The following is a 435,683-nucleotide window of genomic DNA, read 5'->3' as shown; positions in this document are numbered from 1 at the left end:
ATGGTGCGGGAGGCAATCCTGATCTACAACCAGGAACGCCCACACCTGTCCTTGAAATACAAAACGCCCGATGCGGTGCATCGGGCGTTAGGGTGAAATAGGTGTAAACCTATTTCAGGACTAGACACCCGGATTTTGTGTCTGCCGTGATGGCCCCTTCGCGGGCAAGCCTCGCTCCTACACGGAATCTGCATAACCCTGTAGGAGCGAGGCTTGCCCGCGAAGAGGCCAGTAGGCATAGCGCAAGACTCAGCTCGCAGCCACCACCCGATTGCGCCCCCCTTCCTTGGCCTGATACAACGCCTTGTCCGCCGCAAACAACAACCGCTCCAGATTCGTCTCGCTCGCACTGGTCCAGGTACTGATCCCGATACTGACAGTCATCGGCATCTCGGCCCCTGGCACCAAAGGCAATTGCTCCACGGCGACACGGATGGCTTCGGCAATCTGCCGGGCACCGGCGCTGTCGGTTTCCGGCAGGATCACCGAGAACTCCTCACCGCCGTAACGGGCGACCAGGTCTCCCGGCCGTCGCACACTGGTGCTGATGACCTTGGTCAGCGAGCACAGCGCGTCGTCACCGGCCAGATGACCGTGCCGGTCATTGAACGCCTTGAAGTGATCGGCATCGATCATCAGCAAGGACAAGGGCAGGCCCGATCGTTGGGCACGAAACCATTCATGGCGCAGGGTTTGATCCAGGGTTCGACGGTTGGCTACGCCAGTGAGGGCATCGGTGGCCGCCAGTTGCGCCAGTTCCCGCTCGGCGCTGTGGCGCAGGCGCAATTCCCGGCAGAGTAACCACGTCAGCCAGAGCAGGCTGATGCACAGCGCAAGGGTGGCCAGGCTAACCACTAGCGCCGTACGTTTCCACGACGCGAACACTTCATCGCTGGACAGCGCCACAATGACGATCAACGGCAAGTTGCCCACCTTGGAGAACGTGTACAGGCGTTTATCCTGGGTGAGGCTTGAGATGCCGGTAAAGCTGCCGTCGCCTTCTTTGACTATGCGCTGGAAGTTGGGGCGGCTGCTGAAATCCTTGCCGACCAACTCTTCGGCCAGACGCGGTTCTTGTGCCAGGAGAATCCCGTCCTTGCTGATCAAGTTAACCGAGCTGTTCGGTCCAATGGTCAAGCTGCTGAACAACTGATCGAAGTAGCTCAGGCGCATCGCCGCTTCAGCGACGCCGAGGAATTCGCCCTGTGTTCCGCTGACCCGACGGCTGAAACTGATACGCCATTCATGCTCGGCCAGCCGCGTTCGAAAAGGGCGACTGATGAACATGGCAGGATCCGGGTTATTGATATGGACCTGGAAGTATTCACGGTCCGCAAAATTGCCTTTGCGCGGTTCCACCGAAGCCGAGTCGGCGATCACATCACCATGGGGGTCGAGCAATAAAATGTCGCCCTTGTACGGTGCGGCGGTGGCGCGGTCGAATAAGGCTAAATGGCGAATGATGGGAGACACGGTCTTGAGGTCGTCGCGGCGTGAGGCGGCAATCAAGCCTTGTAAGGACAGGTCATAGAGTTCGACGTTGCGCAGCACGTCTGCTTCGATCAGTTGCACGATATTGGTGGCGGCACGAGTGGCCGATAGTTGGGCGTTGGCGCGTTCGCGAACCAGCAGGAACGCCACGATGCTCAAGATCGCAATCACCAGCAATAAACTGGTGAGCACCAGAATCCGTTCCGATCGCGTTGACCGGATCGAATGCTCAGGTAGTGCACTGCTCACACTCATGGTTCTGACTTCTGCTAATGGGGCGTTTGGAAAGTAGGTGGCGAGCGTCGGGCAGAATCGCAGAAACCGGTTGCGTCCAAGGCGCCTGTATAAATGGCAGGCAATAAAAAGGCCAGCAAAACGTGCTGGCCTTTTGTTTATCCAAGCTTAGAAGACATTGATCGGGTAGTCGACGATCACGCGGTATTCATCAGTGTCCTGATCCAGTGCGCCGTAGCCATTGCCCCCACGGTTGGTCGCCCATTGCAGGCGCAACGCCAGGTCCTTGGCTTTGCCTTCCTGGAACACGTACTTCAGATCAATGTCGCGTTCCCAGTGCTTGGCGTGCTTACCGTCGGCGCTGTACCACGAAGCATAGCCCTTGCTGTCCGGGTCGACTTTGGTCAGGTCGGTTTCACCCCGTGAGTAGGACACCGCCGAGGTCAGGCCAGGCAGGCCGAGCCCCACGAAATCGTAGGCGTACTTGAGCTTCCATGAGCGTTCGTTCGGGCCGTTGAAGTCCGAGTACTGCTGGGAGTTGTCGAGGTAGATGCTGTCGCCCTGGCTGATGTAGTCGAACGGCGTGTTGCCGTTGACCCGCTGGTACGCGGCCGTGACGCTGTGATTGCCCACGCCCACGGTGAAATGCAGGCTGTAGGTGTTGTTGTCGATGTTGCCCAGCAGCGCTTCGCCGGTGTCTTGCGTGTGATAAAAGTGCAGGCCCGGGTTGAGGCTGACCAAGTCATTGAGCTGGTAGGTGTAATCCAGATCGTAGTAGTACTGGTTCCAGATGTCCTTGAGCTCAGACGCGTACAGGCTGCTGGTCAGGCCCGGCAGACCGCTCCAGGCCACACCGGCCCAGTTCAGATGCTGGCTGTCGTCGCCATCGGCGAGGGTGCCATAAGACGTGCCGATCCGCGTGTGGCCGCTCTGGTTGTAAGGCTTGGTGAAACTGGCCTGACCGCCTTCGATCAGGAACCCGTCAAAGCTATGGTTGCTCAGGCTGACGCCGCGAAACGTCTGCGGCAACATGCGGCTGTCGCCACCGGCGATTACCGGGTTGGTGAGAAACAGGTCACCAGCCTTCAATTCGGTATCAAAGGCACGCATTTTCAACGTACCGCCGGCCGTGGAAAACGAGCCCGGCGCTTTGCCGTTGCCATCGCTGATCGGCAGGATGCTCGAACCGTCAGTGCCGCCACCGCCGTCGAGTTTCAACCCGAGCATGGCGTGGGCGTCGATACCGAAACCGACCGTGCCCTGGGTGAAACCGGATTCGAACTTGCCGAGAAAGCCCTGGCCCCATTCGATGTTGTCATCGGTGTGCTGGTGGCGATTGCGGTTCATGTAGTAGTTGCGGGCGTTGAGGTTGAGGCTCGACCCTTCGACAAAACCTTCGCGGCTGGAGTCATCGTCGGCCTGGGCATTGGCGGCCATCGTTGCAGCGATTGCAATGAACAACGGGCTGAGCTTTAGAGAAAAAGACACGTGCGGTACAGCTCCTTTTGGGTCATTAACGTCAGTTCATGTATCGACGTTTTTTTATTTCTTGTTTAGGGAGACGAAGCGAGGCGTGTTTTCTGCACAATAAAAAAAGCCGCTGATAGCAGCGGCTTTGAAGACAACTTTTCAAAGGGAAGAGCCGATGAAAAGTGTCGAGGGAAACAGAGAGCGATACGGTAGATCAGCTGTCTTTCTCAACCTGTGGCAGGGCTGCAGAAGTGGACGCTTGAGGGGTTTGCGCAGCGTCGTGGGCTTTGGCGGTCATCTCGGCCTGGGACTGTTCGAACGCATTGGCGCGTGCTGCATTCTGCGCGACGAAGGCTTGCGACTCTTCAGCCATGGCGAACGGGGACAGGAACAAAGTCGACAAAACGAAAGCGCTGGCAATACCCATAGTGTTGGACATCTTTAAAACCTTCTTGCTTGGCAAGTGCTGTTTGGTGCGCCAAGGTTAAGGTTCGAGAACGATGGGAAACAGAGCGGATTTCAGAAAGGACTGTTGCGTGGGGAGCAATAGTGGGGGCCGCAGCGAAACCCTGTGTTGATCGTTCCCACGCTCTGCGTGGGAATGCCTCAAGGGACGCTCCGCGTTCCAATGGGACGCGGAGCGTCCCGGGCTGCATTCCCACGCAGAGCGTGGGAACGATCATTCAAACCGGGAGATGGATACCGAAGGTATTCATCCCATGATCACTGCGCACAAACACATCCCCGCCATGCATCAGCGCAATCGCTTTCACAATCGCCAAGCCCAACCCATGGTTATTGCCACTGTTGCTGCGCGACGCATCCACCCGATAAAACCGCTCGAACAACCGTGGCAAATGCTCGCTGGCAATCGGCGACCCCGGATTGGCGACGCCAATGCTCACCTGATGCTCCTCGACCCCAATGTGCACTTCAATCACCTGCCCAGGCTCGGTGTGCTGCACCGCGTTGCTCAGCAAATTGATCAATGCCCGACGCAGATGCGCAATTTCGATCCGCACCTGCGCATCGCCGCTGACCTGCACCTGAACCTGCGCATCTTCCAGAATGAAATCCAGATACTCCAGGGTCGTCGCTACTTCATCGGCCAGGGAGGTGGAGGTCAGTTTGGTGGCCTTGCTGCCCTGATCGGCGCTGGCGAGGAACAGCATGTCATTGATGATCGAGCGCAGCCGTTCCAGTTCTTCGAGGTTCGATTGCAGCACTTCAAAATAGTGTTCGGCGGAACGCCCTCGAGTCAGGGCGACTTGGGTCTGGCCAATCAGGTTGGTCAGCGGCGAGCGCAGTTCATGGGCGACGTCGGCGTTGAACGACTCCAGCCGCGAATAGGCCTGTTCGACCCGTTCCAGGGTCGAGTTGAACGAGCTGACAAACTGATCCAGCTCCGGTGGCAACGGCGACAGGCGCAAACGCCCTGCACGCAACGGCGTCGCCAGGCGCTGGGCTTCCTGGGACAACTTGATCAACGGCTTGAGCCCGATCCGCGCCACCCAATAACCCAGGGCCGAGGCCAGCAGCACGCCGATAATCGCCAGGCTGATCAAGGCGATCAGCAAATGATGCTGCGTCTGCAGAAACGTCTCGGTGTCGATGCCGATCATAAAGCGCAACGCCGGGCGCTGGTCCTTGGCCGGGAACTGGCTGACCAGCACTTTCAGCGGATAGGAATGCTCCGGCAGCAGCAAGTCGCGTCGACCCAACGGCCCTTCGGCGAAGGCGCGGATCTGCGGCGTGATGTTGCCGTATTCGTACTGGGAATCGCCGCTGACGATCCAGAAGCTGATGCGTTTGTCTTCTTCGCCGAGCAACTTGAGCTTGTTGTTGATCTTCACCCAATGCTCGGGCGTGCCGTAACGGCCGACCGTGGATTCGAGCACGCTGTAGCGCGCATCCAATTCGGCTTCGGGCAACAGGCCCAGGCCTTTGTCGACCTGCTGATACAACGCCCAGCCGATCAACAGAAACACCAGCAGCGCCACCAGCGTGAACATCCCGCTCAAACGCAGCGCAATCGAATTACTGGACACCACGGCTCTCCAGCACATAACCCATGCCGCGGATGGTGTGCAGCAGTTTTTCGTCGAACGGCCCGTCGAGCTTGGCCCGCAGGCGTTTGATCGCGACTTCGACGACGTTGGCGTCGCTGTCGAAATTGATGTCCCACACCAACTCGGCAATCGCTGTTTTCGACAGGATTTCACCCTGACGACGGGCCAACACGCTGAGCAGCGAGAACTCCTTGGCCGTCAGGTCCAGCCGAGCGCCGGCGCGAGTAGCCTTGCGGCTGATCAAATCGATCCACAGGTCGGCGATGCTCACTTGCACCGGTTCATGCCCGCCACTGCGCCGGGTCAGGGCTTGCAGGCGCGCCACCAGTTCGAGGAAGGAAAACGGTTTGCCGAGGTAATCGTCGGCGCCATCGCGCAGGCCCTTGATCCGGTCTTCGACCCGCTCGCGAGCGGTGAGCATGATCACCGGGGTTTGCTTGCGGGCGCGCAAGGCTCGCAGTACGCCGAAGCCGTCGAGGCCCGGCAACATGACGTCGAGGATGATCACCGCGTAGTCGCTTTCCAGCGCCAGGTGCAGGCCTTCGACGCCGTCCCGCGCCTGGTCCACGGTGTAACCCTGTTCCGTCAGGCCGCGGTGCAGATAATCCGCGGTTTTTTCTTCATCTTCGATATTCAGAACGCGCATGACCCCGCCTCAGTCTGTGGTCGCCAGCGCCGGCAGTGGCGCGGGTTTGGGTCTATGGAAAAGACGCTCAAGCCACAAGTATATGACCGGCGTGGTAAACAGCGTCAGCGCCTGGCTCACCAGCAAGCCGCCGACCACCGCAATCCCCAATGGCTGGCGCAGTTCGGCGCCGGTTCCGTAGCCGAGCATCAACGGCAAGGCGCCGAGCAGGGCGGCGAGGGTGGTCATGATGATGGGGCGGAACCGGGTGATACAGGCCTGGAAAATCGCCTCTTCCGGTGGCAAACCACCCTTACGCTGGGCTTCGAGGGCGAAGTCGATCATCAGGATGCCGTTTTTCTTCACGATACCGATCAGCAGCACCAGGCCGATCAACGCCATGATCGAAAAGTCCTGGCCCCAGATCCACAGCATGATCACCGCCCCAAGCCCTGCCGACGGCAGGGTCGAGATGATGGTCAGCGGATGGACGAAGCTCTCATAGAGCACGCCAAGAATGATGTACACCGCCACCAGCGCCGCGAGAATCAGCCACGGTTGGCTGGCCAGGGAACTCTGGAACGCCTGGGCCGCGCCCTGGAAGTTGCCGCTGATGGCCGCCGGCATGCCGATTTCGGCCTTGGCCTGGTTCAACAGAATCACCGCATCGCCCAACGCGACGCCGGGCGCCAGGTTGAACGAGAGGTTGGCCGCCGGGAACATGCCGTCGTGGGCAATGGACAACGGGCCAATGGTCGGCGCGTCGAATTTCGCCAGGGCCGACAACGGCACCATCTCGCCGCTCAACGGCGAGCGCAGATAAAAGTAGTTCAGGCTCTCGGCCTTGCCGCGCTGCTTGGTGTCCAGTTCCAGGATCACGTTGTACTGGTTGATCTGGGTCTGGAACTCATTGATCTGGCGCTGGCCGAAGGCGTCGTACAGCGCTTCGTCGACGTCACTGGCGGTCAGGCCGAAACGCGCGGCGGCGCTGCGGTCGATGCTGATGTGGGTGATGCTGCCGCCCAGTTGCAGGTCGTTGGAAATGTCGCGGAACTCCGGGAGGGTCCGCAGTTTGTCCGTCAGACGCTGGGTCCAGGTGCTGAGCGTCGGGCCGTCGTTGCTCTTGAGCACGTATTGGTACTGGGCGCGGCTCGGGCCGGAACTGAGGTTGATGTCCTGGCCGGCGCGCAGATACAGCACGATGCCGGGGACCTTCATCAGTTGCGGGCGAATCCGGTCGATGAACTGGCTGGCGCTGACATCGCGGTCGCCGCGTTTTTTCAGGGCGATCCAGAACCGGCCGTTGGCGATGGTCTGGTTGCTGCCCGAGACGCCGACCGAGTGGGAAAACGCCTGCACCGCCGGGTCTGCCGCGACGATTTCCGCCATCGCCAGGTGTTTTTTCACCATGTCGCCGTAGGAGATATCGGCAGCCGCTTCGGTGGTGCCGAGCACGAAACCGGTGTCCTGGACCGGGAAGAAGCCCTTGGGGATAAAGATGTAACCGGCGATGGCCAGGCACAACGACAGGCAGAACACGCCGATCATGGTTTTCTGATGGGCGAGGGCGCGGCGCAGGTATTTTTCATAGCCGGCCAGCAAGCGGTCGCCGAAGGTCTTTTTGCTGTGGGCGTGATGCACGGGGGCGCGCATGAACAGCGCGGCCAGGGTTGGGGCCAGGGTCAGGGACACCACCACCGAAATCATGATGGTCGAGGTCGCGGTCAGGGCGAATTCCTTAAACAGCCGCCCGACCACGCCGCCCATGAACAGCAGCGGAATAAACGCCGCCACCAGCGAGAAGCTGATCGAAACCACGGTGAAGCCAATCTCGCCGGAGCCCTTGATCGCCGCCTCGCGCATGCCGTCGCCGGCCTCCAGGTGACGGTGAATGTTCTCCACCACCACAATCGCATCGTCCACCACAAACCCCACGGCCACCACGATCGCCACCAGGGTCAGGTTGTTCAGGCTGAAACCCATGATGTACATCAAGGCGAAACTGGCGGTCAGCGACACACCAAGCACCGCCGACACAATCATGGTCGCCGACCACTGGCGCAGGAACAGCGCCATCACTGCCACCACCAGCAGGATCGCGATCAGCAGGGTGATTTCCACTTCGTGCAACGACGCGCGAATGGTCTGGGTGCGGTCGATCAACACCTTGACCTGCACCGAGGCCGGCAACATCGCTTCCAGGCCCGGCAGGGCGGCTTGAATGCGATCCACGGTTTCGACGATGTTCGCCCCCGGTTGCCGGGAGATCACCAGGTTCACCCCGGGTTGATCGCCGGCCCAGGCCTGAACGTAGGCATCTTCCGAACCGTTGACGACTTTGGCGACATCTTTGAGGTGAACCGGCGCGCCGTCCTTGTAGGAAACGATGAGTTGGCTGTATTCGTCGGGGTGGAACAACTGGTCGTTGGTGGACAGGGTCGAAATGCTCGATTCCCCGTACAACGCGCCTTTGGCCATGTTGAGGCTGGTCTGCTGGATCGCGAGGCGAATATCGGCCAGGGTCAGGCCTATGGCGGCCAGTTTGTCCGCCGAGGCCTGGACGCGGATCGCCGGACGTTGCTGGCCGGTGATGTTGATTTGGCCTACGCCGTCGATCTGACTGATCTGACGCGAGAGCAGGGTTTCCACCAGGTCGCTGAGTTCGGTGCCGGGCATTTGCGTGGAGCTGACACTGAGGATCAGCACCGGGCTGTCGGCCGGGTTGACCTTCTTCCAGGTCGGCAGGGTCGGCATGTCCTTGGGCAACTTGCCGGCGGCGGTGTTGATCGCGGCCTGGACTTCCTGGGCGGCGGTGTCGATGCTTTTATCGAGGGTGAATTGCAGGGTCAGCAGGCTGGAGCCGAGGGCGCTGCTGGACGTCATCTGGGTCATGCCGGGGATGGCGCTGAATTGCACCTCCAGCGGCGTGGCCACGGACGAGGCCATGGTGTCGGGGCTGGCACCGGGCAGTTGCGCGTTGACCTGAATGGTCGGGAATTCGGCTTCCGGCAATGGCGCGATGGGCAGGCGCGGGAAGGCGATGACGCCCAGCAGCACCAGGGCAAAGGTCAGCAGAATGGTGGCGACCGGGTGATCGATGCACCACGCGGACGGGCCTCTCATTGTTTAGGCTCCGCTTGCACCACTTGCGGCGGGTCGGTCAGCACCTGCACCGTCGAACCGGGCTTGAGTCGCGACTGGCCGTCGCTGACCAGCACGTCGCCGGGTTTGACGCCGCTGATGATGTCCTGGCCGCTGCCTTGGTAGACCATCTGCACCTGTACGGTCTCGACCTTGTCGCCTTTGACCCGATACACAAAATGTTGATCGAGGCCGCGTTGTACGACCGTTGGCGGTACCACCAGCGCATCCTTATCCAGCGCTGTCTGAATCTTTACCGTGACCAGCAGGCCGGGCCAGAGCTTCTGGCCGGGGTTGTTGAATTCAGCCTTGGCGCGGATGGTCCCGGTGTTGGCGTTGATCTGGTTGTCGATCAGGGTCAGGTGGCCTTCGCCCAGCAGGTTGCCGGTTTCGCCATCGGTGTCGGCGCCGATGTAAGCCTTGACCTGAGCGCGTTGCGGGTCGCCGATCAGGCCTTGCAGGGTCGGCAGCATTTGCTGCGGCAGGGAAAACTCCACGGCAATCGGGTCGATCTGCGTCACGGTAAACAGCCCTTGGGCGTCGGTCATGCGCAGGAAGTTGCCTTCGTCCACCGTACGAATCCCGACACGACCGGTGACCGGGGAGCGAATCTGGGTGTAGGAAAGCTGCACTTGGGCGGCATCAATGGAGGCTTGATTGCCTTGGGCGGTGGCTTTGAGTTGGTTGACCAGGGCTTGTTGCTGGTCGTACGTCTGCTTGGACACGCCGTCGTCGACACTCAGCAGCTTGTAGCGCTTGAGGTTGACCTGGGCTACTTGCAGTTGCGCCTGGCTTTCACCCAATTGCGCGCGGGCCTGGTCCAGGCTGGCGCGGATCGAGCGGTCGTCGATGGTCGCGAGCAAATCTCCGGCCTTGACCAGTTGACCTTCCTTGACCAGCAACTTGGTGAGGATGCCGTCAATCTGCGGCCGCACCACCACACTGTGCAAGGACAGCACCGAGCCGATGCCGCTGACGTAGCGCGGCACGTCTTTTGCCGTCACCGCCACGACCCGCACCGGGATTGCCGTCGGGACCGCCAGTTTGGCGGTGGCCGGTTTGGTCGCGTACCACAGGCCCAGCGCTGCCAGGACAATCAGAGGGGCTGCGATCAAGGCGGTTTTTTTCTGAATTCGCATGCGAGTGAGGCGCCGGGCTAGAGGGACAGGAATAGGGTCAGATTTTATACCTCCCCTTATAGTCCTGTTACCCGGTCAGGAAGGTGACCGCTAACTGACGGGGCTGTCAGTTTGGGCTCCGTAGTCATGCAGATGGACCGCGTTATCGTTGTTCGCGGGCAAGCCTCGCTCCTACATTTGGAATGCATTCCCCTGTAGGAGCGAGGCTTGCCCGCGAAGGCGTCAGCGGTGACACCGCCAAAACCCACTGACCGACGACATGCCGCTTGATGCTTGCAGCTTGCAGCGCTCCATCCAGTTATACTCGCGCCTTTCGCGGCCCACCCACCGGGCCCGACTCTTTATGCACCACCCGGAGCTTTCATGACTTCCCCGACACAACCGCCGGTCGCCGACGCCTTGAGCGACGACCCGGCAGACCTGCCAGACAGCGTCGACTCCAGCGCAGACAGCGAAACCAAAGCCGCGATCCCGGCGTTCAAGTTTCCGTTCAAACCGGGCGAACTGGCCGCCGCCAAGAACGCCAGCCAGCCGTGGTACAAGAACGGCGCCAAAAACGGCCACACCAAAACCCCAGGCGCCGCGCCACCGGGTACGCGTCGTTCGATGGGTAAACGCTGACCGCCAGCCGCTGCTCGGCTGGAAAAAAGTCTCCCCGTCATCGAGACAATTCCCACAAGGATGAGCGATTCGTCCTCTGGGAAAGTCGGTGGACACTCGTCGAAGATTCAGGTCCGTGAATTCTTCGACGAAGGCCACCGAAATGCCCCTGCTGAAAATCCTCTCTGTCCTGTCGCTGGCGGTTCTGACCAGCGGTTGTGTGTCGTCTGTGGTCGAGCCACAGATCCGCTTCGGGGTCGAAGCCCTGGTCCCGCCATTCGAGAGCCGCAACGACAGCGGTGAGCTGGTCGGGCTGAACATCGAGTTGGGCAATGCGCTGTGTGCCGAGCTCCAATCCCGCTGTGTCTGGATCGACCAGGACTACGCCACCAACATCGAAGCCCTCGAAGCCAATCGTTTCGACGTGATCATGCCGATGACCGCCACCCCGGCGCGTCGTGAGCGGATCGATTTCACCGACAACCTTTACCCGTTGAGCAGTCGACTGGTCGCGCGTGAGGGTTCTGGCCTGCAACCGACGGCAGCCTCGCTCAAGGGCAAGCGTGTCGGCGTCCTGGCAGGCACCAGCCGCGAGGCGTTCGCCAAGGCGCGCTGGGCTGACGCGGGCGTGACGGTGCGCAGTTTCCAATTCAACGATCAATTGATTGCCGCCCTGCAGGCCGGGGAAATCGACGCCACCCTGCAAGACGCCATCGAAATCACCCATGCCTTGCTGAACCATCCACAAGGCCGGGATTTCGCCTTCGCCGGGGCCGCCCTCAAGGACCCGATGCTGGGCAGTGGCGTGGCGATGGCCCTGCGCAAAAGCGATAGCGCCTTGCGCGACAACCTGAACGCGGCACTCGAGCGTCTCAAGCAAAACGGTCAGTATCAGGCGATTACCCAACGCTACCTGCCGTCGGCGACGGCGGATTCGCCCAGCTACTTGCCGAACGACGAAGGCCTGCCATTCTCCGATGCCGTTCAGGTTGGTGAGACTGTTTATCTGTCAGGGGTACTTGGTATCGGGGCGGATGGCGAACTGGTGAAGGGCGGCATCGTCCCGCAGATGACCCAGACCATGGAGAACCTGCGCAGCGCACTGCAACGCAGTGGTTCGTCCATGGCCCACGTGGCGAAATGCACGGTTATCCTTGCCGACATCAAGGATTTCAGGGCAATGAACGAGGTATACCAGCGCTATTTCCCGGCAGATCGTTTGCCGGCCCGCACGACATTCGCCGCCAAGGCGTTGGTGCTGGATGCGCGGGTTGAAGTTGAATGCCTGGCGGTCGCCGCCCGCTGAGGGATGGCGGGGGCTGGTCTGGCGTCATCGCGAGCAAGCTTTGCTCCTACAGAGGTGTCATCAACCTGTAGGAGCAAAGCTTGCTCGCGATAAGGCCCGACAGATACCAGCGGTCCGGGCTCAAGCCGCCCGCAACGAGATAAACGCATAGTTGAGCGGTGCTTCAATCGCTACGTCAGCCCCGGCCGCCAACACTTGCCCGGCAATGTCCTCGCCCGAGACATGAAACAGCCATTCACTGTCGGGTGCGGCCAGTGGCTGCGCCACAACCTGATCGATGACTGAGGCAAAAGCGTCCATCTGCGGCAGATAAGCGGTAAACCCATCACCTTTCAGCGCTGTGATGCGGATTCCCAACAACTGGCAGATCGCATCCTTGGCCTGAACATCGTCGCGATCTGACTGACGCGAGCGCTGGATCAACGCCCCCAGTTCCTGATCCACCAATTTCCCACCCACAATCAAGTCCGGACCCTGTTCCCACGACTCGGGCGGGCAGTCTTTCACCGCCGGGTTCAGCGGGATGTGCGGATTGATTTCCATCGGATAGATGCGGCACACCAGCGGCCGGCGTTCGTAGATGCGGCAGAGGTTGTCTTCGTCAAGATTCCGGCAGGGCCCGACGTTGTAGGCGGCGAAGGTGATGGCCACGTAGACATCGCTGGCGCCGCTTCGAACCCTCACCGACCGGCGTTCGGCATGTTCGCGTTGCTGCAACGGCAGGCCCAGGCCATTGCCCAGGAAACCTTCCACCAGCACGATCACCTGACCGCCATCGTTCGCCCACATGCGGGCTTCCGCCAGGGTCAGGGGGACGTGGTGATCGTTGCAGCATTTGCCGCAGCCTACGCAGGAAAACGTCGTATTCATGGGTCGATCAGTCGCCGGTGAGGTCATGAAAGCGCGACGGAAATCCACCGCACAGGCGTGTCTCGAAGCAAGTTATGCGCCATTCACGGCTTTTTGGCGGGCGAACGGATGGAGTCCCACTCGGTCACGTAGGCGGTTTTACTTTGTTTGTTGTAGAGGCACAGCTCGGTGCCTTGTTGGCCCTTCATGTGCTTTTGCGGGTATTGGCCTTGCAGCAGGAGGGCGGTGTAACCCACGCGGTCGTCGAATTGTGCGGCGGTGCCGACGGGTTTGGCGTCCTTCAGGCTGCTGGCCTTGGTGCAACTGGTGAGTACGGCTTTGTCATAGGCGGCCCAGGCGTCGGGGCTGGAGGCGTGAACCTGAGTGGCGAGGGCGGTGAGGCTGAGGAAGAGCAGGGTGCTGGTTTTCATGGGTTGGGCATCCTTGGGTATGTTGGCCAAGGTTGGAGTATGCCTGATGGTTGTGGGGTGTTTGTGCGGGCCTCTTCGCGGGCAAGTCTCGCTCCTGCAGGGATCGATCTTCTGATTGCGCGCGAAGGTGATGTATCAAACCGGCACCGGCTCCCGCCGAACCACCCGCATTCCGGCACTTTCATACAACCGCTGCGCCCGCCGGTTGTCTTCCAGCACTTTCAGATCGACAAATCCTTCGCGGCGCTGCTGAAACGCCTTGAAAGCATTTAGCAGCAAGGCGCGGCCCAGTCCGAGGCCTTGGGCACGCGGGTGCACCACCAGATTCTTGATGTAGGCGCTGGTCCAGCATTGGCACACGCCAACAATCCCTTCGCCATCCAGCGCGATAAAGCACAGGCTCGGATCGTATTCGGGATCGGTTTCAAAGCGCTGTTGCCAGACCTCCAGCGTCGGCACGCGGCCGCCGCCTTCGCGATAACCCAGTTCCATCAAGTGATGTACGGCTGCGGCGAGTTCGGGGCGGTATTGAGTCAGCTCAATACCGGTGGGCCAAGCGATGTCCGGCACCGCCTGCGTAAGGTTGCGCCGCATCAGAAAGCAAAAGTCCTCGGCCAATCTCAGTAACCCTGTTCGGCGACAGCCTTGGCGGCTTCGATCAGGCACTTGGTCAATTCCGGCGAGGAGAACTTGGTCAGTACCCCGTTGGCCCCGGCCAGACGTGCTTTTTCGCTGTTCATCGCGCTGTCCAGCGAGGTGTGCAGCAGCACGTAGAGGTGCGAGAAGTCCGGGGTTTCGCGCAGGGTACGGGTGAAGGCGTAGCCGTCCATCTCCGACATTTCGATGTCCGAGACGATCAGGTTGATCTGCTGCGCGGTGCCTTGCAGGTCCAGCAGGCAGTCGATGGCTTCCTTGGCGCTGCGGGCGGTGTGGCATTGCAGGCCGAGGTTGCGCAAGGTGTGTACCGATTGCTGCAACGCGGTCTGGCTGTCATCGACCACCAGGATGCGGGCGTTGCCCAGCACTTCGGCGTCTTCCATGCTCAGTTCGGTCGGGGCCATTTCAATCTGCGCCGGGGCGATACCGTGGATGACTTTCTCGATGTCCAGCACCTGCACCAGCACGCCGTCGACCGACGTCACGCCGGTGATGTACGAGCGCACGCCGCCGGAACCGAAGGGCGGCGGACGGATGTCGGTGGTCAGGCAGTGCACAATCTTGCTCACGGCCTGCACGTGCAGGCCCTGCTTGGAGCGGCTGACGTCGGTGACGATCAGGCAGCCACCGTTGGGATCTTCCAGCGGCCGCTCGCCGATGGCGCGGCTCAGGTCGATCACCGACAACGAGGCGCCGCGCAGGGTGGCGATGCCTTTGACGTGGGGATGCGACTCCGGCAGCTTGGTCAGCGGCGGGCAGGGGATGATTTCACTGACTTTCAGCAGGTTGATCGCCATCAGCTTGCCGCTGCGCAAGGTAAACAGAAGAAGCGAAAGTGAATCTGCGCGGGCTTTGGTGGTGGACATAAAAAACCTTCTTTGGCGAAAGGTGATGGGCGAGTGAAGAGTCGCCAAAAACTATTGATGCCGGGTTATCGACTTGTTGGGGGCAGGCTTTAGGTTAAATCCCCACCACCGGCCAAACGGCGAACCCCTGTGGCGAGGGCGCTTGCTGGTGGCGAGGGGGCTTGCCCCCGTTCGGCCGCGAAGCGGTCTTAAAAAAACGGTGAAGTTCTCTCTGTAAAGCGGGGGAGCGCTTCGCACTCCAACGGGGGCAAGCCCCCTCGCCACAGGGTTTCACTGAACTCAAGAGTGGGGTTATTTCATCCCCAACCGCTTGGCCATGCGCCCCAGATTCGCCCGATCCAAGCCTAGCTCACGGGCCGCGCTTGCCCAGTTGTTGTGGTGGCGTTCCAGACAGGCGTTGATCAGTTGCCGCTGATAATCCTCGGTCGCGACTCGCAAGTCACCCGAGACTAAAGCCACAGGGGCGACAGCCGGTTGTTCCGCGGGCGCTTCAACACTGCCATGAGGCAAATCCAGGTCCGCGGCGCTCAAGCTGAGAATCTTCGGCCGTTCCTTGCAGTTGCCCAGCGCCTTCAATGCGCTGCGGCCAATCAAGTGTTCCAGTTCCCGCACGTTCCCCGGCCACTGATACGCGAGCAGCGCCGCCTGGGCATCGCTGTTCAGGCGCAGGCTATTAAGGCCCATGCGCGAACGGTTCTGTTCCAGGAAAAAGCCGCTGAGCAGCAACACATCGCGCCCGCGATCCCGCAGCGCCGGGACCAGCAATGGATAAACACTCAGGCGATGATAGAAGTCGGCGCGGTAGCGGCCGCTGCGGACCTCTTCGGCCAGGTCACGGTTGGTCGCCGCGATCAGCCGCACGTCCACTTGATGTTCTTTATCCGAGCCCAAACGCTGCAACTGGCCGCTTTGTAGCACCCGCAGCAGCTTGGCCTGCACGGTCAGGGACAGTTCGCCGACCTCATCGAGAAACAGCGTGCCGCCATTGGCCAGTTCGAACTTGCCGCGACGGTCGCTGGTTGCCCCGGTGAAGGCGCCACGAACATGGCCGAACAATTCGCTCTCCACCAAGGTGTCCGGCAGGGCGGCGCAGTTGAGGCTGATGATCGGTTTGTCGGCGCGGGAGGACGCGGCATGGATCGCCTGGGCCACCAGCTCCTTGCCGACCCCGGTTTCCCCGGTGATCAGCACGGTCAGGTCGCTGCCGCCCACCAGGCTGATCTCTTCCACCAAACGTTTATGGGCCTTGCTCTGGCCGATCATCTCGCGGTTCTGCTGGCCGCTGGCCTGACGGTAAACCTCGGCGCGCTGGTGTTCGTCTTCGGCGCGATTGGCCAGGCGCTGGATGCGCTCGGCGGCGTTGACGGTGGCGGCGGCGAGGCTGGCGAAGGCTTGCAGGGCGTCGAGTTCGATCGGTTCGAAGCGTTCCGGGTCCAGGGCATCGAGGGTCAACAGGCCCCACGGGCGCTCATCGATAAACAGCGGGCAGCCCATACAGTCATGGACTTCCAGGTGTTCGTCGAGGCCATCGACCAAGCCGTCATAAGGATCCGGCAAGTCGCTGTCGGCGGCGAAGCGGGTCGGGCCGGGGCTGCTGAGCAGCGCCTCGAAACGTGGGTGTTCGCTGACTTTGAAGCGCCGGCCGAGGGTGTCGGTGCTCAAACCGTCCACAGCCAGCGGCACTAGCCATTCGCCGTCGAGGCGCAGCAGGGCGGCGGCATCGCAGGGCAGCAGGGCGCGCATGGCTTCAAGCAACCGCCGATAGCGCTCGCCTTCGGGCAGTTCGCGGGACAGGTCGGAGACCAGGGGGAGCAGGGCGGTGAGCAGGGATTTTGCAGTCATAGTGACTCCGTGTAGTCGCGATGACTATAAGGCAGTCTGTGTCGATATGACTACGTTGTATTTAAGTCGTTGATTTATAGGGTTTTAATTGTTGGCATGGAAACTGATAAGCCTAAGGCATTCACATCGAAGTTCAGGAGTTGCCCTAATGCTTAGCGTTCAAGACCGTGCCATCGTCAAATCCACCGTGCCGCTGCTGGAAAGCGGTGGCGAAGCGCTGATCACTCACTTCTATCGCATGATGCTCTCCGAATACCCGGAAGTCCGCCCGTTGTTCAACCAGGCCCATCAGGCCAGCGGCGATCAGCCCCGCGCCCTGGCCAACGGCGTCTTGATGTATGCGCGGCATATCGATCAGCTCGACCAGTTGGGCGACCTGGTGGCCAAGATCATTAATAAGCACGTGGCCCTGCAAATCCTGCCGGAACATTACCCGATTGTCGGCATTTGCCTGCTGCGCGCCATCGCCGAAGTGCTGGGCGAAGAGATCGCCACCCCGGAAGTGATCGGCGCCTGGGGCGCAGCCTACAACCAATTGGCCGACATCCTGATCGGCGCCGAAACCAGCATCTACGACCAGAAGGAGCAGGCTCCGGGCGGCTGGCGCGGGGCTCGGGAGTTCATCGTCGCGGCCAAGGTTGAAGAAAGCGCGGAAATCATCTCGTTCTACTTCGAACCTGCCGACAAAGGCCCGATCCTCGCCGCCGAGCCGGGCCAGTACATCGGCATGAAGCTGATCCTCGATGGCGAAGAGATTCGCCGTAACTACTCGCTGTCGTCCCTGTCCGACAACGGCCAGTACCGCATCAGCGTCAAGCGCGAAGCCGGTGGCCGCGCCTCCAACCATTTGCACGATCAACTGCATGTCGGCGCGAGCATCCAACTGTTCCCGCCGTCGGGCGAGTTCACCCTGACCGCCAGCGACAAACCCTTGGTGCTGATCAGCGGCGGCGTCGGCATCACCCCGACCCTGGCCATGCTCGAAGCGGCGCTGGCCACCGAGCGGCCGGTGCACTTTATCCACTGTGCGCGTAACGGCAGCGTCCATGCGTTCCGTGACTGGATCGATGGCTTGGCCGAGCGTCACCCGCAGCTCAAGCGCTTCTATTGCTACGCCGAAGATGATGGCGTGAGCCCGGCGGCGGACAAGGTTGGGTTGTTGAGCCAGGAACAACTGGTCGCCTGGTTGCCGCAGCAGCGCGATCTGGACGCTTACTTCCTGGGGCCGAAGGGCTTTATGGCGGCGATCAAGCGTCACTTGAAAGCGTTGGGTGTGCCGGAGAAGCAGAGTCGTTATGAGTTCTTCGGGCCGGCTTCTGCGCTGGAGTAAGCGAGGGGCGAGGTGAGCCCGTCTCACCGCGTCGTTTCAATCGCGGGCAAGCCTTGCTCCTACAGACGTCACGCCACAAATCTGTAGGAGCAAGGCTTGCCCGCGATAGCCACACCTCGGTCTTGAACGGTGAATTCTCACCTTCTGTTTAAAAGTTAATCCCTCCTTAACCAGCCTATCGTCTATTCCCCGACATCTACCGGCGCGCGCCAGGCTCTCCACGGTCATGGTCTGCGTGTAGACTTCCGGCAATCGATATCTAGAAGGGAAACGCGATGAGTGACGAAACCATGCGATTGGGCCGTGAGCGGCGATATCTGGTGTTGCTGGGCATCATCTGCCTGGCGCTGATCGGCGGTGCGCTGTACATGCAGGTGGTGCTGGAAGAAGCACCGTGCCCGCTGTGCATCCTGCAACGTTATGCGTTGCTGCTGATCGCCATTTTTGCCTTTATCGGCGCGGCCATGCGCACCCGTCGCAGCCTCACGGTGTTCGAGGTGCTGGTGGTCATCGCCGCGCTCGGCGGTGTGGCGGCGGCCGGGCATCACGTCTATACGCAGTTCTACCCGGCGGTCAGCTGCGGTGTTGATGTGCTGCAACCGATTGTCGATGGCCTGCCGCTGGCGAAGATCTTTCCGCTGGGCTTCCAGGTCGACGGCTTCTGCGACACGCCGTACCCGCCGATCCTCGGCCTGTCACTGGCGCAGTGGGCGCTGGTGTCGTTTGTACTCGTGGTGGTGCTGGTGCCGCTGCTGGTCTCGCGTAACCGCAAGGCGCTGCGCTAACCCGCGGCAGCAAACAAAAAACGCCCCGGTCCTCGTTGAGAGGGCCGGGGCGTTTTGCATTTCAGAGCGCGAGTCAGCAGATCGTGATGTGCGACAGCAAAGGGTGCGCAACGTGTGCGACATGTTGTCACAGCCGGAGTGTCGCAACTCATTTCAAGGGGCGGAATCGGTGCATAGCTACGCAACGATTTGAGTCGATTGGCGACGCTAGCCAATTGTTCATCTTCAGGGTGTAACAGGCAGTTTTAACAAGCCTTGGTGAATCGCCACACCCCTTGCCTATCGGGGCTTTGCCGGGGGTGGCGGATGGCAAGGCGCCATGAAGGCTGTCTGAACCGAGGGTGGTAGCCCCACAAATTTTGGTGTTTTTGTTGAGAATTAATTTCGATACCATGCTGAACTTTTGCAAAATCCGTTAATGATTGTTGCTGGAATGGATAAAAATTATTTCGGGATGAGACATGGTTTATGCGTCGCGACGTATCTACAATCGCCCGCACTGAATTCCCGGCGCTGCTCTCGACTGAGCAGATAGGGCGTCGAAAGGCCTGACGGCTTTATGCGACTCCCAGGTGTCGGTGCCTTTCCGACTATCCGCACCAAATGGAATTGGTCTGTAACAAGGCCTTTGACCACGAATTCGAATAAGAACTCACCGCTAGCCCAGGATTTGTCGAACAGCGTCTGACGCGCGACGGGCAGCCCTTATTCAATCCAAGAAAAATGCCAACCCTTGGCAGGGTGAAGTGTTGGCGATCAAAACCCAACTGCATTGCGCAAGCTGCTTTAGAGGTCGTGAGATGAGTAAAAACAGGTACCCCAGACTACTAGGCTTATTGCCGCTGCTCGGCACGTTGTTGCTGTCAGGCTGCAACATGACCTTGCTCGACCCCAAGGGCCAGGTCGGCCTGGATGAGCGAAACCTGATCATCACCGCAACGCTGCTGATGCTGTTGGTCGTTGTGCCGGTCATCGTCATGACGTTCCTGTTCGCCTGGAAATATCGCGCTTCCAACCCGAACGCGGTGTACGCGCCTAAATGGTCGCACTCCACCAAGATCGAAATCGCAGTGTGGGCTGTTCCGGTCCTGATCATCATTGCCCTGGGTTACGTGACCTACATTTCGACCCACGCCCTGGACCCGTACAAGCCGCTGGAATCCGACGTCAAGCCGATCACCGTTGAAGTGGTCTCCATGGACTGGAAGTGGCTGTTCATCTACCCGGAACAAGGCATCGCCACTGTTAACAAACTGGTGTTCCCGGCCAACACGCCTATCAATTTCAAAATCACCTCCGACACCGTGATGAACTCGTTCTTCATCCCGGGCCTGGGTGGCCAGATCTACGCGATGGCGGGCATGGAAACCAAGCTGCACCTGATTGCCAACCAGAACGCTGAATTCGACGGTATCTCCGCCAACTACAGCGGCGCGGGTTTCACCGGCATGAAGTTCAAAGCTATCGCCACTTCCCAGGCGGATTTCGATGCCTGGGTCAGTGATGTCAAGAAGGCACCTAAACAGCTGGAAAAAGCTGAATACGAAGCCCTTTCCAAACCAAGCCAGAACAACCCAGTCGAGCTCTACTCCTCGTTCACGCCAAACCTGTTCCAGATCATCGTCGACAAGTACGAAGGCATGAAACCGGGCCAGCCAATGCATCACGAGAAAAAAGAGCACGAAATGGCCGCCATGGAAGGGATGGACATGAGTTCGCATTCAGCTGCCGGGGCAGAGGAGTAAACGATGTTTGGTAAATTAAGTTGGGAAGCGGTCCCGTTCCACGAACCGATTGTGATGATTACCATCGCCATGATCGCGCTCGGTGGTCTGGCTGTGTTCGGGTTGATCACCTACTTCAAGAAGTGGACCTACCTGTGGACCGAGTGGCTGACGTCGGTCGACCACAAGAAAATCGGCGTGATGTACATCATCGTCGCCATGATCATGCTGCTGCGCGGTTTTGCCGACGCCATCATGATGCGTTCCCAGTTGGCCATGGCCACCGAGGGTTCGCCTGGCTACCTGCCGCCTGAACACTATGACCAGATCTTCACCGCTCACGGTGTGATCATGATCATCTTCATGGCGATGCCATTCTTCACCGGCCTGATGAACCTTGCAGTGCCGCTGCAGATCGGCGCCCGTGACGTTGCCTACCCGTTCCTGAACTCCCTGAGCTTCTGGCTGCTGGTCTCCGGCGTCGTGCTGGTGAACGTGTCCCTGGGTGTCGGCGAGTTCGCCCGTACCGGTTGGGTTGCGTATCCACCGCTGTCGGAACTGGGCTACAGCCCGGGCGTGGGTGTGGACTACTACATCTGGGCACTGCAGCTATCGGGTCTAGGTACGACGCTGACCGGGGTTAACTTCCTGGCCACCGTGCTGAAAATGCGTACCCCGGGCATGAAGATGATGGACATGCCGATCTTCACCTGGACCTGCACCTGGGCCAACGTGCTGATCGTGGCGTCGTTCCCGATCCTGACCGCTACCCTGGCTTTGCTGACGCTTGACCGTTACATGGATTTCCACATTTTCACCAATGAACTTGGTGGCAATCCAATGATGTACGTCAACCTGTTCTGGGCCTGGGGTCACCCCGAGGTTTACATCCTGATTCTGCCGGCGTTCGGGGTCTTCTCCGAAGTCATCTCGACCTTCTCCGGCAAGCGTCTGTTCGGCCACCACTCGATGATCTACGCCTCGGGCGCGATCTCGATCCTGGGCTTCATGGTCTGGCTGCACCACTTCTTCACCATGGGCTCGGGTGCGAGCGTCAACGCCTTCTTCGGGCTGGCGACGATGCTGATCTCGATTCCGACGGGGGTGAAGCTATTCAACTGGCTGTTCACCATCTATCGCGGTCGCTTGCAGTTCACCAGCCAGGTGCTCTGGACCCTGGGCTTCATGGTGACCTTCGCCATCGGCGGCATGACCGGCGTACTGCTGGCCATCCCGGGTGCTGACTTCGTGTTGCACAACAGCCTGTTCGTGATCGCTCACTTCCACAACGTGATCATCGGCGGCGCAGTATTTGGCTACATCGCTGGTTTCGCCTTCTTCTTCCCTAAAGCGTTCGGCTTCAAGCTGCACGAAGGTTGGGGCAAGGCAGCGTTCTGGTTCTGGATCTCGGGCTTCTTCGTCGCGTTCATGCCGCTCTATGCACTGGGCTTCATGGGCATGACCCGTCGTCTGAACGCCACCACCAACCCTGAGTGGGTGCCTTACCTGCACGTTGCAATGTTCGGCGCGGTCATGATCGCCGTCGGTATTGCCTGCCAGTTGATCCAGCTGTACGTCAGTGTGCGTGACCGCAAGAAGCCAGAGAACATGTGCGAACACGGCGACCCGTGGAATGCCCATACCCTGGAATGGTCGACCTCGTCGCCACCGCCGTTCTACAACTTCGCCGTACTGCCGAAGGCTCCTGGCATCGACCCGTTCACTGAAGCCAAGGAAAACGGTACTGCGTACCAGGCTCCGGCCAAGTACGAGCCGATCCACATGCCAAACAACACCGCGACCGGCCTGGTCATGGGTGCTCTGTTAACCGTGTTCGGTTTCGCGATGATCTGGCACATCTGGTGGATGGCCATCTTCGGCCTCGCCGGTACCGTGATCTACTTCGTAATCCATGCTGCCCGTGATGACCAGGGCTATATGGTGCCGGTCGACGTGATCGAGCGCATCGAAGCCGAGCAGCACAAGCGTCTGGTAGCAGCAGGGAAAATCCCGGCTGGCGCCACCCGTGTTGAAACCTCGTTGGAACAGGCTTAAACCATGTCGAACTTAGTGACCAATGCTGGACACGTCCATGTCGATGGACATGGGCACGATGACCATCACCACGACTCGGGCGAGATGACCGTATTCGGTTTCTGGCTCTACCTGATGACCGACTGCATTTTGTTTGCGTCGATCTTCGCGGTGTACGCGGTACTGGTTAACAACGTAGCGGGTGGCCCGTCGGGCCACGACATCTTCGAGCTGCCATACGTGCTGGGCGAAACCGCCTGCCTGTTGCTCAGCTCGATCACCTACGGCTTCGCCATGCTGGCGTTGTTCAAGGGCAACAAGAAGGCAGTGTTGGGCTGGTTGGCCATCACCTTCCTGTTCGGCCTGGGCTTCATCGGCATGGAGATCAACGAGTTCCACATGCTGATCTCCGAAGGCTACGGTCCTAACCGCAGCGGCTTCCTGTCCGGGTTCTTCACCCTGGTCGGCACCCACGGTCTGCACGTGACCAGCGGTCTGATCTGGATGGCGATCATGATGTATCAGGTCAACAAGCACGGCCTGACGTCGACCAACAAGACCCGCCTGAGCTGCCTGAGCCTGTTCTGGCACTTCCTGGACGTGGTCTGGATCTGCGTATTCACCGTTGTTTACCTGATGGGGACCCTGTAATGGCTAATGCACATTCCCACGATAGCCACGACGCCGGTCATGGCAGCGTAAAGTCCTACGCCATCGGCTTCATCCTGTCGGTGATCCTGACGATCATTCCGTTCGGCCTGGTGATGTACCCATCGCTGCCGAAAGTCTGGACGTTGTGGATCGTACTGGCCTTCGCCGTGATCCAGGTACTTGTTCACCTGGTGTACTTTCTCCACCTGGACCGCTCCGCCGCCCAGCGCAATAACGTGATCGCGTTTGTGTTCGCTGCGATGGTGATCGTCCTGCTGGTTGGCTTGTCGCTGTGGATCATGTTCAGCATCCACACCGTCATGATGGCGCACTGAGGAAAGTCCGGATGTCCTTTAAGCACTTTATCCAAATCACCAAACCGGGGATCATTTTCGGTAACGTGCTTTCTGTGGCGGGCGGATTTTTCCTGGCCTCGAAAGGGCATGTCGATCTGGCCATCTTCCTGGCCGCCATGATCGGCACGTCCCTGGTGGTGGCTTCCGGTTGCGTGTTCAACAACTGCATCGACCGCGACATCGACCTGAAGATGGAACGCACCAAGAACCGGGTGCTGGTCCAGGGCTTGATCTCCCTGAAACTGGCCCTGATCTACGCGACCGTCCTCGGCATCGCCGGCGTTGCACTGTTGTACAAGGTGGCCAACCCGTTGGCCGCGCTGTTCGCGGTGATCGGTTTTGTCATCTACGTCGGCTTCTACAGCCTGTACCTCAAGCGCAAGTCGGTTCACGGCACGCTGGTGGGCAGTCTGTCGGGCGCCATGCCGCCGGTGATTGGTTACGTTGCCGTGACCAACAGCTTCGACATGGCCGCGCTGACGTTGCTGGTGATGTTCAGCCTGTGGCAGATGCCGCATTCCTACGCCATCGCGATCTTCCGCTTCAACGATTACCTGGCCGCATCGATTCCGGTGTTGCCAGTGAAGCGCGGGATTCAAGTAGCGAAGAAGCACATCCTGCTCTACATCCTGGCCTTCCTGATCGCGACCTTGATGCTGACCTTCAGCGGCTACGCCGGCATGAGCTACCTCGCCGTCGCCGCGGCCATGGGCATGTACTGGTTGTACATGGCCTGGACCGGCTACAAGGCAGTGGATGACACGGTCTGGGCACGCAAGCTGTTCGTGTTCTCGATCTTCACCATTACCGCGTTGAGCGTCATGATGTCGCTGGACTTCAAAGTGCCGAGTGAGCTGTTGCTGACTTATGCGCCGTAAGGTTTAGACGCTGTACGAAAAGCCCCGCCCTTCGAGAGGAGAGCGGGGTTTTTTATTGGGGATTCGTTGCCCAATTTTATTGATCGACTCCGCCTCTGTGGCGAGGGAGCTTGCTCCCGTCCGGCTGCGCAGCAGTCGTAAAACCTGTGCATGAGGTGTGCCTGATGACATACAGGGGAGTGCTTCGCACTCAAACGGGGGCAAGCCCATAGACCATTGCCCACTCACACAGCGGAAACCTCCTACAAAGCTTTCAGGTTGTCGGTCGGAAGTCGTCTGCCTAACCTTCGGGATGTCGCCAATCCAGCTGCAATTGCTGCCAGGCGCTTCGCCGTTACGTCATCACAGGCGTTGCTATTTCACAGCAGGTTAGAGGTTCGAACATGGAGTTGCCGGATGTAATCATTCCCCGCGTGAATACGAACACAACGTTGGGGCAGGCGTTGGTTTCCATGTTCAAATCTGTCGAAGCGGAACTGGTCCTTGAGGACGCAGAGGCGGGAGCTGTCAAATTTATCGTGTTCGGTGGATGCGCCGTTCATCTCTATACAAGTCACCGTGTTTCCACGGATGTCGATGCCGAGGTTTACGAGGCTAATGTCCCCAAAGGCCTGCACCTTCAATCAATGCTGGCAGAGATGCCCGAGCCATTCGTCGATGAACGATCCGGTCGATTGATGGAACTGAACTACGACCTTCAATACAACACAAGTTTTGGTCCAATTCACGAGGACTATTGGGAGCGGAGTCTGCCGCTTGCCGAGTTTTCGATTGAGTCTCCTCTGCATGTTCATATTGCAGCGCCTATCGACATTGCCATTTCAAAATTGGGCAGGGCTACGGATCAGGACATTGACGATATCAGGGCGCTTCTCAGGAGTGGTTTCATACTGACCACCGAACTCCGTCGACTGGCATTGCAGGCGATTGATGTATATGTTGGCAATAAAGAGCCACCAAGCTCTGTCCTCGACAGTATTTTGCAAGATTATCTGGAGAATACAGATGACGAAGCCCCGTAACGGCCACGTCCTCTCAGCCGCTTTGGACACGCTGGTCAAAAGCCCTTTGAATCAGGCAGATGATGCTGCGCTTGTCAGTGCGGCCAAGGCTGTTTGGTACACGAACGCGAACCTTGAAAGTGAAGTCACAGCATTTTTGAGTCGTCATTCTGCTGAGATCGAGGTTCGTCGTGCAGGCTACCTGCTCGAGCGTTTCACCCGTTTTGCGTGTGTGTCTGATAGCCGCGTGCTGGAAACCTTCAACGTGCTGGAGCTTTTTGCGTTCACGACTTCCAAGCAAGATGTGAAGCTTCAAGCAGTCACTCCACTTCGCCTGCGTCGTGATGAACTTGCCGATTCCTGGGGGTTAAGTGAAGGCCTTGGCTTAAAGGCTCAAACCCTCATGCCGTTTCAGACACGGCATTATGAGGCTGAGCAGCGTTCAACGATTTCCTGAAAGTCGGCTGCATGACAAGAGCCCTGCCTTCGAGAGAAGAGCGGGACTTTTCGTTCAGGACGGGACTTGATGTGATCAGCAAATGCCAGTCAGGCGCAGTCCCTATGGTGAGTGCGATCGATTATTCGTGAGGTGTGTCGAGCAGGCGGAAGAATCGCTCACGCACTTGAGGTTGATCGCTGTGTGCCACGTTAAATCGCAGGAATCGGCTGGCATCAGGCGCTTTGCTGAGCAAGGTGCCAGGTGCCAAGACGAGGTCGGTTTCCAGACCTTTGCGCGCCAGTGTTTCGGCGTGCAGCCCTTCGGGCAATCGCGTCCAGATAAACAAGCCTTCACCGGGCAGGGATGACACCGAACACCCGGCCTCGACCAACCAGCGCGCCACCCGACTGCTTGACTCATACAATCGATCCACCGTGCGCCGCACATGCTTTGCATAGCTGCCATTGCTGAGCATCGTGCAGGTAATCTGCTCCGCGAACTCCGAGGTCACGCCACCGCAGGCCATTTTCAGCGCGATCAGTCGCGCCGCCAGGGGCGGTGACAGCACGGCATAACTGACCCGACTATTGGCGGTCAGGGTGTTGGAGAACCCTGACACATAACTCACATTCTCCAGCCCGCTCGCCGCCAGGCGCGGTGTCCGGCGTTGTTGCAGGTCGCCATACAAATCGTCTTCGACAATGTGGAAACCATGCCGATGACTCAACTCCAGCAAACGATAAGCCTGAGCCGGGGAGAACGAGTGCCCGGTCGGGTTATGCAGCGTGCTGTTGGTCATGTAGAGCACGGGCTTGTGGGCGATCACCTGTTGCTCGAAGGCGTCGAGGTCCAGGCCGTCACAATGGCGGGGGACGGTGATGACGTGGGCGCCATGCAGCGCGAGGTTGGTGTGCAGGTTGAAGTAGCACGGATCGTCGAGCAGTACCGTGTCACCGGGTTTGAGCAACAGGCGCATCAGCAGGTCGATGGCTTGCATGGTGTTGGAGGTGGTGATGATCTGTTCCACCGGCACTTCGATGCCGAAGGACGACAGTTTGACCCGCAACGCCTGGCGCAGCGGCAGGTAACCGCCCACTACGCCGTATTCGCCCATGCGCAGGGCGGTGGCGCGCAGGGTGCCGCGTACGGCTTTGAGCAATTCTTCGGCGGGTAGCCAGGAGGAGGGCAGGAATCCGCAACCGGGGCGCAGGGCGCCGTTATCCACCAGCACGGCGCGGCGTACCACGCTGAGGGTGTCCTGGGGCAGCAGGTCCGGGCCGGCTTCGCTCGGGATGGTTGTGCTGGAACGGTGTACGTAATGCCCCGAACCCTGGCGCGACACCACCAGGCCTTTGGCGCGCAGGTGATCGAGGGCGTCGACCACCGTGGATTTTCCGACGTTCAACAGCTCGGCCAGTTCGCGGATCGGCGGCAACTTGGCGCCGTGGGGCAGCCCTCCCTGGCTAATGGCGATCGACAATTGATCGACGATCTGCTGCACCAGCGGCACGCCCGGCTGGAACTCGATGGCCGCAATCACGGCGCGTTGAGCCTGCATTTTACTGGTCTCCCTGGCAGTAAAGTTCGCTGGATTCTATCCGAACTTGCCCTGCTCAAGGCAAGCGTCTGTGCTTACCCTCGACGGCGTGTTTTGCCTGAATGATCAAGAAGGTGCCGCGATGAACAAGCCAACCACCCGTGATGAACGCTTTATCGAGCTGGCCAGGGAGCACGGCTTCGACCTCTACGACGAGAACACCGTCGGCGGCCATTACTCCCCGCTGATCCGCCATGGTGATGAACTGTACGTCAGTGGCCTGGTGCCGCGAATGAACGGCAAAATCCAGTACCCCGGCCGGGTTGGGCTGGAACTCAACCTCGCGGATGCCCAGGCCGCCGCCAGCATCAGTGCCATCCGCGCACTGGCACTGATCATGGATGCCGTCGGTTCACTGGATAAGCTCAAGTCACTGATTCGCGTCACTGTCTATGTCAAATCCACGTTTGATTTCGTTGATCTGAGTGAAGTGGCCAACGGTGCCTCGGATGTCTTTACCCACGTGCTGGGCGATGCCGGCAAACATACCCGAACCACGGTCGGCGTTTATCAGTTGCCGAAAAATGCCCCGGTAGAAGTGGACATGATCGTCGCGTTGCAACCTACGTTGTGAATGAAATCAGCCGTTAAAACGCCCCGCCTTTGCAAGAAGCGCGGGGCTTTTTCATTCAATGGCGTGGTAAAGACCTGCCTTGGGCTAATCTGTCAGAAGTTGGATTGTTAATGGATTGATACAAAGGGGTAGGTGGGGGGAAATGACTGACCACATGACGTGCGATGAACGCTTCATCGCCCTGGCTGCTGAGCTTGGCTACGACATCTATGGCGAAAGCACCACCGGCTGGCATTTCGAGCCACTGGTTCGGCACAACAATGAACTGTATGTCAGCGGGCTGATACCGCTTAAGCATGGCAAGGTTCAGTACCCGGGCAGAGTGGGCCTAGAGTTGACCCTGGCCGATGCTCAAGTTGCCGCGAGCATTTGTGCGATGCGTGGCCTGGCATTGGTTGTCGAAACTATCGGCTCACTGGATAAAATCAAGTCGCTGTTGCGCATCACGGTGTACATAAAGTCGACGGCGGACTTTGCTGACCTGAGCGAAGTGGCCAACGGCGCGTCGGATGTATTCAGGCATGTATTGGGTGATGCCGGAAAACATACACGAGTGACGATCGGTGTTTATCAATTGTCGAAAAACGCGGCAGTGGAGCTGGACATGATTGTTGCCTTGCGTCCTCCAGCGCTGTGACAGCGTTTCGGACAACAAAAAGCCCCGCGCTGAGCCTCAGCGCGGGGCTTTAAGTTTTGCAGTACCGCCAGGGTGTATTACTGCGCGGAGATGCTGTAACCCTCGAACGCGGTTTGCTGTTGCAGCGCGGTGATGATGTTCTTGCGGTTGACCGCTTGTTCAGTCCCGGCATTGTCCAGGAAAGTCTCGCTTTCCAGTTCCGCTTCCTCACCTTCGCCGACAAAGGTGAAACCGAGGAACTCCAGGGCTTCACGGTCAACATTCAGGCGTGAGCGCGGTGTGCGCAACGGCAGGGTGACGTTCACGCCATCCTTGCTGATGGTGAACACTTCGACTTCCTTCTTCGCCCTGGCGGTCTTGCTCTTGCCGCTGCTCGGGTTGCTGATGGCTTGATGGGTCTGATTCAGCACCTTCAGCGCCAGGCCATAGACGATTTCCTGAAACGCCGGGTCGTCCTTGAAGCTGGACAGAATGCGGCTGATCGGGAATTTGCTGCTCAGGTCTTCCAGGGCGGCAATGTCGGAAGCCTCGGCGTCCTTGAGTTGCTTGAGTTCGCCCATCAGTTCGTAGGCTTTATCGTCGTCGAAGCTGTCGTGAGCGTGGCGGATCGCAGCGCGCAGCTCGCGGATCTGGTCGCTTTCGCGAGTGGACTGGAAAGCATCCAGCACCATTTCGCTGATGGTCTTGGCCTGGGGCACATGCTGTGAAAGATTGATGGAGTTTTCGTATTCCGCTTTGGACGACAAGGTGACTACGGATTCAGCGGTGTTGGAATCGGACATTGAAATTTCACTACTTCTTTTAACTTGAGTTGAGGCGAGAAAGCGCTGGGCCTTTTCAGGCCGCCTAATCTATTGGACCTGAGCCGCGTTGTCACGACCCAACAGGCGGGCGGGCAGTATGCCGGGTGCGCGGATCACCCTGTAGGCGCGGACTTCAGGGATTGGAAAACCCGGTAAAACTTGAGCGTACGGCCGCAGAACAACCCGGTGGCAAAGCCTGAAGCACACGCCTTGAACAAGACCATCTGCAGCGTCGCCGACAGTTCTGGATACACCTCGGCCTGATAGCCGAAGTAATAGTTCACGGAAAAAAGCATGAGATAGAGCGTCAGTGCCTTGGGCGAGCCCGGCAGGATCAGTCCGGTTTGCGGATCATCCAGCTCGATGCCCTTGCGCGTGAAAATCAACAGCGCAGCGAGGCTACCGACCAAGACTGCGATCAACCAGCAAGTCAGCGTCAACGGTGGATTGAGCGTCAGATTCAGCGAATACAGCGACCAGGCGAGCAGAATCGTCGGCGTGATCAGCCATGAAGTTTTGCCTTCCCGAGTGGGGGACAGGGTTTTGATGCCGTCGTAGCACAGCAGCAGAAATACCACGTAAACCCATAACGGGGTGTTTTGCAGGGTGTTCAACATGACGCAGCATCCTTGCCGAAATTGAGTGCCGGGATCATAGCGCTAGCGCCCGGTTATTACCCCGGCGAATTCAGATTCATCGAGCGAACCACCATTTGCTCAGCCATTTGCGGGTCCACGGGCAATGTGAAGCGGAAGGTTGCACCGCGTCCCGGAACATCGACCAACTGGATGTCACGGCCATGCAGTTGCAGGATCCGATGCACGATTCGCAGCCCAAGCCCGCCATCACGCCGTGCGCCGCCAATATTGAATGGACGCAGGAATAGGCCTTCGCGCAGTTCGGCGGCGATGCCGGGGCCGGTGTCGCTGATGGTGATTTCGACAAAAGTACCTTGCGGACGCAGGCTGAGTTCGATTTCTCCGCCTTGCGGTGTATGGCGCAGGGCGTTGTCGAACAGATTGGTCAGGACCCGTTCGATCAGTCCGAGGTCGGCGCAGGCGGCGGAAACATTCGGGGCGAAAGTGGCCTTTAGTTCCACCTGGCGCGCCTCGGCGGTGAGTTCGAATTTCTGGAAGATGTCCTGCACCAGATCGGTTACGGAGAAACGCTCAAGCACCGGTTGCACAAAACCGTGTTCCAGTCGCACCAGTTCCAGCAGCGATTGCGCCAGGCCACCGACCTTGCGGCTTTGATCAAGCGCGATGCCCAGGTAGCGCCGCCGGTCGGCGGAGGACAGCGTGGCGTCCTTGAGCGACAGGGTTTCCAGATAACCGTGCAGCGAAGCGAGCGGTGTGCGCAGGTCGTGGGAGATGTTCGCCACCAGTTCGCGGCGTTCCTGGTCCTGGCGGGTCAGCGAGCGCCATTGTTCGCTGAGGCGGGTTTGCATCTGCCGGAAGGCGGCGTCGAGGACGGCAATTTCATCGTGGCTGGCGGCTTTTTCCACCGGGATTGCCGTGGGTGGCGTGACCGGGATGCCGTCGATGTCGAACTGGCTGACGGTCTCGGTCAGGCGCCGCAACGGCCGGGTGATCAGGGCAAAAGCCGTGAGGCCGGCAATCAGGCACAACAACGCCACCAGGCCGATGGACAACAGCGCGGTATTCAGCGCGGCGCTGGTGGCACCGCGTTCGGCAAAGCGGTCGTGTTCTTCACTGAGCAACACCACATACAGATAGCCGGCCGGCTTGCCATCGACCTGCAACGGCGCGGCGCTGAACACCTTGCGGCCATCGACGCTGCGCGGGTCGTCGCCAAGAATCGGCAGGGCATCGCCCTTGAGCAAATGCTGGATCGGCTGCAGATCGACTTTATTGCGGCGTATCCGCCCTTCAGGGGCGGCACTGCCGACAATCCGCCCCTGGCTGTCGAGCAGATAGACCTCGACACTCGGGTTGACCAGCATCAGTTGGCTGAACAGGTCGCGCACGGCGTTGGGCATCAGGCCTTTGGCGTCCATCAGCACAGTATCGTGGGCGATGTGCTGGGCCAGGTCCCGGGACAACCCTTGCACCACTTCCAACTCATGCATCTGGTTGGCGCGCACCTGCATCCAGGCCGAAGTGCCGCAACACACCAACAGCAACACGGCGAACACCAGGGACAGGCGCTGCGTCAGGGTCAATCTCATGGCTGGTCCTCCGGTGCGGCGAATTTGTAACCGCGTCTCCACACCGTGAGAATGCGTGCCGGTTGTGCGGGGTCTTTCTCGATCTTGGCCCGCAGGCGATTGATGTGCGTGTTGACCGTGTGCTCGTAGCCTTCATGGGTGTAGCCCCACACCGCGTTGAGCAGGTCCATGCGCGAAAACACCTTGCCCGGTTGGCGGGCGAAGAAATACAGCAGGTCGAACTCCCGTGGCGTGAGGTCCAGGCGTCGGCCATCGAGGGCGACATCGCGGGTGATCGGGTCGATGGACAAGCCGTCGACGGTCAGGCTGCCGGCGTCCATTTTCAGGTTGCGGGCCATGGCATCGACCCGTCGCAGCAGCGCCTTGACCCGGGCCACCAGCTCCAGCATGGAAAACGGTTTGGCCAGGTAATCGTCAGCGCCCAGCTCCAGACCGAGGATGCGGTGCAATTCGCTGGAGCGGGCGCTGGTGATGATGATCGGTGTGTAACGGGCCATGGCCCGGGCGCGGCGGCAGATTTCCAGGCCGTCGACACCGGGCAGCATCAGGTCGAGGATCAGCGCGTCCCAGCTTCCTTGCTGCAACAGGCGCATGCCTTCGTCCCCGTCGGCGCAATGCACCACCTCGAACTGCTCATCGCGCAGATGCAGGCAGATAAGGTCGGCGATATGCAGGTCGTCCTCGACCACCAGGACGCGTTTGGTCTGTTCCATGAAGCTCAATCCTTTGCTGCGAATGGGCACATTGTGCGGGTTTTCCTCGGGTTCAGTTATCACGAATTGTTTAACTCCCCGTGAGGATTTGGCGATCAACCCAAGCCTAGGCTGTGTTCCATGACAGGTACCTGGGATTTTTGGAGACGGCCATGTTTTCACGCAGACAATTTCTTTTAACCAGCGGCGGGCTGGGGGCTGCAGCCCTGGTGATCGGTGTATTGCCAAAATTTGCGGCGAGTTCGGCGCTGATCAGCGAGGCCGATGCGGCGGAGGTGTTCGAGGTGACTCACACCGACCGCGAATGGCGCTCCCTCCTCAGTGCCGAACAGTACGAAATCCTGCGTGAAGAAGGCACCGAGCGGGCCTATAGCAGCCCTTTGAACAACGAGCATCGGGCGGGCACGTTCGCCTGTGCCGGGTGTGATCTGTCGTTGTTTTCATCCGATACCAAGTTCGACAGCCGTACCGGTTGGCCAAGCTTCTGGGCGCCGCTGGACAAGGCCGTTGCCACGCGTCAGGACCGCTCGTTTGGTGTGTTGCGTGAAGAGGTTCACTGTCGGCGTTGCGGCGGTCACCTGGGTCATGTCTTCGACGATGGGCCAAAACCGACGGGGCTACGCTACTGCATGAATGGCCTGGCCATGACCTTCGAGCCACAGGCGGCTTGATTCGCGGGCGCCTCCTTTCTTTCTCCTGATGCAGGTCGACGCTATGTGGCTTCTGGTTCTCTCTTACCTCGGTGGTGTGCTGACGATTGTCAGCCCGTGCATTCTCCCGGTCCTGCCGTTTGTCTTTGCACGCACCGGGCAGCCCTTTGTGAAAAGTGGCCTGCCGCTGCTGGTGGGGATGGCCATGACGTTCGCGCTCGTCGCCACGTTGGCGGCAGTGGGCGGCGGTTGGGTGGTGCAACTCAATCAGTACGGTCGCTGGCTCGCGTTGGTGTTCGTGGCGCTGTTCGGGCTGACGCTGTTGTTGCCCCGGTTGGCGGATCGCCTCACACGCCCGCTGGTAGCGGCCGGCAGTCGATTGTCGGAAGTGGCGGGCGCCGATGCCCGGCCACGTCCCGGTGCGTCGTTCCTGATCGGCGTCGCCACGGGCCTGCTCTGGGCGCCGTGCGCCGGGCCGATTCTGGGGTTGGTACTGACGGGGGCGGCGCTGCAAGGGGCGAGCATCGGCACCACCTTGTTGCTGCTGGCGTACGCCGCCGGTGCGGCAACGTCATTGGCCGTGGCATTGCTGCTGGGCGGCAAGGTATTCGCGGCGATGAAACGCTCGATTGGCGCTGGCGAGTGGGTGCGACGTGGGCTGGGTGCGCTGATGCTGGCCGGTGTGGCGGCCATCGCCCTGGGACTGGATACCGGGATTCTGGCGCGGGTTTCAACGGCGTCCACGGGCGGCATCGAACAGGCCTTGGTCGGGCGACTGGCCGGTAAATCACCGAGCAGCCCGACGTCGGGCAGTGCCCTGCAAGTGGCGGACAAAACACCCGGCACACTGCCTGTCGAGGGCAACCTCCCGCCGCTGGACGGCGCCGTGCAATGGCTCAACTCGCCACCCCTCACCGCCGAGGCGTTGAAGGGCAAAGTGGTGCTGGTGGATTTCTGGACTTATTCCTGCATCAACTGCCTGCGCACGTTGCCCTATGTGAAAGCCTGGGCCGAGAAGTACCGCGACCAGGGGCTGGTGGTGATCGGCGTGCATGCACCGGAGTTTGCCTTCGAACGCAATGTCGGCAACGTCACCAAGGCCATGAAGGACCTGGGCATCAACTACCCGGTAGCCATCGATAACGACTACAAGATCTGGCGCGCCTTCAACAACGAGTATTGGCCGGCGCACTACTTTGCCGACGCCCAGGGGCGCATCCGTTATCACCACTTTGGCGAAGGCGAGTACGCCGAGTCGGAGCGGGTGATCCAGCAACTGCTGCGTGAGGCCGGGGCGACGAAGGTGGCGGACGGCCTGATCAATGCCAGCGCCGAGGGCGTGCAGCTCGCCCCGGACAAGAAGGAAGCGCTGTCTCCGGAAACCTATGTCGGCTACCAGCGTGCGGAGAACTTCGTACCTGAAAAAGGCTTCACGGCCGACAAGGTCGCGACCTACAACCCACCGGCACAATTGGCCCTCAATGACTGGAGCCTTGGTGGGCAATGGAATGTCGGCCCGGAGCGTGCCACCTCCAGCGTTCCCGCCAGCCGCATCGTCTACCGCTTCCATGCGCGTGACCTGCATCTGGTGCTGGGCCCTGGCGCTGACGGCAAACCGGTGCGCTTCAAAGTCCTGATCGACGGCAAGGCCCCGGGCGATGCCCACGGTACCGACGTGGCGCCCGATGGTAGCGGCAGCGTGTCCGAACAACGCTTGTATCAATTGGTGCGTCAGTCCGGCGATGTCTCGGACCGCACCTTCAGCATTGAGTTTCTCGACCCGGGTGTCTCGGCGTATGCCTTTACGTTTGGTTGATAACGATCCCATTTTCCAAGGAGTCAGCCCTATGAAAACCCCATTCACCTGGCGTCGTACCCTGCTGGGCCTGGCAGCCGCCAGCGTTATCGGCCAATGCTCGGCGTTCTCTCTCGGTGCTTCCGAAGACGCCGTGGTCATCCCGGCACCGACCGTTGACGAAACCACCCAGGCTCACAGCGAAACCGCGGTCTTCGCCGGCGGTTGTTTCTGGGGCGTCCAGGGGGTGTTCCAGCATGTCAAAGGCGTGACGAAAGCCGTGTCCGGTTACGCAGGGGGCGCCGCCACCACCGCTGACTACGAGAAGGTCAGCGAGGGTGATACCGGACATGCCGAGTCCGTTGAAGTCACCTTCGATCCGACCCAGGTCAGCTACGGCACCTTGCTGCAAATCTATTTCTCGGTGGCCCACAATCCCACGGAACTGAATCGCCAGGGTCCTGATACCGGCACCCAGTATCGTTCAGCGATTTTCCCGGAGAACCCCGAACAGCAACGGGTCGCCCAGGCCTATATCGCCCAGCTGGACGCCGCGCACTCCTTTAACAAGCCCATCGTCACCAAACTGGAAACCTATAACGGCTTCTACCCGGCGGAGGATTACCACCAGGATTTCCTGACCGAGCACCCGACGTATCCGTACATCGTGATCAACGACATGCCGAAGGTGGCGCAGTTGAAGCAGCTGTATCCGGATCGGTATCAGGAGAAAGCGGTGTTGGTGAAGGCCGGGTTATAAGCGCTTGCCCATTTCAAAGGCGCGCATTTCATAACCCAGCTCCTCATACAGACGAAGGGCCGGTGCGTTGAACGCCCAAACGGTCAACCGAAGGTCCGTGGCGCCCTGTTCGATGGCCCAGGCCTGAGCGCGCTCCATCAGTGCACGCCCAACACCTTGGCCACGAGCATTGTCGTCAACACTGACCGAGCCCACCCGACCCACCTGTTGGTGCTGAATCAGTGGGCTGTTGAATGCAGTGACTTGCACAGTGATGAAGCCAATCGCCTTGCCAGCCTGTTCGGCAAGAAAGGTCACTTGATGTTCGCTGTCGAGGTGCGGCTGCCAGTGAGCGCTGTCCCGCGCGAAATCCTCAGTGGCCGGTGCATAGATGTCGGGTCGTTCACGGTGATGAAGGCTGTTGAGTTGCTGGCCCAATTCGCAAATGGCCAGAAGATCGTCCGGCTTGGCCCGGCGATACAGGGGAGGGGGCGTCATTGGCTATCCTTAGCGTTGATTGATTTCAGCGAGTATACGGCCGGTCACTTGCTACGCGGACGCTCCATGGCAATGGTCGATGCCTCAAAACCCAGGCTGGAGAAAAACGCGGGAGCACCTTCCCGGCCGGCGCGTAAAACCCAGGTGATGTGCGGATTTTCACCCATCACATGTTCGACCAGCGCACGACCTACACCTTCACGTCGATGCTGCCCACACACGACCACCATCGACAGATAACCGTTGGACAGTCCGTCGGTAATGCCTCGGGCAAACCCGATGATCCGCGAGTCCTTTACCGCGAGCGCCGTGCGCTGGGAGTTGGCGAGCAGTTGCGCGAAATGCTCGGCCGAACCGATACGGTGGGCCCAGCCATTGTGCTCAAGAAAAAGCCTCACGGATTCGACGTCCGAAGGCTGCACATCGCGAACAAGCAGATCGGCGCTCATCCCGAAATCACGTTCTTGCCCATCACCTTCGACCGATACAGCGCCTGATCGGCCCGGGCCAGCAGCCCGGTCTGTTGTTCCTCTTCAAAGCGCTGGACCACGCCAAAACTCAGGGTGACTTGAAAGTCCCCCACGGGTAGCAAGCCCGTCAGGCCCTGGCGGATGGTTTCCGCGATCCCGCGGGCACCGGCCAGTGAGGTGTTGGGCAGAATCATGATGAATTCGTCGCCGCCCCAGCGGGCCAGCAAATCACCGTCGCGTACACAGCGTTTCAGGCAGTCGACCACTTGCACCAACGCTGCATCGCCCAGTGCATGGCCGTAGTGATCGTTGATGATTTTGAAGTCGTCGATGTCCATGGCGATCAGCGACAGCGGCTGGCGGAAGCGCTGGGCGCGGTCGCATTCCTGGGGCAGGACTTTTTCCAGGCGATAGCGATTGGCGACGGCGGTCAGGGCATCGGTTTCCGCCAGTTTGCGGTTTTCTTCGAGCTGGATTTGCAGTTGCTGATTGACCCGGGACAGCTCCCGGGTGCGTTCTTCGACGAGGGCTTCAAGGGAGTGATTGCGCCGCTCCAGTTGTTCGAGCAGGCGTTTCTTGTCTTCGATGCTGCGGTGCGCCCCGACCATCCGCGCCACCGAACCATCGGCATTGCGTGCCAGGATGTAGCCGTGGTCTTCGATCCAGGTGTAGGTGCCATCCTGTCTGCGGCATCGATATTCGGCCTTATAGCCGGACGCGCGTTGACTCAGGTAGTCATCGAACAACGCCATGACCCGCGGATAATCGTCGGGATGCATCACGGTTTCCCAGGTCAACACTGTGTTTTCCAGTGAGTGCGGCGGGTAGCCGAGCATCTGGTACCAGCCGGGGTTGCGGTAGACGAAACCGGTATTGGCATTCCAGTCCCAAATACCGTCGCTGACCAGTTCCATAATGGTGTGCAGCAAGTCTTCGTTGAAGTCCGACAGATTGAATTTCACCGGCTCGATACTCGACGCGTCGCCCATCACCGCTCTCCTTGCCGTCCTGATATCGAAGTCATTCGCCCGTCGAGCAGATTAGTCCATGGCACCTCGACGCCGCTAGTGCTTGCCCCACTTCTGCACGGCGAAGTCGACGAAGCTACGCAGTTTCGGCAAACGGTAGCGATCCTGGGCGTAGACCAAATGCATGGGCCGGCTCGGCAGCCGGTAATCCGGCAGCAAGCCCACCAGTTTTCCATCCTTGAGGTCCTGCTCCACCAGCGCGTCGGGGACCATCACGATGCCCATGCCGGTGCGCGCCGCTTGATGCAGACCCGCCGAACTGTTGATCAGCATCGGCCCACTGACGGAAACCAGGACTTCGCCTTCGGGGCCGGTCAGGCGCCATTGTTTTTCCACCGAGTGCCAATCGTCTCCGGCCGGATAGGCGAAGGCCAGGCAGTCGTGATGTTGCAGGTCTTCGGGCTTGTGCGGAGTGCCCCGGCGCGCCAGGTACGCCTTCGAGGCGCACATGGTCAGGGTGTAATCGATGAGTGGGCGGGCAATCATGTTGGACGGCTCGATTGCGCCCAGGCGAATCGCCGCATCAAATCCGTTTTCCAGCAGGTCCGGGCGGCCGTTGGTGAGCACCACGTCAAGCTTGACCTGTGGACAGCGCAAGGAGAATTCGCTAAGTGCCGGCGCCAGTCGTTCGGTGCCAAACGTCAGTGGCGCGGTGATGCGCAAGGTGCCGCTCGGTTCATCGAGGGCCTGCTCGGCCAGGCGTTCGGAGTCGGCCACCAGCCCCAGCACTTCGAGGCAACGCTGGTAATACGCGGTGCCAAATTCCGTCAGGCGCTGGCGCCGGGTCGTACGGTTGAGCAAGCGCACGCCGAGACGTTGCTCCAGGGCGCGCAGGTGGTTGCCGACCATGGTCGTGGACATTTCGCACTGGAGCGCGGCGGCGGTCATGCTGCCGGTTTCCACCACCCGGACATAAACGGTCATTGCCTGGAACAGATCCATTATCAAGCCCGACTTCTAAATGATTGAAGTATTGCAGCGTTTATCCAGCTCAGGTGGCTAACCATACTGCAAAAACACCGACCATTGATGGAGCTTGATGTCATGACCGCCGCCTGCCTGATGACCACCTACCAACCGTTGGCCCTGAGTTTTACCAAAGGCCTGGGCACGCGATTGTGGGATCAGGCCGGTCGCGAGTACCTGGATGCGGTGGCGGGCGTGGCGGTCACCAATGTCGGCCACTCTCATCCGAAAATCGTCTCGGCCATCAGCGAACAGGCGGGTTTGCTGCTGCATACGTCGAACCTCTATAGCATCGACTGGCAACAACAGCTGGCGCAGAAACTGACGCAGCTATCGGGCATGGACCGGGCATTTTTCAATAACTCCGGCGCCGAGGCCAACGAGACGGCGCTGAAACTCGCGCGGCTTTACGGCTGGCACAAGGGCATCGAACAACCGCTGGTGGTGGTCATGGAGAACGCGTTTCACGGACGGACCCTTGGCACCTTGTCCGCCAGTGATGGCCCGGCGGTACGCCTGGGTTTCAGTGAATTGCCGGGGGATTTCGTCAAAGTGCCATTTGGCGATCTCGAAGCCCTGCACAAGGTGCAGCAAGCTCACGGCCCCAGAATCGTGGCCATCCTGATGGAGCCGATCCAGGGCGAAAGCGGTGTGCAGCTGGCGCCGCCCGGTTACCTCAAGGCCGTACGTGAACTCTGCAATCAGCGTTCGTGGTTGCTGATGCTCGACGAAATCCAGACCGGCATCGGCCGCACCGGCCAGTGGTTCGCATTCCAGCACGAAGGCATCGTCTCGGACGTCATGACCCTGGCCAAAGGCTTGGGCAACGGCGTGCCCATTGGCACCTGTCTGGCCCGGGGTCGCGCTGCCGAGCTGTTCACCCCCGGCAGCCATGGCAGCACCTTCGGTGGTAACCCGCTGGCGTGCCGGGTCGGTTGCACCGTGCTGGAGATCATCGAAGCACAAGGCCTGCGGGAAAACGCCAAGCTGCAAGGCGAACGCCTGCTCGCCCGATTGCGCATTGAACTGGCCGACAATCCGAACGTCCTGGCGATCCGCGGCCAGGGCCTGATGATCGGCATCGAACTCAAGCAACCGATCCGCGACCTGACCCTGATCACCGCACGGGATCATGGCCTGCTGATCAACGTGACCCGGGGCAAAACCATTCGCTTGCTGCCGCCGCTGACGATTGATGAGCGGGAAGTGGAGATGATTGTCAGAGGGATATGCCGGGTGCTGAACGCAGCCTGAGAATACTTAGTAGTGATATCTGCACATCACGATCTGTATCGCACCCTCTTCGATCGCGTAGACCAAGCGATGCTCCGTTGTAATCCGGCGAGACCAGAAACCGCTCAGATTGTGTTTCAGCGGTTCAGGCTTGCCGGGGCAGCTAAAAGGTTCGCGCTGAATTGCCTTGATCAACAGGTTGATCCGTTTGAGCCCGGCCTTATCGTTTTGCTGGAACCACAGGTAGTCGTTCCAACCTTCAGTAGTGAACTCGATATTCATTCTTCAATGAGTTGCCTGGCTTTGGCTTTCCCTGCTCGCAGGTTGCCGATCGATTTGATCAAACGTTCAGCATTGGCCGGGGAACGTAGCAAGTACGCGGTCTCCTCTAGAGCGTTGTACTCCGCCAGAGACATCATCACCACGGGTTCGCCTTTCTGACGAGTTACCAGGAGGGGGGCACGGTCTTCATTGACCCGATCCATGGTTTCAGCCAGATGTGCACGCGCGGTGGTGTAGTTGATGGTTTGCATGATGTAGTCCTCGCTCAATGCAAAGAACGTACAGAAATGAGTACAGGATGGCAAGGCGATACCTCCGAGTGGTCGTTACGCAGACGATGTATCCGCATCTGCATTGAGTATCGCCTAAGCTTCTTCAAGACGTTTCCGCAACCCCTGTAATCCCATTCCGATAAGTATGTGATCAGCCCGAGCGTCACCCCGAAATAACTCACTCAACATGCCGCGCCTTATGCTAACCCGCCAATACCGAACCAACCCAACCACCACCGCCAATACCACAACCGCCAACGCAATCGGCAAACGATAAGGTTTCAAATTCCCCAGCATCGTTTCCAGCGCTTCGCCCGCCCAATACCCGGCGCTGGCAAACACCGTGGCCCAGACCACCGCGCCCAAGGCATTCAACAATGCGAACCGCAACGGCGATAAACCGCTGGCGCCGATGACCATCGGCCCCACCAGGCGCATGCCATACAGAAAACGTACGGCAAACACCGAGGTCGATGGGTAGCGCCCGATCAGCCCCGTAACCCGATCGATCGCCGCTTGTTGCCGATGCAGGCGCGGCAGCAGGCGCCCGCCAAAATAGCGCCCGCTCCAGAACAGCAACTGATCCCCCAGCATCCCGCCCAGGCTCGCCCAGCCAATCACTGGCCACAGGTGCAACAGGTGCTGGTGGGCGGCCATTCCGCCGAGGATCAGGATGGTTTCACCCTCCAGCAAACAGCCGAAGAACACCGCCCAATAGCCATAGGTGCCGAGCAGGTAATGCAGGTCTATGTGTTCAAACACGGTCGCTCCCCCAGACTTTCCACCAGCCGGAGCAGGTAACCGTCCGGATCCTGCACCAGAAACTCACGCTGGCCGACGTCCACTGTGCCCGCGCGATACCAGGTATCGGCGCAGGGACGAAACAGCGGCCATTGAACTTCGGCCAGTCGTTGGAGGAGGGGTTCAACTGAATCTACGGTGATCTGAAAGTTAATGCCGCGCCCCAGTGGCGTTTCCAGCGGCGCGGCCAGCCATTGGCCTTCGTCCGGGTCGTATTGCTCAAGCATGAACTGCACGCCCTGTCGATCGAGGTAGGCAAAACCGGGGCGTTCATAGGCGATGTCGAAACCGATCAGCGAGGTCCAGAAATGCAGACTTTCAGTGAGGTCGGTGACCATCAATTCAGGGACTGAGTTGCTCCGTGCAAACATGATGCATCCTTGGTTAGCGGGGTGGTAACGCGTTGATGAACGTTGTGGTTTCAGCCCGGTTCGTCAGTTGCAGCTTGGAACCGCTGAAGCCCTGGAACAGACGCTGATGAACCCTGAATCCGCTGGACCCTTCGCGACGGCGATAGCTGCCGGCCCAGTCCAGCAGCGCGATCAATAACTCATCGTCGGCGTCGCGCCGGGCTTCTCGCTGACGGATTTGGGCGACGCAATCGTCATCGTCCAGGCTCAACCAGATCAGCGCCGTCGCCCGGGGCAGGAGTTCGCGGATGATCCAGCCGTAGACGCCTTCGATCACCCACTGTTCTTCACTGGCCGCGACCCGGGCTATTTCCAGGGCTTCGTTTCGAGGCCGGGCGATGCTGTGTTCATCCGAAATCCAGTGAACCCGGTCAAGATCGATCCACGGCACTTGCTGCCGTTTGGCCAGGCGCTTGGCCAGCCAACTCTTGCCTGCGCCGGAGTTGCCGATGATCAACGTCCGGGTGAGGTTCAGGTTGTTCACATTCATAAGGACGACTACTCAGGCGCAACCATTCGGGTACGCGGCGAGCCATCGGCATTGTGCTGATAGATCTCCCGCGGCTGACCCTTTTCATTAAACAGCACCTGCCCGATCCCTGCCGAGTTCCACAACCGTTCACCCGCTTCGGCATGTTCGGGGGTGTGCGGAACGATGCGCATCAGCCGGCGTTTGGTAAACCAGTTCAGCGGCGAACGGGGCGAGTAGAGCCAGCGGTTGAGGCGGTCAAACCATTCGAGCAGGGCCGGCGGGAATTCGTTCTTGATCCCGCTGCTGGTGATCTGCCAGATCCGCGGACCGGCCTTGCGGTGTCGGATCAATACTTCATAGACGAAGGAATAATGCACATCACCCGACAGCACCACGTAGTTCCCGGGTGTACGCGAGTGTCGGAAAATGTTCAGGATCACCTGGGCCGCGCCGCGATGGGCCATCCAGTTTTCGGCGTCCACCAGCAGGGGAAAGCCGCACCAACTGAAGACTCGTTGTACGGTCTCGATCAATTTGACGCCGAAGATCGGCGCCGGCGAAACGATGATCGCCGACGGGTGATCCAGCAGTTCCTGTTGCAACTCGCTGAGGGCTTCCCAGTCCAGCAGGCCCGAGGGTTGCTTGAGGTTCATCTCGCTGCGCCAGCGCCGGGTGCGGGTGTCGAGCACCACAAGGGCCGGGGTGGTCGGCAACACGTAGTGCCAGTTCTGGAAGCCCAGCAAGTCGTCGATCAAGTGGTCTTGAGCCGTGCTATCGAGATAGCGCTCGGTGTTGCTTAACGCACGGGTTTTCTCCAGCACATCGGCGAACGCATCCGGGTTATTGCCCCAGCCCTGACACAGCATGTAAGCGAGCAACGCATTGCCGATGATGCGCTTGGAGAACGGATGGCCGTAGGCGGTTTCCTCCCATTGCGCGGACAGGTTCCAGTCATCGGTCACGTCGTGGTCATCAAAAATCATCAGGCACGGCAGATGCGCCATCGCCCGGCCAACGCCACCCAAACCGGCCTTGAAGGCATCGATGCGGGACTGTTCGAGGACATAGCGCTGAAGCCTTTCGGGGGGCAGAACGGGTGGCTGCGGATCGATCAGCGTCCAGGCAGTGGGCGACCAGACCAACAGGTACATCGCCATGACTTCGGCAAACGTTACCAGGTGATTGTCGGCGCTGCTGCTGGTGAAAATCGGCTTACGCGCACCGCCGAAAAATCGCTCGCGCAGGGTTTCGTTGCTCTCAAGCGCCGGTAACAAATCCGCACGATGGTAGTAGCTGGCCGCGTGTTCGTAGAGGGTGGCGCTGTCGCTGACCACCGCCCCTTCGAGGTGCTCGTCGAACAAGCCCAGCCGCTGGATCAACGCATGGATGGCCCGCAGCATCGGCCCGGCCACGTCGTCGGCGTAGACCTGGTCGCCGCTCATCATCAACAGGGCCGGGCGCTCAATGGCTGCCTGTTCAGTCGCCAGCAGACGATCCACACACAGCAAACCGTCCGCCGCCGGGTGGTGGGGTTTACGGCAGGAGCCGTGCAGCAACTGATCGATGCGTGAGCGCAGGACAAAGTTCGGGCAACGGGCGTCGCCGTACAGCAAGTGTGGGGCCCAGTCGGCGATGCCTGCGTCGTCAATCAGCAGGTCGTACTCGATCAACGTGTCGCAGGGCAGGGCGGTGTCCAGCGGCACATCGATCAAGTGAATAAAGGCATGGGTGCCAACGGGAATGACGGTGCAGGTCGAGTCATCCAGGCGGATGTCGTTTACACCTTGCAAACGCAAAGTCAGGGACAACGCCCGGGAACCTGCCAGCCACAGCACCAGCCGCGTGGGCTCAAGGCGCCGCAATAGCGGCCCGGCAAGGACCGCAGGCAGTGAGGCGTGATCGTCGGGAAATGGCAGGGTTACGGACATCCGGGTCAAGGCTCTGGGCACACAGGCCGGCGATGATAACGCAGCGGCCTTCCTTTGCCTTTAAGCAGGGCGCTCAGGTGCCTAGCGCATCGGCACCAGGGACAGCGTGATAGACAGCAGCACCAGCCCGACGATAAAACCGGACACCGCCCCGGCCATGTTGCCGAAAAGCAGGCCCCAGCTGCCGCGATTGAGCACCACCCAGCGCCACATGAACCCCCAGGCTGCGGCAAATATCACAAAGCGTAGAAACTCCATTCGCTCCCTTCCTTACGCGCAGTAACAATAAAACCCATGCTCGACTGTCGCTGAGCATTGACGATGGGCGGCACGATATCAAAAACAGAGGTTTGCGCCACTGTCCCGGTGCGCTGTAGGAAGCGTCTGCGGGGAATTAAGTAGCCTTTTGTTGCATGTCCGTTATCGTGACGGGAAATTCAGCTGCCGCAGGGATCTGGTGACTCAACGCGAGTCACCATCCCGGTCGATATTCATTCAGGAGCGTAAACGTGATCTGGTTTCTCGAAGGTCAATCCAGCCAGCGCGACATTCTTATAGGCGCGCGCGAGGCACTGCCGGCGAACGTCCGGATTTTTGCCTCTCATCGTCAGGATCGACCTGAAATCACGGGGCAGGCCGATGTCAGCTTTCAAGAGCCTCTGGATAACGAGGAACGCATCGACTGGGTGATCGCCACGGCGCTTGAGCACGGCATCAAGGTGATCCTGGCCGGGCGTATCGGCAGCTTCTACGAAGTGGCGCGAGATCGCTTCGAAGCCGCCGGTTTGCAGCTGGTGACGGGCGGGATGTCCATGGACACCTTCGATAACGTCGACGACAAGAGTCGTTTCACCGCAGAGGCCGAGCGCGCCGGGCTGGCGTGCATTCCCGCCGTGACGGTCAACACTGCCCAGGAACTGGCGGCGGCTTATGAGTTGCTGTCCGCGCAAGGCGAGGTGTGCATCAAACCGGTCGTCGGTATTTACGGGCAAGGTTTCTGGCGGTTCAAGGCCGATGTCGAGCCGTTCCGCTGCCTGGAAAACCCGGACGCGCGGGAAGTCGATTTCGATACCTACCTCAGCCTCTATAAGGCCAGTCCCGAGCGGAAGCCGATGCTGGTCATGCCGTATTTGCCGGGCAGCGAGTGTTCCGTCGACATGGTGTGCGAAGCGGGCCAGCCGGTTGCGTTCGTCGGCAGAAGAAAGCAGGGTGTTCACCAGACGTTCGAGCGCGAGTCCGCCGCCGTTGAGCTGGCACTCAAGGCCGCCGCGCATTTCAAGTGCGATGGGCTGGTCAATGTCCAGACCCGGGATGACCACAACGGTGTTCCCCATCTGCTGGAAATCAACCCGCGTTACTCCGGCGGCATTGGCTACACGAGGGCAACCGGGATAAACCTGGCCGGAATCTTCGCCGTTCGTCGGCTCGGTCTGCCAGAACCTGCGGGCCAGTGGGTGGACAACGTTCGGGTGAAGCCAATCACAGTTGCCGTTATAGCGCCTTCCTGATATTACAACGCCACATAGGCAGTGAATGATTGTTGCTGTCTTGGCATAATTGCCAGCTACCGATCAAGGAACGACAGGATGAAGGCGCTTACGCCTGGAGCCAACGCCGCTATTTCAGGCGTTAAATGTGCATGGACGCTGGAGTGCAGCCACTCCACCGCCTTTGGGGAATACGCAGCCGTAGCGCTGCTGCCCGTCACTGAGAAGCGTCTTCCGACAGGTGACCCGGCTCTGTTTCAAGTCACTCAACAGTGGATGGAATGGAGCGGTACGCCGTCGTCTATCGGTTGTTCCCTGGACTTGTCCCGTCTTCCCAGCGGCAGCGAACGTCTGCTGCTGGTGGTGTATACCTTTTCCGCCGCCGGTCCTGTCAGCGAACTCAAGGACCTGCGCCTGCAAGTCGACAATCAGGTCGAACTGTCCCTGGACCTGAAAAGCAACGGTGAATCAGCCATTGTCATTGGCGAGTTCTACAACCGCAACGATCAATGGAAATTCCGCGCGCTGGCCGAAGGCTCGGCCTATGGCCTGGCCGCGATGGGGCGGCGCATGGGCATCACGATTGATGATGCGCACCCCAATCGCCGTCCGTATTCAGGTGATTCAGGCAGGAGCCGTGCTTCGGCCACGGGCACCGGGTTCGCCGTTTCGCCCAACCAGGTCATGACCTGCGCCCACGTGATCGAGGGGATGGAGGAACTGCACATTGCCTCGTTTGCCGGTCGCTACCGCGCCGAAGTGGTGGTGGTCGATCAGCGCAACGACATGGCGTTGCTGCGTATTCAGGATTGCCCGCCACTGTCGCCCGTGGTCTTCAAGGAAGGGGTCGGTTGTGCGCTGGGGGAGTCGGTGATTGCCCTGGGCTTTCCGATGGCCGGCCTGGCGGGCGGTGGCGTGCACGTGACGCAGGGCGGAGTGTCCGGTCTGTTCGGGTTGCACAACGATGCAAGCCTGCTGCAGTTCACCGCGGCCATCCAGCCTGGGTCCAGCGGTAGCCCATTATTCGATAGCAGCGGGGCGGTCATCGGGATGGTGACGTCGTCGCTGCCGGATGCGCAAAACATGAACTTCGCGGTCAAGGCCGGGTTGTTGTTGGCCTTTCTGGATGCCTGTCATGTTTCGCCGCCTAAATCACCAACCGGTCGGGTTTTCTCGACCGCCGAAATGGCTCGTGAAGCCCAGTCGTCACTCTGGCGGATCGAAGCCCGAAATCCGTAGAGGCACCCTGCTTTAAAAATAGTGAAGGGTTGTCAGTTCACTAATTCGCCTCTTTTAGGAATGTTGCACATGGAATCCGCAGTAGAAAAATCCACGACCACCACACTCAGCGCTCAATTGAAGCGCGGGCTGATGGAAGTCGATGTCGATGAATCCTCCATCGAACCCCATTCGTTATTCGGGTTCGCCGAGCGCCGTAATCCTAAACGGGCGTTCCTGTTTGTGTCCCGCGTGCTGGGCCGCCATATTCCGGTGCGTCCATCGATCATGCAGGCCAGCTACGAAACCCTGGCGGCCAAGATTCCCGCTGACTTGCCCGGCCCGGTCCTGGTGATCGGCATGGCCGAAACGGCCGTCGGCCTGGGTGCCGGTGTACACCGCGCCTACAGCAAGACCCGCCCGGACACCGTCTACATGGTCAGCACGCGCCATCCGGTCGGCACCGAGCTGTTCACCCGTTTTGAAGAAGAACACAGCCACGCCAGCGCACACCTGATTCACCAGCCCACCGATCTCGATGTGCGGGAAATGATGCTGAACGCGCGTTCCCTGGTGTTGGTCGACGATGAAGCCTCCACCGGCAAGACCTTCATCAATCTGCATCGCGCCCTCGTGGATGCCGGCCTGAGCAACGTGGAGCGGGTCGTGACCTGCGTGCTCACCGATTGGTCCCGTGGCGCGGTGCGCAACCTTCTGGGCGAATCCGCCACCCAGGTGTCGCTGCTGCAGGGTGCTTATCGCTTCTGCGAGGATCAAGACGCGCCGCTGCCGGAAATGCCCGATGTGGGCGCGGTGGCCGTGGGCGAATGGCCCCTCGACCCGCGTAACGATTGGGGACGCCTGGGTGTGCGTCATGTCGAAGACACATTGGCCCCGCATATTCAGGTCAAGCCGGGCGAGCGCGTGATGGTCGTGGGCACCAGCGAATTCGTGTGGCGTCCGTTTCTGCTGGCCGAACGTCTTGAACGCGCCGGGGCTGATGTGCATTTCAGCTCCACCAGCCGCTCGCCGATTGCCCTGGGCCATGAGATCGGGTACGCCTTGTCGTTCTCCGATAACTACGGCCTGGGCATTCCGAACTTTCTCTATAACGTGCGTCCGGGGCAGTTCGACCGTGTGTTGATCTGTACCGAAACGCCGGCGCAAGCAGTTCCCCAATCGCTGATTGAGGCGCTGAATGCGGAGGTCATTGTCGATGAGCAATAAGCGTCCCCTGATACTCATCGATCTTGATGACACCTTGTTCCAGACCGCGCGCAAGATGCCGCAAGGCGCTGAACGCCATACCGCGACGCTGGATGTCGACGGCCAGCCCAACGGCTACATGAGCGCCGTGCAGAAAAACTTTGTCGAATGGTTGCTGGCATCGGCCGATGTCGTGCCGGTCACGGCGCGCAGCGTCGAAGCTTACAGCCGCGTGCAATTGCCCTTCGTCGCGGGGGCCGTGTGTTCCCATGGTGGCGTGATCCTGCAACCCGATGGCTCGCTGGATCGCGATTGGCACGGGCAGATGACTGAGGCGCTGGCGGCGTATCAGGAGCGTCTTGCGACCCTGAGTGCGGCGACCCTGGCCATCGGCGAGGAAATGGGTTTTTCCCTGCGCGGATGGGTAGTGGAAGAGCAAGGCCTGTTGAATTACGTGGTGACCAAGCACAACGAGTCGGACGATTCGGTGCTGCAAAAGGTGTTGGCCGAGGTTCAGGCCCGTGGCCTGCTGGACGATATGCATATCCACGGCAACGGCAACAACCTCGCGTTCCTGCCGCACGGCTTGTCCAAGCGTCTGGCGGTCCAAGAACTGCTGCGCCGCGATCGAGCCACCCATGGCGAACGTCCGGTGCTGGGCTTTGGTGACAGCGTCACCGACCTGGGCTTTATGAACGAATGCAACTTCTGGGCGACGCCTGCCAACAGCCAATTGGCTAAAGTTGTGGAGGCGATGATCCATGGTTAATGCCTTTGCCCATCTGACCACGGTTGGCAGTGGCAGTTACGCGCCCGATGACGTGCACTTTTTGCTGCAACCCGTCGACATCGAAGTGACGGACGTTGAAGAGAAAGAGCGCCTGATCCAGACGCGGCAGAAGCATTACTCCGAGATGATCAGCCAGGAATCGGCGCCGACCGAGGTCCACAAAGGGCTGTACCAGCGTGCCATGGCGCAGAACTCGGTCAGGATGGCCCGGGATGTCCAGGCCCTGGCACTGGCGCTCGACCAGGCCTGTGACGGCCCTTCGATCGCGCTGGTTTCGTTCGTGCGCGCGGGGCTGCCTCTGGGCGTCCTGCTGCGCCGCGCGCTGTTGGACTTGGGGCGTGACGCCCACCATTACGGGATCAGCATCGTGCGTGACCGGGGCATCGACATGATTGCCCTGGACGCGGTGATCCAGGCCCACGGCGCGGAAAACATCGTGTTTGTCGATGGCTGGACCGGCAAGGGCGCCATCTCCGGCGAGATCCAGCGCAGCCTCAAGGGCGACACGCGCTTTCCCGAGCAGCCACGCCTTGTGGTGTTGGCCGACCCTTGCGGGCGCGCCTGGCTGGCGGCGTCGGCCGAAGACTGGGTGATTCCGTCCGGCATCCTCGGGGCCACGGTGTCTGGCCTGGTTTCGCGCTCCATCTGGCCGGCCAATGGCGGCCTGCATGGGTGCGTGGTCTACGACCACTTGCACGAACACGACGTCACGCGTGAATTCATCGACCAGATCGAAGCCGAGCGCCAGGCGCTGCCGGCGGTCGAAGCTGCCGCTCCCTGGACTGAAGCGCAACGCAATCAGCTGCAGGCTTCGGCACTGGGTGTCATCGACGCGATTGCCGCGCAATGGGGCATTACCAATCTGAATCGGGTCAAACCCGGCATTGCCGAGGCCACGCGTGCCGTTCTGCGCCGGGTGCCGGATCAGGTGCTGGTGCGCGATCGCAGCGATCCGGACGTGCAATTGCTGATGCACCTGACTGAGCGCGCGAACGTGACGGTTGAGGAGATGGGGGCCGCCCTCGGTCCTTATCGTGCCGTGACCGTTATCCGGAGTTTGAGCTGATGAAAATACTCTCGCCCTACGCCCTCGGTGCAACGCTCTACATGCCGGCCACCCGCGAGGACATCCTCGATGTGGTCTTGCACAAAAAACTGCCCGAACTGCGTTCGATGGTGGTGTGCCTCGAGGATGCGGTCGCGGAGATCGACGTCGAAACGGCGCTGGCCAATCTGCACAAGTTACTGCTCTCGATTGACCAACAGGGCGGCCGCACGGTCGATGGCCCCATGCTGTTCGTGCGACCGCGGGATTCGCAGATGGCGGCCGTGCTCAACGACTGGCCGTTGATGGTGCATGTGGACGGGTTTGTCCTGCCCAAGCTGAGCCTGTCCAATCTGCGCGCGTGGGAATTGGCGGTGACCAACCCCGACATCTTCCTGATGCCGACCCTGGAGACCCGCGAGGTCTTCAACCCGGTGGCGATGGTCGAGCTGGGCGCAGCGCTCAAGCAGACCCTGGACCACCGCATCATTGCCCTGCGCATCGGTGGCAATGATCTGCTGGGCTGCCTGGGCCTTCGGCGCAATCCGGCGACCACGCTGTACAGCACGCCCATGGGTTACGTGATTCCAATGCTGGCCGGGGTCATGGGGTCGCAAGGGTTCGCTTTGACCGCCCCGGTGTTTGAGCGTTTGGCGACGCCGCATTTGCTGCTGGAAGAACTGAGCCTGGACATTGCCCATGGCCTGGTGGGCAAAACGGCGATTCATCCAAGCCAGATCAGCAGCATTCAGGACAGCCTGCGGGTCAGTCTCGAAGATCTAAATTGTGCCAAATTGATGCTGAATGAAGTCGCGCCAGCGGTCTTCAATCACAATGACACGATGTGCGAACCAGCAACTCACTTCAAATGGGCCACAAATATCCTTGAGCGTGCCAAGTGGCATGGGGTCAGGCATGCGGAGCCGAGCCACAGTGATCAGTCAATCCGTCTTGCAGAGGCCGGCCGATGACCCAGGAAATGCTTGAGATGGGCCCGGCCGGGGCCAAGGTCCTGTCGGTCTTTGACTTCGACGGCACCTTGACCCGGCACGACAGCTTCGTTCCCTTTCTGAAATTTGCGTTTGGCAAAATCGAATTTGCCAAGCGCTTGCGCCTGCTCGCCGGTCCGGGGGTGCGTTACCTGACGCGTCGCCTGTCGCGCGACGAACTCAAGGCCCGGCTGATCGCCGCATTCCTCACCGATGCCAAGGAAGAATGGGTGCGGCACAAGGCCGCGGAATTCTGCGGCCTGTACTGGACCCGCCTGATGCGTCCCGCCGGCTTGACCTCGGTGGCCGCTGAAAGACAGGCCGGCAGTGAAGTCACCCTGTGTTCCGCCTCTCCGGCGCTGGTCCTGAAACCGTTTGCCGATCGCCTCAATATCAAATTGATCGCCACCGAACTGGAAGTCGTCGATGGGCGCCTGACCGGGCGGATCTCGGGCAACAACTGCCGCTGTGAAGCGAAGGTGCAGCGCCTTGAAGCGGTGTACGGCGACCTGACGCAATACCGCCTGCGCGCCTGGGGCGACACCCGCGGTGACCACGAACTTCTGGCTGCTGCGCAAGATGCGCACTGGCGACATTTCCACCCTGCATGGCGCCGTGGGCGTCTGCGGGTCTCCAAGACCTTGGCCCGAGATGCCGGCGTTGCGCCGATGGCAACTCGTCCGGTTGAGGACAGCAACGCTACACCCTCGCAATTGACGACCAACAAGGAGCGTACCGATGGCCCTAACTCTGACTAAAAACCAATCAATCTCCCTGGAAAAAACCGCTGGCGGTGGCCTCACGGCGATCACGCTTGGCCTCGGCTGGGATCCGGAGAAAGCCGGGTTCATGGGCCGATTGATGGGTAACGGTGGTGACGTCGACCTGGATGCCTCCTGCATTCTGTTCGATGCCGACTTCAAGCCAGTGGACCTGGTGTGGTTCCGTCAACTGACCTCCCGCGACGGTTCGATCCAGCACTCGGGCGACAACCGCACCGGTGAAGGCGATGGCGACGACGAAACCATCACCGTTGATCTGCAGCGCCTGCCGGCCACCGTCAAATCGCTGGTATTCACCGTGAACAGCTTCACGGGCCAGAACTTCGAGAAGATCGCCAACGCGTATTGCCGCATCCTCAACGCGAGCAACAAGACCGAACTGGCGCGTTTCAATCTGTCCGAGAAGGGCCGTCACACCGGCGTGGTCATGGCCAGCCTGGTGCGCGAGAACGGCGGTTGGGACTTCAAGGCCATCGGTCAGGTGACCAACGGCCGCACGGCTGACGACCTGGTCAACCTGGCGGTTCAGGCGGTGCGTGCATGACCACCCTGGTTCCTGGCGGGAACGCGCCGGTAACCACCGGCCAGGTGCGGATCGATATCAGCTACTCGGCCATCCCGGGTGCCGATATCGACGTGTCTGCATTCGTCCTGAATGCCGCGGGAAAAGTCCGCGGCGACACTGATATGTGCTTCTACGGCCAGACCAATGTGCTGGGCGGAACGGTACAAATGACCGAGTCGTCTGCCGGTCGTGCGGTCTTCACCCTTGATTTGTCGCGCCTGGACGCGGTGGTCGAGAAGGTGGCGCTGACGGCGACGATCTACGAGAACAAAGCCAGCTTCGACCGTGTATCCCATCTCGCGCTGACCGTCACCGGCGGTATCGAGGCGCAGATACCCACCAGCGGAATGAAAGAAACCGCCCTGATCCTCGGCGAGTTTTATCGCCGCCAGGGCGAGTGGAAATTCCGTTGCGTCGCCCAGGGTTTTGCCGGTGGCCTTGAGCCTTTGGCCAAGTACTTCGGTGTCGAAATTGCCGCGCCTGCCCCGGCACCAGTGGCCGCTCCTGCACCCGTGGCGGCGCCTGCCGCACCCGTGCCGGCCGCGCCACCGAAGTCGTCGATCAGCCTGAGCAAAATCACCCTCGACAAGACCCGCTCCTCGATCAGCCTGGAGAAAACCGCTGAAGGCTTCGGCGAGATCAAGGTCAACCTCAACTGGAACAAAGGCAAGGGCGGCGGTTTCTTCTCGCGCAACAACGCCATCGACCTCGACGTGGGTTGCCTTTACGAGTTGCAGGATGGCTCCAAAGGGGTGGTCCAGGCACTGGGCAACAGCTTCGGCGATTTCGACTACGACCCTTACATCCGGTTGATGGGCGATGACCGTACCGGCGCCGTCAGCGATGGCGAATGGCTGCACATCAACGGCCGGCATTGGAGTGAAATCCGCCGGGTGCTGGTGTTCGCGTTCATCTACGAAGGTGCGCCGAACTGGCGTGAGACCGATGGCGTCGTGACCATTTATGTCCCGGGCCAGCCACCGATCGAAGTTCGCCTGAATGAAGAAGGCGGGCGCCTGGGCATGTGTGCCATCGCCCTGCTGGAGAACGAGGGCGGCGGCGTCAAGGTCAGCCGCCGGGTCGATTTCCACAAAGGTCATTCGGTCATGGACAAGGCTTACGGTTGGGGCATGCGCTGGTCGGCAGGTTCCAAGTAACTATTTGAAAACGGCGGGCCGGTCCGGTCCGCCCTAGAGGTGAACAACATGTTGTCATGGTTGAAAACAAACGCGGCGCTTGCCCGCGAGAAGCTGACCACCGAAGTGGCCAAGTTCAAGAACAGAGAGTTCATGGAAGCGGTTGCCAACAGCTGCGCCATGGTTGCGGCGGCGGACGGTGAAGTCAGCTCGGCTGAAAAAATGAAAATGACCGGGTTCATCAACAACTCGCCCGAGTTGAAAGTGTTCAACCTGACTGACGTCATCAAGGTCTTCAACGACGCGTGCGGCAAGTTCGAATTCGACTTCCAGATCGGTCAGGCCGAAGCCCTGAAAAACATCAGCAAGATCAAGGGCAAGGACGGCGCAGGTCGCCTGCTGGTCCGTGTTGCCTGCGCCATCGGCGCGTCGGACGGTAATTTCGACGACAAGGAAAAAGCCGTTTGCCGCCTGATCTGCCTCGAGCTGGGCTTACCCCCGGCTGACTTTGAACTCTAAGGAACAATAACTGTGGAAGTTTCTCACCTGGGTTTCCCCCCGCTGACCATCGCTGTATTCGTGGCGCTGGCGCTCGGCGCGATGATCCTCGACATGTTCACCCATCGCGGTGACCAGCCGATCAGCCTCGCCAAAGCATCAGCCTGGTCGGTGTTCTGGATTCTCATCTCGTTCGGCTTCGCAGGGTTCCTGTACTACGAACATGGCCCGGATGTCGCGACCCTGTTCATCACCGGCTATGCGCTGGAAAAAGTCCTGAGCGTGGACAACCTGTTCGTGTTCATGGCGATCTTCGCCTGGTTCAAAGTGCCGAACGGCCTGCGCCACCGTGTCCTGTACTGGGGCATCATCGGCGCGATCGTGTTCCGCCTGATCTTCGTGGCCATCGGTACCGGCCTGCTGGCGCTGGGTCCTTGGGTCGAAGTGGTGTTTGCACTGATCGTGGCCTGGACTGCGGTGATGATGCTGCGCAGCGGCGGTGACGACGAAGAGGAAGAAGATTACTCCACGCACATGGCGTACCGCTTCGCCAAGAAGCTGTTCCCGGTGTGGCCGAAACTGCATGGCCATGACTTCTTCGTGCGTCGCAAGACGCTGGAAGCCGAGCTGACCAAGCCGGAAAACAAAGGCATGTCGCTGGCGGCCAAGGGCGGTCTGTTCGCCACGCCGCTGTTCCTGTGCCTGGTGGTCATGGAAGTGTCCGACGTGCTGTTTGCGTTCGACTCCGTCCCGGCCGTCATCGCCGTCAGCCGCGAACCGCTGATCGTGTTCTCGGCCATGCTCTTCGCCATCCTCGGCCTGCGGACCATGTACTTTGTGCTGGAAGCGCTGAAACGCTACCTGGTGCACCTGGAAAAAGCCGTTATCGCGCTGCTCTTCTTCATCGCGGTAAAGCTGGGCCTGAATGCGACTGACCACCTGTTCCACCACGGCTACAACATCGATCCGAACACCAGCCTGATCATCGTTGTCGTAGTGCTGGCCATCGGTATTTTCGCCAGCGTGATCTTCCCCGAAAAGGAAGTTGCCCCGGCTGACAATCAGTAATTCAAAACGCATTAACCACAAGGAGCTGTACTCATGGCACTGACTCTTCAAAAAGGCGGCAACCTGTCCCTATCGAAGACCGATCCTTCGCTGACCAAGATTCTGGTCGGTCTGGGTTGGGATCCACGCGCAACTGACGGCACGGAGTTTGACCTGGACGCAAGTGCGTTCCTGCTGGGTGCCAACGGCAAAGTGCGTGGTGACGCCGACTTCATTTTCTACAACCAGCTCAAAAGCGCTGACGGTTCCATCGAGCACACCGGTGACAACCGCACCGGTGCTGGCGATGGCGACGACGAAGTACTGAAAATCGACTTGAGCCGCGTTCCGGCCGACATCGACAAGATCGCATTCACCGTCACCATCCACGACGCTGATGCACGCAAGCAGAACTTCGGTCAGGTCGGCGGCTCGTTCATTCGTGTTGTCAACGAAATCAGCGGTGCCGAGATCGTGCGTTACGACCTCGCAGAAGACGCTTCCACCGAAACCGCGATGATCTTCGCCGAGCTGTATCGCAACAACGGCGAATGGAAATTCCGTGCCGTTGGTTCGGGCTTTGCCGGTGGCCTGAAGGCGCTGGCCAACTCGTACGGTATGAACTTCTAAACCCCTCGGTCCATTGAATAAGGAAACTAACCATGGCTGTAAGTCTTTCCAAAGGCGGCAACGTATCCCTGTCCAAAGAAGCACCGGGTCTGACCGAAGTGCTCGTGGGCCTGGGCTGGGATCCTCGCGTCACTGACGGCACCGAGTTCGACCTCGATGCGTCGATTTTCGTCGTAGGCGAAAACGGCAAAGTGCTCGACGACAACAGCTTCATTTTCTACAACAACAAGAAGTCGGCTGACGGCTCCGTCGAACACATGGGCGACAACCGCTCCGGTGCCGGCGAAGGCGACGACGAGCAAGTGACGGTCAAACTGACCTCCCTGGCTCCGCTGGTGAAGAAGCTGGTATTCGCGGTCACCATCCACGACTCCGATGCACGCAAACAGAACTTCGGCCAGGTGTCCAACGGCTACATCCGCGTTGTGAACAAGGCTGACGGTAAAGAACTGGCACGTTTCGACCTGAGCGAAGACGCTTCCACCGAAACCGCCATGATCTTTGGCGAGCTGTACCGCAGCGGTGAAGAGTTCAAGTTCAAGGCGATCGGCCAAGGTTTCGCCGGCGGCCTGAAGCCACTGGCTGAAGCCCACGGCGTCAGCATCGGCTAACCCATTCGGGTTGAAGAAGCCCCGCTTTCGAGCGGGGCTTTTTTTGGGGTGTCGATCTTGTTCAAACCCCGAGCATCGCGTTCGGGTTAATGGAAAAAGGATTCAGGGATATGAGAAATCGGGCCTTTTTGGCAACCGCAGCCCTTATGTTATTGGCAGGTTGTGGGGCGTATAACGACTTCAAGCTCAACAATGCGGTTCAGGAATACAAAGAAACCTGCTTTGGCAACTACACCAATGAGTGCGAAAGCAAATTGGTCGATACCAACATCATCATGCTGGAAGTCATGAAGACAAAGGTCGGGGCCCAGAAAGACGAGATGTTGAAGGCGTTCGGCGATGAGGGGTACGCGCTGTACGTGGACGTCAGCGAGAAGGTCCTCGATCGCGCCATCGAGCAGCAGGAAAACATGCGCCCCGGCTGGTTTGCACGCTGGTTCCTGGGCGATGGCCAGCCATTCTCCGGTTCCAGAAACATGTTGATCGGCTATGAAGATGCTCAAGCGATTCGCGATGCCGTTCTCAAGAAATTTGTCGCCGAGGCCAAATCCAAAGGGATAGCGCCACGGCTTGCGGCCCCTGCACCCGCGCCAGTCGTCCAGGCCCCGGCGCCCGTGCCGACTCCGGCTGCACCTCCACAGGCAGTACCCGCGCCAATCGCCGGGTCGCTGGACGCCGCTATTTCCAACGCCATAAACGTTGCGACCCGTGAAGAGGGCGGCGACGAATATCAGGAAGGCCGCAAAATCCTTCGTGCCGACCTCAATGGCGACGGCCAGGACGATGCCTTGGTGATCTACACCATCGAAGGGCAGGGTGGGGGCAATGGTTCGTTTTCGTCCCTGGGCATCTTCTATTCGAACAACGGCGCCTTCGATTTCAAGGGCAGCACTGTGGTCAACGGCGCAGTCACCGACCTGCAGGTGCTCGATGACAAAACCATCAGCGTCAGCTCACTTGAAGTGGGACCGGAGGACGCCCGTTGCTGCCCGACACTGGAGTCGAAACAAACATACCGTTGGGACGGCAACCGCCTCGAAGAACTGCGCGAAGCGCCGCTTAAACAAGGTTGAATCACTCAGGGCGCGCCTTGCCCGATGTGGTGGGGTGCGGCTAACCAGATGAAGGGAACTCAATGAAACTGGATATTGGAATCCGAATGGCCATTGCGGTCTGTGGCCTGCTGCTGGGGACAGCGCAAGCAACCAGTTTTGACTGCGCCAAGGCCACAAAGCCTGTAGAACAGCGGATTTGTGAAAGCCCGCAACTCTCGCGCCTGGATGAGCAGATCAACAGTCTTTATGTCCAGGCGCTCGATCGGGTGACGGACAAGACCGCCCTGCGCCAGGAGCAACGGGACTGGTTGACGCAGCGAAACAGCTGCACGACGACGGATTGCCTTGCTGGCGTGATGTCGGCTCGCGTCGAAGCGCAGATGGCCGCCGGGTTGCCAAGGGTCACGCCTGCTAAAAAGCCCGTTGTGACTGCGCCTGTGCCGCCACCCAAAAACGTCGTGGATCGAGGCGTGCCAACAGCGAGCCTTTTGCCGACCCCGGCGGTTTCAAACTCGACGACAGCGCCTGCGGGCGTTGCGACCACAAGTCCCACGAGCGCAAAAGATCCCCACGCGCTGTTGCCATTGAAACTGGCCGGCCTTGCTGTGCTGTTATTGCTCGCGGTCGCGGTATGGTTGCATCACCGCGGATCGATGACCATTTACCAGGATTACACCGACGCCCTGTGGACAAGTCTCACCCCGGCCATCGGCATTGGCTCGTACTTTGCGCTGATCTTTTTTGAAGTGCCTAAGAACTACGCGGTCATTGGTGCGCTGGTCATTGCCGGACTGATGGCCCTGCAAGTGATCGTTCAAACGTACCGCAGCAATGGTGTGTCGCTGTATTTCCTGCTCGCGCTGTTCGCCAAAATCGGCTTGCTCTCGATTTACTTCGTGATGATGGCGCTGCTATTGGCAGGTGGTTCTCGCAACCAGCGTGAAGCCCGCCGCAAGCGCGGCTGGATGATTGCGTGCACATCAATCTTCGTATTCTTCTCGGGCTGGATTTGCCGTCATCGGCATTTTTCATCGATCAACGACTACATGGCCGGGCGCGTCTAGTTCATCGCCGAAGCCATACAAGGAAGGCGCCGGGATTCGCCCAGCGCTTGCGCGTTCGGACGGGGAGCAATCATGGGCTTCAGATTCAGCAAACGGATCACGATCATTCCCGGCGTTCGGCTCAGCATCAGCCCCTCGGGTTTGAGTACTTCCATCGGGCCGCGAGGCTTGAGCATGACGATGGGCAAGCATGGCACCTACCTCAACGCCGGGTTACCGGGCACGGGGCTTTCCTATCGTGAGCGCATCGACCGGCCGCGCAGCTCCGGCTCTACGGCGTCCGGGCCCGGTGATTACAGTGGCTCGGTCAAGCTATCGGTGGAGGATGACGGCACGCTGTTACTCACCGATCTTGACGGTAACGAGCTTCCCACAGCCGTGATCAAGCGGGTCAAGGTCGAGCAGGCGTACGCGATCCAGGATTTGCTGGAGCGGGCGGCGCAAAAGATCAACACTGAGCTGGAGCAATGCCTCGGGGTTCACTTGCCGACCCCGGCGCCGAACACACCGCCCGCCATTCCGGCACCGTTTCCCATCGACCCACCTTCGCCCCCGGTGATACAGGACCCTTCGCTGGTGGATCGGTTGCTCTTGCGCTCGGCGCGGATGGAGGCACTGACGCAAGCCGCTGAGGCGCAGTATCAAAGCGATCTGCTCGACTGGACGGCGGCCCGCGACACGCACGAAAAGGACCGGGCGGACATCGAGAAGGCCTTTCGTCTGGCCGCCAAAGGCTTCAGTGCGCAGATGGAAGCGGCGTTGGACTACGTGCTGAGCGGCATTGCCTGGCCGAAGGCAACGCAGGTTGCTTACGCGTTCACTCAGGATGTCACCGGGATCGCGCTGGACGTCGATCTGCCCGATGAGAACGAAGTGCCGCGTCGCACGGCTGAAGCGCGGGGCAACGGCAAGCTGTCATTCAAAAATCGCACGGACGCCCAGGTCCGCCGGGATTTCGTAGCGCTGTGCCATGGTTCGTTGTTCAGGGTGGTGGGCGAGGTGTTTGCGTTGTTGCCGGCGATACAGACATGCCTGGTGTCGGGGTACATCCAGCGCACGAACCCGGCCACTGCATTGGTCGAGGATCAGTACGTGATGTCGGCGATGGTCACGCGGGAGCAGTGGGGCGGTATCGACTTCCAACGACTCGCCGAGCTGGATCCCGCGGCGACATTCATTGCAGCTGGCGCGCGGGTCAGCCTGGACCGTTCCGCCCGGTTCCGCGAGATCAGCCCGTTCGAACTGTCGGACCTGGACTGAAATGCCGCTCCCGCAGTGCGATGCAATGCACTGCGGGAGAGGGCGGGGTCAGGCTTAAAAAATAATGCCTTTAGCCTTCGCGTCCTTCAGCCACTGCGGGAATTCTTCCATCAGCTTGTCGTACAGCTGCTCTTCGCTGATGTCGTGCAGGTCGTCCAGGGCGAAGAAACCGCAGTTGTCGACGACTCGGCCGGTCATGGTGTCGAGCTTTTCCAGGATGCCGTAGTTGTGGCCGCCGATGCCGACGAACTGCCAGAAGATCGGCAGCTTGGCCGCTTCGATCATCAGCTTCTTGATCGCGCCACTGGCCGACACGCCGCCATCGCTGATGAACAGGATGTAGATCGGCGTGGTGTCCCGGGAATTCTTGTAGAAGTCGATGACCTTCTTGATGGCTTTGGGCTCGTCGTTGTAGCGGGCGCCCAACGCCCAATCCTGCCAGCCGCCGCGGTCGGTTTTGATGAAGTCTTTGTGATTGGCCAGTGACACGGCGGACAACTGCTGTGTCTCGGCGCCAAACGCCCAGCAGTCGAGGGTGCCGTCGTCGTCGAAGTGCAGCGCCAGCGGCAGCAGTCGATTGACCACTTCCTGGACGCGGCCGGTCTGGTACTGGTTGTTCATGGACCCGGACGCATCCAGCACCAGGCCGACCCGCGCTTTGACGTCGGTGAGCTTGGCTTTCTCCAGGCTGATCTGGGCTTTCTTTGCCAGGCTGACCAAGTGCGGAGCGGCGTCGCCGATCTTCTTTTCAAGGGAGATTGCTTTGGACGCGGGAGCCGGTGTCGGCACGGGAGCAGGCGCCGGTTCGTCAGCGACATCCCCGCCGAAATGTTTCACCAGCGCATCCAGGCCCGCGTTAAAGCCTTGCAGGTTGGACGACAGGCGCCATTCGCCCGACTTGCGATAGAGCTCGACGACCATGATGGCTTTTTCGTCGGCGAAGGTGGCGCCCGAGAACGGGCATTGCGCCAAGACTTCGCCGGACAGGCTTTTGATGCTGAAACTGCTGGCCTGGATGTCGCGCATCGCGCCGGCACCGTCGATCGAGGTGGTGAACACCAGGCGATCGATGCTGGTGGGCAGTTTCGACAGGTTGAGGGTGAAGTCACCGCCGTTGGCCATGCTCACGCTGTTGCACGGTGTCGTCGGCTGGTTGAAAAACACCATGTAGCGATCATCGGAAAGTTTGCCCTGTGCATCGATGCCGAAGCACACGAAGTCCAACACATGGGGCGACTGAACGTTGATCGAGAGGATAAGTTGCGAGCCCTGCATAAGGCTGGACAAGGGTAGGCGTTGTCCTTGGCTGATTTGCATGTTGCGTCCTTGTAGTGGGTGCGCCGGGTGAAGGCCGTCATGGGAAGTGCGGGGATTATGCGGGAGTAGCCGCGCGAATTGGGGGGAAGTTTATCGACGCTGGCGGAGGATGTACGGGGGCCCCTGATTGTCTCGGTGACTTGGCCACGCTACCCTCCGCACCGCTGGGCATGCCGACTTTTAAACAGAGAAAAACAATATGGACATTAAGCACTTCTATCCGTCAGTGCGTCGCTTGATACAGGTGAATGCGATCCTCCTGCTTCTGACTGCGCCGTTTTTTGCCCATGCGGAGATTACCGACGAGGAGGTGACCGCCAATTGCCTCAAGATCAGCGAGTATTCCGCCGAGGGCGGCAAGTATTACAAGCTCAAGCAATACGCCAAGGCCCGGGCGCAGTATGAGCAGCAGGCCGGCTGGTCCGAGAGTTGTCAGTTGGACGAAGAAAAACTGGCGACGGCCTACAACAACGTTGCGCTGACTTACATCCATGAAGGCAACTACCTGAAAGCCCGGGCGTGGCTGAGCATTCTGCCCAACGACAAAAAGTCGATCTTCAACCTGGGCAAGATCAGTGGCGATATCAACAACTCGCTGGGGAAGTTGTCGAGTAAACCAGAAGGGCGGTATTGGCAATACGCCGGGGCTGCGTTATGGAACTCGATGACGATCAAGCCACAAGGCAAGCAGTACCAGGTTGATTTCCAGGGTTATTACGCCGGCATGATGGCGATGTATTACGGTCCCAATCTCGGTGAGTTTTCAACGGTAGTAGCGTTTGATAACGGCAAGGCGCATTACGCCATGAGTGGGGAAGACGAAGGCGATTGTGAGTACGACTTCGACATTAAAAAGGATGTGCTCACGGTCACGCGCACGGCGGGTGAGTCCTGCGGTTTTGGCCATAACGTGGGGGCTGACGGCACTTATCAGCGGGTCGAGCTGTAGTTGCAAAGAGGAAAAGCCCCGAAAAGCTCGGGGCTGATCCAAAGGCTGTTAAATCCTAAGCTTCCCAACCCGCTCCACTGACCGCTGCCTGCGCCAGTGGGTGCAAGTCTTCCCCATGATGCTCCGTCTGCCAGGCCAGCAATTCCTTGCGCATGCCGGGCGTCCAGTACAGTTGCAGGTGATTGCGCACGCCGAGCACGGCCTGTTGCTGATCCGGTTCAGTGGCAAAGTACTGGGCAATCTGGTTGACCATTTTGATCAGGTTGGCCGTGCTCATCGACGCACCTCCGCTTTAGCGCCACGTGCCTGGCGGCGATCCTTGAGCAAGCGGTCCTGCTCGTCACTGAAGGCCTGATAGCGTTTTTGCCACTCGGAAGGGTGGTAGACGCGGCTGACTTCCACGGCGGTGACCTTGTACTCCGGACAGTTGGTGGCCCAGTCGGAGTTGTCGGTGGTGATGACGTTGGCCCCGGATTCCGGGAAGTGGAACGTGGTGTACACCACGCCCGGGGCGACCCGTTCGGTGACCCGCGCACGCAGCACGGTCTGGCCGGCGCGGCTGCCGATGCCGACCCAATCGCCTTCGTTAATGCCACGGCTCTCGGCGTCGGTCGGGTGGATTTCCAGACGATCTTCGTCGTGCCAGGCCACGTTCTCGGTGCGCCGAGTCTGCGCGCCGACGTTGTACTGACTGAGGATGCGCCCGGTGGTGAGCAGCAGCGGATAACGATTGTTAACCTTCTCCTCGGTGGGCACGTAGCCAGTGAGCATGAAACGTCCCTTGCCGCGCACGAACTCCTCGATGTGCATGGTTGGCGTGCCGTCCGGCGCAGCGGCGTTGCACGGCCATTGCAGGCTGCCGTGGCGGTCCAGTTCGGCGTAGCTGACGTTGGTGAAGGTCGGCGTCAGGCTGGCGATTTCATCCATGATCTCTGACGGATGTTTGTAGTTCATCGGGTAGCCCAGCGCATTGGCCAGGGCCACGGTGCCTTCCCAGTCGGCCTTGCCGCCGAGCGGCTCCATGACTTTACGCACGCGCGAAATGCGGCGTTCGGCGTTGGTGAATGTGCCGTCCTTTTCCAGGAACGAGCTGCCCGGCAGGAACACGTGGGCGAACCGGGCGGTTTCGTTGAGGAAAATGTCCTGCACCACAATGCATTCCATGGCCGACAGCGCCGCAGTCACGTGCTGGGTATTCGGATCGCTCTGGGCGATGTCTTCGCCCTGGCAATACAAACCTTTGAAGCTACCGCTCAGAGCAGCCTCGAACATGTTCGGAATACGCAGGCCCGGATCCGGTTGCAGGGTGACGTTCCACGCCTGCTCAAACTGCGCCCGCACCACCTCGTTGGAAATGTGACGGTAGCCTGGCAACTCGTGGGGGAAGGAGCCCATGTCGCAAGAGCCCTGAACGTTGTTCTGGCCCCGCAATGGGTTCACGCCCACACCTTCGCGGCCGATGTTGCCGGTGGCCATGGCCAGGTTGGCGATGCCCATCACCGCCGTGCTGCCCTGGCTGTGCTCGGTAACGCCGAGGCCGTAATAAATCGCTGCGTTATCGGCGCTGGCGTAGAGGCGGGCGGCGGCGCGAATGTCGGCCGGGGCCACACCGCAGATCTCGCCAAGGACTTCCGGCGAGTTTTCCGCACGGCTGACCTGCTCGCTCCAACGGGCGAAATCGCTGCCCTCGCAACGGGCGTCGATAAAGGCCTGATCGAGCAAACCTTCGGTGACGATGACATGGGCCAAGGCGTTGAGCATGGCGACGTTAGTGCCCGGACGCAGCGCCAAGTGCAGTTCGGCGCGGGCATGCACCGAGTCCACCAGGTCAATGCGCCGTGGATCGATGACGATCAGCCGCGCGCCTTCACGCAAGCGGCGTTTGAGTTGGGAAGCGAACACCGGGTGGGCGTCGCTGGGGTTGGCGCCCATCACCAGGATCACGTCGGCCTGCATCACCGAGTCGAAACTCTGGGTCCCGGCGGACTCGCCCAGGGTTTGTTTCAAGCCATAACCGGTCGGCGAGTGGCAGACCCGCGCGCAAGTGTCGACGTTGTTATTGCCGAACGCGGCGCGCACCAGTTTTTGCACCAGATAGGTTTCTTCGTTGGTGCAGCGGCTGGACGTGATGCCGCCAATCGAGTCGCGGCCGTACTTTTGCTGCAAGCGGCGGAATTCACTGGCGGCGTAGGTCACCGCTTCCTCCCAACTGACTTCCTGCCACGGGTCGTTGATGTGGTTGCGGATCATCGGTTTGGTGATGCGATCCGGGTGAGTCGCGTAGCCCCAGGCAAAACGTCCTTTGACGCAAGAGTGACCGTGGTTGGCCTGACCGTTTTTGTCCGGGACCATGCGCACCAGTTTGTCGCCTTTCATCTCGGCGCGGAACGAGCAGCCCACGCCGCAATAGGCGCACGTGGTGATCACGCTGCGTTCAGGCTGGCCGAATTCGACCACCGATTTTTCCATCAGGGTCGCGGTCGGGCAGGCTTGCACACAGGCACCGCAGGACACGCATTCCGAATCGAGGAAGTTCTCGCCACCCGCAGCGGAAACGCGAGACTCAAACCCGCGCCCGGTGATGGTCAAGGCAAAGGTACCTTGGGTTTCTTCGCAGGCGCGCACGCAGCGGTTGCAGACGATGCACTTGCTTGGGTCGTAGTCGAAATACGGGTTGGACGTGTCTTTCACATCCGCCAGATGATTCTCGCCTTCATAGCCGTAACGCACCTCCCGCAGGCCGACCTGACCGGCGACGGTTTGCAGCTCGCAATTGCCGTTGGCCGAGCACGTCAGGCAATCCAGCGGGTGGTCGGAGATGTACAACTCCATGACATTGCGGCGCAGCGTCGCAAGCTTCGGCGTCTGCGTGTGCACGCTCATGCCTTCAGTGACCGGCGTGGTGCAGGACGCCGGGTAGCCGCGCATGCCGTCGATTTCCACCAGACACATCCGGCACGAGCCGAACGCTTCGAGGCTGTCGGTGGCGCACAGTTTCGGAATGGTCGTGCCCAGCAGCGCCGCGGCGCGCATCACCGACGTACCTTCGGGCACGCTGATGCTGCGGCCGTCGATGTTCAGGGTGACTTGCACCTGGCTTTCGCGAGCCGGGGTGCCCAGGTCGATATCGGTGTTCGGGTCGAAGAGGGTGATCATTGGTCGGCCTCCGAAGATTGCAGACCGAAGTCGGCGGGGAAGTGCTTGAGGGCGCTGACGACCGGGAACGGCGCCATGCCGCCCAAGGCGCAGAGCGAACCGTATTGCATCGTGTCGCACAGGTCCTTGAGGATGATCGCCTGTTCATCGCGACCGCTTTGGTCCGGCGCGGCCAGCATGCGGTCGATGACCTCAACGCCGCGAGTCGAACCGATGCGGCACGGCGTGCATTTGCCGCAGGATTCCTCGGCGCAGAATTGCAGGGCGAAACGCGCCATGTGCGCCATGTCCAGGCTGTCGTCTGCCACCACCACACCACCGTGACCGAGCATCGCGCCGATGCCGGCGAAGGCTTCGTAATCCAGCGGTGTATCGAAATCCGCGGGCGGCACCCACGCGCCGAGCGGGCCACCCACCTGCGCGGCTTTCAGCGGCCGGCCACTGGCGGTGCCGCCGCCGTAGCCTTCCACCAGTTCGCGCAGGGTCAGGCCGAAGGCCCGTTCCACCAAGCCGCCGTGACGGATGTTGCCCGCCAGTTGGAAAGGCATCGTGCCGAGGGAACGGCCCATGCCGTAGTCGCGATAGAACTGCGCGCCCTTGGCCAGAATCAGCGGCACCGAGGCCAGGGTCAGCACGTTGTGTACGAGGGTTGGCAGGCCGAACAATCCCTTCAATGCCGGAATCGGTGGCTTGGCGCGAACGATCCCGCGCTTGCCTTCAAGCGAATCCAACAACGCAGTTTCTTCACCGCAGATATAAGCGCCGGCACCGACCCGCACTTCCATATCAAAGGCCAGACCGCTGCCGCCGACATTGGCGCCGAGGTAACCGTTGGCCCGGGCGATATCCAGCGCCTCGCGCAAGGTCGCAACCGCCTGTGGATATTCCGAGCGCACATAGATGTAGCCGTAACTGGCGCCGACGGTGATGCCGGCAATCGCCATGCCTTCGATCAGCAGGAAAGGATCGCCTTCCATCAACATGCGATCGGCGAAGGTGCCGGAGTCGCCTTCGTCGGCGTTGCACACGATGTATTTCTGCGCAGCCTGGGTCGCGCGAACCGTGCGCCATTTGATCCCGGCGGGGAACGCCGCGCCGCCACGGCCACGCAGGCCTGAATCGAACACTGCCGTCGCGGTTTCATCGCCGCCAATCGTGACGGCCCTGTTCAAACCCTCGAAACCACCGTGGGCTCGGTAATCGTCCAGCGACAATGGTCGGGTGATGCCGGCGCGGGCGAACAGCAGGCGTTGTTGAGTCTTCAGATAAGGCAATTCTTCCACCAGGCCCAAGGCCAGCGGATGGGCGGAAGGCTCCCCTTGCAGCGCATCAAGCACGGACGGCACATCAGCCGCCGTCAGCGGACCGAAGCCGATCCGACCTTGCGGCGTGTCCACTTCCAGCAGCGGCTCCAGCCAATACAGGCCGCGAGAACTGGTGCGTTGCAGGTCCGGACTGGCAAGGGCCAGCGCCACCTCATCGGCACCGACGGCGCGGGCCAGGGAATCACAGGGCAGATAGAGGCTCATGCGTCCTCCCGGCAAGCATCAAGCAATGCATCCAGACGCTCGGCGCTCAACCGCGCATGCACCTGACCATCCAGCTCCAGGGCCGGCGAACAGGCACACGCGCCGAGGCAATACACCGGACGCAAACTGATACGGCCGTCGGCGCTGCTGCCGTGATCATCCAGTTGCAGACGTTCACGCAACTGCGCGGCAAGTTGCTCGGCGCCGCGACTCTTGCACGACTCGGCGCGGCACAGACGCAAGATATGTCGGGCCGGCGGCGCGGTACGGAAGTCATGGTAAAAACTGATCACCCCACGAATCTCGGCCTGACTCTGGTTCAGGGCGCGGGCAATCTCGGGAATGGCGGCATCGGGGATGTAACCGAGGCCAGCCTGAATATCATGAAGAATCGGCAACAGCGCACCCGCAGAGCCTTTATGGCGCTCCAACAGGCTGTTGACCAGCGGCAGGTGCAACAACATCTCATCAGGCATACAGCATTCCTCACGGTCACGGACACACCAGAAGGTCGTCGGTTGTCCGAAAGTGTCGGCTGCGGCGTTCACACCACGTCACGGTATCGTGGCATTTTCAGGCCGGTGGCCAGGCACCCTGAGCGGGCATCTTGTTGGGCCCGGTACGGTCTTCGCCGCACCTCTTCAGGGCATAAATTGCAGCTTGCCACGCTGGCATCGGTTCAACTGCACAAAAGCGACGTGCTCGGTTCTTTCCACGACCACCCGTTAAGTCTAGAAGAGCACTGACCAAGGCGCGCACTGTCTGAAATCTTTTGTGGCACAAGCACTGCACACCCATCCACTACAGTGAACGTACGATGCCGTTCGGCGCGAACTGATCGCCAAGGAGTCAACATGAAGAAAGCCATCCTGCCGGCGCTGGTCATCCTGATCGCCGCCCAATCCCCGGCCTACGCCATCAACGACAAATACCGCAAACAACTGGAGCAATCCGGCTGCACCCAAGTCAGCGAAACCCAAGGCTGCGATATCCACAAATCCAAGGCAGAAAACGCCAAGGCCGGTTTCACCAACCCCGCCACCGACACCCCCAGCACCCCAACCCCCTACGTCGGGCAATGGGTGGCCAAGAGCGAAGCCGGCGCGACCGTCGCCACCATCCGCATCGACGCCAAAGAACAAGTCTGGGTCAACGGCAAACGGGTCAACGCCAAACGCACCGACGGCACGCTCCAGTTCCGCCAGGGCAAGATCACCTTCACCATTCAGGGGGATCGGCGCTTGCAGAATCAGGATTATTGGATGGACAGCGACGCCGGGACTAAAGGACCGATTCAAATCGAATAACAGGAGCGACAAATGATTGATTTCAACAACAAGGGCTTCTTCAAACTCAAACAAAACGAAGAATACGCCCAACGCGTTACCGACCTTTTGCTCGACGGCGAACACGTCATCGACGCCTACAAATCCATGCGCGACGGCGTCGTCTTCACCAACAAACGCATCATCGCCGTCAACGTCCAGGGCATCACCGGCAGCAAAAAAGACTTCACCTCACTGCCCTACAAAAACATCGTCGCGTACTCCGTGGAAACCTCCGGCACCTTCGACCTGGATTCAGAACTGGAGATCTACTTCTCGTCACTGGGCAAAGTGAAATTCGAATTCACCGGCCGGACATCGATGGTCGAAATCTCAAAACTGATCTCCCAACACGTCCTCTGACCCAAACACGAAAAAGCCCCGAAAACTTGGGGCTTAAACTGCCTAAATACCATCCAATGTAGGAGCGAAGCTTGCTCGCGAATGCGCCAGCTCAGCCAACGCCAATGCTGACCTACTGCCGTCATCACAGGCAATTTGCACCCGTTTTTCGGACTCAAACAACCTCAGAGGCGGAACGTGGTCAGAGCCTGTTTTGATCTTCAGTCAGGCCATTCCTTTACTGGTTGCCACATTCAGTAGACGGCAAGATAGCAAAATAGTAGCTTTGCGCCATTGTTCCAGCCTCGTAAAGGACTACACCATGCCAGACGCCCTCACGGCTCTGCGCCCGTCTATTACTCCTTCCGACACAGCTTTCACGCTTCGGCGCCTGCCCCAGAAAGGGATGGTTTTTGCCGGGACAGATATGTTTGAGATTGAGGATGTTAAAACCGCGCTCATGGTGACCAATATCTATCCAATCGAGGCGGTGAGCAGCAATGACAGCTAATTAAAATTGGCTCTTAAGTGATGTGGCTAATAAGTCGGTGTTTATTAAAAGGGAAGGAGCGTTAGATGGATGTTATCGTCGAATTAGCGAAAAGCCTGTGCGTGGTATTTGATGTGATTGGTGTGTTATTAATTATTATGGTGCGTTGGAAATGGCATACCACAGTGGGTTGGGGGTGCACGGGCATTGTGTTGTTGATTATTGCCGTGGGTAATACCTTAGTGATGTACAGTACCGGATTGAATCCATCAGGTCAGATTTCTTCGTTGCTTGGCATCATCGTGTTTGGCGCCTTGGGTAGTCGCTTTTTGGGGAATTGGCTCACCGAAGGTGCAGCCGTTACTGCTCAGAAGAGTAAGAAATAGTTCTCCAGTGAAAGCGAGTGGTGATTGGGTGACGTTTTTTAGTATCGCCCTCTACATTTATCAGTGTTTGGGAGTCATGTTGTGAGTGAGTTGGTAAGTATGGATTTTAAACGATCCCCGTATATCTCCACGAAAGGCGTTGCAAGAGTGATTGTCGCATTAGGTGGCTTTGTATTGTATTTTGTGGCGCAGGCGTGTGGAAGTTATATATTTTTCAAGTATATGGACCCCGCGTTTGCCTTGTTCGGTGCTCATCTTTTGGCTTGTGTTGTAATGGGTGGGCTTTACTTGATTCTGCGGCGCAATGATCAGACCAGCAACAGTTTTAGAGGTGAGAACTTCTCATTCAGGGCGCTTGCTGTCGGCGTTGCGGGTGTCGTCATTCTTTATGTCTTGAGCTATGGATTTGTGAGCCTGATTGGACAGCCTGCTGAACCGTTCATGGCTGACTTCATGGTAGCGATCAGAGGTGGACAGGCGGTAGAGAGCGTATCTCTACTTGTGCTAATTGCCGTACTCGCGCCATTTGGTGAGGAGTTGGCATTTCGACATTTTTTAATGAATGTGTTTCCTTTCAATAACGCTGTCTGGAAGTCCGTGGCGATTGTTGTAACCGCGCTCGTGTTTACAGCGATTCATTTGCAATATTCATTCGTGACTACGTTGGTGTCTTTGTTTGTTTTGGCGCTGATGCTTGCCTATGCGCGAGTATTCACGGGCGGACTGTTAGTGCCGATGGTCATGCACGCATGTGCATCGATTCTTGCGGTTGGGTTGTATCCCGTCTTTTACTCATGAGTCGTTATGCCTAATGTGAAATTTTGAAATGTAAAAATTCTTTTCATCTCAAGAACAGGAGCCGCTTATTGCGGTTCCTTGGCCGAATATTAATGAGTACTGTTCCTAAACTCGCGGAATTTGGAAAATAGCCGGAATCCAGCATAGTCGGACTGGCTTGGGTGCCGTCCTCGGTAGTAACAATCCCAGTAACTGATCATGCGCGCTTGCGTCGTCTGAAAGTACGCTTGATTGTCTCGAATGAAACGACCGTAGAGCTCCGGATCGAGCGTGGGCAGATGCGCTTCAACGGTTTCCAGAATTTCGATGACGTACTCGCCCATCAACTGAACCACGAACGGCACAACCCACGGTTCACGCACCGAGAGAATCCGTTCCAGATGACGCTGTCGCACACGACCATCGTGGTGCCGTGTTAGAAGACACGAAAACAAAATGCTCTGGGTTTCAGTCAGGTGAGCAAATACTTCCTCATAACCTTGGTCATAAACCCGGTAGGGAATGACCATTTCCTCCTCACCGCCCCTAACCTCTATGAATCGATCCATTGCCACACGCGCCTGGCTGAGTTGGCCCACAACCTGGTCGAGAGCCTTCGCCTCTTGTTCAAGACAAGACGGAAACGCCTGGTGTGCACGCGGGCTCGTCATTCACTGAATGTCTTTCAAATATTCCCTAAGCGCATTGACCGGCGCTTCAAGCTGCTCCATCGTCCGCGCATCGCTGAAATCAGCAGCCAACCGATGCAACTCCCGCCCAAGCGGCATCTCAACACCACCAATAGCCTCCAACGCCAACCCCACACAATGCCCCACCCGAAACTGAATCCCCTCAACATCCCCCTGCCGCACCAACAACCCAAAAACCTCCCGCTCATAATCACTCATGATCGGATCATCGCGCAGGATCGGGCTTTCACCCTCTCGCTCATAAGCCAGCTTGAGGGCGAATAGGGCAACGGTTTCCAGTGGCAATTCCATTGTGTGAATCCTTGATTCGTTGGCTGGGCGAGTTTGGGTGTGGCGCCTTAAAGGCAGGATCAAAAGATCGCAGCCTTCGGCAGCTCCTACAGGTCGGTGGGGTGTCAGCCACTTTATTGCAGGCGAAAAAAAAAGGCCTTGCTAAGCAAGGCCTTTCTTAATTTTGGTGCCCCGAGGGGGACTCAATATATTATTTAACTGTTTGATTGTAAAATATTAATTTCGCTGTACATGTTTTTGTGTACGTATATCCATACTTTGCACGTTTATAGATTTTCTCAGTAAGGTCGTCGGAGACTATCGTTTTGGCTGCTGTATTTCCGACGAAGTGCATTTTTTTTGCCATGCATACTACAATGGCTTTCCGCTGCTTTAGACGGACCTTTCCCAAAGGCGCCACCTCGCGGATTGGAGGAACGGTACCCTTAGAACCCTAGCGAGTGTTAGTACCATATCGTTACATGTTAACTAGACCTAATTGTGGTGCTCTGATACGCTTAGAGCCTCAGGAGATACCGAAAAATATTGGTGATATAAAATGGAATATTTGACGCATATCCTAACCTTCTTAGTTGGTCTAGGCTCTGGTGTAAGTTTGATGGTTGTTTTTAGTAACAAAGCCTCAAGTCGTAGTCGAATCGAAAAATCCAGTGAGTTTGGAAACTTTTCGACGGAAGATATGCCAGGTAGTGATATCTATAAAAGTATGAAGAGATAGATGTTTTATACGGAGCACCCTGAGGCAAGGCATGTATCATGGTGGTGCGTATATCGCCAGTCATATTCATAGGTTTTTATTTTTAGATGGGCTAGCTTATTAAGTTTAAAAAAATGGCTGGGATCGGCGATTGGTATGGCTGTTTATTTAAGAAGCTAACGAACCGCATTACTATTCTTTTAAGTGGTTACGTGCGTGCTATTAAAGAAAGTCATGTTTCAAGCACTTGGGAAGGAGGTATATTGTTCTGAGAGTTTACTTGTAATGAATTTTGTCTTGGCGTAACCCTGTAGATTTTGCAAAGAAGGAGGTTGGTCAAGTGAATATATATCTTTTGTTAGGTTCGCCTGGGGCAGGGAAAAGCCATTACTGCTCAAGGAATTTTACAAATGTTCAAGTTGTGTCGTGTGATGTGATTCGAGAGTCTATGTTTGGTTCGATACGCTCTTATGAGATTAGACAAAAAGTTTTGCAGGAGATAAAAAATATTGTTTCAGGGAAAGTAGCATTGAGACAAGATGTTGTACTTGATACAACTTACTTTAATGAGCTAGAGGCTCGGTCTTTTCTTTTTGGTTTTGGAGGTAGTGTTAAAGTACATGCCATATACATCGCTACCTCGCTGAGCGATTGTTTGGAACGAAATAAAATGAGGGCGACTGAACGCGTGGTTTCTGATGAAATGGTAGAGATGTTATACGCGCGAATCTCTCCGCCATCCGATGGGGAGAGATTCGAAAGTATAACTATTGTGAATTAATGAACATCCTATACTTCAGTAGGGTCGCATTGGTATATGGGGGCACCATTTACTAGGTAGTGATCTACCTCCTTGGCATACCCTGTGCCATTGCAGCAATAGCAATTCACCGAAACCCTAGGGGTTTCGATTGAGGATTTGAGAAACTCCGGCATCAGTGATGAGCTGGACTCAAGGAGCTTAATTAATCCACGCCATTCAATTTGATCACGCAATGCATCTTTCCGACCATCTCTTTTTGTGAATGATAAATTGGGAATGCCATGGAGTAACGCCATCCTCTCGCGACTACTCAGGGAACGGTATGGGGTTGAAAAATCAGCAAGGTTCTCAGCTTTAAAAAAACTAACAGACTCTCGGATCTTGAATAGAAGTTTTGTTTTGACATAAGGTCTAATGGAGGGTGAATAAAATTCAAGATCGGTACATGCTTTAGCTTCATCACTGATAAACGAATCGTAGTATGTTAGCTTGCCACTCCCGTTACATAGTTTGCAATCATTATAAAATGCATTGAATGTACGTCTCGTTAATGTGCGTGCCCCAACAACTCGCGTATCTACATCGATCAGACGTGTCGAAAGTATTTCCGTTTTGTCATCTTTCCATACTGCGATCCAGCCATTGCCTAAATTATAGGCCAGTTCTGGGTTGTCAGTTTCGATATAGGTTTTCCAAGCGGTATCATAATCAACAAGTTTAGCCGCATTAGTGAGCTTAATAAGCGCATTGTTAACTAGTGCTTTTTGTAGTCCTAGTTTAGCGAGCGACTCAAACCTTTGTTTTATCTGGGTTTTAGATATTGTCGCGGATGTATGTAGTTCAGCGCAAAATGGATTGAAGTAATACGGCGGTTTGCAGGCGGAATCATCGAGGTATTCGAACAGCTTAGCCTTGGTGTTAAAGAACTTTCCGTCGCGCTGAGAAATTAAAGCCCCCTTTTGATAGATAGAAAGCTTCTGAAAGTAACGATCCTCGGAGGTCAGATGCGTGGATTTATCTTTAGAGTAGGTGATAGGTTTCACCTTCATACCGTTCAAAATAGAGCCGTCTGTAGGATAATCGCTAGTAGGCCCCTCGAACACAATTAGCCCTCCCTCATCGCCAACCCCTGGACCCATCTTTATTATATAATCCGCTTGCTGTATTAAAGCGTCGTTGTGCTCAATGACAAGAACGCTATGCCCTTTCCTGGAAAGTCCTTGTAGAACCTCTAATACAAACTGGCAATCATTTTTGCTTAAACCCTTACACGGTTCGTCAAGGATTATCAATAAGTGGTGTTGATTATTCGATATGGACTTTTCACTTGCCCCAAGAAATCTCGCAAGTTTGAGTCGTTGAGATTCGCCGCCACTCAACTCAGTCAAATTACGCCCGAGGTTAAGGTGTCCTAAGCCCAGTTCTATTAATAATGTGCATACCCTATTGATTGCCGGGTGTAGGTCAAGGGGAAGTACACCAGTTGCGGGGAAGTCCAATAGCTCAGCAATATTGAGATTATGAACCATGGCGGACAACGCGAGGCTATTAAACCTAGTACCCCCGCATGATTTACAGGTCTCACCAGCCAGTTCGCCAGAACCTTGGCACTCACTACAAGCCCCATTTGCGCCATTGTAGGTAAAAAAGCTAGAGTCGAGATTTAACGCCTGCGCGACAACCGTTTCCGAGTACAGCTTTCTAAGAATTTCAGATATATCTAGAAACGTAGATACATTTGAGCGCCTACTACCTCTAATATGCTTCTGATCCAATAGTATCGCGGTTGCTATGTTATTAGTCTTTGCGTCTCTGGGGCTCGAAGTTATTCGTGATGTAATTCCTTGCACGAGGCTGCTCTTACCGCTCCCGGAATCTCCTACAATCGCTGTGATCGCGGCTGCAGGGAAGCAGACGTCCTGATTAACAACGTTGTTGAAGCTAATTCGACGAAGAGAAATATACTCTTGAGGTTCCTGTGAGCATTTTTTTCTTGGTTCTAAAGGGGGCAGAACACTATCAACCGTTTCCAAAATATAACCACCATCCAAGCCGGACCCAGGCCCTAGGTGAATACTGAAATCTGATTGAGAAATTACCTGATCCGAATGATCTACTAGTAGAAGTGTATTGCCCAAGGATTGTAGTCTTTTGAGTAAAACAAATAATTTTTTTATGTCGTTCGAGCTTAAGCTTGCTGACGGCTCATCAATGACTATCAGTAGGTCGGACACCTTCGCCGTTATCGCTTCAATTAGCTTGATCCTTTGCATTTCTCCTCCGCTTAGTGTGGTAGTGCTTCTGTTCAACACTAAGTGTCCAAGCGAGAGATCTTGCGCTGCGCTTAAAATAACGGAAGATTCAGGGTCTCGTATTGACGAAAATGCTTCGTCAATTGTTAGCGAAAGAATATCTGCGACGCTCCTACCATTTAGCTTTACGGCTCGAGCCTTTTGACTAAAACCTGATCCGCCGCATTCATCACAAAGAGAAGTGATTATAAGCTCAGGATCTGTCGCCGTATTTTCCAAACTGGAGAGCTTGTTAATTAAAGTTTTTTGAATCTCAAGTTTGACCGAAGGCGGGAAACTCTCATATGTCGTCGAGACTTTTCCTCCGCCGTCCTGAATTATTCTTTTTAATTTAGATTTGTAAAGGTTGATGGGGGTATATTTTTGTCCGTCAAACTGCAGATTCAGGAACCCTTCGGCAAGGTTATTTTTAGGATAGAATAAATCTTTCTCGTTCAATCTTACAGTGGATCCACTACCACCGCACAAATTGCAGCATCCATTTCGATCGCTTAGTTTTGATCTGGTAAATAAAGATAGTGACTTTTTTTGGTATTCTGTCATGCAGTGCTGACAAAAAGTCTGATAAGAAAAATCAAATGTGCTTTCGCTATTGCGCAATATAAAAATACTTTCCTGTGGTATTTTTAAACTCTCCAGTTGATCCAGAGAGTCAGCCTCAACCTTTATTTTTGAATTGCTATCAAGATTAAGGGTTTCCATATCCTTAGTTCTGTATTTTTTTTTGCTGCCATCTACTTCAAAATATCTAAATCCGTTAGATGTCATGAATTCGATCAGTTTTTCTACGCGAGAGGATATTTTGCTGGATACATAAAAATAAATACTATAGTTTCCATCGGGTATTGCGGTGACTATAATTTTTTTAATGGTTTCGTAGCTTGGGGTTTCTTCGACAGTCGTCCCGCAGGAACATTGGATAACGCCATATTTAACAAATGAGGTTCTAATGCAGTCGTTAAGTCCCGACGCCGTGGCTACGGTGGATTTTTCGGATTGCAGTAAAGGTTTTTGATCGATAGATAAAACTTTAGGTAGGTTTTTTATCGATAAGAAATTTCCTCTCACCAAATGGTGGTAACGTTTGCCGGTGCCTGATTGTATTTTATGCTGTCGCTCAGCTTCCTGAACAATAAGTTTTTTCGCTAAAGTTGTTTTTCCCGAACCGCTGACGCCGTTTATACAGATGATTGAATTTAGCGGTATCTTGCAACTAAGATTTTTTAGGTTGTTTTCATTGGCATCTATAATTGCAATATCAGCATCGGATTTTGACATTTATTCTACCTTGGGTGCTTTGGCTTCATAAATACAAACAAAGTTTTGTACTGTTCTGAAGATAGTAGTAAGTCAGAAATAGATAAAAACTCAGGATCCGCCTCAAATGAGTATTTCAAGGGGGCTGTGACAGGTAATCGTTTCACTGAAACTCTAAAACCAGCATCATAGAACGATCTGCCAACCTCATCCAATGAATAATCGAATGCTGGATAGTTTTCAGTAGCTCTAATTCTCTCTTTACGCCTCGTGTATGTTGGGTTGTCCACATGGCAGCCGATCGTAGCTAGGTAGTACCCTCCTGGCCTTAAAAGATAATACATTTCCCTGGCATGCTCATCGAGTCGGGGAAGTGTATAAATTACTTCTTGAGAGTAAGCTATATCAATTGTTTCATTCTTACCGTTCCCAAGGTCGCACGAAGCAGTAAAGGATATATTTGGGGCTGAGTGCCTCTTCTTGCATGTCGCTAGCAGGTTTTCATCTTTTTCCACGCCTATAAGTTGTTTTTCCGGTACTAAGAAGTCGAAAAGCTGCAAAAATCCACCTTCCCCAGTCCCAAAGTCCAGCACGTTTAAATATTTATCAGGTGGAATTATTTCAATCGACTCTTTGATGAGCGAGTGCCAAAAAGGGAAGTTTCCGCATTGCTTTAAGTGGCGAGGGATTTTATGGATTTCCATCTTGTGCTCTCGCGAAACTGACCGAAATATGACGAGTATTTCTTGTGCCGTCGGAGTAAAGCTCTATATTGCATGCATCTCTGTCGTGGAGTGTGCACAAATTATCATGGACTAATAGATCGGAATACGACAGTGTGATTTTTTGCTTTATTTTCTGAGCAGCCTGAAGAAAGTCATATATCATTTTTCCCTCTTCAAATGGCTGCTTTTTCTTCATTTCTTGGTAATATCGTCTGATCCTGTCATGATCAAATCTTATTTGATACTCGCCGCTAGACGATTTGTAGAGTATCGGGGAATTGATAATTATAGATTCGCCATCCTTTTCCTCATAGTTAACTCCATGAGAAAACATAGGTACTGGATGGCTGAGCAGCATTTTCAGAAGTTCTGGGGCTTCATATCTAAGCTGTTGGACTAGCTCTCGGACTACTACGATTCCATTTGCAACAGGGTGCAATGGATCTTCATTGGTGACTTGAATAAATCCATACTTTGGTTGCCTGACTTCATCTATGGCTTCATCGTTATGAAGGGTAAGAGGATTAATGGAGCAGGCTGAGTAATGGCAATCGATTTTTATATCCGTTCGTTCGACAACTCCATAAAATAATCCGAAACAGCTGGTAAAAGCCCTCCAGCCTTCATTGCTTAATACGGGAATCCCCCTTATATGAACGTATTTTTCTTGGTGAAGAATTTTTTTCACGGCATCGAAGAAATTAAAAAGCCCAGGCTGATCGTTCAAGGGGGGATGGGTTACATTGGTACCCTCGTGGACCTCCAAGCCCTTTTTTATGAGGGCTCGAAGCTCGCTGGAAAGTATAAGCGTAGGCATCAGCGACAGCTGCTACCGTTGCCGGAACGGCAGCCACACGACGCTGCATGATCTGCTTGGAAACCAAGCTCCGAATGCCCAAAATGCATTTGGAACAGTTTTTTCGTTAAATCAAAACCTTTTTCGAGAACTGTTTCATTCTCTTGTTCTGTAAGGCCGAAATAAGGGTAATGGTGGATGTACTCACCCTTAATGAAGTTACAGTCATTCATGTATTTTCTTGTATCCAGAATATGGATATGCCAGAACTCGTCAATTAGTTCGCTTGGCGCAAAAGAAAGATCTTCATAGAGGGTCTGAAGCGTCAACCACTGCTTGTATAGGGTCAGAGCACCGTTGATTTTATCTTCACGCCAGTCGTATTCCTTTTCTAGTTTGAAGCAAAGCGGAGTAAAGTCTACACGATTGATCCGGTCCAAAATCGTGTCTATCGCTGTCTGGCTTACATAATTGGTTTCTGCAATCTCTGTTTTTATATCGGCCCGCGACGACATTCTAAAATCGTTACCTTTCTCATGGTTGTAAGCTTCGTTCTTGCCTAGGTTCATATGAAACCTCTTATAGGTGAAATGTGGTTTAAGTGAAAATTAACTGCGTTATCACTTGTAGTTAGGTTTTGAAGACCTTTCAGGCGTGTAGGTATAAGCCCAATAAATAATTGGCTTTTCAGGCCATCGCGTTACGGTAGTCACTGAAGGCAATGGTGGTGAATGAAGCTCGCTCCAGTAGGACGGTGGCGCTTTGATAGTATTGGATTGCTCGGAATGGATCCATACCGTCTTCGAAAAATCTGTGTCTAAGTTTTTGGTTCGGCGATACGCAGATCCTGCGCAGCCACTGGCGTGCGCTGGGTCGGGGCGCCATCGCCTAGCAAGCGTGAGACATGCCAAGTCTTCCCTGTGCGTAGAGTGATCAAACCTATGGTTAGCACGTATCAGTAGCGCGTTGATTAGGCGCGGAAGGTCGGCCAAGCTGGCCTTACGCAAACGCATCCCGGTGGCGCGTGCCAACTCGGCGATGACGGCAGCCCGAGGATGCTCTTCGCGAAGGGCTTCAGCGATGCGAATCACTTGGTCACGATCTTGGCCTTGGGGAATTTTTGTGCGGATGGTGGTCCGGTTCAGTCCTAACGCTTCACTTGGCCTCGGCACTTTCACATATTGATCACCGCGAAGCGTGGCCATGGTTCGGTTCACACTGGACAACCGGTTTTGCGCGGTGGTGATGGTAAGCTCGCCATGTTCGACTTGCTGCCGCAGATGCCCGGCGTAGTCCAGGAAAGTCTGCCGATCAATCTACCGTGCATCATTGAAGCCCGACCCATCCTCTGATGGCACCACTGCACGAACGCTTTCCAGCGATCACTGTGCGCTTTGACCGTACCGTAGTGCCCGCCACCAAACATATCCCGCAATGCCTGAGACCCGGCACAAATCAGCAGCCGACCCGATCCCATCTACCCAACAATGGCATTATCAAACTCCTCTTCAAGCCAAACATTTGAAGCTTTTCCCCACGTCATCCCGCCAAGAATGTTGAGTGTTATCAGGGATCGAGGCCCCTGCGACCTGTGAGGGTTGTCCACTAACGCGGGACTGGCGGCTCTTTACGACCGGGAGCTTGGGCATCTCATGATCTGGCCTCCTGAGCACTTCCGAGGAAGTGGGCGGGTGGAGGCTGCACTGGCTGACGACGCCAGCGCCGCGAGATCCTGAGTCAGGTGAAGGCAGTGAAGCGATGACTGGGGCATGTCTGACTGTCAGTCAGGTGCAGTCCATTCCGTGGGCTGCGGCACCATCATCTGCATCGCTGTTGCTGGTGACTTCGGTGTTTGTCACGCCAATTGTCACGAGGGGGAATGCCGCAAAGCCTTGTACGAGGTGGGCTGCAGCAGTGGTAGGAGCGCCCGTCTCTTTCCGGGAGAAAGAGACGGGCGCAGGTTGGCGCACGGGAATGGCCAAGCGGATAGGTTGCTACAGGGCAGCTATGAAAGGGGAAGTTGCCGCAGTGGGCACACTGCTAAAAGTAGGCATCCATCACATCGCTGTGAGCGTGCGAGCCGCCGGACGCTAATCGCACTTTGGGATAACCACCATGGTGTGGCGTAGCCTTAAAGGTTCTGGCTACCTGGGTTGCTGTCAACGACAGCGCTTGCACGATCTTTTCTACGCCTGCGGGTGGGTAGGGTCAAGGCTCGAATTTTCGGGCGTTCTGCGGCTGTGGATGAAATTATCCACCGGTGGAAATCAGTGGTTTTCCACAGTTGCGCGGGCTTTAGATTTTTTAAGTGAGGTCCATCCAAACAGGGCGGCTTTGCAGCCCTGTTTGGATGGACCCGCGAGGAAAGCAAACCACGGAGATCTCACTGACCTGTTAGCGCTAGAATGGACCACGCTCATTTTCCAAAGCACTGATATCGCCACCGACCGCGTTGAACTCGAGAAGCTCCGAAGACTTACGCGACAGAAACTGGTTAACCCGCGTATCAAACTGATCCCGCAGGCTCGCCGTAATCCCGTCCCTGAGCGCATCGAGATAGTCGGCATACCATTGCATCATTATCCGCCGTTGGGTCATATACAGCGCTTGGTTGTACTCGCCAGCAATGCCGCCCTCGACATGCGCCAGTTGGCTTTCCACATGGTCTTTCAACCACCCATGCTCTCGCAGCAAGGTGCTCGCGGTGTGACGAACGCCATGACTGACCATCCGCCCTTTATAGCCAATCTTGGCAAACACCAGATTGATCGTGTTCTCGCTGATGACGGGCCGTTTCTCACCACTCCCCGGAAACAGGTAGCTGCTGCGTCCAGTGCATTGGTGCAGCTTGATCAGCATTGCGATCAGTTGGTGGGGCAGGGGACTGACATAGTCCCGGCGCATCTTCATGCGTTCAGCCGGTATGGTCCACGTCCCTTCTTCAAAATCGATTTCATCCCACGTCGCATACCGAACCATGCCGGGTCGGCTCGCCGTCAGTATTGCCATCCACGAAGCAATCCTTGACGGCAACCGGCTGGTGGTCTTGCTCAGCGCCTGAAGAAATTCCGGCAGCTCGCTTTCACGCAAATGCGGATAGTGCTCAGGGGGAGGCGGCGCCAACGCGATGGCATGAAGTTCTGAAGCCGGATTGTGTTCGCACAATCCCCGCGCAATCGCCTGACTGAAAATCTGCTTGAGCCAGGTCCGAGCCTTGTCTGCCACATTGAACGCCCCGCGCTTTTCGATGCTGGCTTGCAACTTCGCGCAGTCGGCGCGAGTGATGTGCTCCAGCTGCATCTCGCCGAGTGCCGGTAGCAGATCCTTGTCGAGGTAGTCGCGAATCTTCTTTAGCGTCGCATCGCTGCGGCCGGAGTCGGCCTTGAACTGATACCAGTACTCCGTAGCTCGCCTGAAGGTGTTGAGCCCGGCCTCCCGTTGCTGCTGCTTGTCATCCCGCCGCTTGGCGCCAGGGTTGATATCGTCCTTGAGCAGCTTGCGGCATTCGGCAGCCCGTTCGCGAGCCTCCTGCAAGGAGATGCTCGGGTAGACGCCCAATGACATGCGCGCCGCGCGACCATGATACGAATAGCGGAAATGCCAGTACTTGTGGCCGTTCGGCTGGACTAGAAGGGCAAGACCCGAACTATCACTCATCGTGTATTGCTTGTCGGCAGGCTTGGAGGCTTTGACTTGCAAGGCAGTGAGTGGCATGGCTGTACACCTCCGGTTCTCGAACTGGAATCTGTACAGAAAATGTACCAAAAAGAGGCTGGCTTGCAAGAGATGGGGGTGGAACCCCAGAGACCAAAAAGCCCGCAGTTAGCGGGCTCTAGGGGTGTTGCGTAGACGCTGGTAGTCGTCTATGTACTGCAAATGGTGCCCCGAGGGAGACTCGAACTCCCACTTCTTGCGAAAACGGATTTTGAATCCGCCGCGTCTACCAATTCCGCCATCAGGGCTCAATGGCGGCGAAGTATAGAGATGAGATTACCGTCGGTCAATCAGGTACATAGAGAATTTTCACTATTTCGGCTAGACTTCCGGCCCCTGCTAGACGAACCCCATCATGCGCGTTGCTGACTTTACTTTCGAACTCCCTGATTCGCTGATTGCTCGCCACCCTTTGGCCGAGCGTCGCGGTAGTCGCCTGTTGACCCTGGATGGGGTCAGCGGCGCCCTGGCACACCGTCAATTCACTGATTTGCTCGAGCATTTGCGTCCGGGCGATTTGATGGTGTTCAACAATACCCGGGTGATTCCGGCGCGGCTGTTTGGCCAGAAGGCTTCCGGCGGCAAGCTGGAAATTCTGGTGGAGCGGGTGCTCGACAGTCATCGCGTGCTGGCGCATGTGCGGTCCAGCAAGTCGCCCAAGCCCGGTTCGAAGATCCTGATCGACGGCGGCGGCGAGGCAGAAATGCTGGCGCGGCACGATGCGTTGTTCGAGCTGGGCTTTGCCGAAGAGGTGTTGCCGCTGCTGGATCGCGTCGGGCACATGCCGTTGCCTCCCTATATAGATCGCCCGGACGAAGGTTCGGACCGCGAGCGTTATCAGACCGTGTACGCCGAGCGCCTGGGCGCGGTGGCGGCGCCGACGGCGGGGCTGCATTTCGATCAGCCGCTGATGGAAGCGATTGCGGCCAAGGGCGTCGAGACCGCGTTCGTGACCTTGCACGTCGGTGCGGGCACGTTCCAGCCGGTGCGGGTCGAGAAGCTTGAAGACCACCACATGCACAGCGAATGGCTGGAAGTCGGTCAGGACGTGGTCGATGCCGTTGCCGCTTGCCGTGCGCGCGGCGGTCGGGTGGTGGCGGTGGGGACCACCAGCGTGCGTTCCCTGGAAAGCGCCGCTCGCGATGGCGTGCTCAAGCCGTTCAGTGGCGACACCGACATCTTTATCTTCCCGGGCCGGCCGTTTCATGTGGTCGATGCCCTGGTCACCAACTTCCATTTGCCCGAATCCACGCTGTTGATGCTGGTTTCGGCGTTCGCCGGTTATCCCGAAACCATGGCTGCCTATAAAGCAGCGGTGGAGCATGGTTACCGCTTTTTCAGCTACGGTGATGCGATGTTCATCACGCGTAATCCTGCGCCGACTGCCCCTAAAGAATCGGGCCCTGAGGACACTGTATGAGTCGTATGTCGTTTGAATTGCTGGCCACTGACGGCAAGGCTCGTCGCGGTCGTCTGACTTTCCCGCGCGGCACCGTCGAGACCCCGGCCTTTATGCCGGTGGGCACGTATGGCACCGTCAAGGGCATGTTGCCACGGGATATCACCGCCACCGGCGCGGAAATCATTCTGGGCAACACCTTCCACTTGTGGCTGCGTCCTGGCACTGAAGTGATCAAGAAGCACGGCGACCTGCACGATTTCATGCAGTGGAAAGGCCCGATTCTGACCGACTCCGGCGGTTTTCAGGTATTCAGCCTGGGCGCGATGCGCAAGATCAAGGAGGAGGGCGTGACCTTCGCCTCCCCGGTTGACGGCGCCAAAGTGTTCATGGGCCCGGAAGAGTCGATGCAGGTCCAGCGTGACCTGGGCTCCGACATCGTGATGATTTTCGACGAATGCACCCCGTACCCGGCCGACGAAGACGTCGCTCGTGTGTCGATGGAGCTGTCGTTGCGTTGGGCCCAGCGTTCGAAAAACGCCCATGGCGACAACACGGCGGCGCTGTTCGGCATCGTCCAGGGCGGCATGCACCAGGACCTGCGCATGCGCTCCCTGGAAGGCCTCGACAAGATCGGCTTCGATGGCCTGGCCATTGGCGGTCTGTCGGTGGGCGAGCCCAAGCACGAGATGATCAAGGTGCTGGATTACCTGCCGGGCCTGATGCCGGCTGACAAACCTCGTTACCTTATGGGCGTTGGCAAACCGGAAGATCTGGTTGAGGGTGTGCGCCGCGGTGTGGACATGTTCGATTGCGTGATGCCAACCCGTAATGCCCGCAATGGGCATCTGTTCATTGATACAGGCGTGCTGAAGATCCGTAACGCGTTCCATCGCCATGATGATTCGCCGCTGGATCCGACCTGCGATTGCTACACCTGCCAGAACTTCTCCCGTGCTTATCTGCACCATCTGGACAAGTGCGGCGAAATGCTGGGTAGCATGTTGAATACCATCCACAATTTGCGCCATTACCAGGTGCTTATGGCTGGTTTGCGCGAGGCTATTCAACAGGGTACATTGGCCGCCTTTGTCGATGCCTTCTACGCCAAACGCGGGCTACCTGTTCCGCCTTTGGACTGAGTTTTCTGACCCCAAGATTCAACATTTGCAACTGGAGTGCTAAATGAGCTTTTTTATCTCTAATGCCATGGCCGACGCTGCTGCACCGGCAGCTGCAGGCCCGATGGGTGGCGGCTTCGAGTGGATTTTCCTGGTCGGTTTCCTGGTCATCTTCTACCTGATGATCTGGCGTCCACAGGCCAAGCGCGCCAAAGAACAGAAGAACCTGCTCGGCAGCCTGCAAAAAGGCGACGAAGTTGTGACCACCGGTGGTATCGCCGGCAAGATCACTAAAGTGGCAGACGATTTCGTGGTTCTGGAAGTTTCCGACACCGTGGAAATGAAGTTCCAGAAAGGCGCCATCGCCGCCACGCTGCCAAAAGGCACGCTCAAAGCGATCTAAGTTTCAACTTCTACTCAATCGACGGGGCGCGCAAGGCGCCCCGCGTCATAAGCGGGCGGCGTGATGCTGAACAAATACCCTCTGTGGAAATACATTCTGATCCTGGCGGTGCTGGCGGTCGGTCTGATTTATTCCGCTCCCAATCTTTACCCTGATGACCCGGCCATTCAGGTCAGCGGTGCAAGCACTGCGCTGTTGGTCAATCAGGCTGATCTGGATCGTGTGAGCATGGCGCTCAAGGAATCCGGGATCAACGTCAAGGCAGCCACGCTGTCGGCCAACGGCAAGGGCGGGCTGATTCGCCTGACCAAGGCTGAAGACCAGTTGCCGGCCAAAGACGTTGTGCGCAAGGCATTGGGTGATGACTACGTCGTTGCACTGAACCTGGCACAAACCACCCCGCAATGGCTGCGCAGCCTCGGCGCGCACCCGATGAAGCTGGGTCTGGACTTGTCCGGTGGTGTGCACTTCCTGCTGGAAGTGGACATGGACAAAGCCCTCGACGCACGCTTGAAAGTCTACGAAGGCGACGTCAAGAGTCTGTTGCGTAAAGAGAAACTGCGCTATCGCAGCCTGCCACAACTGGGCGGCGCCATTCAGTTGGGCTTCACTGACGAAGCATCCCGCGAACAGGCCCGTGCGCTGGTCCGCAAGAACTTCAACGATTTCGACATTGTTCCGGCCGACCTCAATGGCCAACCGGTACTGCGTCTGGCGATGACCCCGGCCAAGCTGGCGGAAATCCGTGAATACTCCATCAAGCAGAACTTGACCACGGTACGTAACCGCGTCAACGAGCTGGGTGTTGCCGAGCCGATTGTCCAGCGTCAGGGCGCCAACCGCATCGTGGTTGAGCTGCCGGGCGTGCAGGACACCGCAGAAGCCAAACGTATCCTCGGCAAGACGGCCAACCTTGAGTTCCGTCTGGCTGCAGAGCCAGGTGCTTCGAAAGCCACTTCCGAAACCTTCGAGTTCCGTGAAGGCAAGCGTCCGCCGGCACAGATCGAGCGTGGCCTGATCATCACCGGTGACCAGGTGACTGACGCCAAGGCTGGCTTCGGCGAGCACGGCACGCCAGAAGTGAACATCCGTCTGGATGGCCACGGTGGCGAACTGATGAGCCGCGCAACCCGCAGCAACGTCGGTCGCAGCATGGCGGTGATCTTCATCGAGCAACGTCCTGTCACCACTTACACCAAGCAAGTGGTTGATGGCGTCGAGAAAGACGTCGCAGTGCAAACGTTCAAAGAAGAGAAGAAGATCATCAGCCTGGCGACCATCCAGTCGCCGCTGGGTGCTCAGTTCCGCATCACGGGCCTGAACGGCCAGGGCGAGTCGTCCGAACTGGCGCTGCTGCTGCGTGCCGGTGGTCTGGCTGCACCGATGTACTTCGCTGAAGAGCGCACCATTGGCCCGAGCCTGGGTGCCGACAACATCACCAAGGGTATCGATGCATCGCTGTGGGGCATGCTGTTTGTCTCGCTGTTCATCATCGCCATCTACCGCTTCTTCGGCATCATCGCCACCGTCGCGCTGGGCGTGAACATGGTGCTGCTGCTGGCCCTGATGTCGCTGCTGGGTGCAACACTGACCCTGCCGGGTATCGCCGGTATCGTGCTGACCATGGGTATGGCGGTCGATGCCAACGTACTGATCTTCTCGCGGATTCGTGAAGAGATCGCGGCGGGCATGACGGTACAACGGGCAATCAACGAAGGCTTCGGCCGGGCATTCACCGCGATTCTCGACGCCAACCTGACAACACTGTTGGTCGGCGGGATTCTGTTTGCGATGGGCACCGGTCCCGTCAAGGGCTTCGCAGTGACCATGTCCCTCGGGATCTTTACCTCGATGTTCACGGCCATCATGGTGACCCGCGCGATGGTCAACCTGATCTTCGGCGGTCGTGACTTCAAGAAGTTGTGGATTTAAGGGGCTGCCATGTTACGTACAATCAACTTCATGGGCGTTCGCAACTTTGCGTTCGGCGTCACATTGTTCCTTACGGCGCTGGCCATTTTCAGCGTCTTCCACAAGGGCATGAACTGGGGCCTGGACTTCACCGGCGGTACGCTCATTGAGCTGACCTACGAGCGTCCGGCCGATGTGTCCAAGGTGCGTACCCAGCTCGCTGAGTCGGGTTACCACGAAGCCATCGTGCAGAGCTTTGGCGCGACGACTGACCTGCTGGTGCGTATGCCTGGCGAAGACCCGCAACTGGGTCACCAGGTTGCTGAAGCGCTGCTGAAGGTTGGCGGCGATAACCCGGCGACGGTCAAGCGCGTTGAGTTCGTCGGCCCGCAAGTCGGTGAAGAGCTGCGCGACCAGGGCGGCCTCGGCATGCTGATGGCGCTGGGCGGCATCCTGATCTACCTGGCTTTCCGCTTTCAGTGGAAGTTCGCGGTCGGCGCCATTGTTTCGCTGATTCACGACGTGATCGTGACCATCGGTATCCTGTCGTTCTTCCAGATCACCTTCGATCTGACGGTACTGGCGGCGGTACTGGCGATCATCGGTTACTCGCTCAACGACACCATCGTGGTATTCGACCGGGTTCGTGAGAACTTCCGTGTCCTGCGCAAGGCCAGCCTGATCGAGAACATCAACATCTCGACCACGCAAACCCTGCTGCGGACCATGGCGACGTCGATCTCCACCTTGCTGGCGATCGCGGCGCTGCTGTTCTTCGGGGGCGACAACCTGTTCGGCTTCTCCATCGCCCTGTTTATCGGTGTATTGGCGGGTACTTACTCGTCGATCTACATCGCGAACGTGGTGCTGATCTGGCTGAACCTGAGCAGCGAGGATCTGATCCCTCCTGCGGCGACCGATAAGGAAGTCGACGACCGTCCATAACGGCCATCGCTTCTACGCTGTCTGCCCAAAAAGGCGCGAGTTGAACTCGCGCCTTTTTTTGTGCTCCAAGGCTGGGAGAAGCGCGGACAACGATCCGCATGTGATGGTCAGGAGGTTCATGTGAACAAGTCGTTGCTGGTTGGTGCGGTACTGGGTGCTGTCGGTGTGACTGCCGGGGGCGCTGTTGCCACCTACAGCCTGGTTAAAAGCGGCCCTGAGTATGCGCAAGTATTGGCCGTTGAACCGGTTAAAACACAGATCAAGACTCCACGTGAAGTGTGCAAGGACGTTGCAGTAACCCGTCAGGCGCCGGTCAAGGATCAACACCAGATCCTCGGTACGGTCCTGGGTGCAGTGGGCGGTGGTTTGCTCGGCAACCAGATTGGCGGCGGTAATGGCAAGAAGATCGCGACCGTTGCCGGTGCTGTCGGCGGTGGCTACGCGGGGAACAAGGTCCAGGAAGGTATGCAGAATCGTGATACATACACCACGACCCAGACTCGCTGTAACACCGTGAATGACATCAGCGACAAGGTGGTCGGCTACGACGTCCGTTATTCGCTGGACGGCAAGGAAGGCAAAGTGCGGATGGATCGTGATCCGGGCAATCAGATTCCGGTCGATAAAGAAGGCAAGCTGGTTCTGTCGCAGAACGAACCGGGTCAGTGATGAGCTGATTGCCCCATTCAAAAGGAAGCACCCGTGAGGGTGCTTTTTTTGTGCCCGCTATTTAGAAGTCGCCGCCGCCCCCGTAGGAGCGAAGCTTGCTCGCGAAGGCGTCATACCTGTCGACAATGGCGGTGACTATTAGACCGCCATCGCGAGCAAGCTTTGCCCTGCAGCAGGTCCGGGCAAATCCCAGGCATAAAAAAAGCACCCCGAAGGGTGCTTTTTTTGTGGGCGTTCGCTTAGCGTTTCAGCGAAGCCGGCAGGTGCGGCTGGATCGCCGTCAGAACTGCTTTGAAGCACTTGGTGTTGCCAGCAACAACGTGACCTTTTTCAAGGAAGTCGTGACCGCCGGTGAAGTCGCTCACCAAGCCACCAGCTTCCTGGATCAGCAGGGCGCCTGCAGCCATGTCCCACTCGGACAGGCCCGACTCCCAGAACGCGTCGAAACGACCGGCAGCCACATAGGCCAGGTCCAGGCTCGCCGAACCGGCGCGGCGGATACCGGCGGTCTGGCCAACCAGGGCGCGGAACATGCCCAGGTAGTTGTCGAGGTTGTCCATCTGGTCATCACGGAACGGGAAGCCGGTACCCAGCAGGGCGCCGTCGAGGCTGGTGCGACCGCTGACGCGCAGGCGACGACCGTTCAGTTGAGCGCCGCGACCACGGCTGGCGGTGAATTCTTCCTGGCGAACAGGGTCCAGAACAACAGCGTGTTCCAGGCGACCGCGGTATTTGCAGGCGATGCTCACGGCGAAGTGAGGAATGCCGCGCAGGAAGTTGGTGGTGCCGTCCAGCGGATCGATGATCCACAGGTACTCTTCACCTTCGATGCCGTTGCCGGCGTGCATGCCGGTTTCTTCACCGAGGATCGAGTGGTTTGGGTAAGCCTTGCGCAGCGCGTCGATGATTTTCTGCTCAGCGGCGCGATCCACCTCGGATACGTAATCCTTGGCGTCTTTTTCGTCGACCTTGATGGTATCCAGGCGCTCGATGGAGCGGAAGATCAATTCACTGGCGCTGCGGGCGGCGCGCAGCGCGATATTCAGCATGGGCTGCATGGATGTGTCACCTAAGGTTGTTAAAGAAAGCCGGGCATTCTATCAGAACTTTTCTACAGGTGAAGGTCGGTGTTCGCTTTCATAGCTTAACGGTAGGATGAACTGTAAGATTCTGCTCCCCATTTTGTGTTCGAGAACGCCTCCCGTGCTGCATAACATTCGTGTCGTCCTGGTTAATACCAGCCATCCCGGCAACATCGGCGGGGCTGCGCGTGCCATGAAGAACATGGGCCTGTCGCGGCTGGTGCTGGTCGAACCGCGGTTGTTCCCGCACCACGAGGCCGATGCCCGCGCCTCCGGTGCCGGCGACATCCTTGAAAACGCGCAAGTCGTCGCCACCTTGGAAGATGCCTTGGTCGGCTGCAACCTGGTCCTGGGCACCAGCGCCCGCGACCGGCGCATTCCCTGGCCGCTGCTCGATCCCCGCGAATGCGGTACGAAAGTGGTCGAGGAAGCGGCGCAAGGTGCAGAGATCGCTTTGGTCTTCGGTCGTGAGGATTCCGGCCTGACCAATGAAGAGCTGCAACGATGTCATTATCACGTGCACATCCCATCAGACCCTGAGTTCAGCTCGCTGAACCTTGGGGCAGCGGTGCAGGTGTTGAGTTATGAAGTGCGCATGTCCTGGCTCGCGGCCCAAGGCCAGCCGAGCAAGGTCGAGAAGGATGAAGTGGCGTCCACCAAAAGTGGCGAACTGGCGACCATGGATGAGCTGGAGCGATTCTATGAACACCTGGAGCAAACCCTGGTGGCCATCGAATTCCTCGACCCTGAAAAGCCGCGGCACTTGATGGCGCGCCTGCGTCGGTTGTACGGACGAAGCTCGGTCAGCCGGGCGGAAATGAATATATTGCGTGGCATCCTCACGGAAACCCAGAAAGCGGCCCGTGGCGAGCTTCTTAAGCGGAAGGATTAAAAATGTTCGAGCGTTTGCGTGAAGATATCCAGAGTGTTTTCCACCGTGATCCGGCTGCGCGTAACGCTTTTGAAGTCCTGACTTGCTACCCGGGCATGCATGCCATCTGGATCCATCGCCTGTCCTCGGCCCTGTGGGGCATGGGCTGGAAGTGGCTGGCGCGGCTGGTGTCGAACTTTGGTCGCTGGTTGACCGGGATCGAGATCCATCCGGGGGCCAAGGTGGGGCGTCGCTTCTTTATTGACCATGGCATGGGCATCGTCATCGGTGAAACTGCTGAAATCGGTAATGACGTCACCCTTTACCAAGGTGTGACCCTGGGCGGCACAAGTTGGAATAAAGGCAAGCGTCACCCGACCCTTGAAGACGGGGTTGTGGTGGGGGCGGGCGCCAAGGTGCTTGGGCCGTTCACGGTCGGCGCCGGGGCCAAGGTCGGTTCCAATGCGGTAGTGACCAAGGCTGTGCCGCCGGGTGCGACGGTGGTCGGGATTCCGGGGCGGATCATCGTCAAGTCTGACGAGGAGCAAGACGCCAAGCGCAAGGCCATGGCCGAGAAGATCGGTTTTGATGCCTACGGTGTCGGTGAAGACATGCCGGACCCGGTGGCGCGAGCCATTGGTCAACTGCTCGATCATCTGCAAGCGGTTGATGGTCGGCTGGAAGGCATGTGCGGCGCGCTGAAGGATCTGGGTAGTAATTACTGCGCCAAGGATTTGCCTGAGCTGCGCGAAGAAGACTTCGCCTGCGTCAAAGGCAAGGACGAAACCAAGGCTGGCTAGACCGAGTTGGATTCTTCGCGGGCAAGCCTTGCTCCTACAGGAAGGTGTACGAGCGAGGCTCGCCCGGGAACAACGATAACGCGCATTTGCTGGTGATACGCCGCCAGCCTTTGCTATGATGCGCGCGCTCTTTTGCGGGTAAACCTGACTAAAGCACTAGGTCTTATAGTTGACTTAAATACTCGGGAATAGCATACTCGCCCCCATTCCGAACTCCGTGGTAATTGTCCATGCGACTGACTACAAAAGGCCGATACGCCGTGACCGCCATGCTTGACCTGGCGTTGCACGCGCAGCACGGGCCGGTGTCCCTGGCCGATATCTCCGAGCGCCAAGGCATCTCCCTGTCCTACCTCGAACAGCTTTTCGCCAAATTGCGCCGCAGCAATCTGGTTTCCAGCGTTCGTGGGCCGGGCGGTGGCTACCAGTTGTCCCGCGAAATGCAGGGCATCCAGGTCGCCCAGGTGATCGATGCGGTAAACGAATCGGTCGATGCAACCAAATGCCAGGGCCAGGGCGATTGCCATCAAGGCGACACCTGTCTGACCCACCACTTGTGGTGCGATCTGAGCCTGCAGATTCACGAATTTCTGAGCGGTATCAGCTTGGCTGACCTTGTGACTCGCCGTGAGGTGCAAGAAGTAGCCCAGCGTCAGGACCAGCGCCGTTGCAATGGCAAGGCGCCACGCCTGGACAAGATTGAAGCGTCCGCCGTCGAATGACAGCCAAAGAGCTAGCGGCACGCCAGCCAGCCTGATTTAGGAGATAGTCCATGAAATTGCCGATTTACCTTGATTACTCTGCGACCACCCCGGTTGATCCGCGTGTCGCGCAAAAGATGAGTGAATGCCTGCTGGTCGACGGAAACTTCGGTAACCCGGCGTCCCGTTCCCACGTGTTCGGCTGGAAAGCTGAAGAATCCGTCGAAAACGCCCGTCGTCAGGTCGCCGACCTGGTCAACGCCGACCCGCGTGAAATCGTATGGACCTCCGGTGCCACCGAGTCCGACAACCTGGCAATCAAGGGTGCGGCGCATTTCTATGCGACCAAGGGCAAACACCTGATCACCACCAAGATTGAGCACAAGGCTGTCCTCGACACCATGCGCCAACTGGAGCGTGAAGGTTTCGAAGTGACCTACCTCGAGCCTCAGACCGATGGCCTGGTCACCCCGGCCATGATCGAAGCTGCACTGCGTGACGACACCATCCTGGTTTCGGTCATGCACGTGAACAACGAAATCGGCACCATCAATGACATCGAAGCCATCGGCGAACTGACCCGCTCCAAGGGCATTCTGTTCCACGTTGACGCGGCTCAGTCCACCGGCAAGGTCGAAATCGACCTGTCGAAGCTGAAAGTCGACATGATGTCGTTCTCTGCCCACAAAACCTACGGTCCTAAAGGCATCGGCGCGCTGTACGTTAGCCGCAAGCCGCGTGTTCGCATCGAAGCGACCATGCACGGCGGCGGTCATGAACGTGGCATGCGCTCCGGCACCCTGGCGACCCACCAGATCGTCGGCATGGGCGAAGCTTTCCGCGTAGCCAAGGAAGACATGGCTGCCGAGAACGTGCGCATCAAAGCCCTGAGCGACCGCTTCTTCAAACAGGTCGAAGGCCTGGAAGAGCTGTACATCAACGGCAGCATGACCGCCCGCGTACCGCACAACCTGAACCTGAGCTTCAACTACGTTGAAGGCGAGTCGCTGATCATGGCCCTCAAGGACCTGGCGGTTTCGTCCGGTTCGGCCTGCACCTCGGCTTCCCTTGAGCCTTCGTACGTACTGCGCGCCCTGGGCCGCAACGACGAACTGGCGCACAGCTCGATTCGCTTCACCTTCGGCCGTTTCACCACCGAAGAAGAAATCGACTACGCCGCGCAGAAAGTCTGCGAGGCCGTTACCAAGCTGCGCACCTTGTCGCCGCTGTGGGATATGTACAAAGACGGTGTCGACATTTCGAAAATCGAGTGGGCGGCACACTGATTTCAAGTCGCCGCAAACCGGCCCTGTGAACCCAGGTTTATGGGGCTCAAGAGCGACTCTCTGATGAGTGAGGATTAAGAATCATGGCTTACAGCGAAAAGGTCATCGACCACTACGAAAACCCGCGCAACGTCGGCAAGATGGACGCGGAAGACCCGGATGTCGGCACTGGCATGGTCGGCGCTCCGGCGTGCGGCGACGTGATGCGTCTGCAGATCAAGGTTAACGAGCAAGGCATCATCGAAGACGCCAAGTTCAAGACCTACGGTTGCGGTTCGGCTATCGCCTCCAGCTCCCTGGCGACCGAGTGGATGAAAGGCAAGACTCTGGATGAAGCAGAGACCATCAAGAACACTCAGCTGGCCGAAGAACTGGCCTTGCCGCCAGTGAAAATTCACTGCTCCGTACTTGCTGAAGACGCTATCAAAGCGGCCGTTCGCGACTACAAGCAGAAGAAAGGCTTGATCTGACTTTCAAGATTTGGCGACGAGTAAGGAGTCACCGATGGCTATCAGCATGACAGAAGCGGCAGCTCAACACGTGCGACGCTCCCTCAACGGGCGCGGCAAAGGTGAAGGGATTCGTCTGGGTGTTCGCACCACAGGCTGTTCCGGCCTTGCCTACGTGCTGGAGTTCGTCGACGAGGTGGTTGCAGAGGACCAGGTGTTCGAAAGTCACGGCGAGAAAGTGATCATCGACCCGAAAAGCCTCTCATACCTGGACGGCACCGAGCTCGATTTCGTCAAGGAAGGGTTGAACGAAGGCTTCAAGTTCAACAATCCCAACGTACGCGGTGAATGTGGCTGCGGCGAAAGCTTCAACATCTGAGGCTGCGCGTGGGTACTCCTTGTCATTTCGCTTTATTTGAACTGCAGCCGAGCTTCCGTCTGGATCTCGAGCAGTTGGCCACGCGCTATCGTGAGTTGGCGCGCGGTGTTCATCCGGACCGCTTTGCCGACGCTTCCGAGCGCGAGCAGCGCCTGGCGCTCGAGCAATCCGCGAACCTCAACGAGGCCTACCAGACGCTCAAGACCCCCCCGAAACGCGCGCGTTACTTGCTCGCCATGGGTGGTCGCGAGTTGCCGCTGGAGGTCACGGTGCATGATCCGGAGTTTCTTCTGCAGCAGATGCAATGGCGCGAAGAACTCGAAGACCTGCAAGACAGCGCCGACCTGGCCGGCATTGCCGTGTTCAAGCGTCGCTTGAAGGTGGCGCAGGATGAACTGAACGAAAGCTTCGCAGCCTGTTGGGATGATGCAGCGCAACGTGAACAGGCCGAACGCCTGATGCGGCGCATGCAGTTCCTCGACAAGCTCACCTACGAAGTGCGCCAGTTAGAAGAGCGCCTCGACGATTAACCCAGTGCCGCTCCGGTCGCACGCCTGATATACAGATAAGTCCTGATTACGATGGCCCTACTGCAGATCGCCGAACCCGGCCAAAGTCCTCAACCACACCAGCGTCGTCTGGCCGTGGGGATCGACTTGGGCACTACCAATTCGCTGGTCGCTGCGTTGCGCAGTGGTCTTTCCGAACCTCTGGCCGACGCTGACGGGCAGGTCATCCTGCCGTCCGCCGTGCGCTACCACGCCGACCGCGTCGAAGTGGGCGAATCCGCCAAGCTGTCCGCCGCTACCGATCCCTTGAACACCGTGCTGTCGGTCAAGCGCTTGATGGGTCGTGGTCTGTCCGACGTCAAGCAATTGGGCGACCAATTGCCGTACCGCTTTGTCGGCGGCGAGTCGCACATGCCGTTCATCGACACTGTGCAAGGCCCGAAAAGCCCGGTCGAAGTCTCCGCCGAAATCCTCAAGGTGCTGCGTCAGCGCGCCGAGGCGACGTTGGGTGGCGAATTGGTCGGTGCGGTGATCACCGTTCCGGCCTATTTCGACGATGCCCAGCGCCAAGCCACCAAGGATGCGGCCAAACTGGCTGGCCTGAACGTGCTGCGTTTGCTCAATGAGCCGACCGCTGCCGCTGTGGCTTACGGTCTGGATCAACACGCCGAAGGCCTGGTCGCCATTTATGACCTGGGCGGCGGTACCTTCGATATTTCGATTCTGCGCCTGACCGGTGGTGTGTTCGAAGTGCTGGCCACCGGCGGCGATAGCGCCCTGGGCGGCGATGACTTCGACCATGCCATTGCTGGCTGGATCATTGAGAGCGCCGGTTTGTCCGCCGACCTCGATCCGGGCGCGCAGCGTCATCTGCTGCAAGCGGCCTGTGCGGCCAAAGAAGCCCTGACCACCGTCGCCAGCGTTGAAGTGGCTTACGGCGACTGGAAAGCGCAACTGACCCGCGAAGCCTTCGATGCGCTGATCGAACCGATGGTTGCCCGCAGCCTGAAAGCTTGCCGTCGCGCCGTGCGTGATTCCGGCATCGAGCTGGATGACGTGCACGCCGTGGTCATGGTCGGCGGTTCGACCCGCGTCCCTCGCGTTCGCGACGCTGTTGCCGAAGCCTTCGGTCGCCAGCCGCTGACTGAAATCGATCCGGATCAAGTGGTGGCCATCGGTGCCGCGATCCAGGCCGATACCCTGGCGGGCAACAAGCGCGATGGCGGCGAACTGCTGCTGCTCGATGTGATTCCGTTGTCCCTGGGGCTGGAAACCATGGGCGGCCTGATGGAGAAGGTGATCCCACGCAACACCACCATCCCCGTCGCTCGCGCCCAGGATTTCACCACCTATAAAGATGGCCAGTCGGCCATGGCGATTCACGTCCTGCAGGGTGAGCGCGAGCTGATCAGCGACTGCCGCTCCCTGGCCCGCTTCGAATTGCGCGGCATTCCGGCGATGGTGGCCGGTGCGGCGAAGATTCGCGTGACCTTCCAGGTCGATGCCGATGGCTTGCTCAGCGTTGCGGCCCGCGAACTGGGTTCGGGCGTTGAAGCCAGCATCCAGGTCAAGCCGTCCTACGGCCTGACCGACGGTGAAATCACCAAGATGCTCAAGGACTCGTTCGAATACGCCAACGACGACAAAGTCGCTCGTGTACTGCGTGAGCAGCAAGTCGATGCCCAGCGCCTGATCGAAGCAGTGCAGGGCGCCCTCGATGTTGACGGCGAGCGCCTGCTCGACGCCGAAGAGCGCATGGTCATCGAGTTGCAGATGCAGGAACTGACCGAATTGATGAAAGGCACCGATGGTTTCGCCATCGAGCAGCAGACCAAGCGTCTGTCGCAAGTGACCGACGCCTTTGCTGCCCGCCGCCTGGACTCGACGGTGAAAGCCGCGCTGGCGGGGCGCAACCTGAATGAAATCGAGGAATAACTGATGCCGCAGATCATTTTTCTGCCTCACTCCGAGCATTGCCCGGACGGAATGGTTGTCGAGGCTGAAACCGGTAAGTCCATTCTCGAAGTGGCCCATGACAACCATATCGAGATGGAAAGTGCCTGTGGCGGCGTTTGTGCCTGCACCACCTGTCACTGCATCATTCGTGAAGGTTTCAACTCGCTCGAAGAAGCTGATGAGCTGGAAGAAGACTTTCTTGATCGCGCCTGGGGGCTGGAGCCGCAATCTCGTCTAGGCTGTCAGGCGATTGTCGGGACTGAAGACCTGACCGTCGAAATTCCGAAATACTCGCTTAACCACGCAGCCGAAGCGCCGCACTGATTCAAGGAATTGTCATGAGTCTGAAGTGGACTGATGTGCTGGAGATCTCAATCCAGCTGGCTGAAAGCAAGCCCGACGTTGACCCTATGTCGGTCAACTTCGTCGATCTGCGCAAATGGGTGATGGAATTGCCCGAGTTCGACGACAAGCCTGAGCATTGTGGCGAAAAGATCCTGGAGGCCATTCAGGCCAACTGGATCGAAGAACGCGACTGAGCCACGCTGCAGGTTAGGCAATACCCAAGAACCCGCGTATAATTCGCGGGTTTAATTTTTCACAAATTACCGTTTCTGGAGTTACACCATGGCTGTTCAACGTACTTTCTCCATCATCAAGCCTGACGCTGTTGCAAAAAACGTTATCGGCGAGATCACCACTCGTTTTGAAAAAGCTGGCCTGCGCGTTGTAGCTTCGAAACTGAAGCAACTGTCCAAAGCCGAAGCTGAAGGCTTCTACGCTGAGCACAGCGCTCGTGGTTTCTTCGGCGATCTGGTTTCCTTCATGATCTCCGGTCCGGTTGTCGTTCAGGTTCTGGAAGGCGAAAACGCTATCGCTCTGAACCGTGAGCTGATGGGCGCTACCAACCCTAAAGAAGCTGCTGCCGGCACCATCCGCGCTGACTTCGCTGATTCGATCGACGCCAACGCTGTACACGGTTCGGACTCCGAAGCCGCTGCTGCTCGCGAAATCTCGTACTTCTTCGCAGCTACTGAAGTAACCACTCGCTAAGCATTGGCTTATGAGTGAAGGTGAATCCATGACTACATCGACTGTAAAAACTAACCTGCTGGGTCTGACTCAGCTGGAAATGGAAAAATTCTTCGACTCAATCGGGGAGAAGCGTTTCCGTGCCGGTCAGGTAATGAAATGGATTCACCACCTTGGCGTCGATGATTTCGACGCCATGACGAACGTCAGCAAAGCCTTGCGCGACAAGCTCAAGGTGATTGCTGAGGTTCGCGGTCCTGAAGTCGTCAGCGAGGACATTTCCACCGATGGCACCCGTAAGTGGGTGGTGCGCGTGGCGTCCGGCAGCTGCGTCGAGACCGTGTACATTCCCCAGGGCAAACGCGGCACTCTGTGCGTTTCGTCCCAGGCAGGCTGTGCCCTGGATTGCAGTTTCTGCTCCACCGGCAAGCAAGGTTTCAATAGCAACCTCACCGCCGCCGAAGTCATCGGCCAGGTGTGGATTGCCAATAAATCGTTCGGCAGCATCCCGGCGACCGCCGACCGTGCCATCACCAACGTGGTGATGATGGGCATGGGCGAGCCGCTGCTGAACTTCGACAACGTCGTGGCCGCCATGCATCTGATGATGGATGACCTGGGCTACGGGATCTCCAAACGCCGCGTAACCCTGTCCACTTCGGGCGTGGTGCCGATGATCGATGAGCTGGCCAAGCACATCGACGTGTCCCTGGCGTTGTCGCTGCACGCACCGAATGACGCATTGCGTAACCAATTGGTGCCGATCAACAAAAAGTATCCGCTTAAGATGCTGCTCGAGTCGTGCCAGCGCTACATGGCGACCCTGGGCGAAAAACGCGTGCTGACCATTGAGTACACCATGCTCAAGGACATCAACGACAAAGTTGAGCACGCGGTCGAGATGATCGAGTTGCTCAAGAATGTACCGTGCAAGATCAACCTGATTCCGTTCAACCCGTTCCCGCATTCCGGCTATGAGCGTCCGAGCAATAACGCCATCCGCCGTTTCCAGGATCAGCTTCACCATGCCGGCTACAACGTCACCGTGCGCACCACGCGCGGCGAAGACATCGATGCCGCGTGTGGCCAATTGGTAGGACAGGTGCTGGATCGCACCCGTCGCAGCGAGCGTTATATCGCGGTGCGTGAATTGAGCGCCGAAAACGATATGGCGCAAAACGCAGCGAACAACAACTAAGAGAGGATCTCTATGTCCCTGCGCTTTGCGCTGCTTGTGCTGTTGGCCAGCCTCTGTGCTGGTTGTGTCCTGTCGGGCGATTTCAATCCGATGAAGACCAGCAAGGGCCGCGATGAAGCGCGTGTCGCCTACGTGCAACTGGGGCTGGGGTACTTGCAGCAAGGGATGACCGAGCGGGCCAAGGTGCCGTTGAAAAAGGCCCTGGACCTGGACGATTCCGACCCTGACGCCAACGCGGCGTTGGGCCTGGTGTTCCAGGCCGAGATGGAACCGGAGCTGGCCGACCAGCATTTTCGCAAGGCGCTGTCCTCCCGTCCTGGCGATGCTCGCATCCTGAACAACTACGGCAGTTTTCTGTACGAAGAGAAACGTTACAAGGAAGCCTACGAGCGCTTTGAGCAGGCCGCCGCCGATACCCTGTATCCTGAGCGTTCGCGGGTGTTCGAAAATCTTGGCATGACCGCTTCGAAGCTTGGCCAGCGTGACCTGGCCCAGCAGCAACTGGAAAAAGCCCTGCGTTTGAACCGCCAACAACCACGCGCATTGCTGGAAATGGCTGAGTTGTCTTACGAAGACAGGCATTATGTGCCCGCGCGTGACTATTACGACCGTTTTAGCCTGCTCACCGAACAAAATGCACGTAGTCTATTGCTCGGCGTTCGGCTGGCAAAAGTGTTTGAAGATCGCGACAAGGCCGCCAGTTTTGGCCTGCAATTAAAACGACTCTATCCCGGTACGCCGGAATATCAGCAATACCTGTCGGAGCAATGATGAAAGCGGCGCATCCCGAAGTTGTAGCAGCGAATCGCGTTAACCCCGGTGAGACATTGCGCCAGGCCCGCGAAAGCAATGGCTGGTCGCTGGCCGAAGTGGCCCTCAAGCTCAACCTCACCGTCAATTCCTTAGGGAATCTGGAAGCCGGCGCTTTCGACAAGCTGCCGGGGCATACCTTTGCCCGTGGTTACATTCGCGCGTACGCCAAATTGCTCGGCATGGACCAGACCGTTCTGGTCCAGCAGTTCGACCAATCCACCGGCACCGACTCCCAGGGCAGCAACGTCCACAGCCTGGGTCGTATCGAAGAGCCGGTTCGGGTTTCCCACACGATTTTGCGCATTGTCAGCCTGTTGTTGCTGATCGCGGTGATTGGCGGCGGTTTTGTCTGGTGGCAGGATCAAACGTCCTTGCGCACCAAGGACCTGGCGACCCTGGCTCCGGAACACGTAGAAGTCGAAGGCGCCGACGGCACCACCCAGATCCATCCGCTGGACGAGCCGGAAGACCAGGCTGTCGCGGAAGGTCAGACTGAAGCTGGAACCACGCTTGCATTGCCACAGTCCGAGACATCGACTGAAGCACCGGCCGAAGCTGAAGCCGCAGCACCTGCTCCAGCGCCTGTAGCCCCGGCTGCAACCCCTGCGGCACCGGTTCACAACGCCGCCCCGGTAGTCGCTGCGCCCGTTGCTCCAGCGCCAGCCGCTCCGGCACCGACCGTCGCTGCGCCGGTTGCACCTGCTGCCGTTGCTCCCACCGCTACTGCCGCCGCCGCGCCAGTCGCCGGTCAAGGCCAGGTTCAACTGCTGTTCACCGCTGATTGCTGGACGCAAGTGACCGATGGCTCCGGCAAAGTGCTGTTGAGCGGTCTCAAGCGCAAAGGCGAAAACGTTTCTGTCAGTGGCAAGCCGCCGTTTGCCGTGCGCCTGGGCTTTGCCCGTGGCGCGCAGGTCAGCTACAACGGCCAGGTGGTTGATGTCGCTCCGTTCACCAGTGGCGAGACTGCTCGCCTGAAGTTGGGTCAATAAGTCATGCACGGCGAATCTCCAATCAAACGTCGCGAATCCCGCAAGATCTGGGTCGGTAACGTGCCTGTTGGCGGCGATGCGCCCATCGCTGTGCAGAGCATGACCAACAGCGATACCAATGACGTGGCCGCCACCGTGGCCCAGATCAATCGCCTGGAAGCCGCAGGCGTCGATATCGTGCGCATTTCGGTGCCGGATATGGATGCCGCCGAGGCTTTCGGCAAGATCAAGCAATTGGTCAAGGTGCCGCTGGTTGCCGACATCCACTTCGACTACAAGATCGCGTTGCGCGTCGCCGAACTGGGCGTTGATTGCCTGCGCATCAACCCGGGCAACATCGGTCGTGAAGACCGCGTGCGTGCGGTGGTCGATGCCGCCCGTGACCGCGGGATCCCGATCCGCATCGGCGTGAACGCCGGTTCCCTGGAAAAAGACCTGCAAAAGAAATACGGCGAGCCGACCCCGGCCGCGCTGGTCGAATCGGCCCTGCGTCACGTCGAGCACCTGGAACGCCTGAATTTCAAGGACTTCAAGGTCAGTGTGAAGGCATCCGACGTGTTCATGGCCGTCGCCGCCTACCGCTTGCTGGCCAAGGAAATCGTCCAGCCGCTGCACCTGGGCATCACCGAAGCCGGTGGTTTGCGTTCAGGCACGGTGAAATCCGCCGTGGGCCTCGGTATGCTGCTCGCCGAAGGGATTGGCGATACTATTCGCATCTCGTTGGCGGCTGACCCGGTCGAGGAAGTGAAAGTCGGCTACGACATTCTCAAATCCCTGCACCTGCGTTCCCGTGGCATCAACTTCATCGCCTGCCCGAGCTGCTCGCGGCAGAACTTCGATGTGGTCAAGACCATGAACGAGCTGGAAGGGCGCCTCGAAGATTTGCTGGTGCCGCTGGATGTCGCGGTCATCGGTTGCGTGGTCAACGGGCCGGGCGAAGCCAAGGAAGCCCATATCGGCTTGACCGGCGGCACGCCCAACCTGATTTACATCGACGGCAAGCCGGCGCAGAAACTGACGAATGACAATCTGGTGGATGAGCTTGAACGCTTGATCCGCCAGAAAGCGGCCGAAAAGGTCGAAGCCGACGCGGCTGTAATCGCCCGCGGCTGATCAAACGAATTTAAGGATTTTTTGTGAGCAAGTCTCTGCAAGCCATACGTGGCATGAACGACATCCTGCCCGAGCAGACGCCCCTGTGGCGTCATTTCGAGGGCACCGTCTCGCGTTTGCTGGATAACTACGGTTACAAGCAGATCCGCATGCCGATCGTCGAGTTCACCGAGCTGTTCAAGCGCTCCATCGGTGAAGTGACCGACATCGTCGAAAAAGAGATGTACACCTTCGAAGACCGCAACGGCGATTCCCTGACCCTGCGCCCTGAAGGCACGGCGGCCTGCGTGCGTGCGGTGCTCGAGCACGGCATCACCGGCGGCGGCCAGGTGCAGAAACTCTGGTACATCGGCCCGATGTTCCGTCACGAACGTCCGCAGAAAGGTCGTTATCGCCAGTTCCACCAGATCGGTGTCGAAGTGTTCAACCTCGACGGTCCGGACATCGACGCCGAGCTGATCATCCTGACCTGGCGCCTGTGGGGCGAGCTGGGCATCCGTGATGCGGTCAAGCTCGAGCTCAACAGCCTGGGCACCGCTGAGTCCCGTGGTCGCTATCGCGAAGCCCTGGTCGAGTTCCTGTCGGCGCGCCTGGACAAGCTCGATGAAGACAGCCAGCGTCGTCTGAAGACCAACCCGTTGCGGGTCCTGGACACCAAGAACGCCGACACACAAGCGGTCCTGGTCGACGCGCCGAAAATGGCCGACTACCTCGATGACGAATCCCGCGTGCACTTCGAGGGCCTCAAGGCGCGCCTCGATGCGGCCGGCATTCCTTATGTGATCAACCCGAAGCTGGTTCGCGGGCTGGATTACTACAGCAAGACCGTTTTCGAATGGGTCACCGACAAGTTGGGCGCCCAGGGCACCGTGTGTGCCGGTGGTCGTTACGACGGTCTGGTGGAGCAGATGGGCGGCAAGCCGACCCCGGGCGTTGGTTTCGCCATGGGGATCGAGCGCCTGGTGCTGCTGCTGGAAACCCTGGAACAGATCCCGCAAGAGATCTCCCGTCAGGTCGACGTCTACCTCTGCGCCTTCGGTGAAGCCGCCGAGCTGGCCGGTCTGGCCTTGAGCGAACGTGTGCGTGACCAATTGCCCAACCTGCGCCTGCAAGTCAATGCCGGTGCCGGCAGTTTCAAAAGTCAGTTCAAGAAAGCCGACAAGAGCGGTGCGTTGTATGCGCTGATCCTCGGTGACGACGAGATGGCCCAGCAAGTGGTAGGTTTCAAACCCCTGCGTGGCCAGGGCGAACAACAAAGCATTGCCTGGGATGCGCTCGCTGCACACCTGGCCACCTGCGTCGTGCAGGGTTGAAGCTGTCAAACAGCCGATTTAGCGATTAAGGAGTATTGGGGTGTCGAGTACCGAAGACGAACAACTGGCGGATTTGAAAGACTGGTGGACACGTAACGGCAAGCCCCTGGTCACTGGCGGCCTGTTGGCGCTGGTCATCGTGTTCGGCTGGCAGGCTTTTCACAAGTATCAGAGCAATCAGTCGCAAGGCGCCTCGATTCTCTATCAGCAACTGCTGGAAACCACGCTGACGCCTGACGGCAAGCCTGACGCAGCCCGCGTTGCGGACCTGGCCGGCAAGCTCAACAGTGAGTTCGGCGGTTCGGCCTACGCGCAATACGGCAGCCTGTTCGTGGCGAAAGTCGCGGTCGACAGCGGCAAGCTGGACGATGCGGCCACTGAGCTGAAAGCCATCACCGACAAACCGGCCAACCCGGCGCTGGGCGAAATCGCCCGTCAGCGTCTGGCCCAGGTTCTGGCCGCACAGAACAAGGTCGAAGACGCTCTGAAACTGCTTGAAGGCGATGCCGACAAGTCGTTCCTGGCCACTCGCGAAGAACTCAAGGGCGACCTGCTGGTGCAGTTGGGTCGTACTGACGAAGCGAACACGGCGTATCAAAAAGCCAAGGCAGCACTGTCCGATGAAGCGGCAGTCGGCGGCCTCCAAATCAAGCTGGACGACCTGGCCAAAGGGGATGCGTGACGTGATCCGTTGGAAACATGCAGCATTGCTGGCTCTGGCCGTTCTGGCCGCGGGTTGCAGCAGCAACAGCAAAAAAGAATTGCCGCCGGCCGAGTTGACCGACTTCAAAGAAGAAGTGGTTCTGCACAAGCAGTGGAGTCGTTCGATCGGTGACGGTCAGGGCGAAACCTACAACATGCTGGTGCCGGCCATCGAAGGCGATACCATCTATGCCGCCGACGTCACGGGTGAAGTCGTGGCGATGGATCGCAGCAATGGCGACGTCAAATGGAAGAAAGATCTCGACCTGCCTGTTTCCGGCGCTGTTGGCGTGGGTTACGGTCTGCTCACGATCGGTACGCTCAAGGGTGAAATCGTTGCCCTGGACGCGACCAACGGCGAAGAGAAATGGCGCGCTCGCGTGACCAGCGAAGTCCTCGCGCCGCCAGCCAACAACGGCGACGTTGTGGTGGTTCAGACCCAGGACGATCGTCTGATCGGCCTGGACGCGGCGACCGGCACCCAGCGCTGGTTGTATGACAGCACGCCAGCGGTCCTTACCCTGCGCGGCACCAGTGCGCCAGTGGTCACCAACCGCCTCGCGGTGGCTGGCCTGTCGACCGGTAAAGTGGTTGCTCTCGATATTTCCAACGGCGTGCCGGTGTGGGAACAACGGGTTGCGATTCCACAGGGTCGTTCGGAGCTGGAGCGCGTGGTCGATATCGACGGCGGTCTGCTGCTATCCGGCGAAACCCTGTACGTCGCCAGCTACCAGGGTCGCGTTGCGGCACTGGACCTGCAAAGCGGTCGTCAGCTCTGGCAGCGTGATGCTTCCAGCTATGCCGGTGTCGCCCAGGGTTTTGGCAGCGTCTACGTGAGCCTGTCCTCGGGCACCGTTGAAGGCGTCGACGAACGTTCCACCACAGCCTTGTGGAGCAACGATTCGCTGGCTCGCCGTCAACTGTCGGCTCCGGAAGTGTTCTCCAGCTACGTTGCAGTCGGCGACATGGAAGGCTACCTGCACCTGCTGAGCCAGGTGGACGGTCGTTTCGTCGGCCGCGAGCGCATCGACAGCGACGGCCTGCGCGCCCGTCCGCTGGTGGTGGGTGACACGATTTATGTGTATGGCAACAGTGGCAAACTGGAAGCCCTGACCATTAAGTAAAGATTTGACTATGCTTGGGGTTTAACCCCCAGGCGGCCTTGTTCTGCAAGGCTTGCGGCGCCTTCAAGCGCTGCCCCGAGCACCAGCCGCTGCCTCGCAGCGGCTTTTGTATTTTCTGAATTAACGAAGTGGAGAGCCGCATGGTTCCCGTAATCGCCCTGGTGGGCCGACCGAACGTCGGCAAGTCCACCTTGTTCAACCGCCTGACCAGGACTCGCGACGCCATCGTCGGCGACTTGTCCGGTCTGACCCGTGATCGCCAATACGGTGAGGCCAAGTGGCAAGGGCGTTCCTACATTCTGGTCGACACCGGCGGTATCTCCGGTGACGAGCACGGTATGGACGAAAAAATGGCCGAGCAGTCGCTGCTGGCCATTGAAGAAGCGGATGTCGTTCTGTTCCTGGTAGATGCCAAGGCCGGTTTCACCGCCGCCGACCAGATGATCGCCGAGCATTTGCGCAAACGTAACAAGCGTTCCTACGTGGTTGCCAACAAGGTCGACAACATCGACCCGGAAATGGCCCGCGCCGAGTTCGCCCCGTTGGGCATGGGCCACGCGATTCCGATCGCCGGCGCCCACGGTCGTGGCATCACCCAGATGCTGGAAATCGCCCTCAGCGACTTCCCGAAAGACGATGACGAGCTGGAAGAAGGCGAGGAAGAGATCGTTGCCGAAGGCGAGGAAGCCAAGCGCATTCCTGGCCCAAGCGAAAAAGACGGGATCAAGATCGCCATCATCGGCCGCCCGAACGTCGGCAAGTCGACCTTGGTCAACCGCATGCTCGGTGAAGACCGGGTCATCGTGTATGACGAGCCCGGCACTACCCGCGACAGCATTTACATCCCGTTCGAGCGTAACGACGAGAAGTACACGCTGATCGACACCGCCGGTGTGCGCAAGCGCGGCAAGATCCACGAAGAAGTCGAAAAATTCTCCGTGGTCAAAACCCTGCAAGCGATCAAAGACGCCAACGTGGTGATCTTTGTGATGGACGCCCGCGAAGGTGTGGTTGACCACGACCTCAACCTGCTGGGCTTTGCCATTGAGTCGGGTCGTGCGCTGGTCATCGCGATCAACAAGTGGGACGGCATGACGCCGAGCGAGCGCGATTTCGTGAAAGTCGAGCTGCAACGTCGTCTGTTCTTCGTTGACTACGCCGACATCCACTTCATCTCGGCCCTGCACGGCACGGGCGTGGGCAACCTCTACGCCTCCGTACAGAACTCGTTCAAGTCTGCGGTTACCCGCTGGCCAACCAACCGCCTGACCACGATTCTGGAAGATGCAGTCGGTGAGCACGCGCCGCCGATGGTCAACAACCGCCGGATCAAGCTGCGTTATGCCCACTTGGGTGGCGCGAACCCGCCGATCATCGTGATTCACGGTAACCAGATCGAGAAGGTGCCGAAGTCTTACGTACGTTATCTGGAAAACACTTACCGTCGTGTCTTGAAGCTGGTCGGTACGCCGATCCGCATCGAGTTCAAGGGCGGCGAGAACCCGTACGAAGGCAACAAGACCTCGCTCACCGACCGTCAGGTCAACAAGAAGCGCCGCATGATGTCGCACCACAAGAAAGCCGATAAGAAGCGCCGCGATAAGAAATAGGAGCAGCGTCAAGCTTTAAGCTGCAAGCTTTAAGAAAAAGCCAGAAAGGGTCCTGTCCGGGGACCCTTTTTTGTGTCTGATGGTTTGCTGCTTGACCACTTGCAGCTTGTCGCTTGAAACTTGCAGCTCACCTGCAGGGGCCTACCGATGATCACCAGTAAGCTGCCGAATGTCGGCATCACTATCTTCACTCAGATGTCTCAGCTCGCGGCGCAAACCGGGGCGATCAACCTGTCCCAGGGTTTTCCCGATTTTGATGCGCCCCAGGCGTTGTGCGATGCGGTGGGCCGGCATATTGCCCAAGGCCACAACCAGTATTCGCCGATGACCGGCCTGCCGGCGTTGCGCCAGCAGATTTCAGCGAAGATCGCGCGCAGCTACGGCGTCAGCGTGGATGCCGATCATGAAGTGACGGTCACCCCCGGCGCCACCCAGGCGATCTTCTGTGCGATTCAGGCGGTTATCCACAGCGGCGACGAAGTGATCGTCTTCGACCCGTGCTACGACAGCTACGAGCCCTCGGTGCAGCTGGCCGGAGGCCGCTGCGTGCACGTGCAGCTCGGGCTGGATGATTTCGCCATCGACTTCCAGAAGCTCGCTGAGGCGATAACGCCGCGTACGCGGATGATCGTGATCAATTCGCCGCACAACCCGAGCGGTGCGCTGATCAGCCGCGCCGAGCTGGATCAGTTGGCGGATTTGATTCGTGACCGCGACATCTACCTCGTCAGTGACGAAGTCTATGAGCACCTGGTGTTCGACGGCGTACCTCACGTTAGCGTTCTGAATCACGAAGAGCTGTATCAACGCGCCTTCGTGGTCAGTTCCTTCGGCAAGACTTACCACGTCACAGGCTGGAAAACCGGCTACGTGGTCGCACCGCCAGCCCTCACGGCGGAATTGCGCAAGGTGCACCAGTACGTCAGTTTCTGCGGCGTGACCCCGCTGCAATTTGCCTTGGCCGACTTCATGGCTGAGCATCCGGAACACGTCGAAGAACTGCCAGGTTTCTACCAGGCCAAGCGCGATCTGTTCTGCGATCTGCTGGCGCCGTCTCGCTTCAGCTTGACCCGTGTCACCGGTACCTATTTCCAATTGGTCGATTATTCGCAGATCCGCCCGGACCTCAACGACGTCGAGATGGCGCTGTGGATGACCCGCGAACACGGCGTGGCGAGCATCCCGATCTCGGTGTTCTACCAGAACCCACCCGAAGGCCAGCGCCTGGTGCGCCTGTGCTTCGCCAAACGCGAGGAGACCCTGCGTGAAGCAGCGGCAAAACTATGCGTGATCTGAGTGCACTGCCCAACCTGAACATCGCGCTGATCCAGACCACCCTGGCCTGGCACGACCGCCAGGCCAACCTGGAGCATTTCGAGCAATTGCTGGAACAGGCCCGCGGCGCGGACCTGATTATCCTGCCGGAGATGTTCACCACTGGCTTTTCCATGCAGTCCGAGACCCTCGCCGAGGCGGAAAACGGTCCGACCAGCAAATGGCTGCGGGTTCAGGCTGCGAAGCTTGAGGCGGTGATCACCGGCAGTGTCATCGTCCAGGCCGCTGATGGCAGTCATCGCAATCGCCTGCTCTGGGCGCGGCCGGACGGCGAGGTGTCGCATTACGACAAGCGTCACCTGTTCCGCATGGCCGGCGAGCACAACCACTACACCCCCGGCGAGCGCCAGGTGCAGTTCGAGCTCAAGGGTTGGCGGATTCGGCCGCTGATTTGCTACGACCTGCGCTTCCCGGTCTGGAGCCGTGATGCCCAGGACACCGACCTGCTGCTGTACACCGCCAATTGGCCGGGTGCGCGACGTCAGCATTGGAACCGCTTACTGCCGGCCCGAGCCATCGAGAACCTGTGCTATGTCGCGGCGGTGAACCGGATTGGCACCGACGGCAAGGGCTTTGCGTATACCGGTGATAGTCAGGTGCTGGATTTCCAGGGTGAAACCTTGCTCAGTGCTGGGGAGGCTGATGGGGTGTTTCAGGTGGTACTGGATGCGGCAGAACTGGCGGCTTACCGCACGCGGTTTCCGGCGAATCTGGATGCCGACACGTTCGAGTTCACCTAACCGATCGTAACCGATCGTTCCCACGCTCTGCGTGGGAATGCAGCCCGGGACGCTCCGCGTCCCATTCGGGAGCTGGAACGCGGAGCGTCCCTTGAGGCATTCCCACGCGGAGCGTGGGAACGATCAGCGTAGGAACGATCAACAAAAAGGCCCCAAGGTTCGCACCTTGGGGCCTTTTGCATTGCAGCGAACGCTTACGCCGCTTCTTTCGCTTGCGGCTGGCTCAACGAGCGGTTCAGCGCGCTGAACAGCGCCTTGAAGCTCGCCGTGGTGATGTTTTCATCAATCCCTACGCCGTGCACCGCACGCTGGCCTTCAACCCGCAGTTCGATATAAGCGGCTGCCTTGGCGTTGGTGCCCGCGCCAATGGCGTGTTCGTTGTAGTCCATGATTTCCACCGGGATCGGCAGACCGGCCACCAACGCTTCCAGGGCGCCGTTGCCCTTGCCGCGCCAGTGCAGGTTGGTTTCGCCCTGGCCCTTGCCCGAGACTTCCACTTCCACCGAGCTGTTGCCGTTTTCTTCCTGCAAGCGATGGCTGACCAGCGCGTACGGGGTGTTGGCCTGCAAGTATTCGCTGTGCAGCAGCGCGTGGATTTGCTGGGCAGTCATTTCCAGGCCGAGGCGATCGGTTTCACGCTGTACGACCTGGCTGAACTCGATCTGCATGCGACGCGGCAAGCTGATGCCGTATTCCTGTTCCAGCAGGTAAGCGATACCGCCCTTGCCCGACTGGCTGTTGACGCGAATCACCGCCTCGTAGCTGCGGCCGATGTCGGCCGGGTCGATCGGCAAGTACGGCACTTCCCACAGGGTGTCCGGTTGCTGCTGGGCGAAGCCCTTGCGGATCGCGTCCTGGTGCGAGCCGGAGAACGCGGTGTGCACCAGGTCGCCGACGTACGGATGACGCGGGTGCACCTGGATCTGGTTGCACTCTTCGACGACTTTGCGCACGCCGTCGATGTCGGAGAAGTCCAGCTCAGGGTGGATGCCCTGGGTGTAGAGGTTCAGTGCCACGGTCACCAGATCGACGTTACCGGTGCGCTCGCCGTTGCCGAACAGGCAGCCTTCGACACGGTCGGCGCCGGCCATCAGGCCCAACTCGGTGGCGGCCACGCCGGTGCCACGGTCGTTGTGGGTGTGCAGGCTGATGATCACGCTGTCACGACGGTTGATGTGACGGCCGAACCATTCGATCTGGTCGGCGTAGATGTTCGGGGTCGCGCATTCGACGGTGGCCGGCAGGTTGAGGATCACCTTGTGCTCAGGCGTCGGGTTCCAGACTTCGATCACCGCGTCGCACACTTCCTTGGCGAACTCGAGTTCGGTGGCGCTGAAGGTTTCCGGCGAGTATTCGAAGGTCCACTCGGTGTCCGGCTGCTGGGCGGCGTATTTGACGAACAGCTTGGCAGCGTTCACGGCGATGGCCTTGATCCCGTCCTTGTCCTGGTTGAAGACAATGCGGCGGAAGGAAGGGGAGGTCGCGTTGTACAGGTGAACGATGGCTTTTTTCGCCCCGCGCAGGGATTCGAAAGTGCGCTCGATCAAGTCTTCACGGCCCTGGGTCAGCACCTGAATGGTGGTGTCGTCCGGGATGTGGCCGTCTTCGATCAGGGTGCGCACGAAGTCGAAGTCGGTTTGCGAAGCCGCCGGGAACGAGGCTTCGATTTCTTTCACGCCGACCTGCACCAGGGTTTTCCAGAAACGCAGCTTCTTCGCCGCGTCCATTGGCTCGATCAGCGACTGGTTGCCGTCGCGAAGGTCCGAGCTGCACCAGATCGGCGCGGCGGTGATGGTCTTCGACGGCCAGGTGCGGTCCGGGATATCGATCGTCGGGAACGCGCGGTATTTCGAAGACGGGTCTTTGAGCATGCTCATCGGGAAATCCTTATTGTGTGGGCCGAAAAAAGGCGGCCTGCCGGTGGATCAAAAGTGTTTGGGAAAACGTGTAAGGCGAGGCACCGCGATTCAGCCTGGCAGTCGTGCACTGACGAGGCACAGGCTGCGGTGCTGGCGAAGCTGAATGAGGGTGTGAGAGGTTTTCATGCCTTCAACCCTAACCGCCGGGGTTGAGGTTGGCAAGCAGTCGAAAAAAATTGAGAGGAATACTCGAAAAGGCGGGATTGGCGAGATTTTATTGCTGGGATGTGGAGTGATTGTTTTGATGTTTGCGCGGGGCTTGTGGGATGCGCAATTGAAGGTTGGTGATGTGTTGCCTGGGATTCCGCCTTCGCGGGCAAGCCTCGCTCCTACAGGTTTGCGGTGATCGTCGTCCTGTAGGAGCGAGGCTTGCCCGCGAAGAGGCCGGCAGCCCCAACGACTTTTTAAGGCTGAAACGCCCCAATAAAAATCGCCGGGTCCACCCGCGCATCATTCAGGCTGACGTTCCAGTGCATATGCGGCCCGGTCGCCCGACCCGTCGAACCGACCTTGCCCACCACACCGCCCCGCGCCAATTGCTGGCCAACCTTCACATCAATCTTCGACATGTGGCAGAACATGCTGATAAAGCCCTGGCCATGGTCGACAAACACCGTGTTGCCATTGAAGAAGTAGTTACCAATCAAAATCACCTTGCCCGCCGCCGGGGTCTTGATCGGTGTGCCCGCCGGCACTGCGAAGTCCAGGCCCGCATGAGGGTTGCGCTCTTCACCATTAAAGAATCGACGCACACCGAACTTGCTCGACAGCGGCCCGTTGACCGGTTTGTCCAGCAACAGGTTGCTCGGGGTGACGGGGCTGAAGCTGCGATAGGCCTGGATCTGCTCGGCCAGTTCGCCTTCGATGCGCTTTAGGTTCTCCGGGTTCGGGTTGACCTGCTGGGTGTTCTTCAGCGTGATGCGCTGTTCCGGGTACTTTTTGTTGCCGACGGTGAAGCTCAAGTTACGGCCGCCGCTGCTCACTTGCTGGGTGCCCGGTTTGACGGTCAGCGGCACACCGACGATGGCCAGCCAGTTGCTTTGTTCCTTGACCACCAGCACCGGTTTGCCCTGATACGTGGCTTTCGGTGCTTGGGCGGCAGCGCCCAAGTCCACGACCGCCACGCCCCCCGGCACCGGTTTGTTCAGCAGGCGGGTGATGTAGCTGTCGGCGTGGGCGTTGAAGGTCAGGCACAGCAACAACAATGGAGCCAGGAAACGGGGCATGGATCAATCCAGTAGAGAAAGGGTGACAGGCGTCAGGTGATTGTCTTCGACGCGCACTTGCAACTCGCCCTCGCCGAGCCGGGCGTTCAGACGCTGGCCGGGGTGGGTCTGGGCGGCATTGCGAATCGCGTTGCCGCGCTCGTCCAGCAAAATGCTGTAGCCACGGCCAAGGGTCGCCAGCGGGCTGACCACATGCAGCGTCTGCATCTGGCTTTGCAGTTGCAGGCGCCGGGCCTTGAGGCCTTCGCGCATTGAGCGGGGCAGGCGTTCGGCGAGGCTGTCGAGGCGTTGGCGCAGCATCGCCAGTTGCCGTCCCGGATGTTGCCCGGCGAGGCGGGTTTCCAGACGGATCAAGCGTTCGCGGCGGGTATTGAGGCTGCGTTCGAAGGCGCGACGCAGGCGCATGTCCAGATCGTCCAGGCGTTGCGCTTGCTGACGCAGGCGTTCGCCGGGATGACGCAGGCGCCGGGACATGCCTTCCAGGCGCAGGCGATCACGCATCAAGCGGTCGCGGATGCGCATCACCAGGCGCCGATGCAGGCTTTCGACCCGACGCACCAGGTCGCTGGAATCCGGAGCCAACAATTCGGCAGCAGCAGAAGGCGTCGGGGCGCGAACGTCCGCCACGAAGTCGCTGATCGACACGTCGGTTTCATGGCCGACGGCGCTGACAATCGGCGTCACACAGGCATCCACGGCGCGGGCCACGGCTTCTTCGTTGAAACACCAGAGGTCTTCCAGCGAACCGCCGCCACGGGCCAGGATCAACGCATCGAAGCCTCGGGCGTCCGCCAGTTTCAAGGCGCGGACAATCTGTGCGGTGGCTTCGCGGCCCTGTACAGCGGTGGGGATCAGCGTCAGTTGCACCTGCGGCGCCCGGCGGCGGAACACGCTGATGATGTCGCGGATCACCGCGCCGGTGGGCGAGCTGATGATGCCGATGCGTTGCGGATGGGCCGGCAACGGCACTTTGCGCTCGGCACTGAACAGGCCTTCGGCGCTGAGCTTTTCTTTCAGTGCATCGAAGGCCAGGCGCAGGGCACCGTCACCGGCCGGTTCCACGGTGTCGAGGATCAGTTGATAGTCGCCACGGCCCTCGAACAGCGAGACTTTGCCCCGCACCTTGACCGCCAGGCCATCCTTCAGCGCCTGCCGTACCTTGGCGGCGTTCTGCCGGAACAGTGCGCAACGCACCTGGGCGCCGCTGTCCTTGAGGGTGAAATACACGTGGCCGGACGCTGGGCGGGCGAGGTTGGAGATTTCGCCTTCGACCCAGATATTGCTGAACACGTCTTCCAACAACACCCGCGCGCGGCCGTTGAGCTGGCTGACAGTCAGGACTTCACGGTCCAGGCCGAGTCTTGCAAAGGGATCTTTAATCATGGGGCGCATGATAAAGGCATTCTTCAGGGGAATGCACGATCACCCGCAGGCAGCGCCTACAGGGATTGTGTGAATTGTTGGACCAATGCTGTGGGATTTTGCCGGCAGGCGAGGGCGACGGTGCTGAGGCAATCCGGGTCCGCCAGCGGCAGGAAATGGATGTCCGGCGGGGCGATGTCTTGCATCGATTCCGGCAACAAGGCAATGCCGAACCCGGCCTGGATCAATTGCAGTTGCGTGGTTTTGCGCGACACCACCCGCGCGGCCTTGGGAAAGAAGCCCTGGCGCATGCACAACTCCGCAGACAGATAGCTCAGGCCACCGCGCTGCGGATGGGGAATGGAGATAAACGCTTCATCCTTCAACTGCGCCAGATCGATACCTTGCCCTGAGTTATCCACAGCCAGCCGATGATTCGGTGGCACCGCCAGCAGCAAGCGTTCGCTATATAGAGGCACAATCTGCACGCCTTCGCGCTGGCGCAGCACCGGCAAGCGCAGCAGACCGACGTCCAGGCGACCCTCGGCCAACTCTTCCAGTTGCGCTTCGGAGGACAGTTTGACGATGTCCATGGACACGCCGGGATGTTGATCGAGATAAACGCTGATGCCGCGCAGTAGCCGCCCGCTCATTGGCACGGTGCTGGAATGGCTCAGGCGCAGAATGCCAAGTTGACCGTTGCCGACCTGGGTCGCCATTTCGCTGGCCTTGGTCAGCTCATTCAACAGATTCCTGGCCCGGGGCAAAAACGCTTCACCCGCCGCCGTCAAACGAGGTTGGCGCGCGGTGCGTTCGAACAGCGGTGTTTGCAGGCGGGTTTCCATGTCCTTGATCTGCCGGCTCAGGGCCGACTGCGCAATAAACAGGCGTTCGGCCGCAGCGCTGAAACTGCCGCACTCGGCGATTTCCACGAAATAACGCAATTGACGGGTAGAAAGCACAAGGCATGCCTTTTCGAGATGGGTGGGCGACTTTGAAGATATTAGTCGCAAGGCTCGGCGCTGGCTAAAGTCATCCACAGGTCTTCAAGGAAAAACCTGCCAATGAATGTGCTTGAGTTGTTGAGCCAATGGCCGTTCGGCGCGACGGATTGGCTGGTGATCGGGCTGGGCATTGCCCTGGCGTACATCGTGTTTGGCATCGCCGGGTTTGGCACCGCGCTGGTGGCGGGGCCGATCCTGATCCTGTTCATGCCGCTGTCGAAAATCGTGCCGTTGCTGGTGCTGCTGGATTTCGTCGCGGCGTTCGGCAATCTGCTGCCGTCGCGGCGGGACGTGGCCAGGCCCGAGCTGCTGCGATTGCTGCCCTGCATGGCGGTGGGTTGCACGTTGGGGGTGATCTTCCTGCTGAATCTGAAATCCGATCTGTTGCTGCTGTTGATGGGGCTGTTTATCAGCGCCTATGCGGTTTACAGCCTGTGGGTCAAAACCCGGCCCACGCAATTGTCCGCCGGTTGGGCAGTGCCGATGGGCACGGTGGGCGGGATGTTCGGGGCGTTGTTTGGCAGTGGTGGCTTTTTATATGCGATCTATCTGAACAGTCGCTTGCCCAAGGACGCGGCCCGGGCGACCCAGAGTGCGCTGATCAGTTGCAGCACCGTGGTGCGTTTGAGCCTGTTTGCCGTCGCGGGGGTGTACGCCGAGCTACCCTTATTGGTATTGGCCGTGTGCTTGTTGCCGGCCATGGCGCTGGGGTTGTGGATCGGCCGACGGTTGACGATGAAGCTGTCTCGGGAAGCGTTCGTGCGGCTGGTGACCTGGTTGGTGCTGGCCAGCGGGATTGCCTTGATCGGGCGGTATTTGAGTACTTGACCTGAGTGTGTCAGGGATTAAGCTGCCGGCCGTTCTGTCGCTTTCGCGGGCAAGCCTCGCTCCTACAGGTTTCGCGCAGATCCTTGTAGGAGCGAGGCTTGCCCGCGAAGGCGCCATCCGCCACGCCGCAGCACTTCCCATTTGACGCAGTAGGCTTGCACCATGAATTCCCAAAGCATCATCGTCCCGAAAATTTCCACATTGCCGGTACACGAACCCCGGGCCCGGGCGGTCGTGCGGTGGCTGGTGCGCAAGAACATCGTCAAGGAAGAACTGACCACCTGCGGGCGTACCGGTAATCGCATGGGCTACGCGCTGGCCGATGGCGCTCGCGCAGTGGTGCTGCACCCGGAAGCGCTGCCGTTCGGCGAACCGGTCAATGGCCTGGAAATCATCACCAAACGCTGCATCTACACGCCGGCCAAGGGGTTTCTGGGCGAAGCGGGGTGCGCCGAGTGCCGCAAGGAAATCGGCGAGGCGCTGTTCGAAAGCCTGGAAGAGTGGATGCCGGGGCGCACCGACAACTTCACCTGCCCTGAATGCGGGCATGAAGATGACATCAACGGGTTTCTGTTCCTGCAGGAATGCGGCTTTTCCAACCTGGGGTTCATCTTCAACAACTGGGCCGAGGCGGGTTTCAAGCAGAGCTTTATCGATGAATTTGCCGATTGGCTGGACCAGCCCGTGAGCCTGGTGAAAGTCGAGCTGTAATCGAACCTGAACCTGTAGGAGCGAGGCTTGCCCGCGAAGCTTTTAGCGCCAGTGATGACGCCTTCGCGGGCAAGCCTCGCTCCTACGGGATTGTGTGGTAAATGCCCCGTCGATCACTGCATCGATAATAGACAGAGTTTTACATTGAACCCGAGGGGGTGTCTGACTATAATGGCGCGCTTCCATTTTCCCGCTCGGGAGCCCCCGCGATGCTGCGTATCAGCCAAGAAGCTCTGACATTCGACGACATTCTCCTCGTGCCCGGTTATTCCGAGGTGCTTCCTAACGAAGTCAGTCTCAAGACCCGCCTAACCCGTGGCATCGAGCTGAATATTCCTCTGGTTTCTGCCGCCATGGACACCGTCACTGAAGCCCGTCTGGCAATTGCCATGGCTCAGGAAGGTGGCATCGGCATCATCCACAAGAACATGACCATCGAGCAGCAAGCTGCCGAAGTGCGCAAGGTCAAGCGTTACGAAGCCGGCGTGGTCAAGGACCCGATCACCATCGAGGCTGACGCCACGGTGCGTGAACTGTTCGAACTGACCCGCCTGCACAACATCTCCGGCGTTCCGGTCCTGCACGATGGCGACCTGGTCGGCATCGTTACTTCCCGCGACGTACGTTTCGAGAACCGTCTGGACGCCACCGTCCGTGAAGTGATGACGCCTAAAGAGCGTCTGGTCACGGTCAAGGAAGGCGCCGACAAGAACGACGTTCGCGAGTTGTTGCACAAAAACCGCATCGAACGCGTCCTGATCGTCGACGACAAATTTGCCCTCAAAGGCATGATGACCGTCAACGACATCGAAAAAGCCAAGGCTTACCCGCTGGCCAGCAAGGACGATCAAGGTCGTCTGCGCGTCGGCGCGGCGGTCGGCACCGGTAAAGACACTGGCGAACGTGTTTCGGCACTGGTTGCTGCCGGCGTTGACGTGGTGGTGGTCGACACCGCCCACGGTCACTCCAAAGGCGTGATCGACCGCGTTCGCTGGGTCAAACAGAATTTCCCTGACGTGCAGGTCATCGGCGGCAACATTGCCACCGGCGCTGCCGCCAAGGCCCTGGTCGAAGCTGGCGCCGACGCAGTCAAGGTCGGTATCGGCCCTGGCTCGATCTGCACCACCCGCATCGTCGCCGGTGTCGGCGTCCCGCAAATCAGTGCCATCGCCAACGTCGCCGCCGCCCTTGAAGGCTCAGGCGTGCCGTTGATCGCCGACGGCGGCATCCGTTTCTCCGGTGACCTGTCCAAGGCCATCGTAGCCGGTGCTTCCTGCGTGATGATGGGCTCGATGTTCGCCGGTACTGAAGAAGCACCGGGCGAGATCGAACTGTTCCAGGGTCGTTCGTACAAGGCTTACCGTGGCATGGGTTCGCTGGGCGCCATGTCCCAGGCTCAAGGTTCCTCCGATCGTTACTTCCAGGACTCCTCGGCAGGCGCCGAGAAACTCGTTCCGGAAGGCATCGAAGGGCGTGTGCCGTACAAGGGCACCCTGAGCGCCATCATCCATCAACTGATGGGCGGCCTGCGTTCCTCGATGGGCTACACCGGCAGTGCCGACATCGAAGAAATGCGCACCAAGCCTGAGTTCGTGCGGATCACCGGCGCTGGCATGGCCGAGTCCCACGTGCACGACGTACAAATCACCAAAGAAGCGCCAAACTATCGGGTCGGCTGAAGCCGACAGCTATAAGCCACAAGCTAAGAGCTGCAAGCGGTACTGCGTTTACGCAGCTACCGCGCAGCTTCCGACTACTTGCAGCTTGCAGCTTGAAGCTAGCAACTGCTTTTTGAGTTTTTTCCCATGGCCCTCGACATTCACGCCCACCGCATCCTGATCCTCGACTTCGGTTCCCAGTACACCCAGCTGATTGCCCGCCGCGTGCGTGAAATCGGCGTGTACTGCGAACTGCATCCGTTCGACATGGACGACGAAGCGATTCGCGAATTCGCTCCAAAAGGCGTCATTCTCGCCGGCGGCCCCGAGTCCGTGCACGTCGCCGACAGCCCGCGCTGCCCGCAAGCGGTGTTTGACCTGGGCGTACCGGTCTTCGGTATCTGCTACGGCATGCAAACCATGGCTGAACAGCTGGGTGGCAAGGTCGAAGGTTCCGAGCTGCGTGAGTTCGGTTATGCCCGCGTAGACGTGGTCGGCAAAAGCCGCCTGCTCGACGGCATCGAAGACCACATCGACGCCGATGGCCTGTTCGGCCTCGACGTGTGGATGAGCCACGGTGACAAAGTCACCAAGATGCCGCAGGACTTCCACATCCTGGCCAGCACCCCGAGCTGCCCGATTGCCGGCATGTTCGACGACGCTCGCGGCTACTACGGTGTGCAGTTCCACCCGGAAGTGACCCACACCAAGCAGGGCGGTCGCATCCTGTCGCGCTTCATCCTCGACATCTGCGGCTGCGAAGCCTTGTGGACTCCGTCGAAAATCGCCGAAGACGCCATCGCTAACATCCGCGCCCAGGTCGGCACCGACAACGTACTGCTCGGCCTGTCCGGCGGTGTGGATTCCTCGGTGGTTGCCGCGCTGCTGCACAAAGCCATTGGCGACCAGCTGACCTGCGTCTTCGTCGACAACGGCCTGCTGCGTCTGCACGAAGGCGAGCAAGTGATGGCCATGTTCGCCGAGAACATGGGCGTCAAGGTGATCCGCGCCAACGCTGAAGACCAGTTCCTCAACAACCTGGCTGGCGAAAGCGACCCAGAGAAGAAGCGCAAGATCATCGGCCGTACCTTCATCGACGTCTTCGATGCCCAGTCCAACAAACTGGACAACATCAAGTACCTCGCCCAGGGCACCATCTACCCGGACGTGATCGAGTCGGCTGGCGCCAAGAGCGGCAAGGCCCACGTGATCAAGTCGCACCACAACGTGGGTGGCTTGCCGGAAGAGATGAATCTGAAACTGGTCGAGCCGCTGCGCGAACTGTTCAAGGACGAAGTCCGTCGCCTGGGCCTGGAACTCGGCCTGCCGTACGACATGGTCTACCGTCACCCGTTCCCGGGCCCGGGCCTGGGCGTGCGGATCCTTGGTGAAGTGAAGAAGGAATACGCCGACCTGCTGCGTCGCGCTGACCACATCTTCATCGAAGAACTGCGCAAGGCCGACTGGTACCACAAAGTCAGCCAGGCGTTCGTGGTGTTCCAGCCAGTGAAATCGGTTGGCGTTGTAGGCGATGGCCGTCGTTACGCCTGGGTCGTGGCCCTGCGTGCCGTGGAAACCATCGACTTCATGACCGCGCGTTGGGCGCACCTGCCTTACGAACTGCTGGAAACCGTTTCCGGCCGCATCATCAATGAAATCGAAGGCATCTCCCGCGTCACTTATGACGTGTCGAGCAAGCCGCCGGCGACGATTGAGTGGGAGTGATCGCGAACAGGCCCTGAGGGTCTGACGCTGTCATGCAAAGGCCGGGTGAACGACGTTCACCCGGCCTTTTTGCATCTCAGGAAACTGCAGGCACGACCCGCAGCGGTTTTGACCAGTTGGCCAGGGTCATGTGGTTGGCGTTCAGGGCGTCCATCAGGTCCAACGGTGTGTCGAACGGCTTGCGATGGATGTCGGGCCAGGTTGGAGCGTCGATGAACAGCTTGTTTTGCGCGTTGGTCTGAATCGGCGTGTAGACCAGCCCGCGGGTGCGGCTGCGGTGAATCAGTTTGAGTTCACCGGAGGCGTTGCTGAGGGTGTAGAGCCCATCGGCGTACAACTGCTCACCGAGCGACTTCTGGCCGGCATGCAGCCAGGGCGTTTCCAGTTGCAGGCGTATGTCGCTGCCGACGGTGACCGGGCCGAGCTGGGTCGTCAGTTGTTGATCAGGCAGGACAAAGTTGGCGACATGTTCTTCAGGCGCCTCGGTGCCCGGATCGACCATGAAGCTTGAACCTTCGCCTTGGGGCACGTCTTCGATACGCAGACTGATGGCGCCTTCCAGTTCACTGATGCCCGGCAATTCACGGTAGGTATTGGTGCTCATCGGGTCCACCAGGGCGACCCAGCGCTCGGTGCTGGCGCTGGGCACATAGCGTTGGATCTGCTGGTGAGTCAGGTAGTTATTGATCCAGCGACGGCTATAGCTGTCGTTCGGCACGTCACCGTTCAGCGGGGAACTGGCCATGCAGTCCAGGGCTTGTACCCGCAGGTTGTTGCGCTGGGCGGTGCGCACCAGTTGCAACAGATTGAAGCGCCCGGAGGGGTCATTGCCCGCCACGCGGTCCGCCGCTTCCAGGGACTGGCGCAGTTCGGTGGACAGGTGGCCGCTGCGATGAAAGGCATCGAGCTCGGCCTGGTCGGTTTCGGTGACCAGGCCCCTGACAAACAGGGTTTTGGCCTGTGCCCTACTGAAGGCTGGCATGTGTTCGATCAGAAACTGCTTGCTGCCGATACCTCCCGAAGCCTCGCCCACGACCAGGCCCGGCGCATGCTCCAGGACCTGTTCGATGAAGGTGTCGCCGTCGAGGTTCGGGGTCAGAGTGGGCAGTTGAGGGCGGGGCGGCAGTGTCCGAGGCGCGCGGAAAAACGCCTGTGCATCGTTGAGCAAGCGTTGGCGTGCGCGGTTGATCTGGCTTTGCCCGCGGCTGATGGGTTGCAGTTGGCCGTCAGCGTCCCGGGCGAGTTTGATGTGCGTCTCGTCGAGGTCCTGCGCCGGCACATCGTAGGCGCTGAATGGCTGCGAGGGTGTAGGGGCGGTTGTGCCCGATGCGCCCGGCGTGAGCGGAGCCTGGGACTCGATCATGCCCCGGGCCTGAAGGGCTTCGTGCAGTTTCTCAAGGGTCTTGAAGTGCTTGCCGTTCAGGCCCGTCCATTCGGACCGATTGAAGAAATAACCGGCCTTATCCTGTTGCAGCAGTGTGCACTTGATCCAACCGTCGCGAGCCCGGCTGACGATCAGCGTTTGTCCCTGTTCTTCAGCGAGTCGGTACATGCCGGGCACAGGCATGCTGGCATCGAGTTTGCGCGCCGCACTGACTTCGACGGGCGTTTCCAACTGCAGGCGCAGGTCGCTCGTGACGGTAGTAGGCGCAGCGCCCATCTGCAGGGTGGTGCGCCCGGGATCCGGCTCTATTCCACGAGCCTCGCCAATCTGCGCATCTTCGATGCGCAGGCCTACCGTGCCTTCCAGTTCGCTCAAACCTGGCACGCCCTTGTAGGTATTGGCATGGCTGTTACCTACCAACGCCACCCATTTGTGGACGCCACGCGCTGCCTGATCGGCCTCAATGACCCCGCGCGCGAAGAAATTCATCATTGTTTGCCGATAGTTCAGTTCCACACCGAGCAACCCTTTGCTGCGATAACTGGCCGCGCAATCGATGGCTTGCACCCGCAAGTGATTTTTTTGTGCACTCCTGACCACTTCCAGGAAGGTGTACCGGCCGGTGGGGTCAGTGTGGTGGCCCTTGTCTAGCCGCCGCAGGTATTTCTCCAGGTTCTCAGACAGCTTGCCGGTGCGATTGAACAGGTCCAGGTCGGCTTGATGGAAATCCGTCAGCACATGCTCCAGGTACAGCGTCTTGACCTTCTGCTTGGCCAGTAGCGGCATGTTTTCGATCAGGAAACGTTTACTGGCGTCACTCGCATGGTTTTCGCCGATCACCAGGCCGGGGTTATCCCCGAGCAGGCGCTGGAGAATGACCTTGGGCGGCGCGTCGGCGGCGAACGTCGGTATTTCAGGACGGGCCGGCAGCGGCGGATCGGCGAAAAACGCCCGGGCATCGTCATGCAGCCTGTGCCGTAACGCGTTGAAGTCGTCCAGGTCATGGCCGCCTGAGTAACGTTCGTCCAGCTCTTTGAAGTCACCGCCCTGGTTGGCGATGCGTTGCAGGTCGGGCCGCTCGGCTTCGGGGACGTCATAGGCGGTAGCCGGGGTCTCGACCGTCGGCAGGGGCGATGGCGAGCGTCCCCAGGGCTTGAACCCAAACATCGGCTTGCCGCCCTTGAGGCCTGGGCTGGCGACAGTTTCCCAGCGTTTGTATTCGTTCAGGTGCACCGGCACATTGCGGTAGAACGACCAGGGATTCTTCGGGTCAACGATCAGCCAGCCCTTGGCTTCCTTGACGTAACGCACCTGGAAGTGGGCAGACGTGAGGCCTTGGCGCAGGTAGATGTAGGTCTTGCCGCTCTGGGTCTCGATGATGCCCTGGCGCTCCCCCGTGCCTTCGCGGGTGTTCTCGGTGATCTCGGCGCGCAGCGATTCCAGGAAGCTGTCTTCCTCGCCCAGCGCCGCCACTCGTTCCGGGGCAATGCTGTGCAGCAGGGGCGGCTCCTCTTCATCAGCGATCTCGGCTCCCAGCCGTTCTTCGCCGGCCACGCTGTCATTGGCCTGGGCGATCTCGGGCAGGCGCTCGCCGGTCTTGAGGAACATCGCGTTGAAGAGTGTGTCGATCACGGCGAATACAGCGCCGGTCACCCCGGACTTGCGCTCGGTGGGTGTCTTGCCGTTGACCGCCTGGTCGATATTCAGCCCGATATTCGCAACGCCTGCCCCTACCGCTGCCAGGGCCACCGGCCAGCCCACCGCCGCCAGCGGACCGAACATCCGTCCGAAGGCATTCAGGTAACCGATCCACAGTTTTTTTCGCAGCTCGCCGTTGGAATGCATCATGTAGCCGGCGTCGCTGAGCATGCGCGCGTGGGTCGCGTCACGCAGGTGGGTGAACGGGTCGTTGCTGATCCACGCATCCTGCACGCTGAGCAGGGAGTGGTCGTGGTTTCTCCAGGCGCTGAACAGCAGGTCCAGCACGTGGTTGAGGCCGACGTTTTCGATATGGGGTTCGTGGAAAACCGTGCTGAGCAGATTCGCCACCGGGAAGGCCGCCAGCAACCACTTCCGCGCAGTGGTGAGGCTGGCGGTGTCTTCCATGATGTCGTGGTCGGCCACCTGGAAATGCGCCATGAAACGCTTGCGGTTCTCGGGCTGTTCGACCTGGGACATCACCCACCAGTGCAGGTCCTCGGTGCTGTCGAGTACATGAAAGCCCCAGACCTCGCCGGGCACATAGAGGATCTGCCGGCCCTGCTGGTCGACGATGCACAGGATATCGCTGGCGACATAGTTGCCGACTTTCAAGCGTCGCAGCCGTAAGCCGGTGCCTGGCTGGATGGAGGCATCGAGCATTGTCCGGGTCACCGGCCAACTGACATTGCTGGCGCAGGCCTTGATCACCGTAGCGAAGTTGTCATCCGACAATCGACCGCCCTCGCGGTCCTCGATGGCTTTGGCCAGGAAGGTGCATTTGGCCAGGGTCCTGAACGTGTCGCCCTGCTGGCTCCAGAATGTCTCGGCGCTGGTCCGGAAATGATCGAGGAAGTTGAACGCCCAGAACGCTTTCATCACCTGGCTGCCGAACAGCTTGACCTCATTGGTCTGGTCGTAGACCCCGACATCGGGCCCTGCGGTGTAGAAGCCGCAGTCGTTGTCGAGCAGGTCGGCGTTGTCCTGATCGTGCACGGTGAAGCGGGTGATCACCAGTTGCGTCAGGGTCATGGAGTCGTAGGGGTGTTCCAGGTGCTCCCAGCCGGTGAATGTCTTGTCGTTGCTTTGGGAGCCGTGAAAGCGGTGCCAGTAGACCTGATCGGGTTTCAGCGTGGTGATGCCATGGTCATTGAGGATGCGCGTGGCGAAGGTGGTCGCCATGTCATACAGGTCGGGGCAGGCGTCGATCAGCGCCGGGACCAGCGCCTTGAGTGCCTTCGCATCGGCGGAGCCGGGCAACTCGGGGGCGTGAGAAACGGGGGGCGTTGCAAGCATGTCTATCTTCCTTGACAGGTGTTTTTCACCCTCACTATCCCAAGGAAGAGGCAATAAAGCTGTCGGATCCGGCGCTGTTTATTGCAGGCTCCGGTCGACCTGAAGCAGGGAATACAACCGTTGACCTTGTACGAATCAGCGCCGCGCCACGTCCGAAAAGTAGAACTTATCCAGCGTATGCCGCGATTCGGTGTATTCGAACTGCCGCCCATCCTGCAAAAACGTCTGGTTACTGACCACGATCACATGGCTCTGGCCATCCAGATCCAATAGCAACTGATCGTCCTTGCCCCGGGGCACCGCTTCGATGGTGCGCTGGGCATAGGCGATTTGCAGTTGCAGGGTCTGTTCGATGAAGGCGTAGATCGAGTGTTCGGCGATTTCGCGGGACAGGCCGGGAATCACGTCGCTGACGAAATGGTTGATGTCGAGGATCACCCGCTTGCCGTCGATCCGCCGCACGCGTTTGATCCGCGTGATCAGGCTGCCTGCCTCGGCCTTGATGTGCTCCAGCAGCGGGCCCTCAAGCGGTATCTGATCAAACTCGACCACTTCGGTGCTGACGTCGTTGCCCAGGCGTGGATAGGTTTCCTGGAAGCTGACGATGCCTCCCAATTGAAACTCGATCGGGTTGGTCGACAGCACAAAGGTGCCTTTACCGTGGACTTTCTGCGCGAAGCCACGCTCCTGTAACTGCTCGATGGCCTTGCGCACGGTGCCGCGACTCGCCTGGTAGCTGTCCATCAGTTCGGTTTCGGAGGGCAACCGCGCGCCACGTTCCAGACGTTCGGTGGTGATGCTGGCAAGCAGATCGGTGTAGATCTGGTTGTATTTACTCATGGGATGGCTCTATGCCGCGCTGTGCTCAAGGTTTTGAACCTTAAGGGCAGGGTAGGCAATTGTCCATGCGGCAATAGGTTTCTTTGACTTGAGGGGTAGGAAATTTCGCCGCCGGTCGGCGCCGGGATAAACAAAATCAAACTCGTCTGTACGAGTTGTTGCTTTAACTCGTACAGACGAGTACTTTTCGTTTCGGCGTGCTGCCAATAACAAAAAACTACAGCGGAAGATTAAGCATGAGCCACGACTATCCGAATATCGCCAGCGAGCTGCTTGTCAGCCTCGGTGGCAGCGACAACCTTGAGCAGGCGGCGCACTGCGTGACGCGTTTGCGCCTGGCCCTCAAGGACCCGAGCCTGGTCAACAGCGCCACGCTGAACCAGATTGATCTGGTCAAAGGCTCGTTCTTCACCGGTGGCCTGTTCCAGGTGGTGATCGGCCCCGGCGAAGTGGAAAAGGTCTACGCCGAATTGCGCCGGCAAACCGGTCTTGCCGCGTCGACCATCGCCGACGTTAAACAAAAGAGCGCGGATAAGATCAATGCCATGCAGCGTCTGGTGCGGGTGTTTTCCGATGTGTTCATGCCGATCCTGCCGGCGCTGATCATTGCCGGCCTGCTGATGGGCATCAACAACCTGATCGGCGCCAAGGGCATGTTCATCGAGGGCAAGACCTTGCTGGATGCGTATCCAAGCCTGGATGGCATCTGGAGCCTGATCAACCTGATGGCCAACACCTCGTTTGTATTCTTGCCGGCGCTGGTGGGCTGGTCGGCGGCCAAGCGCTTTGGCGGCAGCGAAATCCTCGGCATCGTGCTCGGCCTGATGCTGGTACACCCGGACCTGCTCAACGCCTGGAACTACGGTAAAGCGGTGGCCGGGCTCGACGGTCAGAGCCTGCCGTACTTCGATATTTTCGGCTGGTTCAAGATCGAGAAGGTTGGCTACCAGGGGCAGATCCTGCCGATCCTGCTGGCGGCCTACGTGATGAGCGTCATCGAGAAATGGCTGCGGGCGCGGGTGCCGAATGCCGTGCAATTGCTGGTGGTGCCGATCACCACCATCGTTGTCACCGGCGTGTTGGCGCTGGCGGTGATTGGTCCGGTAACCCGGCACCTCGGCATCCTGATCACCGAAGGCGTGGTCACTCTGTTTGACCTGGCGCCGATGGTGGGCGGGGCGATCTTTGGTCTGCTCTATGCGCCACTGGTGATCACCGGCATGCACCACATGTTCCTCGCCGTGGACTTGCAGCTTATTTCCACCCAGGGCGGCACCTTCATCTGGCCGATGATCGTCATGTCCAACCTCGCCCAGGGCAGCGCGGCACTGGCGGTGTTCTACATGACCCGCAACGTGCGGGACAAAAGCATGGCCTCGACCTCGGCGATTTCCGCTTACTTCGGCATCACCGAACCGGCGATGTTCGGCGTCAACCTGCGCTACAAATTCCCGTTTTATTCGGCGCTGATCGGCTCGGCCCTGGGCTGCATCTTCCTGTCGATGAACAAGGTCCAGGCGTCGGCGATTGGCGTCGGCGGCTTGCCCGGTTTTATCTCGATCATTCCGCAGTTCATCCCGATGTTTGTCATCGGGATGATCATCGCGATGGTTGTGCCGTTTGTTTTGACCTGTGGGTTGAGCATGAAGATTGTCCGGCCGGGGTTTCGGGTTGCCTGACAGATCGCCTTCGCGGGCAAGCCTCGCTCCTACAGGGTTACGCATTCCAATGTAGGAGCGAGGCTTGCCCGCGAAGAGGCCCTCAAGGCCAATACACAACCAATTGAAGGAATTCCGCCATGCAAGACTGGCAACGTTCGGTGATCTACCAGATCTACCCGAAAAGCTTTCACAGCCACGCCGGCAACCCGACCGGGGATTTGCTTGGCGTCGTGGCCAAGCTCGACTACCTGCACTGGCTGGGTGTCGATTGCCTGTGGATCACACCGTTCCTGCGTTCGCCCCAGCGCGACAACGGCTACGACATCAGCGATTACTACGCCATCGACCCGAGTTACGGGACCATGGCCGATTGCGAATTGCTGATTGCCGAGGCCGGCAAACGCGGGATCAAGTTGATGCTCGACATCGTGGTCAACCACACCTCGGTCGAGCACGAATGGTTCCAGCAGGCCCGCAGCAGTCTCGACAACCCGTACCGCGACTTCTATATCTGGCGCGACCAGCCGAACAACTGGGAATCCAAGTTCGGTGGTTCGGCCTGGGAGTACGAGGCCCAGACCGGCCAGTACTTCCTGCACCTGTTCGACCACACCCAGGCCGACCTCAATTGGGACAACCCCAAGGTGCGCGCCGAAGTGTTCAAGATGATGCGGTTCTGGCGCGACAAAGGCGTGGGCGGTTTCCGTCTGGACGTGATCAACCTGATCTCCAAACCCGCGGACTTCCCCGAGGACAACAGCGACGGTCGCCGCTTCTACACCGACGGCCCGAACGTCCACGAGTACTTGCAGCAGATGCACCGCGAAGTGTTTGAAGGCCACGACCTGATCAACGTCGGCGAGATGTCTTCCACCAGCCTTGAGCACTGCATTCGCTACTCGCGACCGGAGTCGAAAGAACTGTCGATGACCTTCAATTTCCATCACTTGAAGGTCGATTACCCGAACCTGCAAAAGTGGATTCGCGCCGACTTCGACTTCCTGCAACTCAAGCGCATCCTCTCTGATTGGCAGACCGGCATGCAGGCCGGCGGTGGCTGGAATGCGTTGTTCTGGTGTAACCACGATCAGCCGCGCGTGGTGTCGCGTTTTGGTCACGACGGCGAGCATCGGGTGGTGTCGGCGAAGATGCTCGGCACCGCGTTGCACTTCCTCCAGGGCACGCCGTTTGTGTACCAGGGCGAAGAGCTGGGGATGACCAATCCGGGCTTCGATCACATCGATCAGTACCGCGATGTCGAGACCCTGAACATCCATCGCCTCCAGCGCGATGCCGGGGTCAGCGATGCCGACAACATGGCGGCGATCATGCAAAAGTCCCGGGACAACGGCCGCACGCCGATGCACTGGAACGCCGAGCCAAACGCCGGTTTCAGCGTCGCCGAACCGTGGATCAGCGTGCCGGCCAACGCCGCGCAGATCAACGTCGCCAGCCAGTTCGACGACCCGGAATCGGTGCTGCATCACTACCGCCGGTTGATCGCGTTGCGTCGCAACGAAGCGCTGATGTCCGACGGTGTGTACCGGCAATTGCTGCCTGAACACACGCAAGTCTGGGCCTACACAAGGGAGGGCCAGGATGAGCGATTGCTGGTGTTGAACAACTTCTACGGCACAACCTGTGAAGTTGAATTGCCGGATGAAGTGCTCAGCGAAGGGATGTCGCAACGGCTGGTGATCAGCAATTACCCGGACTGTCCGCCGCGCAATCGGCAGGTGTTTCTACGGCCCTTTGAGTCGTTCGTGCTGCACCTGACTAACCACTAAAAAAACACCGATTTTAAAAACACGCAGAACACTGCGCGGGGGAGTTTTGCGCGCCGTTTTTGCTGCAGCACACAATAAAAATAATGGGGTAGCACATGAAAACAACAATAAATCGCAGCCTTGTAGCAGCAGGCGTGTGCCTGGCTTTACCACTTTCGGCCCAGGCGCTGGAGTTCGGCGGATACGTGCGTAGCGGCGTCGGGACCTCGACGAACAGTGGCAAACAACAATGTTTTCAACTGCCGGGCGCACAGACCAAATACCGTTTGGGCAACGAATGCGAACAGTACGCCGAACTGGAATTACGCCAGGATTTGTACACCCTGGATGACGGCTCGGTGGTCAGCGTCGATGGCATGGCATCGCTGTATAACCAGTACGACAAGGACCTGACGTTCAATGGCGACAACGGTTCGGTGCGCATGCCGCAGCTGTACGCGCAATGGTCGAACATGCCGAGCCTCAACGGCGGTTCGCTGTGGGCCGGCCGGCGTTATTACAAGCGCAACGATATCCACATTTCCGACTTCTACTATTGGAATCAGAGCGCCACCGGTGGCGGTATCGAGGACGTGTTGATCGGCGATCTGAAATACAGCTATGCCTATTCGCGTAAGGACAACCTGTACCAGAAGGACTACATCAACCGGCATGACTTCAACGTCGCCGGGTTCGACACCAACCCCGGCGGCGAGCTGGAACTGGGCCTGAGCTACATCGACAAACCCGACAGCCGCGACGCGCACCGTGGCTGGGCCGTTACCGCCCAGCATGTGCAGAAAGGCTTTCTCGGCGGCAAGAACAAACTGGCCTTCCAATACGGCGAAGGCCCCGGCACCGGGTTGGGTTATACCGGTGACGTGAAGCTCGACGACCGCAATAAAAGCTATCGGGTGGTCGAGTTTTTCGACTGGCAGGTGACGCCACGCTTCGGCGGGCAGATCGAGGCGGTGTATCAGAAAGACATACGCCCGGACGGCGCCGACCAGAACTGGTTGTCCCTCGGGGTGCGCCCGGCCTATGCGATCACCGAGCAGTTCAAATTGGTGACCGAACTGGGTCACGATCAGGTCGAGGCTCCCGGCGGGACGCGCAAGTTGAGCAAGTTCACCTTCGCCCCGACCTGGTCGCCCAAGGGCCCGGAATTCTGGGCGCGCCCCGAAGTGCGCCTGTATTACACCTATGCGAGCTGGAACGAGGCGGCCAAGCGGGCGGCCAATGAACTGGCGGCGGGCTCGGCGTTGTCCGACAGCGGCGCCTTCGGCACGGCGCGCCACGGTTCGAATGTCGGAATGCAGGTCGAGTACTGGTGGAAATAAACGCATAACCTCGTAGGAACTGCCGAAGGCTGCGATCTTTTGATCTTTCGCTCCAGACTCAAGCGAGTCCAGGAGAAAAGATCGCAGCCTTCAGCCGCTCCTACGGGTATCGCAGCGTCTTTTAAAAGAACAAAACAGCAGGTGACGTCATGGCCACACCCCAACATTTGCAACTGCATGCGCCGCTATCTGGCGTATTGATGCCGCTGGATCAGGTGCCCGATCCGGTGTTCTCCAGTCGCGTGATCGGCGATGGCCTGTGCATCGATCCGACGTCCAATACCTTGTGTGCACCACTGGCCGGGATCATCAGCAATGTGCAGGCCAGCGGCCATGCCGTCAGCATCACCGATGAAAACGGCGTGCAGGTGTTGATGCATATCGGCCTCGACACGGTGAACCTGGCGGGGAAGGGGTTTACCCGGTTGGTCGAAGAGGGCGAGCAGGTCGATATCGGGCAGTCGCTGATCGAGTTCGATGCCGATTACATCGCCTTGCATGCACGCAGTCTGTTGACCTTGATGCTGGTGGTCAGCGGTGAGCCGTTCACCTGGCTGGTGCCCGAAACGGGCGTGGTCGACAGTGGCCAGCCATTGTTGGGCGTGCACAGCACCGGGCAAACGATGGATGAAGGGTTGCCGGAGGAAGGCCTGGCGCTGTTCTCCAAACCGGTGACGCTAGCCAACCCGAACGGCTTGCACGCCCGCCCGGCAGCAGTGTTCGCCCAGGCTGCCAAACAGTTTTCAGCGAGCATTTTCCTGCACAAGCAGCAGGACAGCGTGAACGCCAAATCCCTGGTGGCGATCATGACGTTGCAGACCGCCCACGGCGATGTGGTGCAAGTCAGCGCGGCGGGCCCGGATGCTGAAGCGGCGATCACGACATTGACCGAGCTGTTGATCAATGGCTGTGGTGAAGCCGGCGCGGCCTCGACCCAGGTTGACGCGAAGGAAACCGAGACTCCGACGCTGACCGTGTTGCGCGGCGTGTGTGCCTCCGCCGGATCGGCGTTTGGCCAAGTGGTGCAGATCGCCGAGCAAACACTGCAAGTCATTGAGCTCGGCACCACACCGCTGGAGGAACACGATCACCTGGCCCGGGGCCTGGCCGAAGCGCAGGCGTCCCTGCAACAGTTACGCGACAACGCCAAGGGCAACGCGCAAGCAGACATCTTCAAGGCGCATCAGGAACTGCTCGAAGACCCGACTTTGCTGGGAGTGGCGCAGGGGCTGATCGACGAAGGCAAAAGCGCGGCGTTCGCCTGGCGCGCGGCCACCGAGGCGACGGCCACTTTGTTCAAGGGCATGGGCAACGCCCTGCTGGCGGAGCGGGCGGCGGATCTGGCGGATGTCGGGCAACGGGTGCTCAAACGGATCCTCGGCGTGGAGGACAGCGCTCTGGAATTGCCGGACGGCGCCATCCTGATCGCCGAACAACTGACCCCCTCCCAGACCGCCGGGCTCGACACCCGCAAGGTGCTGGGCTTCGCCACGGTGGGCGGTGGCGCCACCAGCCACGTCGCGATTCTGGCCCGGGCCGCTGGCCTGCCGGCGATTTGCGGGTTACCGGTGCAAGTGCTGACGCTGGCCAATGGCACCCAGGTGCTGCTCGACGCCGACAAGGGCGAACTGCACCTCGACCCGGACCTGGCCGCCATCGAGCAACTGCAAGCCAACCGCCAGCAACGGCAGAAACGCCATCAACATGAACTGGCCCACGCCGCGCTCCCCGCGTGTACCCGCGACGGGCATCACATCGAGGTCACGGCCAACGTCGCCTCGCTGGCGGAAACCGAGCAAGCCATGACGTTGGGCGGCGAAGGCGTTGGGCTGTTGCGTTCGGAGTTCCTCTATCTGGACCGCAACCACGCACCAAGCCACGACGAACAGGCGTCCACCTACAGCGCCATCGCCCGCGCCTTGGGGCCGAATCGCAATCTGGTGGTGCGCACTTTGGATGTCGGCGGCGACAAACCGCTGGCCTATGTACCGATGGACAGCGAAACCAACCCGTTCCTCGGCATGCGCGGGATTCGCCTGTGCCTGGAGCGTCCGCAACTGCTGCGGGATCAGTTCAAGGCGATCCTGAGCAGCGCCGGACTGGCCCGTTTGCACATCATGTTGCCAATGGTCGCGCAGCTCTCGGAATTGCGTCTGGCCCGGCAACTGCTGGAAGAGGAGGCGCTGGCGCTGGGGCTCACGGAACTGCCGAAGTTGGGGATCATGATCGAAGTGCCCGCAGCGGCATTGATGGCGGACCTGTTTGCGCCCGAGGTGGATTTCTTCTCCATCGGTACCAACGACCTGACCCAATACACCCTGGCCATGGACCGCGATCACCCGCGCCTGGCCAGTCAGGCCGACAGCTTTCACCCGTCGGTCCTGCGCCTGATAGCCGGCACCGTCAAAGCGGCCCATGCCCACGGCAAATGGGTGGGCGTGTGCGGGGCGCTGGCGTCGGAAACCCTGGCGACCCCGCTGCTGCTGGGGTTGGGGGTGGATGAGCTGTCGGTGAGCGTGCCGCTGATTCCAGCCGTCAAAGCGGCGGTGCGCGAAGTGGATCTGGCGGATTGCCAGGCCATCGCCCAGCAAGTGCTGGGGCTGGAAAGCGCCGAGCAAGTGCGCGAGGCGTTGCGCCTGTACCACGAGGCCACGGTCGATACTTCACTGGTTCTGGAGAACTGAGCATGTTCGAGAAAATGCAGCGGGCGTTCTGGAAAGCGTTAACCCCGGATCTGGTGGCCGATGAGCCCAAGCAGGTGGTTAAACCGGTTGCAGGTTTGGCCGGGGATATCGTGGCCGCGTTGGGCGGGGTGGATAACCTCAAGTCGCAGCAGCCTGTGGCGCTGACCCGGGTGCGGGTGGAGTTGCGGGATGTGGGGCAAGTGGATCGGCAGGCGTTGAATCGGGCGGGGGTGCCCGGCGTCATGCTGCTGGATGGCGGCGTGATGCACCTGATCACCGGCCTTAAACCATAACCGATCACCTGTGGCGAGGGAGCTTGCTCCCGCTCGGCTGCGAAGCAGTCGCAAAACCATCAGACGAGGAGTGTCTAATAAAACTCGATTGCAGGTTTTAGGGCCGCTTCGCGTCCCAGCGGGAGCAAGCGCCCTCGCCACAGAGGCTTTGCCAGCCATGATGTCCCTGTGTCCCATTGCCGCCCCACCCTTACTGTTTCTCAACCGCAGGTGTATCGTATTCGCCTTTTGCGGGCCTCTGGCCTGTCGCTGATACGTGAGGTAGTTGAGTTCATGTCCTTTACCCGTCGACAAATACTCGGTGGTCTGGCCGGTCTTGTGGTGGTTGGCGTGGGGGCCGGTGGCGCGTCGCGTTACTGGCTGGGCAAGATGGCCGACGCCGAGGCGGGCCACGACTACGAACTGATCGCCGCGCCGCTGGACGTCGAGTTGGTGGCCGGGCACAAGACCCAAGCCTGGGCGTTCGGCCCGTCGGCGCCGGGCACCGAGTTGCGCGTGCGTCAGGGCGAATGGCTGCGGGTGCGCTTCATCAATCACCTGCCGGTCGCCACCACCATTCACTGGCACGGCATCCGCCTGCCGCTGGAAATGGACGGCGTGCCCTACGTCTCGCAGCTTCCGGTGCTGCCGGGGGAATACTTCGACTACAAATTCCGCGTGCCGGACGCCGGCAGCTACTGGTATCACCCGCACGTGAACAGCAGCGAAGAACTCGGCCGTGGCCTGGTTGGTCCGTTGATCATCGAAGAGCGCGAGCCCACCGGTTTCAAGTATGAAAAAACCTTGAGCCTGAAGAGCTGGCACGTCGATGAAGAAGGAGCGTTCGTCGCCTTCAGCATTCCTCGCGAAGCGGCTCGTGGCGGCACGGCGGGGCGGCTGTCGACGATCAATGGCGTGCCTCAAGCGGTGATCGACCTGCCCGCCGGGCAAATCACCCGCGTGCGCCTCCTCAACCTCGACAACACCCTGACCTATCGCCTCAATATTCCCGGCGTCGAAGCGCAGATCTATGCGCTGGACGGCAACCCCATCGAACCGCGCCCGCTGGGCAAGGAATACTGGCTCGGCCCCGGCATGCGCATCTGCCTGGCGATCAAGGCGCCGCCGGCCGGTGAAGAGCTATCCTTGCGCAACGGGCCGGTGCGTCTGGGCACGTTGCGTTCGGTGGCCAACAGCGACACCCCGACCCAATGGCCGCCCGCGCTGCCCGCCAACCCGGTGGCCGAGCCGGACCTGGCCAATGCCGAGAAACTCAACTTCAATTTCGAATGGGTGGGCTCGGTGTCGGTCAACGTCGACAACGGCAAGCCGCCAAGCCTGTGGCAGATCAACGGCAAGGCCTGGGACATTACCGACAAGACCTGCGCCGACCGCCCGATTGCCAAGCTTGAGAAGGGCAAGAGCTACATTTTCGAATTGAAGAACATGACCCAATACCAGCACCCGATTCACCTGCACGGCATGAGCTTCAAGGTGATTGCCTCGAACCGGCACAAGGTCATCCCGTACTTCACCGACACCTACCTGCTGGGCAAGAACGAGCGCGCGCAAGTGGCGCTGGTGGCGGATAACCCGGGCGTCTGGATGTTTCACTGCCATGTGATCGACCACATGGAAACCGGCCTGATGGCCGCCATCGAGGTGGCGTGATGCGCCAGATTCGTCCTGCGGCAATCATCGACCGCAGCCGCGATCAGGATTTCATGCGCGAAGCCCTGGCCCTCGCCGCCCAGGGCGCGGCCCTTGGCGAAGTGCCGGTGGGCGCGGTGCTGGTGCAGGACGGGGAAATCATCGGTCGCGGCTTCAACTGCCCGATCAGCGGCCACGACCCCAGCGCCCACGCGGAAATGGTCGCGATCCGCGCCGCCGCCCTGGCCGCCAGCAACTATCGCCTGCCCGGCAGCACCCTCTACGTGACCCTGGAGCCGTGCAGCATGTGCGCCGGCCTGATCGTGCATTCGCGGATCGCGCGGGTGGTGTACGGCGCCCTGGAGCCCAAGGCCGGGATTGTGCAGAGCCAGGGGCAGTTTTTTACCCAGGGTTTCTTGAATCACCGGGTGTTGTTTGAAGGCGGGGTGTTGGCGCAGGAGTGTGGCGCGGTGCTTAGCGAGTTTTTCAAGGCCCGAAGAGCCAGCAGGGACTGATCGTTCCCACGCTCTGCGTGGGAATGCCGCCCGGGACGCTCCGCGTCCCTTCGCGGGCGTGACGCAGAGCGTCACAGGATGCATTCCCACGCAGAGCGTGGGAACGATCAGGGGCGGGGGGAATTAGATTGGCTTGCGAGCGACAATCACCGCGCGCATCGGCGCCGGCAAGCCTTCGATCGTCTTGCTGTGATCCTCGGGATCAAGGAAATCGCTCAACGACTGATACTTCATCCACTCCGTCCCACGCTGTTCCTCGACGGTGGTCACGCTGACATCCACGCAACGAACCTCGGTAAACCCGGCACGCCGCAGCCACAACTCCAGCGCCGGCACCGACGGCAGGAACCACACGTTGCGCATCTGCGCATAACGATCTTCCGGCACCAAAACCTGCTGCTGATCACCTTCGATCACCAGCGTCTCCAGCACCAGTTCGCCGCCCTTGACCAGGCAATCCTTCAGCGCCAGCAAGTGCTCGATCGGCGAACGACGATGGTAGAACACGCCCATGGAAAACACGGTGTCGAAGCCTTCCATGTTTGGCGGCAGGTCTTCGAAGGGAAACGGCAGGTGCCAGGCGTTGGGTTCGGACAAGTAGCGCTGCACGGCCTGGAACTGGCAGAAGAACAACCAGTTCGGGTCAACACCAATCACGCTGTCGGCCCCGGCGCCGAGCATGCGCCACATGTAGTAACCGTTGCCGCAGCCGACGTCGAGGATGCGTTTGCCCTTCAAATCCAGGTGCGGTGCAACCCGCGACCACTTCCAGTCCGAGCGCCATTCGGTGTCGACGTGCACGCCGAACAGGTCGAACGGGCCCTTGCGCCACGGCGACAAACCCATCAACGCCGTACGCATCTGCGCGCGGGTTTCGTCGTCGCAATCGGTGTCCAGGGTCAGGCCATTGAGCAGGTCGACTTCACTCGGCTGGATCTTCGGCAAGGCGTCCAGCGCACTTTGCCAGCGCTCCAGGTCGCCGTGGCCCTTCTCCATTTTCTTGTCGAGTTGTGCTTGCAGGGTGTTGGCCCAATCGGCCAGCGGCGTGCCGGCCAGACGGCGGGCGAGGGGGGACAGATCAATCATGGCAAGGCAATCAACGAGGCAAAGTTAAGACACTGGAACCACGGCACGACTTTCGAGAACCCGGCGGCCAACAGGCGTTCGCGGTGTTCTTCGAGGCTGTCGGGCTTCATGACGTTTTCGATAGCGCTGCGCTTCTGGGCGATTTCCAGTTCGCTGTAGCCGTTGGCGCGTTTGAACGCGACGTGCAAGTCGGTGAGCAACGCGTGTTCTTCCGGATCGTTGAAGCGCAGCTTCTCCGACAGGATCAACGCACCGCCCGGCAACAACGACTGGTGGATGCGCGAGAGCAACGCGGTGCGCTGGTCCGGGGCGATGAATTGCAGGGTGAAGTTCAGCGCCACCACCGAGGCCGGCTGGAATTGCAGCGCGAGGATGTCGCCTTCGATCACTTCCACCGGCAGCAGCTCCTGGAACATCGAGTCCTGGCCGTTGAGGTATTCGCGGCAGCGCTCGACCATCGCCGCCGAGTTATCCACAGCGATCACCCGGCAACCGTCGGTGCGCACATGACGGCGCAGGGCCTGGGTCACGGCGCCAAGGGACGAGCCGAGGTCGTAGAGCACGCTGTTGGGCTGGGCAAACTGCGCGGCGAGCACGCCGAGGTTTTCGACGATGGTCGGATAACCCGGCACCGAGCGCTTGATCATGTCCGGGAACACCCGCACCACGTCCTCGTTAAAGGCGAAGTCAGGCACCTGGGCCAAAGGCTGGGCGAAAAGGCGATCGGGTTCTTTGCTCACGGCGGTTCCAGCGGCGTAGGTGGAAAAGGCCGGCATTTTAGCCAAATTGACCGGGGGATGCGCGGGTTGTCTGATAAACCGCAGCGGACAGTGCGATCCATTGTGGCGAGGGAGCTTGCTCCCGTTCGAGTGCGCAGCGCTCGCCAGATTTGGGTCTGCTGCGCAGCCCAACGGGAGCAAGCTCCCTCGCCACAGGGATTCAGCGGTGTTTTTGAGTAAACGCCGACGCCGTTATCCCCCATTGCCCCACCCAGTAACTGAGGATGATCACATAGGGCGCCGCCTCGAACGGCATCACAAACCGGCTGATCCCGATCACGCTATCGGAAAACACAAACGCCACCGCGCCCGCCGCCGCCAGCAGCGCCGAGCGCTTGGGCACATCGCTGCCAAGCCGCGCCAGCGCTCGCCAAAGCATCGCGCTGATCGCCACGCCATAGACAATCACCGGCACCAGCAACGGCCCCAAACCATGGGAAATCAGAATCCCCAACAGCACCGCGCCCACGACGACGGCCAACACCAACGGCAACAACGCCAAGCGTCGGCAATCACTCAAGTACGCTTTCAGGTACGCCAGATGCGCCACCAAAAACGCCCCCAGCCCAAACACAAACAAATCCCCCGGCCACGCCAGCAGCACGTCGCCGAGCAGGGAGAAAATCAGGCCCAGGCTGATCCAGCGTCGATACTCGGTAGGCGGCGCATCGTGCAACCAGCCGAGCAGGGCCAACACCGGCAACGGCTTGACCAACAGGCACAGCAACGCGGCATGTACGCTCAACCCATACAGAAAGGTCACCGCGCCCATCAGCGCCAGAATCAGCCAGCCCACGATCAGTTAACCGAAATCGCGCAATCGAAGGTTTGCACCGCCGGCACTTCCGGCGCCCAGGGTTGCGAGTAGGTCAGGCGCAAACGGCCAGTGCCGGTGGCGAAAGACTGAAAGCGCCAGGTCGAAAGCCCGGCACTGCCGACGATCCCGGCGTCTTCGGGGTTGCTGTAGACCTCGGGGCTGAGGGCACGCAACACGCCGCCGGCGGAATCCTGGATCGCCCAGCGATAACCCGTGGTCGGGTTGCTTGGCAGGGTCACGATCAGGTTTTGCCCATTGCTCAACCTGGCCGGGCATTCGCTTTGTTTTTCCACGGTCACGTTCTGGCTCTGCTGCGAGGCGCAACCGGCCAGCAGGGAGAGGGCGAGGGGGACTAACAGGCGGGTGGGGGACATAAGGTCAGTGGCTCCGGCATTCACGACGAACGGCGAGCATAACTGAAGATGAGACAAAGTGTGACGCTGCCTGCGCGGACAATCGTGCTGTATTCCTCTACACGGGCTCGAGGCATTTTACGGGTCACATTAGTGCGCGCAGGCGGGCGCTGAAGTCTAAGGTGTCGTCAGGTCGGTGATAGAAATATGTCCTCTGCCAGTCAGTTCACGGGTTTCATTATTATCAATATTTTTTGCCAGAACTTTGAAATCGATCACGTTATACCTACGTTTTTCCGGCGTTATTACCATTGTTTCGATGTTGCCGGTGTAGTTGATTGTTTGGAAACTATAGGGGAGGTTATTTGTTCCTGAGGTGAAAGTTTCCGAGTAACCAACAATGCTGGGCTGGTGGCCGGTTTGAAAACTAATAGTCAGATTTCTTTCGCTGGAAAGGCCTTTGTCTTTATAGCAAGTAATATAAAACCCTGGCTCGAATCTATCGGATTTGTATTCCATGGCGGTCATGGTAAATGTTGTCATTGGTAACGGTGAGGTGGGGTTTGTAATATCTTTTGTTTCAATGGTTAGTTGGCCGTCAACTAAAACCCCTTGAGTTGCTTTGGTCTTCGCCATCAGTAACTTCCTTCAATAGGTGGAAAGCCGAGCAGGAAGTGTGCTGAGAAAATCATGGAGAGGTAACTGTCAGGTATGACAGTTTTTAAGGCTGATTTGTTGAGGGGGGGTTCTTTCTTATAATCAAAGCGCTCACTGCCCAAGCCCGTCAGGCAGTGGCGCATTTGAACCGTTTAAAACAATATCTTCGCCACATCCGCAAACCGCTTGGCAAAGTGCACCGTAATCCCTTCCTTCAAATAATCCGGCAACTCCTCGAAACTGCCGCGATTCGGCTCCGGCAAAATCAATTCAAAGATCTTCTGCCGCCGCGCCGCAATCACCTTCTCGCGCACCCCGCCAATCGGCAGTACATGCCCGGTCAACGTCAGCTCGCCGGTCATGGCGATGCCTTTTTTCGGTGCCTGGTTACGGGCGAGGGAGAGCAGGGCGCTGGCCATGGTCACGCCGGCGCTCGGGCCGTCTTTCGGGGTGGCGCCTTCCGGCACGTGGAGGTGGACGAAGGCTTCGTCGAAGAACTTCGGATCGCCGCCAAACGACTTCAGGTTGGAGCTGACGTAGCTATAGGCAATCTCCGCCGACTCTTTCATTACATCGCCCAGTTGCCCGGTGAGTTTGAAGCCCCGGTTGAGCGTGTGAATCCGCGTGGCTTCAATCGGCAGGGTCGCGCCGCCCATGCTGGTCCAGGCCAGCCCGGTAATCACGCCGGTGCCGGACAAGACTTGCTCGTTGCGGAACACCGGATGGCCGAGCGAGGCTTCCAGGTCTTTGGGGCCGATCTTGATCACCGCTTTCGGCTCGTCGATCAACTTGACCACGGCTTTGCGCACCAGTTTGCCCAGTTCTTTTTCCAAGTGGCGCACCCCGGCTTCGCGGGCATATCCGTCGATCAAGGCTTTCAACGCGCTGTCGCTGATGCTCAGGCTGCCTTTGGAAACGCCAGCCTTCTGCAGTTGCTTCGGCCACAGGTGACGTTTGGCGATGGCGATTTTTTCTTCGGTGATGTAGCCCGACAGGCGAATCACTTCCATCCGGTCGAGCAACGGGCCGGGGATCGAGTCCAGGGTGTTGGCGGTGCAGACGAACAGCACTTTCGACAGGTCCAGGCGCAGGTCCAGGTAGTGGTCGAGGAATTCGACGTTCTGTTCCGGGTCGAGGGTTTCCAGCAGCGCCGAGGCCGGGTCGCCCTGGTAGCTCTGGCCCATCTTGTCGATCTCGTCGAGCATGATCACCGGGTTCATCACTTCGACGTCTTTCAACGCCTGCACGAGTTTGCCCGGTTGCGCGCCGATGTAGGTGCGGCGATGGCCCTTGATCTCGGCCTCGTCACGCATGCCGCCGAGGCTGAAGCGGTAGAACGGTCGGCCGAGGGATTCGGCGATGGACTTGCCGACGCTGGTCTTGCCCACGCCCGGCGGACCCACCAGCAGCACGATGGAACCGCTGATCTCGCCTTTATAGGCACCGACCGCGAGGAATTCGAGGATGCGGTCCTTGATGTCGTCCAGGCCGGCGTGGTGTTTATCCAGTACCTTGCGTGCGTGCTTGAGGTCGAGTTTGTCCTCGCCATACACGCCCCACGGCACCGAGGTCGCCCAGTCGAGGTAGTTGCGGGTGACTGCGTACTCCGGCGAACCGGTCTCGAGGATCGACAGCTTGTTCATTTCCTCTTCGATGCGTTTTTGCGCCTGGGGCGGCAGGACCTTGCCTTCCAGGCGTTGCTCGAACTGCTCGATGTCGGCGCTGCGATCATCCTTGGTCAGACCCAGCTCTTGCTGGATGACCTTGAGCTGTTCCTTGAGGAAGAACTCGCGCTGATGCTCGCCGATCTTGCGGTTCACTTCGGCGGAGATTTCTTTTTGCAGGCGCGCAACTTCGACTTCCTTGCGCAGCATCGGCAGGACTTTTTCCATGCGCTTGAGCATCGGCACGCAGTCGAGCACTTCCTGCAACTCGCCACCGGTGGCGGAGGTGAGGGCGGCGGCGAAGTCGGTCAGGGGTGATGGATCGTTGGGGCTGAAGCGATTGAGATAATTCTTCAGCTCTTCGCTGTACAGCGGGTTGAGCGGCAGCAGTTCCTTGATCGCATTGATCAGCGCCATGCCGTAAGCCTTGACCTCGTCGGTCGGCTCGGTGGGCTGGTGCGGGTATTCGACTTCCACCAGGTACGGCGGTCGATGGTGCTTGAGCCAGGTCTTGATGCGCACCCGGGTCAGGCCCTGGGCGACGAACTGTAATTTGCCGTTTTCACGACTGGCGTGGTGCACCTTGACCAGGGTGCCGTACTCCGGCAGCGCGCCGGTATCGAAATGACGCGGATCTTCCTGGGGCGTGTCCATGTAGAACAGGGCCAGGGAGTGATGATCGGATTTGCTCACCAGGTCCAGTGTTTCGGCCCACGGTTCTTCATTGACGATCACCGGCAACACTTGGGCCGGGAAGAACGGGCGGTTGTGGATCGGGATGATGTAGACCTTGTCCGGCAGGTTCTGGCCAGGCAGGGCAAGGCCTTTGCCGGTGGAATGGTGTTCGATGTGGTCGGTTTCGGCGTAGTCGCTCGGGTCTTCAGGAAATTCTTGCTGGTCGCTCATGGGGCACCTGCGCAATGGGGTATGGGTCTTAGATGGGGCAGGTGGGGGGTGGTTTCAATGGCAGTGGATATTTCAGGGGGTGTGTTCAGGGTTTTGACAGGTGATGGGTCCCTGAATATTTCGGCCGAGCGATCAAAAGTAGAAAAACAGGCCGGTGGCTTTGCGGCGAGCCAGGCTGGTCAACTGCTGGAGGCGTGCCTTGAGGTCTGCCGGCAGGGCTGACTGCTCCAACAGGGTCTGAACCCTTTCAAGCGCGGTGACGCCCTGGATGCTGGCGTCTTCATGGTCATCGATCAAGCAGCCCAGAACCTTGTTGAGGCGCTGGATCAGGCCTGAATCCCACAGATGCTGGTAGTGCTCGGCGCTCAACGTCCACGTTTCGAGGTCACCCGACAGGCTTTGATCAAAGTCCAGGCGCCGCAAGGCTGCCAGACTTAACGGGACGACAATTTGCTTCGTTGGGCTATCCATGGCGGTCTTCCCGGTTGAGCCATGCGTACAACTCGCGTTGCGCTTCGATCAGGCGTGTGGTGAGTTCTGCCAGGGTTTTCGCCCGTCCCGTCCACTGCGGCTGACCCCAATCCCGATCCTTGATCACCACCACCTGAAAGGCTCCACCCTTATCGAACTCGGGATACCAGCCGACATCCAGCAGCAGGTGCTCGCCGTATTCGACTTGCAGCAGGTCTTCCTTGAGTGAGTCGATCTGGCTGGCGAGGGGCTGGTCGGACAAGATCGACAGGTCGTCGAAAGTTATTTTGCCGGTGAGCAGGCTCAGGTCGAGCGAGGGGGGAGGCCGGTTCATGCCTGGAATTTCTCCTTGGGTACGCAGCAATTCAACAGGACATTGTCCCGGTCATGACGCCCGATCTTGCCTGATTTGACCCCGGCATCCCAGCCCCGACCAGCGGATCCGCAGGCACAAAAAAGGGCGGCTACCGAAGGTAACCGCCCTGTTTTCAACTGCCGCTAACGCTTATTCCGGCAGTTTGTAAGCAATCACATAGTCACCCATCTTGGTGCCCAGCGAACCGTGACCGCCAACGACGAGCAATACGTATTGTTTGCCGTCCTTGCCGGTGTAGGTCATTGGGGTGGCTTGGCCGCCGGCCGGCAGGCGCGACTTCCACAGTTCCTTGCCGCTATTGACGTCATAGGCGCGCAGGTACTGATCGAGGGTACCGCTGAGGAAGCCGACGCCGCCCGCGGTGACGATCGAGCCGCCCATGCTTGGCACGCCGATCGGCAGGCCGATAGGCACTGGCGAACTGTCACGGCTGGTGCCGTTTTTGCGCTTCCACACCACTTTGTTGGTGGTCAGGTCGATACCGGTGACATAGCCCCAGGCCGGGGCCTGGCACGGTACACCGAACGGCGACATGAACGGGTGCATGGTCACGGCGTACGGCGCGCCAGCGTTAGGCTGGATGCCAGCCGTTTCGCTTTCGCGCTTGCTGTCCGCCGCGACTTCGGCGCGGGGGATCATTTTCGAGACGAACGCCATGTAGTTCGGGCTGGTGAACAGCAGTTGGCGGACCGGGTCGACCGACACGCTGCCCCAGTTGAACACACCGACGTTACCCGGATAGACCAGGCTGCCCTGCAACGACGGCGGGGTGTACTGGCCTTCGTAACGCAGTTCCTTGAACTGGATGCGGCACAGCATCTGGTCGAACGGGCTGGCGCCCCACATGGCTTTTTCGGTCAGTTCCGGGGCCAGCAGGTTGAGGTCCGAACGGGCCTGGGTCGGGGCGGTATGGTCGCCCTTGACCGCGCCTTGTGGCACCGGGATCTCACGAATCGGCACAATCGGCGTGCCATCGCGACGGTCGAGCACATACAGGCTGCCTTGCTTGGTCGGCGCGATCAGCGCCGGCTTCACGCCGTCGGCAGTTTTCAGGTCCAGCAGGGTCGGCTGGCTGCCCACGTCCATGTCCCACAGGTCATGGTGAGTGAACTGGTAATTCCAGCGCACCTTGCCGGTGGCCAAATCGAGAGCAACGAGGCCGGCGCTGAATTTCTCGGCACCTGGCATGCGGTCGCCACCGTACTGGTCAGGCATCTGGTTGCCCAGAGGCAGGTAGACCATGCCCAGTTTCTCGTCGACGCTGGCCAGGGACCACATGTTCGGCGAGTTGCGGGTGTAGGTTTTGCCCGGCGCCAAAGGCTCGGTGGCCTCCGGGTTGCCGCTGTCCCAGTTCCAGACCAGGTGACCGTCATGCACATCGAACGCGCGAATCACGCCGGACGGCTCGTTGGTCGATTCGTTGTCGGTGACGTGACCGCCCATGATCACCAGGTCGCGGGTAATCGCGGCCGGGGAGGTGGCGTAGTAGCCGCCAGCGGTGAACGGGCCGATGCCTTGGGTCAGGTCAACCACGCCGTTGGTGCCGAAGCCTTCGCAGACCTTGCCGGTGTCGGCATTGAGTGCGATCAGGCGTGCATCGGCGGTCGGCAAGTACAGACGACGCGGGCAAGCCTGCGCAACGGCTTTGCCGGCTTCGGAGATGACGGCGGCCGAGGCAGTGCCTGCTTGGGCGTAGGCATTCTCGTCGTAGTAAGAGACGCCACGGCACGTCATGTGGGCGAAGCCCTTGAAGCCCACCGGGCTCTTGATCTGCGGGTCGAAGCGCCACAGTTCCTTGCCGGTGTCCGGGTCCAGCGCCAACACTTTGCTGTGGGCGGTGCAGGCATAGAGCATGCCGTTGACCTTCAGCGGGGTGTTTTCGTTGGTCAGCTCCACCGGGTCATCGGCGGTCGGCAGGTCGCCGGTCTGGATGCGCCAGGCTTCCTGCAACTTACCGACGTTGGCCGGGGTGATCTGCTTCAGCGGCGAGTAGCGGTCACCGAATTCGGTGCGGCCATAGGCCTGCCAATCGCCGTCGGGCATCGCCGGGGCGGTGCTGGTCAGGTCCGTGGTATCGCGGCCCAACTCGCCGAAGATTTCATTCGGATGGGTGAATTGACTGGCCACGGCTGTGGCACCGGCCAGCACTACGGCCACGCTCAACGCAGCGGTGCCCAGCGGTGCGGCGCCATTGCGCAGCAACGGTCGGCGGAACCACGGCAACAGCAGGACCACACCCAGCGCAAACCACAGCGACAGACGCGGCACCAGTTGCCACCAATCGAGGCCGATTTCCCACAACGCCCACACGGTACTGGCGAACAGCACCAGTGCGTACAGGCCCAGTGCGGCGCGCCGGGCGGCGATCAACAGCACGCCGGTCAGTGCGATGCCGATACCGGCCAGCAGGTAATACAGCGAGCCGCCGAGCATGCTCAGCTTGATACCGCCGGCCAGCATGGCCAGGCCCATTAGCAGAAGCAGGATACCGAGCAGGCTCGGTAGCAGACGGCTTCGACTCAAAGCACCATCAGTGCTCATAGTGTGGTTCTCCGTGACGTTTAAGTAGTCCCGCGCAAGTTCACTGTAGATGACGATCTGGCGTGGGCATGGTTCAGTTAAATCTGTAGGAGCGAGGCTTGCCCGCGAAGGCGGCGTGTCAGCCAACATCAATGTTGAATGTGATGGCCTCTTCGCGGGCGAGCCTTGCTCCTACAAGGGTTGCGGTGTGGTTAGAACGAGGACTGGATCTTGATCCCGCCAATCAGCGCGTCATCGACCTTGTCCACGCCACCGGGGTGGCGGATGTATTGCAGGTTCGGGCGCACGGTCAGCCAATTCGTGACGTGCACGCCGTAATAAAGCTCGGCGCTGTATTCGGTGTCTTGCGGCGGCAGGAACGACGGATCGTCGTAGTCATAAACGGCGCGGGCCTGGTTGGTCGCCTCGGCGTTCTTGCGATAGGCCGGGTTGACGTGGACGCGGGCCAGGGCGAAACCGATGTCGTCCTTGGCGCGTGCATCGAACAGACCTTTGTAGACGACGCCAGCCTGGACATAGTTGTCGATGGCGTTGGTCTTCTTGTCGTGCATCGTGCCGTTGGCGAACACGCTCAAGCCTCGGGAGTTGTCGCTGGCGCGGCTGGTGATCTGCTGTTGCACACCGAGCCACACGCCATGCTTGCTCGACGCGCTGCGATAGGCTTCGCCGCTGAGCGCAGCGGGCTGGCCATTGCTGTCCTTGTAGGCGTCAGTGGCCTTGGCGTTGCTGTAGTAATAACCGGCGCGGTACTCGCCGGGCAGGCCGTTGAGCTTGGGCGTCCACACCAGTTCAATCGGCAGGATCGCGCCCTGGGTGCCACTGCCGCTGAGCTTGAAGCCATTGCCGCGATCGAGGTTCGACGGGTTCTGCTCGTAGGCGCCGACCTGCGCGTACAACTCCGGTGTCAGGTGATATTTGACCCGCATCGCCCACTGGCTGACTGGCCAGTTGTACCAGATGCCTCCGACCCAGTTGCCGACTTGCGAGCCGCAGAACGCCAGGTTCTGGAAGTCGCAGGGGAAGCTGTTGAAGTCTTCGCCTTCGCCAAAGCGGCCGACCTTGATGTCGAGCTTCTGGTCGAAGAATTTCTGCTGGTACCACATCTGGGTCAGGCGCCAGGTCTGGCCACGGCCCCAGACTTCCTGGGCCGAGGTGAAGCCGCCAACCCGTGGGTCGTTGATCCGGTCGTTGCTGATGTTGTTGCCGTTACGTTCGGTGATGGTCAGCTGGAATTCGGCGTCGTCCCAACTGAGGATCTTCTGCAGATCCAGGTGCGTGCCGAGGCCGAACTGGTCGCTGTAGCGCGCCGTGCGGTCGTGGTCATAGCCGCCGTGCAGGTTGCTGCCCATTTCGCCGGTGTAATCGACTTTGAAGTCGTAGCCTTTTTCCGAAAGTTCTGTGCGCGTGCCGTTCCAGTCGCCGAGCATCCACGGCGATTCGCTATCGAAAGCCGGGGCCGCGTGAACGCAGGTGGCGAGGCCGAAGGCGCTGAGGCCGCCGATCAGGTTCAGGGCTTTTCGCTGGGCCACAGGGGTGCAGACAGCGCTGTCTCGCGGAGATGGAAAGTCGGGCATAAAGTAGAAATTCTTGATCTTTTTCTGGGGGGTGAACTGAACGCAACGAGGTGGAGCGGGCAGTGAAGCGTTTCAGCTTAAGGGCGGCAGGATAATGATCTGTGACAAAGAGAGAAAGCGCTTTTACTGACATGCAGCGTTTCGGATTTGGTAACAGTCGTCTGCGACAGGGCGCCGCAGGCTGAAAATACCCTTTGTAGGAGCGAAGCTTGCTCGCGAAGGCGTCCTGGCATTCAACATTGATGTTGAATGAACCGGCGCTTTCGCGAGCAAGCTTCGCTCCTACAGGGATTGTGGTGTGCAGGTATTGGTTAGTTGCCCGCGGTGACAGCAGCGACTTTGCGTGCTCGCGTCCAGGTCAGCACGAAGTGGGCGACGAGGCCGAAGATCAAACCCCAGAACGCCGCAGCCAACCCGAGGAAACTCATGCCCGAAGCGGTCACCAGAAAGGTAATCAACGCCGCCTCCCGCTGCTTCTCATCCGCCATCGCCCCGGTCAGCCCGGCACTGATCGCGCCGAACAAGGCCAGTCCGGCGAGGGAGGCGATCAACTCTTTGGGCAGGGCGGAAAACACCGAGGCCAGGGTCGCGCCAAACGTGCCCATCAGAATGTAGAACACCCCGCAGGCAATCCCGGCGATGTAGCGCTTGTCCCGGTCCTCGTGGGCTTCGCGACCGGTGCAGATCGCGGCGGTAATCGCGGCCAGGTTAAAGCCATGGGAGCCGAACGGCGCCATCAGGATCGAGCCCATTGCGGTCACCGAAATAATCGAGCGCGCCGGGGTGTTGTAGCCCGAGGTGCGCAACACTGCCATGCCCGGCACGTACTGTCCGGTCAGGGTCACCAGTGCCAGTGGCAGGCCAATGTTGATGATCGCGTGCCAGCTCCACTCAGGCGCCGTGAAGACCGGATGCGCCACCGCGATGGTGATCGAAGCGCTGTTGAGTTCACCGAACGACGCCGCCACGGCGCAACCGACAATTAGCACCGACAGAATCGCGTAGCGCGGCGACAAGCGTTTGCAGATCAGGTAGGCCGCGATCATCGACAGCACCAGCGCCGGTTGCAGCTTGATCGAGGTGAACAGCTCGGCGCCGAAGCGAAACAGAATCCCGGCGAGCATGGCGGCGGCGATGGCTTTGGGCAGGCGACTCATCAGTTTGTCGAACGCCCCGGACAATCCGACCACGGCGATGATCACCGAAGCCACCACATACGCGCCAATGGCCTGGGGCAGGGTGACGCTGGGCAGCATCGACACCAGCAACGCCGCGCCCGGCGTCGACCACGCGGTGATCACGGGAATGCGCAGGCGCCAGCTCAGGAACAGGCCGGTGATGCCGCTGCCGATGGAAATCGCCCAGATCCACGACGACACCATGTCGTTGGGCAGGTGCGCTTCCTTGGCGGCCTGAAACACGATGATCAACGGGCCAGCGTAGGAAATGATCACCGCGATGAAGCCTGCAATGACCGCTGACAGGGATAGATCCTTTCTGAGTGTGTGCATGATGTCTCGACTTGGCGCGGCAGAGGCGCGCAGTGATCAGGGTGGGATTGAGTTGATTGATTCGATTTGCGATGAGTGTATTTGAATGAATTGAGTTGATTCAATAATGAAAAATCAAGTCAGAGAAAAATATCGAATCATTTGGATTTAACTGATTGATTTGTAATGTTTTTAACTTGTGAATATTTTTTATTATCTGCGCCTGTTTCATTTAAAGATCGACTCAATGTTCACCATTGATCCCTGCACAAGTGCTCGAACATCGATGTGATATGCTCCGATTTTTTTCACGACGATGGGCAGCGATCATTCATGTGGGTTCCCCAGCTAAGCGAGTTCAGCCAGCCGATGTATTTGTCGATTGCCGATGCGTTGGCGCGCGATATCAGCAATGGCGTGTTGAGCCAGGGCGATCGCCTGCCAACCCTGCGCGAGTTGGCCACCACGCTGAAGGTCACGCCGGGCACCATCAGTCGCGCCTACAGCGAGGCCCATCGGCGTGGGTTGGTCCATGGGGAAGTGGGGCGCGGCACTTATGTGCAGAGCCAGGCGCCGAGCGAATTGCCGGTCAGCCCCGTCCCGACGACGCTGAACCTGGGACAGTCGCAATTACTCGACCTGTCCATCATCAAGCCCTACAGCGAAACCCTGGAATACTGGCTGCGCGATGCCCTGATCGGCCTGGCCAAGAGCACTGATTTCGCCCGGGCCCTCGACTACGCGCCGGACGGCGGTCACCCGGCGCATCGCGAGGCGGGTGCACAGTTTCTGCGCCAGTGGTTGCCCGATGCGCAATGGCAGCAAGTGGTGATCACCGCAGGCGCGCAGCATGGCTTGATGGTCGCGATGAGCGCCCTGACCAACGCCGGCGACCTGGTGCTCTGCGAAGAACTTTGCTACCCCGGCATCATTTCCCTGGCCCATGGTCTGGAGCGACGCCTGGGTGGCGTGGCGATGGACGACGAAGGGATCATCCCCGAGGCGCTGCGCGAACTGTGCCTGCGGGAGAAACCGGCGATGCTGGTCTGCGTGGCGACCTGTCAGAACCCGACGGCGGCGATCATGTCGCAACAGCGCCGGGCGCAGATCGCGGCACTGGCCGAGGAGTTCGACTTCATCATCCTTGACGATGACATCTATGGCTTCCTCGCCACCGACCCGTCGATCAAGCCTTTGTCGGCGTTTGCCCCGGAGCGTTCGGTGTACCTGACCAGCTTGTCGAAGTCGGTCATGCCGGCGTTGCGCATCGGCTATCTGTATAGCCCGCCGAAACTGCTGTCGCGCCTGACTTCGATGGTGCGCAGCAGCGTGTGGATGCCATCGCCGCTGACCGCGCAACTGGCCAGCAACGTGATCACCGAAGGCCTGGACAAGAAACTGATCCGCATCCAGCGCAACGAAGCGGCTGCGCGGCAAGCCATTGCCCGGGAAATCTTTGCCGGTTTCGAACTCAAGACCCAGCCATATGCCTACCACGTCTGGCTGACCTTGCCCGAGCCGTGGACCAGCGACGAATTCACGATGCTCGCCCGGGCCAATGGTGTGCTGGTGCTCAGCGGTACGCAGTTCCAGGCCGAGCGTTCGGGGATGACCCGCAGTGTGCGGCTGGTGCTGATGTCGCCCACCAGCCAGGACGAACTGCGCTTTGCCCTGACCAAACTGGCAAGCCTGATCGATACCGACCCGCGACGGTTTTACTGAACCGCGCCGTCTCCCGCTAAAACTGTAGGAGCACGGCTTGCCGGCGAAGGCGTCCTTGAGATCGCCTTCGCCAGCAAGCTTGGCTCCTACAAAAGCACGGTGGTTGACCTACAGTTAACGCAGTCCTTCCACCCAACGAAGCCCTCGGCTAAGGTGCGCGGCTTCTTTATTCTTTCTTCGCGCAAAGGCCCGGCATGACCGAACAGAACAACAACCCGCTGCACGGCGTGACCCTGGAACAGATCCTCAACGCCCTGGTTGAACATTACGAATGGTCGGGGCTGGCCGAGCGCATTGATATTCGCTGTTTCAAGAGCGATCCGAGCATCAAGTCGAGCCTGACCTTCCTGCGCAAAACCCCGTGGGCGCGGGAGAAGGTCGAACGCCTGTACGTGAAGTTGATGCGTACCAAGCGTCCGCTCTGAACATGCTTATTTCAGCTGCCCCGAGGCGTCGTTTTGTTGCCGTGGCGGCGGTGCTGGGCTGGTTTGGCCTGAGCGTTCAGCTGTACCTGATACTCGGCACCCGCTGGGAAATCGGTGCCAGTCTGTTGGGTGGGCTGATGAGTTTCTTCAGCTTCTTTACCGTGCTGACCAATACCCTGGTGGCGGTGGTGCTGACCTGCGAACTGACCTCGCGGGAGTCGGCGGCGCGGCGCTGGTTTTTGCAGCCGTCGGTGAGTAGCGGGATCGCCGTGAGCATCGCCGTGGTCGGCCTCGCGTACAGCCTGTTGCTGCGCCATCTCTGGCACCCCGAAGGCTGGCAACTGCTCGCCGATGAGTTGCTGCACGACATCCTGCCGCTGCTGTTTCTGTTCTATTGGTGGTGCTGCGTGCCCAAAGGCACGTTGCGCCTGGCGCATATCGGCCTGTGGGTGATTTATCCACTGGTGTATTTCGCTTATGTGCTGCTGCGCGGGCATGTGCTGAGTGCTTACCCGTATCCGTTCATTGATGTGAGCGCCCTGGGTTATCCACAGGTGTTTCTCAATGCCGGGGGGATATTGGTGGGGTTTGTCGTGATTGCGTTATTGATCGTGGGCTTGGATCGCTGGCGCTCAACGTTAAGGTGAGCACCCACTGTGGCGAGGGGGCTTGCCCCCGTTGCACCGCGAAGCGGCGCCAAAACCTGTATACGAATTTTATCTGGCATATCGCGTTTGTTGATTTTGCGACTGCTTCGCAGTCGAACGGGGGCAAGCCCCCTCGCCACAAACATCAATCACTCTTCGAGGGTGCCATCCGCCCGCCAGTAACCCACCGCTTTGACCAACTGCTCATCCAGCCCATGCTCATCGAGCAGCACCCGGCGAATCTGCCGTGAAACCTTGGTCTCGGTCGCCACCCACGCATACAGATTACCGCTCGGCACCTGCAACTCTTTCACCGCGTTCAGCAGGCTGTTCTGGCCGTTATCGCGCAACACCCAAATGACATTCACCTGCGCCGGGCTTTCCAGCGTCTGTTGCTCACCGCCGTTTTCCACCTCGATGATCACCAGCGCCCGGCGGTTGGGCGCCAGGCCTTCCAGGCGGCGGGCGATGGCGGGCAGGGCGGTTTCGTCGCCGATCAGCAGGTAGCTGTCGAAGATGTCCGGCACGATCATCGAGCCCCGTGGCCCGCCAATGTGCAGGAATTGCCCGGGCTGCGCCTGCTCGGCCCAGGTCGAGGCAGGGCCGTCGCCGTGCAGGACGAAATCGATGTCCAGTTCCAGGGTGTCCAGGTCATAGCGCCGGGGCGTGTAGTCGCGCATGGCCGGCAGCGGTTGATCGGTCTTGCCGGCGCCGAGCACCAGGGTTTCCAGTGCCGCCGCTTCCGCTGCGTTCTGCGGGAACAGCAGTTTGACGTGATCGTCGGTGCCGAGGCTGACGAAGCCCGCCAGCTCCGGCCCGCCCAAGGTAATGCGGCGCATGCGCGGGGTCAGGTCGACCACTCGCAACACCTCCAGCCGACGGCGTTTGATTTCGTGCATCACGCGATGGATGGTCTGGTTTTCAAAAACGACATTCATTCGGCGTTCTCCTGGGCGGCTTGAACGGCAGGGCCGTCGACGATGGCTTTGGCGGTGTTGTTGAGCAGGGCGGCGACGCGGACGATTTCTTCGGCACTCCAGCGCCCGTGATGCAGTTGCAGGGCATGACGCAAGTTATGCACCGCCTCGTGGATTTCCGCCGGGCGATCATGGCCGCGCAGGGAACGTTTGCTCACGTCGATGCGCATCCGCACGCCTTCCAGGGCAATTGCCTGGTCGCCCAGAGATTGGCGGCCGGCGTCGGTCACGCTGTAGCGTTTTTTTCCACCCTCGGCGTCGCCGGTGATCATTTCGCTTTCTTCGAGGAAGGTCAGGGTCGGGTAGATCACCCCGGGGCTGGGGCTGTAGGCGCCGTCGAACATGCCTTCGATCTGGCGGATCAGGTCATAGCCGTGGCACGGCTGTTCGGCGATCAGCGCCAGCAGCAGCAATTTCAAATCGCCGGGGGCGAACACCCGTGGGCCGCGTCCGCCGCGTTCGCGGCCAGGGCGTTTCTCGAAGCCGTCGCGGCCGTCACCGTGTTCGCGGTGGGAATGATGGTCTCTCATTTTTTCAGTGCTCTCGTCGTATTTAGATACAACTTAAGATATATCTTAAGACCGGCGCAAGACCTTTTCCGAAAGACCTTTCCGCACGCCGACGAACGGTGCCTGGCTGGCGAGTCAGCCCTGGCATCGTCAAATCGATTTTTCGGTGGCTCAAGGCCGCGTAACTTTAAAGTTAAAGTTATCACTCTATTAATTCATCGGTTTATAGTCCGCAAGTGCCGTTGGCCCCGTATTTACTCGTTATATCGCTGTATGGTTTTTTTAATAAAACTGTCGGTAGGAAAGTGCTGACAGTTATCCATCGATAATTGCCTTTTTTGTTCTTTTGTCCGACCTGTTGCGAGGGCATCTAACTACATGTCCGTCGGAAGTTACTTGCTTACATTCCGAGGGCGGTAGCGGATCATTTGCTGGCGTTGAAAGTTCAGGCCCCTACCGGCAGGCATGGCAGGGTTTGAACTTTTAATAAGCCACTTAATTGACAAGACAGGTACTTAAAGATGTTCAAGAAAATGACTGTTGCTGCACCACTGGCTTTGCTGGCGCTGACCTCTTCCATGGCATTCGCCGCCGGTGAAGCGCGTCACTCGATCAGCATTGTCGCCCATGTACCGACCAACGGTTTCTACGTGGTGCCTGTCGATCCAGACCTGGTCAACAAGGACCAGCGCATGGACATGCAGCCGACCACCGGCAAACCGGCAAACATCGAAGGTTTCTTTGATATGCGCAACAACAACGGTTCGGTCCACGCCAGTGTCGTGACCGCGCCAAAACTGTATTCCGGTGCTAACACCATCGACTTGCAAGTTCAAATCAGTGGCAAGGAACTGACCACCACGCCGCAAATGGTCGCCGGTGAATCCGAGTCCGATGTGAACTTCCGTGCGCCGCTGCTCATCAGCGCCAAAGGTACAACTTTCGCACCGGGTGACTACACCGGCTCGGTGGCCATGGTCTTTGATGCCGTCCCTCCAGTTGGCGGTGTTCGCTAACTTACCCTTACTTGGCATCAACCGGCGGGCGGGCAATGTGTCCTGCCCGTCGGATTTCCATTGGTTTGCAATCTGAGTATGAGTTCATGTTCCCGATGACCCCCATCGCGGCTGCGCTTGCGCTGTTGTTTTGTGCCAGCGCGGTGGCGGCTCCGGTTTCCTCCGGTACTACACCGCGAAGTCTGCTGGCACAGGCCAAGGGCTTGCCGGCGGAATTCGAGGAGCACTTTTTTGATGTGCCGCTGGCGGTTCGTGTGGAACTCGATCAACAACCCCTGGGGGAAGCGATGGTCGTGCTGTCCCGGGATGACCGAATCACCCTGCTCGAATTCACCGACACCCGCGACAGCCGCTTCAACGCCGCCGAGCGTGAAACCTGGGCGAGCTATCTCAAACCCGGCGTGCCCCTGGGCAGTTGCACCCGGCAATGCCCGGAACAACTGCTGGCGGTGCACTACAACCTGGAAAACTCGCTGCTGTCGATCCTCACCGAAAACGCCGAGCGCGACACCGAGGTCAAGCGGTACTTCGAACAACCGGAGGGCGGCAGCAGTGGCTTGATGCTGCGCAATCAGCTCAACCTCAACGGTGGTCAGGACCAGGACCTGGGCGGACGCTTCGGCCTGGAAGCCAGTGGCAGCCTCGGCAACTGGAGCCAGACGTTCAATATGCAACTGGCCCGTCTCGGCGGCCCGGACAATCAGCTTTACCACGCGGTACACGAGCTTTATACCCAGCGCGAATTGCAGGGCACGTTCCTGCGCCTGGGCTATTTCACCCCCAATTCCGAAGGGCTGACCCGCCAACCGCGCACGTTTGGCAACAGCCCCGACACCACCGTCGGCGTCATGTATGGCAGCTCCGACAGCCTGGCGATCAACAACCCGGCGCCCAGCATCTATCCGATCTACGTCACGGCCAACCGCCAGGCGTCGGTGGAAATTTATCGCGAGGGTTTGCTGATCAATACCCAATCGGTGCCCGCCGGTTTGCAGACCCTCGACACCCGGCCGTTGCCCGGTGGCATCTACGAAGTGGAAGTGCGGCTGATCGAAGACGGCCAGACGACCTCCACCACCCAGGAGCTGGTCTACAAACCCAACAACTGGCGCAACCTCGACGAGCGCTGGCGCTATAACCTGTTTGCCGGGGAAGAAACCAAGTTGCTGAGCAACTGGGACCAGCAGGCCAGCGGCAGCGCCACGGCCGGTGCCTCGGTCAATTACCTGCTGCATCCGCGGGTGATTCTGGGGCTGTCGGCGCGCCAGATCCGGGAAAAAATGCAGTACGGCACGTCCATCGACTGGACCCTGGCCAATCAACTGAGCCTGTATGCCAACGTCTACCAGACCGAGGACCACGGCACCGGCGTCGATCTGCAAAGCCTGTACAGCTACGGCTCCGGCAGTGTGGTGATCAGCCATAACCGCAGCTGGCTCGACACCACGGATATCTACGATGTGCTGCCCGACGGCACCCGGGTGCGCCAGCGCAACGTGTTCATCGGCGAAACCAGCAACTCGTCCCTGGCGCTCAATCATCGCCTGAGCAGCAAAAGCTCGATCAATGCCCGGGTGTCCCACAGTGAGGGCAATGTCGAGGGGATTGGCCTGGACCTGGGCTGGACCCAACGCACTGTGCTCTGGGGCAGCGATGCCAGTTGGCGCTTGTCGCTGTTCGATCGCCCCGGCAGTTTCAGCAGCGGCGATGATCGCAATCGCGGAGTCGATCTGAGCCTCAACCTGGCGCTGGGTGCGCCCGGGCAACAGATCACCGGCAGCATCGGTTCGCGCACCGCCCGTGAAGGCGGGCGCGATAACAATGCGTCCCTGGGCTGGCGCAAGGACCTGAAGGACCACGTGCTGCAAAACGTCTCGGTCACTGCACTCACGGACACGTACGGCGTCGGCTTGTCGAGCCTGGCCGCGTTCCGCACCGAGGCAGTCCGGGGCGACGGTTTTGTCCAGCGTTCCTCCTACAACAACAACTTCACCGGCGGCTTGAACCTGGACAGCACCCTGGCCATCGGCAGCCAGCAAATGGCCCTGACCAGCCAAAGCGATGTGCGCGGCGCCGGGTTGATTGTCGATGTGGAATCGGACATCGACGGCATCGCCTTGCGCGCCGACGACTTCAGCGGCGGCAGCGTGGCCTTGCGTCCGGGACGCAACTTCATCCCGATCACGGCGTACCAGAACAGCTCGGTGAGTTTCGATTTCGAAGGCAATCACGTGCCGGCCGCCAACATCGAGCCGCAACGGACCCGTTATCACCTGAACAAGGGCGGCGTGGATTACCGCAAGGTGCGGGTGATGAAAACCCTCACCGTGCTCGGTCGCCTGGTGGATGCCCAGGGCCGGCCGCTCAAGGGCCATCACGTGATCAACCACGCCAGTCGCGGGGTGACCGAGGTCGACGGCTTCTTCTCCATGGAAATGCACGCCGCTTCACCGACCCTGGAAGTGCGCCAGGGCAATCAGTTGCTGTGTCAGTTCCGCCTCGATGCCAATCGTCATCGCAGTGAAAACAACGTGTTGATGATCGGGGACCTGCGCTGCACGCCGGACACCCTGGCCGACGTCACGCCGACCGATCAGAAGGCAGGTTGAAACCTATGAAAATGAGTATGTACGGGCTGGCGCTCGCGCTGGTCGCGCCTTCTGCGCTGGGGTTCAATCAGGAGATCCGGGCGCGGTTCACGCCGGACCCGTCGCAGCCGCAGAAAAATGTCTTTATCAACCAGACACCGAACAGCGGTTACTGCGCCACCTACCCGGACGAGTGCAGGATGAACGAAACATTCAGCATCCGCGCGCCGATCAATTTCGGCCCCAAAGGCCCCATGCTGCCCATGGCGGGTGTTTCGATCCGCGTACCGGCCTACTGGCGCCAAATCACGGTGACCAACAGCGACACCCTGGAAACGGAAATCGTTGAAGTGCGCATCAGCGGCATTGGTTCCAATTACGTCCTGAGCAATACCGCCGCCAGTCTGACGGGGGAAACCGACATCCTTGAAGGGCACCGAAAGCTCTGGGGTGGACTGAGTTGGGTTTATGCACCGGCCAATTGCCTCTACAGCGGTGTCGGTGCCTACGGCCCCAATACCTATCGGTTTTTCTGGAAAACCCCGAGCGAAGGCGACTGCACCAAAGTCACGTCGTTTCGAATCCCGTTCATGTCATTCGACACCCTGGATTTTGCCTACGAACTGCGCACGCCCAACCCGCTGGGCATGTCCAGCGGGCTCTACACCGGGTCGATCAATTACCTGCTCAACGGCGCGGCCAGGGATTTCAACATTGGCGACATGGTCGCCAATGACAGCAACCTGACGCTGGACTTCGTGCTTGATGTGCAACACACCCTGAAAGTCGATATTCCGCCCGGCGGCAATCACATCGTCCTGGAACCCCAGGGCGGGTGGAGCAGCTGGCTCGATCAGGGTCGTCCGCCGACCCGCCTGTTGCGTGACCAGACCTTCCTTATCTCGGCGTCATCGCGCTTCAAGATGTCACTGGAATGCGAGCTCGACCTGACCGACGGCTGCGGGATCATCGATCGTGAGTCGGGTTACGCCGGGCTGGTCAACGTCAGCGTCAGCCTGCCCCACGGGTTGACCGACAGCGGCGGCAAACCGGCCATGCGCGTGCCGTTGAACCGCGAGGACTCGGCCACGTTCCAGCCCGGTGTCTACGTGGATCGAAAACCGGGAACCCTGCATTTCGACGTGGCGGAACGCGAAACCGCGTTTTTTGTGCGCAACAGCAAGGGGCGGCCCTACAAGGGCAACATCACCGTGATCTGGGATTCGGAAGTCTGACCGTCCGGGTCAGCCCGCAGGTATTTTTCAAGAGGCGCAAAGCAATGAGATTTCTGTTGTTGATGGGGTTGCTCGGTACATTTTCCCTGGCGGTGCAGGCCGGCCCGCAGATCAATGTCGGCACGGTCTACGACTACCTGGATGGCGATAAAAGCACCTACCTGAAACGGGTGTTCAACAGCGGCGACAGCACCGCATTCGTCAAGATCAATGTCCTGGAAATCGTCTACGACGCCGACGGTACGTCCCGCGAAATCCCGGTCGAAAGCTCGGCGGACGGCACCTCCCGCAAGGGCATCATGGCCAGCCCGGCGCGCTTGATCGTGCCAGCCCAAGGCATGCAGGGCACGCGTTTGCTGTACATGGGCGAGCGTGACGTCGAGCGTTACTTCCGTGTGCGTTTCATCCCCGTGGTGCCGGAGAAAGAAGACGATTTCGTGATCAGCAGCGAGGAGCGCGACGACTATAAAAAGAGCCTGTCGGCGGGGGTCAACGTGATGACCGGGTTCGGCACGATCTTTTTCGTGCGCCCGCAAAATGCCCGCTACGACACGGCCGTCAATGACACCGCCAGCCGTTATGAACTGCGCAACAACGGCAATACCGTGCTGGTGGTCGACGAGTTCAAGAGCTGCTCGCTGAGCAAGGAAAACGACTGCGGGCCGACCACCAAGCACCACGTGTTGGCGGGCAGGTCCTTTGGTTTCGATAAAGAGAAGGGACGTGAATACCGCTTCATGGTGATCGAAGGCGACAGCAAGAAGTCGCTGAAAATTGCCAGTCGGTAAGGCTGATGTCAGTCGGTGAAACTCGGTTCATGTGGTCGCGGGCTGCAGTGTTAAATCTTTGTGGGTAACAAAACATGATCAAGCAATGCACGGTTGCGGCGTTGATGGCGGCCACGGGGCTGATGAGTCTTTCGGCACTGGCGGCGCGCGAGGAGCACACGTTCTAAGTCAGCCTGACAGTGCCGACGCGTTCGTTTTATGTGACGCCGGCGCAATCGGACTGGATTCACCGCGAGCAGATCCTGCCCTGGCTCAGGGAGACTTCCCGGCTGGGCAGCCTGCGCAAATATTTTGATGTGCGCCACGACACCAGCGCGATCGAAGCGCGCCTGGAGTTGCAGCCCTACCTCAGCAACGGCCACCCGGCGGACGATATCCAATTGCGGGTCAGCTTCAATGGCGTCGAACTGAGTCACGCCGTCGAACCCCGGCTAGTGGTGTCCGCCGCCGATGCGGCGGTGGGCTCGCGGGTCTTGCTGGAAATCGAGCCGCAGTTGCCGGCGGGTGGTTATCGCCCCGGCGATTACTACGGCAATGTGTTGCTGTTGTTCAACGCCAAGGCACCGGGCGGGTAGACCCGCAAGGGGCGGTGCTGCGGCTTTTGGCTGATGTCACATCGACTGATCTGAAGGCAGGTTGAAACCCATGAAAATGTCTATCTACGGACTGGCACTGATGCTGGTTGCGCCTTCGGCGCTGGCGGTCAATCAGGAGATCCGGGCGCTGTTCACGCCGGATTCGTCGCAGCCGCAAAAAAACGTGTTTATCAACCAGACACCGAACAGCGGTTACTGCGCCAGTTACCCGCAGGAGTGCACACAACAGGACATGTTCAGTATCCGGCTGCCGGAGCGCTTCCACCCGCGTACTGACATTGCCCCGGGGTCGGAGGTACCGATCAAGGTGCCGGCTGGCTGGCGCCGATTGACGGTGACCAACCGGGACACTCAGGAAACAGAAACCGTTGAAGTACGCATCAGCGGTATAGGTTCCGATTACGTGCTGAGTGACACGGCAATGAACCTCACGGGAGCCGCGACCGCGGTCGCAGGGCACCAGCAACTCTGGGGCGGGCAGATGAGCAGTTGAGTTTATGCATCGCCGCCCTGTACGTACAGTGGTGTAGGTGCTTACAGCGATACCACCTATCGTTTTTTCTGGAAAACCCCCGTAGAAGCCAACTGCACAAAAGTGGCGGCGTTCCGGATTCCCGCCATGTATTTCGACACCCTGGATTTCGCCTACGAACTGCGCACGCCCAACCCGTTGGGCATGTCCAGCGGGCTCTATACCGGGTCGATCAACTACCAGATCGGTCCCGGCGGGGATTTCAACATCGGCAACATGCAACCCACTGACAGCAACCTGACCCTGGACTTCGTCCTCGATGTGCAACACACCCTCAAAGTCGACCTTCCACCCGGCGGTACTCAAATCCTCCTGGAACCCAAGGGCGGGTGGAGCAGTTGGCTCGATCAGGCACGGCCACCCACGCGCCTGTTGCGTGACCAGACCTTCCTCATCTCGGCGTCATCGCGGTTCAAGATGCAATTGGAGTGCGAGCTTGACCTGAGCGAGGGCTGCGGGATCATTGATCGGGAGTCGGGTTATGCCGGGCTGGTCACCGTCAGCGTCAGCCTGCCCCACGGGCTGACCGACAGCAGCGGCAAACCGGTCAATCGATTGTTGTTGAACCGTGAGGAATCGGTGACGTTCCAGCCTGGCGTCTATGTGGATCGAAAGCCGGGAACCCTGCATTTCGAAGTGCCGGAACGTGATACCGCGTTTTTCATCCGCAACAGCAAGGGGCGGCCCTACAAGGGCAACATCACTGTGATTTGGGATTCGGAGGTGTGAGCCTGTAGGCGCGACACCGCACTTGTGGCGAGGGGGCTTGCCCCCGTTGAACTGCACAGCAGTCCTCTCCTTTCTCCGGCAAAAGAGAGGGGCCGCTTCGCAGCCCAGCGGGGGCAAGCCCCCTCGCCACAGCAAGCCCCCCCGCCACAGCAGCCCCCTGGCCACAAGTTCGGTGTCAGGCTTGGCTGATCGGCTTTATGCCTCCAGCCCCTGCTTTTTCAGCAGCTCGCGGGTCAGGTGGCGGCCCAGTGTCAGTCGGTTGTAAGTCAACTCATTGAGCCGGGTCGTGTAGGCCTGATCACTCATCGCTGGCTGGCTGCCGGTGGCGTTGCGCTGTTCTTCCAGGGCGTCCAGCTGCTGATCAAAATCCTGGTCGTTGGCCAGCCATTGCTCGGGGTAGGTCTCTCGCAAATAGTTTTCCCAGAACGGTTGTTCGAGCATGCCATTGACCAGCCCGTCGCCGCTTTCCAGTTCCATCACGGTGGCATAGGCCCGGTCGATGGCCTCGTCCGGCACCGCCGCGACAGTTCGGTAGAGCATGGAGTCGGACTGCCAGGGCAGGTCCAGGCGTCGCGCCAGTGATGTTTGATACGCCAGGTAGATTTCCACCTCTTCGGCCCGGCTGGGGCGCGACAGGGAATCGGCCCGGGCGATGTCGTTGACCCGGTCCAGGCGCGTCGCACCTTTGGCCAATTTCACCAGCCGCGGCTCCAGTTCAATCGCCGACGTCGAATAGGCGTAAGCCTGGGACACCAGCGCCTGCACCCCCATGCTGTTGAACAGCTCGGAGCGGGCATCCGCGCAGTTTTCCGGGTTTTCAGCGGTGCGGAACAGCTTTTCGCGCAAGGGCGTGTCCAGGTCCATGGCATCGATCAGTTCCCAGACCCGGCGCGACAGTTGTTCCCGCACCCAGCCGCCGGCCCGGTAATCGGCGGAGGTGGTCAGGCTGTCGATGAGCCGGAAAAACCCTTCGCTGTTGGCTTCGTTCATCAAGTGGTCCCAGGCTTCGGCGCGCCAGGTGCCCAGGCCAGGAGAGCGATTGCCCCACAGTGAGGTGTCGTCATTGAGCGGCCATTTGTCCCGCGCCCGTTGCGCCAGCGGTTCGTAGATGTTCTCCCGGTGCAGGCCCACCGAGCGGCGGTACGAATACAACGTCTGACGATGGGCGTCGAGCAATTGGCGGGCGTCCAGTCGCGTCCGGGCGACCGTCCACGCATTGCTCGAGCCGCGTATGGCCCGGGGAACGGTGTTGATCGGGTTACCCGACAGGTCGAGGAAAAAGCCCCGGGGACGCGGCCGGCTCAGCAAGCCCTCGGGCCAGGTGGCGAGGCCCGTGTAGGCGAGGTTGAGGACCTTCAGGCGCGGCATGCGCTGGACGTTCGGTGGCAGGCCCAGCACGTTGTATTCCAGGCGCAGGGTTTGCAGGCGGGTCAGGTTGGCCAGTTGCGCCACGGCCTCCTCGGTCAGGCGGATGCGGTTGTCGCTCAGGCGCAGGGTTTCGAGGCCGGACATCTTTCCGACTCCGGCCGGCAGGCCCGTCAGGCCGCAGCGGCGCGCGCTGAACTGGCGCAGTTGGGTGAAATTGCGCAACATCCCGTCCGAGCGCAGCGAGAAATCCATGCCATCGAGATTCAGCGTGGTGATCTGCTCGAGCCAGGGCCTGATGTCCGGCAGTTTTTTCCACCAGCGTTCCAGGTTGTAGCGCCGCAAATCGCTGGACAGGTCCAGCGCATAACCGCCGCTCAGCGACGTACTGCGTTCATCGAACACCCGGGGTTTTCGCTCGAAGCATTCCACCAGGCGGTCGGCCACATGCCTGACGGCATCGGGCGCAATGGCGGCCTCGTCGGGCAGGGACACCGCCACCTGTTCCTGCCAGGTGCTGAGCACGTTGCGCAACTTGTTCAATTCCTACTCCAGGGCCTTGAGCACCTGGACGGGGTCGGCATCACGGGGCAACGAGTGGAGAAAGACTTCCACGTCCTGTTCGCTGAAATGCGGATACAGATCCAGCACCCGTTGCCCAACCGTCCTGGCTTCCCGGGACAGTGCAGGGCCGCGCAACAGCAGCAGGGTCTCGCGCTGGGCCACCGGCCGGATCGGCGGCTCCAGCAACGCGGTGCGCCGTGCGGCCGGTGGCTCGGCCTTGACCATCAGCCATTCCTTGAACCAGGCGCCCTCGCCGGGGCGGTAGCCGAGTTCCAGGCGCGACGTTTCAGGCATGGCGCGCAGAATCGCCTCGTACAGATTGAAGGCAGGATGCAACGGGCGGTTTTCGTGGTCACGCACCTCGTAGCGTCCGTGTTCATCACGCACCAGCACTGTGACGCTCGCGGCCTCATCGGCGCCGACCCGGCAGCGCAACGGGCCGTCGAAGGTGCCGTCACGCACCTCGATGCGCAATCCGTTGAAGGTGTCGCTGTTGAGCCGCAGCACGTTCAGGGCCAGGCGTTCGGTGTCGATGGTCACGCGGTCGCGCTGGTAGAAACCTTCAAAGGCCCGCGCCGTGCGGGTTTCAAACGCGCATTCACGCGCCAGGCCCCGGAGGCGCAGGGGGATGCGCTGCGGTTCGGCGAGTGTCGCCAGTTCGCTGCTGCCGGCGCCGGCCAACAGGGTTTCGGCGACGTCCGTCGGCAAGTCCGGGTATTGCTGTTGCAAGCGCAAGACCTTGGCGTTCTGGCTGATGGCCCTGGCGCGGTACAGGTAGTCCGCGAGGTCGGCCTTGCGCTCATTCACCCGCGCAATCAAGCGATCACGCAATGCTTGTACCCGCGCATCGGCGGGCAAGTGTGCACCGAGCAAACGGGCCAGTTGCGCCTCGTCCAGAAAGCCCGCGACCCGCTCCGGGAGCCTGCCGGCCATCACCTCGGCGAGGCTGAGGTTCAGCGTTCGGCGCGCGGTTGCCGGGGCGCTGCCATAGGCGCGGTACATGCCGGTCAGGTTGGAGCGTTCGTAGACGTTCAGCGCGTAGTCCGCCGGCCAGCCGGGCAGTTCAGTGACCAATTGTTCGAACCAGTAGGACGAGGGTTCCATGGCCGACCCCGAGCGAATTTGCTCGCGGACCACGGCGATATCCTTGATGGCCTGGTAGCGCTTGAGGGTGTCGTCCAGCAGCAACGGTGGCGGGGTCTGCTCGACATGCATGCGGCGCAGCACCCCTTCGTCCGTGCCACTGACCCGGCGGATGTTCTCCAGTTGGTCGGCGTTGAAGCCATCGGTGCGATGGCCGAGGCGTTTCATCAGGGTGTAGGCGTCCCAGGTGCGCGGGTTTTCCCCTTCGAGCAGCCAGGCGCCGTGGCCGTTATGGCTGATTTTCGGTGCGTAGGCCTCGGGACGAGTGGGGTGCTGGATGCGATGCTCGCCGGTGTCGGGGTTTTTTTTGACGTGGTAGGTCCCTTGGTCGAGGAGCAGGATGTCCTGGCCTTCGATGTTGCGCAGGCCCAGGTCATTGGGCTTGGAGTCCTGCTCCAGGCGGATCTGTTGTTCATACGGGCTGAGGTCAGGGTTCCACAGCCTGGTTTTACCGCCGGGCAGTTGCACCGGGGTCATGCCTTCGATCAGCGGCGACAGTTTGAGTTTGAACACTTCGCCGACCGTGCCACCGACACCCAACGCGGCCAGTTGAACGACGTCGGTGACCACGCCAATCACATGCTCGGCGGCTTCCGTCCATTGGCCTTCAGCCAGATCGACCACGCCCTCGATCACATTCGTGGTCAGTTGATAGGCGGTGTAGGCCAGCATCAATTCCCCCAGGCCCGGCACGAACGGGGCCACCACCATCAGCGCGACGTTGAAAATGTCCGAGAGCATTTTCTTGAAATTGTCCCACCAGGCCCAGCGCGAGCGGCTGTCGGCATCGCCGGTGGAGACCGCGATCTCACGGCCATCATTGAGGATCTTGTTCAGTGCCTGCTGGTACCGATGCTCCCACAGCGCACCGGTGATCGGCACGGCGCTGGCCTCGAGTTTGGGCCGGGGCACCGGTGTATCACGCCAGCTCGGGCCGGGATCGGTCGGCGCCAACTCGTGCCATTTGACCTGGCTCAGGCGTTGCTCCAGGCCGGCAAAAAAATGCCCGCGCTGTTGCTGGTCGACAAACTGGCTGAAGAACTGCCGATAGGTCTGCCCGGTCGACGGCAGGCTTTTGTTCTCCCGCAGTTGGCGACCGAGTTCGACGATGCAAGCGGTCGCCGACGGGTATTCCTTGAGGGGGTGCTCCGGGTCGTGGGGGACGTACGCCAGCATGCGGTTGGACGCGCGATTGTGCGGGGATGGCGTCGGGGTAAACATCAGGATGCCGGTCAGGGTGGTGTCCATCAGGCGCAGGTCGCAGGCTTGCAGGAGATTGCCATCCAGGGTCAGGTTCGGGAAGCCGTGGAGCACGGCCAGCAACCCGCGGTGTGCCTGGGGGCTGATGTCACGGGTCTGCAGCGCCAGGTGCAAGGCGGCCTTGAACGCGGCCTTCTGGTTGAGGATGACAAAGTGTTGCAAGGCCCCTGCGGCCACCGGGCTGGACGGCAACAGGACCTGTTGAAGATGACGCCGGTAACGGCGGCCGATATTCAACTCGCGGCACAGTGTCTGGAACTGTTTGAGCGACATTTGTTGTTTGATTGGCACCACTTCGAAGTGCCCGTGTTCATCGGGCTGGGTAATAAAGTCCGATTGAGGTTCAAAGGTGTCGGAACTTGCGAAGTTATGCAGTGCCGCATCCAGTAAAGACACTTTGCGGGTGGTGACACCCTTGGACGTATCAATCACATACCAGGGATGTTCCTTGGGGATATACAGATTTAACCAAGTGGCTCGTACATCAAGGTTCAGCCCATATTGGCGTTGCAGTGCAGCCCTGAGCAAAGGTTCGGCAAAGGCATGGATGTCCTGAAGCACAGTGAGCAGGCGATCCACCGCATTCTGGCGGGTCCAGGATTCCACGTTGGCATTGGCCAGGTCTTCGTCGGCGCTGTTGAACCAGGACTCGCGGACGGGGCGGACCTTGCCCAACGTCCGCACTCTTTCAATGGACGCCTGGGTAAAAGCGCTGTTGAGTGTTTCTTTGATGAAGGGGTAATGACGACCTTTATTGTTATCGGAGTTGTCCGATTCAACCAAGTTGTTTACTGTTTGTGACTGAAACATATTGAATGATCTTCACGTTAGGAGAAGCCCTAAAACTATCCGCTGGCGTGAAGAATAAAAGTCTAAATGTCTGTTCCTGAAGTTGAAGAATGTCGAGTTAACGATCAGGAATTGGATTGCCGAAAATAATTAATTACCACCTTTGTAACCAATGCCGTGATCGCCGTAGGAAAACGCCACGGCGACCTCCGGCATTAGCGTTGTGCCATCGTCGGCGCCGCGCACTCCGTGTTGCGACCCGGCTGCAAATACGGGGTCAGGATCGGCGCCATGCCCTTGAGCACTTGCACGGGCAACGCCGAGGTGAACTTGAATTGTTCCGCCGAGCGACCCGGCACGAACGCGGTCAAAGTGCCGAAGTGATGCTCGCCGATATAGAAGACGAAGGTCGCGGTGCGGTTGATCGACTTCGAACTCAGAATCCTGCCGCCAGAGCCAATCGCTTCGATACGGTTATCCCCGGTGCCAGTCTTTCCGCCCATGGCCAGCGGTGTGCCGTCCGGGGTTTTGAAACTGCCAGAGACCCGTTTTGCAGTACCGGCATCCACCACGTGGGACAAGGCCTCGCGCATGGCCGCAGCGACTTCTGAAGGCATCACGCGTTTGCCGACGTTGGGGTCGTTGATCACCTGGGTTTCATACGGTGTGTTGGCCGCAAAATGCAGACTGTCGATGCGCAGGGTCGGCATGCGGATGCCGTCGTTGAGGATGGTGCCGATCAACTCGGCCAACGCGGCGGGGCGGTCGCCGGAGCTGCCGATGGCGGTGGCCAGTGACGGCACCAGGTGATCGAACGGGTAGCCGACTTTCTGCCAGCGCTGGTGAATGTCGAGGAACGCCTCGATCTCGAGCATGGTGCGGATGCGGCTGTCCCGGGCGCCTTTGTGTTTGCTCTTGAACAGCCAGCTATAAACTTCCTGGCGTTCGAACTGGCTGGCCTTGACGATCTCGCTCCACTTGGCGTCGGGGTGGCCCAGCAGGTAACCGATCAGCCACAGGTCCAGCGGGTGGACCTTGGCGATGAAACCCTGGTCCGGCAGGTCATACGAGCCGGGGCCGTAGCTCAGGTACAGGCGCTCCAGACGTTCGTCGGTGAGTTTTTCGGTGACTTTGGCGCCTTTGAGGTGTGCGCGCACGAAGGTGTTGAAGGCGGCTTGCTCGGCGTCCGGGTAGAGGTAACGGTGCACGGCGGCCATGCGAATCGGGGTCGGGCGCATGCTGTCGAGGAAGGTTTCCAGGCGCGCGTCAGTGTCCTTGTTTTTGTACTTTTTCCAGAACTTGAGCAGGAACGACGTGCCTTCCTTGTCGGCAAACGAAGCCAGGTATTCCTGACGGCGTGGGTCGCGGTCGTCCTTGAGCAGTTCGGCGCTGCTGTTGGGCCCGGAATAGGTGGTGTAGCGCACGATGTCGCGCATCAGCCGAATGAACGGCAGGTTGATCGACTCGCGGATGGCATCGCGCAGGGTCGGCATGCGGCCGTTGTCTTCGTTGCGGAAGTTGTGGAACACGTGCAACCCGCCACCGGTGAAAAACGCCTCGCCGGGGCTGGCCGAGTATTTGCGGTCAAGGGCGGCGCCGAGCATTTTCGGCAGGCTGCGGTCGGTGTTCTGGATCAGGTAATCGACCACCCAGCGGGTCAGGCGATCCTGATCCGGCACGTCGGTTTTCTTCAGCTCGGCCACGGTCTTGTCGCCGTACTTGTCGTGCAGCTCGGAGATGATCTGCAAGTAGGTGGTCAGCACCCGCATCTTGGCGGTGGAGCCCAGTTCCAGTTTGCTGCCTTCGTTGATGTCGAACGGTTGGTCGGTGCTGTCGGTCTGCACCCGCACGCGGGAGCCGTCCGGGGTCAGCTCGAACAGGGTAAAGCTGTAGCGCACCGCCTGGGTGCTCGTGGGGGTCAGCAAGCGTTCGCCGATCAGGCCGATCTGCCCGGCGAACACCGGGTCGGCCAGGTGCTTGAGGTATTCGGTGGCCTGGGCCTGCAAGTCACTTTGCAAGGTGCTGGTGGCCGACAGGTCGAGGCGGTCGAGGTCATACAGTGGACGGTTGAGCATCGACGCCAAGCGGCTGCGGGCGGTGCTGATGCCTTTGTTGGTTTCGATCGGCTGGAGGGTCGGCTGGGTCTGCCAGTCGCGGTACGTCACTTGACTGGCCAGCGCCGAGGCGGCCAGTGGTGCATCGATGACATTGTTCAGGGCGAGCAGGCGAATGTGGCTGTCAGTGAGGTCGGCCAGTTCTTCGTGACCCTTGGTCAGGTAGTGGGAAGGACGACGCTGGGCGATCATCAGCGACAGCATTTCCCGCAGGGCCAGGCCTTTGGCGGCCATGGTTTTTGGATCCGTGGCGGTGCTGGCCAGGGTTTCATTGGCCTTGTTGAAATCGGCGCCGTACCAGACTCGCAGGCCTTCGGCCATGCCATGCACTTCACCGTGGCCGGGGACGGCCGACAGCGGCACGCTGTTGAGGTAATCACGCACCACGTTCTGCCGCACTTCCAGGGTTTGCGGCCCTGGCTGATAAGCCCGCACGCTGGCGGAAATCATCTGCCGGATCTTCTCCGCGCCGGACACGGTCAAGCCATCGGGGGAATGGCGGTACTTCTCCAGCTGCGTCGCCAGGGTACTGCCGCCGGCCGACTGCCCCGGCAGATGCATCAACTTGGCCACCTGGGACCATGCGGCCATGCCGAAGCGCGGCCAGTCCACGGCGGGGTTGGCCAGGGGCTGTTTGGGATCGAGCAGGAAACGGTTCTCGATGAACAGCAAGCTGTTGACCACCACCGGTGGAATCGACTCGAAACTGGAGTAGAGCTGCTGCGGGTAATTGAACTGATACAACGGCGCCGCGCGGCAATCGGTGATCGTCAGCCCGGCCTGGATCTTCTCCGAATAGGGCACGAAAAAGCCCTTGTCGGTGTAGTTCATCAACGCCGGGGAAAAACGGGCTTGCGCGGCTATCACATAGTTGCGCTTGAGCAGCCGAGGCAGAAAATCCCCCATGGCGCTGTAGCCCAGACGCAAGTCGAACGGACCGGCACCGGGGTAGCGAATCGCATCGCTCGGACCGGGTTGCACCTCATAACTCAGGGACGCGGCAAATTTGCTGACCTCCCGGGCCTGAAACTTCGACGTGCGCATTTCCTTGGCAGCGGCCAGGCCCAGCACCACCAGGATAATCAGCAACAACAACCAGAACGCCTTCCAGCCGTGCTTGGAGCGACGGGGTTTTTCAGGTAAAGGCGCATCATCCACACGTTCAGTCGGAACCACGGTTTTACTCGAATCGCTTTGCCATAACGCGCCCATAGTCGACTGATCCATTCACGCAGATTGATCGGACTTGTCTGAAGCTTAGACGGTGGTTGGCGATGGTGAAAAAATTGTGAATAGAGAAATTTCGAAATCGTATGGGTGGTTGTTGTCACGGGGAACGAAGTTATTAAGTCGAACACTACCCTGTGGCGAGCGAGCTTGCCTGTGGCGAGGGGGCTTGCCCCCGTTGGAGTGCGAAGCACTCCCCCAGCATTCCAACAGGAGAACCGCATTCACCGGTTTTACGACTGCTGCGCAGCCGAACGGGGGCAAGCCCCCTCGCCACAAAAGCCCTTTACCCACAGATCAACCCCGTTCACCACAGGTAAACCCTTCCCTGCAGGGGTCGACCCTGTACTCGGTTTATAGCCAACAAGCATCCCAGAGCGGGTAGTCACCGTATTTTTCTACCAACCCGGCACGCAACGGGTTGGCAATGATGTAGCGAGCGAAGGGCAGAAGATCCTCACCATCGCGGATAGCGCGGTCGTGATAACCGGATTGCCACAGCGGGCCGCGACGGCCCGTGGCTTTGTTAACTGACTGAGTACAACGCGATTTGATAGCACCAATGACATTCCCCAAGTCTTTATCGTGCAATTGCATCAGCCAATGGAAGTGATCGGGCATTACAACCCAGGCAATTGAGTCCACATGGCCCGATTCGTGAGCGCGGCGCCGTTCCTGGACGAGCAAACGTCCCAGTCTCCAATCGGAAAAAACGGGTTGGCGATTATGAATAACTGCGGTGATGAGATAAGCGCGACCGGTTTCGGAGTATCGACCTCGACGCAGACGATGAGAGTTGGGTTGGGTTGGCAATCCATTGCCTCCTTTGTGTGGTAATTGACGCTTTCAGGCTAGCGGCTGGTGTTCGGCTTTGACGCTGCAATTGCTGAGTGAAAATTCTGATCTCTCTGAAGGACAAATGGGGCTTACCTGTGGCAAGGGGTTTTTGTGGCGAGGGGGCTTGCCCCCGTTGGAGTGCGAAGCACTCCCCAGCATTCCAACAGGAGAACCGCATTCACCGGTTTTACGACTGCTGCGCAGCCGAACGGGGGCAAGCCCCCTCGCCACAGGGTGTCTACGTCTGAGAGATCTGAGTTAGAGCCTTTGGAGGGGTAAATCCGACTTAGGTCCAAGCATGACGATGCACCAATGCTGTGCAATACTCACCGCCGTTTTTCACGATGGCTATTGCGGCAAAAGCCAGTTAATGCCCCTCCGTAAACCGGGCTTTTAGCGAGAGTTCTGGCTGAATGTTGTGGTTTATAGAGTGAAAAGCCCTGTCGGAAGCTTTTTATACTGCACGCCCCGCTGATCTTGCAGGTTTTGTCCTACAAGACGGGTTTGCCCAAAAGGCAGGCCCGGTTTCAGGCAAGCAACGGCTTATCGGTCGGCGCTTCGATGCTCGGTGGTCATATCCAATAACAAGACGAGGTTGTACCCCTATGCCAGCAGGCAATCATCTGCCCCAAGGCGAGACCGCTCAGGGCGGCCCGCTTAAACGCGAACTGGGCGAACGGCATATTCGCCTGATGGCGCTCGGCGCCTGTATCGGTGTCGGCCTGTTCCTCGGTTCGGCCAAGGCCATCGAAATGGCCGGCCCGGCGATCATGCTGTCCTACATCATTGGCGGTCTGGCGATCCTGGTGATCATGCGTGCCCTCGGCGAGATGGCCGTGCACAACCCGGTCGCCGGCTCCTTCAGCCGCTATGCCCAAGACTACCTCGGCCCCTTGGCCGGTTTCCTGACCGGATGGAATTACTGGTTCCTGTGGCTGGTGACCTGCGTCGCGGAAATCACGGCGGTGGCGGTGTACATGGGCGTCTGGTTCCCCGACGTGCCGCGCTGGATCTGGGCGCTGTCGGCGTTGATCAGCATGGGCACCATCAATCTGATCGCGGTCAAAGCCTTCGGTGAATTCGAATTCTGGTTCGCCCTGATCAAGATCGTCACCATCATTGCAATGGTGATCGGCGGTATCGGCGTGATCGCGTTCGGCTTCGGCAACGACGGCGTGGCCCTGGGGATTTCCAATCTGTGGGCCCATGGCGGCTTCATGCCCAATGGCGTGCAAGGCGTGTTGATGTCCCTGCAAATGGTGATGTTCGCCTACCTCGGCGTCGAGATGATCGGCCTGACCGCCGGCGAAGCGAAGAACCCGCAGAAGACCATTCCCAACGCGATCGGCTCGGTGTTCTGGCGGATCCTGTTGTTCTACGTCGGCGCGTTGTTCGTGATTCTGTCGATCTACCCGTGGAATGAAATCGGCACCCAGGGCAGTCCGTTCGTGATGACCTTCGAGCGTCTGGGCATCAAGACCGCCGCCGGCATCATCAACTTCGTGGTAATCACGGCGGCGCTGTCGTCGTGCAACGGCGGCATCTTCAGCACCGGGCGCATGCTCTACAGCCTGGCGCAGAACGGCCAGGCCCCGGCCGGTTTCGCCACCACATCCAGCAACGGCGTGCCCCGTCGCGCGTTGCTGTTGTCGATCTTCGTGCTGTTGCTGGGCGTGCTGCTCAACTACATGGTTCCGGAAAAAGTCTTTGTCTGGGTGACGGCAATTGCCACCTTCGGCGCGATCTGGACCTGGGTGATGATCCTGCTGGCCCAGCTCAAATTCCGCAAAGGCCTGAGCGCCAGCGAACGGGCCGGGCTGAAATACAAAATGTGGCTGTACCCGGTCAGCTCGTACCTGGCGCTGGCGTTCCTGGTGCTGGTGGTGGGGCTGATGGCGTACTTCCCGGACACTCGGGTGGCGCTGTACGTGGGGCCGGCGTTCTTGGTGCTGCTGACGGTGTTGTTCTACGTGTTCAAGCTGCAACCGACCAATGCGACGCAAGGTGCGGTGCGTTCGGCTTCTTGAGTGGTAACGCCTGAAATGCAAAAGCCCCGGTCGTGATGATCGGGGCTTTTTGTTATGAAACGCTGAACTGTGGTGAGCGAGCTTTCGTGGCGACGGGGCTTGCCCCCGTTGGAGTGCGAAGCACTCCTCTGCATTCCTTCATCCACACCCCCTCGCCACAAAGTGTGCCTTGCCGATATCAAGCGATGACGGTTTGCACCGGCCGGGTCAGGCGCTTGTTGAAATCCAGCCAGGCCCCCAACAACGCCATCAACCCGGCCCCCACCAGTGCGGTGAAGATTTGCATGGCAAACGCATCGTCGGTCATGGCATTGACCATGTCCGCCAAGGGCGCCAACAGCACGCCCAGGCAGAAGATTTCCAGCGAGTAACGACCCATGCGGCAACTCTGCTGCGCCAGCCAGTTTCGGGTCCAGCCGTTGTCGGGCCACAGCTTGGCGGTGACGTAGGCCAGGGCCAGGAAATGCAGCAATCGCACCGGCGACAGGTCGGTCTTGCTGATCGGGTACAGCAGGTTGCTCAGCCACGCCGGCATCACGGCGTCGTGAATTTCCGGCCAGCGCCAGGCGATCGTAATCACCCCGGCGAGCACCGCGTACACCGCTGCGCTGACAAACAACGGCTGGCGCAGCAGCGGTCGAGTATCGGGCTGTCGCGGGCGCTGCCCATGCACAGCGGCGGCGCCACCGAGCACAAACAACAGTTGCCAGACCACCGGGTTGAAGTACCACACGCCATCCTTGATGGCGGCCAGGTTCCAGCCGAACCACGGCGCCAGCAGGTACACCGTCAACGACACCGCCACCACCGCCCATGCCTTGCGCAGCAGCAGGGGCAGCACCAACGGCAGACCCGCCAGCAGCACGATGTACAGCGGCAACGGGTCCATAAGGTTGGGTTTGAAGCGCAACAGCAACTCATCCGTCAGCGCCTGCTGGGGGTTGGTGATGAAGTGATGCATGCCCATTTCTTCCACCAGGTCACGGGTTTCCACGTGGCTGTTGGCGAAGAACACGATGCCCATCAGCATCGCCAGCAAAAAGATATGCACCACGTACAGCACCCAGGTGCGGCGCAGGATTTTCAGGCAGGCGACCAGATAACCGTCACGCTGGAGAATCTTGCCGTAGGCCAGCACCGCCGCGTACCCGGCGAGAAACACGAAAATCTCCGCGGCATCGCTGAAACCGAAGTTACGCGGGGTGATTTGGCCGAGGGGGTTGTGCGGCACGTGATCCCAGAAAATGAAGATCAGGGCCAGGCCTCGAAAAAAGTCGATGCGGTGATCGCGTTCAGACGTCATGACTGAGGGCTCTTGAACGGGTGTTGAAAAGGAGTACTACGCGGCACAAAAGGTTGCGCGCCGCGAATGGGCGGCGCGCAGGGTGGCGTGATTGGCGAGTAATTGCAAAGTCGGGATATTACGGGATATTGCCCGCGCTCACCGTCCGTCTTAAACGCGGTGATGAATGCCTGGCGCCGCGATCAAAGCTTCACGGATTGAATGCAGTCATCCGAAGGGGCATCGACATGCGGATGGGCGATTGGCTCGACAGAGAACTCGGCGGCCGACGGGTCTGGCTGTGTTTTCTATTGGCGACCTTTGCCTACGTCCTGCCGTTGATCCTCGCCGATTATCCCTACATCGATGACAGCTGGCGCTCACTGGCCGCTGGCATGGGGTGGTCGCAAGAGGGGCGTTTATTTACCCAGCTGTTCTACAACGGGCTGACCTTCAGCGGCGCGGCGCCCAACCTCTTTCCCTTACCTTTGCTGATCGCCACCCTGGCGATGGCCTGGGCATTGACCCGCCTGACCTTCCACTACTTCGCCGAACCGACCCTGGCCCATTGCCTGGTGGTACTCGGGTTCTGGTACAACCCGTTCTTCCTGCAAAACCTGTCGTATCAATATGACGGCCCAGCCATGGCCCTGAGCCTGGTGGCGGTGATTTTTGCGATCACCTTTCGCAGCGCCTCGCGGGTCCGGCAACTGGTGGTGCCGGCGCTGCTGATTGCCCTGGCATTGGGGCTGTATCAGGTCAGCATCAATGTGTTTCTCGGCTTGTGCGCCCTGGAGCTGCTGCGCGGCGCCAACGCCAAACTGCCCTGGCCCGAGTGGTGGCGGTTGTTCGGCTGGAACGCCGCGCAAGTGGCGCTGGCCTGGTTGATCTACTTCGCCACGGCGGGCGCCTATATGAATCAGCACCGCACCCAACTGTTGAACGGGGAGGTGGCGCCACTGCTGCAAATCGAAACCAACACGGCCCGGGTGTTGGAAAAGGTCATGTTGCTGTTTCACGGCGGCTTCGGCTGGGTGTTCGCGGGGCTGCTGCTGTGTGCGGTGGCCGGCGCTGTCCTGCTCATCGGACGGCAGGAAACGGGGCCGAGGAAAACCGTGTTGGGGTTTGTTTGTTTATTAATTATTCCGGTCGTGGTGTTTCTGGTACCCGGCGCCGCGCTGTTTTTCCGCGACTTCAACGAAGGCGCCCGGACCCTGATGGGGTTCTCCGTGGTGCTGCTGTTGCTGTTCTACTTCAGTCACCTGGCGTTGACGGTCTTGCACCCACGACTGCCGCTGCTGTTGCTGATCCCGCTGCTGGCCATGCTCTCGCTGTCCTTCGCCTATGGCCGGGTGCTGGTAGTGCAGAAGACCTTCGCCAACACCGCGCTCAACGCCCTGAGCTACGACATCGCCTCCCGCCCGGCCCTGCGCGATGCAAAACGTATTTACCTGTCGGTGACTTACTCCGATCACTGGCTGATCGGTGCGGCCGGTTCCTTCAAGCACTTGCCGGTGCTGCGTTATTTGCTGAACACCGACTACTACATGCTCGCCGAGAACTTGCCCAAGGCCGGCATCACCAATGTGGTGGCCGAGCGGGAGCGGCGCAATGCGACGCGGGTCGGGTATCAGGGGTTTGTACCGCTGGTGGATAGCCAGTACTACCGCATTTATTTGCTCGGGGATTACGGTTTTATCGTGATGAAGGAACCGAAGCCGATCACTGAACTGCATTGGTGACCGTTGGTCCGGAACAGCGTGAGACCTGTAATTTCTGACAGTAGACGGTACCCGGTGACAAATTTAGTTTGAAGGCACCTGCAACGGCAACGCGGCAAGGAGCCGGCATGAAAGCCTTATGGGAAGGATTCTCCACCTACGCATTCATTGGATTGGCCAATACGTTTATTCATTGGCAGCTGTTTTATGTCCTCTCCACTGCCGCTGAACTTAGCCAGGCGGCGAGTAATTTAGCGGCCTATTGCGTCGCGGCGACCTTTTCCTTCTATGTCAATACGCTCTATACCCTGGATAACAAAGCGTCGGTATTGGCGTATTTGCTGTTCATTGGTTTTATGGGCGTCATGAGTTATGGCGTCGGGCATCTCGGCGATGTATGGCAGCTTCACGGTCTGGTGACGGTGAGTTTGTTTTCGTTATTATGCCTTGTGTGCGGGTTCTTCTTTTCGAAGTTTGTGCTGCTTCGGGTACTAGACGAACGGAAGGGGTTAGACGAAGAGGGCGCTGAATAGTGGACGGCGTAGGGGGCAAGGAGAATGTGCGTTTACAACGGCCTTGCTTAATAATTTTATCAGTGACTTCAATTTTACTTATTTCAGTGGTGGTGCGGCTCTATGGTGTGGGCAAAATACCAGTCTGGTCGGATGAAGCATTTACATTGATTTTAAGTTCTTACTCGCCTTCTCAAATTGTATTTCATACGACCCAAGACGTGCATCCCCCTCTTTATTATCTGGTTTTACATTGTTGGATGTCTATTTTTGGTAATGGACTTTTTGCTACGCGGAGCCTTAGCGTAATGGCTGGAAGTCTGAGTGTGTTGCTGGGTATGTGGTTACTGTCTTTGATCTGTACTCGACGTGCGGCTGTTTTGGGTGGTGTGATATTAGCGCTGCTTCCTATTGCTGTTCGTTATAGCCAAGAAGTACGCATGTATGCCTTGTTAGGGCTGTTAATGCTGGGCGCGACCATCGCTTTCGTATACTGGCTCAAGAATCCTCGTGTTAATTTCGCGCTCGCGATGTATGTGGTGCTGGCGATGGCCGGACTTTATACCCACTATTTTGCTGCAGTCGGGCTGGTTTCGTATTGGGCTTATCTTTTGGTTCTGATGTGCCGGCGTGAGGTGTCGTATAAGTATCTCTTCGCAAAGGACTGGTGGCTGGCTAATATATTAATAGCTCTGTTTTTTACGCCTTGGGTTCCCAATCTTTTGCATCAGTTGGAGTTTTCGGGGTTTAACTGGATCGAACGATCTGATTTCGATGCAGTGGTTTCAGCGATGTGGATGTTTGTAAGTTACACGGATGGGCTGGATTTCCATGTTTTGTTGTTTTATAGCTTGCCGGTGGCGTTGTTTGTAATTGCTTTAGTTGCGATGATGCACGATTCGACTCCGAGGAAGTATAGTTATCTGATTGTGACTTATACGTGGTTTCCATTAGTTCTCATTGCGTTGGTTTCTTTTTTTCGTCCGCTGTTTGTCGTTCGGTATTTTATGTTTGCCGCGCTGGGACTACCGATGATTATGGCCTTGGCGTTGGATACATATTGGGTTCGCTGGAGATTGTACTGTTGCATATCCATGGTGCTGATAATCTCTATGGAGAGTGCTGGTATCTATAACGTACATCGAGTGGGTCATGTTGTCCATCAAGAGATAAATAGCATGGATGCTGTTTCTGCACAATTAAATGCGCAAGTTGCTACGAAGGATGAAGTATTAATTACATATGGGTTTTTATACTTTCCATTTGTTTATTACAATACAACTGGAGTGACGCCAAAGTTTTACGCTCCACCGAATGCAGACGGGACGCTGTCGCGCCCTAATGGCACCTTGATATGGACTTTGGTTCAGAATAAAGCAAGCGAAATATTTATTGATAATCTGGATGGCCTGAAGTCAAGATCTGGAAGGATTTGGATGTTAGGGAACTATATAGGCGGGGCACAGGAAATTGTAGTTCCGCAGAGTTGGCGTTTGATTAGCACCTTTATTGTGGAGGATACACAACTCCAGCTATTCGAGTTGGGGTCATCCGATGCACAGCCAAATTCTTCGACCGTTCAGACAATTGAATCTGGCATGTACGTTCCCGATAGCGCCAACCTACCTTGAGGCTGGCGCCTTGATCAGTGCTTACGCCGCCGCCACTTCCCCCGGCTCAAAACTATCCGCCCGCGCCATCTGCCACATCCGCGAATAAAACTCGCCGTTCACTTCCCCGGTCAACAATTCCCCCGGCTTCAAGAACACATGCAACTGCGAGAACAATTTAATCTCGGTCGCCGACATGCGTCGTACCAAATGCTTTGCCGACAGTTGCGAAGGATGTTCCAGCCCTGCCGCCGCCAGCATTTCAGCCAACGCCTTCAAGGTATTGCGATGGAAGTTGAACACCCGCTGCGCCTTGTCCGGCACTACCAATGCGCGCTGACGCAGAGTGTCTTGAGTCGCCACGCCGGTCGGGCATTTGTTGGTGTGGCAGCTTTGCGACTGGATGCAGCCGATGGCGAACATGAAGCCGCGCGCGGAGTTGGCCCAGTCGGCGCCGATGGCCAGGACGCTGGCGATGTCGAAGGCGCTGACGATTTTGCCGCTGGCGCCGAGTTTGATTTTGTCTCGCAGGTTCAAGCCCACCAGGGTGTTGTGGACGAACAGCAAGCCTTCGCGCATCGGTACGCCGATGTGGTCGGTGAATTCCACCGGTGCCGCGCCGGTGCCGCCTTCCTTGCCGTCGACGACGATGAAGTCCGGGAGGATGCCGGTTTCGAGCATGGCCTTGGCGATGCCCATGAATTCCCATGGATGGCCGAGGCAGAACTTGAAGCCCACCGGTTTGCCGCCGGACAGTTCACGCAGTTGCTGGATGAAGTGCATCAGTTCGATGGGCGTGGAAAACGCGCTGTGCCGCGACGGCGAAATGCAGTCTTCGCCCATCAGGATGCCGCGGGTTTCAGCGATTTCCTTGGTGACTTTGTGCTTGGGCAGGATCCCGCCGTGGCCGGGTTTGGCGCCCTGGCTCATCTTGATTTCAATCATGCGCACTTGCGGCGTCTGGGCCTGGGCGGCGAAGCGTTCCGGGTCGAAACGGCCGTCGGCGGTGCGGCAGCCGAAGTAGCCGCTGCCCAGTTCCCAGGTCAGGTCACCGCCGTTTTCCCGGTGATAGGCGCTGATGCTGCCTTCGCCGGTGTCGTGGGCGAAGTTGCCGAGCTTGGCGCCCTGGTTCAACGCGCGGATGGCGTTGGCGCTGAGGGAGCCGAAGCTCATGGCCGAGATATTGAACACCGACGCCGAGTACGGCTGAGTGCACTGCGGGCCACCGACCATCACGCGGAAACCGCTCGGGTCACTCAACGGCGCCGGGCGCATGGAGTGGCCGATGAACTCGAAGCCCGACTGGTACACGTCGATCAGCGTGCCGAAGGGTTTGTCGGCGCTTTCGTTCTTGGCCCGGGAATACACCAGCGAACGCTGGGCCCGGGAGAAGGGCAGGGCGTCGCTGTCGGATTCGAGCAGGTATTGGCGGATTTCCGGGCGAATGCCCTCGACCAAGTAACGGATATTGCCCAGGATCGGGTAGTTGCGCCGCACGGCGTGGGGGCTTTGCAGCAAGTCGAACAGGCCGACGAGGCTCAGCACGCCGGTAACGGCGGTGATCGGCCAGAGCCAGTCGTGTTGCAGGAAGGGCAGGCTGGCGAGGGTAAAGATCACACACGCGGCAAAGAAGGCGTAGCGGCTCAGGAGTGACAGGCTCATACGGGTTCCCTGGGTTCGGACTCGGTTACGTTCAACACGCGATCCCTGTAGGAGCGAAGCTTGCTCGCGAAAGCGGTGTGTCAGTCACGGTTAATGTCGACTGACACACCGCCATCGCGAGCAAGCTTTGCTCCTACAGGGCCGTGGTGTTTCAGGCATTTTGCGCTTGCAGGAATATCGAAAACAGCTCCGACTGGGACTTGATCCCCAGCTTGCTGTACATGTGTTTCTTATGGACTTTCACGGTTTCTACGGAGATTTCCAGCTTACGGGCGATTTCTTTACTGGAGCAACCGCTGAGCATCAACCTTCCGACGTCCAGCTCCCGGGCGGTCAGTTGCGCGCCTTTGAGTTGCTGCACCGAGGCTTCCAGTTGCACGCGCCAGTCAGCCTGGATCGGGGAGGGAGCCAGGGCCACGACTTCGTTGATTTCATAGGGCAAGCGCTGGCGCAACAGGCCCAGCACCCACGGCTGGATCAGCGACAGCAAGGCTATCTGCTGGCCGCTGAAACGCTGCTTGCTGCCCAAGGACAGGCACAGCGTGCGGTCGCCTTCGAGCTGGCAATTGAACTGGATTTCGTCGGCCACCACATTCAGACGAAAGTAGCGCTGGTAATACTCGGTCAGCTCGAAGTGCTCTGGCGCGACTTCCGACAGGCGATACAGCCCGGTGCGCGACTGTTCGCGGCAGGCGATGTAGAACGGGTCCAGCAGGTACAGGCCGCGCAGGTAATCCTGGAACAGCTGATCGGGGCTGCCGTCCTCGCCGGGGCATTCGGCGAACACCAGCGGGTGCTGGTCGGCGCTGAAAAGCAGCACCACCCAGCTGTCGAAATCCACGTATTGGTCCAGCAACCGGACCAATTGCGTCCAGAAGTTCGGCTTGTCCAGGGCGTCGATCAGTTGCCCCACCGAACGGTGCCAGGCGATGTCATCCAGCGAGAGTGTCATGCGTCTACCCCTATCGGGTTACCCCGGCCGCGTGATTCCCTGGCCGGTTGCTTGCTGCGCATACTGGCGCACAGACACCGACCGGGCAATCTTTCTGCAACCCCGGCGCCCATAACAAGGAATACCCATGAAGGTCGAACTCGCCCAATTGGCGGGCCGTGACAATGACACGGCTTACAACCTCGAACGCGCCCTGGCTGCGATTGCCGGCTGCGCCAGCGATACCCAACTGATCATGTTTCCGGAAGGCCACTTGATGGGCTTCGCGTCGGAGGAGACCGTGGCCCAGGTCGCCGAGCCGCTGGACGGCCCGACCGTCAGCGCTGTGCTCGCAGCGGCCCGTGAACGCCAGATCGCCGTGGTGGTGGGCATTGCCGAGAACGACAACGGCCGTTTCTACAACACCACGCTGCTGATCACCCCCGAAGGCATTGCTCTGCGCTATCGCAAGACGCATTTGTGGGCGTCGGATCGCGGCGTCTACGAGGCCGGCGACCGTTACGCCACGTGCCTGTGGAACGGGGTGCGGGTCGGCCTGCTGATTTGCTACGACATCGAATTCCCCGAAACCGCCCGTGCCTTGGCGCAACTGGGCGCCGAAGTGCTGCTGGTCACCAACGGCAACATGGACCCCTACGGCCCGACCCACCGCACCGCGATCATGGCCCGCGCCCAGGAAAACCAGGCGTTTGCGCTGATGGTCAACCGCGTGGAAACCGGCGATGGCGGTTTGTTGTTTGCCGGCGGCAGTGCGCTGGTGGATCCGCTGGGCACGTTGCTGTTCGAAGCCGGGCGCGAGGAGGGTCAGTTTGCGGTTGAGCTGGACCTGAACCAATTGGCGGCGGCGCGACAGGATTATCGGTACCTGGATGATCAGCGGCTGAAGTTGCCGGGGGAGATTGTCGAGCATGCCAATGGACGGCGGGAGTTACTGATCCCTAAAAACTGAAGATCAAAAGATCGCAGCCTTCGGCAGCTCCGCCGAACGCGATTCCGCTGTACCGATCGTTCCCACGCTCTACGTGGGAATGCAGCCCGGGACGTTCCGCGTCCCAAGAGCGGACGCAGAGCGTCCATTGAGGCATTCCCACGCAGAGCGTGGGAACGATCACGCAACACCCCGTACCTTGCGCCGAACTCGGCTCTGCCATAAATCTAATAAATTCGGAGTAGTCGCTCATGGCTCGTTTGCAACGCACCCTGTCATTGGGTTCGGTGGTGCTGTTCGGCATCGCCTACATGACGCCGATCATTGTGCTCGGCACCTTCGGCATCCTCGCTCAATCCACCGCCGGCATGGTCCCGGCCGCTTACCTGGCGGCGCTGGTGGCGATGTTCTTCACTGCCATGAGCTACGGGCGCATGGCCGCCGCGTTCCCGGTGGCCGGTTCAGCCTACAGCTATGTGCGCAAAGCCATCAGCCCGAAACTCGGCTTTATCGCCGGTTGGGCAGTGCTGCTCGATTACCTGTTCCTGCCGATGGCGATCTGGCTGATCGGTGCGGCTTACCTCAACTCCGCCTTCCCGGCGGTGCCGCAGTGGATCTGGGTGTTGGCGTTCATCGGCATCACCAGCGCGATCAACATCGTCGGCCTGAAACTGGCCAACGGCATCAATGCCTTGCTGATGCTGGTGCAATTTCTGGTACTGATCGCTTTCGTCGCCCTGTGCGTGCATTACATCGGCGGCGACGCGAACACACCGTTGTGGACGATCAAACCGTTCTTCAACGGCGACATGCAAATGCCGTTGATCATGAGCGGCGCGGCCATTGCCTGTTACTCGTTTCTCGGTTTTGACGCGGTCAGCACCCTGACCGAAGAAACCCGCGACCCACGCCGCACCATTCCCCGGGCGATCATGCTGATCACCCTGATCGGCGGTTTGATTTTCGTCGGCGTGTCGTACTTCGTGCAGATCGCCCATCCGTCGTTCCAGTTCGACAGCGTCGACTCGGCGGCTTACGAAATTGCCCGCAACATCGGCGGCGACCTGTTCGTCTCGATCTTCCTCATCGGCCTGATCGTCGGCCAGTTCGCGTCGGGCCTGTCAGCCCAGGCCAGTGGTTCGCGGTTGCTCTTTGCCATGGGCCGCGACGGCGTGCTGCCCAAGTCGTTTTTCGGCACGTTGCATGAACGCTTCGGCACGCCGGTCAACAGCATCCTGCTCTGCGCCGTGGTGGCGTTGCTCGCGCTGAAACTGGACGTGACCACCTCGACCTCGTTCATCAACTTCGGCGCCTTCCTGGCCTTCAGCCTGGTGAACCTGTCGGTGATCTTCCATTACTGGATCGGCGGCGAGAAAAAAGGCCCGCGTGAGCTGGTGCTGTTCCTGGTGTTCCCGTTTGTTGGCCTGGTGGCGGACTTGTGGCTGATGGTCAGCCTCGATCACCTGGCGATTTACCTGGGCCTGAGCTGGCTGGCGATTGGCGTGGTGTACCTGGCGGTGCTGACGGGCGGGTTCCGTCGCCAGCCGCCGGAGATGGATTTCCAGGAAGCCACGTAACGACACACCACCCTGTAGGAGCAAAGCTTGCTCGCGATGGCATCGGGTCTGACACACCGCGTCATCGTTCTTCGCGAGCAAGCTTTGCTCCTACGGTGACGGCGGTATGTCAGTCAACATTGATGTTGAATGTGCAGCCGTCTTCGCGGGCAAGCCTCGCTCCTACAGGGGCTGGTGTTCAGCTTGCCAGTTTGGTCTGGCGCACCGGCAGTTCGACGCGGAAGGTTGTGCCCGTCCCGACGATGCTGCGCACGGAAATATCCCCGTGGTGCTTTTTCACGATCCCGTACCCGTAGGAGCAAAGCTTGCTCGCGAAGGCGTCGGGTCTGACACACCGCGTCATCGTTCTTCGCGAGCAAGCGTTGCTCCTACGGTGACGGCGGTATGTCAGTCAACATTGATGTTGAATGTGCAGCCGTCTTCGCGGGCAAGCCTCGCTCCTACGGGGGGCTGGTGTTCAGCTTGCCAGTTTGGTCTGGCGCACCGGCAGTTCGACGCGGAAGGTTGTGCCCGTCCCGACGACGCTGCGCACGGAAATATCCCCATGATGTTTTTTCACGATCCCGTACCCGTAGGAGCGAAGCTTGCTCGCGAAGGCGTCGGGTCTGACACACCGCGTCATCGTTCTTCGCGAGCAAGCTTTGCTCCTACGGTGACGGCGGTATGTCAGTCAACATTGATGTTGAATGTGCAGCCGTCTTCGCGGGCAAGCCTCGCTCCTACAGGGGGGGGGTGTTCAGCTTGCCAGTTTGGTCTGGCGCACCGGCAGTTCGACGCGGAAGGTTGTGCCCGTCCCGACGATGCTGCGCACGGAAATATCCCCGTGATGTTTTTTCACGATCCCGTACGACAGCGACAGCCCGAGCCCGGTGCCCTGGCCAATCGGTTTGGTGGTGAAGAACGGGTCGAAGATTTTCTGCAAGGTCTGCGGCTCGATGCCCGAGCCGGTGTCGGCGACTTCGATCCACACGGTTTCACCCGCCATCCCGGTGCTCAGGGTGATAGTGCCGCGTTCCGCCCCGATGGCCTGGGAGGCGTTGACGATCAGGTTCATGATCACCTGGTTGATTTGCGACGGCAGGCACTCGATTTCCGGCAGCACCTGATAGGCCTTTACCACGTCGGCCTTGTACTTGAGTTCGTTGGCGACGATGTTCAGGGTCGAGTCGATGCCCTGATGCAGGTTGGCCCACTGCCATTCCTGGTTCGAGTCCACCCGGGAAAAGTCCTTCAGGTCCTTGACGATCTGCCCGACGCGGCTGATGCCGTCCTTGGACTCCTTGATCAGCAGCGGAATGTCCTCGCGCAGGAACTCCAGCTCGATGCGTTCGCGCAGCACGCCCAATCGCTCCATCACCTCGGTTGAAGTAATCGCCTGTTCGGCACTGCGATAGGCGTCGAGCATTTCCTGCAGTTGCTTGAAGTAGCCTTCCAGGCATCCGAGGTTGGAGGAAATGAAGCCGATGGGGTTGTTGATTTCATGGGCGACGCCGGCGGCCAGTTGCCCCAGCGAGGCGAGTTTTTCCGATTGCACCAGTTGCGACTCAAGCTGTTTGCGCTCGTCGATTTCCCGCTGCAAGGCTCCGCTGGCCTGTTTGAACTCCGTCGTGCGCTGGTCCACCAGGTGCTCCAGGTGGTGCATTTGTACCGAGGCCCGTTCGGTCATGTCCCACTTGGTCAACAGGGTATTGGCCATCTGCTGCACTTCAATATTGTCGAACGGTTTTTTCAGGATCAGCAGCCGGTCATGGGCCTGCAGACGGTCGAGCAGTTCATCCCACGAGTAATCGGAATAAGCGGTGCACACCACCACTTGCAGGCGCGGGTCTTGCTGCCACAAGTGTTCGATGGTCTGCGCGCCGTCCCAGCCATCGGGCATGCGCATGTCGACGAAGGCCATGGCGTAGGGACGGTTTTCCTTCATGGCGAACTTGAGTTTGCCCAGGCCTTCCTGGCCGCCGAAGGCCGAGTCCAGTTCGAACAGGGCGCTGGCGGATTTGACTTCGGCGCCGAACAGCGCCACTTCCATCTCATCCAGTTCCACGTGTTGCACCGGGTTCGGGGTGAGGATCTTGCGAAAGTCGACATGAATGGACGGTGTGTCATCGATCAACAAAATGCGTCGATTCGAGAGTTCGCTCATGCGTCACCTGCTACGGTTTTCAAAGGGATCTGCAGCGTGAACTGTGCGCCTTTGCCCGGTCCGTCGCTATGGGCGGTGAGGTGGCCGTTCATCTCGATGGCGGCCAGGGCACAACTGTGCAGGCCGAAACCATGGCCTTCCTTGCGGGTGGTAAAGCCGTGGGCAAAGATTCGCGTCATGTTTTCCTTGGGGATGCCTTCACCATCATCCTTGACGCTGACTTGAAGAACGCTGTCGTCGACGATTTTCACCCCAAGGGTCATCTGTCGTGGACGGTCGCTGAGGTCAGACATCGCGTATTTGGCGTTGCTGATCAGGTTGATCAGGATCAGCAGCAAGCGGTGTTTGTCACCCATGACCCGGGGGACTTCGCCGTATTCCTTGACCACCGTGACGTGGTGTCGGGTCAGGGCGCCGGAGTTCATGCGCAGGGCGTCCTCCAGCAATTCGCTGATGTGCACCGGCTCCATCAGGCTGTTGGCGCCGGCGTAGGACTGCTGCGTGGCGACGATGTCCTTGATGTGGTCCACGCTTTTGGTCAGCTGCGCCAGTTCGTCGGTCATGCCCTGTTGTTCGAGGGCAATGGCGTCCACCAGTTGATTGAGGTAGCCGGGGAGCAATTTGCCTTTGGCATCCTCGGTCAGAAAGCTGCCCAGGTCCGCAGCGTGTTCGTTGATCAGTTGCATCGCCTTGCCCAGCCCCAGGGCCTTGCTGCCGCGCAGTCTGCGGGTGACCAGGTCGGCGGAGATGTTCACGCTGTTGAGCACGTTGCCGACGTTGTGCAACACGTTGGTGGCGATCTCGGCCATGCCGGCCTGGCGCGCGGTGTCGAGCAGTTCGCTCTGGGTATCGCGCAGTTCCCGGGTGCGTTCTTCGACCCGCAGTTCCAGGTCGTCGTTAGCGGTTTGCAGCGCTTTGTTAACGCGGCTGATTTCGGTGTAGCTGCGCATCAGCCGAATCGCCAGGTACACCAGCACCAGCACCAACAGCACGGAAAACACCAGCATGTAGAAGTGATAGCGCTGATACACCGCATCGGACTGCTGCTGGTCGTCGTTGAGCAAACCGGTGATGTCGTCCAGCCGTTCGGCCACGGGGATGGCTTCGATGTTTTCCAGCAGGCGGTTGACGATCGGTTGCTCCCGCAGGATCAGCGCGATGTGATTGCTCAAAATGTCGATGGGGCTGTGGAACGGTTCTGGCAACCGCAGTTTGTTCACCCCCAGTTTGTTCAGGCCGACCAGGATGTCAGCGGCCTTGTCGTCCGAGGTCACTTGCGCGAATTCGAGTGCGCTGAGCAGCAAGTCATAGGTGTCGGTGGCGATGTTCTGCAGTTGCAGTTGGTCGCCATCCACTACTTGGGCCAAGGGTTGCTGAATGTCGTCCTCGGCTGTGGGCAAAAACGCCAACGAGTTGCGCAGTACCGCGTTGTGGGACTTGAACTGCTCCACCAGTCGGGTTTTTTCCTGGATGGCGGCCAGGTAGGCATCGTGGCTGTCCTTCCACGCGGGCGAGTCCTTGCGCCCATGGCTCGATTCCATGTTTTCGAACCGCTCCCACAACTGCGTCATCTCGGTCAGGGGTGTGACCAGTGGATCGTAGTTGTGATTGAGGGTGATCCGCGCCTTGAGAATCTCGGTTTCCCATTGCGCGTTGAGTTGTTTCATCCGCCCGATCAAGTCCCGGGAGTCGGTGTAGGCCGAGGTCTGGTCGGAACTCGATTTGAGGTACAGGAACAACAGAATCGAGGCCAGGGCCAGGGCCACCAGGCTGAGCAGCGCCAGGCTGCGACGGCGGGACATTTTCATAATGGCTTGCCCTCCCATTCACCGGTCAGGGTCTTGAGGAACAGGATGATCAGGGCCTTGTCGTCATTCGAGGGCACGCGGCCGAGCTGGTACTTGAACATCACATCCACCGCCTCTTCGAGGGTTTTCGCCGAGCCGTCGTGGAAGTACGGCGCGGTCACGGCGACGTTGCGCAGGCTCGGGACCTTGAACACATTGCGGTCCTCCTCATCCTTGGTCACCAGGTAGCGTCCCAGGTCGGTTTCGGTGGGGTTGCCCCGGGCCTGGAAGTAATCGCCCATGACCCCGAATTTCTGGAACATGTTGCCGCCGATATTCACCCCTTGATGGCAGGAAATGCAGCCGTACTCCTTGAAGCGCTGATAGCCGTACTTTTCTTCGAGGGTGAGGATGTCGGTATTGCCTTGCAGGTATTGATCGAAGCGCGAATTGGCGCTGACCAGCGTGCGCTCGTAGCTGGCCAGGGCGTTTTGCACATTGCCCATGGTCACGCCGTCCGGGTAGGCGCTGGCGAACGCGGCGTGGTAGGTCGGGTCGGCGCTCAGGGTTTGCACCACGTGCTCCCAGTTGCTGCCCATTTCGCTGGGGCTCTGCACCACTTCGTGGACCTGGGCTTCCAGGGTGGCGGCACGGCCATTCCAGAACTGGCGGAAGTTGAGGGAGGCGTTGAGCACGCTCGGGGTGTTGATGGCCACCGGTTGGCCGTTGAAGCCGATGGAGAACTGTTTGTTATCGGCGCCACCACTTTCCAGGCGATGACACCCGGCGCAGGACACGCTGTTGTTGACCGACAGGCGCGGCTCATTGAATAACTGGCGACCGAGTTCGACCCGCAAGGGATTCTGCTGCGGCACGGGAGGTAACGGTTTGAGCGGTTCGTTCAGCGGTGCGCCGCTGGCGCTCAGGCAGATCGCCAACGCAAACACCGCAACGGCAAAGGCAGGGTTGGACGACATCGAATAATTCCTTGGCGGTTGGCCTGGGTGTGGTCGTGCGTCGCTCATGTCTGGGCTGAAGGCAGCGGCTTCACCAACATCAAATAATGCGCAAAAGCATCCGGCGCCACGGCTTTGCTGAAGTAGTAACCCTGGCCTTCCTCGCAGTGGTGGGCCTTGAGGAAATCCAGTTGTTCGAGGGTTTCGATGCCTTCGGCGATCACCGTCAGCTTGAGGCTCTTGCCCAAACTGATGATGGCGCTGACCAGGGCGGCGTCGCTGCTGTCCCGGCTCAGGCCGCGGATGAATGACTGGTCGATTTTCAGCACATCAATGGGAAACCGGCGCAGATAACTGAGGCTGGAATAACCGGTGCCGAAGTCATCGATGGCCAGGCGCACGCCCAGGGCCTTGATCCGGTTCAGAGCGGTCACGGTGGCGTCGACGTTCTGCATCAACACGCCTTCGGTGATCTCCAGTTCGAGCAAGGTCGGGTCCATCCCGGTCTGCTTGAGGATCAGCTCGATGCTCTCGACAAAGTCGCGCTGGCGGAAATCGATGGCTGACACGTTCACCGAAATGCAGATTTTCGGCAGCCCGGCGGTCTTCCAGATACACGCCTGGCGACAGGCCTGGGCCATCACCCATTTGGTCAGCGGCACAATCAAACCGCTGTCTTCGGCCACCGCGATAAAGTCCGAGGGATAGACCCAGCCTTGTCCCGGTTTTTTCCAGCGGATCAGCGCTTCGGCGCCCACCACCTGGCCACTGCCCAGGTCCATTTTCGGTTGGTAGTGCAGGACAAATTCGTTGCGCTCCAGGGCCAGCCGAATCCCCGACTCAATGCTCTGCTGCTCCCGGGCACGCTGGTTCATTTCGTCGATGAAAAAGCTGAAATCGTTCGGGCCGTTTTCCTTGACGTTGCGCATCGCGGTTTCGGCTTTCTTGATCAGCACGATGGCATCGAGGCCGTCCTCGGGGTAGATGCTGATCCCCAGGCTGGCGGTCACACTCAGGTCGTGGCCGGCAATGTGTTGCGGCGCGCGGATCGCGTTCAGCAGTTTTTCCGCGATGCCCTTGGTCTGCTGCGGGTGGCGGATATCGGCCAGGATCACCACGAACTCGTCGGAGCCGTAGCGAAACACCGAATCGGATTCACGCACCGTGGCCACCAGGCTCTGGCCGACGCGTTTGAGCATCTCGTCGCCGGCCGGGTGCCCCAGGGCATTGTTGATGCGCTTGAAGCGGTCGAGGCCGAGAAACATCACCGCCAGTTGTTTGTCATGGCGCCGGGACAGGGCCAGGGACTGGTTCAGCCGATCGCCGAGCAAGGTGCTGTTGGGCAACTCGGTGAGGATGTCGTATTGCAACAGGTGCGAGACCTTGAGCAGCTCATGCACCCGGGCCTCGATGGTCTGCTCCAGGCTCAGGACTTTCATCGCCGCGTCCTGGGCCATCTGCCATTTCCAGGTCAGGGCGCTGGCCATCTGGCGGATTTCCAGGCTGTCGAAGGGTTTTTTCAGCACCAGTAGCTGATCGCCGAATTCGAGCCGTTCGGCCATGGCTTCCCAGCTGTAATCCGAATACGCGGTGCACAGGGCGATTTGCAGGCTGGGATCGGCCTTCCACAACTCTTCGATGGTTTCCAGCCCGTCCCAACCCGGCGGCATGCGCATGTCGGTGAACGCCAGGGCATACGGGCGACCTTCGGCCCGGGCTCGCTTGACCAGTTCCAGGGCTTCCTGGCCCTGGTAGGCGGAATCGAGCTGAAAGGTCAGGCGGTCCGGTTGCAGCGTGCCGAACAACGCTTCCTCGGTGCCGGCCAGGATCTGTTCTTCTTCCGCGTCGGGGTCGAGGATCTTGCGGAAATCCAGATGGATCGACGGTGTGTCATCAATGATCAGGATGCGCCGGTTGGTCCGCACGAAGGGTGTCTTCATCCGTTGTCCTCCGTGGACCGCGGCAAGTTGCCCGAGGTCGGGCCGGTTTCGCTGCCCGAGGGCATGATGCTCCCGGCTTTCAGCAGTTCGGCGGCTTGTTGGCTGCTGACCGCTTTGCTGAAGAAATACCCTTGGGCGTTCATCGGCGAACCTGTGGCCATCAGCGAACTGCGTTGCTCCTGGGTTTCGACACCTTCGGCAATGATTCCGATCCCTACGTCACGGGCGAAATTGATAATCGCCCGCAACGTGTTCGCGCTCGCCGGGTCCTGGGCGGCGGTGTCAATAAAGGCCTGGGCCAGTTTCAGGTGGTTGACCTGGTAAGTCTTGAGGTAATCGAACGAAGAATATTCAGTGCCGAAGTCGTCAATGGCGATCTTCACCCCCAGCTCCCGCAGGCGCGGCAGCACATCGTTGTGGGTCCATTTGGTCTGGGCCAGGGTCGCTTCGGTGACGTCGAAGCGCAGGTCCCAGGGGCACAGTTCCCAACGCGCGGTGGTGCGCAGCACGTCGTAGATCAGTTCGGGGCCGCTCTTGAGCTGGGCCAGGGACAGCTTGATCGCAATCACCGGCGGCGCCATGCCTTCGTCGCGCCACTGGCGCATCTGCTGGCAGGCGTGGTCCAGCACCCAATGGCCGAGGGCGACGATGGTCCCGGTTTTTTCCGCCGCCGGCAGGAACGCCGGGCCTTCGAGCAAGCCGCGGGTGGGGTGGTTCCAGCTGACCTGGGCTTCCATGCCGAGGATCTTGCCGGTGCTCAGGTCGACTTCGGGCCAGTAATGCAGCTCCAATTCTTCGTTGTCGATGGCGGTTTTCAGGTCGCTGGCGATGGTCATGCGCTCGACCACTTCCTGATTGATCTCCTCGGAATGGAAGTGGTACTGATTGCGGCCCTGCTCCTTGGAACGATAGAGCGCCATGTCGGCCTGGGTCAGCAGGCTGTCCGCACTGAGCATGTCCGGGGTGCAGCTGCTGATGCCGATGCTGACCGACGCCCGCACATCGTTGCCGCCCAGGGAGTAGGGCTGCACCAGCGCATCGCGGACCTTCACCGCAAGTGCCGCAGACTGGGTAGGGTCGCTGACATCGAGTTGCAGGATCGCGAACTCGTCACCGCCCAGGCGCGCGACTACGTCGTTCTCGCGCACGCAGGCCTTGATCCGCCGGGCGACTTCTTGCAGCAACAGGTCGCCCACCGGGTGGCCGAGGGTGTCGTTGATGCGCTTGAAGTGGTCCAGGTCCAGGTAAAAAATCGCAAACGCGGTGGCGCCCCGACGATTGGCGGCGAACGCCTGGTGCAGGCGTTCGATCAGGGTCGCGCGGTTGGCCAGCCCGGTCAGCCCGTCGGTGCGGGCGAGCAGGGCGATTTTCTCTTCGGCGAGCCGGCGTTCGGTGATGTCGAGGATGATGCCTTCGACTTCCAGCAAGCGACCTTCGGCGTCACGCACCGGGATGTAGCGGTTCTCGACCCAGCGCCAGGCACCGTCGCCGGTGCGCATGCGGAACTCAATGGACGCGCCCTCGGCATGCCGGTCCAGCACCCGCTCCATGGCGATGTCGACCTTGGACAGGTCGTCCGGGTGAATCAGCTCCTTGGACCAATTGGCCGACGCCACCAGTTTGGCCGCGGTGTGCCCGTACTTGGTGATGTTGTGGGAGATGTACATCAGCGGGAACGACGGCTCGCCGCGCAGTCGATAGAGGATGGTCGGGCTGTTTTGCACAATGATGTTGGCATCGGACAGCTCCAGGGTGCGTTCTTCGACGGCTTGTTCGAGCAGCGACATTTTCAGCGCCGCGTCTTCGGTCATCTGCCATTTGGCGGTCAGCGCACTGGCCATCTGGCGGATTTCAATGGCATCGAAGGGTTTTTTCAGGATCAACAGGCGATCGCCCAGCTCCAGGCGTTCGTCGATGTCTTCCCAGGAATAGTCGGAATACGCGGTGCACAGCGCCACTTGCAGCTTGGGGTCGACCTGCCACAGCCGTTGGATGGTTTCCAGGCCGTCCCAGCCCGGTGGCATGCGCATGTCGATGAAGGCCATGGCGTAGGGCATGTCGTTGGCCAACGCCGTTTCGACCATGTCCAGGGCTTCGAGGCCCTGAAAGGCCGATTCGAGGGTAAAGCTTTGCAGCGTGATGGCCGCCGTTGATCCGAAAAGCGCCCGTTCAGTGTTGTCCAGGTCGTCGTCTTCAATCGACTGCGGGCTGAGGATCTTCGCGAAATCCTGATGGATAGAAGCGGTATCGTCGACGATGAGGATTCGCCGGTTAGTCCGTGCCAGGAGCGCATTCATAGGCATGAGCCCTGGGCGACAGCAGTTCGAAACGGTCTGTTCATAGGGGCATCCTTTCCCTGATCACCTGGCCGAACGGTTGCAGATTGTGGATCCGAGTGACCTGAGCATAGTCCTTTGTCCGGAGTTCGCTTGGGGGAATGGAATGAATGAGTTGCGGGCAGTGTCTGAAAATCATCTAGCCTGTAGCTCAGGCTCCGGCAAGAGTGGATGTTTGCCGGGGGCTGACACGCGATAGGCCCGTTTCACTCGAGGTGACGCCATGGAAGAGCAACTCCCTACGACTTTGACCGATAAACCCAAGGTGTTGCTGGTCGACGACGAGGAATCAATCCTCAGCAGCCTGCGCCGGCTGTTACGCGGCCAGCCCTATGACGTATTGCTGGCCACCAGTGGCGCCCAGGCCCTGGAAATCATGGCGCAACAGCCCATTGACCTGGTGATGAGCGACGCGCGCATGCCCAATATGGATGGCGCCACGTTGCTGGCGCACATCCATCAGCTGTACCCGGCGACCACGCGCATCCTGCTCACCGGCTACGCCGACCTGCCGACGATCATCAAGGCCATCAACGACGGGCAGATCCACCGTTACATCAGCAAGCCGTGGAATGACGAGGAACTGCAACTGACCTTGCGCCAGGCCCTGGAGCACCATCATTCCGAAAGCGAACGCCGGCGCCTGGTGCAATTGACCCGGCAGCAGAACGATCAACTGAAAAGCCTCAATTCCACCCTGGAAAAACACGTCGCCGCGCGTACTTCCGAGCTGCAACAGACCGCCGACATGCTCGACCTGGCCTATGAAGAGCTCAAACACAGCTATGTCACCGGCACCGAGGTGTTCTCGTTGCTGGCCAACCTGCGCCTGCCGCCGGCCAAGCAGACCAACCGCCAGATCATCGAACTGGTGCGGGTGTACTGCAAACTCCACGGCCTGGACGAAGGCACCAGCCGCGACCTGACCATGGCCGCTGCGCTCTACAACATCGGCAAGCTGAGCTGGACTGACAGCATGATGATCACGCCGTCGGACATGCTGCATCACCTTGATCGCGACCGTTATCGCGAGTATCCGAAGCAGAGCGAGTCGCTGCTGATGACCCTCGACCCGATGAAGGACGCCGCCCGTCTGATCCTGCACCACCAGGAACGCTGGGACGGCAGCGGCTTTCCGGACCGGCTCAAGGGTGAGGCGATTCCGCTGGGTTCGCGGTTGCTGAAACTGGCAGTGGATTTCATCGAATTGCAGCGCGGGTTGATCCTTGAGCGGCAGATGAACAGCGACGAAGCGCTGGTGTATATCCGCAGCTATGCCGGGCGGCTCTACGATCCCGAATTGGTCGAGGATTTCATTCAGGTCTGTTCCGCGTACCTCAGTGACGTGACGCTGGCCGACCCATCGGTCAAAGTGCTGACCACCCGCGACTTGGCGCCGGGCATGATCCTGGCGCGCAACCTCAACGCCGACAACGGCATGTTGTTGCTCAATGCCGGCAAAGTGCTGAACGGGCCGCTGGTGGATAAATTGATTGCCTTTGAAACCATGGAAGGCGCCAAGTACAGCGTATTCGTGAAAATCCCTGAGGAAGTGGAAGCGTTGTTGGAGCGTGAAACCTCGTAGGCGTCTGCCTGACATAAAACCTGTGGCGAGGGGGCTTGCCTGTGGCGAGGGAGCTTGCTCCCGCTGGACTGCGAAGCAGTCCCCCTGCTTTTTGGGGCCGCTTCGCAGCCCAGCGGGAGCAAGCTCCCTCGCCACAGGCAAGCCTTGCTCCTACAGGTTATGCTTTTGGCCTTTTTACCGAGGCCAATCCATGTCCACGTCCCCCCGCATCATCCACATCGCCGCCGCCCTGCTGATCGGTCCCGACGGCCGTACCTTGCTGGTCCGCAAACGTGGCACCGAAGCCTTCATGCAACCCGGCGGCAAGATCGAGCCCCATGAGCGACCGGCCCACGCCTTGGCCCGGGAGCTGGAAGAAGAACTGGGCCTGGTCATCGACCCGGCGCACGCCGCTTTTCTGGGCCAGTTCTCGGCGCCGGCCGCCAACGAACCGGGCTTTGTCGTCCAGGCCGAACTCTTTCTGCTGACCATCGACGCAGACGTCCGCCCGGCGGCCGAAATCGAAGAGGTGCGCTGGATCGACCCGGCCACCGACGGCCAACTCACGCTGGCGCCATTGACACGGGACGTGATCCTGCCGTTTTATCGAGCCTCGTTGACCGCGATCGCCTGATCAAGACAAGACCAAGGACTGCCCCATGATCCCGCTTCAAGACTGGCTGATCTTCGCCGCCGCCGCGTTGCTGATGGTACTGACGCCGGGGCCGAACATGATTTACCTGATCTCCCGTTCGATCTGTCAGGGGCGCAAGGCCGGAGTGACCTCGTTGCTCGGTGTGGTGGCGGGGTTCTTTGTGCATCTGTTCGCGGCGGCGGCCGGTTTGACGGCGGTGTTCCTGGCGGTGCCGATGGCGTATGAAGTGCTGAAATGGGCCGGCGCCCTGTACCTGGTGTGGCTGGCCTGGCAGGCAGTCAAACCCGGCGCGCGCTCACCGTTCGAGGCCCAGCAACTGCCGCCGGATTCGTCGCGCAAACTGATCACCATGGGCTTTCTGACCAGTGCCCTGAACCCGAAGATCGCGGTGTTCTACCTCTCGGTATTCCCGCAATTCATCAGCCCGGAACACGGCTCGGTGTTTACCCAGAGCATCATCCTCGGGCTGACTCAGATCAGCGTGAGTTTCTGCGTCAACCTGCTGATTGCCGTGTTCGCGGCGGGCATCGCCGCGTGGTTCGTCAACAACCCGACCTGGCTGGCGGTGCAGCGCTATTTCATGGGTTTCGTGTTGGCGGCGCTGGCAGTGCGGCTGATGCTTGAGCAACGCAGGACGGCATGACCATGTGGATTGAACGACTGGATGCCAGCCATGCCCTGGACTATCGGGCGCTGATGCTCGAAGCCTACGACCTGCACCCGCAAGCCTTCACCTCCAGCGTGCGCGAACGCGCCGTCATGCCGCTGAGTTGGTGGGAATCAAGGCTGACCGGCAAGCTGGACGTGGTGTTCGGCGCCTTCGAGGACGGCCAGTTGGCAGGCATCGTCGGCCTGGCCTTCGAACCCCGGGAAAAGGCCCGGCACAAGGCAACGTTGTTCGGCATGTACGTGTCCGGCAAGGTCCGCCAGCGTGGCGTGGGGTTTGAACTGGTGCAGGCGGCGTTGGCCGAGGCGCAGAACCATCCCGGATTGAGGTTGATTCAATTGACCGTGACGGCGGGTAATGAAGCGGCGTTCAAGCTGTACCAGCGTTGCGGCTTCATCCAGTACGGGCTGGAGCCACTGGCGGTGCGGGTCGGCGAGGACTACTTCGACAAAATCCACATGTGGCGCGAGATCACCCCCTGATCTCCGGCGGGCGGGCTGTTGTGGCGAGGGGGCTTGCCCCCGTTGGGCCGCGAAGCGGCCCCAAAAAGCATGGGAGTGCTGCGCACTCTTACGGGGGCAAGCCCCCTCGCCACAAGGGTAGTGTTGTGTGATGGTTCAGCGAACGGCGCTGACGCCGTCGAGGGTCGAGAACGACGTGTCCTTCGCCGTCAGCAAAAAATCGCGCATGTACGGCGCATCCAGCATGTCCGCGCGAATCCCCGCGTACAGCGTCGCAAACAAACCTTTCTCGCCCAGGCGCTTGGCCTTCACGTAACCCCGTGAGCTGTATTCATGCAGCGCCCAATGGGGCATGCCGCACACGCCGCGACCGCTGGCTACCAATTGCATCATCATCACCGTCAGTTCCGAGGTGCGGACCTGGGCCGGTTCGACGTCGGCCGGCTCCAGGAAACGGGTGAAGATGTCCAGGCGATCGCGCTCCACCGGGTAGGTGATCAAGGTCTCGGTGAGCAAATCTTCCGGGACGATGTAGGCCTTGTTGGCCAAGCGGTGCTGATTGGCCACCGCAAGCATCGCTTCATAGGTGAACAGCGGCACGTAAGTGATCCCGGCCAGTTCCAGCGGATCGGAGGTCACCACCAGATCCAGATCGCCGCGAGCCAGGGCCGGCAGCGGGGCGAAGGAGAAACCCGAAGCCAGATCGAGTTCGACTTCCGGCCAGGCGTCGCGGAACTGGTCGATGGTCGGCATCAGCCACTGGAAGCAACTGTGGCATTCGATGGCCATGTGCAAACGTCCGGCAGTGCCGCCGGCCAGCCGCGCGATATCCCGTTCGGCGCCACGCAGCAGCGGCAGGGTGGCATCGGCCAGTTGCAGCAGGCGCAGACCGGCGCTGGTGAAGCGCACTGGTTTGGTCTTGCGCACGAACAGCGGCATGCCCATGCGCTCCTCCAATTCCTTGAACTGGTGGGACAGGGCGGACTGGGTCAGGTGCAGGCGGTCGGCCGCATCCACCAGGCTATCGGCTTCGCGCAAGGCGTGCAGGGTCTTCAGGTGACGGATTTCAAGCACCGTGGGCTCCATGAGGAAAACTTGTGATCAACACGAAAAGGTTGAGTTTGTCTCATGTTGGCCTGGGTGTCGACAATAGGGCCATCTTTTACAAGGAGAACTTCACCATGGCTCTGGCCCACACACTTGGTTTCCCGCGCATCGGCGCTGACCGCGAACTGAAAAAAGCCCTCGAATCCTACTGGAAGGGCGATCTCGATCAGGACGCGTTGAAAGCCGTCGGCCGCCAATTGCGCGCCACCCACTGGCAGTTGCAGAAAGACGCCGGCATCGACCTGCTGCCGGTCGGTGATTTCGCCTGGTACGACCAGGTGCTGAGCCATTCCCTGGCCTTCGGCGTGGTGCCCGAGCGTTTCGACAGCACCCTGGACGCCGGCGGCCAGCCGAGCCTCGACACCCTGTTCGCCATGGCCCGTGGCGCGACCACCGCCTGCTGCGGCGGCGAACACCGCACAGCGCAATACGCCCAAGAGCTGACCAAGTGGTTCGACACCAACTACCACTATCTGGTCCCGGAATTCAGTGCTGACCAACCATTCAAGCTGAGCTGGGAGCAGCTGTTCGACGAAGTCGCCGAAGCCAAGGCCCTGGGCCACAACGTCAAACCGGTGATCATCGGCCCGCTGACTTACCTGTGGCTGGGCAAGGCCAAAGGCAACGACTTCGACAAACTCGACCTGCTGGAACGCCTGCTGCCGGTCTACAACGAAATCCTCGGTCGCCTCGCCGAACAAGGCGTGGAATGGGTGCAGATCGACGAACCGATCCTGACCCTCGACCTGCCCCAAGCCTGGAAAAGTGCCTTCGAACGCGCCTATCACATCCTTCAATACTCGCCGCTGAAAAAACTGGTCGCGACCTACTTCAGCGGTCTGGAAGACAACCTCGGCCTGGCCGTCAGCCTGCCGGTGCAAGGCCTGCACATCGATACGGTGCGGGCGCCGGAGCAACTGGGCCAGGTGCTGGATCGCCTGCCGACCTACAAGATTCTTTCGGTGGGCCTGGTCAACGGGCGCAACGTCTGGCGCTGCGAACTGGAGCAAGTGCTGGCGCAACTGCAACCGGCCCAAGAGCGTTTTGGCGACAACCTGTGGGTCAGCAGTTCCTGCTCGTTGCTGCACAGCCCGGTGGATCTGGCGCGTGAAGACAAACTCGATCCTGAGCTCAAATCCTGGCTGGCCTTCGCCGTGCAAAAGTGCGGTGAAATCGCCGTGCTGCGTGATGCCTTGAACAGCCCGCAATCGCCCAAAGTGCAAGCCGCTTTGGCCGAGAGCCGCGCGATCCAGGCCAGCCGCGCGCAATCGCCACGCATCCATAAAGCCGAAGTCCAGGCGCGCATCGCCGCGGTCGGCGCCCAGGACAGCCAACGGCATTCGCCGTTCGCAAAACGCATTGAACAGCAACGGGCACGCCTGCAACTGCCGGCGTTCCCGACCACCACCATCGGCTCGTTCCCGCAGACCGGTTCCATCCGTCTCGCGCGCCAGGCGTTCAAGCAAGGCAAGTTGTCGGCCAACGATTACACCGACGCCATGCACAGCGAAATCCGCCACGCGGTGCAAGTCCAGGAACGCCTGGGCCTGGACGTGCTGGTGCACGGTGAAGCCGAGCGCAACGACATGGTCGAGTACTTCGCCGAGCAACTGGACGGCTACCTGTTTACCCGGTTCGGCTGGGTCCAGAGCTATGGTTCGCGCTGCGTGAAACCGGCGATCATCTACGGCGACCTCAGCCGCCCGAACGCCATGACCGTCGACTGGATCACCTACGCCCAGAGCCTGACCGACAAGGTCATGAAAGGCATGCTCACCGGTCCTGTGACCATGCTGATGTGGTCGTTCCCGCGCGAAGACGTGTCGCGCAAAGTCCAGGCGCAACAACTGGCCCTGGCCCTGCGCGACGAAGTGACGGACCTGGAAAAAGCCGGGATCAAGATCGTGCAGATCGACGAAGCCGCGTTCCGCGAAGGCTTGCCGCTACGTCGGGCGCAATGGCAGGAATACCTCGACTGGGCGGTGGAAGCGTTCCGTCTGACGGCCAGCGGTGTGCGCGACGAAACCCAGATCCACACCCACATGTGCTACAGCGAATTCAACGACGTGATCAAGGCGATTGCCGACATGGACGCCGACGTGATCACCATTGAAACCTCGCGCTCGGACATGGAATTGCTGGAAGCCTTCGAAGCCTTCGACTACCCGAATGACATCGGCCCGGGCGTCTACGACATCCACTCGCCACGGGTGCCGGACACGGCGCAGATGGTCAAATTGATGAGCAAAGCGGTGAAGCGCATTCCGGCGGAGCGCTTGTGGGTCAACCCGGATTGCGGCTTGAAGACCCGGGCCTGGCCGGAGACCGAAGCGGCGCTGGTGAACATGGTCGCGGCCGCAAGGCAGTTGCGCAGTCAGTTGGCCTGAGCTGATTGTTCCCACGCTCCGCCTGGAAACCCGCTGACCGCAGGCCGGTCAGCGGGTTTTTGGCCTTAGTTCATCCGCAGAATCTGGATCCACGCAATGATGTAGTCATTGCCGGTGCCGGTGGCCAGCTCGTTGGAAATGCACAGTCGGTCGTTTGGGGTGCGCGGGATGAAGTCCAAGGTGTAGTGGCGCATTTCGGCATGGTTGATGGTCAGGTTTGCAGTGGCGCGTTCATCGGTGTTCCATTTCAAGACGGGGACTGTGTACAGTTCCGGGTATCGCGCGACGTTGACCGTGAACGTGTAAGTCTTGCCCGGCGTCAGATTGTCGTAATCCTTGTAAAGGACGACCCCCTTCGAGGTATGGGTGTTGGTGTTGTTGAACAGCACGTATTGGCTGACCGGTTTGTGGACGAAGAAGCTAAGGTCATTAGGCCCAACCGCTGGCCCCTTCTGCCAGTAGTTGTAGTTCGGGTGGTAGAAGTTTGTAATGTCGAGCACCAGCCCTTCCTGCACTGTGAACGCGCGTGTCCCGGAGACCAGGTCGCTACCATCCGTGGTTCTTGCGATGAGGTTATGGGTGGCTACGCTGAAGGTGCGCTCCGTAATGGTCCAGACCCCGCTGTCATTGACCCTGAACCGACCCAGGGAAATGTTGTTATCCATCACCTCTACCTCTGACCCTGCATCGGCCGTGCCGCTGATACTCAGGGCGCGGTAATACGTCGTTGCTCGATCAGCAACCACCGCGTCGCCAGCCGTGACGCTGGTGATTTCCGGTGTTTCATTCGCGTCATTCACGGTGAGCGTCAACTCCCGTGATGGCAGCTGCCGGGTGCCCCGGATAAACAGGTAACTCACGATCACCACCCGGCCTCTGTTGGCCCGGATAAACGCTGTGTCCAGTGGAAAATCGGCCAGACCGTTGTCGTCCAATTCCACCGGGGCGAACGTCGGGGAACCGGCCCCGGGGGCGCCGCGAACAATCAATTGGACCTCATCGCCCGGACGGAACCCCGGAACGACGACCCGCCCCCTGGACCCTTGCGGGTTGTCTTTGGGCTCAAGCACGCCGCCCGGTGCGACGATCACCACGGGGGGAGGCAAGTCCGGTATGCCGACGCCAATGACCCGCGCGTTGGCAATTTTCGAGTCGGCAACGTGTGCGCCGTTTCTGGATTGCACATAACGACCGGTCACCCTTCGTCCGCTGATGACCAGGTGATTGGGCACCTCCAGTATCAGCGGCGAGGGGGTGCCCAACTGGCCGCGCACGGTCTCCGAAAATGTGTAGTCACGATCGGGAGGGCTGCTGTAGGCGGCTTCGATCTTGTCGCCAATCGCAAACTGCGGGGCGGCGGCTCTGATCAGCATGATCAGATTCTTGCCGGCCATCGACTCCAGGTCGATAAGGGTGTAGTCCATGTCGTCCAAGTTGTCGAAAAACACCGGAGCCGGACGCCGCGCCCCAGCGATATCGACATCAATAACGATATGTGCCGAGTACGGATCGGTCGGATCCGGGCCGTTGGTGATCTGGTCGTGTACGGTGTACTGGAGCAAAAAATCCGGACTGTCGCCGGCATTCTTGAAGTCTTGCGCCGTCAACAGGCGCTTGATGCAGATGGGCGCGCTGACACCGAACTCCCTGGCCTCGCTCGGCAAGACCTTGAAATGCAGCGTCGAGGTCCCCATTAGCAGCTCGATGTCGTCATGAGCCCGGCAGTACGGGTAACAAAAGCTTACTTCGACATCCTGCACCGCCCGAGCGGCATCCAGGCCATTGTCGATGATGTCCTGGGGCAATTTCAGTTGCAGTTCCGAGTGTCCTGGCTCGGTGTCGAGGTCTTTGTTACCGGGGCGGATTTCGTTGTACAGGATGCTTAATGGCGGATCGGAACGGGCAGGGTTTCCGCTGACCCGGCTGACCATGGCGACCAGGAAGTTGACGGCCTGCGGGTTGAGCAGATGATTGGGGATTTTCATCAGGTGCCGGGCATTCTCTTGGCCTGTTCCAACGATGAGGGTGTCGCAAATGCTGCCGTTGAGAATCAGGTCGATGACATCCAGTTCCGCCCCGTCGACCAGGGGGTCGATGATGACCAGGGCGCCATTCGGGTCCCGGTCATCGTAAATCCTGATCGAGACCCCGCAGTGCGCCCCGACCACAGGCTCTGTACTTCCCTGGACAATCGGCACATCGATCCTCAAGACACCGTTTTCGGGTGCGCTGAGTGCGCTGGCGAAGGTGTCGGCTTCCGGCTGAGGCTGCGCCTCACGGATCCTGCGGGTGTTACCCACGATGAGTATTTCCCGCGAAGGTAATGAGTGCGTGTCGCCGTTGCTGTCAGTGCGGGTAAAGGAAAGCCGGGCGCTGCCGCCGGCCAGGACCTGGACATCGGCGTTGGCAATCTTGAAAACCAGCGCCGATGGGGTCTTGAGGGTTTGTGTTTCGGTGAGCACGTGTGACACGCCTGTACGGTCCAGCCCTAACCAGAAAAGCGTCAGCGTATCGCCTGGGGCAAAGTCTTGCGTATCGAGACTGATATCGAGCCCCTGGCTCCCCAGTTGGCTCAGGTATAGGGTGTCCTGCTCGTCAACGCCCGCCACGCTTGGCGGTGCAGACTCGTTGGCTTCGCCCTGAATCGTGATTGATCGGCCCAGTGAGTGATCCGTGGCGCTGTTACCGACGGCATCGACAATCCTGTAGTACAGCACGCCATCGCCAGCACCGTTCTCGGCCAGAGTGTCTTTAGGCAGGATAAGGGTCAGGGCCTTTCCAACCTCATCGGCTTTCACGTTATGGGTTGTGGCGAACACGCCGCACACCAGCGTCACCACATCGCCACGGCACATGTTTTCGTAGGGGGCAATCGTGACCGGTACATCCTCCAGGCCGCTCAGCAGGGTCGAGCTGAGCTCCGGAGCCGCCAACAGTTGATGCCCCGGCGCGTCCGGGTCTGGATCGATGCCGCCGGGCAAACGGGTTTTGACCAGCACCTTCAACGGCACGGACCACTCGATATTCACTCGGTAAGTCACGCTGATCTCCCCTTCGGGGATCAGCTTGGCCGGGATGTACTGGATGATCGGCGCGCCCGCGTAATCTTCCTTGACCGGCAGCACCAGGACCAGGCGCTCGTCGATATACACCAACACATTGTCGCCGGGTTTGATCGAGTCCGAATTGATGCTGACCTGCAATCCAGGCGCTTTGACCATGGCCTGATTGACGCCCGGGATCGCTTCATCGACAACGGGCAGCGCTGCCGGAATATCAATCGGCGGGCGCTGGCGGACGTTGGGACTGGGGAACGCAGGCTCTTGGTTACGGTTATCAGTGCTCATGATCCGGGCTCCGGTGGCGGGCGCATAAGTTGCAATGGGTACAGGGCTGATTGGATGCTTCCAGGCGGGACGTGGCTACTGTCAGAAATAACAGGTAGCGGGTGGTTTCCGATAAATGGTCATTGCCTTGGCGCAGGGGGGGCGCAATCAGCGCTCATGACCGCTGGGCAATCTTCATCAAACTGTCACGCAACTGTGGCAGCGCGCTTGAACAAACTTCATCAGACTCGCGCTCTACTGGGGTTCTGCGTTTCGGTGTTTTTCAATGCGTGTATTTCTATTCCTGGCGGCGCTGCTTTTCAGCCTGCCGTCCTTTGCGGCCTCGCGTTGCGACGTCAATGTCCCGACTGAACATGTCGACCTGGACCAGGTCAGCCTGGCGTACCAGAGCATCGGCCGTGCCTCCGACCCCGCGTTGCTGCTGGTGATGGGCCTGGGCGGACAATTGATCCACTGGCCCGACGAGGTGGTGGTTGCCTTGTGTCAGCAGGGCTTTCGGGTGATTCGCTACGACAACCGCGATGTCGGGTTGTCGACCTGGCGCCAGGCCCCGGCCGACGCCAACCTGACCTTCGAAGTGCTGCGCTACAAACTCGGTTTGCCGGTGGCGGCGCCGTACACGTTGACGGACATGGCCGAGGACGCGCTGGGGCTGATGGATGCGCTGCACGTCGAGCAATTCCACGTGCTGGGCGCGAGCATGGGCGGGATGATCGCCCAGCACATGGCGGCCATGGCGCCACAACGGGTCGAGAGCCTGACGCTGATCATGACCAGTTCCGGGGCCGAAGGCTTGCCGGCGCCGAGCGCGGCGCTGGTGCAGTTGCTGTCGCGTCGGGGCGCGCCGAACCGCGAGGTGGCGCTGGAGCAACAAGCCGATTTGCTCGCGGCCCTGAGCAGCCCGTCGGTGAGTGATGATCGACAGGTGTTGTTGCAGCAAGCGGCGGCCTCGTATGACCGGGCGTTCAACCCTGAGGGTGTGAAACGCCAGATCATGGCGATCCTCGCCGAACCGAGCCGCGTGGCGTTGCTCAATCAGTTGCGTGTGCCGACCCTGGTGGTGCACGGCACGGCGGATCCGCTGTTGCCGGTGATGCACGGCGTGCACCTGGCGGCGCATATTCGCGGCAGTCAGTTGAAACTGATTCCGGGCATGGCCCATCGTTTCCAGGAAGCTTTCAAGGAACCGCTGCTGGCGGCGGTGTTGCCGTACCTGCAAACCCACCGCGAAGACACCTCGCACTGGGCGCAGATCGAGCCGGTGGCCACCCCCAATCTCCTGTAACCCGCCAATCCCCTGTAGGAGCTTGCTCGCGAAAGCGGTGTGTCAGCCAACATCCATGGTGAATGTGCTGGCCTCTTCGCGAGCAAGCTTTGCTCCTACAGGGAGGCGGTGTGTCAGCCAACATCCATGTTGAATGTTCTGGCCTCTTCGCGAGCAAGCTCTGCTCCTACAGGGAGGCGGTGTGTCAGCCAACATCCATGTTGAATGTGCTGGCCTCTTCGCGAGCAAGCTTTGCTCCTACAGGGAGGCGGTGTGTCAGCCAACATCCATGGTGAATATGCTGGCCTCTTCGCGAGCAAGCTTTGCTCCTACAGGGAGGCGGTGTGTCAGCCAACATCCATGGTGAATGTGCTGGCCTCTTCGCGAGCAAGCTCTGCTCCTACAGGGAGGCGGTGTGTCAGCCAACATCCATGGTGAATGTGATGGCGTCTTCGCGAGCAAGCTTTGCTCCTACAAGGGGAGGGCTGCAGTCCTGGCCCCGTCAGGTGTATTGTTCGAGCTTTGCGGCGCAAAACAGCCTGCGAGGTCTGCGATGAGTAATTCCCTGAAAATCGATTTTGTCAGCGACGTGTCCTGCCCTTGGTGCGTGGTCGGGTTGTATGGCTTGACCAAGGCGCTGGATTTGCTGGGTGACGAAGTGCAGGCCGAGATCCGCTTCCAGCCCTTCGAGCTGAACCCGAACATGGGCCCCGATGGCCAGAACATCACCGAACACATCAGCGAAAAGTACGGCTCGACCCCCGAGCAATCGCAGAAAAATCGCGAGATGATCCGCGCCCGTGGCGCCGAGGTCGGGTTTGCTTTTCGCACCGACGGCAACAGCCGCATCTACAACACCTTCGACGCCCACCGCTTGCTCTACTGGGCCGGGCTGGAAGGGCTGCAATTCAATCTGAAAGAGGCGTTGTTCAAGGCGTACTTCACCGATGGCGGCAATCCTTCCAATCATCAACAACTGGCGCAGATCGCTGAAAGTGTGGGGCTGGATCGGCAGCGGGCCGAGGGGATTCTGGCGTCGGATGAATACACCCGAGAGGTTAAAGAAGAAGAGCAGTTGTGGCTGTCGCGCGGCGTGAGTTCGGTGCCGACGGTGGTGTTCAACGGCCAGTACGCGGTCACGGGCGGGCAACCGGTGGAGACGTTTGTCGGGGCGATCCGGCAGATCATGAATGAGGCCAAAGGCGGAACGGTCAGCTGACTCCAGCCTCGGCAGCGATATGTGACAAAAAAATATCAATGTGCCACTACAGTTGCTGCGATCGCTGCCGACATAGGCAGCATCGTTATCAATCATAGGGACTTGATCCATGACCGTTCACGCTCTACGTACCTGGGCCGCCATCACCTTATTGGCCTGCCTGACCCTCACCGGCTGCGCCCACGTTCAACCTCCCGTACCGCTGGACCACCAATTCTGGGATGCCAAGGAGCCGACTATCGGCGTGGCCATCACCGTGCTGCCGGAGCCGATGCTGGCGTTGACCGGTAATCAGGGGATCCTTGATTACGCCATCAACCGGGGCGTCAACAGCAAGCTCAGCGACACCGTTGAAAAATGGCAAACCCGCGACCTCAATACGCTGCCGGATGTCATCGTCGCCAAGCTGCAGGCCAAGGGTTACAAGGCCAAGCGCATCGACGAGCCGGTCGATCTGCAGAAATACAAGGAAGCCAGTTTCCGCGAAGGCTATACCGTGCGCGATCTGACGCCGATCAAAGCGGCTTACGGTGTCGATCGCCTGCTGTTGGTCAACGTCTTCACCACCGGCGCCACCCGCAGCTACTACAGCATCGTGCCGACCAGCGTACCGATGGCCCAAGTGAGCGGGCAGGGCATGGTGGTCGATCTGGCCGACAACAAACTGCTGTGGTTCCAGCCTTTCGCCGCGGTGCAAGCCGCCCAGGGCGAGTGGGATGAGCCGACCTACAGCAACCTGTCCAATGCCTTCTACCAGGCGATGGACAATAGCCGTCAACAAATGATCACCCCGTTCGCCCAATGAAACGTTCGGGCGTGGCCGCTGCCGCGCTGGCGTTGCTGACGCTGGCCGGTTGTGCGCAGAAACCGGGCCCCGAGCCCGGTTTCAAGGATCAGGGCGCGTTGTCTTACGTCCAGGCCCACGGGCTCAAGGTCGATGTGCAACTGCTGCCAGCGTTTGTCGGCGCCAGCACGGTGATCGATGCCAAGGCTGCCCAACAAGCGGCGTCGTCGAGTTACAACCTGGTGGCGAGTTCGGGCAACACGGCCGGGCTGGCCGGCTTGCTGGTGGCCAGTGTGATCAATACGCAAATGGGCAGCGGCACGTTGCAGCGCGATGCGGAAAAAACCGCCCTCAACGAGGCGCGGCCGATGGCCGACTTGCTCGGCGGCGTGCCATTGCAGGAACGTTTGCAGCAGCGCTATCAACAGGCGTCGCAAGTGGCCGGGCTCAAGCAGGGCGAAGGGCAGGTCACCGCGCGTTTAGTGATCGAACCGAAACTGATGCTCGGCCCGGATCGCGGCAGTTTTGTGCTGATCAACCAGGTGCAGGTCCAGGACATTGCCGGCTCGGCGCTGTATCGCATGCGCATCGAAGTGGCCAGCCAACCGATCCGGCGTTGCGGCAGTCAGTGCATCGATGACGGCACGCTGGATTTGAGCAAGGTCACGGCGGCGCTCGATGAATGCATCGACGAGTCCATGCGCGTGCTGGCCACCGACCTGATGCAGCCGACCCCACCGCCAGCCGCCCAGGAAACCTTGCGCTATGTCCTCGATGGCCAGCGCGTGGTCGAGCGGGGTTATCAGCTGGCCAACAACGGCAATTATTGGCGTTATCGCAATCTGTACGGGGCGGTGAAGTCAGTGCCGGTGCCGTTTGAAGAGGCGATGAGCCCGACGCAGTTGCGCAAGGTGTATGGGCAGTAGCACGCCGATCAAAGGGCGCTGCATAACCCTGTGGCGAGGGGGCTTGCCCCCGTTGGAGTGCGCAGCACTCCCCCGCTTTTTTAGGTCCGATTCGCAGCCCAACGGGGGCAAGCCCCCTCGCCACAGGCAGCACCGTCTCCACAAGGGCGGCGGTGTGATCAGCGGACGATCTTGTCCACATGAATCCCCAGTTTCTTCAGCCGATACCAGAAGCTGCGCTCGGAAATCCCGATCAGTTGCGCCGCCGCAGCCTGCACACCGTTGCTCTGCTGCAGGGCGGCGAGGATGTAGCTGCGCTCGACTTGCGCCAGCGCCGCTTCCAGGTCCGCCGGCACGCCGTTGTTTTCGATCAGCACACCCGCGTCGGCGGGCCGTGAGGCAAACAGATACGCCGGCAAATCATCCTCTTCAATCACCGAGCCGCTGGCGACAATGGTCGCGCGCTCCACGCAGTTCTGCAGTTCGCGAATATTCCCCGGCCACGAATAGTTGGCCATCGCCTGCAACGCTTCGGCGCTGAACCCGCTAAAGCGTTTACCCGCCGCCGCCCCCAGGGTATTGGCGAAGTGCCGGGCCAGCGGGGCGATGTCTTCGACCCGTTCGCGCAGGGCCGGCAGGGGAATCGGGAACACGTTGAGGCGGTAATACAGGTCTTCGCGAAATTCCTTGTTGGCCACCGCGTCCAGCAGGTTCTTGTTGGTCGCGGCGATCACCCGCACATCGACCTTGCGCTCGCGCGGATCGCCCACGGGCTCGATCACCCGTTCCTGCAAGGCGCGCAAAATCTTGGCCTGCAAGGCCAGCGGCATTTCACCGATTTCATCGAGAAACAGCGTGCCCTTGTCCGCCTGCTGGAAACGCCCGACCCGACCCGATCCGCCACGGCGCCGGTAAACGCGCCTTTGCGATGGCCGAACATTTCGCTTTCCAGCAAGCCCTCGGGGATCGCCGCGCAGTTGACCGCCACGAACGGTTTGTCGGCGCGGTTGCCATGTTTGTGGATGGCCCGGGCGACCATTTCCTTGCCGGTCCCGCTTTCGCCGGTCAGCAGGATGGTGGCGTTGCTTTCGCGCACCGAATCGATCGCTTGCAACACCCGGCGAAAGCTCGGGCTGTCGCCCACCAGGCTGTCGATCTGCTGGTGTTCGTCGAGTTCGGCGCGCATGCGCTGGTTGTCTTTGAGGATGTCGCGAAATTGCAGGGCTTTGCTGACGGTGATGTCCAGTTCGTCGATGTCGAAGGGCTTGGCGATGTAGTCGAAGGCGCCGTTGCGCATCGACTGCACGGCGTTTTTCACCGTGCTATAGGCGGTCATCACGATCACCGGCAGCTGCGGAAAGCGGGTTTTGATTTCCGCCAGCAATTGCGGGCCGTCCATGCCGGGCATGCGCCAGTCGCTGATCACCAGGTCGATGTCCTCGCACTCCAGCACCTTGAGCGCATGCAGGCCATTGCCGGCGGTGAACACGGTGATTTCGTTCTGGCTCAGGGCCGAGGCCAGCAGGTCGCAGAGCTTGGGCTCGTCGTCCACCACCAGTACGTTATGTGTCATCGCTCGCCTCGTCGAAGTCGTCGCCATGGGCCGGAATGTACAGGCTGAAGGTCGCCCCGGCATCTTTTTCACTGGTGCATTCGATGTGCCCGCCATGGTTTTCCATGATCGAAAACACCTTGGCCAGGCCCAGGCCAGTGCCCGAAGCCTTGGTGGTCACGAACGGCGTAAAGATCCGTTCGAGCATGTCCGGTTCGATGCCCTGGCCAGTGTCCGCCACGCGCAGGATGGTGTGGCTGGCGTCACGGCTGATGCTGATCGTCAGGCGTCCGCCGTCGGGCATGGCGTCGATGGCGTTGACGATCAGGTTCAGGCCGGCCTGCTTGAGCTGGCGCGCATCGGCATACAGGGTGGCGCCCGGGGCCTGATCGTCGATCAACACCTCGATGTGGTGGCTGGCCAGTTCCGGGGCGCAGAATCCCACCAGTTCATCCACCAACGGTCGCGCGGCCTGGGTGGTGCGCAGCGGCGCGCTGGGTTTGGCGAAGTCGAGAAAATCGGTGATCAGGTCATTGATGCGGCTGACTTCGCTGACCACGTATTCCAGGTGACGCTTGTCGGTCTCGGGCAAATCGGCGCGCCGGTGCAGCAGTTGCGTGGCGGTCTTGATGATGCCCAGCGGGTTGCGGATTTCATGGGCCAGGCCCATGGCGACTTCGCCCAGCGCATGCAAGCGGTCGCGGCGGCGCAGTTGCGATTCCAGGTGTTGCAACTCGCCGAGGCGTTCGCTCATGTGGTTGAAGGTGCTGCTCAGCTCCGCCAGTTCATCGCCGCCGGTCACCGGCAAGCGCTGGCGATAATCCCCGGCAATCACCGCTTGCACGCCGTTGGACAGCCCGCGCAATGGCTTGGTCAAACGCTGGGATACGAGCCAGCCCACCGCCAGGGACGCCGCCGAACTGAGCAGGAAAATCAGGATGAACAGGTTGCTCTGATTGACCAGTCCCACCAGGCTGGTATGGCGCAGCAGGCCGCTGAAAATCACGCCTTGCAGGTCGCCGTTTTCGTTGAGGATCGGCCGGTAGATGCCGCTGTAGCGACTGGTGAACTGTTCGGTCGGCAGCTTGGTGGTGCGCAGGATCCGTTCGATGTTCTCCGGCACGGCCGCCGGGTGATCCTCGAAACGCTGGCTGGAAAAGATCTCCGAGAAGTCATCGCCCTTGGCCAGGTACAGGCGCAGGTCCAGCGAGTGCACGTCGGAGACGCTGGTCAGGAAGCTGTTGTCGAGGTAGGTGGCAATCACCAGTTTGTAATCGACGCCGTCCTGCTCGGTCTCAAAGGTCGAGACCACCGTGCCGGTCGCCACGCCGCCGATCTGCAAGGTTTGCAACACGGCTTTGGGCGCGGTGCTGATCTGCCGCACGATGTCATCGGCGGCGGTGCTGAACACCACTTTGTGATCGCTGTTGCGCACCAGGGCCACCACGTCGATGCCCATGGAATCGGCGATGTCCGTGGTCAGTCGGTCGTGGCGCACCGATAACCGATCAACCGGTGGCCGCGTATAGCGCAAAAACAACTGCGCGGCCCGGGCGTTGTCCCGCAGGATTTCGCTGATCTCGTCTTCGACGATCTTGGTCGATTCCTGCAGCCAGATGCGCACGTTGCTGTCGAAGATCTGCGACAGCGTGGTGGCTGCCAGCTCGGCGGCAATCATGGTCGGGATCACGCTGACCAGCCAGAAGGCCAGCACCAGTTTGCGTTGCAGGCTCCAGCCGGAGAGGGCGAAGGGTCGGGCGTTGGCGGGTCGTTTGGTCATCGGGTTTCGCTTGTCGAAAGCCATGGCAGGATCAAGGGTGTTGCCTGGTTCAATACAGTAGCCGACATTGCCCCGCCAGTGGCGACCCGTCTGCAACCGGGGTCGCCATCGGCTCAGGCCAGCTGCCGATACTCCCGGCGCAGCGGTTGCGGCGCGGCCCGCTGTTGAATGAAACGTTGATGGATAAAGTCCACGCTCAGGTCAATCACCCGGTGGTATTGCAGGTCGACGGTGATCATGTGATAGCAGTCGTCCAGCAGCACCTTGACCACCGGCCCGCCAAGCTTGCGCTCGACATAATCGGCGTTCCAGCGGCTGGTGATGTCGTCTTCGAGCGAATGCAGGACCAGCGTCGGCGTGGTGATTTCGGGCATGCGTTTCTTCACCACGGCGTTGAGCCGGTGCAGTTCGCGCACGGTTACGCCTTCCATGGTCAGCAACCCGGCCTGGCTGCTTTCGCCGGCTTTCATCTGACGCTCGACGATGCTGCGCAGGCGTTCATTCTTGATGCCGTAGGGCGGTTTTTCTTCGAAGCTGCACAGGTGCACGCCGAACGGGATGCGCATCAGCAACGGCGTGAGGAACGCCAGTTTGTTGATGCTCCAGCCGTCGTAACGCAAGGTCGTGGAGTACAGCAGCAAGCCTTCGATCTGCCCTGGGTGTTCGGCGGCCAGGTACATCGACAACACCGCGCCCATGGACAAGCCGCCGACGAACACCCGCTCGTGTTTGCGGCGTACGCCGACGAAGGTGTTGCGCGCGCTTTCGTACCAGTCACGCCAGCCAGTGGCTTGCAACTCGGCGTTGCCCCCGCAGTGCCCGGCCAGGGTCGGCACGTAAACCGTGTGCCCGGCTTTCGCCAGGCCCATGGCCACCCGACGCAACTCCGTCGGGGTGCCGGTGAGGCCGTGGATCAACACCACCGCGACCTCGCCCGAGCCGAGAACGAAACCGGCGTTGCCTTCGCCCATGTCGATCTCATCGTGCATCATCTTTTCATCGCCCGGTGCAGCAAACGGTCAAGCAGCGCCAGGCCGAGATCAATTTCCGGGTAGCTGATTTCCAGCGACGGGGCCAACGTGATCACGTTCTTGTAGTAGCCGCCCACGTCGAGGATCAGGCCCAGGCGTTTACCGTCGATTTCAATGTCGCCCTTCATGCCTTCGTCGACTATGAAATCCAGGGTGGCCTTGTCCGGGGTGAAACCGTCCGGGCCGCAGATTTCGCAGCGCAGGGCCAGGCCCAGGCCATCGACGTCGCCGATGATCGGGTAGCGTTTCTGCAGGTCTTTCAGGCCTTCAAGGAAGTATTTGCCCTTGGCCATGACCATCGCGCCGTAATCGACTTCGCTGGTCATCTTGAACATTTCCAGGCCCACCGCCGTACCCAACGGGTTGGAGGCGAACGTGGAGTGAGTCGAGCCCGGCGGGAAGATTTTCGGGTTGATCAGTTCTTCCTTGGCCCAGATCCCGCCCAACGGGTTGAGGCCGTTGGTCAGGGCTTTGCCAAAGACGATCACGTCGGGTTTGACGTCGAAGTGTTCAATCGACCACAGCTTGCCGGTGCGCCAGAAGCCCATCTGGATTTCATCGACCACCATCAAGATGCCGTGCTGATCCAGCACATGCTTGAGTTCGCTGTAGAAGTTCATCGGCGGGATCACGTAGCCGCCGGTGCCCTGGATCGGCTCGACATAAAACGCTGCATATTCGCTCTGGCCGACTTTAGGGTCCCAGACGCCGTTGTATTCGGTCTCGAACAGTCGGGCGAATTGCTGCACGCAATGGCTGCCGTATTCTTCCTTGGTCATGCCTTTCGGGCCACGGAAGTGGTACGGGAACGGGATGAAATTGGCGCGCTCGCCGAAGTGGCCGTAGCGGCGGCGATAGCGGTAGCTGGAGGTGATCGATGACGCGCCGAGGGTACGGCCGTGGTAGCCGCCCTCGAAGGCGAACATCAGGCTTTTGCCGTTGGTGGCGTTACGCACGACTTTCAGCGAGTCCTCGATGGACTGCGAACCGCCGACGTTGAAGTGCACGCGACCGTCGAGGCCGAATTTCTTCTTCGCATCGACGGCGATCATTTCCGAGAGCTCGATCTTGCCTTTGTGCAGGTACTGGCTGGCGATCTGCGGCAGGGTGTCGATCTGTTGTTTCAGCGCATTGTTCAGGCGCGGGTTGGCGTAGCCGAAGTTGACCGCCGAGTACCACATTTGCAGGTCGAGGTAGGCCTGGTCTTCGGTGTCCCACACGTACGAACCTTCACAGCGGCTGAAAATGCGCGGCGGGTCGATGTAGTGCACGGTGTCGCCGTAGGAGCAGTACTTGGCTTCTTTATCCAGAAGGATCTGGTCTTCGGCGGTCGCGATTCGAATATCAGACATGATGGAAGAGTTCCTGTGTTTCGACGTTGAAAGGGGTGGTGTTGGCGGCGCTCGCGGCTGGCAGTTTGGCCAGCAGGGCCGGGAGTTCGGCGAAGCTGTCGAAGCGCGCGTAGGCAATGCCGTTACGCTCGCAGTGTTCGGCCAGGCGATCCTTGGCGAACACGAAATCGGCGGTGGCGGCCACGCACATGTCCGACTGACCGTCACCGATCACCAGCACGCGTTTGCCCTTGGGCGTGGACTTGCATTTGCAGTTGCCGGAGGCGGCACGGCAGGCGTCGCTGGCGTACGGAAAGTCGATGCGCCAGCTGTCGTGGCCGAGTTGGCGCAAGCGGTTGGCGAGGATCGGCAGCAGGCTGACGTAATTGCGCGCGAGGATCCGCGCGATGCCTTGCTCGATGCCGTCGCTGACCACTTCCAGGGACGCGCCGAGGCCGATCACGTGGTCGACGAAGTCGGGGAAGTCCGGGTCGATTTCGATCGTGTCGAAAAAGGCGAGCAGTTCGGTCGGCGTGGCCTTGACCAGCGAGAGCTGGCGGCTGAGGCATTCACGCGAACCAATGTCGCCTTGCAGCCACTCGTCTTCGATCGCTTCCCAACTCGGGTCGGCGAAGCGCTGGAGGATGCTGTCGATCACGTCGGTGCGGGTGATGGTCCCGTCGAAATCACACACGATATGCCAATCGTTCATCTGTTTACCTATTGGGCAGGGCGCGCTGTTTGCGCTTGCCAAAGGGGTAGAGCAGGGACTGTGCCAATCGGGTTTGGCCCCGTATCTACGGGGTTCTGGCGGGATGATGTGTCGGCGAAGCTACAATTTTTGTAGGTCGCTACAAACAACATGAGTGCTTGCGCGAGGCGGGTGAAAAGAGGATTGATGCGCGCATGTCTTGTTAAGGAAGGGCCTCATGTCGAGGATTACAGTTGCTCTGTTTGCGGCGCTGGCTTGCGTGTCAGCCAGTGTTTTGGCCGATGGCATCACCGGGGAGGCGGGGGCGGGGTTGAGCTATCAGCCGCATGATCCGACCGGCAGCCGCCATGAAGTCCGGCCGGTGCCGTATGTCGATCTGGACTGGGGCGATGTCAGCCTCAGCACCGACGACGGGCTGACCTGGAGTGCGTTGAAGAGCAACGGTTTCAGCGCCGGACCGTTCGCCAATTACCTGCCGGGGCGCACCGCCAATGGCAGCTTGCAGGGCTTGCACGATGTGCCGGACATGGGCGTTGTCGGTGGATTCGTGCAGTACGCCCCGGCCGATTTCTGGCGGGTGTTTGCTTCGGTAGGCGAGGCGGTTGGCGGGCCTGACGGTGTGGTTGGACGAGTGGGGGGCGAGATCGGTTATCCGCTGGGCGGCGGGGTGATTGGCAGCAGCAACCTGACCGCGCACTTCGCCGATGGGCGGCAAAATCAGGCGTTTTTTGGGGTGGGTGGCGCTGAGTCTCAGGCTTCGGGCATCGCCCGGTACAACGCCGGGGGCGGGTGGCAGAACGTGGCGTTGACCCAGAGCTTCGAGTTTCCCCTGGCGACGCATTGGTCGTTGCTGACCAGTGCCAGTTGGATTCATCTGACGGGTTCAGCGGCGGACAGCAGCATCGTCAAACAGGTGGGGCAGGCCGATCAGGGGGAAGTGCAGGCGGCGGTGGCCTATAAGTTCGATTGACCCGAGCACACTGGTGCCTCTGTGGCGAGCGAGCTTTTGTGGCGAGGGGGCTTGCCCCCGTTCGGCTGCGAAGCAGTCGTAAACCCGGTAGTTGCGGTTTACCTGAGGGACCGCATTAGCTGCATAGGGGGCGGCTTCGCCACCCAACGGGGGCAAGCCCCCTCGCCACAGTAGATTGTGTTGGCTTCAGGTTTGTTCGCCCTCGGCCAGCAACGCAATCCCGCCGATGATCACCACCACGCCCACCCAGTGCAGCACGCTGATCTGCTCACCCAATCCCAGCCATGACCCCAGCAACACCCCGACAAACACCAATGAACTCAGGGGAAACGCCAGGGACAAGCTGCTGCGCCGCAAAATCAGCATCCATACGAAAAACGCGCCGATGCCGCAGCCCACCGCAAACAACACGCCCGGGTCCACGATCACGGCTTGCAGCCAGTGCAGGGTAAAGGTCATCTGCCCGAGCTGATCACCGCCGACCTTGGTCGCAATCTGCCCGGCGCTTTCCAGAATAATCAGCAGCGCCCAGAGCACGATCGTGCCGAGGCGCCCGTGCAGCCAATCCATCGATTTCGAATCACGCATGGCCGGCACACACGAGCATCACGCCCAACGTAATCACCAGGGTGGCGAGCCAGCGCCGACGGCTGACGGTTTCGCCGAGCACGACTTTGCCCGCCAGCACCACGCCGCAATAGGCCAGGGCCCCGGCCGGGAACAACAGGCTCAGGGGCGCCCGGGACAGGGCCTCCAGCCAGACGAAAAACTCAAGCGTGTAGGCGCCGATCCCGCACCACAGCAACGGCGCGTTGAACACCTGGCCCCAGAAAGCGTTCAGCCGAAACCCGCCTTCGAGTTCGGGCAAACGGTCGAGGCCGAGCTTGAAACAGAGCTGACCGATAACGTCCAGCACGATGGAAAAGGCGACCAGCAGGACCACGGTGAGGGTCAGGTCGGGATCTAGGAAGTTCACGGTCAGGATTCACCCTTTGGCAGACGCCCCCGGACACCGACGTCATCGAACATGAAGGCCGGCCGGGAGGGCTGTGGGGGTAAATGCAAGGGGCGGGCCAGCACCTGATGATCATTTCCACGCTCTGCGTGGGAATGCAGCCCGTGACGCTCCGCGTCACTGGACGCGGAGCGTCCCTAGAGGCATTCCCACGCAGAGCGTGGGAACGATCAATCAAACCTGTAGGAGCGAGGCTTGCCCGCGAAGACGGACTGTCAGCCGACATCAATGTTGCCTGACACACCGTTTTCGCGGGCAAGCCTCGCTCCTACAAGGGTGTCAGGCGTGCAGGCGAACCCAGACTGACACGAGCACTGTCGCGGCAATCAACCAGCCTACCGCCGCCACCGCCAGCGAAGCCTCCAACCGCATCCGATCGACCATCACGTACAACGTCGCCAAATAGACGAAATACGGAATGATCGACCACATGCCAAACACGATGGTGGTTTTCAGATCCTCCACTGAACGGCCCTTGCCGACGATGTAGTGCGCAATCAACGCAAAGGTCGGAAACAGCGGCACCAGGCCGGCGATGTAATAGTTTCTGGTTTTGGCCAGGGCCGCGAGGATTAGCACCACGCCCGCGCCCAGCGCCGCTTTGAGAATCAGGTCCATCAGTGGCTCAGCCCGTACTTTTTAACCTTGTCGAACAGCGTGGTCTTGGCCATCCCCAGTTCCAGGCTGGCCTGGGTCAGGTTGCCGCCGCTGCGCTGCAAGGCGTCGTTGAGCAGGTTGCGCTCGAAAGCTTCCACCGCTTCGGCGAAGGCCAGGCCCTGATTGCTGCCGCTGGCGCCGGACTTCTTGAACGCGGGCAAACCGAGGGCGTAACGCTCGGCGACGTTGCGCAGCTCTCGCACGTTGCCCGGCCAGTCGTGGCTCATCAGGTTGGACAGGGTCTGGTTGTCCAGCTCCGGCACCGCGCGGTCGAAGCGCAGGGACGACTGCTGCAGGAAGTGTTCGAACAGTTGCAGGATGTCTTCGCGGCGCTCGCGCAGCGGCGGCAGTTCCAGGGTCACCACGTTGAGGCGGTAATACAGGTCGCTACGGAATTCGCCCTTTTTGCTCGACTCGTCGAGGTCGGATTTGGTCGCCGCGATCACCCGGCAATCCACCGCTACGCTCTGGTTCGAACCGAGGCGTTCGAGGGTGCGTTCCTGCAACACCCGCAGCAGTTTGATCTGCAATGGCAGCGGCATGCTTTCCACTTCATCGAGGAACAGCGTGCCGCCGTCGGCGTGTTCGATCTTGCCGATCCGCCGCTTGCCGGCGCCGGTGAAGGCGTTGGCTTCGTGGCCGAAGATTTCGCTTTCGAACAGGTTCTCCGGCAGACCGCCGCAGTTCAGCGCGACGAATTGTTTGGTGTGGCGGCGACTGAAGTCATGCAGGCACCGGGCGACCAATTCCTTGCCGGTGCCGGTTTCGCCTTCGATCAGCACGTTGGCCGAGGTGTCGGCGACGTTGGCGATCAGCTCACGCAGATTCTGCATGGCTGGCGAGCGGCCGATGATCCGGCCTTCGAGGGAATCCCGTTCCGCCAGTTGTCGACGCAGCGACGAGACTTCGCGAGCGAGGCTGCGTTGCTCAAGCGCGCGGCGGGCCACGTCCACCAGGCGTTCCGGGGAGAAGGGTTTCTCCATGAAATCGTAGGCGCCTTTTTGCATCGCGCCGACCGCCATGGAGATGTCGCCGTGACCGGTGATCAACACCACCGGCAGGCTGCGGTCCCGGGCCTTGAGCCGGGTCAGCAATTCCAGGCCATCGATGCCCGGCAAGCGGATGTCGCTGATGACGATCCCGGCAAAGTTGTCGCCGACCCGCTCCAGGGCTTCTTCGGCGCTGCCCACGCCCACGCAGGGAATGTCTTCCAGGGTCAGCGCCTGCTGGCAGCCGAGCAGCACATGGGGGTCGTCTTCGACGATCAGCACACTAAGGTCGTTGTTCATATTGGCTCGGCGGGAGTGGGGCTTACCAACGGTAAACTGAGGACGAAAGTGGTACCACCGCTGGCCGGGTGCTCGACGCCCAAATGGCCGCCGGTGGCCGCGGCCAGGCTGGCGGAGAGGGTCAGGCCGAGGCCCAGGCCCTGTTCGCCGGGTTTGGTGGTGAAGAAGGGTTCGAACAAATGCTTGCGCGCTTCGGCGTCGATGCCGTGGCCGTTGTCGCGCACCCGCAGGCGATATTTGCCGTCGTACTCTTCGCCTTCCAGCCACAGCGCGGGGAGCGGTTGCGACTGCATGGCGTCAAGGGCGTTGCCGATCAGGTTGACCAGGATCTGCTCCAGACGGGTCTGGTCGATTTGCACCTGCACGTCGTTGAAGTCGCGGTGCAGGTCCAGATGCGCGCTTTCCATGCGGCTGCCGAGCAGTTGCAGGGCCGCGTCCACCGCTTTGCCGAGGCTGGCCTGGCCTTTGTCGTCACCACGCCGGGCGAAGGAGCGCAGGCTGGCGGTGATCCGGCCCATGCGGTCGATCAGTTCGTTAATGGTCTTGAGATTGGTGCTGGCGACATCGAGTTGCCCGCGCTCGAGGAAGCGCACGGTGTTGCCGGACAAGGTCCGCAGCGCCGCCAACGGCTGGTTCAATTCATGGGCAATGCTGGTGGACATCTGGCCGATGGCCGCCAGTTTGCCGGCCTGGACCAGTTCATCCTGGGCCCGGCGCAACGTCTCTTCGGCCTGACGCCGTTCGCGGATCTGGCCCTTGAGCCGTTCGTTACTGGCACGCAAATCGGTGGTGCGTTCGGTAATCCGACGCTCCAGCTGATTGTTGGCTTCCTGCAAGGCTTCCCGGGCTGCGAGACGCGTAGCGATGACCTTGCGTCGCTCGTTCCAGGCGATCAGCAGGAACGCCACCAGGGCAAACGCCACCGCCACCAGAATCCCCTGGTTGATCGCCTCACGGCGCAAATCCGCCAGGGGCGTGAGCAGGGTGAAATTCCACGGGGTGTCGCTCAGCGGTCGGGTCTGGGCGAGGTAGGTGATGTCCTGTTCGTCGGAGGCCAGTTCGCTGTTGGCGGGGAAGGTCAGTTTCTCCACGCCTTCAGCCAGGGTTTCCCGGGCCAAGGGTTGCAGTTCGTTCAGCGGGAACCAGTAGTACTGCAAGCTGCGGGCGAGTTTTTCCTTGGTCTCGTCGCTCAGCGGCACCACGGATTTGAGGCGTCGCGCCGGGTCGCTGGAGAGAATGATGATGCCGTTTTCATCGCTGACGAAGGCTTCCAGACGCGCCCGCTGCCAGCGTTCTTCCATGGCTTCGAGCCGGACCTTGACCACGGCGACGCCGATGATCTTGCCGTGTTCTTCCAGGCCGTGGGCCAGGTAATAACCGGGTTCGCCGTTGGTGCTGCCGATGCCATAGAAGCGCCCCGGCTGACCGCGCACGGCGTTCTGGAAATAGGCGCGAAAGGACAGGTCTTCACCGAGGTAACTGTCGACATCGCGCCAGTTGCTGGTGGCCAGCACACGGCCGGTGGTGTCCATGACGTAGATGGCCCGGCTGCGGCTGCGTCGGTTCAGGCCTTCAAGGTATTCATTGACCGTTTGCCGGGTTTCCGACGACGGCTCATCCAGCAGTTTTGAAACGCTGGATTCGAGTTCCAGCAGGCTGGGCAGGTAGGTGTACTTGCTGATCTCGCTCTCGACGGCGCGGGCGTGCAGCTCAAGTTGACGCTGGCCATTCTCGCTGAGGCTGCGAATCCCGTAGTGCTCACTGACCCAGAAGCCGATGTAACCCAATCCGATCATCAGGGCGATGATCAGCGGCGGCAGGAACAGATGGCGAATCAGACGGGGTTTCACGGCGAGTGATGGCGGCGCGGCGCGATAGAGAGTGGGGTCGCATTTCATCACAGATGCCTTGGGTCAACCAGCGTGGCAACAGGCTTGCTCTGGTTTCCAGTCGAACGCGGACCTGTGGCGAGGGAGCTTGCTCCCGCTCGGCTGCGAAGCAGTCGTTACACCGGCCAATGCGGTGTGTCAGACAGCCGGCATTGGCAGGTTTGGGGCCGCTGCGCGACCCAGCGGGAGCAAGCTCCCTCGCCACAGAGTTCGGTGTATTGCTTTTAGTGCTGCAGAATCTTGTTGAGGAAGTGCTGCGTACGCTCGGCGCGGTGGCTGATGTCGCCGAAGAATTCCTCTTTCTTGCAGTCTTCGATGATCTTGCCCTGGTCCATGAAGATCACGCGGTCGGCCACTTTGCGGGCGAAGCCCATTTCGTGGGTTACGCACATCATGGTCATGCCTTCATGGGCCAGTTGCACCATCACGTCGAGCACTTCGTTGACCATTTCCGGGTCGAGCGCCGAGGTCGGTTCGTCGAACAGCATGACGATCGGGTCCATCGCCAGCGCACGGGCAATCGCCACACGCTGTTGCTGGCCACCGGAGAGTTGGCCGGGATGCTTGTGGGCGTGAGCCGACAAGCCGACGCGCTCCAGCAATTGCAGGCCTTTCTTGGTGGCCTCTTCCTTGCTGCGGCCCAGCACCTTGATCTGCGCGATGGTCAGGTTTTCGGTGATGGACAGGTGCGGGAACAGTTCGAAATGCTGAAACACCATGCCAACGCGCGAACGCAGTTTCGGCAGGTCGGTCTTCGGGTCGGCGATGGACGTGCCATCGACCACCACGTCGCCTTTCTGGAACGGTTCCAGGGCGTTGACGCATTTGATCAGGGTCGACTTGCCCGAACCGGACGGCCCGCACACCACGATCACTTCGCCTTTTTTGACCTCGGTGCTGCAATCAGTCAGTACCTGGAAGTCGCCATACCACTTGTTGATGTTCTTGATAGAGATCATACGGCAAACCTTTTTTGCAGACGCTTGACCAGCAGCGAGGCGGCAAAGCTGATTGTGAAGTACGTAAGCCCTGCGAAGATCAGGAACTCGTTGGAGCGACCGATGATGTCGCCACTGGCACGGGAGGCATTGAGGAAGTCCACCAGGCCGACCGCGTATACCAGCGAGGTGTCCTGGAACAGGATGATGCTCTGTTGCAGCAACAGCGGGGTCATCTTGCGGAACGCTTGCGGCAGGATGATCAACCGCATCATCTGGCCGTACGTCATGCCCAGGGCCTGGGCTGCGCCCATCTGGCCCTTGGAAATCGACTGTACGCCCGCCCGGACGATTTCGCAGAAGTACGCCGCTTCAAACATCATGAACGCCACGATGCAGGACGCGAAGGCGCCGATTGGCGTGTCTTCGCCGGTGATCCAGCGCAGCACGAACGGCACCGCCAGGTAGAACCAGGTGATGACCAGCAGCAACGGGATCGAACGGAAATAGTTAACGTACGCGCCGGCGAGGTTCGACAGCAGTTTGTTGTGAGACAGGCGCATCAGCGCCAGGATCGTGCCGAGGATGATCCCGCCGCTGACGCCCAGCGCCATCAGTTGCAGGGTCATGACCATGCCGTTCCACAAACCCGGCAGGGACGGGACGATGCCCGAGAAATCGAATTCCATCATTTACCCCCTAGGGAGATCAGGCCCGGTACGGCGACTTTCTTCTCGACCAGGCGCATGAGCAGCATCAGGCTCATGTTCAGGGTGAAGTAGATCAGCGTGGCGAGGGTGAACGCTTCGAACAGGTTGGCGGAGAACTCGGCGGTCTGCTTGGTCTGCGCGAGCAGCTCCATCAGGCCGATCAGCGAGGCCACCGACGAGTTCTTGAACACGTTCAGGAATTCCGAGGTGAGCGGTGGAATGATGATCCGGTAGGCCTGGGGCAGCAGCACGTTCCAGTAGATCTGCGGCAGCTTGAAACCCATGGCGCGAGCCGCGGATTCCTGGCCCTTCGGCAAGGCCTGGATGCCGGTGCGCACTTGTTCGCAAACCCGGGCGGCGGTGAACAGGCCCAGGCACACGACAACGCTCAGGTAGGCCGAGGTGGTCGGGTTCAGGTCCTGCTTGTACCAGTCCTGCAGGTTTTGCGGCAGCAGGTCGGGCACCAGGAAGTACCAGATGAACAGCTGAACCAGCAGCGGCACGTTACGGAAGAGTTCGACGTAGCAGGTCGCGATGCCCGATACGATGCGGTTCGGCACGGTACGCATGACACCCAGGATCGAGCCCAGCGACAGCGCGATAATCCAGGCCACGACGGCGATGGCGATGGTCCAGCCCAGCCCGGAGATGTACCAGTCGAGATACGTCTCGCTGCCCACGCCGGTGGACTTGAAGAACACGCCCCAGTCCCAGTTGTAATTCATTAGGGTCTCCCCTCGGATCGATCAATGTACAAGTGCCCGCCTGGGGAAGCTCCGTTCCCGCCCGACTTTGAAAGTCAGGCACACGCGATCGGCTCGACAGCCACCGGTTCGAGTGTTTCCAAAATATGCCAGCAGGGAGTGACAACCTCCTGAAAGGGCAGCGGCCCTCTCAGGAGATAAGGTTAGTCAGAAATCAGGACTTCTTGTCGTCAGCCGCTTTATCGGTCGGATTGGCGATCAGGGCCTTGAGCTCGTCGCTCATCGGGAAGTTCAGGTTCAGGCCTTTAGGCGGGATTGGTTGCATGAACCATTTGTCGTAGATCTTGTTGATCTCGCCCGATTTGTAGGTGGCGACGATGGCGTCGTCGACAGCTTTCTTGAACGGCTCGTCGCCCTTGCGGACCATGCAGCCGTAGATTTCGTAGGACTGTGGCGTGCCGGTAACGGCCCAGTCATCGGCCTTCTTGGCCTTGGCGGCTTCACCGGCCAGCAGGGCGTCGTCCATCATGAAGGCAACAGCGCGGCCCGATTCCAGCATCTGGAAGGACTCGCCGTGGTCTTTGGCGGAGATAACGTTCATGCCCATCTGCTTGTCGGCGTTCATCGACTTGAGGATGCGCTCGGACGTGGTGCCGGCGGTGGTCACGACGTTCTTGCCTTTCAGGTCGTCGAAGTCCTTGTAGGCAGAGCCTTTCTTGGACAGCAGGCGAGTACCGATTTCGAAGATGCCGACGGAGAAGTCAACTTGCTGCTGACGCTCGACGTTGTTGGTGGTGGAGCCGCACTCGACGTCCACGGTGCCGTTCTGCACCAGCGGGATACGGGTTTGCGAGGTGACCAGGTTGTATTTGACCTGGAGGTTTGGCAAATCGAGGTCTTTCTTGATGGCTTCGACGATTTTCAGCTGGATGTCATGGGAGTAGCCCATCGGCTTGCCGGAAGCATCAGCGATGTAGGAAAACGGAATGGAAGCATCGCGATGCCCGAGGGTGATCACACCGGACTCTTTGATCTTCTTCAGTGTGCCGGTGAGCTCGGCAGCGAAAACTGGAGTGCTAATCAGAGCGGCAGCAATGGCTGCGCCCAGGATATGGGGAACGATGCGCATCAAATTTTCCTCGACATTGTTTTTTTTATGGAGCCAGTTCGTCGGCCCTTTTGTGCTTCGAATGCGTGGCGGCACCTGAACGGTGGGCACGACAGAACATTCGTCCAAGAGTGTAGAGCATGACTCGTGCCAGGCCAGGTGATATGAATCAAGTTATTGATTTAAAAGGTTATTAAGTTTTTGTGGCGTTGAATTTACGCTTTGGCTATCCGGTAAACCGAATCGACCGGCGAGTCGTGTTCGGAAAACCGAATGCGCGAAACCCCTGTAGGAGCGAGGCTTGCCCGCGAAGAGGGGTGTAGCCAACATTCATGTAGCTGACACACCGCTTTCGCGGGCAAGCCTCGCTCCTGCAGACAGGTACGAAAAAGCCCCTGAATCTCACGATTCAGGGGCTTTCGTTTAACTGGATGCCCGATCAGGCGGCTTCGATCTTGCTGCGGCTCTGCTCGACCTTGCTCAGGTAATCCGCCAGCTTCTGTTGTTCATCCGGGGTGGTGAACAAGCCGAGCTTGCTGCGACGCCACAGGATGTCGTGGGCGGTGGTGGCCCACTCTTCGCTGCACAGGTAGTCGACTTCGCGGGTGTAGAGACCGCCGCCGATGTGTTCGCCCAGGTCGCTGAGGCTCTGTACGCCTTCGAGCATGCGCCAGGTGCGGCTGCCGTAGGTGGTGGCCCAGCGGCGGGCGATCTCGGTTGGTACCCAGTCGAACTGATCGCGGATCTTCGCGCACAGGGCTTGTGGGGTGGTCATGTCTTCGCCGCCGGGCAGGGTCGCGGTCGCGGTCCAGCTTGGTTTGATCTGGGTGAAGTACGGGGCCAGTTGCGCCAGCGCCGACTCGGCCAGTTTGCGGTAGGTGGTCAGCTTGCCGCCGAACACCGACAGCAACGGGGCTTCTTCGCCACTGCCGGACAACGCCAGGGTGTAGTCGCGGGTTACGGCCGACGGGTTGTCGGATTCGTCGTTGCACAGCGGACGCACACCGGAATAGCTGTGCAGGATGTCATCGCGGCTGACTTGCTTCTTGAAGTGGGCATTGACCACTTTGAGCAGGTAATCGGTTTCGCCTTCGGTGATCGCCACTTTGGCCGGATCGCCGGTGTACTCGCGGTCGGTGGTGCCGATCAGGGTGAAGTGGTTCAGGTACGGAATGGTGAAGACGATGCGCTGATCTTCGTTTTGCAGAATGTGCGCGTGTTCGCCTTCGTAGAGTTTCGGCACGATCAGGTGGCTGCCCTGGATCAGGCGGATGCCGTACGGCGAATCCATCTTCAGGTCGTCACGAATGAACTTGGCCACCCACGGGCCGGCGGCATTCACCAGCGCCTTGGCGCGGATCGAGAACAGACTGCCATCGGCGCGCTCCAGGTGCAGGTGCCACAGGCCTTTGGCGCGACGGGCGCTGACGCAACGGGTCTGGGTGTGCACGTGAGCGCCTTTCTCGCGCGCAGCCATGGCGTTCAGTACCACGAGGCGGGCATCGTCGACCCAGCAATCGGAATATTCGAAGCCTTTGGTGATTTCGCTTTTCAGCGGGCTGTCCGGGCCGAACTTCAGGCTTTTCGAACCTTCCAGTTTTTCCCGCTTGCCCAGGTGGTCATAAAGGAACAAACCGGCGCGGATCATCCACGCGGGGCGCAAATGCGGGCGGTGCGGCAACACGAAGCGCATCTGCTTGACGATGTGCGGGGCCTTGGCCAGCAGCACTTCGCGCTCGGCCAGGGCTTCGCGCACCAGGCGGAATTCGTAATGTTCGAGGTAGCGCAGGCCGCCGTGGATCAGCTTGCTGCTGGCCGACGAGGTGTGGCTGGCCAGGTCGTCCTTTTCACAAAGGAACACCGAGAGGCCGCGACCGGCGGCATCCGCTGCGATCCCCACGCCATTGATCCCACCACCGATGACGGCGATATCGTAGACCTCGGCGAGAGGGGGCGTAGGCAAGGTAGAAGTGGGCATCGGCTGGCCTCGGGCTTTTATGATTTTCGATATTTGAATTCGAACATTAATGTTCATTTGCGAAAATGGTAGCCCATAAAGCCGCGCACAGCCAGTCAACTTCGATTGAAAATACTGATCGAAGGGCCGGGAAAGGAAAATTTACGAACATTCGCGCGCAGATCATTCCCACTCTCTGCGTGGGAATGCATCAATAGACGCTCTGCGTCGGCACTTGAGGTGGGACGCGGAGCGTCCCGGGCGGCATTCCCGCGCGGAGCGTGGGAACGATCTATACAAGAGGGGGAGTTGCCGCGACTTTTGCAGGAGCAAGGCTTGCACGCGATGGCGCACCCAAGGCCGCCCTCTCGGGCAAGCCATGCTCCTACAGGTTGTTTAATCGCTTTCGGCGGTTAAACAACCTCGAGCCGAATCTTGTGCTGACTCAACAACTGCGCCAACGCCGGCACCGGCTGCTGATCGGTCACCAGGCAATCGATCAGGCTGATCGGCCCCAGGCGAATCATGGCGTTGCGCCCGAATTTGCTGGAGTCCGCCGCCAGGATCACTTGCCGGGCGTTGGCGATGATCGCCTGGGACACCCGCACTTCCTGATAATCGAAGTCCAGCAGGCTGCCGTCTTCATCGATGCCGCTGATGCCCACCAAGGCGAAATCCACCTTGAACTGGTTGATGAAATCGACACTCGCCTGACCGACCACGCCACCGTCGCGCCGCACGTTTCCGCCCGTCAGCAGGACATCGAAATCGTCCTTGGCGCTGAGCATCGAGGCCACGTGCAGGTTGTTGGTGATGATCTTCAGGTGATTGTGATTGAGCAACGCCCGGGCAATCGATTCGGTGGTGGTGCCGATATTGATGAAGAGCGAGGCGTGATCGGGGATCTGGGCCGCAATGGCTTCGCCGATACGCTGCTTTTCATCGCGCATCTGGTCGGCACGCATGGCGTAGGCAGTGTTTTCGACACTGGAATCGTAGGCCGCGCCGCCATGGTAGCGACGCAACAAATTGGCTTCCGCGAGCTGATTGATATCGCGGCGGATGGTTTGCGGTGTAACGACGAACAGCGTAGCCATTTCCTCGATGCTGACATAGCCGCGTTCGCGGACCAGTTCGAGGATTTGCTGCTGACGGGGAGGCAGATTCATGGGGCTTCCTTTGGGCTGCCGCAAAATTTGCCCATGATGCCGCAGGAATCCGCTCCCGACCAGTTACAACCCTATAAGAGTCCCGCGCTTGGCTTATTCAGCGCCTTCATGCGGTTCCCAATCGCGGGTGCGGCTGACCGCTTTGAGCCACCCAGCGTAGAGTTTTTCTTTCGCCGATTCTTCCAGAGCCGGTTCGAATTCGCGTTCGATCACGGCCTTGCCGCGCAACTCATCCAGGCTGCCCCAGAAGCCGCACGCCAGACCAGCCAGGTAAGCGGCGCCCAGTGCGGTGGTCTCGCGCATTTGCGGACGCTCAACCTGCGTGCCGAGGATGTCGGCCTGGAATTGCATCAGGAAGTTGTTCGCTACCGCACCGCCGTCCACACGCAGGGACTTGAGGCGTTCGCCGGAGTCCTGTTGCATGGCGTCGAGTACGTCGCGGGTCTGATAGGCAATCGACTCAAGCGCGGCACGGATGATGTGATCCACGCGCACGCCGCGAGTCAGGCCGAACAGCGCGCCACGGGCATACGGGTCCCAGTATGGAGCGCCCAGGCCAGTGAACGCCGGCACCAGGTACACGCCGTTGCTGTCCTTGACCTTGCCGGCGAAGTATTCGGTGTCGGTGGCATCGGCGATGATCTTCAGTTCATCACGCAGCCACTGCACAGTGGAACCGCCATTGAACACCGCGCCTTCCAGCGCATAAGCCACTTCGCCTTTCGGGCCGCAAGCGATGGTGGTCAGCATGCCGTGTTTGGACTTCACGGCTTTGTCGCCGGTGTTCATCAGCAGGAAGCAGCCAGTGCCGTAGGTGTTTTTCGCTTGGCCTGGCTCGACGCACATCTGGCCGAACAGGGCGGCCTGCTGGTCGCCGGCGATACCGCCGATGGCGATGCCGCTTTTGGTGTGGCCGTAGATTTCCGACGACGATTTAACTTCCGGCAGCATTTCGCGTGGGATGTCGAGGATCTCCAGCATCTTCGCGTCCCACTCCAGCGAGTGGATGTTGAAGAGCATGGTGCGCGAGGCGTTGGTGTAGTCGGTGACGTGGACTTTGCCGCCGGTAAATTTCCAGATCAGCCAGCTGTCGATGGTGCCGAACAGCAGCTCGCCGTTGCGCGCACGTTCACGGCTGCCTTCGACGTTGTCGAGGATCCACTTGAGCTTGGTGCCGGAGAAGTACGGGTCTGTCACAAGGCCGGTGGTGTCGCTGATGTATTGCTCGTGGCCATCGCGTTTGAGCTGCTGGCAGATCTCGGTGCTGCGGCGGCACTGCCAGACGATCGCGTTGTAGATCGGGCGGCCGGTGGTCTTGTCCCAGACCACGGTGGTTTCGCGCTGGTTGGTGATGCCGATGGCGGCGACCTGGTCGTGATGCAGGCCGGCTTGTGCCAGGGCCTCGACCATCACGGCGCTTTGGGTCGCGAAGATTTCCATCGGGTCATGTTCGACCCAGCCGGCTTGCGGGTAATGCTGCACGAATTCGCGCTGGGCGGTGCAGACCACGTTCGCGTCACGGTCGAAAATGATCGCGCGGGAGCTGGTCGTACCCTGATCAAGGGCAATGATGTAGTTCTTATTCTGAATATCGGTCATGTCGATTGCCTTGGACGAAAAAAGAAAGTGAGGTCAGGCGCGGGATCAAAGGGCAGGATCACGCGCCAACGGTATCAAGAAGTTCTTGGTTTGCCGTCAATGGCCGGTGTTGCGTCCTTTGTAGCAGGTTCGGTGCTCGGCAGATGACGGGCAATCAGCCCGCGATAAGCAGCAGCGCCGAGGCAGGCACCGACAATCGGTGCAAAGATCGGAATCAGGAAATACGGGATATCGCGCCCGCCGGTGAAGGAAATTTCACCCCAGCCAGTAAAGAAAGTCATCAGCTTAGGACCGAAATCACGCGCAGGGTTCATTGCGAAACCGGTCAGCGGCCCCATCGAACTGCCAATCACCGCAATCAGCAGGCCGATCAGAAGCGGCGCCAGCGGACCCTTGGGCAGGCCGTTGTTGTCGTCGGTCAGGGACATGATCACGCCCATCAGGATCGCGGTGATGACCACTTCAACCAGGAACGCCTGGGCTGTGGACAGCGCCGGGTGCGGGAAGGTGGAGAACACCGACGCCAATTCAAGGCTGGCCTGGGTGCCACGAACCATATGGTGAGTTTGTTCGTAATCGAAGAAGAGGTTGCTGTAAAGCGTGTAAACCAACAAGGCGCCGCAGAACGCGCCGGCTACCTGGGCGATGATGTAGAAAGGCAGTTTGCGCTTTTCGAAGTCAGTGAAAATGCTCCGCGCGATACTCACGGCAGGATTGAGGTGAGCCCCGGAAACCCCAGCGGTCAGGTAGATCGCCATGCTGACGCCAACGCCCCAGATAATGCTGATTTCCCAAAGGCCAAAGCTGGCACCCGCGACCTTGAGCGCAGCAACACACCCCGTCCCGAAAAAGATCAACAGCGCAGTGCCCAGGAATTCAGCCATGCATTGGCTCGAGAGTGGCGGTTGTTTCAAAGCAGTTGTCATCGAAAACCTCTTTTTGTTGTTGTCTGGCGCCTGGTCATCATGGACAAAGCGCGATTTTCACCGAGTCAGGATCCCCATCCTGATCTTGGTTTACTGCCGGGTACTGCTTCGCGATCATTCCTGCAGTATTCGCATTCGAAAAAATATAGACAAGAAACGCTGCTGTCAAAGGTCGAAAGTGAACCATCAGTCATATTTAAACTATTCGCTTCGTGAATGATCGTGTTGATGTCCTTTCGACCCAGTCCGAAACCCGCCAGGCAGGGCTGCGCCAAGCCTTTGAAATAGTGCCGCAATAGAGCCTTTTGCTGATCAATGTCCTAGAATCTGGCCCAGTGTTTTTCTTCTGCCGCCCAGCCTGGAGCTGCCATGACGCCCGCATTGGATTTGTTGAAAAAAGTTCGCGCCGAACATCGTGTGCACAGTTACGAACATGATCCGAAGGCGGCGTCCTATGGTCTGGAGGCGGCGGAAAAACTGGGGTTGGACCCGGCGCAAGTGTTCAAGACCTTGCTGGCGGCCAGTGAGAAAGGCGAATTGCTGGTGGCGGTGGTGCCGGTCGTCGGAAGTCTGGATTTAAAGCACCTGGCGCAGGCGGCCGGGGTGAAAAAAGTCGAAATGGCTGATCCGGCAGCGGCACAGCGAGCGACCGGTTACCTGTTGGGCGGCATCAGCCCGCTGGGGCAGAAGAAGCGTCTGCGCACCTTTATCGATCAATCGGCGCAGCCCTTTGCCAGCATTTTTGTCAGTGCCGGGCGGCGTGGTCTGGAAGTGGAGTTGGCGCCTGCGGTACTGGCCGAACATACTCAGGCGAAGTTCGCCGATATCGGTCGCGCCTGAATCAGGGAGAAGGTTATGCAGCTTGAGTTTCATCAGGTCGATGCGTTCAGTGATCGGCCGTTCAGTGGCAATCCGGCGATGGTGTATCGGCTCGATGCCTGGCTCGCCGATGAGTTGATGCAGAAGATCGCCGCCGAACACAACCTGGCCGAAACCGCCTTTGTGGTGCGCGAAGGCTTGGCGTGGCATATCCGCTGGTTCACCCCGACCACTGAAGTGCCGCTGTGCGGGCATGCGACCCTGGCCAGCGCGTTCGTCCTGTTTGAAGTCTATAAAGAACCGGCCGAACGCCTGGATTTCATCTGCAAATCCGGCCTGTTGAGCGTCAGCCGTGAGGGCGGGCGACTGTGGCTGGATTTTCCGGCAATCGTCCCGTCGGAAGTCGGCGTAACCCTGGATGTCGAGCGCGCCCTGGGTGTGGAAGCCGTGGATGTGTTGGGCTCGAATGAGTTGTTGGTGGTGCTGGAATCCGAGCAGGCGGTGCTCGATTGCAAGCCCGACATGGCGGCGCTGGCGAAACTGCCGTGGCCGGGAGCCATCGTCACGGCCAAGGGCGGCAAACATGATTTTGTTTCGCGGTACTTCGCGCCGGCGATTGGCATCAATGAAGACCCGGTGACCGGCTCAACCCATTGCAGCTTGATTCCGTACTGGTCGAAGCGCTTGGGCAAGTCGAGTCTGACGGCCTATCAGTGCTCGGCCCGGGGCGGGGAGTTGTTCTGCCGGCTGGAGGGGGAGCGGGTGAAGATTGGCGGGAATGCGATACTTGTGGCGAGCGGAACGCTGATGCTGGGTTGACCCTTGTAGGAGCGAGGCTTGCCCGCGAAGGCGTCGGGCCGGCCAATGATGGTGTCGATTGATACGACACCTTCGCGGGCAAGCCTCGCTCCTACAGGAACAGGTCTCGGTGTCAGCTGGCGGTGCTGTAGCGGCGGACACCGGATTCGATCGCTGGAATCTGCGCCGCCGTGCTGCCGGATGCCTGGAACAGCACCAGATGTTCGGCCGCCACGCGGATCCCGACCTCTGCACCCACCTGATGATCCGCATGGCTCGGGAAGATCGATTCCAGCTGAGCACCCGTCGGCATCTGCAAGCGATACAAGGTCGAAGCGCCGAGGAACGTCTTGCCCACGATACGAGCCTTCAACCCGCTGTCCGGCGCATAAACGATATCGTCCGGGCGCAATAACACATCGACGGCGCCGCCCACCGGCCAGGTGTAGGCCCGATTGCCGCGCAACTCACCGAGCTCGGTCTGCACCGACTCCGGGCTGCTCAACTGACCGCGAATGAAGTAACCCTGGCCAATGAAACTGGCCACGAACGGTGTCAGGGGTTCGTGATACAGGTTGTAGGGCGTATCCCACTGCTCCAGCCGACCTTCCTTGAACACCCCGACATGATCGCTCACGGCGAAGGCTTCCTCCTGGTCGTGGGTCACCAGAATCGCACTGGTGCCACGGGCCTTGAGAATGTCGCGCACTTCATGGCTGAGCTTGCGTCGCAGTTCGCCATCGAGGTTGGAGAACGGTTCGTCGAGCAGCAACAGTTGCGGTTCCGGCGCCAGGGCGCGGGCCAGTGCGACCCGTTGCTGCTGGCCGCCGGACAACTCATGGGGAAAGCGCTTGCCGAGGTTTTTCAGGTTGACCAGTTCCAGCAGCTCTTCGGTAATCCGATCCTTTTGTGGATGCTTGCGGATCCCGAAGGCGATGTTCTCGGCCACGCTCAGATGCGGAAACAGAGCGTAATCCTGAAACACCATGCCGATCCGGCGCTTCTCCGGCGCGAGGGTGAATCCGGCGCTGGAAATGGTTTCGCCGCCGAGCTGGATTTCACCTTCGTGCACCGGTTCGAACCCGGCGATGGCCCGCAGGGTGGTGGTCTTGCCGCAGCCCGAAGAGCCCAGCAGGCAACCGATGTCGCCGGCATTCAAATGCAGGTTGAGGTTTTGCACGACCCGCTGGTCCTGATAACCGCAGGCGAGGTTGCGCAGATTGAGCAGTAATGGCTGGCTCATGCGTGGTGGTACGCCGGGGTGACCAGAAACTCCAGCAGGGCTTTCTGCGCGTGCAGACGGTTTTCCGCCTGGTCCCACGCCACGGAGCGCGGGTCGTCCAGCAGGTCGAGACTGATTTCTTCGCCACGGTGGGCCGGCAGGCAGTGCATGAACAGCACGTCCGGCGCAGCCTGGTCGAGCAGGGCGCGATTAACCTGAAACGGCGCGAACAGCTTCAGGCGCTTGGCGGTTTCTTCTTCCTGGCCCATGGAGGTCCAGACGTCGGTGCTCACCAGGTGCGCGCCTCGCACGGCATCCTGAGGATCGCGGACGATGGTCACACGATCGCCGGCCTTGGCCACGAACTCAGGGTTTGGCTCGTAACCTTCCGGGCAGGCAATGCGCAACTGGAAGTCGAACTGGATCGCCGCTTCTATATAGCTGTTGCACATGTTGTTGCCGTCGCCGATCCAGGCCACGGTCTTGCCCTGGATCGAACCACGGTGTTCCAGGAAGGCTTGCATGTCGGCCAGCAACTGACACGGGTGCAGGTCATCGGACAGGCCGTTAATCACCGGTACGCGGGAGTTGGCGGCAAATTCGGTGAGGGTGCTGTGGGCAAAGGTACGGATCATCACCGCATCGAGCATGCTCGACATGACAATGGCGCAGTCGCCGATCGGCTCGCCACGACCCAGTTGGGTATCGCGGGGCGAGAGGAAGATCGCCTGGCCGCCGAGCTGGATCATGCCGGCTTCGAACGAGATGCGGGTGCGGGTCGAGGACTTCTCGAAAATCATCCCCAGGACGCGGTTTTTCAGAGGCTCGAACAGTACGCCGCGGTTACGCAGGTCCTTGAGCTCAACGCCTCGACGGATCACGCTGACCAGCTCTTCGGGCGTGCAATCCATCAGGGAGAGAAAGTGCCTTGCGCTCATCATTGACTACCTTTTTGCAACAGACCGCAGATACTCAAAGCCTTGTTTAACTGAAAAACGGGCGAGACCTGCGGCGTAAGCCGCACGGGGCGACGAAATAGGGGAAGGCGCGATCTTATAATTAAATGTCGCGTCTTACCAATAGGGCTACGGTTTTTAGGGAAATTCAGAGGGGCTACGGGATGACCGCAGTAGCGCATTTGAAGCCTGTTTCCGGATAGCAGCCCGTCATTTGTACACCGGGCCCGCCGGGCATTGCAATCAAGCGGGGCGGGGACGGCACAACGATAGTCGGTTTCTGACCTGTGATTCTCGTCGCGTGGTGGCAATGTGTCTCGTCTGAAACATTTGCTAAAGCAAAGTGCTGGGTTATAACTAAGTCTCGAGCGACGCAGGAAGCCTCCGGAATGGAATCGAAAGAACAGCAACTAATGGAATTACTCGGCCTCACGGCCCGCTCCCTGACCCATCTCACTGCGTCCATGACCTCAATGTCCTTCGAGTTGATGCGCAGTGAAGACGAAGTGACCAAGGCCGCCGGTCGTCGCATGATCGATCGCATGGCCACCATCAGCAGCGGGCTCGACGAACACTGGCGCCTGATTGGCGAACTTACCGGCGTGCATGTCGCCCACGAGCAGATCGAAACCATCCAGGAAATCCAGTTGCAGACGCCGCCCCGGTTGCCGCCGAACTGATCTGCGACGGCCATCGGCTGGCCTGATGGCCGCCGATTCACAAGACGAACGTTGCTGGCGCAGCGAGGGTTCGCGCGCCATAGTTTTGTTCCCGTGGCTGAAAACGCCGCCCAGAACAAGACAGAGACTGGCCATGACCAAGACTCTCCATCACCGTGCCTGCCACCTGTGCGAAGCCATTTGCGGCCTGACCATCGAAACCACAGAAGCCGAAGGCCGGGTGCAGATCACTTCGATCAAGGGTGACCCCCAGGATACGTTCAGTCGTGGGCACATCTGCCCCAAGGCTGTGGCCCTGCAAGACATCCAGAACGATCCGGACCGCCTGCACCAGCCGATGCAGCGCGTGGGCAGCGAATGGCAGCCCATCGGGTGGGAAGACGCCTTCAACCTTGTAGCCGAACGCCTGGCAGGCATTCAGGAGCGTCACGGGCAGAATGCGGTGGCGGTCTACCAGGGCAATCCCAGCGTGCACAACTATGGGTTGATGACCCACAGCAATTACTTTCTAGGCCTGCTGAAAACCCGTAACCGCTTTTCCGCGACCTCGGTCGATCAGTTGCCCCATCACCTGACCAGCCATTTGATGTATGGCCACGGTTTGCTGTTGCCGATCCCGGACATTGATCACACCGATTTCATGCTGATTCTGGGCGGTAATCCCCTGGCGTCCAACGGCAGCATCATGACGGTGCCCGATGTGGAAAAACGGCTGAAGGCGATTCAGGCCCGGGGCGGCAAAGTGGTGGTGGTCGATCCGCGCCGCAGCGAAACGGCGGCGATGGCCGATCAGCATCTGTTCGTGCGCCCCGGTGGCGATGCGGCGTTGCTATTCGGGCTGCTCAATACCTTGTTCGCCGAAGGCCTGACCCGCGACAGTCATCTGCCGGTGGATGGCCTGGATGAGGTGCGTGAGGCGGTCGCGGGATTCACTGCCGAGGTCATGAGTCCGCTGTGCGCCGTGCCAGCCGAGCAGATTCGCCAACTGGCCCGGGACTTTGCCGCCGCGCCGTCAGCGGTGTGCTACGGGCGCATGGGCGTCTCGACCCAGGCGTTCGGCACGTTGTGCCATTGGGTGGTGCAGTTGATCAACCTGGTCACTGGCAACCTCGACCGTGTGGGCGGTGCGTTGTGCACCGAGCCGGCGGTAGATCTGGTGGCGAGCACCTCGGGCGGGCATTTCAACTTGTGGCAGAGTCGGGTGTCGGGGCGACCGGAGTACAGCGGCGAGTTGCCGGTGTCGGCCCTGGCCGAAGAAATGCTCACCGGCGGGGAAGGGCAGGTCCGGGCGCTGATCACCGTGGCGGGCAACCCGGTGTTGTCCACGCCCAACGGCCGCCAACTGGAGCAGGCGCTGGACGGGCTGGAGTTCATGGTCAGCATCGACCTCTACATCAATGAAACCACGCGCTACGCCGACCTGATCCTGCCGTCCACCTCGGCTCTGGAAAACGATCACTACGACACCACGTTCAACATGTTTGCCGTGCGTAACGTCACGCGCTTCAACCGGGCGATCCTGGCCAAGCCTGAAGGCGCGCTGCATGACTGGGAGATTTTCGTGGGGCTGGCCAAGGCGTTTGCGGCCAAGACCGGCAAGGAACTCAAGCCGACCATCGCCCCGGCGCAGATGATCGACCGTGGCTTGCGCATGGGGCTGTATGGCGATGCTTCGGAGCACAAGTTGTCCCTGGCGACGTTGTTCGATCATCCCCATGGCGTTGATTTGGGCGCGCTTAAACCGAATCTGACACCACGGCTCAAGACCCCCAACCAGCGTCTCCAGGCCGCGCCGCCCGCGATCCTTGCCGACCTGGAGCGCTTCGCCGCCTTACAAGCCCCGGCCGCCGATGAACTGTTGATGATTGGCCGCCGGCATGTGCGCAGCAACAACTCGTGGATGCACAACTATCACCGTCTGGTGAAAGGCAAGCCGCGCCATCAACTGCTGATGCACCCGGAAGACCTGGCCAGCCGCGGTCTCAGCGACGGGCAGCGGGTGCGGGTCAGTTCGCGGGTCGGGATGATCGAAGTTGAAGTCGTGGGCAGCCTGGATATGATGAAAGGCGTGGTCAGCCTTCCGCACGGTTGGGGCCATGCGCGGCCGGGTGTGCAGATGACGATCGCCAGCAGTCAGCCGGGGGCCAGCGCCAATGACCTGACGGATGAATGTCAACTTGATGAGTTGTCGGGCAATGCGGCGTTGAACGGCGTGCCGGTGACCGTGGCCGCGGCTTGAGCATGTCTGTCGGGGAGACCGAGCATGGCGCTCGGGTTTCCGTTACAATGCGCCACCGTGCCGACCCTTGAGTCGGAAAGTTCAGCCGAGGTGCTCCATGGATATCATCGAAACGATTAAAGAGCAGATTGCTAACAACACCATTCTGCTTTACATGAAAGGCTCGCCGAATGCCCCGCAGTGTGGCTTCTCCGCGAAGGCTGCGCAGGCCGTGATGGCGTGTGGTGAGAAGTTTGCTTACGTGGACATCCTGCAGAACCCGGAAATCCGCGCCAACCTGCCAAAGTACGCCAACTGGCCAACCTTCCCGCAACTGTGGGTTGGCGGTGAGCTGGTCGGCGGTAGCGACATCATGACTGAAATGGCTGCTGACGGTTCGTTGCAGGCCACGATCAAAGCCGCTGCGGAAAAAGCCGCTGCTGCCAAGACCGAAGCCTGATCCGCTTCCTGTAGAAGCAAAGCTTGCTCGCGAAGGCGGCTTAACATTCAACAGATTTGTTGACTGGTCCGCCGCCTTCGCGGGCATGTCTTGCTCCTACAAGAGCAGGCAATAAAAAGCCCCGCATCTCACAAGAGAGCGGGGCTTTTTAGTGTCTCGAATTCAGCGAAAGCTAACTTACTCTTCGCCCATCTGCGATTGCAGATAGTTCTCAAGACCGACTTTATCGATCAGGCCCAGTTGGGTTTCCAGCCAGTCGATATGTTCTTCTTCGGACTCAAGAATGTCTTCGAGCAGTTCACGGCTACCGAAGTCGCCGACGGTTTCACAATGTGCAATCGCGACCTTGAGATCGGCATGACCGGTGCGTTCGATACGCAGGTCGCACTCAAGCATTTCCTTGGTGTGCTCGCCGATGTGCAGCTTGCCCAGGTCCTGGACGTTCGGCAGGCCTTCAAGGAACAGGATGCGCTTGATCAGCTTGTCCGCGTGCTTCATCTCGTCGATGGATTCTTTGTATTCATGCTTGCCGAGCTTATTCAGACCCCAATCTTCATACATGCGCGCATGCAGAAAATATTGATTGATCGCGACCAGCTCATTGGCAAGGATCTTGTTGAGATGCTGGATGACTGTAATGTCGCCTTTCATGATGGGGTCCTGCCCTTTATTAACTGTCTATGAGGCAGAGTTTGAGCTGCGTAATTAAGAGTGTCAAACCTAAGTTATTGAAACTTATATGAAAATTAATCGGAATAAGAATGTTTGTGTTCCGCGTCTGGAACCTAAGCGGTTGATTTACGGGCATAAAAAAACCGGACATCAGTCCGGTTCTTTGAAATACGGTAATTAGGCGGCAGTAAATTCAACAGGAAATGGAATCGCGGCTTGGGCAGTTTGCAGCTTGGTCAGGGTTTCGCGCACCACTTCCTTGGCAAGGCAGGCACATTTACCGCATTGACTCGCTACGCCGGTGGCCTGACGGACTTCCTTATAGCTGCAGCAACCTTCATAGATTGCATCGCGGATTTGACCGTCGGTAACGCCAGTGCAGAGGCAGACATACATAAGTGAGAACCGTCGCTGGTTGTGACTCAATTGCGATGGATCTTAATGTTAACGAGAATGATTGTCAAAGTGGTTTCTGAAAGCTTTGCGTTATAAGTGTCCATGGCTGACGAACGGTTCCCGACATGGCATTGCGACAGTAACCGCAGCGAGTCCAAATTTATCAGCCCGCTGAAAAACCGTTGAGGACAGCTCAAAAACGCCGTGTATGATGGTCGGTCGTTGCGAAGGCGGTTCGTGTCACAGGGATGTCGCTTGCGGGTGGCAGGCTGACGCGAACCCATTCCTTCACGTTATTTAGACCAGGAGATATCCAATGAGCGTACTCGTAGGCAAACAAGCCCCAGACTTTACCGTACCGGCTGTCCTCGGCAACGGCGAGATCGTAGACAGCTTCACCCTGTCCTCGGCCATCAAAGGCAAATACGGCCTGGTGTTCTTCTACCCACTGGACTTCACCTTCGTTTGCCCGTCCGAGCTGATCGCTCTGGACAACCGCATGGCTGACTTCAAGGCCCGCAACGTTGAAGTGGTTGCCGTGTCGATCGACTCGCATTTCACTCACAACGCATGGCGCAACACCCCAGTGAACAATGGCGGTATCGGCCAGGTTCGCTACACCATGGCTGCCGACATCAAGCAGGACATCATGAAGGCCTACGACGTTCAGTCCGCTGACGGCGTTGCATTCCGTGGTGCGTTCCTGATCGACGACAAAGGCGTTGTCCGCTCGCAGATCATCAACGACCTGCCGCTGGGCCGTAACATGGAAGAGCTGATCCGTCTGGTTGACGCGCTGCAATTCCACGAAGAGCACGGCGAAGTCTGCCCTGCCAACTGGAAAAAAGGCGACAAAGGCATGACCGCTTCCACCGAAGGTGTTGCGGCTTACCTGACCGAGCACGCTGCGGCCCTGTAAGCCCAAGCGTCAGGCACAAAAAAACCGGCCGTGAGGCCGGTTTTTTTATGGGCGGGATAAACCCAGCGACCGGATCAGTCGTTGAAGTCTTCCCAGCCGCCCATTTGTTTCCAGCGATTGACGATGCCGCAGAACAGCTCAGCCGTCTTCTCGGTGTCGTAGCGAGCCGAGTGGGCCTCGCGACCGTCGAAGTCGATGTCGGCTGCCTGGCAGGCCTTGGCCAAGACAGTCTGGCCGTAAGCCAGGCCAGCGAGGGTGGCGGTGTCGAAGCTGGAGAACGGATGAAACGGGTTACGTTTCATGTCCAGGCGCGCGACAGCGGCGTTGAGGAAGCCCAAATCGAAGCTACTGTTATGCCCGACCAGGATCGCCCGTTTGCAGCCGTTGGCTTTGAGGGCCTTGCGGATGCCGCGGAAGATATCGGTCAGCGCCGCTTCTTCACTCACGGCCATGCGCAGCGGGTGATCGAGCTTGATCCCGGTGAACTCCAGGGCAGCTGCTTCGATGTTGGCGCCTTCAAACGGCTCGACGCGGAAGAAGTAGGTGTGATCGGGATACACGAAGCCTTTTTCGTCCATGGCGATGGTGGTCGCCGCGATCTCCAGCAGGGCGTCGGTGGCCGAGTTGAAACCACCGGTTTCTACGTCGACGACAACCGGCAGGTAACCACGGAATCGGGCTGCCATTGGATGACGAGCACCGCCTCCGCCGCCTTGACCGTCCTGTTCATCGTCGAAATGGTCTTCACTCACGCGTGTTCCTCCAGCAGGCGCCAGCGCAGTTTTTCACCGGCGCGCAGCGGGATTACGGTCAGCTCGCCAAATGGCAGGCTGGTTGGGGCGGTCCACTCTTCGCGGACCAGGGTAATGCGATCGGTGTTCACCGGCAGGCCATAGAAGCGCGGGCCGTTGAGGCTGGCGAACGCTTCGAGCTTGTCCAGCGCGTTGCGCTGTTCGAAGGCTTCGGCGTACATCTCGATCGCCGCATAAGCGGTGTAGCAACCGGCACAGCCGCAAGCGGCTTCCTTGGCGTGCTGGGCATGCGGCGCCGAGTCGGTGCCGAGAAAGAACTTCTCGCTGCCGCTGGTGGCGGCGTCGAGCAGGGCTTCCTGGTGGGTGTTGCGCTTGAGGATCGGCAGGCAGTAGAAGTGCGGCCGAATCCCGCCCACCAACATGTGGTTGCGGTTGTACAGAAGATGGTGAGCGGTGATGGTCGCGCCGACGTTGGCCGCAGCCGCGTTGACGAACTGCACGGCGTCGGCAGTGGTGATGTGTTCGAACACCACTTTGAGCGTTGGGAAACGCTCGACCACACGCCGCATGTGCTCATCGATGAAGATTTTTTCGCGGTCGAACACGTCGACATCGCCACGGGTGACTTCACCGTGGATCAACAACGGCATCCCGACTTCGGCCATGGCCTCGATCGCCGGGAAAATCTTGTCGATGCTGGTGACGCCAGAATCCGAGTTAGTGGTGGCGCCGGCCGGGTACAGCTTGGCGGCGTGAACGAAACCGCTGGCCTTGGCCTCACGAATTTCTTCGGGCTGGGTGCGGTCGGTCAGGTACAGCACCATCAACGGTTCGAAACGACTGCCGGCCGGGCGTGCAGCGAGAATCCGCTGGCGATAGCCGTCGGCTTCAGCGGCGTTACGCACCGGAGGTACCAGGTTGGGCATGATGATGGCGCGACCAAAGGTGCGCGCGACATCCGCAACGGTATTGGACAAAACAGCACCATCGCGAAGATGAATATGCCAGTCGTCGGGACGCAGCAGGGTCAGGCGGTCGGACATGAGGGGATTCCAGGCGGGTCAAACTGAGGGGAATGCTACCGGAAAAGACTCTCTCAGGCACTCGCTATCAAGTTTTGCAGGAACGTACCGATATGAACTAGGTATGCCGTAAACATGTGTGTGTCGGTCTTTTTGTTGTAGAAGCCAGTGGAGCCTCCCGTGCGCCAGCGTTATTTAGCCTTGCTCAGTGTGTTTGCCAGCCTTCCCGCGATGGCGCTCACTTTCCAGACCCGTCTGGAGAGCATCGAGTGGACGGTCGAAGGTGACAAATTCGAATGCCGCCTGACCCAGCCGGTGACCGATTTCGGTTCCGGTGAATTCGTGCGTCGTGCCGGCGAGCAAGCGATCTTTCGCCTCAAGGCCTACAACTCGGTGATCGGCGGCGGTTCCGCGACCTTGCTCGCGGCCGCTGCGCCTTGGCAACCGGGGCGTGGCGACATCAACCTGGGGTCGGTCAACATTGGCAGCGGCAATGTGCTGTTCAACAGTTCTCAGGTGCAGGCCGGGCGTTTGATCAATGGCTTGATGGACGGCCGCAGCCCGGTCATTCGCCGCGCTTCCGGCGATGGTCGAGTGTCTGAAGTGCGTTTGCTGCCGGTCAAGTTCAACAAGGCGTTCAGTGACTATCAGGGTTGTGTAGCCAAGCTGTTGCCGCAGAATTTCGAACAGGTGAAACAGTCCGAGATCGGTTTTCCCGGCGAAGGCTTTGACCTTGATCCGCAAGCCAAGGCCAGGTTGCAGGTGATGCTGGAGTTTATGAAAGCCGATCCGACGGTCAATCACATCGAGCTCGACGGGCACTCCGACAACAGCGGCAATCGCCTGACCAATCGCGAACTGTCACGCCGCCGGGCGCTGGCGGTGATGGACTTCTTCAAGGCCAATGGCTTTCAGGAATCGCAGATCACCATGCGTTTCCACGGTGAGCGCTACCCATTGGTGCCGAACACCAATGCCGCCAACCGGGCAAAGAATCGCCGGGTCGCGGTTCGCCTGGAGCGCGTCGCGCCGACCGACAAGCCGGCCCCGCAATCAGCCTCTGCCGCGAGTGCCGCGCACACATCCTGACTCGCGGGTCATCGTCGCGCCCTCGTAAGAATCTGTCGCTTCGTCGTCATAAGCTGTCGCGGTACTGTAAATTATTTCGTATGAGCGGTAGACTTCACGGCTTTCCGTAAACCCCGTGGAGTGATGGCATGGCGGACGTAAACAAGGTCGTTCTGGCGTATTCCGGCGGCCTGGACACTTCGGTGATCCTCAAGTGGCTGCAGGATACTTATAACTGTGAAGTGGTGACCTTCACCGCTGACCTGGGTCAGGGCGAAGAGGTCGAACCGGCCCGCGCCAAGGCTCAGGCCATGGGCGTAAAAGAAATCTACATCGACGATCTGCGCGAAGAATTCGTGCGTGATTTCGTGTTCCCGATGTTCCGTGCCAACACCGTTTACGAAGGCGAGTACCTGCTGGGTACTTCCATCGCTCGTCCGTTGATCGCCAAACGCCTGATCGAAATCGCCAACGAAACCGGCGCTGACGCCATTTCCCACGGCGCCACCGGCAAGGGCAACGACCAGGTGCGTTTCGAGCTCGGCGCCTACGCACTCAAGCCAGGCGTGAAAGTGATCGCCCCTTGGCGCGAGTGGGACCTGCTCTCCCGTGAAAAGCTGATGGATTATGCTGAAAAGCACAACATCCCGATCGAGCGCCACGGCAAGAAAAAATCCCCGTACTCGATGGATGCCAACCTGCTGCACATCTCCTATGAAGGCGGCGTGCTGGAAGACACCTGGACCGAGCACGAAGAAGACATGTGGAAATGGACCGTCTCCCCGGAGAACGCTCCTGATAAAGCGCAGTACCTGGAACTGACCTACCGCAACGGCGACATCGTCGCGCTGGACGGCGTCGAAATGACCCCGGCCACCGTGCTGGCGACGCTGAACAAAATCGGTGGCGAACACGGCATCGGCCGTCTGGACATCGTTGAAAACCGCTACGTGGGCATGAAGTCCCGTGGCTGCTACGAAACCCCGGGCGGCACCATCATGCTGCGCGCGCACCGTGCGATCGAATCGATCACCCTGGACCGCGAAGTGGCTCACCTCAAAGACGAGCTGATGCCGAAATACGCCAGCCTGATCTACACCGGTTACTGGTGGAGCCCTGAGCGTCTGATGCTGCAACAGATGATCGATGCGTCCCAAGTCCATGTGAATGGCGTCGTGCGCCTGAAACTGTACAAAGGCAACGTGATCGTCACCGGTCGCAAATCCGATGAATCGTTGTTCGACGCCAACATTGCCACCTTCGAAGAAGATGGCGGCGCCTACAACCAGGCTGACGCGGCGGGCTTCATCAAGCTCAATGCCTTGCGCATGCGCATTGCAGCCAACAAGGGTCGCAAGCTGTTCTGAGACCTTTGCCGCAGTAATTGAAGCTGTGGCCCTGTCGTCGACGGGGCCACAGCTTCAATGGTGGTTACGCCTGGCATTTCGTTGCCATCGCTTATCTCGTTTCTACTCAAGTTATTAACTTCTTCTGGTCACGCATCAAGCGTTTGATCCAGCACTGTCACGTCCTGTGAGTTCAAGTTGTAAACAACGCATAAGGTCTCGCAAGCGCCTTTGCTTCTGTGTGTGGTGTCTTCCTTCAGTAACTGCTCCGATTGGCTGCAAGCCAGAAACACGATCACTTTCGTGGCGTGGTTGCGTGGTTGACGGATTTTTTCCATCAGGGCAGTGACATCCACCTGTGTGTGCATACCGCGCGTATCAATGATGCTCAAATCCTTCAGCTCTCCCGGCAAATAGAGGCTGTGTAGAACCCGGATGCTTGTTTGCAGATGGATGCGGGCCGGCGGATCCTGCGCAGTCCGGAACCAGTGAAACCCTCGGCGCCGGTTCGAAAAGCCGGGCAGGGGACGTTCATAGGTCGACGTGATCACGGCGCCTTTCGGTTTCGCTGGAGCGTCGTTCGGGCGTGGACTTTTTCTGTTTTCAGAACGCCCGGCGTTATCGATGACTTTGACGAAGTACTTGTCTTTTCCAAAATCGGAAGGCGCGTACAGCGATCGATAGTTGAAGTTGAGTGTGAGAAAAAAAAGAAAGAGTAAATAGAACGGAAAACTGATCAGGAACCAGACATAAATTTCTCTTTCGTCGCTATCTAGAAAGGGTAGGGAGATCGCGGCAGAGGTTTCTGAGATCGCTGCAAAAATAGCAATGATGGTCATTGGGTTCGTGATTTTCTTTTGGAGTTTTTTCATGTTTTTTGCTCATAAGGTAATGTCTTTTTCTCGTGTGGATAAACGTGTTTGTCGGGAGTAAGGTTGTTGGCTTTTTAAGGTATTTGATTTTAATGAGAGTCCGTTCCGAATAATAGGTTGTGGTCATATAGAGTAACTGTAGTGCTCATGGTTTTTGGATGTTGGGCGTTCTTGTTTCAAAAGTTTTAGAGGGGGTGTGTTCATTTCTTCAAGCGTGGGTAGATCGTTGGCGATTGGCGTTGTGTGACAGGGATTGATATTCACAATGTTAGTTACTATCAGGACTGGCGCCGAAGGCAATAAAGGCGGGGTGGGTTGTGCGGTTGTCGGTAATGCGCGGTATTGGTTGTAAGGCGAAACAAAAAAGACACCCGATGTTGAGCGTACTTAAGGATTTCACGGTTTCATGTGCCTTAAATTCAAGGTTTTTTTGTAGGAATAATCCGCGTTGCTTGTAGGGGATGTCTCTCGGTGCGGATGCTTGGGGGTGGCGGCATGCCATGGGTGAAACGACTAGGCTATTGTGCGGGCTCTAAAAATTCGAACAGCGAAAATTGGACTTGCCCATGAATAAAGTGCTGATCGTGGATGATCACCCCGTCATTCGACTTGCGGTGCGTTTGCTAATGGAGCGTCATGGCTACGAAGTCATCGCAGAAACAGATAATGGTGTGGATGCATTGCAACTTGCGCGTGAACATATGCCGGATATTGTCATTCTGGATATTGGAATACCGAAACTGGATGGGTTGGAAGTGATTGCCCGCCTGACCTCCGTAGCGTTGCCGTTGAAAGTGTTAGTGCTGACCTCCCAGGCACCGGGGCATTTTTCGATGCGGTGCATGCAGTCGGGTGCCGCCGGCTATGTTTGCAAACAACAAGACCTCACCGAATTACTGAGTGCTATCAAGGCGGTATTGTCAGGCTACAGTTACTTTCCCAATCAAGCATTGCATACGGTACGGTCCAGTCTGGGCAATGCCAGTGAAGCCGATATGGTGGATCGTTTGTCGGGACGGGAAATGATGGTGTTGCAACAACTGGCCCGAGGGAAGACAAACAAGGAGATTGCCGATGGGATGTTCCTCAGCAACAAGACCGTCAGTACTTACAAGACCCGGTTGTTGTTGAAGCTTAATGCGCGGTCGCTGGTGGACTTGATCGAACTGGCCCAGCGTAATGGCCTGGTGTGACGACTTAAAGTAAAAAGCCTCCGTTTCGGGAGGCTTTTAGGTGTCATAAATCAAAATCGTAGTCGGCCAATTGCTTTTGCAGTCGGCGCTCCTCCAGCAGATTGTCGATGGTGCGGCGCTTGCTCAGGTTGGTTTTTGCTACCTCAACCACCGGTTCAGCGTCATCGGCTTCAACGGGGGCGAAGTCGTCTTCTACGTCCAATTGCTCTTTGCCAGTGCTCATTTTGTTACTCCAGGCTAAGACTGCCTTTGGCGCTCCTTATATCGACATTCTCCCGGCGGGTAAAAAAGATTTTTTCAATCGGTGAATCAATAATTCTAATAGCGCCTCAATCGTCCGAGGTCTTTTGCTTGTATTCGCACAAGTCTTCGATCCGGCAACTGCCGCAGCGGGGCTTGCGGGCCAGGCACACGTAGCGCCCGTGGAGGATCAGCCAGTGGTGGGAGTCGAGTAGAAACACCTTGGGCACGAACTTCATCAGCTTGTTCTCCACCTCCACCACATTTTTGCCAGGGGCAATGCCGGTACGGTTGCTGACCCGGAAAATATGGGTGTCCACCGCCATGGTCAGCTGGCGGAATGCCGTATTGAGCACCACGTTGGCGGTCTTGCGGCCAACGCCGGGTAGCGCTTCCAGCGCCTCGCGGGTCTGCGGGACTTCCCCGCCGTGGCGCTCCACCAGCAAGCGGCAGGTTTCAATCACGTTCTTGGCCTTGCTGTTGAACAGGCCGATGGTCTTGATGTACTCCGTCAGCCCTTCGACGCCCAGGGCATAAATTGCCGCCGGAGTATTGGCTACCGGATAGAGTTTTGCCGTGGCCTTGTTGACGCCGACATCGGTGGATTGCGCCGACAGAATCACCGCGATCAGCAGTTCGAACGCAGAGGAATAGGCCAGCTCGGTCTTCGGCTCCGGGTTGTCTTCGTGCAGCCTGCGGAAGATTTCGTAACGTTTTGCGGCATTCATGGGTGATGCGTTTCCTCGAAAGCGGTCAGTTTGAGGGCGTTGGACGCGGCCAGGCTTGCCACCCGGCGATCAATAGCCCCAGCAGAATAAATCCGCCAGGCGCCAAGGTGGCCAGGCGCAGGCCGCCGTCGGCGGTCAGAACGATGCCGGGCCAATCCAACCCGCCGGTCAGCCAGGTCAGATGAGCGCCGAGGGTGCCGTTGCCGATGAGTTCGCGCAGCAGGCCCAGGCCCACCATCAGCGCGCCGAACAGGCCACACAGGCGTAGACGATCACGCCAGGGACTCTGGAAAAAGTCATTGTTGTCCAGCACCACACATTGCAATGCGATAAGCGCCGCATACAACCCCAGATGTTGCTGCCATTGCAACGACCAGGCTTGCCCGGCGAGTTCGGTGCAACTGGTCAGCGTGGCCGCCAGCAGGACGCCGGCGGGCAGGCGTGCCCATGGGGCAAGTCGGGCGCGCAACGGGCCCATTGCGACGCCATAGGCCGCAATCACCACCACGAACATCAGCCACAGTCCCAGCGCAGTCATCAAGGAGCCGCTGGCGCCGATCAGTGGCGCCAGCATCAGTGAGTTCTGCACAGACGCCTTATTCATGGGAGCCACTCCCCAGCAGCGGTTGCCGATGTTCATCGAAGTAGCGCAACGCATCATGAATCGCATTGATCACGGCTCTTGACGTCGTGGTCGCCCCGGCCATTTGATCGAATTGCCCCTGATCCTTTTTCAACGCCCAGCCATTGTCCGCGGGTTCGGTGCGTGACTTGCCGGTAAAGAGGTGCAGCCAGACATTCGGCCAATCGGCGAGACGACCGCCGAGGCCCGGTGTCTCTGCCTGCTTGAGGGTTTTGACCCCCAGCAGCTTGCCATTGGCGTCGATGGCGATCAGCAATTCGATGGCGCTGGTGTAACCCAGGGTCTGGCTGCGCAGCAACACGGCGCTGGGCTGGCCGGACTTGGTCGCCCGGTAACCCCCCAGCAACGTGCTGTTGCCCAGCGGGATGTTTTCAACGGCGAGTGGTTGTTCCAGGGGTTGGTTGTCGTAGCTGTCGGGCGGCAACATATCCAGCAGCGTGCGACTGTCGATCAGGCGCTGTTCAGCGGCAATGCGCGTCGCGCTGGTGTGTTGCACCAGGTAGGTCGCGCCGGTTCCAAGACCGGCCAATAACACCAGGATCACAACGCTGGTCGCCCGGTTCATGGTGCGGTTCGCTCCTGCCGGGCGGCGACACATCGCTCCAGTGCCGGCACGCAGAGGTTCATCAGCAGCACGGCAAAAGCCACGCCGTCCGGATAGCCGCCCCAGGTTCGAATCAGGTAGGTCAGTAGTCCCACTCCTACGCCGAACAACAGTCGGGCCGTGGGGCTTTTGGCGCCGGACACCGGTTCCGTGACGATAAAGAACGCACCGAGCATGCTCGCGCCGGTGAGCAGATGAAACAGTGGCGAACCATGGGAGTCGGAGCCCGAGCCGTTCCAGCACACCAGGCTGATGACGAACAGGCTGGCGAGCATGCCCACCGGCGCATGCCAGCTGAATACCCGTTGCTGCAGCAGAAACGCACCACCGGCCAGAAACGCCAGGTTCACCCATTCCACACCGCGACCGCCGAAATGCCCGAACGCCGGGTTGCCGGCGAACAGCTCATCCATGGTCAGGCTTTTGTTGATGCGCAGGCTGTCCAGCGCCGTGGCCTGCACCCACGCATCCGGGGTCTGACTGAAACTGAAGCCGAACACCTGGGACAGACCGCCGAGCAGGTCCATGCCATGGGACGATGGCCAATGCGTCATCAGTTGGGGAAAGGTCACCAGCATCAGGGCGAAACCGAGCATGGCCGGGTTGAAAGGGTTCTTGCCGACACCGCCATACACATGTTTACCGAACAGCAGCGCGGCGGCCGCCGCACTGACCGTCAGCCACCACGGGCAATAGGGCGGCAAGGCCAGCGCCAGCAGCGTCGCCGTGACCAAGGCACTGCCGTCGCTCAAGGTCGGCTTGAGCGGGCGCTGGCGCAACTTCAGCACGGCGGCCTCGACCGCCAGCGCCGTCACGGCCGTCAGAATCAGGTTGATCAATACGCCCCAGCCATACAGCCAAAACAGCGCCAGCACCCCCGGAAGGGTGGCCAGCAATACCCGCTTCATGGCCTGCTGAAGGCGTTCGTCCACCGATTCAAGGGGCGACATAGGCCTCCATCAGACGTTCGGCTTCCAAGAGTCGGGTGCGTGCCTTGTCCAACAACTCGGCAGGCGTATCGCCCCGACGTTCAAGTTTGCTGACGTCGGCGCGGGCATAGGCCAATTCGGTTTTCAGCTGTCGAAGCTGGCTGTCGATCGGGCGTTTTTCGACGCGCACCAGGTCCGGCAACGGTTGATCGCTGACCGCTTCGGCCTCGTGCAAGGCTTGTTCGGCACTCTTCAACGCCTTCTCCAACGCTTCAATCTGCTGCGCCGGGGTTTCGCTGGTTTGCGCTTTTTTCAGCTCTGCGCGGCGCATGGCCAGCTGGATTTTCGCCCGTTTCAGGTCCGCATCTTTCGCCGGGGCACCCGGTGCCGGGGCGGGTGGCGCGGTGCTTTCCAGTTGGGCCAGCGCCTGCTCGGCGGCTTCGAACTGTTGTTGCAGCACGATCAGTTGCGATTGTTGCTCGAAGGTCGGTGGATGGCCGAAGGCCTTGAGCGATTTGTTCAATTGCGCCCGACTCATCGCCAGATCGATCTTGGCCTTTTTCAACGCCGCGTCAGCCGTCGCGGTTTTCTGCGCACGGACCCGCTCAAGGGCGGCCTGTACCGGATTGACCGTCACTTCGCTGGGTTGTGCGGCACGTTGGGCGCGGGCCTGGCGCTCGGTGACTTTCTGTTGTTCTTCACGTTGCAACCGAGCATTGCGCTGTTCGAAACGCCGCCGTGCACGGTTGCGCTTGGTGGCCCGGGCCCGTTGTTCTTCAAGGCTGAACGCCAGGCCGCCGACAATCGGCAGCACCGAGGCCAACGGCAGCGGGCGCATCTCGATGCAGTCCACCGGGCACGGCGCCACGCACAGGTCGCAACCGGTGCATTCATCGACGATCACCGTGTGCATCAGTTTCGCCGCACCAACGATGGCGTCCACCGGGCAGGCCTGGATGCACTTGGTGCAGCCGATGCATTCGGCTTCGCGGATGTAGGCAATCTGCGCCGGGGCCGAGCCGCGACTGGTGTCCAGTTCCAGCACCGGGACTTTCAGCAAGTCGGCCAGGGCGGCGATGGTTTCGCTGCCGCCCGGCGGGCACTTGTTGATCGACTCGCCACTGGCGATGCCTTCGGCGTAGGGCTTGCATCCGGGGTGGCCGCACTTGCCGCATTGGGTTTGCGGCAAGAGGGCGTCGATGCGTTGAATCAGACTCATGTTTTGATCAGTCCACTGAATCCGAGAAAGGCCACTGCGATCAGTCCGGCGCCGATCAACTGGATCGGCAAGCCACGAAAGGGCAGGGGAACATCGTTGTCACGCGTGCGCTGGCACAAGTCGCTGAACAGAATCAGTACCAGCCAGAAGCCCAGACCGGCGCCGAGGCTCAGGGCGGCGGCGTGGAAAAATCCCTTGTCATCCTGGGCGTTGAGCAAGGTCAGCCCGAGTACGCCAGCGTTGCCGAGCAACAAGGGCCAGAGGCCTTCGAACGACAGTTTTGGACATGATCGGGACAGCAACATCAGCAGCGGGGCGATCAGCAGAACGCTCAGCGGCAGGAACACGAACAGACGCAGGGCCGTCAGCTCCAACGGCACCAATAGCCAGTGGTAGAGCGCATAACCGAGCATCCCGACGATCAGCATCAGGCTCGCCGTGGCCATGCCCAGCGCATGGACCTGCCGCTGTTCGGCACCCAACAGCGGATCGACGCCCAGCGGCCACTGCAACACGAGGTTGTTGATCAGGGCGGCGCTGATAAGCGTAAGGAGCAGTTCGGTCATGACCTGGTTACCTAAGCGTCCGTATCCACATATCGTTGGGCTGATAATTACAAGATCAGGCCGGCCATGAGAAACAGTATGGGCCAGACATGAAAATCCCACAGTCATGCCGGGCACGACTGTGGGATCGGTTTTGCAGATCGACGCTTACTTGATGCGCTGACCCGGCTTGGCGCCGCTGTCGGGGCTCAGCAGGTAGATTTCTTCACCGCCAGGGCCGGCCGCCATCACCATGCCTTCGGAAATCCCGAACTTCATTTTCCGTGGCTTGAGGTTGGCGATCATCATGGTCAGGCGACCATTGAGCTTGGACGGATCCGGGTAAGCACTCTTGATCCCGGAGAACACGTTGCGTTGCTCGTCACCGATGTCCAGGGTCAGGCGCAGCAGTTTGTCGGCCCCTTCCACGTGTTCGGCCTTGAGGATCAGTGCCACGCGCAGGTCGACGGCGGCAAAGGCGTCGAACTCGATCTCCGGCGACAGCGGTTCCTTGACCAGTTCGCCGTTGCCGGCCGGTGCAGTTTCGCCGGTATCGGTGGCGCTGGCGGTCAGGTCTTCTTTCGAGGCGTCGGTCATGGCTTGCACTTTTACCGGGTCGATGCGGGTCATCAACGGTTTGAACTCGTTGAGCTGATGATTGCTCAGCAGCGTGGCGTGGTCGTTCCAGGTCAGCGGCGCGACGTTGAGGAACGCCTCGGCGTCGGCGGCCAGCAGCGGCAGCACGGGCTTGAGGAAGATCACCAGTTGGCGGAACAGGTTGATGCCCAGGGCGCAGATGGCCTGGACTTCGTCGTGCTTGCCTTCCTGTTTGTTCAGCGACCACGGTGCTTTGTCGGCGATCCAGGCGTTGGCACGGTCGGCCAGGCCCATGATTTCGCGCATGGCGCGGGCGAAGTCGCGAGCCTCGTAGGCATCGGCGATGCTTGGCGCGGCAGCCAGGAAGGCGTCGGTCAGTTCCGGCGCGGCGTTACCCGCGACCAGCACCCCGGCATTGCCTTTCTGGATGAAACCGGCGCAACGGCTGGCGATGTTGACGACTTTGCCCACCAGGTCGGAGTTGACCTTCTGCACGAAGTCTTCGAGGTTCAGGTCCAGGTCGTCGACGCCACGGCCCAGCTTGGCCGCGTAGTAGTAGCGCAGGTATTCCGGCGACAGGTGATCCAGGTAGGTCCGGGCCTTGACGAAGGTGCCCCGGGACTTGGACATTTTCTGACCGTTGACGGTCAGGTAGCCGTGCACGTTGATACCGGTCGGCTTGCGCAAACCCGCGCCTTCGAGCATGGCTGGCCAGAACAAGGCGTGGAAATTGACGATGTCCTTGCCGATGAAGTGGTAGAGCTCGGCGGTGGAATCCTTGGCCCAGAACGCGTCGAAGTCCAGGTCCGGACGACGGGCGCACAGGTTCTTGAAGCTGGCCATGTAGCCGATTGGCGCGTCCAGCCACACGTAGAAATACTTGCCCGGCTCGCCCGGAATCTCGAAACCGAAGTACGGCGCATCGCGGGAGATGTCCCACTGTTGCAGGCCGGCATCCAGCCATTCGGCGATCTTGTTGGCGACCGCGTCTTGCAGGGTGCCGCTACGGGTCCAGGCTTGCAGCATTTCCTGGAAGTCCGGCAGCTTGAAGAAGAAGTGCTGGGAATCCTTGAGCACCGGGGTGGCGCCAGAGATCGCCGACTTCGGATCCTTCAGGTCGGTGGGGGCGTAGGTCGCACCGCATTTTTCGCAGTTGTCGCCGTACTGGTCTTCGGTGCCGCATTTCGGGCAGGTGCCCTTGATGAAGCGGTCGGCCAGGAACATTTTCTTTTCCGGGTCGAAGTACTGCGTGATCGAGCGCTGGGCGATGTGCCCGGCGTCGCGCAGTTTCAGGTAGATCTGGCTCGACAGCTCACGGTTTTCTTCAGAGTGAGTGGAGTGGAAGTTGTCGAAGTCCACCAGGAACTCGGCAAAGTCGGCGCTGTGTTCAGCCTGGACGTTGGCGATCAGTTGTTCCGGGGTGATGCCTTCCTTTTCCGCGCGCAGCATGATGGCCGAACCGTGGGCGTCGTCGGCGCAGACATAGATGCATTGATTGCCGCGGTGCTTCTGGAAGCGCACCCACATGTCGGTCTGGATGTATTCCAGCATGTGGCCAAGATGGATCGAACCATTGGCATAGGGCAGGGCGCTGGTGACGAGGATCTTGCGTGGCTCGGACATGGGGCTCGGCTACTTGATGAAACGGAGGTCGGCCACTATAAAGCGCTGGCGCATATTTTTCACCCCCGAGCCCCAAGGGCTTATTGTTACAAACGTGCTTTTGTGGCGAGGGGCTTGCCCCCGTTCGCCTGCGAAGCAGTCGTAAAATCTGCAAGCGAAGGTGTCCCGGTCAGAAAAAAAGCTGGGGCGGCTCCGCCACCCAACGGGGGCAAGCCCCTCGCCACATGAAGCTCTCCAGCCACAGTAATCTGTTCGCCACAAATCCGTGTCCGGCGTAGGATACCCGCCTGATTTTCCAGTCTTGTTATCGGAGTTGCCCATGAGCGCCCTCAATCGCGCGGCGGTGGAAGCCGTCCTTCGTCAATACACCGACCCTTACCTGAACCAGGATCCGGTCAGCGCCGGGTGCGTGCGCAACATCGACATCCAGGGCGATCGCGTCAGCGTCCAGCTGGAACTGGGTTATGCCGCCGGTCTGTTCAAGAGTGGCTGGGCACAGTTGCTGCAAATGGCGATTGAAGGGCTGGACGGCGTGGTCACCGCGCGTGTCGAGATCACCAGCGTGATCGCCGCGCACAAGGCCCAGGCCCAGATCCCTGGCCTGGCCAACGTCAAGAACGTCGTCGCCGTGGCCTCCGGCAAGGGTGGCGTAGGCAAGTCCACCACCGCCGCCAACCTCGCCCTGGCCCTGGCCCGCGAAGGCGCCAAGGTCGGGATTCTCGATGCGGACATCTACGGTCCGAGCCAGGGCATCATGTTTGGCATCCCCGAAGGCACCCGACCGAAGGTCAAGGATCAGAAGTGGTTCGTGCCGATCGAGTCCCATGGCGTCGAAGTGATGTCCATGGCCTTCCTGACCGACGACAACACGCCGATGGTCTGGCGTGGGCCGATGGTTTCCGGTGCGCTGTTGCAACTGGTGACCCAGACCGCGTGGGGCGACCTGGATTACCTGGTCATCGACATGCCGCCAGGCACCGGTGACATCCAGTTGACCCTGGCGCAGAAAGTCCCGGTGGCCGGTGCTGTCATCGTGACGACGCCCCAAGACCTGGCCCTGCTGGACGCGCGCAAGGGCGTGGAAATGTTCCGCAAGGTCAACATTCCGGTGCTGGGCGTGGTGGAAAACATGGCCGTGCACATCTGCTCCAACTGCGGCCATGCCGAGCATCTGTTCGGTGAGGGCGGTGGGGTAAAACTGGCCACCCAATACGGCGTCGAACTGCTGGCCTCGTTGCCACTGGCGATGGCCATCCGCGAGCAGGCCGATGGCGGCAAGCCAACGGTGATCGCTGAGCCGGACAGCCCGATTGCGATGGTGTATCAGGAACTGGCGCGGCATGTCGGCGCGCGGATCGTGTTGCAGGAAGCGGCGACACCGGCGATGCCGAATATCACCATCAGCGACGATTGATGATCTTTTGCAGGAGCCAGGCTTGCCGACGAAAGCGGACTTGATGACGCCTTCGCCGGCAAGCCTGGCTCCTGCAACGGCGGTTAGATGCGCAACCCGCCATCCATCTCCAGAATCCGGCCGGTGTAATAGTCGTTCTCGAAAATGTACGCCGCCGAATGGGCGATCTCGTCCGGCTTGCCCATGCGCTTGAGCGGAATCCCGGCGGTCATCTTCTCCAGCGCTTCCGGCTTCATCCCCAACGTCATCTCGGTTTCGATAAAGCCCGGCGCAATGCCTGCCACGCGAATACCGTAGCGCGCCAGTTCCTTGGCCCAGGTCACGGTCGCTGCGGCGACACCGGCCTTGGCGGCGGAGTAGTTGGTCTGGCCCACATTGCCGGCCCGGGAAATCGACGAGATATTGATGATTGCGCCGCTGTTTTTCAGCTCGACCATTTTCGCCGCCACTTCACGGGTGCACAGGAACACGCCGGTGAGGTTGACGTCGATCACGGCCTGCCACTGGGCCAGGCTCATTTTGGTCATTTCGCCGTCCTTGACCTTGATCAGCAGGCCATCGCGCAGGATCCCGGCGTTGTTGATCAGGCCATGGATCGCGCCGAAATCTTCGGCCACCTGGGCAACCATGTGCGTCACTTGCTCTTCATTGGCGACGTTGCACAGATAAGCGCGAGCCTCGACGCCCTTGGCTTTGCATGCGGCGACGGTGTCGTCGAGCTTTTCCTGGTTCAGATCGACCAGTGCCAGCTTCGCGCCTAAGCCTGCGAAATACTCGGCCATCGAACGGCCTAAACCCTGGCAACCGCCAGTGATAATGATTACTTTGTCAGTGAGTTGCATTCGCATGCCCTAATAGCAGGTCAGAAAGTGATTTCCTTGTAGAGGGCCTCTCGATCTGCACCTGATGTGGCCTGGCTGCACATGAGAACTGCCCCGATGGCGTGCTGGATACTTATCCCCAGGCGCCTGTCCGTTTTTTCGACGGATTCTATATAAGGAGTCATAAATTGAGCGTTGAAGCGGCCAAGAATGCCCGAGAATTGCTTCTCAAGGAATACCGCGGAGTGCTTTCGACACACTCCAAAGCCATGCCCGGTTTCCCCTTTGGCTCGGTGGTTCCGTACTGCCTGGACGAGCAGGGCCGACCGCTGATCCTGATCAGCCGCATCGCCCAGCACACCCACAATTTGCAGAAAGACCCGAAATGCTCACTGTTTGTGGGCGAGCGCGGGGCGGAAGACGCACAAGCCGTCGGTCGCCTGACGTACCTGGCCGAGGCCGAAAAGCTTGAGGATGAGGCGGCCATCGACGCGGCGGCCGAGCGTTACTACCGTTATTTCCCGGATTCCCAGAGTTACCACAAGGCCCACGATTTCGATTTCTGGGTGCTCAAACCGGTGCGTCATCGCTACATCGGCGGTTTCGGCGCGATACATTGGGTCGATCAACTGACCCTGGCCAACCCGTTCGCCGGCAAGGCGGAAGTGAGCATGGTCGAGCACATGAATGCCGACCACGCCAAGGCAATCGCCCACTACGTCGAACTGGCCGGTCTGCCGACGACAGCCCCAGCGCAACTGGCCGGCATCGACACCGAAGGCATGCACCTGCGCATCGGCCAGGGCCTTTACTGGTTGCCGTTTCAAACACCGTGTAATACGCCGACACAAGTCCGGGAAGCCTTGGTTTTCCTGGCTCACGCCGAGCATTGGCCGAAAAATGAAGTGGCCGACGCTTGAATTCACGAAGTGGCGACGTCATCTAGGGAACACTGGCAAGGCATTCTTGCGTTGAGGAACCATTTGATGCGCCCTTTTTTATTGCTCTTTGTACTGTTTCCGGTGTTGGAGCTGTTCGTATTCGTCAAGGTCAGCGGGGCCATCGGGTTTTTTCCGGCCCTGCTGTTGATCATTCTCGGCTCGATGCTCGGCGTGTTCGTGCTGCGGATCGCCGGTCTGGCCACTGCGCTGCGTGCCCGTGAAAGCCTGAACCGCGGCGAGCTGCCGGCCCAGACCATGCTTGAAGGTTTGATGCTGGCTTTGGCCGGCGGTCTGTTGATCCTGCCGGGCTTCGTCACCGACGTGCTGGGCCTGATCATGCTGCTGCCGCTGTCGCGTCGTTTGCTGGCGAACAAGATGCGCCAGCGCGCTGAAGAGGCTGCCATCCGCCAGCGTGCCTTCGCCGATGACCTGCAACCGCGGGGCGGTCCCGCCCCTCGTCAGCCGTTGGGCCGCGAGCCCGACGTGATCGAAGGCGAGTTCGAACACCACGATCCCAAGTAAAGCGTTTCAGCTGCACGGCACCTTCGGGTGCCGTGTTCATTTGCGGGCAACAACATGAAAAAATTTGCTGGCCCGCCCTTGTAATAAGCTTATGCGCCCTTATGTAACGGTCACCGCAAGGTTTCTGGCGATCATGCCAGACAGACTTCCGCGGTTCGCTCGACGAACCGCACCCGGCACCGCCGGATTTGTTAAACCCGCCGGGAATACACCGGCCGATGAAAACCACAATTAGGAGAGATCGACAATGAAGCTTCGTCCTCTGCATGACCGCGTCGTCATCCGTCGCAGCGAAGAAGAAAAGAAAACCGCTGGCGGTATCGTCCTGCCAGGTTCGGCTGCTGAAAAAGCTAACAGCGGCGAGATCCTCGCTGTCGGTACCGGCCGCGTGCTGGACAACGGTGAAGTGCGTGCACTGGCCGTTAAAGTGGGTGACAAGGTTGTGTTCGGTCCGTACTCCGGCAGCAACACAGTGAAAGTCGACGGCGAAGACCTGCTGGTAATGGCTGAGAACGAGATTCTCGCTGTTATCGAAGGCTGATTCCCCGCTCATTTTCCCGCTACTACAAAGTATTTAAGGAATATCGATCATGGCTGCTAAAGAAGTTAAATTCGGCGATTCCGCCCGCAAGAAAATGCTCGCCGGTGTCAACGTCCTGGCTGACGCAGTAAAAGCGACCCTGGGCCCTAAAGGCCGTAACGTGATCATCGAGAAGAGCTTCGGCGCTCCGACCATCACCAAGGACGGCGTTTCCGTAGCCAAAGAAATCGAACTGAAAGACCGTTTCGAAAACATGGGCGCGCAGCTGGTCAAAGACGTTGCCTCCCGTGCCAACGATGACGCAGGCGACGGCACCACCACCGCTACCGTTCTGGCTCAATCGATCGTCAACGAAGGCCTGAAAGCCGTCGCTGCCGGCATGAACCCGATGGACCTGAAGCGCGGCATCGACAAAGCGACCATCGCTATCGTCAAAGAGCTCAAAGCCCTGTCCAAGCCTTGCGCTGACACCAAGGCCATCGCTCAGGTCGGCACCATCTCGGCCAACTCCGACAACTCCATCGGCGACATCATTGCCGAAGCCATGGAAAAAGTCGGTAAAGAAGGCGTGATCACCGTTGAAGAAGGCTCGGGCCTGGAAAACGAACTGTCGGTTGTTGAAGGCATGCAGTTCGACCGTGGCTACCTGTCCCCGTACTTCGTCAACAAGCCAGAGACCATGACCGCCGAGCTCGACGGTCCGCTGATCCTGCTGGTCGACAAAAAGATCTCGAACATCCGCGAAATGTTGCCAGTACTGGAAGCCGTTGCCAAAGCCGGCCGTCCACTGCTGATCGTGGCCGAAGACGTTGAAGGCGAAGCCTTGGCGACTCTGGTTGTGAACAACATGCGTGGCATCGTTAAAGTCGCAGCCGTCAAGGCTCCGGGCTTCGGCGACCGTCGCAAGGCCATGCTGCAGGACATCGCTGTCCTGACTGGCGGTACCGTTATCTCCGAAGAGATCGGTCTGAGCCTGGAAAGCACTACCCTGGAACACCTGGGTAATGCCAAGCGCGTGATCCTGTCCAAAGAAAACACCACCGTGATCGACGGCGCTGGCGTTGAGACTGATATCCAGGCTCGCGTTCTGCAAATCCGTCAGCAAGTGGCTGACACTTCGTCCGACTACGACCGTGAAAAACTGCAAGAGCGTCTGGCCAAGCTGTCCGGCGGCGTTGCAGTGATCAAGGTTGGCGCTGGTTCCGAAGTCGAAATGAAAGAGAAGAAAGCCCGCGTTGAAGACGCCCTGCACGCTACCCGTGCAGCCGTTGAAGAAGGCGTGGTACCTGGCGGCGGCGTGGCACTGGTTCGCGCTCTGCAGGCTATCTCCGAACTGAAAGGCGACAACGCTGATCAAGACGTTGGTATCCAGTTGCTGCGTCGCGCTGTTGAAGCGCCACTGCGCCAGATCGTTGCCAACTCCGGCGACGAGCCAAGCGTTGTAGTCGACAAGGTCAAGCAGGGTTCGGGTAACTACGGTTACAACGCTGCTACCGGCGAATACGGCGACATGATCGAAATGGGCATCCTGGACCCGGCTAAAGTGACGCGTTCGGCGCTTCAGGCAGCGGCTTCCATCGCCAGCCTGATGATCACCACCGAAGCCATGATCGCCGAGATCAAGGAAGAAGGCGGTGCTGGCGGCGGTATGCCAGACATGGGTGGTATGGGTGGCATGGGCGGCATGATGTAAGCCAGCCTTACCCCTGTAAAAAAACCCCGCCTGCGAAAGCAGGCGGGGTTTTTTATTATTGGTCAAAAGGTATGTTGTTTCTTACGGCCTCTTCGCGGGCAAGCCTCGCTCCTACAGGGGGAGGTGTTGTGTCATCAATCGCGATGACAACCACGATCCTGTAGGAGCGAGGCTTGCCCGCGAAGACGTCAGCTCAGACGCTGACCGATTGCGTCTTGGTAACCCGTTCAGCCTTGCCCGCCGGTCGATACAGGATGTAGTAATACGACCCCAGACAAATCAACCAGCAGAAAATCGCCGTCCACACGTTGTGCGAGAAGAAGTGCGCGCCCTGCATCATCCGGCTGATGGAAAACACCGTGCCCAGCGCCGCGGCAAAGATAAACGCCTTGCGCGCCAGCCGTGGACGGCGGTCGCGCAGCACAAAGAACAGCGCAAACAGCGTAAAACCAGTCGCCGCATGACCACCCGGCCAGCAGCGGCCCGGCTTGTCGGTGTGTGGGCGCGGGCTCAGCAGTTCGCTGTAGGTTTCATGGCCGCCGAACTGTTCCAGGCTCCATGGGCATTGCACCGCCGTCACCACTTTGACCGGGGTGACAAAGGACGTGGCCAGGCCCAACGACAGCACCAGGCAACCCAGCTCCCGTTTGAACGGTTTGAGCTTGTCGACAAAAAACGCGCAGATGAAACCGATCACCGCAAACACCGAGAAAGCGATGACCACCTGTTTGGCCCGGTCATGCAGGATGTCTTCGAGGAAGTAGCTGTGGCGGCCAATGAAGTCCCCGGCCGCCGGATCATAAAAGTACCTGGCCAGATTCATGTCCAGATCGGTCAGTTCGAGCAGCAGCAGCACGATGGCCGCGATGGCGGGAACCCCGAGGCACACCCAGAAATTGAGCGGCCTGGACACGGGGCGAACAGCAGTTGATGACATGGTGGATCCTGAACGTAGGAAAAAGCCCCGGGGCATCAGCCCGGGGTCATTCGGTTAACGTACGCTGACCTGGGGCGTGCCCTCCTTGGGCGCTTTCCAGCCAAGCAGCTGTTGCTTGAAGCCATAACTGGCGCTTTGGTAGTACGTGATGGCGCGGGTGATCAACGGATCGCTGGCCTCGGCCTTCGATTCGCGGCTTTCGGTCAGTGCGTCGTCATGCCGGCGCAGGCCCTGGCGCGGACTCAGGATCGCCAGATCCTTGCCGTCGAACAACCCCAGATGCTGATAGTTGCCGACCACGACGCGGGGTGGCAGGGGATTGTCCTGCAACAGATTGCGTCCGAAAAATGTCGATTGGTAATCCAGGTTCAGCAAGCCCAGCAACGTCGGCGCCAGATCAATCTGGCTCGCCAGTTGTGCGGTTTCCCGGGCCTCGATCAGCTTCGGCGCGTAGATGAACAACGGAATCTGATAGTTGCTGATCGGCAAGTCTTCCTTACCGGCGCTGCCTGCGGTGTGGTCGGCGACGAACACGAAAATCGTATTGTCGAACCACGGCTTTTGCCGCGCCTGTTCCAGAAACTGGCCGATGGCATAGTCGGTGTACTTCACAGCGCCGTCTCGACCGTTGCCGGACTTGATGTCGATGCGATTGTCCGGATAGGTGTAAGGCCGATGATTGGAGGTGGTCATCAGTTGCAGCAGAAAGGGCTGCTGTTTGGCGTAGTCGGCGTCGGCCAGTTTCAGGGTCTGGGTGTAGAGATCTTCGTCAGCCATACCCCAGGCGTTCTTGAAGTGAATTTGCGCTTCATCGACGCTGCTCTGGTCAACCACGCGATAACCGTTACCGCTGAAAAACGCGTTCATATTGTCGAAGTAACCACGCCCGCCATACAAGAACACGCTGTCGTAACCCACGGCACCGAGCTGCTGGCCGAGGCTGGCGAAACCGCTTTCACGGCCCACGCGCTTGACGATCGAACGGCCCGGCGTCGGCGGGATGGCCAGGGTAATGGCTTCCAGGCCGCGATCGGTGCGGGTGCCGGTGGCGTAGAAATTATTGAAGTACAGGCTCTGTTTGCGCAGGGCATCCAGGTTGGGCGTCAGGTTGCGCTCGTCGCCGTTGCTGCCCATGTACTTGGCGCTGAAACTTTCGATGGTCACCAGCACGATGTTGGGTTTGCGCGGGGTGCCCGGGTTATCGATGTTGCGGCGGATGTCTTGTGGGTCCTGGCCAACGAACTGTGCGTTAGGTTCGCTCAGTTCGGCGCGAATCTGCTGGGCCACGACGTCGGGCGGCAGACTTTTGTAGAACTGCGGGTAGTCCAGCTCATTGTTGCGAAACGCGGCGAAGAACTGGTATGGGCCATTGCTTGCCAATTCATTTTGATAGGCGTTGCCACCCTGGGCGCGCGGTGCGTCCTGGCTGAGCAGTTGCAGGCTCAGGCCGGTGACGATCAACAAGCCCAAGGCATTGACCAGGCGTCGACGCAGCGGCGGCAGCGGTGCGTCCAGTGCCGCATTGAAGGCCCTGCGCAACGCGAAGCTCAGGGCCACGGCCAGCACGGCGAGGATACTCAGCAACGTGCCGATCGGGTACGACTCCAGCAGGTTGTTCAAGACTTCATCGGAATACACCAGGTAATCCACGGCGATGAAGTTGAAACGCACGCCGAACTCGTCCCAGAACAACCATTCGGCCACGGACGTGAACAGCATGGCAAACAGGCTGACGGTCAACAGCCCTTGCAGTAACCAGCGATGGCCCCGGCGACGCCACAAGGCGGGCGGGCAGAGCAGCAGGTAGAGGCCCATCGGCAAAGCCGCATAGGCAATGAACCCGAGGTCGTAAAGAAATCCGATGGCAAAAACCGACACAAAACCGCTACCGGCCTCATCCAGGTGAGTGAGCAGCAGAACGGTCCGGGTCAAAGAGAAAATCACCAGCCAGGCGCTGGTGACGAGCAGCAGAAAGCGCATAGGCGCTGTCTTGAAAAAGTCCATTGGCTACATTCCTTTTATCAATGGCGCGGGAGTTTCACCGGACCACTGTAGTCAGGTTGTGAACCGATAGTGAAAAACTTGTTAAGTCTTTCATTTTGTTGGACGAATGGATGGATCCGGTCTTCGGCCCTAGCCCTGCGCTGCGCTTGGCCGTAAGCTGCGCGAGCCGAAGATGGCCGTTACTGTGTACGGAGGAGTGCCCATGCGAATTCTATTGGTTGAAGACAACCGCGATATCCTCGCCAATCTGGCGGACTACCTGGGGCTCAAGGGCTACACCGTGGATTGCGCGCAGGATGGTTTGTCGGGACTGCACCTGGCGGCCACCGAGCATTACGACTTGATCGTGCTCGACATCATGCTGCCCGGCATTGACGGCTACACCTTGTGCAAACGCCTGCGTGAAGACGCCCGCCGCGATACGCCGGTGATCATGCTCACCGCCCGGGATCAATTGGATGACCGCTTGCAGGGCTTCAAGTCCGGCGCCGATGACTACCTGATCAAGCCGTTCGCGCTGTCCGAACTGGCGGCACGCATCGAAGCGGTCATGCGTCGGGCCCAGGGCGGCGGGCGGCGTACCCTGCAGGTCGGCGACCTGAACTACGACCTCGACACCCTGGAAGTGACCCGCGATGGCCGTCTGCTGAAACTCAACCCGGTCGGCCTCAAGTTGCTGGCGGTGCTGATGCAGAAAAGCCCCCACGTGCTGCGCCGCGAAATCCTTGAAGAAGCCCTGTGGGGCGATGATTGCCCGGACAGCGACAGCCTGCGCAGCCACGTTCATCAACTGCGCCAGGTGATCGACAAGCCTTTTGCCAAGCCTTTGCTGCAAACCGTGCACGGTGTGGGTTATCGCTTGGCCGAGGGCCGTGATGGAGTTTAAGCAGAGCCTTGCTCAACGGATCATCATTGCCTTTGCGCTGATGAGCGCGCTGGTGGCCGGGGCCTTCGCCATGGGCATCGTGGCGACCGTGCACCTGGTGGAAGAGAAACTGATTTCGGCAGGCCTGGGCGGCGACTTGCAACGGCTATTGCTGATGGACAGCGTCTCGGACTGGAGCCACCGCCCAGAGCCCGACCAGCTGTTCTATTTCAGTGGCGGGCCAGGGGACTTCGAGTTGCCCAAGGACCTGCGTCACCTGGAACCGGGTTTTCACGAAGTGTTTCGCGAACAGCTCTCGTATCACGCGATGGTCGAAGTCGTCGACGGCCGGCGGTACGTGCTGTTGCAGGATCAGAGTGATTTCGAGGAGCGTGAGCGGGTGCTGTTTGCCGTGGTGCTGGTGGGCTTCGTCCTGAGCCTGGCACTGGCGGTTTTTCTCGGCTGGATCCTGGCGCGCAAAGTCATGGCGCCCGTGGTGCGGCTGGCTCGGCAAGTACGGCATCGCGATCAGTTATTGGGTTTGGCGCCGCCCTTGGCGCCCGACTACGCCGCGGACGAAGTGGGCGAACTGGCGGTGGCCTTCGACGCCACGCTCGGGCGTCTGCGTCAGGCCTTGACCCGTGAGCGCCTGTTCACCAGTGACGTCAGTCATGAGTTGCGCACCCCGCTGATGGTCTTGGCCAGTTCCTGCGAATTGCTGCTGGAAAACCCTGGCATCGACCAGCGCGGTCGCGCCCAGGTCGAGCGCATCGCCAGGGCCTGTGAGGAAATGCGCGAACTGGTGCAAACCTTCCTGATGCTTGCCCGTGCCCAGCATGAAGACGCCAGCATGTCCCCGCAGCAGACGGTCAGCCAGGTGGCTGACGGGCTGCTCAATCTCTGGCGTGAGCCGATCGAGTCCAAGGGCTTGACGCTGGACTTCGAGCGGGGAAGTCCTGCGAATCAGGGCTACAACGCGACGCTGTTGCATGCGGTCATGGGCAACCTGTTGCGCAATGCTCTGCACTACACCGAAACCGGGTTCATTCGCCTCACCCTGAGAGGTACCGGGTTCGTCGTCGAGGACAGCGGTGTCGGTATTCCGGAAGAAAAGCGCGAGGCGATGTTCGAACCCTTTGTGCGGGGCTCCGAAAAACGTGGCGAAGGCCTGGGGCTGGGCTTGTCGCTGGTACAGCGGATCTGTGAGAGCCAGGGCTGGACCGTCAGCCTGACCACCATGGAACCGAACGGCTGCCGTTTTGAAGTGGAATTGGGTAAGCCTCGGGCCTGATTGAAAGGCGGTGGCCCCGCGCCACTATCTAATCCTTGTAAAACCCTGAAATACTTGGTGATTGTACACAACGAAGTTTTCACAAAGTGATGACCTGACGCTGACATGACGCTACCTAAGGTGGTTGCCATCAGCAATTCAGGAGCATTTGATATGACGGGCCCGATCAAGCTGGATTTTTCGGAAAAGTACGACGATCAACACGCGCAAAAATATTTGCGCAAGCACCAGGACGGTCTCGGTCGTCGATTGTCCCATTGGCGTGACGAACAACTGGCACGCAAGGCGCTGACCCTGGCCGGCGAGCCTGGTTTGGTCCTCGATTTACCCAGTGGTGCCGGGCGTTTCTGGCCGTTACTGGCAGAAAAACCCAATCGGGTGATCATCGGAGCCGATAACTCCGAATCAATGTTGAAAATTGCGACCCAGTCGCAGCCGGCTGAAGTGGTGAAACGGGTACAACCCTTGCACACTTCTGCATTCGACATTGCTTTGCCTGATAACGCCGTCGACAGCATTTTTTGCATGCGTTTGCTCCATCACATCGGGGAAGCCGAGCACCGACTGGCTATCCTGCGCGAATTCGAGCGTGTCACCCGTGACAGCGTGATCATTTCGTTGTGGGTGGATGGCAATTTCAAGGCCTGGAAGCGCAAGCGCGCCGAGAAAAAGCGCGGGCAGGAAGGTTACCAAAATCGCTTTGTGTTACCGGCCACCACGGTTGAAAAGGAGTTCGAACAGGCGGGTTTTCGTATCCAGGAACAACTGGACTTTTTACCGCTCTATGCCATGTGGCGAGTTTACGTATTACGCAAGAGGTAACAGGATGGCAGTGCAATGTGCAGCAGAAACGGAAGTCGCTTCCCAGGACCGCTTCGACTATTTCTGGAATCAGCGCGGTGAATGGGTGGAAGAACCCAACGTCCGTCGCGGTGGGGAAAGTGGCGTGCAGCGCGTCAGGGGCAGCGACGGGCAACTGCTGTATGCCAAGCGTCAGACCGGGCATATCTACCGCAGTTGGTTGCACCCGTTCGGCCGACCGACCGTATTGCGCGAGCAGGATGCGCTGATCGGTTTGACGGCGCTCGGCGTGCGCGTGCCGGAAATGGTGTTCTGTGGTGCCCAACGGGACCCGGTGCACAAATGGCGCGCGTTGCTGGTTACCAAGTCTCTGGATGGCTTTGAGGAAATCGAACACTGGTATGCCGGTGGCGGTCGCGAGCGTCATGGCGAAGTGGTACACGAGCGCGTCCTCAAGGAACTGGCCGAGAACCTGGCCCGCATGCACAAGGGGCGCTGGCAGCACAGCTGCATCTACATCAAACACGTATTCGTGCGGGTGACTGGCGAAGGGGATGCGGCCACGGTGGAAGTGGCGTTGATCGATCTTGAAAAGTGCCGCCAGCGTTTGACCGCCCAGCGTGCCGCCGCCCATGACATGAAGCAGCTGCGTCGCCACTCGTCGTTCAGCGATACAGACTGGAAGAATCTGGTCTACTTTTATGAGACGGCGTTTGGCAGCGCTATCAAGGGTTTATAGCGATGAAACTCGAAATTGCACGAGGTGTGTTTCTTCTAGGAGCCTTGGCAGTTGCTTCATTGGCGGTGGCGGCTTGGGAGCAGCCCCGCACGCAAGTCCTCAGTGCAGTGAACGATGGCGCTCACTGTCCGTTGCCACGGGTTGCCAAAGCAGCCGTGGCCACACAACCTGATCATGACTTGTTACTGTTCATGTTCGGACTTTCACAGGGATTGAGGCCGCAGAGTTGAACAGATTGAAGCCAAAATAAAAGGCCTCGCAGATGCGGGGTCTTTTTTTTGGCTGATCGTTGATCGTTCCCACGCTCCGCGTGGGAATGCCTCTTGTGACGCTCTGCGTCACGCTTTGGGACGCGGAGCGTCCCGGGATGCATTCCCACGCGGAGCGTGGGAACGATCATCGGACGGAGGGTTTATCGGGCTTGGCCAGCAACGTGTACACACACGGCAGCACGAACAAGGTAAACAACGTCCCGATCGACATCCCCGTGGCGATCACCGTGCCAATATCGAAGCGGCTGACGGCCCCCGCACCGGTGGCCAGAATCAACGGCACCATGCCGAACACCATCGCCGCCGTGGTCATCAACACCGGCCGCAGACGAATGGCCGCCGCTTCCTCCACCGCTTCGCGCGGGGTCAGACCTTTCTCCTTGCGCAGCTTGTTGGCGAACTCCACGATCAGGATCCCGTGTTTGCTGATCAGCCCGATCAACGTCACCAACCCGACCTGGGTATAGATGTTCATGCTCGACCAGCCGAGGAACAGCGGGATCAACGCCCCGCAAATCGACAGCGGCACGGTGACCAGAATCACCAGCGGATCACGGAAGCTTTCGAACTGCGCCGCCAGCACCAGGAAAATGATCGCCAGGGCCAGGGCGAACGTGACCCACAGCGCGCTGCCTTCCTGAACGAATTGCCGCGACGTGCCGCCATAGTCAAAGGCAAAACCCACTGGCGCTTCTTCCTGGGCGATCTGGCGCACGGTGTCGATGGCCTCGCCCATGCTGACCAGCGGGAACCCGGTCACCGCCGCCGCGTTGAGCTGCTGGAACTGGTTCAACTGCCGTGGCCGCGCCCGGTCGGTCACGGTGATCAGGGTCGACAGTGGCAGCAGTTCGCCCTTGGTGTTCTTGACGTAGTAATTGTTCAGCCAGTCAGGGTTATCCCGGTAGGCCCGTTCGACCTGGGCGATGACCTTGTAGCTGCGCCCTTCGATGGTGAACCGATTGATTTCCGCCTCACCCAGCAACGTCGCCAGGGTGCCACCGAGGTCCTGCATCGACACGCCCATCTGCGCGGCCTTGGCGCGGTCGATATCCACCACCACTTCCGGCTTGTCGAACGCCAGGTCGATGTCGACGAAGGCAAACTTGCCGGACTCCAGCGCGCGTTTTTTTACCCGGTCCGCCACGTCCAGCAGCGAGGCGTAGTCGTTGGCGGTGTTGATGATGAACTGGAACGGCAAGCCTTCACCGGTGCCCGGCAGGGACGGCAGGTTGAAACCGAAAATCTGCAAGCCGGGAATGCTCCCCAGCTTTTTCTGAACTTCGGGCAGGATCTGCATTTGCGTGCGGCCGCGCTCGTTCCACGGTTTGAGCAGGAAGCCGCCGATACCCGATTGCACGCCGTTGAAGCCATTGATCTGGAACGAGGAGTAGTACTCGGGAAACTCCTTGAAGATCGTGATGAACTCGTCGGTGTAAGTGTTCAGGTAGTCGAGGTTGGTCGGCTGCGGGGCGTTGGCAATCATGAAAATGATGCCCTGGTCCTCGTCCGGTGCCAGTTCCGTTTTGGCGAACTTTAAAAATACCGGGATCAGGCACAGCACGATCACCGCGAACACCAGCACCACCGGCCGGGTATTGAGCGTGCCGTGCAGCATGCTCTGATAGCGGCGCTTGAGGCCTTCGAAAATCAGGTCGAGGCGATGGGCCAGGCCGCTGGGATTGGTGTCATGGCGCAGCAAATAGGCGCACATCATCGGCGACAGGGTCAGGGCGACGATGCCGGAAATCACCACCGCCCCGGCCAGCGTCAGGGCGAATTCCTTGAACAGCGCCCCCGTGAGGCCCGTCAGAAAGCCGATCGGCGCATAGACCGCGGCCAGGGTGATGGTCATGGACACCACCGGCATGGCGATTTCCCGGGCGCCTTCAATGGCAGCGTCCAGCGGTGTCTTGCCTTCCTCGATGTGCCGGTGAATGTTCTCCACCACCACAATCGCATCGTCCACCACCAGCCCGATGGCCAACACCATCGCCAGCAGCGTCAGCAGGTTGATCGAGTAGCCCATCATCTGCATGAAGAACATCACACCGATCATCGACAGCGGGATGGTCACCACCGGGATCACCACCGAACGCAGGGCGCCGAGGAACAGGAATACGACGACTATGACGATCAGCACTGCTTCAAACAGGGTCTTGATCACCTCGTTGATCGAGGCCTGGATAAACAGCGTGGCGTCGTAGGCGATTTCGCTTTTCAGGTTGGGCGGCAACTGGGCTTCCAGCTCCGGCATGATCTTGCGCACTTCCTTGATCACGTCCAGCGGGTTGGCGCCCGGGGTGGCCTTGATGCCGATGTACACCGAGGGTGTACCGCCGAAGGAGCTGATGGCGTTGTAGTTCTCGGCGCCCATTTCGACCCGCGCGACATCGCTGAGCAGCACCCGGCTGTCGCCATCGACCTTGAGCGGAATCGCGGCGAAGGCCTCGGCGGACTTGAGTTCGGTGTTGGCGTTGATGCTGGTGACCACGTACTCGCCTTTCACTTCGCCGGCGGCGGAGAGGAAGTTGTACTGGCGCACCGCGTTGGTCACATCGCTGGCGCTCAAGCCGAACCCGGCCAGTTTCACCGGGTCCAGCCACAAGCGCATGGCGAACACCTGGTTGCCAAGAATCTCGGCTTCGGCCATGCCGGGCAGTGTCGCCAGTTTGGGCTGGATGACCCGGGACAGGTAATCGGTGATCTGTGGGTTGCTCAGCTCCTTGCTGAAATAACTGATGTACATCAGCGCCGAGGCGTCGGCGGCTTCCTTGCTCAGCACCGGGTCTTCGGCGTCCTGGGGCAGCTTGTTCTTCACCTCGTTGGCCTTGGCCAGCAACTCGGTGAACAAGCGGTCGCTGTTGGAACCGATACGTGCGTAGACGGAGATCACCGAGAAGTTCTGGCGACTGACCGAGGTCATGTAGTCGATGCCCTCGGCGCTCGCCAGGCTCTGCTGCATCGGCTGGGTGATGTAGCCCTGAATGGTTTCGGCGTTGGCCCCGGGGTAGGCGGTGGTTACCGTGATCAGGGCGTTTTCCATTTGCGGGTATTGGCGCAGCGGCAGCTTGCTCCAGGCCTGGAAGCCCAGCAGCACAATCAACAGGCTGACCACCGTGGCGAGCACCGGGCGGCGGATGAACGGATCGGTAAAAGCCATGAGGATTCCTTGATCAGTCAGTGCGTGGCTGACTGTTCTTATCGGTCAGGGTCTTGTCGTCGCTGATGGCAATGTGTGCGCCGTTGTCCAGTTTGATCTGGCCGGCCGTGACCACTTGTTCGCCGCTCTGCACGCCTTTGTTGATCATCACCAGGCCATCGCGGCGGTCGCCGGTTTCGATGAAGCGGCGTTCGGCGATCAGGATCGGTTGGCCCTTGTCGTCTTTTTCCACCGTGCCGTCCTCGGCTTTTTTCTGCGCGACCACGTACAGCGAGTTGCCGTAGAGGGTGTAGGTGATCGCGCTTTCCGGGACCACGATGTGCTTTTGCGGATCCGGCAGCATCACTTGCAGGCTGGCGAACATGCCCGGCAGCAACTTGCCGTCCGGGTTGGCCAGCGTCGCACGCACCAGAATATTGCGGGTGCTGTTCTCGACCTTCGGGTTGATCGCACTGATGGTGCCGGGGAAGCTCTGCGTCGGGTAAGCCGCGACGATGACCTGGATCGGTTGGCCGAGGGCGATTTTCGGCACCGATTGTTCGGGCAGGAAGAAGTCGACATAGAGGCTGCTGAGGTCTTGCAGGGTGGCAACCATGGTGCCGCTGGGGAGGTAGTCGCCGACGTCCACCTGACGAATGCCGATGGTGCCGCTGAAAGGGGCGAGGATGCGTTTCTTCGCCAGGGAGGCCTTGAGCTGATTGACCGTGGCCTTGTTCTTTTGCAACTGCGCCGAGAGCCGGTCGTACTCGCCTTTGGAGATGGCGCGGCTATCGACCAACTGACTGCCACGCCCGAAATCCAGCTGTGCCAACCCGAGGTCAGCCTGGGCGGTTTCCAGCAGGGCACTCTCCACGGCGCTGTCCAGTTGCAGCAGCGGTTGCCCGGCCTTGACCTTCTGCCCGGACTCGAACATCAGCTCCTTGACGGTGCCGGCGATCTCCAGGCTCAGGTTCACTCCCTGCAACGCCTTGAGCGTGCCGACAGTGGGCAAGCGCATCTGCCACGGCTGTTCGGCGGCCGTGGCCACGGCGACGCTGATGGGCGGTTTCGGCTTGGCGAAACCCTGGACCATCGTGTAGATCGAAAAGGCCTTGTACCCGCCCAGGGCCAGCACAATAAGCAGGACAACCCCCAACATGATCAGCATGCGGCGACGCAGCATATTTCCACTTCCTTGGAGAAAATCAGGTGAGACAGGCGGAACATTACTCCGAGTGCGGGGGGTAATCCAACTGGCACTTATTACAGTCTGTAATGGGGCGAACACAAAACTTGTGGCGAAGGGGCTTGCCTGTGGCAAGAGGGCTTGCCTGTGGCGAGAGGGCTTGCCTGTGGCGAGGGGGCTTGCCCCCGTTGGAGCGCGAAGCGCTCCCTTACATTTCTCCAGTCATCCCGCATTTACAGGTTTTACGACGGCTTCGCAGCCGAACCGGGCCAAGCCCCCTCGCCACAGGGTAAATTCACCCACTGGGGAGGAGGGCGCTCAGATGAGGTGAAGGTGGTTATCCCAGAGCCCCGCCGGCAACTCCAACGGTTTTGCAACCAGATCTGTCTGACGGCAATCGTAGTACCGGCAACGGCCCTGACCCGAGGTCACGACAAAACCGTCCGCCACCGCGCCGACTCCGGCGCAGTCCGGCAGCGGCGCATCCAGGCGCACTTCGCCGCTGTCCAGGTCCCAGATGAAGAAGCGATTGCCCCGTGGCGCGGTCAGCGCGACCAGGCGCAGTTCGCTGTGCACCGCGACGCTGGCGGTGTAATGCCCCATGGCCTGCAACTGATGCTCAGGCACCGGGAACGCCACGAACGGCTGGCCTGGACGCTTGATCGCCAGCAACTCCGACGACTCATGGGAGGGGCCCATGAATTGCTGGCTGGCGAGGATCGTGCCGTCGCTGGCAATCCCCAGGTGGCGCACGCTGTTCATCTGCTGGGCGAGGGTTTCCTTGCTCAACAGCGTGCCGTCGCGCTGCATCAAAACCAGGCTCGGTTCCATGGCGTTGAGGTTCATTTCGACCCGGCTTTCGGCCTCGGTGCGAATCCCGCCGTTGGCCACCACCAGGGTTTCGCCGTCGGGCATCCATGACACCTGATGCGGGCCGACGCCGTGAGTAGGCATCTCACCGCTGTGGATAAGTCGCTCACCTTCGAACTTATACACACCCAGCAAGCCACGACCCGGATCGGAGGTGTCGTTCTCAGTGGCGTACAAGAACTCGCCATCCTTGTGGATCACCGCGTGCCCGTAGAAATGCCGGTTCGGCTGTGAGGTCACGGTTTGCAGCAACGTGCCGTCGCGCAGGTCGATCAGGTAACTCTCGGTCCCCGGACGCCGGGCGACAAACAGCGCTATCGCCAGGGTCGGGTGATTGATGATGTCGTGACAGCGCTGGCCGACCTCGGTGGCGAACACCCGGGTGCCATCCAGCCGATAACCGACGGCGTAATGCTTGCCGTCGGTATCGTCCCGCGCCGAGAGCAGCAGCGGGCTCTTGTCCTTGTGCTTGAACAGCGTCCAGCCGCCCAGCGTCACTGCTCCCAGCAGCAAACTACCTAAAGTCAGAGCCTGACGTCGCAGCATGGCACTCGCCCTCATCAGTCACCGTCGTTGGCGTTGAAGCCCAGTTGGATGCCCAGCGCCTTGGCCAGTTCGCCTTCGTGCAGGCGATGGACGACGTTGAGGCTGTCGTAGAGATCGTTGAGCTGTTGGCGGCCAGCATCGTCGTTGAGCATTTCGGTCAGCGAGCGCTGGTTGCTGGCGAACAGTTTGAGCGAAGCGGCGTAGGCGGCATCGATCTTGTCGGCCAACGGCTTCTGCTCGCTCGGCAACAGACCGCGCAGGCCTTTGTTGTCGACACCTTCCCACACGGTCTTGGCGGCGGCGAGGCTGGCTTCCAGGCCCGTCAGGGACGACTGGCTGCGCCACGCATCGGCCTGGAACGGTTGCGGCACACCCTTGGTCTGGCGGCCCATCGGCGTGCCGAGTTTTTTCTTCAAGGTGTCGAGGGCGGTGACTTGTACCCGCAGCAGATCGGCGATCGCTTCATGGGAATCGGCGTAACGCTGGTTCGGAAATTTGCTCATCTGCGCGAGCATACCGTCGGTGTTGTTCCAGCTTTGCAGAATCTCTTCGGCTAGCAGTTTCTGGCGTTCGCCAATGGCTTTGAGCAGCGGGCAATACTTGGCTTTCTGCGCGTCGTTGGCCACGTCAGGCTTGCTGTCGAACAGGATGTATTCGTAGGCCGACAGGCCCTGAACCACCACGCTCGACTTGGCCAGGGCGGCGGCATCGATCTGCGGCTGGGCGGTGACCAGTTGCTCGACCTGACGGCCGACCAGGTTCTTCTTATCCGGCCAGAACTGCACCTGCCACGCACGATTGCCCTCGGCCAGCGGCCCGATCAGCAACGGTTGCAGCTCGGCCCAGGCTTTCTGCGCGTGCAGGAAATCTTTGCGAGCGGTTTCCAGGTCGGCCTTGCCTTCGCAGTAGGCGAGGGCGCTGACAGCCAGTTGACGGTCGGCATCAACCCAACGGCTGTAGGTCGGCAGGATCACTTGCTTGGCGATGGCTGCCGAAGTGACGGCTTGCGGATCCTGCGGCGAACAGGCGCCGAGGGCGAGCGCTGCAAGGCTGGTGAACAACAATTTGGGACGGAACATGTCGGGCTCCCGATTCTTTTAAGTGCTTTAGAGAGAATTCAAAAACGCCAACAACGCAGCGCGCTGCTCGGCATTGAAAGACAAAACCTGTTGCTGCGCCGCGCTCGCTTCGCCGCCATGCCAGAGCACGGCTTCAAGCAGATTGCGCGCGCGGCCGTCGTGCAAGAACTGGGTGTGGCCACTGACCGCTTGGGTCAGGCCAATGCCCCACAACGGCGGCGTGCGCCAGTCGCGGCCACTGGCTTTAAATTCGCTGCGGTTGTCGGCCAGGCCGTCGCCCATGTCATGCAGCAGCAGATCGCTGTAGGGGCGAATCACTTGATTGGCCAGTTCAGGTTCGGCGGCGTTGGCGGCGGTGGTGTATTTCGGCGTGTGACAGGACTGGCAGCCGGCCTGGAAAAACAGATTCTTGCCGGCCAGCACTTGCGGCGCATTGATGTCGCGGCGAGCGGGCACGGCGAGGTTGCGGCTGTAGAACAGCACCAGGCGCAGGATGTTGTCGCTGACTTCCGGCTCGCCGTTCGGGCCATTGCCGTTGGGCGCCTGTTTGCAGGCGGTTTGCGCGTCGGTGCAGTCATCGAAAGGTCGCAGGCTGGTGGTCAGGCCCATATCACCAGAGAACGCGTGAACGTTTTGTTGATTGAGGTTCGGTTGCCCGGCTTTCCAGCCGAAGCGGCCGAGGACGGTTTTTTGCTGGGCGTCGTCCCAGACCTGGTTCGGGCGCCCGGCGATGCCGTTTTTGTCTTTGGCCTGGGCCTCGGCATTGGCCAGGATCGCCTCGTCGGGGATCGCTTCGAGCAGGCCCAGGCCGATCATTGGCGGCGCGACGCGGGCCGAGAACCGGGTGTCGGGGTGCATCGGGCCGTAGCCCAGTTGGGTGATTTGCAGGACCGGTTTGCGCAGTTCGACTTCGGTGCCGTCCTTGAAGCGAATCGGCACGGGCGTGTAATCGACGCGGACTTTGCCTTCCGGGGCGACGCCGGGTACCGACATGTCTTGGAGTTGGCCGCCATAGACCGGCTCCGGGACCACGCCCAGGTGCTCGATGACCTTGGCGTAGGCCGGCGCATCCGGGATCGACAGGCGCACCAGCATCGACACCGCATTGGTGGCATCAGGCGTCGGCGGGTGACCGCGACCGTCCTTGATGTGGCAGTTCTGGCAGGCGTTGGTGTTGAACAACGGCCCGAGGCCATCCCGGGCGGTGGTGGTCGACGGGGCGATCACCCAGGGGCTACGGAAAAAACTGTTGCCGACGCTGAAATCCACCCGTCGTGACGGCGGCAGATTGGCCGAGGGCAGGGAAAACGAATTCTGATCGGTCTTGCGCACCGTCGCGGCGCCACCGGACCGGGCTTCACCGGGTTCGGCCGTTGTAAAACGCGGGGCGTCATCGCAGGCACTCAGGCCCAGGGCCATGAACAGGGTGCACCAGCGAAGAGGCAACGACGGCATCAGACTTCCTGACGGGCGAGCAAAATAAGGGCGCAAAGTCTAACAGGACGGCGGAGTTTGAATAAGAGGAATTATCGTTTGGTTGATGTGGGACAGGTTTCCCCGGATACCGCGGTCACTGCGATCCAATGTAGGAGCGAAGCTTGCTCGCGAAAGCGGCATGTCAGTCACCAAAGATGTTGGATGTGAAGCCGTCTTCGCGGGCAAGCCTCGCTCCTACAAGGGGTTGTGTTCTGGTGGGAATGAAAAAGGCGACCCGAAGGTCGCCTTTTTATTCAGCCAGCGTTGATCAGAACTCGTGATCAGCGTTGTCCGGGTTCAGGTCGCTGATGCCCAGTTTGCCAGCGGCGGCTTCGATCGAACCGGTCTGCTTGACCAGGGATGCGATGGCGTCGCGGACGATCTGGTTGCCTGCAGTGTTGCCGGCAGCGATCAACTGGTCGTAGTGCTCACCCTTGGCGGCGTGATCGACCATGACCTGGATCTTGGCTTCGGTGGCGGCCAGGTCGGCTTTCAGTGCGGTGTCGGCAGCCGGGTCGGCCTTGGCCACCAGGGACGACAGGCTGGCGCCGGTCATTTTGGTGCCGTCGACGCGGGTGTATTCGCCCAGGTACACGTTACGCACGCCTTTGGCATCGTAGAAGTGCGAGTTGTGGGTGTTGTCGCTGAAGCAATCCTGTTCGTCTTCCGGGGAGTTGGCTTCCAGGGAAACCTTCATGCGCTCGCCCGCCAGTTCGCCCAGGGACAGGCTGCCCATGCCGAACAGCATTTTGCGCAGGCCGGTTTCGGCTGGCTCGGCTTCCAGGGTAGCGCGGTAGTTGTCGGCCACGTTCGGCTTCCAGTTACCGACCATTTCTTGCAGGTCGCTGACCAGCAGTTGGGTCACGGATTTCAGGTAGGCGCGGCGACGATCGTTGTGACCGCCAGTTGCGCCTTTGCCTTCCAGGTAGTCCGAAGCCGGACGGTTACCGGCGCCAGGGCCGGTGCCGTTCAGGTCCTGACCCCAGAGCAGAAATTCGATGGCGTGATAGCCGGTGGCGACGTTGGCTTCGGAACCGCCCAGCTCGTTCAGGCTGGCAAGTTTTTTCGGGGTGATGTCTTTGACGTCGACCTTGTCTTCGCCGACCTGGACTTCGGTGTTGGCGATGATGTTGGCGGTGGCGCCCGGGTTACCCAGTGCGTGTTCGTAGGTCTTGTCGACGTAGTCGATCAGGCCTTCGTCCAGAGGCCAGGCGTTCACCTGACCTTCCCAGTCGTCGATGATGGTGTTGCCGAAGCGGAACACTTCGCTCTGCAGGTAAGGAACGCGTGCGGCGACCCAGGCAGCCTTGGCGGCTTTGAGGGTGTCGGCGTTCGGCTTGGCGAGGAAGGCGTCGACGGCGGTTTGCAGGGTTTTCGCGGTAGATTCGGCATCGCTGTAAACGGCGAAGACCATGTCGGCATAATGCGCGACCACAGCTTTGGCGGCGGCTTCGTCGACTTTACCGGCGGCGGCTGGCGCTACGGCAGGAGCAGCGGCGGTGCTGGCGGCCGGCGTTGGCGCTTGTGGAGCGGCAGCCTTATCTTTGCCTTCGCCGCAACCGGCGAGGGAAATAGCGATGGCCAACAGACTGGCGGTAGCCAGAGGCATACGAATCATGGCGAACATCCTGCTTCGATTGGGGGTGGAATGGCGCTATGGGCGCGCAAAGCTGCGACATAATGCAAATCTTTCGCATTATGTGTAAAGGGTTGTGGTTGGAAATATTTCTTATTCAGGAATTTGGTGCGGTAGATCAAAAGATCGCAGCCTTCGCCAGCTCCGCGGGGATGCGATTCATGGAGCTGCCGAAGGCTGCGATCTTTTGATTTTTACAAAATAGCCGCGTTACTGCGCTGGGCCTGCTTCAAGTAGGCACTCAACTCCCGCGCAGGCAGTGGTTTGCTGTAGTGGTAACCCTGACCTTCGTGGCAACCTTCGGAAATGATGTAGGCCTCTTGCTCGGCGGTTTCCACGCCTTCGGCAATCACCTGCATGCCCAGGCTCTTGCCCAACTGGATGATCGCGCGAACGATGGTGGCATCGTCGTCGTCATCGAGCAGGTCCTGCACAAAGCTCTTGTCGATCTTGATCTTGTCCAGCGGCAGGCTTTTCAAATAGCTGAGCGATGAATAACCGGTGCCGAAGTCGTCAATCGCAATCAACGCACCGGAGCGGCGCAGGCTCAGCAAGTGTTGGGCGGCGGTGCTGATGTCTTCCATCAGGCCGGTTTCGGTGACTTCCAGTTCCAGGCTGCGCGGCGGCAGGCGGTAGATCTGCAACAGGTTGTTGACCACCCGTGGCAGCTCGGCGTGGTGCAGTTGCACGGTGGACAGGTTCACCGCCATGCGCAAGTCGGCGAAACCCTGGTCATGCCACTCGCGCAATTGCTTGCAGGCTTGATCCAGCACCCATTCGCCAATGGCGATGATGGTGCCGTTCTGTTCGGCCAGCGGGATGAACAGGTCCGGCGGTACCAACCCGTGTTCGGGATGCTGCCAGCGAATCAACGCTTCGACGCCCACCACCCGGTGATCGCGGTAGCTGATCTGCGGTTGGTAGACGAGGTAGAACTGATCGCGGGTCAGGGCATCGCGCAGGTCTTTTTCCAGTTCGCGGCGTCGGCGCATCTCGCTGTCGACGCTGGCGATATAGAACTGATAACGGTTGCGCGAGCGGGTCTTGGCCAGGGTCATGGTCTGCTCGGCTTTTTGCAGCAACTTCTCGGTGCTGTCACCGTCCTCGGGGAACAGGGTGATGCCGATGGTGGCGCGCAGGCGAATCTCTTGATGATCGAGGGCAAACGCCGCTTCCAGGTCATCGAGGATGCTTTGCGCCAGTTCGGCCGCTTCGTAAGGTTGTTCGATGTCGGCCTGGACCAGCGCAAACTGGTCGCCGCCCAGACGGGCGAGGGCGCCGAGGCGGCCGCTGTGGGCGCGCAGGCGATCGGCCAGGGCCAGCAGCAGTTGGTCGCCGGTCTGGTAGCTGAATTGTTCGTTGATGCCCTTGAAGTCATCCAGGCCCACGACCAGCACCGCGACCCGGCGTTGCAGCTTGCCGGCATCGACGAGGATCTTGTCCAGTTGCTGCTGCAATTGCTGGCGGTTCGGCAGGCCGGTGAGGAAATCGTACTGGGCCATGCGCAACAGGCTGTTTTCGGCTTCGTGGCGCAGATGGGTATTGCGTTCGATGGATTCGAGCAACTGGTTGGCGGTGTTGATCCAGATCCCCAGTTCGTTCTTTTCGTGGCCCTTGATCTGCGGAATCTTGTGTTCGCTGGGGCGGTCGGGGTTGATCTCGGTCAGGTGCTCGATGATCCGCGACAGCGGCTTGGTCAGCAGCCAGTGGTACACCAGGTACAGCACCAGGCCCATGGCGAGGGCGCGCAAGACACCGGAAATGAAGATGATCACCGAGCTGACGATGAAACCCTGGCCATAGGTGGCGGTGTCGAGGGTGATGCTCAGGTCGCCGTAATATTCGCTGTAGGGCCCACGACCCACCAGTTGGGTGGTGAACGTGCGTTCCTGGCCGAGGATCAGGTCGGTCAGCCAGCGGCTGTTGGAATGCTGCAGTTCGCGGGACTTTTGCGCGAGCATGGCTTCGTTGGGATGGCCGATGGAGGCCTGGCGCACGGCGTCGTCCTGGAACAGGCCCTCGATGACTTGCATGCCCATCTCCCGGTCCAGGCTGTAGACGGCCTGGGTGGAGGGGTCGCGGAACATGTCGAGGATGCGCTGGGCATCACCGGCCACGGCCTGGCGTGTTTTATAGGCATCGAAAACGATCTGCGCGCAGCTCAAGACCACGCCGACGATCAATGCCGACAGGAGCACGACCCGGAGCAACTTCACCGACAAGCTGTTCTTGAGTTCCAGCTTCAAAGGGTTATTCCTTGTTCCGTGCGGGTAGCATCAAGTTGCCATGAGTATTGGCAATCCCGTGATGGCAGTCAAAGGGACAATTCAGCCCTGGGGATTTTGCCTGTAGCTTGGCCAATATGCTGTTGTTTTGAGTGTTTGTCCTATTTGTACTGTGTCGGTAGTTTTGGTCTTCAACTTGAGGGGGATCGGGACTATTTTTCCTTTGGGTTGATGTTAGTCCGCTGTGGCGTTGGGGCAAGGGGCTTGCGGCTTGTTTCATCGTCGGAAATTTCGACTGGGCTTGTGGGGCTTGGCGGCCTCTGGGCCGACCATGCTCTTGGTGATTGGGTGTATATCCGTTTTTGTGGTGATGGCTGCTGGCGGTTTCGCTCTTACAGCGAGTCCCTTTTGGCAAACGCCCCAAAAGGAACCAAAAGGTCTCGCCCCGGCGTCCGGCCCCTCGCTTAGGCTCGGTGTTCCCTCGCTCCGGTCCTGCTCCGTGGGCCCGCCGCCATCGGCCATCCATGGCCGGGGGCGGCTAGCCCGGCATCCATGCCGGGCTGCCCACTGCGCAGAACCTCCACTCGGCCTCCCGAAGGGGCGGTAGAGCAAGATCAAAAGCAGGCGAGCTAACGCTCGGCCTAATGAGTGGTGAGGGGCGGGCGGGTGTTCGCCGCTCTGCTTCTGCTTTTGTAGGAGCGAGGCTTGCCCGCGAAGGCGGCCTGGCAGCCGACCCATTTGATCGTTCCCACGCTCCGCGTGGGAATGCCGCCAGGGACGCTCCGCGTTCCGTTTTTTGTTTAATGGGTTGCGAAAATACCGGACGTTTCCCACGAGGTTTTCAGGTTGCCCGTAGGAAGCGGGTTCAATAACCTTTTGGGTGTCGCTGAAACCTCAGCGATCGGGTGTGAGAACCCAGCAAGTCATAGTCATCCAGCGCCAGTATCCGCATAATTGCCGCCGATTTGCTGCAATGCGTTACGGCGGCTGTGTGCGGGCGGACTTCGGTCCGGCCGGGTGTCTATGACCGGTTTCTCACCCCGCACATAGCTGCCACCTCTTTGTCGCGTGAGAACGGCAAGGGATTGGCACCCAACGTCATAGGCATTCCCTTGGATAAATTAATCCCAGACCCACCCTACACCCCCAACCCCATGTTCCAGATTTCCCCGGACATGAACATCGAAACCCTCCTGGCCCACGCCTGTGAGTCATTGGCTTCGGCAAGTGTCCTGGCCAGCGATTTCGCCACCTACCTGAGCGGTTCCCAGCGCAGCACGGCACTGGCCATTGCGCAGGTCGTCATGCTGGCGGACCTTGCTGTGAATCGGGCGTTGGACATCGTCGACCCGCAGGGGTAGGCATTCCGTCAGGTTGACCGCGTTATCGTTCTTCGCGGGCAAGCCTTGCTCCTACAGGTTTTGTGTCGTGCGCATTACCGCGATTCAACCCCAAACCTGTAGGAGCAAGGCTTGCCCGCGAAGGCGTCAGAACAGGCAACACCTTTCCAGCGCCCATAAAAATGTATGGTCAGCCCATCTCCTGCAACCTCATGGGCTGTTTTCGGTAAAGCTGGCTTGCGCTAATGTATCCGGGCTCGTTGTGAGCGTTGCTGTAACAACGCTCGGCCCTCGATGAGTAGCCGCCGAAAACGAGAAAAGCCCTGCAAGCGTAAACCTGCAGGGCTTCTCGGTCAGGCTGACCATCTCATTAAACCCGACCTAAGCCGGGTTTTTTTGACTGGTTTCGATCTTAAGCGGTGAAGGTTTTGCCTTCGAACTGCTCAGCCACGAATTTCCAGTTGACCAGGTTCCAGAACGCTTCGACGTACTTCGGACGAACGTTGCGGTAGTCGATGTAGTAAGCGTGTTCCCAGACGTCGCAGGTCAGCAGCGGGGTGTCGCCGTTGGTCAGCGGGTTGCCTGCGCCGATGGTGCTGGCCAGGGCCAGGGAACCGTCAGCTTTTTTCACCAGCCAGCCCCAGCCGGAACCGAAGGTGCCGATGGAGGTTTTGCTGAATTCTTCTTTGAACTTGTCGAACGAACCGAACGAAGCGTTGATGGCTTCAGCCAGCGCGCCGGTCGGTTGACCGCCGGCGTTTGGCGCCAGGCAGTTCCAGTAGAAGGTGTGGTTCCAGACCTGAGCGGCGTTGTTGAAGATGCCGCCCGAAGAAGATTTGACGATTTCTTCCAGGGTCTTGCCTTCGAACTCGGTGCCTGGCACCAGGTTGTTCAGGTTCACGACGTAGGTGTTGTGGTGCTTGTCGTGGTGGTATTCCAGAGTTTCCTTGGAAATGTGCGGCTGCAGGGCATCGTGTGCGTAGGGCAGCGGCGGCAATTCGAAAGCCATGATGATTCTCCTAATCAGGTCAGTTGCGGTGAGCGCAAGGCCGATCACGGGCGGCCAGACAAGCGCCGGGGAGTTTGTACTCTTTGCGGCGCATCGAACCGGATCATAGCACCGGGGGTGCGGCATAACCACGCAACAACTGTGTGGGATAGAGGTTCAAGGGGATGCCCTCACTAAATGACGGATCGCGTTGGAGCTGTGATCGTGCCAGGCAAGGCGCGGGACGAAGAGGATGCTTTTTGCCTCTTCGAGTCCCGCAACGCCGCATGGCACGATCACAGCTCCAACCCGAAGGGCCGCCACCCCGCAAAGCGCAATCCGTCGTTGTTCGTCGCTCATTTGAACCACCATACCTCGCTCCTCACGCCTAGTCTTGCGCTTTGCGGGGTGGCGGCGCGACCGTCATTTAGTGAGGGCATCCCCTTAGCCTTTTGGAATAAATCAGCGCGTGGTGATTAATTGGAACGCTACGGTGAACATCATCACCGCCACCAACAGATCAAGAATCCGCCAGGTACTCGGCCGTGCCAGCCACGGCGCCAACCATGCCGCGCCCAGCGCCAACGTAAAGAACCACAATAAAGAAGCGCTCGCCGCGCCGACGACATAGGCGCCGGGCTCGGTCTGTTGGGCGCCGAGGGAGCCGATCAGCAAAACCGTATCCAGATAAACGTGCGGATTGAGCAGGGTCACCGCCAACGCACTGAGCATCACCGCCCGCAGCGAACGCACGGTCTGGTTTTCGCCCTGTTCCAGGCTTTGTTTCGCGCAGGCCCGGCGCAATGCCTGGCTACCGTACCAAATCAGAAACGCCGCGCCGCCCCAACGGGCCACCGCCAGCAAGGTCGGGTTATGCGCCAGCACGGTCGCCAGACCGAATACGCCCGCAGCCACCAGCAGCGCATCACAAACGACGCACAGCGCCGCGACCGGCAGGTGATGTTCGCGGCGCAGGCTCTGGGCCAGCACAAAGGCGTTCTGGGTGCCGATCGCCATGATCAGCCCCGCCGCGACCAACAGGCCATTTACATAGCTTTGCCACATGGTTTTCTACTCCCCGTTGGCCGCGAGATCCCGCAACACCTGCAGGGCGCGTTCGGCATCGGCCTGGCCGACGAATAAATGGTCATGGTAATAACCGGCGATCACGTTGCAACTGATGCCGGCCTTGCCCAGTGCGGTGGCGAAGGCGGCGGTGAGGCCGACGGCTTCCAGGGCCGAGTGCACGTTCAAGGTGATCCACGCGGCGACGTAGTCGAAGCTGAAGCCGGCCTTTTCGGCGTGGGATTTTTCCAAAATTACGGTCAGACCTTCCTGCTCGCGAAAGCTGCCGACAATCTCCAGGCCCGCCGGCAGCGTGCCGTCGCGCAACGTACAAAACACATACTCGCCGGCGTTGAGTTGCGGGCTCATGCTGCGCAGCAGGGTTGCCAATGAGGTTTCGCCAGCCATGTCGGTATTCCTTGTTCAAGAGTTCTTGCTGGCCATTCTCCGGCGCTACGCTGTATAAGAAAAACCAATAGTGCTGATCGCTCATTAGGAAAACTGATGTTCGACTATAAATTGCTTTCTGCCTTGGCCGCCGTGGTCGAGCAGGCCGGATTCGAACGCGCCGCCCAGGTGCTGGGGTTGTCGCAATCGGCGATCTCCCAGCGGATCAAACTGCTGGAAGCGCGGATTGGCCAACCGGTGTTGGTGCGGGCGACGCCGCCAGCGCCGACTGAAATCGGTCGGCGTTTGCTCAACCATGTGCAGCAGGTGCGCTTGCTTGAGCGGGATTTGCTGACCCTGGTGCCGGCGCTGGATGAAGCAGGCCTGCCGGAACGCCTGCGTATCGCCCTCAACGCTGACAGCCTCGCCACCTGGTGGGCCGATGCGGTGGGGGATTTTTGCGCCGAGCAACATTTGTTGATGGACTTGGTCGTTGAAGACCAGACCGTGGGCCTCAAACGCATGCGCGCCGGGGAAGTGGCGGCGTGTCTCTGTGCCAGCGAACGCCCGGTGGCCGGGGCTCGCAGCGTATTGTTGGGCGCCATGCGTTACCGGGCGTTGGCCAGCCCGGCGTTCATTGCCCGGCATTTCCCCGACGGTGTGCGCGCCGAGTTGCTGCCGCGCACCCCGGCGCTGGTGTTTGGCCCGGATGATTTCCTACAGCATCGCTACCTTGCATCTCTCGGCGTGGACGGCGGTTTCGAACACCATCTGTGCCCATCGTCCGAAGGTTTTATCCGCCTCACGGAAGCCGGGCTGGGCTGGGGCCTGGTGCCGGAATTGCAGGTGCGCGAGCAGCTGCAACGAGGTGTTTTAGTGGAGCTTTTGCCAGATAAGCCCATCGATGTGCCGCTGTACTGGCATCATTGGCGCAATGGCGGTCAGCTGCTGGGTTTACTCACTGACCAATTGGTACGTTCGTCGAAGCAATGGCTGGTGCCCCGAGAGCAGCCATGAGCGTCAAGCTGCAAGCTGCAAGTGAAGTGCTTGCGGTGTGTTTTTAACTTGCGGCTTGAAGCTTGAAGCTCGCTGCTGCTTTGTTGGAGCTTTACATGAAAATTCTGGTCACCGGCGCAAGCGGCTTCATTGGCGGACGCTTTGCGCGTTTCGCCCTGGAGCAGGGCCTGGACGTGCGGGTCAACGGTCGCCGGGCCGAGGGCGTCGAGCACCTGGTGCGCCGTGGCGCCGAATTTATCCAGGGTGACTTGAGCGACCCGGAACTGGTGCGCGACCTGTGCGCCGACGTCGAAGCCGTGGTGCACTGCGCCGGCGCCGTCGGTTTGTGGGGCCGCTATCAGGAGTTTCACCAGGGCAACGTCCAAGTCACCGAAAACGTGGTCGAGGCCTGCCTGAAACAGCGGGTCCGGCGCCTGGTGCACCTGTCGTCGCCGTCGATCTACTTCGATGGCCGCGATCATCTGGGCCTGACCGAAGAGCAAGTGCCCAAGCGTTTCAAGCATCACTATGCCGCCACCAAGTACCTCGCCGAGCAAAAGGTCTTCGGCGCCCAGGAATTCGGCCTCGAAACCATTGCCCTGCGCCCGCGGTTCGTCACCGGTGCCGGCGACATGAGCATCTTCCCGCGTCTGCTGAAGATGCAGCGCAAGGGGCGCTTGGCGATTGTCGGCAACGGCCTGAACAAGGTCGATTTCACCAGCATGCAAAACCTCAACGAAGCGTTGCTCAGCAGTTTGCTGGCCAGCGGCTCGGCATTGGGCAAGGCCTACAACATCAGCAACGGTGCGCCGGTGCCGTTGTGGGATGTGGTGAATTATGTGATGCGCAAAATGGACGTCCCACAGGTCACTCGCTACCGTTCCTACGGCCTGGCCTACAGCGTCGCGGCGCTCAATGAAGGCGTGTGCAAACTCTGGCCGGGGCGCCCCGAGCCGACCCTGTCGCGCTTGGGTATGCAGGTGATGAACAAAAATTTCACCTTGGACATCAGCCGCGCCCGGCATTATCTGGACTACGATCCGAAAGTCAGCCTCTGGGCCGCCCTCGATGAATTCTGCGTCTGGTGGAAGGCTCAGGATATTCGCTGATGGGTGTAGGACCTGTCCCGACACTGAACCGAGTGCGGGGTTGAGGGTCAACCCATGCGGCAGTGGGGGTTATACTTCGCCGCACCCAGCCATCACCGCGTTCCACAAAGGTTGCCTCAATGTCCATGCGTAACGATGCCAACGACGACTTCGACGATGTACCGAGCCTGCGTGCCGACCCCCTCGATGACGACGATTTCCCAACCACACCGGCCGCCCGTGAACGCACCACCGTGCACTCGCGCCCGGTGCCGGTGACCAAAGTCAAAAGCGCCAGCACCGGGCCGTTGTGGGCCTTGGTCGGCGCGTTGTTCTTCGCGTTCGCGGGCCTGGCCTGGTGGAGTTTCCAGCAGATTTCGCTGATGGAGCAGCAACTGGTAGCGACCCAGGAAAGTTTCGCGCGGATCAGTGAGGAAGCGGCGGGGCGCCTGCAGGACATTTCCGGCAAGGTGGTGGCCAGCCAGTCGAATGTCTCCAGCGACAGCGAAGCGCTGAAACTGCAAATCAAACAACTGGAAAGCAAACTCCAGGACCAGAGCCAGGCCCAACTGGGTGTGGTCGGCCAGACCAGCGATCTGGACAAACGTCTGGCGCAGATGACGGCGCAAACCACGGCGCAAACGGCGGCCAACGCGCAGTTGCAGGCCCAGGTGAAAACCTTGAGCACGGACCTGGCGACCCTGAAAAGCACGCCGGCCGACACCAGCAAAGTCGACGCCGAGCTGAAAAGCCTCAACGCCGACATCGCAGCGCTGAAGAAACAGGGCAACCCGACAGCGGCGATCGATCGTCTGGAACAGGAAATCGTCGTGCTCAAAAGCGAGCAGGACAACCGCCCGGCCGCCGTCGCGCCAAACCCGACCAACACCGCCGAGTTCGACGCCTTCCGCGCCCAGACCACCCGCAACCTCAACACCCTGCAAGCGCAGATCCAGAATTTGCAGCAGCAGATCAACGCCCGGGCGAAATAGCCCGCCGCGCCAACGCTGTAGCAAAGGCGCTTTTGTGGCGAGGGGCTTGCCTGTGGCGAGGGAGCTTGCTCCCGCTGGAGTGCGAAGCGCTCCCCCGCAGTGTGTCAGGCACACCGCATGCTCAGGGTTTACGACTGCTGCGCAGCCGAGCGGGAGCAAGCTCCCTCGCCACAAAAGCGCTCTCACCTCAAAGTGCTCTTTCGCCTCGCGCACCGCGATTCGCTGAATATCCATCCATATCCCCAACCCCGTCTACGCTCTTGAAACATCAACAAGAACGAGGGATGCGCTATGGGGTTTGTGCACAAGTTGGCGTGGTTGGGGGGGATGTTGTTGCTGAGCCTGGGCCAGGTTCAGGCGGCCACGGCAGCCAAGGATGACGGCCAGGCGGCCCGGGCCTTGCTGGAAAAAGCCCTGGCGTATTACCACGACAATGGCGACAAGGCCTTCGCGGCGTTCAGCCGACAGGGCGAGTTTGTCGACAAGGACCGTTACGTCTTCGTGGTCGACACCCAAGGCGTGATGCTCGCCAGCGGTGGGCCGTCCTCGGCGTTGATCGGGCGCGACGTGTCCGAGACCCTGCCGCCGGATTTGCAGAAAGCCTTCAAGGACGCCCTGAAAGTGCCGGAAGGCAACGGCATCCAGCAGGCCGAATACCGCTGGCAGAACTGGGCAGACGGCAAGGTCGAGCGCAAGCACGTGTTCTATCAGCGCATTGGCCAGCGGATCCTGGCGGTCGGTTACTACGTGCCCCGCGCATCGGCGCAGCAAGCCCAGGCCTTGCTCGATAAAGCCGCCGCCGACCTCTCCAAAGATGAGAAGGGCACGCTGACGGCGATCAACTCGCTCAAGGGCGGCTACTTGCAGGACGACTTGTATGTGTTCGTGGTCGATCTGAATAACCAGCGCTACGTCGCCCATGGCACCAATCTAAGGCTGATCAATACCGACTTCGGCAAGGTCAACGACCCGGAAGGCAAACCGGTGGGCGAACCGATTCTGGCGTTGATCGCCAAGCAGGATCAGGGCGAGTACGAGTATCGCTGGAAGAACCCGGTGACCGGGAAGGTTGAGGACAAGCATGCTTATCTGAAGAAGGTTGGGCATTTTCTGGTGGCTGTCGGGTATTACAGCCCTTGAGCAATGATCGTTCCCACGCTCTGCGTGGGAATGCAGCCCGGGGCGCTGCGCGTCCCATCCAAAGCCGAACGCGGAGCGTCCGTTGAGGCATTCCCACGCGGAGCGTGGGAACGATCCGCTAACGAACCTTATCTTCCCGCCCCCGCAACACCCTGTTCGGCATGGCCACTGCCGCCGCCAACCCCAACAACGAGACCGCCGCACTGACCATCAGCAAATGCCGGAACGTCAGCAGCAACTCCGCGCGCAAGGCGTTCTGCGCCTCCCCCGGCGCGGCGTTCAAACCGTCGAGCAAGACATTCCCCGAACGCCCCTCGGCAATCAGCGTCGAGCCGGCCAGGTGGGCGAAACTCGAATCCTGCAACAACGCCAGCAACAGCGCCGACATCAACGCCACGCCCACCGCGCCACCCAGCGAGCGGAACAGGTTGGTGGTGCTGGTGGCGACGCCGATATCCCGTTGCGCCACCGAATTCTGCGTGCCGACCAATGACGTCGGGAACTGCATGCCGCTGGCGATTCCGCTGAGCAACATAAACAGGCTGCTCATCAACAAGGCCTGGGGTGCACTGAACGCCATGCCCAGAATCGAGAGCGGCATCAGCAGCGCGCCGGTCAGAATCATCGGCTTGTAGCGTCCGGTCACCGACGTGCGGCGCCCGGCGAAATAGGCGCCAATCGGCAAGCCAATCGCCAGCGGCAACAGGTGCAGCGCGGCGCTGTCGGCCCCGGCGCCGGTGACGCTCTGGAAGCGCAACGGCATCAGCACGATCAGGGAAATGGCCTGGAAACTGGTGAAGAAAATCGTGCACCAGCAAAAGATCGCGTCGCGGTTGGCGAACAAATGCATCGGCAGCAACGGCTCCCGCGCACGGCGCTCATGCCAGACAAACAGCGCCAGTACCGCCACCGCGCAACCGAGCAGGCCGAGCACTTCGGCGCTGCGCCATGAATGCCCTTGGCCGACCTGAGTGATGCCGAGCAACAACGCAGTCAACCCGACAATCATCAGCAAGGTGCCGAGGTAATCGATGACCGGTTTGCGTTGCGGCACCGGCAGCCCCACCAGCGTGCGATTGGCCACCAGCCAGGCGCCGAGGCCCAGCGGCAGGTTGATCAGGAACACCCAGCGCCAGGACAGGTATTCGGTCATGTACCCGCCGAGCACCGGCCCGGCGACACTGGCCACCGCGTACATGCTGCTGAAGTAACCCTGATAACGACCGCGCTCCCGGGGCGGGACGATGTCGCCGATGATCGCCTGGCTGACCGAAATCATCCCGCCGGCGCCGATGCCCTGAAGGATCCGCGCCAGCACCAGTTGCTCCATGCTCTGGGCCATGCCGCAAAAGAACGAGGCCACCGTGAACAGACCCATGCCGAACAGCATCAACTTGCGCCGCCCATACAGATCGCCAAGTTTGCCGTAAATCGGCACTGCCACGGTCATCGCCACCATGTAGCCGGCAATCACCCAGGCCAGCAGGCTGACATCCTTGAACTGCGCGGAAATGGCCGGCATCGACACCGCGACGATGGTCTGGTCCAGCGCGCCGAGAAAGATCGCCAGCATCAGGGCGATCAAGACACTGCGAATGGCCGGTTTGGGCGTTTCAGGCTGGTTCAGATTGGTCACGGTAAACCTGCGGGCACGGCGAGCGGGTGAATGCTCGCCAGTGTAAGTCGATAGCAGGCTATTCGATAGCCTCGTATGGAAGCCCGACGTAATTTTCTGCAATAGTTTTTCGACCCGCCTCGGAGTTCACAAAGTAGTCCAGCTCCGAGGCGCTGATGCGCTGGCTGAAGGCATCGTGCTCCTCGAAATGGTGCAGCATCGAGGTCATCCACCAGGAAAACCGCTCGGCTTTCCAGACCCGGCGCAGGCAGATTTGCGAATACTTTTCCAGCAAATCCACACGCCCGTCGCGGTACACCTTCAGCAGAATATTGAACAGCGTGCTGACGTCGCTGGCGGCCAGGTTCAGGCCCTTGGCGCCGGTGGGCGGGACGATGTGCGCCGCATCACCGACCAGGAACATCCGCCCGTATTGCATCGGTTCCACGACAAAACTGCGCAGCGGCGCGATGCTTTTCTCGATGGACGGCCCGGTGACCAGTTTGTCCGCCAGCGCCCGGGGCAGACGGGATTTGAGCTCGTCCCAGAAGCGTTGATCGGACCAATCCTCGACGCTCTCCTCGACCGGCACTTGCAGGTAATAACGGGTGCGAGTCGCCGAACGCATGCTGCACAGCGCGAACCCGCGTTCGTGGCGGGCGTAGACCAGTTCTTCGTGGACCGGCGGCGTGTCGGCCAAAATCCCCAGCCAGCCGAACGGATAGACCCGTTCGAAGACTTTCAGGCACTCGGCGGGAATCGATTGCCGGGCCACGCCATGGAAACCGTCGCAACCGGCGATGTAGTCGCAATCGAGGCGATACGTCTCGCCATCTTTTTCAAACGTGACAAAGGCTTCGTCGCTTTTCATGCCATGGGGAACGACATTGCTCGCTTGATAAATCGTCTGTGCGCCAGCGTCCCGACGGGCGGCCATCAGGTCGCGGGTGACTTCGGTCTGGCCGTAGATCATCACGGTTTTGCCACCGGTCAGGGCGTGCAGGTCGATGTGAACCTGGCGGCCGTCGAGGGCGAGGTCGAAGCCGCCATGCACCAGTCCTTCGGCGTCCATACGCTGACCTACGCCGGCCTGGCGCAACAGCTCTACCATGCCTTGTTCAAGGACCCCGGCGCGGATTCGACCGAGTACATAATCCGGTGTCTGGCGTTCAAGAATGAGGGTGTCGATGCCGGCGTTGTGCAGCAATTGGCCGAGCAATAAACCGGAGGGGCCGGCACCAATGATGGCGATTTGGGTCTTCAGCGTTTTCATTGTTTTTATGACTCGCAAGTGTCACGCGACCAGAGCCGGTGAATAATTTTTATGGATCGAGTGCTTGCATTTTTCCCTTGCGAGTCTGTCAATTGAAGGTGAAAACTGAGCCGATACCTGTACATTCTGCCAATCGGTGCGATTATCGCCCCGTCTACTCCGAGGCCTGGATTGAAGTGATGAACAAGCCTGACCTGCCTTCGATTCCGGTGTTCAAGCTCTACGGTGAAAGCCTGGACTGGCCGACCCCCGACTTGCTGCACTGTGAAACCATTTCCAAACGCAGTCGCGAACATCAATGGGAAATCAAACCCCACCGCCACGCTGATCTGTGCCAGTTACTCTTCGTTTTCAAAGGTCAGGCAGAGCTTGAAATCGAAGGTAAACGCACGCAATTGACCGACCCGGCGATGCTGATTCTGCCGCCGCTGTCGGTGCACGGTTATCGTTTTTCCGAGGATGTCGAAGGGTTTGTCGTGACCTTGGCCGCACCCTTGGTGGCGCATTTGCAGTCACAACTGGGTAATTCGGAGAACGCTCTGGCCCAGGCCGAAAGCTATCCGGCGGGCAAGGACAGCGAATATCTCAACAGTCTGTTTTCGGCGTTGCAAAGCGAATACACCGGCCATCAACCGGCCCGGGAAATGCTCATGCATTCGCTGGTCAGTGTGATCATGGTCTGGGTCAGCCGCCAGGTGATCCAGCGCCGCAACGCCAGCCAGCGCCCGCAGCGCGCCCGGGAATACCTCAACGGCTTTATTCAACTGGTGGAAGAGACGTACCGCCAGCACGTCAAAGTCGAGGACTTGGCCCATCGGCTGGGGATTTCCGTGTCGCACCTCAACGGCACCTGCCGTGAGCTGGCGGGGCAACCGGCATTGCAGATCATGCACGAGCGCCAATTGCTGGAAGCCAAGCGCCTGCTGACCTACACCAGCATGACTATTTATGAAATGTCTGACGTGTTGGGGTTTTCCGATCCGACCAATTTCACGCGTCTTTTCAGGCGTCGCGTGGGGATCTCACCCAAGGCCTTCCGCGACCGTTTGAAGGCCGATCAGGACAACGAGGCCTGACGTTCTTCACTAGCGAAGGGCGTTGAGGGTCGCGTTGTGGGGGATACAGCGCTCGTAGTTGCAGCTGGCGAACTCACGGGGCAGGTTGCGCAACTGCTCGACCCGCCAGGCCGCAGTGCCATACAGCGCCAGCGTCGCCGCGCAGGTGATGAAAATGGCGAGGTATCTTCTTGTTCTGATGTTCATGGCGTTGACCTCTGAACGAATACCCTTGGGTACTTACATTCAGCATAGGTCAGACAGGGGCAGCCGCAAGCTACAAGCTACAAGCAACGCGCTTCCAACTTGCAGCTTGCAGCTCAAAGCTAGTAGCTGCCTCTATCCCATTCAGGCTCTTCGGGAAATCTGAGCACCAGGAAGTCGAGCATGCTGCGCATCGTCGACGGCATGTGTTTGCGTGAGGCATACACCGCGTACATGTTCATCTGCCGCGGCTCGGCATGCGCCAGCAAGCGGATCAGTTCGCCGCTGTGGATGTGCACGCCGGCCTGGTAGCTCGGCAGCATCGCGATGCCGGCGCCGGCCATGGTGGCGCGCAGCAGGGTGCTGGCCTCGTTGGCGCTGATGTTGCCCTGCACCGGCACCGAGACCTGTTCGCCGTCCTGCTCGAAATGCCACAGGCTTTTGCCGAAGTAGGAGTGGGTCAGGCAACTATGCTGGCTCAAGTCCTCGACCCGTTGCGGTGCAGGATGTTCTTCCAGATACGCCGGGGAGGCGCAGATCACCGAGCGGCACACGGTCAGGCGCCGGGCGATCAGGTTCGGGTCGAGGTCGTTGCTGGTGCGGATCGCCAGGTCGATGCGTTCGTCCACCAGGTTCACCGTGCGGTCGATCATCTGCATGTCGATGCTGACGCCGGGGTAGCGCTTGACGTACGCGGCCATGGCGTCCGCCAGTTGCGCCTGGCCGAACGAGGTGCTGACGCTGATCCGCAGCAGGCCACGGGGTGCTTCGTCCGGTTCGCTGATGGCGGCTTGCATGTCGGTGGTCAGGTCGAGCATCTGCCGACAGCGCGGCAGGATCTCGCTACCGGCCGCGGTCAGGCTCAACTTGCGCGTGGTGCGGTGCATCAGCCGGGCGCCGACCCAATCTTCCAGCTCCGCCAGATAACGTGACACCACCGGCCGCGACAGGTCCAGGTGATCGGCCGCCGCCGACTGGCTGCCCAGGTCCACTACCGAGACAAACACCTGCATTGCTTGAAGACGATCCATGATTTGCCCACTTTTAGAAACAAACTATGTTCCAGCATCGCATTTTTTGTACTGAGATTGGCAACTAAGCTCTGCCCCCATCGCCGCACGGCATTTGGACAACGGAGCAACAGATGATCGGTTTCACCGCAATCAAGCGCATTCTCCTGGCAACCGCCACCCTCGGCTTTGCTGCTCACGCGGCAGCCGCGTCGACCCTGACCCTGGATGTTTACAACCCGGGCGACAAGGCGATTTTCCCGGTGACCTCGGTGCTGGTCAGCGGCGAGAAAGACGCAATCCTGGTGGACGCGCAGTTCGGCAAATCCCAGGCCGAGCAAGTGGTGCAGAAGATCCGCGCCAGCGGCAAACAACTGACCACCATCTACATCAGCCACGGCGACCCGGATTACTACTTCGGCCTCGACACCCTGACCGCCGCGTTCCCGAACGCCAAAGTGCTGGCCTCGCAACCGACCGTGGACCACATCAAGCAAACCGTCGACGGCAAACTCGCCTTCTGGGGCCCGAAAATGGGCGCTGACGTGCCCGCCAAAACCATCGTGCCGGGTGTGCTCAAGGGCGACAGCCTGATGCTCGAAGGGCAGAAATTGCAGGTGGTGGGCCTGGACGGCAAGCAACCGGATCGCAGCTTCGTGTGGATCCCGTCGATCAAGGCTGTGGTCGGTGGTGTGGTGGTCGCGGAAAACATCCACGTATGGATGGCGGATACACAGACCGCGCAGTCCCATGCCGATTGGTTGACTACGCTGCATTCGATTGAAACCCTGAAACCGAAAACCATCGTGCCGGGTCACTACCTGGGTGAGAGCGCGCGGTCCCTGGCGGCCGTGCAATTCACTGCCGAGTACATCAAGGCGTTCGACGAAGAAACGGCCAAGGCCAAGGATTCTGCCGCGCTGATTGCAGCGATGAAAAAACGCTACCCGACACTGGGCGAGGAAAGCTCGCTGGAGCTGAGCGCCAAAGTCGCCAAGGGCGAGATGAAGTGGTAACCGGATTTAGTGACTGATCGTTCCCACGCTCCGCGTGGGAACGATCTATACAGACATATTCAAGCCAACTGGAGAACGTCATGAGCAAAATCGCAATCATCGGTGCCACCGGTCGTGCCGGTAGCCAACTGTTGGAAGAAGCCCTGCGTCGCGGTCACCGCGTTACCGCCATCGCCCGTGATACCTCGAAGATCGGCCAGCGCGACGGTGTGGTCAGCAAGAACGTCGATGCGCTGGATGCCGACGCCTTGCAAGCGGCGGTCGCCGGACATGACGTGGTGATCAGCGCCGCACACTTCGCGACCCTGCCGGCCAGCGCCGTGATCGGGCCGGTGAAGAAGGCCGGGGTTAAACGGCTGTTGGTGGTGGGAGGGGCCGGTTCGTTGTTGCTGCCCAATGGCGGTCGCGTGATCGACAGCGAAGGTTTCCCCGAGGAGTACAAGGCTGAAGCGAGTGCCGGGGCGTTGTTCCTGGAGAATCTGCGCAAGGAACAGGAACTGGACTGGACCTTCGTGTCGCCATCGGCGGAGTTTGTTGAAGGTGAGCGCACCGGCAAGTTTCGTCTCGGCAAGGATGATTTGCTGGTCAGTGCCGACGGTCGCAGTTGGATTACATTTGCCGATTACGCCATTGCGATCATTGATGAAGTTGAAAAACATGTTTTTGCACGTCAGCGATTTACAGTTGGTTACTGATACATAGAGCAACATCAGGCACACGTCACGCAAGTGACGTGTGCTTTTTTTTGTGGGTTGAAAATAAACGGTATTGGTATCGGCGTCGTACCTGCCAATATTCATTGGGGGCAATGCATTGGGTGCTGTCGGTTTGCAATCGTTATTAAGCGCGCAGTCTTTCGTGGGGTTAAAAATCATTCATGAAAGGGGTTTGCTTTCCTACAGTGTTTGCCTCCTCGGGCGTAGTTGAATAGTCCACTTCAGCAGGTTAGTGTGATCTCGCGTTATATATTGTAGACGCTGAATAACAAGTCGCTCTGCAAGCGTATCTATTAATTGTGTTGTGGTTTTTTAATTGGGTCTTTTATGCTGATCGATAAAAAGCAAGCGTTGCAAAATTAATTAAGGCGTGTGGCACATCAAGCCGTGGCCGAGTTGGAGGGCGTGGACACTATGGCCGAAGCGGCAAAGTATGTGCCCGTGCAATACTTTGGCGTCATGGCCGGTGCTGAAGCGTCGACTTACAAAGACGGAACTTTCATTGTTCAGAAACACAACATTATTGATATCAAGCGTTATGTCAGCGCAAGTCTGCGCCTGCCGGTGGACCTTGGCGCAGTCGAGAAACTGCTGGGTTACACCGAATCCACGGTCAAGGGCCTGGAGCCGCGAGACATCCAGTTACTGCACCAGCGCATTCATCAACATGCGCTTTCCTGGGGAACGCTGGAACGCGACACCAAGGACCTCGGAAGCCGTCTGGATCTCTTCTCCAAAGGGTTTATAAACAGCGGAATCCAGGTGGTCGAGCATTTGAAGAGCTTCGCCGGCTACAAGGATCTGAGCGGTACGATCCATACGCTCAATGATGCCGAGCGGGCGGCGCTGGCAGCCGTTCCCCTGGGCAACTCCGACAGCGAAAGGGTGCAAAACCTGGCCAAGTATTTCACGCGAATGAAAAACGATATCGAGAGTTTTTATCAGCGTGTCAGTGCGGTCAAAGCGTTAGCTTCAGAATTTTCACGCAAAATAACAGAAGATCTCCTACCTGCAGTCGTGGCCACGCTGGGCTATGTTGAACAGGCAGGTATCGAAGCGCCAGCCCAGGAGGAAGCGCTCAGGGCTCAACTGAAAGAACTGGATGCACACATCGCGGAAAAAATCGCCGAGTACAACAACCTGGTCGGTTATTCCTTTGCAGGCCTGGTGTTTGGTCCTATCGGGGTTGCCATTACCGGGGGGATCTTCGGATCCCAGGCCGAAAAGGTCAGGTCACAGAAAAATACCCTGTTGGCCAATCGGGACGAACTGCTGGGTAGAATGGGCAAGACGCGCTTTTCACAACTTTTGAATCAAGTGGGAGGGCGGCTAAGCGATATGAAAATCCTGATGAGTGACGCTGAGCGCGGTGCTAAAAATCTGGAAGATGTATGGGCCATTATTTGGGTGAGTATTGAAGAATCCTCCGATCGATTGTTGCAACTCGATAATGAGCTTGATCTGGGCATGCTGGTGCTGGATTTACATTCAGTGATTGAACCCTGGGGTGTCATTCAAGGGCATGCCAATGCGTTGTCCAGGGTTTTTAACGAAGTTGTTGGTTGAATGGTTGGTTAAATACTTCAAGGATGAAAAATATTATGACTGCTAATACGCTTGACGATAGGAATGGCTATGCACTACCGAACAGGGTGGTGATGAAGGCCGCGCAAAGCCATTTCAACTTGATAGTGGCGGATAAAACCTTTGTGCACTTACCGGCCGTCCAGGAGAAGAGCCTTTATCTTCGGGACCAACTCAACGCCGACGATCAGCACTTGGGCGAAGATATCAAGCGAGCAATCGCTGCCCTGACCAATGTCGGGTTCAACAATATTCTGGTGCGCGTTGACGAGATCCTGGGCAATACCACGGTAGCGGCCGCGGTACGGGCAGAGAAAATTGAGGAACTGGTGAAGTATTGCGTGCGTCGGGTCGAAGCGGCGCTGCTGCCTTTGAACACCGCGACCGAATACCTGCGCCGGGCATTGCCCAACCTGGCCGGGGTCCGTTTCGCCGACGTTGGAATCGATCTTGATCGAATCGAATCGGCGCACCTCGCCCGCTTGCGCCAGACTCAGAGTGTGCTCACTGATGACCGCACAAAGCTTGAGCAGGAGAAAAGCGACATTGATCTGCAGATCTCGCAGTTCAATGCTCCGGGCTGGCTGGAGATCTTCAATAAACAGATCCCCAGCGCAGAAGAGATAGAAGCTGCGCTTAAATTGGTGGCTACCCGCAAGCCTGATCGCGAGTTCCTCGAACTGGTGCTCAAGCGACTCAAAGGTAACTTGCAAGGCATCGAAGAAGGGCGCCTTTACGCCAACCTCACCCAGGCAAGAGAGGGTGTGCGCGGCCGACTCGAAGGTGTGCGCCAGGAACTGGCTACCATTGAGGCGCAGATCGGCGAGCAGAACAGTAAGCTGGAAAAACTTGAAGCTATTCGCGGCCTCGATCAGATCACTCGCAACTGGTTGCAAGAGGCGGAAAAGATCCAATCTGCGTTTGAGCGTTTTATTCTGTCAAGCCATCCGCAACAGATTCAAGACGCGTCATCGATCCAGAACCTGGCCGGACGCCATAAAACGATGCTCGATTACCTCAAGAGCATTACCTGGCGCTGATCGCCACAGGGTGCAATGGCGCCCAGGTTCATGACAGGTCGTGGGCCTGGGCTTGCAGCCAGTCCAGCAATTCAGCCAGCGGTGCGCTCGGGGTCGGTCTCAGTGGGTGGACAAGGTAGTACGCCAACCCCGTGCGTACTTTCAATTCAAATGGCATGACCAATCGACCGGCCTGCAAATCGTCACCAATCAGCGACCAATCGCCAATCGCCACGCCTGTCCCCTGGGACGCCATCGACATCGCAAGGTCCAGCGTTTCGAAATGCTGGCCCTTGCCGACATTGCTCAACTGAACATCCGCCGAGGCCAGCCACGCTTTCCAATCCCGTTCATCGCGAGTCGGGTGCAGCAACATGTGTTGTTCCAGATCCTCCGGCACCTGCAACGGCACCGGCCCTTCGAGGTACGGCTTGGAACACACCGGCGTCAGTTGCTCATCGAACAACCGATGGGAGGCCAGTGATGTGTCTGGCGGTACGCCGTAGATCACCGCCGCATCGAACTGCTCACGATGAAAATCCACGCCATGCCGAACCGTTGTCGTCAGCTCCACCGGCACGTCCGGGCGTTCCCTTTGCCATTGCATCAAACGCGGCAACAACCAACGCATGACACAGGTCGGGGCCTTGAGTTGCAGGGTTTCGCGGTTGGCGCCGATCTGCTCCACCGCCTCGCCGATCAAGCCGAAAATCTGCTGCACCCGTGGCAGCCATTCCCGTCCTTGCGCCGTCAGATCGAGGCCGCGGGCCTGGCGGATGAACAGCTCATAACCGAGGTGATCTTCCAGCCCGGCGATCTGCCGACTGACCGCGCCCTGGGTGATGTGCAACTGCTCGGCGGCCCGGGTGAAGTTGCAGCACTGTGCCGTGATCAGAAAAGTGTGCAGGGCGGGCAGGGGAGGCAATCGTTTCATGAGGACCCAAGGTATGACGTGAGGACATGGCTAGTATGACTTTTTATCCATTGTTGCGGCTACGTGTCGCCCGTTCCAATGAGGCCATCCCTGGGCTTGCCTTCGCATCATAAACATTGCGCAGGCCCGGCGTCTCAAACGAACAAAAAGGGCAAAGACATGGCGACGTGCGGCGAAGTATTGGTCAAGTTACTCGAAGACTACGGGGTCGAGCAGGTGTTCGGCATTCCCGGGGTGCATACCGTTGAGCTGTATCGCGGGCTGGCCCGTTCGAGCATCAACCACGTCACGCCGCGTCACGAACAGGGCGCCGGTTTCATGGCCGACGGCTACGCGCGCACCAGTGGCAAGCCGGGTGTGTGCTTCATCATCACCGGCCCTGGCATGACCAACATCACCACGGCGATGGGCCAGGCGTATGCCGATTCGATCCCGATGCTGGTGATCTCCAGCGTGCAGACCCGCAACCAGTTGGGCGGCGGTCGCGGCAAGCTCCACGAGCTGCCAAACCAGAGTGCCTTGGTCGGCGGCGTGGCGGCGTTCTCCCACACCCTGATGTCGGCGTCGGAATTGCCGGGCGTATTGGCTCGGGCATTTGCGCTGTTCCAGGCCGGGCGTCCGCGTCCGGTGCACATCGAAATTCCGTTAGACGTGCTGGTGGAAGAGGCCGACGATCTGCTTGCCAGCGTCCCGGTCAACATCGACCGCGCCGGTGCTGCGCCGACCGCCGTGTCGCGCATGACCGAACTGCTGGCCGGTGCCAAACGCCCGCTGATCCTGGCCGGTGGCGGCGCCATCGACGCTGCCGCCGAGCTGACTGAACTGGCCGAACTGCTCGACGCCCCGGTTGCGTTGACCATCAACGCCAAAGGCATGCTCGAATCCAATCACCCGCTGCTGATCGGCTCGACCCAAAGCCTGGTCGCCACCCGCGCCCTGGTCGCGGAAGCTGATGTGGTGTTGGCCATCGGCACCGAACTGGCCGAAACCGACTACGACGTGACCTTCGCCGGCGGCTTCGAAATCCCCGGCAAACTGCTGCGCGTCGACATCGACCCGGACCAGACCGTGCGCAACTACCCGCCGCACGTGGCGCTGGTGTCCGACTCGCGCAACGCCGCCCAAGCCCTGCTCAGCGCCCTGTCACACAAGTCGTTGGCCGAGCGCCGCAACGATTGGGGCCAGGTACGCGCTGCGCGTTTGCGTGAAGAACTCGCCGCGACCTGGGATGCGCCGACCCTGGCTCAAACCCGTTTCCTCGAAACTGTGCTGCACGAACTGCCGGACGCGGTGTTCGTCGGCGATTCGACCCAACCGGTGTACACCGGCAACCTGACCTTCAACCCGGAGCGTCCGCGTCGCTGGTTCAACTCGTCCACCGGTTACGGCACCTTGGGTTACGCCTTGCCGGCGGCGATTGGTGCGTGGCTTGGCGGCAGCGTCGAGGGCGGTTCGCGTCCTCCTGTTGTGTGCCTGATCGGCGACGGCGGCCTGCAATTCACCCTGCCGGAACTGGCCAGTGCCGTGGAAGCGCGCACGCCAGTGATCGTGTTGCTGTGGAATAACCAGGGCTACGAAGAAATCAAAAAGTACATGGTCAACCGCGCCATCGAGCCGGTGGGCGTGGACATCTACACCCCGGACTTTATCGGTGTCGCCAAGGCACTGGGCTGTGCGGCTGAAGCGGTCAACGGTGTCGAGCAACTGCGCAGCGCCTTGCGCGCCGCCACGGACCGTCAGGGCCCGACCCTGATTGAAATCGATCAGACCCAGTGGATGAAGGCGGTGTCGAAATGAGCTTCCCAACCACGCTGGATGGCCTGTACATCAATGGCCAATGGTCCGCTGGCAAAGAACACCTGCGTGTGATCAACCCTGCCACTGAAGCCCTGTTGACCACCGTAAACGGCGGCGATGAAAAAGCTGTCGAGCACGCCGTAGCCGCTGCGACCAACGCCTTCAAGGACTGGTCGAAAACCACCGGCACCGAACGCGGGGCGATCCTGCGCCGCATCGCCGCCGGTGTGGCGGCCGGTCGCGAACAACTGATGCATTTGCAGTCGAGCAACAACGGCAAGCCGCTGTTCGAAGCCGCCATCGATGTGGACGACGTGATCGCCACCTTCGAGTACTACGCAGGTTTAGCCGAAGGGCTCGATGCCAAGCAAGACAGCACCGTCGAGCTGCCCACCGACGATTTCAGCGCACGCCTGCGCCGTGAACCCTGCGGCGTCGTCGGCCTGATCGTGCCGTGGAATTTCCCGATGGTCACCACCGCGTGGAAACTCGCCCCGGCCCTGGCCGCCGGCTGCTGTGTGGTGCTCAAGCCGTCCGAAGTCACGCCGCTGCCGGAGCTGGAACTGGCCGCGATCATCGCCGAGGCGGGCCTGCCCAAAGGCGTGTTCAACCTCGTCTGCGGCACCGGTCTGGCGGTCGGTGCGCCGCTGTCGGCGGATCCGCGCATCGCCAAGATTTCCTTCACCGGCAGTAACGCGGTGGGCGTGCAGGTGATGCAGCGCGCCGCTGAAACCGTGAAGGGCGTAAGCCTGGAACTGGGCGGCAAATCTTCGCTGCTGGTATTGAAAGACGCCGACATCGCCCTGGCCGTGGAACTGGCCTGCGGCGGCGGTTTCTTCAACGCCGGGCAGATGTGTTCGGCCACCAGTCGCGTGCTGGTCGCCGATGAAGTGGCGGATGAATTCCTGATTCGTTTGCAGGCCCGCGCCGAAGCGATTCGCGTGGCCGACCCGTTCGACCCGAAGGTGGAAATGGGCGCACTGGTCAATCAGGCGCAATACCAGCGCGTGCTCGGTCACATCGATCGCGGTTTGAGTGCCGGCGCCAAGCTGATTTGCGGCGGCAATCGTCCGGCGGATCTGCCGCGCGGTTATTTTTTGCAGCCGACGATCTTCACCGAAGTGCCCCTCGACAGTGCGCTGTGGTGTGAAGAGATCTTTGGTCCAGTGATTTGCGTACGCAGTTTTGCCTCTGAAGCCGAGGCGATTGCCCTGGCCAACGACAGCCAGTTCGGCCTGGTCGCCAGCGTGGTCAGCCGCGATACCGAAGCGGCGGATCGGGTCGCCAACGCCCTGCAAGCGGGGCTGGTGTGGATCAACGCGCCGCAAGTGATCTTCCCGCAGACCGCTTGGGGCGGCTACAAGCAGAGCAGCCTCGGCCGCGAGTTGGGGCCGTGGGGGTTGCAGGCTTTCCAGGAAATCAAACACGTGATTCGAGCCGTCTAAGCGCTCGAAAACGGTGAGCGCATGCCTCGTTCTGAGGCATGCGCTGGCGTCATGGCTTCAATGAGTTTTTATCGATAGTCAGGTGTTTTGCACGACCTCAGGATAAACCCGTCGGCTCAGCTCAAGTCCTTTGAAACCGGGGGCTTCGAGCTGATCCGAGCACGCGGATGCAACGGTTGCGACCAACCTCATACTTACAAAAACAAAGGGAGTCCTTCATGGGCCAGCATGATCTGAACAGACGGCAATTCATCAAAACCGTGGGCGTGGCTTCGGTTGCAGCGGCGGCCATGAGCATGCCCTTCATCCGTGCCAATGCCAGCGACACCCGTTTTCAGGGCAAGACCCTGCGCCTGCTGACCTGGTCCGATGACACCGGGTTGGCGGCACTGCGCAACATCGCGGCGACTTTCGAAGCTAAGTACGGCTGCAAGGTCATCGCCGACCGCACCGGCAGCACCTCGGAAATGGTCGCCAAACTCAAGGCCGGCGGTGATCGTCCGCAGTACGACATCATCACCTTGGCCGGCGTCGGCGCCGAAGGCCTGGCCGCCGCCGATTTGCTGGAAAAACCCGACCTCAACCGCATCCCCAACCTGGTGGACGTGCCGGAGAAATACCGCACCGGCGCCAACGGTCATGGCATCGGTTACCTGCTGTGGTGCAACAGCCTGGTCTACAGCACCCGCACCCAGACCGAAGCGCCGACCAGCTACGCCGCACTGTGGGATGCCGAGTTGGCGCCGAACATCTTCCTGCCGCCGCCGAACTGGACCGAAGCGATGGACCTGATCATCATCGCCGCCAAACTGGCCGGGGGTGACGAACACAACATCGAGCCGGGCTTCAAGAAACTCGCGGAGTTGAAGGACCGCGTGGTTACGCTGGGTGAAAACCCGAACCAGATCGCCGAGCTGTTCCGCACCGGTTCCCTGGACATGGGCGGCCTGTACGCTCCGGCGTTTTTCCCGAAACAGATTCGCGACCCGAACTACGGCCTCGGCGCCACGTTCGGCATGAAGGAAGGGTTCTACACCGACCTGATGCTGTCGGTGATGCCAAAGAATCGCCCCGGCGACACCGACCTGGCCTACGCCTTCATCAACCACTCCCTGGACCCACTGGTGCAGGGCAAGATGGCCGAAGACATCTACAACGGCCCGGTCAACGCCAAGGCGATCATCTCCGCCGAAGCGCGCAAGAGCCCGTTCATCCTCACGCCAGAGCAGATTGCCGACAAGGCGATCATGCACGACAACGCCTTCCTGGCCACTGTGCATGACCAATGGATTCGTCGTTATACGGAAATCTTTTCTTCCTGATTGAGTGGCAAGCACCCGTTCTGAAAACACCACAAATCTACTGTGGGAGCGGGCTTTTGTGGCGAGGGGGCTTGCCCCCGTAGGGCTGCGAAGCGGCCCTAAAACCTGCCGTCGCGGTGTATCAGTTACACCACACGGGATGGTTTACGACTGCTTCGCAGCCGAACGGGGGCAAGCCCCCTCGCCACAAAGCCCGCTCCCACAAGGGATAAGAGGTGGTTTCGAGACGTGTGTTTGTCAGCTGCTTTCCATTGACGAGACCCTTGCTATGGAACACCAACCACCTCTGACTCATCCGCTCGCCGCCGCGCCAGCGCGTCCACGCCGGGGCGTGTCGCCGACTACTCGCGCCTGGCTTTTCCTGTCGCCGTCGATGCTGTTTCTCGGCGTGCTGATTGCTGCCAGCCTCTTGGTGCTGCGCATGAGCGTCGGCACCAAAGGCGCGGAATGGAGCGGGTTCAGCCTCGCCAGTTACGCGCAGTTACTGGAACCCTATTACCTCAAATCCCTGATGCTGACCCTGCGTCTGGCGCTGTTCAGCGCGGTGATCGCGGTGCTGCTGGCAATTCCGGTGGCGTACACCATGTCGCGCCTGACCTCGCCGTTTATCCGACGGATTTTCCTCGCGGCGGTGCTGCTGCCGTTGCTGGTCAACCTGCTGCTGCAAAGCTACGGCTGGTTGGTGATTCTCGGCCCGGCGGGGATGCTCAATCAGGCGCTGATGGGCATCGGTTTGATCAAGCGCCCGATCATGCTGCTCTACAACCAGAACGGCGTGTTGATGGGCCTGGTGCAAACCGCGTTCCCGCTGGCGGTGCTGCCGATTGCCAGCGCCATGCGCGGCGTCGCTCGCACTTATGAAGAAGCCGCCGCGACACTGGGCGCCAGTCGCTTCCAGGTGTTCCGCCAAGTGGTGTTGCCGATGAGTCTGCCGGGGATCATCACTGGCGCGACGTTGGTGTTCGCCTACAACGCCAGCAGCTTCGTGGTGCCGCTGCTGCTCGGTGGTCGGCGGGTGCCGATGCTGGCGGTCATGGTGCATGACCAGATCGCCCCGCTGATGAACTGGCCCGCCGCGTCCGCTGCCGGTGTGGTGCTGATTGTCACCACCCTGGCGATCATGACCTTGTCCGAATACATCACCGGCCGTCGTCGGCGCATGCTGGAGGCTTCGCAATGAGCACCCTGAGCAAGAAACGTTATGGGCTGCTGCCGGGGGAAACCGGCAAGTTCGCCGGCATCCTCTCGGGCTTCATCCTGCTGCTGGCGGTGTTGCCGATCCTGACGATGATCGTGATGTCGTTCAGCGGCGCGTCGAACCTCGACTTCCCGCCCAGCAGCTACAGCCTGCAATGGTATCGCGCGGCCTGGCACACCTTTGTTTCGCCGGACGCCAGCGATGTACTGAGCCTGGGCAAAGCCATGACCACCAGCCTGATGGTCGCGTGCCTGACCATGGTCTTCGCGACGATCATCGCGGTGCCGGCGGCCTACGCGCTGACCCGTTGCGAGTTCCGTGGCAAAGCCGTGGCCCTGCAATTGATGTCGTTGCCGTTGGTGTTCCCGATGGTGGTGTTGGGCCTGGCGTTGCTGCTGGTGTTCGACAGCCTGCCATTCCAGATCACCACCTCGCGGCTGGTAATCGCCCACGTGATCCTCGCACTGCCATTCGTGGTGAAAAACTGCACGGCAGCGATGCTCTCCATCGGCAGCGAAGTCGAAGAGGCGGCGCAGATGCTCGGTGCCTCGCCGACCCGGGCGATCATCGATGTGGTAGTGCCGCTGATGAAATCGGGGATTCTGGCGGGGATGCTGCTGGCGTTCATCGTCTCGTTCAACGAATTCACCGTGACCTATTTCCTCTACACCATCGACGTCATGACCGTGCCGATCTGGATGTACAGCCGCACCGTGTCATCGCTGGACCCAACCGTTTTCTCGTTTGCCGTGCTGATCGTGCTGATCGACTTCGTCCTGATCTGGGCGCTGGAGAAGCTGGTCGGTGAAGGTGGCGTTTCGTTCTGATTCTTGAGGTGCAACATGACTGGTCTGATTCTGGAAAACGTCGAGAAACACTACGGCTCGGCCTGCGCGGTAAAGGATGTAAACCTGCATTTGCCCGAGGGCAAACTGGTGTGTTTCCTCGGCCCGTCGGGCTGCGGCAAAACCACGTTGCTGCGGATGATCGCCGGGCTCGAAACCCTGAGCGGCGGTGAGATCCGCCTGGATGGCGAAGACATCGGCCATACCCCGGCGCACCTGCGCAACTTCGGTATGGTCTTCCAATCGTTGGCGCTGTTTCCACACATGACCGTGGGGGAGAACATCGCCTATCCGTTGAAACTGCGCGGGGTGAGCAAGGCTGATCAGCAGGCGCGGGTAGTGGAGTTGCTGGAGCTGATTCAACTCAAGGAAATGATTGATCGACCGGTGGCGAAACTGTCCGGCGGGCAACGCCAGCGCGTAGCGATTGCCCGGGCGATTGCCTCGCGGCCGAAAATCCTCCTGCTCGATGAGCCGCTGTCGGCGCTGGACGCCAAGTTGCGAGAGTCGATGCAGGTGGAAATCCGTCAGCTGCAACAACGCTTGAACATCACCACCATCTTGGTGACCCACGATCAGCGTGAAGCGATGACCATGGCCGATATCGTCGTGGTATTGGGCGAGCACAAGGTGCAGCAGGTGGGTACGCCGATTGAGATTTACCGGCACCCGGCCAATGAATTTGTCGCGGACTTTATCGGTTCGGGCAACATCTTTCCGGCCACCGCACTGGGCAATGGCAAGGTTGGATTGCCGGGTGGCGATGCCCTGGAAGTGCCGATTTGCAGCAGCATCGTGGTGGGGGAGAAGATCAAGATGCTGATTCGCCCTGAGGACCTGCAACTGTCGCAGCCCCAGGCCACGGCGGGGAATCGGTTGCTGGGCAAGGTGACGTTTGTGCGGGACATCGGCGCGACGATCGAGACGACGGTGGAGTGTTCCGGGGTGTCGTTTACCGCGCTGAGCACGCCGTGTCAGGGGTTTGGGTTGAGTGTGGGCAATCCGGTGTCGGTGACGTTACCGGCCGAGGCTTGCCGCGTACTCAGCGCCTGAAAACACCCCAAAACCTGTAGGAGCGAGGCTTGCCCGCGAAGGCGTCGTGTCAGTCGACATTAATGCTGGCTGACACGACGCCTTCGCGGGCAAGCCTCGCTCCTACAGGGGGCGGTTATACCGTCAACCGCATCCGCGCCAAATCCCGCAGCGGCGGTGCGCCAAACAACCGGCTGTACTCCCGGCTGAACTGCGACGGGCTTTCATACCCGACGCGATACCCCGCCGCCGACGCTTCCAGCCCTTCGGCCAGCATCAGGCGCCGGGCTTCCTGCAAGCGCAGTTGCTTCTGATACTGCAACGGACTCATCGCCGTCATCGCCTTGAAGCGGTGATGCAGGGTCGACACGCTCAGGTTCACTTCCTTGGCCAGGTCATCGATGCGCAACGGCTGTTCATAGTGGCCGTTGAGCCATTTGATCGCCTGGCTGATGCGATGGCTCTGGCTGTTGGCGATGGCGATTTCATACAGGCGGTGGCCCTGCTGGCTGCGCAACAGGCGATACAGAATCTCCCGGCGAATCAGCGGCGCGAGCATGGCGATGTCTTTGGGCGTGTCGATCAAACGGGTCAGGCGCAGCACCGCGTCGAGCATGGCCGCGTCCAGCCGTTCGACATACAACCCGCGCCCGGTCGGCCGGGTCGGCACGCCCATGGGGCCGGCGTCGGCGATCAGCGCAGTGATTTCCGCCGGGTCGATGTCCAGCCGCACGGAGAGGATCGGTTCCTCGGAGGTGACAGTCACCACGCGCCCGCTCACGGGCATCGAGACCGAGACCACCAGGTAATTGAGCGGGTCGTAATTGAACACCTCATCGGCCAGCCGCACTTCCTTGCGCCCCTGGGCCATGATGCACAGCGCCGGTTGCGCCAGTACCGGGGCAAATTGATGGGTCTGGCTGTGACGCGACATGATCAGCGAATCGACGGCAGTGGCGTAATTGCCATCCTCCGTGGTGTTGCGGCGGATGATCGCAGCCAGTTCCTCGCGCTGTTTCTCCATGTCGGCATCCAGCGGGGCTTCAAAGTGATCGAACGACGACATGCAGGACATCCTCGGTGAGGCGTTGTTGATGGGCAGAGCTTAAGTTTGTGCAAGGCAAAGCGGTAGACACATCCTGCCTGATGCTTGCCTGATTCTGCATTGGGTTATTTCACGGTGCTGCCAGAGCAGTGCCGCCGGACTGAAACTTGCTTGAAACCGCTGTGTCATCGTCCGGACACGTCGAAGTCGTTGATTCAGTGCGATTTGGCCATCCTCGCAGGATTGTGCAACAAGCCGGCAGGAATCGACTAACGGCAACGAAGGCGCGCCGCCTAACCTTGGATCCTGTCGCAGCCCGTCCCTGGCTGCCACGCAACTCCTGGGAGGGTTGAACATGTCTACGCAGATTCCCGTCAGTCATATGGCCTTTGTTCGTGCCCGCGCCGGGCGCTCGGCGGAACTCGGTGCGCGCCTGAGCGCGTTGATCGAGCCATCCCGTTCGGCCAGCGGTTGCCTGAACTTTGCCTTGCAACACTCGCAATGCGATCCCGACCTGTGGCTGGTGTCCGGTTTCTGGACCCATCAACAGGCCATGACCGCGTACTTCAGCACTCCCGCCATGCAGATTTTTGCCGAGCTGGTGCAGGACCTGGTGGTCAACAGCCTCGATTTTCATACGTTCAAGGACGTCTCGGCAGCTCAAGCGCTCGGTCAGACCAAAGCACAGGTGCACAAACTGGTCGGTTGAGGGTTTAATGGCGGCAATCTCAACTTAGCCAGGATGCGCGACCATGGCACGCAAAGCCTTTGAAACATTCGAAGCCGTATCAGCCGTAGTACCCCGCGAAGGCGGCTATTACGCGGCAATCGCCGTCAAAGCCATCGGTGGCAGCGGTGCTCCACGTTTTCACAAGCTGCTTGAAGAACAAACCTTCACCACCGCGCGCGAAGCCGATGAAGCAGCGGCGTTGGAGTTGACCAAGCTCAAAGGCGTCAGCGAAGACAGCGATTTGATCTGGTAGTTATTTCTTCGCCCCCGGGCGATACATCTTGAACAAGGCCTCTGGCCCCAGCTGAAAGTAATCCGCCGGCCCGCCGCCGCGCAGAATCGGTTCTGCCGCGGCGGTGTCGTACACCCCATCCTTCAACAGCCACTTGGCGATATGCACGGCGACCACTTCGCCCAGAATCAGCCAGCTCGGCACCACATTCCCGTCTGCACGCTGCAACTGAATGATCTGCGTGACCTTGCATTCGAAGGACACCGGGCTTTCGGCGACCCGTGGCACCTGAATGATTTTGGAGGCGGCGGGCGTGAGTCCGGCCAGTTCGAATTCATTGGTGTCGGGCGCAACCATGGCGCAGCTCTGGTTCATCTGCTCGGCGAGTGGTCGGGTGGCCAGGTTCCAGGCGAATTCGCCGGTCTGTTCGATGTTGTTCAGGCTGTCTTTGCGCCCGACGCTGGAAAAACCAATGATCGGCGGAATGTAGTTGAACGCGTTGAAGAAGCTGTAGGGCGCCAGGTTGAGGTGGCCGTCGGCATCCTGCGAGGAAATCCAGCCGATGGGGCGCGGGCCGACGATGGCGTTGAACGGGTCATGGGGCAGGCCGTGGCCGTTGGCGGGTTCGTAGTAGTGGATGTCGTCGCGCATGCTTGGGGTTCCTGGGGCGATGTTCGGGATAAACGCATAGTGCAAGCGCGACCCTGTAGGAGCAAGGCTTGCCCGCAATGACGGCGGCACATTCAACGATGAGGTAACAGGCCGGCCGCCTTTTGTAGGAGCAAGGCTTGCCCGCGAATGCGGCGGCACATTCAGCGATGAGGTAACAGGCCGGCCGCCTTTTGTAGGAGCGAGGCTTGCCCGCGAATGCGGCGGCACATTCAGCGATGAGGTGTCAGACCGGCCGCCTTCGCGGGCAAGCCTCGCTCCTACAGGGAATGTGCGTCTCCCAGAAACGACTAAGCCCGGCCGAAGCCGGGCTGTGATGCCGCGTTTGGGGGTTAGCTGATGGTGGCCGAGCCAGTGCGATCGTAGCCGTCAGCCGCGAAAGTAGCGGAACCGGTTTTGTCGTAGCCGTCGGCGGCGAAAGTAGCGGAACCGGTTTTGTCGTAGCCATCCGCAGCAACAGTGGCCGAGCCAGTACGGTCGTAACCGTCGGCAGCTACGGCAGAGCCGGTGCGGTCATAACCATCGGCGGCGAAGGCGCCACCGGCCAGTACGGAAAGGGTCAGGGCGAGGATCAGTGGGGTTTTCATGGCGGTTACTCCGGGTTCGTTGGCGTGGTGTGCCTTGGGTATGGGTTTGAGTTTACGCTCGATAAATTGATTAAAAAGCGCAAATTAATGCTAGTAACTATCGATTAAATTGATGTTAAGGCCGTGAGGCGTACTCGCTTTCAAGGTTTGAGTGAGCACATCGCAATGAATCGATCAGACAAGGGCAGGATGCATTCCGGGCATTAACCGGTGATTAATCGTTTCGTTGGCTTGCGTGACAGATTTTTCATACAGCACTTACCTATTTTTCACCGCTTCGCCGCCAGTCTGCGCGTCGGCCATCACCCTGAGAAACGGCTGCCACGACCACTGGAGTTCAACCCGTAATGAATAAGCTGCCTCAAATCACCCTGGCGTTCTGGGTGATGAAAATCTGCGCGACGACCCTGGGGGAAACCGCCGGTGATTTGCTGTCGATGACCCTTAATGTCGGCTATGCCATCAGCTCGCTGATTTTGATCAGCGTGTTCGTGCTGACCCTGATCACGCAGTTGATGTCGAAAACCTACAAACCGGTGCTGTACTGGATCGTGATTCTGTCCACCAGCACGGCGGGCACTACCATGTCCGACTTCATGGACCGCACCCTCGGGTTGGGCTACGCCACCGGTTCGATGATCCTGATTGCGATTCTGCTGGGGATTTTCGCGGCGTGGCGCTTGAGCGGCGACTCGCTGAACGTGAGCAAGGTCCAGACCTTTCGCGGCGAGATGTTCTACTGGATGGCGATTCTGTTTTCCAACACCCTGGGCACTGCGTTGGGCGATTACCTGGCCGACGATTCGGGCCTGGGCTTTGCCGGTGGTGCGCTGGTGATCGGCTCGGCCATCGCGGTGGTTGTGTTGCTTAAATACTTCACCAGGCTTTCGTCGGTGCTGCTGTTCTGGGTGGCATTCGTGCTGACACGGCCGTTCGGCGCAACCCTGGGCGACTTCCTGACCAAACCCCATGAAAAGGGCGGTCTGGACTTCGGCACCATCGGCTCGTCGCTGGTGTTGGCGGGGATTCTGGTGGTGATGATTGCGGGGGCGGCTTACGCGCAGAACAAATATGGCAAGCGCGCGGTGGCCGAGTTGTCCTGATATCGAGGTGCGCCCATCGCGGGCAAGCCTTGCTCCTGCATTTTTAAGCCGTTCGCGAAATATATGAACGACTCATCTCCGTAGGAGCAAGGCTTGCCCGCGATGGGGCCGATACAAACGACCTCTATGTAACGGTCAGTCGGTCTCGATCCGCGAATGCTTGCGGGTGTCTTTCATGGTCACGTACACCAGCAGCGACACGGCGATGCACGCGGTGACATACCAGTAGTAACCGGTTTCCATACCGATGCTCTTGAACCACAGCGCGATGTATTCGGCAGTGCCGCCGAAGATCGACACGGTCAGCGCGTACGGCAGGCCAACGCCCAGGGCACGGATTTCGGTCGGGAACAGTTCGGCTTTGACCACCGCGTTGATCGAGGTGTAGCCGCTGACGATGATCAGCGCCGCCATGATCAGGAAGAACGCGCCCCACCAGGTCTGGATGGTGTGCAGGGTGGTCAGGATCGGTACGGTGAACAGCGTGCCCAGTACACCGAAGGCGATCAGGATCGGCCGACGACCGACCTTATCCGACAAGCCGCCGATGATCGGTTGCAGGCACATGAACAGGAACAGTGTGGCGGCCGAAATGCTGGTGGAGTCGGTGATGCTCATGCCGACGGTGTTCACCAGGTATTTCTGCATGTAGGTGGTGTAGGTGTAGAACGCCAGGGTGCCGCCCATGGTCAGGCCGACCACGGTCATCAGCTCTTTGGGATGGCGCATCAGCGTGCGCATGGCGCTTTCTTTTTTCTCTTTCTTGACCTTGTTGAACGACTCGGTCTCTTCCATGCCACGACGCAGGTAGAGCGCCACGACCGCACACAGCGCGCCGATGGCGAACGGAATGCGCCAGCCCCAGGCGTACAGCTGTTCGGTGGTCAGGGTCTGTTGCAGCACGATCAGCACGGCCAACGCGATGAGCTGGCCGGAGATCAGGGTCACGTACTGGAAGCTGGAATAGAAGCCGCGACGTTCCTTGGTCGCCATCTCGCTGAGGTAGGTGGCCGAGGTGCCGTACTCGCCACCGACCGACAGGCCCTGCAGCAAGCGCGCGAACACCAGCAGGATCGGCGCGCCGATGCCGATGGTTTCATAGTTGGGGCTCAGGGCGATCAGCAGCGAGCCGAAGCACATCAGGTACACCGAGGCCATCAGCGCACGTTTACGACCGGCGCGGTCGGCGTAGAGGCCCATCAACCAGCCACCGATCGGGCGCATCAGGAAGCCCACGGCGAAGATCGCAGCGGTGTTCATCAGCTGTGCGGTGGAGGAACCGGCGGGGAAGAAGGACTTGGCGAAGTACAGGGAAAACGCGGCGTAGACGTACCAGTCATACCACTCGACCATGTTGCCGACCGAGCCGCTGAAGATCGATTTGATCCGGCTGGCGGTGGTTCTTTCTTTGGCAGGCACGGCGGCCGACCCAAGCGGCAGGGCGTTGGAGTTATCCATTGAAGGATCCTTCGTTTAATTGTTTTTGTGGAGCGCGTGTAAACGCAGCCTGCAAGGGCTATAGCAGGAGGTGTGCCAAAGGGAGGAGGGCCGGTTTAGAGGGGGTGGGCAGTTTTGTTGAGCGGATAGTCGCTCAATGCGCGCAAGAGAGTGAGCGGATTTCCGCCTACCGATCGTTCCCACGCTCCGCGTGGGAATGCCGCCCGTGACGCTCCGCGTCACTATCGCGAGGGGACGCGCAGCGTCCCTTGATGCATTCCCACGCGGAGCGTGGGAACGATCATCAAACGATCATTCGGGGATAAACATCTCGCGGGTCAGTCCATGCCGCTGCAGCTTTTCATTGAAGGTCCGCCTCGGCAGTTGCAGCTCCTCAAGCACCGCTTTCACATCGCCCTTATGCCGGGTCAACGCCGCACGCAAGCAATGGGCTTCAAACGCTTCCTGTTGCGCTGCCAGCGACTGGCCAGGATCAATCCCCACCGGCTCCGGCTCACCCAGCCCCAACACCTGTCGCTCAGCCACGTTCGCCAGTTCCCGCACATTGCCCGGCCAGTCGTGGCTCAGCAGGTGGCTCAGTTGCGGGCCGCTCAAGGGTGGGAAAGTCCGGCCCAGGCGTTCGGCGGCGTGCTGGGCGAAGGTTTCGAATAACAACGGAATGTCTTCGCGCCGCTCGCGCAACGGTGGCAGGCGCAACTCGGCGACGTTCAGGCGATAGGCCAAATCCTCGCGAAAGCGCCCGGCCCGGGCTTCGTCCAGCAGGTCGGGTTTGGTCGCGGCGATGATCCGCAAGTCCACGCGAATGCTCTGGTTCGAACCCAGGCGTTCCAGCTTCTGTTCCTGCAACACCCGCAACAACTTGACCTGCTGCGCCAACGGCATGCTTTCAATCTCATCGAGAAACAGCGTGCCGCCGTCGGCGTATTCAAGCTTGCCGATGCGCTTGCCCGAAGCACCGGTGAACGCGCCGCTCTCGTGCCCGAACAGCTCGGCCTCGAACAATTGCTCAGGGATCGCCGCACAGTTCAGCGCCACGAACGGCTTGTCCGCACGCGGGCCGAAGTCGTGCAGGCAACGGGCGACCAACTCTTTGCCGCTGCCGGTTTCGCCCCGGATCAACACGTTGACTGGCAGCGTCGCCAAGTCCAGCACCTGTCGGCGCAAGGTTTGCAAACCACGGGACACACCGAGCAACGTCGCATCGAGTTTGGCGCGGTTGTCGGCCTGGACGTGCAAGGCTCGGTTCTCCAGGACCAACCGGCGTTTCTCCAGGGCCCGCCGCAAACTGCCGAGCAAGGTTTCCGGGCTGAAGGGTTTTTCGAGGAAGTCGTAGGCGCCATCGCGCATGGCTTCGACGGCCATCGGCACATCGCCGTGACCGGTCAGCAAAATCACCGGCAAATCGGCATCCCGGCGCTGCACTTCGGCCAGCAGTTCCAGGCCGGTCATGCCGGGCATGCGCACATCGCTGAGGATCACCCCGGGAAAATGCGCCGGCAGTTGCGCCAGGCATTCATCGGCGCGGCTGAACAGCTGCACCTCGAACCCCGACAGGCTCAGCCATTGTTCGACGGCGCTGCGGATGCTGCTTTCGTCGTCGACCACGATCACCGAATTCAGCATGGAACAGGTTCCTCCAGATCGATCGGCAAGGTCACGGTAAACACCGCGCCGTTCTCATGATTGGCGGCACTCAGGCGTCCGCCGGATTCATGCACGATGGCAAACGAGACCGCCAGCCCCAGGCCCAGACCATCACCCACCGGTTTGGTGGTGAAGAACGGATCGAACACATTCGGCAGGTGTTCTTCGGCAATCCCGCCGCCGTTATCGGCGACGGTCAGGCGCCACAGTTGTTCGTCGGCTTCGAGGCGGATTTCCAGGCGTTTGCACGGTTTGTCCTGCACCGCGTCGAGGGCGTTGCGCAGCAGGTTGATCAGCACCTGTTCAAGGCGAATCGCATCGCCGCGCACCCACGCCGGGCGGGTCAGGTGCAGCACGGTGCTGACGTTTTCATCCCGCAGCCGCGCGTCGAGCAGATGCAAGGACTGATCGACCACCGCCGCCAGATCCAGGCGTTCGCGCAAGCCGCTGGGGCTTTTGCGGGCGAAGGTTTTCAGGTGGCCGGTCAACGCGGCCATGCGGGTGAGCATGTCGTCCACCGGTTTCAACGCCTTGTAGGCGTCATCGACCCGGCCGTGATCGAGCAGTAAACGCAAGGTCGCCAACTGCATGCGCTGGGCGGTCAGCGGCTGATTGATTTCATGGGCCAGGGCCGCCGACATCTGCCCCAGCGCCGCGAGCTTGGCCGATTGCACCAAACCATCCTGGGCGGTGCGCAAGTCGCGGGTGCGTTCTTCCACCAGTTGTTCCAGCTCTTCGCGGCTGCGCTGGCGCATTTTCGCCAGGCGCCAGCGCTGGTTGAGGAACAGCAGCAAAAACACCAGCGCCAGCCACGATCCGGCGGCGGCGAGGGCGGCATTGCGGCTGTCTTCGAACGCAACTTGCGGGCGGCGCAACAGGTGCAAGGTCCAGCCTTCGGCGGGCAGCGGCAGGGATTCCCACAGGTAATCCGCCGTGCCGTCGGGGCCTTCGACCCGGGCCAGATCGCTGTTGTCGTCGAAGCGGCGTTTCGATTGATACACCAGCGGTGTCAGCGGTTGCTTGTCGTATTGGCGGGTGACTTTCAGTTCGGTGTGATCGCTGTCGTTCAGCGGTTTCAATGTGCGATAACGCCAGCCCGGCTGGTTGGCGATGAAGATAATCCCGCGGGCATCGCTGACTAACAGCGTGTCGCTGCCCTGGCGCCATTCGCGCTCAAGTTCGGGAAACTCAAGCTTGACCACCATGGCACCGAGGAACTCGCCGTTGTCCCGGGTCACCGCACTGGACAGGAAATAACCGGGAATGCCGCTGGTCACGCCCACCGCGTAAAAGCGCCCGGTGCCTTGGGTGCGGGTCTGGCTGAAGTAAGGGCGGAAGCCGTAGTTGTGACCGACGTAACTGCTGGGCAGACGCCAATTGCTGGCGGCCACGGCCAGGCCGGTGTGGTCGAGCAATTCCAGGGTCGAGGACTGGGCGGCGCCGTTGATCTTTTCCAGTTTGCGGTTCAGCAGGTCCTGCTGTTCAGGATTCACCCGGCCATCGAGGGCCGAACGCAATTGCGGGTCCAGCGCCAACACGGCGGGCAGGGCGCGATAGCGATCAATCAGGGTGTGCAGGGAGTTGGCGTACAACGCCAGTTGCTGATTGGCCCGGGCCGCGTCTTCCTCCAGGGCCTGGCGTTCGGCGTGGCGCATGGCCAGGGCGGCGGCCAGCACGGCGCCAGCCACGATCAGCAGGGTGTAAAGCGTCAGGCGCAGGGTTCGGGAAGTCGCGGGCATGGCGGCGCAAACAGTCAGTAATACGGGCGCGCACCATAACATGCCGTCGTGGGCGAACCGTGCTGCCCGCGTAAAACTCGCAGGCTCAAGCCGCGGCTTTACGGCTGTTGCGATGGTTGCGAACAGTGTTCAAGTATCCGTGCAGCATGTCGGTGATTTTGTTGGTTTCCTCCTGCAGGTCCTGGATCTCGATTCCACCGGAGCGGGTGACGGAAAAGACCTTGGCAAAATCGTGGATCTTCTCCATGCCCGATTCGATGGACTTCACAAGGCCAAGAATTTCATTTTCGTGCAGGTCCATTTTTTCGCTGGATTTTTCCCTGCTGGCGCCGATGGTTTCGTCAATGATTTCCGGTACGCCCAGTAGCACGCCGCCACCGCTGCTGATTGCGCTCACCGCTTCCGAGGGCATTCCAGTCAACGTCGCCTTCAATACTTCACTGGAGGCAATGGCAGTGGCTTCTTTGCCCAGTTTCAACCGCGAGTTGCGCGAATTCAGGTTCATGTTCCGATATTTGGCTTTGATATATTCAGCCGGCTCCATTTGCTTGTATTCAGCTTTTCGTATGATTTTTTCCGCCGTCAACATTTTGGTTTTCAAGTTGACCGAGGCACTCAGGCCGGTTCTTTCGGCCACGTAGTCCACCAGGCCACTGACGGCGACTTTTGCAGCAAATCCTATCGCCGCCCCCACCACGTTACCGATTCCCGGGGCCGCCACACCCAGCGCCTGGGCGCCGATGCCGACGCCAATCCCGACGCCGTAACTGATGGCTTTACCCGCCACCAGCACCGTGGCCCTGCGTGTCGTTGCTAGCGCGATATCTGATCCCGAGCCCATTCTGTTCAGTTGCGCGCTGGCATCCCGTACCCGGTGTTTGGTGATCGCCAGTATTGCTATCTGGCGAGTGACTTGCTTGTCCAGTTGCAGTTTTGTTCGGCCAGGCGCGTTTCTTTGCTGGCGTTTGGCATAGCTGGCTTTATCCGAGGCGATCAACATGTCCCGAAAAGACATTTTCGGTCGTCTTTCTTCGCCATCAATATCGGTGAAATTGACCGGATTGTTCCCCACCATCGCATACAGGTTGAGCCCGTCCACGTCCCCCCCCGGATCCGCACTGATCCAGCGCTGTGTCCACGGCGAGTAGTAACGGGCGCCGTAAAAATACAGGCCGCTCAGGTCCATCTCCCGACCCGAGTAGCGCAGGGTCTTGTAGTCAGCTTCAACCTTCGTGCGTGCCGCCCACCAGGCCGTGCCACCGTAAGGATAGAAAACTTCCTGGCTGATCTTCAGGCCCTGGCGATCCAGTTCAAGGCTGCTGGTCCCCAGATGATCGTCGTAGCTGTACCGCAACTGATCAGGCTCGACATCGGCCGGCGGGCGGGCGATCCAATGCAGGCAACGCGCGGTGCCAGAGGCCAGGGGCACCGTCACGACGTGCAATTGCTCGCCCGTGCTTTTGCTGATGATCTCCAGCCCCGGCAAGTAACGCACTTCATGGCGGTGGGTCATTGAGGGGGTGTGGGTGGTGTGGCACTTGAGAACGCGTTCGCCTTGGCTGTAGAGATAGGTTTCGTCATCGTCGGGCAGGTCATTGCTGTGTCTGAGCAGGGTGACTTTGCTCAACTGGTCCCGGGCATTCCAGGTCAGGGGCTGACCCGGTTGAAGTGCCAGCAGATTGCCGTGGCGGTCGAACAATTGGCTGAAGTCCGGCTCAGGCTCGCCTTCCTGCCAGCGCACCCCCCGGTTGCTGGCCCCATCGATACTCATGTGGCTGGTGTAGGTATTGTTGCTGCGCACATGACGCAACTCATAAAGGTTGTTGCCCGCATCGTATTGGTAATGCTCGACGTAGTTGTAGCGGCGGCCCGGGTCGATGGGGCTGATCAGATCCGGCAAGCCTGGACGAAGATTGGGCACCTCGGCTTCGAAACCACTCGCACTGGTCAGGCGGTAGAGGGAGTCATAGGTAAATGCCCGGTCGCTGTCCACCCGTTGATTGGCGAAGTACACCGTGTCCACGGTCGGGTCTTCGATCCGCAACACATTGCCCATGGGGTCGTAGCGGTAGTTGAAGTGTTGCTGCAAAGCCTGACCGGGTTTGCCGGACGTGAGGGTACACAGCCGACCGTCGGCCGGGTCATACGTCCAGGTGCTGATCACCTCGTTACCCGCGGTCTGTTTTTCGATCTGCCCGGCGGCGTTGTATTGCGCATCACGCAGGATCAATTGCGGCTGGCTGTCGGTCTTGAGTTGCACAAACACTTGCCTGAGCTGTCCGGCCATGTCGTAGCGCAGGTCTTGGCGATGTTCGCCAGCATCGGTTTGTTGGAGTACGACGCCCAGAGGCGACGAGGTCTTGCGGCTGAGGTAAGGCGTGCCATCGGCAAAGGTCCGCGTTTCGCTCAGCGGCTGCCCGTGCAGGCTGTAACTGCTGACGGCCAGGGTGCCGGCGGGATCAAGCTGATCAAGCAACTGACCGCGCAGGTTGTAGCCGGGTGACGCCGAGTGATCGGCATAGGTGAAGCGGTCGACGGGTTGGGCGTTTTCCTCGACGCTGACCACGCGTAGCTGCTCATCGTAAGTACTGCGCCAGTGATTGCCCCGCGCGTCCCACAGCTGCAACGTTTCCCCGGCCAACCCCACCAGGCTCACGCGCCAGCCAGCATCGACGCTGTCCACTGTGAGCGGTTCGCCGGTCAGGCTGTAGAGGCTGGCGAGGTTGGGTTGGGCGGCGTAGTCGAACAGGCGCGGATCCCATTGTTCTGTCAATAGTCCGGCCACGTTGTAGTGCTGGCGGGTGATCAGTGTTTGTACTGCTCCATCGGCCTCCTTGCGCAGGTACGCGACCTGCCGAACGACGAGCCCTCGTCCGTCGTTGACAGCCAGCGCTGGCGTCTTCGCATGCACGGATACACTTGTCGAGTTCATGGCGTCACGCTGCTCTTTTTTGCGATTTTCGCGCGACATGAGCACCGTATCGCTGCGCAGTGAGTTTCGAGACAGCAATATCATCCAGGGCACGCTCTTTAAATGGCTCCACACGTGCCTGTCTGACTGTCCTGGCTTTTGCGGTGCCGACCCGACCAAGTCCAAGATCGACCAGGAAATCCCAGCCGTGACTGCGTTTGTCGTAAAACTCGGTAATCCCCAGCGCGGTAAAGTTGGCGTTGATCTCGGCGGCCACATCGATTGTCGCGGCGCGTAATTGATCCAGTGTCGACGTGATTTCGTTCAGGTCATAGGCAAGCAGGCCTTCTTCGGCACTCGTGCCTGCTTCGGCGACTTTGGCTAATTCGAATGCTTCCCCGACTCCCGGTATGTAAGCCCCGACGGTCTTGGAGACCAAGGTGATCGAGCCACTCACCATTTCATCCCCTGTGGGCGGACGAAGCCACGGGTTGTCGGTGTTTGGCGGGGCTATCCCGGCCCGCTCTCGAAGGGTGTCGTTGCTGAAATGGGAGGGATCGGGAACGACGGGCGTATTGAGCTTCAATGGGCTCATGATGGTTGCATACAAGCCGGTGCTGGAGTCTGCGACCGCGTTACCCAGCCCAATCCCGAACACGGCGCCCGACGAATGCGGGAAAGCCTCGCTGAATCCAGGAAAACCCTCACTCCCGACGGCGCCCGCCGCATGGAAGGACGTAAACCAGCCGACCGGGATGCTGCCGATTTGATAGACCACGTTTTTCAGGATGTTCAGACGAAATGACGCGGGGTAGGAAAGGTCATCAAGCTGTCGGGTCAACGTTTTCATTTCATGGTGGACGCTGGAAAGAAACTGAAACCCGCCGACGATTTCGCTTTTCAATTGACTGCGGGTTTTGCTCTCGCCATTGCCGTCGAAATAATTCAATGGATTGTTGCCCACCATCGCATACAGATTCAGCCCATCCACATCCCCCCCCGGATCGGCACTCACCCAACGCTGTAACCACGGCGCGTAATACCGGGCACCGTAGTAATAGAGCCCGCTGACATCCATCTCTTTGCCCGAATACCGGATCGTCTTGTAGTCCACCTCCACCGCCGAGCGCGCCGCCCACCACGCCGTGCCGCCGAAGGGGTAGTAGATTTCCTGGCTGATCAACGCGCCGTTGCGGTCCAGTTCCAGGGTGCTGGAGCCCAGGTGATCGTCGAGGCTGTAGCGCAACTGATTTTGCTCGATGGCCGCCGGTTTGCCCTTGACCCAGTGCAGGCAGCGCACGTTGCCCAGGGTGATGACGTGCAGTTCTTCGGCATCGTCCAGGGTGCGGATTTCCAGCCCCGGCAAGTACAGGACCTGGCGCACATGGCTGACCGATTGCGCCTGGGTCACCAGGCGTTTGCTGACGCGCTGGCCCTGGCTGTAGACATAGGTTTCTTCATCGTTCGGCCCGCCGCTGCGTTCCACCAGCCGGGCTACGGCCAGTTGATCGCGGCTGTTCCAGGTCAGTGGCTGGCCTTGTTCCAGTAGCAGCAAGTTACCGTGGGCGTCGAACAGGTCATCGAACACCGGCGCCGGGTCGCCCTCGGCCCAGCGCACGCCACGGTTGCTGTCGGGGGCGATGTGCGTGGTTTGCGTGTGGTTATTGCCGGTGCGCACATGGCGCAGGGTCGTCAGGTTGCCGCCCGCATCGTATTCATAGTGCTGGGCGTAGTTATAGAGCCGGCCGGTGTCGACGGGTGTGATGGGGGTTGGCAAACCGGGACGCAGATTCGGCGTATCGGTTTCAAAACCCGTGGCGCTGCGCAATTGGTACAGCGAGTCGTAACTGAACTCGCGACGGCCGTCGACCCGCTGGTTGGCGAAGAACACCGGGGTAAAGGCCAGGTCGTCGATGGCCAGCACATTGCCAACCCGGTCGTAGGTGTAGCCGAGGTTTTGCAACGCTGATTGGCCGGGTAAACCGGCTTGTTGTTGGGTAAGCCGGCCATTGGCCGGATCGTAGGTCCAGCGGCTGACCACGCCATTATTTGCGTGCTGTTCGATCAACTGGCCGGCGGCGTTGTAGTGAGCATCGGCGAGCACCGCTTGAGCCGAGGCCGTCGGGTCGATTTTTAATTCCACCCGTTTGAGTTGCCCGGCGAGGTCGTAGCCGAACTGTTGCTGATGCGCCTTGGCATCGGTCTGGTCCAGCACGGCGCCGAGGGGGCTGACGGTGCGGCGGCTGGTATAAGGCGTCCCGTCGGCAAAGGTCCGGGCCTCACCCAAGGCCTCGCCGCCCAGGCTGTAGCTGTCGAAGCTCACCGTGCCCGAAGGGTCGACTTGCCCGATCAGTTTCCCGCGCAGGTTGTGGCTGGCTGCCGCCGTGGCGTTGGCATAGGTGAAGCGCTCGACGTTCGGCTGGGCGTTTTCCTGGAGGGCGATCACGCGCAACTGATTGTCGTAGGTGGTTTGCCAGTGCGTGCCACGCGGGTCCCAGCGTTGCAGCACTTCACCCGACACGCCGGGCAGGTTCAGGCGCCAGCCGGCATCGACGCTGTCCACCCTTACGGCCTCGCCGGACAGCTGATAAATCGTAGCCAGGTTGGGTTTGGGCGCAACCCCGTAAAGCCTCGGGTCCCATTGCCCGATCAGTCGGCCACGGACGTCGTGGAGCTGCCGGGTAATGAGCGCATCCGCCGTGCCAACCACCTCCGTGCGCAGGTACGCCACTTGGCGAAGCGGCAGGCCACGACTGTCATTCACCACCAGCGAGGGTGTGCGCCCATGCACGGTCGTCATCATGGCTCACGAGCCCTCGGTGTCGTTGAAGTCGTGACTGGCGCGATACCACGGATGCAGGCTGTCAAACGACTCATAGCCTTTGGCGCTGATGACCTTGATCGGACGGCCCAGCGGGTCGTAGAACTGCTGGTCGTGGTAGCCGAACAGGCGAAAGGACTGGTCGCGGATATAGCCATGGGTGTTACAGAAGTAGGGGCGGAAGACACGGGTCACGGCGCCCTTGTTGTTGTATTCCACCCGTTCGCTGATGCGCCAGCGCGGGTCGGCCGGTTTCTCCAGCGGTTGGCCGTCCACCACCTCCAATTCGAGGTTGGCATTGGCGCTGTAGGCCAGGCCGGGCTCGACCTTTTGCTGGGTTTGCAGCGCCCGGCCGAAACCGTCCACGCAGGCCTTGCTGATCTGGATCTGCTGCAACGGGTCATCGGGGTAGCGGTCGGCGCTGAGGATCACGCTGTGCACCGGTTCACGGGGTGTCGCTGCGATCAGTTCCTTGAGCGTTTGTTCGGCGGCGGTGCGCGATTTGAGCCGGGCCAGTCGCGTGCGGGCGCTGGCGCGGATGTGCAGGCTGGGCAGCACGTAACCGTCGGCGATCCAGCCGGCGAGCCAGGCGGCGGTCTGGTGGGTGGCGCCGGGGAGTTGGCCCATCCAGCTGAACAAGTCCTTGCGCAGGACGCTGGCGGCTTTTTGCAGGGCTGCCTCGGGGTTATCGATGGCCGGGTCCGGCAGCGACGATGCGGGCCGAACGTACTCGCTCAGCGGCTTGAACCCGACGGGCACCCCGTTTTCCGTACCGTAGAAGCTGACGGCCAGCGGCTGGCCGGACGGTTCGTACAGCGCTTCCTCAATGTTGTCGTTGGCATCGATGAGGCGCAGCGGTTGCAGCGCGTGGTAATCGTATTCGGCGCGGGTGGTGCAGCCGTCCGGCAACGTGACCTCGGTGATCGCCAGGTGGTAGGAGTCATAGCTGGCCTGGGTGACGCCGTGGCTCAAGGTCTCGTTGTACTTGCGCACCTTGTAGAAGCCGGCCAGGTCGGCGTATTCGGCAAACCCGTAGCGGGCCGACCAAAGGTTTTTGCGCTGGTCTTCATCGACGTCCGGCTCAAGGAACAACGGCATGTGCACATAGCCGATCTTCACCAGCTCGACCCGGATATCGAAGGGCGGGGGCAGGGTGTTGTAGGCGTCCAGCGCGGTCTTGTCCAATTGCGCGATTTCCTGGGGCGCGGCCAGGGCTTCGAAGTCGGCGCTGCCATCGGGCCGCACGGAGCGGTCTGCGGTGTTGAGGTAACGCTGCAGCGCTTGCCTGGTCAATTCCCGCGCGCTGTTCCACGCCGGGCTGGCGTGATGCTCAAGCAGCAATTCGTAGCTGATTTGCCCGGGATTGAGCCCCGTGGGCAACGCGCCTTTGGGCAACTTCAAGGCGTTGCCGCGCTGGCGATAGGGCAGCCCCACGCGCCAGCCTTGCGGGTCGGTCAGGTGAATGAATTCGGCGCGGGTTTCGCTCAGGTAATAAGACTGTTGCTGCGGGTCGTGGGCGTCGCGCCACCAGGCTTGTTCGTCCGGGTCATCGAAGGGCGGTGCGTCGAGTTCGGTCTTGCGCCGGGCGTAGTGGACGGTGAGGGCATGGGTCGGCTGGCCGAACGCATCCTGGCTCAGGGTGATGTCGTGGCGGCACAGCGGGTCGTCGATAAAGCGTTCGTACTGGTAACTGATTTGTTCCAGCGGCGCAGCGAACAGGCTGCCGTGGGGCGGGTGAGCGTCGATGCCCCGCAATTCACGGACTTTGTAGCGGTACTCCTCAACCTGGTAGGGCAGGGTGTCGTCCAGCGCATAGGTTTCCGTGCGCAACACTGCGCCGGCGAGGGCCCGGGCGATTGCACGGGCGGTGGCTGCGTCCGGGGTCACCGGTTCATCGAAGGCGTCGCTGGCGTGGTAGCGACAGAACAGCGTATCGCCCAAGGGTTGGGCGTCCGGGTCCTGGGCGAAATAACCGTCTCGCGGCATGTCCACGCTGCGGCCCGTATGGAACCAGGTGCAGGCCAGCGCCGGGGCGGTGAAGCCGATGTCGTCCTCAGTCTGCACGGCTTCGCTGTCGGTCTGGCGCACCAGGCCGAAACCCCGGAACTCGCGCTCGATACCATCGTAGTAACCCTGGCTGTAGCTGAGGGATTGGGTGAGCACGTTGCCGGTGATCTCGTCCTTTTGCTGCTGTTTGCTGACCACTTGAATCGGGAATGGCAGGTACGACATCGCTAGCATTTTGCGGTTATGCAATTGCCGTTTTTCATCCAGCCACTCCTGCGCCGAGCTGCGGTACTTCACGTGCGTGCCGCACCCCATGTTGTTGTTGCTGGCACTCAGCAGGTACGGCCGGGCACTGACAAAGTCATAGCGCCAGTGCCGGGGTTTCATGTGCGGCACTGTCAGGATCAGACTGGCGCAGCCCAGGCCTTGCAGGTCGGCGAGGGTCACTTGGCAATGGTTGTCGTAGCGCACACCTTCGGGCCAGGAGACTTGGACTGGTGTCTGCTCCAGACCATTACCACCCCGGTTGAAGTAGATGTCGAAACCGTCGGACTTCAGGTAAATCAGCGCCGGTGCCCCGGAGCCGTCGAGGTCGGCAATGCGCACGCGGGCGGCATCGAATTCGTGGTAGCTGAAGGGCAGGGCGCTCATCACGAAACCCTGGCCGAAACGCCCGTGACCCAGGTTCGGCCAGCATTTGATTTCGTTGTGGCGGATGCGACACAACTCGCTCATGTCGCTGCCCAGCATGTTGCCCAGGAACACCAATTCTGACGGCGCATCGCTGAACAACGGCAAGCGGTCGTCGTCCGGCAGATGGGGCACCTCCTCAGCCTTGGCGAAACCGTCGGTGCGACGGTTGGCGTACAAGCGCACGCTCCTGGGGCCGATCAGCGCGAGGGAGCTGAGGCCGTCGCCGCTCAAGTCGCCCAGTTGCGCCAGGGTGTGGAAATACTCCGCCGGAAACGCGCTGAACGGGATGAAGCCTGACCAGCTGCGGTCCGGGTTCAGGGTGTGGAAACCGCTCAGGCCCGGTTGAGCGATGACCCAGTCCAGGCGCCCGTCACCGGTCAGGTCGGTGAGGGTTTGCTGCACCGGTTTACGGCTGTCGGCGCGGGGGATCTGGCTGAGTTCGGTCCATGGGCCGTAGGTGATGTCATCATCGCCGGACTCATCGCGCAACGGCTCGCGGTAGAACCAGGCCTGGTCGTAGCGGCACAGAAAACCCGGCAAGCCCTCGCCAAACAGATCGACGGATTGATAGCGTTGCCCATCCTCAAGGCCGGGCATGTTATCGAAGGGCAACAAGGGCGCCGGTTGGGTATTGGGGGCGAACGCCGAGTAGTCGAACTCCAGGGGCGGGCGGTTTTCCACCGCGCCACTGGCGTCCCAGGCCTGATAGTGCGCGGCCGCCAACTGGTTGTAGCCCAGGGACGTGGCGCGGTACTCCAGCAGCAGCCGTCGCACCAGCACCGGGTTCGCCCCCAGTTCCCGGGGGAAGTGATGGAACATCAGCACCTGATGACACAAGCGCCGGGTGCCGACTTCAAAGCCGTTGCCGTAGGTGTGGAACGGATCGCTGCGCACTGGCCACGGGGTCTTGGGTTCGTAGGTGGGTTTCTGTTCCCGGTCCAGGGTGCGTTCGCCGTAGTCGAACAGCAGATGGAAATGCCACGCCGGCGAGGGCGGTGGCTCGGTCCAGCCATACAAGTGGCTGCTGGCTGCGGCGTTGCCGTAGAGCACCCGTTGCAAGTAACGCTGGGCCCGGTAGTCATGGGGCGCCGGTGAGGCTTCCTCGGCTTTGTACTCGTAGGCGATGTGCTCGCCGTGGGCACTCAGGCTTTCCTGTATGAGCCAGGACGTAACGCGTTGCAGGTCGTTCGGATCGGCCACCCGCGCGGTATCGGCTTTGCCGAACAGGTGCAGGCTGCCGTCGGTGTCGTGTATCAGCCAGAAACCCTGCGGGTTGGCACTGGAGCGCCAGAACTCGATCAGCGCGAAGGTGGTTTCAATGCGGGGGAAATAACGCACCACCGTGTGTGACCCCACGGGCACGCCCCGGTAATGGGTTTCGCTCCTGGACGTGATCTGCCCCTGGGCATCCCGTTCCGGGCGCCACTGCTGGCCGTCGTGGCCGATCATCACATCGTCGTCCTGGTAGCGCGGCACGCCCTTGTTGGTCTGTCGGGAAATGGCACCGCTGTTCAACCCCCAGCCAATCCCGAACGGTCCGTTGCCGGCCTGGCTGTCATAGCCCAGCGACAGGTTGGGATCGAAACCGCGCCCGGCCGACAGGGGCAGCGGCAATTCGAATGACGCGCTGCCGGTGAAACCGACCGAGCCGCTTTTGCCGACCATGGCAATGGACGCAGTGCGGGCAATGGAGGGCGTGGTGATGCTCAGCGAAGCGTGATCGTCCATGGGGCGGATCCCGGTGTTCGGCAAAGGGTTTCGGTGTGGGTCAACGCTATCAAGTTGCCGGGGCGGCGTAACCTGTCAGATCTGACAGGTGGGGGCGGGATTTTTAGATTGATTGGGTTGCAGGGGATGACTGTTTATACCGATCTCCCACAGGTGGGGGATGGGCAAAAAAAAACGGCCGGGTCATCTGGGGAGATGACCCGGCCGTTTTTGGAGGTGTTAGTGCTTACTGCACTTCTACCGCCAGGCTTTCACTGATCTTTTTCTGCCAGATGGCAGGACCGGTGATGTGCACCGATTCACCTTTGCTATCCACCGCAACGGTCACCGGCATGTCTTTGACGTCGAACTCGTAGATGGCTTCCATCCCCAGCTCGGCGAAAGCCACGACGCGGGATTTCTTGATGGCTTGCGCCACCAGGTAAGCCGCGCCGCCCACTGCCATCAGGTACACGGCTTTGTGGTCCTTGATCGCTTCGATCGCAGTCGGGCCGCGCTCGGATTTGCCGATCATGCCCAGCAGGCCGGTTTGCTCGAGGATCTGACGGGTGAACTTGTCCATCCGCGTCGCGGTGGTCGGACCGGCAGGCCCAACCACTTCTTCGCGCACCGGATCAACCGGGCCGACGTAGTAGATGAAGCGACCTTTCAGGTCCACCGGCAGGGCTTCACCTTTGTTCAGCATCTCGACCATGCGCTTGTGCGCGGCGTCGCGACCGGTGAGCATCTTGCCGTTGAGCAGGACGGTTTCGCCCGGCTTCCAGCTCTGCACGTCTTCCGGGGTCAGGGTGTCGAGGTTGACGCGACGGGCCGACGGGCCGGCTTCCCAGACGATTTCCGGGTAGGCGTCCAGCGGTGGCGCTTCCAGCGAGGCCGGGCCGGAACCGTCGAGCACGAAGTGCGCGTGACGGGTGGCGGCGCAGTTCGGGATCATGCACACCGGCAGGGACGCGGCGTGGGTCGGGTAATCCATGATCTTCACGTCGAGCACGGTGGTCAGGCCGCCCAGGCCCTGGGCGCCGATGCCCAGTTGGTTGACCTTCTCGAACAGCTCCAGGCGCATCTCTTCGATACGGTTGGACGGGCCGCGCATCTTCAGCTCGTGGATGTCGATGGATTCCATCAACACTTCCTTGGCCATGACGGCGGCTTTCTCGGCGGTGCCGCCGATGCCGATGCCAAGCATGCCCGGTGGGCACCAGCCGGCGCCCATGGTCGGAACGGTCTTCAGAACCCAGTCGACGATCGAGTCGGACGGGTTGAGCATGGCCATTTTCGACTTGTTCTCGGAACCGCCGCCCTTGGCCGCTACGTCCACTTCCACGGTATTACCCGGAACGATGGAGTAGTGGATCACGGCCGGGGTGTTGTCCTTGGTGTTCCTGCGAGCGCCCGCCGGGTCGGCGAGGATCGAGGCACGCAGGACGTTTTCCGGCAGGTTGTACGCTTGGCGCACGCCTTGGTTGATCATGTCGTCCAGGCTCATGGTGGCGCCATCCCAACGCACGTCCATGCCCACACGGACAAACACGGTCACGATGCCGGTGTCCTGGCAGATCGGACGGTGGCCGGTGGCGCACATGCGCGAGTTGATCAGGATTTGCGCCATCGAATCACGGGCCGCTGGCGATTCTTCGCGCAGGTAGGCTTCGTGCATCGCCTGGATAAAATCAACGGGGTGGTAATAAGAAATGAACTGCAGGGCGTCGGCAACGCTCTGAATCAGGTCGTCTTGCTTGATCACGGTCATGAGTCGCGCTCCTCTAAAAGACGGGAACATTCTATGGGGCAGCTACAAGCCTTAAGTTTCAAGCTGCAAGTTCCAAGCAGTACGCGAACGGCTTCAGCTTGCGGCTTGAAACTTGAGACTTGTAGCTGATCCTCTGTCACACCGGGGCTGCTGGCGCGACGCTAAAAAGGCGCGGCAGTATAACGCGGCTCGCTGGCGGGTACACATTGGCTTTTGGTCGGAGTTGACCTGTGGCGAAGGAGCTTGCTTGCGCTGGAGTGCGAAGCGCTCCCCCTCTTTTCAGGTAAGGAGAGGGGCCGCTTCGCAGCCCGGCGGGAGCAAGCTCCCTCGCCACAGAGGCGTTTATGCCCATAAACAGGAGTCAAGCGGGCCATGCTTTTGACGCCAGTTTTCCGCTTCCAAAATTGAATGGTCATTTATCGGTCGCGCCACTAAAGTGGCCATCGGCCTGTAGAGTAGGACACTCTTTCAGCCTCTTTTCCTTTGGTGAGTCAACGATTGACCCATAACGCCATCCAGCGCCTGTTGCTCAAACGTTTTGCCCTCGCGGCCGGCACCTATGCCCTGGCATTACTGCTGCTGTGGCTGGCGTTTTTCACCGGGCACTTCGATGCGCCCCTGGCCAGTGTCGCGATTGGCAGCGCAATGGTGGTCATCACGCAGGCGGCGCTGTTCGCGGTGTTCTACAGCGGCTGCAATCTGCGCTTCGCCGACCCCAGCCTGACCGAAGTCCAGGTATTGCTGGGCCTGGGCTGGCAAACCTGGCTCATCTCTCACCTGGACGAAGCCCGCGGCGCGTTCCTGGTCTTCTATATCCTGATTTTGCTGTTCGGCCTGTTCCACCTCTCGCGTCGGGCCTTTGTCCGTTGTGCGTTGCTGGTGTTCTTCAGTTTCAGCGCCATCACGCTGTGGGAGGGCTACCACTTCCAGTTGGCCGACCCGGCCCTGGCGCTGTTGCAGGTGTGCGTGCTGTTTATCGTGCTGGTGTGGCTGGTGCTTTACGCCCGATACGTCCAGGCCTCGCGCCAACTGATGCGCCAGCGCCGCTTCGCCTTGCAAGCGCACCAGGACACCCTGCGCGGGATGATGCGCCAGCTCGAAGACCTCGTCGCCACCGATGAACTCACCGGCCTGTTCAACCGCCGCCACTTTCTGCGCCTGGCTTCCCGGGAGCTGAATGCGATGGACGCTGGCGTGGTCCACGGTTTGGCGCTGATCGACCTCGACCACTTCAAACGCATCAACGACGTACACGGCCATGCCGCCGGCGACCAGGTGTTGCAAGCCTTCGCCGGGGTGGCCACGGCCTGCCTGCGCGACGGCGATGTACTGGCCCGTTACGGCGGCGAAGAATTCGTGGTGTTGCTGCCCGACTGCGATGCCGAGCGCCTGACCTCTTGTTGCGAACGCCTGCGCATTGCTTTCACCGATGTCGAGTTGTTCGGCCTGAGCGTCAGCAACCTCAGCCTGAGCGCCGGTATGACCCTGCTGGAACTGGGCGACGACCTCGACGACGCCCTGCAACGGGCCGACCAGGCGCTGTACCGGGCCAAGCGCGACGGCCGCAATCGTTGCGCGGCGGCGTGGGAGAACATCGATGCCTGAGGTCCGGGTCGGCGAACGCCAATGGTCGGTGGCGGCGGGCAGCAACCTGCTCGATGCCCTGAATCAGAACGGCGTCTCCGTGCCTTACAGTTGCCGCGCCGGCAGTTGTCATGCGTGCCTGGTGCAATGCGTGCAAGGCCTGCCCGCCGACAGCCGCCCCGATGCCTTGAGCGCGGAGCAACGCCAGCAAGGTTGGCGTCTGGCCTGTCAGTGTTCGGTGATCGAAGACTTGCAGGTGCACACGTTTGATCCGCAACAGGATGCTCGTCCGGCCGAGGTCGCAGCCGTCGATTGGCTCAGCGCCCATGTGCTGCGCTTGCGCCTGACCACTCAGCGGCCATTGCGCTACAGCGCCGGCCAGCATCTGGTGTTGTGGGCCGGTCACGTGGCGCGCCCGTATTCCCTGGCGAGCCTGCCGGATGAAGACCGATTCCTGGAATTCCACCTCGATTGCCGCCAGCCCGGCGAATTCAGCGACGCCGCGCGTCAGTTGCAGATTGGCGACACCCTGCGCCTGGGCGAACTGCGCGGCGGCGCCTTGCATTACGACGCCGACTGGCACACCCGGCCCCTGTGGCTGCTGGCCGCCGGCACTGGGCTGGGGCCGTTGTTCGGTGTGCTGCGCGAAGCGCTGCGTCAGGATCACCAGGGCGCCATCCGCGTCATTCACCTGGCCCATGACGCCGACGAGCACTATCTGGCCAAACCCCTGCAAGCCATGGCCGCCGGCCGCGAAAACCTCACGGTCGAACTCTGGACCCCGGCCGAGTTGCCCCAGGCGTTGGCGCAACTGCGGCTTGTTTCCCGGCAAACCCTGGCCTTACTCTGCGGTGGCCCCGACAGCGTCGACGCCTTTGCCCGGCGCCTGTACCTGGCGGGACTGCCGCGCAATCAACTGCTGGCCGACGTGTTCCTGCCCCGTGGTTGAGCGCTGATCGTTTAACGACGCGAGACCCGCCATGCCCGATGCCATCCAGATTGAACGCGAACGCGGTCTGCTGACCCTGCGTCTGAACCGCCCCGACAAGAAAAACGCCCTGACCCGCGCCATGTACAGCCACATGGCCGAAGCTCTGAAACACGCCGACAGCGACCCGCAAATCAACGCCGTGCTGATCACCGGCAGCGCCGAGTGTTTCACCGCCGGCAACGACATCTCCGACTTCCTCCAGCAACCGCCGAGCAGTCTCGACAGCCCGGTGTTCCACTTCATGCTCAACCTGCTCGACTGCCGCAAACCGGTGATCGCCGCCGTGGCCGGGGCGGCGGTGGGGATTGGCACTACGTTGTTGCTGCACTGCGATCTGGTCTACATCAGCCGCGACGCACGTTTGCGCATGCCGTTCGTGAATCTCGGGTTGTGCCCGGAATTCGGCTCCAGCCTGATCCTGCCGCGTTTGCTCGGCCACGCCAAAGCGGCGGAATTGTTGCTGCTGGGCGAAGGCTTCAGCGGTGAACAAGCGGCGGCGTGGGGCGTTGCCACCGAAGCGCTGGGCAGTGGCGAAGCGGCGCTGGCCAAGGCGCGGGAGATGGCGTTGAAGTTTGAAGCATTGCCTGTTGAAGCCGTACGCATCAGCAAGCAATTGATGAAAGCGCCGGACCGGGCATTGATTCGCCAAGTGATCGAGGAGGAGGGCGCGTTGTTTACCCAGCGGCTGCGCTCGCCGGAAGCGCTGGCGGCGTTGTCGGGGTTTATCAACCGGCGCTGAGTGATCGTTCCCACGCTCTGCATGGGAATGCCTCAACGGACGCTCTACGTTCGGCTCTGTGGGACGCGGAGCGTCCCGGGCTGCATTCCCACGCGGAGCGTGGGAACGATCATCAATATTTGGAATGCGTCCCCCCCTGTAGGAGCGAGGCTTGCCCGCGAAGGCGCCGGCCCAGGCACCACATCCCCCAGATCAGAAACCAAAAAGCCCCGCCATTCACAGGGCGGGGCTTTTGATTTTCAGCAACCGGTCACTCAGACCATCGGATCGCCAACGTGCAGGATTTTCATGCCGTTGGTGCCGCCGATGGTGTGGTAGCTGTCGCCCTTGGTCAGGATGACCCAGTCGCCTTTTTCCACGACGCCGCGCTTGAGCAACTCGTCGATCGCGGCCTGGCTGACTTGCTCAGGTGGCAAGGACGCCGGGTCGAATGGCACGGTGTAGACGCCACGGAACATGGCGGCGCGGGCCTGGGTTTCGCGGTGCGGGGAGAACGCGTAGATCGGCACCGAGGAACGGATGCGCGACATGATCAGCGGCGTATAGCCACTTTCGGTCAGGGCGATGATCGCCTTTACGCCCGGGAAGTGGTTGGCGGTGTACATGGCCGCGAGGGCGATGGACTGGTCGCAGCTTTCGAAGACCTTGCCGATGCGGTGGCTGGAGGTCTTGCTGGTCGGGTGCTTTTCAGCGCCGACGCAGATGCGCGCCATCGCTTGCACGGCTTCCAGCGGGTACAGACCGGCAGCACTTTCAGCCGAGAGCATCACGGCGTCGGTGTAGTCGAGCACGGCGTTGGCCACGTCGGACACTTCGGCGCGGGTCGGCATCGGGTTCTGGATCATCGACTCCATCATCTGGGTCGCGACGATTACCGCCTTGTTGTGGCGGCGTGCATGCAGAATGATTTTCTTCTGAATGCCCACCAGCTCGGCATCGCCGATTTCCACGCCCAGGTCACCACGGGCAACCATGACAGCGTCGGAGGCTTTGATCAGGGCATCGAGGGTGTCGTCGTCGGCCACGGCTTCGGCGCGTTCGATCTTCGCCACCAGCCAGGCCGTACCGCCGGCCTCGTCGCGCAGTTGACGGGCGTATTCCATGTCGGCAGCGTCGCGCGGGAAGGACACGGCGAGGTAGTCGACTTCCATTTCGGCGGCGAGCTTGATGTCGGCCTTGTCTTTTTCAGTCAGGGCCGGGGCAGTCAGGCCACCGCCGCGACGGTTGATGCCTTTGTGGTCCGACAGCGGACCGCCGATCAGCACGGTGCAGTTCAGTTCGGTGGCGGTGGCGGTATCGACGCGCATCACCACGCGGCCGTCGTCGAGCAGCAGCTCGTCGCCCACGCCGCAATCCTTGACCAGGTCCGGGTAGTCGATGCCGACCACTTGCTGGTTGCCTTCGGTCAGCGGATGGCTGGTGGAGAAGGTGAATTGATCACCGATCTTCAGCTCGATCTTCTTGCCGGCGAATTTGGCGATACGGATTTTCGGGCCTTGCAGGTCACCCAGCAGGGCGACGAAGCGGCCGTGCTTGGCGGCGAGGTCACGCACCAGCTTCGCGCGAGCCTTGTGCTCGTCGGGGGTGCCGTGGGAGAAGTTCAGGCGGGCGACGTCCAGGCCAGCCAGAATCAGCTGTTCGAGAACTTCCGGCGAGTTACTGGCCGGGCCAAGGGTAGCGACGATTTTGGTGCGACGGACGGACATGCATAGACTCCTGAGTTCAAGCGCTGAGTGAGGCTACTATGGTCTTTGGATGTAGTCATTGTTCGGATGCACTACTTATTCGTTTGTTTCTTGAAACGAATACTTTTGGTTACAGGCAGCCTGAAGATTTCCGCCGACGGGTCGATACAGAGCTCAAGACAGGAGAACCCTCATGCGATTTGCGCTCATAGCCGTCATTGCCCTCAGCGTCACGGGCTGCACCCGTTGGTCGATGAACCATCATTTGAATAACGCCTACAGCGCCTATGACCGGGGCAATTGTGAGCAGGTGATGCTCGAATTGTCCAAGGTCGACCGCGCCAGCCGTGCGCGCCGTTATGTACAGCCGGAAGTGTCGATGATGCGCGGCCAGTGCCTGGAACGGCAGAAGCTGTTTATCGACGCGGCCCAGACGTACCAGTACATCATCGCGTCGTACCCGCAAAGCGAATACGCCTACCGCGCTCGTGCGCGCCTGGAAACCCTGGAATCCCTTGGCCACTATCCGACCCGCAGCGCGCCGGTTGTGCGACCAACCCGCTTCTGATGACAGATCTCATACAAAGGCTGGCCGGGTGTACAGGTTCAGCTATAGTCGAATAAATCGGCTTCAGAGCCTTTTCCTCTGAACCGACGCAACACCTGCGACTGGCAGCGGTAAAAGTGGCAGCGGTCTGGATGGACTGTCACACCGGAAGCGGGGAGAGCGTGCCCATCCTGCATCTATAAAGCAGAAGGCCCGTTCCGAAGCATTAGTGCGGCTCTGCTTAAGAGCCTTGCGTAGCGAATTCAGCATGTTTACTGACCGCCGGATCGAGCGGCATCAACTGCCGTATTTTCTGAAAGTGTTCAACAGCGTCACCGACAAACCCATCGGCTTTCTCGGCAATGTGTCCGAAGATGGCCTGATGCTGATCAGTCAGTTGCCGATGATGATTGGCGCTGATTTTGACTTGCGCCTGAAGATTCCCGCCAGCGACGGCTGCACGCAGATCATTGATGTGTGCGGCAGTTGTTTGTGGTGCCATGAAGACGCCACGCCCCACCACTATGACGCCGGGTTCAGCCTGCAACGGGCTCCGCCGGAGTATGGGCAATTGGTGAGTGCGTTGAGGCAGTACTTCAGTTTTCAGCCGTTGCCTGCTTCGGCCTGATGTCGGCGGTGTCTATCGGTCTCCTGTAGGTGCAAGGCTTGGCCGCGATGGCAGCCTCGAAATCGCCATCGCGGGCGGGCCTTGCTCCTGCAAGGGCAGCGCTGAAACTTGGGTCGCGCAGATCGCCGGCTCATTCTCCAGTGACTTCTCCACCAGCAACAACCCCATCTAGGGGTGGCGGCTGCACACTGGTTAGTCGACCGGAAGGACCATGAAAACTGGCGCGTCCGAAGGCGCCCTGCGCACAGCCAACATAACGTTCAGGAAGGGGGATAGGGACATCCCGACCGTCTGATGGATCTTGTGCAATTTTCATGGACCTCCCGGCGACTAAACCCGGCCGCTGCCAATCAGCGACATGGATCAAATTACGGGGCAGGCCAAAAGTCCACAAGCCGGCCGATTCCGAGGGGCTTGTAGGCAAAGGCGCAAGGCTACGTAGGTCTCAAAAAATGTGGGAAAAGTCCGTAGGGCCGTTCGTCTGAACTGTCAGTTATTACAGGTAGGCAGGGGCAAGGGCATGGCTTACAAAAGCATGAACCGTTGTTGTCCGAGGCCGAGGGCTCTCCCCATGACTGATGAAACCGACCTTCCTGAAACAGGCGAACCCGACGCCGGCGAACCACTGGCCGACAGCCCGCCCTACGTTATTTCTCCCCGCGACACTAGCGTCAAAAACGGAGATGTGACGGTCGTGGGGGGCGGCCATGCGCGGCGCAATGTGCGAGTGGTCACCCCGGGTAAAGAAGATTACCGCAGCGATGAAATGCAAATGGGCGGCGACGGGCAGTTCAGGTTGCGATTGAGAACCCCGCTCGCGCCCGGCCATCACCACCTACAGGTTCTGCAATGGCTGAGTGATCGGGAAAGCATCCAGCGTACTCCGGAGTTTTACGTCTCGGTGGTGCCCAAGCCTGTCGTTCGGTCTCCATCCAACGGGGCTAATGTGGGTGTCTTCCCCTTACCTGTTGTGACTGGGGATACCGGGGCACCCTATGCACAGGTGACCATTCACCGCAGCGGTGACGGCAACACGGTGTACGGCGAAGGCGTGGTCGATACTTCGGGCAATTGGCGTGTTCAACTTGTGAAAGCATTGCCTGGCGGCAGTTTCAGAGTCGCTTGCAGGCAGACGCTACACGGCTTTGCATCGGATTGGGGTGACCCGGGGCACGTGTGGACTGTCACCCTGCCGACCATTTCGTCTCCGCTACCGAATGCATTTCTCCCAACGGGCAGCGGGAGTTTCTTCAGGGGCAGCGCTGAACCAGGATGGACGGTGGAGGTGGTCGATGCCGCTAATCTTGCCGAAACGCTTGGCAGTGTTGTCGTCGTTGACGGCACTAGACGCTGGGCGTGTCCCGTCATTTTAACGTTGCCCACCCGTACTGTTGCCGTCAAGGCCAAGTACTCGCTAGCGAATCTCTCTCAGGTCGTCTATTCGGAGCCCTTGACCTGCAAGATCCTCGGTACCCCCACCATCACCCGGCCCACCGGCGTGGTCGATACAACCTTCAGCGTGGCCGGCACCAACGGCTTTCAGGGTGCCGTGGTCGATATCTACACTGACTTGAGCAATACCCACCACGGGCAAGCGGGGGTGGTCACCGCGCCCGGCTGGAGCCGCTTCATCACGGTTGATCCGGGGGTTGTGACCCTGGTGGCGCAGCAAACCATACAAGGGGTTTCTTCCTTGCGCGGTACGCCGGTCACCTTCAAGGTTCGGCCATCCAGACTGACCTCGGTGTCGGTCACTGCGCTGGCCGATAGCGGCCTGAGGTTCTCGGGCGCGGGTCATAAAAACGCCACTGTCGATGTGATTAAACTCAGCGGGCCGGGCTCGCAGACGATACCGCCGGTCACGGTCAGCAATAACGGCACCTGGAGCGTGGACTCCGCCAATTGGCCGCTGGGCCGATACAGCTTTAAGGCCACGCAAAAAGTGCCCGATAACATCGGTGGCTGGATTGTTTCCTCGGAGTACACCTTCAGCTACACCATCGAGTTGCCGCGACCCACGGTGGATTACACCGGCGATTACACACCGGTGTTCTCTGGCACGGGCTACACCGGTGCCGCTGTGGTGCTGTACGGCCCCGCTGGCGGAAACAAAGTCGCGCCGGATGCGCAAGTGAGTGGCGGGCGCTGGTCCAGTACGGCGTCTGCAGAGTGGGGCCCGACCTTTAAGCGCAAGGTTGACCTGCGACAGGAGTTGAACGGGCATGTCTCCGGTTGGGAGGAGCTGGAGGTGACCATTGCGCCTCTGCCGCCAGTCATTACCGAGATCACGGGGGGCGATGACAGCCAGCTGTCGCCGACCATCAAAGGCACCTGCTGGATCGAGGCGGTGGTGAATCTGGTCTACAGCGATGCTCCGACCATCGTGCATCCCGTCACCATGACCAACGGCAACTGGACCCATCGTCGCGCCACCCCGTTCACCCCCAATGTGACGCATACGGTGACCGTCACCCAGACCGCCGGGCAACAAACCTCACTGCCCGCGTCGCGGAATTTCCAGGTCAGTAGAGCGCTGCACAAACCCGTGATCACCTCTCCCGTGCGCGAGGCAGAAGTCGCGCGTGACCTGACGGTGCGCGGTCAGCTAGGCGTGGCCGGTGCGTCCATGCAGTTGCGCGTTGACGGCATCAATGCGGCCCCTCCCCAGCAGTTGATAACGGATGGCGAGTGGTCCATCGCCCTCACGGGCCTGGCCTTCGGCCGCCGCATCTTCGATGCGCAACAGACCCTGGACGGTCGGCCCTCCGAACTCAGCGACCCGGTCGCGGTGATGGTGGTGCTGATGCCCCCGGTGTTCACGGTGCCGCTGCCGGGCGGCAAGGTACCGCGCGCGGCGACGATTGCCGGTAAGGGAACGCCCGGCGCGAAGGTCCAGGTGTGGGAGGAGGGGCGCGAGGACTTGTTGCTCATGGAAGTGCCGGTCGGCTTCGATGGCTGTTGGGAAGGTGCGGTGAACCTGCCGGTGGGAGTGATCACGCTACAGGCCCGGCAAACCATGGAGGCGCAGAAGGAGGCGTCCGGAGAAAGCTCGCCGGTGACCTGCGACGTGGTGCCCGACGCGCCCTGGATTGAAACCCCGGTCAAGGACGGGGAGATCGGGCGCGTCACGGTGGTGTCCGGTTTCGGCGAGCCGGGGGACACGATCACGATCAGCCTGGACGATGCCGCACACACCGTGCTCGGCAGTACGCCGGTGCTGGAGGATCGCACCTGGTCGGTGGCCGTGACGCTCACGCAACCCGCTGGTGCTCAGGTGTTGGTGGCGGTGGCTTCGTTGGACGGGTTTGAATCCGATCGCTGCGCTCGGCAACCGGTTGTATTGGGCAGCTACTCGCCGGTGATCGATACGCCGCAGGCGGGGCGCTGGGTCGCGGAGCCCGTGAACTTCAGCGGCCAGGGCCGGCGGGGCACCGGCGAGGTAACGAGCTGGTACAACCCCGAGTACGTGTGGGCACCGGCGCTGGCTGTCAGCGCCCAAGGCTGGCAAGGCTGGTCGGTCCGACGATTGTCGGCGGGCGGCAATTGGTGCCGTTTCAAGCAAACCATCGTCGATGGCGCGGATGGCTCAACGATTTCCGATTGGGTGCAAAGCCGGCGCTTTGAAGTCCCCGGGCCACCGCCGCGTTAACGGCCAGCGCCGTAAAAGCGCTCGTGTCTACTGTCACTTCTGACAGTAGACGCTTCTGCTCTCCAGGCGCAGATTCGCACTATACAGACCTACTTTTCCGCGCGGCGAGCCGCCGTTCGGGTACTTGCATCCATTCGAGGAGCCTGGCCATGGCAGATTCCGGTCAACGTCCCATCCAGCAATTGTTCGAGCAGGTGTTTGGCGAGAACCAACGTGCGGCTTACACCGACCTGAGCACGTACATCGAGCAGGGCGGCTCGGTGTTTCCCTTGGTGGAGCAGGGTGTGCAAGGGCTGGTGCGCGATTACGGGATCAGTCGTGATGACGCGCAGCAGTTCCTGCGCCGGGCCAATAGCCTGGCGGCGTATGTCCGCCGCCGTTTTATCGAGCAGAGCCTGACGGGGTCCGGAGCGCTCGCCGGCACACCGTCGAGCGGGCTGCTGTCGCTGGTGCAGGGACCGAGTTTCGAGCAACTGTTCCAGACCGATTTCGACACATTGTGCCCGCCCGATGCCCTGGAGTCCGTGACCTCTCCGGTGGCGTACTGCATTGAGCTGTTGCGCTGGATCCGCGACCGCGTCGAGCCCTGCGGCAAGGACGACGGGGACGGCGGGGACAAGAAACTGCCCCTGCATGATCGGCGCAAGGATCTGAAAGCCTTGGCGGTGGATTTCAATGCAGTGCATCAGTCGGTGTCGGCGGTGGATATCATCGTTTCCGTGCTCGAGACCTTTATCAAGGGCGAAGGAGGGGCGGCCGATCTGGAACAGGCCTTGATCGACGCGCGCTACCCCAATGGGCTGCCGTACTACCAGCACTGGGTCACCCTGGATGCGGTTGCCCGCCATCACGGGATGTCGGTGGGGAATTTTGTGCACATGGTGGACGAATCCTTCCCGTATTTCCTCCTGCCCAAGGCCTGGAATGGCGACGCCAAACGGGCCCTGATCCACGCCTCGCGACTGGGGCCTTATCAGCGGCTGTTGTTGACGGAATCAGCGGTGCCCGAGGACGGGCGGGACGAGTTTTACTTGGCCAGTTTCGGTGCCGCCGATGTCTCCTGGCAAAACCTCAGTCAGGTGCCCTTTTTCGGTGAGCGCACCAAGCTCGATGCCCGGGGCGTCGAGGCGCTGTTGTCGGCGCGGGATTTCGCCCCGACACGCTCGGCAAATGTCTTGGTGTATGCGACTGCACCCGAGAATGGGGAGGCCGAAAGCGAGCGTTCGGGCTCGGTCTATCTCAATGCCGCCAAGAGCCCGGCGGTCACGATCAATTACAGCGAAGCGGGCCAGAAGTTCCACCGTTTGAGTGCCATCCCTGGGGCCGATTTTGGACTTTTCGACCGGTTGAACCGCAAGGTGCGCCTGGACCAATGGCTGGAATTGCCCTGCGATCAGGTGGACGCGCTGCTGGTGGCGGCGATGCAGGCTGAGAAGCGCGACGTCGCCAACCCTTGGTGGATCAGCGAGGCTACGGTGCAAGCCATTGGCTTGTTTCAGTCACTGCGCGAGCGCTATGGCTGCACCGCGCCGGACTTCGCGGTGTTTATCGACGAGATGGCGATCTACGGCCGGGGCGATGCGCTGTCGCAATTCGACCTGGTGTTCAACAACCAAGGCGCCTTTCAGTCTCCCTTGCTCCTGGATAACGGGGACTTCCCGATCATCCCGGTGCCGGGAGGCATGGACCTGACGGTCAACCGCTTGTGCAGTGGCCTGGGCATCGATCTGAAGACCTACCACTACCTGGCACTGGCGATTGCCCGGGCCCATGGCCTGAGCAGCACATTGAAGCGCAGCCGGTCGATCATCTCGGCGTTCTTCCGCTTGGTGAAGTTGCCGCGCCTGTTGGGCATCACCCCGGTGGAGGGCGTGCTGATGCTGACCGCTCTGGGCGGCAACAGCTGGGTCGATGTGCTGGCGGGTGTCCCACAGATCAAGGCCACCGCCAGCGGCGAAGAGGCGCCCGATGTGCTGAACCTGATCTATGCCCTGCATTCTTGCGTGGGCTGGTGCCGGGATCGCGACTTGCCAGTGCTGTGGATGTTGCAGCAGGTGTCGCCACCGGCGGCGCTGGCCGTGGCCTCCGCACAGGAACGCCAGTTCATCGAACAGTGCCGCAACCTGCTGCCTGCCGCGCTGTTCAGCAACGCCTCCGTGCTGATGGCGGGCGTACCACCGCTGCCCAGCGCCGACTGGCTGGACTTGCTGGGCTCGCTGGTGGATGCCTCGGGGTTGGTGCTCAACCCTGACGGCAGTGAAGCCGATTATCTGGAGCGCGCCCGGGAAAAACTGGGTAAGGCGGTGGACGATGGCCTCGGCGAGGAGGATGCCGTTCTGGTCGAGCGCATGCTCGCGGTGCTGCTGCAGGCGCGTGACGCCCAGGCCTCGGTGGCCCGGGAAAGCCTGGCGGTGTACACCGGCCTGGATGCCGAGCGCGTGACCAGTGTGCTGGTCTGGGCCAACAGCACGGTTTATCAACTGTTGCGCCAGGTGCAGGAACGGGCCGAGCGCGCGCTGGAAGGCGCGTTTAATGACGACGAAACCGACCCCTTGCTCATGCTGCTGGCCGAAGTGCGGCAGCGCAGCAACGTGGCATTGCAACTCGACCTGAGCGCCACGTTGCTGCAGGACTATTTGCAGTACGGCTACAAGGCCTGGCTGGGTCAGAACGACCCTTACGATTTTTCGCTGCGCGCTCTGTATTACTTCTCGGCACTGACCCGCGCCTTCGAGCTGAGTGAGCAACCGGCCGGGAAGCTGCTGGATTACCTGCGCGAGGTCAACGCGCTGCCTGATCAGATCTCCAATGAAGCGCTGGACCTGGCGCAAAAAGCCGCCTCGATTCGTCTGGCCGCGTTTTTCGACTGGAGCGTGGAGGAGGTGCGGGCCTGTGTCGCGTATATCGATCCCGACAAACGCCTGGTGAAGAACCTGTCCCAACTGGACCTGCTGATGCGCATCCGCGTATTGGCGCGGCACACCGGTATGGACGCCTCGACGGTGTTGCGCGTCGGCTGTTTACCGGAGGCAATCGACAAAGAGGCGTATCGGGCTGCTGCGGAAAGTGCCTTGCTGAGCCTCACGGAGTCCCGTGCGGCGATGACGTCCTACCGGGACGAGGCGCCCGAACAGATCGTCAAGATCAACTGTGTCCTGGACAAGGTCGACGTGGTGGCGAACAACCCGGAGGACAAGATCACCTTCACCGTGACGGTCAAGGACCCCGACGACAAGGCTATTCCCCATGTCGATGTGTACTTTCAGGCCAGCCTGGGCACGATCGCGAAGGCCAGGACCGACGAGAACGGCATCGCCACCGCGCAGTACTTGGGCAAGGTTCTGGGGAGCGAGGCGCCGTTGTACTGGCTGGATCTGATAGACCCCAAGTACGCCGAGACCGTTCACGTCATAGCGGATGTGAAGTCGTTGACGATAAGGCCGGCGGAGAGGTCCCAGCCACCGATAGGGGCGGTGCCGTTGGGCCAGCAAGTCGAGGTTTACGGCACGCTCAAGGATCGTTACGGCAACCTTGGCCAAAACCAGTTGGTGGACTGGGTCTGGGTGTCGCTGAGTGATACAGACTCTGCGACTGTCCGGCCGGGTCAGGGGTTCAGCAATCAGGAGGGCCTGGTGCGGACCTTTCTTTCCAGTGATGAAGGTGGAAGCTTCGAGGTCAGCGTCATTATCCAAAGCGCCAATACCAAGGTGGTGTTCGAGCCCATCGAATTTGCCGGCAATGGCGCCGAATGACGACGGCCGCATAACGGTTTGGCCCCAACGGGCTTAGGAGCAAGAAGCATGGCACAGCACAATATTGGTGGTCTGCTTGAAGAACGTCGTTTGGCCCTGGTCGAGTACTGCATCGGGCAAGTGGGCAAGACCGGCACCGGCAAATTCAACTTTCTGAGGACCCCGGAGGACCTGTTCGAACTGCTGCGCCTGGACCCGCTCGACAGCTATCCGGTGCAGAGTTCCTGGGTGGCCGAGGCGACCAGTTGCGCCCAACAGTTCATCCATGCGGCCTACCGCAAGCTGGAACCGGGTTATAAAAAAGCGACCTTCAATTCGCAGGATCTCAAGCTCTGGGAGTTGTACAACAACTACCCGGACTGGGCGGCGGTGACCCAGATCGGGATTTACCCGGAGAACTTCATCAACCCCTTTGTGCGCCAGCGCAAGACCGGGTTGTTCAAGACCCTGGAAAACGATCTGAACCAGACCCGACTCAACAGCGATTCGGTGCAGCGGGCCTTGCAGAACTACCTGCAAGGGTTCGAACAGACCTGCAACCTGGATGTGATCAGCAGCTACATGGACGGTGCTGAGCCCACCCGCGCCGACTATTACTTTATCGGCCGTCAGCGGGTGCCGCCGTTCCAGTATTTCTGGCGCAAGGCCGAGATTGAATTGGTGCCCGGCTGCAAGGCCATCAACCCGGTGGCGTGGGGGGAATGGTTGCCCGTGGAGATCGGTACGGGGGATCGGGTGCTGGATATTCGCCCGGTGTTCTGGAACGGGCGGTTGTGTGTGGTGTGGGCGCAGTGGCGTGACAGGGTTTGCAAAATAGTCGACAGGGAGATCGAGGTGCTTTTGCCGTACAGACTCGAGATCAACCTGGCGTTCATGATGCAGAACGGCCAATGGTCGGCACCGTTGAATCTGTATACCACTGAGCCTGATCAGGACTTGAGCATTAATGCGCGGCTAATCGCTACGATCTCCGCCGATGAAAATCATCCCAAAGGCGTATTGGGCGTCATGTTGGTATGTGACTACATCGACTTTGACGTGTTCGTGACCCGTGATGTGTTGATGCGCCCCGTTCCGGAGGATGACGGCCGTTGGCTGACTCATCTGGCGCTTTATCGCTTCACCAATACCTTGACCGTGCAGCATCCGCTGTTTGCAGACAATCAACCGGAGGTCACCGCCAAAGTCACTGCTCCTGGTTCATTGACCAACTATTACGGCTTGCAGGTGTTGTTTCTCAGCGATAACGGCGATGGCAAGGACCGATTGGTGGTCAGAGGGGTGTGCAAGCCCACTTCGTTGCCTACGGCGCCTGCCAAGTTTACGTTGGAGTTGCTTAACCCCGCTGCCGGTGATGATCCGTTCAAGACCCAGGTGGATGGAAACGCCGCCGGCGGCTGGGCGACGGGTTGGTTAACGATCCAGCGCAATTCGGGTGGCTTTGGCGCCACTGTGCAGTTCACGTTGGGGGGAACAACCACGTCTTACGGCACGAGCCAATTCACCCTGAAGATGGCCAACCTGCCCCGGTTCGTGCCCCCGGCCCTGGAAAAAAACACCGCCAACGCCGCGCAATTCATTGCCTTCAAACAGCCGGACACCCTGGCCCATGCACGCCTGAACTCGCTGTTCGGCCCGGAACTGGTGCAGCGCGCCAACGCGTCGGTGGACGCCGTGCTCGATTGGGATACCCAGTTCCTGGTGGAGCCACCCCCCGATTCCGCCGCCCTCGACGAGCCCAACGGGGCCTTCAACGGTGCCAACGGTCTGTCGTTCTGGGAGCTGTTTTTTCACCTTCCGCATCTGATCGCGGTGCGCCTGCGGGCCGAGGATCGCTTTCAGGAAGCGCAGAACTGGCTGCATTATCTGTTCGACCCCCGTGCCCCGGCCGAGGTGTCCGACCCCCCGGAAGCCACCGACAAACCGCCCTACTGGCGCTGCCGTCCACTGGACGGCGAAGGCAACCTGGGGTGTGAAACCCAACGGCCCGTCGACCCGGATGCCATCGGTTACTCGGCACCCCAGCGTTTTCAGATTCTGGTGTTCACCGAGTACGTGAACAACCTGATCGCCTGGGGGGACTGGTATTACCGCCAGCTCACCCGCGACAGCCTGGTGGCGGCCAAGCTGTGTTATGTGCAAGCCGAGTTCCTGATGGGCAAGCCGCCGGTGGCGCGGACGGTGACGCAATGGAAAACCCGGACGCTGGGACAACTGCTGGACGACAGCCGTTCGCGCCCGGCGCTGGAACAGTTTGAGAAAACCCTCAATGTTTCCCTGGGTGACATCCCGCCAGCGGCCGAAGCGCCGCCCTTGCTCGGCTTGTTGGCCAACGGGCCGTTCAAGGTGCCGATCAACGGGCAATTGCTCGACCTGTTCGACCTGCCGGGCCGGCGTCTTTTCAACCTGCGCAGTAACCTGACGCTGGACGGTAAACCGCTGGATATTCCGCTGTTCAGCCCGCCGACCGATCCGAACCAATTGCTGCGCGACCTGGCCGCCGGCGGGGGGGGCGGTCCGCGGCCGATGGGCGGACGCCTGGTCGTGGGCGCCTTCCGTTGGCGGGTGGCGTACGAAGTCGCACTGCGGGCCGTGCAGACGCTGCAAGACTACGGCAGCCAGGTGCTGCGCCTGCTGGAGCAACGGGATCGGGCCGAGCAGGAAGAGTTGCAGCAAAACCATCTGGTGGAATTGGGCAACTACGCCCAGGTCGCCCAGGAGCAGAGCATCGCCCAATTGGAGGCGACAGTGGCCGCGCTGCGCCAAAGTCGTATCACTGTGCAGGAACGCGCCGATACCTATGCCCGCTGGTATGAGCAAAACGTCAGTGATGTGGAATATCAGGTGATGGAAAGCCTGCAATTGGCCAAGCAACTGCACGTGGGGTCGACGGCGCTGCAAGCCGGGGGGGCGGCGATAGACGCATTGCCGAACATCTTTGGCGTGGCCAACGGCGGCCATCGTCCGGGCTCCGTTCTCTATGCCGTGGCCTATGGCCTGGAAGTCGCCTCGGCGGCGGTGCAAGCAGACGCCGACAAACAAGCGGTCACCGAAACCTATCGCCTGCGCCGGCGAGAATGGGAGCTGCAACGCAACCAGGCCCAGGCCGAGGTGCTGGCCATCGACGAACAGATCACCGCGCAGCAACTGGCGGTGGACGCGGCCCGGTCCAGTCTCGACCAGACATTGCGCGCCAATGCCCAAGCGCTGACGGTGTACAACTTCCTGAAAAAACGCGCGAGCAATGCCGAGTTGTTCGGCTGGCTGCTGGGCCAGCTCAAGGCTTTGCACTACCAGGCCTACGATGCGGTGGTCAGCCTGTGCCAGAGTGCCCAGTCGTCACTGAGTGCTGAAACCGGCGATTACGATTCGACCCCGGCCTTGCCTCAGGTGTGGCTCGACAACCGTTGTGGCCTGACGGCCGGTGAACAGTTGCGCGAGTACCTGTTGCGCATGGAGCGTCGGCACCTGCGAACCTTCGAGCGGCGCCTGGAGCGGGTCAAGACGGTGTCCCTGCGGCGGCTGTTCGACGACGACAAAGACCCGCAACCAGTGCACAAAAGCTGGAGCGAGGCGCTGGCCAGGTTGCAGGACACCGGCGTGCTGGAGTTCAGGCTCACGCAGTTGCTGTTCGATCGCGAACACCCCGGCGACTACTGCCGCCTGATCAACGCGGTGGAGGTCGACCTGCCGGTGCTGGTCGGACCTTACGAGGATGTGCGGGGGACCTTGCAGCAGATTGGCAGCACGACCGCCACCAAGGCAACGGTCCAGTCGGTCGAGTATCTGCACGACCCGGATGGCAAGGTGGCCCCGGCGGATGTGCAGTTCAACCTGCGCAGCGGGCAGCAGATCGCGCTGTCGGCGGGGGTAGCCGATAACGGCATGATGGCGATCCGGCCCGATGAAGGCTTGCTCAATCCGTTCGAAAACACCGGTGCCGTTTCCCGTTGGCAATTGAATTTCCCCTGGCCGAAAAAAGAGGTGCAGCGCGCGATGCTGGGCTCTTTGACCGATGTCGTTGTGCGCATCCGCTACACCGCCAAGGGCGGCGAGCCGAGCTTTCGGCTGGCGGTGGAAAACCTGGTGAACATAGACGAAATGCCCGGCCTCAAGGGAGCGCGCAGCCATGGGTAACCCTGTCATTCAGGCCAATCAGAACCTGGTACTCAACGGTGACTTCCTGCTGCCCTATGCCAATGGCTGGCTCAAGCAGCCCCCCAATTCGCGGGGTGTCGCCATTGGCAGTGAAATGTACAACGGCGAAATGACGCGTTTTCTCAGGATCAGCCTGGATGCCTCGGTCAGCCAGGTGATCGTGGTGCCCAAGGCCTCGGACGCCGAGAACCGCTATGTACTGAGCTTTCTGTGCCAGGTGCGTTACGACGGTGCGGGTCGGGTGGTGGTTGCGATGGTTGATCAGCCCGAGAAAAAAATGGAGATTGAACTGCTGCCCGGCCCTGCGCGGAACGAGGAGCAAGATAGGGAACGTCTGGCGGGTGCGCAGGCACAGGAATTTCTTCCGATCGAGTACGAAGTCGAACTGGACCTGCCGTTGCAAAGCCAGGATCGGATTCGCTTGACGGTGCACAGCCCGACCGGTGGAGATGGCAATGCAGAGGTGTGTATCACCCGCATCAACCTGGCCCTGCATTTGCCAGCGGTGCAACTGCAAACCCTGAAGCTGGATGAGCAAGTCGTGCCCGCCGGCCGCCTGTTGCCGTTATGCCTGGGGACCACCGGCAATTGGCGCCATCGTCTGGAGTGTGTGCCGGTGGCGGGGCACCCGTGGCTGGGTACCCAGGCGGCCTTGACCCTGGCAGACAATCCGCAAGGCGCGATCCGCGCGGAACCGGATTGGGGGGCCGATCAGCCGCTGGATGAACCGTGGCTCCTTGACTGTCCGCTGCTGGATGACGAAGGCCCGCACCTGTTCACGCTGCAATGGGTCAACCAGTACACCGCCGAACCGTATTCGATTCCCGTGTCCCTGGGGCACCACCGCGTGGTGTTTCGCGAGGTGCTGGAAGCGGCGTATTACCCGGTGCTGGAATATGGGCAATCCGTACGCCTGGGGGTGCAGGTGGCGTCGTACTACACCGGTCAGTTTCTCGACGGGCGCACGGTGAACTGGACCGTGGCCGGTCAGGGCGTCAAAGGTGCCGCCCTGACCGACGCCAATGGCTGGGCCTACTTCGACTATGTGCCCACGGTGGCGGGTGACTTCGACATCGAAGCGACGGTCGAGAGTTTGTATTACGCCAGCGGCGTGGTTTCCCACACCCAGACGGTGCGGGTATTGGCGAGCGATCCGTGGAAGACGTTGCAGTCGGTGGTCGAAGGCGCCGAGACACCCTGGCAGGAAAAGACCGGTTACCCCAATCGGGGATCCGGGTATGCCTTGCAAGTGAGGTTGCCGACGGATCACATGCTGTTGGATAGCGAGATGCAGCTGCGCTGGAGCGGTGATGCCGCCGAGCAACTGGGCGTTGCCGTCAGCCCGGCGCTGGAAACTTCGGTGCCGGTCACGGGCCGCAATCTGGAATGGACCCTGACCAGCGAGGATCGCCTCGACGGTCGATTCGAACTGTCGCTGGTGTGCTCGAAACTGTTGCTGCCGTCGCCGAAAAAAACCATGTCGCTGGCGCGCAATCTGGTGCGCATCGGCGAGGTGCGCGAGGCCAACAAGTTTCCAGTGGTGGATGAAAACGAAAACGTGTTGTTGCGGGTGCAGGTGGTGCATGTGCGGGACGGCGGCGACGGCGATCCGGTGGTCAATGCGCTGGTGGACTGGGTCACCCCTGAGGGCACGTTGCCCACCGTCCCCACGGGCAGCGGTGGTTGGGCCAGTTTTTTCTACACGCCGCGCAACGCCGGGGATCAGCAGGTCAGCGCCCGGGTGCGGGCCCATGAAGAGGCGGTGGCGTATGAACACCCCTTCAATGTCAAAGCCCTGGCCACCAGTCCGTGGAAGAGCGAAGTCAGAATCCTGCTGGATAACGTCGAAGTCGATCGGGTGGTGTTGGGCGTGCTGTGTTGGCGGGGGCGTTCGCACACGCTGAAAGTCGAGCCGTTGGCCGGTAGCACTTTGATCGGTCAGGCCATTGCGCTGAACTGGCGCGGAGCGGCACCGGCCATCGGGTTGGTGGCGAGTGATATCGGAGCGCCGAGAACGCTGACCGCTGCGGGGTTGGAGTGGACGTTATCGTCGGTGCAGGCCACCAGCGTCAGCAGTCTGTTCGAGCTGAAACTCAGCACCCCGCGGTTGACTGCGGATCGGGAATTGTTCGGACGGTTGATCGCCCCTGACCTGGCCGAGGAGGCGAGCCTGGCGCTGGATCAGGTCGCCGCGATACCCGGCGCCCAGGCGCTCTATCCGTGCCTGGGGGCCGTGCACCGTTTCAGCGTGTTGCCCAATGCCTTGAGTCCGCTGGCAGGGCTATCGGCAACCTTGTCCTGGACGGGCGCGACCCCCGAGGATCTGGGCGCCAGCGTCACGCCGCCCTTGGCGCAACCCCAGGTGATCGACGACGGCGGCGCGCGCTGGTCCCTGGATTTCACCGCCAGCCCGGCGCCGGGCCGGTTTTTCCTGGCCCTGGCGTTGCCGCAAATGAACTGGACGGCGACAGCCAACGACATGCTGCTGGCGCACAACCGAGTCCGGATTGGGACGTGGCAGGAAGCGGCGGTGGACCCGGTCGTGGGCCAGGAGCCGGCCTGGCTGTGGGCGCAAGTGTTTTCCCGGTACACCGGGCGCGCGGTGGAACATGTTCCGCTGAAATGGCTGGCGGGTGCTGTGCCCATCGACGTGCAAACCGACGCCGACGGTTGGTCCGGGTTTGCCTTTGCGCCCAGCGGTACCGGGCCGCAAGAGGTGCGGGCGGTCCTGACCAGCCCCTATGACGGCTACGAAGAGTCGCGCGCGACGACGGTGTCGCCACTGGCCAGCGACCCGTGGAGCGGCGTAACGGTGAGTTTTGACGGTCAGCCGCCGCAACCCTGGGGCGCCAAAACCTACTTTCCGCGGCGCAGCGGCAACCACACGCTGCAAATCATGGCCAGTCACGACAGCCCTTTGCTTGATCAGCAACTGACGCTGGGGCTGACCGGCACCGGGCCGGCGGCGCTGGGTATCCGCTTCGACCCGACGAACGTGCTCGGGACCCCGTTGCCGATATCCCCTGCCGGCGTGCAATTGTCCTTTACGGTGGGCGATGTACAGGATGGCGCGTTCGCCCTGCGCCTGGCCGCCAGCCGCTTGGCGGCATTGTCGCCCGCCAATGCCATGTCGCTCGGGTCAGGGGTCCAGGTGGTCAAGCTGCGGATCGACAGTCGTGTCGCCCAGACATTGGACTGGGGGCAAGCGCTGGTTGAACAGGTGACAGTGGTGTCGTCAGTCAGTGGCAAACCGATGAAGGGTTTGACCGTGACCTGGCGTAGCCCGGACCTGGGGGAAGTGACGTCGGTGACGGATTTTTACGGGGTGGCGAGCGTTCGTTTCACACCGACCACCGCCGGGGCCTCAGTGCTCACGGCGACGGTCGGGGACCAGACATATTCGCAGTCGGTATCGCTGGCGTATGTCGTCAATCAACCCTCCAGCATTCAATCGCTGGTCTGCGCAGAACCGGCGGGTTATCCGGGTCAAGTGGCGTCGGGCATGGCGACGGTGGTGTCGGCGTTCACGGGTGAGCCATTGGCTGGGGTCGAGGTGATGTGGGATTACTCGGGCGTCAGGCTGGCGCCGACCCTGACCGGAGCGGATGGGGTGGCGACGGTTGAGTTCACCCTGGAGCAAGCCGGCGAGGGCTTGGTGACGGCTTTTGTGAGCGGTGGCTTGTATGGGTGGGAGATGGCGTCGGTGATCGTCGAGGTGCTGCCGGTGCACGCCAGTATCCGAGAGGTGAATGCATCACCGAATCCGGCGGCGCCTCAGGTTTTTGTCAGGATGACCGCGGTGATTGTGGCCACAGACACAGGCCAGCCGTTGGCGGGGCGAGAGGTGTTTGTGTCTGTGAGTGGAGGTGCCTACCGGTCAACACTGACGGATGCAAAAGGAGAAGTGATAGAGCACTGGCGACCTTTGATGGTGGGTGATTTGGTATCACTCAACGTGGAAGTCAGAAACCCCGGCGAACCTGCGAAACGGAGCGGGATTGTTGTGCCAGTCATTTAGGGGCGCGAGTCAACGGTGACGGGGAATGAACGTTAAAACGCCCCGGCCTTTTTCCAGCTCAGATAACGCGTCACCAAACCGTTGCCGAGTTCCCGGGGCAGCGCTTCCAGCACCGGCACGCCATGGGTACTCAGTTGCTCATGGCGTTCGGCCTGTGCGTTGAGGTAATCCACGGTTCCGCAATACAACAAGGCTTCGGGCAGGGTTTGCACGGGCGTGTGGCGCAACTGATCGAGGACTTCTTCGCGCAGGCTGGCGACCAGCACCCGGTGGTGCTGGCCCAGGCGTTTCACGGCGTTGAGCAGGTCTTCGTCGTCTTCATCCCGCAGGTTAGTGACCAGCACCACCAGCGCCCGGCGTTTCTGCCGGGCCATTAACTGGCTGACGGCCGCCTGGTAGTCGGCGGGACGTTGGGTGGTGTTGAGGTCGTAGGTCGCGTTGAGCACGGTCTTGAGCTGACCCGCGCCTTTGACCGGGGCGAGGTACAGCGGCGTCTCGCCGGCAAAGGTGCACAGCCCCACCGAATCACCCTGTCGCAACGCCACATAACTGAGCAACAGGCAGGCGTTCAGTGCATGGTCGAAATGGCTGAGTTCGCCATCGTGGCTGCGCATCCGCCGGCCGCAGTCGAGCATGAAGATGATCTGCTGGTCGCGCTCGTCCTGGTATTCCCGGGCAATCGGCGTGCGTTGCCGGGCCGTGGCTTTCCAGTCGATCTGGCGCAGGCTGTCGCCTTCGCGGTATTCGCGTAGTTGATGAAACTCAAGGCCCTGGCCCCGTCGTTGATGCTGACGTACGCCGAGCTGGCTGAGCCAGTTGTCCACCGCCAACAGTTCGCCGCCGTAGAGACGGGCGAAGTCCGGGTAGACGCGGGTGCTGTCGCTCACATTGAGCAGGCGTTTGTCGGACCACAGGCCCAAGGGGCTGGGCAGGTTGATTTCGCACTGTTCGAACCTGAAGTGGCCCCGTTGCAGCGGGCGCAGGCGATAGGTGAGCTGGCTGTGTTGACCGGGCTGCAACTCAAGGGATTGTGGCAAGTGTTCGAAGAGCAATCCTTCGGGGGCATGATCGAAAATCTGTACGTCCAACGGCTGGGCAAAGTCATGCTCGACCACCAGCTGCACCTCTCCCCAACGTCCCAGCGCGAGGCTGCCGGGCATCTGTCGTGTCAGGCGTGGCGAGGGCAGGCGTTTGAGGCGCACGATATCGAGCACGGCCAGGGTCAGCAGTGCCAACAACAGCGCCCAACTGATCGATGGCAGGTTGTCGGGAATGTTGATTTCGAGCGCCCGCAGTGCGCCCAGAATGATGTTCAGGCCCAGCAGCACCGAGAGCCAGATCAGCAGCAGGCGCGAGGGTTTCACAGGCGCGGCGCCGGGATCTGATCAAGCAGTTGCTGCAACACCTGATCGACATCCAGGCCTTCAATGTCCAGCTCCGGCGCAATCCGCACCCGATGACGCAACACCGCCAGGGCACAGCCCTTGATGTCATCCGGAATCACGAACTCACCGCCGCGCAACAACGCCCGCGCCCGCGCGCAACGCACCAGGGCGATGGACGCCCGGGGGCCGGCGCCGAGGGTCAGGCCAGGCCAGGTGCGGGTGGCGCGGGCCAGGCGGATGGCGTAGTCGAGCACTTGCTCGTCGAGGGGCAAATCGCTGGCGATCCGTTGCAGCGCCATGACGTCCTTGGCTTGCAGCACGGTGCGCAATGGCTGCACGTCGAGCATGTCGGCCCGGGTCGAGCGGCTGACCTGGCGCACCATGTCCAGCTCTTGGTCGGCATCGGGGTAGTCCATGCGCACCTTGAGCATGAAACGGTCGAGTTCGGCTTCCGGCAGCGGGTAGGTGCCTTCCTGTTCGATCGGGTTTTGCGTGGCCAGAACCATGAATGGCTGCGCAATCGGCAACGCCCGGCCTTCGAGGGTGACCTGGCGTTCCTGCATCGCTTCAAGCAACGCCGCCTGGGTCTTGGCCGGGGCGCGGTTGATCTCGTCGGCCAGCAGCAGGTTGGTGAACAACGGGCCTTTGCGCAGTTTGAATTGCTCGGTTTGCAGGTCGTACACCGCGTGCCCGGTGACGTCGCTGGGCATCAGGTCCGGGGTGAACTGGATGCGCGCAAATTCGCCGCCAAAGCAGCGGGCGAGGGCGCGCACCAGCAGAGTCTTGCCCAGACCCGGCACGCCTTCGAGCAGCACATGGCCGCCGGCGATCAGCGCGGTGAGCACGTCATCGATCACAGTGTTCTGGCCGATCACGGCTTTCTGCAATTCGCCGCGCACGGCCTGGGCCAGTTGACTGGCGCGCTGGCGTTGCTGGGCGGCGTGGTGGGCGGTGCCGGGCTCGATGTCACTCATAGGGCATTCCTCAAGGTTTGCAGGTGGGCGACCTGACGGCTGAATTCAGCGCTGGACAGCCGCTGTTTCGGGCGCGGGCTCAGGGCCTGGCTGATGGCGCGGGTGGGTTGCCGGGTCAGGCGCGCAAGCACCAGCCATTGTTCGGCAACCGCCAGTTGTTCGAAACCGGGATGACGGCGTCGGGCGCGGCGCAAGACGTCCTGCTGCAAGGCCTGCAGCAGGGTGTCCTGGCCGTGATGACGCAGCATGAAATCGGCGCTGGCGCGCAGGTGTTCCTGGAGTTGTCGGCGCGCCCGTGGAACAGGTGCGAGCAGCGGCCCGTGGCGCACGCCGAAGTGCCAGCAGGCGAGGCCGATCAACGCTGCGAGGGCGCCCAGGGCCTGGGGGAAATAGCGCAGCAGCAAGGTCAGCAGCGAATCGTGATCGGTGTTGTACAGCAGGGTCACGCTGGTATCGGCGTTCAAATACCAGAGCAGCCAGGCATTGTCGTATTGCTCGATGGCCGGGGCTTTCCACAGCTCGGCGTCGGTGACCACGGTGATCGAACCGAGCCCGTGGGCCAGTTGCATCATGTGGGTGGCCTTGCCGCTGTTGGCCCAGGCCTGGGCGAGGTTTTTCGGATCATCGAGGTGGAAATCCGTATCGAAGCTGAAGTAGGCCGGGGCGTCCTCGTCTTCCAGGTAGAGCTTGGTCAGGTTCGGGTACGGGTCGTCGATGGGATCGGGCGGCAGGTCCTTGAGGTCTTTGCTCAAGGACTGATGCAACTGCACCCGGTCGAGCAGCAGGTCGTTGCTCTGGCCGGTCTTTTCATCCCACAGGGATTCGGCGACGAACACCAGACGCCCGCCAGCTCGGGTCCAGTTCAGCACCTGATCGATCTGGCGCGGTGTCATGTTCGAGCGGTCGCCGAACAGCAACAAACTGTGTTGGCGCGGGTCGATGCCGGGCAGCACGTCGAGGCTGTTGGCATGACTGACGGCGACGCCCTGTTTGCGCAGAAACTGCTCCGCCGCCAGATACGGATTGGCCCGCGCTTCGGGAGATGCGCCGTGATCGACGATCTCCTGATACGGCGTGGCTTTCAGGTACAGATAAAAACACAACGCGCCGAACAGCAGCGCGAACACCGCGCCCAGCGCCAGCCATCCGCGCCGGCTCATCGGGAGGCTCCCGGATTGAACAGCGCACGCCAGCCATCGCAGAGTTCCTGTTGCAACGGCGCTGGCGGCAAGCGATGCCCATAGGCCATGTTCTGCCAGTGCCCGGTCAGGGTTCGGCTGAAGGCCAATAGTGCCGGCTGCTGCAATTGATCGATGCGCGCCAGCACCTGACCTTCGGTGTCGGCGTCTTTCAATGGCAGCTTGTAGTCATGCAACAAGCGGCTGAGCAGTGCGCGATACAGCAGGCCGAGGGCTTCGCGAGGGTTGGTTTGCCATAGGGTTTCGGCAGCGGCGGCGACGTCGGCGGGCAGGGTTTCGTGATGCACGTCCAGGCCGAACAGTTGCTTGGGCACGGCGCGCTCAACCTTGCTCCGTCGCACGGGCCGACGGCTGACAAACGCCTGCAACCAGTCGCGGTAGCGCCAGATCAGCAACGCGATGCCGGCAAGCACGATGCCCCACAGCACCACTTCAATCAGCGACGCCAGGGCGCCGAATCGCGAGTCGTCGAGCAGCCGGGTCAGCGCCTTCAGCCATTGCGGGGTGGTGCCATCGTCCTTGGTTTTCGCGTCGGGTTTGTCCTCGCCAAACCGATAACGGGTGACGGATTCCCGGTTCTTGAACGGTGGCTGGTCGAGGATCGCCTTGATGCTGTCCCGGGACGCCTGGCTGGTCAGGGGCTGGTCCAGCAGGCGCGGCGTGTCCGGTGAAATGACCGGCTCGGTGGCCCAGACGCTTTGCGCGCTCGGCATCCCTGCAATCACTATCAGCAACAGGACGACGGCTGCGCTGCTCAGGCGCTGACGCATGCGGCGGAACACCAGTTCGATGTCCCAGGCCTCCAGCACGGTGCGGCGGTTCAGATAGAGGCTGAAACCGCAGGCGACATAAATCGGTTCCCACACCACCAATATCAGTGCGTAAAAGGCGTTGATCAGGTGCGCCAGCCACAGCCAGTCCTGATTGGCGGCGTCGATCAGGGTCTGCCAGTTCCAGTCCAGCTCGACCTGTTGCGGCAGCAGCAGGTAGAACAGCACCATCAAGCCGATCCACAACGCGCTTTCCAGGAACGAGCCGATGATCGTCAACCACTGCGCGGCCCCGGCATTGCGTTGCAACAGGACGTGCAAACGTTGTTGGCGTGCCGTACCGCTCAGGCCTTCGAGTTGCACCACCGGCATGAGGAAGCTGCGGCTCAGGCTCAGTCGGCGCCAGGTCAGGCTGGCCACTAGTTGCGGCTTGAGCAGTCGCGGCCATTGGCGCAACGCCTCTTTGAGCGTGGGCGTTTCACCGAACAGGGTTTTCGACAGGATGAACAACGGCAGGCGATCGAACGCCGGTTTGAGCCACCAGAAAATCATCACCACCAGCGACGGCGAATCCCACAGCAGCAGGGTGAGCAGGGCGAAGATCGGCAACGTCACGATGGCCCAACTGCTCATCAACAACCCGCGATGCCGTTGACTCAGCAGCACGCCCAGGTCCATGGCTTCCCAGGTATTGCGCGGGCGAATCACCACCGTGGCGTCACTCAGGCGCATGACGAGTCCGTCCGGCCAACAGCAAATACAGCGCCACCACCAGCCACAGCGCCGCGCCGACCAGGTATTTGGTCATGGGCGTGGGGGCGGTCATGGAGGACCAGTAGGCTTCGACGAACGCCGCCAGCAGCAGAAACAGCATGACCCCGCAAATCAGCAACACGCTTTGGCGCGCAGCCAGGCGCAAGGCTTCGGCCCGGGGCAGGCGTCCCGGTGCGATCAAGGCCCAGCCCAATTGCAGGCCTGCGGCGCCGGACAGGACGATGCCGGTCAGTTCGAAAGCACCGTGGCCGATCACGAAGGGCCAGAAGGTTTGCCCATAGCCGATGTCGGTCAGGTGCCCGGCCACCGCGCCGATCATCAACCCGTTGAACACCAGGAAAAACGCGCTGCCCACGCCAAGCAGCGCACCGCTGGCGAAGGTCTGAAAGGCGATGCCGATGTTGTGCATGATGTAGTAGCCGAACATCACCCAGTCTTCGCTGGCCGCCCGTTCCGCCGAACGGCCGAGGTGCCCGGCGACCGGGTCGTACATGCTTTGCATTTCGCTGACCTGGTCGGCCGGGATGAGGTTGTAGATCAGGCCCGGGAACAGATACACCAGCAGGCCCATGCCAATCAGGCTGCCGAAAAACATCAGGCCGGCGGCGAGCACAAAGCGCCACTGCTGGCGCACCAGTCGCGGGAAGTCGGCGAGGATGAACGCCAGCGCATTGGCCCCCAACCGACTGCGATGCCGGTAAAACTGTTGATGCCCACGCAACACCTGATGCTGCAGCGAATCCACGAGAAAACTGCTGTACCCGCGCTCCCGGGCCAGGGCCAGGTGATGGCAGAGCCGGCGATAATCCTTGGAAAAGCTGGCGATGCGTGAGGCGTCCTTGCCTCGTTCCAGTCGGTCGAGGACCAGGGCGAATTGCTCCCATTCGGCCTTGTGGCGACTTTCGAAAAGGCTTTGCTTCATGTGGGGCCCAACAAGCCGCGGGCGATGCCATTGAGTTCGGCCACGGCGCGGGGCGGCGCAACCCGCAACGGTTCGGCGAGGATGCTCGCCAGTTCATTGACCCGCGCCGGGGAGAGTTCGCCCTGGCGTTCGGCAAAACCGAGGATGGCGCGCTGTTCGGTCAGCGTCAGGGCAAAGGTGGTGCGACGTGGTTCGGCGTCGGGTATTTCGGGGCGGGTGAGCGGCTGTTCGCGGTAGATCACCAGCGTCCCGGCGGCGAGGTCGCCGAGGCGCTTGAAGGTCGGGTGTTGCAGGCAACTGATGGCCCCGAGGACGTAACCAAACGGCAGCAGGTCGACAAACCGCAGCAGGTTGCGCAGCAACGAGGCCGACCAGCCGACCGGCGTGCCATCGTCCTGCACCACGCGCAACCCCATCCATTGCTTGCCCGGCGAGCGGCCCTGATTCAGCACCTCGAACAGCACCATGTACCACCAACTGACCCCGAACAGCAGGATCGAGCCCAGCCCGGCGCCGAGTTTGCCCAGAAACGCCAGCACGGTGAACAGCACGCCGAGGAGCAACCCGCGCAGGCCGAGGTCAATGGAGAACGCCAGCGCACGGACCATCAACCCGGCCGGGCGCAGTGGCAAGTCGATGCCTTCGGGCGTTTCGACTTGATACCGCGTGTCCAGTGGCGGGGACAGCGTCGCATTCCTTGGCAGTGCTGTGGTCACGAGCATGGGCAACCTGAATGATCGGGCCGGATCGGGATTCAATAATGCGCAGATGCTAGCAGCCTCTTGGGGGGAAACGACATAACTATGTATTGCACGATGCAAAGCCGGAAGTGATTGAATGACAAGAGGACTGGCCGCAGCGACTTATCTGCGCCTAGACTTCGCCGGTCTTCAGTTCAGGAACAGCCCGTGACCTCCATCTTCTGGTACGACTATGAAACCACTGGCATCAACCCCCGTTGCGACCGGCCGCTGCAAGTGGCGGGGATTCGCACCGACTTCGAACTCAATGAAATAGACGAGCCGGTCAATCTGTATTGCCAGCCCAGCGACGACATCCTGCCGCATCCGGCGGCGTGTGCGATCACCGGCATCACGCCAAGCCGTCTGGCCGAACAAGGGCTGAGTGAAGCCGACTTCATGACCCGGGTGCATGCCCAACTCGCGGCCCCCGGCACCTGTGGTGCCGGTTACAACACCTTGCGCTTCGACGACGAGATGACCCGCTACAGCCTCTATCGAAACTTTTTCGACCCGTATGCTCGGGAATGGCAGGGTGGCAACAGTCGTTGGGACCTGATCGATGTGGTGCGCGCCGCGTATGCCCTGCGCCCCGATGGCCTGAACTGGCCCACGGACGACGAAGGGCGGGTGACGCTCAAGCTCGATCGCCTGACGGTGGCCAATAACATCGATCACGGCAATGCCCACGAAGCCTTGTCCGATGTGCGCGCCACCATCGCCCTGGCCCGTTTGATTCGCGAGAAACAACCGAAGTTGTATGACTGGCTGTTCCAGTTGCGCAGCAAACAGAAGGTGATGGATCAGATTCGGTTATTGCAGCCGATGGTGCACATCTCCGGGCGTTTTTCGGCGGCGCGCAGTTATGTCGGCGTGGTATTGCCCCTGGCCTGGCATCCGCGCAACAAGAACGCGCTGATTGTCTGCGACTTGCACCTGGACCCCCAGGGCTTGCTCGACCTGGATGCCGAGACGTTGCGCCAGCGCCTGTATACCCGTCGCGATGAGCTGGCTGAAGGCGAGTTGCCGGTGCCGCTCAAACTCATTCATATCAATAAATGCCCGGTGGTGGCGCCGCTGTCGGTACTGCGTGCCGAAGATCAGCAACGCCTGGGGCTGGAGATGGCGCTATATCAGCAACGGGCGCTGCGGCTAAGTGACGCACAACAAGTTTGGCGCGATAAGGTCATGGCGATTTATGCCAGCGAAGCTTTCGCCGCGAGCCAGGATCCGGAGCAACAGTTATACGACGGCTTTATCGGTGATCGGGATCGGCGTCTATGTGATCAAGTCCGGGCGGCGGACCCGGTGCAATTAGCGCAACAACAATGGCCGTTCGATGATGAGCGTTTACCTGAATTATTGTTTCGATATCGCGCACGCAACTTCCCGGATACGTTGAATTTCGAAGAGCAAGAACGCTGGCGGCTATTTTGTCAGCAACGTTTGAGTGCTCCGGAGTGGGGGGCGCCCAATACCCTGGAATCTTTTGCGCAGGCCTCGGCACAATTGGCCAATAGCGCTACAACGTTTCAGCAAGAGGTGCTCAATGAATGGGCAAATTATGTCCAGGGATTACGCAAACGTTTGAGTCTTTGAAGTGCAATGATTGAAGCCTGAATCCCGGGCATAAAAAAACGCCAGCATCTGCTGGCGTTATTTTTTGTCGCAGAATTAATCTGCAACAGGCTTGCGGCTTAGCCCAGCAGGGTAGCCCAGCCTTCAACCACGTCGCCGCCCCACTTGGCTTTCCACTCTTTCAGAGTCTTGTGGTTGCCACCTTTGGTTTCGATGACTTCGCCGTTGTGCGGGTTTTTGTATTGTTTAACTTTGCGAGCACGCTTGGTGCCAGTAGTTTTTACTGCGCCGCCACGTGGTGCTTTGGTTTTGGACTCTGGATCCAGCAGCGCGATGATGTCACGCAGGGATTTGGAGTACTCGCCCATCAGGGTGCGCAATTTGCCTTCGAATTCCAGCTCGGTTTGCAGTTTGTCGTCTTGGGACAGATTCTTCAAACGGGCTTGCAGCTCTTTGATAGCTTCTTCGGTGGCGCGGTATTCGTTGATCAAGGACATTGAGGACTACCTTATGTAGGACGCAGGATGGCAGGGACAGTGCGGCAATAATAGTCAGGGTGTTTCATCAAGTAAACATTTAACCGAAGTTTTATTTAAATGAGTTGCGGTGAATAGGGCATGAACTCGTTGTGCAGTTAAATAGTGTGATGCAGTCAACACAGATATTCACAAATGAGTGCTTGAACATGCTCTGCTACAGCCCCATCGCGTTGGCGCGTGACGCGGCTCGAACCCGGGCCGTTGGCCGATGTGCAGGGGCAGGCGTCATCAATACTGCAGTTTTGCTGCGCAATCGCTAGAATGGCGGCCTTTGCGAAGTTCTGGAGTTTGACCCTAATGCGCACTTTTCGGCTGGTGATTGCTTGCCCGGACCGCGTCGGTATCGTTGCTAAAGTCAGTAACTTTCTGGCGTCACATAACGGCTGGATCACTGAAGCGAGCCATCACTCGGATAATCTCAGTGGCTGGTTCTTCATGCGTCACGAAATTCGTGCCGATTCGCTGCCTTTTGGTATCGAAGCTTTCCGCGAAGCGTTTGCGCCGATTGCCGAAGAGTTCTCGATGAACTGGCGTATTACCGATACCGCGCAGAAAAAACGCGTGGTATTGATGGCCAGCCGCGAGTCTCATTGCCTGGCGGACTTGCTGCACCGCTGGCACAGCGATGAACTGGACTGCGAAATTTCCTGCGTGATTTCCAACCATGACGACTTGCGCAGCATGGTCGAGTGGCACGGCATTCCTTATTACCACGTACCGGTCAATCCACAGGACAAAGAGCCTGCGTTTGCCGAGGTCTCGCGCCTGGTCAAACAGCACGATGCCGAAGTGGTGGTACTTGCCCGTTACATGCAGATTCTGCCGCCGGCGTTGTGCAGCGAATATGCCCACAAGGTCATCAACATTCACCACAGCTTCCTGCCGTCGTTCGTCGGGGCCAAGCCGTACCATCAGGCTTCCCTGCGTGGCGTGAAGCTGATCGGCGCTACTTGCCACTATGTCACCGAAGAACTGGACGCCGGTCCGATCATCGAGCAGGACGTGGTCCGTGTCAGCCACAGCGACAGCATCGAAGACATGGTGCGCTTCGGCCGTGACGTCGAGAAGATGGTGTTGGCCCGTGGCCTGCGTTATCACCTGGAAGACCGGGTGCTGGTCCACGGCAATAAAACCGTCGTGTTCTAAACTCCACACCTGATCGTTCCCACGCAGAGCGTGGGAACGATCAGTGTAGAGAGAGGAAATTGACCATGGCCGATCCACTGGACAAAGCCACTTCCAAGGCGCCTGCCACCTTGGGCGAGGGCTGTTTGAGTCGTTATGACCCGGATGACATGAGCCCTGAAGACGGCACCGAATTCCCCGGCGCCGCCGAGTTGTGGGAGCAGTTGCAGGAAACACCTGGCGAAAAATCCGGGGACGCCTGATCCCTGTAGGAGCGAGGCTTGCCCGCGAAAACGGTGTGTCAGCCAGCATCAATATTGGATATCCCGCCGTTTTCACGGGCAAGCCTCGCTCCTACACGGGATCAGGCCTGCTTGAATTTCATCAACTTCTTGAGCAACGGCCGTCCCAGCATCAGCAAAAACACCGGCCCACCGACCACCAGGTAAAAGTAATACGTCACCGCCCGCCAGATCAGAATCGCCGCCGCCGCGGTGGATTTCCCCACCATCGGCGCCAACAACGCCGCCGAGGTCAATTCCGCCGCACCGGCACCGCCCGGCAACAAGCTGAATTGCCCCGCACCCAATGAGAGCATCTGGATCAGAAAGCTCCAGGCCCACTGCAAATCCGCCCCCAATCCGCGTAACGCCAGGTACAGCACGCTGTAGCGCAGCAGCCAATGCACGCAGGTCAGGGCGAAGACCTTGGCCAGTGTCTGGACGGGCAACTTCAGCGTGTCCGTGAACGCCGCCAGGAAATGCAGGAGTTTTCGCGCCCAACGCAGGCGTGTGCTGGCTTTGACATTCAGGCGCGCAAGTAACCGGCCGCTCAGACGAATCAGCAGCCGATGGAAACGCGCCACCATCAGGCAAGTGACCAAGCCGCCGAACAACGAGACAGCGCTGACCATCAGCAGCCATTCCATGCGCTGGCTCAGGTGCTGGAACAGCGCATAAATCAGAATCCCGCTCAGAGCGCAGAGGAAAAACAGCAGGTCGCTCAATTGGTCCATGGCAAACACCGCGCTGCCCCTGGCCGGGCGCACGCCGTTACGCGCCAGCAGGGCCATGATGGTCAGCGGTCCGCCACTGCCGCCGGGGGTGGCGCAGTAGGCGAACTCGGCAGCCATGACCACGCCAAGGCTTTTGACGCGGCTGACCTTGTCGCGCTGATCGCCCAGCAACAGGCGCAAGCGCATCGTATTGACCACCCAGCACAGCAGAACCATGCCGAACATGATCAGCAAACCGCTCACCGGAAAGCTTTGCAGGCGCGACCAGGTTTCGTTGCCGCCCAATACCAATGGAATCAGCACCGCCGCCAGCAGGGCGAGGAACAGCAGAATCCCGCGACTCATGCTGTGCGGCCGAAACGGTCTTGGTGCAGCGTCAGCCAGTCGGCCTTGGTCATTGGCACACGGCCCTCGTCGAGTAAGTGTTCAAGTGTTTTCAGCCAGTAATCACGGGAAAACCGGTGACGCATGTCCACCGGGTGCAGGCCGAGGCGAATCACCGGCGCATGCCGCCAGCGTTGTTGCCGTTGGTCGCTGACGATTTTCGATAGACCGCGGCGCCAGGCACTGCGCGCACTCCAGACCAGCCCGGGGGCATCGATCGCGGTGAATTCCGGCAGACGATACAGATGTTGCGGGTCGCTGGTGTAACTCAATGGCAATTGTTGCAAGGCCTGGCGTGTTCCTTCGCTCATCAGCCAGGCAGGCGCGACAAAGCCTTTAAGCGGCCAATTGTAACGATGAAACACTTCGATGCCAGCGCGCAGGCGAGCAAGGGCGGCGGCTTGAGACAAACTGTAGAACTCGCCTTCGTGGGTGTAGACACGGCGCATGAACCAGTCTCGGGGTGTCGTCGCTGTCGGGCTGTCGTCGCAGTGAAAGTAGCCGTGCAAGGCCAGTTCGTCACCCCGGTCGAGGCGACTGCTCAACATCCGGCGAAATCCCGGGTGCGCCTCCAGGTCGTTGTGTTTGTGAAAATCGGGGACCACCAGCCAGGTCATCGGCACGCCGCCCAACGCATCGACGGTGTCGACGAAAGGCTGGTAATCGGCCCAGGTCTGCGGTGCCACGTCGTGCAGCACCAGCAACAGTGCGGGGGGCGTGTGCTCAGCCATTGGCAGTCAGCGGCCAGGGATCGCCAAGCACGGCGTGATAATGGCCCAGCAAGCTGTTGACCACCGCGTCCCAGGCGTAATGCCGTTCCACATGTTGCCGGGCCTGTTCGCCCAGGGTGACGCTGCCCCGGCTGAACAATTCGCGCACTGCGTTGGCCATGGCCAGGGGATTGTTGGGCGCGCAGAGCAGGCCGCATTGCTCGGTGACAATTTCCTTGAAGGCCCCGGCTGCCACGGCGACCACCGGAATGCCGCTGGCCATGGCTTCGAGGATGACCAGGCCGAAGGTTTCCTGGTCCCCTGCGTGCAGCAGCGCGTCGGCGCTGGCCATCAAACGCGCGACCTGGGTGGCCGGGCAGAACTCATCCACAACCGTGACGTTGTCCGGCACTTGGGCCGGCATCGATGAACCCACCAGCAGCAGGTGATAGCGCGGCCCCAGGCGTTTCATGCAATTGAGCAGTACCGGCAGGTTTTTCTCCTTGGAGCCACGTCCTGCGAAGATCAGCAGCCGGGTGTCCTCAGCAATCCCCAGTTCGGCCCGCAGTTCCGGGTCACGGGCACTCGGGTTGAAGGTTTGCAGGTCGACGCCCAAGGGCTGCACGAACACATTGCGCACCCCCAGGCCGGACAGTTTGTCCGCCATGACCTGGCTCGGCGCCAGCACCCGGTCGAAGTTGCCATAAAGCTTGCTGACATAAGCCTCGACATTGGTGGTCACCCAATTGCCCATGCGATTGCTGACCAGCAGCGGCAGGTCCGAGTGATAAAAGCCGATCACCGGCACATCCAGTTGCCGCCGGGCATCCAGCGCCGCCCAGGCGGTGAGGTAGGGGTCGCCGACTTCAATCAGATCGGGCTGCAAATCCTGCAGAACATTGCGCCAAGGCGCGAGACGAAGGGGGAAGCGATAACCCTTGCCGAAGGGCAGGGCGGGAGCGGGAACCGTGTACACACCGTCCTGTTCGCTCAGGTGTGAACCGGGTATCAGCAGGCTGTGGCGAATTCCCGGTTTGACGCTCAGGCGACGGTGCTTGGCGTCCAGATAAGTGCGCACGCCACCGCTGGCAGGGGCGTAGAACATGGTTATGTCAGCGATATGCACGATGAACATCCCTCCGGGCTATTGCTCTCCCTAGGTTGACCTATATGAAGGATAGATGTTCGGCTGGAGTTTTGCGGCGGGGGTGTCAGCGGGGGATGTGGTGTTTGATAGACCGCTTTCGCGGGCAAGCCTCGCTCCTACGCGGATGTGCGATCCGTTGTAGGAGCGAGGCTTGCCCGCGAAGAGGCCCTAAAGGACGCCTCAGATACGGAAACTGCCCACCAACTGCTTCAACCGCGCCGCCTGCTGCTCAAGGTCCGAGCACGCGCGCAACGTCGATTGCAGGTTTTCCACGCCTTCCTGGTTCAGCGTATTGATCTCGGTAATGTCGACGTTGATCGACTCCACCACCGCAGTCTGTTCCTCGGTCGCCGTGGCCACCGACTGGTTCATCCCGTCGATCTCGCCGATGCGCTGGGTCACGCTGTTCAGGCGTTCGCCGGCCAGGTTGGCGATTTCCACACTGTCCTGGCTGTGGCGCTGGCTTTCGCTCATGGTGCTGACGGATTCCCGGGCGCCGACTTGCAGCTCCTCGATCATGGTCTGCACCTGTTGCGCCGATTCCTGGGTGCGGTGCGCCAGGTTGCGCACTTCGTCGGCCACCACCGCAAAGCCACGACCGGCTTCACCGGCGCGCGCCGCTTCAATCGCTGCGTTGAGCGCCAGCAGGTTGGTTTGCTGGGAAATGCTGGTGATCACTTCGAGGATCTGGCCGATGTTCACGGTTTTGCTGTTCAGCGACTCAATGTTGGTGCTCGACGCGCTGAGCATGCTCGACAGTTGATTCATCGCCTTGATGCTGCGGTCCACCACTTGCTGGCCGTCTTCGGCCAGGCTGCGGGCGTCGCTGGCCTGGTTCGAGGCTTGCGCGGCGTTACGCGCGATTTCCTGGGCGGCGGCGCCGAGCTGGTTGATCGCGGCGGCCACGCTGTTGGTGCGCGAGGCTTGCTGGTCAGAGTTGAACATCGACGAGTTCGAGGCCGCGACCACACGCAACGCCACTTCGTTGACCTGGCCGGTGGCCGAGGACACTTCGCGGATCGAGGTATGAATTCGCTCCACAAAGCGGTTGAACGCGGTACCGAGGATGCCGAATTCGTCATTGTTCTGGATGGTCAGGCGTTTGGTCAGGTCGCCTTCACCGTCGGCGATGTCTTCCATGGCGCGGGTCATGACGTGCAACGGCTGGATCAGGATTCGGATCAGCATGCCGAGCAGGGCGATGATGATAGCCACGGCGATCACCGTCGCGACCACCGCCGAGGCGCGGAACTCGCTGAGCATGGCGAAGGCTTTGTCCTTGTCCACCGACAGGCCGATGTACCAGCTGACCGATGGCAGGCCTTTGATTGGGGTGAAGGTAACGATGCGGGTCTTGCCGTCAACTTCGACTTCACTGAAATCGCTGCTGATGCGCGGGGTGTTTTTCGGGTAGGCCTCGTTCAGGGATTTCATCACCAGGGCTTTGTCCGGGTGCACGAGGATCTTGCCGTCGGCGCTGACCAGGAAGGCATAACCCATGCCGTCGAAGTCTCGGGCGCTGAGGGTGTCGATCAAGGTTTGCAAACTCAGGTCGCCGCCCACTACGCCCACGCTTTGTCCGGCCTTTTTCGAGGCGGTGGCGATGGAAATAATGGTCTGGCCGGTGGCCGCGTCGATATACGGTTCCGTCAGCGTTGCCGTGCTGCTGCTTTCGGCGCCTTTGTACCAGGGGCGAACCCGAGGGTCGAAGCCGTCAGGCATTTTCACATCCGGGCGAATGCTGAAGTGGCCGGTGGCGTCACCGAGGTAGGACGCCATGAACGTCGACGTCAGGGCTTTCTGTTCAAGCAGGCTGGCCACGGTGGACTGTTCAGGGTTGATTGCGATGTTCTGCGCGAGGTTGTCGATCAGCAGAATGCGACCGGTCAGCCAGGTTTGAATGTTGCTGGCGGTGACCTCGCCCATCTCGTTGAGGTAATTGTCCAGGTCCTCGCGAATCGCGTTGCGTTGCAAATAGTCGTTGTACAGCGTGAACGAGGCAAAGGCAGCAATGACGATCAGGGCGGCGGCAAGCAGTATCTTATGGCTGAAACGCAGATTTTTGTTCATGGCTTGGGGTGTCCGCTAAGGTCTTAATGTCCAGGGCGTGCTTTTATAAAGGCACGCAAATTGGGCGGTGTTGAAAGTAAGCTGATATTCCGTCTCTCCTTAGGGAATTACCGACGCTCTTTTCAGTCTGGTCTCTCGCCTCTTTTTATCGGCCGTGCAGGATCAAAGATTAACCATGGGTGACAAAATGCCTGACTCATCGCAACTCGTTATCGGCGCCGACCTCGCGGGGCAGCCGATCGCCCAGGCCATGCGCCTGGCGAACCGTCACGGTCTGGTCGCGGGCGCGACCGGGACTGGCAAGACCGTCACGTTGCAACGCCTGGCCGAAGCCTTCAGCGATGCCGGTGTGGCGGTGTTCGCCGCGGACATCAAGGGCGATCTGTGTGGCCTCGGCGCCGCCGGCAACCCGCAAGGCAAGGTCGCCGAGCGCATCGCCGGGATGCCGTGGCTGAACTACAAGCCTCAGGCGTATCCGGTGACCTTGTGGGACATTCACGGTGAGTCCGGTCATCCCTTGCGCACCACCCTGAGCGAAATGGGCCCGCTGTTGATCGGCGCGTTGCTGGAGCTGACCGACAGTCAGCAGTCGGCGCTGTACGCCGCGTTCAAGGTCGCGGACCGCGAAGGCCTGTTGCTGCTGGACCTCAAGGATTTGAAAGCGCTGCTCAATCACCTGCGGGACAACCCGCAATTGCTCGGCGAAGACGCGGCATTGATGACCACCGGTTCCAGTCAGGCGCTATTGCGGCGGCTGGCGACCCTGGAGCAACAGGGCGCCGAAGCCTTGTTCGGCGAGCCGGCGCTGCAACTCGAAGACATCCTGCAACCGGCGGCCGATGGTCGTGGGCGCATTCATCTGCTCGATGCCAGTCGTCTGGTGCATGAAGCGCCGAAGGTCTACGCGACCTTCCTGCTGTGGCTGCTGGCCGAGCTGTTCGAACAACTGCCGGAGCGCGGCGATGCCGACAAACCGCTGCTGGCGCTGTTTTTCGACGAAGCGCACTTGTTGTTCGCCGACACCCCGAAGGCGTTGCAGGAGCGTCTGGAGCAAGTGGTGCGCCTGATTCGTTCCAAAGGCGTGGGCGTGTATTTCGTCACCCAGTCGCCGGGGGACTTGCCGGACGACGTGCTGGCCCAACTCGGTTTGAGAGTGCAGCACGGCTTGCGCGCGTTCACCGCCAAAGAACAGAAGTCCCTGCGCGCCGTGGCGGATGGCTTCCGGCCGAACCCGGCGTTTGATGCCTTGTCGGTCTTGACTGAACTGGGGATCGGCGAGGCGCTGGTTGGCACCTTGGCGGACAAGGGCACGCCGGAGATGGTCCAGCGGGTGTTGGTCGCACCGCCGCAGTCGCGGATCGGGCCGTTGACCGACACCGAGCGCACGATGCTGATCGCCGGGTCGCCGTTCAAGGGGCGTTACGACAAGCCGGTTGATCGCGAATCGGCGTATGAAGTGTTGATGGGGCGCAAGGGCCTGGCGCCGGAGGCTGAACCGGGTAAGCCGGCTGCTGAGGAGCCGAGTTTTACCGACAAGGCTGGGGAGTTTCTTGGCACGGCGGCGGGGCAGGCGCTGAAATCGGCGATGCGACAGGCGGCGAACCAGTTGGGCCGACAGTTGGTGCGTGGGTTGATGGGCTCTCTATTGGGCGGCAGCAAACGCCGCTGAATTCCTGGCTGGCCACAATCAATGTAGGAGCGAGGCTTGCCCGCGAAGAGGCCCTTGAGGGCGCCAAAAGCTTCGCGGGCAAGCCTCGCTCCTACAGGATTTTCATCAGTCTTTTGGTTTGGCGTGCGCCGCAAGGCGCTCCAGCGCCGCCCGCAAATTCGGATCGCTGATCCCGTCGGCTGTCGCCTGAATGGTCGCACCCGCATCGCTGGACAAACTGATGGTATGCCCCGCCGCGCCCTGCTGGACGGTCGGCGGCTGGACCTTGAACAGAATCCGCGTCAGGCTGGCGAACTCATCAAACAACTGCAGCTGCCGTTGCAAGCGCTTCTGCTGGTAACGCAGGCGGGTGGCCCAATGACCGTCGGTGACAATCAGCAACAAACTGCCCTCGCGCCACGACGCCACATGGCAGTGCTCGCGCGCAGCGGGTTGCAACTGGCTTTCCACCAGGCGTTGCAGATGACCCAGGCGTTGAGCCTGGCCGAAGATGGCTTTCAGCGGTTTGGCTTCGCGAAGCAGAACGGCGGGTGCTCTGGCCGTGAGAGGGCGAAATGCCATGATCAGACACCTGAAGTAACAGAGCGGCCATGGTAGCAGAAAGCACTCGATGAGCCTGACCCATTGCTTTGCGAGCGCTTTACCCATTAAATCAACAAGTAACTTCTGCCGTGAATGGCTTGAAGTTCAGTAAAAAGCCCTTATTTTAAGTGAGCCCCGTAACAGCGCAGTGCATGCATCGTGGAATAACGCCACTTTCCTCACCATCGTTTCCGGGTAGAATGCTCGTTCGCATGCGGCCATGAGGGCTGCTCGGGCGACTCACGGGGCCGCCCTCCATCCCTTTAGTGTGGAAGATCCTGCCGATATGTTTGCGCCTTTGTTAAAGAAACTTTTTGGAAGCAAGAACGAGCGTGAAGTCAAACGCATGCTCAAGACGGTGCAATTCGTCAATGCCTTCGAAGAGCAAATGGTGGCCCTTTCGGACGATCAGTTGCGTGCCAAGACGGACGAGTTCAAGGCCCGCATCGCCAAAGGGGAAACCCTCGACAAGCTGTTGCCAGAAGCCTTTGCGGTCGCCCGCGAAGCCGGCAAGCGCGTCATGGGCATGCGTCACTTCGACGTCCAGTTGATCGGCGGCATGACCTTGCATGAAGGCCAGATCGCGGAAATGCGTACCGGTGAAGGCAAGACCCTGGTGGCCACACTGGGCGTTTACCTGAACGCGCTGTCCGGCAAAGGCGTGCACGTTGTCACCGTGAACGACTACCTGGCCCGTCGCGACGCCAACTGGATGCGTCCGCTCTACGAATTCCTCGGCCTGACGGTCGGCGTGGTCACGCCGTTCCAGCCGCCGGAAGAGAAACGCCAGGCTTACGCTGCCGACATTACCTACGGCACCAACAACGAATTCGGTTTCGACTACCTGCGCGACAACATGGCGTTCAGCATGGAAGAAAAATTCCAGCGCGAACTCAATTTTGCCGTGATCGACGAAGTCGACTCCATCCTCATCGACGAAGCCCGTACGCCGCTGATCATTTCCGGTCAGGCCGAAGACAGCTCCAAAATGTATGTCGAGATCAATAAACTGATCCCGCAACTGGAACTGCACGTCGAAGAAGTCGAAGGCGAAGTCACCAAGGCTGGCCACTACACCGTTGACGAGAAGACCCGTCAGGTCGAGCTCAACGAAGCCGGTCACCAGTTCATCGAAGACATGCTGACCCGCGTCGGTCTGCTGGCGGAAGGCGAGAGCCTGTATTCCGCGCATAACCTGGGCCTGCTGACCCACGTGTATGCCGGCCTGCGTGCGCACAAGCTGTTCCATCGCAACATCGAATACATCGTGCAGGACGGTCAGGTTGTGCTGGTCGACGAACACACCGGTCGTACCATGCCGGGTCGTCGTTTGTCCGAAGGCCTGCACCAGGCCATCGAAGCCAAGGAAAACCTGAACATCCAGGCCGAAAGCCAGACCCTGGCCTCGACCACGTTCCAGAACTACTTCCGTCTGTACAACAAGCTGTCCGGCATGACCGGTACCGCGGACACCGAAGCGTTCGAATTCCACCAGATCTACGGTCTGTCGGTGATGGTTATCCCGCCGAACAAACCGCTGGCGCGTAAAGACTACAACGACCTGGTGTTCCTCACCGCGGACGAGAAGTACGCGGCCATCGTTGCCGACATCAAGGAATGCATGACCCAGGGCCGTCCGGTGCTGGTGGGTACTGCGACCATTGAAACGTCCGAGCACATGTCCAGCCTGCTGGAGAAGGAAGGCATCGAACACAAGGTTCTGAACGCCAAGTTCCACGAAAAAGAAGCCGAGATCATCGCGCAAGCCGGTCGTCCGGGTGCACTGACCATCGCCACCAACATGGCTGGTCGTGGTACGGACATCCTGTTGGGCGGTAACTGGGAAGTTGAAGTCGCGGCGCTGGAAAACCCGAGCCCCGAGCAGATCGCCCAGATCAAGGCCGACTGGCAGAAGCGTCACCAGCAAGTGCTGGAGTCCGGTGGCCTGCAAGTGATCGCTTCCGAGCGTCACGAATCGCGCCGTATCGACAACCAGTTGCGTGGTCGTGCCGGTCGCCAGGGTGACGCCGGTTCCAGCCGCTTCTACCTGTCGCTGGAAGACAGCCTGATGCGCATCTTCGCCTCTGACCGGGTGAAGAACTTCATGAAGGCCCTGGGCATGCAGTCCGGCGAGGCGATCGAGCACCGCATGGTGACCAACGCCATCGAAAAGGCTCAGCGCAAGGTTGAAGGCCGCAACTTCGATATTCGTAAGCAACTGCTCGAGTTCGATGACGTCAACAACGAACAACGTAAAGTGATCTATCACATGCGTAACAGTTTGTTGGCCGCCGACAACATTGGCGAAACCATCGCCGATTTCCGTCAGGACGTGCTCAACGCCACTGTCAGCGCGCACATTCCACCGCAATCGCTGCCTGAGCAGTGGGACGTGGCCGGTCTGGAAGCTGCCTTGCAGAGCGACTTCGGTGTGGCGCTGCCGATCCAGCAATGGCTCGACGAAGACGATCACCTGTACGAAGAAACCCTGCGCGAGAAGCTCATGACCGAGCTGCTGGCGGCGTACAACGAGAAAGAAGAAGCGGCAAGCGCCGAAGCGCTGCGCAGTTTCGAGAAACAAATCGTCCTGCGCGTACTCGACGACCTGTGGAAAGACCACCTGTCGACCATGGATCACCTGCGTCACGGCATCCACTTGCGTGGTTATGCGCAGAAGAACCCGAAGCAAGAGTACAAGCGCGAGTCGTACACGCTGTTCTCCGAGCTGCTGGATTCGATCAAGCGCGACTCGATCCGTGTGCTGTCCCACGTTCAGGTGCGCCGCGAAGATCCGGAAGTAGAAGAGCAACGCCTGCGTCAGGAAGCCGAGGCACTGGCGGCGCGCCTGCAGTTCCAGCACGACGAAGCACCGGGTCTTGAGCAACCGGAACTGCTCGGTGAAGAGGTCGATGTGGCCCTTGCCGCCGCGCCGGTACGCAACGATCAGAAGCTGGGCCGCAACGAACTGTGCTACTGCGGTTCGGGCAAGAAATTCAAGCATTGCCACGGGCAGATCCAGTAAAACCCGTTTCAATCGCTGAAATACCCGCGCCGCGACCGGCATCAGCCGTCGCGGCGTTTTGCCATTTAAACCACCGATGCTGCGACGCCGGTGCTGACATCATTTATTAAGGAGCGCATTCATGGCTGTTGGTCTTGGTCCTTTGCCAACGTTGCACCCGGTTGCCGGTTTTGAACTCGGTATCGCCTCGGCCGGCATCAAGCGCCCCGGGCGCAAGGATGTCGTGGTCATGCGCTGTGCCGAAGGTTCCACGGTCGCGGGCGTGTTCACCCTGAACGCGTTTTGCGCGGCTCCCGTGATCCTGGCCAAGCAACGTGTGCAAGGCCCGGTGCGTTACCTGCTGACCAACACCGGTAATGCCAATGCTGGCACCGGCGAACCAGGCCTGGCTGCCGCCGCGCGCACCTGCGCGAAACTGGCTGAACTGACCGGTGTCGATGCCAGCCTGGTGCTGCCGTACTCCACCGGTGTCATCGGCGAGCCCCTGCCGGTCGAGAAAATCGAAGGCGCGTTGCAAGCGGCCCTCGACGACCTCTCGGTGAATAATTGGGAAGCCGCCGCCACCGGCATCATGACCACCGACACCTTGCCCAAAGGTGCGAGCCGCCAGTTCCAGCATGACGGCGTGACCATCACCGTCACCGGCATCAGCAAAGGCGCGGGCATGATTCGCCCGAACATGGCAACCATGCTTGGCTACATCGCCACCGACGCCAAAGTTGCCCGTGACGTGCTGCAAAACCTGCTGCTGGACGGCGCCAACAAGTCGTTCAACCGCATCACCATTGACGGCGACACCTCGACCAACGATTGCTGCATGCTGATTGCTACCGGTCAGGCTTCGCTGCCGGAAATCACGTCCGCCAGTGGCGAATTGTTCGCCAAGCTGAAACAGGCTGTGTTCGAAGTGTGCATGGACGTGGCCCAGGCCATCGTCCGTGACGGCGAAGGCGCGACCAAGTTCGTCACCGTTGAAGTCAACGGCGGCGGCAATCATCAGGAATGCCTGGACGTCGGCTACACCGTGGCCCACTCGCCGCTGATCAAGACCGCGCTGTTCGCCTCGGACCCGAACTGGGGCCGCATCCTCGCCGCCGTCGGCCGTGCCGGCGTGCCGAACCTGGACGTGAGCAAGATCGACGTGTTCCTCGGTGACGTGTGCATCGCCAGCCGTGGCGCCCGCGCCGAGACCTACACCGAAGCCCAAGGTTCGGCGGTGATGGCGCAGGAAGAAATCACCATCCGTATCGAACTGGGTCGCGGCGATTGCAGCGAAACCATCTGGACCACCGACCTGTCCCACGAATACGTGAAGATCAACGCCGAATACCGGACGTAAGACCGAGTCGCGCCCTTCGCGGGCAAGCCTCGCGCCTACGGATGATGTGATCTGTAGGAACGAGGCTTGCCCGCGAAGACGGCCGACCAGACGCTAGAGATTCTGGCCTGTACCCCTTCACCAAAAGGTCCCGAACATGAGCCTCCACCTGATCATCGGCGACAAGCTGCTTTCCTCCTGGTCCCTGCGCGGTGCCCTGGCCCTCGACCTGACCGGCGCGCCCTACACCGAAGAGCTGATCAAACTCGGCCAGCCCGACACCCGAGAACGCCTGCTCAAGCATTCGCCCACCGGCAAAGTCCCGTTGCTGAAGACCGAGCACGGTGTCATCGCCGACTCGTTGGCGATTGCCGAATACCTGGCCGAGCAGTTTCCCGACGCCCAGCTCTGGCCCAAAGACACCGTCGCTCGCGCCCAGGCGCGTTCGGCCTGCGCGCAGATGCACAGCGGCTTTGTCGCGATGCGCAGCAACATGCCCTTTGACCTGAGCCGCGACGAAGCGCTGCCCTCGACACCACCTGAGGTTCAGGCGGACATAGAGCGCATGCTGGCGCTGTGGGCAGAATGCCGCGCGGTAGCGACCGAAACCGGCCCGTTCCTGTTCGGCGCTGCAACGCTGGCCGATGCGTTCTTCGCGCCGATTGCCGTGCGTCTGCGCACTTACCGGGTGAAGTTGCCGGCGGCCGATGAGGCTTACGTTGAAACAATTTACCAATGGCCGTTTTTCAAGGCCTGGCAGAAGGCTGGTCTGGAGGAGGTAACACAGTGAAACGAGTACACGTCGCCGCCGCGGTTATCCGTGACAACGCAGGCAGGATTCTGATTGCCCGTCGTGCCGATACCCAGCATCAGGGCGGCCTGTGGGAGTTTCCCGGTGGCAAGGTCGAGGCTGACGAGTCGGTCGAGACGGCCCTGGCCCGCGAACTTCATGAAGAGTTGGGGATTGTCGTCGGTGCTGCGCGCCCGCTGATCAAGGTTCGCCACGACTACCCGGACAAGCAAGTGTTGCTGGATGTCTGGGAAGTCTCGGCATTTACCGGCGAACCCCACGGTGCCGAAGGCCAGCCGCTGGAATGGGTCGCGCCCCGGGATCTGCTGAACTATGAATTCCCGGCGGCCAACCAGCCAATTGTCGCGGCCGCACGGCTGCCGGCGGAGTACCTGATTACCCCGGAAGATCTGGAAACCCCGGCCCTGCTGCGTGGTATCCAGAAAGCCATTGCCGGTGGCATCAAGTTGATTGTGTTGCGCGCACCCAACGGTTACGACCCGAAATACCGCGACCTGGCGGTGGACGCGGCGGGGCTGTGTGCCGGCAAGGCGCAGTTGATGATCAAGGGCCCATTCGAATGGCTGGGCGACTTCCCGTCCGCCGGTTGGCACATCACCGCCGCGCAACTGCGCAAGTATGCGGAGAAGGGCCGGCCGCTGCCGGCATCGCGCTGGTTGGCGGCGTCCTGCCATAACGCGGAAGAATTGGCGTTGGCCGAGCAGATGGACGTGGACTTCGTCACCCTGTCGCCAGTGCAGCTGACCCAGACCCACCCGGATGGCCAGCCGTTGGGTTGGGAACAGGCCGCGGCCCTGATCGAAGGCTTCAGCAAACCGGTGTTCTTGTTGGGTGGCGTTGGCCCGTCGGATCGGCAGAAGGCTTGGGAAGCCGGGGCGCAGGGTGTGGCGGGGATTCGGGCGTTTTGGCCTGAGGCGTAACACCTGATCATTCCCACGCTCGGCGTGGGAATGATCATTACGCCTGAGGCTTCGCCGCCGCCTGCCACAAAATCTCGGCAATCCCCTGACGCTTGGCAATCACTCGCGCCACCACAAACAACAAATCCGACAACCGATTGATGTACGCCAGGCCCACCCCGGCCAACGGCTCAACCGCGTTCAAATGCTGACACCGGCGCTCCGCACTGCGGGCCAGGCTGCGGCACACATGGGCCTGGGCAATCAACGCCGAACCGCCCGGCAGAATGAAATTCTCCAGCGGCCCCAACTCTTCATTCCACACATCGATGGCCGCTTCCAGCCGTTCGATTTCCGCTTCATTCAAGGCCTGATACACCGGCATCGCCAGTTCACCGCCGAGGTCGAACAGTCGATGCTGACACGGGGCCAACACGTCGATCACTTCCTTCAAGCCTGGATAAGTCGCGCTTTCTGCCGCCAATCCGGCGAGTAACACACCGACCTGACTGTTCAGCGTATCGACTTCACCAATGGCCTCGATCCGCGGGTGATCCTTGGGCACGCGGCGACCATCGCCCAGGCCGGTTTCGCCTTTGTCGCCGGTGCGGGTGTAAATCTTCGACAAGCGAAAGCCCATGGGTTACCTCGGTAGCTGATTGAGTTCTTGGGAGACGAGCGGGGTGCCCGCCAACGGCAGGCGCAAGGTGAAGCAGGTGCCTTGGCCGAGGGTCGATTGCACTTCCATCTGGCCCTTGTGGTTGTTGGTGATGATGAAATACGACACCGACAGCCCCAGGCCAGTGCCCTGGCCGATTTCCTTGGTGGTGAAGAACGGCTCGAAGGTGCGTTTGCGCACGTTCTCGCTCATGCCGATGCCGTTGTCTTCGACCTGGATTTCCGCCCACGGCGGGTTGAGTTTGGTACGCAGGATGATCCGCCCTGGTTCGCGGTCGTCTTCCCGTTGGTGAATCGCCTGGGCGGCGTTTTTCAGCAAATTGAGCAGCACCTGCTCCAGCTCGTTGGCCGTGCCCGGCACCGGGCCCAGCGCCGGGTCGAACTGACGAATGATCGCCTGGCCCTTGAAGTCGAAGCCGATGGCCAGGTCGAAGTCATTGCCGGCAATTTCCACCGCTTGATCGATCAGCGCCGGCAGGTCGCACGGGGCCATTTGCCGGGTGCTGCGCCGGCTGAAGCTGAGCATGTGCGTGACGATCTTCGCCGCCCGTGCCCCGGCTTGCTGGATGCCATCGAGCAACTGCGGGACTTCCCGCGCTTGCAGGTATTGATTGACCGTTTCCAGCTCGATGCCGACGTGTTCGGCCTGTTCGAGGTTCTTCGGCAGGTCCGGGGACAGCCGTCGGCGGATGTTTTGCACGTTGTGCAGGATCGCCCCCAGCGGGTTGTTGATTTCGTGGGCCATACCGGCAGCGAGGCCGCCCACCGAGAGCATTTTTTCCGACTGCACCATCATTTCTTCCAGGGACAGGCGCTGGGTGATGTCGTCGATACGGATCACCACCCCACGCCCGGCGCCGCCCATCAGCGGGTAGAACGTCAGGGCGTAGTGTTTGGCTTCATCGTCCTTGATCCAGGTCACCCGTTCGATCTTGGCCACAGTGTGCTGCTCGACGGTTTGCTTGAGTTGCGGCAGGAATGGCTTGAGCGGTTCGAAGGCGAGGAAGATCGGCTGGTTCAGCGCTTCATCCAGGCGCGTGCCGGACAGGGCACTGGCCTCCTGATTCCACTGAGTGACGTAGAGCTGCTCATCGAGGGCGATCAACGCCGACGGCATGGAGTCGATGATGCTGTTGAGGTAGTTCTGGAAACCGGTGAGTTTCTTTTCGATCTTGCTCCGCACCTGGACTTCCAGTTCCAGCTTGCGGTTGGTGTGACGGGTTTCTTCCGCCAGCCCCTGGGCCTGATCGTAAGCGGCCTGGGAATCGTCCCGGGCGCGCTTGAGTTGCTGCTCCCGGGCTTCAATGCGCGAAAGCATGGTGTTGAACGCCTCGGCCAGGCTGCCGATTTCATCGTGGTTGCCGCGAGAGGCGCGCAGGGCGTAGTTCTCTTCACGGGTCACTTGTCGGGACAGTTCTTCGAGCTGATGGATCGGTCGGGTGATCAGGCGTTTGATCTGCCGGGCGATCACCAGCCACAGCAGCACACTGAAGATCAGGATCCCCAGACTCGCGGTCAGGGTGCCGGTATAGAACGCCACGGGCAGTTCGCTGCTCGCCACCAGCAGCAGATGGCCCGGTTCGGTGCCGGGGCGGGGCAGGGTGATGATTTGGTTGCTGCGAAATTCCGTGGCTTGCCAGGCTTCGATATGCCGGTAGTGCTCCGGCAGCTTGAGCTTTTCGCCGTGCTGCAACTGCGCCAGACGCACGCCGTCACCGTCATACAGCGCTGCCGCGCGCAACGGTGAGTAGCTGTTGAGTTCATTGAGCAGGCGCTCGGCGCTTTGCGGCGACTTCAACGCCTCGGCCACCAGGCTCGGGTTGGACACCAGTCGGCCGATGGTCTGCAAGGCCTGGGGCGCCATGCTTTCCTGGGATATGTAGTAGGCGGCGCTGATGAACGTCAGGTTGGCGACCAGCAGGACAGTGATCAACAGCACCAGCAGGGCGGCCAGCAGTTTCTGGCCGACGGGAAGGTTTTCGAGGCGCTGGCGCAGTGGCATCAGGTTTATCGCTGCAAAGGAACAAGTGGCCAGCGTAGCCGCTGCTCAGTCGCTGGGCAATCCAAGGCTGTGCAGATGAGCGATCAGCCGTTGCTGCAATTGATGCAGATGGGGCAGGTGCAGCTGGTGTCGCGCCGCGACTTTGCAGACATGGCCCAATAGATAGCTGATTTCGGTGCGGCGTTGATTGGCAACATCCTGGTACATCGAGGAGTAATTGGCGGCGGTGGCGTGGATCACTCGCTCCACTTCCTGCTGAAGATCCTCAGCGGCGGCCGGCTGGCCACATTGCTCCAGCAGCTCGGTGAGTTCGGCGCAGAGCGTGGCCACCTCGCAATGGTGCTGCTGCAAACCGCCGTTGCGACAATCGTGCAGCACGGTCAGGGGATTGATTGCGCAGTTGAGTGCGAGTTTTCGCCACAGGCGGGTGAGGATGTCGGTGCTCCACTCATGGGGAATCCCGGCGGCCGTCAGGTCGTCCAGCCAGATCGGCGCCACCGGATGGCCGGCATCCCCGAGCCAGGTGTAACCGTGGCCGGCGAAGACCACGCGCCAGTCGCCATCGCGAAACGCACCTTCGGTGCTCGACGCGCTGATGCAACGGGCCTGGGGCACCTTGGCCGCGACCGCATCCTGACTGCCGAGGCCATTCTGCAAAAGAATCAGCTCAGCGCCCGGGGCCAGGCGCGACGCCAGTCTGGCCACGGCGTTCTCGGCGTCGTAGGCCTTGCAAGCCACCAGCAGGCGATTGATCGGCTCTTCGTTGTCAAGTGTTTCACCGGGCACCGCATAGGTTTTTGCCTCGCCGTGCTCCACCAGGGTCAGGCCGCCGGCGCACTGGTACGCCTGCAGGCGTTGCTCATCGCGCACAATCAACCGCACCGGAACGCCGGCCCGCGCCAGACGGGTGGCCCACAAGGTGCCGAGACTGCCGGCGCCCAGAACATGCCAGGTGGTGGACATCAGTTTTTTGCTCGGTTTGAGGCAGGCATGTGCGGCTCGCGGTATCGGTTGGAAAAGACCCGTTATAATGAGCCCGATTTTAACCGCAAGCCAAGCGCGCTCCATCATGATCGAGCGCGCCTTTTTATTGGAGAAACTACATGCCGTCGTTCGACGTGGTATCCGAACTGGACAAACACGAAGTCACCAACGCGGTCGAGAACGCCGTCAAGGAACTCGATCGCCGTTATGACCTGAAAGGCAAGGGCAGCTTTGAGTTCAAGGAAAAGGACCTGACCGTCAACCTGACCGCTGAAGCCGACTTCCAGCTCGAAGCGATGATCGAAATCCTCAAGCTGTCCCTGGTCAAGCGCAAAATCGACGTGCAGTGCCTTGAAGTCAAAGACGCTTATGCGTCGGGCAAGCTGATGAAGCAGGAAGCCGTGCTCAAGGAAGGCATCGACAAAGAGCTGGCGAAGAAAATCGTTGCTCACGTCAAGGACGCCAAACTCAAGGTCCAGGCCTCGATTCAGGGCGAGCAGGTGCGAATCACCGGCAAGAAGCGCGACGATTTGCAGGAAGCCATTGCGGCCCTGCGCGCCAAGACGTTCGACATGCCGCTGCAGTTCAACAACTTCCGCGACTGACCTTCAAGGCGGGAACCTCCTGGCGTTTTCGGCGTCCGAGGCCCCAGCAATGGCAGAAACGATCAAATCCCGGTGGGGTTGGTCTTTTCTGCCGCTTACTTTTCGCGTGCCGGATGGCCGGAAATCAGGAGAAAGTAGATGGATTTGAATAGCGAAGTGGACAATCTGGTCAAGGCATCGCAAGCCTGGATTCCGATGATCATGGAATACGGCAGCCGCGTCTTGCTGGCGGTGATTACCCTGGCCATCGGCTGGTGGTTGATCAACAAGGTCACGAACAAGCTCGGCGGTTTGCTGGCCCTGCGTAACGCTGACCTGGCGCTGCAAGGTTTTATCAGCAGCCTGGCCAACATCATTCTCAAGGTACTGCTGATTGTCAGCGTCGCGTCGATGATCGGTGTGGAAACCACTTCGTTTGTCGCGGCCATCGGTGCGGCCGGCCTGGCCATCGGCCTGGCATTGCAGGGCAGCCTGGCGAACTTCGCCGGCGGCGTGCTGATTCTGCTGTTCCGTCCGTTCCGCATTGGTGACTGGATCGAAGCACAGGGCGTGGCCGGTACGGTCGACAGCATCCAGATCTTCCACACCGTGCTGCGCACCGGTGACAACAAAACCATCATCGTCCCTAACGGCAACCTGTCGAATGGCATCATCACCAACACTAACCGTCAGCCGACCCGTAAAGTCGTGTTCGATGTAGGCGTGGACTACGAAGCGGACTTGCAGAAGGCCCGTGAAGTGTTGCTGGAACTGGCCAAGGATGAACGCGTCATGGCCGAGCCGGCGCCTCAGGCGGTGATTTCGACCCTGGGTGACAGTTCGATCACTGTGTCCCTGCGGGTGTGGGTCAAGACCGCCGATTACTGGGATGTGATGTTTATGTTCAATGAGCAATCCCGTGATCGTTTGAAAGCGGCCGGTATCGATATCCCGTTTCCGCAACGGGTTATTCGCGTGGTTCAGGAAGCAACACCACAGTAACGGAGTTTTTTAACTTGGCTGTTCGGTCAAGTTAAAACCGTCAACCCAAGAGTCGATAAGGCTCTTGGGTTTTTTTATGGCTATCGTTTAGAAAAGATAGCTTCCTAATGTTATTGGTTGGAGTTAATTAGCTTGCTTGCGAAGTTACAGCGCAACAGACATAAAAAAACCGCCCACCTGAAACAGGTGAGCGGTTTTTGTTAGAGCAGAGCTCTACAGTACGACCGGTTTACATCCTGATTACAGGATGGTCAGCGGGTACTCAACGATTACACGAGTGTCGTAGTTGTCACCCGCATAACCACTGTACGCGCCGTTCGAGCGGTAGTTGGCGAAACGCACGCGGAAAGACAGGTCTTTTGCTGGACCTTCTTGCAGAACGTACTTGGACTCCAGGTTCCACTCGTTTTCCTTGCCTTCACCCAGACCGTTGGTCTTGATGTTGTCACCCATTACGTAACGGGTCATGAAGCTCAGGCCTGGAACGCCGTAGGTTTTCATGTTCAGGTCGTAGCGAGCCTGCCAGGAGCGCTCTTCGCGGCCCACGAAGTCGGAGATCTGAATGGAGTTGGCTACGAAGATGGTGCTGTTACCGTCAACGCCGTAGTAGTAAGCGTTGTCGCCGCTGGAGCGCTGGTGAGCAACGGTGAACTTGTGAGCACCGATGCTGTAGGCAGCTGCCAGGGACCACAGTTTGTTGTCCACGCCGGCGGTGCCGTCGCCGATTGCGTCAACCAGGTCGCCGCGCTTCTCGCCTTCGGTTTTATAGCCGTTGAAGTCGAAGTTCAGGGACTGATCTTCGTTGATCGGCAGGGTGTAGTTCAGGTTGATGTACTGCTTCTTGAAGTAGTCATCTGCGTCGGAAGCAGCCACTGCACCGGTGAAGTTGTCGGTGAACGCGTAGCTGGCGCCGAAGATGTTGATGTTGGTCAGGCCTTTGCCGCCAAAACCATTTTCATCAGGCAGGCCGCCGATGCTGTCCCGACCCATGCCGGTTTGCTTGCTCAGGGAAGTGAAGCGACCTGCGCTCAGTTCCAGGCCCTTGATCTCTTTGGAAGTGATCAGGGTACCGGTCGCGACTTCTGGCAGCAGACGGCTGTCATCGGTAGCGAATACTGGGCTGGCAACGAATTGCTGACCGTATTTCAGAGTGGTGTCGGACAGGCGGAATTTAACTGCGCCGCCGATCTTGGACTGGGTTTTTTCCGGGTTGCCGTCGCTGTCGTTAGCGAACAGACCGTTACCGCGACGGCCCGAACCGCCGTCCAGCTTGGCCGAGCCCATTGCCATGGCATCGACGCCCACGCCGATGGTGCCTTGAGTGAAGCCGGACTCGTAGGTCAGCAGTTCGCTGATACCGGTGTCCTGGCGATAGCCGCTTTTAAAGGTGCCATCACCGTTGGAGATGTTACCGCCGCCGTTCTTGAAGTCGCGGTTCATGTACTCCATACGGGTTTTGGCTTTCAGACTTTGGTCTTCGAAAAAGCCCTTGGACTCGTCCTGGGAGGACGCGATTGCGAACTGCGAGGTGCCTGCTGAAACAGCCAGTGCGATCATGCTCCACTTCATCACGCGCATCGTGATTTGCTCCTTTGGTTTTTAGAAGAGTACTGCCGTCCCACCTGTTTTATTATCTGGGCGGCTCTTTCTTTTTGTGTCGGCGCAAACTTATATCACGCCGACAATATTGGCGATACTTGCGCATCTAACCTTTCAGCTTCTTTACGACACTGTCGCAAACAGCTTGATAGATGTCGCAAATTTACAACCTCGATGCAAGCGGATTAACAACTTAGGCGCTGTTTTCCAAAGCTTTAGCGTCGATAAAAAGAGTCCCTGGTGAAACGTTTGAATCTCCATTGGGCAACCCTGCCGCTGTTTTTATTGGCCTCAAGGCTCCCACTTCCAGCAGGGCACTTGTAGACGATATGGGTGTGAATGCAACAAGCGTGCTCAAACCTGAATTCTGTTGCCGTTTTTTTCTATCGGCACGCTCGTTCCTGTAAAAACCTCATAAAACCGGGGGTTTCAAGCGCGTTTTGTTTGCGCTTGACCCCATCCTTTCCAGTGTGTTGCACGCTGATGACAATTGCGCGACCACAAAAAACGTTACCGGTTCACCCCGTGAGTGAGTAATTGGCGGATCCCCGACGGACTCAGCGTAGATGCGATGTGCGGTTTTGGTGCAAAAAATTTTATTCGCTGTGCTGTATTCATACAGCGTGGCCAGTGGCAGGGCGCGAACGGAGGAGTGTTTGTCGGTCATTTCGGCGGTTTTCGCTGCGGCATCGGTGCTGTAATGGTGCGCGCCGGACAAAAATGTCTCATCTCGGGGCGCGGGACCGCATGGCTGAGTTGACCCTGCGGGCCGGGTTCGTCGTGAAGCCCGGGGCATTCGCAGGTATGCTGCGGTTCTGTCGCTTGGCGCGCAGCCTCCGGTGGGCGGCGCTAAGCTGAAAATGATGAAACAGGCGGGAGTGCGCACAGTGTTCGCTTTAGATCCACGACTTCAACAAGACACCTTACCCATCGGCGATTTCCCTCTCTGCCGGTTGCTCTTGTCCAACGATTCGAACTACCCCTGGTTCATCCTGGTACCGCGCCGCGAAGATATCAGCGAGTTGTTTCAGTTAGATGTCGCCGATCAGCAGCAGCTCTGGCAGGAAACCACCGCCCTGGCAGAAATGCTCAAGGACTCGTTCGACGCCGACAAGTTGAATGTTGCGGCGCTGGGTAACGTTGTCAGTCAGTTGCATATGCATGTGATTGTGCGCAAACGCGAGGATGCCGCCTGGCCCGCCCCGGTCTGGGGCAAGCACCCGGCCAAGCCCTACAGCGCCGAGCAGGTCGCGGTGATCCGCGAACGGCTGCGCCTGGTCTTGACCGATCACTTCACGTTTCTGGAGGGCTGAGCCATGGGCCTGGAAGAGCGCGTCAACGATCTGGAAAGCCAACTGGCGTTCCAGGACGACACCATTCAGTCATTGAACGATATTCTCGTGACGCAACAGCGGGTGGTCGAACGCCTGCAACTGCAAATGGCCGCGCTGCTGCGGCGCCAGGAAGAAATGGCTGGCCAGTTCGAGTCCTCCGAAGAAGAGGCGCCACCGCCGCATTATTAAGTAGAGCGGCTAAACGCCGGGCAATAAAAAACCGCGAACAGCCAGGCTGTTCGCGGTTTTTTTATCGCTCGGAATCAGCGACGGGGCAGTGCGGCAATCACGTCTTCGGCTTGCAGGCCTTTATCGCGATTCATCACGGAGAACTCCACGCGCTGGCCTTCGACCAGAACGCGGTGGCCTTCGCCACGAATGGCCCGGAAGTGCACGAAAATATCATCGCCGGAATCCCGGGAGATAAAGCCGAAGCCTTTGGACGTGTTGAACCACTTGACGGTGCCGGTATCGCGGTTGCTCATGTCATAGCTTGGCGAGGCGGCGGCCGGTGACGATTTGTAGAAGCTGATGGCCAGGTGCAGGAGCACGGCGACCAGGGTAACAACGAGACTGAACAGAACCGCGGGTTGACCGGCAATCACCGGCATCGGCGCGATCAGCGTCAGGGTTTGCAGCACGACAGCCAGGACCAGCAGGGCGCTGACCAGGTTTTGCAGTTGGTGACGAGGACCTTTGTTCCAGTAAGGGATAACCGGAGCGAGGGTCAGGTTGAGCAGGCCGAAAAAGGCCAGGTACAGCGCATCGGGTTGTTGCAGGTAAGGTACCGCTTCGGATCGCAGGCTAGGGATGAAGGACAGCAGCAAAGCAGCTGCGCCCATTAGCAGGTGGACGATTTTCAACATTTTGATTGACTCACGTTAAGACGGATCACAAGGAAGAGCTGATTGAGCACGGTCCGCTTCAGAACAATAAGAGGCGGTGGACACGTACCCGCTACCAGCCTATGCGCCGCACCCGGAAAAATAGGGGAGTGGCGACACGCTGCCTATTTAACAGCAAAGCCTGCGGCTACTCAAATCAGGCAGGCCAGCGGTGCCCCCGTGGGCGATTTGTCGCAGCTCGGCTGGCCATCCGGGACTGCAGGGTGTGGACAGCCTTGCTACAGTGGTCCTGCACTTGTCGGATGAATTTCATCACCTTTAGGGGATAAGCATGGCAATTGATATCGGTATCAGTGAAGAGGATCGCAAGTCCATCGTCGACGGGCTGTCGCGTCTGTTGTCGGACACTTATGTGCTTTATTTGAAAACCCATAACTTCCACTGGAACGTCACGGGGCCGATGTTTCGCACCCTGCACTTGATGTTCGAGGAGCAATACAACGAATTGGCCCTGGCGGTCGATTTGATCGCCGAGCGCATTCGTGCGTTGGGTTTCCCGGCACCCGGTGCCTATTCGGTGTATGCACGTCTTTCTTCTATTAAAGAAGAAGAGGGTGTGCCGAGTGCCGAAGACATGATCAGGCAATTGGTCGACGGCCAGGAAGCCGTGACCCGCACAGCCCGCGGGATCTTCCCGTTGCTGGACAAGGTCAGCGATGAACCCACCGCGGATCTGCTGACCCAGCGCATGCAGGTTCACGAAAAAACCGCGTGGATGTTGCGCTCATTGCTCGATCAGTAACCGCGAGGTGCGTGGATGGCGCCGGGGAGCGTTGTTCGTGCACGGCTTTTTCTCTCAGCCAAATACCCTTTCAGCCAAAGAAAATACCCCGGGCTTTGTAGGAAACAGTCCAGCCTAGGACCGTGTCCATGATCCTCTCCCAGCTGTTGGCTTATCCTACGTGGATGGTCAAAAAGTCATCTGGATATAACTTTGCGCCTGCGTTTTGATAAGGGCACAGGAGGTTGCTCTTATCGAAACCAGGATGGCAAAGGAGTGTCAGCGGTATGGTTTATGGAGGAAGTCGAAGCGAGTGGAGGCCCGGTGCGCAACCGGCTATAAAGGTTGATCCGTTCGTCAGGGAATTCGATATGGGGCTGGCCAGGCCGTTATCCCGATCGGTGCGCTTGAACGGTTTTGCGACTTGCCTGCGGCTGGAGCAGGTCTATTGGGAAATTCTGGGCGAGATGGCCACGCTCAATGGTTGCTCCGTCAGTGCACTGTTGTCCCACGTGGATCGCGAGGTGCATTTGCGTCATGGCGGGGTGAAGAATTTCACCGGGCTGGTGCGCGTTGTCTGCGTTGTACACAGCTTGAAGTAACGCACGTTCCTCCCGTGGCTCACGCCGCAGCGGGTGGTATGTCGGCCTGTGCAGTCTTACGGCTGCACAGGCTGCATTTAATGGATATAATCCCGCTCTTTGCCGCAAAACCCAGTGTAAGCGGTAGCAATCTGATCGCCGAGACAACCCCCATGCCGATGTACGACTATCAATGTGCTTCCTGTGGTCATCAGTTGGAAGCCATTCAAAAGATCAGCGCAGCACCGCTGGTCGACTGCCCTGCGTGCCAGGCGCCAGAGCTCAAGAAGATGCTGTCCATGCCGGGTTTCCGCCTCAGTGGCACCGGCTGGTATGAAACCGACTTCAAGACCGGTTCCAAGAAGAATCTGGCCGGCGGCGACAAAGCTGACTAGGGTCTTGGACCTGAGTTGAACGACACGCGCGAGCTCTTGCACCATCTGCAAGGCCTCCAACCGAATTTCGATTACGAGAAGTGAAACCACTACCATGATGCGCAGCCATTATTGCGGCCAACTGAACGAAGCCCTGGAAGGCCAGGAAATTACCCTTTGCGGATGGGTTCACCGTCGCCGTGACCACGGTGGGGTGATTTTCCTCGATATCCGTGATCGTGACGGTCTGGCCCAGGTGGTATTCGATCCGGACCGCGCCGAGAGCTTCGCTGCCGCCGATCGCGTGCGCAGTGAATACGTCGTGAAGATCACCGGCAAGGTGCGTCTGCGTCCGGCCGGTGCCACCAACGCCAACATGGCGTCGGGCATGATCGAAGTGCTGGGCTACGAGCTGGAAGTGCTGAACGAATCGGAAACCCCGCCGTTCCCGCTCAACGAGTTCTCCGACGTTGGCGAAGAAACCCGCCTGCGTTATCGCTTCCTCGACCTGCGTCGCCCGGAAATGCTCGAGAAGCTGCGCCTGCGTTCGCGCATGACCACCAGCATCCGTCGCTTCCTGGACGAGAACGGCTTCCTCGACGTCGAGACGCCGATCCTGACTCGTGCCACCCCGGAAGGCGCGCGTGACTACCTGGTGCCAAGCCGCACCCACGCCGGTTCCTTCTTCGCCTTGCCGCAATCGCCACAGCTGTTCAAGCAACTGCTGATGGTTGCCGGCTTCGACCGCTACTACCAGATCGCCAAGTGCTTCCGTGACGAAGACCTGCGGGCTGACCGCCAGCCGGAATTCACCCAGATCGACATCGAGACCAGTTTCCTCGATGAAAAAGAGATCATGGCCATCACCGAACAAATGATCCGCAACCTGTTCAAGGAAGTGCTGGATCTGGAATTCGGCGACTTCCCGCACATGACCTTCGAAGAAGCCATGCGCCGTTACGGTTCCGACAAGCCGGACCTGCGTAACCCGCTGGAACTGGTTGACGTTGAAGATCAACTCAAAGACGTCGACTTCAAGGTGTTCAGCGGCCCGGCCAACGACCCGAAATGCCGCATTGCCGCCCTGCGCGTTCCAGGCGCTGCGAGCATGCCGCGCAAGCAGATCGACGACTACACCAAGTTCGTCGGCATCTACGGTGCCAAGGGCCTGGCGTACATCAAGGTCAACGAGCGCGCCAAAGGTGTTGAAGGCCTGCAGTCGCCAATCGTCAAGAACATCCCTGAAGCCAACCTCAATGTGATCCTCGATCGCGTTGGCGCGGTTGACGGCGACATCGTGTTCTTCGGCGCCGACAAAGCCAAGATCGTCAGCGAAGCCCTGGGCGCGCTGCGGATCAAGGTCGGTAACGACCTGAACCTGCTGACCTGCAAGTGGGCGCCAATGTGGGTCGTCGACTTCCCGATGTTCGAAGAGAACGACGACGGCAGCTTCACCGCCTTGCACCACCCGTTCACCGCGCCGAAGTGCACCCCGGAAGAACTGGAAGCCAACCCGGCGACCGCGCTGTCCCGTGCCTACGACATGGTCCTGAACGGCACCGAACTGGGTGGCGGTTCGATCCGTATCCACCGCAAGGAAATGCAGCAGACCGTTTTCCGCCTGCTGGGTATCAATGAAGCGGAACAGGAAGAGAAATTCGGCTTCCTGCTCGACGCCCTGAAATACGGCGCGCCGCCGCACGGTGGTCTGGCCTTCGGCCTGGACCGTCTGGTGATGCTGATGACTGGCGCCCAGTCGATCCGTGAAGTGATCGCTTTCCCGAAAACCCAGAGCGCGGCTGACGTCATGACGCAGGCTCCGGGTGCTGTAGATGCCAAGGCATTGCGCGAATTGCACATTCGTTTGCGCGAAACGCCAAAGGCTGAGTAAGGCTGACCCTGAAGGCGCATCCTTATGGGATGCGCCTTTTTCATAGGTCGAGATTTTTTCTTGCTGGCTGGCGCGAACGTGCGCAGCGGGCAATGTTTCAAAGAGAATTCGGAGCGAGATATGGCGGGTCATTCCAAGTGGGCGAACATCAAGCACCGCAAAGAACGTCAGGATGCCAAGAAGGGCAAGATTTTCACCAAGTGGATTCGTGAGCTGACCGTTGCGGCCCGTCAGGGTGGTGGCGATCCAGGTTCCAACCCGCGTCTGCGCCTGGCGCTGGACAAGGCCCTTGGCGCGAACATGAGTCGCGACATCATTGATCGCGCGGTGGCTCGCGGTGCTGGCGCTGCCGACACCGACGACATGGTCGAACTGACCTACGAAGGCTACGGCCCGGGCGGCGTGGCGGTAATGGTCGAGTGCATGACCGACAACCGTAACCGCACCGCAGCCGCTGTGCGCCACGCGTTCAGCAAATGCGGCGGCAACCTCGGTACTGACGGTTCGGTGGCGTATTTGTTCGAGCGCAAGGGCCAGATTTCCTTCGCGCCGGGCGTTGACGAAGACGCGCTGATGGAAGCGGCCATGGAAGCCGACGCCGATGACGTGGTTGCCCACGAAGACGGTTCGATTGACGTGTTCACTTCGTTTGCCGGGTTCTACTCCGTGCGTAACGCGTTGGAAGCGGCTGGTTTCAAAGGGGATGACGCGGAAATCGTTATGCTGCCGACCACCAGTGCCGAACTGGACCTGGAGGGTGCCGAGAAGGTCCTCAAGCTGATCGACATGCTCGAAGACCTGGATGACGTACAGAACGTCTACTCCAACGCGGACATTCCGGAGTCGGTTGCCGCACAGCTGGGTTGATGCATCTATCAAGATCGCGGCCTTCACCCGCTCTACACTGTAGGCGCTGCCGAAGGCTGCGATCTTTTGATTGTCAAGAGCCAAAAGATCGCAGCCTTCGGCAGCTCCTACGGTTCCCCTCAGCGATCGCACCACATTGCGCAGGCGTTATGACTTTAATTCTTGGTATCGACCCCGGTTCGCGCATCACCGGTTATGGCGTGGTACGTGATACCGGACGCGGCTGCGTGTACGTGGCGTCGGGGTGCATCCGCACCGGCTCCGGCGAGTTGCACGAACGCCTGCAGATCGTCTATCGCGGCGTGCGCGAAGTCATCCAGACCTACGGCCCTGTCACCATGGGCATCGAAAAAGTCTTCATGGCCCGCAACGCCGACTCGGCGCTGAAGCTGGGCCAGGCTCGCGGCGCGGCCATTGTCGCCGGCGCCGAAGAAAGCCTGGAAATCGCCGAGTACACCGCGACCCAGGTCAAACAAGCGGTCACTGGCACCGGCGCGGCGAATAAAGAGCAGGTGCAAATGATGGTCATGCACATGCTGAAACTGACCAGCAAGCCGCAAATCGATGCCTCGGACGCCCTGGCCATCGCCATTTGTCATGCGCACACCCGTTCCAGCCTGCTGCCTCATGGCCTGGGAACTGCACGCAGTCGTGGCGGGCGCCTGCGTCTCTGATAGCATCAGCAATCATTTTTACGGGATGAGGGTTTTGCGCCTGTGTCGTCGGCGCAAAACCCTTGTCCTGTCAGTCGCCAGCACCTGCCTGGCCAACGCTCAAGGATTCGAAACGTGATTGGACGCTTGCGCGGCACCCTGGCTGAAAAGCAGCCGCCGCACCTGATTCTGGATGTAAACGGCCTGGGGTATGAGCTGGAAGTGCCCATGACCACGCTGTATCGCTTGCCGTCGGTCGGTGAACCGCTGACCTTGCACACCCATTTAGTCGTACGCGAAGACGCGCAGTTACTCTATGGTTTCGCCAGTAAGCGTGAGCGAGACTTTTTTCGCGAGTTGATCCGTCTCAATGGTGTCGGGCCGAAATTGGCCCTGGCCCTGATGTCGAGCCTGGAAGTCGATGAGCTGGTGCGTTGCGTGCAGTCCCAGGACACCTCGGCGCTGACCAAGGTGCCGGGCGTGGGCAAGAAGACTGCCGAACGCCTGCTGGTGGAACTCAAGGACCGCTTCAAGGCCTGGGAAACCGTGCCGGCGATGTTCGCCCTGGTGCCGAACCAGCCGGGTGGGCCGGATGCGCCAGCTTCGACGGTCACCGCCGAGAGTGATGCGATCAGCGCGCTGGTCTCCCTGGGCTACAAGCCGCAGGAAGCCAGCAAGGCGATTACCTCGATCAAGGAGAAAGGCTTGAGCAGTGAAGACCTGATTCGCCGTGCCCTGAAGGGAATGATTTAAGTGATTGAAGCTGATCGTCTGATTGCCGCCACACCTGGCCCTCGCGACCGCGAGGAAGTCCAGGACCGCGCGATTCGTCCCCTCAGCCTGGCCGAGTACATTGGCCAGCCGACCGTTCGCGAGCAAATGGAGTTGTTTATCCAGGCTGCCCGTGGCCGTAACGAATCCCTGGATCACACGCTGATCTTCGGTCCGCCGGGCCTGGGTAAAACCACACTGGCCAACATCATCGCCCAGGAAATGGGCGTGTCGATCAAAAGCACCTCGGGCCCGGTCCTTGAGCGTCCGGGTGATTTGGCGGCATTGCTGACCAACCTTGAGCCGCACGATGTGCTGTTCATCGACGAAATCCATCGGCTGTCGCCGATCGTCGAAGAAGTGCTGTACCCGGCCATGGAAGATTTCCAGCTCGACATCATGATCGGCGAAGGCCCGGCTGCGCGGTCGATCAAGCTGGATCTGCCGCCGTTCACCCTGGTCGGTGCCACCACCCGGGCCGGCATGTTGACCAACCCGTTGCGCGACCGTTTCGGGATTGTGCAGCGCCTGGAGTTCTACAGCACCGCCGACTTGGCGACGATTGTCATGCGCTCGGCGAACATCCTCGGCTTGCCGCTGGACCCGGAGGGCGCCTTCGAAATCGCTCGCCGCGCCCGTGGCACGCCACGGATCGCCAACCGCCTGTTGCGCCGGGTGCGGGATTTCGCCGAAGTCCGCGCCAAGGGCCACATCACCAAACCGATCGCCGACCTGGCCCTGAACCTGCTGGATGTCGACGAGCGTGGCTTCGATCACCAGGACCGACGCTTGCTGTTGACCATGATCGAGAAGTTCGACGGTGGCCCGGTGGGGGTGGACAGCCTGGCCGCCGCTATCAGCGAAGAGCGCCACACCATTGAAGACGTGCTGGAGCCGTACCTGATTCAGCAGGGCTATATCATGCGTACCCCGCGGGGGCGGGTAGTCACCCGGCACGCGTACCTGCACTTCGGTTTAAACATTCCGTCACGATTGGGCGAGATGCCCGTGGTAGACGAGTTCCTTGATGCAGTAGACGATTAATCACCTTTGCGGGCTGATCGATTGACGGTTTGTGTGGTCCTAGGGGCTCACATGACGAATCTTTCACTGGAAAGCCGCAGAAACAATCAAAAACAGTTGCCTCGCCGGATTGGCAACCTGAGGAGTAAGCACTAGAGTATGCGCGCGCAAAACGGGCTTGAGCCGTTCGCACATCGTTGTCGCGTTTATTACGAGGACACCGACGCGGGCGGCATCGTGTATTACGTTAATTACCTCAAGTTTATGGAACGGGCTCGAACCGAGCGGCTCCGGGAACTGGGCTTTGCCCAATCCCAGCTGGCAGGGGAGGACCTGTTGTTCGTCGTGCATTCCAGCGAAGCGCGTTACCACGCGCCGGCGCGACTGGACGACGAGCTGCTGGTAAGCGCTGAAGTAATCGAATTGAACCGTGTCAGCCTGCGCTTTAAACAGCAGGTCAGGCGGGCTACGGATAATGTGCTGCTCTGCGAAGGGCAGTTTTTGGTGGCCTGTGTGCGCACTAACAGTTTGAAACCCCGGGCCATTCCCGAAGCTCTACGTGCGGCCTTTGCCGACGTGAGCGGCGCGGGTACACACTCAAAGCAGGAGATAAAGCGTGGAAGCTAACGTCGTCGACCATTCCTCCATGTGGAGCCTGGTCAGCAATGCCAGCGTCGTGGTGCAGTTGGTAATGCTGATTCTGGTAGCCGCATCGGTGACCTCATGGATCATGATCTTTCAGCGCAGCAATTTGCTGCGCGCCGGTCGACGTGCCCTGGAGAGCTTTGAAGAGCGCTTCTGGTCGGGTATCGACCTGTCCAAACTCTACCGTCAGGCCGGCAGCAACCCTGACCCGGATTCGGGCGTCGAGCAGATCTTCCGTGCCGGTTTCAAGGAATTCTCCCGTCTGCGCCAGCAGCCAGGGGTTGACCCGGAAGCGGTCATGGAAGGCGTGGCCCGTGCCATGCGCGTCGCCATTTCCCGCGAAGAAGAAAAGCTCGAGCAGAGCTTGCCGTTCCTCGCCACTGTCGGTTCCGTCAGCCCGTACATCGGTCTGTTTGGTACGGTCTGGGGCATCATGAACTCCTTCCGCGGCCTGGCAACTGCCCAGCAAGCGACCCTGGCCACCGTGGCCCCGGGTATTGCCGAAGCACTGGTGGCTACCGCCATCGGCCTGTTCGCAGCCATCCCGGCCGTTATCGCTTACAACCGTTTTGCTGCCCGCAGCGAAACCCTGCTGAGCCGTTACTACACCTTCGCCGACGAATTCCAGGCGATCCTGCACCGCAAAGTGCACACCAGCGAAGAATAAGCAGGTAATTTCCAATGGCTTTAATCGCTCGAGCTCGCAAAAAGCGCAAGCCGGTCGCCGAGATGAACGTGGTGCCTTACATCGACGTGATGCTGGTACTGCTGGTCATCTTCATGGTGACCGCGCCGATGCTCAATCAGGGCGTGAAAGTTGATCTGCCCAAGGTTTCCAGCGAAGCCTTGCCGCAGGACAACAACACCCAGGTCCTGACCATTTCGATCAAGGCTGACAAGACCTACTACTGGAACCTTGGCAGCGAAGTCGACACCGAAAAGCAGCAGGACAAGGCGATGACCTTGCCGCAGATGACCGATGCCGTGACCAAGATCATTCGCGTAGGCACTGAAGGCGGTAAGCGTACCCAGGTGTTCATCCGTGGTGACAAGACCGTCGACTACGGATCCGTCATGGGTGCCATGGGCGGGTTGCAGAAAGCCGGGGTCGGTAATGTTGGCTTGATTACCGAGGCGCCCTGATGCAGCAACAACGAGAGCCAACAGCCTCGGAAAGCTACTTCTGGCCTAGTGTCTGGGCGATTGGCTTGCACGTGCTGGTTTTCGGCATGCTGTTCGTCAGTTTTGCCCTGACGCCTGAGTTGCCGCCGGCCAAGCCGATTGTCCAGGCGACCTTGTACCAGCTGAAATCGAAAAGTCGGGCTGTCACCCAGACCAATCAGAAGATTGCGGGTGAAGCGCAGAAATCTGCTGCGCGCCAGACTGAAGTCGAACAGATGGAACAGAAGAAGGTCGAGCAGGAAGCGGTGAAGGCTGCGGAACAAAAGAAAGAAGAAGCGGCTCAAAAAGCCGAGGAAGCCAAGAAGGCCGACGAGTCCAAGAAGTCTGAGGAAGCCAAAAAGGCTGATGAAGCCAAGAAAGCCGACGAAGCCAAGAAGACCGCCGAAGCCAAAAAGGCCGAAGAGAAACAATTGGCTGATATAGCCAAGAAGAAATCTGAAGAAGAAGCCAAGAAGGCTGCGGAAGAAGAGGCCAAGAAAGCGGCCGCTGAAGAAGCGAAGAAAAAGATCGTCGAAGACGCGAAAAAGAAAGCCGCGGACGACGCCAAGAAGAAAGCTGACGCTGAAGAGGCGAAGAAGAAAGTCGCCGACGAAGCCAAGAAGAAAGCTGCTGCCGATGCTGCGAAGAAGAAATCGCAGGATGCGGCACGTAAATCGGTCGAAGACAAAAAGGCTCAGGCCTTGGCAGATTTGCTTTCCGACAAGCCGGAGCGTCAGCAGGCGTTGGCCGATGAGCAGGGTGACGAAGTCGCCGGCAACTTCGATGACCTGATTCGTTCACGCGCTTCTGAAGGTTGGGCGCAGCCGCCGTCGGCCCGCAAGGGTATGAAGGTGATCCTGCAGATCAACATGTTGCCTGACGGAACGATCTCCGGCGTCTCGGTAGCTCATTCCAGTGGTGATGTGCCGTTCGACAGTTCAGCGGTAGCGGCAGTAAAAAATATTGGTCGTTTGACCGAAATGCAGGGTCTGAAGGCAAGTGATTTCGCACCCTATCGTTCATTCAAGATGACATTCACACCTGAGGATCTAGCCTTGTGAGAAACCTTCTTCGAGGACTGCTTGTAGTCATGTTCTGCTTTGCAGGATTGGCGAGCGCAGATGAAAAAAACATTCTGGTCAGCAGTGGTAGCTCCCAGGCAACTCCAATTGCCGTAGTGCCATTTGGTTTCCAGGGCGGCACCGTGCTGCCGGATGACATGGCCGAAATCATCGGCAATGACTTGCGCAACTCGGGCTACTACTCGCCGATTCCAAAGCAGAACATGATCAGCCAGCCGACCCAGCCGAGCGAAATCATTTTCCGTGACTGGAAAGCGGTAAACGCCCAGTTCATCATGGTCGGCAATATTGTTCCGGCGGGCGGTCGCTTGCAGGTCCAATACTCGCTGTTCAACGTTGCGACCGAGCAAAAAGTATCGGAAGGCAGTGTCTCCGGTACGGTTGATCAGCTGCGCGACATGGCGCACTACATCGCTGACCAGTCGTTCGAAAAGCTCACCGGTATTAAAGGTGCGTTCTCGACTCGCCTGCTGTACGTGACCGCCGAGCGCTTCTCCGAGAAGAACACGCGCTACACGCTGCAACGTTCGGACTACGACGGTGCTCGCGCCGTGACCCTGCTGCAATCGCGCGAGCCAATCCTGTCGCCGCGTTTCGCGCCGGATGGCAAGCGCATCGCCTATGTATCGTTCGAGCAGAAGCGTCCGCGCATCTTCATGCAGAACATCGACACCGGCCGCCGTGAGCAGATCACCAACTTCGAAGGCCTGAATGGCGCGCCAGCCTGGTCGCCGGATGGCAATCGCCTGGCATTCGTGTTGTCGAAAGACGGTAACCCGGACATCTACGTGATGAACCTGGGTTCGCGTCAGATCACTCGTGTTACCAACGGTCCCGGCATCAACACCGAACCGTTCTGGGGCAAGGATGGTTCGACCATCTACTTCACCTCCGACCGTGGCGGCAAGCCGCAAATCTACAAGACCAGCGTTGGTGGCGGCGGTGCGGAACGCGTGACTTTCATCGGTAACTACAACGCAAACCCGAAACTTTCGGCCGATGAAAAGACCCTGGTGATGATTCACCGCCAGGACGGCTTCACTAATTTCAAGGTGGCGGCCCAGGATTTGCAGCGCGGAAGCGTAAAAATCCTCACTGATAGCACTCTGGACGAGTCGCCTACTGTTGCGCCCAACGGCACCATGGTAATCTACGCCACCCGCCAGCAGGGCCGGGGAGTCTTGATGCTCGTGTCCATTAATGGACGCGTAAGGCTCCCGCTTCCTACCGCACAAGGCGAAGTCAGAGAACCTTCCTGGTCCCCTTACCTGAACTGACGCGGCGCTACACGTTTTACTTAACACACTGGGGTTCATTAGGAGTTTCACGATGGAAATGCTGAAGTTTGGTAAATTTGCTGCGCTGGCTCTGGCCATGGCTGTAGCTGTAGGTTGCTCGTCCAAAGGCGGCGACAATGCCGGTGAAGGCGCTGTTGATCCAAACGCTGGTTACGGCGCTAACACTGGTGCAGTTGACGGCTCCCTGAGCGAAGAAGCTGCTCTGCGCGCAATCACCACTTTCTACTTCGAATACGACAGCTCGGACCTGAAGCCAGAAGCCATGCGCGCTCTGGATGTTCACGCTAAAGACCTGAAAGCAAACGGCGCTCGCGTTGTTCTGGAAGGCAACACCGACGAACGTGGTACTCGTGAGTACAACATGGCACTGGGCGAGCGTCGTGCGAAAGCCGTTCAGCGCTACCTGGTACTGCAAGGTGTTTCCCCAGCTCAGCTGGAACTGGTTTCCTACGGCGAAGAGCGTCCAGTTGCTACCGGCAACGACGAGCAGTCCTGGGCTCAAAACCGTCGCGTCGAACTGCGTAAGTAATTCGTCATGCGAACGTGCCGTCGTGCTGTAACTGTTTTGGCTCTCAGTCTCGCACCGCTTGCGGTGTGGGCTGCGGTTCCTGTGGTCGATAACAACTCCGGTTCTAACAGCGGGAGCAGTTATCCGCCTGCGGGTTACGGTACGAACGGCGCCTATGCCGGGGGAGGGGTTTCGGCCCCTGTCTCGGCACAGGGCGAGCTGTTCAACCAACTGCAATCCATGCAGGAGCAGATCTCACGCCAACAGGGTGTGATCGAAGTTCTGCAAAATGATGTATCGCGCATGAAGCAAGAAAGCCTGGAGCGATACCAGGATCTTGATCGGCGCATAGGAACCGGCGCTGCACCGGCCGCGACTCCTGATAATTCTTCCACCGGTGGCACTCTGAATGCCCCCGGCGCAGCAGCCGCTGCAGGCGCAGGTGCAGGAGCGGCCGCCGCTCAAGCCCCTGCCGCCAGCAGTGAACCGGGTGATCCGGCGAAGGAAAAACTGTATTACGATGCGGCCTTCGACCTGATCAAAGCCAAGGATTTCGACAAGGCCAGCCAGGCTTTCGCCGCTTTCCTGCGCAAATACCCGAACAGCCAATACGCGGGCAATGCCCAGTACTGGTTGGGCGAAGTCAATTTGGCCAAAGGCGATCTGCAAGGTGCAGGTCAGGCGTTTGCCAAGGTTTCGCAGCTGTACCCCAAGCACGCCAAAGTGCCTGACTCGCTGTACAAGCTCGCTGATGTAGAACGCCGCCTGGGTCATACCGACAAGGTTAAAGGCATTCTGCAACAGGTGGTGTCGCAATATCCGGGCACTTCCGCCGCACAGCTGGCTCAACGCGATCTGCAGCGCATGTAAGCCTGTTTGAGCCGTTTTGAAGAAACCCGCACTCGTTGCGGGTTTTTTCGTTAGAATTCACGCCCTTTTTCTGAAACACGCTTTTTGGGATTCGCGCGTTGGCGGGGTTCCTTGAAGAGCCTGACGGAGGCGGACAGCCTGTTTAGCTGTTACGCCCGTGGCGACTATGCAAGACACATTGAGAATTACCGAAGTTTTTTACTCGTTGCAGGGTGAAACGCGGACTGCCGGGCTGCCCACTGTTTTTGTGCGCCTGACCGGTTGCCCATTGCGTTGCCAATACTGCGACAGCGCCTACGCATTCACCGGCGGGACCATTCGCCCCCTCGACGACATCCTCGCGCAAGTGGCCGGTTTTCGTCCGCGTTACGTGTGTGTCACCGGCGGCGAGCCGTTGGCGCAACCCAACGCCATCCCATTGCTCAAGCAGTTGTGCGACGCCGGTTACGAAGTGTCTCTGGAAACCAGTGGTGCGCTCGACATCTCGGCGGTAGATTCCCGGGTCAGTCGCGTCGTCGATCTGAAAACTCCGGGTTCGAAAGAAGCGCACCGCAACCGCTATGAGAACATCGAACTGCTGACGCCCAACGACCAGGTGAAGTTTGTCATCTGCTCGCGGGAGGACTACGACTGGGCTGTGTCCAAGCTGATCCAGTACGGTCTGGACCGACGAGCCGGCGAAGTGCTGTTCTCGCCAAGTCACCATGACCTCAATGCGCGGGACCTGGCTGACTGGGTGGTGGCGGACAATCTGCCAGTGCGTTTGCAATTGCAGCTGCATAAATATCTTTGGAATGACGAGCCGGGGCGCTGATATGACTGAACAACTGAACACTACCGAGAAACGTGCGGTGATCCTGCTGTCCGGCGGCCTGGACTCGGCAACAGTCGTGGCCATGGCCCGGGCTGAAGGCTACGCCTGCTACACCATGAGCTTCGACTACGGCCAACGCTCCCACGCTGAGTTGCACGCCGCTGCCCGTGTTGCTCGCGACCTGGGTGTGATCGAGCACAAGGTGATCGGTCTGAACCTGAACGGTATGGGCGGCTCGGCACTGACCGACAGCAGCATCGATATTCCAGAAACGCCAGGTGAAGGTATCCCAGTAACGTACGTGCCTGCGCGCAACACGGTTTTTCTGTCGCTGGCGTTGGGCTGGGCTGAAGTGCTCGGGGCGCGCGACATCTTTATTGGTGTGAACGCCGTGGACTATTCGGGTTACCCGGACTGCCGTCCCGAGTTCATCGAGTCCTTCGAGCGCATGGCCAATCTGGCGACCAAGGCCGGTGTGGAAGGCAACGGTTTCCGTATCCAGGCCCCGCTGCAAAACCTGAGTAAGGCGCAGATCGTCCAGGCCGGCGTGAAGCTGGGCGTCGATTACGGGCTGACGGTTTCCTGCTATCAGGCCGACGATAAAGGCTATGCCTGCGGCAAATGCGACAGCTGCCGCCTGCGTGCAGAAGGCTTCGCAGCAGCCGGAATCAGCGACCCAACACCTTATTTTTGATTTATTTCAAATTAGGTGTTGAATAGTCCTTAAAAATCAGTATTATACGCGCCACCACACAGCGGGTCGTTAGCTCAGTTGGTAGAGCAGTTGGCTTTTAACCAATTGGTCGTAGGTTCGAATCCCACACGACCCACCATTTTTTGTAGCAGTTTTAAAAGTCTGGAAGGCCCACGCAAGTGAGGATTTCCGGATTTTTTTTTGCCTGCGATTTGAGTTCGACTCCACGCGGTGCTACACCGCGTGACGCAGGTCAGAATCATCTTTTGCATCCACGGGATATTCTGTAGCCTTGCCCGGCTCCAACGCTGTGCCTGATGAATACTCACTCTCCCGGCGGTACCCGTAAGGGGTCCGGAGCCGGGTGTATACTCGACTTTCGCGCGAAAGCGCCCGCAGGTCTTGCGATCATGACGCAAATTTCCGAACGCCTACTGGTTCAAGCTCACCTCGACGCCAAGCAGCCCAAGCCGCTGACCGCCGAGGAAGAGGCCTATTACCGTTCTGCCATCGCTGCCGAGCTCAAGGCTCAGGACGCGGTGCTGGTGGCTCACTTCTATTGCGATCCGGTGATTCAGGCCTTGGCCGAAGAAACCGGTGGCTGCGTCTCCGACTCCCTGGAAATGGCACGCTTCGGCAATGCCCACCCGGCCAAGACCGTGGTGGTCGCCGGGGTGAAGTTCATGGGCGAGACCGCGAAGATCCTCAACCCTGAAAAACGCGTGCTGATGCCGACCCTGGACGCGACCTGCTCGCTGGACCTTGGATGCCCGGTGGACGAGTTCTCGGCGTTCTGCGATCAGCACCCGGAACGCACGGTGGTGGTGTATGCCAACACTTCGGCGGCGGTCAAAGCCCGGGCGGACTGGGTGGTGACTTCAAGCTGCGCGCTGGAGATCGTCGAAAGCCTGATGGATAACGGCGAGACCATCATCTGGGGTCCGGACAAGCACCTGGGCACTTATATCCAGCGTAAGACCGGCGCGGACATGTTGCTGTGGGACGGTGCCTGCATCGTTCACGAGGAGTTCAAGTCCAAGCAGCTCGAAGACATGAAAGCGCTGTACCCGGACGCGGCCATTCTGGTGCATCCAGAGTCGCCGACAGCGGTAATCGAACTGGCGGATGCGGTCGGTTCTACCAGTCAGCTGATCGCTGCGGCGCAGAGCCTGCCGAACAAGACCTTCATCGTCGCCACCGACCGCGGCATTTTCTACAAGATGCAGCAGCTGTGCCCGGACAAGGTCTTCATCGAGGCCCCAACGGCCGGTAACGGTGCCGCGTGCCGCAGTTGCGCGCATTGCCCGTGGATGGCGATGAACACCCTTGAGCGCACGCTCAAGAGCTTGAAGGAAGGGACGAACGAGATCTTTGTCGATCCGGCGTTGATTCCGCAGGCGATTCGGCCGTTGAAGCGGATGCTGGACTTTACCCAGGCGGCGCGGATGAAGTTGGCTGGGAACGCTTAAGCGTCATATCTAAGGGCAAGATCAAAAGATCGCAGCCTTCGGCTCCTACAGGGGTTGCCGAAGGCTGCGATCTTTTTTGTGGGCGCTACTTCTGTTTCTTTGGAATGCGTACAAGCTGCGTATCGGAATACATGTCATGCCAACTGCGCTTCTGCTTATCAAACAGCGGCCAGAGAAACCCCAGGCCCACACACAGCCACGATGCAATCGACACCACAAACCGCAACAACGCCTGCCACAAGCTGATGGATGAACCATCGGCGTTCTGCACACGGATGCACCACACCTGCATGCCCAGGGTCTGGCCGGACCAGGTCCAGAACTTGGCAAAGAAGCCGAACAGCACGAACAACAGCACCGTCGACAGTAAGGGATCACCGTCCAGGGCGCCGGCTTCGGTCAGGGTGCGCATTTTGTCTTCGCCGATGATCGCCATCTGGATCATCTTGTAGAGGCCGCTGGTGACGATCAACAGGGCGGTGCACAACAGGAAGTCATAGAACATCGCTGCCAGGCGACGACCCAACGTGGCGGCGAGGAAGTCGCCCTGGGGTTTGAGCAGGTGTTTCGACATGGCAGCCTCTGGGTGAAAAAAGAAAGCCATTTTACGGATTTACGCGCACAAAAAAGCCCCTGATGTCAGCATCAGGGGCTTTTTCGTTACAGAAGGTTAGGCTTCTGCTTGTACTTCGTCAGCCTGCATGCCTTTCTGGCCTTGCACAGCGACGAAAGTCACTTTCTGGCCTTCTTTGAGGCTCTTGAAGCCGTTGCCCTGGATGGCGCGGAAATGCACGAACAGATCCGGACCGCTTTCAGGAGTGATAAAACCAAAACCTTTCTCGTCGTTAAACCACTTGACGGTACCGCTCTGACGTTGGGACATTTCTTATTTCCTTTGACGCAAAAATTAATGACAGTCTCTTTCTCATGAAAGAGTACTGGGGCTGGTTGCAGGAGAGTAAGAAGACGTCGAACGGGATGTAGCTAACTTGTAGGCTACTGCCCAGGTCACGATTCCAAGCGACCCATGCAAACACAGTGAACAAACTCTACGCCAACTAGCCAATAAAAAACAAGCCCCTGTGAGGGGCCCGGTTTTGCTCAGGTTGGTGGCTGTTAGTCGGTCCACTAGTGCGGCTTATTCGAAACAGGTGTTCAATTGTTTTCGATCGTTATAAGCCAAGTTCATAAGCGAAAGCATGCACTGTTTTATGGCGGTTGCGTTACAGATTAGTGCACTGTTAACGCAACCGCGTTACTTATAGAAACAGTCAATCAACCGCGGTAGTAGCGTTGTGGAACAAATGGCATTTTGCTTACAAGCAAAGGCACCTTTTTCCCACGAACAATTGCCCAAACCGGTGTTTCCAGCGCGATGTAAGCGCTGTCGACGTAACCCATGGCCAGCGGTCCACCCAGGGTCGGTCCGAAGCCGCCGCTGCAGACGCTGCCGATGATCTCGCCGGCTTCGTTGACGATCTCTGCGCCTTCGCGCACTGGCGTACGTTCCTGCGGCAGCAGACCAACGCGCTTGCGGCTGACCCCGCCTTGCTGTTGAGCGAATACAGTTTCAGCGCCCGGGAAGCCGCCAGCCCGCGCACCATCGGCACGCCGTGGCTTGGAGATGGCCCACAGCAGGCTGGCTTCGATCGGCGTGGTCTCGGTGTTCATGTCATGGCCGTAGAGGCACAGGCCGGCTTCCAGGCGCAGCGAGTCGCGCGCGCCGAGGCCGATGGCGGCGACTTCTGGTTCTGCGAGCAGGGCGCGAGCCAGGGCTTCGGCATTGGCGGCCGGCACGGAGATTTCGAAACCGTCTTCGCCGGTGTAGCCCGAACGGCTGACAAAGCAATCCACACCCAGCAGTTTCACGCGGGCGAACTGCATGAAGGTCATCTTCGCCACTTCAGGGGCCAAGCGTGCAAGTACGGTCACGGCGGCCGGACCTTGCAAGGCCAGCAACGCGCGCTCTTCGAACAACGGCTCAATGGTGCACTGATCACCAATATGCTTGCGCAAGTGCGCCAGGTCCTGATCCTTGCAAGCGGCGTTGACCACCAGGAACAGTTCATCGTTACCCAGGTTGGCAACCATCAGGTCGTCAAGAATACCGCCCGTCTCGTTGGTGAACATCGCGTAACGCTGCATGCCCACCGGCAAGTCGATGATGTCCACCGGCACCAGGGTTTCCAGGGCCTTGGCGGCATTGGCGCCGGTCAGGCGGATCTGGCCCATGTGCGACACATCGAACAGCCCGGCCTGATCACGGGTGTGTTGGTGTTCTTTCATCACGCCCAGCGGGTATTGCACCGGCATGTCGTAGCCGGCGAACGGCACCATGCGCGCGCCGAGTTCGATGTGCAAAGCGTGCAGCGGGGTTTTCAGCAATTGTTCGGTGGACATATTCAGCTCCTGAAAATAGTGCGGATGCCTGCATCAGCACTCGATGATGTTGACCGCCAAACCGCCACGGGCGGTTTCCTTGTATTTGCTTTTCATGTCGGCGCCGGTCTGGCGCATGGTGCGGATGACCTTATCCAGCGAGACGAAGTGTTGCCCGTCACCGCGCAAAGCCATGCGCACCGCGTTGATGGCTTTCACCGAGCCCATGGCGTTGCGCTCGATGCACGGCACCTGAACGAGGCCGCCAATCGGGTCGCAGGTCAGGCCGAGGTTGTGTTCCATGCCGATTTCCGCGGCGTTTTCCACTTGTTGCACGCTGCCGCCGAGGACTTCGCACAACGCCCCGGCCGCCATCGAGCAAGCGACGCCGACTTCACCCTGACAGCCGACTTCGGCGCCGGAGATCGAGGCGTTTTCCTTATAGAGAATGCCAATGGCCGCAGCCGTCAGCAGAAACCGCACCACGCCGTCTTCGTTGGCGCCGGGGATGAAGCGCATGTAGTAATGCAACACCGCCGGGACGATCCCCGCTGCACCGTTAGTGGGCGCCGTCACCACGCGCCCGCCATTGGCGTTTTCTTCGTTGACCGCCAGCGCATAGAGGTTGACCCAGTCCAGCACCGACAGCGGATCGCGCAGCGCCGATTCCGGGTTCTTGCACAATTGCCGATGCAACGCCGCCGCCCGGCGCTTGACCTTCAAGCCGCCGGGCAGGATGCCTTCGTTGCGGCAACCGGCAGCGACGCAGTCCTGCATCACTTGCCAGATATTCAGCAGGCCGGCGCGGGTTTCCGCTTCCGGGCGCCAGGCGCTTTCGTTGGTCAGCATCACCTGGCTGATCGACAAGCCGTAGGTGGTGCAGTGACTGAGCAGATCCTTGGCGCTTTTGAACGGGAAGGTCAGGGGCGTGGCGTCTTCGACGATACGGTCGGCGCCGGCGGCGTCTTCATCGACGACAAACCCGCCGCCCACCGAGTAGTACTCGCGGCTGCGCACTTGCAGGCCTGCGGCGTCAAAGGCACGAAAGATCATGCCATTGGGGTGATAGGGCAATGGTTTGCGGATCATCGCCAGGTGTTCTTTCTCGTTGAACGCAATGCTGTGTTCGCCGAGCAGGTTCAAACGACCGTTGCCGCGAATTTCTTGCAGGCGGGCAGCGACGGTTTCGGTGTTCACGGTGTCCGGGTGTTCGCCTTCCAGGCCGAGCAAAACGGCTTTGTCGCTGCCGTGTCCTTTACCCGTGGCGCCGAGCGAGCCGTAGAGCTCGACTTTGACGCAGGTGGTCGCGGCCAGCAGCCCTTCACGGCGCAGACCTTCGGCGAAACGCGCAGCGGCACGCATCGGGCCGACGGTGTGGGAGCTGGAGGGGCCGATGCCAATCTTGAACAGGTCGAACACGCTTAATGACATGGTGAACTCCAGTGGAGTAGCGGCAAGCAGCAAGCTACAAGCGGCAAGTTAGAAGCTGATCAGCTCTTTCTTGCAGCTTGAAGCTTGCGACTTGAAGCTGCTTTTCTTAAGCGTAGCTTTCGATCGACGGGCAGGCGCACACCAGGTTGCGATCGCCAAACACGTTGTCGACGCGACCGACCGGTGGCCAGTATTTGCCGTCGATCAACGATGCAACCGGGTACACCGCTTGCTCACGGCTGTACGGATGCGTCCACTCGCCAACAATCTCCGCCGCCGTATGCGGGGCGTTTTTCAGCGGGTTGTCTTCCTTGTCCAGCGTGCCGTTTTCCACCGCGCGGATTTCTTCGCGGATGCGGATCATGGCGTCGCAGAAGCGGTCCAGCTCTTCCTTGGATTCGCTTTCGGTCGGTTCGATCATCAACGTGCCAGCCACCGGGAACGACATGGTCGGCGCGTGGAAACCGAAGTCGATCAGGCGCTTGGCCACGTCATCGACGCTGATGCCGCTGCTGTCTTTCAGCGGACGCAGGTCGAGGATGCATTCGTGCGCCACCAGGCCGTTGCTGCCGGTGTACAGCACTGGGTAATGCTCTTCCAGGCGACGGGAAATGTAGTTGGCATTCAGGATCGCCAGTTGCGAAGCGCGCTTGAGACCCGCGCCACCCATCATCCGAATGTACATCCAGGTGATCGGCAAAATGCTCGCGCTGCCGAACGGTGCCGCGCAGACCGCGCCTTCCTTGCGCTCCATGGTGCCGTGACCCGGCAGGAACGGCGTCAGGTGCGATTTCACGCCAATCGGACCAACACCCGGGCCGCCACCGCCGTGGGGAATGCAGAAGGTTTTGTGCAGGTTCAGGTGCGACACGTCGCCGCCGAACTTGCCCGGCGCGCAGAGGCCGACCATTGCATTCATGTTCGCGCCGTCGATGTACACCTGGCCGCCGTGGTCATGAATGATGCCGCAGATTGCGCGGATGCCTTCTTCGAACACGCCGTGGGTCGACGGGTAGGTGATCATCAATGCCGCGAGGTGTTCACGGTGCTCGATGGCCTTGGCGCGCAGGTCTTCGATGTCGACGTTGCCACGGGCATCGCACGCGGTCACAACCACGCGCATGCCGGCCATGTTGGCGGTGGCCGGGTTGGTGCCGTGGGCGGACGACGGGATCAGGCAGATGTCGCGACGGTCTTCGCCACGGCTCTGGTGATAGGCACGGATCGCCAACAGGCCAGCGTATTCACCTTGGGAACCGGCGTTCGGTTGCAGCGAGATCGAGTCGTAACCGGTGGCGGCGCAGAGCATCGCTTCCAGTTCATCGGTCAGTTGCTGATAACCGGCGCTTTGTTCGGCTGGGGCGAACGGGTGCAGGGCCCCGAATTCAGCCCAGGTCACCGGGATCATTTCGCTGGCGGCGTTGAGTTTCATGGTGCACGAACCCAGCGGGATCATGGTGCGATCCAGGGCCAGGTCCTTGTCGGCGAGTTTGCGCAGGTAGCGCATCAGCTCGGTTTCCGAGTGGTAACGGTTGAACACCGGGTGGCTGAGGATCGGCGATTGGCGAACCAGCGCGGCCGGGATGGTGCTTTGAACGGAGGCGGCGAGGGCGGCGAAGTCCGGCAGGGTTTTGCCGTCGGACAGCAGGGCCCACAGGGTTTCCACGTCGGCTTGCGAGGTGGTTTCGTCGAGGGACAGGCCCAGGCGTTGAGCATCGACGACGCGCAGGTTGATCTGCTGGGCGCGAGCCTTGTCGTGCAATGCGGCAGTGTTAGCGCCAGTGTTCAGAGTCAGCGTGTCGAAGAAGTTTGCTTGCTCAACCGTCAGACCGATTGCGCTCAAGCCTTTGGCCAGAATCGCCGTCAGGTGATGAATGCGGTTGGCAATCTGGGTCAGGCCTTTGGGGCCGTGGTAAACGGCGTACATGCTGGCGATGTTGGCCAACAGCACCTGGGCGGTGCAGATGTTCGACGTAGCCTTCTCGCGACGAATATGTTGCTCGCGGGTCTGCATGGCCAGGCGCAGGGCCGGCTTGCCGAAACGGTCCACGGAGACGCCGACCAGACGGCCCGGCATGTCACGTTTGAACGCATCTTTCGTCGAGAAGTAAGCCGCGTGCGGGCCACCAAAACCCAGCGGCACGCCGAAGCGTTGGGCGCTGCCGATGGCCACGTCGGCACCGAATTCGCCCGGTGGCGTCATTACGGTCAGGGCCAGCAGGTCAGCCGCGACGGCGACCAACGCGTTGGCGGCGTGGAAGCGTTCGGTCAGGTCGCGGTAGTCGAAGACGTCACCGTTGCTGGCCGGGTATTGCAGTAGCGCGCCGAAGAACGGCGCTACGTCGGTCAGTTCCAGTTCGTCGCCGACCACCACGTCGATGCCCAACGGCTCGGCACGGGTGCGCAGCACGTCGAGGGTTTGCGGGTGGCAATGCACGGAAGCGAAGAACGCGTGGCTGCCCTTGTTCTTGCTCAGGCGTTTGCAGAAGGTCATGGCTTCGGCAGCGGCGGTGGCTTCGTCAAGCAGGGAAGCGTTGGCGATCGGCAGGCCGGTGAGGTCGCTGATCAGGGTCTGGAAGTTCAGCAGCGCTTCGAGGCGGCCCTGGGAAATCTCCGGTTGGTACGGGGTGTAAGCGGTGTACCAGGCCGGGTTTTCCAGCAGGTTGCGCAGGATCGGCGACGGCGTGTGGGTGCCGTAGTAGCCCTGGCCGATGTAGGTCTTGAACAGCTGGTTCTTGGCGGCGATGCCTTTGATCAACGCCAGGGCGTCGGCTTCGCTCAGGCCATCGTCCAGGCCGAGGACGCTGGTGCCTTTGATGCTTTCGGGGATGACGCTGGCGCTCAGGGCTTCCAGGGAGTCGAAACCGAGGCTGTTGAGCATGGCTTGCTCATCGCCGGCACGCGGGCCGATGTGGCGGGCGATGAATTCGTTGGCGGTGCTGAGATTTACTTGAGACATGTCGATTCCTCAGGCTTCGGCGTTGGCTTTGATCAGACGGTCGTAGGCGTCCTGATCGAGCAATTTGGCAACGGCCGAGGCGTCGGTTGGCTGGAAGCGGAAGAACCAGCCTTCGCCCAGCGGATCTTCGTTGACCAGTTCAGGGCTGCTGTCGAGCGCCGGGTTCACTTCCAGCACTTCACCGTCGAGGGGCATGTACACGCCGCTGGCGGCTTTAACCGATTCCACGGTGGCGGCTTCAGCGCCTTTGTCGTAGGACTGCAGCTCAGGCAGTTGTACGAAAACCACGTCGCCCAAGGCGTTCTGCGCGAAAGCGGTGATGCCGACTGTGACGCTGCCGTCAGCTTCAGTGCGCAGCCATTCGTGATCTTCAGTAAAACGCAACTCGCTCATGGAAACTCCTAAGGGGGCCAGACTCGTCTGGTGGACGCGATTGAATGCTTGGGCTAAAGCCCTTCTTTATAGATGGTTACTAAGCAAGAACGCGGCCAAGGTTATTAAGTCTTTAAATATCAACGGGTTGGGAGTTTTTGGCGAACGGGTGATTGAAATGTCTGTAGCGAAATCGCTACAGCTCAAAGCAAAGAAAAAAGCGTAATGGGATCAAAGCCTTGCACAGCGGTGATCTAAGGAGGGTGTATCGATATCGTTCCGCTGTAGCGCTTTCAGTACAGATGAAGGTCGCTTTTAAACAGGTTAGAAGCTTGGATCGTTCCCATGCTCCGCGTGGGAATGCCTCAATGGACGCACCGCGTCCGCTTTGGGACGCAGAGCGTCCCGGGCTGCATTCCCACGCAGAGCGTGGGAACGATCAAGTCTCAGGGCTTGTTGGGAATGCCGTACTTGCGCAACCGGTGGGCGATCGCGGTGTGGGAGGTTTGCAGTCTGCTCGCCAGTTGCCGGGTCGAGGGGTAGCTGACGTAGAGTTTTTCCAGCAGGGTTTTCTCGAACTCTTCCATGGCCTGTTCGAGGCTATCCACTTCGCTGTCGCTTTGGCGCGCCACCGAGGTGCCGGCGATGTCGAGGTCGCCGATGTCCACCAGGCTGCTCTCGCAAATCGCCGCGGCGCGGAAGATCACGTTCTGCAATTGCCGCACGTTGCCCGGCCAGCGGTTGCCCAGCAGCGCCGGATAGGTGCCCGGCGCCAGGCGACAGACCGGGCGCTGGATCTGCGCGCAGGCCTGCTGCATGAAGTAGCGGGCCAGCAGCAGAATGTCCTGGCCGCGTTCGCGCAGGGGCGGGACTTCGACGTTGAGGACATTGAGGCGGTAGAACAGGTCTTCGCGGAAGGTGCCTTCGCTGACCATTTTTTCCAGGTCGCGGTGGGTGGCGCTGAGGATGCGCACGTTGACCTTCACCTCGCGATCACCGCCGACCCGACGGAAGCTGCCGTCGTTCAAGAATCGCAGCAACTTCGCCTGCAAGTACGGCGACATCTCGCCAATCTCATCGAGAAACACCGTGCCCTGGTTCGCCAGTTCCATCAGCCCCGGTTTACCGCCCCGTTGCGCGCCTGTGAAAGCGCCGGGGGCGTAGCCGAACAGTTCGCTTTCGGCGAGGTTCTCCGGCAATGCCGCGCAGTTCAACGCCAGGAACGGCGCACTGTGCCGCGCACTGATGGCATGGCAGGCCCGGGCCACCAGTTCTTTGCCGGTGCCGGTTTCGCCCTGGATCAACAGCGGCGCATCGAGAGCCGCGACACGTTGAGCGCGAGCCTTGAGCGTGCGGATGGCCGGGGATTCGCCGAGCAACGCATCGAAACCTTCGGCGTGGTCGTGGTGCAGGGCCGACAGGCGTTCGCCGATACGGTTCGGTTGGTACAGGGTCAGCAAGGCGCCGGCGTCGGTGATCGGCGTGGCGTCCAGCAGCAAGGTCTGGCCGTTGACGGTGATTTCCCGCAGCGGCAGGCGGAAGCCGTTTTCCAGCAAGGTATCGAGCAAGGCTGGATCGGCAAACAAGTCGGCGATGCTTTCTCCTGCCGGTTCGCGACCGTACAGGGCGATCAACGCAGGGTTGGCCAGCAGCACCTTGCCGGCGCTGTCGAGGGCCAGCACCGGGTCGGTCATGGCCGCGAGCAAGGCGTCGAGCTGCAAGTGCCGGCGTTGGCCGGGCAGGATGTCGACCACCGTCATCGCCTGCACGCCGCGCACGCTGAGCAACGCATCGCGCAGCTCTTCAAGGACTTCCGGACTCAGGGTCGGGGCGTCGATGTAGACGTTGGGCGGGACCATTTCCACCGCATCCAGATTGAGATTGCGCCCACCGAGCAAGGCCAGGACTTCCTGGGTAATGCCGACGCGGTCGATGAAGCTGACGTGGATACGCATGGGGCGGTTTTTGGTTCTGACGTGCGGAGGGTGGCAAGTATGCCTTGGAGGAGGGGGTTAGGTGAAATCCCGGGCGGATGATCGTTCCCACGCTCCGCGTGGGAATGCAGCCCGGGACGCTCCGCGTCCCTTCAGAGCCGAACGCGGAGCGTCCGTTGCGGCATTCCCACGCAGAGCGTGGGAACGATCAGCGACAGGGTTCGGGGGTTATTCGAGGTGTTCGGGGTTCACCGGATCACCGGATTTCATATCCAGTTGCACCCGCACGTCTTCAAACATCGCATCGTAATGCTTGTGCACCGAGCCAATGCCGCTGTGGGTCTTGGGAACCCCGTATTTCTCGGCGATTTTCGTCACGTTGCTGGCAAAGTTATAGGCCTGATCCTTGGGCAGGAAAAATGACTCTTCCATGTCCTTGCCCAGGATGTTGCCGTGCATGGTGAACTGCATGCCTTTTTCCGGATCCTGGGTGACTTCATAGTCAATGCACAGGTTGTAGCTGACATCGTCGTCATTCAGCGCGTGGCGCTCGATATGCAAGTGACCGGGTTCGAACGTAGCCATAAACATCTCTCCTTCGAAGGCATTGGAGAACGGCAGACCCCGGGCCTGCCGCGGAGTTTCTTTTCAGCGGTAAGTAATGCCGGGCGTCGCCGTGCTGATGCGGGTGCCGGCTGTGCCCTGGACGATCGCTTCGATGTCCGAGAGTGAACCGATGACCGCGACTTTGCCAGTATGGCGGGCGAACTCGCAGGCAGCCTGGACCTTCGGTCCCATGGAGCCGGCGGCGAAGCCGAGTTTTTCCATGGCGTCGGGGTGGGCCTGGGCGATGGCTTTCTGGGTCGGTTTGCCGAAGTCGATGAACGCGGCGTTGACGTCGGTGGCGATCACCAATAAATCACTTTCCAGCTGTTCGGCCAGCAGCGCCGAGCACAGGTCCTTGTCGATCACCGCTTCCACGCCTTCAAGCTTGCCGCTTGCGCCGTACATCGTTGGAATGCCGCCACCGCCAGCGCAGATCACGATGCTGCCCTTGTCCAGCAACCACTTGATCGGGCGGATTTCGAAGATGCGTTTCGGCCGTGGGCTGGCCACCACACGGCGATATTTGTCGCCGTCCGGGGCGATTGCCCAGCCTTTCTCGGCGGCGAGTTTTTCCGCTTCGGCTTTCGCGTAGACCGGGCCGATGGGTTTGGTCGGGTTCTGGAACGCAGGGTCCTTGGCGTCGACTTCAACCTGGGTCAGCAGGGTGGCGAACGGCACTTCGAAGTCCAGCAGGTTGCCCAGTTCCTGTTCGATGATGTAGCCGATCATGCCTTCGGTTTCGGCACCGAGCACGTCCAGCGGGTAAGGCGAAACCGAGGTGTAGGCCGCCGCTTGCAACGACAGCAGGCCGACTTGCGGGCCATTGCCGTGGGCGATGACCAGTTGGTTGCCGGGGTAGATCCTGGCGATCTGTTCGGTGGCGACGCGGATGTTGGCGCGTTGATTGTCCGCGGTCATGGGTTCACCACGGCGGAGCAGGGCGTTACCGCCCAGGGCAACGACGATACGCATAATGCAGTCCTTTCAGAAAAGGGTACGAGCAACACGATGATCTTTCTCTCGCTGATCGTTCCCACGGTCCCCGTGGGAATGCCGCCCGGGACGCTCCGCGTCCCCTGTGACGCAGAGCGTCACTGAATGCATTCCCACGCAGAGCGTGGGAACGATCATCGTGAACAGGTGTTCAGCCTTTTAGATATCCGCCAACGCCGACACCAATATCGCCTTGATCGTGTGCATGCGGTTTTCCGCTTGCTCGAAGGCGATGTTGGCTGGCGATTCGAAGACTTCTTCAGTCACCTCAACGCCATTGGCCAGGTGCGGATAACGTGCGGCGATGTCCTTGCCGACCTTGGTTTCACTGTTGTGGAACGCCGGCAGGCAGTGCATGAACTTCACGCGCGGGTTGCCCGAGGCTTTCATCATCGCGGTGTTGACCTGGTACGGCAGCAGTTGCTCGATGCGCTCGTCCCACGCTTCCACCGGTTCACCCATCGACACCCAGATGTCGGTGTGGATGAAGTCCACGCCCTTGACCGCTTCTTTCGGGTCTTCGGTGATGGTGATGCGTGCGCCGCTCTCGATAGCGAAGGCTTGGCACTGGTCGATGAAATCCTGATGCGGCCACAGCGCTTTCGGCGCGCCGATGCGCACGTCCATGCCGAGTTTGGCGCCGATCATCAGCAACGAGTTGCCCATGTTGTAGCGCGCATCGCCAAGGTAGGCGTAGCTGATTTCATGCAGCGGCTTGTCGCTGTGCTCGCGCATGGTCAGGGTGTCGGCGATCATTTGCGTCGGGTGGAATTCAGCGGTCAGGCCGTTGAACACCGGCACGCCGGCAAACTTGGCCAGCTCTTCGACGATTTCCTGTTCGAAACCACGGTACTCGATGGCGTCGAACATCCGCCCCAGCACGCGGGCGGTGTCTTTCATGCTTTCTTTATGGCCGATCTGCGACGACACCGGGTCGATGTAGGTGACGTGGGCGCCTTGGTCATGGGCCGCGACTTCGAACGCGCAACGGGTGCGGGTCGAGGTTTTTTCGAAGATCAGCGCGATGTTCTTGCCTTTGAGGTGCGCTCGTTCGGTGCCGGTGTACTTGGCGCGTTTGAGGTCACGGGACAGGTCGATCAGGTAGTTGAGTTCGCGAGTGGTGTGGTGCATCAAGCTCAGCAGGCTGCGGTTGCGCATGTTAAAAGCCATGACTTGGATCTCCTTGGGTTTCGGTTATCCGCCGGCTCCACGCTTTATAAGCGCGAAGCAGGCCATACGAATTAATAGTCGATAGGGTCGCGAATGATCGGGCAGGTCATGCAGTGGCCGCCGCCACGGCCGCGTCCGAGTTCGCCGGCGCTGATGGTGATGACTTCCACGCCAGCCTTGCGCAGCAAGGTGTTGGTGTAGGTGTTGCGGTCGTAACCGATCACCACGCCGGGCTCCAGGGCCACCACGTTGTTGCCGTCATCCCATTGCTCGCGCTCGGCGGCGAAGCTGTTGCCGCCGGTTTCCACCACGCGCAGGGTCTTGAGATTGAGGGCAGCGGCCACGGTGTCGAGGAAGTTGGTTTCTTCGCGGCGGATGTCGATGCCGCCCGGTTTGCTGTCGTCAGGGCGCAGGGTGAAGGCGACGATCTGGTTGACCACTTCCGGGAAGATGGTCACGAGGTCGCGGTCGCAGAAGCTGAACACGGTGTCCAGGTGCATCGCTGCGCGGGACTTCGGCAGGCCGGCAACGATCACCCGCTCCACGGCGTTGTGCTTGAACAGGTTCAGCGCCAGTTGGCCGATGGCCTGGCGGGACGAGCGTTCGCCCATGCCGATCAAGACCACGCCGTTGCCGAGCGGCATCACGTCGCCGCCTTCGAGCGTGGCGTTGCCGTGTTCCTGATCCGGGTCGCCGTACCAGACCTGGAAGTCGGCGTTGGTGAACTCGGGGTGGAATTTGTAGATGGCGCTGGCCAGCAGGGTTTCCTGGCGGCGCGCCGGCCAGTACATCGGGTTCAGGGTCACGCCACCGAAGATCCAGCAGGTGGTGTCGCGGGTGAACTGGGTGTTGGGCAGCGGCGGCAGAATGAAGCTGGAGTGGCCGAGGAAGTCGCGGAACATCTCGATGGTCTTGCCACCGAAACTGTTCGGCAGATCATCGGCGGACACGCCGCCGATCAGGAACTCGGCGATCTTGCGCGGCTCCAGGCTACGCAGCCACGAACCCACTTCATTGACCAGACCGAGGCCGACCGAGTTGGCGGTGATCTTGCGTTCCAGAATCCAGTCCAGCGCTTCCGGGATCGCGACGATGTCGGTCAGCAGGTTGTGCATTTCCAGCACGTCGACATTGCGTTCACGCATCTTGGTGACGAAATCGAAATGGTCACGCTTGGCCTGGGCGACCCACAGCACGTCGTCGAACAGCAGTTCGTCGCAGTTGTTCGGGGTCAGCCGCTGGTGGGCCAGGCCTGGGGAGCAAACCATGACTTTGCGCAGTTTGCCGGCTTCGGAATGTACGCCGTACTTCACTTTTTCCGTGGTCATTACAGTGATCCTCCAGATTGAAACAATCAGCTCTTACAGAGTCAGGAAGCCGTCATACAGCCCGTAGGCCGCCACCAGGGCGCCCACGACGACGGCGGCGAAAATCAGCTTCTCGACGTTGGTGAAAACCGGTTTGCCCACTTCGATCTTGGCCTTGGCGAACAGGATCGCGCCGGGGGCGTAGAGCAACGCGGAGAGCAGCAGGTATTTGATGCCGCCGGCGTACAGCAACCAGACCGCGTAGATCACCGCGATGCCCGCGATGAGCAGGTCTTTCTTGCGTTCGGCCAGGGCTTTTTCATAGGTTTCGCCACGCACCGCCAGCAGCAGCGCATAGGCTGCCGACCACAGGTACGGCACCAGGATCATCGAAGTGGCGAGGTAGATCAGCGACAGGTAAGTGCTGGCCGAAAACAGCGTGATGATCAGGAATATCTGCACCATCGCGTTGGTCAGCCACAGCGCGTTGACCGGCACGTGGTTGGCGTTTTCCTTGCGCAGGAACGCCGGCATGGTGTGGTCTTTGGCGGCGGCGAACATGATCTCCGCACACAGCAGCACCCACGACAGCAGCGCACCGAGCAACGAGATAATCAGGCCGACGCTGATCAGCACCGCGCCCCAATGGCCGACCACGTGTTCCAGCACCGCCGCCATCGACGGGTTCTGCAACTTGGCCAGTTCCGGTTGGGTCATGATCCCCAGCGACAACACGTTCACCAGCACCAGAAACAACAGCACGGTGATGAAGCCGATCACGGTGGCTTTGCCGACGTCGCTGCGTTTTTCCGCCCGGGCCGAGAAGATGCTCGCGCCTTCGATGCCGATGAACACCCAGACGGTGACCAGCATCATGTTGCGCACCTGGTTCATCACACTGCCCAGGCTGGTGTTTTTTGTGCCCCAGATGTCAGCGGTGAAGATGTCCAGTTTGAAGGCGAAGACCGCAATCAGCACAAACAGCAGCAGCGGCACGACCTTGGCGACGGTGGTCACCAGGTTGATGAACGCCGCTTCTTTGATCCCGCGCAATACCAGGAAGTGCACGGCCCAGAGCAGTACCGAAGCACCGATCACTGCAGCGACGGTGTTGCCTTCGCCGAAAATCGGGAAGAAGTAACCGAGGGTGCTGAACAGCAACACGAAGTAACCGACGTTGCCCAGCCAGGCGCTGATCCAGTAACCCCAGGCCGACGAGAACCCCATGTAGTCGCCGAAACCGGCCTTGGCGTAGGCGTAGACCCCGCCATCCAGGTTCGGCTTGCGGTTGGCCAGGGTTTGAAAGACGAACGCGAGGGTCAGCATGCCCACCGCCGTAATCGCCCAACCGATCAACACCGCGCCGACGTCGGCACTGGCGGCCATGTTTTGCGGCAAAGAGAAGATCCCGCCACCAATCATTGAGCCGACAACCAGCGCGACCAGTGCACCGAGTCTTAGTTTTCCGGGGGTTGCAGACATTGCATGACTCCAATGCAGGAGAAGAGAGACAACAGATTAAATCTGTTAACTGTTCAATCAGCTGACATAGATCAGTGCATGGGCACATTCCATTGTTAATGAAAGACTTATGAACTTTTCGCGTGCATAACTGTATTGCTGGAAAAGCCCGGTTCAGAGGCTTCCGGAGACGGGGCAGGCATAACGCGTATCGCGTTGAGTTTTTGAAGTTAGTTCGTTTTTACGAATTAGCAACTTTTGACGTCTGTTTTCAGCACAGAATTGATTTATTACGACTGACGCACAAAACTGCTATACGCCGATGTCATAGATTGATCGGTTATAAATAAAAGACGTCAAGGGGCGTTAATTATTAAACGTTATTGCGCTTTATCTATTTAGTTAAAACATCGAGACCAGCGGAGTTTCAGGAATGTCGCAACCGACACAAAAGCTGCGTCTGAGCGCGTTGATCGCCCTGGTGGTGGGGTCGATGATCGGTGGCGGGATTTTTTCCCTGCCGCAAAACATGGCAGCCCGGGCCGATGCCGGGGCGATCCTGATCGGTTGGGCGATCACCGCCGTGGGCATGCTGACCCTGGCGTTCGTGTTCCAGACCCTGGCCAATCGCAAACCGGAACTGGATTCCGGGGTGTACGCCTACGCCAAGGCCGGGTTCGGCGACTACATGGGGTTTTCCTCGGCGTGGGGGTACTGGATCAGCGCCTGGATGGGCAGCGTCGGTTACTTCGTGTTGCTGTTCAGCACCCTCGGTTATTTTTTCCCGATCTTTGGCCAAGGCAACACGCCGATCGCCATTGGCTGCGCCTCGGTGTTGCTGTGGTCGGTGCATTTTCTGGTGATGCGCGGTATCAAAGAGGCGGCGTTCATCAATCAACTGACTGCCGTGGCCAAAATCGTGCCGCTGATTATGTTCATCGTCATTGCTGCCGTAGCGTTCAAGGCTGATATTTTCACCCGGGACATCTGGGGGCAGAGCAACCCGAGCTTCGGCGGGGTGATGGACCAGGTGCGCAACATGATGCTGGTGACGGTGTTCGTGTTTATCGGCATCGAAGGCGCCAGTGTTTACTCGGCCCGGGCCGAGAAGCGTGCGGATGTCGGCCGGGCCACGGTGATCGGCTTCCTCGGGGTGCTGGCGCTGCTGGTGCTGGTGAATGTGTTGTCGCTGGGAATCATGAGCCAACCCGAATTGGCCACCCTGCAGAACCCGTCGCTGGCGGCGGTGCTGGAACATATCGTCGGCCCCTGGGGCGCGTTGCTGATCAGCATCGGCCTCGCGGTTTCGCTGCTCGGGGCCTTGTTGTCGTGGGCGTTGCTCTGCGCCGAAATCCTCTTCGCCACGGCGAAAGACAAGACCATGCCGGCGTTCCTGACCAAGGAAAACGCCAACCATGTGCCGATCAATGCGTTGTGGCTGACCAACGTGATGATCCAGATTTTCCTGTTGATCACGCTGGTCTCTGCCGGGACTTACACCAGCCTGATCTACCTCGCCTCGTCGATGATCCTGGTGCCGTACCTGTGGTCGGCGGCCTACGCGGTGCTGTTGAGCGGGCGCGGCGAAACCTACGAACACGCCTCGGCCGAGCGCACCAAAGACCTGCTGATCGGCGGTATCGCCCTGAGTTATGCGGTGTGGTTGTTGTATGCCAGCGGGGTCAAGTATTTGCTGTTGTCAGCGCTGCTGTATGCCCCAGGGGTGATTCTGTTTGCCAAGGCCAAACGTGAGCAGGGGCAGCCCTTGTTTACGCATGTCGAGAAGGGGATCTTCACCTGTGTTGTCGGCGTGGCGGGGCTGGCGGCGTATGGGTTGTACAGCGGGTTGCTGGCGTTGTGAGGGTGTTGCTGGCGTATCAGCCACCCTATGACTGGGCGGCGATGCTCGGGTTTTTGTCGGCGCGGGCGATTACCGGGATGGAGACGGTGGTCAATGGCGTGTACTCGCGCAGCATCGGTTTGAACGGTGTGCACGGCACGATTTCGATCAAACCGGCGGGCGCCGATGCGCTGGAGGTGACGCTGGATTTTCCTGACCCGACCGCCGTGCCCGAAATCGTGGCGCGGTTGCGGCGGATGTTTGATCTGGATGCGGATCTGCCTTCGATTCACCGGCACTTGGCGACAGATCCGTTGATGGCGCGCTTGATGGCCGAGCGTCCAGGGCTGCGGGTGCCGGGGGCGTGGGATGGCTTGGAGTTGGCGATTCGCGCGGTGTTGGGGCAGCAGATTACGGTGGTGGCAGCGATCAAGTTGGCGGGGAAACTGGTGGCGCACTATGGCGCGCCGTTGCGTTCCCCGCTGTCGGGGCTGACCCATGTGTTTCCTGAGGCCGGGGTGTTGGCGGCGGCGGACCTGGCGAGATTGGGCCTGCCGAAAAGCCGTGGGCGGACGCTGTCTGGCGTGGCCCAGGCGTTGCTCGATGATCCGTTGTTGTTTGAGCCGGGGCGCGAAGGTGGCGTGGCGCGGTTACTGGCGTTGCACGGGATTGGCGACTGGACGGCGCAGTACATTGCGTTGCGGCAGTTGCGGGATATGGATGGGTTTCCAAGCGGCGATGTGGGGTTGATCAATGCGTTGGCAGCGCTGGAAGGCGGGCCGGTGACGGCGCGGGAGTTGTTGCAGCGGGCGCAGGTGTGGCGGCCGTTTCGGGGGTATGCGGCGCAGGTGCTTTGGACATCGCTGAGTCGGGTTGACTGAGGGGGTGTGGCGACTGGAAGGGCCTCATCGCGAGCAAGCTTTGCTCCTACAGGCGATCGGCGTGATGATCGTTCCCACGCTCCTGCGTGGGAATGCCTCAAGGGACGCTCCGCGTTCGAATGGGATGCGGAGCGTCCCGGGATGCATGCCCACGCAGAGCGTGGGAACGATCAGGTCACCACCACTGCGCCCGATGGGAACCCAATTCCGAGGCCGCAATGGCCCATTGCAACGGCGTCCCGGTGATTTTCAGTGGCACATGCAATCGATGCGCCGGTCCCCAAGGTGTCTGCTCGATCAACAACCCCTGGTCATGCTCATCCTCGGCCCGCAACGCTTCATCCGTCCCGGCGCCCTGCTCAATCAACAACTTCGCCGTCCGCGCCAACGACAACCGCGCCGATCCGCCCTGTCCCAACAACTTGATCGCTGCTGCCGCCATCAAATACCCGGTCGCGTGATCCAGCGCCTGCACCGGTAACGGCGTCGGCTTGTCCGCTTTCTTCCACTGCATCCCGGCTTCGGCAATCCCGCTGCTCATCTGCACCAGGCTGTCGAAACCCCGGCGGTTCTGCCACGGGCCGCTCCAGCCGTAGGCGTTGAGGCTGACATCGATCAGGCCGGGGGCCAGGCGTTGACGTTCGGCAACCCCGTACCCCAGGCGTTCCAGGGCATCGGCGCGGTAGCCGTGGAGCAGGATGTCGGCGTCCTTGAGCAGGCTTTCGAACACCGCGCGATCAGCCTTGTCGTGCAGATCCAGGCGCGCGCAGCGTTTGCCGAGGGTGACTTCCGGCACCACGCCCGGTTCATTCCAGGTCGGCGGATCGATACGCAAGACGTCGGCGCCGAGGCCGGCGAGGAAGCGACTGGCGACGGGGCCGGCGAGGACTCGGGTCAAATCCAGCACCTTGATCCCGGCCAGCGGTCGCGCCACCGAGCCTTGCCACGGTTTGGCGTTGCCCTTGGCGTTGAACTGAATCAACGGCTCGGCGTTTACCGCAATCCCCTGAGGATGAGCCTGCCATTGCGCCCAACTGCGCATCTCGGCGGCGCAGCCACCGGCCTCGACCACGGCCTGCTCCAGATCAGTCTTGGCCCACTTCGCTACCTGACTTGCCATCGCTGCGCGGTCGGCACAGGTACCGAGCACGTTTTCAGCGGCGGCGCGGTGATGCGGGGCATTGGTGTGCAGGCGGATCCAGCCGTCCTTCGTCGCGTAGTCACCGGCGACCGGGTCCCACAGCGGCGGCACGCTCCAGCCCACGGGGCGGATCGAGGTGGCGAACCAGAACGAGGCGAGACGCCGGTCGACTTCAAGGCCGGGCAAGCGACCGGTGTGTTGCTGCAGCCATTCGCTGACTGCCTGGCCGGCAGCGGCAATGCTGGCGCAAGCCAGGTCGGTGACGGCAAACGCCGAGGGCAGGGCGCCGCTCGACGTGAATGGGATCGGGGTGTGCGGCAAGCCGAGTGCGGCTTGAATGGACGTGAGTAAATCAGTCATCGAAGGCCCTCCGGAACGAGGGATCGATCATAGATCAAATCAGATGACAGGCCAGAGGATGATCGTTCCCACGCTCTGCGTGGGAATGCATCTATGGACGCTCTGCGTCCGCTTCTGGGGCGCGGAGCGTCCCGGGCTGCATTCCCACGCGGAGCGTGGGAACGATCAAGCAGGGGGGCGGGGGCTTTAAACCCGGAACTGATCCATCAATTTCATCTGGTGAGTCGCCAGGGCATTGAGCTGGCTGCTGATCTGCGCCGATTCAGTAGCCTGCCCGGTCAGGGTTTCAGTGACGGTACGAATCGCCGAGACGTTGCGGTTGACCTCTTCGGCCACGGCGCTTTGCTGTTCGGCGGCGCTGGCGATTTGCAGGTTCATGTCGCTGATCACCGTGACCGCGTCGCTGATCTTGCCCAGGGCCTGGACGGCTTGCTGGATCTGCCCGGCGTTGCTGTGGGCCTGGGTCTGGCTCGAATGCATGGTCGCGACCACACCGCGAGTCGCGGTCTGGATGCGTTCAATGACGAGGCGGATTTCTTCCACCGAATCCTGAGTGCGCTTGGCGAGGTTGCGCACCTCATCGGCCACCACCGCAAAACCACGGCCGCTTTCCCCGGCGCGGGCCGCTTCAATCGCGGCGTTGAGGGCCAGCAGGTTGGTCTGTTCGGCGATGCTGCGGATCACTTCCAGCACCGAACCGATCTGCTCGCTGTTCACCGCGAGGGCTTCGACTTCGGTCACTGCCTTGCTGACTTCGTCGGCCAGCAGATTGATGTCGCGGGTACTGCGCTCGATGATCTGCATGCCATCGCGCGCCGACTGGTCGGCACCCTTGGCCGCGTTCGCGGCGTTCGACGCGCTGTTGGCCACGTCGTGGGCGGTGGCGCTCATTTCGTTGGACGCGGTGGCGACCTGGTCGATTTCGCGGAACTGCACCTGCATGCCTTCGCTGGTCTGGCGGGCGATTTCCGAAGACTGGTCGGCGGTGCCACGGGCGTCGGTAATGCTTTGTTTGATCTGGGCGATGGTCGGTTGCAGTTTGTCGAGGAAACGGTTGAACCAGCTCACCAGTTCACCGAGTTCGTCTTTCTTGCTGTAGTGCAGGCGTTGGGTCAGGTCGCCGTCGCCGCTGGCAATGGCCTTGAGCATTTCGGCCACGCTGTTGATCGGCCGGGTCACGCCGGACGCGGTGAGCCAGATCAGCAGCAAACCGACCAGGCCGGCCGCGATGGCCACCAGCAATGCCTTGATGGTGCCGCTTTGTTGCGCGTCATCGAGCACCGCTTGCAGCTTCACCGAGTCGGCCAGCAGCACTTGTTTGGGCAAGTCGATCACCACGCCCCAGGCTTTCGAATCGCTGATCGGGCTGACCGGGTACACCGCGCGGATCAGCTCACCTTGTTCGAGAATCTTCGGCGTGCCGCTGCCGAGCAATTGCAGGACTTCCTTGCCGTCGGCGCCCAGGGTGTCGCCGATGCTTTTACCGACTTTGCCGGCGTCGACGCTGTAACCGGCGAGCACACCGCTGCCGGAGACGATCAGCATATGGCCGGCGCCGTTGAACAGGTCACGCTGGGAATCCACGGCTGCTGCTTGCAGCGCGTCGAGGGCAATGTCCACGCCGACTACGCCGATGGCCTTGCCGTCCACCAGCAGCGGCACGGAAATGGTGGTCATCAGCATTTCCTTGCCACCGACGGTGTCGGCATACGGGTCCAGCAAGCACGTGCGCTTGTTGTCGCGAGGGCAGGTGTACCAGCTGTTGTACGGCGTGCCGCTGAGGCTCAGGGTGGTTTTGGTCATGTCGTCTTCGACCATGATCGTATTGAGCCCGGCCCCGCCCGCGCGGCTCCAGTAACTGGCGAAACGCCCGGATTCGTTGGACTGGCGCGCCGCGTCATTGGCGAACTCGCTGTCCTTGCCGTCCAGGCCATTAGGCTCGAACGCCAGCCAGATCCCCAGCACCTTGCTGTTGCGCTCGAAAGCGGTTTTCAGGCTCTGGTTCAACTCTTCGCGTAGGGCGCCGGCGTCCAGGGAACGCTTGGCAGCCATGGTGCGCATGTCCTTGATCTGATCGGCCAGGGCCGTGACCACCGTCAGACTTTCACCGAAGGTCTTCTGTACCCGCGCCGCTTGCTCGGCGGCTTTGGCCTGCAGCAAGTTCTGCACACTGCCGGTGAGCATTTTGCTGCTGGAGGCGTTGACCAGCTCGTCGTTCTGGTTGGTCTGGTAGAAGTTCATACCGACGATCAGCGCGACGACGCCGAGCAGGCACAGACCGGATAACAGGACGATTTTCAGGCGGATGGACAGAGAGTCGAACATAGGGCGAACTCGCAAATGGATGAGGTGTTGGCCAAGAGACGGGAGTGGTCCCGCTTGCCAAGTCCATTCAGCGCCATTTAATGCACATCGGCGTGGGCCGGGCTTGCATGAGGGACAAGCAGACGAACGGTATCAGGTGAACGTTTGCGCAGGACAATCCCCTGAAATGGGCTGGGATTCAGGAGATTTCCGGTGATTTATGGTGAGGGAGCTTGGTGGTAAGGGCGCTAACTGTGGCGAGGGAGCTTGCTCCCGCTCGACTGCGAAGCAGTCGCCAATCCGGCAACTCGGTACAACAGAAATAATGAGCTGGCGGGTTTTGGGGCCGCTTCGCAGTCCAACGGGGGCAAGCCCCCTCGCCACAATAAGTGTCACAACAGGGGCTTGGTGTGGGTCAGGAAGGTTGCGGTGTGGATTCCGGTCGCGACCAGATCCACAGATTGCCCAGTCCCATACCGGCAATCGCCAGGTAAATCGGCCAGCCATGCTCCAGCATCACCAGCATCAACACCGCGCACAGCAACATGCTGACCGTGGCGCTGACCTTGGCCCGGCGGGCGATGATTTTGCCGTTGCGCCAGTTGCACAGGATCGGCCCGAACAGCCGATGGTTTTCCAGCCAGGCACTCAGGCGCGGCGAACTTTTGGTCGCGGCCCAGGCGGCGAGGAGGATGAACTCGGTGGTCGGCAGGCCCGGCACGACAATCGCGATCAGGCCGATGCCCAGGCTGACGTAGGCCAGCAGGCCGAACAGGAATCGGGCGAGTTTGGAGGAGGCGGGGTGATTGCGGGTCATAAGGTCGACGTTTATACCCTGTAGGAGCGAGGCTTGCCCGCGAAAGCGGTGTATCAGGCGCTATTGATGTCGACTGACACACCGCCTTCGCGGGCAAGTCGGATCGCCGCACCGCTCGCTCCTACAAGGGGTGTGTTATCAGGCGAGTTCCGGGGTGTAGGCCTGTTCCAGCAGCACGGTGAAGCGGTTGAACGCATCGACCGCCGCTTGCTCGATTTCAACTTCTTCCTGCGCACTGAATTCCAGCGAGTCGAGGGTTTTGACAAAGCTCTTCCAGCCTTCCGCGCGACCACCGGCCGGCTCACCCAGGTGACGGGCGCCGAAGGTTTCGCTCAAGCCCAGGCCAACGGCGCGCTTGATCAAAAACGCTGCGCCCAGTTTCGAGCCTTCAGAAACGAACAACCAACCCAGGGCTGCAGCTTTGCTTGGGTTTTTCACCGCGCCAGCCACCGGCGCCGGAACTTCAGTGTCCAGATCCGTCAGGTCAGCCTTGGCTGCGTCAGCACGGCAGCGTGCCGGCAGGTCCGGGACGATGGCGGTCAGCTCGGCGTCGTTGTATAGCGACACCAGTTCCGACTGGAACAAATACTGCGCCACCACGAACCGGGCGAAGTTGGCCTGGGTTTCGAACGGCGCGTGGGCCTTGACCAAGGCATCGAGCTTGGTGTGCGGCTCGTGGGTGATCTGGTTCAAACGTTGCGAACGCAGGGCGGGGCGTTGAGCAGTGTCCGGGGAGGTCATGAGGAGTCCTTGAGAAAAAAGAGGCGCTTGGTAACGAGACGAACAAGAAGATGCCCGAGCGTAAAAAAACCTCACCGCGACGCATTAAAAAATGTGTCACAGCGAGGTGTTCAGGGTCAGATATCCCAGACCAGGTTGATCGCGAAGTTGCGACCCGGCTGGGTCAGGCGGTCGAGGTTGGCCGGTTGCGTGACCGAGGCTTCGCCGACGCTGTCGTAGCCGCGCACGTCATCCCACTGCCAGTATTTCTTGTCGGTCAGGTTGTACAGGCCGGCGTTGACCGTCACGTCGTCCGTGACCTTGTAGAAACCGGCCAGGTCGAGCACGCCATAACCCGGGGTCTTGAACTGGGTGCTGGTGCCGTCCGGGGTCTTGAAACTGGTGCTGTCGACGCGGTCCTTGCGCTTGACCAGGGTCCAGCTCAACAGCGCGCCGTAGTTGTCCTGGTCGTAACCGAGGCCGAATACGCCGGTGAGCGGGTTGATGCTGTTCAGCGGCTGGCCGTTGTCATCGTTGCGGCCATACAGGTATGACGCCGAGCCTTGGCTGTAGAGGCCGGTCGGGGCGCCGAAGGTGTCGAGGTTCAGGCGACCCTTGAGCTCCAGGCCCTTGATGGTGGCGTGCTTGATGTTGTTGCTCTGGAACGTGGTCTCGGTGTAGCCCGGAGTGATCGCATTCTCGTCGATGAAGTCGCGGTATTTGTTGTAGAACATCGCCACATCGAAGCTGCCCGCTTCGAACTGGCCACGCAGGCCGGTTTCATAACTCTTGCTCTTTTCCGGGTCGAGGTCCGGATTCGGCGCAACCTGATAACCACCGGCCAGGTTTTCGAAGCGACCATAGAGAGCCTTGGCAGTTGGCGTGCGGAAGCCTTCAGCGTACTGGCCGTACCAGGTGTAGTTATCGTTAAAGCTGTAGGTGGTGCCGAATTTCGGCGACAGGCGATGCCAGGTTTTGGTCTTGTCGCTGACCACGCCGTTGCCGCTCTGGTCGGCGGTGGCCAGGAACTCGTCGGTGATGTGCGGTTTGAGTTGCGTGTAGTCGTAACGCGCGCCCGGCAGGAAGGTCCAGTTGCCCCAGCTGATCTGATCCTGGGCGAACAGGCTGTAGCTGTTGATGGTCGGGTCCGGGAAGTCGCTGGCCGGTTTCAGGGTATCGGCGGCGCTTGGCGCACCGATCACCCGGCAAGCGCCGGCCACGGTCAGGCAGGTGCCGGTGCCGGTACGCAGGCCGGTGACTTTGTCCTGCTTGATGGTGGTGCCGTAAGTGACGGTGTGATCGGTGTCGGCAATGGCGAAGGACTTGTCAGCCTGGGCATCGAACACCCATTGGCGATCCTTGTAGTTGGTGTTGCGTTCACGCAGCACGGTGCGCGATGGCGCGTAGATTTCTTCGGTGCTCTGGTCGGTCTTGGCGATCTGGTAGTTCAGCGACCACTTGATGTTGTCAGCCAAAGCGCTGTCCAGGCCAAAGCTGTGCTCAATGCCGAAGCGTTCGCGGCTGACCGTGTCGTTGCCGGTGCGGGATTTGTAGAAACCAAAACCGCGTCCAGCGTTGAACGGACCACCGACGGCGCTCAGCTGATTGGTGTCGCGGTCATCTTTGTATTTCTCGTAGGTCAGGCCCAGGCGTGCGTCGTCGGCGTAGTTCCAACCGAGCTTGACCAGCACGTTGGTGGTGCGCACGTCTTCGGGGTTGGCCTCGGTGCGGTTCAGGCCGGTGCCGCCGTGTTCGCCGTAGGACTCGGTTTCATGGCCATTGCGCTGGCTCAGGTGCAGCAAGCCGTCGAAGTCGCCGGTGCGGCCGGCGACGGTGCCGGAGGTCAGCCAACTGTCATCGGCCGAGCTGTAGCCGGTTTTCAAACGGGCACCGACATCCTTGCCGGGCTTGATGATGTCGTCCGGGTCGAGGGTGTAGTAGCTGACGGCGCCGCCGATGGCGTTGCTGCCGTAGAGCACAGACGCCGGGCCACGGAGGATTTCGACGCGTTTGACGATTTCCGGGTCGACGTAGTTGCGGTTGGTCTGGGCGTACGGGCCGTTGAAGAAACTGTCGGGCACTTGCACGCCGTCGACTTGCGTCAGCACGCGGTCGCCGTCGATGCCACGGATGTTGTAGCCGGTCAGCCCGGCGCGCTGGCCGGCACCGCCCACGGAAACACCCGGTTCGTAGCGCACCAGATCCTTGATGGTGTTGACGTTGTTGCGGTCCAGTTCTTCGCGGGTCTGCACGGTGACGGTGGCTGGCACGCTGTCGATGCTTTGTTCCTGGCGGGTGGCGCTGATGGTCACCTGTTGCAGGTTGAGGGCGCCGCTGCTGCTGCGTTTTTCCAGCACGATGTTGTTATTGCCCAGTTTGCGATAGCCCAGGTTGGTCCCCACCAACAGGCGATCCAGGGCTTTCTCCGGCGGCAAGGAGCCGCGCACACCCGGCGAAGACACACCTTCAGCCAGTTCGGCCGGCAAACCGACCTGCCAGCCGGTCACGCTGGTAAAGGCATTCAGGGCCGAGACCAGCGACTGCTGTGCAATGGCGAACGAATAATCACCCATATTGCGGCTTGGCTGCTCGGCGGCAGTGGCTGCCATCAGCGGCGCGGCGCCGGCCATGAGGATGGCGGCGGTCAACAGCGACAGCACGCGGGAAGGTGAAGAGGACTGGCGGGTATGGCGAGAGGACATCGATAGCGCTCCGTGTCGCACGAATCTTTATAGGTGCAGATTGGCATTTTTAGATGCGAATCAATTGCATTGGCTATAACGAGACGAACGAGCTTCAGCTATCGAGTAAAAATAATTCTCATCTAGGGGGCGTTCTCAATTAGTTTCCCCACCGCGGGGAAACTAATTGAGAACGCCCCCTAGTTCAAGATCACCAGCGCGGGAAATTCCTGAAGCCGGGCCGAGGTGATGTGAGCAAGGGAACGCACCACGTCCAGCGGCTGGTCGAGCCGGTAATTGCCAGTGACGGCAACGTCGGCCAACTGCTCGTTGTTGTTGATGATCCAGCCCGGGTAGTAGCGGCGCAGCTCCGCCAGCACCTGGCTCATCGGGCAGTTCTCGAACACCAGGCGGCCCTGGACCCAGGCCAAATCCGTGGCGGCATCGAGTTTGGCCGGGCGGTCGAAACCGTTGGGACCGATGCGGATGCTTTCACCGGCGGTGAGCCGCACCCGTGCATCGTCACGGGTGGCGCGCAAATCCACATCGCCGCGCTGCACCCGAACCTGCGCCACGCCGTCGAGGTAACGCACGGCAAACGCGGTATCGCGCACGCTGGCCTTGACCGGGCCGACGTCGATTTCCAGGGCCTGGCCGCGATTGGCCGGCACCTCGAAAAACGCCTCGCCCTGATACAAGCGGGCCACTCGCTGCTGATCGTTGATGGTGCTGGAGAAGGCCGAGTTGGTATTGAGCAGGACTTTCGAGCCGTCCTCCAGTTGAAGGCGCTGGCGCTCACCGACCACGGTCAGGTGATCGGCCTGCAGGCGCATCGGCAGGTTGCTGAAACTGAACAGACCAAGAATCAACACCGCCGCCGTGGCCAGGGGTTTCCAGTGCGGACGCAGGCGCGACAGCACGGTGATTTTCGGTGGTTGAGCGGCGAGGCTTTGCGCGCATTGGGTGACTAACGGCCCGTCCCAGATCGCTTGGGCCTTGGCGAACGCTTCGGCATGCAACGGATCGGCTGCGAGCCAATCGTGGAACTGGCGGGTTTGTTCCGCGCTCGGACTGCCCAGCACGATCAACCAGTCCAGGGCCTGGTCCATCGCGTTTGCAGGGGCTCGCGCCGGGGAAGGCGCTGAGGAGCGGTGGGTGTCCGTCACGGGGTTTCCTCGGAAACAGCGGGTGGAGAAGTTTCAAGCTTCAAGCTTCAAGCCGCAAGCTGCAAGCTCGGTTTGGAGTTTAGCTTGTCGCTTGCAGCTTATAGCTTGCTGCTGTTGCTGTGCCTTTCTGCAACACCGATGCAGATCGCCATGATCAGTTTCAGCTCCTTTTGCACGGTGCTCAACGACACGCCGAGCTTCTCGGAAATCTCCAGGTAGCTGTGCCCATGCAAGCGGCTGAGGATAAAGATCTGTTGCTGACGGTTGCTGAGTTCACCGAGGCTCACGTTCAAACGCTCCAGCAATTGTTCGGCATGGGCGGCGTCCTCGGCGCTGCTGGCGGGGGCGGCGATGCTTTCCACCACGTCCAGCGGAACGTCATCGAGCATGGTCCGCGACTGGATGCGCCGCGCACGCAAATGATCCAGCGCCAGGTTGCGGGCGGTCTGGAAGACGAAGGGTTCGAGGTGATCGATGGCCCGCTCACTGAGCGCCCGGGTCACGCGCAGGTAGGTTTCCTGCAGCAGGTCTTCGGCGGTGCTGTGATTGTTGACCATCCGCTCCAGCGTGCGCAGCAGGGAAACCCGCTGGGCGATGAAGACGTGATTGAAACGCGATTGACTCACGGGAGGACCTGATCCATTTCGAGCGAATGATAATGCTTATCATCCGCCTGGGTGGTCAAGTGTTGATTTGTAGGCGTAGAGAAACTGTAGGCGCGAGGTTTGCCCGCGAAAGCGGTGTGTCAGGCACGTTGATCACTGACACACCGCCTTCGCGGGCAAGCCTCGCGCCTACAGGTATTGCGGGGTTACTCGGCGTTGCAGAGCGCCAGGCAGTTATCCAGCATGCGGTTGGAGAAGCCCCATTCGTTGTCGTACCAGGCCAGAACCTTGAGCAGCTTGCCGCTGGACTTGGTGTGGTTGGCGTCAAAGATCGACGACAGCGGGTTGTGGTTGAAGTCGCTAGAGACCAGCGGCAGGGTGTTGTAGCCGAGGATCTTGGAGTGCTGCGCGGCTTCTTTGAGCAGCGCATTCACTTCATCGGCCGACGCTTCGCGCTTGAGCTGCACGGTCAGGTCCACCAGCGACACGTTGATCACCGGAACCCGCACCGCCATGCCAGTCAGCTTGCCCGCCAGTTCCGGCAGCACCAGACCGACCGCTTCAGCTGCACCGGTCTTGCTCGGGATCATGTTCTGGGTGGCCGAACGGGCGCGGTATGGGTCGGTGTGGTAGACGTCGGTCAGGTTCTGGTCGTTGGTGTAGGCATGGATCGTGGTCATCAGACCGCTTTCGATGCCCAACTCGCGGTGCAGCACCTGGGCCACCGGGGCCAGGCAGTTGGTGGTGCACGAGGCGTTGGAAATAATCTGGTGCGACTGGCGCAGAATGTCGTGGTTAACACCATAAACGACGGTGGCGTCGGCGCCTTTGGCCGGGGCCGAGATGATCACTTTGCGTGCGCCGGCCGTAATATGCGCGGCGGCTTTGGCCCGGTCGGTGAACAGACCGGTGCATTCGAAGACCACGTCGATTTTTTCGGCCGCCCATGGCAGTTCGGCCGGGTTGCGAATCGCGCTGACCGAAATGCGGTCGCCGTTGACGGTCAGGCTTTCGTTATCGTGCTGGACATCGGCGTCGAAAGTGCCGTGAACGGTGTCGTACTTGAGCAGATGAGCGTTGATCGAGCTGTCACCCAGGTCATTGATCGCGACGATCTGCAAATCCTGGCGGTAGCCTTGGGTATACAGTGCGCGCAGGACATTACGGCCAATACGGCCAAAACCATTGATTGCGATTCGAAGAGTCATTTAACTGGGCCGCCGTCGATTTGTTGTTGGAATTACAAGATTATTCGCATAAAAATAGAAAACAAGCCTTTTTAATGGCAATATTTTGTTCAATCTACAACGAGTGACCTGAATCAACTGGTCCGATCGATCAAGAAAGCCGCCCGTCACCCCATCGACAACGGCCCTTGATCAGCATAGACAATCAGGTCGCCACATCCGTTAGCCTGGAGTTCTACACATGCATCCCCGCGTCCTTGAGGTCACCGAACGACTTATCGCCCGTAGCCGAGCTACTCGTGAGGCTTACCTTGCGCTGATTCGCGGCGCCGCCACTGACGGTCCGATGCGCGGCAAGCTGCAATGCGCCAACTTCGCCCATGGAGTGGCCGGTTGCGGCACCGACGACAAGAACAGCCTGCGGATGATGAACTCCGCGAACATCGCAATTGTTTCTTCATATAACGACATGCTCTCGGCGCATCAGCCGTACGAAGTCTTCCCTGAACAAATCAAAAAAGCCCTGCGTGAAATTGGCTCGGTCGGCCAGTTCGCTGGCGGCACGCCGGCCATGTGCGATGGCGTGACCCAAGGCGAGCCCGGCATGGAACTGAGCCTGCCGAGCCGTGAAGTGATCGCGATGTCCACCGCCGTGGCGCTGTCCCATAACATGTTCGACGGCGCGCTGATGCTCGGCATCTGCGACAAGATCGTGCCGGGCCTGATGATGGGCGCGCTGCGTTTCGGTCATCTGCCGACGATCTTTGTGCCGGGCGGGCCGATGGTCTCGGGCATTTCCAACAAGCAGAAAGCCGATGTGCGCCAGCGCTACGCCGAAGGCAAGGCCAGCCGCGAAGAGCTGCTGGAATCGGAAATGAATTCCTACCACAGCCCTGGCACCTGCACCTTCTACGGCACCGCCAACACCAACCAGCTGCTGATGGAAGTCATGGGCTTGCACTTGCCGGGCGCGTCTTTCGTCAACCCGAACACCCCGTTGCGCGAGGCTCTGACCCGCGAAGCCGCGCATCAGGTCACGCGCCTGACCAAGCAGAACGGCGACTTCATGCCGATCGGCGAAATCGTCGACGAGCGTTCGCTGGTCAACTCCATCGTGGCGCTGCACGCCACCGGCGGCTCGACCAACCACACCTTGCACATGCCGGCCATCGCCATGGCGGCGGGCATTCAACTGACCTGGCAGGACATGGCCGACCTCTCCGAAGTCGTGCCGACCCTGAGCCACGTCTACCCGAACGGCAAGGCCGACATCAACCACTTCCAGGCGGCCGGCGGCATGTCGTTCCTGATCCGCGAACTGCTGGAAGCCGGGCTGCTCCACGAAAACGTCAACACCGTGCTCGGCCATGGCCTGAGCCGCTACACCGTGGAACCGTTTCTCGATAACGGCGAACTGGTCTGGCGCGAAGGCCCGATCGAGAGCCTCGATGAAACCATCCTGCGTCCGGTGGCCCGTGCGTTCTCCCAAGAGGGCGGTTTGCGGGTGATGGAAGGCAACCTCGGGCGCGGCGTGATGAAAGTCTCCGCTGTGGCGTTGGAAAACCAGATCGTCGAAGCACCGGCCATGGTGTTCCAGGATCAGCAGGACCTGGCTGATGCGTTCAAGGCTGGTCTGCTGGAGAAGGATTTTGTCGCGGTGATGCGCTTCCAGGGCCCGCGTTCCAACGGCATGCCGGAACTGCACAAGATGACGCCGTTCCTCGGCGTGCTGCAGGATCGCGGCTTCAAAGTCGCGCTGGTGACCGACGGGCGGATGTCCGGCGCCTCGGGAAAAATCCCGGCAGCGATCCACGTCAGCCCCGAAGCATTTGTGGGCGGCGCTTTGGCGCGGGTGCAAGAGGGCGATATCATCCGCGTCGATGGCGTCAAAGGCACCCTGGAGCTCAAGGTGGACGCCGAAGAATTCGCAGCGCGCACCCCGGCCAAGGGTTTGTTGGGTAACAACATCGGCAGCGGGCGCGAGCTGTTTGGTTTCATGCGCATGGCCTTCAGCTCCGCAGAGCAGGGCGCCAGCGCCTTCACTTCTGCCCTGGAGACGCTTAATTGAAACTGGCTTTGGTCGGTGACATCGGTGGGACCAACGCACGTTTCGCGTTGTGGAAAAACCAGCAGCTGGAGTCGATCCAGGTGCTGGCGACAGCGGATCACGCCAGCCCGGAGGAGGCCATTGGCGTCTACCTCAGCGGCTTGGGGCTGAAGCCGGGCGACATCGGTTCGGTGTGCCTGTCGGTGGCCGGTCCCGTGAGCGGCGACGAATTCAAGTTCACCAACAACCATTGGCGCCTGAGCCGCCAGGCGTTCTGCCAGACCTTGCAAGTGGATCGACTGCTGCTGGTCAACGATTTCTCGGCCATGGCCCTGGGCATGACCCGTTTGCAGCCGGACGAGTTTCGGGTGGTCTGCGCAGGCACGCCGGAACCGTTGCGCCCGGCGGTGGTGATCGGCCCTGGCACAGGCCTGGGCGTCGGCACTTTGCTCGATCTGGGCGAAGGCCGGTTTGCCGCGTTGCCGGGGGAGGGCGGTCACGTCGATCTGCCGCTGAGCAGCCCGCGCGAGACGCAATTGTGGCAACACATCTTCAACGAGATCGGGCATGTCAGCGCTGAAACCGCGTTGAGTGGCAGCGGCTTGCCGCGGGTCTATCGGGCGATTTGTGCGGTGGATGGCCATGAGCCGCAGTACCACACCCCCGAAGCCATTACGGCGGCAGGCTTGGCCGGTGACCCGGTGGCGTTGGAAGTGCTGGAGCAGTTCTGCTGCTGGCTCGGTCGCGTAGCCGGCAACAACGTGCTGACCACCGGTGGGCGCGGCGGCGTGTACATCGTCGGCGGCGTGATTCCTCGGTTTGCCGATTTCTTTGTTGAAAGCGGTTTCGCCCGGTGCTTCGCCGACAAGGGTTGCATGAGCGATTACTTCAAAGGCATCCCGGTGTGGTTGGTGACGGCGCCGTATTCCGGGCTGATGGGCGCGGGTGTGGCGCTGGACCAGGCACAGTAATCATCGTTCCCACGCTCTGCGTGGGAATGCAGCCCGTGACGCTCCGCGTCACTGGACGCGGAGCGTCCCTAGAGGCATTCCCACGCAGAGCGTGGGAACGATCGAACGATCAGGCATAATCCGCCCAATTCAAACAACAAGGATGCCGCCCCTGTGAGCTCAGTCAACAAGTCGATTTTGTTGGTCGATGACGATCAAGAGATACGCGAGTTGCTGGACACCTACCTGACCCGCGCAGGTTTTCAGGTGCGCACCACGCCGGACGGCGCAGGCTTTCGCCAGGCGATGAACGACGCGCCGAGCGATCTGGTGATCCTTGATGTGATGCTGCCGGACGAAGACGGCTTCAGCCTCTGCCGCTGGATTCGCCAGCACCCGCGCCAGGCCCAGGTGCCGATCATCATGCTCACCGCCAGCTCCGACGAAGCCGACCGCGTGATCGGCCTGGAACTCGGTGCTGACGACTACCTGGGCAAACCCTTCAGCCCCCGCGAATTGCAGGCGCGGATCAAGGCCTTGTTGCGCCGCGCCCAGTTCGGTCAGGAACGTTCCGGCAGTGAAGTGCTGGCCTTCGATGACTGGCGCCTGGACATGGTGAGTCATCGGCTGTTCCACATCGATGGCGAAGAAGTGATTCTCTCCGGTGCCGACTTCGCGCTGCTGAAACTGTTCCTCGATCATCCCCAGGAAATCCTCGACCGCGACACCATCGGCAACGCCACCCGTGGCCGCGACTTGATGCCGCTGGATCGCATCGTCGACATGGCCGTCAGCCGTTTGCGTCAGCGCCTGCGTGACACTGAAAAACCGCCGCGATTGATTCGTACCGTGCGGGGCAGTGGCTACCAACTGGCCGCCAATGTGGTCGCCAGCAATGGCCACTGAGTTCCTGCGTCGGCTTGCCGCCAAAGTGCCGGTGCCCCGCTCGTTGCTCGGGCGGATGTTGCTGCTGACCCTGTTGGTGGTGCTGTTTGCCCAGGCGCTGTCGAGCGTGATCTGGGTTTCGCAACTGCGCGCGACCCAGCTCGAAGGCCTGGTCACCAGCGCCCGCAGCCTGGCCCATTCAATGACCGCCAGCGTCAGCTATTTCCGCTCGTTGCCCGTCGCCTTTCGGCCCTTGGTGCTCGACCAATTGCGCAGCATGGGCGGCACCCGGTTCGTGGTGACCCTCAACGACAAACCCTTAGGGATGGAAGTGCTGCCGATCACCCCACGCAAAGCGGCGGTGCTCAAAGCGGTGGACGAAGTGCTGCGCGAATCCCTGGGCCATGACGCGGATATCTCGGTGACCTTCGTCAGCCCCGAAGACCTGCGGATCTTCAACAGCGGGTTGAAACTCGATGAATTGCCGCGCTCCTGGGCGCATTACGCGTTGACCCTGGAGCCGGTGAACCCGCCGGTGCTGGTCACGCAAATCCAGATGGCGCCGGGGGAATGGCTGTACATCGCCTCGCTGCTGCCCGAGCCCTACACCAGCCTTGAAGAGCAGGGCCTGCCTGCGCAACAGGTGTGGTTTATCGTGCTCACCAGCGGCTTTTTGCTGTTGTTTATCGGCTTGCTGGTGCACTGGCAAAGTCGTCCGCTCAAGCGTTTGGCCCGGGCGGCGCGGGACATGTCCCTTGGTGCCGAAGTCGAGCCGGTGCCTGAGGGCGGCGGCAGCGAGGTTGTCGAAGTGGGTCGCGCCTTCAACGCGATGCGCGAACGGATCAGCCGCTACCTGACCGAGCGCAGCCAGTTGTTCAGCGCCATCTCCCACGACCTGCGCACGCCGATTACCCGGCTGCGGCTGCGGGTCGAATTGCTCGAAGACGAAAAGCTGCAAGCCAAGTTCGGCCGCGATCTGGATGAGCTGGAGCTGCTGGTCAAAGGCGCGCTGCAATGCGTGAAAGACACTGACATCCACGAAAACATCGAGCTGGTGGACCTCAATCACGTGCTCGACTGCCTGGTGGAGCCGTACCTGGCGCCCAACGGCAATGGTCGCGTGACCCAACAGGGGCGGGCATTTGCCGCGTATCCGGGCAAACCCCTGGCGCTCAAGCGCTGCATCGGCAACCTGATCGACAACGCCTTGAAGTACGGGCAGAACGCGCACCTGCATATCGACGATGACCAGAGTGCATTCATCCTGCACGTGGACGATGAAGGGCCGGGCGTGCCGGAGCAGCGGATGGAGCAGGTGTTTGAACCGCATTTTCGCCTGTCTGGCCAGCAGCAGGGGTATGGGTTGGGGTTGGGGATTGCGCGCAATATTGCGCATAGCCATGGCGGTGAGGTCAGCCTGCAAAATCTTCGTGAGGGTGGGTTGCGGGTGACGTTGCAGTTGCCGCGCAGTATTGATTAAACCTGTGGCGAGGGGGCTTGCCCCCGTTGGAGTGCGAAGCGCTCCCAATACAGTCACTGCGGTTTACCTGAAGAAATGAAGTGGCAGTATTACGACTGCTTCGCAGCCGAACGGGGGCAAGCCCCCTCGCCACAGTCATCACTCTCCGCAGAGTTGGATGAATGTCACAACCCGGTGACAAAACCCGCCCCCTTCGTTACCTGCCGCACCTTGACCGTTGTTTAGACTGCCCTCCAGTCATAACAACAAAAAAGGTACCCCATGGACACCTTCCAACCGGCCTTCAGCAGTTGGCTGAACGCGCCTGCCCACCAGCAATGGCTCGCCGCCGAAGGCCTGCGCCTGCTGGCGTTCGCCAAGGCTTCGAAGCTTCCCGAAGGCTTCGGCAATCTCGATGAAAGAGGCCAGCTCCCGGCCAGTGCGCAAGCCGAAACCATGAACACCGCGCGCATGACCCACAGCTTCGCCATGGCGCATATCCAGGGCCTTCCGGGGTTTGCCGAGTTGGTGGATCACGGCGTCCAGGCCCTCAACGGCCCGTTGAAAGATGCTAAACACGGCGGCTGGTTCGCCACAGCCCAGCATCGCGACGACAACACCGGCAAAGCCGCGTACCTGCACGCCTTCGTCGCCCTGGCTGCCAGTTCTGCGGTGGTCGCCCAACGCCCCGGCGCCCAAGCCTTGCTCGACGATGCCATCCACATCATCGACACGCATTTCTGGAGCGAGGAGGAGGGCGCGATGCGCGAATCCTTCAATCGCGACTGGAGTGAGGAAGAGGCTTACCGCGGCGCCAACAGCAACATGCACGCCACCGAAGCCTTTCTCGCGCTGGCGGATGTCACCGATGACCACCGCTGGCTGGTTCGCGCGCAACGCATCGTTGAGCGCGTCATCCACGGTCACGCCGCCGCTAACGATTACCTGGTGGTCGAGCATTTCGATCGCGACTGGCAACCGCTGCGCGAGTACAACCACGACAACCCGGCCGACGGTTTCCGCCCTTACGGCACCACGCCAGGACACGGTTTCGAATGGGCGCGGCTGTTGCTGCACCTCGAAGCCGCGCGGGTGCAGGCCGGGATGCTCACGCCGGGTTGGCTGGCAACCGATGCGCAAAAACTCTTCGATCACAACTGCCGCCACGGCTGGAACATCGACGGCTTGCCGGGGATTGTCTACACCCTGGATTGGGACAACCGCGCCGTGGTTCGCCACCGTTTGCACTGGACCCATTGCGAAGCCAGCGCCGCCGCCAGTGCGCTACTCAAACGCACCGGCGATGAGCAGTACGAAACCTGGTACCGACTGTTCTGGGAATTTTGTGACAACCATTTCATCGACCGTTGCGATGGCAGTTGGCACCATGAACTCAACCCGCAAAATCGCCCGAGTGCCGATATCTGGGGCGGCAAACCGGATCTGTATCACGCTTGGCAAGCTGTATTGATCCCGCGCCTGCCCTTGGCGCCGAGCATGGCAACGGCCTTGGGGCAGTTGTCCCAGAGCGTTCCTGTGTAACCATGTGGTGACATTCAAGCGTCCCTTCGTTACCTGCGAAGGGATAACTCCTGTTTAAAATCCCATGCAGCGCAAGCACCAGACTTGCATGCATAACAACAAGAAAGGTAATTCTAGATGAATGCGATTTCTCGCCTCGCTACTGTCATTTCTCTTGCCTCATTGCTTCCTGTCTCTGCATTCCCAATCAGTGCGCTTGCCGCCGAATCCAAAGGTTCGGTAGAAGTCGTTCACTGGTGGACCTCCGGTGGCGAAAAAGCGGCCGTTGATGTGCTCAAGGCCCAAGTCGAAAAAGACGGCTTCACCTGGAAAGACGGCGCCGTCGCCGGTGGTGGCGGTGCGACCGCCATGACCGTGCTGAAAAGCCGCGCCGTGGCCGGTAACCCGCCAGGCGTCGCGCAGATCAAGGGTCCGGACATCCAGGAATGGGCATCCACCGGCCTGCTCGACACCGACGTGTTGAAAGACACCGCCAAGTCGGAAAAGTGGGACAGCCTGCTCGACAAGAAAGTCTCCGATACCGTGAAGTACGACGGTGACTACGTAGCCGTGCCGGTGAACATTCACCGCGTGAACTGGTTGTGGATCAACCCGGAAGTCTTCCAGAAAGCCGGGATCGAAAAAGCCCCGACCACCCTCGACGAATTCTACGCCGCGGGCGACAAACTCAAGAAAGCAGGCTTCATCGCCCTGGCCCACGGCGGCCAGCCTTGGCAGGACAGCACCGTGTTCGAAGCCGTGGTGCTTTCGGTCATGGGCGCCGACGGTTACAAGAAAGCCCTGGTCGACCTGGACAACGCGGCACTGACCGGACCTGAAATGGTCAAGTCGCTGACCGAGCTGAAGAAAGTCGCGACCTACATGGACGTCGACGGCAAAGGCCAGGACTGGAACCTGGAAGCGGCCAAGGTCATCAACGGCAAGGCCGGCATGCAGATCATGGGTGACTGGGCCAAGAGCGAATGGACCGCAGCCAAGAAAGTCGCCGGCAAGGACTACCAGTGCGTAGCCTTCCCGGGCACCGAAAAGGCCTTCACCTACAACATCGACTCCCTGGCGGTGTTCAAGCAGAAAGACAAGGGCACGGCTGCCGCGCAGCAGGACATTGCCAAGGTCGTGCTGGGTGAGAACTTCCAGAAAGTCTTCAGCATCAACAAAGGCTCGATCCCGGTTCGAAACGACATGCTCCACGAAATGGACAAGCTCGGCTTCGACTCCTGCGCCCAGACAGCGGCCAAGGACTTCCTGGCGGACGCCAAGTCCGGCGGCCTGCAACCGAGCATGGCGCACAACATGGCGACCACGCTGGCGGTACAGGGTGCGTTCTTTGATGTCGTGACCAACTTCATCAACGATCCGAAAGCCGATCCGGCCGATGCCGCCAAGAAACTCGGCGCAGCGGTCAAGTCTGCCAAGTAGGTATCAGCGGCAAGCTGCGAGCTACAAGCTGCAAGTGAGGTCTGCTTGTCTTGCAGCTTGCCGCTCATAACTGCCTTCAACTTCTCTTCCCGTACTGGATCTTCCCATGAGTTCTGTTGCTGTGTTCAGCAAGGCCTCGCCGTTCGATGCATTGCAGCGCTGGCTCCCTAAACTGGTGCTGGCGCCCAGCATGTTCATCGTCCTGGTGGGCTTCTATGGCTATATCCTCTGGACGTTCGTGCTGTCGTTCACGACTTCGACCTTCCTGCCGACTTACAAGTGGGCGGGCCTGGCGCAATACCAGCGGCTGTTCGACAACGACCGTTGGTGGGTAGCGAGCAAGAACCTGGCGGTATTCGGCGGCATGTTTATCGGCATCACGCTGGTGATCGGTGTGCTGCTGGCGGTGTTCCTCGACCAGCGCATTCGTCGCGAAGGCTTCATTCGCACCATTTACCTGTACCCGATGGCGCTCTCGATGATCGTGACCGGTACCGCGTGGAAATGGCTGCTCAACCCGGGCATGGGCCTGGACAAATTGTTGCGTGACTGGGGTTGGGAAGGCTTCCGCCTGGACTGGCTGATCGACCCGGATCGCGTGGTGTATTGCCTGGTGATCGCTGCTGTCTGGCAAGCCTCGGGTTTTATCATGGCGATGTTCCTTGCCGGCCTGCGTGGGGTTGATCAATCGATCATCCGTGCCGCCCAGATCGATGGCGCGAGCATGCCGCGTATCTACCTCAAAGTGGTGTTGCCAAGCCTGCGTCCGGTGTTCTTCAGTGCCGTGATGATCCTCGCTCACATCGCGATCAAGAGCTTCGACCTGGTCGCGGCCATGACCGCCGGTGGCCCGGGGTATTCCTCCGACCTGCCAGCGATGTTCATGTATTCCTTCACCTTCAGCCGCGGCCAGATGGGCATGGGTTCGGCCAGTGCAATCCTGATGCTCGGTGCGATTCTCGCAATCATCGTGCCTTACCTGTACTCCGAGCTGAGGACCAAGCGCCATGACTAGTTTCGCCAAACCTTCCATCAGCCTGAGTCGCATCGCGATCTACGCCGTGCTGATCCTCGCGGTGTTCCTGTACCTGATTCCGCTGGTGGTCATGCTGTTGACCAGTTTCAAGACCCCGGAAGACATCAACTCCGGCAACCTGCTGAGCTGGCCGACCGTGGTCAGCGGCATTGGCTGGGTCAAGGCCTGGGGCACGGTTGACGGGTACTTCTGGAACTCGATCAAGATCACCGTTCCGGCGGTACTGATCTCCACTGCGATCGGTGCGTTGAACGGCTACGTGCTGTCGATGTGGCGCTTCCGTGGCTCGCAACTGTTCTTCGGTTTGCTGTTGTTCGGTTGCTTCCTGCCGTTCCAGACCGTGCTGCTGCCGGCCTCGTTCACCCTCGGCAAGATGGGCCTGGCGAGTACCACCACGGGCCTTGTGTTCGTGCACGTGGTTTACGGCCTGGCGTTCACCACGCTGTTTTTCCGCAACTACTACGTCAGCGTGCCCGATGCGCTGGTGAAGGCCGCGCGGCTCGATGGCGCGGGTTTCTTCACCATCTTCCGGCTGATCATCCTGCCGATGTCCACCCCGATCATCATGGTCTGCCTGATCTGGCAGTTCACTCAGATCTGGAACGACTTCCTGTTCGGCGTGGTGTTCTCCAGCGGTGATTCGCAACCCATCACAGTAGCGCTGAACAACTTGGTCAACACCAGTACCGGGGCCAAGGAATACAACGTTGATATGGCGGCGGCGATGATCGCCGGGCTGCCGACCCTGCTGGTCTATGTGGTCGCAGGCAAGTATTTCGTGCGCGGGCTGACGGCCGGCGCAGTCAAGGGGTAATCATGGCTACGCTCGAACTTCGCAATGTAAACAAGACTTACGGTCCCGGCCTGCCGGACACCCTGAAGAACATCGAACTGTCGATCAAGGACGGTGAGTTCCTGATCCTGGTCGGACCTTCGGGTTGCGGCAAGTCGACCCTGATGAATTGCATCGCCGGCCTGGAAACCATCACCGGCGGCGCGATCATGATCGATGACCAGGACGTCAGCGGCATGAGCCCGAAAGACCGGGACATCGCCATGGTGTTCCAGTCCTACGCGCTGTACCCGACCATGAGCGTGCGCGAGAACATCGCCTTCGGCTTGAAGATCCGCAAAATGCCCGCTGCCGACATCGAAACGGAAGTGGCGCGGGTGTCCAAGCTGCTGCAGATCGAACACCTGCTCAACCGCAAGCCCGGTCAGCTCTCCGGTGGCCAGCAACAGCGCGTGGCCATGGGGCGTGCCCTGGCGCGTCGGCCGAAGATCTACCTGTTCGACGAACCGCTGTCCAACCTCGACGCCAAGCTGCGGGTCGAGATGCGTACCGAAATGAAACTGATGCACCAGCGCCTGAAAACCACCACGGTCTACGTGACCCACGACCAGATCGAAGCGATGACCCTGGGCGACAAAGTGGCGGTGATGAAGGACGGGATCATTCAGCAGTTCGGCACGCCGAAAGACATCTACAACAACCCGGCCAACCTGTTCGTGGCGAGCTTCATCGGCTCGCCGCCGATGAACTTCATCCCGCTGCGCTTGCAGCGCAAGGACGGTCGTCTGGTGGCGCTGCTCGACAGCGGCCAGGCCCGTTGTGAATTGCCAATGGGCATGCAGGACGCCGGTCTCGAAGATCGCGAAGTGATCCTCGGCCTGCGCCCGGAACAGATCGTACTGGCCAACGGCGAGCCGAACGGTTTGCCGACCATTCGCGCCGAAGTCCAGGTCACCGAACCGACCGGCCCGGACACCCTGGTGTTCGTCAGCCTGAACGAAACCAAGGTCTGCTGCCGTTTGGCGCCAGACGTAGCGCCGGGCGTGGGCGAGACCCTGACCCTGCAATTCGATCCATCGAAAGTGTTGCTGTTCGATGCCAAGACCGGGGAGCGCCTGGGGGTTGCGGGTGTGGCGAAGACCGAAGCATCGGTTGGCAACATCGCGCAATTCAAAGGCCGGTAAAGATCAAAGGGGATACGCGGCGAATGGGGACATTCGCCGCAATCTATGTAAACCGCGTTAGATAAAAACAGTTAATAACAATAAAACGAGGATGTAGGGATGAAGAAGAAGAACAACGCTCAGCTTATCTGCCAACTGTCAGCTGTTGCGGCGGCAATGACCCTGGTCGGTAGCGTTCACGCGGCTGACGCGTTCAGCGCCGATTCCCAGTGGATGACCGGGGATTGGGGTGGTGAGCGGACCAAGCTGATCGAGCAGGGTATCGACATCAAGATGGACTACGTCGGCGAAGTCGGCGGCAACCTCCACGGTGGCTACAACAACGACAAGACCGCGCGTTACGCCGACCAGTTTGGCCTGGGCGTCGCGTTGGACCTGCAAAAGCTCTGGGGCTGGGATAACACCCAGGCGAAGATCCAGTTCACCAACCGTAACGGTGAAAACATCTCCAACGACCGTGTTGGTGACCCGCGTGCCGGCACCTTGAGTTCTTCGCAAGAAGTTTACGGTCGTGGCCACATGGTCCGTCTGACCCAGTTGTGGATCAAACACCAGTTCCTCGACGGCAAACTGGACGTCAAGGCCGGTTACTTCGGCGAAGGCGAAGACTTCAACACCTTCCCGTGCGAGTTCCAGAACCTGGCGTTCTGCGGTTCCCAGGTGGGTAACTGGGCCACCAACATCTGGTACAACTGGCCAGTCAGCCAGGCCGCCCTGCGCGTGAAGTACAACATCTCGCCTGAGTTCTATGCGCAGATCGGCGCGTACAACCAGAACCCGTCGCAGTTGGAACACGGTAACGGCTTCAAGCTCAGCGGCAGTGGTACAGCGGGTACCGTTATCCCGGTCGAACTGGTCTGGTTGCCTAACCCGAATAACCTGCCGGGCGAATACCGCGTCGGTTACTACAAAAGCACCGCCAAGGCTGATGACGTTCGCGAAGACGTCAACGGTGATGATGCCGCCACCAGCGGTAACGCCTATCGCAGCCACAGCAGCAAGTCCGGCTACTGGTTCGTTGCGCAGCAACAACTCACCACCCACAACGGTGACGCGTCCCGCGGTCTGAACATCGCCGCCAACGCCACGTTCCACGACAAGGACACCAACATCGTCGACAACTACCAGTCGCTGATGTTTGTGTACAAAGGCCCGTTTGATGCACGTCCCAAAGATGACGTCGGCATCGGCGCTGCCCGTATCCATGTCAACGACGACGTGAAGAAAAACGCCGAACTGGTCAACGCTTCCAATGGTGTCAGCGACTACCAGGATCCGCTGTTCGCACCCCTGCGCAGCACCGAGTACAACTACGAAATCAACTACGGCTTCCACGTTACCAACTGGCTGACCGTGCGTCCTAACCTGCAATACATCACTCACCCGGGCGGTGTTGATGAAGTCGACAACGCGCTGGTCGCCGGTCTGAAAATTCAGTCGGTGTTCTAACGCTGTTGCGATAAGCTCCTCTCCAAGTGCGCATATTTGCGGATGGCCAAGGCTATCCGCTTTTTTTTGTGCAGGGTCAATGAAGGACCTGTGGCGAGGGCGCTTGTTGTGGCGAGGGGGCTTGCTGTGGCGAGGGAGCTTGCTCCCGCCGGGCTGCGAAGCAGCCCTTAACCAGTCACCAGCCACCACAGTGTTTCAGGCAAACCGCATTCCCCAGGTTTACGACTGCTTCGCAGCCGAACGGGGGCAAGCCCCCTCGCCACAGTGGTTCACTGGGCGCAAAAGTATGAGTACACCCATGATTTCCAGGACCGCGGCACATGCATGAGCATCCGCTACAACGCTTCTTCAAATCCTTGCGCGAACGACCGGTGTTTGCGTGGGAGCGCTATCAGATGCGCGACGTGCTGGTGATCGATCATCCGCTGTGCCAGGCGGTGTTCAGTCGCCAGGGCGCGCAGTTGTTGCACTTCCAGCCAGCAGGGCAGAAACCCTGGTTGTGGTGCGCGGCGAAGTGGCCGCACGTGGGCGCCATCCGTGGCGGCGTACCGGTGTGCTGGCCGTGGTTTGGCCGCCATCCAAGCGAGAATGCCTGGCCATCCCACGGTTGGGCACGCCTGCTGGACTGGAAGCTGCTCGACAGCAGCACCGACGACGATGGCGTGCGTTTGCACTGGCAATTGCAACTGTGCGACTGGACGGTGGACCTGCACGCCCATCTGGGTGAACGCATGGATTTGCGCCTGAGCACCGAGCACCAAGACACCCTGCCATGCCAATTGAGTCAGGCGTTGCACGCCTACTGGCGTATTGGCGACGTGGCTGAGGTAGCGCTGTCTGGGCTCGACGGGGCGCAAGGATACGATCAGTTGAACCGTCAGGCGTGTCAGCAAGAAGGGGAGTTGCGGGTCGAGGGCGGCTGTCAGCGCGTGTTCCAGCACGACGGCGAATTGCAGCTCAAGGACCACGCCTGGCAGCGGGAGTTGTGCATTGACACCGGCGATGCGGCGGACACGGTGGTCTGGCATCCGGGGTCGCGGCCGTTGCTGGGGGTGAGCTGGGATGAGGTGTTGGAGTTTGTCTGCGTGGAAGCGGCGAGTGGCGGCACCGACAGCCTGAGCCTGGCGCCGGGGGAGCGGGCGCATTTGAGTTTGCAGGCGTGGGTGGGGGCTTAGCTCAAGTCCTGCGGTGTTGCGGCTGACGCCTTCGCGGGCAAGCCTCGCTCCTACAGGTTTTTGGTTCGTCGCCAATATCGCGTCCACCATCACCCCCTGTAGGAGCGAGGCTTGCCCGCGAAGAGGCCGGAACAGCCGATGAAGATATTGATCGTTCCCACGCAGAGCGTGGGAACGATCGCTACGGGTTAATTAAACTCGTCACCCACCGGATACCGGCTCGCGTTCAAACTCTCTTTGATCTTGCGCAAATGCGGCTGGAAATCCACCCCGCGGCGCAAGGTCATGCCGGTCGCCAACACGTCCAGCACCGTCAGCTGAATAATCCGCGAGGTCATCGGCATATAGATGTCGGTGTCTTCCGGCAACGGAATGTTCAGGCTCAAGGTACTGGCCTTGGCCAGCGGTGAGTTCTCAGCGGTCAAGCCCAGCACCGACGCGCCGTTCTCCCGGGCAATGCGCGCCACCTCCACCAGTTCGCGGGTGCGGCCGGTGTAGGAAATGATCACGAACAACTCACCGGTGTGCGCCACCGAGGCAATCATGCGCTGCATCAGCACATCGGCATGGGCGGTGACGGCCAGGTTGAAGCGGAAGAACTTGTGCTGCGCATCCAGCGCCACCGGGGCCGAAGCACCGAGGCCGAAGAAGTGGATCTGCCGGGCCTGGATCAACAGATCGACGGCGCGGCTGATCAGGTTCGGGTCCAGGGCCTGGCAAGCGCTGTCCAGCGAGGCGATGGCACTGCCGAAGATTTTCTGGGTGTAGGCTTCCGGATTGTCATCGGCCTCGACCGCACGGCTGACGTACGCCGCGCCACTGGCCAGGCTCTGGGCCAGCTGCAGTTTCAGTTCCGGGTAACCGCTGACACCGAACGAACGGCAGAAACGGTTGACCGTCGGCTCGCTGACTTTCGAGGCCTGGGCGAGGGCAGCGATGCTGAACCGGGTGGCCTGCTGTGGATTGAGCAGGATCACTTCGGCGACTTTGCGTTCGGCCTTGTTCAGGTCTTCAAGGCGATTCTGGATTTGTTCCAGTAGATTTCGCACGCGGTCCATAGATGTTCCTTGAGTCAGCAGCGCAAAGATGCGCTCTGCTATGCAAAAAGGGCCTTTGATGCGGCCCGTCACGGTGGCCTATCCTACTGATGGCTCCGACCGACCACCACTCGCAATCTGTATTTTGCGAAAATGTTGTGGTTATTACTACATTTTCCCTTGAGTGATGCCTTGAAAAAAGGTATTTGTAGCTTAACTTGATAAAAGAACAAACATCATGCCTTCGATTACGGTAGAACCGTGCACCTTTGCCTTGTTCGGCGCCCTTGGCGATCTGGCCCTGCGCAAGCTGTTTCCTGCCCTTTATCAGCTGGACGGCGCCGGCCTGTTGCACGAGGACTCGCGCATCATCGCGCTGGCCCGTGAACCCGGCAGCGAGCAACAGCATCTGGCGTTCATCGCCTCGGAGCTGCGCCGCTACGTCGATGCCAAGGAGCTGGACGAGGCCGTACTCGAACGCTTCCTCGCCCGCCTGACCTACCTGCACGTCGACTTCCTCAAATCCGAAGACTACGTTGCCCTGGCCGAACAGGCCGGCAGCGCCCAGCGGGTGATTGCCTACTTCGCGACACCCGCTGCCGTTTACGGTGCGATCTGCGAGAACCTGTCGAAGGTCGGCCTGACCGAAAACACGCGTGTCGTGCTGGAAAAACCCATCGGTTCGGACCTGGAATCCTCGCGCAAGGTCAACGATGCCGTGGCGCAGTTCTTTCCGGAGAACCGCACCTACCGCATCGACCACTACCTGGGCAAGGAAACCGTCCAGAACCTGATCGCCCTGCGTTTCGCCAACAGCCTGTTCGAAACCCAGTGGAACCAGAATTACATTTCCCACGTGGAAATCACCGTGGCCGAAAAGGTCGGGATCGAAGGCCGCTGGGGTTACTTCGACAAGGCTGGCCAGCTGCGGGACATGATCCAGAATCACCTGCTGCAACTGCTCTGCCTGATCGCCATGGACCCGCCGGCCGACCTCTCCGCCGATAGCATCCGTGACGAGAAAGTCAAAGTGCTCAAGGCCCTGGCGCCAATCAGCCCCGAAGGCCTGACCACCCAAGTGGTACGCGGCCAGTACATCGCCGGCTACAGCGAAGGCAAACCGGTACCGGGCTACCTCGAAGAACCGAATTCCAACACCCAGAGCGACACCGAAACCTTCGTCGCCCTGCGCGCCGACATCCGCAACTGGCGTTGGGCCGGCGTGCCGTTTTACCTGCGAACCGGCAAGCGCATGCCGCAGAAGCTGTCGCAGATCGTCATTCACTTCAAGGAACCTTCGCACTACATCTTCGCTCCCGAGCAGCGCCTGCAAATCAGCAACAAGCTGATTATCCGCCTGCAACCGGACGAAGGCATTTCCTTGCGCGTGATGACCAAAGAACAAGGCCTGGACAAGGGCATGCAGCTGCGCAGCGGTCCGTTGCAGCTGAATTTTTCCGACACCTATCGCAGCGCACGGATTCCCGATGCCTACGAGCGGTTGTTGCTGGAAGTAATGCGCGGCAATCAGAACCTGTTTGTCCGTAAAGATGAAATCGAAGCCGCGTGGAAGTGGTGTGACCAGTTGATCGCCGGGTGGAAAAAATCCGGTGATGCGCCCAAGCCGTACGCGGCCGGGTCCTGGGGACCGATGAGCTCCATTGCACTGATCACGCGGGATGGGAGGTCGTGGTATGGCGATATCTAATTTGCAACTGCCTCAGGGCGTCAACGCCCATGAGTTCAAGAGCCCGGTGTTGCTGGCCGATGGTTTGGCGCTGAATGTCGCCAAGCATTTGAGCGATGCCATCGACGCACGCGGCGCCGCGACGCTGGTGGTGTCCGGTGGCCGTAGCCCGGTGGCGTTCTTCCAGAACCTGGCCAAGCAAAAGCTGGACTGGTCCAAGGTCGTCGTGACCCTGGCCGACGAGCGCTGGGTGCCGGTGGAACACGCCGACAGCAATGCCGGCCTGCTCAAGCGTTACCTGCTGCAAGGCCCGGCGGCCAAGGCGCAGTTTTTGAGCCTTTATAGCGCCACCGCCAACCTTGAGCTGGCAGCGGAGCAGGCGGATCGCTTGCTCGCGGAATTGCCGCCGATCGACGTGCTGATTTTGGGCATGGGCGACGACGGTCACACCGCGTCACTGTTCCCCAACAGCCCGAACCTGGCCGAGGCCTTGAAAGTCGACGGCACGCGCCGTTGCTATCCGATGCTGGCACCCACCGTGCCCCATCAGCGCCTGACCATGAGCCGTGCGCTGCTGGCGTCGGCCAAGACCACCGTTCTATCGATTTCCGGTCAGTCCAAACTGACCACTTTGAGTGCCGCATTGGCCGGTGACGATGTCGCTGCCATGCCGATTCGCGCGTTTCTGCAACCTACGTTAGAGATTTACTGGTGCCCATGAGCCAAGGATCAGCCGCTATGACAAAGACATCCCCGACCGTTTCCATGGCGGATAAAGTTGCCCTGATCGACAGCCTCTGTGCCAAGGCGCGGATTTTGCCGGTGATCACCATCGCTCGCGAACAGGACGTCCTGCCCCTGGCCGACGCCCTGGCCGCCGGTGGCCTGACCGCCCTGGAAGTGACCCTGCGCTCGCAGTTCGGCCTTAAAGCCATTCAGATTCTGCGTGAGCAGCGTCCGGAACTGGTGACCGGTGCCGGCACCGTGCTCGATCGCACCATGCTCGCCGCCGCCGAAAGGGCCGGTTCGCAATTCATCGTCACCCCAGGCATTACCCGTGACCTGCTCGAAGCCAGTGTCGATAGCCCGATCCCGCTGTTGCCCGGCATCAGCAACGCCTCCGGCATCATGGAAGGCTATGGCCTGGGTTATCGCCGCTTCAAGCTGTTCCCGGCGGAAGTCAGCGGCGGCGTCGCGGCCATCAAGGCCTTGGGTGGCCCGTTCGGCGAAGTGAAATTCTGCCCGACTGGCGGCGTGAGCCCGGCCAACATCAAGAGCTACATGGCGTTGAAAAACGTGATGTGCGTGGGCGGTAGCTGGATGCTTGATCCGGAATGGATCAAGAACGGCGACTGGGCCCGCATTCAGGAATGCACCGCCGAGGCGTTGGCGCTGCTGGACTGATTAGTAGTTACCAAACACTTCGTTGTGTGTTCTACGGCTTTACGGTGCGCTTGGTCGGTGCACCGTTTTTTTTTTGCCCGTGATATTTGATTGCTCGGGCGAACGTCATAACTTTAAACAACAATGTTGTCCCTTTAGTTAGTGTGTTTGTATATTCTGCGTCGGTCACCTGTACTGAACAGGTATTAAACATGAATAGGGATATTCTGATGGAAACTGTTATTGACGCTGAACGCTCTCACGAACTTGAAAAGACCCGCGCTGCCATGTGCGTATTTTCGCCTGAGCAAATTGCGGGCCCTTATTTCCGTAATGACCGACTTCATCGATATGATATTACCGAGGGCGCCGAGGGTGTGCCGATGGAGTTGATTCTGAGTATCGTCAATGTGAAGACCTGTGAACCGATTGAAGGTCTGCTGGTGGACATCTGGCATTGTAATGCCCAAGGCCGATACTCGGGATGGAGCGAGGTAGATCCTGATAAGGAAGCGCTGTCCGGTGAGATCGGCTCTATTCCCCGTACCGACGAAGACAGTTATCTCAGAGGTTGTGGCTTTACCAATGTACTCGGTAATTGCAGTTTTCGATCGGTGTTTCCCGGGTTCTATGCGGGCCGGTCCATCCATGTTCACGTGGCCGTCAGAAAGTTGGATGAACACAATAATGACCGGCATGTAGCCTATGTTGGTCAACTGTATGTGCCTGAATCCATCTCTTCGCACATCAGTGAACTTCCAGGCTACGCCGGTCGAAAGATTACTCGCCTGACCAATGAACAGGATGAAATCTACAGCGAAATGCACGGCTTCGGCACACTGATGGATATGGAATGGATCTACCGTGGCACCGCGCAGGAGCGGTTATTGGGAACTGTCGTGATTGGTGTCGACCCCGATGCTCTTTCCGCGCACATTACGCC

Annotated in this window: 370 protein-coding genes, 2 tRNA genes and 7 pseudogenes (1 of these 379 only partly in view); 201 read left to right on the top strand and 178 right to left on the bottom strand. The window is 60.0% G+C overall.

Annotated features, from left to right (window positions below; translation table 11 throughout):
* Positions 1 to 249: 249 nt before the first annotated feature.
* From FQ192_RS08320 to FQ192_RS08290, 7 genes are all read right to left on the bottom strand, one after another.
* Positions 250 to 1,746 carry a sensor domain-containing diguanylate cyclase gene (locus FQ192_RS08320; protein ID WP_149658155.1) on the bottom strand — a complete coding sequence of 499 codons (1,497 nt, stop codon included), beginning with the start codon at positions 1,744 to 1,746 and terminating at the stop codon, positions 250 to 252.
* 147 nt (positions 1,747 to 1,893) lie between these two features.
* Entirely contained in the window at positions 1,894 to 3,162 is a 1,269-nt protein-coding gene (locus FQ192_RS08315; RefSeq protein WP_372242331.1) for an OprD family porin, read from the bottom strand.
* 247 nt (positions 3,163 to 3,409) lie between these two features.
* Positions 3,410 to 3,634, bottom strand: coding sequence for a hypothetical protein (locus tag FQ192_RS08310; RefSeq protein WP_149658153.1), 225 nt, complete (start codon positions 3,632 to 3,634; stop codon positions 3,410 to 3,412).
* 244 nt (positions 3,635 to 3,878) lie between these two features.
* Complete coding sequence (locus FQ192_RS08305; protein WP_149658152.1) at positions 3,879 to 5,243, bottom strand: heavy metal sensor histidine kinase; 1,365 nt, start codon at positions 5,241 to 5,243, stop codon at positions 3,879 to 3,881.
* Positions 5,233 to 5,910, bottom strand: coding sequence for a heavy metal response regulator transcription factor (locus FQ192_RS08300; RefSeq protein WP_149658151.1), 678 nt, complete (start codon positions 5,908 to 5,910; stop codon positions 5,233 to 5,235). The genes FQ192_RS08305 and FQ192_RS08300 overlap by 11 nt, the downstream gene beginning before the upstream one ends.
* A gap of 9 nt (positions 5,911 to 5,919) precedes the next feature.
* The gene (locus FQ192_RS08295; RefSeq protein ID WP_149658150.1) at positions 5,920 to 9,012 is read right to left on the bottom strand and encodes a multidrug efflux RND transporter permease subunit; all 3,093 of its coding nucleotides are present in this window, start codon (positions 9,010 to 9,012) and stop codon (positions 5,920 to 5,922) included.
* A complete protein-coding gene (locus tag FQ192_RS08290) occupies positions 9,009 to 10,169 on the bottom strand; it encodes an efflux RND transporter periplasmic adaptor subunit (RefSeq protein WP_149658149.1) in 1,161 nt (386 codons plus the stop codon). The genes FQ192_RS08295 and FQ192_RS08290 overlap by 4 nt, the downstream gene beginning before the upstream one ends.
* A gap of 363 nt (positions 10,170 to 10,532) precedes the next feature.
* Between FQ192_RS08290 and FQ192_RS08285 the strand changes: the two genes are divergently transcribed.
* Positions 10,533 to 10,790, top strand: coding sequence for a hypothetical protein (locus FQ192_RS08285; protein WP_123410172.1), 258 nt, complete (start codon positions 10,533 to 10,535; stop codon positions 10,788 to 10,790).
* A gap of 142 nt (positions 10,791 to 10,932) precedes the next feature.
* Positions 10,933 to 12,075: a transporter substrate-binding domain-containing protein gene (locus tag FQ192_RS08280; protein ID WP_149658167.1), complete on the top strand. Its 1,143-nt coding sequence runs from the start codon at positions 10,933 to 10,935 to the stop codon at positions 12,073 to 12,075.
* 120 nt (positions 12,076 to 12,195) lie between these two features.
* On the opposite strand, the gene FQ192_RS08275 is transcribed toward FQ192_RS08280, so the two are convergent.
* The 5 genes from FQ192_RS08275 to norR all read right to left on the bottom strand — a co-directional run bounded on the left by FQ192_RS08275 (position 12,196) and on the right by norR (position 16,720).
* A complete protein-coding gene (locus tag FQ192_RS08275) occupies positions 12,196 to 12,945 on the bottom strand; it encodes a YkgJ family cysteine cluster protein (RefSeq protein ID WP_149658148.1) in 750 nt (249 codons plus the stop codon).
* Between the two features lie 83 nt (positions 12,946 to 13,028).
* Positions 13,029 to 13,355 carry a hypothetical protein gene (locus FQ192_RS08270; protein ID WP_149658147.1) on the bottom strand — a complete coding sequence of 109 codons (327 nt, stop codon included), beginning with the start codon at positions 13,353 to 13,355 and terminating at the stop codon, positions 13,029 to 13,031.
* Between the two features lie 135 nt (positions 13,356 to 13,490).
* Positions 13,491 to 13,949, bottom strand: a complete 459-nt coding sequence (locus tag FQ192_RS08265; RefSeq protein WP_149658146.1) for a GNAT family N-acetyltransferase — start codon at positions 13,947 to 13,949, stop codon at positions 13,491 to 13,493.
* A 26-nt stretch (positions 13,950 to 13,975) separates the two neighbouring features.
* Complete coding sequence (locus tag FQ192_RS08260; RefSeq protein WP_133840532.1) at positions 13,976 to 14,878, bottom strand: chemotaxis protein CheV; 903 nt, start codon at positions 14,876 to 14,878, stop codon at positions 13,976 to 13,978.
* Positions 14,879 to 15,169: 291 nt separating this feature from the next.
* Positions 15,170 to 16,720: a nitric oxide reductase transcriptional regulator NorR gene (norR, locus tag FQ192_RS08255; protein ID WP_149658145.1), complete on the bottom strand. Its 1,551-nt coding sequence runs from the start codon at positions 16,718 to 16,720 to the stop codon at positions 15,170 to 15,172.
* Positions 16,721 to 16,868: 148 nt separating this feature from the next.
* Here norR and hmpA point away from each other — a divergent pair, with 148 nt between their 5' ends.
* The 9 genes from hmpA (at position 16,869) to FQ192_RS08205 (ending at position 25,936) form a co-directional block, all read left to right on the top strand.
* Complete coding sequence (hmpA, locus tag FQ192_RS08250) at positions 16,869 to 18,050, top strand: NO-inducible flavohemoprotein (protein ID WP_149658144.1); 1,182 nt, start codon at positions 16,869 to 16,871, stop codon at positions 18,048 to 18,050.
* Positions 18,051 to 18,325: 275 nt separating this feature from the next.
* The gene (locus FQ192_RS08245; protein ID WP_149658143.1) at positions 18,326 to 18,835 is read left to right on the top strand and encodes a disulfide bond formation protein B; all 510 of its coding nucleotides are present in this window, start codon (positions 18,326 to 18,328) and stop codon (positions 18,833 to 18,835) included.
* Between the two features lie 800 nt (positions 18,836 to 19,635).
* A complete protein-coding gene (gene cyoA, locus FQ192_RS08235; protein ID WP_149658142.1) occupies positions 19,636 to 20,580 on the top strand; it encodes a ubiquinol oxidase subunit II in 945 nt (314 codons plus the stop codon).
* Positions 20,581 to 20,583: 3 nt separating this feature from the next.
* Positions 20,584 to 22,614 carry a cytochrome o ubiquinol oxidase subunit I gene (gene cyoB, locus FQ192_RS08230; protein WP_149658141.1) on the top strand — a complete coding sequence of 677 codons (2,031 nt, stop codon included), beginning with the start codon at positions 20,584 to 20,586 and terminating at the stop codon, positions 22,612 to 22,614.
* A gap of 3 nt (positions 22,615 to 22,617) precedes the next feature.
* Positions 22,618 to 23,244, top strand: coding sequence for a cytochrome o ubiquinol oxidase subunit III (locus FQ192_RS08225; protein ID WP_133840526.1), 627 nt, complete (start codon positions 22,618 to 22,620; stop codon positions 23,242 to 23,244).
* Entirely contained in the window at positions 23,244 to 23,579 is a 336-nt protein-coding gene (cyoD, locus tag FQ192_RS08220; RefSeq protein WP_054045505.1) for a cytochrome o ubiquinol oxidase subunit IV, read from the top strand. The genes FQ192_RS08225 and cyoD overlap by 1 nt, the downstream gene beginning before the upstream one ends.
* 11 nt (positions 23,580 to 23,590) lie before the next feature.
* Positions 23,591 to 24,478 (top strand): heme o synthase, encoded by an 888-nt coding sequence (gene cyoE, locus FQ192_RS08215; RefSeq protein WP_149658140.1) that lies wholly within the window; start codon positions 23,591 to 23,593, stop codon positions 24,476 to 24,478.
* A 383-nt stretch (positions 24,479 to 24,861) separates the two neighbouring features.
* Positions 24,862 to 25,500: a DUF6036 family nucleotidyltransferase gene (locus tag FQ192_RS08210; protein WP_178129039.1), complete on the top strand. Its 639-nt coding sequence runs from the start codon at positions 24,862 to 24,864 to the stop codon at positions 25,498 to 25,500.
* A complete protein-coding gene (locus FQ192_RS08205) occupies positions 25,484 to 25,936 on the top strand; it encodes a hypothetical protein (RefSeq protein WP_149658139.1) in 453 nt (150 codons plus the stop codon). Before FQ192_RS08210 ends, FQ192_RS08205 begins: the two co-directional genes overlap by 17 nt.
* A 121-nt stretch (positions 25,937 to 26,057) precedes the next feature.
* Here the strand turns inward: FQ192_RS08205 and FQ192_RS08200 are convergent, their stop codons facing one another.
* Entirely contained in the window at positions 26,058 to 27,476 is a 1,419-nt protein-coding gene (locus FQ192_RS08200) for a PLP-dependent aminotransferase family protein (RefSeq protein ID WP_149658138.1), read from the bottom strand.
* Between the two features lie 121 nt (positions 27,477 to 27,597).
* Here FQ192_RS08200 and FQ192_RS08195 point away from each other — a divergent pair, with 121 nt between their 5' ends.
* Positions 27,598 to 28,089 (top strand): RidA family protein, encoded by a 492-nt coding sequence (locus tag FQ192_RS08195; protein WP_149658137.1) that lies wholly within the window; start codon positions 27,598 to 27,600, stop codon positions 28,087 to 28,089.
* A 142-nt stretch (positions 28,090 to 28,231) separates the two neighbouring features.
* On the top strand, positions 28,232 to 28,726 hold the full coding sequence (locus tag FQ192_RS08190; RefSeq protein ID WP_149658136.1) for a RidA family protein: 495 nt from the start codon (positions 28,232 to 28,234) through the stop codon (positions 28,724 to 28,726).
* A 77-nt stretch (positions 28,727 to 28,803) separates the two neighbouring features.
* On the opposite strand, the gene FQ192_RS08185 is transcribed toward FQ192_RS08190, so the two are convergent.
* From FQ192_RS08185 to FQ192_RS08170, 4 genes are all read right to left on the bottom strand, one after another.
* Positions 28,804 to 29,508 carry a hypothetical protein gene (locus tag FQ192_RS08185; RefSeq protein WP_149658135.1) on the bottom strand — a complete coding sequence of 235 codons (705 nt, stop codon included), beginning with the start codon at positions 29,506 to 29,508 and terminating at the stop codon, positions 28,804 to 28,806.
* Positions 29,509 to 29,642: 134 nt separating this feature from the next.
* A complete protein-coding gene (locus tag FQ192_RS08180) occupies positions 29,643 to 30,146 on the bottom strand; it encodes a DUF6622 family protein (protein ID WP_149658134.1) in 504 nt (167 codons plus the stop codon).
* Between the two features lie 56 nt (positions 30,147 to 30,202).
* Entirely contained in the window at positions 30,203 to 31,717 is a 1,515-nt protein-coding gene (locus FQ192_RS08175) for a HAMP domain-containing sensor histidine kinase (protein ID WP_149658133.1), read from the bottom strand.
* Positions 31,714 to 32,430, bottom strand: a complete 717-nt coding sequence (locus FQ192_RS08170) for a response regulator transcription factor (RefSeq protein ID WP_149658132.1) — start codon at positions 32,428 to 32,430, stop codon at positions 31,714 to 31,716. Before FQ192_RS08170 ends, FQ192_RS08175 begins: the two co-directional genes overlap by 4 nt.
* A 152-nt stretch (positions 32,431 to 32,582) precedes the next feature.
* On the opposite strand from FQ192_RS08170, the gene msrB reads away from it, so the two are divergent.
* Genes msrB through msrA form a run of 3 tightly spaced genes read left to right on the top strand, consistent with a single transcriptional unit; the run spans position 32,583 to position 35,635 of the window.
* Entirely contained in the window at positions 32,583 to 33,101 is a 519-nt protein-coding gene (gene msrB, locus FQ192_RS08165) for a peptide-methionine (R)-S-oxide reductase MsrB (protein ID WP_149658131.1), read from the top strand.
* Between the two features lie 43 nt (positions 33,102 to 33,144).
* Complete coding sequence (locus tag FQ192_RS08160; RefSeq protein ID WP_149658130.1) at positions 33,145 to 34,896, top strand: cytochrome c biogenesis protein DipZ; 1,752 nt, start codon at positions 33,145 to 33,147, stop codon at positions 34,894 to 34,896.
* 31 nt (positions 34,897 to 34,927) lie between these two features.
* Complete coding sequence (gene msrA, locus FQ192_RS08155) at positions 34,928 to 35,635, top strand: peptide-methionine (S)-S-oxide reductase MsrA (protein WP_149658129.1); 708 nt, start codon at positions 34,928 to 34,930, stop codon at positions 35,633 to 35,635.
* On the opposite strand, the gene FQ192_RS08150 is transcribed toward msrA, so the two are convergent.
* From FQ192_RS08150 to FQ192_RS08135, 4 genes are all read right to left on the bottom strand, one after another.
* Entirely contained in the window at positions 35,630 to 36,112 is a 483-nt protein-coding gene (locus FQ192_RS08150; protein WP_149658128.1) for a GNAT family N-acetyltransferase, read from the bottom strand. The two genes, msrA and FQ192_RS08150, sit on opposite strands and share 6 nt — an antisense overlap.
* Positions 36,113 to 36,156: 44 nt before the next feature.
* Complete coding sequence (locus FQ192_RS08145) at positions 36,157 to 36,561, bottom strand: GNAT family N-acetyltransferase (RefSeq protein WP_149658127.1); 405 nt, start codon at positions 36,559 to 36,561, stop codon at positions 36,157 to 36,159.
* A complete protein-coding gene (locus FQ192_RS08140; RefSeq protein ID WP_149658126.1) occupies positions 36,558 to 37,571 on the bottom strand; it encodes a sensor domain-containing diguanylate cyclase in 1,014 nt (337 codons plus the stop codon). The genes FQ192_RS08145 and FQ192_RS08140 overlap by 4 nt, the downstream gene beginning before the upstream one ends.
* A gap of 75 nt (positions 37,572 to 37,646) precedes the next feature.
* Positions 37,647 to 38,552, bottom strand: coding sequence for a LysR family transcriptional regulator (locus tag FQ192_RS08135; protein ID WP_149658125.1), 906 nt, complete (start codon positions 38,550 to 38,552; stop codon positions 37,647 to 37,649).
* Between the two features lie 102 nt (positions 38,553 to 38,654).
* Here FQ192_RS08135 and FQ192_RS08130 point away from each other — a divergent pair, with 102 nt between their 5' ends.
* Entirely contained in the window at positions 38,655 to 39,830 is a 1,176-nt protein-coding gene (locus FQ192_RS08130; protein WP_149658124.1) for an aspartate aminotransferase family protein, read from the top strand.
* A 6-nt stretch (positions 39,831 to 39,836) separates the two neighbouring features.
* Here FQ192_RS08130 and FQ192_RS08125 read toward each other — a convergent pair whose 3' ends face one another.
* From FQ192_RS08125 to FQ192_RS33965, 7 genes are all read right to left on the bottom strand, one after another.
* Positions 39,837 to 40,091 (bottom strand): Txe/YoeB family addiction module toxin, encoded by a 255-nt coding sequence (locus FQ192_RS08125; RefSeq protein ID WP_149658123.1) that lies wholly within the window; start codon positions 40,089 to 40,091, stop codon positions 39,837 to 39,839.
* Positions 40,088 to 40,342, bottom strand: coding sequence for a type II toxin-antitoxin system prevent-host-death family antitoxin (locus tag FQ192_RS08120; RefSeq protein WP_123410196.1), 255 nt, complete (start codon positions 40,340 to 40,342; stop codon positions 40,088 to 40,090). Before FQ192_RS08120 ends, FQ192_RS08125 begins: the two co-directional genes overlap by 4 nt.
* A gap of 114 nt (positions 40,343 to 40,456) precedes the next feature.
* Positions 40,457 to 41,125, bottom strand: a complete 669-nt coding sequence (locus FQ192_RS08115; RefSeq protein WP_149658122.1) for a DedA family protein — start codon at positions 41,123 to 41,125, stop codon at positions 40,457 to 40,459.
* Positions 41,110 to 41,535: a VOC family protein gene (locus FQ192_RS08110; protein ID WP_149658121.1), complete on the bottom strand. Its 426-nt coding sequence runs from the start codon at positions 41,533 to 41,535 to the stop codon at positions 41,110 to 41,112. The genes FQ192_RS08115 and FQ192_RS08110 overlap by 16 nt, the downstream gene beginning before the upstream one ends.
* Positions 41,536 to 41,548: 13 nt before the next feature.
* Positions 41,549 to 42,064, bottom strand: a complete 516-nt coding sequence (locus FQ192_RS08105; RefSeq protein WP_149658120.1) for an adenylate kinase — start codon at positions 42,062 to 42,064, stop codon at positions 41,549 to 41,551.
* Positions 42,065 to 42,072: 8 nt separating this feature from the next.
* Positions 42,073 to 43,974, bottom strand: a complete 1,902-nt coding sequence (locus FQ192_RS08100) for an alkaline phosphatase D family protein (protein ID WP_149658119.1) — start codon at positions 43,972 to 43,974, stop codon at positions 42,073 to 42,075.
* An 81-nt stretch (positions 43,975 to 44,055) separates the two neighbouring features.
* Complete coding sequence (locus FQ192_RS33965; RefSeq protein ID WP_178129038.1) at positions 44,056 to 44,232, bottom strand: hypothetical protein; 177 nt, start codon at positions 44,230 to 44,232, stop codon at positions 44,056 to 44,058.
* Between the two features lie 251 nt (positions 44,233 to 44,483).
* On the opposite strand from FQ192_RS33965, the gene FQ192_RS08095 reads away from it, so the two are divergent.
* The 16 genes from FQ192_RS08095 to FQ192_RS08020 all read left to right on the top strand — a co-directional run bounded on the left by FQ192_RS08095 (position 44,484) and on the right by FQ192_RS08020 (position 59,357).
* Positions 44,484 to 45,482 carry an ATP-grasp domain-containing protein gene (locus FQ192_RS08095; protein WP_149658118.1) on the top strand — a complete coding sequence of 333 codons (999 nt, stop codon included), beginning with the start codon at positions 44,484 to 44,486 and terminating at the stop codon, positions 45,480 to 45,482.
* 78 nt (positions 45,483 to 45,560) lie between these two features.
* The gene (locus FQ192_RS08090) at positions 45,561 to 46,700 is read left to right on the top strand and encodes a trypsin-like peptidase domain-containing protein (protein WP_149658117.1); all 1,140 of its coding nucleotides are present in this window, start codon (positions 45,561 to 45,563) and stop codon (positions 46,698 to 46,700) included.
* 69 nt (positions 46,701 to 46,769) lie between these two features.
* Entirely contained in the window at positions 46,770 to 47,906 is a 1,137-nt protein-coding gene (locus tag FQ192_RS08085) for a phosphoribosyltransferase domain-containing protein (protein ID WP_149658116.1), read from the top strand.
* The gene (locus FQ192_RS08080) at positions 47,896 to 48,654 is read left to right on the top strand and encodes a trehalose phosphatase (protein WP_149658115.1); all 759 of its coding nucleotides are present in this window, start codon (positions 47,896 to 47,898) and stop codon (positions 48,652 to 48,654) included. The genes FQ192_RS08085 and FQ192_RS08080 overlap by 11 nt, the downstream gene beginning before the upstream one ends.
* Positions 48,647 to 49,741, top strand: a complete 1,095-nt coding sequence (locus tag FQ192_RS08075; RefSeq protein ID WP_149658114.1) for a cysteine protease StiP domain-containing protein — start codon at positions 48,647 to 48,649, stop codon at positions 49,739 to 49,741. The genes FQ192_RS08080 and FQ192_RS08075 overlap by 8 nt, the downstream gene beginning before the upstream one ends.
* Positions 49,741 to 50,691: an HpcH/HpaI aldolase/citrate lyase family protein gene (locus FQ192_RS08070; protein ID WP_149658113.1), complete on the top strand. Its 951-nt coding sequence runs from the start codon at positions 49,741 to 49,743 to the stop codon at positions 50,689 to 50,691. The genes FQ192_RS08075 and FQ192_RS08070 overlap by 1 nt, the downstream gene beginning before the upstream one ends.
* Positions 50,688 to 51,467, top strand: a complete 780-nt coding sequence (locus FQ192_RS08065; RefSeq protein ID WP_133840496.1) for an HAD-IB family hydrolase — start codon at positions 50,688 to 50,690, stop codon at positions 51,465 to 51,467. Before FQ192_RS08070 ends, FQ192_RS08065 begins: the two co-directional genes overlap by 4 nt.
* Positions 51,448 to 52,035, top strand: coding sequence for a TerD family protein (locus tag FQ192_RS08060; protein ID WP_149658112.1), 588 nt, complete (start codon positions 51,448 to 51,450; stop codon positions 52,033 to 52,035). The genes FQ192_RS08065 and FQ192_RS08060 overlap by 20 nt, the downstream gene beginning before the upstream one ends.
* Positions 52,032 to 53,213, top strand: coding sequence for a TerD family protein (locus FQ192_RS08055; RefSeq protein WP_149658111.1), 1,182 nt, complete (start codon positions 52,032 to 52,034; stop codon positions 53,211 to 53,213). Before FQ192_RS08060 ends, FQ192_RS08055 begins: the two co-directional genes overlap by 4 nt.
* A 48-nt stretch (positions 53,214 to 53,261) precedes the next feature.
* Positions 53,262 to 53,711, top strand: a complete 450-nt coding sequence (locus FQ192_RS08050) for a tellurite resistance TerB family protein (RefSeq protein WP_149658110.1) — start codon at positions 53,262 to 53,264, stop codon at positions 53,709 to 53,711.
* A 12-nt stretch (positions 53,712 to 53,723) separates the two neighbouring features.
* Positions 53,724 to 54,758 carry a TerC/Alx family metal homeostasis membrane protein gene (locus tag FQ192_RS08045; RefSeq protein WP_149658109.1) on the top strand — a complete coding sequence of 345 codons (1,035 nt, stop codon included), beginning with the start codon at positions 53,724 to 53,726 and terminating at the stop codon, positions 54,756 to 54,758.
* A 33-nt stretch (positions 54,759 to 54,791) separates the two neighbouring features.
* Entirely contained in the window at positions 54,792 to 55,367 is a 576-nt protein-coding gene (locus tag FQ192_RS08040) for a TerD family protein (RefSeq protein ID WP_149658108.1), read from the top strand.
* Between the two features lie 32 nt (positions 55,368 to 55,399).
* The gene (locus FQ192_RS08035) at positions 55,400 to 55,978 is read left to right on the top strand and encodes a TerD family protein (protein WP_133840490.1); all 579 of its coding nucleotides are present in this window, start codon (positions 55,400 to 55,402) and stop codon (positions 55,976 to 55,978) included.
* Positions 55,979 to 56,067: 89 nt separating this feature from the next.
* Positions 56,068 to 57,051: a hypothetical protein gene (locus tag FQ192_RS33960; RefSeq protein WP_178129036.1), complete on the top strand. Its 984-nt coding sequence runs from the start codon at positions 56,068 to 56,070 to the stop codon at positions 57,049 to 57,051.
* Between the two features lie 62 nt (positions 57,052 to 57,113).
* On the top strand, positions 57,114 to 58,097 hold the full coding sequence (locus FQ192_RS08025) for a lysozyme inhibitor LprI family protein (RefSeq protein ID WP_149658107.1): 984 nt from the start codon (positions 57,114 to 57,116) through the stop codon (positions 58,095 to 58,097).
* Between the two features lie 72 nt (positions 58,098 to 58,169).
* Entirely contained in the window at positions 58,170 to 59,357 is a 1,188-nt protein-coding gene (locus tag FQ192_RS08020) for a DUF4236 domain-containing protein (protein ID WP_149658106.1), read from the top strand.
* A gap of 54 nt (positions 59,358 to 59,411) precedes the next feature.
* On the opposite strand, the gene FQ192_RS08015 is transcribed toward FQ192_RS08020, so the two are convergent.
* Complete coding sequence (locus FQ192_RS08015) at positions 59,412 to 60,674, bottom strand: VWA domain-containing protein (protein ID WP_149658105.1); 1,263 nt, start codon at positions 60,672 to 60,674, stop codon at positions 59,412 to 59,414.
* Between the two features lie 199 nt (positions 60,675 to 60,873).
* On the opposite strand from FQ192_RS08015, the gene FQ192_RS08010 reads away from it, so the two are divergent.
* Positions 60,874 to 61,623: a type IV pilus biogenesis/stability protein PilW gene (locus FQ192_RS08010; RefSeq protein ID WP_149658104.1), complete on the top strand. Its 750-nt coding sequence runs from the start codon at positions 60,874 to 60,876 to the stop codon at positions 61,621 to 61,623.
* A gap of 55 nt (positions 61,624 to 61,678) precedes the next feature.
* Here the strand turns inward: FQ192_RS08010 and FQ192_RS08005 are convergent, their stop codons facing one another.
* The 4 genes from FQ192_RS08005 to FQ192_RS07990 are packed head-to-tail and all read right to left on the bottom strand — an operon-like array spanning position 61,679 to position 66,784.
* Entirely contained in the window at positions 61,679 to 61,900 is a 222-nt protein-coding gene (locus FQ192_RS08005; protein ID WP_149658103.1) for a formate dehydrogenase subunit delta, read from the bottom strand.
* Positions 61,897 to 64,779, bottom strand: coding sequence for a formate dehydrogenase subunit alpha (fdhF, locus tag FQ192_RS08000; protein WP_149658102.1), 2,883 nt, complete (start codon positions 64,777 to 64,779; stop codon positions 61,897 to 61,899). Before fdhF ends, FQ192_RS08005 begins: the two co-directional genes overlap by 4 nt.
* Positions 64,776 to 66,308: an NADH-quinone oxidoreductase subunit NuoF gene (locus tag FQ192_RS07995; RefSeq protein WP_149658101.1), complete on the bottom strand. Its 1,533-nt coding sequence runs from the start codon at positions 66,306 to 66,308 to the stop codon at positions 64,776 to 64,778. The genes fdhF and FQ192_RS07995 overlap by 4 nt, the downstream gene beginning before the upstream one ends.
* Positions 66,305 to 66,784, bottom strand: coding sequence for a formate dehydrogenase subunit gamma (locus tag FQ192_RS07990; protein ID WP_149658100.1), 480 nt, complete (start codon positions 66,782 to 66,784; stop codon positions 66,305 to 66,307). Before FQ192_RS07990 ends, FQ192_RS07995 begins: the two co-directional genes overlap by 4 nt.
* 378 nt (positions 66,785 to 67,162) lie before the next feature.
* Between FQ192_RS07990 and FQ192_RS07985 the strand changes: the two genes are divergently transcribed.
* The 5 genes from FQ192_RS07985 to FQ192_RS07965 all read left to right on the top strand — a co-directional run bounded on the left by FQ192_RS07985 (position 67,163) and on the right by FQ192_RS07965 (position 69,649).
* The gene (locus tag FQ192_RS07985) at positions 67,163 to 67,615 is read left to right on the top strand and encodes a hypothetical protein (RefSeq protein ID WP_149658099.1); all 453 of its coding nucleotides are present in this window, start codon (positions 67,163 to 67,165) and stop codon (positions 67,613 to 67,615) included.
* 12 nt (positions 67,616 to 67,627) lie between these two features.
* A complete protein-coding gene (locus FQ192_RS07980; protein WP_149658098.1) occupies positions 67,628 to 67,996 on the top strand; it encodes a PH domain-containing protein in 369 nt (122 codons plus the stop codon).
* Positions 67,997 to 68,297: 301 nt separating this feature from the next.
* On the top strand, positions 68,298 to 68,486 hold the full coding sequence (locus FQ192_RS07975; protein WP_149658097.1) for a hypothetical protein: 189 nt from the start codon (positions 68,298 to 68,300) through the stop codon (positions 68,484 to 68,486).
* A 65-nt stretch (positions 68,487 to 68,551) separates the two neighbouring features.
* Positions 68,552 to 68,851 carry a hypothetical protein gene (locus FQ192_RS07970; RefSeq protein WP_149658096.1) on the top strand — a complete coding sequence of 100 codons (300 nt, stop codon included), beginning with the start codon at positions 68,552 to 68,554 and terminating at the stop codon, positions 68,849 to 68,851.
* Positions 68,852 to 68,932: 81 nt separating this feature from the next.
* Complete coding sequence (locus tag FQ192_RS07965) at positions 68,933 to 69,649, top strand: CPBP family intramembrane glutamic endopeptidase (RefSeq protein WP_149658095.1); 717 nt, start codon at positions 68,933 to 68,935, stop codon at positions 69,647 to 69,649.
* A gap of 89 nt (positions 69,650 to 69,738) precedes the next feature.
* Here FQ192_RS07965 and FQ192_RS07960 read toward each other — a convergent pair whose 3' ends face one another.
* The gene (locus FQ192_RS07960; protein WP_149658094.1) at positions 69,739 to 70,299 is read right to left on the bottom strand and encodes a hypothetical protein; all 561 of its coding nucleotides are present in this window, start codon (positions 70,297 to 70,299) and stop codon (positions 69,739 to 69,741) included.
* The gene (locus FQ192_RS07955) at positions 70,300 to 70,629 is read right to left on the bottom strand and encodes a hypothetical protein (protein ID WP_149658093.1); all 330 of its coding nucleotides are present in this window, start codon (positions 70,627 to 70,629) and stop codon (positions 70,300 to 70,302) included.
* A gap of 1,037 nt (positions 70,630 to 71,666) precedes the next feature.
* Here FQ192_RS07955 and FQ192_RS07950 point away from each other — a divergent pair.
* Positions 71,667 to 72,107, top strand: a complete 441-nt coding sequence (locus FQ192_RS07950; RefSeq protein WP_178129034.1) for an AAA family ATPase — start codon at positions 71,667 to 71,669, stop codon at positions 72,105 to 72,107.
* A gap of 8 nt (positions 72,108 to 72,115) precedes the next feature.
* Here the strand turns inward: FQ192_RS07950 and FQ192_RS07945 are convergent, their stop codons facing one another.
* The 7 genes and pseudogenes from FQ192_RS07945 to FQ192_RS07915 form a co-directional block, all read right to left on the bottom strand.
* The gene (locus tag FQ192_RS07945; RefSeq protein ID WP_149658091.1) at positions 72,116 to 75,679 is read right to left on the bottom strand and encodes an ATP-binding cassette domain-containing protein; all 3,564 of its coding nucleotides are present in this window, start codon (positions 75,677 to 75,679) and stop codon (positions 72,116 to 72,118) included.
* A 5-nt stretch (positions 75,680 to 75,684) separates the two neighbouring features.
* On the bottom strand, positions 75,685 to 76,362 hold the full coding sequence (locus FQ192_RS07940; protein WP_149658090.1) for a bifunctional 2-polyprenyl-6-hydroxyphenol methylase/3-demethylubiquinol 3-O-methyltransferase UbiG: 678 nt from the start codon (positions 76,360 to 76,362) through the stop codon (positions 75,685 to 75,687).
* Positions 76,349 to 77,200 carry a TauD/TfdA family dioxygenase gene (locus FQ192_RS07935; RefSeq protein ID WP_149658089.1) on the bottom strand — a complete coding sequence of 284 codons (852 nt, stop codon included), beginning with the start codon at positions 77,198 to 77,200 and terminating at the stop codon, positions 76,349 to 76,351. The genes FQ192_RS07940 and FQ192_RS07935 overlap by 14 nt, the downstream gene beginning before the upstream one ends.
* Positions 77,200 to 77,748 carry a hypothetical protein gene (locus tag FQ192_RS07930; protein ID WP_149658088.1) on the bottom strand — a complete coding sequence of 183 codons (549 nt, stop codon included), beginning with the start codon at positions 77,746 to 77,748 and terminating at the stop codon, positions 77,200 to 77,202. The genes FQ192_RS07935 and FQ192_RS07930 overlap by 1 nt, the downstream gene beginning before the upstream one ends.
* 402 nt (positions 77,749 to 78,150) lie before the next feature.
* A pseudogene (locus tag FQ192_RS34335) lies at positions 78,151 to 78,656 on the bottom strand (integrase); the annotation flags it as partial.
* Between the two features lie 923 nt (positions 78,657 to 79,579).
* Positions 79,580 to 80,893 carry an integrase arm-type DNA-binding domain-containing protein gene (locus FQ192_RS07920; protein ID WP_149658087.1) on the bottom strand — a complete coding sequence of 438 codons (1,314 nt, stop codon included), beginning with the start codon at positions 80,891 to 80,893 and terminating at the stop codon, positions 79,580 to 79,582.
* A gap of 163 nt (positions 80,894 to 81,056) precedes the next feature.
* Positions 81,057 to 81,141, bottom strand: a tRNA-Leu gene (locus FQ192_RS07915).
* 107 nt (positions 81,142 to 81,248) lie between these two features.
* Here FQ192_RS07915 and queA point away from each other — a divergent pair.
* The 6 genes from queA (at position 81,249) to FQ192_RS07885 (ending at position 87,341) form a co-directional block, all read left to right on the top strand.
* A complete protein-coding gene (gene queA / locus FQ192_RS07910) occupies positions 81,249 to 82,313 on the top strand; it encodes a tRNA preQ1(34) S-adenosylmethionine ribosyltransferase-isomerase QueA (protein WP_149658086.1) in 1,065 nt (354 codons plus the stop codon).
* Between the two features lie 5 nt (positions 82,314 to 82,318).
* Entirely contained in the window at positions 82,319 to 83,434 is a 1,116-nt protein-coding gene (gene tgt, locus FQ192_RS07905) for a tRNA guanosine(34) transglycosylase Tgt (protein ID WP_161807656.1), read from the top strand.
* A gap of 43 nt (positions 83,435 to 83,477) precedes the next feature.
* Complete coding sequence (yajC, locus tag FQ192_RS07900) at positions 83,478 to 83,816, top strand: preprotein translocase subunit YajC (RefSeq protein ID WP_003185175.1); 339 nt, start codon at positions 83,478 to 83,480, stop codon at positions 83,814 to 83,816.
* Positions 83,817 to 83,879: 63 nt separating this feature from the next.
* The gene (gene secD, locus FQ192_RS07895) at positions 83,880 to 85,748 is read left to right on the top strand and encodes a protein translocase subunit SecD (protein WP_149658085.1); all 1,869 of its coding nucleotides are present in this window, start codon (positions 83,880 to 83,882) and stop codon (positions 85,746 to 85,748) included.
* Between the two features lie 9 nt (positions 85,749 to 85,757).
* Positions 85,758 to 86,672 carry a protein translocase subunit SecF gene (gene secF, locus FQ192_RS07890; protein WP_149658084.1) on the top strand — a complete coding sequence of 305 codons (915 nt, stop codon included), beginning with the start codon at positions 85,758 to 85,760 and terminating at the stop codon, positions 86,670 to 86,672.
* 120 nt (positions 86,673 to 86,792) lie between these two features.
* Positions 86,793 to 87,341, top strand: a complete 549-nt coding sequence (locus FQ192_RS07885) for a glycine zipper 2TM domain-containing protein (protein WP_149658083.1) — start codon at positions 86,793 to 86,795, stop codon at positions 87,339 to 87,341.
* Between the two features lie 239 nt (positions 87,342 to 87,580).
* Here the strand turns inward: FQ192_RS07885 and suhB are convergent, their stop codons facing one another.
* Complete coding sequence (suhB, locus tag FQ192_RS07880; protein ID WP_092278434.1) at positions 87,581 to 88,399, bottom strand: inositol-phosphate phosphatase; 819 nt, start codon at positions 88,397 to 88,399, stop codon at positions 87,581 to 87,583.
* 145 nt (positions 88,400 to 88,544) lie between these two features.
* On the opposite strand from suhB, the gene trmJ reads away from it, so the two are divergent.
* The 21 genes from trmJ (at position 88,545) to FQ192_RS07775 (ending at position 107,343) form a co-directional block, all read left to right on the top strand.
* A complete protein-coding gene (trmJ, locus tag FQ192_RS07875; RefSeq protein WP_054613614.1) occupies positions 88,545 to 89,315 on the top strand; it encodes a tRNA (cytosine(32)/uridine(32)-2'-O)-methyltransferase TrmJ in 771 nt (256 codons plus the stop codon).
* A 2-nt stretch (positions 89,316 to 89,317) separates the two neighbouring features.
* Entirely contained in the window at positions 89,318 to 90,094 is a 777-nt protein-coding gene (cysE, locus tag FQ192_RS07870; RefSeq protein WP_149658082.1) for a serine O-acetyltransferase, read from the top strand.
* A 230-nt stretch (positions 90,095 to 90,324) separates the two neighbouring features.
* Positions 90,325 to 90,816 (top strand): Fe-S cluster assembly transcriptional regulator IscR, encoded by a 492-nt coding sequence (gene iscR / locus FQ192_RS07865; protein WP_121734138.1) that lies wholly within the window; start codon positions 90,325 to 90,327, stop codon positions 90,814 to 90,816.
* Between the two features lie 50 nt (positions 90,817 to 90,866).
* Entirely contained in the window at positions 90,867 to 92,081 is a 1,215-nt protein-coding gene (locus tag FQ192_RS07860; RefSeq protein ID WP_123410226.1) for an IscS subfamily cysteine desulfurase, read from the top strand.
* An 83-nt stretch (positions 92,082 to 92,164) separates the two neighbouring features.
* Complete coding sequence (gene iscU / locus FQ192_RS07855) at positions 92,165 to 92,551, top strand: Fe-S cluster assembly scaffold IscU (protein ID WP_003443374.1); 387 nt, start codon at positions 92,165 to 92,167, stop codon at positions 92,549 to 92,551.
* A gap of 34 nt (positions 92,552 to 92,585) precedes the next feature.
* A complete protein-coding gene (iscA, locus tag FQ192_RS07850; protein ID WP_054045385.1) occupies positions 92,586 to 92,909 on the top strand; it encodes an iron-sulfur cluster assembly protein IscA in 324 nt (107 codons plus the stop codon).
* A gap of 8 nt (positions 92,910 to 92,917) precedes the next feature.
* Positions 92,918 to 93,439: a co-chaperone HscB gene (gene hscB, locus FQ192_RS07845; protein WP_149658081.1), complete on the top strand. Its 522-nt coding sequence runs from the start codon at positions 92,918 to 92,920 to the stop codon at positions 93,437 to 93,439.
* 51 nt (positions 93,440 to 93,490) lie between these two features.
* Positions 93,491 to 95,353, top strand: coding sequence for a Fe-S protein assembly chaperone HscA (hscA, locus tag FQ192_RS07840; RefSeq protein WP_149658080.1), 1,863 nt, complete (start codon positions 93,491 to 93,493; stop codon positions 95,351 to 95,353).
* Positions 95,354 to 95,356: 3 nt separating this feature from the next.
* The gene (fdx, locus tag FQ192_RS07835; RefSeq protein ID WP_149658079.1) at positions 95,357 to 95,698 is read left to right on the top strand and encodes an ISC system 2Fe-2S type ferredoxin; all 342 of its coding nucleotides are present in this window, start codon (positions 95,357 to 95,359) and stop codon (positions 95,696 to 95,698) included.
* Positions 95,699 to 95,712: 14 nt separating this feature from the next.
* Complete coding sequence (gene iscX / locus FQ192_RS07830) at positions 95,713 to 95,913, top strand: Fe-S cluster assembly protein IscX (RefSeq protein ID WP_149658078.1); 201 nt, start codon at positions 95,713 to 95,715, stop codon at positions 95,911 to 95,913.
* An 88-nt stretch (positions 95,914 to 96,001) separates the two neighbouring features.
* Complete coding sequence (ndk, locus tag FQ192_RS07825; protein WP_042560926.1) at positions 96,002 to 96,427, top strand: nucleoside-diphosphate kinase; 426 nt, start codon at positions 96,002 to 96,004, stop codon at positions 96,425 to 96,427.
* Between the two features lie 28 nt (positions 96,428 to 96,455).
* Positions 96,456 to 97,604 carry a 23S rRNA (adenine(2503)-C(2))-methyltransferase RlmN gene (gene rlmN / locus FQ192_RS07820; RefSeq protein ID WP_149658077.1) on the top strand — a complete coding sequence of 383 codons (1,149 nt, stop codon included), beginning with the start codon at positions 96,456 to 96,458 and terminating at the stop codon, positions 97,602 to 97,604.
* Between the two features lie 12 nt (positions 97,605 to 97,616).
* A complete protein-coding gene (gene pilW, locus FQ192_RS07815) occupies positions 97,617 to 98,375 on the top strand; it encodes a type IV pilus biogenesis/stability protein PilW (protein WP_149658076.1) in 759 nt (252 codons plus the stop codon).
* Entirely contained in the window at positions 98,375 to 99,406 is a 1,032-nt protein-coding gene (locus FQ192_RS07810) for a RodZ family helix-turn-helix domain-containing protein (protein ID WP_149658075.1), read from the top strand. The genes pilW and FQ192_RS07810 overlap by 1 nt, the downstream gene beginning before the upstream one ends.
* Positions 99,407 to 99,409: 3 nt before the next feature.
* On the top strand, positions 99,410 to 100,519 hold the full coding sequence (ispG, locus tag FQ192_RS07805; RefSeq protein ID WP_133840204.1) for a flavodoxin-dependent (E)-4-hydroxy-3-methylbut-2-enyl-diphosphate synthase: 1,110 nt from the start codon (positions 99,410 to 99,412) through the stop codon (positions 100,517 to 100,519).
* Between the two features lie 23 nt (positions 100,520 to 100,542).
* The gene (gene hisS, locus FQ192_RS07800) at positions 100,543 to 101,832 is read left to right on the top strand and encodes a histidine--tRNA ligase (RefSeq protein ID WP_123410235.1); all 1,290 of its coding nucleotides are present in this window, start codon (positions 100,543 to 100,545) and stop codon (positions 101,830 to 101,832) included.
* Positions 101,833 to 101,872: 40 nt separating this feature from the next.
* A complete protein-coding gene (locus FQ192_RS07795; RefSeq protein WP_149658074.1) occupies positions 101,873 to 102,514 on the top strand; it encodes a tetratricopeptide repeat protein in 642 nt (213 codons plus the stop codon).
* Positions 102,507 to 103,658 (top strand): outer membrane protein assembly factor BamB, encoded by a 1,152-nt coding sequence (gene bamB, locus FQ192_RS07790; protein WP_149658073.1) that lies wholly within the window; start codon positions 102,507 to 102,509, stop codon positions 103,656 to 103,658. The genes FQ192_RS07795 and bamB overlap by 8 nt, the downstream gene beginning before the upstream one ends.
* Before the next feature lie 140 nt (positions 103,659 to 103,798).
* Positions 103,799 to 105,268 (top strand): ribosome biogenesis GTPase Der, encoded by a 1,470-nt coding sequence (gene der, locus FQ192_RS07785; RefSeq protein ID WP_149658072.1) that lies wholly within the window; start codon positions 103,799 to 103,801, stop codon positions 105,266 to 105,268.
* A 147-nt stretch (positions 105,269 to 105,415) separates the two neighbouring features.
* Positions 105,416 to 106,564 (top strand): pyridoxal phosphate-dependent aminotransferase, encoded by a 1,149-nt coding sequence (locus tag FQ192_RS07780; RefSeq protein ID WP_149658071.1) that lies wholly within the window; start codon positions 105,416 to 105,418, stop codon positions 106,562 to 106,564.
* The gene (locus FQ192_RS07775; RefSeq protein WP_149658070.1) at positions 106,552 to 107,343 is read left to right on the top strand and encodes an amidohydrolase; all 792 of its coding nucleotides are present in this window, start codon (positions 106,552 to 106,554) and stop codon (positions 107,341 to 107,343) included. The genes FQ192_RS07780 and FQ192_RS07775 overlap by 13 nt, the downstream gene beginning before the upstream one ends.
* A 194-nt stretch (positions 107,344 to 107,537) precedes the next feature.
* On the opposite strand, the gene leuA is transcribed toward FQ192_RS07775, so the two are convergent.
* Positions 107,538 to 109,220, bottom strand: coding sequence for a 2-isopropylmalate synthase (leuA, locus tag FQ192_RS07770; RefSeq protein ID WP_149658069.1), 1,683 nt, complete (start codon positions 109,218 to 109,220; stop codon positions 107,538 to 107,540).
* Between the two features lie 166 nt (positions 109,221 to 109,386).
* Between leuA and FQ192_RS07760 the strand changes: the two genes are divergently transcribed.
* Positions 109,387 to 109,608: a hypothetical protein gene (locus tag FQ192_RS07760; RefSeq protein WP_149658068.1), complete on the top strand. Its 222-nt coding sequence runs from the start codon at positions 109,387 to 109,389 to the stop codon at positions 109,606 to 109,608.
* A gap of 58 nt (positions 109,609 to 109,666) precedes the next feature.
* Here the strand turns inward: FQ192_RS07760 and FQ192_RS07755 are convergent, their stop codons facing one another.
* From FQ192_RS07755 to FQ192_RS07745, 3 genes are read right to left on the bottom strand one after another with little or no spacing between them, the layout of a single operon-like run.
* On the bottom strand, positions 109,667 to 110,488 hold the full coding sequence (locus tag FQ192_RS07755; protein WP_149658067.1) for a M23 family metallopeptidase: 822 nt from the start codon (positions 110,486 to 110,488) through the stop codon (positions 109,667 to 109,669).
* 3 nt (positions 110,489 to 110,491) lie between these two features.
* Positions 110,492 to 111,871, bottom strand: a complete 1,380-nt coding sequence (xseA, locus tag FQ192_RS07750; protein ID WP_123410244.1) for an exodeoxyribonuclease VII large subunit — start codon at positions 111,869 to 111,871, stop codon at positions 110,492 to 110,494.
* A 56-nt stretch (positions 111,872 to 111,927) separates the two neighbouring features.
* Positions 111,928 to 112,812, bottom strand: coding sequence for a LysR family transcriptional regulator (locus FQ192_RS07745; protein WP_149658066.1), 885 nt, complete (start codon positions 112,810 to 112,812; stop codon positions 111,928 to 111,930).
* 102 nt (positions 112,813 to 112,914) lie between these two features.
* On the opposite strand from FQ192_RS07745, the gene FQ192_RS07740 reads away from it, so the two are divergent.
* The 4 genes from FQ192_RS07740 to guaA all read left to right on the top strand — a co-directional run bounded on the left by FQ192_RS07740 (position 112,915) and on the right by guaA (position 117,776).
* Positions 112,915 to 113,682, top strand: coding sequence for a sulfite exporter TauE/SafE family protein (locus FQ192_RS07740; RefSeq protein WP_149658065.1), 768 nt, complete (start codon positions 112,915 to 112,917; stop codon positions 113,680 to 113,682).
* Between the two features lie 162 nt (positions 113,683 to 113,844).
* On the top strand, positions 113,845 to 114,393 hold the full coding sequence (locus FQ192_RS07735) for a sugar ABC transporter ATPase (RefSeq protein ID WP_123410247.1): 549 nt from the start codon (positions 113,845 to 113,847) through the stop codon (positions 114,391 to 114,393).
* A 209-nt stretch (positions 114,394 to 114,602) separates the two neighbouring features.
* Positions 114,603 to 116,072, top strand: coding sequence for an IMP dehydrogenase (gene guaB / locus FQ192_RS07730; RefSeq protein ID WP_149658064.1), 1,470 nt, complete (start codon positions 114,603 to 114,605; stop codon positions 116,070 to 116,072).
* 126 nt (positions 116,073 to 116,198) lie between these two features.
* Positions 116,199 to 117,776: a glutamine-hydrolyzing GMP synthase gene (guaA, locus tag FQ192_RS07725; protein WP_123410248.1), complete on the top strand. Its 1,578-nt coding sequence runs from the start codon at positions 116,199 to 116,201 to the stop codon at positions 117,774 to 117,776.
* A 76-nt stretch (positions 117,777 to 117,852) separates the two neighbouring features.
* Here the strand turns inward: guaA and FQ192_RS07720 are convergent, their stop codons facing one another.
* The gene (locus FQ192_RS07720) at positions 117,853 to 122,154 is read right to left on the bottom strand and encodes a membrane-targeted effector domain-containing toxin (protein WP_149658063.1); all 4,302 of its coding nucleotides are present in this window, start codon (positions 122,152 to 122,154) and stop codon (positions 117,853 to 117,855) included.
* A gap of 135 nt (positions 122,155 to 122,289) precedes the next feature.
* Positions 122,290 to 122,994: a trehalose operon repressor gene (gene treR / locus FQ192_RS07715; RefSeq protein ID WP_149658062.1), complete on the bottom strand. Its 705-nt coding sequence runs from the start codon at positions 122,992 to 122,994 to the stop codon at positions 122,290 to 122,292.
* A 236-nt stretch (positions 122,995 to 123,230) separates the two neighbouring features.
* Here treR and treP point away from each other — a divergent pair, with 236 nt between their 5' ends.
* The 7 genes from treP (at position 123,231) to tadA (ending at position 132,882) form a co-directional block, all read left to right on the top strand.
* Entirely contained in the window at positions 123,231 to 124,673 is a 1,443-nt protein-coding gene (gene treP, locus FQ192_RS07710) for a PTS system trehalose-specific EIIBC component (RefSeq protein WP_149658061.1), read from the top strand.
* Positions 124,674 to 124,792: 119 nt separating this feature from the next.
* On the top strand, positions 124,793 to 126,442 hold the full coding sequence (gene treC, locus FQ192_RS07705; protein WP_149658060.1) for an alpha,alpha-phosphotrehalase: 1,650 nt from the start codon (positions 124,793 to 124,795) through the stop codon (positions 126,440 to 126,442).
* 95 nt (positions 126,443 to 126,537) lie between these two features.
* Positions 126,538 to 127,761, top strand: a complete 1,224-nt coding sequence (locus FQ192_RS07700; protein ID WP_149658059.1) for a carbohydrate porin — start codon at positions 126,538 to 126,540, stop codon at positions 127,759 to 127,761.
* A 149-nt stretch (positions 127,762 to 127,910) separates the two neighbouring features.
* On the top strand, positions 127,911 to 130,445 hold the full coding sequence (gene ptsP / locus FQ192_RS07695; RefSeq protein ID WP_149658058.1) for a phosphoenolpyruvate--protein phosphotransferase: 2,535 nt from the start codon (positions 127,911 to 127,913) through the stop codon (positions 130,443 to 130,445).
* Between the two features lie 2 nt (positions 130,446 to 130,447).
* The gene (locus FQ192_RS07690) at positions 130,448 to 130,738 is read left to right on the top strand and encodes a PTS transporter subunit EIIB (RefSeq protein ID WP_149658057.1); all 291 of its coding nucleotides are present in this window, start codon (positions 130,448 to 130,450) and stop codon (positions 130,736 to 130,738) included.
* A gap of 273 nt (positions 130,739 to 131,011) precedes the next feature.
* The gene (locus FQ192_RS07685; RefSeq protein ID WP_149658056.1) at positions 131,012 to 132,388 is read left to right on the top strand and encodes a multicopper oxidase family protein; all 1,377 of its coding nucleotides are present in this window, start codon (positions 131,012 to 131,014) and stop codon (positions 132,386 to 132,388) included.
* On the top strand, positions 132,388 to 132,882 hold the full coding sequence (tadA, locus tag FQ192_RS07680; RefSeq protein ID WP_149658055.1) for a tRNA adenosine(34) deaminase TadA: 495 nt from the start codon (positions 132,388 to 132,390) through the stop codon (positions 132,880 to 132,882). The genes FQ192_RS07685 and tadA overlap by 1 nt, the downstream gene beginning before the upstream one ends.
* 123 nt (positions 132,883 to 133,005) lie before the next feature.
* Here the strand turns inward: tadA and cmoB are convergent, their stop codons facing one another.
* From cmoB to FQ192_RS07625, 11 genes are all read right to left on the bottom strand, one after another.
* On the bottom strand, positions 133,006 to 133,968 hold the full coding sequence (gene cmoB, locus FQ192_RS07675) for a tRNA 5-methoxyuridine(34)/uridine 5-oxyacetic acid(34) synthase CmoB (RefSeq protein WP_149658054.1): 963 nt from the start codon (positions 133,966 to 133,968) through the stop codon (positions 133,006 to 133,008).
* A complete protein-coding gene (cmoA, locus tag FQ192_RS07670) occupies positions 133,965 to 134,744 on the bottom strand; it encodes a carboxy-S-adenosyl-L-methionine synthase CmoA (protein ID WP_178129032.1) in 780 nt (259 codons plus the stop codon). The genes cmoB and cmoA overlap by 4 nt, the downstream gene beginning before the upstream one ends.
* Positions 134,745 to 134,907: 163 nt before the next feature.
* Positions 134,908 to 135,543: a lysoplasmalogenase gene (locus FQ192_RS07665; RefSeq protein ID WP_149658052.1), complete on the bottom strand. Its 636-nt coding sequence runs from the start codon at positions 135,541 to 135,543 to the stop codon at positions 134,908 to 134,910.
* 2 nt (positions 135,544 to 135,545) lie between these two features.
* Positions 135,546 to 135,938, bottom strand: a complete 393-nt coding sequence (locus tag FQ192_RS07660) for a protease inhibitor I42 family protein (protein WP_149658051.1) — start codon at positions 135,936 to 135,938, stop codon at positions 135,546 to 135,548.
* 156 nt (positions 135,939 to 136,094) lie between these two features.
* Entirely contained in the window at positions 136,095 to 136,553 is a 459-nt protein-coding gene (locus tag FQ192_RS07655; protein ID WP_149658050.1) for a hypothetical protein, read from the bottom strand.
* Positions 136,554 to 136,726: 173 nt separating this feature from the next.
* The gene (lon, locus tag FQ192_RS07650) at positions 136,727 to 139,144 is read right to left on the bottom strand and encodes an endopeptidase La (RefSeq protein WP_149658049.1); all 2,418 of its coding nucleotides are present in this window, start codon (positions 139,142 to 139,144) and stop codon (positions 136,727 to 136,729) included.
* Positions 139,145 to 139,276: 132 nt separating this feature from the next.
* Positions 139,277 to 139,615: a hypothetical protein gene (locus FQ192_RS07645; RefSeq protein WP_149658048.1), complete on the bottom strand. Its 339-nt coding sequence runs from the start codon at positions 139,613 to 139,615 to the stop codon at positions 139,277 to 139,279.
* On the bottom strand, positions 139,608 to 139,949 hold the full coding sequence (locus FQ192_RS07640) for a hypothetical protein (protein ID WP_149658047.1): 342 nt from the start codon (positions 139,947 to 139,949) through the stop codon (positions 139,608 to 139,610). The genes FQ192_RS07645 and FQ192_RS07640 overlap by 8 nt, the downstream gene beginning before the upstream one ends.
* Positions 139,950 to 140,120: 171 nt before the next feature.
* Positions 140,121 to 142,532, bottom strand: coding sequence for a glucose/quinate/shikimate family membrane-bound PQQ-dependent dehydrogenase (locus FQ192_RS07635; protein ID WP_149658046.1), 2,412 nt, complete (start codon positions 142,530 to 142,532; stop codon positions 140,121 to 140,123).
* Between the two features lie 191 nt (positions 142,533 to 142,723).
* Positions 142,724 to 144,106 carry a carbohydrate porin gene (locus FQ192_RS07630; RefSeq protein WP_149658045.1) on the bottom strand — a complete coding sequence of 461 codons (1,383 nt, stop codon included), beginning with the start codon at positions 144,104 to 144,106 and terminating at the stop codon, positions 142,724 to 142,726.
* 311 nt (positions 144,107 to 144,417) lie between these two features.
* Positions 144,418 to 145,617 (bottom strand): benzoate/H(+) symporter BenE family transporter, encoded by a 1,200-nt coding sequence (locus tag FQ192_RS07625; protein ID WP_149658044.1) that lies wholly within the window; start codon positions 145,615 to 145,617, stop codon positions 144,418 to 144,420.
* Positions 145,618 to 145,929: 312 nt separating this feature from the next.
* Between FQ192_RS07625 and FQ192_RS07620 the strand changes: the two genes are divergently transcribed.
* The 3 genes from FQ192_RS07620 (at position 145,930) to FQ192_RS07610 (ending at position 148,390) form a co-directional block, all read left to right on the top strand.
* Positions 145,930 to 147,318: a PLP-dependent aminotransferase family protein gene (locus FQ192_RS07620; protein WP_149658043.1), complete on the top strand. Its 1,389-nt coding sequence runs from the start codon at positions 145,930 to 145,932 to the stop codon at positions 147,316 to 147,318.
* A 194-nt stretch (positions 147,319 to 147,512) separates the two neighbouring features.
* Positions 147,513 to 147,743: a VF530 family DNA-binding protein gene (locus tag FQ192_RS07615; protein ID WP_007903672.1), complete on the top strand. Its 231-nt coding sequence runs from the start codon at positions 147,513 to 147,515 to the stop codon at positions 147,741 to 147,743.
* Positions 147,744 to 147,745: 2 nt separating this feature from the next.
* Positions 147,746 to 148,390, top strand: coding sequence for a Pr6Pr family membrane protein (locus FQ192_RS07610; protein WP_149658042.1), 645 nt, complete (start codon positions 147,746 to 147,748; stop codon positions 148,388 to 148,390).
* Positions 148,391 to 148,539: 149 nt separating this feature from the next.
* Here the strand turns inward: FQ192_RS07610 and FQ192_RS07605 are convergent, their stop codons facing one another.
* Entirely contained in the window at positions 148,540 to 149,328 is a 789-nt protein-coding gene (locus tag FQ192_RS07605; protein ID WP_149658041.1) for a siderophore-interacting protein, read from the bottom strand.
* Positions 149,325 to 149,897, bottom strand: coding sequence for a PadR family transcriptional regulator (locus FQ192_RS07600; protein WP_149658040.1), 573 nt, complete (start codon positions 149,895 to 149,897; stop codon positions 149,325 to 149,327). Before FQ192_RS07600 ends, FQ192_RS07605 begins: the two co-directional genes overlap by 4 nt.
* Positions 149,898 to 150,397: 500 nt before the next feature.
* Between FQ192_RS07600 and FQ192_RS07595 the strand changes: the two genes are divergently transcribed.
* From FQ192_RS07595 to FQ192_RS34845, 7 genes and pseudogenes are all read left to right on the top strand, one after another.
* Positions 150,398 to 150,892: a CS1 type fimbrial major subunit gene (locus FQ192_RS07595; protein ID WP_149658039.1), complete on the top strand. Its 495-nt coding sequence runs from the start codon at positions 150,398 to 150,400 to the stop codon at positions 150,890 to 150,892.
* An 86-nt stretch (positions 150,893 to 150,978) separates the two neighbouring features.
* Positions 150,979 to 153,501, top strand: a complete 2,523-nt coding sequence (locus tag FQ192_RS07590) for a CS1-pili formation C-terminal domain-containing protein (RefSeq protein WP_149658038.1) — start codon at positions 150,979 to 150,981, stop codon at positions 153,499 to 153,501.
* A 5-nt stretch (positions 153,502 to 153,506) separates the two neighbouring features.
* On the top strand, positions 153,507 to 154,715 hold the full coding sequence (locus FQ192_RS07585; protein ID WP_149658037.1) for a hypothetical protein: 1,209 nt from the start codon (positions 153,507 to 153,509) through the stop codon (positions 154,713 to 154,715).
* Positions 154,716 to 154,759: 44 nt separating this feature from the next.
* Positions 154,760 to 155,503: a molecular chaperone gene (locus tag FQ192_RS07580; RefSeq protein WP_149658036.1), complete on the top strand. Its 744-nt coding sequence runs from the start codon at positions 154,760 to 154,762 to the stop codon at positions 155,501 to 155,503.
* 74 nt (positions 155,504 to 155,577) lie between these two features.
* Positions 155,578 to 156,078, top strand: a pseudogene (locus FQ192_RS07575) (CS1 type fimbrial major subunit).
* A gap of 70 nt (positions 156,079 to 156,148) precedes the next feature.
* The gene (locus FQ192_RS34850; RefSeq protein ID WP_306108887.1) at positions 156,149 to 156,592 is read left to right on the top strand and encodes a hypothetical protein; all 444 of its coding nucleotides are present in this window, start codon (positions 156,149 to 156,151) and stop codon (positions 156,590 to 156,592) included.
* Positions 156,593 to 156,718: 126 nt separating this feature from the next.
* On the top strand, positions 156,719 to 157,360 hold the full coding sequence (locus FQ192_RS34845; protein WP_306108886.1) for a hypothetical protein: 642 nt from the start codon (positions 156,719 to 156,721) through the stop codon (positions 157,358 to 157,360).
* Between the two features lie 195 nt (positions 157,361 to 157,555).
* Here FQ192_RS34845 and FQ192_RS34330 read toward each other — a convergent pair whose 3' ends face one another.
* The 4 genes from FQ192_RS34330 to FQ192_RS07550 form a co-directional block, all read right to left on the bottom strand.
* Positions 157,556 to 159,268, bottom strand: coding sequence for an NEL-type E3 ubiquitin ligase domain-containing protein (locus FQ192_RS34330; RefSeq protein ID WP_256672235.1), 1,713 nt, complete (start codon positions 159,266 to 159,268; stop codon positions 157,556 to 157,558).
* A 3-nt stretch (positions 159,269 to 159,271) separates the two neighbouring features.
* The gene (locus FQ192_RS07565) at positions 159,272 to 162,502 is read right to left on the bottom strand and encodes a dermonecrotic toxin domain-containing protein (RefSeq protein ID WP_256672234.1); all 3,231 of its coding nucleotides are present in this window, start codon (positions 162,500 to 162,502) and stop codon (positions 159,272 to 159,274) included.
* A 194-nt stretch (positions 162,503 to 162,696) separates the two neighbouring features.
* Positions 162,697 to 165,807: a transglycosylase domain-containing protein gene (locus FQ192_RS07560; protein ID WP_149658035.1), complete on the bottom strand. Its 3,111-nt coding sequence runs from the start codon at positions 165,805 to 165,807 to the stop codon at positions 162,697 to 162,699.
* A 369-nt stretch (positions 165,808 to 166,176) separates the two neighbouring features.
* Positions 166,177 to 166,635, bottom strand: coding sequence for a transposase (locus FQ192_RS07550; RefSeq protein ID WP_149658033.1), 459 nt, complete (start codon positions 166,633 to 166,635; stop codon positions 166,177 to 166,179).
* A 629-nt stretch (positions 166,636 to 167,264) separates the two neighbouring features.
* On the opposite strand from FQ192_RS07550, the gene FQ192_RS07545 reads away from it, so the two are divergent.
* Positions 167,265 to 168,686, top strand: a complete 1,422-nt coding sequence (locus FQ192_RS07545) for an amino acid permease (protein WP_054045290.1) — start codon at positions 167,265 to 167,267, stop codon at positions 168,684 to 168,686.
* A gap of 178 nt (positions 168,687 to 168,864) precedes the next feature.
* On the opposite strand, the gene FQ192_RS07540 is transcribed toward FQ192_RS07545, so the two are convergent.
* Complete coding sequence (locus tag FQ192_RS07540) at positions 168,865 to 169,989, bottom strand: OpgC family protein (RefSeq protein WP_149658032.1); 1,125 nt, start codon at positions 169,987 to 169,989, stop codon at positions 168,865 to 168,867.
* Between the two features lie 227 nt (positions 169,990 to 170,216).
* Between FQ192_RS07540 and FQ192_RS07535 the strand changes: the two genes are divergently transcribed.
* The 3 genes from FQ192_RS07535 to FQ192_RS07525 all read left to right on the top strand — a co-directional run bounded on the left by FQ192_RS07535 (position 170,217) and on the right by FQ192_RS07525 (position 173,832).
* Positions 170,217 to 171,710: a glucosyltransferase domain-containing protein gene (locus tag FQ192_RS07535; protein WP_372242327.1), complete on the top strand. Its 1,494-nt coding sequence runs from the start codon at positions 170,217 to 170,219 to the stop codon at positions 171,708 to 171,710.
* A 107-nt stretch (positions 171,711 to 171,817) separates the two neighbouring features.
* Positions 171,818 to 172,222, top strand: a complete 405-nt coding sequence (locus FQ192_RS07530; RefSeq protein ID WP_149658031.1) for a GtrA family protein — start codon at positions 171,818 to 171,820, stop codon at positions 172,220 to 172,222.
* On the top strand, positions 172,222 to 173,832 hold the full coding sequence (locus FQ192_RS07525; protein ID WP_149658030.1) for a glycosyltransferase family 39 protein: 1,611 nt from the start codon (positions 172,222 to 172,224) through the stop codon (positions 173,830 to 173,832). Before FQ192_RS07530 ends, FQ192_RS07525 begins: the two co-directional genes overlap by 1 nt.
* 21 nt (positions 173,833 to 173,853) lie before the next feature.
* Here FQ192_RS07525 and FQ192_RS07520 read toward each other — a convergent pair whose 3' ends face one another.
* A complete protein-coding gene (locus FQ192_RS07520; protein ID WP_149658029.1) occupies positions 173,854 to 175,473 on the bottom strand; it encodes an FMN-binding glutamate synthase family protein in 1,620 nt (539 codons plus the stop codon).
* Positions 175,474 to 175,624: 151 nt separating this feature from the next.
* Entirely contained in the window at positions 175,625 to 176,425 is an 801-nt protein-coding gene (locus FQ192_RS07515; RefSeq protein WP_149658028.1) for a LuxR C-terminal-related transcriptional regulator, read from the bottom strand.
* Between the two features lie 127 nt (positions 176,426 to 176,552).
* Between FQ192_RS07515 and FQ192_RS07510 the strand changes: the two genes are divergently transcribed.
* Together FQ192_RS07510 and FQ192_RS07500 are read left to right on the top strand one after the other, a co-directional pair.
* Positions 176,553 to 177,374 carry a carbon-nitrogen hydrolase family protein gene (locus FQ192_RS07510; protein WP_149658027.1) on the top strand — a complete coding sequence of 274 codons (822 nt, stop codon included), beginning with the start codon at positions 176,553 to 176,555 and terminating at the stop codon, positions 177,372 to 177,374.
* A gap of 230 nt (positions 177,375 to 177,604) precedes the next feature.
* Positions 177,605 to 178,930: an APC family permease gene (locus FQ192_RS07500; RefSeq protein ID WP_149658025.1), complete on the top strand. Its 1,326-nt coding sequence runs from the start codon at positions 177,605 to 177,607 to the stop codon at positions 178,928 to 178,930.
* 736 nt (positions 178,931 to 179,666) lie between these two features.
* On the opposite strand, the gene FQ192_RS07495 is transcribed toward FQ192_RS07500, so the two are convergent.
* From FQ192_RS07495 to FQ192_RS07475, 5 genes are read right to left on the bottom strand one after another with little or no spacing between them, the layout of a single operon-like run.
* Positions 179,667 to 181,073, bottom strand: coding sequence for an ATP-binding protein (locus FQ192_RS07495; protein WP_149658024.1), 1,407 nt, complete (start codon positions 181,071 to 181,073; stop codon positions 179,667 to 179,669).
* Complete coding sequence (locus FQ192_RS07490) at positions 181,070 to 182,881, bottom strand: DAHL domain-containing protein (RefSeq protein ID WP_149658023.1); 1,812 nt, start codon at positions 182,879 to 182,881, stop codon at positions 181,070 to 181,072. Before FQ192_RS07490 ends, FQ192_RS07495 begins: the two co-directional genes overlap by 4 nt.
* Positions 182,878 to 183,837, bottom strand: coding sequence for a cytochrome-c peroxidase (locus FQ192_RS07485; RefSeq protein ID WP_149658022.1), 960 nt, complete (start codon positions 183,835 to 183,837; stop codon positions 182,878 to 182,880). The genes FQ192_RS07490 and FQ192_RS07485 overlap by 4 nt, the downstream gene beginning before the upstream one ends.
* Positions 183,838 to 183,881: 44 nt before the next feature.
* The gene (locus FQ192_RS07480; protein ID WP_149658021.1) at positions 183,882 to 185,756 is read right to left on the bottom strand and encodes a bifunctional diguanylate cyclase/phosphodiesterase; all 1,875 of its coding nucleotides are present in this window, start codon (positions 185,754 to 185,756) and stop codon (positions 183,882 to 183,884) included.
* Positions 185,753 to 188,059, bottom strand: a complete 2,307-nt coding sequence (locus FQ192_RS07475; protein WP_149658020.1) for a bifunctional diguanylate cyclase/phosphodiesterase — start codon at positions 188,057 to 188,059, stop codon at positions 185,753 to 185,755. Before FQ192_RS07475 ends, FQ192_RS07480 begins: the two co-directional genes overlap by 4 nt.
* Positions 188,060 to 188,315: 256 nt before the next feature.
* Here FQ192_RS07475 and FQ192_RS07470 point away from each other — a divergent pair, with 256 nt between their 5' ends.
* The 4 genes from FQ192_RS07470 to FQ192_RS07455 all read left to right on the top strand — a co-directional run bounded on the left by FQ192_RS07470 (position 188,316) and on the right by FQ192_RS07455 (position 191,460).
* Positions 188,316 to 189,677 carry an HD domain-containing phosphohydrolase gene (locus tag FQ192_RS07470; RefSeq protein WP_149658019.1) on the top strand — a complete coding sequence of 454 codons (1,362 nt, stop codon included), beginning with the start codon at positions 188,316 to 188,318 and terminating at the stop codon, positions 189,675 to 189,677.
* A 190-nt stretch (positions 189,678 to 189,867) separates the two neighbouring features.
* Positions 189,868 to 190,290 carry an NUDIX domain-containing protein gene (locus FQ192_RS07465; RefSeq protein WP_149658018.1) on the top strand — a complete coding sequence of 141 codons (423 nt, stop codon included), beginning with the start codon at positions 189,868 to 189,870 and terminating at the stop codon, positions 190,288 to 190,290.
* Between the two features lie 25 nt (positions 190,291 to 190,315).
* On the top strand, positions 190,316 to 190,954 hold the full coding sequence (locus FQ192_RS07460) for a LysE family translocator (RefSeq protein WP_149658017.1): 639 nt from the start codon (positions 190,316 to 190,318) through the stop codon (positions 190,952 to 190,954).
* Positions 190,955 to 190,956: 2 nt separating this feature from the next.
* The gene (locus FQ192_RS07455) at positions 190,957 to 191,460 is read left to right on the top strand and encodes a GNAT family N-acetyltransferase (RefSeq protein WP_149658016.1); all 504 of its coding nucleotides are present in this window, start codon (positions 190,957 to 190,959) and stop codon (positions 191,458 to 191,460) included.
* Between the two features lie 135 nt (positions 191,461 to 191,595).
* On the opposite strand, the gene metR is transcribed toward FQ192_RS07455, so the two are convergent.
* On the bottom strand, positions 191,596 to 192,513 hold the full coding sequence (gene metR, locus FQ192_RS07450; RefSeq protein WP_123515140.1) for a transcriptional regulator MetR: 918 nt from the start codon (positions 192,511 to 192,513) through the stop codon (positions 191,596 to 191,598).
* 107 nt (positions 192,514 to 192,620) lie between these two features.
* On the opposite strand from metR, the gene metE reads away from it, so the two are divergent.
* Complete coding sequence (gene metE, locus FQ192_RS07445) at positions 192,621 to 194,933, top strand: 5-methyltetrahydropteroyltriglutamate--homocysteine S-methyltransferase (protein ID WP_149658015.1); 2,313 nt, start codon at positions 192,621 to 192,623, stop codon at positions 194,931 to 194,933.
* Between the two features lie 65 nt (positions 194,934 to 194,998).
* On the opposite strand, the gene FQ192_RS07440 is transcribed toward metE, so the two are convergent.
* On the bottom strand, positions 194,999 to 198,280 hold the full coding sequence (locus FQ192_RS07440; RefSeq protein WP_149658014.1) for a hypothetical protein: 3,282 nt from the start codon (positions 198,278 to 198,280) through the stop codon (positions 194,999 to 195,001).
* A gap of 265 nt (positions 198,281 to 198,545) precedes the next feature.
* On the opposite strand from FQ192_RS07440, the gene FQ192_RS07435 reads away from it, so the two are divergent.
* The 4 genes from FQ192_RS07435 to FQ192_RS07420 all read left to right on the top strand — a co-directional run bounded on the left by FQ192_RS07435 (position 198,546) and on the right by FQ192_RS07420 (position 202,473).
* Positions 198,546 to 199,565, top strand: coding sequence for an alpha/beta fold hydrolase (locus tag FQ192_RS07435; RefSeq protein ID WP_149658013.1), 1,020 nt, complete (start codon positions 198,546 to 198,548; stop codon positions 199,563 to 199,565).
* Between the two features lie 532 nt (positions 199,566 to 200,097).
* Positions 200,098 to 200,763: a DsbA family oxidoreductase gene (locus tag FQ192_RS07430; protein WP_149658012.1), complete on the top strand. Its 666-nt coding sequence runs from the start codon at positions 200,098 to 200,100 to the stop codon at positions 200,761 to 200,763.
* Positions 200,764 to 200,872: 109 nt separating this feature from the next.
* On the top strand, positions 200,873 to 201,568 hold the full coding sequence (locus FQ192_RS07425) for a hypothetical protein (protein ID WP_149658011.1): 696 nt from the start codon (positions 200,873 to 200,875) through the stop codon (positions 201,566 to 201,568).
* Complete coding sequence (locus tag FQ192_RS07420; protein ID WP_149658010.1) at positions 201,565 to 202,473, top strand: hypothetical protein; 909 nt, start codon at positions 201,565 to 201,567, stop codon at positions 202,471 to 202,473. Before FQ192_RS07425 ends, FQ192_RS07420 begins: the two co-directional genes overlap by 4 nt.
* A gap of 158 nt (positions 202,474 to 202,631) precedes the next feature.
* Here FQ192_RS07420 and FQ192_RS07410 read toward each other — a convergent pair.
* The 5 genes and pseudogenes from FQ192_RS07410 to FQ192_RS07390 all read right to left on the bottom strand — a co-directional run bounded on the left by FQ192_RS07410 (position 202,632) and on the right by FQ192_RS07390 (position 208,858).
* Positions 202,632 to 204,025: pseudogene (locus FQ192_RS07410) on the bottom strand (sigma-54-dependent transcriptional regulator).
* Positions 204,015 to 205,784 (bottom strand): ATP-binding protein, encoded by a 1,770-nt coding sequence (locus FQ192_RS07405; protein ID WP_149658008.1) that lies wholly within the window; start codon positions 205,782 to 205,784, stop codon positions 204,015 to 204,017. The pseudogene FQ192_RS07410 and the gene FQ192_RS07405 overlap by 11 nt, the downstream one beginning before the upstream one ends.
* Positions 205,785 to 205,897: 113 nt before the next feature.
* Positions 205,898 to 206,776 carry a carboxylesterase gene (locus tag FQ192_RS07400; protein ID WP_149658007.1) on the bottom strand — a complete coding sequence of 293 codons (879 nt, stop codon included), beginning with the start codon at positions 206,774 to 206,776 and terminating at the stop codon, positions 205,898 to 205,900.
* Positions 206,773 to 208,167, bottom strand: a complete 1,395-nt coding sequence (locus FQ192_RS07395) for an aspartate aminotransferase family protein (RefSeq protein ID WP_149658006.1) — start codon at positions 208,165 to 208,167, stop codon at positions 206,773 to 206,775. Before FQ192_RS07395 ends, FQ192_RS07400 begins: the two co-directional genes overlap by 4 nt.
* Positions 208,160 to 208,858, bottom strand: coding sequence for an HAD-IB family phosphatase (locus FQ192_RS07390; RefSeq protein ID WP_149658005.1), 699 nt, complete (start codon positions 208,856 to 208,858; stop codon positions 208,160 to 208,162). Before FQ192_RS07390 ends, FQ192_RS07395 begins: the two co-directional genes overlap by 8 nt.
* A 217-nt stretch (positions 208,859 to 209,075) precedes the next feature.
* On the opposite strand from FQ192_RS07390, the gene FQ192_RS07385 reads away from it, so the two are divergent.
* On the top strand, positions 209,076 to 209,828 hold the full coding sequence (locus tag FQ192_RS07385; protein WP_149658004.1) for a MipA/OmpV family protein: 753 nt from the start codon (positions 209,076 to 209,078) through the stop codon (positions 209,826 to 209,828).
* 186 nt (positions 209,829 to 210,014) lie between these two features.
* On the opposite strand, the gene FQ192_RS07375 is transcribed toward FQ192_RS07385, so the two are convergent.
* The 13 genes from FQ192_RS07375 to FQ192_RS07310 form a co-directional block, all read right to left on the bottom strand.
* On the bottom strand, positions 210,015 to 210,416 hold the full coding sequence (locus FQ192_RS07375; RefSeq protein ID WP_149658003.1) for an EamA family transporter: 402 nt from the start codon (positions 210,414 to 210,416) through the stop codon (positions 210,015 to 210,017).
* Entirely contained in the window at positions 210,409 to 210,783 is a 375-nt protein-coding gene (locus tag FQ192_RS07370) for a transporter (protein WP_149658164.1), read from the bottom strand. The genes FQ192_RS07375 and FQ192_RS07370 overlap by 8 nt, the downstream gene beginning before the upstream one ends.
* Before the next feature lie 339 nt (positions 210,784 to 211,122).
* Positions 211,123 to 211,452: a GlpM family protein gene (locus FQ192_RS07365; RefSeq protein WP_178129047.1), complete on the bottom strand. Its 330-nt coding sequence runs from the start codon at positions 211,450 to 211,452 to the stop codon at positions 211,123 to 211,125.
* Positions 211,453 to 211,460: 8 nt separating this feature from the next.
* Positions 211,461 to 212,789 carry a sigma-54 dependent transcriptional regulator gene (locus FQ192_RS07360; RefSeq protein ID WP_149658001.1) on the bottom strand — a complete coding sequence of 443 codons (1,329 nt, stop codon included), beginning with the start codon at positions 212,787 to 212,789 and terminating at the stop codon, positions 211,461 to 211,463.
* On the bottom strand, positions 212,786 to 214,687 hold the full coding sequence (locus FQ192_RS07355) for a sensor histidine kinase (RefSeq protein ID WP_149658000.1): 1,902 nt from the start codon (positions 214,685 to 214,687) through the stop codon (positions 212,786 to 212,788). Before FQ192_RS07355 ends, FQ192_RS07360 begins: the two co-directional genes overlap by 4 nt.
* 215 nt (positions 214,688 to 214,902) lie before the next feature.
* Positions 214,903 to 215,637, bottom strand: a complete 735-nt coding sequence (locus tag FQ192_RS07345; RefSeq protein WP_054045228.1) for an amino acid ABC transporter ATP-binding protein — start codon at positions 215,635 to 215,637, stop codon at positions 214,903 to 214,905.
* Positions 215,634 to 216,305: an amino acid ABC transporter permease gene (locus FQ192_RS07340; protein ID WP_149657998.1), complete on the bottom strand. Its 672-nt coding sequence runs from the start codon at positions 216,303 to 216,305 to the stop codon at positions 215,634 to 215,636. The genes FQ192_RS07345 and FQ192_RS07340 overlap by 4 nt, the downstream gene beginning before the upstream one ends.
* The gene (locus FQ192_RS07335; protein ID WP_149657997.1) at positions 216,305 to 217,051 is read right to left on the bottom strand and encodes an amino acid ABC transporter permease; all 747 of its coding nucleotides are present in this window, start codon (positions 217,049 to 217,051) and stop codon (positions 216,305 to 216,307) included. The genes FQ192_RS07340 and FQ192_RS07335 overlap by 1 nt, the downstream gene beginning before the upstream one ends.
* A 193-nt stretch (positions 217,052 to 217,244) precedes the next feature.
* Positions 217,245 to 218,159 carry a glutamate/aspartate ABC transporter substrate-binding protein gene (locus FQ192_RS07330; RefSeq protein ID WP_149657996.1) on the bottom strand — a complete coding sequence of 305 codons (915 nt, stop codon included), beginning with the start codon at positions 218,157 to 218,159 and terminating at the stop codon, positions 217,245 to 217,247.
* 418 nt (positions 218,160 to 218,577) lie between these two features.
* Positions 218,578 to 220,116, bottom strand: a complete 1,539-nt coding sequence (glpD, locus tag FQ192_RS07325) for a glycerol-3-phosphate dehydrogenase (RefSeq protein WP_149657995.1) — start codon at positions 220,114 to 220,116, stop codon at positions 218,578 to 218,580.
* Between the two features lie 392 nt (positions 220,117 to 220,508).
* Positions 220,509 to 221,264, bottom strand: a complete 756-nt coding sequence (locus tag FQ192_RS07320; RefSeq protein ID WP_007916700.1) for a DeoR/GlpR family transcriptional regulator — start codon at positions 221,262 to 221,264, stop codon at positions 220,509 to 220,511.
* A 93-nt stretch (positions 221,265 to 221,357) separates the two neighbouring features.
* Positions 221,358 to 222,863, bottom strand: coding sequence for a glycerol kinase GlpK (gene glpK / locus FQ192_RS07315; RefSeq protein WP_149657994.1), 1,506 nt, complete (start codon positions 222,861 to 222,863; stop codon positions 221,358 to 221,360).
* 74 nt (positions 222,864 to 222,937) lie between these two features.
* A complete protein-coding gene (locus tag FQ192_RS07310; RefSeq protein WP_149657993.1) occupies positions 222,938 to 223,789 on the bottom strand; it encodes an MIP/aquaporin family protein in 852 nt (283 codons plus the stop codon).
* 369 nt (positions 223,790 to 224,158) lie between these two features.
* On the opposite strand from FQ192_RS07310, the gene ybaK reads away from it, so the two are divergent.
* Positions 224,159 to 224,629 (top strand): Cys-tRNA(Pro) deacylase, encoded by a 471-nt coding sequence (ybaK, locus tag FQ192_RS07305; RefSeq protein WP_149657992.1) that lies wholly within the window; start codon positions 224,159 to 224,161, stop codon positions 224,627 to 224,629.
* A 15-nt stretch (positions 224,630 to 224,644) separates the two neighbouring features.
* Complete coding sequence (locus FQ192_RS07300) at positions 224,645 to 225,427, top strand: PhzF family phenazine biosynthesis protein (protein WP_149657991.1); 783 nt, start codon at positions 224,645 to 224,647, stop codon at positions 225,425 to 225,427.
* A 112-nt stretch (positions 225,428 to 225,539) separates the two neighbouring features.
* Here FQ192_RS07300 and FQ192_RS07295 read toward each other — a convergent pair whose 3' ends face one another.
* A complete protein-coding gene (locus FQ192_RS07295; RefSeq protein WP_149657990.1) occupies positions 225,540 to 226,649 on the bottom strand; it encodes an ABC transporter ATP-binding protein in 1,110 nt (369 codons plus the stop codon).
* Entirely contained in the window at positions 226,646 to 227,566 is a 921-nt protein-coding gene (argF, locus tag FQ192_RS07290) for an ornithine carbamoyltransferase (protein ID WP_149657989.1), read from the bottom strand. Before argF ends, FQ192_RS07295 begins: the two co-directional genes overlap by 4 nt.
* Positions 227,567 to 227,973: 407 nt before the next feature.
* Here argF and FQ192_RS07285 point away from each other — a divergent pair, with 407 nt between their 5' ends.
* From FQ192_RS07285 to grxD, 3 genes are all read left to right on the top strand, one after another.
* A complete protein-coding gene (locus tag FQ192_RS07285; RefSeq protein ID WP_149657988.1) occupies positions 227,974 to 228,264 on the top strand; it encodes a hypothetical protein in 291 nt (96 codons plus the stop codon).
* 133 nt (positions 228,265 to 228,397) lie between these two features.
* Positions 228,398 to 230,503, top strand: coding sequence for a molybdopterin oxidoreductase family protein (locus tag FQ192_RS07280; protein ID WP_149657987.1), 2,106 nt, complete (start codon positions 228,398 to 228,400; stop codon positions 230,501 to 230,503).
* 97 nt (positions 230,504 to 230,600) lie between these two features.
* Positions 230,601 to 230,942, top strand: a complete 342-nt coding sequence (gene grxD, locus FQ192_RS07275; protein ID WP_109501982.1) for a Grx4 family monothiol glutaredoxin — start codon at positions 230,601 to 230,603, stop codon at positions 230,940 to 230,942.
* A 177-nt stretch (positions 230,943 to 231,119) separates the two neighbouring features.
* Here grxD and bfr read toward each other — a convergent pair whose 3' ends face one another.
* Positions 231,120 to 231,593 carry a bacterioferritin gene (gene bfr / locus FQ192_RS07270; RefSeq protein WP_149657986.1) on the bottom strand — a complete coding sequence of 158 codons (474 nt, stop codon included), beginning with the start codon at positions 231,591 to 231,593 and terminating at the stop codon, positions 231,120 to 231,122.
* 198 nt (positions 231,594 to 231,791) lie between these two features.
* Positions 231,792 to 232,010, bottom strand: coding sequence for a bacterioferritin-associated ferredoxin (locus FQ192_RS07265; protein ID WP_008057530.1), 219 nt, complete (start codon positions 232,008 to 232,010; stop codon positions 231,792 to 231,794).
* Between the two features lie 316 nt (positions 232,011 to 232,326).
* Here FQ192_RS07265 and FQ192_RS07260 point away from each other — a divergent pair, with 316 nt between their 5' ends.
* Entirely contained in the window at positions 232,327 to 232,929 is a 603-nt protein-coding gene (locus tag FQ192_RS07260; RefSeq protein WP_133840116.1) for a peroxiredoxin, read from the top strand.
* Between the two features lie 74 nt (positions 232,930 to 233,003).
* On the opposite strand, the gene rnt is transcribed toward FQ192_RS07260, so the two are convergent.
* Positions 233,004 to 233,681: a ribonuclease T gene (rnt, locus tag FQ192_RS07255; protein ID WP_133840115.1), complete on the bottom strand. Its 678-nt coding sequence runs from the start codon at positions 233,679 to 233,681 to the stop codon at positions 233,004 to 233,006.
* Complete coding sequence (gene pyrC, locus FQ192_RS07250; protein WP_149657985.1) at positions 233,678 to 234,724, bottom strand: dihydroorotase; 1,047 nt, start codon at positions 234,722 to 234,724, stop codon at positions 233,678 to 233,680. The genes rnt and pyrC overlap by 4 nt, the downstream gene beginning before the upstream one ends.
* A gap of 159 nt (positions 234,725 to 234,883) precedes the next feature.
* Between pyrC and FQ192_RS07245 the strand changes: the two genes are divergently transcribed.
* Together FQ192_RS07245 and FQ192_RS07240 are read left to right on the top strand one after the other, a co-directional pair.
* The gene (locus FQ192_RS07245) at positions 234,884 to 235,792 is read left to right on the top strand and encodes an OmpA family protein (RefSeq protein WP_149657984.1); all 909 of its coding nucleotides are present in this window, start codon (positions 234,884 to 234,886) and stop codon (positions 235,790 to 235,792) included.
* A gap of 128 nt (positions 235,793 to 235,920) precedes the next feature.
* A complete protein-coding gene (locus FQ192_RS07240) occupies positions 235,921 to 237,138 on the top strand; it encodes an argininosuccinate synthase (RefSeq protein ID WP_133840112.1) in 1,218 nt (405 codons plus the stop codon).
* Between the two features lie 128 nt (positions 237,139 to 237,266).
* Here the strand turns inward: FQ192_RS07240 and FQ192_RS07235 are convergent, their stop codons facing one another.
* Entirely contained in the window at positions 237,267 to 237,989 is a 723-nt protein-coding gene (locus FQ192_RS07235; protein ID WP_149657983.1) for a hypothetical protein, read from the bottom strand.
* A gap of 566 nt (positions 237,990 to 238,555) precedes the next feature.
* Between FQ192_RS07235 and FQ192_RS07230 the strand changes: the two genes are divergently transcribed.
* Positions 238,556 to 239,182, top strand: coding sequence for a response regulator transcription factor (locus FQ192_RS07230; protein WP_054045186.1), 627 nt, complete (start codon positions 238,556 to 238,558; stop codon positions 239,180 to 239,182).
* A 43-nt stretch (positions 239,183 to 239,225) separates the two neighbouring features.
* Here the strand turns inward: FQ192_RS07230 and FQ192_RS07225 are convergent, their stop codons facing one another.
* The 8 genes and pseudogenes from FQ192_RS07225 to metG all read right to left on the bottom strand — a co-directional run bounded on the left by FQ192_RS07225 (position 239,226) and on the right by metG (position 246,310).
* Positions 239,226 to 239,405: a PA3496 family putative envelope integrity protein gene (locus FQ192_RS07225; RefSeq protein ID WP_149657982.1), complete on the bottom strand. Its 180-nt coding sequence runs from the start codon at positions 239,403 to 239,405 to the stop codon at positions 239,226 to 239,228.
* Between the two features lie 106 nt (positions 239,406 to 239,511).
* A complete protein-coding gene (gene nth / locus FQ192_RS07220; protein WP_149657981.1) occupies positions 239,512 to 240,150 on the bottom strand; it encodes an endonuclease III in 639 nt (212 codons plus the stop codon).
* Positions 240,151 to 240,175: 25 nt separating this feature from the next.
* A complete protein-coding gene (locus FQ192_RS07215; protein WP_149657980.1) occupies positions 240,176 to 240,754 on the bottom strand; it encodes an Rnf-Nqr domain containing protein in 579 nt (192 codons plus the stop codon).
* Positions 240,747 to 241,358 carry an RnfABCDGE type electron transport complex subunit G gene (locus FQ192_RS07210; RefSeq protein WP_149657979.1) on the bottom strand — a complete coding sequence of 204 codons (612 nt, stop codon included), beginning with the start codon at positions 241,356 to 241,358 and terminating at the stop codon, positions 240,747 to 240,749. Before FQ192_RS07210 ends, FQ192_RS07215 begins: the two co-directional genes overlap by 8 nt.
* On the bottom strand, positions 241,355 to 242,347 hold the full coding sequence (locus FQ192_RS07205) for an RnfABCDGE type electron transport complex subunit D (RefSeq protein WP_149657978.1): 993 nt from the start codon (positions 242,345 to 242,347) through the stop codon (positions 241,355 to 241,357). Before FQ192_RS07205 ends, FQ192_RS07210 begins: the two co-directional genes overlap by 4 nt.
* Before the next feature lie 802 nt (positions 242,348 to 243,149).
* Positions 243,150 to 243,524, bottom strand: a pseudogene (gene rsxB / locus FQ192_RS34975) (electron transport complex subunit RsxB); the annotation flags it as partial.
* Positions 243,525 to 243,541: 17 nt separating this feature from the next.
* Positions 243,542 to 244,111, bottom strand: coding sequence for an electron transport complex protein RnfA (locus FQ192_RS07195; RefSeq protein WP_149657976.1), 570 nt, complete (start codon positions 244,109 to 244,111; stop codon positions 243,542 to 243,544).
* A 147-nt stretch (positions 244,112 to 244,258) separates the two neighbouring features.
* Positions 244,259 to 246,310, bottom strand: coding sequence for a methionine--tRNA ligase (gene metG, locus FQ192_RS07190; RefSeq protein ID WP_149657975.1), 2,052 nt, complete (start codon positions 246,308 to 246,310; stop codon positions 244,259 to 244,261).
* A gap of 319 nt (positions 246,311 to 246,629) precedes the next feature.
* Here metG and apbC point away from each other — a divergent pair, with 319 nt between their 5' ends.
* Positions 246,630 to 247,724, top strand: coding sequence for an iron-sulfur cluster carrier protein ApbC (gene apbC / locus FQ192_RS07180; RefSeq protein WP_149657973.1), 1,095 nt, complete (start codon positions 246,630 to 246,632; stop codon positions 247,722 to 247,724).
* An 83-nt stretch (positions 247,725 to 247,807) separates the two neighbouring features.
* Here apbC and FQ192_RS07175 read toward each other — a convergent pair whose 3' ends face one another.
* The gene (locus tag FQ192_RS07175; protein WP_149657972.1) at positions 247,808 to 248,566 is read right to left on the bottom strand and encodes an SDR family oxidoreductase; all 759 of its coding nucleotides are present in this window, start codon (positions 248,564 to 248,566) and stop codon (positions 247,808 to 247,810) included.
* A gap of 167 nt (positions 248,567 to 248,733) precedes the next feature.
* Here FQ192_RS07175 and FQ192_RS07170 point away from each other — a divergent pair, with 167 nt between their 5' ends.
* From FQ192_RS07170 to groL, 4 genes are all read left to right on the top strand, one after another.
* The gene (locus FQ192_RS07170; RefSeq protein ID WP_149657971.1) at positions 248,734 to 249,465 is read left to right on the top strand and encodes a HugZ family protein; all 732 of its coding nucleotides are present in this window, start codon (positions 248,734 to 248,736) and stop codon (positions 249,463 to 249,465) included.
* 66 nt (positions 249,466 to 249,531) lie between these two features.
* Positions 249,532 to 250,008, top strand: coding sequence for an FxsA family protein (locus FQ192_RS07165; protein ID WP_149657970.1), 477 nt, complete (start codon positions 249,532 to 249,534; stop codon positions 250,006 to 250,008).
* A 247-nt stretch (positions 250,009 to 250,255) separates the two neighbouring features.
* On the top strand, positions 250,256 to 250,549 hold the full coding sequence (locus tag FQ192_RS07160) for a co-chaperone GroES (protein WP_019827816.1): 294 nt from the start codon (positions 250,256 to 250,258) through the stop codon (positions 250,547 to 250,549).
* A gap of 49 nt (positions 250,550 to 250,598) precedes the next feature.
* On the top strand, positions 250,599 to 252,242 hold the full coding sequence (gene groL / locus FQ192_RS07155) for a chaperonin GroEL (RefSeq protein WP_149657969.1): 1,644 nt from the start codon (positions 250,599 to 250,601) through the stop codon (positions 252,240 to 252,242).
* A 193-nt stretch (positions 252,243 to 252,435) separates the two neighbouring features.
* On the opposite strand, the gene FQ192_RS07150 is transcribed toward groL, so the two are convergent.
* Both FQ192_RS07150 and FQ192_RS07145 read right to left on the bottom strand, forming a co-directional pair.
* A complete protein-coding gene (locus FQ192_RS07150; RefSeq protein WP_149657968.1) occupies positions 252,436 to 253,179 on the bottom strand; it encodes a phosphatase PAP2 family protein in 744 nt (247 codons plus the stop codon).
* A gap of 54 nt (positions 253,180 to 253,233) precedes the next feature.
* Entirely contained in the window at positions 253,234 to 255,183 is a 1,950-nt protein-coding gene (locus tag FQ192_RS07145; protein WP_149657967.1) for an LTA synthase family protein, read from the bottom strand.
* Positions 255,184 to 255,385: 202 nt separating this feature from the next.
* On the opposite strand from FQ192_RS07145, the gene colR reads away from it, so the two are divergent.
* The 5 genes from colR to FQ192_RS07120 all read left to right on the top strand — a co-directional run bounded on the left by colR (position 255,386) and on the right by FQ192_RS07120 (position 259,109).
* Positions 255,386 to 256,069, top strand: coding sequence for a two-component system response regulator ColR (gene colR, locus FQ192_RS07140; protein WP_149657966.1), 684 nt, complete (start codon positions 255,386 to 255,388; stop codon positions 256,067 to 256,069).
* Positions 256,059 to 257,339, top strand: a complete 1,281-nt coding sequence (locus tag FQ192_RS07135; protein WP_149657965.1) for a HAMP domain-containing sensor histidine kinase — start codon at positions 256,059 to 256,061, stop codon at positions 257,337 to 257,339. Before colR ends, FQ192_RS07135 begins: the two co-directional genes overlap by 11 nt.
* Before the next feature lie 153 nt (positions 257,340 to 257,492).
* Positions 257,493 to 258,161, top strand: a complete 669-nt coding sequence (locus FQ192_RS07130; protein WP_149658163.1) for a class I SAM-dependent methyltransferase — start codon at positions 257,493 to 257,495, stop codon at positions 258,159 to 258,161.
* 4 nt (positions 258,162 to 258,165) lie between these two features.
* Positions 258,166 to 258,879 carry a lipopolysaccharide kinase InaA family protein gene (locus FQ192_RS07125; protein WP_149657964.1) on the top strand — a complete coding sequence of 238 codons (714 nt, stop codon included), beginning with the start codon at positions 258,166 to 258,168 and terminating at the stop codon, positions 258,877 to 258,879.
* A 2-nt stretch (positions 258,880 to 258,881) separates the two neighbouring features.
* Positions 258,882 to 259,109 (top strand): hypothetical protein, encoded by a 228-nt coding sequence (locus FQ192_RS07120; RefSeq protein WP_133838174.1) that lies wholly within the window; start codon positions 258,882 to 258,884, stop codon positions 259,107 to 259,109.
* A 166-nt stretch (positions 259,110 to 259,275) separates the two neighbouring features.
* Here FQ192_RS07120 and FQ192_RS07115 read toward each other — a convergent pair whose 3' ends face one another.
* The 7 genes from FQ192_RS07115 to FQ192_RS07085 form a co-directional block, all read right to left on the bottom strand.
* A complete protein-coding gene (locus FQ192_RS07115; RefSeq protein ID WP_149657963.1) occupies positions 259,276 to 262,311 on the bottom strand; it encodes a multidrug efflux RND transporter permease subunit in 3,036 nt (1,011 codons plus the stop codon).
* Between the two features lie 13 nt (positions 262,312 to 262,324).
* Positions 262,325 to 263,473, bottom strand: a complete 1,149-nt coding sequence (locus tag FQ192_RS07110; protein ID WP_149657962.1) for an efflux RND transporter periplasmic adaptor subunit — start codon at positions 263,471 to 263,473, stop codon at positions 262,325 to 262,327.
* Between the two features lie 321 nt (positions 263,474 to 263,794).
* Positions 263,795 to 264,892 (bottom strand): DUF1513 domain-containing protein, encoded by a 1,098-nt coding sequence (locus FQ192_RS07105; protein ID WP_149657961.1) that lies wholly within the window; start codon positions 264,890 to 264,892, stop codon positions 263,795 to 263,797.
* Positions 264,893 to 264,906: 14 nt separating this feature from the next.
* Positions 264,907 to 265,971, bottom strand: a complete 1,065-nt coding sequence (locus FQ192_RS07100) for an imelysin family protein (RefSeq protein WP_149657960.1) — start codon at positions 265,969 to 265,971, stop codon at positions 264,907 to 264,909.
* A gap of 27 nt (positions 265,972 to 265,998) precedes the next feature.
* A complete protein-coding gene (locus FQ192_RS07095; protein WP_149657959.1) occupies positions 265,999 to 267,426 on the bottom strand; it encodes a di-heme oxidoredictase family protein in 1,428 nt (475 codons plus the stop codon).
* A gap of 289 nt (positions 267,427 to 267,715) precedes the next feature.
* Positions 267,716 to 269,065: an imelysin family protein gene (locus FQ192_RS07090; protein WP_149657958.1), complete on the bottom strand. Its 1,350-nt coding sequence runs from the start codon at positions 269,063 to 269,065 to the stop codon at positions 267,716 to 267,718.
* Positions 269,066 to 269,277: 212 nt separating this feature from the next.
* Positions 269,278 to 271,329: a bifunctional diguanylate cyclase/phosphodiesterase gene (locus FQ192_RS07085; protein WP_149657957.1), complete on the bottom strand. Its 2,052-nt coding sequence runs from the start codon at positions 271,327 to 271,329 to the stop codon at positions 269,278 to 269,280.
* A 1,091-nt stretch (positions 271,330 to 272,420) separates the two neighbouring features.
* Between FQ192_RS07085 and FQ192_RS07080 the strand changes: the two genes are divergently transcribed.
* The gene (locus tag FQ192_RS07080; RefSeq protein ID WP_149657956.1) at positions 272,421 to 272,669 is read left to right on the top strand and encodes a DUF6124 family protein; all 249 of its coding nucleotides are present in this window, start codon (positions 272,421 to 272,423) and stop codon (positions 272,667 to 272,669) included.
* Between the two features lie 391 nt (positions 272,670 to 273,060).
* Here FQ192_RS07080 and FQ192_RS07075 read toward each other — a convergent pair whose 3' ends face one another.
* The 3 genes from FQ192_RS07075 to FQ192_RS07065 form a co-directional block, all read right to left on the bottom strand.
* Entirely contained in the window at positions 273,061 to 273,657 is a 597-nt protein-coding gene (locus tag FQ192_RS07075) for a superoxide dismutase (RefSeq protein WP_008034365.1), read from the bottom strand.
* Between the two features lie 441 nt (positions 273,658 to 274,098).
* Positions 274,099 to 274,701: a LysE/ArgO family amino acid transporter gene (locus FQ192_RS07070; RefSeq protein ID WP_149657955.1), complete on the bottom strand. Its 603-nt coding sequence runs from the start codon at positions 274,699 to 274,701 to the stop codon at positions 274,099 to 274,101.
* A gap of 6 nt (positions 274,702 to 274,707) precedes the next feature.
* Complete coding sequence (locus tag FQ192_RS07065) at positions 274,708 to 275,109, bottom strand: ACT domain-containing protein (protein ID WP_149657954.1); 402 nt, start codon at positions 275,107 to 275,109, stop codon at positions 274,708 to 274,710.
* Positions 275,110 to 275,205: 96 nt separating this feature from the next.
* Here FQ192_RS07065 and FQ192_RS07060 point away from each other — a divergent pair, with 96 nt between their 5' ends.
* From FQ192_RS07060 to FQ192_RS07040, 4 genes are all read left to right on the top strand, one after another.
* Entirely contained in the window at positions 275,206 to 276,105 is a 900-nt protein-coding gene (locus FQ192_RS07060; protein WP_149657953.1) for a LysR family transcriptional regulator ArgP, read from the top strand.
* A 95-nt stretch (positions 276,106 to 276,200) separates the two neighbouring features.
* Positions 276,201 to 277,193 carry an NAD(P)-dependent oxidoreductase gene (locus FQ192_RS07055; RefSeq protein WP_149657952.1) on the top strand — a complete coding sequence of 331 codons (993 nt, stop codon included), beginning with the start codon at positions 276,201 to 276,203 and terminating at the stop codon, positions 277,191 to 277,193.
* Positions 277,194 to 277,318: 125 nt separating this feature from the next.
* Positions 277,319 to 278,164, top strand: a complete 846-nt coding sequence (locus FQ192_RS07050; protein WP_149658162.1) for an ATPase — start codon at positions 277,319 to 277,321, stop codon at positions 278,162 to 278,164.
* Positions 278,165 to 278,455: 291 nt separating this feature from the next.
* Positions 278,456 to 279,304 (top strand): cache domain-containing protein, encoded by an 849-nt coding sequence (locus tag FQ192_RS07040; protein ID WP_149657951.1) that lies wholly within the window; start codon positions 278,456 to 278,458, stop codon positions 279,302 to 279,304.
* A 118-nt stretch (positions 279,305 to 279,422) separates the two neighbouring features.
* Here the strand turns inward: FQ192_RS07040 and FQ192_RS07035 are convergent, their stop codons facing one another.
* On the bottom strand, positions 279,423 to 280,940 hold the full coding sequence (locus FQ192_RS07035) for an MDR family MFS transporter (protein WP_149657950.1): 1,518 nt from the start codon (positions 280,938 to 280,940) through the stop codon (positions 279,423 to 279,425).
* A 58-nt stretch (positions 280,941 to 280,998) separates the two neighbouring features.
* Positions 280,999 to 282,183, bottom strand: a complete 1,185-nt coding sequence (gene pobA / locus FQ192_RS07030; RefSeq protein ID WP_372242330.1) for a 4-hydroxybenzoate 3-monooxygenase — start codon at positions 282,181 to 282,183, stop codon at positions 280,999 to 281,001.
* Between the two features lie 188 nt (positions 282,184 to 282,371).
* Between pobA and FQ192_RS07025 the strand changes: the two genes are divergently transcribed.
* A complete protein-coding gene (locus tag FQ192_RS07025; protein WP_149657948.1) occupies positions 282,372 to 283,268 on the top strand; it encodes a helix-turn-helix domain-containing protein in 897 nt (298 codons plus the stop codon).
* A 9-nt stretch (positions 283,269 to 283,277) separates the two neighbouring features.
* Here the strand turns inward: FQ192_RS07025 and FQ192_RS33955 are convergent, their stop codons facing one another.
* Positions 283,278 to 283,454, bottom strand: coding sequence for a hypothetical protein (locus tag FQ192_RS33955; protein ID WP_166656028.1), 177 nt, complete (start codon positions 283,452 to 283,454; stop codon positions 283,278 to 283,280).
* 119 nt (positions 283,455 to 283,573) lie between these two features.
* Positions 283,574 to 284,482: a LysR family transcriptional regulator gene (locus tag FQ192_RS07020; RefSeq protein WP_149657947.1), complete on the bottom strand. Its 909-nt coding sequence runs from the start codon at positions 284,480 to 284,482 to the stop codon at positions 283,574 to 283,576.
* Positions 284,483 to 284,595: 113 nt separating this feature from the next.
* On the opposite strand from FQ192_RS07020, the gene FQ192_RS07015 reads away from it, so the two are divergent.
* From FQ192_RS07015 to FQ192_RS07000, 4 genes are all read left to right on the top strand, one after another.
* Positions 284,596 to 285,477 carry an MBL fold metallo-hydrolase gene (locus tag FQ192_RS07015; RefSeq protein ID WP_149657946.1) on the top strand — a complete coding sequence of 294 codons (882 nt, stop codon included), beginning with the start codon at positions 284,596 to 284,598 and terminating at the stop codon, positions 285,475 to 285,477.
* Between the two features lie 80 nt (positions 285,478 to 285,557).
* Positions 285,558 to 286,172 carry an NAD(P)-dependent oxidoreductase gene (locus FQ192_RS07010; RefSeq protein WP_149657945.1) on the top strand — a complete coding sequence of 205 codons (615 nt, stop codon included), beginning with the start codon at positions 285,558 to 285,560 and terminating at the stop codon, positions 286,170 to 286,172.
* Between the two features lie 435 nt (positions 286,173 to 286,607).
* Positions 286,608 to 287,759 (top strand): alpha-xenorhabdolysin family binary toxin subunit A, encoded by a 1,152-nt coding sequence (locus FQ192_RS07005; RefSeq protein ID WP_149657944.1) that lies wholly within the window; start codon positions 286,608 to 286,610, stop codon positions 287,757 to 287,759.
* A gap of 35 nt (positions 287,760 to 287,794) precedes the next feature.
* The gene (locus tag FQ192_RS07000; protein WP_178129030.1) at positions 287,795 to 288,817 is read left to right on the top strand and encodes an alpha-xenorhabdolysin family binary toxin subunit B; all 1,023 of its coding nucleotides are present in this window, start codon (positions 287,795 to 287,797) and stop codon (positions 288,815 to 288,817) included.
* Positions 288,818 to 288,845: 28 nt separating this feature from the next.
* On the opposite strand, the gene FQ192_RS06995 is transcribed toward FQ192_RS07000, so the two are convergent.
* A complete protein-coding gene (locus FQ192_RS06995) occupies positions 288,846 to 289,730 on the bottom strand; it encodes a LysR substrate-binding domain-containing protein (protein ID WP_149657942.1) in 885 nt (294 codons plus the stop codon).
* Between the two features lie 159 nt (positions 289,731 to 289,889).
* Between FQ192_RS06995 and FQ192_RS06990 the strand changes: the two genes are divergently transcribed.
* From FQ192_RS06990 to FQ192_RS06965, 6 genes are all read left to right on the top strand, one after another.
* Positions 289,890 to 291,527, top strand: a complete 1,638-nt coding sequence (locus FQ192_RS06990) for a 5-guanidino-2-oxopentanoate decarboxylase (RefSeq protein ID WP_149657941.1) — start codon at positions 289,890 to 289,892, stop codon at positions 291,525 to 291,527.
* A complete protein-coding gene (locus tag FQ192_RS06985) occupies positions 291,524 to 292,972 on the top strand; it encodes an aldehyde dehydrogenase family protein (protein WP_149657940.1) in 1,449 nt (482 codons plus the stop codon). The genes FQ192_RS06990 and FQ192_RS06985 overlap by 4 nt, the downstream gene beginning before the upstream one ends.
* 218 nt (positions 292,973 to 293,190) lie before the next feature.
* Positions 293,191 to 294,294: an ABC transporter substrate-binding protein gene (locus tag FQ192_RS06980; protein ID WP_123409338.1), complete on the top strand. Its 1,104-nt coding sequence runs from the start codon at positions 293,191 to 293,193 to the stop codon at positions 294,292 to 294,294.
* Positions 294,295 to 294,562: 268 nt separating this feature from the next.
* Entirely contained in the window at positions 294,563 to 295,474 is a 912-nt protein-coding gene (locus FQ192_RS06975) for an ABC transporter permease (RefSeq protein WP_149657939.1), read from the top strand.
* A complete protein-coding gene (locus tag FQ192_RS06970; protein WP_123409336.1) occupies positions 295,471 to 296,319 on the top strand; it encodes an ABC transporter permease in 849 nt (282 codons plus the stop codon). Before FQ192_RS06975 ends, FQ192_RS06970 begins: the two co-directional genes overlap by 4 nt.
* Positions 296,320 to 296,334: 15 nt before the next feature.
* Entirely contained in the window at positions 296,335 to 297,390 is a 1,056-nt protein-coding gene (locus FQ192_RS06965) for an ABC transporter ATP-binding protein (protein ID WP_149657938.1), read from the top strand.
* Between the two features lie 115 nt (positions 297,391 to 297,505).
* Here the strand turns inward: FQ192_RS06965 and FQ192_RS06960 are convergent, their stop codons facing one another.
* Entirely contained in the window at positions 297,506 to 298,435 is a 930-nt protein-coding gene (locus FQ192_RS06960; protein ID WP_149657937.1) for an AraC family transcriptional regulator, read from the bottom strand.
* Positions 298,436 to 298,769: 334 nt separating this feature from the next.
* Between FQ192_RS06960 and FQ192_RS06955 the strand changes: the two genes are divergently transcribed.
* Both FQ192_RS06955 and FQ192_RS06950 read left to right on the top strand, forming a co-directional pair.
* Positions 298,770 to 299,123 carry a putative quinol monooxygenase gene (locus FQ192_RS06955; protein WP_149657936.1) on the top strand — a complete coding sequence of 118 codons (354 nt, stop codon included), beginning with the start codon at positions 298,770 to 298,772 and terminating at the stop codon, positions 299,121 to 299,123.
* Between the two features lie 43 nt (positions 299,124 to 299,166).
* On the top strand, positions 299,167 to 299,397 hold the full coding sequence (locus FQ192_RS06950) for a hypothetical protein (RefSeq protein WP_149657935.1): 231 nt from the start codon (positions 299,167 to 299,169) through the stop codon (positions 299,395 to 299,397).
* Here FQ192_RS06950 and FQ192_RS06945 read toward each other — a convergent pair whose 3' ends face one another.
* Positions 299,398 to 300,027 carry a flavin reductase family protein gene (locus FQ192_RS06945; RefSeq protein ID WP_149657934.1) on the bottom strand — a complete coding sequence of 210 codons (630 nt, stop codon included), beginning with the start codon at positions 300,025 to 300,027 and terminating at the stop codon, positions 299,398 to 299,400.
* 350 nt (positions 300,028 to 300,377) lie between these two features.
* On the bottom strand, positions 300,378 to 300,632 hold the full coding sequence (locus FQ192_RS06940; protein WP_149657933.1) for a hypothetical protein: 255 nt from the start codon (positions 300,630 to 300,632) through the stop codon (positions 300,378 to 300,380).
* A gap of 347 nt (positions 300,633 to 300,979) precedes the next feature.
* Here FQ192_RS06940 and FQ192_RS06935 point away from each other — a divergent pair, with 347 nt between their 5' ends.
* On the top strand, positions 300,980 to 301,735 hold the full coding sequence (locus tag FQ192_RS06935) for a hypothetical protein (RefSeq protein WP_149657932.1): 756 nt from the start codon (positions 300,980 to 300,982) through the stop codon (positions 301,733 to 301,735).
* A gap of 135 nt (positions 301,736 to 301,870) precedes the next feature.
* Here FQ192_RS06935 and FQ192_RS06930 read toward each other — a convergent pair whose 3' ends face one another.
* The 7 genes from FQ192_RS06930 to FQ192_RS06900 form a co-directional block, all read right to left on the bottom strand.
* Positions 301,871 to 303,193 (bottom strand): MFS transporter, encoded by a 1,323-nt coding sequence (locus FQ192_RS06930; protein ID WP_149657931.1) that lies wholly within the window; start codon positions 303,191 to 303,193, stop codon positions 301,871 to 301,873.
* A gap of 291 nt (positions 303,194 to 303,484) precedes the next feature.
* Positions 303,485 to 304,816 carry a sigma-54 dependent transcriptional regulator gene (locus FQ192_RS06925; protein WP_149657930.1) on the bottom strand — a complete coding sequence of 444 codons (1,332 nt, stop codon included), beginning with the start codon at positions 304,814 to 304,816 and terminating at the stop codon, positions 303,485 to 303,487.
* Positions 304,810 to 306,576: an ATP-binding protein gene (locus tag FQ192_RS06920; RefSeq protein ID WP_149657929.1), complete on the bottom strand. Its 1,767-nt coding sequence runs from the start codon at positions 306,574 to 306,576 to the stop codon at positions 304,810 to 304,812. Before FQ192_RS06920 ends, FQ192_RS06925 begins: the two co-directional genes overlap by 7 nt.
* An 85-nt stretch (positions 306,577 to 306,661) precedes the next feature.
* Positions 306,662 to 309,508 carry an RHS repeat domain-containing protein gene (locus FQ192_RS06915; protein ID WP_149657928.1) on the bottom strand — a complete coding sequence of 949 codons (2,847 nt, stop codon included), beginning with the start codon at positions 309,506 to 309,508 and terminating at the stop codon, positions 306,662 to 306,664.
* Positions 309,509 to 309,512: 4 nt separating this feature from the next.
* A complete protein-coding gene (locus FQ192_RS06910) occupies positions 309,513 to 312,290 on the bottom strand; it encodes an RHS repeat-associated core domain-containing protein (RefSeq protein ID WP_149657927.1) in 2,778 nt (925 codons plus the stop codon).
* Positions 312,291 to 312,293: 3 nt separating this feature from the next.
* On the bottom strand, positions 312,294 to 316,736 hold the full coding sequence (locus FQ192_RS06905; RefSeq protein WP_149657926.1) for a SpvB/TcaC N-terminal domain-containing protein: 4,443 nt from the start codon (positions 316,734 to 316,736) through the stop codon (positions 312,294 to 312,296).
* Positions 316,737 to 316,962: 226 nt separating this feature from the next.
* Positions 316,963 to 318,486, bottom strand: coding sequence for a fumarate hydratase (locus FQ192_RS06900; RefSeq protein WP_149657925.1), 1,524 nt, complete (start codon positions 318,484 to 318,486; stop codon positions 316,963 to 316,965).
* Between the two features lie 498 nt (positions 318,487 to 318,984).
* Here FQ192_RS06900 and FQ192_RS06895 point away from each other — a divergent pair, with 498 nt between their 5' ends.
* From FQ192_RS06895 to FQ192_RS06885, 3 genes are read left to right on the top strand one after another with little or no spacing between them, the layout of a single operon-like run.
* Entirely contained in the window at positions 318,985 to 320,091 is a 1,107-nt protein-coding gene (locus FQ192_RS06895) for a diguanylate cyclase (RefSeq protein WP_149657924.1), read from the top strand.
* Entirely contained in the window at positions 320,084 to 321,019 is a 936-nt protein-coding gene (locus tag FQ192_RS06890) for an iron-sulfur-binding ferredoxin reductase (protein ID WP_149657923.1), read from the top strand. Before FQ192_RS06895 ends, FQ192_RS06890 begins: the two co-directional genes overlap by 8 nt.
* Positions 321,020 to 321,050: 31 nt before the next feature.
* Positions 321,051 to 321,800 (top strand): enoyl-CoA hydratase-related protein, encoded by a 750-nt coding sequence (locus FQ192_RS06885; RefSeq protein ID WP_149657922.1) that lies wholly within the window; start codon positions 321,051 to 321,053, stop codon positions 321,798 to 321,800.
* Between the two features lie 254 nt (positions 321,801 to 322,054).
* On the opposite strand, the gene pyk is transcribed toward FQ192_RS06885, so the two are convergent.
* The gene (gene pyk, locus FQ192_RS06880) at positions 322,055 to 323,506 is read right to left on the bottom strand and encodes a pyruvate kinase (RefSeq protein WP_123600008.1); all 1,452 of its coding nucleotides are present in this window, start codon (positions 323,504 to 323,506) and stop codon (positions 322,055 to 322,057) included.
* 172 nt (positions 323,507 to 323,678) lie between these two features.
* Here pyk and FQ192_RS06875 point away from each other — a divergent pair, with 172 nt between their 5' ends.
* From FQ192_RS06875 to FQ192_RS06850, 6 genes are all read left to right on the top strand, one after another.
* Positions 323,679 to 324,053 (top strand): tol-pal system YbgF family protein, encoded by a 375-nt coding sequence (locus FQ192_RS06875; protein ID WP_149657921.1) that lies wholly within the window; start codon positions 323,679 to 323,681, stop codon positions 324,051 to 324,053.
* 247 nt (positions 324,054 to 324,300) lie between these two features.
* Positions 324,301 to 324,660, top strand: a complete 360-nt coding sequence (locus FQ192_RS06870; RefSeq protein WP_149657920.1) for a PilZ domain-containing protein — start codon at positions 324,301 to 324,303, stop codon at positions 324,658 to 324,660.
* Positions 324,661 to 326,110: 1,450 nt separating this feature from the next.
* On the top strand, positions 326,111 to 328,309 hold the full coding sequence (locus FQ192_RS06865) for a hypothetical protein (protein WP_256672233.1): 2,199 nt from the start codon (positions 326,111 to 326,113) through the stop codon (positions 328,307 to 328,309).
* Between the two features lie 149 nt (positions 328,310 to 328,458).
* Positions 328,459 to 332,061, top strand: a complete 3,603-nt coding sequence (locus FQ192_RS06860; protein WP_149657919.1) for a Tc toxin subunit A — start codon at positions 328,459 to 328,461, stop codon at positions 332,059 to 332,061.
* A 48-nt stretch (positions 332,062 to 332,109) separates the two neighbouring features.
* Positions 332,110 to 336,198, top strand: coding sequence for a neuraminidase-like domain-containing protein (locus FQ192_RS06855; RefSeq protein WP_149657918.1), 4,089 nt, complete (start codon positions 332,110 to 332,112; stop codon positions 336,196 to 336,198).
* On the top strand, positions 336,191 to 340,237 hold the full coding sequence (locus FQ192_RS06850) for a hypothetical protein (protein WP_149657917.1): 4,047 nt from the start codon (positions 336,191 to 336,193) through the stop codon (positions 340,235 to 340,237). The genes FQ192_RS06855 and FQ192_RS06850 overlap by 8 nt, the downstream gene beginning before the upstream one ends.
* A gap of 32 nt (positions 340,238 to 340,269) precedes the next feature.
* Here the strand turns inward: FQ192_RS06850 and FQ192_RS06845 are convergent, their stop codons facing one another.
* Genes FQ192_RS06845 through FQ192_RS06820 form a run of 6 tightly spaced genes read right to left on the bottom strand, consistent with a single transcriptional unit; the run spans position 340,270 to position 346,983 of the window.
* The gene (locus FQ192_RS06845; RefSeq protein ID WP_149657916.1) at positions 340,270 to 341,601 is read right to left on the bottom strand and encodes a DUF58 domain-containing protein; all 1,332 of its coding nucleotides are present in this window, start codon (positions 341,599 to 341,601) and stop codon (positions 340,270 to 340,272) included.
* Positions 341,598 to 342,596 carry a MoxR family ATPase gene (locus FQ192_RS06840; protein WP_149657915.1) on the bottom strand — a complete coding sequence of 333 codons (999 nt, stop codon included), beginning with the start codon at positions 342,594 to 342,596 and terminating at the stop codon, positions 341,598 to 341,600. Before FQ192_RS06840 ends, FQ192_RS06845 begins: the two co-directional genes overlap by 4 nt.
* A complete protein-coding gene (locus FQ192_RS06835) occupies positions 342,593 to 343,756 on the bottom strand; it encodes a DUF4350 domain-containing protein (RefSeq protein ID WP_149657914.1) in 1,164 nt (387 codons plus the stop codon). Before FQ192_RS06835 ends, FQ192_RS06840 begins: the two co-directional genes overlap by 4 nt.
* Positions 343,753 to 345,297 carry a DUF4129 domain-containing protein gene (locus FQ192_RS06830; protein WP_149657913.1) on the bottom strand — a complete coding sequence of 515 codons (1,545 nt, stop codon included), beginning with the start codon at positions 345,295 to 345,297 and terminating at the stop codon, positions 343,753 to 343,755. Before FQ192_RS06830 ends, FQ192_RS06835 begins: the two co-directional genes overlap by 4 nt.
* A complete protein-coding gene (locus FQ192_RS06825) occupies positions 345,284 to 346,261 on the bottom strand; it encodes a stage II sporulation protein M (RefSeq protein WP_149657912.1) in 978 nt (325 codons plus the stop codon). The genes FQ192_RS06830 and FQ192_RS06825 overlap by 14 nt, the downstream gene beginning before the upstream one ends.
* Positions 346,258 to 346,983: an RDD family protein gene (locus tag FQ192_RS06820; RefSeq protein ID WP_149657911.1), complete on the bottom strand. Its 726-nt coding sequence runs from the start codon at positions 346,981 to 346,983 to the stop codon at positions 346,258 to 346,260. Before FQ192_RS06820 ends, FQ192_RS06825 begins: the two co-directional genes overlap by 4 nt.
* A gap of 186 nt (positions 346,984 to 347,169) precedes the next feature.
* Here FQ192_RS06820 and sbcB point away from each other — a divergent pair, with 186 nt between their 5' ends.
* Entirely contained in the window at positions 347,170 to 348,600 is a 1,431-nt protein-coding gene (gene sbcB, locus FQ192_RS06815; protein WP_149657910.1) for an exodeoxyribonuclease I, read from the top strand.
* 98 nt (positions 348,601 to 348,698) lie between these two features.
* Here the strand turns inward: sbcB and mvaT are convergent, their stop codons facing one another.
* Positions 348,699 to 349,076 carry a histone-like nucleoid-structuring protein MvaT gene (mvaT, locus tag FQ192_RS06810; protein ID WP_007933316.1) on the bottom strand — a complete coding sequence of 126 codons (378 nt, stop codon included), beginning with the start codon at positions 349,074 to 349,076 and terminating at the stop codon, positions 348,699 to 348,701.
* A 339-nt stretch (positions 349,077 to 349,415) separates the two neighbouring features.
* Between mvaT and purU the strand changes: the two genes are divergently transcribed.
* Both purU and FQ192_RS33950 read left to right on the top strand, forming a co-directional pair.
* Positions 349,416 to 350,264, top strand: coding sequence for a formyltetrahydrofolate deformylase (purU, locus tag FQ192_RS06800; RefSeq protein ID WP_027922916.1), 849 nt, complete (start codon positions 349,416 to 349,418; stop codon positions 350,262 to 350,264).
* A 65-nt stretch (positions 350,265 to 350,329) separates the two neighbouring features.
* Positions 350,330 to 350,506, top strand: a complete 177-nt coding sequence (locus FQ192_RS33950) for a hypothetical protein (RefSeq protein WP_178129028.1) — start codon at positions 350,330 to 350,332, stop codon at positions 350,504 to 350,506.
* Between the two features lie 101 nt (positions 350,507 to 350,607).
* Here FQ192_RS33950 and FQ192_RS06795 read toward each other — a convergent pair whose 3' ends face one another.
* The 5 genes and pseudogenes from FQ192_RS06795 to FQ192_RS34965 all read right to left on the bottom strand — a co-directional run.
* Entirely contained in the window at positions 350,608 to 351,603 is a 996-nt protein-coding gene (locus FQ192_RS06795) for a lysylphosphatidylglycerol synthase transmembrane domain-containing protein (protein WP_149657908.1), read from the bottom strand.
* Positions 351,600 to 352,373, bottom strand: coding sequence for a DUF2334 domain-containing protein (locus FQ192_RS06790; RefSeq protein ID WP_149657907.1), 774 nt, complete (start codon positions 352,371 to 352,373; stop codon positions 351,600 to 351,602). The genes FQ192_RS06795 and FQ192_RS06790 overlap by 4 nt, the downstream gene beginning before the upstream one ends.
* Positions 352,366 to 353,487, bottom strand: coding sequence for a glycosyltransferase family 1 protein (locus FQ192_RS06785; protein WP_149657906.1), 1,122 nt, complete (start codon positions 353,485 to 353,487; stop codon positions 352,366 to 352,368). Before FQ192_RS06785 ends, FQ192_RS06790 begins: the two co-directional genes overlap by 8 nt.
* Positions 353,488 to 353,679: 192 nt before the next feature.
* Positions 353,680 to 354,444 (bottom strand): methyl-accepting chemotaxis protein, encoded by a 765-nt coding sequence (locus tag FQ192_RS34970; protein WP_372242329.1) that lies wholly within the window; start codon positions 354,442 to 354,444, stop codon positions 353,680 to 353,682.
* Between the two features lie 93 nt (positions 354,445 to 354,537).
* Positions 354,538 to 355,569, bottom strand: a pseudogene (locus FQ192_RS34965) (cache domain-containing protein); the annotation flags it as partial.
* A gap of 187 nt (positions 355,570 to 355,756) precedes the next feature.
* On the opposite strand from FQ192_RS34965, the gene FQ192_RS06775 reads away from it, so the two are divergent.
* Positions 355,757 to 357,238, top strand: coding sequence for a helicase HerA-like domain-containing protein (locus FQ192_RS06775; RefSeq protein WP_149657904.1), 1,482 nt, complete (start codon positions 355,757 to 355,759; stop codon positions 357,236 to 357,238).
* 105 nt (positions 357,239 to 357,343) lie between these two features.
* Here the strand turns inward: FQ192_RS06775 and FQ192_RS06770 are convergent, their stop codons facing one another.
* Entirely contained in the window at positions 357,344 to 357,799 is a 456-nt protein-coding gene (locus tag FQ192_RS06770) for a DUF721 domain-containing protein (protein WP_054613720.1), read from the bottom strand.
* Positions 357,800 to 358,106: 307 nt separating this feature from the next.
* On the opposite strand from FQ192_RS06770, the gene secA reads away from it, so the two are divergent.
* From secA to FQ192_RS06750, 4 genes are all read left to right on the top strand, one after another.
* Positions 358,107 to 360,842, top strand: a complete 2,736-nt coding sequence (gene secA, locus FQ192_RS06765; RefSeq protein WP_149657903.1) for a preprotein translocase subunit SecA — start codon at positions 358,107 to 358,109, stop codon at positions 360,840 to 360,842.
* Positions 360,843 to 360,963: 121 nt separating this feature from the next.
* A complete protein-coding gene (argJ, locus tag FQ192_RS06760; protein WP_149657902.1) occupies positions 360,964 to 362,181 on the top strand; it encodes a bifunctional glutamate N-acetyltransferase/amino-acid acetyltransferase ArgJ in 1,218 nt (405 codons plus the stop codon).
* Positions 362,182 to 362,317: 136 nt separating this feature from the next.
* Positions 362,318 to 362,950 carry a glutathione S-transferase family protein gene (locus tag FQ192_RS06755; RefSeq protein ID WP_149657901.1) on the top strand — a complete coding sequence of 211 codons (633 nt, stop codon included), beginning with the start codon at positions 362,318 to 362,320 and terminating at the stop codon, positions 362,948 to 362,950.
* The gene (locus FQ192_RS06750) at positions 362,947 to 363,891 is read left to right on the top strand and encodes a Nudix family hydrolase (RefSeq protein ID WP_149657900.1); all 945 of its coding nucleotides are present in this window, start codon (positions 362,947 to 362,949) and stop codon (positions 363,889 to 363,891) included. The genes FQ192_RS06755 and FQ192_RS06750 overlap by 4 nt, the downstream gene beginning before the upstream one ends.
* Positions 363,892 to 363,928: 37 nt before the next feature.
* On the opposite strand, the gene FQ192_RS06745 is transcribed toward FQ192_RS06750, so the two are convergent.
* From FQ192_RS06745 to FQ192_RS06735, 3 genes are read right to left on the bottom strand one after another with little or no spacing between them, the layout of a single operon-like run.
* Positions 363,929 to 364,510, bottom strand: coding sequence for a cob(I)yrinic acid a,c-diamide adenosyltransferase (locus tag FQ192_RS06745; RefSeq protein WP_149657899.1), 582 nt, complete (start codon positions 364,508 to 364,510; stop codon positions 363,929 to 363,931).
* 3 nt (positions 364,511 to 364,513) lie between these two features.
* Positions 364,514 to 366,550, bottom strand: coding sequence for a HAMP domain-containing sensor histidine kinase (locus FQ192_RS06740; protein ID WP_149657898.1), 2,037 nt, complete (start codon positions 366,548 to 366,550; stop codon positions 364,514 to 364,516).
* Between the two features lie 45 nt (positions 366,551 to 366,595).
* Positions 366,596 to 367,513 carry a putative 2-dehydropantoate 2-reductase gene (locus FQ192_RS06735; RefSeq protein ID WP_149657897.1) on the bottom strand — a complete coding sequence of 306 codons (918 nt, stop codon included), beginning with the start codon at positions 367,511 to 367,513 and terminating at the stop codon, positions 366,596 to 366,598.
* A gap of 140 nt (positions 367,514 to 367,653) precedes the next feature.
* Between FQ192_RS06735 and FQ192_RS06730 the strand changes: the two genes are divergently transcribed.
* Entirely contained in the window at positions 367,654 to 368,139 is a 486-nt protein-coding gene (locus FQ192_RS06730) for a YajQ family cyclic di-GMP-binding protein (protein WP_149657896.1), read from the top strand.
* A 138-nt stretch (positions 368,140 to 368,277) separates the two neighbouring features.
* Positions 368,278 to 369,120: a mechanosensitive ion channel family protein gene (locus FQ192_RS06725; RefSeq protein ID WP_149657895.1), complete on the top strand. Its 843-nt coding sequence runs from the start codon at positions 368,278 to 368,280 to the stop codon at positions 369,118 to 369,120.
* 240 nt (positions 369,121 to 369,360) lie between these two features.
* Here the strand turns inward: FQ192_RS06725 and FQ192_RS06720 are convergent, their stop codons facing one another.
* On the bottom strand, positions 369,361 to 370,698 hold the full coding sequence (locus tag FQ192_RS06720; protein ID WP_149657894.1) for an OprD family porin: 1,338 nt from the start codon (positions 370,696 to 370,698) through the stop codon (positions 369,361 to 369,363).
* A 908-nt stretch (positions 370,699 to 371,606) separates the two neighbouring features.
* Between FQ192_RS06720 and FQ192_RS06715 the strand changes: the two genes are divergently transcribed.
* Positions 371,607 to 372,032, top strand: a complete 426-nt coding sequence (locus FQ192_RS06715; protein ID WP_054045765.1) for an HIT domain-containing protein — start codon at positions 371,607 to 371,609, stop codon at positions 372,030 to 372,032.
* 3 nt (positions 372,033 to 372,035) lie between these two features.
* The gene (locus tag FQ192_RS06710; protein ID WP_149657893.1) at positions 372,036 to 372,242 is read left to right on the top strand and encodes a SlyX family protein; all 207 of its coding nucleotides are present in this window, start codon (positions 372,036 to 372,038) and stop codon (positions 372,240 to 372,242) included.
* Between the two features lie 74 nt (positions 372,243 to 372,316).
* Here FQ192_RS06710 and FQ192_RS34840 read toward each other — a convergent pair whose 3' ends face one another.
* The gene (locus tag FQ192_RS34840; protein ID WP_133838099.1) at positions 372,317 to 372,919 is read right to left on the bottom strand and encodes a cold-shock protein; all 603 of its coding nucleotides are present in this window, start codon (positions 372,917 to 372,919) and stop codon (positions 372,317 to 372,319) included.
* Positions 372,920 to 373,229: 310 nt separating this feature from the next.
* Here FQ192_RS34840 and FQ192_RS06700 point away from each other — a divergent pair, with 310 nt between their 5' ends.
* The 19 genes from FQ192_RS06700 to nadA all read left to right on the top strand — a co-directional run bounded on the left by FQ192_RS06700 (position 373,230) and on the right by nadA (position 388,380).
* Positions 373,230 to 373,700: a Dps family protein gene (locus tag FQ192_RS06700; protein ID WP_149657892.1), complete on the top strand. Its 471-nt coding sequence runs from the start codon at positions 373,230 to 373,232 to the stop codon at positions 373,698 to 373,700.
* A gap of 266 nt (positions 373,701 to 373,966) precedes the next feature.
* A complete protein-coding gene (locus tag FQ192_RS06695; protein ID WP_149657891.1) occupies positions 373,967 to 374,281 on the top strand; it encodes a ribbon-helix-helix domain-containing protein in 315 nt (104 codons plus the stop codon).
* Between the two features lie 152 nt (positions 374,282 to 374,433).
* The gene (locus FQ192_RS06690; protein WP_010457489.1) at positions 374,434 to 374,655 is read left to right on the top strand and encodes an FmdB family zinc ribbon protein; all 222 of its coding nucleotides are present in this window, start codon (positions 374,434 to 374,436) and stop codon (positions 374,653 to 374,655) included.
* A gap of 94 nt (positions 374,656 to 374,749) precedes the next feature.
* Entirely contained in the window at positions 374,750 to 376,525 is a 1,776-nt protein-coding gene (aspS, locus tag FQ192_RS06685) for an aspartate--tRNA ligase (RefSeq protein ID WP_149657890.1), read from the top strand.
* A gap of 120 nt (positions 376,526 to 376,645) precedes the next feature.
* Positions 376,646 to 377,392, top strand: coding sequence for a YebC/PmpR family DNA-binding transcriptional regulator (locus FQ192_RS06680; RefSeq protein ID WP_149657889.1), 747 nt, complete (start codon positions 376,646 to 376,648; stop codon positions 377,390 to 377,392).
* Positions 377,393 to 377,541: 149 nt separating this feature from the next.
* A complete protein-coding gene (ruvC, locus tag FQ192_RS06675) occupies positions 377,542 to 378,066 on the top strand; it encodes a crossover junction endodeoxyribonuclease RuvC (RefSeq protein ID WP_008147379.1) in 525 nt (174 codons plus the stop codon).
* 114 nt (positions 378,067 to 378,180) lie between these two features.
* Entirely contained in the window at positions 378,181 to 378,798 is a 618-nt protein-coding gene (gene ruvA, locus FQ192_RS06670) for a Holliday junction branch migration protein RuvA (protein ID WP_149657888.1), read from the top strand.
* Entirely contained in the window at positions 378,799 to 379,860 is a 1,062-nt protein-coding gene (ruvB, locus tag FQ192_RS06665; RefSeq protein WP_133838095.1) for a Holliday junction branch migration DNA helicase RuvB, read from the top strand.
* Positions 379,861 to 379,998: 138 nt separating this feature from the next.
* Positions 379,999 to 380,466, top strand: coding sequence for a tol-pal system-associated acyl-CoA thioesterase (ybgC, locus tag FQ192_RS06660; RefSeq protein ID WP_149657887.1), 468 nt, complete (start codon positions 379,999 to 380,001; stop codon positions 380,464 to 380,466).
* Positions 380,456 to 381,151 (top strand): protein TolQ, encoded by a 696-nt coding sequence (gene tolQ / locus FQ192_RS06655; RefSeq protein WP_054044990.1) that lies wholly within the window; start codon positions 380,456 to 380,458, stop codon positions 381,149 to 381,151. The genes ybgC and tolQ overlap by 11 nt, the downstream gene beginning before the upstream one ends.
* A gap of 23 nt (positions 381,152 to 381,174) precedes the next feature.
* On the top strand, positions 381,175 to 381,627 hold the full coding sequence (gene tolR / locus FQ192_RS06650; protein ID WP_166656030.1) for a protein TolR: 453 nt from the start codon (positions 381,175 to 381,177) through the stop codon (positions 381,625 to 381,627).
* A complete protein-coding gene (gene tolA, locus FQ192_RS06645; RefSeq protein WP_149657886.1) occupies positions 381,627 to 382,706 on the top strand; it encodes a cell envelope integrity protein TolA in 1,080 nt (359 codons plus the stop codon). The genes tolR and tolA overlap by 1 nt, the downstream gene beginning before the upstream one ends.
* 29 nt (positions 382,707 to 382,735) lie before the next feature.
* Positions 382,736 to 384,004 carry a Tol-Pal system beta propeller repeat protein TolB gene (gene tolB / locus FQ192_RS06640; protein WP_218585736.1) on the top strand — a complete coding sequence of 423 codons (1,269 nt, stop codon included), beginning with the start codon at positions 382,736 to 382,738 and terminating at the stop codon, positions 384,002 to 384,004.
* Between the two features lie 52 nt (positions 384,005 to 384,056).
* On the top strand, positions 384,057 to 384,554 hold the full coding sequence (gene pal / locus FQ192_RS06635) for a peptidoglycan-associated lipoprotein Pal (RefSeq protein WP_003178634.1): 498 nt from the start codon (positions 384,057 to 384,059) through the stop codon (positions 384,552 to 384,554).
* A gap of 6 nt (positions 384,555 to 384,560) precedes the next feature.
* A complete protein-coding gene (gene ybgF / locus FQ192_RS06630; protein ID WP_149657884.1) occupies positions 384,561 to 385,403 on the top strand; it encodes a tol-pal system protein YbgF in 843 nt (280 codons plus the stop codon).
* 166 nt (positions 385,404 to 385,569) lie between these two features.
* On the top strand, positions 385,570 to 386,217 hold the full coding sequence (gene queE, locus FQ192_RS06625; protein ID WP_149657883.1) for a 7-carboxy-7-deazaguanine synthase QueE: 648 nt from the start codon (positions 385,570 to 385,572) through the stop codon (positions 386,215 to 386,217).
* Between the two features lies 1 nt (position 386,218).
* Complete coding sequence (gene queC, locus FQ192_RS06620; protein ID WP_149657882.1) at positions 386,219 to 386,911, top strand: 7-cyano-7-deazaguanine synthase QueC; 693 nt, start codon at positions 386,219 to 386,221, stop codon at positions 386,909 to 386,911.
* A gap of 63 nt (positions 386,912 to 386,974) precedes the next feature.
* Positions 386,975 to 387,050 (top strand) — tRNA-Lys (locus FQ192_RS06615).
* Positions 387,051 to 387,321: 271 nt separating this feature from the next.
* Positions 387,322 to 388,380: a quinolinate synthase NadA gene (gene nadA / locus FQ192_RS06610; protein ID WP_149657881.1), complete on the top strand. Its 1,059-nt coding sequence runs from the start codon at positions 387,322 to 387,324 to the stop codon at positions 388,378 to 388,380.
* Positions 388,381 to 388,465: 85 nt separating this feature from the next.
* Here nadA and FQ192_RS06605 read toward each other — a convergent pair whose 3' ends face one another.
* The 6 genes from FQ192_RS06605 to gcvH all read right to left on the bottom strand — a co-directional run bounded on the left by FQ192_RS06605 (position 388,466) and on the right by gcvH (position 395,542).
* Positions 388,466 to 388,954 (bottom strand): RDD family protein, encoded by a 489-nt coding sequence (locus FQ192_RS06605; protein ID WP_149657880.1) that lies wholly within the window; start codon positions 388,952 to 388,954, stop codon positions 388,466 to 388,468.
* Positions 388,955 to 389,050: 96 nt separating this feature from the next.
* Entirely contained in the window at positions 389,051 to 389,263 is a 213-nt protein-coding gene (locus tag FQ192_RS06600; protein WP_003175786.1) for a cold-shock protein, read from the bottom strand.
* A gap of 392 nt (positions 389,264 to 389,655) precedes the next feature.
* Positions 389,656 to 390,780 carry a glycine cleavage system aminomethyltransferase GcvT gene (gene gcvT, locus FQ192_RS06595; protein ID WP_149657879.1) on the bottom strand — a complete coding sequence of 375 codons (1,125 nt, stop codon included), beginning with the start codon at positions 390,778 to 390,780 and terminating at the stop codon, positions 389,656 to 389,658.
* A 33-nt stretch (positions 390,781 to 390,813) separates the two neighbouring features.
* Complete coding sequence (locus tag FQ192_RS06590; RefSeq protein ID WP_149657878.1) at positions 390,814 to 392,190, bottom strand: L-serine ammonia-lyase; 1,377 nt, start codon at positions 392,188 to 392,190, stop codon at positions 390,814 to 390,816.
* Between the two features lie 106 nt (positions 392,191 to 392,296).
* Positions 392,297 to 395,149 carry an aminomethyl-transferring glycine dehydrogenase gene (gene gcvP / locus FQ192_RS06585; RefSeq protein WP_149657877.1) on the bottom strand — a complete coding sequence of 951 codons (2,853 nt, stop codon included), beginning with the start codon at positions 395,147 to 395,149 and terminating at the stop codon, positions 392,297 to 392,299.
* A gap of 9 nt (positions 395,150 to 395,158) precedes the next feature.
* Complete coding sequence (gcvH, locus tag FQ192_RS06580; protein WP_008027813.1) at positions 395,159 to 395,542, bottom strand: glycine cleavage system protein GcvH; 384 nt, start codon at positions 395,540 to 395,542, stop codon at positions 395,159 to 395,161.
* Between gcvH and FQ192_RS06575 the strand changes: the two genes are divergently transcribed.
* A complete protein-coding gene (locus tag FQ192_RS06575; protein ID WP_149657876.1) occupies positions 395,541 to 395,747 on the top strand; it encodes a hypothetical protein in 207 nt (68 codons plus the stop codon). The genes gcvH and FQ192_RS06575 overlap by 2 nt on opposite strands.
* Before the next feature lie 220 nt (positions 395,748 to 395,967).
* Here FQ192_RS06575 and FQ192_RS06565 read toward each other — a convergent pair whose 3' ends face one another.
* From FQ192_RS06565 to arcD (FQ192_RS06540), 6 genes are all read right to left on the bottom strand, one after another.
* A complete protein-coding gene (locus tag FQ192_RS06565) occupies positions 395,968 to 397,476 on the bottom strand; it encodes a sigma-54-dependent transcriptional regulator (protein ID WP_149657874.1) in 1,509 nt (502 codons plus the stop codon).
* Positions 397,477 to 397,683: 207 nt separating this feature from the next.
* Complete coding sequence (locus FQ192_RS06560) at positions 397,684 to 398,040, bottom strand: DUF5064 family protein (protein WP_149657873.1); 357 nt, start codon at positions 398,038 to 398,040, stop codon at positions 397,684 to 397,686.
* 63 nt (positions 398,041 to 398,103) lie between these two features.
* A complete protein-coding gene (gene arcC / locus FQ192_RS06555; RefSeq protein ID WP_149657872.1) occupies positions 398,104 to 399,033 on the bottom strand; it encodes a carbamate kinase in 930 nt (309 codons plus the stop codon).
* A gap of 180 nt (positions 399,034 to 399,213) precedes the next feature.
* Positions 399,214 to 400,224, bottom strand: coding sequence for an ornithine carbamoyltransferase (locus FQ192_RS06550; RefSeq protein WP_123409270.1), 1,011 nt, complete (start codon positions 400,222 to 400,224; stop codon positions 399,214 to 399,216).
* A 71-nt stretch (positions 400,225 to 400,295) separates the two neighbouring features.
* Positions 400,296 to 401,552, bottom strand: coding sequence for an arginine deiminase (gene arcA, locus FQ192_RS06545; protein ID WP_149657871.1), 1,257 nt, complete (start codon positions 401,550 to 401,552; stop codon positions 400,296 to 400,298).
* Positions 401,553 to 401,585: 33 nt separating this feature from the next.
* Positions 401,586 to 403,013: an arginine-ornithine antiporter gene (gene arcD, locus FQ192_RS06540; RefSeq protein WP_149657870.1), complete on the bottom strand. Its 1,428-nt coding sequence runs from the start codon at positions 403,011 to 403,013 to the stop codon at positions 401,586 to 401,588.
* A 412-nt stretch (positions 403,014 to 403,425) separates the two neighbouring features.
* On the opposite strand from arcD (FQ192_RS06540), the gene arcD (FQ192_RS06535) reads away from it, so the two are divergent.
* Together arcD (FQ192_RS06535) and FQ192_RS06530 are read left to right on the top strand one after the other, a co-directional pair.
* Entirely contained in the window at positions 403,426 to 404,853 is a 1,428-nt protein-coding gene (gene arcD / locus FQ192_RS06535) for an arginine-ornithine antiporter (RefSeq protein WP_149657869.1), read from the top strand.
* Positions 404,850 to 405,713 (top strand): DNA-3-methyladenine glycosylase, encoded by an 864-nt coding sequence (locus FQ192_RS06530; protein ID WP_149657868.1) that lies wholly within the window; start codon positions 404,850 to 404,852, stop codon positions 405,711 to 405,713. The genes arcD (FQ192_RS06535) and FQ192_RS06530 overlap by 4 nt, the downstream gene beginning before the upstream one ends.
* A gap of 175 nt (positions 405,714 to 405,888) precedes the next feature.
* On the opposite strand, the gene FQ192_RS06525 is transcribed toward FQ192_RS06530, so the two are convergent.
* The 9 genes and pseudogenes from FQ192_RS06525 to gap all read right to left on the bottom strand — a co-directional run bounded on the left by FQ192_RS06525 (position 405,889) and on the right by gap (position 416,715).
* Positions 405,889 to 407,214 (bottom strand): CoA transferase, encoded by a 1,326-nt coding sequence (locus tag FQ192_RS06525; RefSeq protein ID WP_149657867.1) that lies wholly within the window; start codon positions 407,212 to 407,214, stop codon positions 405,889 to 405,891.
* Between the two features lie 186 nt (positions 407,215 to 407,400).
* Positions 407,401 to 407,925, bottom strand: a pseudogene (locus tag FQ192_RS34960) (methyl-accepting chemotaxis protein); the annotation flags it as partial.
* A 381-nt stretch (positions 407,926 to 408,306) separates the two neighbouring features.
* Positions 408,307 to 409,266 (bottom strand): annotated as a pseudogene (locus FQ192_RS34955) (chemotaxis protein); the annotation flags it as partial.
* Positions 409,267 to 409,933: 667 nt separating this feature from the next.
* On the bottom strand, positions 409,934 to 410,335 hold the full coding sequence (locus tag FQ192_RS06510; RefSeq protein WP_149657864.1) for a YbaN family protein: 402 nt from the start codon (positions 410,333 to 410,335) through the stop codon (positions 409,934 to 409,936).
* 138 nt (positions 410,336 to 410,473) lie between these two features.
* Positions 410,474 to 411,076, bottom strand: a complete 603-nt coding sequence (locus tag FQ192_RS06505) for a biliverdin-producing heme oxygenase (protein ID WP_149657863.1) — start codon at positions 411,074 to 411,076, stop codon at positions 410,474 to 410,476.
* Between the two features lie 116 nt (positions 411,077 to 411,192).
* A complete protein-coding gene (locus FQ192_RS06500; protein WP_149657862.1) occupies positions 411,193 to 413,757 on the bottom strand; it encodes a TonB-dependent receptor in 2,565 nt (854 codons plus the stop codon).
* Between the two features lie 179 nt (positions 413,758 to 413,936).
* Positions 413,937 to 414,902 carry a FecR domain-containing protein gene (locus tag FQ192_RS06495; protein ID WP_149657861.1) on the bottom strand — a complete coding sequence of 322 codons (966 nt, stop codon included), beginning with the start codon at positions 414,900 to 414,902 and terminating at the stop codon, positions 413,937 to 413,939.
* 98 nt (positions 414,903 to 415,000) lie between these two features.
* A complete protein-coding gene (locus FQ192_RS06490; protein ID WP_149657860.1) occupies positions 415,001 to 415,528 on the bottom strand; it encodes an RNA polymerase sigma factor in 528 nt (175 codons plus the stop codon).
* A 185-nt stretch (positions 415,529 to 415,713) separates the two neighbouring features.
* On the bottom strand, positions 415,714 to 416,715 hold the full coding sequence (gap, locus tag FQ192_RS06485) for a type I glyceraldehyde-3-phosphate dehydrogenase (RefSeq protein ID WP_054044940.1): 1,002 nt from the start codon (positions 416,713 to 416,715) through the stop codon (positions 415,714 to 415,716).
* A gap of 220 nt (positions 416,716 to 416,935) precedes the next feature.
* On the opposite strand from gap, the gene edd reads away from it, so the two are divergent.
* From edd to FQ192_RS06430, 11 genes are all read left to right on the top strand, one after another.
* Positions 416,936 to 418,762 (top strand): phosphogluconate dehydratase, encoded by a 1,827-nt coding sequence (gene edd, locus FQ192_RS06480; protein WP_123409258.1) that lies wholly within the window; start codon positions 416,936 to 416,938, stop codon positions 418,760 to 418,762.
* Entirely contained in the window at positions 418,759 to 419,712 is a 954-nt protein-coding gene (locus FQ192_RS06475; protein ID WP_149657859.1) for a glucokinase, read from the top strand. The genes edd and FQ192_RS06475 overlap by 4 nt, the downstream gene beginning before the upstream one ends.
* A 153-nt stretch (positions 419,713 to 419,865) precedes the next feature.
* Complete coding sequence (locus tag FQ192_RS06470; protein ID WP_123409256.1) at positions 419,866 to 420,597, top strand: response regulator; 732 nt, start codon at positions 419,866 to 419,868, stop codon at positions 420,595 to 420,597.
* Positions 420,587 to 422,056, top strand: a complete 1,470-nt coding sequence (locus FQ192_RS06465; protein WP_149657858.1) for an ATP-binding protein — start codon at positions 420,587 to 420,589, stop codon at positions 422,054 to 422,056. Before FQ192_RS06470 ends, FQ192_RS06465 begins: the two co-directional genes overlap by 11 nt.
* 261 nt (positions 422,057 to 422,317) lie before the next feature.
* Positions 422,318 to 423,577 carry an AGE family epimerase/isomerase gene (locus FQ192_RS06460; RefSeq protein ID WP_149657857.1) on the top strand — a complete coding sequence of 420 codons (1,260 nt, stop codon included), beginning with the start codon at positions 422,318 to 422,320 and terminating at the stop codon, positions 423,575 to 423,577.
* Positions 423,578 to 423,694: 117 nt separating this feature from the next.
* A complete protein-coding gene (locus tag FQ192_RS06455) occupies positions 423,695 to 424,996 on the top strand; it encodes an ABC transporter substrate-binding protein (protein ID WP_149657856.1) in 1,302 nt (433 codons plus the stop codon).
* Positions 424,997 to 425,102: 106 nt separating this feature from the next.
* Positions 425,103 to 426,011, top strand: coding sequence for a carbohydrate ABC transporter permease (locus FQ192_RS06450; protein ID WP_054044927.1), 909 nt, complete (start codon positions 425,103 to 425,105; stop codon positions 426,009 to 426,011).
* The gene (locus FQ192_RS06445) at positions 426,004 to 426,846 is read left to right on the top strand and encodes a carbohydrate ABC transporter permease (protein WP_133838062.1); all 843 of its coding nucleotides are present in this window, start codon (positions 426,004 to 426,006) and stop codon (positions 426,844 to 426,846) included. The genes FQ192_RS06450 and FQ192_RS06445 overlap by 8 nt, the downstream gene beginning before the upstream one ends.
* 2 nt (positions 426,847 to 426,848) lie before the next feature.
* Complete coding sequence (locus tag FQ192_RS06440) at positions 426,849 to 428,009, top strand: ABC transporter ATP-binding protein (RefSeq protein WP_149657855.1); 1,161 nt, start codon at positions 426,849 to 426,851, stop codon at positions 428,007 to 428,009.
* Positions 428,010 to 428,108: 99 nt separating this feature from the next.
* Positions 428,109 to 429,458: a carbohydrate porin gene (locus tag FQ192_RS06435; protein ID WP_149657854.1), complete on the top strand. Its 1,350-nt coding sequence runs from the start codon at positions 428,109 to 428,111 to the stop codon at positions 429,456 to 429,458.
* Between the two features lie 320 nt (positions 429,459 to 429,778).
* The gene (locus FQ192_RS06430; RefSeq protein WP_149657853.1) at positions 429,779 to 430,633 is read left to right on the top strand and encodes a D-hexose-6-phosphate mutarotase; all 855 of its coding nucleotides are present in this window, start codon (positions 429,779 to 429,781) and stop codon (positions 430,631 to 430,633) included.
* A gap of 188 nt (positions 430,634 to 430,821) precedes the next feature.
* Here FQ192_RS06430 and FQ192_RS06425 read toward each other — a convergent pair whose 3' ends face one another.
* Complete coding sequence (locus FQ192_RS06425) at positions 430,822 to 431,682, bottom strand: MurR/RpiR family transcriptional regulator (protein WP_178129043.1); 861 nt, start codon at positions 431,680 to 431,682, stop codon at positions 430,822 to 430,824.
* 226 nt (positions 431,683 to 431,908) lie between these two features.
* Here FQ192_RS06425 and zwf point away from each other — a divergent pair, with 226 nt between their 5' ends.
* From zwf to FQ192_RS06405, 4 genes are all read left to right on the top strand, one after another.
* On the top strand, positions 431,909 to 433,378 hold the full coding sequence (zwf, locus tag FQ192_RS06420) for a glucose-6-phosphate dehydrogenase (protein ID WP_133838058.1): 1,470 nt from the start codon (positions 431,909 to 431,911) through the stop codon (positions 433,376 to 433,378).
* Complete coding sequence (gene pgl, locus FQ192_RS06415) at positions 433,365 to 434,078, top strand: 6-phosphogluconolactonase (RefSeq protein ID WP_149657852.1); 714 nt, start codon at positions 433,365 to 433,367, stop codon at positions 434,076 to 434,078. The genes zwf and pgl overlap by 14 nt, the downstream gene beginning before the upstream one ends.
* A 17-nt stretch (positions 434,079 to 434,095) precedes the next feature.
* The gene (locus FQ192_RS06410) at positions 434,096 to 434,761 is read left to right on the top strand and encodes a bifunctional 4-hydroxy-2-oxoglutarate aldolase/2-dehydro-3-deoxy-phosphogluconate aldolase (protein ID WP_133838056.1); all 666 of its coding nucleotides are present in this window, start codon (positions 434,096 to 434,098) and stop codon (positions 434,759 to 434,761) included.
* A gap of 209 nt (positions 434,762 to 434,970) precedes the next feature.
* Positions 434,971 to 435,683: the 5' portion of an intradiol ring-cleavage dioxygenase gene (locus FQ192_RS06405; protein ID WP_256672232.1), read on the top strand. 28 nt of this gene lie beyond the right edge of the window; 713 of the gene's 741 nt are visible here — the first part of the coding sequence; the start codon lies at positions 434,971 to 434,973; the stop codon falls past the right edge of the window.

It is taken from the genome of Pseudomonas sp. ANT_J12 (assembly GCF_008370045.1).
Lineage (GTDB): Bacteria > Pseudomonadota > Gammaproteobacteria > Pseudomonadales > Pseudomonadaceae > Aquipseudomonas.
The sequence above is the reverse complement of the archived record's forward strand: the minus strand, read 5'-3'. Positions and strand labels throughout refer to the sequence as shown.

Coding starts and splice junctions, on each gene's coding strand:
- FQ192_RS08320 (WP_149658155.1), bottom strand. CDS start 1,746: ATGAGTGTGAGCAGTGCACTACCTGAGCATTCGATCCGGTCAACGCGA.
- FQ192_RS08315 (WP_372242331.1), bottom strand. CDS start 3,162: ATGGCCGCCAATGCCCAGGCCGACGATGACTCCAGCCGCGAAGGTTTT.
- FQ192_RS08310 (WP_149658153.1), bottom strand. CDS start 3,634: ATGTCCAACACTATGGGTATTGCCAGCGCTTTCGTTTTGTCGACTTTG.
- FQ192_RS08300 (WP_149658151.1), bottom strand. CDS start 5,910: ATGCGCGTTCTGAATATCGAAGATGAAGAAAAAACCGCGGATTATCTG.
- FQ192_RS08295 (WP_149658150.1), bottom strand. CDS start 9,012: ATGAGAGGCCCGTCCGCGTGGTGCATCGATCACCCGGTCGCCACCATT.
- FQ192_RS08290 (WP_149658149.1), bottom strand. CDS start 10,169: ATGCGAATTCAGAAAAAAACCGCCTTGATCGCAGCCCCTCTGATTGTC.
- FQ192_RS08285 (WP_123410172.1), top strand. CDS start 10,533: ATGACTTCCCCGACACAACCGCCGGTCGCCGACGCCTTGAGCGACGAC.
- FQ192_RS08280 (WP_149658167.1), top strand. CDS start 10,933: ATGCCCCTGCTGAAAATCCTCTCTGTCCTGTCGCTGGCGGTTCTGACC.
- FQ192_RS08275 (WP_149658148.1), bottom strand. CDS start 12,945: ATGAATACGACGTTTTCCTGCGTAGGCTGCGGCAAATGCTGCAACGAT.
- FQ192_RS08270 (WP_149658147.1), bottom strand. CDS start 13,355: ATGAAAACCAGCACCCTGCTCTTCCTCAGCCTCACCGCCCTCGCCACT.
- FQ192_RS08265 (WP_149658146.1), bottom strand. CDS start 13,949: ATGCGGCGCAACCTTACGCAGGCGGTGCCGGACATCGCTTGGCCCACC.
- FQ192_RS08260 (WP_133840532.1), bottom strand. CDS start 14,878: ATGTCCACCACCAAAGCCCGCGCAGATTCACTTTCGCTTCTTCTGTTT.
- norR (WP_149658145.1), bottom strand. CDS start 16,720: ATGACTGCAAAATCCCTGCTCACCGCCCTGCTCCCCCTGGTCTCCGAC.
- hmpA (WP_149658144.1), top strand. CDS start 16,869: ATGCTTAGCGTTCAAGACCGTGCCATCGTCAAATCCACCGTGCCGCTG.
- FQ192_RS08245 (WP_149658143.1), top strand. CDS start 18,326: ATGAGTGACGAAACCATGCGATTGGGCCGTGAGCGGCGATATCTGGTG.
- cyoA (WP_149658142.1), top strand. CDS start 19,636: ATGAGTAAAAACAGGTACCCCAGACTACTAGGCTTATTGCCGCTGCTC.
- cyoB (WP_149658141.1), top strand. CDS start 20,584: ATGTTTGGTAAATTAAGTTGGGAAGCGGTCCCGTTCCACGAACCGATT.
- FQ192_RS08225 (WP_133840526.1), top strand. CDS start 22,618: ATGTCGAACTTAGTGACCAATGCTGGACACGTCCATGTCGATGGACAT.
- cyoD (WP_054045505.1), top strand. CDS start 23,244: ATGGCTAATGCACATTCCCACGATAGCCACGACGCCGGTCATGGCAGC.
- cyoE (WP_149658140.1), top strand. CDS start 23,591: ATGTCCTTTAAGCACTTTATCCAAATCACCAAACCGGGGATCATTTTC.
- FQ192_RS08210 (WP_178129039.1), top strand. CDS start 24,862: ATGGAGTTGCCGGATGTAATCATTCCCCGCGTGAATACGAACACAACG.
- FQ192_RS08205 (WP_149658139.1), top strand. CDS start 25,484: ATGACGAAGCCCCGTAACGGCCACGTCCTCTCAGCCGCTTTGGACACG.
- FQ192_RS08200 (WP_149658138.1), bottom strand. CDS start 27,476: ATGCAGGCTCAACGCGCCGTGATTGCGGCCATCGAGTTCCAGCCGGGC.
- FQ192_RS08195 (WP_149658137.1), top strand. CDS start 27,598: ATGAACAAGCCAACCACCCGTGATGAACGCTTTATCGAGCTGGCCAGG.
- FQ192_RS08190 (WP_149658136.1), top strand. CDS start 28,232: ATGACTGACCACATGACGTGCGATGAACGCTTCATCGCCCTGGCTGCT.
- FQ192_RS08185 (WP_149658135.1), bottom strand. CDS start 29,508: ATGTCCGATTCCAACACCGCTGAATCCGTAGTCACCTTGTCGTCCAAA.
- FQ192_RS08180 (WP_149658134.1), bottom strand. CDS start 30,146: ATGTTGAACACCCTGCAAAACACCCCGTTATGGGTTTACGTGGTATTT.
- FQ192_RS08175 (WP_149658133.1), bottom strand. CDS start 31,717: ATGAGATTGACCCTGACGCAGCGCCTGTCCCTGGTGTTCGCCGTGTTG.
- FQ192_RS08170 (WP_149658132.1), bottom strand. CDS start 32,430: ATGGAACAGACCAAACGCGTCCTGGTGGTCGAGGACGACCTGCATATC.
- msrB (WP_149658131.1), top strand. CDS start 32,583: ATGTTTTCACGCAGACAATTTCTTTTAACCAGCGGCGGGCTGGGGGCT.
- FQ192_RS08160 (WP_149658130.1), top strand. CDS start 33,145: ATGTGGCTTCTGGTTCTCTCTTACCTCGGTGGTGTGCTGACGATTGTC.
- msrA (WP_149658129.1), top strand. CDS start 34,928: ATGAAAACCCCATTCACCTGGCGTCGTACCCTGCTGGGCCTGGCAGCC.
- FQ192_RS08150 (WP_149658128.1), bottom strand. CDS start 36,112: ATGACGCCCCCTCCCCTGTATCGCCGGGCCAAGCCGGACGATCTTCTG.
- FQ192_RS08145 (WP_149658127.1), bottom strand. CDS start 36,561: ATGAGCGCCGATCTGCTTGTTCGCGATGTGCAGCCTTCGGACGTCGAA.
- FQ192_RS08140 (WP_149658126.1), bottom strand. CDS start 37,571: ATGGGCGACGCGTCGAGTATCGAGCCGGTGAAATTCAATCTGTCGGAC.
- FQ192_RS08135 (WP_149658125.1), bottom strand. CDS start 38,552: ATGGATCTGTTCCAGGCAATGACCGTTTATGTCCGGGTGGTGGAAACC.
- FQ192_RS08130 (WP_149658124.1), top strand. CDS start 38,655: ATGACCGCCGCCTGCCTGATGACCACCTACCAACCGTTGGCCCTGAGT.
- FQ192_RS08125 (WP_149658123.1), bottom strand. CDS start 40,091: ATGAATATCGAGTTCACTACTGAAGGTTGGAACGACTACCTGTGGTTC.
- FQ192_RS08120 (WP_123410196.1), bottom strand. CDS start 40,342: ATGCAAACCATCAACTACACCACCGCGCGTGCACATCTGGCTGAAACC.
- FQ192_RS08110 (WP_149658121.1), bottom strand. CDS start 41,535: ATGTTTGCACGGAGCAACTCAGTCCCTGAATTGATGGTCACCGACCTC.
- FQ192_RS08105 (WP_149658120.1), bottom strand. CDS start 42,064: ATGAATGTGAACAACCTGAACCTCACCCGGACGTTGATCATCGGCAAC.
- FQ192_RS08100 (WP_149658119.1), bottom strand. CDS start 43,974: ATGTCCGTAACCCTGCCATTTCCCGACGATCACGCCTCACTGCCTGCG.
- FQ192_RS33965 (WP_178129038.1), bottom strand. CDS start 44,232: ATGGAGTTTCTACGCTTTGTGATATTTGCCGCAGCCTGGGGGTTCATG.
- FQ192_RS08090 (WP_149658117.1), top strand. CDS start 45,561: ATGAAGGCGCTTACGCCTGGAGCCAACGCCGCTATTTCAGGCGTTAAA.
- FQ192_RS08085 (WP_149658116.1), top strand. CDS start 46,770: ATGGAATCCGCAGTAGAAAAATCCACGACCACCACACTCAGCGCTCAA.
- FQ192_RS08080 (WP_149658115.1), top strand. CDS start 47,896: ATGAGCAATAAGCGTCCCCTGATACTCATCGATCTTGATGACACCTTG.
- FQ192_RS08075 (WP_149658114.1), top strand. CDS start 48,647: ATGGTTAATGCCTTTGCCCATCTGACCACGGTTGGCAGTGGCAGTTAC.
- FQ192_RS08070 (WP_149658113.1), top strand. CDS start 49,741: ATGAAAATACTCTCGCCCTACGCCCTCGGTGCAACGCTCTACATGCCG.
- FQ192_RS08065 (WP_133840496.1), top strand. CDS start 50,688: ATGACCCAGGAAATGCTTGAGATGGGCCCGGCCGGGGCCAAGGTCCTG.
- FQ192_RS08060 (WP_149658112.1), top strand. CDS start 51,448: ATGGCCCTAACTCTGACTAAAAACCAATCAATCTCCCTGGAAAAAACC.
- FQ192_RS08055 (WP_149658111.1), top strand. CDS start 52,032: ATGACCACCCTGGTTCCTGGCGGGAACGCGCCGGTAACCACCGGCCAG.
- FQ192_RS08050 (WP_149658110.1), top strand. CDS start 53,262: ATGTTGTCATGGTTGAAAACAAACGCGGCGCTTGCCCGCGAGAAGCTG.
- FQ192_RS08040 (WP_149658108.1), top strand. CDS start 54,792: ATGGCACTGACTCTTCAAAAAGGCGGCAACCTGTCCCTATCGAAGACC.
- FQ192_RS08035 (WP_133840490.1), top strand. CDS start 55,400: ATGGCTGTAAGTCTTTCCAAAGGCGGCAACGTATCCCTGTCCAAAGAA.
- FQ192_RS33960 (WP_178129036.1), top strand. CDS start 56,068: ATGGAAAAAGGATTCAGGGATATGAGAAATCGGGCCTTTTTGGCAACC.
- FQ192_RS08025 (WP_149658107.1), top strand. CDS start 57,114: ATGAAACTGGATATTGGAATCCGAATGGCCATTGCGGTCTGTGGCCTG.
- FQ192_RS08020 (WP_149658106.1), top strand. CDS start 58,170: ATGGGCTTCAGATTCAGCAAACGGATCACGATCATTCCCGGCGTTCGG.
- FQ192_RS08015 (WP_149658105.1), bottom strand. CDS start 60,674: ATGCAAATCAGCCAAGGACAACGCCTACCCTTGTCCAGCCTTATGCAG.
- FQ192_RS08010 (WP_149658104.1), top strand. CDS start 60,874: ATGGACATTAAGCACTTCTATCCGTCAGTGCGTCGCTTGATACAGGTG.
- FQ192_RS08005 (WP_149658103.1), bottom strand. CDS start 61,900: ATGAGCACGGCCAACCTGATCAAAATGGTCAACCAGATTGCCCAGTAC.
- fdhF (WP_149658102.1), bottom strand. CDS start 64,779: ATGATCACCCTCTTCGACCCGAACACCGATATCGACCTGGGCACCCCG.
- FQ192_RS07995 (WP_149658101.1), bottom strand. CDS start 66,308: ATGAGCCTCTATCTGCCCTGTGATTCCCTGGCCCGCGCCGTCGGTGCC.
- FQ192_RS07990 (WP_149658100.1), bottom strand. CDS start 66,784: ATGCCTGATGAGATGTTGTTGCACCTGCCGCTGGTCAACAGCCTGTTG.
- FQ192_RS07985 (WP_149658099.1), top strand. CDS start 67,163: ATGAAGAAAGCCATCCTGCCGGCGCTGGTCATCCTGATCGCCGCCCAA.
- FQ192_RS07980 (WP_149658098.1), top strand. CDS start 67,628: ATGATTGATTTCAACAACAAGGGCTTCTTCAAACTCAAACAAAACGAA.
- FQ192_RS07975 (WP_149658097.1), top strand. CDS start 68,298: ATGCCAGACGCCCTCACGGCTCTGCGCCCGTCTATTACTCCTTCCGAC.
- FQ192_RS07970 (WP_149658096.1), top strand. CDS start 68,552: ATGGATGTTATCGTCGAATTAGCGAAAAGCCTGTGCGTGGTATTTGAT.
- FQ192_RS07960 (WP_149658094.1), bottom strand. CDS start 70,299: ATGACGAGCCCGCGTGCACACCAGGCGTTTCCGTCTTGTCTTGAACAA.
- FQ192_RS07955 (WP_149658093.1), bottom strand. CDS start 70,629: ATGGAATTGCCACTGGAAACCGTTGCCCTATTCGCCCTCAAGCTGGCT.
- FQ192_RS07945 (WP_149658091.1), bottom strand. CDS start 75,679: ATGTCAAAATCCGATGCTGATATTGCAATTATAGATGCCAATGAAAAC.
- FQ192_RS07940 (WP_149658090.1), bottom strand. CDS start 76,362: ATGGAAATCCATAAAATCCCTCGCCACTTAAAGCAATGCGGAAACTTC.
- FQ192_RS07935 (WP_149658089.1), bottom strand. CDS start 77,200: ATGCCTACGCTTATACTTTCCAGCGAGCTTCGAGCCCTCATAAAAAAG.
- FQ192_RS07930 (WP_149658088.1), bottom strand. CDS start 77,748: ATGAACCTAGGCAAGAACGAAGCTTACAACCATGAGAAAGGTAACGAT.
- FQ192_RS07920 (WP_149658087.1), bottom strand. CDS start 80,893: ATGCCACTCACTGCCTTGCAAGTCAAAGCCTCCAAGCCTGCCGACAAG.
- queA (WP_149658086.1), top strand. CDS start 81,249: ATGCGCGTTGCTGACTTTACTTTCGAACTCCCTGATTCGCTGATTGCT.
- tgt (WP_161807656.1), top strand. CDS start 82,319: ATGTCGTTTGAATTGCTGGCCACTGACGGCAAGGCTCGTCGCGGTCGT.
- yajC (WP_003185175.1), top strand. CDS start 83,478: ATGAGCTTTTTTATCTCTAATGCCATGGCCGACGCTGCTGCACCGGCA.
- secD (WP_149658085.1), top strand. CDS start 83,880: ATGCTGAACAAATACCCTCTGTGGAAATACATTCTGATCCTGGCGGTG.
- secF (WP_149658084.1), top strand. CDS start 85,758: ATGTTACGTACAATCAACTTCATGGGCGTTCGCAACTTTGCGTTCGGC.
- suhB (WP_092278434.1), bottom strand. CDS start 88,399: ATGCAGCCCATGCTGAATATCGCGCTGCGCGCCGCCCGCAGCGCCAGT.
- cysE (WP_149658082.1), top strand. CDS start 89,318: ATGTTCGAGCGTTTGCGTGAAGATATCCAGAGTGTTTTCCACCGTGAT.
- iscR (WP_121734138.1), top strand. CDS start 90,325: ATGCGACTGACTACAAAAGGCCGATACGCCGTGACCGCCATGCTTGAC.
- FQ192_RS07860 (WP_123410226.1), top strand. CDS start 90,867: ATGAAATTGCCGATTTACCTTGATTACTCTGCGACCACCCCGGTTGAT.
- iscU (WP_003443374.1), top strand. CDS start 92,165: ATGGCTTACAGCGAAAAGGTCATCGACCACTACGAAAACCCGCGCAAC.
- iscA (WP_054045385.1), top strand. CDS start 92,586: ATGGCTATCAGCATGACAGAAGCGGCAGCTCAACACGTGCGACGCTCC.
- hscA (WP_149658080.1), top strand. CDS start 93,491: ATGGCCCTACTGCAGATCGCCGAACCCGGCCAAAGTCCTCAACCACAC.
- fdx (WP_149658079.1), top strand. CDS start 95,357: ATGCCGCAGATCATTTTTCTGCCTCACTCCGAGCATTGCCCGGACGGA.
- iscX (WP_149658078.1), top strand. CDS start 95,713: ATGAGTCTGAAGTGGACTGATGTGCTGGAGATCTCAATCCAGCTGGCT.
- ndk (WP_042560926.1), top strand. CDS start 96,002: ATGGCTGTTCAACGTACTTTCTCCATCATCAAGCCTGACGCTGTTGCA.
- rlmN (WP_149658077.1), top strand. CDS start 96,456: ATGACTACATCGACTGTAAAAACTAACCTGCTGGGTCTGACTCAGCTG.
- pilW (WP_149658076.1), top strand. CDS start 97,617: ATGTCCCTGCGCTTTGCGCTGCTTGTGCTGTTGGCCAGCCTCTGTGCT.
- FQ192_RS07810 (WP_149658075.1), top strand. CDS start 98,375: ATGAAAGCGGCGCATCCCGAAGTTGTAGCAGCGAATCGCGTTAACCCC.
- ispG (WP_133840204.1), top strand. CDS start 99,410: ATGCACGGCGAATCTCCAATCAAACGTCGCGAATCCCGCAAGATCTGG.
- bamB (WP_149658073.1), top strand. CDS start 102,507: ATGCGTGACGTGATCCGTTGGAAACATGCAGCATTGCTGGCTCTGGCC.
- der (WP_149658072.1), top strand. CDS start 103,799: ATGGTTCCCGTAATCGCCCTGGTGGGCCGACCGAACGTCGGCAAGTCC.
- FQ192_RS07780 (WP_149658071.1), top strand. CDS start 105,416: ATGATCACCAGTAAGCTGCCGAATGTCGGCATCACTATCTTCACTCAG.
- FQ192_RS07775 (WP_149658070.1), top strand. CDS start 106,552: ATGCGTGATCTGAGTGCACTGCCCAACCTGAACATCGCGCTGATCCAG.
- leuA (WP_149658069.1), bottom strand. CDS start 109,220: ATGAGCATGCTCAAAGACCCGTCTTCGAAATACCGCGCGTTCCCGACG.
- FQ192_RS07760 (WP_149658068.1), top strand. CDS start 109,387: ATGCCTTCAACCCTAACCGCCGGGGTTGAGGTTGGCAAGCAGTCGAAA.
- FQ192_RS07755 (WP_149658067.1), bottom strand. CDS start 110,488: ATGCCCCGTTTCCTGGCTCCATTGTTGTTGCTGTGCCTGACCTTCAAC.
- xseA (WP_123410244.1), bottom strand. CDS start 111,871: ATGATTAAAGATCCCTTTGCAAGACTCGGCCTGGACCGTGAAGTCCTG.
- FQ192_RS07740 (WP_149658065.1), top strand. CDS start 112,915: ATGAATGTGCTTGAGTTGTTGAGCCAATGGCCGTTCGGCGCGACGGAT.
- FQ192_RS07735 (WP_123410247.1), top strand. CDS start 113,845: ATGAATTCCCAAAGCATCATCGTCCCGAAAATTTCCACATTGCCGGTA.
- guaB (WP_149658064.1), top strand. CDS start 114,603: ATGCTGCGTATCAGCCAAGAAGCTCTGACATTCGACGACATTCTCCTC.
- guaA (WP_123410248.1), top strand. CDS start 116,199: ATGGCCCTCGACATTCACGCCCACCGCATCCTGATCCTCGACTTCGGT.
- FQ192_RS07720 (WP_149658063.1), bottom strand. CDS start 122,154: ATGCTTGCAACGCCCCCCGTTTCTCACGCCCCCGAGTTGCCCGGCTCC.
- treR (WP_149658062.1), bottom strand. CDS start 122,994: ATGAGTAAATACAACCAGATCTACACCGATCTGCTTGCCAGCATCACC.
- treP (WP_149658061.1), top strand. CDS start 123,231: ATGAGCCACGACTATCCGAATATCGCCAGCGAGCTGCTTGTCAGCCTC.
- treC (WP_149658060.1), top strand. CDS start 124,793: ATGCAAGACTGGCAACGTTCGGTGATCTACCAGATCTACCCGAAAAGC.
- FQ192_RS07700 (WP_149658059.1), top strand. CDS start 126,538: ATGAAAACAACAATAAATCGCAGCCTTGTAGCAGCAGGCGTGTGCCTG.
- ptsP (WP_149658058.1), top strand. CDS start 127,911: ATGGCCACACCCCAACATTTGCAACTGCATGCGCCGCTATCTGGCGTA.
- FQ192_RS07690 (WP_149658057.1), top strand. CDS start 130,448: ATGTTCGAGAAAATGCAGCGGGCGTTCTGGAAAGCGTTAACCCCGGAT.
- FQ192_RS07685 (WP_149658056.1), top strand. CDS start 131,012: ATGTCCTTTACCCGTCGACAAATACTCGGTGGTCTGGCCGGTCTTGTG.
- tadA (WP_149658055.1), top strand. CDS start 132,388: ATGCGCCAGATTCGTCCTGCGGCAATCATCGACCGCAGCCGCGATCAG.
- cmoB (WP_149658054.1), bottom strand. CDS start 133,968: ATGATTGATCTGTCCCCCCTCGCCCGCCGTCTGGCCGGCACGCCGCTG.
- cmoA (WP_178129032.1), bottom strand. CDS start 134,744: ATGCCGGCCTTTTCCACCTACGCCGCTGGAACCGCCGTGAGCAAAGAA.
- FQ192_RS07660 (WP_149658051.1), bottom strand. CDS start 135,938: ATGTCCCCCACCCGCCTGTTAGTCCCCCTCGCCCTCTCCCTGCTGGCC.
- FQ192_RS07655 (WP_149658050.1), bottom strand. CDS start 136,553: ATGGCGAAGACCAAAGCAACTCAAGGGGTTTTAGTTGACGGCCAACTA.
- lon (WP_149658049.1), bottom strand. CDS start 139,144: ATGAGCGACCAGCAAGAATTTCCTGAAGACCCGAGCGACTACGCCGAA.
- FQ192_RS07645 (WP_149658048.1), bottom strand. CDS start 139,615: ATGGATAGCCCAACGAAGCAAATTGTCGTCCCGTTAAGTCTGGCAGCC.
- FQ192_RS07640 (WP_149658047.1), bottom strand. CDS start 139,949: ATGAACCGGCCTCCCCCCTCGCTCGACCTGAGCCTGCTCACCGGCAAA.
- FQ192_RS07635 (WP_149658046.1), bottom strand. CDS start 142,532: ATGAGCACTGATGGTGCTTTGAGTCGAAGCCGTCTGCTACCGAGCCTG.
- FQ192_RS07630 (WP_149658045.1), bottom strand. CDS start 144,106: ATGCCCGACTTTCCATCTCCGCGAGACAGCGCTGTCTGCACCCCTGTG.
- FQ192_RS07625 (WP_149658044.1), bottom strand. CDS start 145,617: ATGCACACACTCAGAAAGGATCTATCCCTGTCAGCGGTCATTGCAGGC.
- FQ192_RS07620 (WP_149658043.1), top strand. CDS start 145,930: ATGTGGGTTCCCCAGCTAAGCGAGTTCAGCCAGCCGATGTATTTGTCG.
- FQ192_RS07615 (WP_007903672.1), top strand. CDS start 147,513: ATGACCGAACAGAACAACAACCCGCTGCACGGCGTGACCCTGGAACAG.
- FQ192_RS07610 (WP_149658042.1), top strand. CDS start 147,746: ATGCTTATTTCAGCTGCCCCGAGGCGTCGTTTTGTTGCCGTGGCGGCG.
- FQ192_RS07605 (WP_149658041.1), bottom strand. CDS start 149,328: ATGAATGTCGTTTTTGAAAACCAGACCATCCATCGCGTGATGCACGAA.
- FQ192_RS07600 (WP_149658040.1), bottom strand. CDS start 149,897: ATGAGAGACCATCATTCCCACCGCGAACACGGTGACGGCCGCGACGGC.
- FQ192_RS07595 (WP_149658039.1), top strand. CDS start 150,398: ATGTTCAAGAAAATGACTGTTGCTGCACCACTGGCTTTGCTGGCGCTG.
- FQ192_RS07590 (WP_149658038.1), top strand. CDS start 150,979: ATGTTCCCGATGACCCCCATCGCGGCTGCGCTTGCGCTGTTGTTTTGT.
- FQ192_RS07585 (WP_149658037.1), top strand. CDS start 153,507: ATGAAAATGAGTATGTACGGGCTGGCGCTCGCGCTGGTCGCGCCTTCT.
- FQ192_RS07580 (WP_149658036.1), top strand. CDS start 154,760: ATGAGATTTCTGTTGTTGATGGGGTTGCTCGGTACATTTTCCCTGGCG.
- FQ192_RS34850 (WP_306108887.1), top strand. CDS start 156,149: ATGAAAATGTCTATCTACGGACTGGCACTGATGCTGGTTGCGCCTTCG.
- FQ192_RS34845 (WP_306108886.1), top strand. CDS start 156,719: ATGTATTTCGACACCCTGGATTTCGCCTACGAACTGCGCACGCCCAAC.
- FQ192_RS07565 (WP_256672234.1), bottom strand. CDS start 162,502: ATGTTTCAGTCACAAACAGTAAACAACTTGGTTGAATCGGACAACTCC.
- FQ192_RS07560 (WP_149658035.1), bottom strand. CDS start 165,807: ATGGGCGCGTTATGGCAAAGCGATTCGAGTAAAACCGTGGTTCCGACT.
- FQ192_RS07545 (WP_054045290.1), top strand. CDS start 167,265: ATGCCAGCAGGCAATCATCTGCCCCAAGGCGAGACCGCTCAGGGCGGC.
- FQ192_RS07540 (WP_149658032.1), bottom strand. CDS start 169,989: ATGACGTCTGAACGCGATCACCGCATCGACTTTTTTCGAGGCCTGGCC.
- FQ192_RS07535 (WP_372242327.1), top strand. CDS start 170,217: ATGCGGATGGGCGATTGGCTCGACAGAGAACTCGGCGGCCGACGGGTC.
- FQ192_RS07530 (WP_149658031.1), top strand. CDS start 171,818: ATGAAAGCCTTATGGGAAGGATTCTCCACCTACGCATTCATTGGATTG.
- FQ192_RS07520 (WP_149658029.1), bottom strand. CDS start 175,473: ATGAGCCTGTCACTCCTGAGCCGCTACGCCTTCTTTGCCGCGTGTGTG.
- FQ192_RS07515 (WP_149658028.1), bottom strand. CDS start 176,425: ATGACACTCTCGCTGGATGACATCGCCTGGCACCGTTCGGTGGGGCAA.
- FQ192_RS07510 (WP_149658027.1), top strand. CDS start 176,553: ATGAAGGTCGAACTCGCCCAATTGGCGGGCCGTGACAATGACACGGCT.
- FQ192_RS07500 (WP_149658025.1), top strand. CDS start 177,605: ATGGCTCGTTTGCAACGCACCCTGTCATTGGGTTCGGTGGTGCTGTTC.
- FQ192_RS07495 (WP_149658024.1), bottom strand. CDS start 181,073: ATGAGCGAACTCTCGAATCGACGCATTTTGTTGATCGATGACACACCG.
- FQ192_RS07490 (WP_149658023.1), bottom strand. CDS start 182,881: ATGAAAATGTCCCGCCGTCGCAGCCTGGCGCTGCTCAGCCTGGTGGCC.
- FQ192_RS07485 (WP_149658022.1), bottom strand. CDS start 183,837: ATGTCGTCCAACCCTGCCTTTGCCGTTGCGGTGTTTGCGTTGGCGATC.
- FQ192_RS07480 (WP_149658021.1), bottom strand. CDS start 185,756: ATGAAGACACCCTTCGTGCGGACCAACCGGCGCATCCTGATCATTGAT.
- FQ192_RS07475 (WP_149658020.1), bottom strand. CDS start 188,059: ATGCCTATGAATGCGCTCCTGGCACGGACTAACCGGCGAATCCTCATC.
- FQ192_RS07470 (WP_149658019.1), top strand. CDS start 188,316: ATGGAAGAGCAACTCCCTACGACTTTGACCGATAAACCCAAGGTGTTG.
- FQ192_RS07465 (WP_149658018.1), top strand. CDS start 189,868: ATGTCCACGTCCCCCCGCATCATCCACATCGCCGCCGCCCTGCTGATC.
- FQ192_RS07460 (WP_149658017.1), top strand. CDS start 190,316: ATGATCCCGCTTCAAGACTGGCTGATCTTCGCCGCCGCCGCGTTGCTG.
- FQ192_RS07455 (WP_149658016.1), top strand. CDS start 190,957: ATGTGGATTGAACGACTGGATGCCAGCCATGCCCTGGACTATCGGGCG.
- metE (WP_149658015.1), top strand. CDS start 192,621: ATGGCTCTGGCCCACACACTTGGTTTCCCGCGCATCGGCGCTGACCGC.
- FQ192_RS07440 (WP_149658014.1), bottom strand. CDS start 198,280: ATGAGCACTGATAACCGTAACCAAGAGCCTGCGTTCCCCAGTCCCAAC.
- FQ192_RS07435 (WP_149658013.1), top strand. CDS start 198,546: ATGCGTGTATTTCTATTCCTGGCGGCGCTGCTTTTCAGCCTGCCGTCC.
- FQ192_RS07430 (WP_149658012.1), top strand. CDS start 200,098: ATGAGTAATTCCCTGAAAATCGATTTTGTCAGCGACGTGTCCTGCCCT.
- FQ192_RS07425 (WP_149658011.1), top strand. CDS start 200,873: ATGACCGTTCACGCTCTACGTACCTGGGCCGCCATCACCTTATTGGCC.
- FQ192_RS07420 (WP_149658010.1), top strand. CDS start 201,565: ATGAAACGTTCGGGCGTGGCCGCTGCCGCGCTGGCGTTGCTGACGCTG.
- FQ192_RS07405 (WP_149658008.1), bottom strand. CDS start 205,784: ATGACCAAACGACCCGCCAACGCCCGACCCTTCGCCCTCTCCGGCTGG.
- FQ192_RS07400 (WP_149658007.1), bottom strand. CDS start 206,776: ATGATGCACGATGAGATCGACATGGGCGAAGGCAACGCCGGTTTCGTT.
- FQ192_RS07395 (WP_149658006.1), bottom strand. CDS start 208,167: ATGTCTGATATTCGAATCGCGACCGCCGAAGACCAGATCCTTCTGGAT.
- FQ192_RS07390 (WP_149658005.1), bottom strand. CDS start 208,858: ATGAACGATTGGCATATCGTGTGTGATTTCGACGGGACCATCACCCGC.
- FQ192_RS07385 (WP_149658004.1), top strand. CDS start 209,076: ATGTCGAGGATTACAGTTGCTCTGTTTGCGGCGCTGGCTTGCGTGTCA.
- FQ192_RS07375 (WP_149658003.1), bottom strand. CDS start 210,416: ATGCGTGATTCGAAATCGATGGATTGGCTGCACGGGCGCCTCGGCACG.
- FQ192_RS07360 (WP_149658001.1), bottom strand. CDS start 212,789: ATGAACAACGACCTTAGTGTGCTGATCGTCGAAGACGACCCCCATGTG.
- FQ192_RS07355 (WP_149658000.1), bottom strand. CDS start 214,687: ATGAAATGCGACCCCACTCTCTATCGCGCCGCGCCGCCATCACTCGCC.
- FQ192_RS07345 (WP_054045228.1), bottom strand. CDS start 215,637: ATGATCTCTATCAAGAACATCAACAAGTGGTATGGCGACTTCCAGGTA.
- FQ192_RS07340 (WP_149657998.1), bottom strand. CDS start 216,305: ATGGAATTCGATTTCTCGGGCATCGTCCCGTCCCTGCCGGGTTTGTGG.
- FQ192_RS07335 (WP_149657997.1), bottom strand. CDS start 217,051: ATGAATTACAACTGGGACTGGGGCGTGTTCTTCAAGTCCACCGGCGTG.
- FQ192_RS07330 (WP_149657996.1), bottom strand. CDS start 218,159: ATGCGCATCGTTCCCCATATCCTGGGCGCAGCCATTGCTGCCGCTCTG.
- glpD (WP_149657995.1), bottom strand. CDS start 220,116: ATGCCCACTTCTACCTTGCCTACGCCCCCTCTCGCCGAGGTCTACGAT.
- FQ192_RS07320 (WP_007916700.1), bottom strand. CDS start 221,264: ATGAATCTGCCTCCCCGTCAGCAGCAAATCCTCGAACTGGTCCGCGAA.
- glpK (WP_149657994.1), bottom strand. CDS start 222,863: ATGACCGATATTCAGAATAAGAACTACATCATTGCCCTTGATCAGGGT.
- FQ192_RS07310 (WP_149657993.1), bottom strand. CDS start 223,789: ATGACAACTGCTTTGAAACAACCGCCACTCTCGAGCCAATGCATGGCT.
- ybaK (WP_149657992.1), top strand. CDS start 224,159: ATGACGCCCGCATTGGATTTGTTGAAAAAAGTTCGCGCCGAACATCGT.
- FQ192_RS07300 (WP_149657991.1), top strand. CDS start 224,645: ATGCAGCTTGAGTTTCATCAGGTCGATGCGTTCAGTGATCGGCCGTTC.
- FQ192_RS07295 (WP_149657990.1), bottom strand. CDS start 226,649: ATGAGCCAGCCATTACTGCTCAATCTGCGCAACCTCGCCTGCGGTTAT.
- argF (WP_149657989.1), bottom strand. CDS start 227,566: ATGAGCGCAAGGCACTTTCTCTCCCTGATGGATTGCACGCCCGAAGAG.
- FQ192_RS07285 (WP_149657988.1), top strand. CDS start 227,974: ATGGAATCGAAAGAACAGCAACTAATGGAATTACTCGGCCTCACGGCC.
- FQ192_RS07280 (WP_149657987.1), top strand. CDS start 228,398: ATGACCAAGACTCTCCATCACCGTGCCTGCCACCTGTGCGAAGCCATT.
- grxD (WP_109501982.1), top strand. CDS start 230,601: ATGGATATCATCGAAACGATTAAAGAGCAGATTGCTAACAACACCATT.
- bfr (WP_149657986.1), bottom strand. CDS start 231,593: ATGAAAGGCGACATTACAGTCATCCAGCATCTCAACAAGATCCTTGCC.
- FQ192_RS07265 (WP_008057530.1), bottom strand. CDS start 232,010: ATGTATGTCTGCCTCTGCACTGGCGTTACCGACGGTCAAATCCGCGAT.
- FQ192_RS07260 (WP_133840116.1), top strand. CDS start 232,327: ATGAGCGTACTCGTAGGCAAACAAGCCCCAGACTTTACCGTACCGGCT.
- pyrC (WP_149657985.1), bottom strand. CDS start 234,724: ATGTCCGACCGCCTGACCCTGCTGCGTCCCGACGACTGGCATATTCAT.
- FQ192_RS07240 (WP_133840112.1), top strand. CDS start 235,921: ATGGCGGACGTAAACAAGGTCGTTCTGGCGTATTCCGGCGGCCTGGAC.
- FQ192_RS07235 (WP_149657983.1), bottom strand. CDS start 237,989: ATGAAAAAACTCCAAAAGAAAATCACGAACCCAATGACCATCATTGCT.
- FQ192_RS07230 (WP_054045186.1), top strand. CDS start 238,556: ATGAATAAAGTGCTGATCGTGGATGATCACCCCGTCATTCGACTTGCG.
- FQ192_RS07225 (WP_149657982.1), bottom strand. CDS start 239,405: ATGAGCACTGGCAAAGAGCAATTGGACGTAGAAGACGACTTCGCCCCC.
- nth (WP_149657981.1), bottom strand. CDS start 240,150: ATGAATGCCGCAAAACGTTACGAAATCTTCCGCAGGCTGCACGAAGAC.
- FQ192_RS07215 (WP_149657980.1), bottom strand. CDS start 240,754: ATGAATAAGGCGTCTGTGCAGAACTCACTGATGCTGGCGCCACTGATC.
- FQ192_RS07210 (WP_149657979.1), bottom strand. CDS start 241,358: ATGAACCGGGCGACCAGCGTTGTGATCCTGGTGTTATTGGCCGGTCTT.
- FQ192_RS07205 (WP_149657978.1), bottom strand. CDS start 242,347: ATGTCGCCCCTTGAATCGGTGGACGAACGCCTTCAGCAGGCCATGAAG.
- FQ192_RS07195 (WP_149657976.1), bottom strand. CDS start 244,111: ATGACCGAACTGCTCCTTACGCTTATCAGCGCCGCCCTGATCAACAAC.
- metG (WP_149657975.1), bottom strand. CDS start 246,310: ATGTCCGAGCCACGCAAGATCCTCGTCACCAGCGCCCTGCCCTATGCC.
- apbC (WP_149657973.1), top strand. CDS start 246,630: ATGAGCGCCCTCAATCGCGCGGCGGTGGAAGCCGTCCTTCGTCAATAC.
- FQ192_RS07175 (WP_149657972.1), bottom strand. CDS start 248,566: ATGCAACTCACTGACAAAGTAATCATTATCACTGGCGGTTGCCAGGGT.
- FQ192_RS07165 (WP_149657970.1), top strand. CDS start 249,532: ATGCGCCCTTTTTTATTGCTCTTTGTACTGTTTCCGGTGTTGGAGCTG.
- FQ192_RS07160 (WP_019827816.1), top strand. CDS start 250,256: ATGAAGCTTCGTCCTCTGCATGACCGCGTCGTCATCCGTCGCAGCGAA.
- groL (WP_149657969.1), top strand. CDS start 250,599: ATGGCTGCTAAAGAAGTTAAATTCGGCGATTCCGCCCGCAAGAAAATG.
- FQ192_RS07150 (WP_149657968.1), bottom strand. CDS start 253,179: ATGTCATCAACTGCTGTTCGCCCCGTGTCCAGGCCGCTCAATTTCTGG.
- FQ192_RS07145 (WP_149657967.1), bottom strand. CDS start 255,183: ATGGACTTTTTCAAGACAGCGCCTATGCGCTTTCTGCTGCTCGTCACC.
- colR (WP_149657966.1), top strand. CDS start 255,386: ATGCGAATTCTATTGGTTGAAGACAACCGCGATATCCTCGCCAATCTG.
- FQ192_RS07135 (WP_149657965.1), top strand. CDS start 256,059: ATGGAGTTTAAGCAGAGCCTTGCTCAACGGATCATCATTGCCTTTGCG.
- FQ192_RS07130 (WP_149658163.1), top strand. CDS start 257,493: ATGACGGGCCCGATCAAGCTGGATTTTTCGGAAAAGTACGACGATCAA.
- FQ192_RS07125 (WP_149657964.1), top strand. CDS start 258,166: ATGGCAGTGCAATGTGCAGCAGAAACGGAAGTCGCTTCCCAGGACCGC.
- FQ192_RS07120 (WP_133838174.1), top strand. CDS start 258,882: ATGAAACTCGAAATTGCACGAGGTGTGTTTCTTCTAGGAGCCTTGGCA.
- FQ192_RS07115 (WP_149657963.1), bottom strand. CDS start 262,311: ATGGCTTTTACCGATCCGTTCATCCGCCGCCCGGTGCTCGCCACGGTG.
- FQ192_RS07110 (WP_149657962.1), bottom strand. CDS start 263,473: ATGCTGCGTCGCCGCATGCTGATCATGTTGGGGGTTGTCCTGCTTATT.
- FQ192_RS07105 (WP_149657961.1), bottom strand. CDS start 264,892: ATGCTGCGACGTCAGGCTCTGACTTTAGGTAGTTTGCTGCTGGGAGCA.
- FQ192_RS07100 (WP_149657960.1), bottom strand. CDS start 265,971: ATGTTCCGTCCCAAATTGTTGTTCACCAGCCTTGCAGCGCTCGCCCTC.
- FQ192_RS07095 (WP_149657959.1), bottom strand. CDS start 267,426: ATGCCGTCGTTGCCTCTTCGCTGGTGCACCCTGTTCATGGCCCTGGGC.
- FQ192_RS07090 (WP_149657958.1), bottom strand. CDS start 269,065: ATGATTCGTATGCCTCTGGCTACCGCCAGTCTGTTGGCCATCGCTATT.
- FQ192_RS07075 (WP_008034365.1), bottom strand. CDS start 273,657: ATGGCTTTCGAATTGCCGCCGCTGCCCTACGCACACGATGCCCTGCAG.
- FQ192_RS07070 (WP_149657955.1), bottom strand. CDS start 274,701: ATGTGGCAAAGCTATGTAAATGGCCTGTTGGTCGCGGCGGGGCTGATC.
- FQ192_RS07065 (WP_149657954.1), bottom strand. CDS start 275,109: ATGGCTGGCGAAACCTCATTGGCAACCCTGCTGCGCAGCATGAGCCCG.
- FQ192_RS07060 (WP_149657953.1), top strand. CDS start 275,206: ATGTTCGACTATAAATTGCTTTCTGCCTTGGCCGCCGTGGTCGAGCAG.
- FQ192_RS07055 (WP_149657952.1), top strand. CDS start 276,201: ATGAAAATTCTGGTCACCGGCGCAAGCGGCTTCATTGGCGGACGCTTT.
- FQ192_RS07050 (WP_149658162.1), top strand. CDS start 277,319: ATGCGTAACGATGCCAACGACGACTTCGACGATGTACCGAGCCTGCGT.
- FQ192_RS07040 (WP_149657951.1), top strand. CDS start 278,456: ATGGGGTTTGTGCACAAGTTGGCGTGGTTGGGGGGGATGTTGTTGCTG.
- FQ192_RS07025 (WP_149657948.1), top strand. CDS start 282,372: ATGAACAAGCCTGACCTGCCTTCGATTCCGGTGTTCAAGCTCTACGGT.
- FQ192_RS33955 (WP_166656028.1), bottom strand. CDS start 283,454: ATGAACATCAGAACAAGAAGATACCTCGCCATTTTCATCACCTGCGCG.
- FQ192_RS07020 (WP_149657947.1), bottom strand. CDS start 284,482: ATGGATCGTCTTCAAGCAATGCAGGTGTTTGTCTCGGTAGTGGACCTG.
- FQ192_RS07015 (WP_149657946.1), top strand. CDS start 284,596: ATGATCGGTTTCACCGCAATCAAGCGCATTCTCCTGGCAACCGCCACC.
- FQ192_RS07010 (WP_149657945.1), top strand. CDS start 285,558: ATGAGCAAAATCGCAATCATCGGTGCCACCGGTCGTGCCGGTAGCCAA.
- FQ192_RS07005 (WP_149657944.1), top strand. CDS start 286,608: ATGGCCGAAGCGGCAAAGTATGTGCCCGTGCAATACTTTGGCGTCATG.
- FQ192_RS07000 (WP_178129030.1), top strand. CDS start 287,795: ATGACTGCTAATACGCTTGACGATAGGAATGGCTATGCACTACCGAAC.
- FQ192_RS06995 (WP_149657942.1), bottom strand. CDS start 289,730: ATGAAACGATTGCCTCCCCTGCCCGCCCTGCACACTTTTCTGATCACG.
- FQ192_RS06990 (WP_149657941.1), top strand. CDS start 289,890: ATGGCGACGTGCGGCGAAGTATTGGTCAAGTTACTCGAAGACTACGGG.
- FQ192_RS06985 (WP_149657940.1), top strand. CDS start 291,524: ATGAGCTTCCCAACCACGCTGGATGGCCTGTACATCAATGGCCAATGG.
- FQ192_RS06980 (WP_123409338.1), top strand. CDS start 293,191: ATGGGCCAGCATGATCTGAACAGACGGCAATTCATCAAAACCGTGGGC.
- FQ192_RS06975 (WP_149657939.1), top strand. CDS start 294,563: ATGGAACACCAACCACCTCTGACTCATCCGCTCGCCGCCGCGCCAGCG.
- FQ192_RS06970 (WP_123409336.1), top strand. CDS start 295,471: ATGAGCACCCTGAGCAAGAAACGTTATGGGCTGCTGCCGGGGGAAACC.
- FQ192_RS06965 (WP_149657938.1), top strand. CDS start 296,335: ATGACTGGTCTGATTCTGGAAAACGTCGAGAAACACTACGGCTCGGCC.
- FQ192_RS06960 (WP_149657937.1), bottom strand. CDS start 298,435: ATGTCGTCGTTCGATCACTTTGAAGCCCCGCTGGATGCCGACATGGAG.
- FQ192_RS06955 (WP_149657936.1), top strand. CDS start 298,770: ATGTCTACGCAGATTCCCGTCAGTCATATGGCCTTTGTTCGTGCCCGC.
- FQ192_RS06950 (WP_149657935.1), top strand. CDS start 299,167: ATGGCACGCAAAGCCTTTGAAACATTCGAAGCCGTATCAGCCGTAGTA.
- FQ192_RS06945 (WP_149657934.1), bottom strand. CDS start 300,027: ATGCGCGACGACATCCACTACTACGAACCCGCCAACGGCCACGGCCTG.
- FQ192_RS06940 (WP_149657933.1), bottom strand. CDS start 300,632: ATGAAAACCCCACTGATCCTCGCCCTGACCCTTTCCGTACTGGCCGGT.
- FQ192_RS06935 (WP_149657932.1), top strand. CDS start 300,980: ATGAATAAGCTGCCTCAAATCACCCTGGCGTTCTGGGTGATGAAAATC.
- FQ192_RS06930 (WP_149657931.1), bottom strand. CDS start 303,193: ATGGATAACTCCAACGCCCTGCCGCTTGGGTCGGCCGCCGTGCCTGCC.
- FQ192_RS06925 (WP_149657930.1), bottom strand. CDS start 304,816: ATGCTGAATTCGGTGATCGTGGTCGACGACGAAAGCAGCATCCGCAGC.
- FQ192_RS06920 (WP_149657929.1), bottom strand. CDS start 306,576: ATGCCCGCGACTTCCCGAACCCTGCGCCTGACGCTTTACACCCTGCTG.
- FQ192_RS06915 (WP_149657928.1), bottom strand. CDS start 309,508: ATGAACTCGACAAGTGTATCCGTGCATGCGAAGACGCCAGCGCTGGCT.
- FQ192_RS06910 (WP_149657927.1), bottom strand. CDS start 312,290: ATGATGACGACCGTGCATGGGCGCACACCCTCGCTGGTGGTGAATGAC.
- FQ192_RS06905 (WP_149657926.1), bottom strand. CDS start 316,736: ATGGACGATCACGCTTCGCTGAGCATCACCACGCCCTCCATTGCCCGC.
- FQ192_RS06900 (WP_149657925.1), bottom strand. CDS start 318,486: ATGACCGTGATCAAGCAAGACGACCTGATTCAGAGCGTTGCCGACGCC.
- FQ192_RS06890 (WP_149657923.1), top strand. CDS start 320,084: ATGCCTGAGGTCCGGGTCGGCGAACGCCAATGGTCGGTGGCGGCGGGC.
- FQ192_RS06885 (WP_149657922.1), top strand. CDS start 321,051: ATGCCCGATGCCATCCAGATTGAACGCGAACGCGGTCTGCTGACCCTG.
- pyk (WP_123600008.1), bottom strand. CDS start 323,506: ATGTCCGTCCGTCGCACCAAAATCGTCGCTACCCTTGGCCCGGCCAGT.
- FQ192_RS06875 (WP_149657921.1), top strand. CDS start 323,679: ATGCGATTTGCGCTCATAGCCGTCATTGCCCTCAGCGTCACGGGCTGC.
- FQ192_RS06870 (WP_149657920.1), top strand. CDS start 324,301: ATGTTTACTGACCGCCGGATCGAGCGGCATCAACTGCCGTATTTTCTG.
- FQ192_RS06860 (WP_149657919.1), top strand. CDS start 328,459: ATGGCAGATTCCGGTCAACGTCCCATCCAGCAATTGTTCGAGCAGGTG.
- FQ192_RS06855 (WP_149657918.1), top strand. CDS start 332,110: ATGGCACAGCACAATATTGGTGGTCTGCTTGAAGAACGTCGTTTGGCC.
- FQ192_RS06850 (WP_149657917.1), top strand. CDS start 336,191: ATGGGTAACCCTGTCATTCAGGCCAATCAGAACCTGGTACTCAACGGT.
- FQ192_RS06840 (WP_149657915.1), bottom strand. CDS start 342,596: ATGAGTGACATCGAGCCCGGCACCGCCCACCACGCCGCCCAGCAACGC.
- FQ192_RS06835 (WP_149657914.1), bottom strand. CDS start 343,756: ATGAGCCGGCGCGGATGGCTGGCGCTGGGCGCGGTGTTCGCGCTGCTG.
- FQ192_RS06830 (WP_149657913.1), bottom strand. CDS start 345,297: ATGCGCCTGAGTGACGCCACGGTGGTGATTCGCCCGCGCAATACCTGG.
- FQ192_RS06825 (WP_149657912.1), bottom strand. CDS start 346,261: ATGAAGCAAAGCCTTTTCGAAAGTCGCCACAAGGCCGAATGGGAGCAA.
- FQ192_RS06820 (WP_149657911.1), bottom strand. CDS start 346,983: ATGCTCGTGACCACAGCACTGCCAAGGAATGCGACGCTGTCCCCGCCA.
- mvaT (WP_007933316.1), bottom strand. CDS start 349,076: ATGTCCTTGATCAACGAATACCGCGCCACCGAAGAAGCTATCAAAGAG.
- purU (WP_027922916.1), top strand. CDS start 349,416: ATGCGCACTTTTCGGCTGGTGATTGCTTGCCCGGACCGCGTCGGTATC.
- FQ192_RS33950 (WP_178129028.1), top strand. CDS start 350,330: ATGGCCGATCCACTGGACAAAGCCACTTCCAAGGCGCCTGCCACCTTG.
- FQ192_RS06795 (WP_149657908.1), bottom strand. CDS start 351,603: ATGAGTCGCGGGATTCTGCTGTTCCTCGCCCTGCTGGCGGCGGTGCTG.
- FQ192_RS06790 (WP_149657907.1), bottom strand. CDS start 352,373: ATGGCTGAGCACACGCCCCCCGCACTGTTGCTGGTGCTGCACGACGTG.
- FQ192_RS06785 (WP_149657906.1), bottom strand. CDS start 353,487: ATGTTCATCGTGCATATCGCTGACATAACCATGTTCTACGCCCCTGCC.
- FQ192_RS34970 (WP_372242329.1), bottom strand. CDS start 354,444: ATGTTCAACTCTGACCAGCAAGCCTCGCGCACCAACAGCGTGGCCGCC.
- FQ192_RS06775 (WP_149657904.1), top strand. CDS start 355,757: ATGCCTGACTCATCGCAACTCGTTATCGGCGCCGACCTCGCGGGGCAG.
- FQ192_RS06770 (WP_054613720.1), bottom strand. CDS start 357,799: ATGGCATTTCGCCCTCTCACGGCCAGAGCACCCGCCGTTCTGCTTCGC.
- secA (WP_149657903.1), top strand. CDS start 358,107: ATGTTTGCGCCTTTGTTAAAGAAACTTTTTGGAAGCAAGAACGAGCGT.
- argJ (WP_149657902.1), top strand. CDS start 360,964: ATGGCTGTTGGTCTTGGTCCTTTGCCAACGTTGCACCCGGTTGCCGGT.
- FQ192_RS06755 (WP_149657901.1), top strand. CDS start 362,318: ATGAGCCTCCACCTGATCATCGGCGACAAGCTGCTTTCCTCCTGGTCC.
- FQ192_RS06745 (WP_149657899.1), bottom strand. CDS start 364,510: ATGGGCTTTCGCTTGTCGAAGATTTACACCCGCACCGGCGACAAAGGC.
- FQ192_RS06740 (WP_149657898.1), bottom strand. CDS start 366,550: ATGCCACTGCGCCAGCGCCTCGAAAACCTTCCCGTCGGCCAGAAACTG.
- FQ192_RS06735 (WP_149657897.1), bottom strand. CDS start 367,513: ATGTCCACCACCTGGCATGTTCTGGGCGCCGGCAGTCTCGGCACCTTG.
- FQ192_RS06730 (WP_149657896.1), top strand. CDS start 367,654: ATGCCGTCGTTCGACGTGGTATCCGAACTGGACAAACACGAAGTCACC.
- FQ192_RS06725 (WP_149657895.1), top strand. CDS start 368,278: ATGGATTTGAATAGCGAAGTGGACAATCTGGTCAAGGCATCGCAAGCC.
- FQ192_RS06720 (WP_149657894.1), bottom strand. CDS start 370,698: ATGCGCGTGATGAAGTGGAGCATGATCGCACTGGCTGTTTCAGCAGGC.
- FQ192_RS06710 (WP_149657893.1), top strand. CDS start 372,036: ATGGGCCTGGAAGAGCGCGTCAACGATCTGGAAAGCCAACTGGCGTTC.
- FQ192_RS34840 (WP_133838099.1), bottom strand. CDS start 372,919: ATGTTGAAAATCGTCCACCTGCTAATGGGCGCAGCTGCTTTGCTGCTG.
- FQ192_RS06700 (WP_149657892.1), top strand. CDS start 373,230: ATGGCAATTGATATCGGTATCAGTGAAGAGGATCGCAAGTCCATCGTC.
- FQ192_RS06695 (WP_149657891.1), top strand. CDS start 373,967: ATGGTTTATGGAGGAAGTCGAAGCGAGTGGAGGCCCGGTGCGCAACCG.
- FQ192_RS06690 (WP_010457489.1), top strand. CDS start 374,434: ATGCCGATGTACGACTATCAATGTGCTTCCTGTGGTCATCAGTTGGAA.
- aspS (WP_149657890.1), top strand. CDS start 374,750: ATGATGCGCAGCCATTATTGCGGCCAACTGAACGAAGCCCTGGAAGGC.
- FQ192_RS06680 (WP_149657889.1), top strand. CDS start 376,646: ATGGCGGGTCATTCCAAGTGGGCGAACATCAAGCACCGCAAAGAACGT.
- ruvC (WP_008147379.1), top strand. CDS start 377,542: ATGACTTTAATTCTTGGTATCGACCCCGGTTCGCGCATCACCGGTTAT.
- ybgC (WP_149657887.1), top strand. CDS start 379,999: ATGCGCGCGCAAAACGGGCTTGAGCCGTTCGCACATCGTTGTCGCGTT.
- tolA (WP_149657886.1), top strand. CDS start 381,627: ATGCAGCAACAACGAGAGCCAACAGCCTCGGAAAGCTACTTCTGGCCT.
- tolB (WP_218585736.1), top strand. CDS start 382,736: ATGTTCTGCTTTGCAGGATTGGCGAGCGCAGATGAAAAAAACATTCTG.
- pal (WP_003178634.1), top strand. CDS start 384,057: ATGGAAATGCTGAAGTTTGGTAAATTTGCTGCGCTGGCTCTGGCCATG.
- ybgF (WP_149657884.1), top strand. CDS start 384,561: ATGCGAACGTGCCGTCGTGCTGTAACTGTTTTGGCTCTCAGTCTCGCA.
- queE (WP_149657883.1), top strand. CDS start 385,570: ATGCAAGACACATTGAGAATTACCGAAGTTTTTTACTCGTTGCAGGGT.
- queC (WP_149657882.1), top strand. CDS start 386,219: ATGACTGAACAACTGAACACTACCGAGAAACGTGCGGTGATCCTGCTG.
- nadA (WP_149657881.1), top strand. CDS start 387,322: ATGACGCAAATTTCCGAACGCCTACTGGTTCAAGCTCACCTCGACGCC.
- FQ192_RS06605 (WP_149657880.1), bottom strand. CDS start 388,954: ATGTCGAAACACCTGCTCAAACCCCAGGGCGACTTCCTCGCCGCCACG.
- FQ192_RS06600 (WP_003175786.1), bottom strand. CDS start 389,263: ATGTCCCAACGTCAGAGCGGTACCGTCAAGTGGTTTAACGACGAGAAA.
- gcvT (WP_149657879.1), bottom strand. CDS start 390,780: ATGTCCACCGAACAATTGCTGAAAACCCCGCTGCACGCTTTGCACATC.
- FQ192_RS06590 (WP_149657878.1), bottom strand. CDS start 392,190: ATGTCATTAAGCGTGTTCGACCTGTTCAAGATTGGCATCGGCCCCTCC.
- gcvP (WP_149657877.1), bottom strand. CDS start 395,149: ATGTCTCAAGTAAATCTCAGCACCGCCAACGAATTCATCGCCCGCCAC.
- FQ192_RS06575 (WP_149657876.1), top strand. CDS start 395,541: ATGGAAACTCCTAAGGGGGCCAGACTCGTCTGGTGGACGCGATTGAAT.
- gcvH (WP_008027813.1), bottom strand. CDS start 395,542: ATGAGCGAGTTGCGTTTTACTGAAGATCACGAATGGCTGCGCACTGAA.
- FQ192_RS06565 (WP_149657874.1), bottom strand. CDS start 397,476: ATGCGTATCCACGTCAGCTTCATCGACCGCGTCGGCATTACCCAGGAA.
- FQ192_RS06560 (WP_149657873.1), bottom strand. CDS start 398,040: ATGGCTACGTTCGAACCCGGTCACTTGCATATCGAGCGCCACGCGCTG.
- arcC (WP_149657872.1), bottom strand. CDS start 399,033: ATGCGTATCGTCGTTGCCCTGGGCGGTAACGCCCTGCTCCGCCGTGGT.
- FQ192_RS06550 (WP_123409270.1), bottom strand. CDS start 400,224: ATGGCTTTTAACATGCGCAACCGCAGCCTGCTGAGCTTGATGCACCAC.
- arcA (WP_149657871.1), bottom strand. CDS start 401,552: ATGACCACGGAAAAAGTGAAGTACGGCGTACATTCCGAAGCCGGCAAA.
- arcD (WP_149657870.1), bottom strand. CDS start 403,013: ATGTCTGCAACCCCCGGAAAACTAAGACTCGGTGCACTGGTCGCGCTG.
- arcD (WP_149657869.1), top strand. CDS start 403,426: ATGTCGCAACCGACACAAAAGCTGCGTCTGAGCGCGTTGATCGCCCTG.
- FQ192_RS06525 (WP_149657867.1), bottom strand. CDS start 407,214: ATGACTGATTTACTCACGTCCATTCAAGCCGCACTCGGCTTGCCGCAC.
- FQ192_RS06510 (WP_149657864.1), bottom strand. CDS start 410,335: ATGACCCGCAATCACCCCGCCTCCTCCAAACTCGCCCGATTCCTGTTC.
- FQ192_RS06505 (WP_149657863.1), bottom strand. CDS start 411,076: ATGACCTCCCCGGACACTGCTCAACGCCCCGCCCTGCGTTCGCAACGT.
- FQ192_RS06500 (WP_149657862.1), bottom strand. CDS start 413,757: ATGTCCTCTCGCCATACCCGCCAGTCCTCTTCACCTTCCCGCGTGCTG.
- gap (WP_054044940.1), bottom strand. CDS start 416,715: ATGACTCTTCGAATCGCAATCAATGGTTTTGGCCGTATTGGCCGTAAT.
- edd (WP_123409258.1), top strand. CDS start 416,936: ATGCATCCCCGCGTCCTTGAGGTCACCGAACGACTTATCGCCCGTAGC.
- FQ192_RS06465 (WP_149657858.1), top strand. CDS start 420,587: ATGGCCACTGAGTTCCTGCGTCGGCTTGCCGCCAAAGTGCCGGTGCCC.
- FQ192_RS06460 (WP_149657857.1), top strand. CDS start 422,318: ATGGACACCTTCCAACCGGCCTTCAGCAGTTGGCTGAACGCGCCTGCC.
- FQ192_RS06455 (WP_149657856.1), top strand. CDS start 423,695: ATGAATGCGATTTCTCGCCTCGCTACTGTCATTTCTCTTGCCTCATTG.
- FQ192_RS06450 (WP_054044927.1), top strand. CDS start 425,103: ATGAGTTCTGTTGCTGTGTTCAGCAAGGCCTCGCCGTTCGATGCATTG.
- FQ192_RS06445 (WP_133838062.1), top strand. CDS start 426,004: ATGACTAGTTTCGCCAAACCTTCCATCAGCCTGAGTCGCATCGCGATC.
- FQ192_RS06440 (WP_149657855.1), top strand. CDS start 426,849: ATGGCTACGCTCGAACTTCGCAATGTAAACAAGACTTACGGTCCCGGC.
- FQ192_RS06435 (WP_149657854.1), top strand. CDS start 428,109: ATGAAGAAGAAGAACAACGCTCAGCTTATCTGCCAACTGTCAGCTGTT.
- FQ192_RS06430 (WP_149657853.1), top strand. CDS start 429,779: ATGCATGAGCATCCGCTACAACGCTTCTTCAAATCCTTGCGCGAACGA.
- zwf (WP_133838058.1), top strand. CDS start 431,909: ATGCCTTCGATTACGGTAGAACCGTGCACCTTTGCCTTGTTCGGCGCC.
- pgl (WP_149657852.1), top strand. CDS start 433,365: ATGGCGATATCTAATTTGCAACTGCCTCAGGGCGTCAACGCCCATGAG.
- FQ192_RS06410 (WP_133838056.1), top strand. CDS start 434,096: ATGACAAAGACATCCCCGACCGTTTCCATGGCGGATAAAGTTGCCCTG.